General features: G+C 49.5%; 355 protein-coding genes, 2 tRNA genes and 1 pseudogene (1 of these 358 only partly in view). 135 read left to right on the top strand and 223 right to left on the bottom strand.

The features are described from left to right. The 6 genes from HGH92_RS31950 to HGH92_RS31925 form a co-directional block, all read right to left on the bottom strand. On the bottom strand, window positions 1–318 hold the beginning of the coding sequence (locus tag HGH92_RS31950; protein WP_168874907.1) for an ABC transporter permease. 426 nt of this gene lie to the left of the window's left edge; the window shows 318 of its 744 coding nt (coding positions 1–318); the start codon lies at window positions 316–318; the stop codon falls past the left edge of the window. Window positions 319–333: 15 nt separating this feature from the next. Next, complete coding sequence (locus HGH92_RS31945; protein ID WP_168874906.1) at window positions 334–1113, bottom strand: ABC transporter ATP-binding protein; 780 nt, start codon at window positions 1111–1113, stop codon at window positions 334–336. Between the two features lie 129 nt (window positions 1114–1242). Beyond that, window positions 1243–1878, bottom strand: coding sequence for a response regulator transcription factor (locus tag HGH92_RS31940; RefSeq protein WP_168874905.1), 636 nt, complete (start codon window positions 1876–1878; stop codon window positions 1243–1245). Further along, the gene (locus tag HGH92_RS31935; RefSeq protein WP_168874904.1) at window positions 1875–2666 is read right to left on the bottom strand and encodes a sensor histidine kinase; all 792 of its coding nucleotides are present in this window, start codon (window positions 2664–2666) and stop codon (window positions 1875–1877) included. The genes HGH92_RS31940 and HGH92_RS31935 overlap by 4 nt, the downstream gene beginning before the upstream one ends. Next, a complete protein-coding gene (locus HGH92_RS31930; protein WP_168874903.1) occupies window positions 2636–3274 on the bottom strand; it encodes a hypothetical protein in 639 nt (212 codons plus the stop codon). Before HGH92_RS31930 ends, HGH92_RS31935 begins: the two co-directional genes overlap by 31 nt. Before the next feature lie 18 nt (window positions 3275–3292). Continuing rightward, complete coding sequence (locus HGH92_RS31925) at window positions 3293–3841, bottom strand: hypothetical protein (protein WP_168874902.1); 549 nt, start codon at window positions 3839–3841, stop codon at window positions 3293–3295. A gap of 171 nt (window positions 3842–4012) precedes the next feature. Here HGH92_RS31925 and HGH92_RS31920 point away from each other — a divergent pair, with 171 nt between their 5' ends. Beyond that, complete coding sequence (locus HGH92_RS31920) at window positions 4013–4627, top strand: YdeI/OmpD-associated family protein (protein ID WP_168874901.1); 615 nt, start codon at window positions 4013–4015, stop codon at window positions 4625–4627. A gap of 4 nt (window positions 4628–4631) precedes the next feature. Here HGH92_RS31920 and HGH92_RS31915 read toward each other — a convergent pair whose 3' ends face one another. The 3 genes from HGH92_RS31915 to HGH92_RS31905 all read right to left on the bottom strand — a co-directional run bounded on the left by HGH92_RS31915 (window position 4632) and on the right by HGH92_RS31905 (window position 10281). Continuing rightward, window positions 4632–5654 carry an LLM class flavin-dependent oxidoreductase gene (locus HGH92_RS31915; RefSeq protein WP_168874900.1) on the bottom strand — a complete coding sequence of 341 codons (1023 nt, stop codon included), beginning with the start codon at window positions 5652–5654 and terminating at the stop codon, window positions 4632–4634. Between the two features lie 102 nt (window positions 5655–5756). After that, window positions 5757–8009, bottom strand: a complete 2253-nt coding sequence (locus HGH92_RS31910; RefSeq protein ID WP_168874899.1) for a hypothetical protein — start codon at window positions 8007–8009, stop codon at window positions 5757–5759. A 70-nt stretch (window positions 8010–8079) separates the two neighbouring features. Then, window positions 8080–10281 carry a B12-binding domain-containing radical SAM protein gene (locus HGH92_RS31905; protein ID WP_168874898.1) on the bottom strand — a complete coding sequence of 734 codons (2202 nt, stop codon included), beginning with the start codon at window positions 10279–10281 and terminating at the stop codon, window positions 8080–8082. Between the two features lie 608 nt (window positions 10282–10889). Here HGH92_RS31905 and HGH92_RS31900 point away from each other — a divergent pair. The 5 genes from HGH92_RS31900 (at window position 10890) to HGH92_RS31880 (ending at window position 17429) form a co-directional block, all read left to right on the top strand. After that, the gene (locus HGH92_RS31900; RefSeq protein ID WP_168874897.1) at window positions 10890–12143 is read left to right on the top strand and encodes a peroxiredoxin family protein; all 1254 of its coding nucleotides are present in this window, start codon (window positions 10890–10892) and stop codon (window positions 12141–12143) included. Between the two features lie 78 nt (window positions 12144–12221). Continuing rightward, window positions 12222–12866, top strand: a complete 645-nt coding sequence (locus HGH92_RS31895; RefSeq protein ID WP_168874896.1) for a YceI family protein — start codon at window positions 12222–12224, stop codon at window positions 12864–12866. A gap of 257 nt (window positions 12867–13123) precedes the next feature. Beyond that, entirely contained in the window at window positions 13124–14071 is a 948-nt protein-coding gene (locus HGH92_RS31890; protein ID WP_247655106.1) for a cytochrome-c peroxidase, read from the top strand. Window positions 14072–14088: 17 nt separating this feature from the next. Continuing rightward, a complete protein-coding gene (locus HGH92_RS31885; RefSeq protein ID WP_168874895.1) occupies window positions 14089–16638 on the top strand; it encodes a TonB-dependent receptor plug domain-containing protein in 2550 nt (849 codons plus the stop codon). A 23-nt stretch (window positions 16639–16661) separates the two neighbouring features. Beyond that, window positions 16662–17429 (top strand): DUF4397 domain-containing protein, encoded by a 768-nt coding sequence (locus HGH92_RS31880; RefSeq protein WP_168874894.1) that lies wholly within the window; start codon window positions 16662–16664, stop codon window positions 17427–17429. A gap of 6 nt (window positions 17430–17435) precedes the next feature. Here the strand turns inward: HGH92_RS31880 and HGH92_RS31875 are convergent, their stop codons facing one another. Both HGH92_RS31875 and HGH92_RS31870 read right to left on the bottom strand, forming a co-directional pair. Beyond that, window positions 17436–18008, bottom strand: a complete 573-nt coding sequence (locus HGH92_RS31875) for an ester cyclase (RefSeq protein ID WP_168874893.1) — start codon at window positions 18006–18008, stop codon at window positions 17436–17438. A gap of 79 nt (window positions 18009–18087) precedes the next feature. Next, window positions 18088–19974: a TonB-dependent receptor plug domain-containing protein gene (locus tag HGH92_RS31870; protein ID WP_168874892.1), complete on the bottom strand. Its 1887-nt coding sequence runs from the start codon at window positions 19972–19974 to the stop codon at window positions 18088–18090. Window positions 19975–20130: 156 nt separating this feature from the next. Between HGH92_RS31870 and HGH92_RS31865 the strand changes: the two genes are divergently transcribed. Next, window positions 20131–22503 carry an alpha-L-rhamnosidase C-terminal domain-containing protein gene (locus HGH92_RS31865; RefSeq protein ID WP_168874891.1) on the top strand — a complete coding sequence of 791 codons (2373 nt, stop codon included), beginning with the start codon at window positions 20131–20133 and terminating at the stop codon, window positions 22501–22503. Between the two features lie 98 nt (window positions 22504–22601). Here the strand turns inward: HGH92_RS31865 and HGH92_RS31860 are convergent, their stop codons facing one another. The 3 genes from HGH92_RS31860 to HGH92_RS31850 form a co-directional block, all read right to left on the bottom strand. Next, window positions 22602–23369 (bottom strand): isocitrate lyase/phosphoenolpyruvate mutase family protein, encoded by a 768-nt coding sequence (locus tag HGH92_RS31860; RefSeq protein WP_168874890.1) that lies wholly within the window; start codon window positions 23367–23369, stop codon window positions 22602–22604. A gap of 9 nt (window positions 23370–23378) precedes the next feature. Continuing rightward, window positions 23379–24176, bottom strand: coding sequence for a PhzF family phenazine biosynthesis protein (locus HGH92_RS31855; protein WP_168874889.1), 798 nt, complete (start codon window positions 24174–24176; stop codon window positions 23379–23381). 93 nt (window positions 24177–24269) lie between these two features. Beyond that, window positions 24270–25349 carry a 3-oxoacyl-ACP synthase III family protein gene (locus tag HGH92_RS31850; RefSeq protein WP_247655105.1) on the bottom strand — a complete coding sequence of 360 codons (1080 nt, stop codon included), beginning with the start codon at window positions 25347–25349 and terminating at the stop codon, window positions 24270–24272. A gap of 286 nt (window positions 25350–25635) precedes the next feature. On the opposite strand from HGH92_RS31850, the gene HGH92_RS31845 reads away from it, so the two are divergent. Continuing rightward, window positions 25636–25995, top strand: a complete 360-nt coding sequence (locus tag HGH92_RS31845; RefSeq protein WP_168874888.1) for a SnoaL-like domain-containing protein — start codon at window positions 25636–25638, stop codon at window positions 25993–25995. Window positions 25996–26073: 78 nt separating this feature from the next. On the opposite strand, the gene HGH92_RS31840 is transcribed toward HGH92_RS31845, so the two are convergent. Continuing rightward, the gene (locus tag HGH92_RS31840) at window positions 26074–27069 is read right to left on the bottom strand and encodes a sterol desaturase family protein (protein WP_168874887.1); all 996 of its coding nucleotides are present in this window, start codon (window positions 27067–27069) and stop codon (window positions 26074–26076) included. A 90-nt stretch (window positions 27070–27159) separates the two neighbouring features. On the opposite strand from HGH92_RS31840, the gene HGH92_RS31835 reads away from it, so the two are divergent. The 3 genes from HGH92_RS31835 (at window position 27160) to HGH92_RS31825 (ending at window position 30163) form a co-directional block, all read left to right on the top strand. Then, window positions 27160–28068, top strand: coding sequence for an alpha/beta fold hydrolase (locus tag HGH92_RS31835; RefSeq protein ID WP_168874886.1), 909 nt, complete (start codon window positions 27160–27162; stop codon window positions 28066–28068). 276 nt (window positions 28069–28344) lie between these two features. Continuing rightward, window positions 28345–29466: a metallophosphoesterase gene (locus HGH92_RS31830; protein WP_247655104.1), complete on the top strand. Its 1122-nt coding sequence runs from the start codon at window positions 28345–28347 to the stop codon at window positions 29464–29466. 127 nt (window positions 29467–29593) lie between these two features. Beyond that, the gene (locus tag HGH92_RS31825) at window positions 29594–30163 is read left to right on the top strand and encodes a hypothetical protein (protein ID WP_168874885.1); all 570 of its coding nucleotides are present in this window, start codon (window positions 29594–29596) and stop codon (window positions 30161–30163) included. An 89-nt stretch (window positions 30164–30252) separates the two neighbouring features. Here the strand turns inward: HGH92_RS31825 and HGH92_RS31820 are convergent, their stop codons facing one another. Further along, window positions 30253–30630, bottom strand: a complete 378-nt coding sequence (locus tag HGH92_RS31820) for a VOC family protein (protein WP_168874884.1) — start codon at window positions 30628–30630, stop codon at window positions 30253–30255. A gap of 96 nt (window positions 30631–30726) precedes the next feature. Here HGH92_RS31820 and HGH92_RS31815 point away from each other — a divergent pair, with 96 nt between their 5' ends. Further along, the gene (locus HGH92_RS31815) at window positions 30727–31731 is read left to right on the top strand and encodes a serine hydrolase domain-containing protein (protein ID WP_168874883.1); all 1005 of its coding nucleotides are present in this window, start codon (window positions 30727–30729) and stop codon (window positions 31729–31731) included. A 57-nt stretch (window positions 31732–31788) separates the two neighbouring features. Here HGH92_RS31815 and HGH92_RS31810 read toward each other — a convergent pair whose 3' ends face one another. From HGH92_RS31810 to HGH92_RS31790, 5 genes are read right to left on the bottom strand one after another with little or no spacing between them, the layout of a single operon-like run. Beyond that, complete coding sequence (locus HGH92_RS31810; protein WP_168874882.1) at window positions 31789–32520, bottom strand: glucosamine-6-phosphate deaminase; 732 nt, start codon at window positions 32518–32520, stop codon at window positions 31789–31791. Between the two features lie 56 nt (window positions 32521–32576). Further along, window positions 32577–34037, bottom strand: a complete 1461-nt coding sequence (locus HGH92_RS31805) for a Gfo/Idh/MocA family oxidoreductase (RefSeq protein ID WP_168874881.1) — start codon at window positions 34035–34037, stop codon at window positions 32577–32579. A 7-nt stretch (window positions 34038–34044) separates the two neighbouring features. After that, window positions 34045–36102, bottom strand: a complete 2058-nt coding sequence (locus tag HGH92_RS31800) for an alpha/beta hydrolase family protein (protein ID WP_168874880.1) — start codon at window positions 36100–36102, stop codon at window positions 34045–34047. Between the two features lie 24 nt (window positions 36103–36126). Beyond that, complete coding sequence (locus tag HGH92_RS31795) at window positions 36127–37677, bottom strand: SusD/RagB family nutrient-binding outer membrane lipoprotein (protein ID WP_168874879.1); 1551 nt, start codon at window positions 37675–37677, stop codon at window positions 36127–36129. Between the two features lie 18 nt (window positions 37678–37695). Next, window positions 37696–40725 carry a SusC/RagA family TonB-linked outer membrane protein gene (locus HGH92_RS31790; protein WP_211092806.1) on the bottom strand — a complete coding sequence of 1010 codons (3030 nt, stop codon included), beginning with the start codon at window positions 40723–40725 and terminating at the stop codon, window positions 37696–37698. A gap of 213 nt (window positions 40726–40938) precedes the next feature. On the opposite strand from HGH92_RS31790, the gene HGH92_RS31785 reads away from it, so the two are divergent. Next, window positions 40939–41958: a LacI family DNA-binding transcriptional regulator gene (locus HGH92_RS31785; RefSeq protein WP_168874877.1), complete on the top strand. Its 1020-nt coding sequence runs from the start codon at window positions 40939–40941 to the stop codon at window positions 41956–41958. A gap of 90 nt (window positions 41959–42048) precedes the next feature. On the opposite strand, the gene HGH92_RS31780 is transcribed toward HGH92_RS31785, so the two are convergent. Further along, on the bottom strand, window positions 42049–42402 hold the full coding sequence (locus tag HGH92_RS31780) for an iron chaperone (RefSeq protein WP_211092805.1): 354 nt from the start codon (window positions 42400–42402) through the stop codon (window positions 42049–42051). Between the two features lie 120 nt (window positions 42403–42522). On the opposite strand from HGH92_RS31780, the gene HGH92_RS31775 reads away from it, so the two are divergent. Continuing rightward, a complete protein-coding gene (locus HGH92_RS31775) occupies window positions 42523–43239 on the top strand; it encodes an SDR family oxidoreductase (RefSeq protein WP_168874876.1) in 717 nt (238 codons plus the stop codon). A gap of 1 nt (window position 43240) precedes the next feature. Here HGH92_RS31775 and HGH92_RS31770 read toward each other — a convergent pair whose 3' ends face one another. From HGH92_RS31770 to HGH92_RS31745, 6 genes are all read right to left on the bottom strand, one after another. Beyond that, window positions 43241–44173, bottom strand: a complete 933-nt coding sequence (locus tag HGH92_RS31770; RefSeq protein ID WP_168874875.1) for an NADP-dependent oxidoreductase — start codon at window positions 44171–44173, stop codon at window positions 43241–43243. Between the two features lie 144 nt (window positions 44174–44317). Continuing rightward, the gene (locus HGH92_RS31765; protein WP_168874874.1) at window positions 44318–45652 is read right to left on the bottom strand and encodes an MBL fold metallo-hydrolase; all 1335 of its coding nucleotides are present in this window, start codon (window positions 45650–45652) and stop codon (window positions 44318–44320) included. Between the two features lie 12 nt (window positions 45653–45664). Continuing rightward, on the bottom strand, window positions 45665–46087 hold the full coding sequence (locus tag HGH92_RS31760) for a DUF6691 family protein (RefSeq protein ID WP_168874873.1): 423 nt from the start codon (window positions 46085–46087) through the stop codon (window positions 45665–45667). Between the two features lie 13 nt (window positions 46088–46100). Further along, on the bottom strand, window positions 46101–46670 hold the full coding sequence (locus tag HGH92_RS31755) for a YeeE/YedE family protein (protein ID WP_211092804.1): 570 nt from the start codon (window positions 46668–46670) through the stop codon (window positions 46101–46103). 75 nt (window positions 46671–46745) lie between these two features. Next, entirely contained in the window at window positions 46746–47543 is a 798-nt protein-coding gene (locus tag HGH92_RS31750; protein ID WP_168874872.1) for a sulfite exporter TauE/SafE family protein, read from the bottom strand. A 68-nt stretch (window positions 47544–47611) separates the two neighbouring features. Beyond that, window positions 47612–48259: a Crp/Fnr family transcriptional regulator gene (locus HGH92_RS31745; protein ID WP_168874871.1), complete on the bottom strand. Its 648-nt coding sequence runs from the start codon at window positions 48257–48259 to the stop codon at window positions 47612–47614. 136 nt (window positions 48260–48395) lie between these two features. Between HGH92_RS31745 and HGH92_RS31740 the strand changes: the two genes are divergently transcribed. The 9 genes from HGH92_RS31740 (at window position 48396) to HGH92_RS31700 (ending at window position 57707) form a co-directional block, all read left to right on the top strand. Beyond that, entirely contained in the window at window positions 48396–48794 is a 399-nt protein-coding gene (locus HGH92_RS31740) for an HYC_CC_PP family protein (protein WP_168874870.1), read from the top strand. Between the two features lie 199 nt (window positions 48795–48993). Next, the gene (locus tag HGH92_RS31735; protein ID WP_168874869.1) at window positions 48994–50283 is read left to right on the top strand and encodes an efflux RND transporter permease subunit; all 1290 of its coding nucleotides are present in this window, start codon (window positions 48994–48996) and stop codon (window positions 50281–50283) included. Then, window positions 50222–52219: an efflux RND transporter permease subunit gene (locus HGH92_RS31730; RefSeq protein WP_247655103.1), complete on the top strand. Its 1998-nt coding sequence runs from the start codon at window positions 50222–50224 to the stop codon at window positions 52217–52219. Before HGH92_RS31735 ends, HGH92_RS31730 begins: the two co-directional genes overlap by 62 nt. Then, window positions 52203–53513: a TolC family protein gene (locus HGH92_RS31725; protein ID WP_211092803.1), complete on the top strand. Its 1311-nt coding sequence runs from the start codon at window positions 52203–52205 to the stop codon at window positions 53511–53513. The genes HGH92_RS31730 and HGH92_RS31725 overlap by 17 nt, the downstream gene beginning before the upstream one ends. Next, complete coding sequence (locus tag HGH92_RS31720; RefSeq protein WP_168874867.1) at window positions 53491–54684, top strand: efflux RND transporter periplasmic adaptor subunit; 1194 nt, start codon at window positions 53491–53493, stop codon at window positions 54682–54684. Before HGH92_RS31725 ends, HGH92_RS31720 begins: the two co-directional genes overlap by 23 nt. A gap of 16 nt (window positions 54685–54700) precedes the next feature. After that, entirely contained in the window at window positions 54701–55924 is a 1224-nt protein-coding gene (locus tag HGH92_RS31715) for an efflux RND transporter periplasmic adaptor subunit (protein WP_168874866.1), read from the top strand. Between the two features lie 31 nt (window positions 55925–55955). Further along, window positions 55956–56510, top strand: a complete 555-nt coding sequence (locus tag HGH92_RS31710) for a DUF3347 domain-containing protein (RefSeq protein ID WP_168874865.1) — start codon at window positions 55956–55958, stop codon at window positions 56508–56510. A 23-nt stretch (window positions 56511–56533) separates the two neighbouring features. Further along, complete coding sequence (locus tag HGH92_RS31705; RefSeq protein ID WP_168874864.1) at window positions 56534–57172, top strand: DUF3347 domain-containing protein; 639 nt, start codon at window positions 56534–56536, stop codon at window positions 57170–57172. Between the two features lie 64 nt (window positions 57173–57236). Beyond that, complete coding sequence (locus HGH92_RS31700) at window positions 57237–57707, top strand: heme-binding domain-containing protein (RefSeq protein WP_168874863.1); 471 nt, start codon at window positions 57237–57239, stop codon at window positions 57705–57707. Here HGH92_RS31700 and HGH92_RS31695 read toward each other — a convergent pair. Next, window positions 57700–58170 (bottom strand): hypothetical protein, encoded by a 471-nt coding sequence (locus HGH92_RS31695; protein WP_168874862.1) that lies wholly within the window; start codon window positions 58168–58170, stop codon window positions 57700–57702. The genes HGH92_RS31700 and HGH92_RS31695 overlap by 8 nt on opposite strands. A gap of 108 nt (window positions 58171–58278) precedes the next feature. Between HGH92_RS31695 and HGH92_RS31690 the strand changes: the two genes are divergently transcribed. The 7 genes from HGH92_RS31690 (at window position 58279) to HGH92_RS31660 (ending at window position 68623) form a co-directional block, all read left to right on the top strand. Then, a complete protein-coding gene (locus tag HGH92_RS31690) occupies window positions 58279–59253 on the top strand; it encodes a helix-turn-helix transcriptional regulator (protein ID WP_168874861.1) in 975 nt (324 codons plus the stop codon). Window positions 59254–59767: 514 nt separating this feature from the next. Continuing rightward, on the top strand, window positions 59768–60715 hold the full coding sequence (locus HGH92_RS31685; RefSeq protein WP_168874860.1) for a hypothetical protein: 948 nt from the start codon (window positions 59768–59770) through the stop codon (window positions 60713–60715). Between the two features lie 161 nt (window positions 60716–60876). Continuing rightward, entirely contained in the window at window positions 60877–62064 is a 1188-nt protein-coding gene (locus tag HGH92_RS31680; RefSeq protein ID WP_247655102.1) for an efflux RND transporter periplasmic adaptor subunit, read from the top strand. A gap of 19 nt (window positions 62065–62083) precedes the next feature. Next, a complete protein-coding gene (locus HGH92_RS31675) occupies window positions 62084–65254 on the top strand; it encodes an efflux RND transporter permease subunit (RefSeq protein WP_168874859.1) in 3171 nt (1056 codons plus the stop codon). A gap of 24 nt (window positions 65255–65278) precedes the next feature. Further along, window positions 65279–66697 carry an efflux transporter outer membrane subunit gene (locus HGH92_RS31670; RefSeq protein WP_168874858.1) on the top strand — a complete coding sequence of 473 codons (1419 nt, stop codon included), beginning with the start codon at window positions 65279–65281 and terminating at the stop codon, window positions 66695–66697. Between the two features lie 53 nt (window positions 66698–66750). Beyond that, a complete protein-coding gene (locus tag HGH92_RS31665; protein WP_168874857.1) occupies window positions 66751–67854 on the top strand; it encodes a sensor histidine kinase in 1104 nt (367 codons plus the stop codon). 10 nt (window positions 67855–67864) lie between these two features. Beyond that, complete coding sequence (locus tag HGH92_RS31660) at window positions 67865–68623, top strand: LytR/AlgR family response regulator transcription factor (RefSeq protein WP_168874856.1); 759 nt, start codon at window positions 67865–67867, stop codon at window positions 68621–68623. A gap of 3 nt (window positions 68624–68626) precedes the next feature. On the opposite strand, the gene HGH92_RS31655 is transcribed toward HGH92_RS31660, so the two are convergent. Beyond that, window positions 68627–69787 carry a FecR family protein gene (locus tag HGH92_RS31655; RefSeq protein ID WP_168874855.1) on the bottom strand — a complete coding sequence of 387 codons (1161 nt, stop codon included), beginning with the start codon at window positions 69785–69787 and terminating at the stop codon, window positions 68627–68629. Window positions 69788–69828: 41 nt separating this feature from the next. Further along, window positions 69829–70380 (bottom strand): RNA polymerase sigma factor, encoded by a 552-nt coding sequence (locus HGH92_RS31650; RefSeq protein WP_168874854.1) that lies wholly within the window; start codon window positions 70378–70380, stop codon window positions 69829–69831. A 457-nt stretch (window positions 70381–70837) separates the two neighbouring features. Between HGH92_RS31650 and HGH92_RS31645 the strand changes: the two genes are divergently transcribed. The 3 genes from HGH92_RS31645 to HGH92_RS31635 are packed head-to-tail and all read left to right on the top strand — an operon-like array spanning window position 70838 to window position 76973. Beyond that, complete coding sequence (locus HGH92_RS31645; protein WP_168874853.1) at window positions 70838–74152, top strand: SusC/RagA family TonB-linked outer membrane protein; 3315 nt, start codon at window positions 70838–70840, stop codon at window positions 74150–74152. A 40-nt stretch (window positions 74153–74192) separates the two neighbouring features. Next, complete coding sequence (locus HGH92_RS31640; protein ID WP_168874852.1) at window positions 74193–75656, top strand: RagB/SusD family nutrient uptake outer membrane protein; 1464 nt, start codon at window positions 74193–74195, stop codon at window positions 75654–75656. A gap of 42 nt (window positions 75657–75698) precedes the next feature. Then, the gene (locus HGH92_RS31635) at window positions 75699–76973 is read left to right on the top strand and encodes a TlpA family protein disulfide reductase (protein ID WP_168874851.1); all 1275 of its coding nucleotides are present in this window, start codon (window positions 75699–75701) and stop codon (window positions 76971–76973) included. Window positions 76974–77061: 88 nt separating this feature from the next. On the opposite strand, the gene HGH92_RS31630 is transcribed toward HGH92_RS31635, so the two are convergent. The 5 genes from HGH92_RS31630 to HGH92_RS31610 form a co-directional block, all read right to left on the bottom strand. Beyond that, on the bottom strand, window positions 77062–77322 hold the full coding sequence (locus HGH92_RS31630; RefSeq protein ID WP_168874850.1) for a hypothetical protein: 261 nt from the start codon (window positions 77320–77322) through the stop codon (window positions 77062–77064). Window positions 77323–77733: 411 nt separating this feature from the next. Then, window positions 77734–77994: a hypothetical protein gene (locus HGH92_RS31625; RefSeq protein ID WP_168874849.1), complete on the bottom strand. Its 261-nt coding sequence runs from the start codon at window positions 77992–77994 to the stop codon at window positions 77734–77736. 87 nt (window positions 77995–78081) lie between these two features. Then, window positions 78082–78510 carry a MauE/DoxX family redox-associated membrane protein gene (locus tag HGH92_RS31620; RefSeq protein ID WP_168874848.1) on the bottom strand — a complete coding sequence of 143 codons (429 nt, stop codon included), beginning with the start codon at window positions 78508–78510 and terminating at the stop codon, window positions 78082–78084. 10 nt (window positions 78511–78520) lie between these two features. Further along, window positions 78521–79903, bottom strand: coding sequence for a serine/threonine protein kinase (locus tag HGH92_RS31615; protein WP_168874847.1), 1383 nt, complete (start codon window positions 79901–79903; stop codon window positions 78521–78523). A gap of 386 nt (window positions 79904–80289) precedes the next feature. Then, the gene (locus HGH92_RS31610; RefSeq protein ID WP_168874846.1) at window positions 80290–81261 is read right to left on the bottom strand and encodes a helix-turn-helix transcriptional regulator; all 972 of its coding nucleotides are present in this window, start codon (window positions 81259–81261) and stop codon (window positions 80290–80292) included. Window positions 81262–81575: 314 nt separating this feature from the next. Here HGH92_RS31610 and HGH92_RS31605 point away from each other — a divergent pair, with 314 nt between their 5' ends. Both HGH92_RS31605 and HGH92_RS31600 read left to right on the top strand, forming a co-directional pair. After that, a complete protein-coding gene (locus HGH92_RS31605) occupies window positions 81576–82094 on the top strand; it encodes a hypothetical protein (RefSeq protein WP_168874845.1) in 519 nt (172 codons plus the stop codon). Window positions 82095–82112: 18 nt separating this feature from the next. Next, window positions 82113–82577 carry a GNAT family N-acetyltransferase gene (locus HGH92_RS31600; protein ID WP_168874844.1) on the top strand — a complete coding sequence of 155 codons (465 nt, stop codon included), beginning with the start codon at window positions 82113–82115 and terminating at the stop codon, window positions 82575–82577. Here the strand turns inward: HGH92_RS31600 and HGH92_RS31595 are convergent. From HGH92_RS31595 to HGH92_RS31580, 4 genes are all read right to left on the bottom strand, one after another. Continuing rightward, window positions 82574–83119 carry a hypothetical protein gene (locus tag HGH92_RS31595; protein ID WP_168874843.1) on the bottom strand — a complete coding sequence of 182 codons (546 nt, stop codon included), beginning with the start codon at window positions 83117–83119 and terminating at the stop codon, window positions 82574–82576. The two genes, HGH92_RS31600 and HGH92_RS31595, sit on opposite strands and share 4 nt — an antisense overlap. Window positions 83120–83333: 214 nt before the next feature. Further along, window positions 83334–83720, bottom strand: a complete 387-nt coding sequence (locus HGH92_RS31590) for a VOC family protein (protein WP_168874842.1) — start codon at window positions 83718–83720, stop codon at window positions 83334–83336. A 25-nt stretch (window positions 83721–83745) separates the two neighbouring features. Then, on the bottom strand, window positions 83746–84126 hold the full coding sequence (locus HGH92_RS31585) for a VOC family protein (protein ID WP_168874841.1): 381 nt from the start codon (window positions 84124–84126) through the stop codon (window positions 83746–83748). Window positions 84127–84143: 17 nt separating this feature from the next. Next, the gene (locus HGH92_RS31580) at window positions 84144–84710 is read right to left on the bottom strand and encodes a hypothetical protein (protein ID WP_168874840.1); all 567 of its coding nucleotides are present in this window, start codon (window positions 84708–84710) and stop codon (window positions 84144–84146) included. Window positions 84711–84943: 233 nt separating this feature from the next. Between HGH92_RS31580 and HGH92_RS31575 the strand changes: the two genes are divergently transcribed. The 3 genes from HGH92_RS31575 to HGH92_RS31565 all read left to right on the top strand — a co-directional run bounded on the left by HGH92_RS31575 (window position 84944) and on the right by HGH92_RS31565 (window position 88075). Further along, window positions 84944–86839: a T9SS type A sorting domain-containing protein gene (locus HGH92_RS31575; protein ID WP_168874839.1), complete on the top strand. Its 1896-nt coding sequence runs from the start codon at window positions 84944–84946 to the stop codon at window positions 86837–86839. 156 nt (window positions 86840–86995) lie between these two features. Then, window positions 86996–87568: a methyltransferase family protein gene (locus HGH92_RS31570; protein ID WP_168874838.1), complete on the top strand. Its 573-nt coding sequence runs from the start codon at window positions 86996–86998 to the stop codon at window positions 87566–87568. A gap of 51 nt (window positions 87569–87619) precedes the next feature. Further along, window positions 87620–88075: a GNAT family N-acetyltransferase gene (locus HGH92_RS31565; protein ID WP_168874837.1), complete on the top strand. Its 456-nt coding sequence runs from the start codon at window positions 87620–87622 to the stop codon at window positions 88073–88075. Window positions 88076–88127: 52 nt separating this feature from the next. On the opposite strand, the gene HGH92_RS31560 is transcribed toward HGH92_RS31565, so the two are convergent. The 3 genes from HGH92_RS31560 to HGH92_RS31550 all read right to left on the bottom strand — a co-directional run bounded on the left by HGH92_RS31560 (window position 88128) and on the right by HGH92_RS31550 (window position 92191). Then, window positions 88128–89450, bottom strand: coding sequence for a DUF3472 domain-containing protein (locus tag HGH92_RS31560; RefSeq protein WP_211092802.1), 1323 nt, complete (start codon window positions 89448–89450; stop codon window positions 88128–88130). A gap of 279 nt (window positions 89451–89729) precedes the next feature. Continuing rightward, the gene (locus tag HGH92_RS31555) at window positions 89730–91130 is read right to left on the bottom strand and encodes an MFS transporter (RefSeq protein ID WP_168874836.1); all 1401 of its coding nucleotides are present in this window, start codon (window positions 91128–91130) and stop codon (window positions 89730–89732) included. Window positions 91131–91147: 17 nt separating this feature from the next. Then, complete coding sequence (locus HGH92_RS31550; protein ID WP_168874835.1) at window positions 91148–92191, bottom strand: bifunctional transcriptional activator/DNA repair enzyme AdaA; 1044 nt, start codon at window positions 92189–92191, stop codon at window positions 91148–91150. A gap of 159 nt (window positions 92192–92350) precedes the next feature. On the opposite strand from HGH92_RS31550, the gene HGH92_RS31545 reads away from it, so the two are divergent. Continuing rightward, a complete protein-coding gene (locus HGH92_RS31545) occupies window positions 92351–92875 on the top strand; it encodes a DUF4269 domain-containing protein (RefSeq protein ID WP_168874834.1) in 525 nt (174 codons plus the stop codon). Window positions 92876–92902: 27 nt separating this feature from the next. Here the strand turns inward: HGH92_RS31545 and HGH92_RS31540 are convergent, their stop codons facing one another. Continuing rightward, the gene (locus tag HGH92_RS31540; RefSeq protein ID WP_168874833.1) at window positions 92903–93880 is read right to left on the bottom strand and encodes a hypothetical protein; all 978 of its coding nucleotides are present in this window, start codon (window positions 93878–93880) and stop codon (window positions 92903–92905) included. Window positions 93881–94078: 198 nt separating this feature from the next. Here HGH92_RS31540 and HGH92_RS31535 point away from each other — a divergent pair, with 198 nt between their 5' ends. Then, window positions 94079–94858 carry a class I SAM-dependent methyltransferase gene (locus tag HGH92_RS31535; protein WP_168874832.1) on the top strand — a complete coding sequence of 260 codons (780 nt, stop codon included), beginning with the start codon at window positions 94079–94081 and terminating at the stop codon, window positions 94856–94858. Between the two features lie 2 nt (window positions 94859–94860). On the opposite strand, the gene HGH92_RS31530 is transcribed toward HGH92_RS31535, so the two are convergent. The 4 genes from HGH92_RS31530 to HGH92_RS31515 all read right to left on the bottom strand — a co-directional run bounded on the left by HGH92_RS31530 (window position 94861) and on the right by HGH92_RS31515 (window position 101839). After that, entirely contained in the window at window positions 94861–97311 is a 2451-nt protein-coding gene (locus HGH92_RS31530) for an ABC transporter permease (RefSeq protein WP_168874831.1), read from the bottom strand. Between the two features lie 151 nt (window positions 97312–97462). After that, a complete protein-coding gene (locus tag HGH92_RS31525) occupies window positions 97463–98896 on the bottom strand; it encodes a S41 family peptidase (protein WP_168874830.1) in 1434 nt (477 codons plus the stop codon). Window positions 98897–99016: 120 nt separating this feature from the next. After that, a complete protein-coding gene (locus tag HGH92_RS31520; protein WP_168874829.1) occupies window positions 99017–100990 on the bottom strand; it encodes a M1 family metallopeptidase in 1974 nt (657 codons plus the stop codon). A 51-nt stretch (window positions 100991–101041) separates the two neighbouring features. Next, window positions 101042–101839 carry an AraC family transcriptional regulator gene (locus HGH92_RS31515; protein ID WP_168874828.1) on the bottom strand — a complete coding sequence of 266 codons (798 nt, stop codon included), beginning with the start codon at window positions 101837–101839 and terminating at the stop codon, window positions 101042–101044. A 118-nt stretch (window positions 101840–101957) separates the two neighbouring features. Between HGH92_RS31515 and HGH92_RS31510 the strand changes: the two genes are divergently transcribed. Further along, window positions 101958–102992 (top strand): S66 peptidase family protein, encoded by a 1035-nt coding sequence (locus HGH92_RS31510; protein WP_168874827.1) that lies wholly within the window; start codon window positions 101958–101960, stop codon window positions 102990–102992. Between the two features lie 39 nt (window positions 102993–103031). Here HGH92_RS31510 and HGH92_RS31505 read toward each other — a convergent pair whose 3' ends face one another. The 5 genes from HGH92_RS31505 to HGH92_RS31485 form a co-directional block, all read right to left on the bottom strand. Beyond that, window positions 103032–103727, bottom strand: coding sequence for a LytR/AlgR family response regulator transcription factor (locus tag HGH92_RS31505; RefSeq protein ID WP_168874826.1), 696 nt, complete (start codon window positions 103725–103727; stop codon window positions 103032–103034). After that, window positions 103717–104823: a sensor histidine kinase gene (locus HGH92_RS31500; RefSeq protein ID WP_168874825.1), complete on the bottom strand. Its 1107-nt coding sequence runs from the start codon at window positions 104821–104823 to the stop codon at window positions 103717–103719. The genes HGH92_RS31505 and HGH92_RS31500 overlap by 11 nt, the downstream gene beginning before the upstream one ends. A 9-nt stretch (window positions 104824–104832) precedes the next feature. Then, window positions 104833–105864, bottom strand: coding sequence for a S41 family peptidase (locus HGH92_RS31495; RefSeq protein WP_168874824.1), 1032 nt, complete (start codon window positions 105862–105864; stop codon window positions 104833–104835). Between the two features lie 89 nt (window positions 105865–105953). Beyond that, on the bottom strand, window positions 105954–106865 hold the full coding sequence (locus tag HGH92_RS31490; protein ID WP_168874823.1) for a helix-turn-helix domain-containing protein: 912 nt from the start codon (window positions 106863–106865) through the stop codon (window positions 105954–105956). A gap of 20 nt (window positions 106866–106885) precedes the next feature. Next, window positions 106886–107608 carry an SDR family oxidoreductase gene (locus HGH92_RS31485; protein WP_168874822.1) on the bottom strand — a complete coding sequence of 241 codons (723 nt, stop codon included), beginning with the start codon at window positions 107606–107608 and terminating at the stop codon, window positions 106886–106888. A 220-nt stretch (window positions 107609–107828) separates the two neighbouring features. Here HGH92_RS31485 and HGH92_RS31480 point away from each other — a divergent pair, with 220 nt between their 5' ends. The 7 genes from HGH92_RS31480 to HGH92_RS31450 all read left to right on the top strand — a co-directional run bounded on the left by HGH92_RS31480 (window position 107829) and on the right by HGH92_RS31450 (window position 117472). Continuing rightward, window positions 107829–108671: a chromate resistance protein ChrB domain-containing protein gene (locus tag HGH92_RS31480; protein ID WP_168874821.1), complete on the top strand. Its 843-nt coding sequence runs from the start codon at window positions 107829–107831 to the stop codon at window positions 108669–108671. Between the two features lie 83 nt (window positions 108672–108754). Continuing rightward, window positions 108755–109927, top strand: a complete 1173-nt coding sequence (locus HGH92_RS31475; RefSeq protein ID WP_168874820.1) for a chromate transporter — start codon at window positions 108755–108757, stop codon at window positions 109925–109927. Between the two features lie 36 nt (window positions 109928–109963). Beyond that, the gene (locus HGH92_RS31470; protein ID WP_168874819.1) at window positions 109964–111343 is read left to right on the top strand and encodes a TolC family protein; all 1380 of its coding nucleotides are present in this window, start codon (window positions 109964–109966) and stop codon (window positions 111341–111343) included. A 17-nt stretch (window positions 111344–111360) separates the two neighbouring features. Then, window positions 111361–114510: an efflux RND transporter permease subunit gene (locus HGH92_RS31465; RefSeq protein WP_168874818.1), complete on the top strand. Its 3150-nt coding sequence runs from the start codon at window positions 111361–111363 to the stop codon at window positions 114508–114510. Beyond that, entirely contained in the window at window positions 114491–115600 is a 1110-nt protein-coding gene (locus tag HGH92_RS31460) for an efflux RND transporter periplasmic adaptor subunit (RefSeq protein WP_168874817.1), read from the top strand. Before HGH92_RS31465 ends, HGH92_RS31460 begins: the two co-directional genes overlap by 20 nt. Window positions 115601–115677: 77 nt before the next feature. Then, on the top strand, window positions 115678–116817 hold the full coding sequence (gene chrA / locus HGH92_RS31455) for a chromate efflux transporter (protein ID WP_168874816.1): 1140 nt from the start codon (window positions 115678–115680) through the stop codon (window positions 116815–116817). Between the two features lie 94 nt (window positions 116818–116911). Beyond that, window positions 116912–117472: a hypothetical protein gene (locus HGH92_RS31450; protein WP_168874815.1), complete on the top strand. Its 561-nt coding sequence runs from the start codon at window positions 116912–116914 to the stop codon at window positions 117470–117472. Window positions 117473–117489: 17 nt separating this feature from the next. Here the strand turns inward: HGH92_RS31450 and HGH92_RS31445 are convergent, their stop codons facing one another. Next, complete coding sequence (locus HGH92_RS31445; protein WP_168874814.1) at window positions 117490–117894, bottom strand: 5-fold beta-flower protein; 405 nt, start codon at window positions 117892–117894, stop codon at window positions 117490–117492. A gap of 160 nt (window positions 117895–118054) precedes the next feature. On the opposite strand from HGH92_RS31445, the gene HGH92_RS31440 reads away from it, so the two are divergent. After that, a complete protein-coding gene (locus HGH92_RS31440) occupies window positions 118055–118924 on the top strand; it encodes a DMT family transporter (RefSeq protein ID WP_247655101.1) in 870 nt (289 codons plus the stop codon). Window positions 118925–118995: 71 nt separating this feature from the next. On the opposite strand, the gene HGH92_RS31435 is transcribed toward HGH92_RS31440, so the two are convergent. The 3 genes from HGH92_RS31435 to HGH92_RS31425 form a co-directional block, all read right to left on the bottom strand. After that, window positions 118996–120351 carry a DNA/RNA non-specific endonuclease gene (locus HGH92_RS31435; protein WP_168874812.1) on the bottom strand — a complete coding sequence of 452 codons (1356 nt, stop codon included), beginning with the start codon at window positions 120349–120351 and terminating at the stop codon, window positions 118996–118998. 46 nt (window positions 120352–120397) lie between these two features. Further along, window positions 120398–120799, bottom strand: a complete 402-nt coding sequence (locus tag HGH92_RS31430; protein ID WP_168874811.1) for a nuclease A inhibitor family protein — start codon at window positions 120797–120799, stop codon at window positions 120398–120400. Window positions 120800–121012: 213 nt separating this feature from the next. Then, window positions 121013–122236 (bottom strand): family 16 glycosylhydrolase, encoded by a 1224-nt coding sequence (locus HGH92_RS31425; RefSeq protein ID WP_262888830.1) that lies wholly within the window; start codon window positions 122234–122236, stop codon window positions 121013–121015. A 155-nt stretch (window positions 122237–122391) separates the two neighbouring features. On the opposite strand from HGH92_RS31425, the gene HGH92_RS31420 reads away from it, so the two are divergent. The 3 genes from HGH92_RS31420 (at window position 122392) to HGH92_RS31410 (ending at window position 125537) form a co-directional block, all read left to right on the top strand. Beyond that, the gene (locus HGH92_RS31420) at window positions 122392–123198 is read left to right on the top strand and encodes a helix-turn-helix domain-containing protein (protein WP_168874809.1); all 807 of its coding nucleotides are present in this window, start codon (window positions 122392–122394) and stop codon (window positions 123196–123198) included. 63 nt (window positions 123199–123261) lie between these two features. Beyond that, window positions 123262–123756 (top strand): GNAT family N-acetyltransferase, encoded by a 495-nt coding sequence (locus tag HGH92_RS31415; protein WP_168874808.1) that lies wholly within the window; start codon window positions 123262–123264, stop codon window positions 123754–123756. After that, window positions 123753–125537 carry a DUF885 domain-containing protein gene (locus tag HGH92_RS31410; RefSeq protein WP_168874807.1) on the top strand — a complete coding sequence of 595 codons (1785 nt, stop codon included), beginning with the start codon at window positions 123753–123755 and terminating at the stop codon, window positions 125535–125537. The genes HGH92_RS31415 and HGH92_RS31410 overlap by 4 nt, the downstream gene beginning before the upstream one ends. Window positions 125538–125601: 64 nt before the next feature. Here HGH92_RS31410 and HGH92_RS31405 read toward each other — a convergent pair whose 3' ends face one another. The 8 genes from HGH92_RS31405 to HGH92_RS31375 form a co-directional block, all read right to left on the bottom strand. Continuing rightward, the gene (locus HGH92_RS31405; protein ID WP_168874806.1) at window positions 125602–125745 is read right to left on the bottom strand and encodes a hypothetical protein; all 144 of its coding nucleotides are present in this window, start codon (window positions 125743–125745) and stop codon (window positions 125602–125604) included. A 6-nt stretch (window positions 125746–125751) separates the two neighbouring features. Then, entirely contained in the window at window positions 125752–127095 is a 1344-nt protein-coding gene (locus HGH92_RS31400; RefSeq protein ID WP_247655100.1) for a c-type cytochrome, read from the bottom strand. Between the two features lie 27 nt (window positions 127096–127122). After that, the gene (locus HGH92_RS31395; protein ID WP_168874805.1) at window positions 127123–128580 is read right to left on the bottom strand and encodes a c-type cytochrome; all 1458 of its coding nucleotides are present in this window, start codon (window positions 128578–128580) and stop codon (window positions 127123–127125) included. 187 nt (window positions 128581–128767) lie between these two features. After that, window positions 128768–128902 carry a hypothetical protein gene (locus HGH92_RS34115; protein ID WP_262888829.1) on the bottom strand — a complete coding sequence of 45 codons (135 nt, stop codon included), beginning with the start codon at window positions 128900–128902 and terminating at the stop codon, window positions 128768–128770. Window positions 128903–128916: 14 nt separating this feature from the next. Then, window positions 128917–129069, bottom strand: coding sequence for a hypothetical protein (locus HGH92_RS31390; protein WP_168874804.1), 153 nt, complete (start codon window positions 129067–129069; stop codon window positions 128917–128919). Window positions 129070–129086: 17 nt separating this feature from the next. Continuing rightward, complete coding sequence (locus HGH92_RS31385) at window positions 129087–129947, bottom strand: helix-turn-helix domain-containing protein (protein WP_168874803.1); 861 nt, start codon at window positions 129945–129947, stop codon at window positions 129087–129089. A 48-nt stretch (window positions 129948–129995) separates the two neighbouring features. Then, window positions 129996–130361, bottom strand: coding sequence for a hypothetical protein (locus HGH92_RS31380; RefSeq protein ID WP_168874802.1), 366 nt, complete (start codon window positions 130359–130361; stop codon window positions 129996–129998). Continuing rightward, window positions 130358–130990 (bottom strand): SCO family protein, encoded by a 633-nt coding sequence (locus HGH92_RS31375; protein WP_168874801.1) that lies wholly within the window; start codon window positions 130988–130990, stop codon window positions 130358–130360. The genes HGH92_RS31380 and HGH92_RS31375 overlap by 4 nt, the downstream gene beginning before the upstream one ends. 221 nt (window positions 130991–131211) lie before the next feature. Between HGH92_RS31375 and HGH92_RS31370 the strand changes: the two genes are divergently transcribed. From HGH92_RS31370 to HGH92_RS31360, 3 genes are read left to right on the top strand one after another with little or no spacing between them, the layout of a single operon-like run. Then, window positions 131212–131733, top strand: a complete 522-nt coding sequence (locus tag HGH92_RS31370) for a hypothetical protein (RefSeq protein WP_168874800.1) — start codon at window positions 131212–131214, stop codon at window positions 131731–131733. 33 nt (window positions 131734–131766) lie between these two features. Further along, the gene (locus tag HGH92_RS31365; protein WP_168874799.1) at window positions 131767–132558 is read left to right on the top strand and encodes a helix-turn-helix domain-containing protein; all 792 of its coding nucleotides are present in this window, start codon (window positions 131767–131769) and stop codon (window positions 132556–132558) included. A gap of 55 nt (window positions 132559–132613) precedes the next feature. Beyond that, window positions 132614–133477, top strand: coding sequence for an NmrA/HSCARG family protein (locus HGH92_RS31360; RefSeq protein WP_168874798.1), 864 nt, complete (start codon window positions 132614–132616; stop codon window positions 133475–133477). 77 nt (window positions 133478–133554) lie between these two features. Here HGH92_RS31360 and HGH92_RS31355 read toward each other — a convergent pair whose 3' ends face one another. The 13 genes from HGH92_RS31355 to HGH92_RS31295 all read right to left on the bottom strand — a co-directional run bounded on the left by HGH92_RS31355 (window position 133555) and on the right by HGH92_RS31295 (window position 153825). Continuing rightward, window positions 133555–134082: a hypothetical protein gene (locus HGH92_RS31355; RefSeq protein ID WP_168874797.1), complete on the bottom strand. Its 528-nt coding sequence runs from the start codon at window positions 134080–134082 to the stop codon at window positions 133555–133557. A gap of 166 nt (window positions 134083–134248) precedes the next feature. Next, window positions 134249–136045: a serine hydrolase gene (locus HGH92_RS31350; RefSeq protein ID WP_168874796.1), complete on the bottom strand. Its 1797-nt coding sequence runs from the start codon at window positions 136043–136045 to the stop codon at window positions 134249–134251. 291 nt (window positions 136046–136336) lie between these two features. Continuing rightward, on the bottom strand, window positions 136337–137878 hold the full coding sequence (locus tag HGH92_RS31345; RefSeq protein WP_168874795.1) for a hypothetical protein: 1542 nt from the start codon (window positions 137876–137878) through the stop codon (window positions 136337–136339). A 206-nt stretch (window positions 137879–138084) separates the two neighbouring features. Beyond that, window positions 138085–139731 carry an alpha-L-fucosidase gene (locus tag HGH92_RS31340; RefSeq protein WP_168874794.1) on the bottom strand — a complete coding sequence of 549 codons (1647 nt, stop codon included), beginning with the start codon at window positions 139729–139731 and terminating at the stop codon, window positions 138085–138087. A 34-nt stretch (window positions 139732–139765) separates the two neighbouring features. Then, window positions 139766–141613 carry a cellulase family glycosylhydrolase gene (locus tag HGH92_RS31335; RefSeq protein WP_168874793.1) on the bottom strand — a complete coding sequence of 616 codons (1848 nt, stop codon included), beginning with the start codon at window positions 141611–141613 and terminating at the stop codon, window positions 139766–139768. A 10-nt stretch (window positions 141614–141623) separates the two neighbouring features. Next, complete coding sequence (locus HGH92_RS31330; RefSeq protein ID WP_168874792.1) at window positions 141624–143201, bottom strand: GH39 family glycosyl hydrolase; 1578 nt, start codon at window positions 143199–143201, stop codon at window positions 141624–141626. Window positions 143202–143223: 22 nt separating this feature from the next. Further along, window positions 143224–145308: a beta-galactosidase gene (locus HGH92_RS31325; protein WP_168874791.1), complete on the bottom strand. Its 2085-nt coding sequence runs from the start codon at window positions 145306–145308 to the stop codon at window positions 143224–143226. Between the two features lie 24 nt (window positions 145309–145332). Further along, window positions 145333–146544 (bottom strand): glycan-binding surface protein, encoded by a 1212-nt coding sequence (locus HGH92_RS34255; RefSeq protein ID WP_168874790.1) that lies wholly within the window; start codon window positions 146542–146544, stop codon window positions 145333–145335. 18 nt (window positions 146545–146562) lie between these two features. Then, a complete protein-coding gene (locus HGH92_RS31315) occupies window positions 146563–148134 on the bottom strand; it encodes a RagB/SusD family nutrient uptake outer membrane protein (RefSeq protein WP_168874789.1) in 1572 nt (523 codons plus the stop codon). Window positions 148135–148161: 27 nt separating this feature from the next. After that, window positions 148162–151287, bottom strand: coding sequence for a SusC/RagA family TonB-linked outer membrane protein (locus HGH92_RS31310; protein ID WP_168874788.1), 3126 nt, complete (start codon window positions 151285–151287; stop codon window positions 148162–148164). Window positions 151288–151424: 137 nt separating this feature from the next. Continuing rightward, window positions 151425–151655, bottom strand: coding sequence for a hypothetical protein (locus HGH92_RS31305; protein WP_168874787.1), 231 nt, complete (start codon window positions 151653–151655; stop codon window positions 151425–151427). A 132-nt stretch (window positions 151656–151787) separates the two neighbouring features. After that, on the bottom strand, window positions 151788–152804 hold the full coding sequence (locus HGH92_RS31300; RefSeq protein ID WP_168874786.1) for an aldo/keto reductase: 1017 nt from the start codon (window positions 152802–152804) through the stop codon (window positions 151788–151790). Between the two features lie 10 nt (window positions 152805–152814). Beyond that, on the bottom strand, window positions 152815–153825 hold the full coding sequence (locus tag HGH92_RS31295; protein ID WP_168874785.1) for a zinc-binding alcohol dehydrogenase family protein: 1011 nt from the start codon (window positions 153823–153825) through the stop codon (window positions 152815–152817). Window positions 153826–154037: 212 nt separating this feature from the next. Between HGH92_RS31295 and HGH92_RS31290 the strand changes: the two genes are divergently transcribed. Continuing rightward, a complete protein-coding gene (locus tag HGH92_RS31290) occupies window positions 154038–154922 on the top strand; it encodes an AraC family transcriptional regulator (protein ID WP_168874784.1) in 885 nt (294 codons plus the stop codon). A gap of 80 nt (window positions 154923–155002) precedes the next feature. Here the strand turns inward: HGH92_RS31290 and xylA are convergent, their stop codons facing one another. Beyond that, a complete protein-coding gene (xylA, locus tag HGH92_RS31285; RefSeq protein ID WP_168874783.1) occupies window positions 155003–156334 on the bottom strand; it encodes a xylose isomerase in 1332 nt (443 codons plus the stop codon). A gap of 43 nt (window positions 156335–156377) precedes the next feature. After that, the gene (locus HGH92_RS31280) at window positions 156378–157853 is read right to left on the bottom strand and encodes a xylulokinase (RefSeq protein ID WP_168874782.1); all 1476 of its coding nucleotides are present in this window, start codon (window positions 157851–157853) and stop codon (window positions 156378–156380) included. A 188-nt stretch (window positions 157854–158041) separates the two neighbouring features. On the opposite strand from HGH92_RS31280, the gene HGH92_RS31275 reads away from it, so the two are divergent. From HGH92_RS31275 to HGH92_RS31265, 3 genes are all read left to right on the top strand, one after another. Beyond that, a complete protein-coding gene (locus tag HGH92_RS31275; protein ID WP_168874781.1) occupies window positions 158042–158935 on the top strand; it encodes an AraC family transcriptional regulator in 894 nt (297 codons plus the stop codon). Window positions 158936–159057: 122 nt separating this feature from the next. Beyond that, complete coding sequence (locus HGH92_RS31270; protein ID WP_247655098.1) at window positions 159058–160626, top strand: ABC-F family ATP-binding cassette domain-containing protein; 1569 nt, start codon at window positions 159058–159060, stop codon at window positions 160624–160626. A gap of 7 nt (window positions 160627–160633) precedes the next feature. After that, window positions 160634–161224: a TetR/AcrR family transcriptional regulator gene (locus HGH92_RS31265; protein WP_168874779.1), complete on the top strand. Its 591-nt coding sequence runs from the start codon at window positions 160634–160636 to the stop codon at window positions 161222–161224. A gap of 9 nt (window positions 161225–161233) precedes the next feature. Here the strand turns inward: HGH92_RS31265 and HGH92_RS31260 are convergent, their stop codons facing one another. Together HGH92_RS31260 and HGH92_RS31255 are read right to left on the bottom strand one after the other, a co-directional pair. Next, a complete protein-coding gene (locus HGH92_RS31260; protein WP_168874778.1) occupies window positions 161234–162742 on the bottom strand; it encodes a serine hydrolase domain-containing protein in 1509 nt (502 codons plus the stop codon). Between the two features lie 176 nt (window positions 162743–162918). Continuing rightward, a complete protein-coding gene (locus HGH92_RS31255; protein ID WP_168874777.1) occupies window positions 162919–164085 on the bottom strand; it encodes a hypothetical protein in 1167 nt (388 codons plus the stop codon). Between the two features lie 339 nt (window positions 164086–164424). On the opposite strand from HGH92_RS31255, the gene HGH92_RS31250 reads away from it, so the two are divergent. The 5 genes from HGH92_RS31250 to HGH92_RS31230 all read left to right on the top strand — a co-directional run bounded on the left by HGH92_RS31250 (window position 164425) and on the right by HGH92_RS31230 (window position 174538). Next, window positions 164425–164991 (top strand): RNA polymerase sigma-70 factor, encoded by a 567-nt coding sequence (locus HGH92_RS31250; protein ID WP_168874776.1) that lies wholly within the window; start codon window positions 164425–164427, stop codon window positions 164989–164991. Window positions 164992–165091: 100 nt separating this feature from the next. Beyond that, window positions 165092–166078, top strand: coding sequence for a FecR family protein (locus HGH92_RS31245; protein ID WP_168874775.1), 987 nt, complete (start codon window positions 165092–165094; stop codon window positions 166076–166078). Between the two features lie 94 nt (window positions 166079–166172). Beyond that, window positions 166173–169580 carry a TonB-dependent receptor gene (locus tag HGH92_RS31240; RefSeq protein WP_247655097.1) on the top strand — a complete coding sequence of 1136 codons (3408 nt, stop codon included), beginning with the start codon at window positions 166173–166175 and terminating at the stop codon, window positions 169578–169580. Window positions 169581–169605: 25 nt separating this feature from the next. Further along, window positions 169606–171390 carry a RagB/SusD family nutrient uptake outer membrane protein gene (locus HGH92_RS31235; RefSeq protein ID WP_168874774.1) on the top strand — a complete coding sequence of 595 codons (1785 nt, stop codon included), beginning with the start codon at window positions 169606–169608 and terminating at the stop codon, window positions 171388–171390. 355 nt (window positions 171391–171745) lie between these two features. Further along, window positions 171746–174538: a T9SS type A sorting domain-containing protein gene (locus HGH92_RS31230; RefSeq protein ID WP_168874773.1), complete on the top strand. Its 2793-nt coding sequence runs from the start codon at window positions 171746–171748 to the stop codon at window positions 174536–174538. 54 nt (window positions 174539–174592) lie between these two features. Here HGH92_RS31230 and HGH92_RS31225 read toward each other — a convergent pair whose 3' ends face one another. The 3 genes from HGH92_RS31225 to HGH92_RS31215 form a co-directional block, all read right to left on the bottom strand. Then, on the bottom strand, window positions 174593–176599 hold the full coding sequence (locus HGH92_RS31225; RefSeq protein WP_168874772.1) for an alginate lyase family protein: 2007 nt from the start codon (window positions 176597–176599) through the stop codon (window positions 174593–174595). Further along, window positions 176592–178433: a glycoside hydrolase family 97 protein gene (locus tag HGH92_RS31220; protein WP_168874771.1), complete on the bottom strand. Its 1842-nt coding sequence runs from the start codon at window positions 178431–178433 to the stop codon at window positions 176592–176594. Before HGH92_RS31220 ends, HGH92_RS31225 begins: the two co-directional genes overlap by 8 nt. Before the next feature lie 215 nt (window positions 178434–178648). Next, the gene (locus HGH92_RS31215; protein ID WP_168874770.1) at window positions 178649–182770 is read right to left on the bottom strand and encodes a two-component regulator propeller domain-containing protein; all 4122 of its coding nucleotides are present in this window, start codon (window positions 182768–182770) and stop codon (window positions 178649–178651) included. Between the two features lie 356 nt (window positions 182771–183126). Here HGH92_RS31215 and HGH92_RS31210 point away from each other — a divergent pair, with 356 nt between their 5' ends. The 12 genes from HGH92_RS31210 to HGH92_RS31155 all read left to right on the top strand — a co-directional run bounded on the left by HGH92_RS31210 (window position 183127) and on the right by HGH92_RS31155 (window position 209936). Then, window positions 183127–185571 carry a glycosyl hydrolase family 95 catalytic domain-containing protein gene (locus HGH92_RS31210; protein WP_168874769.1) on the top strand — a complete coding sequence of 815 codons (2445 nt, stop codon included), beginning with the start codon at window positions 183127–183129 and terminating at the stop codon, window positions 185569–185571. A 200-nt stretch (window positions 185572–185771) separates the two neighbouring features. Beyond that, window positions 185772–188636 (top strand): SusC/RagA family TonB-linked outer membrane protein, encoded by a 2865-nt coding sequence (locus tag HGH92_RS31205; protein WP_168874768.1) that lies wholly within the window; start codon window positions 185772–185774, stop codon window positions 188634–188636. Between the two features lie 18 nt (window positions 188637–188654). After that, window positions 188655–190433: a RagB/SusD family nutrient uptake outer membrane protein gene (locus HGH92_RS31200; RefSeq protein ID WP_168874767.1), complete on the top strand. Its 1779-nt coding sequence runs from the start codon at window positions 188655–188657 to the stop codon at window positions 190431–190433. Between the two features lie 27 nt (window positions 190434–190460). Next, the gene (locus tag HGH92_RS31195) at window positions 190461–193541 is read left to right on the top strand and encodes a SusC/RagA family TonB-linked outer membrane protein (RefSeq protein ID WP_168874766.1); all 3081 of its coding nucleotides are present in this window, start codon (window positions 190461–190463) and stop codon (window positions 193539–193541) included. 16 nt (window positions 193542–193557) lie between these two features. Further along, window positions 193558–195324 carry a RagB/SusD family nutrient uptake outer membrane protein gene (locus HGH92_RS31190; protein ID WP_168874765.1) on the top strand — a complete coding sequence of 589 codons (1767 nt, stop codon included), beginning with the start codon at window positions 193558–193560 and terminating at the stop codon, window positions 195322–195324. A 32-nt stretch (window positions 195325–195356) separates the two neighbouring features. Then, on the top strand, window positions 195357–195845 hold the full coding sequence (locus HGH92_RS31185) for a CHRD domain-containing protein (RefSeq protein WP_168874764.1): 489 nt from the start codon (window positions 195357–195359) through the stop codon (window positions 195843–195845). 34 nt (window positions 195846–195879) lie between these two features. Further along, complete coding sequence (locus tag HGH92_RS31180; protein ID WP_168874763.1) at window positions 195880–197292, top strand: glycosyl hydrolase family 28 protein; 1413 nt, start codon at window positions 195880–195882, stop codon at window positions 197290–197292. A 26-nt stretch (window positions 197293–197318) separates the two neighbouring features. Then, entirely contained in the window at window positions 197319–199316 is a 1998-nt protein-coding gene (locus tag HGH92_RS31175; protein WP_168874762.1) for an alginate lyase family protein, read from the top strand. Window positions 199317–199412: 96 nt separating this feature from the next. Then, window positions 199413–204350, top strand: coding sequence for a LamG-like jellyroll fold domain-containing protein (locus HGH92_RS31170; protein WP_168874761.1), 4938 nt, complete (start codon window positions 199413–199415; stop codon window positions 204348–204350). 133 nt (window positions 204351–204483) lie between these two features. Further along, window positions 204484–206826, top strand: coding sequence for a family 43 glycosylhydrolase (locus tag HGH92_RS31165; RefSeq protein WP_168874760.1), 2343 nt, complete (start codon window positions 204484–204486; stop codon window positions 206824–206826). A 22-nt stretch (window positions 206827–206848) separates the two neighbouring features. After that, the gene (locus HGH92_RS31160; RefSeq protein WP_168874759.1) at window positions 206849–208456 is read left to right on the top strand and encodes a glycoside hydrolase 43 family protein; all 1608 of its coding nucleotides are present in this window, start codon (window positions 206849–206851) and stop codon (window positions 208454–208456) included. Between the two features lie 70 nt (window positions 208457–208526). Further along, window positions 208527–209936, top strand: coding sequence for a sialate O-acetylesterase (locus tag HGH92_RS31155; protein WP_247655096.1), 1410 nt, complete (start codon window positions 208527–208529; stop codon window positions 209934–209936). A gap of 29 nt (window positions 209937–209965) precedes the next feature. On the opposite strand, the gene HGH92_RS31150 is transcribed toward HGH92_RS31155, so the two are convergent. From HGH92_RS31150 to HGH92_RS31130, 5 genes are all read right to left on the bottom strand, one after another. Next, complete coding sequence (locus HGH92_RS31150; protein WP_317166473.1) at window positions 209966–212035, bottom strand: beta-L-arabinofuranosidase domain-containing protein; 2070 nt, start codon at window positions 212033–212035, stop codon at window positions 209966–209968. Window positions 212036–212043: 8 nt separating this feature from the next. Continuing rightward, the gene (locus tag HGH92_RS31145) at window positions 212044–213141 is read right to left on the bottom strand and encodes an alpha/beta hydrolase (RefSeq protein ID WP_211092799.1); all 1098 of its coding nucleotides are present in this window, start codon (window positions 213139–213141) and stop codon (window positions 212044–212046) included. A gap of 48 nt (window positions 213142–213189) precedes the next feature. After that, window positions 213190–213525: an L-rhamnose mutarotase gene (locus HGH92_RS31140; protein ID WP_168874757.1), complete on the bottom strand. Its 336-nt coding sequence runs from the start codon at window positions 213523–213525 to the stop codon at window positions 213190–213192. Between the two features lie 5 nt (window positions 213526–213530). Next, the gene (gene fucP, locus HGH92_RS31135; protein ID WP_168874756.1) at window positions 213531–214799 is read right to left on the bottom strand and encodes an L-fucose:H+ symporter permease; all 1269 of its coding nucleotides are present in this window, start codon (window positions 214797–214799) and stop codon (window positions 213531–213533) included. Between the two features lie 97 nt (window positions 214800–214896). Beyond that, complete coding sequence (locus HGH92_RS31130) at window positions 214897–216546, bottom strand: alpha-L-fucosidase (RefSeq protein ID WP_168874755.1); 1650 nt, start codon at window positions 216544–216546, stop codon at window positions 214897–214899. Between the two features lie 276 nt (window positions 216547–216822). On the opposite strand from HGH92_RS31130, the gene HGH92_RS31125 reads away from it, so the two are divergent. Continuing rightward, on the top strand, window positions 216823–217707 hold the full coding sequence (locus tag HGH92_RS31125; RefSeq protein WP_168874754.1) for a helix-turn-helix domain-containing protein: 885 nt from the start codon (window positions 216823–216825) through the stop codon (window positions 217705–217707). Between the two features lie 16 nt (window positions 217708–217723). Here HGH92_RS31125 and HGH92_RS31120 read toward each other — a convergent pair whose 3' ends face one another. The 21 genes from HGH92_RS31120 to HGH92_RS31020 form a co-directional block, all read right to left on the bottom strand. Then, window positions 217724–219109: an undecaprenyl-phosphate glucose phosphotransferase gene (locus tag HGH92_RS31120; RefSeq protein ID WP_168874753.1), complete on the bottom strand. Its 1386-nt coding sequence runs from the start codon at window positions 219107–219109 to the stop codon at window positions 217724–217726. Between the two features lie 29 nt (window positions 219110–219138). Further along, on the bottom strand, window positions 219139–220362 hold the full coding sequence (locus tag HGH92_RS31115) for a WcaI family glycosyltransferase (RefSeq protein ID WP_168874752.1): 1224 nt from the start codon (window positions 220360–220362) through the stop codon (window positions 219139–219141). Window positions 220363–220380: 18 nt separating this feature from the next. Beyond that, complete coding sequence (locus HGH92_RS31110; RefSeq protein ID WP_168874751.1) at window positions 220381–221814, bottom strand: capsule assembly Wzi family protein; 1434 nt, start codon at window positions 221812–221814, stop codon at window positions 220381–220383. Then, complete coding sequence (locus HGH92_RS31105) at window positions 221811–222392, bottom strand: WcaF family extracellular polysaccharide biosynthesis acetyltransferase (protein ID WP_168874750.1); 582 nt, start codon at window positions 222390–222392, stop codon at window positions 221811–221813. The genes HGH92_RS31110 and HGH92_RS31105 overlap by 4 nt, the downstream gene beginning before the upstream one ends. 6 nt (window positions 222393–222398) lie before the next feature. Continuing rightward, window positions 222399–223304, bottom strand: a complete 906-nt coding sequence (locus HGH92_RS31100) for a glycosyltransferase family 2 protein (protein WP_168874749.1) — start codon at window positions 223302–223304, stop codon at window positions 222399–222401. Next, complete coding sequence (locus HGH92_RS31095) at window positions 223305–224435, bottom strand: XrtY-associated glycosyltransferase XYAG1 (RefSeq protein ID WP_168874748.1); 1131 nt, start codon at window positions 224433–224435, stop codon at window positions 223305–223307. A gap of 10 nt (window positions 224436–224445) precedes the next feature. Further along, entirely contained in the window at window positions 224446–225522 is a 1077-nt protein-coding gene (locus tag HGH92_RS31090; protein WP_168874747.1) for a glycosyltransferase, read from the bottom strand. Continuing rightward, complete coding sequence (locus tag HGH92_RS31085) at window positions 225519–226877, bottom strand: hypothetical protein (RefSeq protein ID WP_168874746.1); 1359 nt, start codon at window positions 226875–226877, stop codon at window positions 225519–225521. Before HGH92_RS31085 ends, HGH92_RS31090 begins: the two co-directional genes overlap by 4 nt. A 2-nt stretch (window positions 226878–226879) precedes the next feature. Continuing rightward, entirely contained in the window at window positions 226880–227806 is a 927-nt protein-coding gene (locus HGH92_RS31080; protein WP_168874745.1) for a polysaccharide pyruvyl transferase family protein, read from the bottom strand. A gap of 11 nt (window positions 227807–227817) precedes the next feature. Then, a complete protein-coding gene (locus tag HGH92_RS31075; protein ID WP_168874744.1) occupies window positions 227818–228963 on the bottom strand; it encodes a glycosyltransferase family 4 protein in 1146 nt (381 codons plus the stop codon). 18 nt (window positions 228964–228981) lie between these two features. After that, a complete protein-coding gene (locus HGH92_RS31070; protein ID WP_168874743.1) occupies window positions 228982–230247 on the bottom strand; it encodes a hypothetical protein in 1266 nt (421 codons plus the stop codon). Then, window positions 230231–231394 (bottom strand): glycosyltransferase family 4 protein, encoded by a 1164-nt coding sequence (locus tag HGH92_RS31065; protein ID WP_168874742.1) that lies wholly within the window; start codon window positions 231392–231394, stop codon window positions 230231–230233. The genes HGH92_RS31070 and HGH92_RS31065 overlap by 17 nt, the downstream gene beginning before the upstream one ends. Before the next feature lie 5 nt (window positions 231395–231399). Continuing rightward, the gene (locus tag HGH92_RS31060) at window positions 231400–232953 is read right to left on the bottom strand and encodes a lipopolysaccharide biosynthesis protein (protein WP_168874741.1); all 1554 of its coding nucleotides are present in this window, start codon (window positions 232951–232953) and stop codon (window positions 231400–231402) included. 10 nt (window positions 232954–232963) lie between these two features. Beyond that, window positions 232964–234061: a GDP-mannose 4,6-dehydratase gene (gmd, locus tag HGH92_RS31055; RefSeq protein WP_168874740.1), complete on the bottom strand. Its 1098-nt coding sequence runs from the start codon at window positions 234059–234061 to the stop codon at window positions 232964–232966. A gap of 57 nt (window positions 234062–234118) precedes the next feature. Next, window positions 234119–235462 (bottom strand): UDP-glucose dehydrogenase family protein, encoded by a 1344-nt coding sequence (locus HGH92_RS31050; protein WP_168874739.1) that lies wholly within the window; start codon window positions 235460–235462, stop codon window positions 234119–234121. An 11-nt stretch (window positions 235463–235473) separates the two neighbouring features. Next, window positions 235474–236418 (bottom strand): GDP-L-fucose synthase family protein, encoded by a 945-nt coding sequence (locus HGH92_RS31045; RefSeq protein ID WP_168874738.1) that lies wholly within the window; start codon window positions 236416–236418, stop codon window positions 235474–235476. Window positions 236419–236433: 15 nt separating this feature from the next. After that, window positions 236434–237456, bottom strand: a complete 1023-nt coding sequence (locus HGH92_RS31040; protein WP_168874737.1) for a mannose-1-phosphate guanylyltransferase — start codon at window positions 237454–237456, stop codon at window positions 236434–236436. Between the two features lie 17 nt (window positions 237457–237473). Further along, on the bottom strand, window positions 237474–237980 hold the full coding sequence (locus HGH92_RS31035; protein ID WP_168874736.1) for a transcription termination/antitermination NusG family protein: 507 nt from the start codon (window positions 237978–237980) through the stop codon (window positions 237474–237476). Between the two features lie 115 nt (window positions 237981–238095). Further along, the gene (locus HGH92_RS31030) at window positions 238096–240453 is read right to left on the bottom strand and encodes a GumC family protein (RefSeq protein WP_168874735.1); all 2358 of its coding nucleotides are present in this window, start codon (window positions 240451–240453) and stop codon (window positions 238096–238098) included. 3 nt (window positions 240454–240456) lie between these two features. Beyond that, entirely contained in the window at window positions 240457–241266 is an 810-nt protein-coding gene (locus tag HGH92_RS31025; RefSeq protein WP_168874734.1) for a polysaccharide biosynthesis/export family protein, read from the bottom strand. Window positions 241267–241387: 121 nt separating this feature from the next. After that, entirely contained in the window at window positions 241388–242110 is a 723-nt protein-coding gene (locus tag HGH92_RS31020) for a response regulator (RefSeq protein WP_168874733.1), read from the bottom strand. Window positions 242111–242473: 363 nt separating this feature from the next. Here HGH92_RS31020 and HGH92_RS31015 point away from each other — a divergent pair, with 363 nt between their 5' ends. Next, entirely contained in the window at window positions 242474–243211 is a 738-nt protein-coding gene (locus HGH92_RS31015; RefSeq protein ID WP_168874732.1) for a sensor histidine kinase, read from the top strand. Window positions 243212–243221: 10 nt separating this feature from the next. Here HGH92_RS31015 and HGH92_RS31010 read toward each other — a convergent pair whose 3' ends face one another. The 3 genes from HGH92_RS31010 to HGH92_RS31000 all read right to left on the bottom strand — a co-directional run bounded on the left by HGH92_RS31010 (window position 243222) and on the right by HGH92_RS31000 (window position 245496). Beyond that, window positions 243222–244217 carry a gliding motility-associated C-terminal domain-containing protein gene (locus HGH92_RS31010; RefSeq protein WP_168874731.1) on the bottom strand — a complete coding sequence of 332 codons (996 nt, stop codon included), beginning with the start codon at window positions 244215–244217 and terminating at the stop codon, window positions 243222–243224. A 203-nt stretch (window positions 244218–244420) separates the two neighbouring features. Continuing rightward, window positions 244421–244831 (bottom strand): VOC family protein, encoded by a 411-nt coding sequence (locus tag HGH92_RS31005; protein WP_168874730.1) that lies wholly within the window; start codon window positions 244829–244831, stop codon window positions 244421–244423. A gap of 86 nt (window positions 244832–244917) precedes the next feature. Next, on the bottom strand, window positions 244918–245496 hold the full coding sequence (locus HGH92_RS31000; RefSeq protein WP_168874729.1) for a Crp/Fnr family transcriptional regulator: 579 nt from the start codon (window positions 245494–245496) through the stop codon (window positions 244918–244920). Between the two features lie 151 nt (window positions 245497–245647). On the opposite strand from HGH92_RS31000, the gene HGH92_RS30995 reads away from it, so the two are divergent. The 5 genes from HGH92_RS30995 to HGH92_RS30975 are packed head-to-tail and all read left to right on the top strand — an operon-like array spanning window position 245648 to window position 248912. Next, on the top strand, window positions 245648–245977 hold the full coding sequence (locus HGH92_RS30995) for an ArsR/SmtB family transcription factor (protein ID WP_168874728.1): 330 nt from the start codon (window positions 245648–245650) through the stop codon (window positions 245975–245977). A gap of 53 nt (window positions 245978–246030) precedes the next feature. Beyond that, a complete protein-coding gene (locus HGH92_RS30990; protein ID WP_168874727.1) occupies window positions 246031–246870 on the top strand; it encodes an arsenite methyltransferase in 840 nt (279 codons plus the stop codon). Window positions 246871–246894: 24 nt separating this feature from the next. Beyond that, window positions 246895–247383: a GNAT family N-acetyltransferase gene (locus HGH92_RS30985; RefSeq protein ID WP_168874726.1), complete on the top strand. Its 489-nt coding sequence runs from the start codon at window positions 246895–246897 to the stop codon at window positions 247381–247383. Window positions 247384–247403: 20 nt separating this feature from the next. Further along, window positions 247404–248480 (top strand): ACR3 family arsenite efflux transporter, encoded by a 1077-nt coding sequence (gene arsB / locus HGH92_RS30980; protein ID WP_168874725.1) that lies wholly within the window; start codon window positions 247404–247406, stop codon window positions 248478–248480. Between the two features lie 18 nt (window positions 248481–248498). Next, window positions 248499–248912 (top strand): arsenate reductase ArsC, encoded by a 414-nt coding sequence (locus HGH92_RS30975; protein ID WP_168874724.1) that lies wholly within the window; start codon window positions 248499–248501, stop codon window positions 248910–248912. 91 nt (window positions 248913–249003) lie between these two features. Here HGH92_RS30975 and purE read toward each other — a convergent pair whose 3' ends face one another. The 6 genes from purE to HGH92_RS30945 all read right to left on the bottom strand — a co-directional run bounded on the left by purE (window position 249004) and on the right by HGH92_RS30945 (window position 256439). Then, window positions 249004–249501, bottom strand: a complete 498-nt coding sequence (gene purE / locus HGH92_RS30970) for a 5-(carboxyamino)imidazole ribonucleotide mutase (RefSeq protein ID WP_168874723.1) — start codon at window positions 249499–249501, stop codon at window positions 249004–249006. A 4-nt stretch (window positions 249502–249505) separates the two neighbouring features. After that, window positions 249506–250624, bottom strand: coding sequence for a 5-(carboxyamino)imidazole ribonucleotide synthase (locus tag HGH92_RS30965; RefSeq protein ID WP_168874722.1), 1119 nt, complete (start codon window positions 250622–250624; stop codon window positions 249506–249508). 100 nt (window positions 250625–250724) lie between these two features. Further along, window positions 250725–253778, bottom strand: a complete 3054-nt coding sequence (locus HGH92_RS30960; RefSeq protein ID WP_168874721.1) for an efflux RND transporter permease subunit — start codon at window positions 253776–253778, stop codon at window positions 250725–250727. Window positions 253779–253783: 5 nt separating this feature from the next. Then, complete coding sequence (locus HGH92_RS30955; protein WP_168874720.1) at window positions 253784–254704, bottom strand: efflux RND transporter periplasmic adaptor subunit; 921 nt, start codon at window positions 254702–254704, stop codon at window positions 253784–253786. A gap of 9 nt (window positions 254705–254713) precedes the next feature. After that, complete coding sequence (locus tag HGH92_RS30950; protein WP_168874719.1) at window positions 254714–255955, bottom strand: TolC family protein; 1242 nt, start codon at window positions 255953–255955, stop codon at window positions 254714–254716. 58 nt (window positions 255956–256013) lie between these two features. Next, the gene (locus HGH92_RS30945; protein WP_168874718.1) at window positions 256014–256439 is read right to left on the bottom strand and encodes a PepSY-like domain-containing protein; all 426 of its coding nucleotides are present in this window, start codon (window positions 256437–256439) and stop codon (window positions 256014–256016) included. 164 nt (window positions 256440–256603) lie between these two features. Between HGH92_RS30945 and HGH92_RS30940 the strand changes: the two genes are divergently transcribed. The 3 genes from HGH92_RS30940 to HGH92_RS30930 are packed head-to-tail and all read left to right on the top strand — an operon-like array spanning window position 256604 to window position 261018. Next, window positions 256604–257278 (top strand): response regulator transcription factor, encoded by a 675-nt coding sequence (locus HGH92_RS30940; RefSeq protein ID WP_168874717.1) that lies wholly within the window; start codon window positions 256604–256606, stop codon window positions 257276–257278. Continuing rightward, entirely contained in the window at window positions 257275–258558 is a 1284-nt protein-coding gene (locus tag HGH92_RS30935; protein ID WP_168874716.1) for a sensor histidine kinase, read from the top strand. Before HGH92_RS30940 ends, HGH92_RS30935 begins: the two co-directional genes overlap by 4 nt. Window positions 258559–258615: 57 nt before the next feature. After that, window positions 258616–261018 (top strand): TonB-dependent receptor domain-containing protein, encoded by a 2403-nt coding sequence (locus HGH92_RS30930; RefSeq protein ID WP_168874715.1) that lies wholly within the window; start codon window positions 258616–258618, stop codon window positions 261016–261018. A 193-nt stretch (window positions 261019–261211) separates the two neighbouring features. On the opposite strand, the gene HGH92_RS30925 is transcribed toward HGH92_RS30930, so the two are convergent. Next, a complete protein-coding gene (locus HGH92_RS30925; protein ID WP_211092798.1) occupies window positions 261212–261358 on the bottom strand; it encodes an HTH domain-containing protein in 147 nt (48 codons plus the stop codon). A gap of 312 nt (window positions 261359–261670) precedes the next feature. On the opposite strand from HGH92_RS30925, the gene HGH92_RS30920 reads away from it, so the two are divergent. Continuing rightward, window positions 261671–263725 carry a TonB-dependent receptor gene (locus HGH92_RS30920; protein ID WP_168874714.1) on the top strand — a complete coding sequence of 685 codons (2055 nt, stop codon included), beginning with the start codon at window positions 261671–261673 and terminating at the stop codon, window positions 263723–263725. A gap of 92 nt (window positions 263726–263817) precedes the next feature. Here HGH92_RS30920 and HGH92_RS30915 read toward each other — a convergent pair whose 3' ends face one another. From HGH92_RS30915 to HGH92_RS30905, 3 genes are all read right to left on the bottom strand, one after another. Beyond that, window positions 263818–264393: a hypothetical protein gene (locus tag HGH92_RS30915; RefSeq protein WP_168874713.1), complete on the bottom strand. Its 576-nt coding sequence runs from the start codon at window positions 264391–264393 to the stop codon at window positions 263818–263820. Window positions 264394–264712: 319 nt separating this feature from the next. Continuing rightward, window positions 264713–264796, bottom strand: a tRNA-Leu gene (locus HGH92_RS30910). A 96-nt stretch (window positions 264797–264892) separates the two neighbouring features. Further along, window positions 264893–265297: a carbohydrate-binding protein gene (locus HGH92_RS30905; protein ID WP_168874712.1), complete on the bottom strand. Its 405-nt coding sequence runs from the start codon at window positions 265295–265297 to the stop codon at window positions 264893–264895. A gap of 149 nt (window positions 265298–265446) precedes the next feature. Here HGH92_RS30905 and HGH92_RS30900 point away from each other — a divergent pair, with 149 nt between their 5' ends. Together HGH92_RS30900 and HGH92_RS30895 are read left to right on the top strand one after the other, a co-directional pair. After that, window positions 265447–266073, top strand: coding sequence for a TetR/AcrR family transcriptional regulator (locus HGH92_RS30900; RefSeq protein WP_168874711.1), 627 nt, complete (start codon window positions 265447–265449; stop codon window positions 266071–266073). A gap of 89 nt (window positions 266074–266162) precedes the next feature. Next, window positions 266163–267215, top strand: a complete 1053-nt coding sequence (locus HGH92_RS30895) for a hypothetical protein (protein ID WP_168874710.1) — start codon at window positions 266163–266165, stop codon at window positions 267213–267215. A gap of 80 nt (window positions 267216–267295) precedes the next feature. Here the strand turns inward: HGH92_RS30895 and HGH92_RS30890 are convergent, their stop codons facing one another. Then, window positions 267296–268363, bottom strand: coding sequence for a glycoside hydrolase family 76 protein (locus HGH92_RS30890; protein WP_168874709.1), 1068 nt, complete (start codon window positions 268361–268363; stop codon window positions 267296–267298). A gap of 53 nt (window positions 268364–268416) precedes the next feature. Next, window positions 268417–269304, bottom strand: coding sequence for a LysR family transcriptional regulator (locus HGH92_RS30885; RefSeq protein ID WP_168874708.1), 888 nt, complete (start codon window positions 269302–269304; stop codon window positions 268417–268419). Window positions 269305–269415: 111 nt separating this feature from the next. Between HGH92_RS30885 and HGH92_RS30880 the strand changes: the two genes are divergently transcribed. The 3 genes from HGH92_RS30880 (at window position 269416) to HGH92_RS30870 (ending at window position 273117) form a co-directional block, all read left to right on the top strand. Then, window positions 269416–270699 (top strand): serine hydrolase domain-containing protein, encoded by a 1284-nt coding sequence (locus HGH92_RS30880; protein WP_168874707.1) that lies wholly within the window; start codon window positions 269416–269418, stop codon window positions 270697–270699. A gap of 366 nt (window positions 270700–271065) precedes the next feature. Further along, window positions 271066–272187, top strand: a complete 1122-nt coding sequence (locus tag HGH92_RS30875) for a lipid II:glycine glycyltransferase FemX (protein ID WP_168874706.1) — start codon at window positions 271066–271068, stop codon at window positions 272185–272187. A 174-nt stretch (window positions 272188–272361) separates the two neighbouring features. Beyond that, window positions 272362–273117 carry an XRE family transcriptional regulator gene (locus tag HGH92_RS30870; RefSeq protein WP_168874705.1) on the top strand — a complete coding sequence of 252 codons (756 nt, stop codon included), beginning with the start codon at window positions 272362–272364 and terminating at the stop codon, window positions 273115–273117. A gap of 166 nt (window positions 273118–273283) precedes the next feature. Here the strand turns inward: HGH92_RS30870 and HGH92_RS30865 are convergent, their stop codons facing one another. The 6 genes from HGH92_RS30865 to HGH92_RS30840 form a co-directional block, all read right to left on the bottom strand. Next, on the bottom strand, window positions 273284–273808 hold the full coding sequence (locus HGH92_RS30865) for a DUF4402 domain-containing protein (protein WP_168874704.1): 525 nt from the start codon (window positions 273806–273808) through the stop codon (window positions 273284–273286). A gap of 89 nt (window positions 273809–273897) precedes the next feature. Next, window positions 273898–276528: a carboxypeptidase-like regulatory domain-containing protein gene (locus tag HGH92_RS30860; RefSeq protein WP_168874703.1), complete on the bottom strand. Its 2631-nt coding sequence runs from the start codon at window positions 276526–276528 to the stop codon at window positions 273898–273900. A gap of 28 nt (window positions 276529–276556) precedes the next feature. Beyond that, the gene (locus HGH92_RS30855) at window positions 276557–277039 is read right to left on the bottom strand and encodes a DUF4402 domain-containing protein (protein ID WP_168874702.1); all 483 of its coding nucleotides are present in this window, start codon (window positions 277037–277039) and stop codon (window positions 276557–276559) included. A 42-nt stretch (window positions 277040–277081) separates the two neighbouring features. Beyond that, window positions 277082–277966, bottom strand: a complete 885-nt coding sequence (locus HGH92_RS30850; RefSeq protein WP_168874701.1) for a molecular chaperone — start codon at window positions 277964–277966, stop codon at window positions 277082–277084. A 110-nt stretch (window positions 277967–278076) separates the two neighbouring features. Beyond that, window positions 278077–278361, bottom strand: coding sequence for a hypothetical protein (locus HGH92_RS30845; protein ID WP_168874700.1), 285 nt, complete (start codon window positions 278359–278361; stop codon window positions 278077–278079). Window positions 278362–278869: 508 nt separating this feature from the next. Beyond that, window positions 278870–279265, bottom strand: a complete 396-nt coding sequence (locus HGH92_RS30840; RefSeq protein WP_168874699.1) for a hypothetical protein — start codon at window positions 279263–279265, stop codon at window positions 278870–278872. Window positions 279266–279437: 172 nt separating this feature from the next. Between HGH92_RS30840 and HGH92_RS30835 the strand changes: the two genes are divergently transcribed. The 5 genes and pseudogenes from HGH92_RS30835 (at window position 279438) to HGH92_RS30815 (ending at window position 283546) form a co-directional block, all read left to right on the top strand. Next, the gene (locus HGH92_RS30835) at window positions 279438–279782 is read left to right on the top strand and encodes an ArsR/SmtB family transcription factor (RefSeq protein ID WP_168874698.1); all 345 of its coding nucleotides are present in this window, start codon (window positions 279438–279440) and stop codon (window positions 279780–279782) included. Further along, window positions 279766–280266 carry an SRPBCC domain-containing protein gene (locus HGH92_RS30830; RefSeq protein ID WP_168874697.1) on the top strand — a complete coding sequence of 167 codons (501 nt, stop codon included), beginning with the start codon at window positions 279766–279768 and terminating at the stop codon, window positions 280264–280266. The genes HGH92_RS30835 and HGH92_RS30830 overlap by 17 nt, the downstream gene beginning before the upstream one ends. Window positions 280267–280290: 24 nt before the next feature. After that, entirely contained in the window at window positions 280291–281148 is an 858-nt protein-coding gene (locus HGH92_RS30825) for an alpha/beta fold hydrolase (protein ID WP_168874696.1), read from the top strand. A gap of 171 nt (window positions 281149–281319) precedes the next feature. Then, the gene (locus tag HGH92_RS30820) at window positions 281320–282087 is read left to right on the top strand and encodes an APH(3') family aminoglycoside O-phosphotransferase (protein WP_168874695.1); all 768 of its coding nucleotides are present in this window, start codon (window positions 281320–281322) and stop codon (window positions 282085–282087) included. A 247-nt stretch (window positions 282088–282334) separates the two neighbouring features. Next, window positions 282335–283546 (top strand): annotated as a pseudogene (locus HGH92_RS30815) (IS256 family transposase). 54 nt (window positions 283547–283600) lie between these two features. Here HGH92_RS30815 and HGH92_RS30810 read toward each other — a convergent pair. The 8 genes from HGH92_RS30810 to HGH92_RS30775 form a co-directional block, all read right to left on the bottom strand. Beyond that, the gene (locus HGH92_RS30810; RefSeq protein WP_168874694.1) at window positions 283601–284005 is read right to left on the bottom strand and encodes a hypothetical protein; all 405 of its coding nucleotides are present in this window, start codon (window positions 284003–284005) and stop codon (window positions 283601–283603) included. Beyond that, window positions 284002–288486, bottom strand: coding sequence for a DUF6443 domain-containing protein (locus tag HGH92_RS30805; protein WP_262888835.1), 4485 nt, complete (start codon window positions 288484–288486; stop codon window positions 284002–284004). Before HGH92_RS30805 ends, HGH92_RS30810 begins: the two co-directional genes overlap by 4 nt. 332 nt (window positions 288487–288818) lie before the next feature. Beyond that, complete coding sequence (locus HGH92_RS30800; protein ID WP_168874692.1) at window positions 288819–289298, bottom strand: hypothetical protein; 480 nt, start codon at window positions 289296–289298, stop codon at window positions 288819–288821. 136 nt (window positions 289299–289434) lie between these two features. Then, entirely contained in the window at window positions 289435–290037 is a 603-nt protein-coding gene (locus HGH92_RS30795; protein WP_168874691.1) for a hypothetical protein, read from the bottom strand. Between the two features lie 52 nt (window positions 290038–290089). After that, complete coding sequence (locus HGH92_RS30790) at window positions 290090–290479, bottom strand: hypothetical protein (RefSeq protein ID WP_168874690.1); 390 nt, start codon at window positions 290477–290479, stop codon at window positions 290090–290092. A gap of 7 nt (window positions 290480–290486) precedes the next feature. Beyond that, window positions 290487–290990, bottom strand: coding sequence for a DinB family protein (locus HGH92_RS30785; RefSeq protein ID WP_168874689.1), 504 nt, complete (start codon window positions 290988–290990; stop codon window positions 290487–290489). A gap of 5 nt (window positions 290991–290995) precedes the next feature. Beyond that, window positions 290996–291436, bottom strand: a complete 441-nt coding sequence (locus HGH92_RS30780; protein ID WP_168874688.1) for a PaaI family thioesterase — start codon at window positions 291434–291436, stop codon at window positions 290996–290998. A 10-nt stretch (window positions 291437–291446) separates the two neighbouring features. Further along, the gene (locus HGH92_RS30775) at window positions 291447–292142 is read right to left on the bottom strand and encodes a DUF2461 domain-containing protein (protein ID WP_168874687.1); all 696 of its coding nucleotides are present in this window, start codon (window positions 292140–292142) and stop codon (window positions 291447–291449) included. A gap of 176 nt (window positions 292143–292318) precedes the next feature. Here HGH92_RS30775 and HGH92_RS30770 point away from each other — a divergent pair, with 176 nt between their 5' ends. The 5 genes from HGH92_RS30770 to HGH92_RS30750 all read left to right on the top strand — a co-directional run bounded on the left by HGH92_RS30770 (window position 292319) and on the right by HGH92_RS30750 (window position 300864). Then, window positions 292319–292882: an RNA polymerase sigma-70 factor gene (locus HGH92_RS30770; protein WP_168874686.1), complete on the top strand. Its 564-nt coding sequence runs from the start codon at window positions 292319–292321 to the stop codon at window positions 292880–292882. Between the two features lie 77 nt (window positions 292883–292959). Continuing rightward, window positions 292960–294078: a FecR family protein gene (locus HGH92_RS30765; protein ID WP_168874685.1), complete on the top strand. Its 1119-nt coding sequence runs from the start codon at window positions 292960–292962 to the stop codon at window positions 294076–294078. Between the two features lie 217 nt (window positions 294079–294295). Next, window positions 294296–297760: a TonB-dependent receptor gene (locus HGH92_RS30760; protein ID WP_168874684.1), complete on the top strand. Its 3465-nt coding sequence runs from the start codon at window positions 294296–294298 to the stop codon at window positions 297758–297760. 18 nt (window positions 297761–297778) lie between these two features. Then, window positions 297779–299272, top strand: a complete 1494-nt coding sequence (locus HGH92_RS30755) for a RagB/SusD family nutrient uptake outer membrane protein (RefSeq protein ID WP_168874683.1) — start codon at window positions 297779–297781, stop codon at window positions 299270–299272. 5 nt (window positions 299273–299277) lie between these two features. Further along, a complete protein-coding gene (locus HGH92_RS30750) occupies window positions 299278–300864 on the top strand; it encodes a family 16 glycosylhydrolase (protein WP_168874682.1) in 1587 nt (528 codons plus the stop codon). A 72-nt stretch (window positions 300865–300936) separates the two neighbouring features. On the opposite strand, the gene HGH92_RS30745 is transcribed toward HGH92_RS30750, so the two are convergent. Then, window positions 300937–301953 carry a zinc-dependent alcohol dehydrogenase family protein gene (locus HGH92_RS30745; protein WP_168874681.1) on the bottom strand — a complete coding sequence of 339 codons (1017 nt, stop codon included), beginning with the start codon at window positions 301951–301953 and terminating at the stop codon, window positions 300937–300939. A gap of 135 nt (window positions 301954–302088) precedes the next feature. Here HGH92_RS30745 and HGH92_RS30740 point away from each other — a divergent pair, with 135 nt between their 5' ends. Continuing rightward, window positions 302089–302925, top strand: a complete 837-nt coding sequence (locus HGH92_RS30740; RefSeq protein ID WP_168874680.1) for an AraC family transcriptional regulator — start codon at window positions 302089–302091, stop codon at window positions 302923–302925. An 18-nt stretch (window positions 302926–302943) separates the two neighbouring features. Here the strand turns inward: HGH92_RS30740 and HGH92_RS30735 are convergent, their stop codons facing one another. Then, on the bottom strand, window positions 302944–303486 hold the full coding sequence (locus HGH92_RS30735) for a GNAT family N-acetyltransferase (protein ID WP_247655094.1): 543 nt from the start codon (window positions 303484–303486) through the stop codon (window positions 302944–302946). An 80-nt stretch (window positions 303487–303566) separates the two neighbouring features. After that, window positions 303567–304097: a DinB family protein gene (locus HGH92_RS30730; RefSeq protein ID WP_168874679.1), complete on the bottom strand. Its 531-nt coding sequence runs from the start codon at window positions 304095–304097 to the stop codon at window positions 303567–303569. A 66-nt stretch (window positions 304098–304163) separates the two neighbouring features. Between HGH92_RS30730 and HGH92_RS30725 the strand changes: the two genes are divergently transcribed. Both HGH92_RS30725 and HGH92_RS30720 read left to right on the top strand, forming a co-directional pair. Then, on the top strand, window positions 304164–304649 hold the full coding sequence (locus tag HGH92_RS30725) for a hotdog fold thioesterase (RefSeq protein ID WP_168874678.1): 486 nt from the start codon (window positions 304164–304166) through the stop codon (window positions 304647–304649). A gap of 125 nt (window positions 304650–304774) precedes the next feature. Further along, window positions 304775–304978, top strand: a complete 204-nt coding sequence (locus HGH92_RS30720; protein ID WP_168874677.1) for a CsbD family protein — start codon at window positions 304775–304777, stop codon at window positions 304976–304978. A gap of 56 nt (window positions 304979–305034) precedes the next feature. Here HGH92_RS30720 and HGH92_RS30715 read toward each other — a convergent pair whose 3' ends face one another. Continuing rightward, the gene (locus HGH92_RS30715; protein WP_168874676.1) at window positions 305035–306420 is read right to left on the bottom strand and encodes an MmgE/PrpD family protein; all 1386 of its coding nucleotides are present in this window, start codon (window positions 306418–306420) and stop codon (window positions 305035–305037) included. A 72-nt stretch (window positions 306421–306492) separates the two neighbouring features. Here HGH92_RS30715 and HGH92_RS30710 point away from each other — a divergent pair, with 72 nt between their 5' ends. Further along, window positions 306493–307008: a CinA family protein gene (locus HGH92_RS30710; protein WP_168874675.1), complete on the top strand. Its 516-nt coding sequence runs from the start codon at window positions 306493–306495 to the stop codon at window positions 307006–307008. Window positions 307009–307041: 33 nt separating this feature from the next. Here HGH92_RS30710 and HGH92_RS30705 read toward each other — a convergent pair whose 3' ends face one another. After that, complete coding sequence (locus HGH92_RS30705) at window positions 307042–307962, bottom strand: PorP/SprF family type IX secretion system membrane protein (RefSeq protein WP_168874674.1); 921 nt, start codon at window positions 307960–307962, stop codon at window positions 307042–307044. A 29-nt stretch (window positions 307963–307991) separates the two neighbouring features. Continuing rightward, on the bottom strand, window positions 307992–315764 hold the full coding sequence (locus HGH92_RS30700; protein WP_168874673.1) for an Ig-like domain-containing protein: 7773 nt from the start codon (window positions 315762–315764) through the stop codon (window positions 307992–307994). A gap of 683 nt (window positions 315765–316447) precedes the next feature. Here HGH92_RS30700 and HGH92_RS30695 point away from each other — a divergent pair. After that, the gene (locus HGH92_RS30695; protein WP_168874672.1) at window positions 316448–318202 is read left to right on the top strand and encodes a hybrid sensor histidine kinase/response regulator; all 1755 of its coding nucleotides are present in this window, start codon (window positions 316448–316450) and stop codon (window positions 318200–318202) included. A gap of 72 nt (window positions 318203–318274) precedes the next feature. After that, window positions 318275–319258, top strand: a complete 984-nt coding sequence (locus tag HGH92_RS30690; protein WP_168874671.1) for a terpene synthase family protein — start codon at window positions 318275–318277, stop codon at window positions 319256–319258. Here the strand turns inward: HGH92_RS30690 and HGH92_RS30685 are convergent. Beyond that, window positions 319244–320404, bottom strand: coding sequence for a cytochrome P450 (locus tag HGH92_RS30685; protein ID WP_168874670.1), 1161 nt, complete (start codon window positions 320402–320404; stop codon window positions 319244–319246). The genes HGH92_RS30690 and HGH92_RS30685 overlap by 15 nt on opposite strands. A 203-nt stretch (window positions 320405–320607) precedes the next feature. Between HGH92_RS30685 and HGH92_RS30680 the strand changes: the two genes are divergently transcribed. Continuing rightward, window positions 320608–322407, top strand: a complete 1800-nt coding sequence (locus tag HGH92_RS30680; RefSeq protein ID WP_168874669.1) for a hybrid sensor histidine kinase/response regulator — start codon at window positions 320608–320610, stop codon at window positions 322405–322407. On the opposite strand, the gene HGH92_RS30675 is transcribed toward HGH92_RS30680, so the two are convergent. From HGH92_RS30675 to HGH92_RS30650, 6 genes are all read right to left on the bottom strand, one after another. Then, window positions 322408–323355 carry a terpene synthase family protein gene (locus HGH92_RS30675; RefSeq protein WP_168874668.1) on the bottom strand — a complete coding sequence of 316 codons (948 nt, stop codon included), beginning with the start codon at window positions 323353–323355 and terminating at the stop codon, window positions 322408–322410. A gap of 657 nt (window positions 323356–324012) precedes the next feature. Then, on the bottom strand, window positions 324013–324351 hold the full coding sequence (locus HGH92_RS30670) for a DUF4280 domain-containing protein (RefSeq protein WP_168874667.1): 339 nt from the start codon (window positions 324349–324351) through the stop codon (window positions 324013–324015). Window positions 324352–324360: 9 nt separating this feature from the next. Further along, window positions 324361–325014, bottom strand: a complete 654-nt coding sequence (locus HGH92_RS30665; protein WP_168874666.1) for a hypothetical protein — start codon at window positions 325012–325014, stop codon at window positions 324361–324363. Between the two features lie 17 nt (window positions 325015–325031). Beyond that, the gene (locus tag HGH92_RS30660) at window positions 325032–328322 is read right to left on the bottom strand and encodes a phage baseplate assembly protein V (protein ID WP_168874665.1); all 3291 of its coding nucleotides are present in this window, start codon (window positions 328320–328322) and stop codon (window positions 325032–325034) included. Window positions 328323–328456: 134 nt separating this feature from the next. Further along, a complete protein-coding gene (locus HGH92_RS30655) occupies window positions 328457–329218 on the bottom strand; it encodes a LytR/AlgR family response regulator transcription factor (protein ID WP_168874664.1) in 762 nt (253 codons plus the stop codon). Next, entirely contained in the window at window positions 329199–330224 is a 1026-nt protein-coding gene (locus tag HGH92_RS30650; RefSeq protein ID WP_168874663.1) for a sensor histidine kinase, read from the bottom strand. Before HGH92_RS30650 ends, HGH92_RS30655 begins: the two co-directional genes overlap by 20 nt. A gap of 312 nt (window positions 330225–330536) precedes the next feature. Here HGH92_RS30650 and HGH92_RS30645 point away from each other — a divergent pair, with 312 nt between their 5' ends. The 8 genes from HGH92_RS30645 (at window position 330537) to HGH92_RS30610 (ending at window position 336021) form a co-directional block, all read left to right on the top strand. Next, window positions 330537–331004 (top strand): protein-disulfide reductase DsbD domain-containing protein, encoded by a 468-nt coding sequence (locus tag HGH92_RS30645; RefSeq protein WP_168874662.1) that lies wholly within the window; start codon window positions 330537–330539, stop codon window positions 331002–331004. A gap of 41 nt (window positions 331005–331045) precedes the next feature. Continuing rightward, a complete protein-coding gene (locus HGH92_RS30640) occupies window positions 331046–331471 on the top strand; it encodes an organic hydroperoxide resistance protein (RefSeq protein ID WP_168874661.1) in 426 nt (141 codons plus the stop codon). Between the two features lies 1 nt (window position 331472). Continuing rightward, window positions 331473–332246 carry an alpha/beta hydrolase gene (locus HGH92_RS30635; RefSeq protein ID WP_168874660.1) on the top strand — a complete coding sequence of 258 codons (774 nt, stop codon included), beginning with the start codon at window positions 331473–331475 and terminating at the stop codon, window positions 332244–332246. Between the two features lie 77 nt (window positions 332247–332323). Continuing rightward, window positions 332324–333100, top strand: coding sequence for a DUF1223 domain-containing protein (locus HGH92_RS30630; protein WP_168874659.1), 777 nt, complete (start codon window positions 332324–332326; stop codon window positions 333098–333100). A gap of 123 nt (window positions 333101–333223) precedes the next feature. Then, on the top strand, window positions 333224–334186 hold the full coding sequence (locus tag HGH92_RS30625; RefSeq protein WP_168874658.1) for a heme-binding domain-containing protein: 963 nt from the start codon (window positions 333224–333226) through the stop codon (window positions 334184–334186). After that, window positions 334183–334614, top strand: a complete 432-nt coding sequence (locus tag HGH92_RS30620; RefSeq protein WP_168874657.1) for a hypothetical protein — start codon at window positions 334183–334185, stop codon at window positions 334612–334614. The genes HGH92_RS30625 and HGH92_RS30620 overlap by 4 nt, the downstream gene beginning before the upstream one ends. Before the next feature lie 2 nt (window positions 334615–334616). Further along, window positions 334617–335594, top strand: coding sequence for an alpha/beta fold hydrolase (locus HGH92_RS30615; protein WP_168874656.1), 978 nt, complete (start codon window positions 334617–334619; stop codon window positions 335592–335594). 34 nt (window positions 335595–335628) lie between these two features. Further along, the gene (locus tag HGH92_RS30610) at window positions 335629–336021 is read left to right on the top strand and encodes a DoxX family protein (protein ID WP_168874655.1); all 393 of its coding nucleotides are present in this window, start codon (window positions 335629–335631) and stop codon (window positions 336019–336021) included. Window positions 336022–336083: 62 nt separating this feature from the next. On the opposite strand, the gene HGH92_RS30605 is transcribed toward HGH92_RS30610, so the two are convergent. After that, complete coding sequence (locus HGH92_RS30605) at window positions 336084–336551, bottom strand: nuclear transport factor 2 family protein (protein WP_168874654.1); 468 nt, start codon at window positions 336549–336551, stop codon at window positions 336084–336086. A gap of 67 nt (window positions 336552–336618) precedes the next feature. Next, a complete protein-coding gene (locus HGH92_RS30600; protein ID WP_168874653.1) occupies window positions 336619–337215 on the bottom strand; it encodes a Crp/Fnr family transcriptional regulator in 597 nt (198 codons plus the stop codon). 285 nt (window positions 337216–337500) lie between these two features. Here HGH92_RS30600 and HGH92_RS30595 point away from each other — a divergent pair, with 285 nt between their 5' ends. Next, window positions 337501–337803 carry a hypothetical protein gene (locus tag HGH92_RS30595; RefSeq protein WP_247655093.1) on the top strand — a complete coding sequence of 101 codons (303 nt, stop codon included), beginning with the start codon at window positions 337501–337503 and terminating at the stop codon, window positions 337801–337803. Here the strand turns inward: HGH92_RS30595 and HGH92_RS30590 are convergent, their stop codons facing one another. Next, window positions 337804–338445, bottom strand: a complete 642-nt coding sequence (locus HGH92_RS30590; protein ID WP_168874652.1) for an NADPH-dependent F420 reductase — start codon at window positions 338443–338445, stop codon at window positions 337804–337806. Between the two features lie 174 nt (window positions 338446–338619). Here HGH92_RS30590 and HGH92_RS30585 point away from each other — a divergent pair, with 174 nt between their 5' ends. Next, the gene (locus HGH92_RS30585) at window positions 338620–339756 is read left to right on the top strand and encodes a hypothetical protein (RefSeq protein WP_168874651.1); all 1137 of its coding nucleotides are present in this window, start codon (window positions 338620–338622) and stop codon (window positions 339754–339756) included. A 53-nt stretch (window positions 339757–339809) separates the two neighbouring features. Here the strand turns inward: HGH92_RS30585 and HGH92_RS30580 are convergent, their stop codons facing one another. The 13 genes from HGH92_RS30580 to HGH92_RS30520 all read right to left on the bottom strand — a co-directional run bounded on the left by HGH92_RS30580 (window position 339810) and on the right by HGH92_RS30520 (window position 354974). Next, entirely contained in the window at window positions 339810–341321 is a 1512-nt protein-coding gene (locus tag HGH92_RS30580) for a pyridoxal phosphate-dependent decarboxylase family protein (protein WP_168874650.1), read from the bottom strand. Between the two features lie 24 nt (window positions 341322–341345). Continuing rightward, window positions 341346–342464, bottom strand: a complete 1119-nt coding sequence (locus HGH92_RS30575) for a TauD/TfdA family dioxygenase (RefSeq protein WP_168874649.1) — start codon at window positions 342462–342464, stop codon at window positions 341346–341348. Beyond that, window positions 342461–343420, bottom strand: coding sequence for a sterol desaturase family protein (locus HGH92_RS30570; RefSeq protein ID WP_211092797.1), 960 nt, complete (start codon window positions 343418–343420; stop codon window positions 342461–342463). The genes HGH92_RS30575 and HGH92_RS30570 overlap by 4 nt, the downstream gene beginning before the upstream one ends. Window positions 343421–343447: 27 nt before the next feature. Further along, window positions 343448–344053, bottom strand: a complete 606-nt coding sequence (locus HGH92_RS30565; protein WP_168874648.1) for a nitroreductase — start codon at window positions 344051–344053, stop codon at window positions 343448–343450. Then, the gene (locus HGH92_RS30560) at window positions 344050–345906 is read right to left on the bottom strand and encodes an IucA/IucC family protein (RefSeq protein ID WP_247655092.1); all 1857 of its coding nucleotides are present in this window, start codon (window positions 345904–345906) and stop codon (window positions 344050–344052) included. The genes HGH92_RS30565 and HGH92_RS30560 overlap by 4 nt, the downstream gene beginning before the upstream one ends. A 6-nt stretch (window positions 345907–345912) precedes the next feature. After that, window positions 345913–346488 (bottom strand): GNAT family N-acetyltransferase, encoded by a 576-nt coding sequence (locus tag HGH92_RS30555; RefSeq protein ID WP_168874647.1) that lies wholly within the window; start codon window positions 346486–346488, stop codon window positions 345913–345915. A gap of 2 nt (window positions 346489–346490) precedes the next feature. Beyond that, on the bottom strand, window positions 346491–347663 hold the full coding sequence (locus HGH92_RS30550; RefSeq protein WP_211092796.1) for an MFS transporter: 1173 nt from the start codon (window positions 347661–347663) through the stop codon (window positions 346491–346493). A gap of 1 nt (window position 347664) precedes the next feature. Then, window positions 347665–348984, bottom strand: a complete 1320-nt coding sequence (locus HGH92_RS30545; RefSeq protein WP_211092795.1) for a lysine N(6)-hydroxylase/L-ornithine N(5)-oxygenase family protein — start codon at window positions 348982–348984, stop codon at window positions 347665–347667. A 208-nt stretch (window positions 348985–349192) separates the two neighbouring features. Beyond that, on the bottom strand, window positions 349193–349852 hold the full coding sequence (locus tag HGH92_RS30540) for a response regulator transcription factor (protein ID WP_168874645.1): 660 nt from the start codon (window positions 349850–349852) through the stop codon (window positions 349193–349195). Window positions 349853–349908: 56 nt separating this feature from the next. Next, window positions 349909–351114, bottom strand: a complete 1206-nt coding sequence (locus tag HGH92_RS30535; RefSeq protein WP_168874644.1) for a PepSY-associated TM helix domain-containing protein — start codon at window positions 351112–351114, stop codon at window positions 349909–349911. A gap of 5 nt (window positions 351115–351119) precedes the next feature. Beyond that, window positions 351120–351821 carry a hypothetical protein gene (locus HGH92_RS30530; protein ID WP_168874643.1) on the bottom strand — a complete coding sequence of 234 codons (702 nt, stop codon included), beginning with the start codon at window positions 351819–351821 and terminating at the stop codon, window positions 351120–351122. Between the two features lie 24 nt (window positions 351822–351845). Beyond that, a complete protein-coding gene (locus HGH92_RS30525) occupies window positions 351846–354254 on the bottom strand; it encodes a TonB-dependent receptor (protein WP_168874642.1) in 2409 nt (802 codons plus the stop codon). Between the two features lie 111 nt (window positions 354255–354365). Continuing rightward, the gene (locus HGH92_RS30520) at window positions 354366–354974 is read right to left on the bottom strand and encodes a hypothetical protein (protein ID WP_168874641.1); all 609 of its coding nucleotides are present in this window, start codon (window positions 354972–354974) and stop codon (window positions 354366–354368) included. 338 nt (window positions 354975–355312) lie between these two features. Between HGH92_RS30520 and HGH92_RS30515 the strand changes: the two genes are divergently transcribed. From HGH92_RS30515 to HGH92_RS30495, 5 genes are all read left to right on the top strand, one after another. Then, window positions 355313–355795 carry a DUF4199 domain-containing protein gene (locus HGH92_RS30515; RefSeq protein WP_168874640.1) on the top strand — a complete coding sequence of 161 codons (483 nt, stop codon included), beginning with the start codon at window positions 355313–355315 and terminating at the stop codon, window positions 355793–355795. 204 nt (window positions 355796–355999) lie between these two features. Then, window positions 356000–356590 (top strand): RNA polymerase sigma factor, encoded by a 591-nt coding sequence (locus HGH92_RS30510; RefSeq protein WP_168874639.1) that lies wholly within the window; start codon window positions 356000–356002, stop codon window positions 356588–356590. 84 nt (window positions 356591–356674) lie between these two features. Further along, entirely contained in the window at window positions 356675–357853 is a 1179-nt protein-coding gene (locus HGH92_RS30505; RefSeq protein WP_168874638.1) for a FecR family protein, read from the top strand. 121 nt (window positions 357854–357974) lie between these two features. Continuing rightward, window positions 357975–361130, top strand: a complete 3156-nt coding sequence (locus tag HGH92_RS30500; RefSeq protein WP_211092794.1) for a SusC/RagA family TonB-linked outer membrane protein — start codon at window positions 357975–357977, stop codon at window positions 361128–361130. A gap of 55 nt (window positions 361131–361185) precedes the next feature. Next, the gene (locus tag HGH92_RS30495) at window positions 361186–362787 is read left to right on the top strand and encodes a RagB/SusD family nutrient uptake outer membrane protein (protein ID WP_168874636.1); all 1602 of its coding nucleotides are present in this window, start codon (window positions 361186–361188) and stop codon (window positions 362785–362787) included. A gap of 57 nt (window positions 362788–362844) precedes the next feature. On the opposite strand, the gene HGH92_RS30490 is transcribed toward HGH92_RS30495, so the two are convergent. From HGH92_RS30490 to HGH92_RS30450, 9 genes are all read right to left on the bottom strand, one after another. Continuing rightward, entirely contained in the window at window positions 362845–363609 is a 765-nt protein-coding gene (locus HGH92_RS30490; RefSeq protein ID WP_168874635.1) for a hypothetical protein, read from the bottom strand. A 41-nt stretch (window positions 363610–363650) separates the two neighbouring features. Next, a complete protein-coding gene (locus HGH92_RS30485) occupies window positions 363651–363908 on the bottom strand; it encodes a hypothetical protein (protein ID WP_168874634.1) in 258 nt (85 codons plus the stop codon). A gap of 285 nt (window positions 363909–364193) precedes the next feature. Next, window positions 364194–364553 (bottom strand): DUF2200 domain-containing protein, encoded by a 360-nt coding sequence (locus tag HGH92_RS30480; RefSeq protein ID WP_168874633.1) that lies wholly within the window; start codon window positions 364551–364553, stop codon window positions 364194–364196. A gap of 69 nt (window positions 364554–364622) precedes the next feature. After that, a complete protein-coding gene (locus tag HGH92_RS30475) occupies window positions 364623–365831 on the bottom strand; it encodes a TlpA disulfide reductase family protein (protein WP_168874632.1) in 1209 nt (402 codons plus the stop codon). Window positions 365832–365855: 24 nt separating this feature from the next. Then, a complete protein-coding gene (locus HGH92_RS30470) occupies window positions 365856–366941 on the bottom strand; it encodes a TlpA disulfide reductase family protein (protein ID WP_168874631.1) in 1086 nt (361 codons plus the stop codon). Between the two features lie 20 nt (window positions 366942–366961). After that, on the bottom strand, window positions 366962–368389 hold the full coding sequence (locus HGH92_RS30465; protein ID WP_168874630.1) for a RagB/SusD family nutrient uptake outer membrane protein: 1428 nt from the start codon (window positions 368387–368389) through the stop codon (window positions 366962–366964). Between the two features lie 17 nt (window positions 368390–368406). After that, the gene (locus HGH92_RS30460) at window positions 368407–371946 is read right to left on the bottom strand and encodes a TonB-dependent receptor (RefSeq protein WP_247655091.1); all 3540 of its coding nucleotides are present in this window, start codon (window positions 371944–371946) and stop codon (window positions 368407–368409) included. A gap of 296 nt (window positions 371947–372242) precedes the next feature. Further along, the gene (locus tag HGH92_RS30455; protein ID WP_168874629.1) at window positions 372243–373385 is read right to left on the bottom strand and encodes a FecR family protein; all 1143 of its coding nucleotides are present in this window, start codon (window positions 373383–373385) and stop codon (window positions 372243–372245) included. A gap of 80 nt (window positions 373386–373465) precedes the next feature. Further along, window positions 373466–374026 carry a sigma-70 family RNA polymerase sigma factor gene (locus tag HGH92_RS30450; protein ID WP_168874628.1) on the bottom strand — a complete coding sequence of 187 codons (561 nt, stop codon included), beginning with the start codon at window positions 374024–374026 and terminating at the stop codon, window positions 373466–373468. Between the two features lie 316 nt (window positions 374027–374342). Between HGH92_RS30450 and HGH92_RS30445 the strand changes: the two genes are divergently transcribed. Both HGH92_RS30445 and HGH92_RS30440 read left to right on the top strand, forming a co-directional pair. Then, a complete protein-coding gene (locus HGH92_RS30445; protein ID WP_168874627.1) occupies window positions 374343–375881 on the top strand; it encodes a SulP family inorganic anion transporter in 1539 nt (512 codons plus the stop codon). A gap of 101 nt (window positions 375882–375982) precedes the next feature. Continuing rightward, window positions 375983–376399 (top strand): DUF4345 domain-containing protein, encoded by a 417-nt coding sequence (locus HGH92_RS30440; protein WP_168874626.1) that lies wholly within the window; start codon window positions 375983–375985, stop codon window positions 376397–376399. Window positions 376400–376633: 234 nt separating this feature from the next. On the opposite strand, the gene HGH92_RS30435 is transcribed toward HGH92_RS30440, so the two are convergent. The 12 genes from HGH92_RS30435 to HGH92_RS30380 all read right to left on the bottom strand — a co-directional run bounded on the left by HGH92_RS30435 (window position 376634) and on the right by HGH92_RS30380 (window position 389586). After that, window positions 376634–379063, bottom strand: a complete 2430-nt coding sequence (locus HGH92_RS30435) for an ABC transporter permease (RefSeq protein ID WP_168874625.1) — start codon at window positions 379061–379063, stop codon at window positions 376634–376636. Between the two features lie 11 nt (window positions 379064–379074). Beyond that, window positions 379075–380079, bottom strand: coding sequence for a glycosyltransferase family 9 protein (locus tag HGH92_RS30430; protein ID WP_168874624.1), 1005 nt, complete (start codon window positions 380077–380079; stop codon window positions 379075–379077). Beyond that, window positions 380057–380776 carry a hypothetical protein gene (locus HGH92_RS30425; protein WP_168874623.1) on the bottom strand — a complete coding sequence of 240 codons (720 nt, stop codon included), beginning with the start codon at window positions 380774–380776 and terminating at the stop codon, window positions 380057–380059. Before HGH92_RS30425 ends, HGH92_RS30430 begins: the two co-directional genes overlap by 23 nt. A gap of 25 nt (window positions 380777–380801) precedes the next feature. Further along, complete coding sequence (locus HGH92_RS30420; RefSeq protein ID WP_168874622.1) at window positions 380802–381323, bottom strand: hypothetical protein; 522 nt, start codon at window positions 381321–381323, stop codon at window positions 380802–380804. Between the two features lie 7 nt (window positions 381324–381330). Further along, window positions 381331–383601 carry a peptidase domain-containing ABC transporter gene (locus HGH92_RS30415; protein ID WP_168874621.1) on the bottom strand — a complete coding sequence of 757 codons (2271 nt, stop codon included), beginning with the start codon at window positions 383599–383601 and terminating at the stop codon, window positions 381331–381333. 21 nt (window positions 383602–383622) lie between these two features. Next, complete coding sequence (locus HGH92_RS30410; protein WP_168874620.1) at window positions 383623–384618, bottom strand: glycosyltransferase family 9 protein; 996 nt, start codon at window positions 384616–384618, stop codon at window positions 383623–383625. Further along, window positions 384608–385471, bottom strand: a complete 864-nt coding sequence (locus tag HGH92_RS30405; RefSeq protein WP_168874619.1) for a hypothetical protein — start codon at window positions 385469–385471, stop codon at window positions 384608–384610. Before HGH92_RS30405 ends, HGH92_RS30410 begins: the two co-directional genes overlap by 11 nt. Before the next feature lie 5 nt (window positions 385472–385476). Further along, entirely contained in the window at window positions 385477–386754 is a 1278-nt protein-coding gene (locus tag HGH92_RS30400; protein ID WP_168874618.1) for a radical SAM protein, read from the bottom strand. A gap of 22 nt (window positions 386755–386776) precedes the next feature. Then, window positions 386777–388003: a radical SAM protein gene (locus HGH92_RS30395; protein WP_168874617.1), complete on the bottom strand. Its 1227-nt coding sequence runs from the start codon at window positions 388001–388003 to the stop codon at window positions 386777–386779. A 61-nt stretch (window positions 388004–388064) separates the two neighbouring features. Further along, on the bottom strand, window positions 388065–388220 hold the full coding sequence (locus HGH92_RS30390; RefSeq protein ID WP_168874616.1) for a hypothetical protein: 156 nt from the start codon (window positions 388218–388220) through the stop codon (window positions 388065–388067). A 90-nt stretch (window positions 388221–388310) separates the two neighbouring features. Continuing rightward, entirely contained in the window at window positions 388311–389006 is a 696-nt protein-coding gene (locus HGH92_RS30385) for a glycosyltransferase family 2 protein (protein WP_168874615.1), read from the bottom strand. Window positions 389007–389067: 61 nt separating this feature from the next. Beyond that, window positions 389068–389586, bottom strand: coding sequence for a UpxY family transcription antiterminator (locus tag HGH92_RS30380; protein WP_168874614.1), 519 nt, complete (start codon window positions 389584–389586; stop codon window positions 389068–389070). Window positions 389587–390224: 638 nt separating this feature from the next. Here HGH92_RS30380 and HGH92_RS30375 point away from each other — a divergent pair. The 5 genes from HGH92_RS30375 to HGH92_RS30355 all read left to right on the top strand — a co-directional run bounded on the left by HGH92_RS30375 (window position 390225) and on the right by HGH92_RS30355 (window position 397766). After that, the gene (locus HGH92_RS30375) at window positions 390225–390806 is read left to right on the top strand and encodes an RNA polymerase sigma factor (RefSeq protein WP_168874613.1); all 582 of its coding nucleotides are present in this window, start codon (window positions 390225–390227) and stop codon (window positions 390804–390806) included. A 96-nt stretch (window positions 390807–390902) separates the two neighbouring features. Continuing rightward, on the top strand, window positions 390903–391856 hold the full coding sequence (locus HGH92_RS30370; protein ID WP_168874612.1) for a FecR family protein: 954 nt from the start codon (window positions 390903–390905) through the stop codon (window positions 391854–391856). Window positions 391857–392020: 164 nt separating this feature from the next. After that, window positions 392021–395317, top strand: a complete 3297-nt coding sequence (locus tag HGH92_RS30365; protein WP_168874611.1) for a TonB-dependent receptor — start codon at window positions 392021–392023, stop codon at window positions 395315–395317. Window positions 395318–395334: 17 nt separating this feature from the next. Then, on the top strand, window positions 395335–396879 hold the full coding sequence (locus HGH92_RS30360; RefSeq protein ID WP_168874610.1) for a RagB/SusD family nutrient uptake outer membrane protein: 1545 nt from the start codon (window positions 395335–395337) through the stop codon (window positions 396877–396879). Between the two features lie 17 nt (window positions 396880–396896). Then, the gene (locus HGH92_RS30355) at window positions 396897–397766 is read left to right on the top strand and encodes a glycerophosphodiester phosphodiesterase family protein (RefSeq protein ID WP_168874609.1); all 870 of its coding nucleotides are present in this window, start codon (window positions 396897–396899) and stop codon (window positions 397764–397766) included. Window positions 397767–397821: 55 nt separating this feature from the next. Here the strand turns inward: HGH92_RS30355 and HGH92_RS30350 are convergent, their stop codons facing one another. Next, a complete protein-coding gene (locus tag HGH92_RS30350) occupies window positions 397822–398835 on the bottom strand; it encodes a glycosyl hydrolase family 18 protein (RefSeq protein WP_168874608.1) in 1014 nt (337 codons plus the stop codon). Window positions 398836–399175: 340 nt separating this feature from the next. On the opposite strand from HGH92_RS30350, the gene HGH92_RS30345 reads away from it, so the two are divergent. Both HGH92_RS30345 and HGH92_RS30340 read left to right on the top strand, forming a co-directional pair. Next, entirely contained in the window at window positions 399176–399745 is a 570-nt protein-coding gene (locus HGH92_RS30345; RefSeq protein ID WP_168874607.1) for a Crp/Fnr family transcriptional regulator, read from the top strand. Window positions 399746–399811: 66 nt separating this feature from the next. After that, the gene (locus tag HGH92_RS30340; protein WP_168874606.1) at window positions 399812–400768 is read left to right on the top strand and encodes an amidohydrolase family protein; all 957 of its coding nucleotides are present in this window, start codon (window positions 399812–399814) and stop codon (window positions 400766–400768) included. A gap of 14 nt (window positions 400769–400782) precedes the next feature. Here HGH92_RS30340 and HGH92_RS30335 read toward each other — a convergent pair whose 3' ends face one another. The 24 genes from HGH92_RS30335 to HGH92_RS30220 all read right to left on the bottom strand — a co-directional run bounded on the left by HGH92_RS30335 (window position 400783) and on the right by HGH92_RS30220 (window position 449010). Next, window positions 400783–401619, bottom strand: a complete 837-nt coding sequence (locus tag HGH92_RS30335) for a hypothetical protein (RefSeq protein WP_168874605.1) — start codon at window positions 401617–401619, stop codon at window positions 400783–400785. A 394-nt stretch (window positions 401620–402013) separates the two neighbouring features. Beyond that, window positions 402014–402472: a MaoC family dehydratase gene (locus tag HGH92_RS30330; RefSeq protein ID WP_168874604.1), complete on the bottom strand. Its 459-nt coding sequence runs from the start codon at window positions 402470–402472 to the stop codon at window positions 402014–402016. Window positions 402473–402750: 278 nt separating this feature from the next. Beyond that, window positions 402751–404172, bottom strand: coding sequence for a condensation domain-containing protein (locus HGH92_RS30325; RefSeq protein WP_168874603.1), 1422 nt, complete (start codon window positions 404170–404172; stop codon window positions 402751–402753). 61 nt (window positions 404173–404233) lie between these two features. Continuing rightward, window positions 404234–405253 (bottom strand): glycosyltransferase, encoded by a 1020-nt coding sequence (locus HGH92_RS30320; protein ID WP_168874602.1) that lies wholly within the window; start codon window positions 405251–405253, stop codon window positions 404234–404236. 12 nt (window positions 405254–405265) lie between these two features. Next, window positions 405266–405946, bottom strand: coding sequence for a glycosyltransferase family 32 protein (locus HGH92_RS30315; RefSeq protein ID WP_168874601.1), 681 nt, complete (start codon window positions 405944–405946; stop codon window positions 405266–405268). A 12-nt stretch (window positions 405947–405958) separates the two neighbouring features. Continuing rightward, window positions 405959–407143, bottom strand: coding sequence for a glycosyltransferase family 2 protein (locus HGH92_RS30310; RefSeq protein WP_168874600.1), 1185 nt, complete (start codon window positions 407141–407143; stop codon window positions 405959–405961). A gap of 11 nt (window positions 407144–407154) precedes the next feature. Further along, complete coding sequence (locus tag HGH92_RS30305; protein ID WP_168874599.1) at window positions 407155–407928, bottom strand: glycosyltransferase family 2 protein; 774 nt, start codon at window positions 407926–407928, stop codon at window positions 407155–407157. After that, a complete protein-coding gene (locus tag HGH92_RS30300; RefSeq protein WP_168874598.1) occupies window positions 407925–408620 on the bottom strand; it encodes a glycosyltransferase family 32 protein in 696 nt (231 codons plus the stop codon). Before HGH92_RS30300 ends, HGH92_RS30305 begins: the two co-directional genes overlap by 4 nt. Window positions 408621–408795: 175 nt before the next feature. After that, the gene (locus tag HGH92_RS30295; RefSeq protein ID WP_168874597.1) at window positions 408796–409995 is read right to left on the bottom strand and encodes a DUF1028 domain-containing protein; all 1200 of its coding nucleotides are present in this window, start codon (window positions 409993–409995) and stop codon (window positions 408796–408798) included. Between the two features lie 103 nt (window positions 409996–410098). Beyond that, entirely contained in the window at window positions 410099–411601 is a 1503-nt protein-coding gene (locus HGH92_RS30290) for an alpha/beta hydrolase-fold protein (protein WP_168874596.1), read from the bottom strand. A gap of 14 nt (window positions 411602–411615) precedes the next feature. Continuing rightward, window positions 411616–413433 carry a non-ribosomal peptide synthetase gene (locus HGH92_RS30285; protein WP_168874595.1) on the bottom strand — a complete coding sequence of 606 codons (1818 nt, stop codon included), beginning with the start codon at window positions 413431–413433 and terminating at the stop codon, window positions 411616–411618. An 18-nt stretch (window positions 413434–413451) separates the two neighbouring features. Continuing rightward, window positions 413452–414984 (bottom strand): ATP-binding cassette domain-containing protein, encoded by a 1533-nt coding sequence (locus HGH92_RS30280; protein WP_168874594.1) that lies wholly within the window; start codon window positions 414982–414984, stop codon window positions 413452–413454. 153 nt (window positions 414985–415137) lie between these two features. Continuing rightward, on the bottom strand, window positions 415138–418383 hold the full coding sequence (locus HGH92_RS34250) for a non-ribosomal peptide synthetase (RefSeq protein WP_168874593.1): 3246 nt from the start codon (window positions 418381–418383) through the stop codon (window positions 415138–415140). A gap of 21 nt (window positions 418384–418404) precedes the next feature. Beyond that, window positions 418405–421641: a non-ribosomal peptide synthetase gene (locus HGH92_RS30270; RefSeq protein ID WP_168874592.1), complete on the bottom strand. Its 3237-nt coding sequence runs from the start codon at window positions 421639–421641 to the stop codon at window positions 418405–418407. 9 nt (window positions 421642–421650) lie between these two features. Next, window positions 421651–424947, bottom strand: coding sequence for a non-ribosomal peptide synthetase (locus HGH92_RS30265; RefSeq protein ID WP_168874591.1), 3297 nt, complete (start codon window positions 424945–424947; stop codon window positions 421651–421653). A gap of 30 nt (window positions 424948–424977) precedes the next feature. After that, the gene (locus HGH92_RS30260; protein ID WP_168874590.1) at window positions 424978–428241 is read right to left on the bottom strand and encodes a non-ribosomal peptide synthetase; all 3264 of its coding nucleotides are present in this window, start codon (window positions 428239–428241) and stop codon (window positions 424978–424980) included. A gap of 3 nt (window positions 428242–428244) precedes the next feature. After that, window positions 428245–431511 carry a non-ribosomal peptide synthetase gene (locus HGH92_RS30255; RefSeq protein ID WP_168874589.1) on the bottom strand — a complete coding sequence of 1089 codons (3267 nt, stop codon included), beginning with the start codon at window positions 431509–431511 and terminating at the stop codon, window positions 428245–428247. A 9-nt stretch (window positions 431512–431520) separates the two neighbouring features. After that, window positions 431521–434736 carry a non-ribosomal peptide synthetase gene (locus HGH92_RS30250; protein ID WP_168874588.1) on the bottom strand — a complete coding sequence of 1072 codons (3216 nt, stop codon included), beginning with the start codon at window positions 434734–434736 and terminating at the stop codon, window positions 431521–431523. A gap of 10 nt (window positions 434737–434746) precedes the next feature. Further along, entirely contained in the window at window positions 434747–436771 is a 2025-nt protein-coding gene (locus HGH92_RS30245; protein ID WP_168874587.1) for a MupA/Atu3671 family FMN-dependent luciferase-like monooxygenase, read from the bottom strand. An 83-nt stretch (window positions 436772–436854) separates the two neighbouring features. Further along, window positions 436855–438732: an asparagine synthase (glutamine-hydrolyzing) gene (gene asnB / locus HGH92_RS30240; RefSeq protein WP_168874586.1), complete on the bottom strand. Its 1878-nt coding sequence runs from the start codon at window positions 438730–438732 to the stop codon at window positions 436855–436857. A gap of 12 nt (window positions 438733–438744) precedes the next feature. Continuing rightward, on the bottom strand, window positions 438745–445275 hold the full coding sequence (locus HGH92_RS30235) for a non-ribosomal peptide synthetase (protein WP_168874585.1): 6531 nt from the start codon (window positions 445273–445275) through the stop codon (window positions 438745–438747). Window positions 445276–445286: 11 nt separating this feature from the next. After that, window positions 445287–447722 carry an ABC transporter permease gene (locus HGH92_RS30230; RefSeq protein WP_168874584.1) on the bottom strand — a complete coding sequence of 812 codons (2436 nt, stop codon included), beginning with the start codon at window positions 447720–447722 and terminating at the stop codon, window positions 445287–445289. Between the two features lie 7 nt (window positions 447723–447729). Then, window positions 447730–448269, bottom strand: coding sequence for a UpxY family transcription antiterminator (locus HGH92_RS30225; protein WP_168874583.1), 540 nt, complete (start codon window positions 448267–448269; stop codon window positions 447730–447732). Between the two features lie 657 nt (window positions 448270–448926). Next, window positions 448927–449010: transfer RNA gene (locus HGH92_RS30220), tRNA-Leu, on the bottom strand. A 141-nt stretch (window positions 449011–449151) separates the two neighbouring features. Between HGH92_RS30220 and HGH92_RS30215 the strand changes: the two genes are divergently transcribed. Beyond that, window positions 449152–450366, top strand: a complete 1215-nt coding sequence (locus HGH92_RS30215; protein ID WP_168874582.1) for an NAD(P)-dependent oxidoreductase — start codon at window positions 449152–449154, stop codon at window positions 450364–450366. Here the strand turns inward: HGH92_RS30215 and HGH92_RS30210 are convergent. From HGH92_RS30210 to HGH92_RS30190, 5 genes are all read right to left on the bottom strand, one after another. Continuing rightward, on the bottom strand, window positions 450356–451078 hold the full coding sequence (locus HGH92_RS30210; RefSeq protein WP_168874581.1) for a tRNA1(Val) (adenine(37)-N6)-methyltransferase: 723 nt from the start codon (window positions 451076–451078) through the stop codon (window positions 450356–450358). The genes HGH92_RS30215 and HGH92_RS30210 overlap by 11 nt on opposite strands. Window positions 451079–451085: 7 nt before the next feature. Continuing rightward, a complete protein-coding gene (locus HGH92_RS30205; RefSeq protein ID WP_168874580.1) occupies window positions 451086–453212 on the bottom strand; it encodes an alpha-L-fucosidase in 2127 nt (708 codons plus the stop codon). Between the two features lie 207 nt (window positions 453213–453419). After that, window positions 453420–454424 (bottom strand): tRNA (adenosine(37)-N6)-threonylcarbamoyltransferase complex transferase subunit TsaD, encoded by a 1005-nt coding sequence (tsaD, locus tag HGH92_RS30200; RefSeq protein WP_168874579.1) that lies wholly within the window; start codon window positions 454422–454424, stop codon window positions 453420–453422. A 64-nt stretch (window positions 454425–454488) separates the two neighbouring features. After that, on the bottom strand, window positions 454489–454788 hold the full coding sequence (locus HGH92_RS30195) for a hypothetical protein (protein WP_168874578.1): 300 nt from the start codon (window positions 454786–454788) through the stop codon (window positions 454489–454491). Between the two features lie 24 nt (window positions 454789–454812). After that, window positions 454813–456066, bottom strand: a complete 1254-nt coding sequence (locus HGH92_RS30190; RefSeq protein WP_168874577.1) for an ABC transporter permease — start codon at window positions 456064–456066, stop codon at window positions 454813–454815. 102 nt (window positions 456067–456168) lie between these two features. Here HGH92_RS30190 and HGH92_RS30185 point away from each other — a divergent pair, with 102 nt between their 5' ends. Further along, a complete protein-coding gene (locus HGH92_RS30185; protein ID WP_168874576.1) occupies window positions 456169–457752 on the top strand; it encodes a peptide chain release factor 3 in 1584 nt (527 codons plus the stop codon). A 176-nt stretch (window positions 457753–457928) separates the two neighbouring features. Here the strand turns inward: HGH92_RS30185 and HGH92_RS30180 are convergent, their stop codons facing one another. From HGH92_RS30180 to HGH92_RS30170, 3 genes are all read right to left on the bottom strand, one after another. Continuing rightward, on the bottom strand, window positions 457929–458420 hold the full coding sequence (locus tag HGH92_RS30180; RefSeq protein ID WP_168874575.1) for a DUF6265 family protein: 492 nt from the start codon (window positions 458418–458420) through the stop codon (window positions 457929–457931). Further along, window positions 458392–460311: a menaquinone biosynthesis decarboxylase gene (locus HGH92_RS30175; RefSeq protein WP_168874574.1), complete on the bottom strand. Its 1920-nt coding sequence runs from the start codon at window positions 460309–460311 to the stop codon at window positions 458392–458394. The genes HGH92_RS30180 and HGH92_RS30175 overlap by 29 nt, the downstream gene beginning before the upstream one ends. A 109-nt stretch (window positions 460312–460420) precedes the next feature. Further along, the gene (locus tag HGH92_RS30170; protein ID WP_168874573.1) at window positions 460421–460738 is read right to left on the bottom strand and encodes a hypothetical protein; all 318 of its coding nucleotides are present in this window, start codon (window positions 460736–460738) and stop codon (window positions 460421–460423) included. Window positions 460739–461373 lie beyond the last annotated feature (635 nt).

The following is a 461373-nucleotide window of genomic DNA, read 5'->3' as shown; positions in this document are numbered from 1 at the left end:
TACCATGACACGGCTGCACATGATGGTCCATGCGGCAACAGGCCCTACGCGCAGGCGCTGGAACACGCCTTTGTCACGGTCACGCGCAATGGAATTGGTGTAACCCAGCAGGCCGATGCTGATCAGGCCAATGGTGATGCCACCGGAGATCACATAAGGGCCGCCCATCATTTTCACCATTCCTTTCCAGGAGATAACGATCACCAGGGGCACCAGCAACACAAGCCGCAGCGAACGGCGGTTGCGCCACAGGGTGGTAAAATCGGCCCGCAATAAGGCGGTCATCACGGCAGAAGTCTGAGGTATTTTGGTTTGCATAAAGTAGGTATTGAGTTATGAACGGACAGCCCGGCCGGTGAGGCCGATAAATACATCTTCAAGGGTGATCTTTCCTTTACGGGACACGGCAATGACGTCGGGGTCGTTGCGATGTGCGGCTATCAACGCTTCGGGGGTATCGATAGCGATCACCCGTCCATGGTCGATGATGGCGATACGATCGCAGACCGCTTCGGCCTCTTCCATGGAATGGGTGGTGAGCAGTACGGCATGCCCTTTTGATTTGATGGCCTCTATACGGTCCCACAACTGCCTTCTGGACTGTGGGTCCAGTCCGGTGGTGGGCTCGTCCAGCAGCACCAGCTGCGGATCATGAATAGTGGAGATGACCAGCGATACCCGCTGTTGTTGTCCGCCGGACAACTGTCCGAAACGTTTGGTTCCGGAGTCCTGCAGGTTGATTTCCACCAGCTTCTCTTCTACTTCAGCGGGCGTCATTTCTTTGCCATAGATACCGGCGAACAGCCGGATGATTTCGGCCACGTTTAGTTCCGCCTGAAAACTGGTGGATTGTAATTGTACGCCCATGTTGGCTTTGGCGTAAAGGGGTTGATCGAGGATGCTGAAACCGGCGACGTTGATTTGTCCGCCCTGTGGCCGTAGCAGACCTTCAATAGCGCTCAGGGTGCTGGTTTTGCCGGCGCCGTTAGGCCCGAGCAGACCGAAAATTTCGCCGGATGCCACGGTAAAGGATACCTGTCGCACCGCCTGAAAGTGACCATAGGAAACACTCAGCTGGTCTACCTCCAGGATAGCCCTTTGTTGATTACTCATGTGCTGATTCGATTTTGGATGAATGAACAGGCTGCAATGATACAAAAACCAACAAAGGGCACACAGGAAATAAGGTCAACGACCAGTACAGGTCGGTAAAGTGCAGCTTTTTACCGGTAAATCAGGCTACTAGAGGGAAACCAGTTGCCGGCGCAGGGCTTCGAGCACCATGCCGGTACGGCTTTGTACGTTGAGCTTGTGGAAAAGGATTTCGCGGTAACCGTCTACGGTGCGCTCGGAAACATTCATCTTCTGCGCGATGGCTTTATACGTAAGATCACTGCAGGCGAGGCTCAGAAACTCTTTCTCTCTTTCGGTGATGGTCTCCTGCTGTTCCGATTGCAGGATCAGCCGGCGATAGTTCACATTGGACGCATCGTTATGATAGTAGCCCGATTCATGTATTTCACGCAGGGCTTTTTCCAGTTCCACCGGGTGGATATCTTTCAGCAGATAAGCGCAGCATCCGGCTTTGAGCATGGTGATGATGGTGGTGTCATTTTCCTTCATGGACAGTGCCGCTATGCGAATGCCCGGATGCTGTTTCTGCAACAGGGCCGTTGCTTTGGGGCCGTCCATGACAGGCATGTTCACGTCCAGCAGCACGATGTCCGGCGGCGCCGGCAATGCAGAGATCTTGTCCAGCAGCTCTTTTCCGTTGACTGCTTCTGCTACAATGCTAAAACCGTTAAAGCCCGCTATGAGCAGGCTCAGTGACTTGAGGAATAACTGATGGTCGTCTGCGATGGCAATTTTGATGTTCATAACTGATTTGGTTCAACGGGTAATTTTATCAACACAGCAGTACCTCCTGCATCCGTCACTTCCCAGTTGATCGTTCCACCCAGCAGCCTGGTACGGTGCTGCATATTCCGGATACCCAGTCCGGTGGCAGACATGCCGGCTTTGTCAAAGCCGGCGCCGTCATCTGCAATGATCAACAGTAGTGCCTTTTCTGCTATACGCATGCTGATGTCGATCACTTGCGGACGGGCATGTTTCAGGCAGTTTTGCATGGCTTCCTGTATGATACGGAACAGAATGATCTGCGGTTCTGCCTGTAGCGGCAACTCGGCCAGTTCGTGGGTAAACTTCACCTTAATGGTACGACTGGCATTAATACGGGCCACTTCGCTCTTCAGGTTATCGACCAGGCTGAACTGGTCCAGCCACTGGCGGCTAAACGATTTGGACAGCGCGCGCAAATGATGAATGGCCGTACTGAGGGTTTCTTCGGCGGTCTTTAACGTCTCCGGTGCATCGGTCAGGTTACGCTGGGTAACATTGATCAATAGTTTGGTGCTGGTTAACAATTGGCCGATATCGTCGTGAAGCTCCTGCCCCAGGTGGGCAAAGGTTTCTTCCTGTATTTCGATCTGAGACCACATCAATTGTTTATCATACTCTTCTTTCATTAATTTTAGCTGATGCAGGTAAGCCTGTTGTTTTTTCTTGTAATTAATGATCGCCACAATCACTATCAACCCCATGATGGTAAACAACAAGGTGAGTAATATGACTGCTACGAAGAAATCCTGTTTGACCGGAAGCATATGATGCTTTTTATCAGCATAATATACAACAGGTAATTGGATAATGAGTTCAAAATCGTAAAAAGATGCCTGGCAGACTGCGCATCGCCGGCCAATAACAGGTTATAAAAGCCGTTGACACACATCGATCCCGCGAAATAAAAGAAAAACGCGAGGGTCAGCCAGAAGTCGGGGTGCCGGAATATAGACGCTTCACTATTGGGGGTAATCGTAAAAAAGGACAAAAGGCACCAGCAAATGACCAGGAAGCTCTCAATGGTAATATTAATGCCGGGGAAGTAACGCCAACCGCCATAAACAAAGCTGTACCCGAGTGACACTACGCCAAACACAAATATCGAAATCCACATCAGCAACCGCCAGCGTTCATCCTTGATTCCTGATCGTAAAATAATTGTTATCAGACTATATTCCAGCACCACAAAAAAGTGGTATACAATAAAGAAATGGGAACCACGCTTCCCGATCAGTTCCACTATCACCTCCGATAATATGGAAAAACCCAATAACACCGCCAGCTGCTTTACCTGCGTATATCGCAGGTTAAACAGGCTAATGGCAAAACATGTCACCAGCATCACATAGTATCCATAGATCCATCCGTTCATTCAGCGCAGCAATTTTTTTTAACAGTTGTTCTCCAGGTCAATGGGCGTCACGGCACCAAACGGATGACCGCTGGCCTTCAGGGCGGCAAACAGCCTGGTCATCAGTGGCTCGTCTTCACCGCCATTGCCTCTTTCTTCAATGCCCGGATCGGCCGGAGTAGGGTCCAGCACGCCGGCTTTGGCTTTTTCCAGCAGCACAGGGAACCCTATGTTGACGTGGTTGGCATCCAGGCCTTCGGCCATCAGACTGATTTTTTCGTTACTTTCCGGAATAACAAAATGAAAGCGTACAAATTCGCATCCGGGCTGGCCCAGCAACCGGAAAAGGGAAGCCTTGCTGAACTCGACGGAGTACCGGCCCTGGAAAAATTCTTTTACCTCCGGATGTTTGGAAAGGTAGTTGTAAAAATGAAACAGCATTCCGAAGTAAGCACTCACGGTAACGGGCATCCCGTAGGTAGTGGGATCACCAGTGAAAGGCATATGTGAGTCAATAGGGATGGTGGTATTATCAAGATACCCCTGGTTATTGGCGGTATAACCGCTAACCATCATTTTGTCGCTCATGTTGTTGTGTTTAGTGGAAGCAAATATTCAACATTTTTTTTATGCTTACACCGGGGTTTTCCCCGGGTAGTTACCCGGGATAATTCCTCTTCTGCTAAAATATATAACTTAGGTATAATCATACAGCAACCGAAATGATCTATTTGTATAAATTACGCTAAAATAATTGTCATGAGTCAGCAGGATGCCCGTATCGACGCCTATATCCGCAAATCGGCCAGCTTCGCCCAGCCTGTCCTGGAACATATGCGGGCCTTGGTCCATAAAGCCTGTCCCGAAGTGGAAGAAACCATCAAATGGGGCATGCCTTACTTCACCTACAAAGGACAACTGTTTTGCTGCTTTGCCGCTTTTAAGGCCCATTGCTCCTTTATCTTCTGGAAAGGCGCCCTGATGGACGACCCTGACAATATCTTTCAGCAACGGGGCGAAAATGGCATGGGCCAACTGGGGAAGATCACCAGTCTTAAAGACCTTCCATCCGACAGGACCTTTATCAAATACCTGAAGGCCGCGGCTACACTAAGTACCAGCGACCTCCCTCCTGCCACTAAAAAGGCCGCACCGGTGAAAAAAGCACTGGAAGTGCCGGACTGGCTCCTGTCTGCCATCAAAAAGAATAAAAAAGCATGGGCCACTTTTGATGCATTCAGCTACAGCAACAAAAAAGAATATGTAGACTGGATTGTCAGCGCTAAAACGGACGCCACACGCGACAGCCGCCTCGCTGATGCGCTGACATGGATGGCAGAAGGCAAAATCCGGAACTGGAAGTATGTGAAATGATGCATCAACGCCACCCTAACCCAGGTGCAACATATTTCAAAATAGAATTCAGCAAGTGTACATTGTATTCCACTCCCAGGGTATTGGGTATAGTTAGCAGTATCGTGTCTGCTTCGCGGATAGCTTCATCCTCAGCCAGTTCTTTTATCAGTTGATCTGGTTCTGCAGCGTAGCTTCTTCCGAAAATGGCGCGCTTGCCCGGCTCAATCATACCGATCTGATCACGGCTCTTTCCATCCCGCCCAAAGATCTGGCGGTCTTCATCGGTCACCAATGCAAAAACAGACCGGCTCACAGAGACTCTGGCTTCGCGCTGGTGGCCGGCTTTCTTCCAGGCTTCTTTGTACAACCGGATCTGTTCGGCCTGCTGCACATGGAAGGGCTTACCGCTTTCGTCAAACTTCAGGGTAGAGCTCTGAAGATGCATGCCATTTTCAGCTGCCCAGACAGCAGTTGCGTTAGAGGCAGCACCCCACCAGATACGTTCCCTTAATCCTGCTGAGTATGGCTCCAAACGCAGCAGTCCGGGCGGGTTCGGAAACATGGGATTCGGATTGGGCGCTGCAAAGCCTACCCCTCTCAGTTTGTCCAGAAACTCCAGCGCCTTACGACGCCCCATGTCCTGATCATTTTCTCCTTCCTTTGGCTCATAGCCAAAATAACGCCATCCATCTATGACCTGCTCCGGTGAACCTCTGCTAATACCTAATTGCAACCGCCCCTCCGAAATCAAATCAGCAGCGCCAGCATCTTCCACCATATACAGTGGGTTTTCATAACGCATATCAATCACGCCGGTGCCAATTTCTATCCTGCTGGTTCTGGCGCCAATGGCCGAAAGCAAAGGAAATGGAGAGGCTAATTGAGCAGCGAAGTGATGCACCCTGAAATAGGCGCCGTCCAGCCCTATTTCTTCCGCAGCTACAGCCAGATCAATTGACTGACGCAAGGTGTCGCCGGCGGTACGGGCCATATAAGCAGGATGATCAGCCCAGTGCCCAAATGATAAAAATCCTATTTTCTTCATCTTGTTTACCGCAATGTGGATTTAACAATATTGTAACGAGGCAGCCCAACGTCTTCCCAGTCTTCTATTGATAAAAGTAAATAGAATAAATGGATATCCATCTTACGCTTCCGCCAATTGCCTCAACGCATACGCGTCATGCGGCAATCCATACTCCCTGAACACTTCCAGTAAATTGACAAACCCCGGCGACTTCGCCGCCGCGTCTGCCGCTGCAAGCAAAGCCTTCTTCCTGACCGGCGTCATGTCCTCCAGCGCGGCTTCATCGCTGAACAACACAGCGAATATTGTTTGCAGATAACTGATCTGTTTGAATGAGTCAGCAGCGGGCAGTGCCTCTATAATGGGCAGGATGTTCTTCTCCAGTACATCGGGCCTGGATTGACGCAGTACTGCTAAAATATATTCATGTGCGTTATCGATATTCCCAATGAATGGCATCATGTTGCCGAAGTCATGATCGAGCGCTTCGTGGTCGGCCAGTGCATGCAGTAACTCTGTCAACCAGGCATCTTCTGCTTCTGCACCGGTGAGCAGCACCAGTTGTGCGGCCAGCACAAAACGCACAAATGCATCTCCTTCTGCGCCCAATGCGGCAGAAAAGGATGTCAGCAGCCTATCTCGCTGGTCTTTGTTGAGATAGAAGCCTGACAGGGAATAGACGGCGTATCCTCTCCTGGTACTGCTGTAGCTTGTGTTTCGCGATTCTTCCAGCAGGAACTGCTCTGTGGCCTCTTGGCCGGCATACATCAGGATATATTGCGCGATACGCGCCATGTCAGTATCACTGCCTACGGCCCATTGCAGCAGCATAGGCTCCAACGGCGCAACAGCTCCCAATAGTTCTTTATACAAATCAGTCTGCTCGGTGATGTAAGGCAAGTCAAGGATATCGTACAGAAATTTCACCAGTCGCAGCTGCACGGCCGGCAGGTGCGGATAGTGAGGCACCATGCGTGCGAGGATGGCTGCTACTTTATAGGTAGCTTCATATACCACGCCCTGCTGTTCAATCTCCGGCCAGAGCATTTTTTCAGCTACTTCAACTACCTTTTCATCGTCCGACAGCAGACCATTGATGGCAATAGGCAGTTCAGTGCCGCCGTCGCTATGATAGGCGCCGATAGTTTCCCAGTTGACAATGTCCAGCTCTTTTTGCAGGTAAGCCGGCACTTCCAGCGCATGTAGCTTCAGTTTGGCATTGAGTTCATCGTAGTAGCGGTTGAAGAAGTACTCCACGCTTTCCCAGTCGGTGTCGGCAGTGTGAGCATCATAGCCGCCCCATGACGGCATAAAGGCTGCCCAGCCAATCAAACGGAAATGATCGTCCTCCTTTTCTGTTACGGTAAGCTGCCGCACTACTTCTCCGGTGGCATCATACAGGCGCCAGGTGCCGGTGCCATCGCCGTTATTGGTAAAGTCAATGAGTTTGCCGCCGCCGGATGCATAGTAGACGGCGCTTTCCGGAAAGCAGAAATCTTCTTCGGAGAGATGTCCTTCACAAACCAGTTCACCGTTAAAATATCTTCGTTTATGAACGGGAGACAACTCTTCTCTTCGTACGGAATAAAGCTGCCGCCCCGTTTTATCAAAATAGGTGTTAGTCACATCTTTGCCCTGATGACGATAAACTATCCGGGTTTTCACCACCGGTGCGGCTGTACCACTGTAGTAGTAGCATGTCTCGGAGTCCTTTGGTACGTCTTTATCGTACACATTGGATGTTCTCAATACACCATCGGTATACTTATACTCTTCCAATACTTTGCCGGAAGCGCTGTACAATCTTTTTACCACGGGCTTGCCGTCCAGGTCCCATTCATAATATTCTCCGATATAATCAGCGATACGGGTATCCACAGTGCCCATCACCCAGTTGGTGGATGAATAGGCAGCCCTGATAAAATGCGCGCGTGCGGGCACATTCGCAGGCCTCGCAGGCAGCAGGTCTCCGTCAGAGCTTACCTCATTATTGTCTTTATCGAAATAACGCTGGGCATTGTAAATGAATTCATCCTCATAATCAAATTCCGCGGCCCATACATTGGCAGCATTATCGGGAGGAAAATATTCAGGCGTGGGATTGTCACTTTTTATCAGGCGCAGCGGGCCTATATATTTATCGCCGCCATACCATTCACCAGCCTGTGATAGGGTGCCATCAGGGTGAAAGCGTTGGGTAGGATAAGGAGGGATACCTTCCCGGTAATCGATCGTTTCCCAGAGATAGCCATCTGTATGCCATTTTTTCCAGGGGCCAATACGTTGGTTGTTTTCATTGGTTTCACCAAGGAGCCATTCTTTGTCGGCTTCGTTGTAGACGGCGCCTTCGGGGACAGAAACAGGTCTTTTCATTGCTTTGAGGTGTGAATTTTCCTCCGCAAGATATTATATTTTTTTTCAGAAGATGGCCATTTATCTGTTGCTACAACTTCAACAAACCTGACCGGTAGAGGGTATTCACCGGTTTGTTGTCCCAGAAAAGTTCAAAGTCCTCCAGGCCTGCGGCTTCATAACTGTCTTTCAGCTCCTGCAACGTATAGGTCTTAGGGTTAGCCACGGCTACCTGCGCCAGCACGCCGGCCAGCCATTCGCCTTGCGGTGGTGGCACGCTGATATTCATCTTCTCTTTTTTGTTCTGGAAAGTGAAAGACGCCACTTCCCAGGTGCTGCCTTTCTTGGATTTGGTGATCACCTCCATGGACGGCTGTTTGCCGAGGAACACTACTTTGCTGGTGGGTTTGATGGCGCCTGCTTCTTCCTCCATCAGTGCTTTGGTGATGAAATCCGGTGCTACGCTGGTTTTGGGTACTTTGAACTCAAACCATTTCTGCAATGGGTAATCCAGGCAGGTGCCATGCATAAAATTGAGCAATGATTTTTTCAGGCCGAAGCTAAAGCTTTCATGGTCTGCCCCGGTGGGATCAACATGCATGATATCGTTGTTGGCAAAAGTGCCGACGGCCTCGGTCTCTTTCTGCACGTTGTATTTGGCGGGGTCCAGCCCTACCGGGCTGTGGGCGGTCATGGTGAACTGATGCCAGAAGGCGGATTGCAGGATGCCGGCGGCAAACATCTGCCGTACCATTTCCAGGGAATCGATGGTCTCCTGTGCTGTCTGTGTGGGGAAGCCGTACATCAGGTAGGCATGCACCATGATGCCTGCTTCCGTGAAGTGGCGGTTCACCCGTGCTACCTGCGCCACGGTGATTCCTTTCTGGATAAGGCCCAGCAACCGGTCAGAGGCGACTTCCAGTCCGCCTGATACGGCAATACAACCGGATGCTTTAAGCAACAGGCAGAGATCGCGCGTAAAACTTTTCTCAAAACGGATGTTGGTCCACCAGGTGACGGTGAGCTTGCGCCGGATGATTTCCAGCGCCAAAGCGCGCATGAGCGCAGGTGGTGCGGCTTCGTCCACGAAGTGGAAACCGTTCTGGCCTGTCTGCGCGATGATGGTCTCCATACGGTCGCACAGCATGGCGGCCGCTATCGGCTCGTACACGCGTATATAGTCCAGTGAAATATCACAGAAAGTACATTTGCCCCAGTAGCAGCCATGGGCCATGGTGAGTTTGTTCCAGCGCCCGTCGCTCCAGAGGCTGTGCATCGGGTTCACCACTTCTATGGCCGATATGTACTGGTCCAGCAGCAGATCGCTGTAGTCGGGCGTACCTACCTGGCTTTGTTTGTAATCATGGCAGGACGCATTATTAATATATGTCACTTTTCCGTCCTGCAGCAGGAAGGTACGTTTCAGCTCTTCGAGGGCTTTTTGGCCCTGGAGGTACTGAAACAGGTTCTCCATAGGCGCTTCGCCGTCATCGAGGGTGATGAAGTCGATGAATTCAAACACCCGCGGATCACTGAGGGAGCGCAGCTCTGTATTGGGAAACCCGCCGCCCATCGCTATTTTCACTTGCGGATAATGTTCTTTTATCCATTGTCCGCAGCGGAAAGCGGCGTACAGGTTGCCCGGAAAAGGCACAGAAATAGCTACCAGCGAGGGTTGCACCGCTTCCATGCGGGCTGCCAGCAGGTCTGTCAGGATGTGGTCCACATAGGTATATCCTTCATGCAGAGCGTCGTACAACTCATCAAAGCTGTTGGCAGAGCGGCTCAGGCGCTCTGCGTACCGGCTAAAGCCAAAATGCGGGTCCACACATTCCATGATCAGGTCCGACAGGTCTTCCAGGTACATGGTGGCCAGGTGTTTAGCCCTGTCCTGAGTGCCCATGGAGCCGAAAGCCCAGTGCAGGTCGTCCAGCTGCGCAAAGCGGGAGGCTTCCGGCAGAAAATCCCTTTTGCTGATCTGATGGGCCAGCGTGGGGTTGCGGCCCTGTAAAAACAAAATAACCGCGTCGATAGTATTGACATAGTCGTCCTGCAGCGCTATAATACGGGCAGCGTTTTCAGAAAGCGTTGCCGGCGGTTCTGCGGTGATACTGTCAAACAACTCCTGTAAGCCCTGTTTTGAAAATAAAGCCAGCGTTACTTCTATACCCAGGTCAGCCTGGAAAGCGCTGATCCCTTTTGTGTTCAGGAACCCTTTCAGGTAGGCTGTGGCCGGATAGGGCGTGTTCAGCTGTGTAAATGGCGGTGTTATTAAAAAAACAGAATGACTCAAAACCGGTTATTTAAACCGCAAAGGTAGGTCATATTAATGAAAGATAGCAGGGTCGCGGCTGCGCGTATAAAAACAATAATAGTCTACAAAAATTATAGACTTTTATTTGGAAATATAAACAGCCCCTCCTATCTTTGTTTTATCACACCTAATTAAGCCCACCGTTAATTAGTTTATGCCACCACCATCAATTTGCGGAGCTATAAAATAATTAGCATGAAACGAGCAGTTTACTTCTTTCGATGTTGTCCTTACATCATGTAGCCATTTTAAAATGTCGGTATGGACAGGTTTCCCTGTCAGCAAGGTGCTGTTGATACCGGGATTTTGGGATGTTGATATTGGCTGATATACCTGTCAGCGATATCCTTTAGTTTTTCTTTTTCATTGTTTTTCTTTTTCATTTTTTGCCCTCCGGGCGATGAATGCCTGTTTCCTGTATCGTATAGGCGTTACAGTGGTACAGCGTCATTGTCCTGCGCAGGGGACCGCTGTGGGACTTTCTGTCAGTGGCAGGTATTTCCATGCATCTCCGCTCCGGCTCCGGCCGGGCACAGCGCCTCCCTGTGTATGTACAAGCAGATTTTTCTCAACCAAATATAAAACCCATGAAAACACATAAGTCTTTCTTGCTCACAGGCTTGTTGTCTGTCACACTTCTGGGCGCCGCTGCCGCTACGCCCGACAAACCATTTGTCCGGGAAGGCATCTGGCGCGGCGTTTTCACCCTCAACGAATCACAGGTGCCTTTTAACTTTGAACTGAAAGGCAAAGATCCGGAACACGCAGTGTTTACGCTGCTCAACGGCTCCCGCCGTGACGACTTCCATGTACAACGCATCGGCGCCGACTCGCTCTTCATCAAAATGAACACCTACGACGCCGCACTGGTGGCCAAAATAGAAGACGACGGTAAAATCACCGGCGAATACCGCAGCCTGGTGCCCAATTTCAGGGGCAACGCCCTCCCCTTCTCCGCTGAATACGGCCAGAACTACCGCTTTGCGCCGCCCGGCACGGAGGCAGCCCCGCAACATGATATCAGCGGCAAATGGGACCTGACCATCTACAGTAAAGAACCTACGCCCAACCGCGTTGGCCTGCTAAAACAACAGGGCAACAAACTGACCGGCGTAATCATGTCTGTAGTGGGCGACAGCCGCGAACTGGAAGGCACCGTGCATGGCGACGAGTTTGAGTTGTCCGGATTCACCGGCCCCAGCCCCATCTACATCAAAGGAAAAATAAATGATGACAAGTCCCTGACAGGAGAGCTTAGCCTGGGCATCTATAATAACATCAAATTCGATGGCAGCAAAAACGCAGGCGCGGAACTGCCAGACCCATACAAACTCACGTTCCTGAAAGAAGGCTACAAAAAACTGGACTTCACCCTTCCCGATCTGGACGGCAAAACAGTTTCCCTCAGCGATGAAAAATATAAAGGCAAAGTGGTGATCGTGGAAATCATCGGCACCTGGTGTCCCAACTGTACTGACCAGACATCTTTCCTCTCCCCGTGGTACAACAAAAATAAAGACAGGGGCGTAGAAGCGATCGCTATTGGTTTTGAACAGAAAGACGACCTGGAATACGCCCGCTATACGCTGGGTAAACTCAAAGAAAAATACAACATACAATATGATATTCTTTTTGGTGGCATTGCTGATAAGAAAGTGGCGTCAGAGAAATTACCGGCGCTCAACCGCATGATGGCCTTTCCCACCACCATCCTTATAGACCGTAAAGGAGAAGTAAGACAGATACATACCGGCTATACCGGCGAAATCACCGGAAAATATTACCAGGATTATGTAGCCAAATGGAACAAAGACCTGGACGAGCTGATAGCTGAAAAATAATTTAACGTTTTTTTTCCGCTTTGCGCAAATGCTTCTCCGTAAATCAACCTACTTTGCAGCAAATTTAAACACACACATATGCAACGATTAGTATCCTTGGTATTCATGGGAAGCGCCATCATACTGATGTCTTTAACCTCTCCTGCTGCTGCCGGCGACAACAAACCTGCAAAAGCTGTTACCAGCACTAAGAAAGCCACTGCCTTCCAGGTAGACAAATCCCAGAGTAAACTGTTCTGGGTAGGCAAAAAAGTAACCGGTCAGCACAGCGGCACTATCAATGTCGCCGACGGCAAACTGGACGTAGAGAACAACGTACTGAAAGGTGGTAATTTCTCCCTCGACACCCGCAGCATCGCAGTTACCGACATCAAAGATGCAGACGGTAACGCTAAACTGGTGGGCCACCTGAAAAGCGAAGACTTCTTCGGCGTAGAGAAATACCCTGCTGCCAATTTCGTGATCACGAAAGTAGCGTCTAAAGGCAACGGTAAATACGACATTACCGGTAACCTGACTATCAAAGGCATTACCAACCCGATCACCTTCCCTGCCACCGTAGCTGTTGCAGGCAACAAACTGACTGCCAAAGCGGACATTAAGGTAGACCGTACCAAATACAACATCCGTTACGGTTCCAAAAACTTCTTTGAAGGCATAGGCGACAAAGCCATCTACGATGATTTCGATCTCACCGTGGAACTGGTTGCAAACGCTCAGTAATTACCCTCCTCCGTCCATTACTACTTACCCCCATTATAATTCCTGGGGAGAGCAGGCACCATCGCCCGCTCTCCCGGGAATGCCAAAATCAGATTAACCAACAGCTAATCAACCACAGGCAGCCCACCACCCACCAAACCACTGCCATTCTATCTATTTACAGCACGGACGTTAACAGCAAACACCTCTTTACCCTATTGGCTAAAAGGTAAACATCCAATTTTTCAAATTTTTACGTTTCAATGGCTCCTCGAAAAATGATTTTCATTTTAATGGGTGTGCTGTGCCTTTGCGTTACCCTCGCCGGTTTCCGCAACGACGCAGCTACCGGTGATCCCCCCACGAAAGCACAACTGGGGGAACAGTTGTTTTTTGAGACCCTGTTATCAAAAGACAAAACGATCAGCTGCGCCTCCTGCCATCAGCCGCAACATGGCTTTGCGGATACCGCCGCTTTAAGCCTGGGTATCCACCGCACGCCCACCAAAAGGAATACGCCCGGTATCACCAATCTCTCCGGAAGGCCCAACTATTTCTGGGATGGCCGCGCTGCCACGCTGGAAGCCCAGGCATTGCAGCCTATCATCAACCCGGATGAAATGGGACTGTCCATCGAAGAAGCTGTTCAACGGCTCAATGCCAGCCAGCGGTACCAACAATTGTTCCGGCAGGTGTTCGGCAGCCCCGCCACCGCCGCCAATATCACACAGGCGCTGGCAGCCTACGAGAAAACGCTCGAAACGGCCAACAGCCCCTACGACCGCTTCATCGCCGGCGACGACAACGCACTCACGGAACCGGCTAAACGCGGCAGGATATTGTTCATCGGTAAAGCCAACTGCAACAACTGCCACTCCGGAGAAGACTTTACGGCCGACCGTTTCAAAAACATCGGTCTGTATAACGGTACCACACTCAACGATGCCGGCCGCTATGAGATTACCAAAGATGAACATTACAAAGGTTTTTTCAAGGTGCCGGGCCTGCGCAACGTAGCGGTCACCGCTCCGTATATGCATAACGGTATGTTCCGTACCCTGCGTGAAGTGATCACCTACTATAATAATCCCAATGCCATCGTACCGGACGGCATCGGCAGAGACCTGTCACTGAGCAAACCACTGAACCTGAGCGAACAGGAGATACAAGACCTGGAAGCCTTCCTGGTAGCGCTGACAGACGACCGCTTTACACATCGACCTTAACTATCATCAACCAACGCATGAAAAAAATTATACTCACTGTCACCGCCCCCCTGCTGTTTCACAGCCTGTCGGCTCAGGAAAAACACCTGACCGACACTACCCGGCAACTGGGAGAAATACAGATCGTCGGCTCACGCAGCGCCGACCGTACCAAACTCAATTCTCCCGTACCGGTAGATATCATCGATATCAAATCACTACAGGAAACCGCTCCTCAGACCAGTATCACCCAGCTGCTGCAGTACATCTCCCCTTCTTTTCACTCTGTCAACGGCAGCAATGCCGGCGACGCCGGGTCCGCCCTCAACCTGGCGCAGCTGCGGGGACTGGGCGTAGACCAGCTGCTGGTGCTGGTCAACGGCAAGCGCCGTCACAAAAGCGCCAATGTCAACTGGGGCGGTCTCGGCAACGGCGCTACCGGTTATGACCTCAACGCTCTCCCCGTCAGCGCCGTTGAGCGCATCGAGATACTGCGGGACGGCGCCGCCGCCCAGTATGGCTCAGATGCCATCGCCGGCGTGATCAACATCGTACTGAAAAAACAAACCGACCATATCGTTGTCAATACCTCGGCCAGCACGCGACGTAGAGGCGATGGCGTTACTACCCGCACCGGTATCAACTACGGCACACGGGTAGGGCAACAAGGCGGCTTCCTGAATGTTACCGCCGAATTTGCCACACAGGCCATCGCCCTGCCGCCCGGCCGCGATGATGCAGGCCTGTACCTCGGCCCCATCTATGGCGGCGGTGCCAATACCAGAGGCTATGACGCCATCTATACCAAAGAGATAGACGACGCCATCCTGAAAAGCCGCGGCATAGACCGGCACTACTTCGATCAGCGTGGCCCCGGCTCCAACAAAGCCAAAGAAGCGCTGCTGTTTTTTAATACAGCCATTCCCGTTAGGGAACAGACAGAGTTGTACGCTTTCGGTGGCATCAGCCGCCGAAACTCACAGTTCACCGCCGTGTACCGCCTCCCGGGCTGGACAGAGCGCAACAATACCACTTTGTACCCCGACGGTTTTCTTCCCGCTATGGACAATGGTATCACCGACAAATCCATCGCCATCGGCATAAAAACAACGATCAACCAATGGAAAATCGACCTGTCCGATGTGTACGGCAGAAATGATTTCAGCAATGTGATCAGCAACTCATTGAATGCAAGCCTGGGCGCCAAAAGCCCCACTACCTTCGATGCCGGCAAATACAACGGCGCACAGAACACCGCCAGCCTGGATATCAGCCGTTACTTCAAACAGGCGCTGCACGGCCTTAACGTCGCTTTTGGGGCGCAATACCGCACCGAAACCTACCAGATCATTGCCGGTGAAGAAGCGTCCTATGTCAAAGGCGACCTGCGCGCCGTTTACCGTGTAGATACCAGCGCCGCCGGCGTGCCCTATCTCTCCGATGCAGGCTGGCTGGCGCTTAACGGCCTCTCCCCCGGATCGCAGATACATGCCGGCTTCCGGCCGGTCAATGAAGTGAATGTAAGCCGCTCCATAGTTGCCGCCTATGCCGATATAGAAGCCAAAATCACCTCTCAGTGGCTGGTGTCTGCCGCCGTACGGGCAGAGAACTTCTCTGATTTTGGTAATGTGACCACCGGTAAAATAGCTTCGCGTTACAGTTTTGCGCCATGGCTAAGTCTGCGCGCCTCTGCCAATACCGGTTTCCGCGCGCCCGACCTGGCGCAGTTTTATTACACTGAAACCTCTACCACCTTTCAACAGGGCCGCGCCATAGATCTGGTGACAGCCTCCAACAAAAGCGCGGCCACCCGCGCTCTCGGCATCCCTTCGCTTACGCCCGAACGCTCCACCGGATATACCGCCGGTATTACGTCGCAGCCCGCGCCCAATGCAGAAATCACCGCCGACGCATATTACGTGGACATCAGAAACCGTGTAGGCAATACCGGTAACTTCTCTGCCAGCGATACCCACCTGCCGGCAGACGTACGCACGCTGCTGCTGCAAACGGGCACCACACAGGCCAAATTCTTTTACAATGCCTTCAGCACCCGCACCAAAGGCGTGGAGATAACCGCCAGCTACCGCATTCCGCTGGACCACAGCCAGGTCCAGCTGCTCGCCGGAGGCAACTTCGTACACAATGAAGTAACGCATATCAATACGCCCAAAGGACTGGAAGAATATCAATACGTGATCTTCAGCGAAGCTGAACGGGCAAGGGTAACGACCAATATTCCAGGTCAGAAAATAACGCTGCAGGGTACCTGGAACACACCCCGCTGGTCGCTGCTGGTACGCACGGTATACTTCGGGTCTGTGACCACCGCTACGGCACAAAATGCCACCTTCCCCAAACCGGACTATTACTTCCAGGAACTGAAACCCATCTGGGTCACAGACCTGTCCGCAGGCTATCATATCAGCCCGGCCATCCAGGTGACGGTAGGCGTCAATAATGTCTTCAACGTACTGGGAGATTATACCGATCCCGCTATTTCAGGCCTGCGCAACCCCACGGTAGTGGGCATACAAAACGGCAGCGCAGGCATACAGCCATTTGTAAGGCTCTTTGGCAAATTCTGATCATCGCCCTAAAACAACGTCATATGAAAAGATATTTTCCGCTTATACTGTTAACATTGAGCGCATGCACCAAAAGCGATTACCTCGATGTGAATGCCGCAGAACGGCCACCGCTCAATGCTTACATCAGCTTCGTCAATGCCCGCCCGGTGGCCACCGGCATCCAGTTCTGGACGTTCACCCAACAGGTCACCACGACGGCCGTGGGCATAAACCAGGCTTCTCCCTATGTGCCTGTTACCTACGGCAATGTGCAGATCAACTTCACCGAAGGCAACGGCTCCAGCTACAAGGCTTCGCGCCAGTTTGGCAACAGTGCCGCCTATACGGAAACAGGCGGCCCTAACGGCCCTATTGCCGGTTACTATCACACCGTTGTGGCCGCAGCCAAAAAGAACGACCGTAGCAAGGACACGCTGGTATTATTTTATGATGACCTAAGCCAGGCGCCTGCCGGCAAAGCAAAACTACGCTTCCTGCACTTCGCTGCCGGTACCGGCGATGTACAGGTGAAGCTGCAACAGCAGAGCAATGAAAAAGTCTGGTTTGAAAAGGTGGGTTATGGCAGCGCCGGCGGGGCTAACCTGTCGGGCGCTGCTTATGAGCTGGGACCGTTCACTAACGTAGACGCAGGTACGGTTTCGCTGACTGTCAGCGTAAACGGTCAGGCATTAAATATCCCGACGCTCTCCGGTCTGCAACTGGAAGCGGGAAAGGCTTATACGGTGCTGTTTTACAGTGGGGTCAATGAAAAAGACATACCAGGCGCGCGCCTTATCACACATTTGTAACAGCTGCTATTGTGAAATCTGTTTCATCAATGCCGCATTGTCCCAGAAAAGCGTTTCCGCCACCATCTTACCGTCTTTCCACTCTCCTACGGTACACATCTGAAGTTTGAATTTTTTGCCGGTAGGTGGCATGGTCTTGCCGCCGCCTATAGGCATCGGCTGAGAAAAAGTGCCCTGCATTTCGCCTATCACGCAGGTATATTTTCCGGAGCCGAATTTAACAGGGTGAGCGGTGATCTTTGTGTCAGGGGCAAATACAAACATGGGTTTCAGTTCATCAATGTGGGTGGGGATGCCCGTTGTCTGGTGCCCGTCGGGATAGGTGACTACAATGTTATTGGCGTGGCTGATCTGCAGACTGTCCCACAGCTGGTGGCTGTAGAAGTTAAAGTCCAGCGAATCAAAACGGGTCAGGTAAGTGTTCAGCTGTTGCTGGTCTTTCTCATACTGGTCCAGCTTTGCCTGGAGAGAATCAGCTTTGGCTTTCCAGTCGCCGCCACCGGAATTGGGGCTGGCACAGGAAATCCATAACAGCAGGGCTGATGCCCCGATACTTAAAAAGAAGGTGAACTTTTTCATGTACGGAAGGCTTTAAGTGTGACTTAAAATACATTCGTGACAAGAAAAAAGTTCACCTTGTTATTGTTAAACCTTGCTGTTAGAATTTCACGGTACTGCCCAGGGTCACCCATCTGCCGGGCATCGGCACGGCGCCGGCTTCCACATAAGTCACGTCCAGCAGGTTGTTCGCATCTGCGTATACCTGGAAACGCCGCTGCTGATACGCGATACGCGCATCCACTACGGTATAGTCCTTATAGTTAATACGCATATTGTAACGGGCAGTTGCAGACACCATCCAGTGTTGCAGTAAGGAAGCCCTTACACCGGCGGTGAGCTGATGCCGCAGGCTTTCGATCACGTAGCGGGATATTTTTTTGCTGTTGTCATCTCCCTTAAAAGAAGGCGACAGGTAGTTATAACCTGCATTGGCGGCAAAACTATTGAACACGCCGGAGGCAAAAGTGGTAGCATAGCCCGTTTGCAGCGAGAACCCTTTGGTGTCCGCCCGCTGGAAGTTCTGCGGCTGCCAGGGCTGCGGCAGGCTGTCTTTCACGTAATCAATAAAATCGGATATCTGACGGTAGAAGACACTGCCGGAATAGGAGAATTTACCGCTGTATTTCCGGAGGCCGGCTTCCATATAAGTGGCCTTCTCCACGCCCAGGTTGGCATTTCCCAGGATGGCCGGGCTCTTGTAATACAAATCAGTATAGGTTGGCAGGCGTTGCGCCGTACCGATATTGGCATACAGTTTCAGATCAGAGGTGATGTTGAAACCCGCGTCTGCTCCGGGGAAGAACTGCCATCCATAGGCGGAGTTGTAGTTCAGGTAACCACCTACCGAGAAGCTGAACCGCTTGTCGGCTTTACTTTTATACTCACCATAGATACCGATGTTGGTACGTTCATGCTTGCCCAGGTTGTTGCTGTTGATAGCTTCATAACGTGCTTCCGCGCCCGCGCCGAATGAACCGATGGCGGTTTCAAAACGGTTATTGAGCTCTGCGTCCACAATGTTATTGTCGTGCAGATTGGCGCCTGCCTTGTTTTGTTTTACATAGAGATAATTGTCTTCCGTGTAACGGTAGCTTACCCGGGGTGTCATCTCCCAGCTTTTGTTGATCTGTATTTTATCGCTCACAGCGGCCAGGAAAGTTTTCACCGATTCTTCTGATTCTTTGTCGCCGGGGGCGGCGTAGAAGCCGTTGGCGCCATAGCTGTTTTTCACGAAGCCTGCCAGTGCGCGGACGTCGTGGTTGGCTGCCGGCTGAAAAACGCCCTGGTAAAAGGCCCGGTAGTTATCGTAAGCCGTATTGTAGCGGTAACCATTGCCGCTGTTGGCGTTGAGGGACAGCGACTGTCCGGTGTTGCCGGTCATCAGGGTGCCGGTAGCGCCCACGCCATAACCACTGTACAACTTGTTTTTTTCGTCTTTTTTGAAGCTGCTGCCCACATTGGCGCGGACAACGGCCCCTGTTTCCTTCGGCTGCCGGGTGATGATATTGATAGCGCCGTTGAGGGCGTTGATACCGTAAACCCTGGCTGCCGCGCCGCGGAGCACCTCGATATGGTCCACATCTTCCAGGGAAACGGGCAGGTTCATGATATTGTGTCCTGTCTGCGGATCGGTGATTTTAATGCCGTTCAGCAGCACAAGCGTCTGGTCAAAAGTGCCGCCATCTATGCCGATATCCGCCTGAACACCTCCCGGGCCGCGCTGGCGCACGTCCAGGCCGGGAACAAAGGCCAATACCTCGTTGATGGAGGTAACAGCCAAAGCATCTATCTGTTTGCGGCTGATGATGGTAATATTGCGGTTGGCCGCCTTCAAAGGCGCTGCCAGCCTGTTTTCCTGTACAATCACCTCTTCGAGGCTATGGGTGGCCATGGCCGTATCAGGACGCTGCTGTGCCGCTGCGCGGCCACACAGGCCCGTCAGCAGAAATACCAGGAGTGTACGGTTATTCGTATAAAAACGCATGCTGTTAAAATTGGTCAAAGCGGCGCAAAAGTACAGAATTATTTACAACCACCCCGCCGCGCGTCCTGTACTGTCCTGTCCGCCGGTCATATTTTCTTTTGTGTATAAACATTAGGTACTATCTTACCGGTACTGCTTACCAATAAAAGCTACCATATGAAGTTCCACGTATATCCGCTACTGGCCCTGCTTTGCTGCGTCAGTCCATTTATGGCGCACAGCCAGCTGCCTCCCAATCCGGCACTGCTGCAAAACCACTGGACGGCCACCTGGATCAGCTGTCCGGGCATCGCCCAGCGGGCCTATGGCATCTATCATTTCCGGAAGACCGTCACACTGGCCGCCAAACCTTCAAAATTTATCGTCCACCTGAGCGCTGATAACCGCTACCGCTTCTTTGTGAACGGTCAGGCCGTATGCAGCGGTCCTGCCCGCGGCGACCTCTATAACTGGAACTACGAGAGCGTTGACATCGCCCCTTACCTGCAGGCGGGTAACAATACCCTGGCGGCTTTGGTCTGGAATATGGGAGAACATGCGCCGGTAGCACAGGTATCTAACCAAACCGGATGGCTGCTGCAGGGAGATACCGATGCGGAGAAGATCGTCAATACAGACAAAAGCTGGAAAGTGTATCACGATACCGCCTATACGCCCTGTTCACTCGACAATGGCGCGCGCATGCGCAGCTATATGGTCGTTGGGCCCGGCGATCATGTAAAAGGAACAGCCTTTCCCTGGGGCTGGGAGCAGCCCGGCTTTGACGACAGCGGCTGGAGCGCCGCTGCCGGCGTCACGCACCCTGCTTCCGCCGGTTATGGTACCGATAACCTATGGACGCTGGTTCCCCGCAGCATTCCGCTGATGGAAGAAGTGCCGGAGCGAATGGGCACCGTGCGGCGCTCCGGCGGTATCACCCCGGTGGCCGGGTGGCCCAACAAACCCGGCACGCTGGAAATACCGGCACACCAGACGGTAAGCATACTGGTGGACCAGACCTATAACACCTCCGCCTATCCGCAACTGACCGTTTCCGGCGGCAAGGCTTCCAGCATCAAAATGACGTATGCAGAAGCACTGTTCCGCGACCACCAGAAAGCTAACCGTAACCAGGTGGAAGGCATGGAGATCATCGGCAACTATGACATCTTTGAACCGGATGGCGGCAACCACCGCACTTTCCGGCCGTTATGGTTCCGCACCTATCGTTATCTCCAGCTGGACATCACCACCGGTGACGAGCCACTGCGTATAGACGATCTTTATGGCATGCGCACCGGCTACCCCTTTGAAGAAAAAGCAGCTTTCAGTTGCAACGATACTACGCTGACGGACATATGGAAAACCGGCTGGCGCACCGCACGGCTCTGCGCCGGCGAAACGTATTTCGACTGCCCTTACTACGAACAGCTGCAATATGAAGGCGATACCCGTATACAATCGCTCATTTCCCTCTACGTGGCCGGTGACGACCGGCTGATGCGCAAAGCTATCCACGACTTCTACTGTTCGCGTGTGCCCGAAGGACTTACCCAGGGCCGTTATCCGAGCAACCGTATGCAGGTGATCCCTCCTTTCTCGCTTTTCTGGGTGTCTATGTTGCACGATTACTGGATGCACCGCAAAGACGATGCATTCCTGCAACAGTACCTCATGGCCGCACAGGGCGTGCTGGACTGGTACGAGCGGCATATCGACAGCAGCCGGATGATGCTGGGGCCTATGCAGTGGTGGGGCTTCACCGACTGGAACACCTCCTTCCCCGGTGGTGTGCCTGATGGCGCCACCAATGGCCATTCTGCCGTGATCACTTTACAATATGCGTATACGTTGCACCAGGCGGCCGCTTTGTTTGCCGGTTTTGGGAAAGCATCGCTGGCGCAGCATTACAAAGAGGTAGCGCAACAGCTTACCCGGAGCGTGTACCGCCAGTGTTTTGACCCGGCCCGCAATGCAATGGCCAATACCCCGGAGAAAAAGGCTTTCAGTCAGCATGCCGGCATTATGGCCGTGCTGGCGGGCGCCATCCCTTCCGGCCAGGAACAATCAGTCCTTCGCAGGCTGATGACAGACACCACCCTTAGTCAGGCTACATTCTATTATCGTTTTTATCTCAACCAGGCGTTGAAGAAAGCCGGTATGGCCAATCAGTACTACGGTCAGCTACAGCCCTGGCGTGATATGCTGGCGATGGGCCTTACCACTTTCGCGGAGAACCCGGAGCCTACCCGCTCCGACTGCCATGCCTGGAGCGCCAGCCCCAACTACGATTTTCTGGCCACCATCTGTGGCATCGTGCCTGCCCAACCAGGGTTTGCGCGTGTGAAGATCGCGCCCGCGCCCGGTGAACTGCAACAAATTAAAGGCAGTATGCCACACCCGCTGGGCAATATAACAGTATCGATTATACGAAAAGGGGCGCATGGCATTACCGCCAGCGTTAGCCTGCCGGCCGGACTGGACGGGGTCTTTGTGTGGGAAGGAAAAGAGAAACCCTTACACAGCGGTCAACAAACTATTACATTTTGATATTGGGATATTTTGATATGTAGCTATTTGATTGACGGATGTTGGGATTTATAGTCTCTATCAGCATTCCAACATCCGTCAATTAGAAAATCTGTCAATTAAAAAACGGATTCAAAACCGCCATCTGCGATTACCTGCTCCAAACGTTGCCCCAACGCTCTTTTCTGGGCCCAGTACATACTGCCGCCCATACTGATACGTTTTACACCGAGCGTGTTCAGTTCCGCTATTCCCGCCAGGCCTTTCATCGCCAGAACGTTCACCGGCAGCGTGGTGGCAGATACTACTGCCTCAATATCCGCAGGGTCTTTGATGAAGGGAACAAACAGCCCGTCTGCGCCGGCTTGTGCGTATAACCGCGCCCGTACAAACGTTTCTTCCAGTTTTCCGGGAATGTCTAACAGGAACGTGTCGGTGCGTGCATTGATGAACAGGTTTTGTCCTTTTGCCGCGAGGTGGCTTTTGATAGCGGAGATTTTTTTCACCAGATCATCTGCGGGCAGCAGCGTTCTCGTGCCGGAAGGTGCTGAATCTTCCAGGTTGATGCCTGCCACGCCGGCTGCTACCAGCAGGTCTATATTAGCCAGCAGGTCTTCAGTGGAACTGGCGTATCCCGCTTCAATATCAGCAGATACAGGCACTTCCACGCAGGCCACAATGCGGCGGATAATATGCAGCAGTTCCCCGAAAGAGATGTTTTGACCGTCGGCATATCCGAGCGTGTCCGCAATGGCCGAGCTGGACGTAGCGATGGCTTTAACGCCTTTTTCCTGCATCACGCGGGCGCTGGCCACATCCCAGGCATTACTCAGCAGCAGTGGTGTTTCCTGGTGATGTAATTGTTTGAATTGTTCGTAAACAGACATGGGTTCCTTTTATTGTTGGTTTACATGAAATGTACCGGAGATAACGGTCACGGCTTCCCCACGGAGTAAAACGCGCTCGCCATGAAGCTCCACCTTCAGTTCTCCTCCCCTGGCGGAAGCCTGATAAGCGCTAAAGCTGGTCTTGCCCAACTTGTCCGCCCAGTACGGCGCCAGGCAACAATGCGCGGAACCAGTCACCGGGTCTTCGTTGACGCCCAGTGGTGCGGCAAAATAGCGGGAAACAAAATCATAGGGACTGTCGCTGTCTCCCGGGGCGGTGATCACCACCGGATACGACGCCAGCAACTGGAAGTCGGGTTCAAATGCCGCCACCGCGCCGGCTGACGGCAGCTCCACGATATAACGGTCATGGCTATACACGGTGTTGCTGTAGTTGTCCTGGAACAACTGACGCAAGGCAGTTGGCAGCACTACCGGTTCATAAGTACGTGCGGGAAAATCGAGTTCAATCAGCTCCTCTCTGGCGGTGGCGGTCAACAGGCCACTGCGCACCGTATGAAAGCGCAGGGGCGTATCACGGGGCTCCAGTCCGTTGCTCCACAGCACATGCGCGCTGGCCAGCGTAGCATGCCCGCAGAGGGCTATCTCTACTCTGGGCGTAAACCAGCGAAGGCTGTAACCGTCTGCCTGCTTCACCAGGAAAGCTGTTTCGGAGAGGTTGTTTTCTGCCGCAACGGCCAGCATCGTTTCATCGGCCAATGGAGCTTCCGACAGGCATACGCCGGCCGGGTTACCGGAGAAAGGTTTGTTCGTAAAAGCGTCTACCTGGAAGAAACGGATATTCATATCGTGGAGGATTATTGAACAGCAAAAATGCAACAATTCCTCCGCCTAAAACAGATACAGTTTTCCCTTTTTTGACCATATCAGATGAGGCTGTTACATCCGGTAACAAACCGCATTGATATTCATACCGGCGCCTACAGAAGCAAATACGATCACATCGCCCGGATGCAGGGTATGTTCCGGCAGATCGCCTTTGCGCACCATGTCAAACAGCGTGGGAATAGTAGCTACGGAGCTATTGCCCAGTTCATGAATGTTCATTGGCATTACGCTGGCCAGGTCCGGTGTCAGGTCGTACAGTTTGTACAGCGCTTTGATGATGGCTTCGTCCAGTTTTTCGTTGGCCTGGTGAATGAATATCTTTTTTATCTGTGAGATAGGTATCCCTGTAGCGTCGATACAGGATTTGATAGCCTCCGGTACGTGTTTGAGGGCAAACTCGTACACGCGGCGTCCCTGCATCTTCACGTATTTGATACCGGTATTGTCGTCCGGGGAGTTGGAAACGCCGGTGCTGATATAGTTCAGTTCCTGCATCGCATAAGTCTGTGCTGCGGCGGCAAGGATACCCGGACCATCTGCCGTTCCTTCGGCAGCTTCCAGCACCATGGCGCCGGCACCGTCGCTGAAGATCATGCTGTCACGGTCATGGCTGTCGAGCACGCGGCTCAGCACTTCTGCGCCGATGACGAGGCAACGTTTCGCCACACCGGCGCGGATAAACGCGTCTGCCTGGATAACTCCCTGCAGCCAGCCAGGGCAGCCGAAGAGGATATCATATGCCACACAGTTGGGATTGCGGATGCCCAGTATATTTTTTACGCGGGCCGCCAGTGAAGGCACAGCGCCAGACTGTATAGAGCCCTGCTCCACATCTCCGAAATTGTGCGCTACTATCAGCTGGTCAATCGTTTCCGGGTCCACGCCGGCATCTTCGAGTGCTTTTTTGGCCGACCATGCGGCTATTTCAGAGGTATGCTGATCATCAGTTACATAACGACGCTCACAGATACCGGTGATCTGCCGGAACTTGTCGACAATTTCTTCGCCCGGCGTATTAATAGAGGCATGCTGAGCATCATAAAAATGGTTGGGTATAAAATCCCGGTTCAGTTTTGCGACCGCAGGAATAAAGCTACCTGATCCTTTGATGATAGTGTTGGTCTTGTTCAATGTAGAATCTGATTTTTTTGATAAAAGGCAAATAGGTCCATACCCCGACATGCGCTTCATCCGGTTGTAGGACGGATGGCGAGTATCTTCGTATAACAGATAGTGTGCAGAAAAAATCTTGCCGGTTTAGCGGCATTTTTGACTTAGAAAGCATTTTCATCCCCCTGAAGGTACTTTTTTTGAAGGACAAAAACTAATACGGGCCCAACAATATCTGCCTGCCAGGGGTAAAATGCGGCCCGGTTTTTATTGTGTTTAAAAACAAACACTTATAAACCATAGCACTATGACAATCCAGGAAATTGCCAGGCGCCTCGCTACCTACTGCGAAAAAGAGGACTACATGGGCGCACACAAGGAACTGTATGCAGAAGATGCCATCAGCATTGAACCGGAAGCCACCGGCGGTTTTGAAAAGGAAACCAAAGGCCTGCAAAATATCATCCGCAAGGGAGAGCTGTTTACGGACCTCATAGAAGCGTCCTACGGCGTGAAAGTATCCGAGCCCCTGATAGCCGGTAATTCCATTGCTTTCACGCTCACCATGGACACCAAATTCAAAGGCAGGGACCGCAGTACGTTTGAAGAACTTTGTGTGTATGTTGTCAAGGATGGCAAAGTCATTTCAGAGCAATTCTTTTTCTGACAAGGGCATGGCCTCTTGCAGCACAATATAGCCCGGGGTTTTGCTCCGGGCTATATTGTGCTGCAAGAGGCCATATCTTTAAAGTGCTGCCGTCACTTCTTCCTGGTACGCCTTCTTTACCACTTTGGCAGTTTTGTGGTCGCCGGTATGGCTCCATCCCGGCGGCATCACGAGGTACAGCAACTTGTTGACAATTCCCGGCGCCCTGCGGATATCTTTCCACAGGCAGTACAACTCGCCGAAATACACGTCCAGCAGATTGCCCGGATTCATCTCCCGGGTAATGCCATATACTATTTTCACGTCTCTTTTTTCCGGTTGAAAAGTACCGAACACCTTATCCCATATGTTGAGCAGGTTGCAGAAATTGGTGTCCATGTACTCCGGGTTCTTCGCGTGATGCACCCGGTGATAGGACGGCGTCAGGATGATACGGTTCAGAAAACCCATCCTGCCATCCGGCAGGATGTTCTCCCCCACATGGATAAAAGCGCCCCATGTACCATCGATGAACATGATCAGAAACAACATCGGCGGATTTACGCCGGCCAGTATACAGATGGAAGTACGGATCACGTCTGCATACGGCGCTTCCAGAAAAAAGTGCGCATAGGTGACCGACAGGTTCATGGCCTGCGGCGCATGATGGGTGGAATGCAGGCACCAGAAAATACGCACCTTGTGCCCCAGGTAATGATAGATGAAATGAGCGAATTCCCATACCACATATCCGTAAATAAACCAGTACCAGGTAAACGTAGTCTGAAAAGGCGCTATCTTTTCAAATACACCGATACAGAAAGCAATGGCCGCAATAGAAATAAACCGGGAGATAAATCGATTAAGCACAAAAATCAAAAAAGGAATTTTGTAGTCTTCTATCTTAAAACGTTTGTAAATCAGTGCACGGGCAACTTCTATCAGCAGCAGAAAAGGAATCACCGGTGAAATAACAGAAAGGATACCATTAAAAGTCAGCAACGAGGAATAATTGCCGGTACGGTACAGTTCCAGAAGGTTTCCGATACCCAGGAAAGAAATCACCTCCTGGTACAAGGTGTGGAAAATGGCCATAACAGGATAATTAAAAAAGATCAGCAACGCGGAAAAAGTTCTCCCGGAAAATAATATAAATTCGGGAAGATTTTACCCGAAATTGTTCTTATGAGAAAATTTTCTATCCTGCTGACTTTACTATTGTCTGCTACCCTGTTGAGCTTCAGCCAGTCCACCGACTCCATCCGTACTGCCTGGGGCCACCTATACTATCATCTTTACGGCAAAGGTGAGCCTGTCATTGTATTATCCGGCGGACCGGGCAATTCCTGCCTGCAACAGGCGGAAGTGGCCGCTGAACTGGGCAAAACACACCAGGCTATTCTCCTGGAACAGCGGGGCACCGGCCTTTCCGTTCCCACGCCCATGGACTCCACCACCATCAACCTCAAATCAGCTGTAGACGACCTGCGTCTGCTAATGGACCATCTCCATCTCTCCAAAGTGACCATCTACGGCCACTCCTGGGGCGCCATGCTGGCCATGAACTTCGCCGTCGCTTACCCGCAGCGGGTAAAAAAACTGGTGCTGGCCTGTCCTGGCTACTATAAATTTGACGCCGGCTTCTTTACCACACATATCAACAACCTGCGGGTAAGAATGGGACTGCATGAAATAGGCCGCTATGATTCCCTGGACAAAAAAATAGCCGCACATCAGGCCACCAAAGCCGATTCCGCAGAATACAACCGCATCATCCGCATGTCGTACATCTACGACAAAACGATGATCGACAGCATCCTGAAAAAAATAGACGTGGCGCCCTCCAACACCACCATGCAGATGCTCATGATCCAGGACCTCAGCCGCACCCACTACGACCTCAGCAAAACACTGTCCCGCTATAAAGGCCCCATGTACCTGATCGGTGGCGCACAGGATGCCCTGTCGTTCTATACGTATGAGCTGAAACAGATACATCCTTCAGCGGTGCTGTATTGGGTGCAGGCTTCCGGCCACTTTCCCATGTTTGAACAACAGAAAGCTTTCTTTGAAACGTTGCATAAAACGCTGTAATGTTTGCTCGTCCACGGCGTCCCAGGGCTGAAGCCCTGGGCTACGTTTTGTTTCAGGATGTTTTTGTTGGCAGATGTTTCAAGGGCCGGGACGGTAATCGATTTTTGTCGATCAGGAGTGTTGTGGCCCTTAAGATCAGGATTTGCAGCGCTCTTTAATGCACCGTCTTTTCAATAGCGACGCTGCACCTATATCCTAATTGTGGCCCAGGGCTTCAGCCCTGGGAACAGAATAAAAAATTTCCATTATCTTGTTCCCTGAGTTAATCTAAACCCGTTGCCAAATCCAATCAAAAAAGCGCTGGCCCGGCTGATCATCCGGATGTCTGACCGCTTGTCGTCCCGTCCGGACAAAGATGCTGTATTCAAGTCCCTGTCCCGGCTGCACGACCGTATCCTGCAAGGGAAAAAGGACAGCGGCCTGCTGGTGCCGTTCGATCTTCAGCAGGGCCGTTTCATTATTTTTTCCGACCAGCATAAGGGCTGCCGCGATGCCGCAGATGATTTCAAAGATGCTGCCGGTGCTTATACCCATGCGCTGGAGCACTACTACGATCATGGTTATACGTTGATCAATCTGGGCGATTGCGAGGAGTTGTGGGAAAACACCCCTTCCGCCGTGATGCAGTACAATGAGCCTCCCCTGCGGATGGAAGCGCGTTTCCTGCAAAAGAAACGCTACTACCGTATCTTCGGCAACCACGATCTGGAATGGCACTATGCAGTGCCCCGCCGCCAGTTCCTGCGGCCGTTGTTCGGCAAAAAGCTGCGGGTATATGAAGGACTGGTATTGCAAACACAATATAACGGCCACGCCTATAGGGTATTTCTGGCCCATGGCCATCAGGGCGACAAACGCAGTGACGGCAACGCTTTCAGCAAATGGTTCGTGGCAGCTGTCTGGACACCGGTGCAACGCTTTCTGGATATCCACCCCGATACGCTCTCTGAATCGTTTGACCTCGTGGATGCTCATAACATCATGATGTACGAATGGAGCCTGCAGACGGCCAACACCCTGTTTATCTCCGGCCACACCCACAAACCGGTCTTTGCTTCGCTGGACCATATCGACCGGCTCACCAAACAGCTGCAGCGCGCCACTGCCGACAACGAACAGACCGCCGTCGCTGCGCTGCAAACCGAACTGCAGCAGCGACAGGAAGAATACGCCGGCAAACAACTGGTGAAAACCATGGTACATCCTACCTATTTTAATACCGGCTGCTGCTGCTTCAGCGATGGAGACATCACCGGAATAGAGATCGCTGACGGCTTCATCCGCCTCATTAAATGGAGCGGCAAAAACAGTCCTGTGGCACATCGTAAAGTACTGGAGGAAGCTCCGCTGTACTATCTTTTTGATCAGTTGCCAGGGAATATCCAAACGGTCCGTTAATTATACTTTCTTTAGCAGGCAGGCAAGAACAATCGTGATCACGCTATTGTTAGCAATATGGCAATGTGTCCTCCTACAGGACATATTACCTGTCATGAAAACTATTGTTGATCCTAAAATCCTGCATATGAAAAGACTATTCGTTCTCATGGCGTTGCCTGTGTTCATCGCGCTCTGTGCAGCAAATGCCCAGGAGCCCCTGATGGCCCGCGCCGACAAAAAAGAAATCCGCAAAGAAAAACATGCTGAAAAAAAATCCCTGCGCGCATTGAAAGGCAGGGACGTCAGCTATGAGTCAAAAATGCACTTCGGACAGGACTTTGGCAATATTTCAGATGTGGTCTGGGAACGGACCACCTACTTCGACAAAGCTTCCTTTACCAGCAAGGAAGGCAAGCCCATGACAGCCTTCTACGACGAGCAGTCCAACCTGGTGGGCACTACTACCCCCGCTAAATTCTCCGACCTGCCGCCAGCTGCGCAACGCGACATCGAAAAACACTATAAAAACTACGCAGACGCCACCGTCATATTTTTTGACGACAATGAGTTTAATCAAACCAATATGATCATCTATGGAGAAGAGTTTGAAGACGAAGACAATTATTTCGTGGAACTAAAAGACGATAATAATAAGCTCATTGTGCTAAGGGTAACACCGGAAGGCGAGGTGACTTATTTTTCGGACATCAGATAACATTTAGTCATTTTTTTATTTTGATATTTAGTCATTTTGATTACGTTTTCTGTTAAAACAAAATGACTAAATATCAAAATAGATACATGTTATCCATGCAGCACCGAGAGAATATTCCCTGACGGGTCCGTAAACCAGGCGATGGCCATTCCCCGTTCTTTATCCCGGAAAATACCTTTTTCATCGGTGCCTATTTCCCCTTCGTAATGCTGGAACCGGATACCTTTCTGAGTAAGCTGTTCCACAGCATCGTCCACATTGTCTACAATAAAATTCAGCACCGTAAAAGTGGCCGGTTCATGGTCCGGCTTAGGGTACAGAAAAATTTTGTTTCCACCGTTTACCTGTAATTCCAGCCCCTCCGGCGTTTCGGATACTTCCAGTCCCACCTTGTCCTGATAGAACTGTTTAGCCTGCTGCAGATCATTGACGGAAAAGCTGCTGAAGGCCCCTGAATGTTTTAGCATAAACTAAGGTTTATTGATGAGGAATATCACCTGTTCCTCAATTTTGTTACCAGAAAAACAAAATGCCTTACATTCATATTACTTAACCGCGTTGATATGCGATGGAAATCAATCCTGCTGTTCACCCTGACAATCACACTTCAGGCCACCGGGCAGTCCCTGCCAGACACCGCCATGGTACTGGCGAAAAACACCGCCATATACGAGCTGGTCATCTCCCAAAACGGTCGTGTTATCTTCCGGCATAACTACAATGGCCAGCAGCCGGACACCCTTCACAATAGCCAGTCGCTCACCAAAAGCATCATGTCTGTATTAATCGGCATCGCTATCGACAAAGGTTATATTGCCGATCCGGACCAGGAAATCGGTCAATGGTTTCCGGAGCTGGCCAAAGACCCGGATGCCCGCAAACAGCATATCACACTGCATCAGATCATGGACCAGGCTTCGGGGCTATGGCATGAAAACCTGGAAGGCGGACTGGGCGAATACCTGTCACAAGCCAATCCTTCACAATATGTGCTGGCCCAGCCGCTGCTTGATGCACCGGGAACAGTGTTCCATTACAACAATGCCGCCACTCACCTGCTGTCGGTGATACTGACCAAAGCCACCGGCATGCCTGTGGCCACTTTCGCGCAGAGGTTTCTCTTCAGCAAACTGGGCATTCAACACGCCGATTGGAAAAAGATGAATGACGGATATGATGATGGCGCGGGGTTGCGCAGCGTATACCTGTCTACCGCGGCCATCAATAAAATCGGAAACCTGCTGTTGCAGGAAGGGCAGTACAACGGGCAAACCATCGTATCCCGGAAGTGGGCACGCGTGCTGATGCAACCGCCGTTAACGCGGGCTACCGGCTGGGGATTTACCGGTTCACAATATGCTTTATGCTGGTATCATGTACGTTATGATGGTCAGCCTGTTACTTATGGTATGGGATGGGGCGGCCAGTACATGATCATTATTCCCGGCCTGAAAGCCGTGATAGCTGTACACGAGCGGGTGAACGATACTACTGCCGTGCAGCAGGCCTTGTACTTTGAGCAATCGGTTTTTCCCTTATTATGGAAGTACCTCCAAACAAAAAAATAAAATGGCAGCAGGCCATTAACCATACAACACCTGCTGCCTGTAGCCACCACATCTGCCTTATGCCAGTAATGCCGCCGCAGCAGTATCGAGATAAAAAGTACAATGCGGATGTTGTTGTAATATGCTGGCCGGAAACAGGTTGCTGACCGGCTGTTCCAGGCTGTTTTTTACGGCAGTGGCCTTTCTTTCGCCCGGCACGGAACAGATAATATGTTTAGACAACATGATCTGATGTACCGACATGCTGATGGCTTGTGCGGGCACATCCGCCGCTGTTTCAAACCAGCCTTCGTTGGCCTGTTGCTGCCGGCATGCCTGGTCCAGGTCCACCACCAGGTAAGGCGCCTTCGTGGTAAAGTCTGCCGGAGGATCGTTGAAAGCAAGGTGGCCATTCTCCCCTACGCCTACCAGCGCCACATCAATGGGATGTGCCTGTATCAGGGCAGACAAGCGGGCTATCTCTGCGTTAGGGTCTGTTTCCCCGTCAATCAGGTAAGCCGCTTTCAGTGGCCCTACCTTCTGCAAAAAGCGTTCTTTGAGGTATTTGCGGAAACTGGCCGGATGGGTTACCGGCAACCCGATATATTCATCGAGGTGGAACATCACCACCTTGCTCCAGTCAATATCAGTGGCTATCAGCTCCTGGAGGGTTTCAAACTGGCTGGTGCCGGTAGCCAGGATAATATTAGCCTGTCCTTTTTCACGGATAGCCTGGTTGATCAGCGCAGCCGCATCCTGACCGGCTGTTGTTCCTAATTCCTGCGGGTTGTTGGATCGGATGATTTTCATGTATATACTTTTTTTAGTCGTGACAAATGGATGTCTGTAAAGAGACAGCAAGCCTTTTATTGTTTGTTTTCGGGAGATGCCTGCCTTTTGTTGACCACACCGGTGGTGCCGCCCTGTGCCAGGGAGATGTCCACCGGCTGGTTGTTTTTCCATGACCCGCCTGTAAAGTCAGGCACATCAATGGAATTGGAGCGATGTCCGACGGACCATTCACTGAGCGGCCATATGGCGCTCCAGGTAGCGGCATCGTATACGTCCATGTCCATGGGGAGGCCGTTACGCAGGCAATCGATCAGGCGCCAGTCCATCATGAAGTCCATACCGCCATGGCCGCCCACCTGTTTGGCCATGTCCCCTACTTTCCGCACGATGGCCGGCATATATTGCTCTTCCAGTTTTTTAAAATCAGCATCGCTGAGCCATCCTTCGTGGCTGGTGGCGATGCGGGCGGGCAACGGGTATTTCTGCGCGGTGGCTTTGGTGCCGCTGACCAGGTGGATACGGGAATAAGGCCGCGGAGAGGTAACATCGTGTTGCACCATAATGGTTTTGCCTTTGCGGGTGCGGATCGTAGATACGTTCATGTTACCCCTGAAATGCGCATTGGCGAATTGTTTATAGAAATCGTCTTTTTCCGCCAGTGATACCGCATAGGGGTGCATCATAAAATCATTGGACGAAACAGATACGAGGTATTCCATACTATCGCCGCGATTGATGTTCAGCACCTGGCATACCGGTCCCAGTCCATGTGTGGGATACAGGTTACCGTTATGTTTGGCGTTTTCGCGGAGGCGCCAGTTGTTATACCGTTTGGTTTTATCAAACATGCTTTCGAAGATATCGTGGATATAGGCGCCTTCGCAGTGGATGATTTCTCCGAAGAAGCCCTGGCGAGCCATGTTGAGCGTAAGCAGCTCAAAGAAATCGTAACAGCAGTTTTCCAGCATCACACAGTGTTTGCGGGTACGTTCCGATGTTTCCACCAGCCGCCAGCATTCTTCCAGCGAAGTGGCGGCGGGTATTTCCGTGGCCACGTGTTTGCCCTGTTCCATGGCGTATACCGCAATGGGCGTATGCAGTTCCCACGGCGTGGCGATGTATATGAGGTCGATATCATTGCGTTCGCACATCTTTTTCCAGGCATCGGCAGATCCCGTGTATTCGTGGGGGTGATAGCCGCTGTTGGCGATTCTTTTTTTTGTTTCTGCTATTTTTTCCGGGCGGATATCGCAGAGGGCTTTCACTTCAATATTCTGGAGCCAGGTGATACGTTCCACCGCGGCCGAGCCTCTGTTGCCAAGGCCTACGTAGCCGATGCGGACCGTATCGATTTTTGGGGCGGCGTAGCCGCTCATATTAAAGCGTTGCTTACGGGCTTGTTGCGCCAGTTGCAGCAGGTTGTCCGGCATACCGGCGGCATGGGCTGTTCCGATGCCCGGCAGCACGGCGCTGCCGGTGAGGCCGATACCGGCGAGGCTGGCCAGTTTGAGAAAATCCCTGCGGTTATTTTTCATATGCATATTATTTTTCGATGTTAAAATTGGCGGCTGCTGTGCGGACGATCAGTTGTCCGCGCTGGCGGCAGCGTTTCCGCATTTCCTGGAACTCATCGCGGTAAAATTTGAGCGGCAGCCCGTTGACCGGGTTACCGGACATGTCTACCGGCGCTATCAGTTCTATTTCGCGGCCGGTGAGCGCGGCGGCCAGGGATACGTCTCCCCAGGGCAGGAAGCCTGGCAGGTGAATGCTCATGTTGAAGTAATCGACGCCCTGCCTGCCAGCAAACTGATAACTGATCGGGCTGTTATGCAGCACCACTTTGCTGGCACCAGGTTCCAGCGCAGCGAGGAAAAGGCCGGCCATGGCTGTTTCCCGGTAACCTTCCAGTGTAATGCGTTTTACGCCGTAATGGCTGCGGAGAAAGCCGGTCAACAGCCGCAGGTCGCTGACCCATTTGCCTTGCAGCGTATGTCCCAGCCAAAGCGCGCTGCGTGCCAGCGTATGAAAGCGGGGCAGGCTACCGTCAATCTTATTGGCTGTTTCGGAGCTTTGTTCACCGGTGCCCCACAGGTCTGCCAGCACTACGCCGTAGCCGTGCGCCAGCAGCTCATCGATACGGTCTGAAGGAATGCTGTCTTTTCCACCGCTGTGCGTGAGTATCACGTAGCCGTTTTCTCTTTTGCGCGGCTTACGGTGCAGCAACGGCAGCAGTTCACCGTCCGTTGTTTCCAGTGCCAGCCGGTCCCACCCCTGTTCCGGAGAAAACGGATGTATTGTCTTCAGTTGCAGTTGCTGCTCCTTCAATACGGCTTTCAGCGCGGCCCTTTTTTCTTTTACGTCCAGGCGGTCATGGCCCAGCATATTGGCGCGCCATTCGCTGCCAGCCTGACGGCACCAGGCGGCGGTGCTCATCACGTTACTGTCACGCTGCAACGAAGGGAAGGTAAGCAGCTGCGCAGCGGGTAATAAAACCGTGGCAGGCAAGGGTACGGGCCCGCCATTGCCGGTACCTTTCAGGTGCTGATCAAACCAGCCCAGCATGGTGCTGCGTATTTCCGGCCAGTAGCCGTGGGTGGTATCAAAGAGCTGGTATTGCAGCCTGTCGCCGGCTTTCAGCAGCTGAAACAATGGTATGGCCGCTTTATAGCTACGCAGCATCTCCGAAGGATAAAAGGATTTGCTGGCGTCTTTTTCCGCATTGCATACTTTCAGGGCCCGTGGCGCTGCCATGGCGAGGATACCGGCTTCTTCGGTAAAGGTCAGCCCCGAGGGCAGCAGCTCACATACACAGTTACTGTTAAGGATATACGCTTCAAAGGTGCCTACGCTGACGACCGGCACCGCCGCTTTAATTCGTTCATCCATGGCCGTTAGCCACATGGTTTGATTCCCCCCGCCGCTGGCACCGGTGGCGCCTATACGTTTTTTGTCAGCTTGCGGCAGGCTGCACAGCAGGTCTACTCCCCGCATGTTATCGGTCAACTGCATGCCCATCAGGGTAGCACCGGCATTCATCAGCGAAGCGCCGAGGCTGGCGCCGTGGTATTCTGCCACGCCGGGCGTGGTGGTCCTCTCTCCTGCGCCCCATGCGTCTATGTTCAGGCAGATATAGCCGTGGCCGGCCAGTTCATGGGCGGTGGCCTGTACCATATCGCCGGTACGGGCGCCGGGCCAGTGGCCGTGCATGTTGATCACGGCCGGAAAAGGCCCCGGTCCGTCCGGCATATACAGATTGGCGGTAGCGTATACACCGGGCCGGGTTTGAAATGAGATATTACGGATGCTGTACCCCTGTTGTTGTATGCGCCCTGTCTCCTTTACATCGAGCGGCAGCACATGGTCTTCCTGCATTCCTGTTTCACGGACAATTTTTTCGCGCAGCTGCTGCCGCCAGGTGGTCCACTCTTCAGTTGTCCGCGGCAGTGTGGTATGCCGCTGGAAAGCAGCGGCAGCCGCCAGCTTCAGCTGCCTGCCGGCAATATCTTCCCGCTCAGCGGGAAGCACTTTGGGCAACGGCTGCCCTATGGCCGGAAAAAACGAAGTCACTACCATGAAAAACTGCACTATCGTATTCAACATCCAATAATTTTACTATAAGATAAACTATTCCACGTCCCACCACAAGCGCGTGGCGGCATTGTCAGGCCCACCCAGCAGCTGCACGCCCTTTTTCAGTTCAGCCGCATTGGTAGTGGCCTCTGCGGAAGGGTAAGGCAACCGTTTGATGAAAGTCCCGGCAGGCAGGTCAGCATTCTCTGACTGTAATACCGGGTACATTTTAGGATAACCGCTGCGGCGGAATTCCGCCCAGCCTTCCAGGCCGTCGGGATAGACAGCGATCCACTTCTGGGTGCCTATCTGCTGGCGTTGCACGCCGGCGCTGGCGCCGAACTTCACCGGTATGTCAGCAACGGCAGGTGAATTGGCTACATCTCCCGGCGCCACCGGTACGGCGGCAGATTGCGTATAGGCGTTAATGACAGCGCCGTCGGTAACGCCCCACTGCTGCAGGCTGGTCTCGATTCCTTTTTCATACAACGCCTGTGCGGTACCGCCCATGTTCCAGCCGTTCATGGCGCCTTCCGCCCGCAAGAAATAGGCTTCTGCGGCGTACAGAATGGTCTGCGAAGCCTCCAGCGCCGGCAGCCATGAGCTGCCGTTCCAGGTGACCCAATAGGTGCCCGCGTTGGATGTTTGTGCCGCCTGGTTCAGCGGATTGTTTAGCGCTACGGCCGGTGAACCGTTGCGCACTCCTCTGAATGTGCCGCCTGCTATAGAAGGCTGGTACATTTTGCCCAAACGGGGATCGTTATACCCTTTGAGATAAGACAGCATGGTGGAGCTCATACTGAACTCATTATAGGATGCTATCCTTGCCAGGCCGTTGCCATCGCTGCCGTTGAGGGAACGTTTCAGTTTAGCCGTGTGCGTGATGTCCGTCATCACCCCCGCGGCCACTGCTGCTTCCGCCTCCTGTTTGGCACGGTCGGGCAACACGCCGGAAATTCGCAGCGCCAGCCTTAGGCGTAAGGTATTGGCGAAACGTATCCACTGCTGAACATCGCCACTATAAAAAAGATCATAGGTGCCGAACACATTAGCGGCGCCGGCCTGTTGCAGGTTCTTTACGGCATGGTCCAGCCGCTTGAAAAAATCGTCATAAATCTTGTCCTGCGCATCATAGGCAATCACGTCCTGTGCTTTGCCGGCATCGAAATACGGTACCGGGCCGAAGTAATCCGTCATATGATGAAAAGCGTACACCCACATAATTTCTGCCAGGGCATATTCACCGGAAGACTTGTCTGTCTTCTCAAAAATGGTAAACAACTGTGGTACGGTCTGTACATAAGTGACAATGCCCGGCCGTGGCAGCCACGCATCGTTGATCTGGTAACGGTCGGTCTGAAAGCTGGTGGTATTCAGCGCAAAGTATTGTGCGTACAGATCGGCGTACAGGTTCTGCGTTGTCTGGTAATAGCCCTGGTTGATGGCCGCAGAAGACTGGGCTTTGGAAAACATAAATGGTATTTCCCGCAGGCCGGCATCGGTGATAGCGCCGGGATTGGTGTTCAGGTCATCAAAATTTTTCGTGCAGCCGTTCAGTACAGCAGCCATTACCAGCGGAAGTATATATCGGAATTGTTTTTTCATGGCAGTTGGTTTTAGCGGCTAAAAAGACAGGTTTACATTCAGGCCAAAACTGCGGACAGCGGGCAGCAGACCGGCCTCTATGCCCTGGAAGTTGCTGGCGCCATTGGCCATTTCCGGATCAACAGGCAGTTTTCGTTTACCGATGCCCGGTATGTCCAGCAACGATTTTCCCCTGTACAGGTAGAAGAGGTTGCGGCCGGTGAGCGATACTTTCGCAGCCTTTAGCACCTTGTTGTTCAGCTTAAAATCATAGGCGACCGACAGTTCCCGCAAACGGAAGTTGGTGGCGCTGTAGGTAAAGAACTCGCCGTAAGCGTTGCGGCCACCTTGCGACACCGTCGTCCAGAGGTCTTCTGCTTTAATGGCGATATTGTTCTGTGAGCCGTCAGGCAGGACGCCCGGCAGTATCAGCCCGCCATCGCGGAAACGGGTGGTATAGTCTGCCACGCCGTAAGCAGCCAGGATAGCGTCTGTGCCGGAAACCAGCACGCCTCCCACCCTGCCGTCTATCAGGAAAGACAGGGAGAGGTTTTTATACTGTAACTGGTTATTCCAGCCCAGGGTGAAGTCAGGATTGAAATTGCCCAGTTTCTGGTTGGCCGTCACCACCGGCAAGCCGTTGGCATTCACCATACGCTGACCGGTTTTCGGGTCGCGGCTCCAGGTATAACCGTAGATATCGCCATAAGAACCGCCCGGCGAAATCAGCAGGCTGCCGAAGACAATAGAGGGCGACAGGTTGGCCTGGTCTATGCCCGGCGCCAACGACAATACTTTGTTTTTGTTGGTCGCATAGTTCAGCGTGGTATTCCAGCTGAAATTACTTTTACGTACAGGCGTCGCCGTTACCATCACTTCTATGCCTCTGTTTTCGATATTACCGGCATTGATGTACTGATTGGTAAATCCGCTGGCCTGCGGCAGGCCGATATAAATCAGCTGGTTGATGGTATTGTTCTTATAGACTGTTGCGTCCACACCGAGGCGGCCGTCAAAGAAACGCGCTTCCAGGCCTGCTTCGTAGGACTTGGTTTGTTCAGGTTTCAGGTCCCTGATGGATTTGGTGACGTTTCTGGACACAAAGCCGTTGCCCGCGCCCATGGCGTAGTCATATGTCTGCAGCAGCAGGTACGGATCGGCGTCGTTGCCCACCTGCGTATAGGATGCACGTACCTTTCCGAAAGATACCCAGGAAGGCATTTTGATCATATCAGACAGCACTGCGGACAGTCCCACGGAAGGGTAAAAGTAGCTGTAAGGGCTGGGCAGCGTGGACGACCAGTCATTACGCGCGCTGACGTCGAGGTAGAGGTACTGTTTAAAATCCAGCTGGGCATTGCCATAAACAGATTGTATCTCTTTTCTGATGGTAGTATTGGAGAAAGCCGGCGCCGAAGCAAAATTCAGGTTGAACTGATTGGGAATGCTCAGGCCATTGGCCAGCGATTGTGTATTGTAGCCCCGGCTGGTAAGCACGCTGCCGCCCACGTTGTAGCTGAGATGAAAACTGTTGGAGATGGTATTGTTGCCGGACAACAGGAGGTCCATGTTACGTTCCCAGTGGTTCACATATCCTTCGAGATAACGGCCGCCCGGTTGCACGGGAAAGGCCACCGTGCCATCATAATAGGAAGCGGTGATCTTGTCGTCATAACGGTCAAGGCTATATCTTCCCTGTACGCTGAGCCAGTTGCGCAGCTGGTACTTTACAAGTCCCATCAGCATGATACGGTTGCGCGATTCATTAAGGCTGTTGCGATATACGTCCCAGTAAGGGTTCTGGAAGGCAGAGGAGTTGGTCCAGTACACAGGGTATGGTTTGCCGGTAGCATCGAAGCCTTCGTAGCGTTTCAGCGAATCGGGGCTGAGGTCGCGCGGCATGATGTAGGCTTCATTGGCCACGCCCTGGTCGCCCACACGTGGCTTATTTTTGATGTCCTGGCTGACGTAGGTCAGCTTCACGTCTGTCGTGAGGCGGGGCAGCACTTCCGCATTCACGCGGAGGTTAAGCGTATTACGTTGCAGCGTGTTTTTAGGATAGATACCGCTGATGGCGTTATTGGCGTAGGAAGCATATCCCCGTATTTTGTCCGTGCCTCCGGAAACATCCACGGCATTATTGACAGCCGTGCCGGTGTTAAAGAACCCGCGTACATTGTTCGCGTAGGTCTGTGCCGGAGCGCCCCAGCTGCCGCCGGAGCGGGCGCCGTACTGGCCGCCGTTGCCACGACCGTAGGTGTTCTGGAATTTCATGAGCAGGTTGGGTTGGTCAACAGACACGCCTCCGTTATAATGCATGGCCAGTTTGCCGCTTTTTCCGCTTTTAGTGGTGATGATAAGGGCCCCGTTGGCAGCGCGGCTGCCATAAAGCGCAGCAGCTGCCGGGCCTTTGAGCACGTTGATCGACTCCACGTCCTGCGGGTTGATGCTTGCTGCGCCGTCGCTGCCGGAATAACCGCTGGCAGGACTTTTCACCTGGGTAGACACCGCATTGGCAGACCCTTTGCCACCGGTTTCGGTGCTCATCGTATTATCGATAGGCACGCCGTCTACTACGATCAGCGCATTGTTATTGCCGCTGATGGAGCGGTTACCGCGAAGCACCACTCTCACCGCGCCGCCGGGACCGGAGGCGGCCGGTGTCACCACCGCGCCGGCCACTTTGCCATTGAGCGTGTTCATGATATTGGCGCCCGGGTCTTTGACAGCATTGATGCTCTCAGTGCCCAGTTGCTGCGTGGCATATCCCAGCGAGCGTGTTTTCCGTTCGATGCCCAGGGCCGTTACCACCACCTCGCTGAGGCTGGAGGAACTTTCGCTGAGCGCCACATCGATAGCCGCTTTGCCGTTTACCGGTATCTCCTGGCGGGCGTACCCCACAAAAGAAAATATCAATGTGGCATTGGCAGGCACAGAAAGCGAATAGGTGCCTGTAGCGCTGGTGGTGACGCCCTGGGTAGTGCCCTTCACCGTGATGGTAACACCGGGAAGCGGTGTTTTGGACACAGCGTCCCTGACAGTGCCCTTAACAGGAGAAGTTTGCGCCATCAGCCGGCATGGCAGTATAAGAAGAAAATACAAGCATAGGTACAGTAACAGTCGGTGGTAATTACAGCTCTTCATACGCGCGAATTTTAATGAGTGATTCCTGGTTGGTTTCATGGCTGAAACAGGGTCTAAAATACACCGCATTAAAACGTTTTGACGGAAATTCACCGGTAACGTTACCGAAAACACCGGTGATTTCTTATATTCGGGCATATGCGCCGACACTATGCTACGATAAAAGATATTGCCCGGGCGTTGAACATCTCCGTATCAACCGTTTCCAGGGCCTTGCGGGACACTTATGATGTGAATGCAGAGACCCGGCAGCTGGTACTGGACAAGGCGGCAGAACTGCATTACCGGCCTAATTTCAATGCCACCGGCCTGGTAAAAAACAGTTCCCATAACCTGGCGGTGCTGTTGCCAGGCATTACCAACTACTACTTCTCCACGGTATTTACCGGTATACAGGAAGTGGCCTATCGCCACGGTTATAACCTCATCCTGCATGTCACCAACGACGATGCGGAACGCGAGCTGAATATTATCCGCAGCCTGTCTTTCAGCAGCCTCGACGGTATGCTGGTGTCTGTATCATCGCAGGCCGACGCCTGCAGCCATTTCCAGGAAATCATCGACGACGGCGTGCCCGTCGTGTTCTTTGATCGTGTAGCCGAACATGTTAGTACCAGTAAGGTGATGCAGGACGATTACAATGGCGCCTTTGAAGCAACGGAGCACCTGATCGCCAAAGGGTACCGCCGCATTGCACATATTGCCGGCCCGCAGGGACTTACCTTCACCGGCAACCGGCAACGGGGCTACCTGGACGCGTTGCGCAAACATAAACTGCCGGTACAGGATTCCTGGATCATCCACTCCGGCTTCTCGCAGGACAGCGGGTACCAGGACTTCCAGCAGCTATGGCAGCTACGCTCAAAGCCGGACGCTATTTTTGCGGTCAACGACCGGAAGGCCGTCGGCGCCATGCTGGCCATGAAAGAAAAGAATATCCTTCCGGGGAAAGAAGTGGGTGTCATCGGCTTCACCAATGACCCCGTATCGGCCATCATCTCCCCTTCTCTCAGCACTATCGCAGAACCGGCCTTTGAGATTGGCAGGGTAAGTTGCCAGTTGCTGCTGAACCACATCCGGAAAAAAAATTTCATTGCGGAAGAAGTGGTGTTACCGGGGAAGCTGATTGAACGGGAATCGACGCAACGCGTTCGTTAAAAGGCAGGAAGCCTTTTTATCTCATCTAACGTTTACGCAAAAACGAAAAGCGTAAAACACAGTCATCGGCCGAAGGCCTGATAAAAAATATTACTCCGCCAGGTCTTTTATCCGGTACTTTATGATCTTGTTGATCAGCGATACCGGCAGCGGCTCGTCCAACGGAAACTGAATAGCGCCTTTGGAGGTCTTATAGCCGGTAAGATCGTCCTGGAAAACGTTGATAGCAGTGCCTCCGGGATAAAAGCCCACATGGCTTTTATAAGCGGCGAACCATACCAGCACCTTATTGAGCTTAAATGCCGGGATATTGTAGCTGATCACCTCTGTAGCTTTAGGTACTGCTTTGCGGATGATCTCACGGATTTCACGCGCCTTTTGCAGGCTTGTTTCCGGCACAGTGGCCAGGTATTCATCGGTGGTTTTGAATTTTGTAGCCATCATACATAATTTATGTCACTACAAACATACAAAGACCGGTGCAACCTAAGGCGGTGTCAACACGACAATTACAAGGGGAGATACCGTCATAAATGACTATTTTGGGAAACCTATTTCAATACGATGACAAACAGTCAACAGCCTAAAATCAGCCTCGTTACCGGTGCCAGCAGTGGCATTGGCCAGGCAATAGCCCGCGCCCTGGCGGCAGAGGGCCATATTGTAGTGATAACCGCCCGCCGGCAGGAGCGATTAACGGCGATGGACGCCGGCAACGTAGTGGTGATGGCCGGAGACCTCACTGACAGTGCTTTCCAGGAACAGGTAGTGCATACTGTTTTTGATACTTACGGCCGGTGTGATCATCTCTTTAACTGTGCCGGCAGTATTGAAACCGGCCCTATTGAAAGCATCGACATCGATAAGATGTCTGCTATGATCAGGCTGAACGTAGAAGCCACTTTCCGGCTGACTTATCTTGTGCTGAAACGCTTCAAAGCGCAGGGCTTCGGACATGTGATCAACCTGTCGAGCGTGATGGGCACGAAAGTGCGGCCTACGGCCGGCGCCTATGCTGCCACCAAATTCGCCATGGAAGCGCTGTCGGAAGCCCTGCGGCTGGAGCTGGCAGGCACGCCGCTCAAGATATCGTGCATAGAGCCGGGGCTGGTGATGACAGAACTGCACAAAGACTGGGCCGTGCATCCCAAAGAAAGCATGGGCATTCATGAGCCGCTTACGGTAGACGATATCGTGGGCACCGTGAAATTTATTTTGCAACAGCCTGAGCATGTGCGTATCCCGAAACTGATGATCCTGCCGGGCCACCATCAGATCTGAGTTACAGCGCCACCACCACTTTACCGCGGGTGCTGTTGCTTTCAATCTGCTGATGTGCTTTTGCCATATCTTCAAAATTAAATACTGCGGACACATGGGATTTAAGCCTTCCGCATTCCAATAGATCGGCCAGCCGGCGCATATCTTTTCCGCTGGAAGCGACCGTAATGAAATACCCTTTTTTGCCCTGTGCAGTGGCTTTTTCCTCCACCGTTTCCCGCAGACCGCTGGGCAGGCTGATGATAGTGCCTTGCGGCCGCAGCACTTTCAGCGACCGGTCAATATATTCGCCGCCCATAGCGTCCAGTACGAGGTCCAGATCATGATAGTGGTCTTCAAATGCGCCGGACTTGTAGTCGAAGTGTTCATCTGCGCCGAGGCCCAGTACAAAATCGCGGTTGGCCGCAGAGGCAGTGCCAATCACATACGCGCCGGCTTCTTTAGCCAGTTGTACCGCATAATGGCCAACACCGCCGGCTGCGGCGTGTATCAGTACTTTATCGCTGGGATTGATCTGCGTGCTGTTAAGTGCCTGCAGGGCTGTCAGCGCAGCCAGTGTGGCCGCAGCAGCCTCCTCATGGGAGATGCCGGCAGGCTTATGCGCCAGCTGATCTGCGGGCGCGGCCACATATTCCGCATAGGCTTTACCATGACCGGGGAAGTTGACCATTCCAAATACTTCATCTCCTTCCTTGAATAATGAAGAACGGGAAGCCGTGACGATGCCGGAGATATCCCAGCCCAGGATAATGGGGCCTTCTGCCACCAGTTTACTGAACTGACCTTTCCCCGCGCGGGTTTTCACATCTACCGGGTTGATGCTGATGGCCTTTACCGCTACCAGTACTTCTCCTTCTTTTATCTCCGGTACCGGTAATGTTGTGTGTATCAGCTTATCGATACCACCGGCCTCTTTTACTATGATCGCTTTCATGGTGTTAAAATTGATTGATTACAAAAGTAAGCCTCCGTTGGTTTGCTTTCCTTGTATAATTCTGATATAAATCTGTAAAAGTAGCGGACGCCCAAAAAAAGCGGCCCGGAGAACCGGGCCGCTGATGGATTTATATTCGTTCACTTAAAACGTTTTGATGTCCTCTCCGAGGTCATAGACGGGCACCTGCCCATCCAGGGCGTCAGCCACGATGCTGCTGCCCGCAGCGCTGCGGTAACCGCCGGCGCAATGTACTACGACAGGCTTGCCGACAGGTATTTCGTTTATCCGTTCCCGTAACTGGTCCAGCGGAATGGCGATGGACCCCGGCAGCAAGGCGCCTGCCTGCACTTCGTTATCCATCCTTACATCCACGATGGTGAAATTTTCCGGATGTGCGCGCAGCTGGTCCAGCGGTACCGGCTTCATTGTTTCGTTGCCGCCGGTATAAACTATAGCCCCGCGTATCATGCTTTCATAGCCGATGCTGGCGGCCCTGCGAACAGCTTCCTGCAACTGCCGCGCATCTGCCGCCAGCAGGTAAAATGGTTCGCCCGGCACCACCACGCTGCCCAGCCACGTTTCAAACTTGCCGTTCAGCTGGAGGTTGATCGCGTGCGGCAGATGGCTTTGTTTGAAAGCCGCAGCCGGACGGGTATCTACGAGCAACACGCCTTTTTGCAATGCTTCAATGGAAGCCGGCATGGGTACTTTCTCCAATGATGGCACGAGGGCTGGCGCCCCTTTCCGGTTGATGTCCACATCATACGGGAAATATTTCGGGATATAGGGCTGCTGTGACAACAGCTCCGCCACAAAAGCATCTTCCGTATAATCCTGCAGGCTCCAGTTGGTCAGTTTCTCTGCACCGATGGTACTGCGGTTGGCAGCGCTCAGCGACTTCCCGCACAACGTACCGGCGCCATGGGCAGGATACACGTGGGTATCGTCCGGCAGTGTCATCAGTTTCTCCCGCAGGGAATGGTACATCTGCCGGGCCAGGTCGGCACGGGTGGCGGTCAGGTTGCCCGCTTTCTCACGCAGGTCCGGACGGCCGCAGTCACCGATGAACAATGTATCGCCGGTAAACACGGCTTTTACAGCCCCTTCTTCCTCCAGCACAATGCTGATACTGTCCGGCGAATGACCGGGCGTATTCAGCGCCCTGAAAGTCAGCTCGCCTGTTTGCAAAATGTTCCCTTCATCAAAAGCGGTATGCGGATAAGCAGCACCCACCAGGGCCGAGCAATAGATAGTGGCGCCGGTGGTCTGGTGCAATTCCAGGTGGCTGCTGACAAAATCCGCATGCGGATGTGTTTCTATCACCCCGGTGATTTTTGCGTTCTTCGACGCTGCATATTCCACATAGGGGGTTATGTCACGGGCAGGGTCTATCAGTATTACTTCTCCTGCCTGTTCACTGTACACAGCATAAGCATAGTGTGACAGCCCCTTATCTTCGAATTGTCTGATCTCCATAACTAAATATTTTTAATGAGGTAATTGATCACGAAAACGGCCATACACCCATGTGCCGGCGATGGCACTCAGTAAAGTAACAGCGACTACGGTAGCGCCTACACCGATCTGGGCGAACAGCGGGCCAGGACACGCGCCAGTTATGGCCCATCCCAGACCAAACAACAATCCGCCATAGATCTGACCCTTGTTGAACTTCTTCGGATGAAACACGACCGTTTCCCCGTCCAGTGTTTTGATATTGAATTTTTTGATTAACCATACGGACAACATGCCCACCATCACGGCAGAGCCAATGACGCCGTACATGTGAAAAGACTGCAGCCGGAACATCTCCTGTATGCGGAACCAGCTGATGACTTCCGCCTTTACAAAAATGATCCCGAACAACGTACCGATCACCAAATATTTTAATTGACTAAACCATGTATTCATAAAAAAGTCAGCATTACAATGAAAGAATAAAAGGCAGTATCAGATTAGCCATCACAAAACCGCCGATCATAAAACAGATAGTCGCCACCAGCGATGGCCACTGCAAAGTAGAGAGGCCCATGATAGCGTGACCGCTGGTACAGCCGCCGGCATAACGGGTGCCGAAGCCCACCAGGAAACCGCCACCGACCATCATCACCAGGCCACGGACAGACAACAGCGCGGGCCAGTTGAACAGTTGGCCGGGCACCAGCGAATGAAAGTCCGTAATACCATATGGCGCGAGGTCTGTCACGAGTTGAGGGTTCACCGCCACCGGCGCCGGATTAGCCAGCACCGCGCCCGCGATGATGCCACCTAACAGGATACCCCCTACGAAAAAGAGGTTCCATGCCTCCTTCTTCCAGTCGTAATGAAAGAAAGGCACTTTAGCCGGCACACAGGCAGCACAGATATGCCGCAGGGATGAACTGATACCAAAAGATTTGTTGCCCACCAGCAGCAGTACCGGCACCGTCAAACCGATCAACGGGCCTGCTATGTACCAGGGCCAGGGCTGTTGTAAAAATTCAAGGATTGTCATCTAGTATGTGTTTATTTTACAAAGTTGTAGCAATACTGTCACGATTACGGTGACAATTGTTACAGAAGAGCATGTTTATTTCAATAATGTTTCCAGCAGGATGATGTAAACGCCCATGGCCAGTACAAACCAGCCGAAGCCTTGTTTCAGCCGCTCGCCCGGTATCCTCCGGGAAAGCAGTCCGCCTGCCAGCACCCCAGCCACCGCGATACCCGTCAGCGTCAGCAACAGCGTCCAGTTGATGGCTGCATGGCCGGTATCGCCCATAAAGCCGATCAGGGTGCTCATGGCCATGATCATCAGGGAGGTGCCGACCGCCGTTTTCATGGGCAGGCCTGCCATCATGATCAGCGCCGGAATAATCAGAAAACCACCTCCGGCGCCCAGCAGGCCTGTCACCAGGCCGATCAGCGTGCCATAGAGCGCCAGCCGCACTTTGCCGGCCATGTCCATTGGTGAAGGGTTCTCTGTTACCACCGCTTTCCCCCGTATCATGGAAAAAGACGCCAGGAGCATGAGCCCCGCGAACAATAACATGACGCCCAGCTCACGGGTGACCACAAAATCGCCGATGCTAAATAATGTCGCCGGAATAGCCGGCATTACAAAATGTCTTGTGAGCCATACCGCCGCAATGGACGGTACACCAAATAACAACGCCACCGGCACATTCACCTTCTTCTTCCGGTAGCTGCCCACCGCGCCTACCAGGCTGGTAGAGCCCACGATAAAGAGTGAGTAGGACGTGGCTGCCGCCGGCGTAATACCAAAAAGGTACACCAGTACCGGCAGCGTCAGCACAGACCCGCCACCACCGATGAGACCCAGTGATATACCTATCAATGCCGCTGCGATATAACCTATAATTTCCATTTGTTACACATTTGCTTTACTGTTCATACAAAAGTACGAACGCTTCAAAGCAAACTCTGTGACTTAGGTTACACAGGCAGTACTTCTATAGAATTCCTGTTGAGTTTGACAAAACCTTTCTGTTCCATTTTTTTAAGCAGGCGGGAAACGACTTCCCTGGACGAGTTGAGGTCGGCAGCGATCTCCTGGTGGGTTAATTTGAGCTCCTGTGTGCCCAGTTTGGTGGCCTGGGAACGGATATAGGATAAAAGACGCTCGTCCATGTTTTTAAATACCGTGCTGTCCAGTACGTTCAGCACCTCTTCGAAGCGGCGGCGGTAAGACTCGATCACGAACTGGTACCAGCTTTTGTAGTCTTTCATCAGCGCCTCCATATATCGCACGGGTATCATCAGTACCACGGAATCTTCTACGGCTTTGGCCATCACCTCACTGGCTTTACCGGAAGCCACGCATACCATGGAAATGGCACAGGCATCGCCCGGTTCGAGGTAATACATAAAAAATTCGCCTATATCTTCTCCCTCCCGGTATAATTTGATCCTGCCTTCCAGCACCAGCACCGTGTATTTGATATATTGGCCCTGCTGCATGAGCACCGTGCCGGCAGGCACTTCCTGCAAGGCCCCGATCTCCGACAGGTGAGCTTTCAAAGCATTGTCCAGGGAAGGAAAATGAGCATTGAGATAGTCCAGAATATCCGATTTAGCATCCATTGTACATGCGATATGGTTACAAGGTACAAAAAAGCCCGCGAACAGGAAGCAGTACAGATATCACCATAAAAAAATATAAAAAAACCTAAAATTATATAACAACCATACCGCTCCTTCCGGTTACTTTTGCTCACATATGAAGAAAGTCCTCACACTCCTGTTACTACTGCTGTACGTTGGCTCCTCCACGGGCGCCACGTTCCACATGCACTACTGCATGGGCAAGCTGGTGGAAGTAACGCTGTGGCATGGGGACAATAAAAAATGCAGTCATTGCGAAACAGACCTGAGCAAGGGATGCCCTAAAAAATGCTGCAAGGACGAACATAAAACGGTCAAACTGGAGAAAGACCAGAAAGTGACCGCTCAGGCCCTGCATTTTTTGCAGATGCCGGTGGCGGAAGTCCCTGTCAGCTACGTGCAGCTGCCCGCTGCCAAGGTAGTGTCGCTGGCAACCATACACCCGGTGGGCCATGCGCCACCCTACAGCAGTAAAGTACAGCCCTATATCCTGCATTGTATTTTCCGCGTGTGATACCCCTTCCTGCAGAACGGTAAGCCTGCCGTTACTGATTTACACCCTTTTATTACTTTTTTTCCGGGAGATAACCGTCCCTTTACGCTACGTGTAACCGATACCGTTATTCGGTTTACTGCTGCGCGTCGCAGTGTACGACAGACTTTGTACCCGCAGCGGTTTCTGTTATCTTCTGGTATCCATTGAATTAAGATATATGGTACATCGAATTATCGAATGGTCGCTGCGCAACCGCTTCATTGTGCTGGTGCTGGCCGCCGCCCTCTTTGCCTGGGGCATCTATGCCGTTAAAAAGAATCCTATCGACGCTATTCCGGACCTGTCGGAGAACCAGGTGATCGTCTTTACAGAATGGATGGGCCGCGGCCCCCAGCTGATAGAAGACCAGATCACCTATCCGCTGGTGACCAACCTCCAGGGATTGCCTAAAATCAAATATGTACGCGGCTCTTCCATGTTCGGCATGAGTTTTATCTATGTTATTTTTCAGGATGATGCAGACATCTACTGGGCACGCGAAAGAGTGCTGGAGAGACTCAGCACCGTGTCCCGCACGCTGCCGGCGGGCGTTTCACCGCAACTGGGGCCTGACGGCACCGGCGTGGGCCACATCCTCTGGTACACGCTCGACGCGCCACAGATGGACCTCGGCGAACAACGCGCACTACAGGACTGGTACGTGAAATTCGCCCTGCAAAATGTGGAGGGCGTGAGTGAAATCGCTTCCTTCGGCGGCTTCCAGAAACAATACCAGATCACGGTAGATCCCAACAAACTGCTGTACTACCGTCTCTCCGTGCCCGAAGTGATCAACGCCATCCGCACCAACAACAATGAATCCGGCGGCCGCAAATTTGAAATCAGCGACATCGGTTATATCATCAAAACTTCCGGCTACCTGAAATCCGCTGAGGAAATCGCCGACATACCCGTCAAAACACAAAACAGCATTCCCATACGCGTGGCCGATGTGGCTACCGTGCAGATGACCGGCGAAACACGCCTCGGCATCTTCGACCAGGACGGACAGGGAGAACGTGTAGGCGGCATCGTGGTCATGCGCTACGGAGAAAACGCAGCGGAAGTGATCGACCGCGTGAAAGCCAAAATGAAAGAAGTGGCCAAAGGTCTCCCGGACCAGGTGAGATTTGATATCGTGTACGACCGCGGACAGCTGATCAAAGAATCGGTGGACTCCATCAAACATACGCTGATAGAAGAAATGATCGTCGTGTCTGTAGTGGTGATCATCTTCCTTTTCCACTGGCGCAGCGCCCTCAGCATCATCATACAGATACCCATTACGCTGGCCGCCAGCTTCCTGCTGCTGAACGCCTTCGGCATCTCCTCCAATATCATGTCGCTCACCGGTATCGCACTGGCCATCGGCGTCATCGTGGACAACGGGATCATCATGAGTGAAAATGCCTACAAACATCTGGCTGAGCGGTACGCCAGCTGGCAGGAACAACAAAAAAACCAATAACATGAACTGGCTGAAAAAGATATTTAAAAAACCACCGCAGTGGATCAGCGAAGAAGAAAGGCTGAAAGTCATTGAGCAGTCAAGCAAACAGGTGTCCCGCGGCGTTTTCTTCGCCACCATCATCATCATCACCTCTTTCCTGCCGGTATTTATGCTGACCGGGCAGGAAGGCAAGCTCTTTCACCCGCTGGCCTATACGAAAACATTTATCATGATCATGGACGCCCTGCTGGTCATCACCCTCGCGCCTGTCCTGATCTCCTTCTTTATGAAAGGCAAGTTCCGGCCGGACAATGCCAATCCGGTCAACAGGTTCCTGGAACGCCTGTACGAACCGGTCATCAAAGGCGTATTAAAATGGCGTAAAACCACCATCGCAGTCAACGTGATAGCCCTGGTGATCACGATACCGCTGCTGAAAAGTCTGGGCAGTGAGTTTATGCCGCCGCTGGACGAACAAAGCATCCTGTTTATGCCCGTCACCCTCCCGGATATCTCCAATGCAGAAGCCAAACGTATCCTGCAGGTACAGGACAAAATCATCAAGTCGGTGCCGGAAGTGGAGAAAGTACTGGGCAAAGCGGGCCGCGCCAGCACCGCTACCGACAACTCCCCTATCAGCATGATTGAAACCATCATAATGCTGAAACCCAAATCGCAATGGCGCGAAGGCAAAACGAAGAAAGACATCATCGATGAGCTGGACGCCAAATTGCAGATACCCGGTGTAGTGAACGGATGGACACAGCCCATCATCAACCGTATCAATATGCTGGCCACGGGTATTCGTACAGACGTAGGCGTGAAAGTATATGGCCAGCAGCTGGACACTATTGCCGCTGTTTCCGAAAAAGTGAGAAAAGCGCTGGAAGGCACCCCCGGTATCACCGACCTGTACGTAGAACCCGTTACCGGCGGCAAATACCTCGACATCACCGTTCGCCGGGCCGACCTGGCCCGTTACGGCCTCAACGTAGACGATGTGAACCAGACCGTAGAAACCGCGCTGGGCGGCGCTCCCATCGGCAATACCATCGAAGGGCGGCAACGTTTCTCTATCAGCGTGCGCCTCGCACAGGATTACCGCAACAGTGTGGAACGTATCCGCCGCATTCCCATTATGTCTGCCACCACAGGCGAAGTTCCCTTGTCCGCCGTGGCCGATGTGAAATTCACCGACGGGCCGCCCATGATCACGTCCGACAACGCCATGCTACGGGGCGCCGTACTGTTCAACGTTCGTGGCCGTGACCTTGGCAGCACCGTACAGGAAGCCATCAACAAAATGGGCCAGGCACAAAACATCCTGCCACAGGGCTATTACCTGGAGTGGAGCGGTCAGTACGAAAACCTGATCCGCGGCCAGCAGACGCTGTTGTGGATTGCGCCCGTAGTGCTGATCATCATTTTCTTTTCGCTCTACTTCGCTTTCCACTCCATCCGCGAAGCTTTCCTGAGCCTGATCACCGTTCCTTTCGCCCTTATCGGTGGTGCCTATATGATTTATTTCTGGGGCGTTAACCTGTCCGTGGCCGTGGCCGTGGGCTTCATCGCCCTCTTTGGTATTGCGGTGGAAACAGGTATTGTGATGGTCATCTACCTCAACGATGCCATGCAGCAATTAGTGAAACAAAAAGGCAACAGCTCAGCGACTATCACGCGGGAAGACCTGCGGGTACACGTGATCTACGGCGCCGCCAAAAGGCTCCGCCCCAAACTGATGACCGTCTGCGTGTCCCTTTTCGGACTGGTACCGGTGCTATGGGCCAACGGTGTAGGCACCGATGTCATGAAACCCATCGTACTGCCGATGATCGGCGGCGTACTCACCTCGTCCACGCATATTTTGCTGGTCACCCCGCTGATCTTCCTCATGACAAAAGAATATGAATTGCGTAAGCACGGAAAACTGGAGATCCATGAAGTACATCACTAAATATAAATATGCGCAGGCAGAAACGCAAAGCAGCAAGGGCGCAAAGCGACTCACCTGGTTACTGATGCCGGTGATGGCTCTGATGATGCATGTGGCCAGCGCGCAGCAGGCGCCGGTATTATCGCTGCAAAATATTCTGCAGAAAATAGACAGCAACAACGTGTTACTGCAATCCTACGACCTGAAGGCGGAAAGTTACCGCCACAGCGCCGAGGCAGCCACCGCCTGGATGGCCCCCATGGTGGGCGCCGGCACCTTTATGACGCCCTATCCCGGCCAGATGATCATGGACGACCGCGACAAAGGCAACCTCATGCTGCAACTGGAACAGGACATTCCCAATCCGGCCAAACTGGCCGCCAAAAAGCGTTACATCGCTTCACAGGGCAATGTGGAAATGGCTACCCGCGGCATTACGCTCAACGAATTAAAAGCGCAGGCAAAGCGGTTGTACTTCACCTGGATAGTAGCACAACAAAAAATCCGCGTGTTGCAGGAGAATGAAAAAATCATGCAGACCATGGAGAAAATTGAAGAAGTGCGGTTTCCCTATAACCAGTCGCAGCTCAGCGGTGTCTATAAAACCGCGGCCAAACTGGAAGACAACCGCAACATGGTCCGCATGCAGGAAGGCACCATTGCCAAAGCGCGCTCCTGGCTCAACAGCCTGATGAACGCCCCCGGCAACCAGTCATTCGATATAGACACTGCTTACCAGCCGGTATTTGAGCAGGCATCGTCCTATGACACCGCGTCGCTGGCAGCCGTGCGGCAGGACATCCTGAAGATGAATGAAAGCATCCGGTCCATGCAGCTCAACGCAGAAGCCATGAAGCGGGACAAAAAACCTGACTTCAGGATACGCTTCGATCATATGCAACCGCTGGGTCCCGCGATGCCAAAAGCTTTCAGCGCCATGGGCATGGTCAGCATACCGATTGTGCCATGGGCATCCAAAATGTACAAGTCAGGCATTAAGTCCATGGAATACAGCGTAGCCGCCATGGAAAAGGAGAAGTCCGCCATGCTACAGGAAACGCAGGGCATGCTGTACGGCATGCAGTACGAAATACGTTCCATGCAACAGCGTATCAGCGCTATGGAAGACAAGATCGTGCCGGCGCTGCGGCAAACGCTGGACGCCGGTTTCCTGAACTACCAGGAAAACAAGCTGTCGCTTTCCGCTGTCATCGACTCGTGGGAGGCGCTGACAATGATGCAGTCCAATATTCTGGACGAGAAACTGAAACTCTATGAAATGATCGTGGATTATGAGAAACAACTATATCGTTAATATAAACATCCTGCCTGTTGCCGCACTGGTGCTGCTGGGCCTCGCAGCCTGCCAGCGTAAACCGGCGCAGACGCATGCTGCCGGTCACGCACAAACGCCGGACAGCAGCATTACCGCGCTGACGCAGCCCGTCAATGCCCGCGTGATTGCCACTATTCCGGTGATCAAAGCCACCAGCGGAACGCGCATCCATACGGCAGAAGTGAGCGGTGTCATCACCTATGATACCCGCCGGCAAACCAGCATCGCCAGCCGTGTAGGCGGCCGTATCGAAAGGCTGCTGGTCAAATACAACTACCAGCCGGTCAGCAAAGGGCAGTTGATCATGGAGATCTACTCCCCTGACCTGGCTGCCGCACAGCGGGAGCTGTTACTCGTAGCCAAACAGGATGGCCCGCTACTTTCCGCTTCCCGTCAACGGTTGCAGCTGCTGGGCATGCAGCCTGCGCAGATAGACCAGGTGTTGAAAACAGGGCGTATCCTTTACCGTATACCGGTATATAGTAACGCCAACGGCTATATCCTGGAGCAAAGCAGTGCCGCAGTGCCTACCGCTACGGCGCCTGCCGCCGCACCTGCCGGTGACGGCATGAGCAGCATGGGCGGCGGCAGCGCTCCCACAGCCGCTACGCCGGCGGCACCCGCCAATACGCCCGTGATGCTGCGGGAGGGGCAATACGTCAACGCAGGGCAGTCGCTGTTCACCATTTACCAGGCAGACAACCTCGTGGCGGAATTCTCTTTTCCTTCCACGCTGGCATCGAAAATAAAAACGCAGCAGCGCCTGTTGCTGTACCCGGTGCATGACAAAAACGCCATGCAACCCGGCACCATCGGGCTGATAGAGCCGGTATACCGCAACGGCCAAAACTTCATGTTGGCAAGGGTATACCTGGGCGCGCACCCTTTCCGCGCGGGCCAGCTGCTGACCGCCAGCATACCGCTGGTATACCACGAAGGATGGTGGCTGCCCGCCAAAGCCGTGTACCGCTCCGGCAATCAGTCGCTCGTGTTCCGGAAAACAGGGGGCGCCTTTACGCCGGTAGCTGTAACCACCGGCGCCACTGTAGCCGGCATGGTACAGGTAACTTCCAACATCGCCGGCTGGGAAGTGGCTTCCAACGCCGCCTACCTGGTAGACAGCGAAAGTTTTATCAAAACCAATCCATAGTGTAAAACATCAAACCATGGAAAGAAAAAATTTCTTACGCAATATATTCCTGGTGTCACTTGCTCCTGCGGTATTGCTGGCGGCCTGCAAGGAAACCGGCAAACCTGCGGCACAAGCAGGGCCACAGCCCACGTTCACCTGTCCTATGCATCCGCAGATCGTGCAGAACAAACCCGGCACCTGCCCTATCTGCGGCATGGACCTGGTACCGTTCGACAAAAACAACAAGGACCATTCACTCACGCTGGACAACAGCCAGATAGCGCTGGCCAATATCACCACCGTCACCATTGGCGCCGGCAACCTGGCAGGTTTTAAACAGCTGAACGGCCGCCTGGCCACCGATCCGGAGAAGACCAATATCATCTCCAGCCGCGTGCCCGGCCGTGTGGAAGTGCTGTACGTACGCGAAACCGGTGTCAAAGTCACCAAAGGACAACCGCTGTACCGCATCTATTCCGAGCAGCTGGCAGCGCTGCAGCAGGAATACCTGCTGGCGGCCGCGCAGGCGCGGCAGTTTCCCGATGATGCCCGTTTTGCGCAGATAGAAAAAGGCGCGCGGCAGAAGCTGTCGCTGTATGACCAGTCCGACGCCGCTATTCAGCAGCTGTTGCAGTCCCAGAAAGTCAATCCCTATGTGACGTATCCCGCCACACAAAGCGGCGTAGTGTCCGAACTGTCTGTCACCGAAGGGCAGTATGTGGCCGAGGGCGGTCCGGTGATGCGCCTCGAAGGCTATCAGCAGTTGTGGGTGGAAGCGGACCTCTACCCTGCGGAAGCCGATGCAGTAAAACCCGGACAGACCGTTAAAGTAATGGTGGCCGGCTGGGAGCAGGAGCCGCAGCAGATGACTGTCCAGTTCATCAACCCTGCGCTGCAAAGCGGCAGTCAGCTGATGCAGCTGCGTGGCACCATCCCCAATCCCGACAACCGCTGGCAGCCGGGCCAGCAGGCCAATATACTCCTGCCTGTTAAAAGTAAAAACGACGTACTGACGTTACCGGTAGATGCCGTTATCCGCGATGGTAAAGGCACGCATGTGTGGATAGAAAAAAGCAAGGGCAAGTTTGAACCGCGCATCGTCACTACCGGCATAGAGAACTACGATGCCGTAGAGATAGCAGACGGGCTGACCGCCGGTGATAAAGTAGTGGTGACCGGCGCCTACCTGCTGTACAGCGAGTATATCCTCAAAAAAGGCGCAGACCCGCTGGCAGCAGCTGCCAGTCATCAACATTAAAAAACCTACTGTTCATCATAAAAATCAACACATGACATCATTCGTTAAAGCGGGCATTCCCGTACTCTCGGCCCTGGTGCTGGCCGCCTGCGGCAACAGCGCCACCACCGGTAACAGCACAGACACGTCCCGTCAGCAGCAGCCGGAACAGGCTATCGCCGCTGCCGCACAGCCGGCAGCCCTTCAGCTGAAAGATGATCAGCTGAACGCCGTGTACCAGCAATACCAGTTGCTGTCGCAGGCGCTTGTCAACGGCGACGCCGGCGCAGCGCGCATTGCAGCCAATGCTATTGAAACAGGCGCCAAAGACCTCGCCGGCGGTACACAGACCGCCAGCACCGCAGCCGCCATCGTGTCGGCAGCAGATATTGAAGCACAGCGCACCGCCTATGCGTTGCTCAGCAATGAGCTGATTGCGCTGGTGAAAAAATCAGGCGTCAGCAGCGGCGCCCTGTATGTGGATTTCTGTCCTATGGCCCTCAACGATAAAGGCGGCTACTGGCTGAGCACTGAGAAAGGTATTCAGAACCCGTATTTCGGTGAACAGATGCTCACCTGCGGAGAAATAAAAGAAACTATTCACTAACACTAACGTATACGTACACACGCATGAAAACGATTATCACCAGCACACTGGCAGTAGCCACACTGGCCTTTGCCGCCTGCAACAACCAAACCGCCACTCATGAGGGCAGTCACACCGACAGCACCGCCACCGCGCATCATCATGATGCCGCACCTGCCACCGCTGCGGACGTAACCACCATACAGCCGCAGTTCACCGATGTGGACCCCGCTATGGCCACCGCCATGAAAGGCATCGTGGACGGCTATCTGCAACTGAAAAACAGCCTCGCCGCCGATGACGATGCCGCCGCTGCCAAAGCCGGCGAAACGATGAGCGCCGCCCTGGCAAAAGCAGACGTCTCCCGCCTCACGGCAGACCAGAAAAAAATCTATCTCAACAATGAAGAAGACCTGAAGGAACACGCCGAACATATCAGCAAAAACGCCGGTAACATCGCGCATCAACGGGAACACTTCGTGATGATGAGCGACGATATGTATGAACTGGCCAAAGCCTTCGGTGGGGGCCAGCCCCTGTACCGCGCCCATTGCCCCATGTATGATCAAAATAAAGGCGCTTACTGGCTGAGTGAATCCGCCACGATTAAAAATCCTTATATGGGCAGTAAAATGGCCGGCTGTGGTGCTGTAAAAGAATTGATAACACCAGGGAAACAATAAACAGGTCCACTTATTTTCTTATATTTGAAACAGCCCCGGGGCCAATGCCCCGGGACACTTACTTATGAAAAAGGGAAAATTAATCGCGGGCATATTGCTGCTCATCTTCGCCGGCATACAGCTTTTCCGGCCGGCTAAAAACCTGGGAAATGACCAGACAGCAGACATTAGCCGGGTAATCCCCACGCCGGACAGCATCCATGCATTATTACAGGCAGCCTGCTATGACTGTCACAGTAACTATACGCACTATCCCTGGTACGCGGAGATACAGCCTGTGAGCTGGTGGCTGGCAAATCATGTCAACGAAGGCAAGAGAGAACTGAATTTCCATGAGTACGGAAAATATACCCCTAAGCGGCAGCTGCATAAGCTGAAAGAAATGAAAGAACAAATCACAGAAGGCGAAATGCCGTTATCTTCCTATACCCTGATCCACAAGGAAGCCATATGGACACCTGCCCAGCAACAGGCGGTCATCACCTGGATAGACAGCGCCATGGCAAAGATGAGCGTCCAGGCACCCGTCAGGTAAATTTCAATACGCCACAAGCAAAAATAGCCAGCAGCAGCAACAGCTGGATAATGTAGAACAGGTTCAGACGGCCTTTCAGCGGTTCAATGGACGCGCTGATGTTCTCGCCCGATGTGGCCGCCTGCAATACCGGCTTCATCTTCAGGCCCAGCCTTCTACCCAGTATCCCGTTGAGGATCACCAACAGAAACATGATCATTTTGATCCTGAACCAGAGCTGTTCCCCATAGGTACCATGTACCAGTGCCATCATCATGGTGCCCGAGAGGAGCAACAATAACATCCCTATGCCCATCGCCACCGGAAAGCGGGCCGTCAGGTCCAGGATAGCCACTGCCCTTACCCTGTCGGACGCATAAATCTTCCAAAACCGCCGGTTCGCCATAAATCCTGCCAGTACGATACCGGACACCATCGCCAGCCCGGTAATATGCACCAATAAACTCAATAAATAGGTGTTCATCTTAACTTGATTTTATACCGACAAAGGTCTGTACCACCGGCCTTTTCCGTTTATATTAAAAGGAGCCTTATTTATATAAAAAGGAATTAGATTTGTAAAAAAAGTACCATGCCGATGGAATGGGACGCCGCCGGAAACGGACGGCAAAAATTCAATGCTGACGAACCGGACATCTATACGCCGCAACTGCATGAAAAGTCATCAGAAGTATCGGCGCCGTTTGGCCAGGGAAAAATTTCCACCTGGCAGTTCGACGGTATCCGCATGATCCGGAGCAACTGGGAGTACAGCAGCCGCAGCCAGTTGACCTGGCAAACCGAAGCTGATATGGTCCACCTGCATTTCATCATGAAAGGGGACCTGCTCATGGAGCCTATTGACGGGAAGACGCCACTGCACTTTACCACCAATACGCACAACATGCTGTATAACAAAATGGTGCCGGGAGTACTGAACATCCAGGAGCTGGAAGCTTCCGCTTTTATACTCCAGTTTTCCAAAGACCTCTTTCTTCAACTGACAGAACATTCCGATGAAGTGCTGCAACGCTTTGCCGATAAAGTAATGAACGGCCAGCGCAGCACGCTTTCTCCCCGTTCCATGCCCATTACGCTTCCCATGCAGCAGACCATCAACGCCATCCTGCATTGCGGCTACCAGGGCGGTATTAAAAAGATGTTCCTTTTTTCCAAAGCCATTGAGATGCTGGTATTGGAAGCTGCTGCCTACCAGGAACACCATCACGCCAAAAACTCCGTGGTACGTACTCCCTATGACCGCGACCGGCTGCACTTTGTCCGTGAGCACCTGTCACAAAACCTGGAGAACCCTCCCACCCTTTCTGCACTGGCCAAACTGGCAGGGCTAAACGAATACAAATTAAAACACGGCTTTAAAGAGATGTTCCATACCACTGCATTTGGCTTTGTAGCCGAACAGCGGCTGGAACTGGCCCGCACCTACCTGCTGGACCAACATAAAACAGTTGGCGAGATTGCGACCATGCTGGGATATTCGTCTATTCAACATTTTAGTGCCGCTTTTAAAAAGAAGTTCGGCTGCTCGCCTAATAAAGCACGATGATATAGCTATGACCTTACGTAGACTATTGCCCTATATACTGATTGTGATATTGTTTGCCGGGACGTACTGGGTGACGATGGTGATTCCTGACAATTGGTTTGATGAAGGATACTATCATATCTATCGACAAAGAATACAACTACAAGTAACCCTTTTGGTAATGCTGATGCCAGTGTTTCTATTCCTGGTAAACTTACTGGAAATACTGACTGTTGATGGTCCCACGTTTCCCGGCAGGCTACTGAAATCCCTTTCTGCAATAACATTGAGTTATCTGGTGATGGCCGGGACCTGGTATCTTTCCTGTCAACCGAATGCCAATTTGTTCGGACACCATCGCGTATCTCCACATTTCAACTGCATCATTTCGATATTGTTTACAGTTTTTCTTATCGTTTGCCTTGAAATATCACAGCGTATAGTGTTTCATTTTATTAAAAAGGCCACCGTTGACCGGTTTATTCCGGGGTGGCTCCGGATGGACGACATCAATCCATAACCCATATATTGTAATATGAAAAGAATCACATTTACCTTATTCCTTGCCAGCATCTTCATTCAAGCGATAGCGCAGACCACTGAAAAGAAGGACGACGCCGGCCAATCCGGCAGTAGTGCCCATCCCGGCTTTTTTGAGACTCTGGCGCCTGTAAACTATCCTTCAGGCGCCTCCGGCTGGTGGCATTTACTGGATGTAAGGCATTCGAACAATGACATTAATTTTTCCATGCAATTCTCCGGCAGTTTTTTTGACCAACAATTGTTTTTCCGAAAAACCAACAACTCACCTACTACGCCTTGGTCAAGAGTATTGCTGGAGTCAGGAGGTAAAGTCGGGCTCAACGGTGTTAGTCCCCGTGCCACCCTCGACATGGGCACAGTTGCCTCAGAGACTCTGACAAGCGTTTTTGGCAGGCTGCCGGAGGGCGATGGCAATGGTGACGGGACCTATCTCGGTATTCGTACTTTCAGGACACAACCCGCCAACGTCGTGTCTTTTGCGTTAGAACATCAGTTTTATGGCGTTCAAAACACCGCCATCAACTTCTACCGGGGAAGTTCCATGGCAGATGGTTACATCACTTTCACCACGCTTACCGGTAAGGAACGAATGCGTATCGATCCTCATGGCAACATCGGTATTGGTACAGCCTCCCCACAGTCGCTGCTGGCGGTTAACGGTACCATTACGGCTCAACGGGTAAAAGTCACTGCCACAGGATGGCCCGATTTCGTGTTCAGTAAAAGCTATGTCCTGCCTTCCCTTGATACCGTAGAAGCCTTTATTTCCCGGCACCAACATCTACCGGACATTCCTTCTGCCGCCACCATCGAGAAAGAGGGAATGGACGTAGCCGCCATCAACACTAAGCTGATGCAGAAAATAGAAGAGCTCACCCTATACCTCATTGAACTTAAAAAGGAAGTGGAAACGCTCAAAAAGAACCAGCAGAAGCCTTAAGTGCCCCTAACTGATTTATCAAGACCGCCTCCACTGGCGGTCTTTTTTCATTCCCCCTATTTTCCGGTTCACCCTCCTTTTTTTCCGGTTCATCCGGATTGTCGGTCTGTACACGCCTGTAATAGCACACATTTGCCCTCTATAAAGAAAAAATGATGGCAATGACACACCCAAAAAGCAACATAAGCAGACATCTGATCCCGGGGCTGATGATAGCCTGCCTGTTGCCGGCCGCCCTCAGCAGCTGCGGCAGCAAAGCCGGAGCAGAAGCTGCCGGAATGGAAGCTCCCGTGCCCGAACTGCCGGTAATGACTTTAGACACCACCACCGCGATGACCACCAACGATTACTCCGCACTGCTGGAAGGAAAGGTGAATGTCGACATCCGTCCACAGGTGGATGGTTATCTCGATAAAATATTTGTCGATGAAGGCAGCTATGTGAAAGCTGGCCAGCCGCTGTTCCAGATCAATGACCAGACCTACCGTGAGCAGCTCAATAAGGACATCGCCAGTCTGCATGCCATGGAATCCGCGCTGAATGCGGCCCAACTGGAAGTGGACAAAGTTAAACCGCTGGTAGACAACAAAGTGATGGCCGAGATGCAGTTAAAAACAGCCCTCGCCACGCTACAAACGGCCAAAGCCAATGTGGAACAGGCCAAAGCAGCGGTAGCCTCCTCCCGTATCAATGTGGGTTTTACTTTGGTGAAAGCGCCGGTAAGTGGTTACATCGGCCGTATCCCCAAAAGAATCGGCAATCTTGTAGGTAAAAGCGATGCAACGCCGCTCACCACCCTGTCTGACATTAGCGAAGTATATGCGTATTTCTCCATGAGTGAAAACGACTTCATGAACTTCAGCAAAGGTGCGTCCGGCGCCACTTTACAGCAGCAGTTGAAACAGCTGCGCCCTGTAACGTTAATCCTCTCCAACGGAGAAGCCTTCGCACATAAAGGACGTATCGAGATGGTAGATGGCCAGTTCAACAAAACCACCGCCGCTATCAGTCTGCGTGCCACTTTCCCTAATCCGGCTTCCCTGCTGCGTTCCGGCAATACCGGCAAAGTGCGGGTAGAACAATTGTACAGTGGCGTGATACAGGTGCCGCAGGCCGCCACCCTGGAATTACAGAACAAAGTGTTTGTTTACCAGGTGGGAGACAGCAATAAAGTGGAACGCCGCATCCTTGATCTGGCTGGCAGAAGCGGAGAAAACTTCATCGTGCACGAAGGGGTGAAAAAAGGCGACAGGATCGTGACTGCCGGTATAGAAACCCTGATGGAAGGCGCCGTGGTGAAACCCGCCGCCAGCAGTAAAGATACCGCTGCCACAGCAGCAGTGAAATAAATCCAAAGCAATACAAGTCATGCTCAATAAAATTATTCAACGACCAGTACTCGCCACCGTGATATCGGTGATCCTGGTGATCCTGGGCATCGTAGGCCTTACCCGCCTGCCGGTGACCCAATTCCCCGACATTGCGCCGCCCAGCGTTATGGTAAGTGCCAGCTTCCCCGGCGGTAACGCAGCCACCGTACTGCGTTCGGTAGTAACACCACTGGAAGAATCCATCAACGGCGTGGAAAACATGACCTATATCCAGTCCACCGCCAGCAACGACGGCACCGGCTCTGTCACCGTTTTCTTCAAACTGGGCACCGATCCTGACCAGGCCGCGGTAAACGTACAAAACCGCGTAGCCCAGGTAACCAGCCAACTGCCTCCTGAAGTAATACAGGCCGGCGTTACCACCACCAAACAACAGAACGGGATGATCATGATCCTCGACCTGGTGAGCGACGATAATAAAAAATACGACGAAGCTTTCCTGCAGAACTATGCCAAGATCAACGTCATCCCCGAGATCAAACGTATTCCGGGCGTAGGCCAGGCGCAGATCTTCGGCGCCAAGGACTACTCCATGCGCGTATGGCTGAAGCCTGAACAGCTGTCGGCCTATAACGTTACGCCTGCCGAGGTGATGAACGCTATCCGTGACCAGAGCCTGGAAGCCGCTCCCGGTAAGTTCGGGGAAGGCTCCGACGAACCACTGTCTTTCGTTATCAACTATAAAGGGAAATTTAATCTCCCTGAACAATATGAAAAGATCGTTATCCGCGTAGCGCCCGACGGTTCTGTGTTGTACCTGAAAGACCTCGCCCGTATAGAGCTGGGGTCCGCCAACTACTCCACCGATAACCGCGTGAACGGCAAAGATGCCGTGACCATGGCCATCTTCCAGACCAACGGGTCCAACGCCAACGCCATCCAGACCAGCATCGGCGAAGTAATGGAAAATGCGTCCAAACTGTTCCCCAAAGGGATACGTTACAATATAACCATGAGCACCAAAGAGCAGCTGGACATCTCCATCAAACAGGTAAAATCCACGCTGATAGAAGCATTCGTGCTGGTGTTTGTGATCGTGTTCCTGTTCTTACAGGATTTCCGTTCCACCCTGATCCCTGCCATCGCGGTACCGGTATCGCTGGTAGGCACCTTCTTCTTCCTGCAGATGATGGGCTTTTCCATCAACATGCTGACGCTCTTTGCATTGGTGCTGGCCATCGGTATCGTGGTGGACGACGCCATCGTGGTAGTGGAGGCCGTGCATAGTAAGATGGAACGATCGCACCTGCCGGCCAAAGCCGCCACCATGTCCGCCATGGGCGAGATCACCGGCGCTATCGTGTCCATCACCCTGGTCATGGCCGCCGTGTTCCTGCCGGTAGGTTTTATGGAAGGACCAACAGGTGTGTTTTACCGGCAGTTTGCCTTCACGCTGGCCATCGCCATCCTGATCTCCGCGCTGAACGCGCTGACGCTGAGCCCCGCATTGTGTGCCCTCTTCCTGAAGAACACCCACGCCGGCGAAGGCACAGATGATGGCAAAGCCGCCGCCCCAAAAGGATTTGCAGGCCGTTTCTTCACCGCGTTCAACTCCGGTTTTACAGCACTGACCAATAAATACGGCCGCGCGGTAAAATGGCTGATCTCCTATAAATGGGTGGGCCTTGGTTTACTCGGCATCATTACTGCGGCCACCGTATGGCTGATGCAGACCACGCCGAAAGGTTTCATCCCCAACGAGGACGGCAGCTTCGTGGCCTACTCCCTGTCGCTCCCTCCGGGCGCAGGCCTGGACAGGACCACACAGGTACTGCACCGTGCAGACGACATCCTGAAAAAAATGTCCTTCGTAGAATCCGAGACCAGCATCTCCGGTTATAACATTCTGAGCAACGGCGCCAGTCCCGCTTACGCGATGGGCTTTGTGAAACTGAAGCCTATCAAGGAACGCGGCGACACGAGCGATATTAACCACATCGTGGCCGTACTTACCGAACAACTGGCGACCATCAAGGAAGGCACCTTCAGTGTGTTCACCTTCCCGACAGTGCCCGGCTTCGGTTCCTTCAGCGGCCTGGAACTGGTACTGCAGGACCGCACCGGCGGCCCCGTGGAGAAGTTCAGCGAAACAGCCAATAAGTTCATCGGTGAACTGATGCAGACACCCGAGATAGGCGTGGCCTTTACCATGTTCAAGGCGGATTTCCCGCAATACGAACTGATGGTGGACGCCGTAAAAGCCAAACAGCTGGGCGTGAGCGTGAGCGACCTGATGATGACCATGCAGACCTACTATGGTAGTAACCAGGCCAATGACTTCAACCGGTTTGGTAAATATTACCGCGTGATGGTACAGGCGGAGCCTAAGTCCCGCAGCAATCCCGGCAGCCTCGAAGGTATATTCGTGAAGAACGACCAGGGGCAGATGGTGCCGGTGAACAGTATCATTACCCTGAAGAAAGTATATGGCCCGGAGATGATGAACCGTTACAACCTGTTCAACTCCATCGCCATCAATGCCATACCCAAACCGGGTTACAGCACCGGCGACGCCATCAGGGCCGTGGAAAGACTGGCAGCTACCAAACTGCCTACCGGCTTCAGCTACGAATGGACCGGTTTGAGCAAGGAAGAAAAAAGCGCCGGCAACCAGATGGTGTTCATCTTTATCCTGGCGCTGGTGTTCGTATACTTCCTGCTGGCAGCGCAATATGAAAGTTACCTGTTGCCGCTGGCCGTACTGTTGTCCATCCCTACCGGTATTTTAGGCGTATTCCTCGCTATCAACATGGCCGGTATCGATAACAACATTTATGTGCAGGTAGGCCTGGTGATGTTGATCGGCCTGTTGGCCAAGAACGCCATCCTGATCGTTGAATTTGCCGTACAGCGGCGCCGTGCAGGCAAAACGCTCCTGTCGGCCGCCCTGGAGGCTGCCAAGCTGCGTCTCCGTCCGATCATCATGACATCGCTTGCCTTTGTGGCCGGTCTGATACCGCTGATGATCGTAAAAGGTCCGTCAGCCCTGGGTAACCACTCCATCAGTATCGGCACCGCCGGTGGTATGTTGTCCGGTGTTATCCTCGGTGTGTTCATCATCCCGGTATTATTTATCGTGTTCCAGTACCTGCAGGAGAAAGTCTCCGGTAAAAAACCGGTAGCGGTCAAAGAAGCCGTAGCGGTATAAACACTTTTAAAAATTCAGTATACAATGACTACCAATAAATCACTGTTGTTCGCTATTGCCGTGCTTTCCAGCACGGTGATGGCCTGCAGGGTGGGCAAAGAGTTCACCAGACCGGCTACCGCGGTACCCGCCCAATACCGGGACATGGCCGCTCCGGCAGACAGCAGCAATATCGGCCAGCTGTCGTGGAAGACCTTCTTCACTGATCCGGCGCTGCAAACGCTGATCGACAGCGCCATCGCCCACAACTTCGACATACAGACCGCCCTGAAAAATGCGGAGATCTCCGCACAAACGCTCAAAACCGCCAGGCTGGGCAATCTGCCGGACATCAACCTGCAGATACAGGCCAACCGCAGCTACCCGTCCAGGAACAGCCTGAACGGCTCCATGGCCGACCAGTTTATGGGTACCCGTTATATGGACGATTACAACGCTAATGTCAGCCTGAGCTGGGAAGTTGTGGCCTGGGGTAAAATCAGCCGGATGAAAGAAGCCGCCCTGGCTGGTTACCTCGCCAGCAATGAAGCCGCCCGCGCTGTGCAGACCCGCATCGTGAGCGAAGTAGCGCAGGGGTATTACAACCTGTTGATGCTGGACCAGCAACGCGACATTGCCGCCAGAAACCTGGCGCTGAACGACAGCACCCTGTCGATGATGCAGCTGCAGTACCAGTCAGGTATGATCAACAACCTGGCCATCGAACAAACCGCCGCGCAGCGGCAGGTGGCCGCCGCCCTGCTACCCCAGCTGGAGCAGCAGATCATACTTCAGGAAAATGCGTTGAGCATCCTTACCGGCACGCTGCCCGCCAGCGTAAGCCGCAGCAACCGGCCTTCATCCGTTGTCACCGGCAGCCCCCTGCAGGCAGGCGTTCCTGCCAGTCTGCTCAGTCAACGCCCCGACGTACAGGCAGCCGAAATGGCCGTAAAAGTGGCCAATGCCAAAGCAGGCATCGCGCAGGCCAGCATGTACCCGGCCCTGAACATTACCGCCACTGCCGGCCTTAACACGTTTAAAGCCAGTAACTGGTTCAGCATACCAGGCAGCCTTTTTGAAACAGTAGCCGGCAGCATCACGCAGCCGATCTTCCAACGGAAGAAGTTAAAGACAGATTGGGAAATAGCTAAAATTGAATGGGAAAAAGCAGCCATCGACTTCAGAAAATCGGTATTGACAGCCGTTGGAGAAGTATCAGACGCCCTCGTGAAGATCGACAAACTCAAAGCGCAACAGGAGATGACGCAACTGAGGGTGGACAAGCTGCATAGCGCGACCAAAAACGCCGGCTTACTGTTTCAAAGTGGCATGGCCACCTACCTGGAAGTCATCACCGCCCAGAGCAATGTACTGCAAAGTGAGCTGGACCTCGCTTCCGTACAACGTGCCCAACAAAGCGCCGTAGTGGAACTTTACCGCTCCCTTGGCGGCGGCTGGAAATAGGTATCATATGATTACTTTATATTTAGGCCCAGTTGAAGCACTAAAAACAAGCAATGACCAAAAATAACAGAGCAGAAAAAATGTTCAACAGGTATTACCGGATATTTATCATTCCGATGATATTTCTCCTGTATTACCTGTTGTCCTACCTGGTAAATCCTTACAGCGAGTCATGGACCAAGATGTTCAAACAGAGCTGGAAGGACTGGATGACAGAGATCACCATTATGATGATCTTCTGCTGGCTGATCACGGAGCTGAGCCTGATCACCGCCCGGTGGATGGACCGGTGGATTCCCTGGGAGCGATGGCCTATCCGGCGTTTCATTGCTCAGCTCTGTGGCCAGATCATCTCCGTAGGTGTATTGCTGAGTATTTTTTACGTGATCCTCTCACTTATATTCGGGCCGAGGGAGAACGAGCCGGTCACCGTACCGGAAAAGCTGGAAGAGTGGCAGTTCGTCTTTGTGTGTGTCATGTTATCGATTTTGATCAGCGCCGTACATACCGGCAACTATTTTCTGCAACGCTGGAAAACCTCCATGCTGGAGGCTTCTGAGCTGGAACTCAAAGCTGCCGATTTACGGCAGATAGCCATGCAGTCGCAGCTGCAGTCCCTCAAACTACAGCTCGACCCGCATTTTATGTTCAATAATTTCAGTACGCTGTCTGCATTGATAGAAGAAGATAAAACCACAGCGTTGTCTTTCCTCGAAAACCTTTCGCGTGTGTACCGGTATATGATCGTCAATCTTCCCAATGATATTATCACGCTGAAAGAAGAGCTGCGTTTCATACAGGCCTACATCTACCTGATCCGCATACGGCATGGTGACAATGTGGACATCCGGATTGACGTGCCGGATGATATTACCGGCCGGGGCATCCCTCCTATCACGCTGCAGCTGCTGATAGAGAATGCCATCAAACATAATGTGGCCACCGGGGACCATCCATTGCACATTCATATTTATCAGAACGAAGAAGGAAAATTAACTGTCAGCAATAACACGCAGCGTATCCCCAATGTGATACCCTCAACCAAACTGGGCCTGGAAAATATCCGGAACCGTTATGCCCTGCTTTCCGACCAGGCACCCGATATCAAAGAAGAAAACGGGATGTTTATGGTGATGCTGCCCTTACTGGACTTTTAAAATTAACTGTATGAGAATTGTGATCGTAGAAGACGAAAAACCCAATGCAACCCGCTTAAAGAACCTGGTGCAGGACATCTGTCCCGATGCAGAGGTGGACGCCCTGCTGGACACCGTGACCGGCAGCGTGGCCTGGTTCCGGGAGCACACTCACCCAGACGTGGTCCTGATGGACATCCGGCTGGCCGATGGCTTGTCATTTGACATCTTCCAGCAGGTGCCGCTTCAATGCCCTGTTATCTTCACTACCGCTTATGACGAATACGCCATCCGGGCATTCAAGGTGAATAGTATTGATTACCTGTTGAAACCGATTGAGAAAGAAGACCTGCGGCAGGCGCTGGACAAGATCAGAAAAGAACCGGTGCAGGCTGGTCCGACCGAGATGGTACAACAGCTACTTGAATTTTTCAAACAAAAGGAAGTTTCCTATCGTACCCGTTTCATGCTCCCGTTCCGGGATGGGTACCGCACTGTGCTGGTAGAGGATGTTGATTTTGTATTTTATGCTGCCAATGTCACCCATCTGGTATTGAAGGACAAGTCGCATGTGGTGGTCACCCAGACGATGGACGAACTGGAAGAGCAGTTAAACCCTATTCAGTTTTTCCGTGCCAACCGGCAGCATATCATCGGAGTACACAGTATAGACCGTATACTCCACTCTTTTAACGGCAAACTGCAGATACGGCTGAAGCGGGACCCCGAGCGGGAAGTGCTGGTCAGCAAAGAAAAAGTGCCGCTGTTTAAACAGTGGTTGGACAAATGATTCTTATTTAAAATGCAGGCGTCCGTTTTTATCGAAATAATAATCTACGGCTGTTGTTGATTTCAGGTTTTCCAGGAATGTGTTGATGGACTGGCTCCGCTCCAGGCTTCCGGTGAAGGTTTCGCCGGCGATGTGATTGTTGTCCATGATCACGGGGATACCGAACCAGCGGGGAAGCACGCGGGCTATTTCCGACAGGGAGGTATTGGAGAAATAGAAGACGCCCTGGCGCCAGGAGAGTTCTTCTGATTCGTCGAAGGGATGGATACTGATGCCCGAATTTGTTGTAACGGCCTGCTCGCCAGGTTTCAATATTACATTTTTCACTTTTACGGCACCTTCAACAAGTGAAATTTTAACATTGTTGCTGTCATAGCTATTGACGTTAAATGCGGTTCCAAGTACCTGCACCGTTCCTTGTGGTGTGTGTACCAGAAATGGATGCCTGGAATCTTTTGCCACCGTCAGGAAAGCCTCTCCTGAAATATATATCTCGCGGTTGTCAGCAGAGAAGGGTACCGGAAAACGGAGTATTGAGGCCGAATTAAGAGTGACCTGTGTTCCATCAGATAACTTTATCGTATAATATTTACTAACCGGCACTGCCAATGTTAAGCTTTCATTATTCATATGTGCCGGTATGGTACTTACGGGCAGCACGAGCGTTTTATTATTGTTGATTGCCTGTAAGGTGCCTGTATGAAGGAGACCGCTGTCCTTAGACAGATTTAAAATTTTCCCGTTACCTAGCTGCAGCTGAACGCCGGCATGCGCATCGGTCAGTGAAAGCGCGGGAGCAGTGATTGCAGGGGAGCGGAACAGCCACCATGCTGCCAATAGCAGCATTAAGAGGGAGGCTGCGGCTGCCCATATGACCGGACGTATGCGTATTGATGCTTTATGCCGCAGGACAGGCAGAGGAAGGAGCTCGGCACAGACGGCTTTGTCTGTCTGGAAGGGCATTTTTTGCCATAGTAGATTATCAAAGCGGCAGAAGTTATCATTCACATCTTCTTCGCCAAATAGTTGTTTCGTTTCATCCCACGCAGCCGCCACCACGCCGTCCGTTTCGATCAGGTGGTCAAGATAAGCTTCATCGGCGGCGCTGATGATGCCTCCGATTTTCTCCGTCATCAGCTGTTGTATATCCAGATTTCTTCTCATTACTTAAATAAAGACACGTTTTTTGACATAGCGGGCTAATGTCAATGCACATTTTTTTTCAACAGGTTCCGTAGATCTTTTAAGGCAAGCGCCATGTGTGTTTTTACTGTGGCTTCGCTGACCCCTAGTCTTTCAGCTATTTGTTGTCGTGAGAGCTGGTACAGGTACCCCAGTTTAAAGACCCGCGCCCTGACAGTCGGCAGTAGGGACATGGCATCTGACAATTGTTGTTGCAGCTCCTTATTTTCTAAAATATTGACAGGCGCTTCAAATGTTTCGGGCAACTGGATTTGAGCAAACCGCTTGCGTTGGATTTCACTGGCACGTACATGGTTGAGGCTACGGTTGCGAATACTGATAAACAAGAAATTCCTGATAGGTCCTGTCAGATCACCTGTTTTTTTCCAGTCCATTTGCCAGAGGTCCACAAAGAACTTCTGCACCAGGTCCTGCGCTTCCGTTTCATCCTGCACAATACCATAAGCGACCACCATCAACCATTTCCGGTAGGTAGTATAGATATAGGCAAATGCATCCGGATCTTGTTCCCTTAGCTTTTGCCACAATATCATATCGTTTTCGTATGTGTTCATTACGGTTTATTCAGCTCATAATAACGTAATGCAATGGCTGCACTGGAAACATTCGACAAAGGGATAAACAGGGCCAGCCGGTAAAGCCGGGCACAGTTCACAAAAACGGCAAAGGTTATTGAGAGCAGGTGCGGGATATTTCCGTTAAACAGCCAGTGTAGCGTATTATAGCTATGATTGTTATTGTTACATGAAAATAAGGCTTAGATGGAGTTTACGGCAGAACAGATGAAAAGAAATTTGTTAATCGGTTGTTATGAAATTTCCATATGCAAATAAAGTGGTCAAATCCGAATTAATAAAATTCTGCATGTTAACTTTCTGTAACCCACATAACATTAAGTTAATATGAAAAACCTTTGCGGTTCTTAGGCCGTGATAAAATAAATGTTGTCTTTATTATAGAGGTACCTGAATTTATACAACAAATTTTATCCAAACCTATCAACACATTGTCATGATCCATATGCTACTCCTTCATGCAAGAAGATTTCGAAGATTGCTGCCGCTGCTACTTTTAGGAGGCACGCTGACAACCTCTCTTCCCGTATTGGCCTGGAGCCAGGGAGACCAGAAGGTAACGCTCTATTTCAAAGAAGCCCCCCTGTCGCTTATTTTCAAGGGAATTGAAAAGCAGACAGGACTGGTATTTATGTATAACACCAACCAGGTAAAAGACAACTATCGGGTAAGTATATACGTAAAAAAAGTATCGTTGGAAGATGTGTTAAAAGAATTACTTTCTCCTAAAGGCATTGCCTGGGAGTACAGGATGAAAACGGTAATATTAAAACCTGAAAAACTCACATCTCCTATCAGCGCTGTGCCTGCCGATTCTGCCGGCAATGTAATAACGGGAGAAATCAGGGATCCAAACGGAGCACCGTTGCAGGGTGCATTCATCATCGTCAAATCCACACAAAAAGGCACGGTTAGCAATGAGAAAGGCAAGTTCTCGCTGAGAAACGTTCCTGTAGGGGCAATTCTACAGATTAGCTATACCGGCTTTACCCCACGTCAGGTGACCGCCTCCGGCAATGCTCCAATTCAGGTTAAGCTTGATGTGGCCAACAATCGACTGGATGAAACTGTCGTAATGGCCTATGGCACTACTTCACGTAGGTTAAACACTGGCTCCATCAGTAAGGTTACCACAGAGGAAATAAGCAGGCAGCCAGTGTCTAATCCTTTGGTGGCCCTGGAAGGCAGGGTACCTGGAGTTCTCATTACGCAAAGCAGCGGTGCTCCCGGAGCTTCTGTAAAGGTACAGGTACGTGGACAAAACTCTCTCATTAATGGATCAGAACCATTGTATATTATTGACGGGATACCTTTTGCCCCTAACAACAATAATGTCAACTATCTGACATCAATACTCAGCCAGGGCGATGCGGGCCTTAGTCCCTTTAGTATGATTAACCCAAGTGATATTGAGAGTATAGAGGTGTTAAAAGATGCGGACGCCACCGCCATTTATGGAAGCAGAGGAGCCAACGGGGTAGTTCTCATCACCACCAAAAAAGCAAAATCTGGTAAGACTACTGTTACCGCAAACATAAATACAGGAGCCAGCACAACAACCAGAGGACTGCAAATGATGGACACACGGCAATACCTTTCGATGCGCCGGGAAGCGTTCAAAAACGATGGTATAACGCCAAGTTCTTCTGCCACCTCTCCATTTTTCGCTCCGGATCTTACCATTTGGGACACCACACGATACACCAACATTCAAAAATTGCTTTACGGTGGAACTGCGAGGACACTGAATGCAGGCATATCTGTTTCAGGAGGAAGTCAGCAAACCCAGTTTTCAATTAGTGGCAATCTTCATCGGGAAACCTCTGTATTGCCAACCGATGCATCAGATAACAGCTCCTCTATAAAGTTATATTTACATCATACTAATCCGAGTGGGAAACTAAACATATCTTTTACCTCCCTGACTAATTTTGATAACAACAAATTAATTGCCGGAAACGCCTTAAATGTACTACTGCCACCAAACATACCTGAGCTCTATGATTCATCCGGGGGACTCAGCTGGGCAAAAGGTGGCGCATCATTTGTCAACCCATTAGGAGACTTTCTAAGAAAGTACAAAGTTCAAACTAGCAACCTTATTAACAATCTGACACTCGAATATAAAATAATTGATGGTTTGTCGTTCAGGGTAAGCACAGGATTTAACTTATTGCATCTTAAAGAAACCCAACTATTCCCGATGGCGTCCTATGATCCGGCTACTACTCCAACCGGCTCATCTGCATTCTCAAACACCAATGTTAGCAGTTGGATCATCGAACCTCAACTGGAGTATACAAGACCTTTGCTGCATGGAAAAATAGATCTGCTAGCCGGAGGTACCTGGCAGGAAAATAAGAGAGATAATACTTCCTTTTCTTTAACGGGTTATACCAACGATAATCTACTTTCATCAGTGGATGCAGCCCCGCTCACAGGAAACAGATCCTCTGAAGATATCAAATACCGTTATGAGGCGTTGTTTGCTCGCATTAACTACACATACAATAATAAATATATATTAAACCTAACAGGCAGACGGGATGGTTCTTCACGATTTGGAACTGGAAAACGATTCTCTAATTTTGGCGCAGCTGGTATAGCTTGGATCTTTACCAATGAGGTCTTTTTCTCTCCCCTTTCCGGTTTCCTGAGTTTTGGAAAACTAAGAGGCAGCTACGGCATCACAGGAAACGACCAAATTGGAGATTATAAATATCTTCCTACCTGGACCCCAATAGGTGCTTATCAGGCAGGAACCAGCATCCGACCTGACAATCTGTTTAATCCGGCGTTCAATTGGGAAAAAAACCAAAAAAGTGAAATTGCCCTTGATTTAGGTTTCTTGCATGATAAAGCACTTTTCACTGTAGCATACTATCGAAACAAATGTAGTAACCAACTAGTAAGCTACTCCCTTCCTGCTCAAACAGGCTTTTTAAACATCACTCAAAACCTCCCTGCTGTTATTGTCAATAAGGGTTGGGAATTTGAACTTGTTTTAAAGGTAATCAATACAAAGGTGCTTAGATGGAATATCCTGTCTAATCTGACATTACCTTCAAATATTCTTGTCAGCTTCCCGGGGCTGAGCAGTTCTCCCTACGTCAGCACCTATGAGATTGGAAAATCCGTCAATATGATAAAACAATACAGGTATACCGGTGTTGATCCCAAATCCGGTATCTATACATTCGAAGATTTAAACCATGACAATATAATTAATCCACTCGACTTCCAATATGTGGGGAAAACCGATCCTGACTTTTTTGGCTCTGTAGGGAGTGACGTCAACTATAAAGGCATCCAGCTAAATTTCCTATTTAGTTTTAGAAAGCAGCTAGGAAGAAACACCCAATACTCTATTTATACCAACAGAAGCTATCCAGGTCTTATGTACAATCAGCCAACCGCTGTACTTGACAGGTGGCAACAGCCCGGCAGTACCGCCACCTATGAAAAGTTCACCGCCATCACCAGCAGCGACGCATCAAAACAAGGCGGCCTATTCACCAGATCTAGCGGAATGTATAGCGATGCATCTTTTATCAGGCTGAAAAATATCTCTGTCAGTTATGACATACCAGAAAAATACCTTAAAACAATTGGACTAAAAAGTGGTAAAGTATTCGTCCAAGGACAAAACCTCGTCACAATAACAAACTTCTTAGGCGATCCTGAGACGCAAAGCCTTTATGGAATCCCACCTTTAAAAACAATCGCAGGTGGTTTATCAATCATATTATAAAACGACGAAAAAATCTTCATAGAATAAAGCTAACTTATTTATGAAAAAACAATTTTCTACATCTGCGCGATGCACCTTTGTCGGCATCGCCATCCAATATACTAAGGAATACACAGCTAACACAATACTTTTCTGCGTTACCACTATACTCTTGTTCACGTCATGCAAAAAATTTGTTGACGTCGGAAGTCCTTCCAACAAAATAACTACTGCAGAAGCTTTTAAGGATGATGCCAATGCCACTTCAGCGGTGCGGGGATTGTATTCTCAAATTCTCGCTACAGGCTTGAGCCCCGCTAATGGGGGAATAACTATCTACACCGGGCTCGCTTCAGATGAATTAAGGTATACGGGAACGTCGATAGATCTCAACGAGTTCAATTCAAACGCGATTTCCTCTACCAACTCCACTAATCGGCTTTCCATTTGGTATTTAGCATACCAAGCCATATATCAAGCCAATTCTTGTATAGAAGGAATAACCGGTAGCACAGGAATATCTGCTAATCTTAAAGATCAACTTTTAGGAGAAAGTAAATTCATGAGAGGATTTTGGTATTTCTACCTGACTCAACTATATGGAGATGTTCCTCTTATCACAACATCCGACTATAATCTTTCAGGATCACAGGGGAGATCCCCCTCTCAGGAAGTCTACAAACTAATGCTATCGGATTTAGACGATGCTCAAAAACTACTACGAACAACGTATCCTTCCGATGGACGACTCAGACCCAATCGTTTCACAGCAAATGCACTGCTATCAAGGATATACCTCTACATTGGCAATTGGAAATTGGCCGAAGATCAAGCCAATAGTGTTATTAACTCCGCTACATATACACTGACACCAGATCTTTCCAAAGTATTTCTTGCCGGGAGCACAGAAGCTATATGGCAACTATCTCCCACTTCCGTAGGAGCTAACACGCGTGAAGGCGCCACTTTTCTACCCACTAATTCAGGAACTATCCCGACCTATGTTATTAGCGAAAGCTTAATGAATACTTTAGATACGAGTGACCCAAGAAAAAAAGCCTGGATTGGAAGCAAAATCATTGGCACAAAAACCTACTACTTCCCCTTTAAATACAAAGCCAATATACTCAGCACCATAACGACAGAACACTATATGATGTTTCGCCTGGCCGAACAATACCTGATTCGTGCCGAAGCACGGATCAGACAAGGCAATATTGAAGGCGGCATAAGCGATCTGAATGTACTCAGAAGTAGAGCAAGAGGAAACAATAACAGTATACTACCTGACTATCCCAAAAATGCAACCGTAAATCAAGCGCTCTCCTATGTTCTGGCTGAAAGGCAAATTGAACTAATAACAGAGTGGGGCAACAGGTGGTTCGACTTGAAACGATTTCATCTTTCTGGAATCGTCCTGAAACCGCTAAAATTAAACTGGAAGGAGACTGACACCTTACTTCCGATCCCAGCACAAGAAATACTACTCAATAAAAATCTGACTCAAAATAACGGATACAACTAACGAACTCGTTTATTGACATTTTAAACTTGTCAAACTTCAAAAATGAAATCGCTTCGATCACTACCCATCATTATAGCAGGCACGTTGCTGTTACATTTTTTCGCCAGTGCTCAAAGAATCAATGTAGGTGAAAAATGTCCTAACATTAAACTAACAACCATATTGAATAGACAGTCCCCTAATGCAGAACTACTTACCGCCTTCAACGACAAGCCTCTTATAATCGACTTCTGGTTTATTGGTTGCGCGCCCTGTTATGAATTTATTCCCAAATTAGACTCTCTTCAAAAGGCCTACCACAATCAATTTAACATCCTACTTGCCAGCAAGAATAAGGAAGAAGAAATACGGAATTTTATGGGCAAGAAAAATCTATTCAAAAACATCGACGCACCCATTGTACACTCTGCCATCAGCAAAACCGACTTATTTAAGTTATTCCCCCATTACTCAGAACCGCACGAAGTCTGGATCGACAAAAAGGGAATCGTTCAGGCAATCACCAGTCATCAGTGGGTTACTCCTGATAATATTGATCGGTTCCTACGGGGCGAGCCGTTAAATCTTCCTGAAAAACAGGATATGCTGGATGAAGAAAGAGCTTTGGGAGGGCAACCCTTATTTATCACAGACGAAAAATACTGTTCAGGAAAACGGAAATTATACTATTCATGGATAGGATCGGCAGACCCCAAAGTCCCGGGCCTGACCATTCATAAGATCCAAAAAGAAGAGGGATCCAGAAGGATAGTATGCCAAAATACTAGCATAGTAAAATTATATCAAATTGCCTACAGCGCCGTCCCCAGCTATGGATTATTGAAGATTGTTATGACACCGAAAGATTCTCTAAAATATGCTACAAACGAGAAAACATTTAAGAATATATTCTGCTATGAAATCTTTCTTAAAGATACCACTGAAAGCAAAATAAAAAAAATGATGCAAAAAGAGCTGGATTACTTTTTCCAGATGAAAAGTACAATACAACAAGAAAAAAGCTCCTACCTAGTTCTCTCCAGATTAAAGGGAACAGAAAGCGTCTTTAGGGCAAAGGAAGACGCCCAGCCGTCCAACAGTATTGTGAATGATAGCATCGTAATTAAGAATATAAAGTTAGACTACATAGTCCAAAACAATTTTTTCAAAAAATTACCCTATAATGTCATTAACGAAACCAACTACGACGGAAAAGTGGATATCACTATTCCCAATTCAAAGGATCTTAAAGATCTTAAACAATGTCTGAACAAATACGGTTTTGACATCAATCTCGAGATAAGAAATACCAACGTAGTGGTACTACAAGACATATAACTATTTCAGATTGCACGCATACCCTTTACAAAAGGAGTTTTTTCCCTTCTCCTTTTGTAAAGTACTTTTTCTCGGACGATCAATCACTTCAATAATGTTTAAATAGTGTTATGTGTGCCAAATCCGTATGAGTACCGCGAAGGCAAGTTATGTTAGTAGCGCCATGACAATCACTAATTTCCATTGCAACACCAACGGTTGCATGCGCAGTTAATAAATTTCCGTCCGGATCATACCAGTTGTAAGTCTGTCGGAATCCGAATTCACCTTCCTTGTGCATTGCGGCATAGGCACCTCCAATGCCGGCAATAGCAGCGAGAGCTGTAACTACAGCCTTGAACTTTTTCAAATTTCTAACTTTAACAGTTATTGTATAATTTTCGATAACTTATCAGGAGCCCCTACACCTCAGAATCAAGGATCTCCTGTATATTAGGGTCCCCAAAATAATGTAATGGACTGCATTCCGGTGGCCGTACCTCTCAGACAGGTTTTTAATACTCCCGCAGGACAGATCGCTTTTGCAACTGTAACAACGGCAATGAAGGCGAGCTCACCGGAAGGAAGGTACCAATTGTAGGTAACTCCAATTGTCTTTTCAATCTCGGAATGTCCGTTAGCATAAGCCCCTCCCACTCCGATCAACGCTCCCAAAGTCGCACATATAACACTGACCTTTTTCATGGCTTTCTCATTTACGTCCAGTAATTCTAAATGTACAAGGAGACAGCAAGTAGCCGTCTCCTTGTACACCATATGATCACAATGGTTTGAACAGAGTAAAATTAGACAAACCGGCGTGAGTACCACGTAGACAGGTTATCTGAGCAGGAGCACCGCAACCACCAGCAACTTGTGCTGCACCAATAGTTGCATGGGCAGTCAACAGTTTACCAGATGGAGTGTACCAGTTGTAAGTCTGAGCAAACCTTCTTTCAGTTTCCTGATGAGTTGCAGCATAGGCACCACCAATACCTGCAACGGCTGCAAGAGCAGCAAAAGCAACTTGAATCTTTTTCATAAATCTGATTTTTAAAGGTTATTATGTAAATTTCAGCCGTTTCAACTAAACAGGACGGCTAACTCCTGTACTATGCGCATAAGTATCTTAACTAAGCTTGAACCATCTTCTACTTGCGGGAATAATAAAAGGCAACAACCCAATTATCAAAAATATCAGGTTAAACCACAAATGCTGTGTCCATGTCAGCTTACTGATAACACCGCCACAACTACACGGAATATACTTAAACACTCCTGATTTAGCGACCAATATGTATGCAGTGAACACAATCATCAAACCAATAGCCGCATATAAACCTTTCAATCTGTATTTGGGAAGTATTAGCAACAATACAACCAATAGCTCTACAGTAGGTATTGCCCATACCATGAAAGGCACCCAGGAAAGATTAAAAGGTTGCAATCTCAATTGTCTGGTAAATAATTTCACGTCGAACAACTTGCTTGCTGCAGCATAGGAAAACATCAAAATATAAGCTAATGCAGCAACTTCTAACAACGATTGTCTCTTCATATTCCTTTTTTTAGCTAATGAATATTTCTACTGCAGCTCTTACCTCCACAATATCCGGCCGCTTATCCGGATCTAGGTCCAGACATCTCAGTATAATGTTTCTTAATATATCCGAATGAACATTTTGGGTTATTTCCTCAGTATCCACTACGCTTTCCCTGTTAACAAAACAAGAAGGATGTTTGCCAGTTAAAATGTGTAGCAATAACGCCCCCATTGAATAGACATCTTCTTTGATTGTTGGCGTCATCACCTTTAACTGTTGTGGTGAAGCATAACCAAAGACCCCCAATGTGTATGGCGGGTTGGGTTCATTCGTATGTAAATTATATGCAAGCTCTAGGTCTATAGCATATATTTCGCCAGATGCAAGAACCATAAAATTGGTCGCTGTCGCATCTCTGTGAACATATCCCAGCTGATGAAGTCTGTCGATAATGAACAACACCATCAGAAAATAGTTGAACAACAAAGATTTTGATTCAGCAGGCAAATCCTCCCATAGACAATTCTTATATATCGCTTCTATTCTTCGATGCAAGTCTACTCCTTCCAAAAATTCCATAACCAGATAACTTTCCTCTCCTCGTTCAAAATAATCAATAAACTCAGGCACAGGCACCTCTCCATGCAGTTCTTTTAGCACCTTTGCCTGCCATTGTAATCGATCTTTTATATACCTTCCTTTTCCATCATTAAAAACATGATATTTCCCTTCTTTGATAAAGCACCATCCGAACCTTAACCCTTTTAGGTCAACCGCTTTAAGCAAATCACCTTTTGGCGACCTACTAATCATCACGAGGGGAACATAACGTCCCTTTAGCAATCGTTTTCTCTTCCAATACTGGTATTTTCGATCAACCTTAAAAGGTATATTCTTAAAATCCGGATTCTCAGTTTTGGCAATCCGAATCACATTTCCATTTTCATCCTGTTGTTTCACATAGTTAATTCTGGCAACATAAATAATCTCTCCAAGGCGTATTGACCTGTTTACTTCCGGCCCCCAAAACATATTCGTCAGCGGGCTTAACAGATGTACCATTTGTGTGGTGGTTTTCTCATCTATTGAAAAAATCGAAACGATCTTTCCCACTTCATTGGCTCCGTACCAGAAATCGTTCCGTTGCGTCGCCATTTCCATACACTTTACAACGCTGAAGGGTACTCCTGCCTTATAAATAACAGGACACACTTTTAATATAAGATCAACAATCAGATCGTTAGTTGCAGATAAAAACAACACCCAACCAGCATCGCTTGTAACCTCTCCTATATTTAACCTGTCGTTATCCTCCCGGTACGGTATCTTCATTTCATCAAGCAGGTGGTGGAAACCATTTTGCTGATCAACATTCTGGTTGTGTGTTTCCTTCAATTCGTTTATCATATTGAATCTTTTATGCAATACAAGGCCACTGCCATGCATACATATGGCATGTCTTATTCAGGCATAGTTATTAAATATCGCTTATCAAGGACTACTTGATGCATCCATTGGCATAGCAAACCTGTAAAGATCAGGAGATCTTTTCAGGTATTTGTTCTCCGCATTTTCATCCTGATTATTGGATCATGTCTTTAATGGTACTATTCTCCGAAAAATGCAAACGGTTATTTTGATAATGTTGTCAGGTTCTTCTTGTCGGGCTTTCTGATGTTTTCCGGAGATAACGTTAACGATATAAAGTTCCTTAATAAAAAAATAACAAAATATTCATTTTGGAAATGGTACCTTATCATTTTAGTCATTTTGGAAAAGTTAACATTGGAAGCTTAACGGGTAGCACCCGGAAGCTTGCCATGATATTTCTTGTACTCTCTTGTAAAATTAGCCGGGTAACCATATCCCAGCATGTAGGCTATCTTATTCAGGCTCAACTCGGACTCTCTGATTAGCCGTTCTGCAGTTTCCATTCTTTGTTTAACAAGATACTTGCTGATCGGTATTTGATAATACCTGGAGAAACCTTTCTTAATCCTGGACTCACTGATATTATACATGTGGGCCAATTCACCAATAGTATGAGGGATATCAAGATTTTGATCAATATAGGACTTAATGCCGGCGAACAGCATAAAATCGTTATTCTCTGTGTCCGGACTTTGCTCACCTTCAAAATAGGTAACGATCAGAATCAGCACCTCGAATATTTTATTCTGGGTCCAGGTGGACTTTAGCTTGTCTAGCACATTCATTTTCTTCAACTCTCTAAACCGCCCTCCGAGGCCTTCCTGGATCACGCCAGCATGTTTACTAACAACCATCGACTTAACCCCGTCTGCGATAGCCATCCATTTATTCATCATGGGAGATACCCCTGCCAGGTCATTAATTTGTTTTATGGAAAAATTGATCCCGTGCCACTCATAAGTCCCTGGTTCAAAATACAACAACAACTTATCCGGCTTCACTTCCAAAAGACTGAACTGTCCCTGATAAAAAATCACCTTCCCGATATCCTTAACAAATACTTCGGCAGTCCCCTGCAACATACATGAACACACGTGAAATGCACGCTTCACCTGTGTTTCAACAATAGTTTTTTCCTTAACAAAGAAAATCACATTGATCATCGATGTTTCATACCTGTGCAAAAGAATATCAACTTTGGAAGACTTTAAAAAATATGGACTGGCGAAATCATGTACGTATTGCCTGTATTCCTCTGGAATAACACTTGACGGGACAACACGGATATTAGGGGCGTTGGCAATAACAAACTCAATAGCGTGAATAGAGGACATTTCAAAAGTGGTTTTAAAGCATTCAACAAAAATCGTATCTTACAATTTAGATAATCGCACTGCTAATACGCGACAGATCACCATCCCTTAAAACCCTTTACAGAAAAGAGACACATCCAATGTTAAGTTTTTATTACTGCGGCCATATCAACAGTTTGGGATCATAACTTAATAGTTATTTTTCGTCCATACTTCAAAATATCTACTCTATGATACTACGTATTGCTGAAACCGAACCTGATTTATATACCCGTGAAAAGGTAGTTCCTTTTTACTACTGCGGATACGTCAAACCATTCTCAAGTCCATATTTTTTGCATTTCAAAGACGTCGGCATCCTCTTTCAGGATAAACAATATAACGGTATTTCCTTACGCTGGATGGTCTGTTTCACAGAAAAAAGAAGGACCCTGCTCATCAGCGAAGAAAAAAACAAGCTGGTCTTCGAAACCTCTCCCAACCGAACTTTATACACGCGTTTCATAGAACAAGGCAAAGTACTCCTCGAACCGGATGAATATGGCATCACTCACGGCAGCAATGAATATTCATCAATCATCCTGGACAAAGGCCGGCAGGAAATCATACGCCTGGAATTCACCGCAGAGGCCCTAAAGCAGAAAAAACTATCAGACGCCGCCAAACACTGGCACGACAGCTTCGAACAGGAAAAATCCTGGCTGTACGGCCGCGGTAAAATCGACAGCACACTACAACAACTATTTAATGATATCATCAACACGCCGGCCAATACTCCGGAAGAAGAAGCCGTTTTCGGCGCCAGATGCCAGGACATCCTCCTCCACGTAGCAGCGGAGCATATCCCGGCATAATTCACTACCTTCACGCACATGACCATCAGACCATACACCGCTGCCGACAAACTCGCCTGCCTCGATGCCTTTCACAGCAATATGCCGCAGTTCTTCGCGCCGGAAGAGCTCAAAGACTTCGACGCATGGCTGGACGCGCAGGCGCAATACAATCCGGACAACAAGGAGGAATGCTACTTCGTTATTGAAGTAAATGGACAGGTAATAGGCTGCGGCGGCTACTACGTCCGCGCGGATAAAACCACGGCGGTGATGACCTGGGGAATGCTGCACCGGCAATACCACAAGCAGGGATGGGGACAAAAGCTGTTACTGTACAGGATAGACCTCATTAAAACAAACTGCCCCGCATGTACCATCCTGCTGGACACGACACAGCACTCCGCTCCTTTCTTCACGAAAATGGGATTTGCAGTGACGAAAGTCACGCCTGACTTTTACGGACCGGGATTGGACCGCTATGATATGGAACTGAAAAACTAACCGTTGAACCGGGGATGGTTCAACCCATACAACATCACATATACATCGTCACCTTCTGCATTAAACTCATTGATCAGGCCGATGCCCAGGATCTTATGGTCCATGTAATCCGACAGGCTGTCGGTTTCAGCATCGAAATTAGGTGTAAAATAAAGGCAGATGCCCAGGAAATTAGGGCTCATCAGTCCGCCGGGAGGAGAATAACAGCTAAAGCCTGCATCCACCTGCAGCACTTCACGCACTGTCATGCCTACACGAAGCACGCCGTTAACCGTGCCCTGATACCCTTTTGTAGCAATGATATTGGCAATTCTTCCATCATAAATATCTACTTTCAGACGGATAATACCACCCATATACCAGTATTCTATATATCGCAAGGAAGGCGTTGTCACGAGGCTGATCTTCTTATCACGGGCAAAGTACTGGTCTGTCCGAAACATCTTCTCCAGTCCCTTTACCTCCATCCCCTGCTGAATACCACCAAGACTTACGCCGGGAATGATCGGTGCTTCAATGTCAAAATATTGCTCCTTCTCCATTTATTCTTTTAGTCAGGCGTCAAAAATAAGGGAATTCCTGTACAATCAGGTAATACTACCTGCACAGATACAAAAAAGCCTTGCTGGCAAACATACGTGCAAGGCTAAAAAACCTGCAACACAAATATGTAAAACATTAAATATCAATTAATTATAAAACCAAAAAGAACCTGAAAGATACTTTATATCCTGCATAGTGAAGATAAAGACCACACTACATATAAAATACATTGAACCGATGTCCATCAGGATCCGCGAACACAAAACCATAATACCCCTTTCCAAATTCTTCCGGCCGGGAAACGATGGTCCCTCCCGCTTCCTGTACCTCTTTTGCCCAGGCATCCACCTCTTCCTTACTATCAGCCGAAAGCGTAAAAATAATTTCATTGCCTTCTTTCGTGTCTGTAATAGGGCCTTTCATTCCCGGTCCGAGCGCGTCCTTCAAAAAGAAATGAATGATAAAGCTGTCTTCGCCAAAGAAAAAACTCGTCAGTTGGTCAGACGCGCCGTTGTGTTTAAAACCCAGCTGTTGGTAGAATGCGGTGGTACGAGGCAAATCCTGTACCCCGAAATTAGCCCAGATCTTTTTTGTCTTCATATACCAGCGTTTTTAAAAGAGAATATTATTTATCAGCAGGTTCCCACAGCTCTATTTTATTGCCCTCTACATCCAGGATATGAACGAACTTGCCGTAGTCGTAGGTTTCGATATTGTCCAACACTGTTACCCCTTCTTTTTTCAGTTCCACGACCAGCGCTTCCAGGTCCTCCACCCGGTAGTTGATCATAAAGTCTTTGGTCGAAGGTTCAAAGTATTTGGTCTTTTCGGCGAAAGGGGTCCACAGGGTGTATCCTTCCTGTGCGGAGCCTTCTTTTTGCGCCCAGTCAAACTTCGCACCATATTCGTTGGTATCAAATCCAAGATGGGTTTTATACCATTGTCTTACTTTTTCGGGGTCATTGCACTTGAAAAAGATACCCCCTATTCCTGTTACGCGTTTCATGTTGATATGTTTTGAGATTATTCACACTTTATCTCCTGTTTGTCTGTATACAGGTACCGCCAGGCGAAATAAGAACGGTTACCCATCTTATAGCAGGTCACGCTCCGGTGATTCTCCTTTCCTTTTTCATTATAAATCGTTCTCTCCAGTCTTAACACGCCATTCTTCATCAGCATTTTCTGGATGACCGAGCCCGACGCCTGCGCTTTCATCCTGTCCACAATTGTTACATCAGGTTTGATGGCAAGGCCCCTCCCCATCAGAAAATTTTCTTCCTCCCATTTTTTAAATACAGCGATCTCCCTTAGATAGCTGACTTTCGTTTTAACATGGTTCCAATAGTTCAGCCTGACAATTTTATCCGGCATGATATATTCGTATATATATTCCCGGGAGGTATCACCCGTCTCACTGTATACCGTCATCCAATAGTTACCTGTTTTTCTATAGTGATAACTTTTAACAGTTTTGTTGTCTGTATGATAGGAAATGTCTTTCTCATTATTACGCGTTTTTATAGTCACGTACGGATATACGAAAGGAGGCTTTAGCGGCTTAATGCCTTCCAGTGTGAACATATCCATATCTCCAAAAACCGCTTCGGTTTGCTGACCGTATCCACGCAGTGTACAAAAAAAGTATAAAACGAATAAACTAAATAGCCGGACCATTGAGATTTTAACTTGTTATCTTCTCAAATATAAAGCATCTGCAACACGCCTGCAATATTTAAACAGTTGTTAACCCTAGCTTTGAACACAGTGGCCCTTTACTGTAAGCACCTTTTCCCATACAATTCACCATTAAACACTTTCCCATGAAAACCAAATTTTACCCGCTCAAACCAGTTTTACTCCTCGCCTGGGTAATGGCCTGCATACTCTCTGTCCGGGCACAGGCACAAACTTACGCCAACACCCAAACGAACGGTGTGACCGGACTTTGTATACTGTGTGGCGTTCTCAACCCCGCCAACGCCGTCAATGCCAATCACGATGACTATTCCAGCTTTGCCATCACTGCCGGGCTGCTGGGCGTAACTGTACAGCAAACGCTGATATTTCCGACGGCCAGCACCAGCGGCTGCGACTCCCTCGTCATCAGCATCGGCAGTGGCAGCACCCTGCTGTCGGCCAATCTGCTGAAGGCCGTGACCGTACAGACGTTCAACGGCAATACGGCCAATAACGACGCTGTGGTCGTAGACAGCAGCAGCCTGCGGCTGTTACAGGGCGATACCCGGGCACAGGTACTGCTGCATCCCAAACAAACGTTCGACCGGGTCAGGATTACGCTGAGCAGCAGCTTGCTGGGCTTACTGGACGATTTCCGGGTCTACTACGCCTACTACCACAACGGCACTCCGGCGCGTCCTGTTTACACAGTGCCGCAGGGGCAGGTATGCGGCACACAGCTACTGCCAGTGTTAAACCACCAGCCGGGAAATGACTACCGCGTGAACGCAAAGTATACTTCCATTAGTGGAACGCTCATGAAAGACACTTCCTGGACGGTGAAAAACACTAACACCATCACCGTGCCCGGCATTGTGGCCTTTATGGGCGCTACCGTCAATGTAGCGGTGCAAGCCGTAAACCCCTTCACCGGCTGCACCTCCGACAGCGTAAAACAGCTTTATCATATCGGCGGCAGCGGAGGACTGCCCAGCGTGAGCTTCGACAGCATCACTATCTGCAAAGGAGCCTATGTGTTTTTACACGCCTTCAGTAATCAGTCTGCCGATATGGTGGTCCGTTGGTATGACGCACCTGTTGGCGGCAAGTGGCTCGGCGCCGGCAACGACTTCCTGGTATTCCCTGACACCACCACGACCTACTACGCCGCAGGCGCTTTCATCTGTGAATACCCGCAGCGCAAACCGGTAAAAGTAATCGTACGACGGATATCAGCCCCGGTATTTTCCGTTCCGCAGGAAGCCGTCTGTGATACCCAGGTAATATCCATACAGAACCATCAACCAGGGAATGGCTATAAAGTGCGGGCACTGTATTCCAGCTTCCTGGGACCGGTAGCAGATACCACCTGGTACCTCGTCAACGACAACCGGATAGTGGCCCCTCCGCATATCGCTTACTCACAGCTGGAAGTGGAGCTGTACGTGCAGACAATCGCCGATGGCTGTATTTCAGATACCGTGCGCCAGGTATTCCTGCAGGGCGGCTTTGCCGGCCCGGTAACCGTTGACAGGGACAGCGCCGCTGTTTGCCAGGGGGACAGTGTCACGCTGCATGCGGCAGACCCACGTTCCGCCTATTCCGCCATCCGCTGGTACGACGCCCCTTCCGGAGGCAATCTGCTCTTTACCGGGAAGGATTACACGGTACGTCCGGCCGCTACTGCCACGTATTATGTTACTGCCGGATTTGAGTGCGACTATCCGCAGCGGCATCCGGTGAAAATCACGGTGAATACGTGTGCACAGCAACAAAACGCATTGACTGCCTCCCGGAACGGGAAACCGGTCACCCTGCGGTTATTTCCCAACCCTACCAGTGGCGAGGTAAAAATCGATATAAAAGAAGACCTTAGCGGGGCAATGTTTTTCCTGTACGACCTGCAAGGCAGGGCCATAAAGAGAAGCAGGCTGAACAACAATATCATCCGCATAGAAGGTACCAACGGATGGTATCATGTTAAAATCATTTCGCGCAGCGGAACAGTATACCAAAGCGCAGTGCTGTTACAAAAATAATTTTTCCGGGAATCCGCCATCAATGGCCGGTCAACGTACTGGCCGGCCATTGATTTTCTTACCACGATAATAACCGTTCCCCTACAGGAATGAATAAAATGAATAGCCTTCTTTTCCCTCATCCTCTTTAACTTCAATTTCAAAACAACCCATCCTATGATCAAGGAAAACCTGACGCTCTTCACCTGGATCACCCTCTGTAGCTGGATACTGTTTGGCTGCTGCTGGCTTACGCTCCGAAACCGCACCAAAGAAAACATTCAACACAGGACCACCCGCCAGCGCTGGATGGCCGCTATTGGCTATATGATTATCTTTTCAGCTTTATACTACCCTTTGTTTACAGGCACCCGGCTCCTCCCCGCTTCACCGTTATTGCAGGGCCTTGGCGCACTATTATGTGTGACCGGCGTTTGCCTTTCTGTCTGGTCACGCCTGCTGCTGGGCACCAACTGGAGTGGCGGTGTGGCCGCCAAAAGAAACCATGAGCTTATCGTCAAAGGGCCTTACCGCCTGGTGAGGCATCCCATCTATACCGGCTTCCTTACCGCACTGGCAGGCACCAGTCTTGTGGTAGGCGGAGGTGCCGCCATCTTTGTAACGATTATCTGTGCCCTGTCGCTCTACCTGAAAATAGGGCAGGAAGAAATATTGCTGAATGAACTTTTTCCCGGCGCCTATGCCGCGTACCAGCGGCAGACCCGTAAACTGATCCCGTTCATCCTGTGACGTTAACAACCGGAATTCGTACCTTCAGGGCTTGCTCAATATCTTTTATCTATGCTACAACTCATCAGAACCGATTCCGGCAACCCCGATTTTGTATCGTTGGTAAAGCTGCTGGACCAGGACCTTGCTATCCGTGATGGAGGAGACCATACCTTTTATGCACAGTTCAACAAAATCGATCTTATCAAACACGCAGTGGTAGGCTATCTCGACCAGCGCCCCGTGGCCTGCGGCGCTATCAAACCCTTTTCTGAAGGCCAAATGGAAGTGAAACGCATGTACGTGCATCCCGACTACCGTGGCAAAGGCCTTGCCAGCGAGGTATTGCAGGAACTGGAAAAATGGGCCGGCGAACTTGGCTCCCGGGCTTGCGTACTGGAAACCGGCAAACGGCAGCCCGAAGCGATTGCCCTCTATCAGAAAGCCGGTTATGCCGTCACGGAAAATTACGGTCAGTATATCGGCGTAGACAACAGCGTATGTATGCGCAAGGACCTGCCGCAATAAAAAACGGGCGCTTCACAGAAGCACCCGTTTGATAAGCAAAGCCCTGCTGCAATCAGGGTAATGTGTTCAGGTTCACTGTAGGCGCCACCCCTGTTGCGGTGCGCGTAAAAGTAGTATTGTAGTTTACATAGTTGGCGAAGAAGCCCCCATTTTTCAGGAAGAACCGGCCGGTACTATTGTCTACGCCACCGGCATAATCCCTGCGCTGATCACTGGTGGCAGTGGCATCTGCGGTGAATTTGGCGCTGGTGATCTCTGTCCACACGCCGGCAGTGGAGCGTACCCATTGATTATTGTATTGTCCGCTCCGGCCCATATAGCCGTTTTTGTCATTGAAGTTTTCCAGGAAAGAATACAGTCCTGCATGATAAGTAGTGGTGTTAGGCCGTTTCCAGGTGGCAATAAAGCGCCATGACGCTGTCTCCGGCGTATATATCCAGGCAGAAAAATCAGTAGCTCCTGCACCATCGGGCACAATACGTGTCAGGAATTTATACGTGGTGCCGGCCTGCCAGTTGAATACAAGGTAGCTCTGTCCGCCGGTACCTTCGCCCCCGAAAGCGTTGTCCACCACGTCCGGGCCTTTCCGCACCAGCGTGGTCTTGCCGGTGGTAGGGTCCCAGATGGAAAACAGTACCCTCCTTTCGGTAGCGCTGTTCACCTGTATACCGAAATAGCCGCCGTTAAAACCATTACTCATAAAATAAGATCCGATCTTGTCTTCCCCTGCCGGTACGGTGACTTCATTGTAGAACCATTCAGCGTTGATGCCGGAGGGAACAGGGTAGTTGAGGTGTACGGAGGGGCCACGCCTGGACCAGTAGTAGTTCGTGGAATCGTTGGCGTATACCACGTTGCTGGTGGTGGCGCTGCCGCTGATAACGATATGGGACACGTCGCCGAAGTAACTGCCTGTTTTGCTGACACCCTGCAGGTCCACTTTAACGTAGCCCGCAGCGGTGATGTTCACCGTGCCGATACTGAAGTCCGTATAGGCGGTACCGGTAACCGTTTTGGTGAAGGCCGTACCATTGACGGTCACTTTAATATCGCTGCTGCCGGAAGGCACTTTCATGCGGACAGCCACATTGAGCTGACCGGTTTGCCCCAGCCGGAACCAGGTACTGGTGATGCTGTTGGCGTTGGTCCAGTTGCCCAGGCCATTGTTGGTGATCACTTCTGCACCACCGGCAGGAAGCGTGGTCACAAAACCATTTCCGGCCAGCGCTACCGCGTAACTGGAAGCGGGAGGAACGAGGGAAGCCTTCCCGCCGGCGGATGAGTCATTGGCGGGAAGCGCGTCCTGCATGCCTTTACCGCAGGACACAATGGCAATGGCAGCCATTAACATAAAGATAAGGTGTGCTTTTTTCATTGGATGCGATTTGATGGTTGCAGACTAACAGCTTTGCTTATACGATTTTCTACAGCACAAAAAATACCTCGAAGGCCCGCATAGCGGCCAGTCAGGATATATGCTGATGGTAAAACCCAATAAAGGTTAACAGCAACTATTGCCCATTCCATTGTTCACGCCGGTAATGTTTGCACGGGAATATGATTCACTGTTGGTAGTAAAGGTCCAGCTATTTTGGTTGTTTTGATGATTATCTAATTTAAGACAGGATCGCCAAATAAAATAATTTTTCTTGCACTATGCAGGACCGGTTTTATCCGGCAAACAATATAACGTGGCCGCCACCACGAACAAACAGGCCATTGCCGCTCCCAGTCCGTAACGCAGCGCCTCCGTATAGTCGTTGGCGTGTATGTCCGATTGCAGCACTGCAAAAAATACACCTCCGATAATACTGATCCCCAGCCCTGAAGCGGTCTGCTGGAAAGTGGAGAAAATACCGGAGGCCGCGCCGGCATCTTCCACCGGTACTTTGTCCAGCACGATGTTCAGCAGGAAAGGCAATACCATGCCGTTGCCCAGCCCATATAAAGCTATCAGCGCCACCGTCCCTGCAGGCCCGTTGACACCGCTCAACTGCACCCCAAAAGCAATAAAGATGAGCAGCAGCCCTGCCTGTAACACCTTCTTGCCATGCTTCACCAACAAACGGGACGCCACCACAGACGACAACATAAACAACAGGGCATGCGGGATGAAACTGGCGCCACAGGCCAGCGCCGACAGGCCAAGGCCGCTCTGCAGGTAAACGGCCATCATCAGCAGGTAGGCCGTATGCAACATAAAATGAAAGAGCACAGCCAGCAGTCCGATGTTGAACGCAGGCTGCCTGAACAACGCCAGATTAATGAGCGCACCTTTATTGCCACCCTGCTTTATCTGCTGTATACGTACAAACACCGCCGCCAGTACCACGAACAACGCCAGCAGCCCAAAGCTCCACAGCGGCCAGTGTTGCTCCCGCCCTTCTGTGATGGCGTATATCAGGCAACCCAATGCCAGTGTAAGCACCGTTGCGCCGGAGTAGTCAAACTTCACGCCGGTAGTGGCAGCCGTTTCCGGCAGATAACGATAAATAGCCCACATCGCCGCAGCGCCTACCGGCAGGTTGATGAAGAATATCAACCGCCAGCCTTCAACAGCACCGTGCGTTTCCGCGAGATAACCACCCAGCATCTGCCCGATGATGGCGGCCACGCTCAGCGTGATACCGTACCAGCCAATGGCTTTGGCCCGCTCTTCCGCCACCGGGAACAGCACCTGTATCAGCGCAATGGACTGCGTTACCATAAAAGCGGAACTAACCCCCTGAAAGAAACGTGCGATATTCAGCTGCAAAGGTGTCTGACATAGTCCGCAGATGCAGGAAGTAAGCGTAAACCATCCCATCCCCTGAAAAAACACTTTTTTCCTGCCGAGGTAATCGCCTGCCCTGCCGCCGGTGATCAGAAAACAGGCGCTGCCCAGCAGGTAAGCGGCAATGACCAGCTGTACTTCACCATCTGTGGCATGCAGACTGCTTTTAATAGTCGGAATAGCGATGTTAATGATAAAGATGTCTATAACGTACAACAGTGGCGCGGTGAGGACAATAAGCAGCGCATACCACCTGTTGACGGTGGAAGTAGTTACAATCATAAAAAAAGGAAATGTTGTTAGCGGAGGTTGTTCTTTTCAAAATCCAGCAGCCATTGTTTGCGCCAGATGCCGCCACCATAGCCGGTCAGAGAGCCGTCAGCACCAATGATGCGGTGACAGGGAACAAGGATAGAGATTTTATTCATGCCGTTGGCATTGGCCACCGCGCGGACAGCATCCGGCTTCCCAAGGGCCACCGCCTGGTCTTTATAGGAACGGGTAGCGCCATAGGGCACCTGCTGCAACACCTGCCATACCGACTGCTGGAACGCAGACCCGGGCATATACAGCGGCACGGAGAACGTTGTCCTTTGCCCGTTGAAATAGGCTTTCAGCTGGGTTTCCAGCGTAGCGAAGTGGGGATTGTCGCCTTGTATGATGGTGGCGTTCAGCACGCGCGACAAATACCGGAATTCTGTTTCCAGCATCTTGCGGTCGGTGAACTCGAGCAGGCATACGCCTTCTTCCACCGCACAGGCGTACATAGTGCCCAACGGGGTTTCCAGCCGTTTCAGGTCAATGATCCGCTGTTGCCTGCTTTTTTTGGGTGACACCCCGAAGATGTTTTTGAAAGAGTCCCCGAAGCCGCTCAGGGATTCGAAGCCGGCGTCAAAGGCGGCGCCGCTGACCGACTCCCCCTGCTGTATTTTCTTAAAGGCGGAATTGATGCGGAACATACGCTGGTAGGCATGGAAAGTGATGCCATGGTTCTTCAGGAACCAGCGCCGTACCTGATGTGGTTCTATCCCACGGCGTAGCAGGTCGGTGTCTTTTATCTTTAGTCCCGGGTCGTCTGTAAGGTCCTGCAGCAGCTGCCGGATATCGTCCGGCGTCTGGTTCAGCTGTTCCAGCGGATGACATACTTTACAGGGGCGATACCCTTTCAGGATACATTCTTTGGTGGTGGAGAAGAATTCGATGTTCTCCGGCTTCGGTTTCCGGGCGCGGCAGGAAGGCCGGCAGAAAATGCCGGTCGTTTTTACCGCTGTGAAAAACACCCCTTCAAAAGCCACGTCTTTCTCCAGCGAAGCCTGGTACATCCTGTCAAAGCTCAATTGCATGGTCTGTCTGATTGATTTCCCTACAAAAGTAGGATGACGGTGCCCGCCGGACAACCGAAAAATTGACAACTATTTTTTCAGGTACAATTTTACGGAATAATGCCGGACCTATCAGCGGATGAGCTTCCAAACCGTGCAATGCCATTATCTTTGCAGCATATGCATGATTTTACCGATATCAGTTACCTTCAGCGCGGGCCTGCCATCCACCGTAAAGTATATGATCTGCTGACCCGCCACCAGCTACTTTCGCAACTGCACGCCTACTCCCCTGCGTTCGTGGGCAGCATCCCCATACTGGTGCATACCGCTGACAGCGATATCGATATCATCTGCTCTTTTGATCATCAGGAGATGTTTATGTCAACTGTAAAACAGTTGTTCGGGCATTGTCCCGGATTTATAGCCCGGGAAATATTGATCAGGGACGTAGCTTCCGTGGTGGCTAATTTCAGGATAGACGAACAACCAGTAGAGATATTTGGCCAGGCCACGCCTACCCGGCAACAGATGGCTTACCGGCATCTGCTGATAGAAGCGGTCATTCTCGAACAGAAGGGAGACAACTTCCGGCAGCAGGTGGTGGCTTTAAAAGAAAAAGGATACCATACCGAAGCTGCTTTTTGCGAACTGCTGGGCATAGATGGCGACCCTTTTTTGGAACTGTTGGACCTGGAAAACTAAAAAAGGCCCCTGCCGGGAGCCTTTCCTTTAAAATAGTTCTTCGGGGACGCGTTGCTTAAAAAGTGCAAAAGTATCCGTGAGTGTTTGCAGGAAAACCTTACACTGAGTTTCATCCAGCCAGAGGCTCCGTTCCAGCGCATCTACGTCATCCATCGTGCCGTTGTCATACAGCTCCTGTCGTTGCTCCGCTTTACCGGCCACTTTAATATACAGGGTTTTAATATAGATGTTTATTTTCTTATCGCCGGGCAGCGTGATCGTACTGCTGCGTGCGATCTTAAACAAAAAAGAGACCAGCTCCGGATCATCAACCACCTGCGTGTCCCAGATGTGGTTTTTCAGATATCTCCCGGTAAAATCCACCAACGCAGCATGATCTACGCTCAGGGGCTCACGGTAGACATCTTCCGGTAATACCAGGTAACGGTTGTCAAACAACCATTTCACCAGCAACGGGTAAGCCTGTTTGATCGTGTTCAGCTGACTCGTCTGGTTAAAATCGTACCGGGAAAAGATTTCACGGTCTTCTTTCAAACGCAGTTCCATATCGGTAATCCGGGACTTGTCCTGCGACAGCCACAACACTACTTCTGCCACATCGCTCACGGGCTTTCTCAAAATATTCTTCCCGTTTTTCTCCAGAGAAAAAAAAGCGAGACAATCTTCGTAAGTGGCAAGGGGATGGATAAACCCTTCCCAGAAGACGGCCGGTTTAGGGTCCGGCGTTTTCTTCCGGTCTTCACTGTACAATACCACTGAGCTCAGATGGCTTTCAAAATTGTAGTCATCTTTTTTAGGGCTCACCGGCGGATAGAAGCGGTCATTGGTAATATCGAACTTAAAGGTAAAGGAAAGGTTTTGCTGCTTGTCTTTAAAACCTTTGCTGCCCTGGTTGGCATTCACGGTCTTAGGTGGCTTGCCTAATCCGTAGGTTTCAAACAACTGGCTGATGGCGGGGTCTGTGCTTTTTGCTCCCATCAGACTGATAAGGTCATGGACTGTCATAAAAAGGCTTTTAATTTTCTGGCCTTCGCAAAGATATATCAAACACCGGGCTGTGCAAAAATGATTGGCGACTTGCGTAATAAGTCTTCCTGAATCACCGGTAAAAACCCACCGTTCACCGACCCTGCGCTGCGTCCTGCGTATATGCCCTTTCCTGCAAAGCCTTTATGGTGTTGCTTTGCAGACAAAATAAACAGCATGAACATCCGCGAACTGGCACCTATGCTTATTAATCCATATAACCATCAGTCGTTACACGCAGTTGAAGATCAGTACCTGGAAGATGTGTCCGGCAACCGGATTCCTGTTGTCAATGGTGTCCCGGATTTCCTGGCGCTTGAAAAGATTGGTGGCATGAACAAAAAGTATCAGCGCCTGTATGACAGCATCAGCCCTTTTAATGATATCGCAGAGAAGGTGATGTCTTACTTTATGGACCTGGACAAACTTCGCCGTGAATGGATGGCCGATGTGGAAGTAAAACCGGGTTATAAGGTACTGGAGACTTCTGTGGGCACCGGCTGGAACATCAGGGTGTTACCGGATTTCGCGGAATACTACGGACTGGATATTTCCGGTGGTATGTTACGGCAGGCAGTCCGCAATATGGAAAAGTGGCGCCGGCACATACAGCTTTTCAGGGGCAATGCCGAATATCTCCCCTTCAGAGACCATACTTTCGACACTGTATTTCATGTAGGCGGCATCAATTTTTTCGACAACCGTGTGCGGGCCATCCGGGAGATGATCCGTGTAGCCAGGCCCGGCAGCCGCATTGTCATCATCGATGAAACAGCCGTCCATATTCAGAAACGGTACCGCAAAATCCCTTTCGTGAAAGGCTATTTCAACAACGGCGCAACGGATGAAATGCGTGCGTTGGCACCGGTAGAACTGGTGCCGGGCAATATGCGGGAGCTGGAAGTGAAGCTATTGGAACATGGCAGGATGTACCAGCTGAGCTTCAGGACGGTATAACGTTATACCGTCCGCAACGATTTTATGGGATTGGACAAAGCCGCTTTCACTGCCTGGAAGCTGACCGTGAATACGGCTATCAGCACGGCTATCACGCCGGACAGGGCAAACATCCACCATTCAATTTTTATGCTGTAGGCAAAGCCGCGCAACCAGCGGTCCATCCCCCACCAGGCAATAGGTGTGGCAATGACGAAGGCGATCGTTACCAGTTTTACGAAATCTGACATCAGCAATTGTACAATGCCGGTCACGGTGGCGCCCAGTACTTTCCGGATGCCTATTTCCTTGGTGCGCTGGAAAGCTACCAGTACGGCCAGTCCGAACAAACCAAGGCAGCTGATCACAATGGCCACTCCCGTGGCGAGGTTCACCAGCCTGGAATCGGCACGGTCCTGTTTATACAGTGCCTCAAGGGTTTGATCATAAAACTGCCCTTTCCATTCTTCGTCGGGGTACATGGCATGCCATTTCTTTTCAATCATTTTCAGCGTGGCCTGCCACTGCGCCGGGTCATTGCCGGCCAGCCGGATATTGAGGCCGTTGGAGACGTCCTTCAGGGCCATCAGCGCCACCGGGTCTATGGAAGCATGGAAATCACGCACGTGAAAATCCTTCACCACGCCCACAATGGGAAACTGCGTCTGGGACACCTGCCCAATCATTTTCCCGATGGCTTCCTGCGGAGAAGCAAAACCGAAGGCTTTCACAGCCGTTTCATTGATCACAAATTCATTGGTGGTGTCGGACGGACTGATATTACGGCCAGCCAACAGTTGCATGTTGTAGGTACGTATATACGCTGTGTCGATGAATTTTTTAAAGATCTGCCGACGTACCGGGTCCTGTTTTTTACCATTAAAATATTCGTACATGCTCGAATTGTAACCGTTCGACAGCGGCGCCCGCGCTACCGATACCGCCGCGATGCCGGTTTCGTTTCTCAGCGCGTCGGCCAGCACATATTGTTTATTGCCATAAACGGGGCTCTTTGCCAGCTTCCAGGGTATATCCACGAGTATGACCGCATCTTTGCTGAAACCCAGTTCCTTCTTTAGGGTATAATTCATTTGCGCGCCCATGATCAGCGTACCGGCGATAAACACCTGCGCAATAACAAACTGAAATACGATGAGCACCTTGCGAAGGGCCAGCCGGCGGTTGCTACCGGTATTCAGCACGCCCTGCCCCTGGATGATACCGGCGGGTTGTACGCGGGTCATCAGCCATGCCGGATAACTGCCTGCCAGCAGGGTGATGCCGGTCAGCAAGACAGCCAGGAACAACACAAAATCCCATCCTGCCGTATAATTCAACATACCCTCCGGAATGATATCTCCCAGAAAACGATAAGCGACGGTAGTAAGCGGGAAAGCCACTACTATGGCCAGCAGCACAATCAAAAATGTTTCACCCATGATGATACGCATCAGCTGGCGGTTACTGCTGCCCAATACTTTTCTGACACCGATGCTCAGCGACCGTTGGGGCAACTGCGCGGTGGTCAGGTTCACAAAATTGATACAGGCCACGATGACCAGCAGCACGCCCAATCCTATCAATCCCCGCATGACAGACCGGTTGGCCTTGTGCCCGTTTCCTTCAGAAATATACGTAGAGAAGTGAGAGTCTCCAAAAGGCATCAGCTTAAACCAGCGTTTAACGGTTGATGGTAAACTCCAGTGCTTCGTTTGTTCCGCCCATTTATCTGCCCCAATCCTGCTGATCTGCGTCATGATCCTGCCAGTGTCTGCACCCGTCGCCACCTGCAGATATACCTTGTCAGAGCCGCTGGTGTTGGTCCATTCCGCCAGCGGGTATTCCACCTGCTGCAACCTGAAAAATTCCTTTGCGGTAAACTCAGACGGATACCCGAGGTCTTTCACCACACCGGTCACCGTACGTGTTTTTTCCTTGTTATAGGTGATCACCCTTCCCAGCACCGCTTCCGGTGACGCCGCACCAAAATAGCTCCTGGCACGGCTTTCCGTGAGCACCACGCTCTCCGGCGTTTGCAGCGCCGTGGCCGGATTACCGGCCAGCCAGGTATAAGGCACCATCATAAAATACGATGAATCCGTAGCCACAATGTCCTGGGCATTTTCCACCAACACAGGCCGCTGTCGCACGTCTTTCGTTTCCACGGTGTTCACCCATTGTCCGAAAACAGGCACTACGCGCTTCAGTCCCGGCACCTGCTCCCGCATCGCCTGGTACATAGGCTTGGAAACACCGCCGTTGTAATCTCCTTTTTCATCAAATATCAATCCTGTCACCAGCCGGTAGGTATTGGCCCGGTCGGGCAACTGGCTGTCAAAGCTGTACTCATAACTCACAATACGGTAAATCACCCAGCAGGCACTCACGCTGATGGCTATACCAGCGATATTCAGAAAAGAAAAAAGCCGTTGACGCCACAGCCGACGGAACATGGATTTGACAGATAGGTTCATAAAAAAGTATTGTCACACCGGACCGGTGTGACAATGTTGCACAACATTTTCATGCCGTGTTTATAATACAATAAAATTCAATACATTATTTATTTAAAACATCTATCAAATGTCCGGATGTGTACAGACAGTGTCCGTATTCGTACAGGCGTTACTGTTCGATCACACGCAATACATAGTTGAGCCATTCCGCATCAGGAATGCTTTTGTCGATATAATAATCCGGCATAATGCCTTTCCCGTCAATAGCCAGGTCAGGTATACGCAGGCTTTTGGAAAGAGAGTATCCCAGCTTGAATTGTTTATCAGGCGATTCCACCACGTAGGTATTGGAGATATCGAGCACGCCGAACGTTGTGATACCAAATAGCTTGACCTTCTTGCTTTGTCGGGCCGCCAGCAGGAACTCTTCAGCTGTGCTGCCGTTTTTATCATTGATGATGATCGCTACATTTTTCGGGTAAGGGAAAATGGTGTCCAGTTTTTCTATGTTAACGGTTTTTCCCTTATTCAGGTTAACGAACTTGCCTGGATTGTCCTTCAGTGTTTGTATGGCTTCCGTTAATTCCTTCCTTTCAGCATCTGAGATACCAGGCGTAGCCAGGAACCCTTCCATCCTGCTGTTGTTCAGCGGGGTGGACAAAAACGTGGTATTAATGGTACGAATAGGATTGGTATAGAGCAACGGGATGATCCCGTAATAGCTGACATCTGATCCGCCGCCGTTGTTCCTGATATCGATGACCAGGTTTTCAGTACGTTTCAGCAATGCGTCGTTGAGTTTCAGCAAACTGTCGATATCATGTTTGGCGTAGTCTTCGAAAGTGGGTATGCGGAACAGGATGGTCTTATCAGACAACTGCTGCATAAAAGGCACGCTGGTAGTCATTTCCTTCGCAAACAGAACGGCAGCATTATCATCTCCGGAAAACACGGGGTACTCGCGCTTTAAGAACACTGTTCCCAGTTGCAGCGTATTTTTTCCGATCATTATCGCCTTATCAAACTTATTGGCAGAGAAATCACCCATATAAAAAACGCCGGCGCTGTCGGCAGCGATGTTCAGCTTTACATAACCGGGCTTCCATGCCGGATTGCCGGAGGCTAGTATAACGCCTTTGTAACCCTTGTCTTTTTTGATGATGCCTATTTTATAGGAAGAGGTTGTCCAGATGCCTTCCAGTAAAGGAGTTGAAGCGTTGGGGATTCCCTGTTTCACCTGGTCTTCTGAAAGCGCCAGCATTTCAGGAGCGCCGGTGGCGGCCTTCGCGGCCGGGGCTGCGTCGTTTACCGGAATAATGGCATGATGCCCTTTGCGGAAGAACAACAACCATTCCCGCATAGCGGCGGTACACTGCTCCTTGTCTGTCGCCTTTTTTATTTTTGCCAGGATGTCTTTGTTGTGCTGTTGGTAGGCGGCCATTCCCTTTTGTTGAAGGGCGTACTCAAAGCCGGCGTCATTTTTTTCGAAGGTTTCTTTTACCCATTTGAAATTAGCTTCGCAATGACAATCTTTTTGGGCCTGGAGGAAGATCGGGCTAAGCAGTAAAAGCAGGATAAACGATGAAAGTTTGTTGACAATCATAGGTAACAACGGTTTGATTTTGGTATCTCCAAATGTATATTTTTCGGAGGAATAACCGTTAATAATTCTATGACCGGTGAAACGGCAGGCATCCGTGTAAGCCGGATGCCTGCCGTCGCTTTATTTTCTGAGCAGTTTCACTTTTGAGTCCATGCCATCAGCCTTCTGATTGGCGGCATCTGCGGTGACAGCGTTATTGCAGGCCCATTCCAGCAGGGCGGTATCCTGTTTGGCTGCCGCCAGTTGCGCCATACGGTAATAGGTATACGCTAACAGTTCCCTGTTACGGCTAACACTTTGCAACGCGTGCTGGTACCAGCCTATCGCCTCTTCTGTTTTGTTCTGTGCGGCGGCAATACGGCCCATCTGGTAGTACAGCGAAAACTCCACGCCATACTGATCATCAGGGATACCTGCCTGTATATAGGATTTCGCCAGCGCCAGCGCTTCATTGGGCTTTTGTTGTATCCGCAGGTTCAGCACTTTCACCACTTTCGACTGTGCCTGTGCAATGGGCGTCAGCGCTTCGTCCCAGTGCAATACCTTAAAGTAGGGATCTACCTGCACTGTCGCCACCGGGCCGTTCACGGGCAATTGCAGCTGACTGGCCCTGTCCTTTATGGTGATATGCTGCAGGGAAGTGGCGCCATTGCGATAGGTAACCAGCACTTCCAGGGGTAACCGGTAAATACTGTCCTGCTGGGTGATGCTGAGCTGAAGGGTATTGCCCTGTTGCTGCCAGGTGCTTTGCCATGCAGGCGCGCCGGTGCGGTCAAACCATTGCTGATAAAACCAGTCGAGGCTGCTGCCGTGCGCTTTGGACACTTCCTGTAAGAAGTCGCTCCAGGTAAGGCCGTCGTGACTGTACTTTTCACCGATGGTTTGCAGTGCCTTATGAAATACTGGTTTGCCTACTACTGTCGCCAGCAGTTCCAGCGCCAGAAAGCCTTTACTGTCGCCAAGGATATGGCCGTTGTTACTGCTGAGCGTAGCCAGGGGTTCATCATTGCCGGCAGCGGCGTTTTTAAGGTATCCCACTCCGCTCTGATCGGACAAATAGCCGGGATATCCTGTCTTCCGGTAGTTGATGGCCCTTGCGCTGTCAAAATGCTCCACCACCTGCAACGAGCCGTATTGCGCCATGGCTTCGGAGAGCATTTCAGCGCCGGTGCTTCCCCGGGTGAGTATTTTGTTGCCCCACCACTGGTGCCCTATCTCATGACCGAAAAGCGCATAGTTAAATTCCCGTAATGCGCCGGTAGGCATCACTACGCCGCCGAAGATACTGGCGCCGCCGATGCCGGTTTTTTCGGCCACGGCTTCCGGGAATTCGATGATAGAGAAATTAGGGATTAGCAACGGCCCGAATTCGGAAGTCAGGAAATCAAGTACCGATGCGGCCTTCCGGGAGATGTCATTTCCATTGATCGCTTTACTGAGACAGTAGGTGTAAAACGGCATCTTGCCCTGATAGTCCTGCCGGGTATAATTTCCGATATAAAGGGAGAAGATGTCGGGCTGGGCATAGTGGAACTCGTAAGTGTTGGTACCGGCTCCTTTTGTGGCCTTGATGGTGCATGCGGCCATAACGGCCATCAGCGGCTCGGGAAGGGTCACCCGCAGGGTGCCGGTGCCGCGGAGGTAGTCATCTGTTCCGTCGGCTGCCCGGGCCATCACTTGGGGGTACCACGCGGAACCGTATCCGCCGGCCATACAAAAACTGCTGTCGAGGTAGTACTGAAAAGCGGGGGCGTCTCCCCGTTCGTAGGCATAGGTAAAATGTAAGCGGGACCCCACCGGTTGCGGACGTTGAAAACGCCAGTGGTAAAGCACATCGCCGGAACTGCTAAGACTGGTGTCTACCGTGGCGGCGATGCCCCCCTGTAGTTGCAGTTTGGCAGGGCCTCTCCCCTTACTGATCATTATTTTAACAGAATCAGTGGTAGCGGCGGTAGTTTCAAAAGAGAGATCTCCCTGTACGGCAAAGGTCTTTTTCACCAGGTCGGCCTGTACCTGCAAGTGGTAATCCGGTTTCTGCTGGGCGACCAGCCACACCGGTGAAAGTAAATATAAAAGGGCGATAAGTCGGCGCATACTTTTTTTTCACAAAGTAACACCTGCATACACACAAAAAATAGTATCAGATTAACTATTCAGCTGACGCCGGAATTGATGTGGCGTGCAGCGGTAGAATGCCCGGAACACTCTTATCAGATGGGAAGTATCGGAGAATCCGGCGGAAAAGGCAATATCCGTTACCGGCAGGCGGGTGGTAAAAAGCAGTTCCATCGCCCTTTGCACCCGCATCTTCAGCTGGTAGCCTCCCACGGTCATGCCTTCTTTTTCCTTAAAAGCCCTCGCCAGGTAAATGGGATGTACGAACACCCTGCCGGCGATGGACTGAATGGTATGATGCGTATCGAATTCGTTTTGCAGGATTTCCTTTGCCTGTATGAACCAGGGCAGGCGGCTGGCTATTTTCACGTCCGTCACCTCCGACAGCCAGTTGACGATATGCTCCTCCGGCAGGCAGTTGGCGGGCTCTTTCAAAAAGGCGTACAGCAGTTGGTACAAGTCACTGAAAGCACCGGGTTTGTAAATGATCAGCTGCTGCGGAAGGGAACCCTTCAACGTCAGCGCTTCTATCCCTGATTGTTTGAATTCTATGTTCAGGCAGCGTCCGGGTAGCTCCAGGAAACGGTTGGCATGCGTGTAGCCGGCCGGACGGAACAGCAATTGCCCGGGGCTCACCTGATCGTCTGTACGACGGTTCATTTCATGATAACCACCGTTGACGAGCAGGCTCAGATACGCATTTTCGTGGTAGTGCGCACCAATATGCGTATCCGGCTGGTAAGCCGTGATGTTCAGCCTGAAGAAAGCATTTTCGTTGAACTGCTGCTCCTTGCCAAAATAATGCCCGGGTGAAAGAATGATACTCATAAAAACCGTCAGTAAATATACGATTTATCACAGGAAGATAACCATCAGGCCTTCGGCCCGATGATCAAAAAAGGTATACCTTGCAGGGAGCAATGATTTAATAACCCAATGACGAAATATGAACCTAATTAAACCTTCCCGGCTGGCCGCGGGCGATAAAGTCGCCACTATTTCCCTCTCCTGGGGCGGAGCGGGAGAATTGCCACACCGGTACCGGAAAGGCAAAGAGCAGTTACAACAACAGTTTGGCCTTGAAGTCACCGAAACAAAAAACGCCCTGAAGCCTGCGCAATGGCTGTACGAAAATCCGCAGGCAAGGGCGGAAGACCTGATGGAGGCCTTCGCCGACAAATCGGTGAAAGCGATCATTTCCAATATAGGCGGTGAAGAGAGTGCGCGGATATTGAAGTATGTGGATATAAATATTATCCGGAACAATCCTAAAATATTCCTGGGCTTCTCTGATACCACCACCACACACCTGCTCTGCCTGAAAGCGGGTCTCACCTCCTTCTATGGCACCTCCCTGCTGACAGGCTTCGCGGAAAACGGCGGCATGCACCGTTACCAGATAGAAGACATCAACAATACTTTCTTTACAGCACCGCCGGTGCGCCGGATCATGCCCAATACCGAAGGATGGACATCTGAAAGGCTCGAATGGTTCGACCCCTCCCTACAGGATGTCAAAAGAAAGCTGGAACCCAATACCGGATGGAAGTTCCTGCAAGGCAGCGGAACAGTGCAGGGCAGGCTCATTGGCGGATGCATAGACGTACTGGAGTTTCTCAAAGGCACGCCCTACTGGCCGGAAGATAGTTATTGGCAAGACAGCATCCTGTTCTTTGAAACATCAGAAGAAACGGCACGGCCAGAACTGATACGCTACTGGATGAGGAACTATGCCCTGCTGGGCATTCTCCGCAAAGCAAAAGCTATCCTGTGGGGACGGCCGTATGATAATCAATACGCTGCGGAATATGAAACAGAGATACTGAAAGTGTTGAAGGAAGAAGGCCTGACGGACATGGTGGTAGTTACCCAAATGGACTTCGGCCATACCTGCCCTGCGTTTACACTTCCCTATGGCGTGCTGGCAGAAGTCAACTGCACGGAGAAAACGTTTACACTGCTGGAAGCCGGTGTTCAGTAATAGCAATAAATAACAAAACGTATGAAGGATGAGTAACCGCTAGTTAATCAGCCGACTATTGATCAGCCGTAGTACTTCCTCCTTGTACGTAGGACCAACAGGGACCAGTTGCCCGCCGGACAACACGATGGCGCCGCCTTTCAGGCCTGTAATATGTTTTATCGCCACAATGCTGGACTTCTGTACCCGGCAGAAATCCCGGGCCGGCAGGCGGGCTTCCAGGTCTTTCAGGTTCAGCAGTGTCATCGTTTTCGTATGCCCATGCCAGATAGTAACATAATTTTTTGCGCCTTCTATCTGGATGATATCTGCGATGTTGATTTTCTCCAGACACCCTTTCACGCCGGTTTTCACAAAAAAATGATCTTCTTCCGCGTGGACGTTTTGTTCCCTGTACTTATTGACCGCCTGTAAAAAACGTTCGTACCGGACAGGCTTCACCAGGTAGTCCACCACGTTCAGGTTAAAGGCTTCTACCGCGTAGTGGGTATACGCTGTAACAAAAACGATGGCCGTCTTCCCTTTCTGCTGACCGGCAACTTCCAGTCCGTTCAGCAGCGGCATTTCTATATCACAAAAAATGAGGTCAACCTGCTGCTGCATACAGTAGCGCACCGCCTCTCCGCTGTCTGAAAAAGCAGCCAGTAAATCCAGCGACGGCGTCATGTTGATATAATATTTCAGCACGTCTATCGCAGCAGGTTCATCGTCGATCACAACAACTTTAATGGCCATTACGCAGTGTTAGTTTAATAAAATAAGTGTCTGCCGTATCGTGTATCAGCAGCTCGTGGTGATGGCCATAGGCCATCCGGAGCCGTTCTTTCATATTGTGTATACCTACTTTGGTTGAAGGAACGGCCATGTTATGGGCCTTTTTCTGATTCTCACAGCTGAATACCAGCTGCTCTTCTGTCACCTCCAGCAGGACGCGGATAGGCAGCCTGGCATCGCTGGCATCCGCATGTTTGACGGCGTTTTCCACCATAGTAATTAACACAAAGGGAATAATCCGCCTGCTTCCTATCACGCCGGTTTTCCCGAAGGTGGCATAAAACCCCACTCCAAAGCGCAGCTCATTCATCTTTAAAAACTTCCCGATATATTCCACTTCGTCTTTCAGCAACACCATCCCGTCCTTCGCCAGATCATGCGTATCAAAGGCATACCGCATAATTTCAGACAGCGTCAGAATACCTTCGGAGAGCTCTTTTGAATAAGGGAGCGACCGGGCATACAGATAGTTCAGCGAGTTAAACAGGAAGTGGGGATTCACCTGCGCCTTCAACAGTTCGTATTCCGCTTCCCGCTTGTCCAGTTCCAGTTGTTTATTTCTTTTGTTGATATCGTTGGAAATGGCCACTTTGACGATGACCACCGTTAACACAGTAATGATCGTCACTCCCAGCAACACGTCCGATGTAAGCGCCAGCGGGTCTGTAATAAAAACCTTGAAGGTATCCGGGTAAAAAAAATAATTGATCCCCTGGTCTATCATCAGGTACAGTGCAAACAACAACCCACCGGCAACCAGGAACACGGGCAGCCGGGCTTTGCGGGCCGACAGGTTATAAAACAGGTTGAAGACCAAAAAACAGAGCGATGACACCAGCACACAGGAAAGCAATTGCTGCAACAGGTATGTCCAGCTGGATATCCAACTGAGAAACCCGGCTCTTAACACCGGGTCTTTCAGATGACTATTGACATAATAGGTTTTGGCATTAATCACGATCAGCACTACCGCCAGCCAGCCGGCAATTTTCCAGTACGAAATTCTGGGGTGTTTGATGATCTCTTTTAAAAGTCGGGCAATGGCTATCCCTGGCATACTCGTTTTTTATTTACCTGTCGTGAACCACCTGATGGCAGCCTGCACACTTTTATCGTTGTCCAGGTGCTCAAAATCGGCCCCGTCAGGGACTACTACATCAGGAGCCACGTCCACCATGTACCTCCGGCCGGCTTTGTCTTCAGCCCAGGCGGTTGACAGGCTTAAAGTAACATCTTTTCTTATAAAAATGGTTTCATTTCCGGAAATCTGTCCCCTGGTGGGGCTTCCAAAGAAGCGGGCACGGTGGCTGCCCTTCAGTGCGATGGCCGCATGTTCACCGGCGCTGGTGGTATAACCGCTGATCAGCACCGCTACTTTCACTGCTTTTTTCAATGGGCAGGTCTTTTTCAGTTTTATGATCTGCAGGGTGTCATAAAACAGGTTGCCATCTTTTAAACGCATCTCTTCCCGGTCATTATTTTTTTTGGCAAAGGCGAAACAAAGGCCGTTATCCAATACAGGAGACAAACCGCCGATGAGCGCCGGTGAGCTGCCGCCGCCATTCAGCCGCAGGTCAATGATGAGGCCTTTAAGGGATTTGGTTTGCAGCACACACAGGGAATCTGATATACCTTGCGCAATGGCCGACATTTTTTCAATCGCCGCCTGCATGTCTTCCGTTGGTTTTATACCGGCAGCCGGTATGCTGATATAACCATACCCGCCAGGCAGCATGGCCGTACGTAAACGGCTATATCCTTTGTTGGCGGCATCCCGCATTTCAGGGGTGATTTTACTGTCCACAAATGCCCACGCGTCGGGATTGCCATTTACCTTGTCTTTCCAGGACATGCTGCTGTGCATGTCTTTCAGGGCCTGCATCAGCGGACCGAAGGCCTCCAGCACCGCCGCCACGCTGTCTGCTTTTGTGACGTCCATTTTTTGATAGACAAAAGGCGTTAAAGAATCCCAGTTAACCTGCTGCGCATAGACGGACTTCGTTTTCACCAGGGTAAAAACAGTATCAAACAAGGTTTTCTGCGCGTACAGGGAGGTAGCGCTCATGGATAACAGTACACAAAAAAACAATTTTCTCATCCGGTGTTTTTTTTAGGCGCTAAACTATTCAGCGCCGTGCCTTCCGGCAATTTATTTACACCAAATGAAGGATTCGCGGTACCAAAAGCTTACCCCAGCGACTGCCTGAATGCCAGTGGAGAAAGGTTGGTCTTCGCCTTAAAAAGTTTACTGAAAGACTGGGAGTGCTCAAAGCCCAGCTCATAGGCAATTTCACTGACGGTCAACGTTGTGCCGATCAGTTTCTCTTTTGCTTTTTCAATGAGTTTTTCATGGATATGTTGTTGGGTGTTTAATCCGGTGGTGACCTTCAACAGCGAACTGAGATAGTCGGCAGACAGGTTCAGCTGCGCGGCCAGGTAGTTGACGGTAGGCAGGCCTTCTTTGTGCGTATTTTCAAAATAGTCCTCCAGCAGGGTTTCCAGCTTTTCCAGCACCTGGTGGTTGGCCACCTCCCGCGTAATGAACTGCCGTTGATAGAAACGTTCCGCATAACTGAGCAGCACCTCTATCTGGGAGGTAATGATCTGCTGGCTGAATTTATCGATGCTGGTCTGATACTCCCGCTGGATATTCTGTACAATGCCGGTCATCACGGCTTCTTCCTTCTCGGAAAGAAACAGTGCCTCCCGGACAGAATAACTAAAGTATTTGTATTTTTTAATGTTTTGTGCCAGTGGCAGGTTTCTGAAAAAATCCGGGTGGATGAGCAGCATCCATCCGGATTTCCCCGGCGCGTCCTGTTTTATTTCTATCCTGAACACCTGTCCCGGCGCTATGAAAAACATGGTGCCCTCATCAAAATCATATTGCAGTTGCCCGTAGTTAAATTTGGCGTCAAACCCTCTTTTCAGCGCTATAAAGTAGAAGTCATATACCCAGCTGATATCGTTGATCCCCGGGGGGAGTTTGACATCATTATAATCCACCAGGCTTACCAGCGGATGTTCCGGGGGCGGCAAGCCACGGGTGCGGTGATAATCGCTGACAGACCTTAACCGTTGAATATTGTTGTTTGTCATGAGCCAAAATTTAGCGGCGGTCACCAGGACACTTCTCCGCTGTCGTTAAAGAATTTGCCGGTCGCTGTTCTGTCTGCGGACATTGCCAGCTCCACGATGGGTTTCGCCCCTTCCGCCGCCGTTTTAAAGCCCTGGAATCCGTTCAGATCGGTAGCGGTGTAGCCGGGCGTAACGCTGTTGACCGTAAAGCGCTCGTCCCGCAGTTCGTTGGCCAGCATCACCGTAAAAGCGTTTACGGCTGTTTTGGTAGCGCCGTATGCGGAATAGAGCGTCCAGTTAGCGCGTCTGTCGGAAGCGGTATTCATCGTCAAAGACCCAACCTCGCTGGATACATTGATGATGGATGGTGCAGCAGACTGCTTCAACAAGGGTAACATGATCTGGGTGGTCTGTACCATGCCAAAGAAATTCGTCTCAAACAGGTCCCGCAGGTTTTGCATACTGTCGCCGGCCAGCTGCTGGGGCTGCGCTCCTGCGATGCCGGCGTTGTTGATCAGCACGTCCAATGAGCCGGTCTGCCGGCTGATGGCATCCTTTGCCTGGCTGATGGAATCCGCGTCCGTCACGTCCAGCTGAACAGCTGCCACATTGGACAGGCCGGCGGCTGTCAGCGCTTCAACAGCTTTTTGTCCATTTCCCAGGTCCCTGCTGCCGATATATACAAAACACCCCTGTTGTGCCAGCTGCCTGGCTGTTTCCAGTCCGATGCCCTTGTTGGCGCCGGTAATCAAAACGGTCTTCATATTACACTATAAAATTAAAAAATCCGATGGAACTATTTCCTTTTGCAAATATCCGAAGGCCTGTAGGCAGGCATGTAGCCTAATCCTGTTAGTTTGTAGTCAAATACCGGGGACAGGTGAAATACCGTCAGCCTGGCCTATGTTACGTGTTCCCTGATATTTTCCGCAGGATTTACCGAAACCGCATTAAATTACAGGCCTGTGTAAATCATCAGCACATATGAAGTGGATCACCCGTGAGCGCCCTAAGATTGACCGGATTGCCAGTCCATGGCTCATAAAGAGATTTGTGGACGCTACGGCGGAGTTTATGTATGTGCCCTTTGACCAGGTAATTCCTTTGGCGGAAGCGGAAGGCGCCATCCCTTTTGACGTAGTGGGTGTGGAGTATACGCATTACGAAGACCAGTGTACATTTGATTACATTATCAAAAAACATGGCATCGATGACCCTGCAGTGCTGATCATGGCGCCTATTGTCCGTGGCGCGGACACCGACCGTCACGATTTTGCCGCCCAGGCTTCCGGCCTGTGGGCCATATCTGCCGGGCTGGCCTACAACGAATCTGATGATCAGGCTTTGCTCGAAAAAGGGATGATGCTATATGACGCTCTTTACAGCTGGGCCAAATACCTCCAACACGTTAAGCACACCCAGCAGCCGTTTGAGCAACAACTGATGGATATTTTCAACAAATATCTCCAACAGGAAAAAGACAGCAGGAAGGTGCCAGGGTGGGCCAAAGAACTAAAAGAGATCATCCAGGACCAGATAGACACCAACCTCAACCTCAGCCTGAAAGGCTTGTCAGAAACACTCCAGGTACATCCGGCATACTTATCGCGGGAGTTTTCCAAGTATTTTGATGATCTGTCATTTGGTGACTATATCCGTAAACTGCGGATCGATAAGGCAGTCCAATTGTTGAGCACTACCAGCCATTCCCTGACTGAAATAGCTTATCTCACCGGGTTTTCAGACCAGAGCCATTTTACCCGGGTCTTCAGGAAGTTTACCGGTAAAAGCCCATCTGTCTACAAAAAGGGGCTGACAAAAAAGTAAAAAACAGGCCAAAGCTTATTATTCGTTCTATTTTTTGGATATCCATAGTATGAACTTGCAGGTGTAAACCAACATCTCCAAAAATGGACAACAGCAAATCAACCATACCATACAGCCTGCGGGACCTCGTCATTTATTTTTTAAAACTGGGCACCTGGGGCTTCGGCGGCCCGGTAGCGCTGGCGGGGTACATGCACCGTGACCTCGTTGAAAACAAACAATGGATCAGTGAAGAGGACTACAAAGAAGGACTGACACTGGCCCAACTGGCTCCCGGCCCGTTGGCCGCCCAGCTGGGTATATACATGGGATATGTTCATTACCGGTTGCTGGGCGCCACGCTGGCCGGCCTGGCATTTGTGCTCCCTTCCTTCCTGATGGTAGTGGTCCTTGGGTTCATCTATGTCCACTGGCAGGGCATCCCCTGGATGCAGGCCGTTTTTTATGGTGTAGGCGCTGCCGTTATCGGCATCATTGGTGTGAGCGCATGGAAACTGACCCGTAAATCTGTGGGAGGTAACAAGTTATTGATTGTTATTTACATCACTGCAGCAGCTTACACGGTATGGCAGGAAAACGAAAACATCTGGTTGTTCCTCGGTTCCGGAGTGTTCTACTGGCTGTTAAAAGCCCCTCCCACCCGGTTAACCTTCCCCCGGAAAGGAACGGTGATGACTAAATTACTGGCCCCTGCCACCTTACTGAATATCACTAATAGCACTTCCGGGAAAACACTTTGGCAAATACTTTTGTATTTTACCAAGGCGGGGGCTTTTGTGTTTGGCAGCGGGCTCGCTATTGTGCCTTTCCTCTATGGCGGCGTTGTAAAGGAATATGGCTGGCTGAATGAGCAGCAGTTCGTAGATGCCGTAGCAGTGGCGATGATTACGCCCGGCCCGGTGGTGATCACCGTAGGGTTTATCGGGTATCTTACCGCCGGCCTTTCGGGTGCGGGCGTGGCCGCCTTCGGGACTTTTTTCCCCTGTTACCTTTTCACCGTGCTGCCTGCCCCCTATTTCAGGAAGTATGGCAAACACCCCGGGATCAGGGCTTTTGTGGACGGTGTGACAGCTGCCGCTATCGGCGCTATTACAGGCGCCGTCATTGTGTTGGCGAAACGATCGCTCGTTGACGGCTATACGATAGCCATTGCTGTACTAACAGCATTTATCCTGTGGCGGTCCAAAAAAATACCGGAACCGGTCATCATCGTTGCGGCTGCCGGTATCGGTCTGCTGGTGAAAACGATTTCTTAATATAAATACAGATCGTTATATAAATATATTTGATGAATGAATGCTTCCTATAGAAAGATCGTCTCCCTGAGCAGTATCGTGTTATTCACCCTTCATGCCTATGCGCAACCCAAACCGCTACACATAAAGGACATGCTTTCCCTGGTACAGTCCGCACAGCCGCAGATGAAGGCATATGCGGCACAGGCGCAGAGCACTCAGTATGGTGTCGGTCTTGCGAAGAACACCCTGCTGCCGGACATCAACATCGGCTATCAGGCAGGATATGCCACCTACAACAATGTCACCGGGATGAGTTATCCGGGATTGATACTCCCTATCAGCGGGCCTCCTGTTGCCGGCAATATCTATGATCCTGTGCCAGGTACCGCCGCGGGCGCGATACTGAAGTGGAACCCGCTCACTTTCGGTCAACGTAGTGCCGCAGTCGAAAAAGCCAGTGCCCAGTACAAGCTGGCCAACAGCACCTATAACGATGCGCTGTTCCGTCAGCAGTACGCAGCCGTAGCCACCTACCTGGACGCCGTGTACCTGCAAAAACTCATACAAACCTACCAGGCTAATATCGACAGGACCAAAGCAGGACTGGAACAATCGCTGGTGTTTACGCGGCAGGGACTACGCCCGGGAATAGACACCACACAGTTCCAGGCAGCCCTGGCGCAGGCCACCACGGACCTGCTGATCGTGCAGCGCCAATACTATGCGCAGATCACAGAACTCACCCGGCTGACGGGACTGCCCGACGCGCCAACAAACATATTGCTGGCAGACACCTCACTGCTCAGCCAACTGCCGCTGATAGCCGACACCACTGCTGGTCCGGCAGGAAATCCTGTTTACCAGTATTACCAGATGAGAAAGGAAGTAACAGCATCCGCTCTGAAAGAAGTGGAACGTATATGGCGACCTAAGCTGGACCTGTGGGCCAATGCCTATGCAAGAGGCTCCGGCGTAAAAGCCGATGGCACCATCGATAAAGCGGACGGCTGGTCGCTTTCCCATAAGAACTACGGCGCAGGCATTCAGCTCAGTTTCCCTATCCTTCAGTTTTCTGAAGTCCACCTGAAAAAGAAACAATACCAGGCTATGGTTAAAGCCGACGAGGCGCAGCTGGACCAGGTGGCGTTAAACCTGCAAAAGCAGAAAGAAGCGGCCCGGTACAACTATAGTCAGAACATGCTGATCACGAAACAGGCAGTAGTGCAGTCGCAGGCCGCCCGTTTTGCTTTTGACGGCCTGCAACTCAGTTACAACAGCGGTCTGATCGACTTCACACGGCTGATACAAGGTCAGTACGACCTGCTGAAGGCGGAAACCGGAGAAGCCGCCGCCTTCCTGCAGGCATGGCGCTCCCTGTTGGACATCGCCGTAGCAAACGGCCAGCTGACAACCTTTACAGACAATCTGAAATAAAGCTATAAGCAAATACTATGAAGCTAATCCGTTCGGCATTGCGGCATCCTGTTACCATCCTGGTGGCAGTTCTGGCTATTGTGTTTTTCGCGTACCTCTCCATCCGGCAAACCAAGGTGGATATTTTCCCCCGTCTCGGCCTACCGGTGGTTTACGTGGCGCAGCCCTATGGGGGCTTGTCACCGGAACAGATGGAAGGTTTCGTCACCTCTTACTACGAATATCACTTCCTATACATCACAGGTGTAAAATCAGTCGACTCCAGGAACATCCAGGGGGCGGCCATTATTAAAATCGAATTTAATGAGGGCACCGATATGAGCCAGGCCATGGCGGAAGTGGTGGGATACGTGAACCGCGCCCGGGCATTTATGCCGCCTGGCACCGTTCCTCCTTTCATTACCCGTTTTGACGCCGGCAGTGTGCCGGTAGGACAGCTGGTGTTCAGTTCAGACAGCCGGTCCCTGAGCGAGATATCCGACCTTGCCCTGTTCCGCGTACGCCCTATGTTCTCGACATTGCCCGGCGTGTCTGCGCCCCCGCCGTTCGGCGGTAACCAGAAAACAGTGCTGATCACGGTGGACCCGGACAAACTGCGCAGCTATAACCTCTCACCCGACCAGGTAGTACAGGCCATCGCAAAATCCAACACCATCTCCCCTGCCGGTAACGTGCGCATCGGGGATTCGACTTACATCACCCCGCAGAACAGTGTGATCGAATCTTTGCAGGACCTTCAGAACACGCCACTGCAGCCCGGCGCAGGTGCAACGGTATACATCAGGGACATCGCCAATGTCAGTTTAGGCGCTGACGTTACTACCAGCTATGCGCTGGTCAACGGCAAACGTTCCGTATATATCCCCGTCACCAAAAGGGCAGACGCCTCCACGTGGGACGTGGTGCAGCGCGTGAAAGCAGCCCTGCCCGACATGCAGGCCGCCATACCTTCCGATATAAAAGTCACCTACGCGTTTGACCAGTCCGGCTATGTCATTAATTCATTAAAGAGCCTGTTGTTTGAAGGTGGACTGGGCGCGGTCCTTACCGGTCTGATGGTACTGCTTTTCCTCGGTGACAGGCGCAGCGCGCTGATTGTGATCATGACTATTCCGCTGGCCTTACTGTCGTCTGCCATCCTCTTATACCTGACGGGGCAAACGATCAATATTATGACATTGGGCGGTTTGGCATTGTCTGTTGGCATATTGGTGGACGAAGCCACTGTTACGATAGAGAACATCCACCGGCATATGGAAACCGGGAAAACCAAAGCCCGCGCCATTGCAGACGCCAGTATGGAAATTGCCGGCCCCAAGCTGCTGATCCTGCTGAGCATTCTGGCCGTATTTGTTCCGTCGATGTTTATGAACGGCGTGCCCAGAGCGATGTTCATGCCACTGTCGCTGGCAGTGGGCTTTGCTATGATCGCCTCCTTTATCCTGTCGCAGACATTTGTTCCGGTAGCAGCTAACTGGTTGTTCAAAACAACGCTGCAGGAAAAGGAAAAAAAGGAACGTGGATTCTTTGAAACGTTGAAGCAGCGTTATGTTACCGCCGGAGAACGCCGGAAAACGGCCTTCAGGGGCAGCTCCCTGTTGTTTCTCCTTGTTTCCGCAGCCCTGGTGGTACTGCTCTTTATCTTTACCGGCACCGAACTTTTCCCGCAAACAGACAGTGGTCAGGCCCAGGTACGGCTACGGTTGCCCGTAGGCACCCGCTTTGAGCGGACAGAAGATGCCACCAGGAAATTATTGTCACTGACAGACAGTATCGCCGGAAAACAAAACGTGGAAATCACCTCTGCTTTTATCGGCACACAACCTTCGAGTTACCCGGTGAACTATATCCATCTGTGGACCAGCGGTCCACAGGAAGCTGTGGTGAAAATAAAACTTAAACGGGGCGTGATACCGATAGCCTCCTTCCGGGAAAAGCTGCGGGCAGCTGCTACTGCCGCCATCCCCGGCGCTAAATTGTCTTTTGAGCCGGGAGACATCGTGGAACAGGTATTGAACCTCGGCAGCAGCAATCCGATAGAGATTGCCGTTGTCAATAAAAACCTGGCGGAAGGTAAAAAGACAGCCACGCAGTTAATCAAAAAGCTGTCATCCATCTCCGCTCTCCGCGATCTTCAGATAGCCACACCGCTCGACTATCCCGTTATCCGGCTGGAGCTGGACCGTGTAAAAGCGGGTCAGCTGGGGCTTACCAGCGAACAGATCACCCGTTCTGTTGTTGCCGCCACTTCCTCCAGTCGTTTCACCACGCCCAACTATTGGCTGGACAAAGCCACCGGCACGGCTTACCAGGTGCAGGTACAGTATCCCGAGTTCAGGATGAACAGCACCAGTCAACTGGAAGCCATACCCGTTTCCGGCGGCAATGGCACCACCCATTATCTCAGTGAAGCAGCCTCGTGGAAACGTACTTCCATGCCCGGCGAATACGACCGGCTCAATCAGCAGCGTTACATCACCATCACCGCAAACATCCACCAGCAGGACCCGGGCACGGTTTTCAAACAGGTAAAACATGCTATCGGCAGCATGGGCCAGTTGCCCAACGGTGCTAAAATCATCCTGCGTGGCCAGCCTTCCCTGCTGCAGGACACCTTGTCCAGTCTTCAGTTTGGCTTATTGATCGCCATACTGGTCATCTTCCTGGTGATGGCCGTATACTTTCAATCGTTCCGGGTGGCCGTCACCACGTTAGCGGTCATACCAGCTGTGGTAGCAGGCTCCCTGTTGTTTTTATACCTGACAGGCAACACCCTGAACATACAATCATATATGGGCACTATTATGGCGGTGGGCGTAGCCATTGCCAACGCAGTGTTGTTTATCACCAACGCAGAACATTACCGGAAAAACAATATTGACCATCCGCAGTTGCTGGCAGCGGAGCATCGCCTCCGTCCTATCCTGATGACCAGCGCCGCCATGATCGCCGGGATGCTCCCTATGGCGCTGGGGCTGTCTGAAGGCGGTGATCAGACGGCACCGCTGGGCATCGCCGTGATCGGCGGCCTGTTATTCTCCTCCATCAGCGTACTGTTTTTCCTCCCTTCCCTCTATCAGTGGACAGTTGGAAGAACACCGTACAAATATGTATCCCTTGACCCTGACGATGAAAAAAGTATTTACTATGACAAAAACATGCAATAACAATATGCGGATAATCGCCTCCATCTCTTCACTGCTCATTCTTTCAGCCTGCGGCCATCATTCACCGGCACCGGCCGCCGGTGCCGATACGCCGGCATCAGACACCGTGCCTGTATTTATCCTGAAACAGGACACGCTGAAGAAAACAGCAGAATTTCCCGCAGAACTGGTGCCTTATGAAAATGCGGAACTCTTTGCCAAAGTACAGGGCTTTGTAAAGGAGATGAAAGTGGATATGGGCGACCGTGTTAAGAAAGGACAGGTATTGGCCGTAATTGAAGCGCCGGAGGTGAACAGCCGGCTGGCAGAATCAGAAGCCGCTGTGCAGGCAGCCAAAGCTAAATGGACATCCAGCAAAGACCAGTACGAGCGGTTATACCGTGCATCACAGGCCAATACGCCCGGCATCGTGGCGCCGGTGGACCTGGAGCGCAGCCGCAACCAGATGCAGGCCGACAGCGCCACTTTCGTGGCCGCCGGCAGACAGGCACAATCCTACAAAGCGGTATCAGGGTATTTATATATCATAGCGCCCTTTGACGGCGTTGTTACCGCCCGTAAAGCCGATCCGGGTTCGCTGGTCGGCACCAACGCCATGCTGCTCACCGTGCAGAACAACAACGTGCTGCGTTTACGCGCCGCCGTACCTGAGATATATGTGGCCACCGCGGACAAGCTTCAACATATCGACTTCCGTGTAGATGCCTATCCGACTGAACGTTTTAAGGCAGTCCTCACCCGCAAGTCAGAAACCATCGACCCCAATACCCGCACCGAATTATGGGAATTTAAAGTAGACAACAGCGATCACCGGCTGAAAGCAGGCGCTTTTTGTTATGTAAAAGTTCCGCTGGAAAGAAACACGCCATCCTTCGTGGTGCCCTTTGCAGCAGTGGCCACCACGCAGGAAAAGAAATTCGTCATCCGTGTGAAAGATGGAAAAGCCGAATGGGTGGACGTCCGCCCGGGCATGACGGTAGACGCAGGCGTGGAGATATTTGGCAATATCGCCGCAGGGGACACTTTGCTGAGTAAGGCCACAGACGAAAGGAAGCCAGGCAGCACCGGCCTGTGGACAATAAAAAAATAACTTCGTCACCTATATCAGTTTGATGACAGGCGTTCAATAGTTATATTTACAGCTACCCCCGGTCAAACTGATTGTGTATGGAATACCATAAAGACTCAACAACCCAACGACTGAAAGAAGTGGCTTTTTCCACGTTCAAGCTGGGCTGTATTGGTTTTGGCGGTATCGCCGGGATGGTGGCCACCATCGAAAATGAAATGGTGGTGAAGCGAAAGTGGATAGACCATCAGCATTTTATGGATGTGCTCAGCACCTCTTACATCATACCCGGCCCTAACGCCGTAGAGGTGATCATGCATTGCGGCAAAGAGCGGGCCGGTCGACTGGGGCTCATCGTGGCCGGTGTATGTTACATCTTTCCCGCTATGGTGATCTGCCTGTTGTTTGGATACTTCTATCAAAAATACAGTGCGCTGCCGGACGTGCAGGGCTTTATTTACGGCCTGCGCCCGGCCACTACGGCACTGGTCATCGCCACTGTGTTCCGCTTGTCTGCTACCACCCTCAAACGGAACACCACGCTGATAGTTTTGTGTGTACTGGTCTTTGCAGGCTCCTGGTTTGGACTCAATGAAGTGTTGTTGATATTAGGCGCAGGGGCATTAAATTATTTCGCTCACAGGATGAAAAATAAAATGGCGTCCTGGAGCGGGTGGTTGCTGGTACCGGCAACACAGGGCAGTGCCGGCGCTTTCTCCAGCTTAAAACTGTTTTCCATCTTCCTGAAAATCGGAGCGGTATTATACGGCAGCGGGTACGTATTGTTTGCTTACATGGATGAATCGCTGGTCAGGAAAAACCACTGGCTTACCCGGCAACAGCTGATGGACGCCATTGCCGTTGGACAGATAACGCCAGGCCCTATCCTCTCCAGTGCCACCTTTGCCGGTTATCTGATCCATGGCCTTTCCGGTGGAGTGCTGGCTACCATTGGCATATTCCTGCCTTCCTTTTTTATCTCTTTCTTTCTGCATAGGCTGCTGTCGTCCGCCCGCAAAAGCGACCGGCTCCGGGTATTCCTGGACGGGCTTAGTGCTGCTTCAGTGTCCGTTATAGCAGTAGTGGGGCTGCACCTGCTGCTCGCCTCTGCTGCGGAGTGGCGCAGCGCCGTGATACTGGCCGTCTGCCTGGGAATCACGCTGGTATGGAAAAAACTGAGCACGGTGTATGTGATATTGATCGGCAGCCTGGGTGGATTTTTATTGTTGCACTTATAACAAACAAGCGCCTGTTTTCCAGACGAAACGTTTTCCTCATACAGCTTTTTCAACAGGAAGATATATCTTTAGGAATATTTTACGACCTACACCTATGAATAAGATCACCTTCAACACAGCCGCTTTTTTAAAGACCGTCATCTTCTTTTTGATATTGACCGTTCTCTGGACCGTCATCTGCCATTCTATGAGCGATCCGTTCGGCTCCGGCCCCGTTTTCCTCACCGGCCTGGGATTCCTGGTGCTTTTTCCGGTGTCCATCTATGCTGGCATCGGCAGAAAAAAACTACAGGCGTTAGTGACGAGCCTGATTGCCACCATTGTAGTGTTTGCAGTGGCGTCATTTATTATCTTACCGCTGACAACCCTGATCACAAACGCCACGATCCTGTATGCGGTGATCAGCTCCTGCTTCGTGGCCATCGCCATGACACTCGTATTTGACAGATGTTACGGGGTTAGGTTCAGGTATTTCACTATCGGTTTGACCTTTGTGGCGCTGCTACTGGCTTATTACCTGTTCAGCCAATACAGGGATGCCACAGATTTGCCGTTTGGCATTCATCCACGGCTCATGATGTTTAATGTTTTCCAGGGATTGATGCTCGTTCCGTTGTTGTTGGGCATCGTCACAGGCAGCACGGAACAAGCATAGTTCCATTTATCAAGTGATCAGAAATCAAAGAAGAAAAAGATCAACGCCGCCCACTCCTTTTTAACGCCGGACGCAGACCCGAGGCTGCTCCGGCTCCAGTTCTGCACATCGCCATTGTCCTTGATGTAACCGATCGTACTGTGGCTGTAGTTCTTTACGGTACCGTCTTTTTTTATATACCCAACGGTAGAATGATTACTGTCTTCTATGCGCTCTCCCCTGACATAACCGATGATCTTATAGTTTGCCGCTTCCACCGTGCCGTCGCTTTTGATACGGCCAACTACGCTGTAGCTGCTGTTTTTGATCACACCGTCGCTGTTTACCATGAACCGGGTGCTGCCGCCGGTGGACTTGACCGTCTGGGCATTTACCCATCCGCTACAGCACAAAATACTTATCGTGACAATTAACTTTTTCATCTGGTGTTACGGGATTTGCTATCATTACAACATCAAAGTAAGGCAATTTGCGATAAAAATACCGGTCCTAACTGTGTTCATACAAAAACGTAAAACTGATACCGTGATCATCTGTACAGGGTCACTAATTTTGTGATCTCAATTTTAAATGAATATCAGTATGTCAAAAGGAAGTAATAGTGGAGGCTGGCTCAATGGTTTTATAGGCGTGGTATTGTTCAGCGGGTCGTTGCCCGCTACCAGGGTGGCCGTCCTGGAGCTGAACCCTGTTTTCCTGACGGTAGCCCGCGCCTCCAATGCGGGCATACTGGCCGCTGTTGCGTTACTGATTTTCAGGCAAAAAAGGCCGGCCCGTGAACATATTTTTCCATTGGTGATGGTAGCGCTTGGGGTGGTCGTGGGATTTCCGTTGTTAACGGCCATGGCGTTACAATACATTACCTCGGCGCATTCTATCGTTTTTTTAGGGCTGCTGCCCCTTTCGACAGCCATCTTCGGCATCATTCGTGGTGGAGAAAGGCCCCGGCCTGTATTCTGGGTATTCTCTGTTGCCGGCAGCCTGCTGGTAACAGGTTACGCGGTAGCGCAGGGACTAACGGCATCGCCTATAGGTGATTTGCTCATGATAGCAGCGATCATCGTCTGTGGACTGGGTTATGCGGAAGGAGCCAAACTGACCAAGGTGCTGGGCGGCTGGCAGGTGATTTCCTGGGCGCTTGTACTGGCTTTGCCGGTCATGCTGCCGCTGGCGTTTATCTATATGCCGCCGTCTTTCGAAGGTATTCATGCTGATACCTGGATAAGCCTCGCCTATGTGTCCATCATCAGTATGTTCGTCGGCTTTATTTTCTGGTACCGTGGACTGGCGCAAGGCGGTACTGCTACAGTAGGACAGCTGCAATTGTTACAGCCGTTTTTCGGACTGGCGCTGGCCGCCTCCTTCCTGCATGAAAAAGTGAGCATCGGCATGTTGGGCGTTACAGTGGGCGTGATCCTTTGCGTGGCGGGAACAAGGAAATTTGCAAAGTAAAGATAATGCTATAACAAAAAGGCTTGTAAGTGTTACTTACAAGCCTTTTTGTTTGTCTTTTAGAGATGTCCTCACGGATCAATCCTCGTTTCCAGGCTGTCCTGCAGCGATGGGCGCAGATTGGACAGCAAATTATAACCTGTTGCGCTTTCGATGTCGCGAACAGTTGTTTTATACTGGGTCCAGTCGGTATTGATATCATTACTGTTGGGCGTATTGATGGCAATTACGCGGGTGTTGCCGTTGATCCTGTTCAGGTCATTGCTGCCATCAGGGATTACTACCACTACTTTCCAGATATTGGAAGGAACGGTCACACGGCCGTTGTCGATGGTGGTGGTGACACCGCCCAGTGAGCCGGTACCGCCCTGGCCGTAGGAACCGCAGATAACGAATACTTCGTTGCCGGCCTTCACGAGGTCGCGGGTATAGTTTTCCAGGTTGGCCCAGGTTTTCTGGTTATTGTTAGGCGCCTGTGGCATCATATTGGTCATCAGGAAGGTGGCGGAGTTGGCGTCTGCAGTAGCTGTCCTGTCGGCTGACGGGCAGTTGTGGCCACGGTCAAACCCGGAACCGGAATAGCTGCTGTTCTGCACCTGGTACCAGCCTGCGGGCAGGTCGGTGTCGGCGCGGAAGTCGTTGGTCCTGGAGATGCTGCCGAGATCAGATGACTGGATATGCCAGCTTACCCAGTTAGGGGTAGCACGGCCACGGCTATATGATAAAGTATAATAAGGTTTCACCATCAGGTAGTTGTTCTCCGAAGCCACGTCGGCCAGCGCATTGCTGGGGTTGCCCAGCAACAGGTTGTTGTCATCGCCGGGATTGGTGCCACCGCCGCCACCGCCGGTGCTGCCGGCTGTGATGTTCACATCGTCGATGTTGATCCTGTTGGTACTGCCGGATGTTTTACGGATGGAGATGCGCAGGTTGCCGGTTGACTGGAAGCTGAAAGTAGCTGTTTGCAGACTGTTGGAAGTGGTGATGGTATTTCCTTGCTGTGTCCAGGTGGCGCCGTTGTCGGCGGATGTCCAGAGTTGCCAGCTGCTGTTAGCATCGGTGCCGTAGGTGCCGTGTTTAACAGTCACAGTAACGGTGCCGGCTGCACTGCTGGTACTGAAATTGGTGGTGATGCTACCGGTGTTTCTGATACGAACGGATTTAGTTCCGTTTTTCAGGTCGGCAGCCAGATTGCCGATCAAAGCGTCGTCCAGGGTCCAGGAGCCGCTGCTCAGGGTTACATTGCCGATGGCATAAGCTGTTTTACTGCCCGATTCAAAGTCTTCATTAAGGACCACTACGGATTCTGTAATGGTGGAACGTGGTTGTTCCATTTCCCGGGGCTGGATGTCTGCCTCTTTTTTACAGGCAGAAAACAATAAACCGCCCAGGCAAATGATCATACAATGCCTGATGAATTGTTTCATAATTCAGGTTTTTTTTAAGGGTTTCTGTAATATGTGGAGATTAGGCTTACGACTCTATCGCTGTGGTCACCAGCGCTACGCAGGTGTCATCCGGCTGATGGCAAACGATGTACACCGGAATACTGGTGCCGTCTTCCACCCGGACTACCTGTATGCCGGTAAAATGTTCTTTCAGGAATTGATGCAGGGCTTTGAATCTTTGTGCGTTTTCTACAATGGGGGCGTCGTTCGGGTCTGGTGCTCTCTCTACTTCGTTGAAAAAATCTGCTGAACTGATGGTTTTTACTACGTTGGGCGCAACCTGATGCCGGGTGGCGATCTTACCGGTTATTTCAGCTGCCGGAACATGCCCCCATGACTCGATGGTCAATGGGTTCTCCGATTCACTGTAATATAAAATGCCGGTGGTCCTGGTGGTTAGGTTCTCTAATAAAGTATTTTGGCTCATATGATGAAATTAGCGATTCCGGGTAAACTTTTTCTACTGGATAAGAATGGTAACAATACTTTAATGTGCGGCTGCGACAAACACTGCGGTGTGGCAACAGGATTTAACAAGTATAAAAATAAGGAAAAGGCCGGAAAAATCCGGTCTTTTCCTTACATGCCGCGAAGAGATAATTGTCCGTTCAACAGGCATATCATCACCCCTGTTTTTGAATTAAAGACGGAATGCTTCCCATCCCGATATGGTGGCCCTGTTACAGGTCATCGGCTGCGTTCCGTTTTCACTGGAAACATACAACCCGTTATTGCCGCGTAGCGAGAAAGTGCCATCAGCGTTTGCTATCCAGTCAAACTTCTCCCAGTCGCTGGCAGTAGCACGGTTACACGTAATAGGTTGTGTCCCGTTTTCAGAGGACACATACTTCCCCATGCTTTTCAGGGCTATCTTTCCGCCGCCGGCATCTTCCACGGTGAACTGTTCCCATGCCTGTGCGTCAGGACGGTTGCAGGTCATGGCCTGTGTACCGTTTTCACCGCTGACATAAGCGTTGTTAAACCCTTTCATGGAAATGGTGGAGCCAATAGGCGCACTGCCGCTGTTATTGGTCATGGCGTATACCCGCACATAGTCAACGTACATGCTGGCGGGCAACTTGCTTTCGTCGATGGTCTGTCCGGGGAAATCGCCGCCCACCGCCAGATTAAGGATGATAAAGAAAGGATTGTGGAATGCACCGGTATTGTTGATGTTATTAAGGATATTGCCCTCGTGGTACTTGACACCGTCCACATACCAGCGGATGGCGCCTGCATCCCACTCTACCGCATATACGTGATAGTCCGTAAAGGAGGTGGTGGTAGTGCCGCCATAAGAGGCGTGACCGCCGGAGAACCAGTGCATGGTGCCGTAGATGGTGTTGCTGGTATTGACCTGTTCCATAATATCAATTTCACCGCATTGGGGCCAGCCTACGGAACCGATGTTATTGCCCAGCATCCAGAAGGCAGGCCACAGTCCCTGTCCGGAGGCCAGCTTGATACGGGCTTCTATGCGCCCGTATTTGGTGGTAAAGCGACCAGCGGTGTTGAGCCTGGCCGACGTATAGGGCCATCCGTTGACAGACTGCTTCCGCGCTGTGATCACCAGGTTGCCGTTGCTGACCGTTGCGTTGGCAGCCTGGTAATATTGTTTTTCGTTGTTGCTGGTATTAGGTCCTGTTTCAAACTGCCATTTACTGCCGTCTACACTGCTGCCGTTGAACTCATCGGACCACACCAGCTGGTAAGCCTCTGTAACAGCTGTTTTGCTGTTCGATGGCGGCTGGGCGCCATTGTCTTTCATGTCTTTTTTACAGGAGGTTAAAGCGGCCAGCAGGAGCGCGCTAACGTGGAATAATAAACGTTTTGTTTTCATGGAATTTACAATTATGATGAACAATACAGGGTGATGCTGTGGGTTACATATTTGCTCAAAATCTTCCGGGACCGGGTTGCTTGCTATAACAATTTAACTATTTCAAATGCGCTGCTAATGCATTCCCCTATTTTGTGCGCTCTCATAATTTTTTTACTTTTAACGATCAATCAGAGGATATGTCAGGTTCTATTCCGGTTCAGCTTGCAACAGGCACTTACGTTGGCACGAAGGTGAAAGAGCGCGTTTTTGGCGCTGTCATCACCAGCGAGACCTCCTTTGTGCCCAATATGGCGTCCGACTGGCACTTTCATTCCAACCCGCATTTCTCCCATATCCTGGAAGGCGGAAGCAAGGAAGTAAGAAAAGGCGGAAGCGACAGGCAATATGCAGGCACTGGCCTCTATTACTATCCCGGCGTGGCGCACCAGAATATTGACTATCTCCCCGGCACCCGTATTTTTAATATAGAGCTGACTGGTAATTTCTTTGAGACCTTCGGGCTGTCTCATCCTCCACCGTCGCTGATGTTCGGCGACAAGTGCCAGCTGAACACCAGCGGACTTGTCCGGATCATGAAGGAACATTACCTCAACGACGCAGCGTCCGCCATTGCGATGGACCAGCTGTGCGTGGACCTTATCGCGCCCTGCCAGGAAGATTTCCGCTGCTATCCGGAATGGACAGAGAAGATCAGGGATATCATGTACGACCACTGGGACACACCGCTGTCATTGCCATTCCTGGCGGCACAGCTGGACCTTCACCCGGTGACCATCTCCCGCTATTTCTCCCGTTATTTCGGATGCTCCGCAGGTGAATATCTCCGGAAAATAAAAGTGGAACGCGCTATCTCCCTCATCAAAAAAGAACAGGTAACCCTCACTGATATAGCCTATGAATGCGGGTTTACCGATCAGGCCCACTTCACAAAGACCTTCCGGCGCATCACCGGCATGCTGCCCAACCAGTACAGAAAAATCTGACAACAACATCAAAAGGTTAATCCCGTACAATTTTAGCTGCCACCGGCTGGGTAGCTTTGCGGCATGACAGCGATCAGTAAAATCAGGCCACTGCAACCGGACGACAATCAGCAGCTGGGCACTATTATACGACAGGTGCTGGAGGAATTCCATGCCAACAAACCCGGCACCGCCTATTTCGACAATAACCTTTATGAACTATACAGCGCTTTCGCCATCCCCAATGCCGCTTACTGGATTGTAGAAGTAGACGGCAGCGTGGCTGGCGGCGCCGGTATCTTCCCGGTACCCGGACTGCCGCCCGCACACTGCGAGCTGGTGAAACTTTACCTGTTACCCGAAGCCAGGGGCCTCGGCCTGGGCAAACAGCTCATCGCGCGATGCCTGCAATCCGCCAGGTCTTTCGGATACACCCACGTATACCTGGAAACACTGCCCGAACTGGAACAGGCCATCCCCCTCTATGAAAAAATGGGATTTACCTATTTGCCTGCGCCGCTGGGCAACGCCGTTCATTTTGGCTGCAGCATATGGATGATAAAAGCACTCGCATTATGAAGAAGAAACTAACGACCAGCCTGCTGGTAATCGCCGCCCTGTTATGTACGACCACTATCCGGGCACAACAAAACAACCAACAACTGCAGCAGTTATTTGATGATTACTACGCAGAACGGATGCAACTGTTTCCTTCCGAAGCCACCGCCGCCGGCTTTCACCAGTACGACGACCGGCTGGCCATCGAAGGCGCTGCGCCTTACCTCGCCGCTACAGAAACATTTTACCGGAAATACCTTCGGGAACTGAAAAAATATGACAACGCCACATTAAACACCGGTGACCGGATCTCCTGCGACATTCTCACATACACGTTGCAATCCGCCCTGGAAGGCATGTCCCTCCATTTGGAATACCTGCCGATGAACCAGTTTGTCTCCACGCCGCTGGAACTGGCCTCTTTTGGCTCCGGCGACGGCGACCAGCCGTTTAACACCGTGAAAGACTATGAGAACTGGGCCAAACGCATGACCGCCTTCATGGACTGGGCAGACACCTGCATCGCCAATTTCAACAAAGGCATACAGGCAGGCGTAGTGTTACCCAAAGCGCTGGTGACACGGATGATTCCCCAGATGGAAGCCCTGGCGGAAAAAGACACCGCCAAAAATATCTTCTACAAACCGTTGTCAAAATTCCCGGCGTCCTTTACTACCGCCGACAAACAACGGCTAACAACGTTATACCACCATGTCATCGCAGAAAAAATGCGCCCGGCCTACGCCAAACTGGCCAGCTACCTGAAAGAAAAATACCTGCCCGCAGCGCAGGACAAGGCAGGGTTATTCGCCATCAAAGGCGGCGATCGCATCTATAACTATTACGTACATACGTTTACCACCACGCCGGACCTCACACCGGAGAAAGTATACCGGACAGGGCTATCCGAAGTGGCCAGGATAAGGGCGGAGATGGAAAAAATAAAGACGCAGACGGGCTTTACCGGCAGCTTGTCCGGGTTCTTTGACTATCTGAAAACCAATCCCCGCCTGATGCCCTTCAAAACGCCGGAAGAAGTACTGGAAGCCTACCGGGCCATCTACCGGAAAGTACTGCCACACATACCGCAGTTATTTGGGCACCAGCCACAAACGCCCATGGACGTACGCAGAGTGGAAGCATACCGCGAAGCCGCCAGCGGCGGCCCATTCTATATCAAGGGAAATATCGCGGAAAAACGGGCGGCCATCCTGTATGTGCCGGTACCGGATGCCAGCAAGGTGAACGTCACCTTTTATGGCATGGAAGCCACCTTTATCCATGAAGGCATACCAGGACATCACTTTCAGATAGCCCTGCAACAGGAAAACAAAGCCATACCGGCCTTCCGGCGGCAGCCAACTTTCAGCGCCTACTTTGAAGGCTGGGCGTTGTACGTGGAATCATTGGGAGAGCAACTGGGCTGCTACACCGACGCCTATCAGAAAATGGGGGCGCTCAACAACGAGGTCCACCGCGCTATCCGGCTGGTGCTGGACGTGGCCATCCATACCGGCAAAATGACCCGCGAAGAAGCCATCGACTATATGATGGCCAATGAATCCGTCAGCAAGACCATCGCCACCGCTGAAGTAGAACGTTATATGGCCATGCCCGGACAGGCATTATCTTATAAAACGGGCGAAATAAGATTAAAAGCATTACGGGATAAACTGGCAGCGCGACTGGGCGCAGGATTCAATCTGCGCGACTTCCACGACGCCCTGCTGGCATATGGTGATATGCCACTGCAGGTGTTGGAAAAATATATGGACGACTGGGCAGCGCATTACCAAAGATAGTTTTAGCAAAAGTCAAGCAAAGCTGATAACAAGGCGGGAAGCTATCTTCCCGCCTTTCCTGTTTTTATGCTGTGTCCCTCGCATCACCCGCTTTCGCCAGTTCATCATCTTTTGATAAATACAGAATATTGGTAGAAACCAGTATCAGTTGCCTTAGTATCCAGAACAGCAACAATACAATCGATATAATAAAGAACGCAGATAACATGGGTGATTATTTAACAGATAAAATATAGTCGGTCAATATCGTCAGTTCCTGTTCAGAGAGTTGTGGAAAGCCCGGCATCTGCGGATATCCTTCCCGCTTCTTTCCTGGTTGGCGTATCCATTTTTTCAGCCCCGGCTGGTCGCCCTGGTAAATGCTGACCATTTCCGTTACCGGCGGACCTACCAGCCGTCCTTCTTTTTTATGGCAGGAAGCGCAATTAGCCTGGAAAACGGCCGCACCGGGAGGCATGGGCCCACCTGCTGTTGCAGCTGCGGATGCGCCCTCCTCCTCCGGATGTGCCCTCGCCTCCGCAGACAACCGCTCAAACGCTTTTGTCTTTTCGGCCATCAGCTTTTTATGGGGCGCCAGCGCGTTAGACCGGTACACATGCCGGCCACTGGCCATCAGCAACACGGTCAACGTCATGGCTGTCACTACCTTTCCAAAATTGGCGCTTATCTCTTCGGGTTTGCCGGTGATCCCTTTCCACATCCAGTACATGGCAGGCAAAGCGGCCGTGGCCCCGCACAAAATAACAATGATCAGGTTCCATTGCACTCCCTTGGCCGGCAATGTCATTAACACCAGTGGCCCCAGCACAAACTGGAACACGGAAACACCCAACGTCAGGCTGTACATGCGTTTCCGGATATCATAACGGGTAATGGCACTGAAACGTGTTTCAAAAGCATAGCGTTTTCTCCCCAGGTACCAGAACAGGAACAAGCCCGTGATGGCCAGTGAGGCGCCCAAAAAATGTAAGTACCGCGGAAACACGTTCGGCAGCGTCAGCGCGCTCATAAATCCCTTGACGGTGCCCCATTTCTCCGGGAACAACATGAGATTGATATTCGTCAGGAAAATCAGCGGAATAAAAAGGAAGATCAGCACCGCCAGGGCAAGAATAGAAATATGCAGCCCTTTACTGTTCTCCAGCTTGTGCCAGGCGTATTTATGCAGGTACGTGAGCAGAAAAGCGGCCGTCACCAACGGTATGATCGCAATCCACATCAGGCCGGTCAACGCATTGGCGGAATAAAAATAAACGGTATAGAGTACATTGATGCTCAGCAGCGGGGCCACGCCCAGCACTACCGCCAAACTTTTATTGACGGTAATGGTTTTGGCGATTTCATAGGCCAGCGTATCATACTCTTTCTCTTTCAGTCCCTTCACCTGTGCCCATAAAGTGAGTAAAGAACCTCCCAGCATCAGGTTCACAAAAAGGATATGGGCCAGAAATGAAACAACCAGCAATATCACCAGCAGCCATTCCGGCAATGGAAGCGGCAATGGAATATCCCTCGGAACAGGGGTCGCGGACTGCAATAACGTTAACATGTGATTCATGGAATAATTGTAAGACATCAGTGATTATTATTTCGATTGTGCCGAATCAGCTGTTTGCTCAATGCGGTCGGTAGTGTTTTCAGGGTTAATGCTGACTCCTGCTGCCTGGGCGCCTTCCAGGGCTTCGCCTGTCAGCTGAAGATGTTTGATATAGGCTACCAGCGCGCCGAGTTCTTCTTTATTCCCCGGAAAGGGAGGCATATAAGTCCGGCCGTTATGCATATTGGGAATATATGCCGCCATAGAGTTTTCATCCAGCGGTTTACCAGCGCCATAAAGCCTTTCAAAAACATACACGATGGAATTGATGCCGTTGGTGGTATGGCAACGGCTGCAGGACAGCATAAATACGTCCCTCCCGGCACTCAGCCTGTTTTCCGGCGTTACCCTGCCTGCCGTGGCGTAGGTGGCGTATTTGAGCAGCCCGTCGCGTTTAAACAAGGGATAGTCCTCTTCCCTTAACAGATTGGAATACATGTACCCCCCGATGACATAAGGCTTACGAATAAACTCCCGTACCCGCTCAAAAATCCCCAGAAAACCAAAAGCTGCCACACAGGGCACCAGTACCATCCACATGCGGACAGAACGCGGACGGAACAGCGTCCATATGCCCAGTATCACCACCAGCGACACCGCTCCCGGAATGATGTACTGCAGCAGGTCATAATATTGCGCGAACTCCATAGTGCCTACGGCCGTACTCATATTCTCGCGCATGGCAGCAGGCATTGCTTTGTAATATATAATGGCGGCCACCAGTGAAACCGGCGCCCAGCACAATACCCACCGTGCGCCATACTTCAACGCTGCGCTTCGCCAGGTGGCATTCCGGTTTGCAAAAATGGTGGTGAGCAACATACCGAACACACCGCCCAGCACCATGGCCGTGGGCGTACGGAAAAACAACTGCGGCAGGTAAATAGGATTGGTGAAACCACTGATCAGCGAATGGTCGGTGTTCCAGTTGCCCGGGTCCATCATAAACCCAAGTATGGAAACGATAATACACATCGTGATCCAGGAGAAAATGGACAGGAACCAACCGAAACGGATATGCCTGATTTTGGCTTTCAACGATTGATTGCTCTGTTTCCAGGTAAGAAAATATATCATGATCAATACCACCTCCGTCACAAACGTCAGCCACTCCACAAACCAGGCAAAATAAAACACCCGGATAAGACTGCCGATAGACGAAGGACTGATCAAACCGGCGGAAAACCAGATGCCTACGCCTGTCATAGCCCCTAAGGTGGTGGTGATAATAAAGGCGACTTTCATTTTACGGTACACCAAGTGGTCCCATTCCGCATCGGTAATGGCAGACGGGCCCGCCATCTTCACCCCTTTCTGCTCCAGCCAGGTGATATACGGAATAAACCCGACCGCCAATCCATGATTGATAAATACGTGCACAATAGCGATCATCGCTATCAGAAACCGGTCATTGAGCCAGTCCAGATGAAACATTGGAAAATCCATGTAGCAATACTTTTAATACGCTGCAAAGCTAGACTGGTAGCGGCTAAAAGCAAAGAAACAGAAAAGCCGGAAGTTTCAGGAAACAAGCCGGCTTTTGCTGATTTAATAAATAAAAGATTAGAAAAAAGATAGTGCCGATACGGATTTTAATGACAACAATATCAATTTCCGGCACTATCGGGAACGGCTATATGCGGACCAGCAGCAGTACCAGGCAACAAAACAGCAGCACCAGCGCTATCCTGTTGGTCCATATCACCGCATCGATCACATTCCTGTTCTCAGGGTCAATATATCTCGATAAAAAATGTGTAAGTTTCATAGCACAAAAAGCATTTAAAGAATATTTTTCAGCAAGACTGTGAGATGGTCAAACTGCAATATGACGATCAGCAAAATCAACAATAATAACACCGCCTTCAGCATCCTTCTGCTGAGGTTGAATTTCCGTTCGTTACTTTTCAGCACCTCATTGGTATCTTTCAGCATACATGAAGTTTTTTTAGTTAATGGTTCTTTCGAAAATTTTCCGGCGTGGTGCCCACGCTTCTTTTAAAAAAAGTAATAAAGTAAGATACACTTTCAAATTCCAGCTGCTTGGCGATATCTGCAATAGGCAGTACCGTATAATGCAAGAGCCGCTGGGCTTCAATCGTGATCCGCTTTCTTATCAGTTCCCCAGTGGACACGCCATGGTATTTTCCGCATAGCTTGTTCAGGTAGTTGGTCGTGATATTTAACCTGGAAGCGTAAAAAGCAGGTGTTTTGTGCGCTACAAAATGTTCGTCCAGCAATGATCTGAACTGTTTGATCTTTTCTTCGTAAGTGTTTTTCTTCATCAGCGGCACTACGTGGGAAAACTCACGGTCCAGCTTACACAACATAATATTCAGAAAAGACCTGAGCACACTGTCTGCCCCTTTCTGCTGCCCGGTATATTCGCCTTTCATAAAGGCAGACAGCTGTTCCCACTCCCGGGCTTTTTCTTCCGTCAGCCTCACGTAACTGCCATATTCCCTTTCCAGGAAGGTGAAGTTGGACAGGGCGTTATTGTTATACCTGATAGAGAAAAAGTCTTCTGTAAAACACAGCATCGTCCCTTTTGCCTTACGGTTTATTTCCAGGCTGAATATGCTTCCGGGATTGATACAGATAATCTTTGGGTGGTCGAGCCGCAGGCTGTTGCCATCAATAACAGCAGTGCCCTGGGCGCTTTCTATGATCATCAATACATAAAAACGTCGTTTGTTGGGAAATTCCAGCAGGGGAAATTTTTCCAGCAGATGTTCGAGATCGCCCACCCAGCAATATTCACTACCTCCCTGAAACATGCCCACGGACAAAACAGCTATTTCTTCTGTTTTCATAAGCACATAAAAAGATGGATAATGTTAATCGGGCGTTTAGTCGTGATGTTAACAGACGGGGGGTTTAAAGACCTCGTGCAGGTGGACGGTGGGGAAATAGGGAGAGAGATACCTACAGGATGGCCGCTGGTGGTCAGCTGACAGCCCGATGACCGACGTGGCCACCGGTTCAAAAAACAGCAGTACTTCCTTGTGTTTTAATTCAGGCGCCTGTTCCGGCTGATGTTCATTTTCCGTTAGTTTCTGTTGCAGGTAACAAATGCCGCGGCAAACCGGTATCTGTTCAAACCTGTTGATACACAGGTCCCGGGCAATGCGGTTCCTGTTCAGGTAAAATGCCGCGATGATCCAGCAGTTGCCTGTACTTTGGACCAGTATGATCCCCAGCAGCCATATGGTCAGTATCTTCTTCAACCTTCTTTTAACAGGGTTTCAATGTCACGGACCAGATGTTGCATCGCTTCCTTGTCGGTGCCGTTGTACATACCCCGGATATGCCGTTGTTTATCGATCAGGAAGAAACCTCCGCTATGAATGTAGTTGCCCGGCGCGGTACTGTCTTTGGCCGCGGCGGCATAATAGCCTTTTTCCGCCAGCCGGAAAACCGTATCCTGGTTGCCGGTCACGAACCGCCATTTGTTGTCAGTGATATGCAGGCTTTTCGCATAGGCTTTCAGCCGGAGGATGGTATCGTTCTTCGGATCAATGCTATGCGAGAGGAAATTTACCCGGTCTTCGTTTTTAAAATGATGATACACCTGCAACATGTTGTCGTTCATGGTGGGGCAGATAGTAGGGCATGACAGGAAGATAAAGTCCGCCACATATATTTTCCCGTTGAATGTTTGCTGTGTTACGGTCAGGCTGTCCTGGTCTGTCAGCGAAAAAGCCGGTATGACCGGATAGGCGGAGTCGTAAACGGTATGGCCGTTCACGAAATGTTCGGTTACGATGGGCGTGCCCAGGTAAGGCAGTCTTTTTTCTGTCTGCCGGCAGGCGCTGATCAGCAGCATGCACAACAGCAACGACATAACAACTCTCATACGCTCAACATATTTTTACGCTTTGCCCGGTGATATATCGCCGGTGCTGCAAAGTTATATGCTAAGCCATAAAAGTATTGCAAATAGAGCGGACAATAATTTAGAATAAGGTGACTGTTAAACAATTACAGATAAAGTATAATATAACAACCCGGTTAACGCCCCGCATATTAAGATGTTGTTAGCATTTTAATTAAAAAAGGATGCTTACCTTTATCGATATGTTACGGACAATCTTATTAGCGGCTGTTTTAATGTCGGGCATGGCTGCCAAAGCGCAGATGGCTCCGGCTTTCGGGCCCGGGCAGGGCGCCGGCCCCGCTTTCGGGTATCCTCAACGGGTAACCGACACCAGCAACATCCATAAGAAATGGTTCACTACAAAATATGCCGGCGTTTCCACCGGCTTTATCGCCTTTAACGGCGGCAGCAGCTCTTTTATGTCGGTGCCGCTGGGCTTACAGCTCAACCGTCAGCTGACCAACAACCTGTTTGCTTTTGGCGGCGTATCAGTGACGCCTTCCGTTTTCCGGTATAACAATGTTCCGTATCAACCCGCCATCAACAAGAACAGTGGCTTCACGCAGACAAATCACTTCGGGGCTTATTCAGATGCGAAAATAGGCGTCATGTATATCAACAATGACAGGACGTTTTCTATCTCAGGCAGCATTGGCGTAGGCAGAGGCAGCTATCCCGGCTATTCACCCCTTTATTCGCCAATGTATGCCCCCATGCGATAAGCTGTAGAGCGTCATCCATAAAACAAGCCGGCCATGTATAACTACCAGTTTGCAAAACCGCATCATCCGCTGTTAGAGCCTTATGTTGAGTACTTCGCTCAACTGGATGGTACCGGCGTATTGTTTAAATCCATCTATTCCCGGTTAAGCACTTCTTTCCTGATGGATTTTGATCAGGCCACCTTTTACGACGGGCAGCCTTTGAAAACGGGATTGCTGGGCGTAAAAGACAAGATGGTCCGCTTCAGTCCTGTTGCCAGTCACTCCGCTTCCGCAGATAAATTTTTCGCCAGCTTCACCCCGTACGGCTTAAGTGTGTTCACCCGGCAGTCCATGCAGGAGCTGAGCAGCGGCCCCGTGGCAGGGGAAGATATTTTCGGAAGCAGCCTACACCACTTATATGAACAGTTGCAGCCGTTGCCTTTTGCCGCGCGGGTGAATATGTTTGAAACGTTTTTATTGCAGCGGTTCACCGCCCCACATGCATCGCATCAGCTTATTTTTGATCTGGCCGACAGTATCAGAAATGAGGTGGACGGGTCTCCGTTCCGGCAGCTGAAAGCACTTCCGCTGAGCGAACGGCAGATAGAACGGAATTTCAAGCGGTACATCGGCATCAGCATCAGCCGTTTTCTGCGCGTGTCCCGTTTTGAAAGGGCCAAAACACTTATTGCCGCCCATCCCTCCCGGCGGCTGACAGACATCGCGCTTCTCGCGGGTTATTTTGACCAGTCCCATTTTATTTCCGACTTTAAACGGCTTACCGGCGTCAGTCCCAAAAACTTCCGGCTGTGCTGTTCCCCGCAGCAGAAGATGTCGGTATGATACAATTCCAAACCCTGCGCCCGCGATAGTTTTGCCAATAAACAAGATTGTTTGTATGCAAAACAGGAAACGTATTTTGGTAGTCGGCGCCACAGGCCAGCAGGGCGGCGCCGTAGCCCGTGTATTACTGGCCCAAGGATGGCTGGTACGTGGCTTTACCCGCGATACCGCCAGCGCCGCCGCACAGGAACTGACGGCGCTGGGCGTGGAAATGAAAAAAGGCGATCTGGCCGACCGGGTATCTGTAGACCGGGCCATGGAAGATGTCTACGGCGTATTTAACGTACATCCGGGGCCGTTAGCCATGGACCAGGACGAAGCACAGGCCGGGAAAAATATCGCCGATGCAGCAAAAGCGCACCAGGTGGCGCACCTGGTCTATAGCTCCGCCATCGGGACAGACCAGGCAGCGCTAACCGGCATGCAAACGGAAAAGGCCATCGTGGAAAAGTATATCCGGGAGCTCGGCGTGTCTTATACCATACTGCGGCCTGCCTCTTTCATGGAAAACTTCCTGGACCCGCGATTCGGGCTGAAAGGCACTACCTTTACCACCGCAGCGCTGCCTACCACGCAAATGCAGCTGATTGCGCTGGAAGATATCGGCCAACTGGCGGCCATGGCCTTCAGGCAACCAGAGACATTCAATCACAACATCCTTGAACTGTCCGGCGACACCTTAACGCCCGTACAAATGGCAGCCGCCATGAGCTCGGCCACCGGCCTGAACATCACCTACCAACTGCTTCCCATGGAAACGCTGCGGCAACTCAATCCACGGTTTGCCCGGGGCTATGAGTTCCTCAACTCCGGTAAAGCCACCAAAGCTGACGAGGAAAGCCTGCGGCGCATACATCCCGCCCTGCTCACGTTTGAAGCATGGCTGAAAAAGACGGGCGCGAAAAAAATCAGGCAGTAGACAGCATTAAACTATAAAGCACAGCGCCCGGCATAGTACCGGGCGCTGTGCTTTATTTATATCTCTTTCAGGCAGGCTTATTTTGAATCGAAACTATCAATGAGCCAATCGTTATTGACTTTGACCAGTTTGTAAACCAGCTTGTAACCAGGAATGCTTTTAAAACGCAGCGTAATAGTGGCTGTATTGCCGGTCACCACCGGTGCTGTTTTTTGCAGGGCGGCCAGTATTTCCTTATACTCCGGCGGGTCCTGGCTGGCGGTATATTCGTCACAATCCCTTCCAGTGGCATATCCATCCTTTGCAATGTCCTTTTCCATTTGCTGGTAGTATTTTTCCTTTTCCGACAGATAAGCGGATGAAAACAGCCCGGTATTTTTAAGATTGTTTAAATACACCCTGATATACGGTTTATTCAACTTCAGGATATCCAGGCCGTCCACCTCTTTGAAACATTCGTCTTCCTTGTTGATCAGGCTTTTGGGGTTGTCCAGCAAGGTAAACAGTTTTTTTACGGTTAAAGAAGGGCCGCTTTGCTGCGCGGACAAAGGATGGAAAGCAAACAAGGCGACCAGCATGGTGGTGCAAAGAACGAATAATTTCATGTTTCTACTGATGGTTTTAGCATTCGGATGCCAAAGATAGGCCATAGCACATACATAATACATCTTCCTTTAAAACAATGCTGCAGGTCAGCAGGAACGTTGTAACCGGAAAAAAGGCTAGTAAGTACACCTTGCAAGCCTTTCATTTTCCATATCAATCATCTCTTTAAAACAAATCATACGAAGGCCAATAGCCAATGGCGTTTTTGATGGTCCACATCAGGGCGTCCATATCTCCGCCGATATTGCCGGTACGTGTATTGACCAGCACCGACCAGCAAAATCCGTCATTGGTGCGTACCATGAGGGCTTGTTCACCAGGCAGCGATCCGTTATGCCAGTAATTGGGCACCTTGTTTACGACCCAGCCTTTTGCATATTCCGGGTTAGTGGTGCTGGGGGCGTACATCAGGCTAAGCGTTGCCGGCTGTAAGATATCCGGCTTGGTAGTAAAATCATCCACGCGGACCAGAAAACGGACCAGGTCCGTGGGCGTAGCGATCCATGCACCGTGTGAATCCATACGGGAAATCTTCATACTGTACGGGTTTTCGCCACCCTGGCCGTAGTACTTCACTTCATTGACTTTCCTGTCAGCTTCCGTATCGCCGCCTATTTCCATGTTATTAATGCCTGCCGGGGCCAGTATCTGGCTTTTCACGTAGCTGTCATAGTTTTGGCCTGATAATTTTTCAATAACGCGGCCCAGCACGCAGAAGCCAAAATTGGAATAATGATATTCTGTTCCGGGAGTTTTCTGCAATGGTTGATCGTTCAATACTTTAGAGATCAGTTCTGCCTTGTTTAAGTTGGTATAGTTAAACATGGGATCAAAATCCAGGTCTGCCGACCAGCCGCCACAGTTGTGGTTCAGAAAATTCTGGACCGTTATTTTATCAACGTCCTTTTTATAGGGTAAGGTGCCGTAGGTTGTTCCCAACAGGGCGCCACTGCCGAACACCTTATCGGTCATTTTCAGTTTGTTCTGTTCATATAGCTTCATGATAGCCGTTGCCGTGATAGGTTTGCTGACGCTGGCAATGCGGAAGCGGTGCCGTGGCGCCACTGCTTCGCCGGTTTCTTTGTTGGCATAACCATATGTTTTCACCAGCACCAAACGGCCGTCTTTCGCGATAGCGAAGGATAGTCCCGGCACATGATAGTCGTTCATAAATTTAGCAACGGCCGCATCTACTTTTTGCATATCAGACTGGCGAAAAGTGTCTTTAGCGTCCCATATTGCCGCATAGGAATCGTTGCCGTTGATATTGGCACCGTTCACCCAAACAGGCCGGAAGCCCTGGTAAAACAGGCGGTCAAATTCATCCTGGTATTGCTGGCTGTTTAAGCCATGGCGTGCCTGCCATGCTGTGTTGCCTGTTTTCTCCCATACGGCGGTATAACGTCCGGCACTGGTCGCGGTGACCATAGTGAGGCGGTACCCCTGCCCTGCCCATTTATTAAATTCGTTCTGATAGTCAGTAGCAGAAAGGTCATTACGCGCTACCCATGCGGGGCTGTTGACGATTTTATCGAAGATAACGGTATACAAATCCTGACCGTTTACCGTATAGGCGCTGACGTCAGTAGGTTTGTAACCCTGTTGTGTCCACCGGGTAAATTCGGCTTGATAATCATTTGCCGTGAGGCCATGCCGGGCCACCCATGCGGGGCTGTCTGGCCTTTTCTCAAACAGCGCTGCATAGAGCGCCTGGCCGCCTGCCGTATAACCACATACCCGCACGGGCCGGTAGCCTTGCTGCACCAGCTTGTTAAATTCCGTTTGGTAGTCCGCAGCTGATAAACCAAGACGCGCCTGCCAGGCAGGCGCATTATTCTGTTTTTCAAAAATCACGGAAAACCGGCCGTTGTAAGCACTTTGATTGACAGGCCGGTAGCCCTGCTGCACCCATTTATTAAATTCAGTTTGATAATCTGCGGCGGATAATCCAGTACGTGCCACCCAGGGTTGTGCAGATAACGCATTAAAAAGGAAAACAAAAAGAACCTGAAACGTACATGATAAACGAGACACTTTCATTTTAACGGATTTGATTTTGATGATAGTTTGAGGACACAAAACACAGCTGCATTGCAGATTTGGGGTGGCTTTAAATTTTCTTCCGTGGAATAAAGGCATTCCGCCGGTTTATGTAAACAGATGAGTGAATATAGGAAATATTTTTTACTAACTATTTACGCAGCCACGTAGCTGGTAAGTTGACTTACAAGCCACGTGGCTGCGTAAACTTTGCTATAGTTCCTTCCATTTTGTCACGTACATTGCGCGGTGATTCCAACCGTCTCTCGTGGAAGTACCGAACACATATATTTCACCGGTAGTGTTATTAACGAAAATATATTCTCCCCGGCTGTTAAAAGCTGTTGCCGGAAATGTATAGCTCCAGGCATAATAACCTTGTGCATTTACTTTCAGGATATAGGCAGCAGAAGATTTGTAATCAACAGACTGGGCACTGCCGGTAATGTAGTACTGGTCATCCTTCCCCATAGTGATGCCGGACGGATATACCGCATCATATTGAGGATTTGTATAGGTGTACTCCCACAGTGAATTACCATGGGCGTTGTCCACCTGGAACAGCCATAGTCTTGTCTTGCGGTTGTCCAGCAAGGTATACCCGAGAATGGAGAAATTGCCGGTGGCCGTTACCGTTACATTGACGGGCAGATCGTAGCCGGTTTTACCGTATGTTCTCTCCCACCGGAGTTGATTATCCTTTTCAAAATAATGGAGCTTTGCATTTTCCCTGGAAGTGGTAGGACTGGGATCATAATAGTAATACTGGTAAGCGACCAGGAAACTGGAATCGGCGGCAGTCACCGTTTTATGTACCGACAGTCCGTTAATGAATTGATCATAACGAACACCATTGGGATTGGAAAGCTGATTACCATCCTTGTCAAACCAGCAGTCTGTCAACGTTGGGTTGGCAGGATTAGGCGTATACCCGGAAACCGTTCTCACAGTTACCTTGATAACATCATCCTTTAATAGCTGAAACCGGATAAACTCCTGTTTGAACACGATGTCAAGTTTTCTTTCCCACGACAGGTTTCCGTTCAGGTCCAGCTTGGTGATGGCCACACTGGAGGCGTTCAGGCTGGTGTAGTTGGCAGCCAGCAGGTAGCCGTCCTTTACTTTCGTCATACCTGCCGCCGTCCAGTGTTCCTGCTCATGGTATTGTTTGTCCCACAGGATGTTACCGGCAGTATCCATTTTAATAAGCCTGGGCCAGCTGGAGGAACCGCCGCCAAACATATTCGCCAGGATAACAAAGGCGTTATCATCTGTTGGCAATACCTGTTCAGTCTGTATAGCGCTGATGCCGTTATATTCTTTTTCCCAGGTTTTCACCAGTCCGCTGGTAGCGGTTTTTTCTGTTTTACTTTCAAAGGTCTTTGTCGGTAAACCGTCATCAGGCCGCCGGGTGGCGCCAACAACAATAAAAGCTTTAAAATAAACAGTTTTCCCTTGTCCAACTTTATCTAGTGTTGCCTTGAAGGTAGTTGGCGAGGATAAAACCTGCCGGTTAGACGTAGATAAATCAGGGCTGTATCCCCAGTAAAAACCGCAGGACCGCACCGTTGCGGTGTCAATTCCCTGGAAGGAAGCCTGAATGACGACGTTGTCGAAATCCTGAACTAAAACAGTACTGATGCTTACAATAGAGGTGTCCGTCGGCACCTTGGGCGGCGTTGGTGTGTCCGATTTGTTACAGGAGAAAAGAGCCAGTAGTACAGAACTCATCAACGTCCACAATGGGAGTTTCATGATAGGAGAATTTTGGGGGCCGAAGATAATAGATTTTTAAATCCAGGAATGGCTGCCATCAGACAAAAACAAGCCGCCTTATCTTGTATTATCACCTCGTAATGATACCTTGATAATATTCGATCCTGTTGGACAGTCTGACAGATAACAAGAAAAAAACCGCGCCTTCACAGGGCGCGGTTTTTTTCTTGTTATTTCAACAGCTATTACCTGATCTTCAACACTGCCGCATAAGGAAAAGCAGTCTTGTTTTCCGGCAATACGACCTCCAAGGCATCTGCCTGTTGCTGAAAACTCAACTCACCACCGCCCAGCAAATCAATACGGTTGATTTTTTCAGGCCTTAATGAACTTCCGGCCGCGAGGCTTTTTATTTTCATCTTTCCGTCGTCAGGCCAGCCCAGTAAAATGGCGTACAGCACATCGCCTTTGGTAGTGAAGCGAATATCGCCGGCGGCATACGGTTTGCCTTTGCCTTCGTTGAAACCCTGTGCGGCAATAGGTGCTACATTTTCCAGTGCAGGGCCTTCTCCCAGTACCTTCCACGGCCTGGTATCAAATATACATTCCGCATTGACGGCCATCCAGGCGGCTATTTCTTCCAGGATGGCTTTCTCCTGATCATCGATGGTGCCGTTGCCTTTCACCGGGATATTGAGCAGGAGGTTCCCGTTTTTGCTTACTATGTCTGCCAGCGTCTGGATAACGGTTTTGCCGGACTTATACCATTTGCCTTCATAAAACCGCTTGTCATAATGCCATCCGCCGATACAGGTATCTGTTTGCCAGGTAAAAGGTTCAATGACATTGCTCTGTCCTCGTTCGATGTCCCACACCATGCATTTACGCTGCATTTCGTTCAATACTTTGCCGTTGAGTACCGCGTGCAGTTTGCCTTTATTACGTTTGATGCTTTTGTTGTAATGATAGGCGGCTATTTGCAGTCCTACGTCGCTGACCGGGTACAGTGGCAGCACGGTGTCATCAAAATAAACCAGCTCTGGTTCGTAGCGGTCTATCAGGTCTATGGTCCTTTTCAGGAACTGGTCGCAGTATGCCTTTGAAGGCGCTGCGGCTCCATTGCTCCAGTCCCACTGGCGGAAGATGGCGTTATTATCTTCGCTGTCTTTGCCCAGCGGATGGTCCTGTGCATAGAGTAACTGCGGGTCCAGTCCTTCCCACCAGGCGCCTTTGCCGTCTGCCTTCGTTAGTTTGCCATCATATGGCACTCCGGCAAGCGGACCGTTTTTATCTGCCCTCCGCGACACTTCGAGCCATGTCCAGGCATGGGCCGCATGTATGCTCACACCGAAAGGCAGGCCGTTATTGCGCGCGGCTTTCGCCCAGCCACCGATAAGATCTTTTTTAGGTCCTACGTTCACCGCGTTCCAGGCATGGTGACGGGAGTTCCAGAGATCGAGGTTATCGTGGTGGTTGGCCATGGCAAAAAAGTATTTTGCCCCTGCCCTTTTGTATAATGACACCAAATGTTCCGGGTCCCACTGTTCGGCTTTCCACTGATGGATCACATCCTTAAAACCAAATTTGGAAGGATGCCCATATTTTTGGAGGTGGTATTTGTACTGGTCGCTTCCTTCCATATACATGTTACGTGCGTACCAGTCGCCATACTCCGGCTCACATTGCGGGCCCCAGTGGGCCCATATGCCGAACTTGGCATTGCGGTACCATTCCGGCACGGTGTACTGCTGCAGCGAATCCCAGCTGGCGGTAAAAGGCCCGGGGGCTGCATACGGGGCCGGCTGTCCGATCATTGATGCGCCTGCCTGTTTAGACAACAAATAAGCCGGGACAGTCATTCCCAGGTATTTGATAAGATCTCTCCTATTCATGATGACAAAGTTTTCTCTGTTTTAAAAGTTTCCGTTATTTGATGATTTTGACCACCTTACTTTTTTTGGTCCATCCCCGTCCTTTTGCCACTACGATGTAACTGCCTGTTTTTAGCGTGGCGCCCATAGACAAAAGGTCCGAAGCCGACGGATGGGCTTTTGTCTCCACTATTTTTCCGGAAGCATCGATAATAGTGATACTCTCTATTTTATCCTGTTTGTCCGCCTTCACGCTGAAAGTGGCGGTAAACGGGTTCGGATATACGTTCAGGTCATTTGCCTGTGAAGGCGCAATACTGGCGGATGTAGTGGTTGCGGCCATCGCTGCTGCGGGCAATGCGACTGCCGTCATGGTCCATTGCTGGTTGTTGCTGCTGCTGCCGGACCACTGTGCCAGGTCAGCCCCGTTGGCCGTTTGTCCCAGGCCGTCGAGGTACAGCCCTGTAGCACGGTTTTTCAGTTTGATGTAACTGCCTGTCGATTCCAGCTTCCACTGCTGGTTGTAGCTGCTGCTGAAGGCCCACTGCCCTGCCACAGATCCGTCAGCCGTTCTGCCCATGCCATCGAGGTACAGGCCGGTAGCGCGGTTTTTCAGGCGTACGTAGCCATCGGCCGCCTCTACGGTCCACTGCTGCGCATCGCTGCCGCTGTTGGCCCATTGCCCTGCGTTGGCGCCGTTGGTGTTTCTGTAGATGCCGTCTGCCAGCAGGCCGGTAGCGCGGTTTGCCAGCCTCACGTAACCGGGGGTATTGCCGGCGGCCTGCATGAGCGTGGAAATGGTTTCCTGGTCCAGTATCACCCCAGTGGCCCGGTCGTACAACTGTTTGTTGATGTCCCAGTAAATAGGTATAAGCCCCTTGGCCCTTGCGGAACGTACGAGGTAATCGTAGAAATGCTGCCGGGAAGCCTCGTGCAGCAACTGGTCGGACGGTGGGCCGAGCGTTCTTTTCACGGCGGCGAACTCCCCGATGATCACGGGTATCCCTTTATCAATGAATTTCGTTTTCATGAGGCTCAGCTCCGAGTCCATATAACTCTCCTCTCCCCAGGTGGCGTTCCGGTAGGTGTCTGTAGAGGAATGGTAGTTGGCGCCCCAGTAGTAGAACATTTTGCCCCAGGATTCATCCTGTGTGATGATCGCAAACTGGGAAGGATCGTAGTAGTGTATCTCCATCATCAGCCGGTTGGCGATGGGGTCAGTAGGCAGGGTGTTCATCAGCGTGTTCGTCTTGTCGATGTTGGTACTGGGCCCCTGGACGATCAGCGTACGGGAACTGTTGTTGCCGCCGGTGGCCCGTACGGCGTTGACAAATGTCTGATGGTAAGACAACAATACAGACATGCCTGTGGCATCGTTGACAGCCGGCTCATTGGCACTGGCAAACAACAGATGTTCATTATAGTTTTTAAAAGTGTTGGCGATCTGCGTCCAATAGTTCTGCTGTTTGGCATTTACCTGTTGCTGTGCCGCCGGGGTGACGTTATTTTCCAGCCAGCCGTTGTCCCAATGGATGTTGACGATGACATACAGGCTGTCGCGCATGCAGTAGTCCACCACCTCTTTTACGCGGGCCATCCAGGCCGGATCTATCACACCGTTGGTGCTGTGGCAGTCCCAGGAAACGGGCAGCCGGACGGTATTAAATCCGGACGCTTTCACGGCGTCGATAGTGGCTTGTGTGACAGCGCCGCCCCATGCGTTTTCCCCGCAAATGGCTTCCAGCGTGTTCCCCAGGTTCCAGCCCATTTTCATTTTACTGGCAATAGACTGTGCCGTGGGCAATTGGGCCGATAGTTGCAGGCCCGCAAAAAGAAGTAGCAGCAGTTGCATCGCTATGCGCATGCAACTTTTAATGTAGTGTTTAACATTTGAACGTGGCATAATAAAACGGTTATAGTTTGAGGATATTGATTAGAAAGACATCGTTTTCACGGATGTCAATTGTTTTTGTAAATGCCTCATTTTCCTTCACCGATATAATGGCGCGCGATACCGGCGCGCCGTTATTCTGCTGCTTTATCAGCTCCACCTGCTGCCTGTTGAGCTGCGCAGGGCTGCCCATCGACAGGTAGGAGGTATAAGCGTCGTTGCTGTTGTATCCCACTTTATACAGTTCTACCGCATATTGCCCGGCTGCCATGCCGGCAATATTCAGCTGTAGTTTTCCTTTTGCTTTTGAAGGAAGGTCACGGATATAGTATCGCTGGTTATGCACGGAGTCACCCGGATGGGTATTGGTAAAGTCCCACACCAACGCCTGTACGTTGCCGGAACTGTCGCGGCATACCCAGGATGAAGTATCTTTGTTGACCAGTTCCGTGCTGCCCAGCCGGTGCAAAAACTGGTAGGCATAAAACACCGGTTTGTTGATACCCTGAATGGTAAGCATTCCAAAACCGCCATGGAAGGGCGTAAACCGTGGTCCGGGTTCTTCGAAAATATCCGTGAACACCCAATAGGACATGGAGTTGGCGGCATTGCCCACCTGCTTCAGTTTTTGCAGCACATACGCCGCTTCATGGTAACTGTCATGGATAGGATCTGCCGGCGTATAGGAAGCGCTCCATTCCGTATAATGCAGTTCCAGTCCCGGCATTTTCGACGCAGCAATTTCCGCGCGCGATTGCAATACATCGCCACTGACGCTTGCGGGATTTTTATCGAGCACCGTACCGGAACGGCCAAATTCATCAAGGTATCCCTGTTTTACGCCGTAGGCATGTGTGCTGATAAAATCCAGCGGCACTTTATGTTGATAACAATAGTCGATCATCTCAGGCTCCCAGGCTGCTCCTGCCGTACCGGGACCGCCTACACGATAAGCGGGGTTCACATTTTTTATGCCTCTTGCGGCATGTGTGTACAGTTTAAAATAATCCGCCTGGCTGCCCGCCCAGAAACCATCCAGGTTAGGTTCATTCCACACTTCAAAGTACCAGCACTTCACTTCCTCTGCTCCATACCGCTCTGTAAAATGCGCCACCAGGTTTTGAATCAGCTTCTCCCATTTGTCATAGTCGCGTGGCGGCGTTACATTGCCGCGCCACCAGAAAATGGTCTTAGGCCCGCTGGCCAGCGCGGAAGGCATAAAGCCCAGCTCCACAAAAGGTTTCATACCGATGCTGTGCAGAAAATCAAACAGCACGTCTATGTACATATAGTTGTATTGCGGATTACCTTTTTCGTCCTGGGTGTAAACGGCCATTTCATCGCCCAACAGGCCATGCATCCGGATATAGCGGAAACCGCATTCTTTCCTGACATAAGCCAGTTGCTGCTGCCAGTCGGCACGAAGCCCTTCCGCAGCGCGGCCTGCGCCCACACATGCATTGAGCATGGCGGGCAGCGGTCCGGCTGTTTTTCTGAGGTCAACATTTATTGCTCGATCCTGATTATGGTCCTTTTGTGCAGTAGCCGTTTCCGCAATCAGCAGAAACGCTGCCATCATCACATACCAGTGTTTCTTCATGTCTTTATTTTTGTTCAACAGTTTATTCTTTCCAGACAAGCACCCCGCCTGGCTTTATGTTTTTTTCGCCGATCAGTATTTTGGCAGATGCGCCCGTATTCATGTTATAATCATCAGAAGAATAGTTCACCGCTACATAAAAACCATCTCTCCAATAAACAAATACCCCGGGCGGGTAATCCTCTGTGGTGGCTCCGGCAGCGGTATAAATATCCCGCAGCACGTCTTTTCCCAGCTTTGCATCGTCGGTGTCTACCCCGATGTAGGTAACAGTGCCTTTGCCCAGTCTGCGTTTTACCACAGCGGCTGCGCCTTTGTAAAACTGATCGTTATAGACAGCCAGCGCCTCCGTGTTTTTATCCGGCTGAAGCAGGTCGCCCCAGTTGTTCCAGTTGTAATGACCGGACTTCGTTTGTATGTCCCCGTAATACTGGTCGGGCAGCATATCGAAGGAACTGATGCGGGCGCCTATCAGGCCCGACAGCGGCGCGGCCCAACCGGCTTCCCAGAGATTGCCTGCGCGGGTTTTAGTCGCTGTACGGCAGGTAATGATCAGCTGCCCGCCATTGGCCGCATAGGCCTGCCATTTTTTGATCAGGCCACTGTCTACCAGTTCATAGGCCGGTACGATCACCACCTTGTATTTAGATAAATCAGCTGTTTCCGGCACCACATCTGCCTGTGCGCCGAAGGATTTCGCTATCTGTAAAAATTTGACCGGGTAATTCCAGGTGTCCCATTGCCTGGTTTGGCGCTGTTGATCGAAAGACCAGTAGTTTTCCAGGTTCCAGAGCACGGCAGTGGACCGCTTCGCCAGTTTCTCCGGCAACGCCGCTTTGATATCGGCTTCCTTCCGCAGGATATCCATCTCCTTCATGAACTGCATATAGTCGTGGCCACCAGGTGATGGCGTCACACCGTCTGTTTCCATAATTCCGGAATGATATTGTTCCGCGCCATAGTTGATCTGGCGGAAACGATAGGAACAGGCGAGCTTTCCGCCGGCAGCAAAAATGTGGTACAGCCACATACGCACCGTACCGGGCAACGGCTGCGGCGTGAAGTTGCCCCAGTTAACCGTTCCGGGTTGTATTTCCATGGCGCCGGTAACACCGCCCACAGATTTATAGTACTCCGCAGCAAAAAGGATCACATTGCTGTTGCCCAACCGGAAGCCCTGCTTCCCGATATTGTACGTACCACCGTTGGGATAAGCTGTATACGTGGCGAAGTCCAGCAGCTTCGTACGCCGCGGATCTGCGCCAGGCGATACGGCGGTATAGTTGGTAGTAACAAACTGCTGTTGCGAAATATTGTTGCGTAACGTGCGCGCCTGGAAATCGAGGTATTCCGCCTGCGCATCTGCCATATAACGTTTAAAATCGAGCACGGCATGCGGGTTACTGCCCCACCAGCCCACCAGGTCCACATTGGGAATAATGACCTGGTCAAAACTGTTGTACCACTGGCTCCAGAAAGCAGTACCCCACACGGCATTCAGCGTATCGATGGAATGGTATTTATTTTTCAGCCATTGCCGGAAAGCATCCTGCGAAGCGGGACTGAAATCGGGTTTTGCATCAGGTTCATTGTCCAGCTGCCAGCCGATCACGTTTTCATTGTTGCCGTAACGTTGCGCCATTTGGGTGACGATGGTTTCCACCAGGCGATGGTACACCGGGCTCACCACAGAGCCCAGGCCGCGGGTGCCATGTTCACCGCGGATATAGCGGCTGTTCATCTGGAACGTTTCAGGGTACTGGTAACGAAGCCATGCCGGCGGTGTGGCTGAAGGCGTACACATCACCACTTTCAGGTGATACTTTGCACAAAGGCCCATCACTTTATCCAACCAAACGAAGTCAAACTTCCCCTCTTCCGGTTCCATTCTGCTCCATGCGAATTCCGCGAGGTGTACAAATTCAAAACCCATCTCCGAAATTCTTTTGATATCCCGTTCCCAGAGATTCGGGTCCCAGTGTTCGGGATAATAATAAATACCTGTCGTGATCAGGCGCTTAGCAGGAAAAAAGGGATGGTCCTGTTGGGAGAAAGCCTGTGACACCGTGAGTACCACCAATAGCCACAACAAAATGCATTGCTTCATTTACCAGATTTTATAATTAAACGATCATTTTATTTTGACGACCCTGATATTGTCGATGGCCGCATACAGCCCGGTGGCCGTAGGACCAGCGGAGAAATTGGCCGTTTGGATATTTACCGGGCCGGCGCCGGTGTTGGTCAACAGCGCCGTCAGATCGGTAGCACTGGTGCCTTTGCCGTCATTGGACCGGAAACTGCTGAATGGAATGGTCACTGTGCGCCAGCCTTTGGTCACATAGCTGGCAGTAGTGCCGGTAGCGGTCAGCCACGGCTCATAACGCGCCATGAAATCCCGGGAATCCCGGATCACATAGATGGTGGTGCCATTCCAGGCGGTGGGCACGTTGATTTCAAATTTAAAGGCATACGTGTCCGGCGAGGCCTGTAAGCTGTCCTTAGGCACCCACTGAACTTCGTTGGTATTAATACTGCGCTGGTTGCCCCACCAGACGCCATCGCCGCCGGTGAGCACGCCGTTCTTCAGCACGGCGTAGGTGCCTCTGTTGCCCGGAAAGTCAGTTCCCGTACTTTCCAGGTTAGTGCCCCAGCTGAACGGGTTGATATCATCGAAGTTGCAGAGCATGCCGGTGGTCAGGTCATTGACATTGTATTTTGTGGAATCTGCGCCGGACTTTGTCACCACTGCTGCTTTACCGCTATGGGCCAGCTGCGGCAGCACAAAACCGATGGACGTTCCGTCACTGGCCGCAGTGAAGTCTTTGATCTCTGTCCCGGCAAACGTTACGTGTTGTGTAAAAAAGAAATTGGTGCCATACAGGTACACAGAATCGCCGGCGAGGGCGTTTTCATTGGAGATACTGGTGATGGCCGGCGGCGGCGCTACGATGTTGAAGGAGAAAGTGGCCGTGCCATGCGGCGTGATGCAACGGATAACGTTCAAATTGTCTGCCGTCACATCCGGGAAAGGTATCACCGCCGGTATCTGCATCACGGCGCTGGTATCGGAAAACATCACGCTCTTGATGCTGGCAGGCACCCCGTTGAACGTTACCTGCAGGGCATCCTGCAGGCCGCGGCCGGACAGCACCACCCATTGGCCGGGCAGTGCTGCGGTTAACAAGGTATCATCCGGCGAAGCCGCATAATTTCTAACGTGTGTGATAACAGGTCCGCTTCCGTCCCTGTCTTTTTTACAGCCGGTTTGCACCATCGCCGTTATTCCCGGGAGCAACCATAACAGTAACCTGCTGCATGTATGTGAGATGAATTTATTCACTGGAATACGTTTTAATGCTTAGTAATAGGATACCGGAGGCTCCAGCAGTTTCGGATTGGCAGTCACTTCGGAAGAAGGTACCGGGAACGAAAAGCTGTGAATTGTAGCCGGAGTGATCACTCCATAAGGACTGGCAGGCGTCACCACATTGTCGGTGTAGGTGAAAGTCACGCGCGCCTCGCCGTTCAATTTGCTGATGGCTTTTGTGGGATTGTAATACGACAAACGCACCAGGTCCGTCCAGTACTGCCCTTCTGCCGCCAGTTCAATCCTGCGTTCTATCAGCACGCTGTCGGCATCTATGGAGGGAGCAGGGCTCACGCCCGCCCTTTCGCGTACTTTATTAAAATACAGGAGCGCATCCGCATCGCTGGTGGACGCATTGTTGCCCAGCACGGCCTCTGCATAGATGAGGTACACGTCTGCCAGCCTTAGTAAGGCGTTATGTTCCGTAGAAGACGACAGTGTCATCGTGGGAGCATTGTTGTCCTTGTTGGTCCCGATGATATGCTTCTTCAGCCCGCAGTCACCGGTAAAATGATAACCGCCACCGGCTGCATTCAACTCTGCATAATAATCCCCTTTCAGCATGAAGGTGGCCTTACGCCTCACGGAATCCTGCGTGACATAACTTTTAAACAGGTCTACCGTAGGACGGATACTAAACCATCCCGGCTGTCCGTTGGCCGATATCTCTGCTCCTCCCGGAGAATAGATCTGCAGCATATTCCCTTCCAGCCATGCGCCGCCGGGCGCCCATTGCAGGGCGAACAAAGATTCGGGGTTGTCATTGAACTGCGTTTTAAAAAGGTCCGCGTAGTTGCGCAACAGTGATAAACCACTGTTTTTACACACATTGCCCGCATATTTTTTCGCACTGTCCAGCAGCGCCTGGTCGCGGTTACCTGAGTGGTTAAGGCCTGCCGCCGTCAGGTATACCTTGCCTAACATGCCCTGCGCCGACCAGGTGGTGAGCCGTCCCGCCACATCGGCTGATGGCAGGTTTTGCGCCGCAAAGGTCAGGTCGTTGATCACAAAGCGGAATACGTCCTCCGTCTTGATGCGGTTGACCAACGGAGAGATGACCAGTTTACTGTTGTCTTCGATCACCGGCACCGCGCCCCAATGCACCGCCAGGTTGTAGTACGCGAAACCGCGTATGAAGCGGGCCTCTGCGATCGCCGCATTTTTGTTGACAGCTGCAATACTGTCCGGCGCCTTCTGTTTGATAGCATTGATGGTAATATTGCAGTGCGCAATGATGTTATACATTGCCTTCCAGTTGGACACCATTATGCCGTTCAACCCGGTAACGGAAAACGTATTCAGCTGCACCGCATCTCCCCAGTAACCAACGGCCAGGTTGCCGCTCAGCACATCGCCTACCGGCAGGTAACAGGTGTAGTTCCAGTCGCCCCAGGGTGAACCGGCATACAACGCGGCCGTGGCCAGCCGCAGGTCGTTCGTGGACTGGTAGAAATTGTCCGCGCTGATCTGTGACAATGGCGGACGGTCCAGAAAACTTTTTGAACATCCTGCCAGCACTGTCACCATTATCTGGCAGAACAATATTTTTATGATAGACTTCATGATAATCTCCTGTTAAAGTGAATTACATTATTTGGTCAGCTTCACATTGGCGCCTATGGTAAATACCCTTGGCTGAGGGTAAAACCCATTGTCAATACCAGCGCTCAACGGGTCCCAGGAGCCGATTTCAGGGTCCATACCAGAGTAATTGGTTATGATAAACGCATTGGAAACATTGACATAGAGCCGCAGGTAGTGAACACGGATTTTACTGAGCAGCTTCTCCGGCACAGCATAACCCAGCGAGATGTTCTTGCACCGCAGGAACGTGCCGCTTTCCACAAACTTGTCGGAGTTGCGGTTGTTATCGTTGGTGTTGTCATTTCTGAGACCAACGGTCCTCGTGTCCGGATTTTTAACATACACGTTCTTAATATCCGTTGAAGAACCGGCCGGATCAATCAGTCCCAGCTGCGCATAGTCCATGAGCGAACGGAGATAACCGAAGCTGGTGCCTGGGTAGTCACCGTTTATCCGTAGCTGGTTAAACACCTTGCTGCCGATGTTGGCATTGAAGAAAATATTGAGATCGAAATTTTTATAGGAGAAGGTGTTATTGAGTCCGATCTGATATTTGGGAATGGGCGACCCCAGAAAGGTCTGGTCATACTCATTGATGATGCCATCGCCATTAATATCTTTGAACTTCAAATCGCCGTACCAGATGCTGCCGCCGGCCGCGCCCACCGGCAGGCGCACGCCGTTCTTCACCGGCAATGCATGGGTTTCAAAATCTTTCGGGCTGGCAAATACACCGCCATCAATGACGTACCCGTAGAACTCTCCAATGGAGCGGCCTACCACCGTTTTGCTGTATGGCCTGTCCAGCGATGCACCGTCGGTATTCAGTTTGATCACCTCATTGATATTGCGCGACACCGTGACGTCCGTTTTCCAGGTGAAGTTTTTACGCTGGATGTTGGTGGAGCTGATCCTGAAATCGAAACCTTTGTTATTGACTGTTCCGACGTTAACAAAGGGAGCGTCCAGGGAGCCGGGCGCCCAGCCGATGGCTGTTCCGGAATACAGCGGCAATGGGATCTGCATCACCAGTCCGTCTGTTCTGCGGTTGTAAAAATCAACCGCGAAATTCAGCCGCCAGTTAAACAATGTTCCATCCAGCCCTATGTTCGTGTACTTGGTTTTCTCCCACTGTACATAAGGATTGCCTACGTTGACAGTAAGCTGCGCCACGCCGGTGAGGCCCGTTGCCACGGTGGTCAGCGTGGAAGTGTAGGCATAGTCCCTGATGTTCTGGTTGTTGGTCAGGCCATATCCCAGTCTCAGTTTCAGGTCGTTGACCTGTTTGGCAGACTGCAAAAACGCCTCGTTTTTCAGTTTCCATGCAAACGCGCCGGACCAGGTAGTTACCCAACGGTTCTCCGGCGCGAACTTGGAAGAGCCGTCAGCACGGACGTTGGCGGTGAACAGGTATTTGTCATTGACCCCCACATTGAGCCGGCCGAAGTAGGACTCCTGCGCGTTCTGCCCTTTAATGCCGGTGTTGGCCGCCGTGGTAGGATCGCCGCTGCTGATGACCTGTACGTTATTAGAGGGAAAATTGGAGCGGGTAGCGCTGGTCGCTTCGTTGGTACTTAACTGCGCCTCATGGCCCAGTAACAAATTCACATTGTATTTCTTTTCAAACAGGTGTGAATAGGTAAGAAAATTCCTGACCGTAGTGAACTGGTTCTGATTGTAGATATAGGCGCCACTGTTATTCGTATTTTTTACCAGTCCAAAGACATAGGTCGGATTGAAGCGGTCTTCCGTGGCCATGGAGAAGTTCATGGTGGCTTCGTTCCTGAGCACAAAGTCTTTCAGAAAAGAGATCTCCGCGTACAGGTTCCCGAAGACCTGGTTCCTGTTTACCTCGTCTTTATTGATCAGCGCGATGGCATAGGGATTCACGGTACTGTTGACCCAGCCGTTGGGATTATAGGCGCCTCCCCAGCTGCCGTCTGTATTTTTCACGGCGATGTCCGGCGTTTGGCTCAACGCCGTATTGATCACATTGGAGCTGGTGGAGTTCACCTTTTCCTTGATATTGATCAATTGCAGGCTGGTGCCGATTTTCAGCCAGTCGGTCGTTTTATTGTCGAGGTTCAGTCTTACCGACAGTCGTTTAAAGTCGGACCCGAGGGCAATACCTTCCTGTTTAAAATAGGAGCCGGACAAGAGATATTGTGTTCTGGCATCGCCGCCGTTCACCGTCAGCGAATGGTTGTACATGGGAGCGTTTCTGAAAAGCTCCTTCTGCCAGTCGGTACCTTTGCCAAGGTATTGCGGGTTGGCGAACTCCTCACGGGTATCAAATCCCCATCCCAGGCCTTTGTTGCGCTCGTTGATGAAAGTGGCATATTCCCGCAGGTCCATCAGCGGCAGCCTTTTAGGCAGCTGTTGAAAGCCGGTGTACATATCATACATGATAGTAGGCGGAGCGATCAGCCCTCTCCTGGTGGTGATGACGATCACGCCATTGGTGGCCTGAGAGCCGTAGATGGCAGTGGCCGAGGCGTCTTTCAGGACATCGATGGATTCAATTTCGGAAGGATTGATACCGGCGAGCGGGTTGGTGCCGGCGCCCGGTGAGGCCGTGCCACCGATGATCACCCCATCGATGACGTACATAGGCGCGGAGGCCCCGAACGAAGAAATACCGCGGATCTGCACAGATACAGCACCACCAGGCTGACCGGAGATTTGTTGTGCCACCAGTCCTGGCACCTTTCCCTGCAAAGCCTGGTCGAAAGTGACCGGCTGCGTTTTCCGGATCTCATCTCCCGTAATAGAGGAGATGGCCCCGGTAACATCCTTGCGTTTTGTTTTACCATATCCGATCACCACCACATCTTCCAGCTGGGAAATATTTTCTGCCAGTTCCACTTTGACGGTGGCAGCGTTGGTGAGCGTTATTTCTTTCTTTTGGAAGCCCATCATGGAGACGACCAATATATTGCCGGCCGACGCTTCGATGACAAACCTTCCGGCAGCATCGGTGACAGCATGACGGCTGGTATTTTTCACAGTGACAGACGCACCCGGCACTGGGGTCGCGTTTTTCGGATTAGTGACAATCCCGTTTATTCTGGAAGTTTGGGCGAAGCCATGGAAGCTGAAGAGTATGCCCCATAGCAGCCATGCAGACAGCATTGCCCGAAAGCGATTTATTTTGGTTGAGTACATAATGTTTTCTTTTTGATGGCGAAAATTCCTGTTATTCACCTGCAGGGGCCCCAAAGCAATCGGATGGAAATCCGATTGCATAGTGTTGAATACATAAAGGGGTATTACTGATTGTGCAGCATGTGAGGGTCATTAAATGAGCATCGCCGGCGGCGTGTCGGTTGTTCCCGGTGAACCGCATCTTCACCAGGAACGAAACACCATCCGGCGATATCTTTAGAAAACAGGAACGGGATAAATAGAATATCCGGTACAGGCAAAGGGACAGTAAATGCTTTCAATAGAGCAATAAGTTTTCGCAGGCCGTTGCGGCCCTGTAACAGTTGAAATTTCATATACGTGGATTAAGTGTTGTAAAAATAGGATGCTGTGTCCGTATTGATGGTACCCTATTGTTTCAATCAGAGGGCTGATTTGTTACAAACACCTGTTTTTATGACCTTGCTGCGCCCGTTTCCATGTCTTCATTATATCGTTAATCCGGCGGCCTGCATTTGTTGCCAGAACGCAGGCGGGATAATTTTGTCTGTCATCTTGAAATTTTCACTGACCCGGGCAGCCTTCGTTGTATTGACCGCCACGCTCCTTACCCCCGGTACATGCAGGCCAAAATTCAGACAGGCCTCCGCCGGCGTAATTTGATGTTCTGCACATATCCGGTTAAAACAATCGCGCCATTCAAAGTAGGACGCATCTTCCGGGTCACTGCTGTCCAGCTTCCGGTAATCGAAGTAATCACTGCCGAGCAGAAACCCGGAATGATACACCGCTGAATTGATAACATGCACGCCTTTGCTGTCCTGTTCTGCTATAAAGGATATCAGCTCCGGCGGATGCGTGAACACCGTCAGGCTGTTGGCCACCATCATCCAGTCCAGCAGGATGTCCTGCGCTATTTGTTGCAGCACGCGCCAGTCTTTGGCACCCACTCCCACCGCGGCCACCAGTCCTTTTTCCTTCAGGTCGAAAAGCGCCTGGTAAGCCTGCAGGATATCATCGTATAGCCGTACACGATGCCGGTCGTCTTTTGCTTTGGCGAGGTATTCATCCGGATCATGCACCGAAACCATTTGCGGTATAATACCTCCCAATAACTCGTTGCCCTGTTCAAAACATTCGATGATGCCGTTGTAACTGATGCGTTGCACCGCATCATGTTGCAGGTCTTTCCACACGCCCGGTTCGAAGGTGGGCTCCGGTGTTTTCAGTTCAGTGCGGTACCATCCCAGTTTGTTACTGATGATTACCGCAGACAGGTCTGCCGCTGTCTCTTTCAACGCAACGCCCAGCATCTCCAAAGCCAGTCCTGCGCCGTATTTGCCAGCGGAGTCAAATACCGTGACGTCCCGGGAATGGCGAATGCATTCGTTTACAATATTGATTTTCTCCTGTCGGCTGATACTGACAAAAAGATTCCCCAGGCCGCTGGTACCGAAAACCAGTTCCGGTAACTGCCGCCCGTTTATTAGCAGTGGTGAGCGCATGAATTATCTTTTAATCGAGGCTGATAACAGCCTTTACAATATTTCCGTCGCTAATCAGCGAAGGAAATTCTTCCACTATATCATTAAAGTGACTGTGGTGGGTGATGTATTTTTCCGGTGTGATTTTTCCGATACGGATATTTTCCAGCACCCAGTCAAAATCCTGCTTTGTTGCATTACGGCTGCTCATCAGCGTACCTTCCCGTTTATGGAACTCGGGGTGACTGAAAGTGATGTCGCCTTTCTGCAGTCCTATCAGCACATATCTTCCGGCGTGCGACATATAGCGGAACGCGTTGTTGATAGCGTTCAGGTTACCGGTCGCATCAATCACCACCGTGGGCATATCGCCCTGTGTGGCCTCTTTCAGCTGCTCTGCCAGGTATTCTTCCGTTGCATGGAAGGCAGCTTTTACGCCGGTGATTTTTTTTGCCCAGGAGAGCCGGTAGGCGCTTACGTCGATGGCCAGCACATTGGCCCCGGCGATGGCGGCCATTTCCATGGTGGCCAGGCCGATAGGCCCCGCTCCTACCACCAGTACGTTTTCACCATGCGATATGGCCGCACGGCGCACACCATGCGCAGCAATGGCAAAAGGCTCCACCAGCGCAAGGCGGTCGGACTCCAGTCCCGCGGCCGGCAGCAGCAGGTGCGAAGGCACCATGAGGCGTTCCGCCATGCCGCCATCGCAATGCACACCTATCACCTGCATATGCTGGCAACAATTCGTGTGGCCGCTGCGGCAGGCAATACATTTACCGCAATGCTGGTAAGGAATAACAGTGACGATATCACCTTTGCGCAACCGTGGCGCATCGCCCTCCACAAACTCGGCAGCCAGCTCATGCCCCAGCACACGGGGATAGCTGAAATAGGGCTGCGTGCCGCCAAAAGCATGGATATCGGTGCCGCACACACCGATACGCCGGATTTTTATGATGGAATAACCGGGTAAACATACCGGCTCCGGAACCTCACGGTATTCCAACATCCCCGGCTTAATACAAGAAATTATCCGCATGGACCTCTGTTTAAAAAGCGACATTGTTCCGGGACGGTAGTTGTCGGCATAGATGACTAAAGACATCAGACCAAGACCTACAGGTCAGTCCCTTACCGGAAAACAGCGTTTATACTTCTCCCAAAAATACCTATCCTATTATTCCGGGACTTTACTTATATCGATAAAAAATTGTACTTTATCGATATTTTGAACTTTCAGGTTTATCGGATATGAGCAGAGAACAAACACAGCCCAATTTTATATTGCTGAACATCGGCCACGCCATACATAACGCCGACTGGAACTGGCAGAAAGTAAGCAGTCCTTTCATCAGGGTACATTTTGTGGAAAGCGGCACTGCCAGGCTTATCCGCGAGGACAAAACATATGACCTGAAAAAAAACCACCTGTATCTCACTCCGGCCTATACCACTCACGGGTACAGGTGCGAAGGACATTTGTCTTTGTATTACCTCCACATTTATGAGGAGCAGGGCCACCACAGCAGCCTCTTCGATCTGCTGGACGTGCCGGTGGAGATGAAAGCCGACGCGTTGACCATCCAGCTGATCAAACGCCTTGCCCGTGTGCATCCTGAGCGAAAGCTGCCACATTTCGATCCCTGGTCTTATGACAACCTTCCTACACTGGCCCGCAACATTGCCCGCCAGCATGCGGCTCCCCTCGGTTATGAAATGGAAGCGCAGGGCATCATCAGGCAGATCATATCCAGGTTCCTGGTACATGCCACCGATAAAAACCTGCATATCGACAAACGTATACTGCAATCGTTGCATTACATCCGCACCCACCTGCACAAACCCATCAGCGTGGACATGCTGGCAGAGAACAGCTTCCTCACCAAAGACCATTTTATCCGGCTGTTCAAAAAAGATATGGGCTGTACACCCGGGAAATATATCAACGCGCAGAAACTGGAAAAGGCACAACGGATCATGATGAGCCGGGACATCGCGATCAAAGACCTGGCTTACAGCCTCGGATTTGAGAACGACGCGTATTTCAACCGTTTCTTCAAAAAACAGACAGGGGAAAATCCCGGAAACTATAAAAAGAGAGTCCGGCTGCTGGCAGCGGATAATATTCCGCAATGACCTGCACAAAAGAAAAACACAGCAGAGAACTGCTGTGTTTCACTAATTGACCTATATTATGAAGTGTGTGTTTATTGCACTTAAGCGATACTGTTATTAATCAGGTTCTCCAGCCATTCCTGTTTTCCGCTGATCAGCGCAGGCGCATTGCCTGCTATGGCCAGTTGGCGGAGGTCTTCCAGTGACAACTTCCCTTCTTCAAACTCCCGGCCTTTTCCAGTATCGAAGGAGCTGTAGCGTTCCTGACGGAATTTTTTGTACGGCGTTTGTGTCAATACTTTTTCCGCGATCACGGCAGCCCGCGCAAAAGTATCAATGCCGCCGATATGCGCATGGAATATATCTTCCAGGTCGGTGGAGTTGCGCCGGGTTTTGGCGTCGAAATTCACACCGCCGCCGGAGAACCCGCCCGCTTCCAGGATGATGAGCATACTTTCCACCAGCTCATTCAGGTTGGTGGGGAACTGGTCAGTGTCCCAGCCATTCTGCGCATCTCCGCGGTTAGCATCGATGCTGCCCAGCATACCGGCATCGGCAGCTACCTGCAGTTCATGCTGGAAAGTATGTCCTGCCAGGGTGGCGTGGTTTACCTCAATGTTTAGCTTAAAGTCTTTTTCCAGTCCGTAGCGGTGCAGGAAACCAATTACCGTGGCGCTGTCGAAATCGTACTGGTGTTTGGTAGGCTCACAGGGTTTGGGCTCAATAAAGAACGTGCCTTTAAAGCCCTGCTTCCTCGCATAATCGCGGGCCATGCCCAGGAAACGCGCCAGGTGTTCCTGTTCCCGCTTCATATCTGTGTTCAGCAGGGTCATGTAGCCTTCACGGCCTCCCCAGAAGACGTAATTCTCCCCTCCCAGCGCCAGGGTGGCGTCCAGTGAATTTTTCACCTGCGTGCCTGCATAGGTCACCACGGTGAAATCAGGATTGGTGGCCGCCCCGTTCATATATCTGGGGTGGCTGAACACATTGGCCGTGCCCCACAGCAGTTTAACGCCGCTGGCGGCCTGCTTCTGACGCGCATAGTCCACGATCAGCTGCATCCGTTTTTCATACGTGGCCAGGTCCGTTCCTTCGTCTATCAGGTCCACGTCATGGAAACAGTAGTAAGGCAACCCCAGTTTGGTGATGAACTCAAACGCCGCGTCCATCTTGTCTTTAGCGCTTTGTTCCGCATCCGTGGAGGCAAGCCAGGGAAAGCTTTTGGTGCCTGGGCCGAAAGGATCGCCGCCGGTGCCACAGAAGGTGTGCCAGTAGCTGACAGCAAAGCGGAAAAGCTCTTTCATGGATTTACCTGCAATGATCCGGTTCTCGTCATACCACTTGTAGGCAAGGGGATTATCAGACTGCGGGCCTTCGTAGCTGATCTTCCCTATGCCTTTAAAATACTCGTGGTCTCCTAATGTAATGCTCATAAAAGTGGAATTTTAAAATGAAAATATTGTCTATATATGCGTACTATAGTTTCGAACGTAACTCCGTGAGCCATTTGCTGTAGGCATCCCGGTACTGCGCCTGGCGGACCGGCTCCGGTTCAATCACCATCAGGCGCTCCATTCCGCGGAATGCCTCTTCCATATTCACATATCCAGCCCCGATAGCGGCGCCGCGCGCCGCGCCCTGTGCGCCATCGGTATTGTATAATTCAATGACAGCATCCGCAGTGTCCGCGAATATTTCTCGGAAGAGCGGGCTGAGAAACATATTGGCATTGCCGGCCCTTACCTTGTTAATTTTGAGTCCCATGCCGGACATGATGTCCATGCCATAGTTGAGACCAAACACGATTCCCTCCTGCACTGCCCGCAGCATATGCCTGCGGCCATGCCGGTTAAAATCGAGGTACCTGATGGAAGCACCTGTATGCCTGTTGCCCAGTATCCTTTCCGCACCGTTGCCAAAAGGAAATACCATCAGTCCGTCTGCGCCGGGAGCGCATAACGCAGCTTCACTGTTCATGGCGGTATAGTCGATATCGCCCAGCATATTTTTCAGCCAGCTGTTGGCGATACCGGTACCGTTAAGGCACATCAGTACGCCGTTACGCGGCTGTTCCGGGCTGTTGCTGACATGCACGAACGTGTTGACACGGCTTTGCTGGTCAGACGCATGCTGGTCATGCACCGCATACACTACGCCGGACGTGCCGGCGGTAGTTGCCGCTTCTCCCGGCCGCAGCACGTTGAGCGACAAGGCATTATTAGGCTGATCACCCGCCCGGTAAGTGACCGGGATGCCGGGACGCAGCTGTAATGTTTCCGCAGCTGCGGCAGTAAGCATTCCCTGCTGGCCGAAAGTGGGCACTATGGCAGGTAACAGGCTTTCATCAATATTATAGTAATCCAATAATTTGCTGCTGACCGCATTGGCCTTGAAATCCCAGAAGACGCCTTCCGAAAGACCGGAAACAGTGGTACGCGCCTCCCCTGTCAGCTTCATGGCAATAAAATCCCCGGGCAACAAAATCTTGTCAATACGTCCATAGATATCCGGTTCATTTTCAGCTACCCAGCGCAATTTAGAAGCGGTGAAGTTTCCGGGGGAATTCAGCAGATGGTCCAGGCAATATTCCTTTCCCAGCGCATTGAACGCCTTGTTACCAACATGCACCGCACGGCTGTCGCACCAGATAATAGCCGGGCGCAACACCTCCTGGTGCTTGTCTACACATACCAGGCCATGCATCTGATAGGCGATGCCGATACCGCCGATAGTGGAAGGGTCTATCTGCACCTGCTGCCTTAACAGGCCTGTAGCTGTGACAACTTCCTGCCACCAGCGCTCCGGGTCCTGCTCTGCCCATCCTTTGTTGGGAACCTGCATGGGCATTTCCCGGGACGGACTGATAGCAGATGCCACGCATCTGCCACTGTCTGCGTCCAGTAAAGCAGCTTTTATAGAAGAGGAACCAATATCGTAACCAATAAAATACATACCTGTTAATTATATTTATCCGGCAGAAACCCGACGCAATAAAGGTAAGACGCGGCATTTCCCGCCACCACTCCTATTATCTTAAAAACCTAAACTATTTTACACGCGATTATGAACTCACCCCGGGGCAAATGGCCTCAACTTGCTGAGAATTCATATCTTAGCAACCGCCGAAAATCTGTTTTGCCATGAAGCCGCTCATAGAGAAACTTACTTTATCAGAGAACACATCCTTTGTAGCGAGGACCTACCGTACTCCGCACTTTGAGGTGCCCTGGCATCAACACCATGAATATGAGCTTATTCTGATCCTGGAAGGCGGAGGGACCGCTTTTGTGGGTGACTATATCGGGGATTTCAAACCGGGAGACATCTTTTTCCTTGGCTCCAACCTGCCCCATACCTTTCAGAAGTCCGGAGACATGATCACCAGTGCAGTGGTCGTTCAGTTCCTCGACAGCCTTTGGGGAAACGAGCTGCTTAATTTACCGGAAGGAGTGTATATGAAAAACCTCCTGCTGGCAGCAGCACAGGGCTTAAAGATACCGGAAAGCTACAGGGAGAAAATGGCGGACATTATCCAGGGACTGGAAAACCAGCAGCGTTTTGGCCGCATCATCAGCCTCTTTCAGTGCCTGAACATGATGGCAGAGTCAGGGGATTACATCACCCTCTCTTCACAAACACCGGATGCCAACTACCGCATCAAACAAGCGGAGATTGATTTAATCCTTCAATATACCAACCGGAACTTCCGGAATAAAATCAGTCTCCGGGAAGTATCAGCAGTGGTCAATATGAGCGTGGCCGCCTTCTGTAAATACTTCCGGAGAAGCACTAAAAAGACCTATGTCGATTATCTCAACGAAATGAGAATAGGTTATGCCTGTAAACTATTGAAAGATACCAACAGCAGCGTGATTGAAATATGCTTCGAAAGCGGCTTCAATACCCTCGCCAATTTTAATAAACAGTTCCTGAAATATAAGTCGATCACCCCCTCTGCCTTCAGAAAGAAGGTAAAACACCCGTCCACCCATTTTGCCGTAGACTACGATTACAGAATATTGTCTGAAAAGTAGCGGCTTTGTTTTTTATTTTAACATTTTTGTCTAACAAAAATGAATATTTAATGCCATCTTTGTCCTGGCAGGAAGTATTATTATTTAAAATAAAAAATACCGTGGGCTTAATTATAAGATCATTGCAATATGTTCACCCGGATAATGAGGAACTGTTCCACGACCTGGACCTTATTTTAAACGATGGAGAAAAGGCAGCACTGGTGGGAATAAACGGCGCCGGCAAATCAACCCTGCTGCGCATCGTTTCGGGCAAACTGGACGTAACATCGGGCGAAATTATCCATTCGGAAACGCCCTGGTACGTACCACAACACCTGGGAGAATTTGACACCTGGACCGTTGCCAAGGCATTAGGGGCGGACAAAAAACTGGACGCCCTGCACGCTATCTTACAGGGAGACACGGACACCCGGCACTTTACAGCGCTGGAGGACGACTGGGACATCGAAAATAAAGTGGCACGGGCCCTTGAAAAATGGGACCTCGGCAATATCCATGAAAACCGGTTACTGGGAAGCCTGAGCGGCGGCCAGAAGACCCGCCTTTTCCTGGCAGCCATGGATATGAACAGCCCCCATCTCGTTCTGCTGGACGAGCCCTCCAACCATCTGGACGTCAAAACCAGGGCAAAGCTCTACGCCATGGTGCTACAGAGCAAAGCTACCATGCTGATCGTGAGCCACGACAGGACACTGTTGAACCTCATGAACAAAACCCTGGAACTCAGCGAAAAAGGCATAGAAGTATTTGGCGGAAATTTTGATTTTTACCAGCAGAAAAAACAGGAAAAAGTAAGCGCCCTGCGTGCGCGGCTGAACGAACAGTCCAAAGCACTGAAAGAATACGGAAAAAAAGCCACCGACATGGCCGGCCAAAGGGCGCAACTGGAGCTCAAAGGCCGATCGGCAGGATTGAGCAACTCCATACCCCGCATTATTGCCGGCGGCTTAAAGAACAAAGCGGAGCGCAGCACCGCGAGAATGCTAAATGCCCATGAAGAAAAGATAAGCAACCTGTTGCTGGGCATAGAAGAGACCAAAGCCCAAATCCAGGAGTACGAAACGCTTAAAATCGACATCAGGTCGCCGGAAATCAATCCGGGAGAGCCAGTGATCGATATGGCGGCCGTTAACTTTAAGTACGGCGACCGGTTGTTGTGGAATAATCTTAGCTTTCAGATCAAATCCGGCGAACGGGTACAGATCGAAGGCGAGAACGGGAGCGGTAAGACCACCCTGTTGAAAATTATTACCAGGGAACTGCAACCTGTCGAAGGCAGCTATAACAGTTCAGCCTTCTCTTTCTTTTATCTTGATCAAAACTACTCCATGCTCGATCCGAAACTAAGCGTTTACGATCAGCTACTGGAGTATAATAACCGCAGGCTGGAAGAAGATGAATTAAAAGAATTATTAGTTTACGCGCAGTTCAATCCAGCGGCTTTTGACAAAAAATGCGCAGCATTAAGCGGTGGTGAACGAATGAAGCTATCACTGAGTTGTCTGTTGGTCAATCATCAGGCGCCGGATGTACTGATCCTGGACGAACCGACCAACAACCTCGACATACTGAGCCTGGAAGTGCTGACATTGGCAGTAAAAAACTTCAGGGGCACGCTGTTGGTGATTTCGCATGACGACTATTTTATCAATGAAATCGGCATTGACTATCGTATCAGTTTAATTTAAAAAACATATGCCTTTAAAAAATACAGGAACGGAACAGCTTATCAAAGACACGGCCAAACGGTTGCTTTTTGCAGAAGGGAAACTCCATGCCACCACGCAGGAGATAGCAGATGCCGCCGGCGTCAACAGAACTGCGCTACATTATTACTTCCGCTCCAGGGACCTGCTGATTGCCGCCATATTCCAGGATGCCATGCAGGACCTCAGCCAGCGGCTCAACGAGTGCATGACGGCTGACCAACCGTTTAAAGCCAAGACAGAAAATATCATTGCTGTGTTCCTGCGGGACATGATCGCCTTTCCCTACCAGGAAACATTCCTGGTTACAGAGATCAACACATTAGGCAAGCAGCTTATCTCCGACATCCAAGCCGGCCCTGTCAAACACTACCTGGACGAAGCCGCTATTGAAATGAAGAAAGGCAACATTGAGAAAATGCAGCCGGCCCATTTTCTGATGAACTTATTTTCATTGTTGTCCTATCCCTTAATCATGGCCCCTCTCTACAAAAAGCTGTTCCAGGTCTCTGACAAAGGCTTTAAGGAGTTGATCAACGAACGTGGAAAAATTATTATCAGTTTGTTGTTTAAAAAATAAGAGCCATTTTTAATCTTTTATTGACACCGGGAACGTTTCATTGATACCATGTGTGCCTTCTTTAATCGACACTTCAGGCCTGTTGTCCATTATTTTAAAATCGATCAGGAATTTATTAATCTTTGATAACCAGTTAAATTCGATTTCAAATTCATCGACGCTCTTCCAATACGCTCTTAGCGCATACAGATGCCCCGAACCGGCATCCTGATAGAACTGATAGGCATTGCCAAATCCTAACGGATAGATGACCGTTTGTTGGCCGGCCTGTTTTAACAAAAGGGACAAACGCCCTTCTTTCCGGATAATTTTGGCATTCTCAATAGCTAAACTATTTTCCGGGAAAACGAGCGTCCTGTTAAACAGCTTTTCGCTACCGGCAGTAATGGGAATGCGGCCCGGAGGACCGGTTACCGGCTTTGCCGCCTGAAGCGTCATCCTTTTCAGATTGTTATAAGCTACCGGATTACTTTTTATTTTTTTATCAGAAAGCAGTGATTTACCAATCATACTGCCTATCCGCTCTTTCTGATCTTCAGTCAGTCCTCCTCCTGTTTCGACAACAATAGCCTGGTGTATGGAATCGATATGCACCCTTTGCCTGCCCCTGCCTTCCATATTCCAGCTACCGCCCTTGTCAATCCAAAAGCCGTAACCGTAGCCGTTTCCGTTTGGAAATACCGTATACATTGATTTGGCTTTTCTTACCCATTCTGCGGAGATAACGGACCGATGGTCCCACTGGCCACCATCTAACAACAGCTGGCCGATTTTAGCGAGATCGCGTGGTTGCAGGGCCAGATCACCCCAACCGTAATTAATACCATGATTATTTTTAGACCAATAAACAGACGTTATACCTAAATCATGAAAGAGATACTTTTTAGCAAAGTCTTCAGGAGACAGTTTAGTGGCGCGGTAAATAATTTCACCCAGCAGGTAATAATTACAGCTGCAATAAGAGAACTGCTGACCGGGAGGTGCCTCAAAAGGAATTTCAAAAATGAACTTAGCCCAGTTGTTTGAAGGGAATAATGCATGAAACAGGCTGTCTTCATTGGAAAATCCACACGCAAACCCCGATTTCATAGTGAGCAGGTCTTTGATGGACAATGTCTCAAAGCCTTTCCCTGTGGGTTTGATTTCCGGGAAGAAGGAGGCCACCAGCTGGTCTTCATTCTTTATATAACCTTTGTCGATAGCGATGCCAATCAGCAGGGATGTTACCGATTTGGTGCAGGAAGCGATGTCATGTCGTAAGCCCGGCCGAAAAGGATAAAAAGACGCGTCAAATATGATCTTCTTATTACGTACAATTAAAAGGCTGTGAGTATTGATGTTATTTTCTTTTACATAAGTAAATATATCACTGAGGCCTTTGGAGGAAAACCCTTCGTCTTCCGGCGTAGCGGGCGCAAATACTTTGTCGGGGGGCCTTGTTGTCTGGGAAAAAACAAGCACTGTTTTAACCAGTAACAGCAGCAATAAAATAATCCTTTGAAAATGGAAGCTGTACATAGTGGAATTTGTATAGGAACCAAGATAAAGAATTTCCCCGGACAGTAGATTTTATTTCTGATGTCGGGAGGTGACTGTTGTGTTCTGTTCAGGAAGAAAAAGCCGCCTCACTATGATGAGGCGGCCCGCTGTTTAATGATAGTGATATGCCAACATCTGAATGGCCGTATCGCAATTTATCTTTCCTGTTTTTTTTCCACCGCTTCCATCCTCTTTTTCAGGTCATCGTTCTCTTTTTTCATTTCAATCAGATACAGCGTCAGTTCTTCTACTTTCTGCAACAACTTCTTATTGATCTCTCCAATGTCCAGTCCATCTCTTTCGACGTCCTTTTGCGATGGGATCTCGGGCAAATGCCTGTGCTCCTTAACGAATTGCTCTACGTCCTGTAATGCCGGCAGTTTATAGTCCGGATGAAATACGAAATCCGCCCATCCGGTTTGGGTGACTTTTATCTTTAAGGCAAAGACGTCCCCTTTTACAGCCAGTTTAGCCTGAGGCACCGAGGTGCCAATTCCGACATTGCCGTCTCCCCTTACAAACAACAGGGGCTTGCCACCGCCGGGTGCGCTGGAACCATCAGGGTTCGCATTATTCAGGACAGCAAATGCATAATTGGCGGCCGTGGCGTTAAGGGTTCCGATGGCGGTGCCATAATTTTCGCCCCAGAGATAGGCTGCCGCCCTGTTGGTATTACCAGGCGATACAGTATGGAGCGCATAGTTGGGTACCACTCCTGCGCCTATATTACCGGCAACAGCCAGGTTGCCTTTTGTGTCCTGGTAAGGAAGCTGATAGAATTTATTATTGTCAAAATCACATTTTAAACCATAGGTACCGGTTGTGGCCAGGAACCCGACCGGCGCAGTAGTGGTTTGAGCAAAAGGGGCAGCCACAAGAGGCGATCCGTGAAACTGCGCAACCGTGCGGTAACTGATAAGCCCCCACTTGTAGTTAGACCTCAGCCACAATGCATCATTAAAAACATAAAAAGTGGCGGCAGCCGGATTTCCTGATATACAGCGGACCTCCAGGCCATCAAACCTGTTTGCCGTTCCCTCATACTTATCTACCCGGACCTGGTAAGTCGCCTGCTGGTCAAAATAATTCTCATCAGCATTTACTGCCAGCTCAATAGTAGTCCCATAACGAGCTGTACTGCCATTCACCTGCACCAACTTGTAGTAATACTGGTCATAGGGGCTGACTGCTGTCTGGGTAGGCCCCATCGTCACCCAGCCTGTATCTACAGGGACGGCCCCTTTGACATAGGCAATGTGGGCCATGGTAACAAGCAACAGGCAGATCGTAATTTTCCTGCATAGACGAAAAATTGATTTCATAGATAAGTGTTATTTTAAAAGTTTACCGGGAAAAACGCTACAGACAGTTATTTCAGTGTGACCAAACGCCAACAGTACTCAGTCAACAACATGATAATATTTTTATTGGTGCAAACAGTTTTGAAACGGGCCAAAGGTTAAAACAATTACGGGACATTAAACCATTACAGATAAAGATAATATCAAAACTTGTATTTGTCTAACCTGCATGCAGAATTAATGTTCAAGATAAGCAGTATCGGCGGGCGGCGCACACGTGCAGATAAATAGTATATTTGTCAGAAAGACAATTTATATTTACGCCATTGGATTTTTGCATAATCTGCTATTCTTATTTTCATGCGCGACGATATCCCCGAATTGCAAAACAGAATATACAACGGTGATACAAAGGCATTTAAAGAATTATACGATTGCTACTGTGCGCCATTGCTGCAGGTGGCCCTGGCCATAGCCCGCCACAGGGAAATGGCCGAGGAAATAGTAGCCGATGTATTTATTGCCGTATGGCGGCATAGGAAAGATCTCCGTGAGATCACTAATTTGAAATGGTACCTCTATGCGGCCACCCGTAATATCGCGCTCAACCATCTCCGCAAATATGCCCATCACAAAACCTGGCATCTCGACGAGGCCAGTTTGCCGGAATATGAGATAAACCCGGAAGCCCAGCTCATCAGCAATGAAATGATGCAACACATTAACCTGGCCATCAATGCGCTGCCGCCGCAGTGCCGCCTCATTTTTAAACTGGTAAAAGAAGACGGCCTTAAATACAGGGAGGTGGCCGATCTGCTCAACATCTCCATAAAAACAGTGGAAAACCAGGTGGGCATCGCCCTTAAAAAACTCGCGAGTGTGAGAGCATTTCTTCTTGTGTCTCCTCCCACCATCAATCATCAGTAGTCCTGCCCTAAAAAAAATTCCGGTACCCTTTGGGGGCATTTCCTGTTTTATGGTGTCTTATAACACCAGACACTCATCATTCCATCATTTTCATTCGGTTATGGACAACGATCGCATATGGACATTACTCGGCAAACAACTGAGCGGCGACATCTCCCCTTCTGAACTGTCAGAGCTGGACGCGCTGGTGGACGACCATCCGGAGGGAACTGCTTTCCGGGATGTTTCCGCGGCTGTCTGGCAAACACCTATACAGGAAGTGGCAGACCGCCATGACAGCTACAAACGCATCTGGGGCGCAGTAGCACCACAACTGCAACAGCCCCGCCGGCATCGTCCTGTACGCAGACTGCTGGCCACGGCCGCAGCGGCAGCGGTGTTGACAGCCACCTGGGCCGCCTGGCATTTTTTACGTCCACCCGGCCCCGCATTACAACAAATCAGTTCCTCTCCCGGCGGCAAATCCAGGGTGCCGCTTCCCGATGGCTCCATCGTATGGCTCAACAGCAACACACAACTTCACTATGAAAAAAACGGCTTCGGCAAACAACACCGCGAAATCACCCTCACCGGAGAAGCCTTCTTTGATATTGCCCAAAGCGAGGGCATTCCTTTTATTATCCACGCCGGCAAAGTCAACATCCGTGTGCTCGGCACCGCCTTTAACGTAAAAGCCTATAGCAGCGACAGCGCTGTATCTGCCACATTGGTACGCGGTAAAATTGCCGTATCGTTCCAGGATAAAACCGTAGTACTGCGCCCTGATGAAAAACTGACAGTACCGGTATCCCGCCAGCCTGCCGTTCTCCAGCCCAAACACCTGGAAAAAGACAGCAGCGGCCTGCCCGCAGAAATATCCTGGTTAAACCATAAACTGACATTCGACAACAACACATTTGCTGAACTGGCCGATAAAATGAACCGGTGGTACGGCATCACTTTTTATTTTGACTCGCCCGGCCTGCAACAGCTGCGGTTTTCCGGCATCATCGATACAGAATCGGCAGACGAAGCGCTGAAAATGCTTCAGCTGTCACGCCCCTTTCACTACCGGATTGACGGGAAAGCGGTGCATATCAGTAATTAATCCATTTTTCATCTTCAAAAAATAATTTTTTATGACCTAAAAAACGTTACACATTCACCCGCTTTACTTTCCTTCACCCTTTACATTCCATGTTATGAAACTAATGTTCCTATGGGCTTTCAATAAAAGCCTCCATGGCGGGCTGCGGGCCATATTTGCTGTGTCTTTGCTGTTCATCGCCAGCATACCCGTATCTGCCACCTCTGCCAGCCAGGAAAAGATCAGCATCTCCCTGGAGAAAGTCAGCATTAAAACAGTACTGAAAACCATTCAACAAAAAAGCCGGTACCGGCTTATCTACAACGACGACATCCTGCCGGAAAAACCTCCGGTATCTATCCATGCGGAAAATGCCTCCGTGGAACAACTGCTTTCCCAGACTTTCGCCGGCACCACACTGCACTACACCGTGATGGACAACGATGCTATCGTGATAGCATCCGGGACCGCCGCTGCCAAAATAAGCGGCACCGTTAAAAACGAACGCGGTGAACCACTCATCGGCGTGTCCGTAAAAGTAAAAGGCACCACTACCGGTACCATGACCAACGAAACCGGCCACTTTGAACTACAGGCCGGCACCGGCGTCACATTGGTATTCAGTTACGTAGGCTACGAACAAACAGAAATCATCAGTACCGCCGATCCGATCACTGTCATCCTGAAAGAAAGCGCCAGCGGCCTGAACGAAGTCGTGGTAGTGGGCTACGGCACACAGAAAAAAACCTCCTCTACCGCCTCTGTGGCAGCAGTGCAGGGAAAAGAACTGGCCAAGGCACCCGTCACCAATATCTCCAATTCACTGGCCGGAAATGTTTCCGGCATCAGCATGCGCCCCAACGGAGGCCAGCCGGGAAGAGACAACCCCGATATACATATCAGGGGTATTGCCACCACCGGCAACAACTCGCCGCTGATCGTAGTGGACGGTATCATCCGTAACAACATCAACGAAATTTCTCCCAGCTCCATCGCTTCTGTTACCGTGTTAAAAGATGCCGCCGCAGTAGCGCCATATGGGTTAGGCGGCGCCAACGGCGTAATACTGATCACCACTAAACGCGGGCAGACAGGTATGCCGTCATTGTCACTCAACGCCTATTACGGCTGGCAAACGCCCACCTACTACCCTAAAATGCTGAACGCACAGGACTATATGCGCCTGCGCAATGAAGCCTACCGGAATGAAAACCCCGGCGGCACACAGCAACCTTTTGCTGATGATTTCATCAACTCATATGCAGACCTGAACGCCAAAGACCCGGACAAATATCCTATCAGCAACACCAAAGACCTGGTACGGATGCATGCGCCCATTCAAAACTACAACCTGCAGTTAAGCGGCGGCACCAAAGTAGTACGGTACTATGCCGGCATCGGCTTCCTTAAACAGGACGGGATGTTTGACCCGATAAACTACAGGCGTTATGATTATAACGTCAACATGGAAGTCAGCGCCACTCCTACCACCACTGTATCACTGTCACTGATAGGGGCCGTTCAGCAGACCAACAGCGTGGACGCGGCCACTACGCCGGGGCAGTTGTTCCGCAGTGCCTACAAGCTGATCCCCATCACCAACCTTTACTATAGCAACGGCCTCTGGGGCGAATTTGCCGGCAACTCGCCGGTAGGTATTCTCAATGCGGGATACTCCCGCCGCGATGCAACGTCCCTCCTTACCACGCTTGCCGTGGAACAACAACTGCCGTTCATCAAAGGGCTGAGCATTAAAGGAACTTTCAGCTATGACCCGAATGACTTTACGGTTAAAGGATGGCATACGCCGTTTTATTTTTACTCGCAGAATACTGCCACTACCCCTTACAGCTATACGAAACAGATATCCACCTCCGAAGGAAGCGCCGCACCATATACCTGGCTAAACCAGGAGTATTCCAAAAACCGGTACTTCACCTACCAGGGATATCTCAACTATCACAATAACTTCGGGAAACACGACATCACCGGCCTTGTGGTGGCAGAAGCCCGCAGGAACGATTCTACCGGCTTCTCCGCACGGCGGAATAATTTTGCGGTAAACATCGACGAGCTGGGCATGGGCAGCTCCAACAAAAATGATTTCGACAACAATGGCTCTACGGTCACCGGCAGTCAGCTTGGATTTGTGTACCGCCTGGGTTATGTCTACGACCATAAATATCTTTTTGAAGCAGCCGGCCGGTACGACGGGCATTACTACTTCGCTCCCGGTAAACGCTGGGGCTATTTTCCGGCCTTCTCCGCCGGGTGGATCATCTCGGAAGAAAACTTCATGGCAGGCCTTGGCTCTACCCTGAGCTACCTCAAACTCAGGGCCTCCTGGGGTAAATCAGGTAATCTCGCCGGTGCCGCATATCAGTACCTGAACGGCTATAACCTGTACGGTAACGCCTATGCTTTCGGCAACGGCAGTATGGTACAAGGCTCCAACATCACCCGGGAACCTAATCCCAATATCACCTGGGAGATATCCACCAAAACTGATATCGGCCTGGACGCTACCTTCTGGCATGGACTGCTCACCATAGAAGCTGATTATTTCCACGAACGAAGAACAGGCATGCTGCTGCCTCCGGCCGTGACCGTACCCGTGGAATATGGACTGAACCTCTCTGATGAAAACGCAGGCATCATGGAAAACCGGGGCATCGAAGTTTCCGTTGGCACCAGCCGCCGCTTTTCCAACGGCCTGCAGGTAAACCTGAACGGTAATTTCAGCTACGCCAAAAATAAAATGGTCCAGGTGTTTGAAACCGCCGCTACGCGCGACAATCCCAACCGCAGCAGAACAGGCAGGCCTACCGGCACACAGTTCGGCTATCATGCGCTGGGACTGTTCACCGCGGCAGATGATAAAAACAATGATGGCATTATCAACGCCGAAGACGGCTACAACGTTACCCAGTTTGGCGTGCTTCATCCCGGCGACATCCGCTATGCTGATATCAGCGGCCCCAATGGCAAGCCTGACGGTAAAATAGATTCCTACGATGAAGTAGTGATCGGTAATCCGGTATATCCTTTCATCACTTACGGTTTTACGCCCAGCGCCTCCTGGAAAGGGTTTGACCTTAGCCTGTTCTTCCAGGGATCTGCGCTGGCCAGCCTGAATATCCGGGGGTTTCAGACGGTCCCCTTCAACAACAACAACAGTAATTCCGCGTATGAATATTATAACAACCACTGGACACCTCAAACACCCGATGGTAAATACCCTCGCGCCAACCAGTCGCCCTACGCCAACAACACCCAGAACTCTGATTTCTGGATGATGAAAACAGGATATCTCCGTTTAAAAACAGCCGTGCTCGGATATACGCTTCCTGCCGGCATTTCCAAAGCGATGAAGATGCAGCGCCTCCGCTGTTATTTCTCCGGACAAAACCTTCTCACCATCAGCAAGATGAAATTCATGGACCCGGAAGTAGGTTACACCGACCTGGAAACAGCCTATCCTAACCAGAAGGTATTTGTATTTGGGCTCAATGCCACTTTTTAGATTCATCCTGTCAAACAAAATGATTATGAAGCGATATATCATTCTTTTGCCCATAGTACTATTGTTGCTCAGCGTCCTGTCGTGCAAAAAGGATTTCCTGGAAAATACAGATAAGACCAAGCTCACAGACGACATCCAGTGGAGCAACGAAGGCAATGCGGACCTTTTCCTTAACGATATCTACAGCGCATTGCCCAACTATTGGAACCAGCCGGAAAACCTGGACAATTTTACCGACGACAACGATGCCGGCTTCTACTATACTTCCTATAACTGGAAGCAGGGCATCGTGGAAGCCTCCTCCAACGACTATACGATATGGGGCGGTATCACCGGCTCCGGCGACCTTACCAACTGGCCGGCCATCTTTACCAATATCCGCAAATGCAACACGTTCATTGCCGCTGTGCGTAAAAACGCCCAAAACTTCTCCCCGGAGTGGTTGAACAAACGGCTCGACGAAGCCCGGTTTATCCGCGCTTTTTTCTACAGTGAATTGTGGATGCATATTGGCGGGCTGCCTATCATTACGGCGCCCGCAGAAAGGCGGACGATGGACAGCGCCGCTATCTATACGCCCAGGAGCAGCTTTGCGGAGACAGTGGATTTTATCACGTCGCAACTGGATTCCGTCGTTAAAGACGGTCACCTCCCGCCCAAATACAACAAGGGCGATGCAAACGCCGGCAGGGCCACCCTGGGCGCCGCGCTTGCACTGAAAGGATGGGTGGAGCTGTACGCCGCCAGCCCCGCCTTCAATGACGCGCAACCCGCCGCAGGCAACGACCCCTATAAAGTAGCCGGCTACAATAACTATGACCTCCAGCGCTGGGCTAAGGCCGCCGCCACTTTTAAACAGTTCATCGACGACTATGGCAATGGCAAGGCCTACGACCTATTCCCTGATCCCTCCGCCATCTGGTACGAAGCCAACGAATATCATTCAGAAGTGGTATGGGACCGGCAGGTAGTGGCCAACACAATGGGATCGTCTTTTGAACAATACGGCGGCCCCGTATGGATCAATGGCGCCTACTACACCTGGGGCAACTACTGCCCCACCCAGGAGCTGGTGGACCAGTTTTTTATGGCCAACGGAAAACCCATCACCGATCCCGCTTCCGGCTATGATCCGCAACACCCGTACGTTGGCCGGGAGAAACGCTTTTACGACTGGATCGTTTACGATGGCGCCCCCTATAAAATGACCTGGATGGACAAAGGCGATACTATATACACCCGCATAGACAAAGTACATCCCTCCAAAAACCAGATCGATTTTGGAACAGACGATGTGACAAATACCGGCTACTACTTCAAAAAGCGGCTTAACCCACTGGTACGGCCCGGCGGCGGCGCAGTAAGCGGCGCCAACTTCATCTACTACCGCTATGCGGAAGTGCTGCTGGGATACGCAGAAGCACAAAACGAAGCCACCGGCCCCGACGCCTCCGTATATGCCGCTATTAATCAAATCCGTAAAAGAGCCGGCCTGCCCGACCTTTCCCCGGGCCTGTCACAGGCGGACATGCGGGCGGCCATCTACCAGGAAAGAAGAGTGGAGCTCTGCTTTGAAAACAAACGTTTTTATGATATCATTCGCTGGAAAACAGCTAATACCGTGATGAACGTCGACAAACACGCGATGAAAATCAGCAATACCGTACCTGATAACAACTCCGGTGTGTGGAAGTACGAAATTGTGCCGCTGAACCACCCGCATGTGTTCACCCGGAAAATGTACCTGAACCCGGTGCCACAGGATGTAATAGACCGGAACCCGAAGATGGTGCAAAACCCTGGCTACTGAGAAAGCATTACAACCACAAAAAAGTTGCAGGGATGCCCTGCAACTTTTTTGTACCGGCACCATCAAAACCTTCTGAAAACCAGTATCTGCAACATTTTCTGTCGTAATCTGCAACATTTGAATACCCTGTTTTCAGGAACATCTCATTAGTTTTACCACCATCTTGTCAAGAGAAAGAATTCCCGTTATGAAAAAACGTCTGCTGGTCCCGGCTTCAGGAGCCTTGTCACTACCATCAAAATATGAATACTGCTGTAGCAGCCGATGAGGCGGCGCCGGTACAGGCGTAATTATACGGCGCAAGATCAATGGACCGTTGATACCAGGCCGGATTTACCTAAACCACTTAACCTTTATGAAAACCAATTTACCCACACCATTTGAACAAAAGTTTACAATGCTTTTTGTTTTCAGACAATGTATGTCCTTTAAAGCCCTTTCCCGGCTCAGGCAAAAGACATCTGCCTTCTTCTGTTTACTGTCCGTATGTATTGCATTACAGCACTATGAAGCAAAAGCGCAAAACGCGGCCGGCTACACCTGGAAGAGCGTAGCTATTGGCGGCGGCGGATTTGTTTCCGCCATCATTCCCAGTAAGACCGAACAAAACCTGGTGTATGCCCGTACAGACGTAGGAGGCGCCTACCGCTGGAACGCCTCCACTTCGAGCTGGGTCCCCTTGTTGGACTGGGTATCGGACAATGAAGTCGGTTTCCTCGGCGTAGAGTCGTTGGCGATAGACCCGCAAAAACCAAACAGGGTCTACATGCTGGTAGGCATTTCCTATTTCAACAACGGCAGAACGGCCATTCTCCGGTCTGACGATTATGGCAACACTTTTACTCAGACCGATGTCTCCTCACAATTCAAGGCACATGGCAACGGCATGGGACGGCAGGCAGGTGAAAAGCTGGTAGTAGATCCCAACAACAGCAACATCCTGTACTGCGGCACCCGGTGGAACGGATTATTCAGAAGCACCGACGCCGGTGCTACCTGGAGCAGGCTAAGCTCACTGGACGTAACCACCACTCCCAATGAAAACGGGATAAGTTTTGTGGTCCTGGACGGCAGCAGCGCCGCGGGCGGCGCCACCCAAAGAATCATTGTCGGCGTTTCACGCAGCGGCAGTACAAACCTGTACCGAAGCGACAACGGCGGACAGTCTTTTGCTGCCGTTTCCGGCGCTACCACCAGCTTTATGCCGCATCGGGCAGTTCTGTCCGGTAACGGAAACCTTTATCTCACTTATGGCAACGGTGCAGGACCGAGCGGGCATTGGTCGCTACCGGAGCCTATGGACAACGGACAGATCTGGAAGTATAATATTTCCACAGGCGCGTGGACAAACATCACACCTTCCGGATTCAACAAGGCGTTCGGTGGCATCAGCGTTGATCCCGGTAATCCTAACAGGATCGTGGCTTCCACGATCAACACCTATATGAACCAAAACGGCGCCTGGGGCGACAGAATGTTCCTGAGCACCAACGGAGGTGCAAGTTGGGTAGACGTGGTGGACCGCGGATTCTCCCTGGACCCCGACGGTATCACCTGGGTGAGCGGGCATGCCATCCATTGGGCGGGTTCAATAGAGTTTGATCCTTTTAACACAGAAAGAGTGTGGGTCACTTCGGGCAATGGCATTTTCAGAAACGATAACATCAGCAGCAGCGGTACCTGGCGGTTCGCCGTAAAAGGACTGGAGGAAACAGTGCCGCTCGGCCTGGAAAGTATTCCCAATGGCCCTGCCTTATCTGTTATTGGTGACTATGATGGGTTCAGGCACTCCACTAATCTCAGCCAGTACGCCCCTATTCACAATCCGCAAATGGGCACCACCAGCGGATTGGCAGTAGCCGCTCAAAATACAAACAAAATCGTCCGGGTAGGCAATGCGATGTATTACTCCAATAATATGGGAGTGACCTGGACCCAAAACAGCATGAATGGCTCTCACGGGCAGGTGGCACTATCTGCCAATGGCAATACTGTTTTGCATTCCCCGAAGGAGTCGTCTGTTACTTACCGGTCCACCAATAACGGTGCTTCCTGGGCGGCGGTAAGTGGTTTAAGTTTTAATGAAGCACGGCCGGTAGGCGATCCTGTCAACTCCAATAAATTCTATGCATATAACCCGGGAAACGGAGCCGTCATGGTAAGTACCAACGGCGGATCTTCCTTTTCTCAGGCCGGTTCCGTTGCGGGCGGCGGCTCCAAAATCATCCGGCTGGCGCCGGGCATGGAAGGGCATGTCTGGATAGCCTTGAATAATGGAGGGCTGGTCCGTTCAACCAACTCAGCCCAATCGTTTTCAACCATCAGCGGCGTCAGCAACTGCGGGGCCGTTGGTTTTGGAGTGGCTGCTCCCGGAACAAACTATCCGGCGATCTACATTTGGGGCACCATCAATAATGTCAGAGGAGTATATCGCTCAACAGACCAGGGCGCGTCATGGGTCCGTGTAAATGATGATGCGCATGAATATGGAGGTCCGGGCAACGGGCAATTTGTGCAGGGCGATATGAATGTCTTCGGAAGAGTATACATGAGCACAGCAGGCAGAGGTATTGTTTACGGAGATCCCTCCACGGCCTGCACGCCTACTGCCATCACACCATACACACAAGTGAATGGTGGCACCTGGCAGCAGACAGCCAATGCATCTTTATCCGCAGGCGGCACAGTGCAGTTTGGCCCTCAGCCTGTACAGGGAGGATCATGGAGCTGGAGCGGACCGAATAATTTCAGCGCAGGCACACGCGAAATATACATTTCAAACGTCCAGTCCAGCCAGGCAGGAAATTATGTGGCTACCTATACCAATAGCGGAGGATGCCAAAGCACACAGAACTTTACTATCACCGTGAACAGTTCTGCCAAAGTATCATCCACGGCCAATATCACCGAAGATGCCATCAGCGTGTATCCTAATCCCGCCAATGCAGGCAGGTTTACCATTACGCTTCCGGAACTTTCGGACAATGTGGTCGTAAACATTTCCGATGACCAGGGCAGAATACTCTACGAAAAGAAAGCTTACGGCGGGAAAAAGATAGAGGTCGACTCAGGGCTGAAGGCAGGATTCTACCTGGTGAGGATTAATTCAAAAACATTCAGTGTTACCAAAAAGGTGATCATTCATTGATAAACACTTCATCAGTTATCGGGAATGCTTCGCAGGAAGCATTCCCGATTTTCTTTACTGTAACCGTACCCGGACGGTAGTGGTAGCAGCAATATTTGAAGCGGCAGCTATGCCTGTCAGCGCCCTTTTTCCGGCAGGCCAGCGGACCGTCCCCAGCGGTTCCCATTTAATCCCGTCGTAAGACCCGAAACCAGTTATGGTATCGCCCGACCGGGCCACTTTCAACCAGCAAGGCCCTGTTAAACGGCCGTATGTTACCGCAGGCTGCTCCAATGGTTGCTGTGCTAAAACAGATACGGTTGCTCCTTGATTTCCCCGTTGTATCAACTGCATCGCCCATCGGGGAGCTTCTATTTCCTTTGTTTTAGCCGGGTAAAGCATCAGTGCAACGAACGGACTGCCCGGTTGCAGATCAGACCTGATCATCAGGCCAACTGCCGTAAACTGGGAACTGGGTTGCGGGCATACCTGGATCGTCATCGCTGTATTGCTCATCAGTTCCCGGTAAGTGTAATTTACAGCCTCCGGCAACGTATCCGCGAACACGCCACCAGCTTCTATCCGCATCAGGCCACCATCGTGCAGCGCATAGCCGGGCGTCCCGGTATTTCCAATATCGCTGTTGCGCCACCCTGCAGGCAGTCCGCCACCAGCCAGCGATACCGGCAAAGACGCTTCCGATTCTCTTCCATCCCGCACCCCGGTGACTGTATAGTAAGATATAACGCCTCTTTTCATACTGCTGTCACGGAAAGAATTTCCGGCAGCAACGCCGATTTTTCTATATGGACCTTCTTTGTTTTCCGCGCGTTTGATGAGATAGGACGAAACACCACGAAGTGTTACCCATGTCAGTATGCCTGTATCACGCTTTGCTGTCAAAACCAGGCCGGCAGGTATTTCCACGGAGAGAGGAAGGGTATCCGCCCTGTCAGTGGCCGGGCTGACTGTATAAAACAGGGTGCCATAGCCCGGGTGGTCCGCACCAGGCATCCCCGGTCCTTCCGGCCGCAGCCTGTCTGCGGCCGCTTTTGTAAATGGCGCCGGAAGGCCTACCCTGTGCACATAGTGGTTATATACCTGCTCGTACACCGCGCGCAGATTGCCACGCGCTATTTCCGAAGGATGTGTATGGCGGTATTTACCGGTACGGTCAAGCATTGGCGTATAGGGGATATCGTTATAGCCCAGGTTATATTTCGCGGTGTATTCAAATCCTTTCAGCAGGCGGTTGTTGGCGTAGGCATAGAGATTTAATCCCTGGTGCCAGGCCATTTCACAGCATTCTGCCAGCATGCCGATACCGAGCTGCGTATGCGCCTGGTCCCGCCCTGTTTCCTGCACCTGGCCGGTATCATTGATAACATAATGGGTAAGGCTGCCATTGCCCCAGCCATTTACGTAGTAGCGAACAGCGCTCTCAAAAATTTCCCGGTCATTACAGAAAATACCGATGGCCATCACTGTTTTAAGTGCTGCATCGTCCCAGTTACCATTTGCAAAAGGTGCAAACTCCGCAAGAACGGGATAGATCGCCCGGAGAAAATGTTGTTCCGCATGCTTTACGGCCACATCAGGCCATCCCGCATCGCTGTACCGGATGATCTCCGCAGCATTCACCATTTTAAAGGGACCAAGGCCCGCCATCAGCACGGCATCCCTCCCGGTTACCGACAGCAGTGTATTACTCCAGGCATCAATAATGCGAATGGCTGTTTGCGCATATCGCTTATCTCCTGTGATGGCCCACATGATCGCGTTCTGATAGGCGGCATTGGCATCGCTGTCGTAATCAGCCTGGCCTACCGTAGGATTTCTTCCTACTGAGGCCAGCGGTCCTTTCATTTGATAATCAGCGTGAGAAAAAGGACTTTTCTCAAAAACCGTGTAACCTTCGTATATGGGTGACCGTTTCCCCGCAACGGCTATCTTCATTCGTTGCAGGTCAGCATTGCTGTGCAGCAGGCCGGGGTGCGCAAATCCAGGCGCCTGCGCCAATACACGCATGGCCACACCGGAAAAAATCATCATCAACAGCCATAAAATATACGCCTTACTCATGGCCTGCCGGTCTGAAAATGAATGCCTGTCCGCCTTTGGCAGCAATTTTTACCGGCAGCTTATCAACGTTGGTGAGCCGCAGTGTTCTCTTCCTGATGGATTGGTGATCGTCATCTTCATAAACAGTCACCGTGTAGGAAATACCGGGACGTAGAAAGGACAGGTCAAGCGTGGACTGCCAATCCTGTAAACCGGCAGCACAGCCCACATACCAGGTATCTGCCTTCCTTCTGGCCACCGCTATGCCCTTGCCGATATCTCCCGCCAGGTAATGCGATTCACTCCAGGTGGTTGGCACATAATTATAGAATTCTATCTCCTCCTCATTGGTGTAATCATTCGGCTGACCATACCAGAATATTGCCTGCAGCGGGCTGTAATAAACTACGCTCAGCGCCAGCTGCTGCCCTTTTGAAACTTTGATATGCTTTGAAAAGCTGTTTTTCGGATTAGGAAAACAATAGGTAAAATCTGCGGCGCCTGCAAGGTAACGGGTGAAGGGAAGCGTAGTGTTATGCAATGCGTCAGGACTGTTTTCATTGCCCCTGATGCCTTCCTGTGTCAACAGTACGGGGTAGGTCCTGCTGAGGCCCGTCGGTTTATAATTATCGTGGATGTTCAGCACAAAGCCGTATTGCTGCACCTTTTGCACTGCCTGCAACAGCCAGGTAAGGCCTGATTGCGTAAGCCCGTCCACAAAGCCGAATTTAAGACCCGCCACCCCCCACTGCTTATAAAGCGGAAGAATTTCGTCCAGCCTGGCTTTCAGCCCTATATAGTTTACGTACAGGATAACACCGATATTGTGCTGCTTACCATATGCAATCACTTTCGGCAAATCAATTGCCGGGATTACCTGCGTGGGATCGGATGAAGAGCGGAACTCTGCGCCATACCACCCCGCGTCAAACATGATATACTGAAAATGATGCTTCACGGCAAAATCGATGCAATCCAGGCCGCTCTGTGTATTTAGCTGGGCACGGATAAGTTTTCCGGGCCTGATCCATGACCAGTCTCCCGGCGCAGGCGCCCCCGCCAGTTTCAGGTCCAGGCTGCGGCAGTGCGCAAGCGCGATGGCTGAACCGGCCACGCTCACGGTCCTCCAGGGTGTTTCAAGATGCCGTTGAAACAGTACGGCGGTGTCTTGCGGAAATTTTACCGCCAGCGTATTTCCATCTGCGCCACGCGCCAATTCGGCTTTCGTATAGTTAAAGTTCACCGCTTCCCCTACCTGGCAATACATTCCATCCGATTCCATGGTCACCGGCAGGTCCGTTGTAGCACTGAAGGTGTCCACGCTTGTTGGCGTGAAAACGGACTCCTGGTTGTATTGGTAGATGAGCGGGGAAGCAGGAAAGGCGAACGTGGTGAACTCACGGAGTGCATGTGGCGCAGCATCCGTAGCAGTGACAGCGTAACGGAATGCCACGCTGCTGTCCATCACGCGGAAATCAATGGTCACAGAAAGACTGGCAGTGGTTTGAAGGTATAACCTCGCCTGCTGGTAAACACTATGCAGGGAGTCCTGCTCTCCCAGCGGACTGGCAAAAGATTCCCGGTGCAGTACCGGCTTATCATAGCGGGTAATTTTAGCGTTGCGCAGTGAAACACCATCAACAGCGATATCGAGTGCTGACCAGCCAGTAATTTTTTTCCCTTTGAAAGATAGCTGATAGCCCGGTTTCCCATCAGGAGCACCTGTTGTTAAAACCGTCGTGCGGCCGGGAGATACGATGGAATAACTCCTTTGTGCTGAAAGCTGTCCGCACAGCAACAGGCACATGAGCGCCGGCATAATACCCGACTTTAACCCAAAAAACATTTTACTCATTTCCAAATTTTATCGGTCAATAATTTCGGACTGTCCGGGAGAAGCCCGGCTCCGGCGGCAAACGGGCCTTCACCTGAACAAAGGCTGCCGCCGAGGTACAAAATAAATACCCGCAGCCTCCAATTATAAGGGGAGTACTCGCATAAAAAGGGGGGTGAAACATGAATTCCGGAAAGTATATGCCCCTTTTGCCGGTGGATTCACAGTAACCGATATCAGACTTTCTTCCGGTGCGCCCCTTTTTTACGCGCCTCTATTTTTTCCAGTTTATATTTATCTTCAAACACTTTCCGGTAACGTCGTATATACTCGGAGGGGTTCATCCCAAACAGCTTGTTGAACTGCTCCCGGAAGTATTTAACATCATTGATGCCCACCTGGAAACCTATTTCATTAATATTGAGACTTGTGTTGATCATCAGTTCAGCCGCTTTTCTCAGGCGGATGAAGCGGACAAACCCCCGCAGCGATTCTCCCGACACCTGCCGTATCTTTTTATATACCGAAGAATAACTCATCCCTATTTCCCTGGCCAGCACCTTAATCGTAAAATCTTCATTGTCAAGATTGGCTTCCACAATAGCCATGCATTTTTCCACGAACTGTTTGTACTCGCCTGAAACCCTTAAATCATTTTTACGGAGGGTCACTTCATTCAGAAAATAGTTACGCAGGTTGTCTCTCGTTTGCAGTATGCTGTGTACTGTTGCTGCCAACAGTTCCCTTTCAAACGGTTTCGTGATATAATAGTCGCTGCCTACTTCAGCGCTTGCCAGCTTTCCTTCTTCCGCAGAAGAGCCTGTGAGCAGGATGACCGGGATATGGTTCAGCAGCGTATTCTGTTTGATTTCTTTACAAAGCTCCAGCCCCGACATGGTTTCCATCCGGATATCACTGATGACCACATCAGGCAGCGTGGTCATGGCTTTTTCCAGTCCTTCCTTTCCATCGCCGGCTTCCTCAATATGAAAAGTTGACCGGAACATGCCGGAAATATACTGTCGTATCTGTATATCATCATCTACGATCAGCATCGTCTGCTTAGATGTGATCAGCGTGCTGATTTCCTCTCCGTCCGGCTCTTCCGGCGAAGCAACTTCCAGTTTCTCTTCCGCCATAGCTTCCAGGAAACCGGTTTTGTCTGCAGGAGCGGCATTGTCCTGTTCATGGTCCGGCTGATCTGTGCAGCAAGGTAAAACAACTGTGAAGAGGGTGCCCTTACTTTCTTCACTTTCAAAACTCACTGTTCCATGGTGCAGTTCAACAAACTTTTTTACCAGGTACAGCCCGATGCCGAATCCTGATTTTCCGGCAGATGCGCTCCCTTCCGAGCGATAGAATTTCTCAAATACATGACGGCTGCTCTCCGCCGGAATACCATATCCTGTATCGGCGATGGTTATCTCCACCTGATCGTCGGCATGATGCAGCTTCATTGCCACACTGCCGCCGGCAGGTGTATATTTAAAAGCATTCGATAACAGATTAAAAAGCGCTGTTTCCAGTTTCTCCCTGTCTCCGATGATCCACAATTCTCCCCCGCCATCGTCAAAGGAATATGCCTGGCTGGCTGACTGTGCCTGTTGTTCAAACGACAGAAACACATCCCTGCAGAGTTCAGTGAGGTTAACGCGGGCCGGTTTCATTTTATCGATGTCACTGTCTGCCCTTCTGAACAGCAGCAACTGGTCCAGCAAACGCAGCAAGCGCCGTGCATTGCGATATATTGTAGTAAACTCCCGCTGATGTTTTCCATCAGGGCCCTGTTCCTGCATCAGGTCTTTCACCGGGTTGATGATCAGCGTGAGAGGTGTACGAAATTCATGCGATACGTTGGTAAAGAAAGCTATTTTCTTTTCATTGAGTTCTCTTTCCTTTTCGGCATTCATATTGGCCATGGCCACCTGGTACCTGAGCTTTCGTTGTTTTGTTTTATAGGTGATGTACACTATCGCCAGGGCCATGACTATCAGCAGGTATAAAAAGAAGGCCCACCAGGAGGCATACCAGGGAGGCAACACGGTTATCTCCAGGCTGATTTCGTTGTTTATCCATTGTCCTTCCGCATTGGTGCTTTTTACCCGGAACGTGTAATGTCCGGCGGCGAGATGCGTGTAAGTGGCTGTTCTGCTGTTGCCGCTCTGGTTCCAGTCTTTGTCCCAGCCGTCCATATAATAGGCATAGGATATTTTATCAGCGGTGGAATAATCCAGCGCGGCGAAGTCGAAGGTAAAAACGGCCTCGCGGAATGGTACTTTGATTTTACGAATGTTATCGCCCTGTTGTTCATCAATATAACCCGCCTTTTTCCCGATGGGCATATTGTTGACATGAATATCCGTGAACAACATTTTAAGTTTTTCACCGGATGCCAGGATATTGGAAGGCCGGAACAGGTCCACTCCCTTGATCCCACCGAACATCAATTCTCCGGATTGAAGCCTCAGGGCTGCATTGTAGCTGAATTGATTACTGGACAGCCCGTCTCCCTGATAAAAATTGGTAAAAATTTCCCGGTCGGGGTTAAACCTGGAGATTCCGTAAAAAGTACTGATCCAGAGATCGCCAGTTTCGTCTTCCAGGATATTCAGCACGGCATTGTTACACAATCCCTCTGCCGCCGTATAGCGCTTTAGCAATGTTCCCTGTGCGCGGTCAAACAGCAGCAACCCACCGCCTTCCGTGCCCACCCAGAAACGGCCTTTGCGGTCTTCGTGAATGGCCCTTACCGGATTACCGAGCATGTAGCTGATATTGTTATGATGCTGCGGGTCAATTTTTATCAGACTGCGAAGATCACCTGCCCACAGCTGTCCGGAGCGGTCTTCTTTCATGGTGAAGAGATCTGTCAGCTTGTCGTCTGTGAGCTTAAACGTATCCTGCCGCCGGTCATACTGGTACAGTGCTCCCCTGTACAACGCGCCTCTGCCGAATGTTCCGGCCCATAAGGTATTGTGGCTGTCTTTATAAAGCAGGTACACGGTTTTACTCTCGTTCCGGTTATTTGGGTAAGCCAGCCTGTAATGCCGGAAGGAATTTGTTTTCCGGTCGAACCTGTTGATACCACCCCAGAACGTGGAGACCCAGATGTTCTGTTCATGATCGCATTGCACGTTCGTTACAAAGTTATCGCTGAGAGATGCCGGCACTCCCGGGCGGTGACTAAAATTGGTAAACTGTCCGGTTTTCCTTTGCCACCGGCTTAGACCGCCACCATCTGTTCCTACCCAGATGGTACTATCGTTTTCTTCACAAAATGCAAAAATGAAATTACTGACAAGGCTGTTGCTGTTCAGCGGATCATGCAGCACAGACCGAAACCTGTCTTTCTTGGGATCTATGATATTGATCCCGCCCCTCAGTGTCCCGATCCATTTGCGGCCGTCCGTATCTTCGTAAACCGCGCTGACGGAGCCACTCGCCAGGGTGTAGTTGCTATTGCCGGCCGGAATGTTTTCTTCCCTGGCCCCGTTTTCCGTACGGATGATGTCTATGCCCCCACCGTTAGTGGCCACCCAAAGCCTTCCGCTTTTGTCGAGATACAGGCCTGACACCTTATTATAAGACAGTTTTCCGTTTTCTTCTGTAAATGACTCCAGGTACTGATTGGAGGACACGGCGTATTTCAATAATCCGTTGGGCGTGCCTATCCATAACAGATCTCTGTCAGCCTTCATACAGTCTGCCGTCGGGAAAGCAGCGTTCACTATCTGAATGGCGGTAATATTGCCGTTTGCCCTGCATAGTCCCCTGCCCTGTACAAAGCACCACACCGCTCCATTGCCGGTTATCTCAATACCTCCTGCATCGTAGAATGCCAGCCGCTGGCCGTTAGCATACAATGGCACCTGGACGGCGGTATATGTTCCTGCGGCACAAAACAACAGGCCCAGGTTCTCTGTTCCGATCAACATGTTTCCTTTCGCATCTCTCTTAATGTCCCGCACCACGGCAGTTATCCGCTCCAACCGGGTGGTACCTGCCACCTGGTACTGTACGCTGCTGAATTTCCCGGAAACATGATCATAGATATTAATTCCCTGTCTTGTGCCGATCCATAATTTGTATTGTAAATCTTCATTGATCGTAAAAACCCAGTTATTTACCAGGGAACTGCTGTCATTGAACCTGTTGCGGAACACCTTAAACACATTGCCATCGTACCTGTTCAGGCCGTCATAGGTACCAAACCACATAAATCCTTTATGGTCCTGGAACACACAACGGACCGCATTATTTGACAACCCCTGCTCTATGCCCAGGTATGAAATAACATGATAAGGGTTATCGCCGGCGGAGAAACCGGATACGTGGAACGCTGCAGCAAATAGTAACATGCAGCACATTACAAGTTTTTTCATCCCGTGAAATTGAAAAATACTGTTCTACTTTGGTTGATCGGCCGAATTACGAATTCACCCCCTGTCCTTTGTTACAATTTACTCCGGGAAAAACGGGCAGCGAGGGGGGACAGTCTCATAATTCAGGGTGTATAATAGTAATTTTTGTCTAAACGACAATTTTTAATTCATTCCGCTGTATTTTGGTCGGGAAAGCCAACAGGAAGGATCTGGGCACAGCAAACGTATCAACCCGCCGCTGTTGGAAAACGATCAATGAACCAGCCAGGCTTTTATAGCAGAGATATGCTTTCGGGGACTATACCTGTAATAAGCACCAAAATCAAATTTTCATGTTAAGAGTCAATTTGACATTTAAAATACTTATTGTCATTTTTTTGGTACTGACGGTCCCACGGAGCATTTCGGGGCAAAAACATCCGCTTTCACTTTGGTACAGGTATCCCGCAAAAGAATGGATCGAAGCACTGCCGGTGGGTAACGGCACATTGGGCGCTATGGTGTTTGGCGGTACGGGCCATGACCGCCTGCAGCTAAACGACATTACTGTCTGGTCCGGCAGTCCGCAACCCGACGCTGACAGAAAAGACGCCTATAAATTCCTGGATACCATCCGGACGGCTATACGACAAGAGCAATATAAAAAAGCGCAGGAGCTTACCGCCCGGTATATGACCTCCCCGGCGCCCTACTATTCTTCCTATCAGACCCTGGGGGATATTTTTCTTCATTATGAATCTGCAGCGCCCACCAGCTCATACAGGCGGTGGCTGGACATAGAACAGGCGATTTCGGGAGTAAGTTTCAATCAATCAGGGACCACCTATACACGGGAAACATTTTCAAGTGCTGCGGACAGTGTGCTGGTCCATCACATCAAAGCCGACGGCAACACGCCGATGGCAGTCAGCATTTTCCTTCACCGGAAAGAAAAGTCGCAGACCAGGTTCGAAGCGCCCAATAAACTGATCATGACAGGCAATACCGGTCCTGCACTTGATTTTGAAGTACAACTGGCAGCTGTTACCGACGGCCTTATCGAGGGCGGCAGCGACAGCATCACTGTCAGGAACGCCCGGGAACTCACCCTTTATGTATCAGCCGGCACTTCCTACGTTCTGGATTATGACAAAGGCTTCAAAGGAGAGCATCCGCACCGGAAAACAACCTTGCGGCTGCAACAAGCCATCAGTAAAGGATATAGCCGGTTAAAAGCAACTCATACCGCCGATTATGAAAGATTGTTCAACAGGGTCAGCATCGATCTGGGCGCCGCGGCAGACTCGCTCCCGACAGATGAGCGGCTTCGCAATTACGGCGATGGAAAAAAAGATCCGGGATTTGCCGCGCTGTTCTATCAATATGGCCGGTACCTGCTGATATCTTCCAGTCGCCCCGCCAATCAGCTGCCTTCCAATTCACAGGGTCTGTGGGGCGACGGGTTCGATCTGCCCTGGAAATGTGACTATAAGTCCAACATCAATTACCAGATGAATTACTGGCCGGCGGAGCCTACGAACCTGAGCGAACTGCATGGACCCATGATCCGGCTTACCACCGCCCTCGTGGCTCCCGGCAGCAAAACAGCCAAAGCGTATTTCGGGCCCGACACCCCTGGTTGGTGCTATGGCTATACGACCAACGGCTGGGGATGGACAAGCCCCGGAGCCGCCCTGCCATGGGGCGTGTTTGCCGGTGGCAGCGGCTGGGCATGCCAGCATCTGTGGGAGCACTATGCCTTCGGCAGGGATATCCGCTATCTGGAAAAAATTTACCCGGTACTGAAAGGCGCCGCAGCATTCTATCTGGCCACCATGATCAAAGATGCGGCAGGGCACCTGGTCACCTCTCCTTCCACATCTCCCGAAAATAATTTTATCACAGACGACAAACAAAAAGGCAGTGTTACGGAAGGCGCCACTATGGAAAAAGCAATCGTCTGGGACCTGTTCGATAATGTGGCCGTGGCCTGCCGTATACTCCATACCGACGAAGCGTTCAGAAAAAAACTGATAGCAGCCAGGGACAACATAAGCCCTCTGAGAACAGGCAAGGGAGGCCAGCTGGAAGAATGGAACAAGGACTGGGACCTTAACACCGATGATCCGCACCACAGGCACGTGTCGCATCTGTTCCCGCTCCATCCCGGCCATCAGGTAACTGTTTTCCAGACACCGGAACTGGCCGCTGCTGCCAAACGTACACTCGAACTGCGGGGCGATGACGGCACCGGGTGGTCCATCGCCTGGAAGGAGAATTTTTGGGCCAGGCTGCGCAACGGCGATCATGCCCACCGGCTGCTGTCCTATCAGCTTCGACCCACCACACAGCTGAAAACTGTGATGGCCGATGCCGGCGGTACCTATCCCAACCTCTTTGACGCGCATCCTCCCTTTCAGATCGATGGCAATTTCGGTGCCGTCAGCGGCATCACCGAAATGCTGTTGCAGAGCCATGAAACATACACCACCCGGGATGGCACATATGCTTATGTAATTGATATCCTGCCAGCCCTTCCGGCCGCATGGCCTGATGGCTCCGTGAGCGGATTGCGCGCCCGGGGAGGATTTGAGGCAGACATTAACTGGCGCAACGGCCGGTTGACAAGTTTCACCATCAGGTCCGCCAACGGAGAACCCTGTAAAATTCGTACAGCCGTTCCGGTGACAGCAGCCGGAAGCCCGGTAAAAAGCACAGCGAAGCAAGGTTATTATATATACGAACTACAAACACAAAGCGGTAAAACCTACAAGATGCAAAGCATGGAAAAACTATAATGCGTTTGCAACCTGCTGACGCAAACAAAACAGGATACCGGAAAAACTTCTATGCGAAAAGAAAACTGTTCAATCACTTCGTCCACTATGAAAAAGAATTAACTGATCAGATAATCCATCAAAAATTCCAATTGTAATGATCAGGGCTAAAAGCGGTTTTGGCCCTGACAGAGAACTTCTTGTCTTTATAAACTTCCACTATGAAAAGAAATCTAACCGCAGGTGTGCTGCTACCTTCTGGTATAGGAAGGCAAGTGTGCTGTAAGGTCCGCCTGGTCCTTCCGGCTATGCTGTTGCTGTTTTCTTCCGCCAGGGCGCAATTGGCCGATACAACGAAGGCTGATACAAAAACGGCGGCTGTCACAGAAACCACCACCGTTCCGGTCCTCTATGGAGAACAAGCCAAAAACAGATTGCTCCAGTCTGCCGTAACAGTGTATACCAACCAGTTAGTCACCACGCCAAGTCCTCAGTTTTTACAGGCATTGCCTGGCCGCATACCAGGTTTAAATATCTATTTCAGCAGTGGTGGCCCGGGCCTGGACGGCAATGGAATGGGCTTCAACATCCGCGGGGCAAGAGCGCAAATAATACTGATTGACGGAGTTGAACGGGGATACCAGTCCATTGATCCGGAACAAATTGAATCCATTACCGTATTAAAGGACGCACTATCGACGGTAATGTTCGGACAACGCTCTTCGTACGGTATCATCTCCATCAGAACCAAAAAAGGAGATATCGGCAAACCCCGCATTTCATTTACCGCCCAATCGGGCTTTGAAACGCCGACCGCCATGCCCAAACCATTGCCGGCCTGGCAATATGCCACGCTGTATAATGAAGCCAGGCAAAATGATGCAGGCAACGTCGCCATCCCGCCACAATATACACAGGCCCAAATTGATGCCTATCAACATCATACAGACCCTTATACATATCCCGATGTAGACTGGTACAATACCGTTCTCCGGAAAAGAGCCGGCATATCCCGTTATAATCTTAACCTCCAGGGCAGTGGAAAAGGCTTCAGGTATTTCGTTGACCTGGACAATGTGCGGGAAAATGGTATTATCAGGACCAGCGACGATAATAAGTACAATACAAACGCCCAGTTGAACAGGTACGCGCTGCGTTCAAATGTAGGCGTTGATGTAACACCGGTGACTTTTGTGCAGCTGAACCTCTTCGGCCGCTTTCAGCGTTACAACCAACCCGGCGGAGGCGTGTCAAATATTTTTTCATCTTTATTAAACACGCCCCAACTCGCCTATCCTGTTTTCAATCCCGACGGCTCCTTCGGGGGCAGCGACAAATACCAGGGCAATGCCAACATATGGGGACAGGCCGTCGCCAGGGGATATCAGTTCCAGGATGTAAGAGATATGGCGGTTGACCTGGAGGTCACGCAGAAACTTGATGTATTGACAAAAGGTCTTGTTCTCACAGCAAAAGCCTCCAATAACAATACAGCCTATTATTCAACTATACGGGATAAAAACTTTGAAGTATACCAGTACCTGAATGGAGCCTATACGAAGTATGGATCAACAACAGAACAAACAACCAGGGGCAGTCTGAATGAAAGGTCCCGCATCGTGTACCTGGAAGGAGCACTGGCTTATGACCGGGCTTTTAAAAAGCACGCTCTTTCCATATTGACAGTTGCCAACCAGCAAAGCAAACTGGCATTCAACACCACGAACCTGCCGGAAAACTACACCGCTTATTCAGGTAAACTGAACTATAGTTTTGATGATAAATACGTGGCCGAAGGCGCGGTCAGCTATGGAGGCTACAACTGGCTGGCGCCATCAAAACGCTGGGCAACATACTGGGCCGGAGGTATTGGCTGGAACCTGCATAAGGAAGCGTTCATCAGCCGCAACCTGCCTTTCATCAGCCTTCTCAAACTGAGAGCGAACTATGGATTGACCGGCCAGGTAAATGCCGGTTACTTTTCCTATATACAGACCTATTTCAACGCCAACGGCTATTGGTTCGGCTCCGGCTCTTCTCTCGACAAAAGCTCCGGAGAAAATGCGATCGCCAATACAGGCCTGAGCCCTGAAAAAGCGAAAAAACTGAACGCTGGAATTGATCTTGGTCTCTGGAACAACAAACTGACAATAACAGCAGATTACTTCTTCAACAAGTTCTACGATCTTGTTGCCGCCCCCACCTTCACAACTGCCATTTTTGGCGCAGGCTATCCAACACAGAATTACCAGCGGTTCAACTACTGGGGCGCAGATATTTCAGTCAAATGGCAGCAGCGCATAAAAGCGTTCAGTTATTTTGTTTCCGGTAATTTTTCTGTTGTGCAGTCGAAGGTGGTTTATAATGGAGAACTACCTAAAAACTACGATTATCAGGTCACGACCGGGATGCCGGTAGGACTGCAATATGGCTATACCGCAACCGGCCTGTTTAAATCCTATGACGAAATCAATGACCCCGCTACCGCAGTAATGCCTTCCTCACCTAAATCATCGCTGAGGCCCGGCGATATACGTTACCTGGACCGCAACGGCGACGGTCAGATCACAGTTGACGACCAGGGACCGATTGGCAATGCAAAACCCACGATATACTATGGTCTCTATACCGGCTTTAGCTTTAAAGGCCTTGATCTTTCGGTACTTATCCAGGGTACGCTCAATCGTCAGAGTACCTTAAACGGCGATTTCATGAACGGCTTTGGAAACAGCGGACAGAATAATGCCTATGAATATAACCTGGGCCGGTTTACAACAGCTACCGCCGAAACGGCTAAACAACCGAGGCTATGGCTGGGCAACAATACCAATAATACCCAGCCCTCCTCTTTTTGGTTGAAGGATAACGATTTTGTACGCCTCAAAAACGTAGAGATAGGCTACACTTTCCCTGAAAAACTATCCCGCAGGATTGGCCTTCCTTCCGTACGACTGTTTGCCAATGGGTTGAACCTGCTTACCTGGGCGGAAATTTATGATGTCAGGAAAGACCTCGACCCCGAGGCCTGGGGAGGAGCTTATCCCATTATGAAGATTTTCAATTTCGGTATCAACATTAAATTTTAACCGGCAATGCATTGTTGTATGAAAAAGAATTATAGCTGGACCTGTCTTGTTTTTATGGCTGTTGTCTTTACCGTATCATCCTGTAAAAAAGCGTTTGAAGACAAGCCGCTTGAACTGCTTACGATAGATTATATTTTCGATGAGAACGACCCTACCGGGGACCAGGCATACAAATGGGTCACAAACATATACACGAAAATCCCTTCCGGGTATAACCGGATGTTGGGCGGTTCCAGCTGGGGCCTCAATGGAGGACAGCGAAGCAACATTTCTCTGGTACCATTAGAATGTTTTTCAGATGACGCTGTTCCAAGCGCAGATGGTAATGAAGGATGGAATATCATTCGCGGCGGCTACAGTCCCGTTACCACATTTGACGACAACTGGGGGAACTGTTACAGCGCCATCAGGGCAGCCAATATTTTTTTAATGAATTACCAGCGGGTCCCCTGGGCCGATTCATCCCGCAGAGTATGGCTTCCCAACGAGGCCCGGGCCCTCAGGACTTATTTTTATTACGAATTGATAAGAAGATATGGAGGCGTACCGTTGATAGGCGACAAAATTTTCGACTCCAACGATGCAGGATTATTAAATCTTAAACGCAACAGCTTTCAGGAGTGTGTAAACTACATCGTATCAGAACTGGACATAGCGAAAGACAGCCTGCGCCCCGACGCCTCCCTGGCTGGCAGGACCACCGATGCCGATTTCGGGAAAATGCGCAAAAGCATTGTAATGGCTATCAAGGCAAAAGTATTGCTCCTCGCCGCAAGCCCCTTGTTTAACCCATCGTCTACCCCCGGCAGGTCATATACCGGCTACGCATCCTACAACGCAGAAAGATGGAAAGCCGCTGCTGATGCAGCAAAAGCGGTGATGGACCTGGGCATCTATGACCTGGAGCCCAATCGTTACACCCTCATGCTGGCCAGAGCGAACAAGGAACATATTTTCTTCAGAATGAGTGATCCCCGTATTGACAATTCCTATTCCTATTATATGTCGCCACCCGGCTACAAACCGGCAAACCGTAACAGTGAAGGACGTGTAAGCCCCACACAGGAATTCGTTGACGCCTTCCCGATGAAAAACGGAAAGGCGGTTACCGATGCTTCATCCGGCTATAACCTATCAAATCCTTACACCAACCGCGATCCTCGCTTAGACCAAACGGTATTTTACAATGGCGCTAAATGGCTGCAAAGGCCAGTGGAAATTTTTGAAGGCGGCAAAGACAAGCCAAACGATGCAATACTTGCCCCTGTACAGACACAAACGGGTTATTATGCTAAAAAATTCTGTGCAAATGACAGCAGCAGTGCCAACTATACCAATACCTTTTTCCGGGATGGCGGCTTCGTTCCGCCATGGTGCATTATCCGATATGCAGACATTCTTTTAATGTACGCCGAAGCACAGAATGAATATTCAGGGCCTGATGCGTCCGTGTATGCGGCTATTGAGAAAATCCGCCAGCGGGCCGGACTGTCTCCCTATGCGCTGCCTCCGGGATTGTCTCAGGGACAGATGCGTGAGGTTGTCCGCAACGAACGCCGTATTGAACTGGCATTTGAAGAACAAAGATTCTGGGACATACGCAGGTGGAAAATCGCGAAAGCCGTTTACGGGACCACGCTTCATGGCGTCACCATCACCAAAAACGCAAATGGTACATTCAACTATTCCCCCAAGGTGGTCACCACGCCCTATTTCACGGATGCTATGTACCTGTTCCCCATTGCCATAAAAGAAACGCAGGTAAACGGCGGAATGGAACAAAACCCCGGCTATTAACCTTTTTGTTACAATAAACAGCATAAAATGAAAATAAAGATATTCATGTTGATGTGGTTTTCGCTGATATCCACGGTGGCGTGGGCTCAAAACATCATCATCAGAGGGCGTGTGGTAAATGATAAAAATGAAGCCATTATCGGTGCTACCGTTTCAGAAACAGACAACCGGAAAAACGGGGTCGTTTCTGATGAACAGGGGAATTATACCATCTCACTCAAGCCAGGCGGTGTAAAAAAACTGGTGATCACATGCATCGGTTATCTGCCCCAAACCGTTACGGCAGTAGCAGGCAGCCCTATGCTGGTCCACCTCACGCCGGACGTAAAAGGGCTGGAAGATGTGGTGGTAGTTGGTTTTGGACGTCAGAAAAGAATCACCAGCACCGGGGCTGTCAGCTCTGTAAAAGGAGAAGAGATCAGGTCGGTCCCCACTGCCAATATTCAAAATACGCTTATCGGCCGCCTACCCGGCTTCTTCAGCCAGCAAAGGAGCGGCCAGCCCGGGGCAGACGCCGCCGACTTCTTTATCAGAGGCGTTAATTCCCTCACCGGAGACAACAAACCGCTGATCATTGTGGACGATATCGAGTACGACTATACGCAGCTCTCGCAGTTGAACGTAAATGAAGTGGAATCTGTTTCCATCCTCAAAGATGCGGCCACCACATCCATCTATGGATTAAAAGGCGCCAACGGCGTATTGGTGGTTACCACTACCAGGGGACGTATCGGAAAACCCCGGATCAATCTCACGGCCGAAAGCGGAATTAACCAAACGATCAGGATGCCGACTTTCCTGGACGCATACACCACGGCACTGCTTCGGAACGAGGCAACCATCAATGATGCATACGGCCAGTCCCAGGCCCCGGTCCTGCCTTTCACCCCGGACGACCTGCAGAAGTTTAAAGATGGCTCCGATCCCTATGGCCATCCGAATGTGAACTGGGCAGATGTTCTATTCAAAAAAGCGTCTACCCAATCCCGTTATAATGTAGATGTAAGCGGAGGCAATTCCCTCGTAAGATATTTTACCTCACTGGGATATTTTTCCCAAAATGGTATTTTAAAAGACTTTAAGCCGGTAGGAGATTATGTCAACACCAACTACTTCTACAGGCGCTTTAACTATCGCTCCAATCTTGATATTACACCTACAAAAACGCTGAAGATCCGGTTTGACGTCAATGGCCGCTTTGAAACGGTCAATAACCCCAGCGGCACCGTGGAAAACGCCGGACTCTTTTATGAACTGGGAGCATTTCGTTACATGGCCCCGTATGCCATGCCGGTAACAAACCCCAATGGCAGTTCCAGCTATGCATCACACCAGGGCGCTATCACCAATAACGGCGCTATCAACCCGGCTTTCCGGCTGGCCAACGGCGGATACATCAGAAGTTTCAGGAATAACTATAACATTATTGTAGGGGCAGACCAGCAACTTGATTTTATAACTCCCGGTTTATCTGCCAGGGTAAATATCTCTTATGCCGGTAATAACAATGAGGGCCGCAATCTTAACCGCAGTGGCCTGCCCGCCTATAAATATGACGTTGCCACGAATTCCTATTCCATCAGGGACGCGGGTCAATACCGTATGCTTCCCTATGTAGTTGCTTCTACCAATAGCGCCTTTAATTCTACCACCATCCTTCAGGCCTCTCTTAATTATGACCGCACCATCGGGAGCCATCACTTCACCGGGCTTTTGCTGTTAAATCAGCGGAATTATATAAATGGCGCCGTAATCCCCGTCAACTACCGGGGCACCACCGCGAGGCTGGATTATGATTTCAGGCGTAAATATCTCCTGGGCGTTACCGTTGCCCGTAATGGCAATGACCTCTTCCAGGAAAACAAACGGTATGGCATATTCCCGGCGGTATCATGGGGCTATAACCTGGCAGAAGAACGTTTTTTCAAAAACACGTTCCCGTTTTTCGACATGTTTAAAATCAGGGGCTCCTATGGCCTGGTAGGATCAGACGCCAACTATCCGGGCACAGTGACTTCTGTAATTCAGTATGGCACAACAGGCTCAAACTATTATGGAAATACCACAGTAGAAGGAGCGCTGGTAAATCCCGACGTCACCTGGGAGAAAGAAAAGAAAACAGACCTGGGCCTGGAGTTGAACATGTTCCAGGGCAAGGTGACACTGAGCGGCAGTTATTTTTATAATTACCGCTATGACCAGGTGATTGAACAGCGGGATATTCCTTTGTTGATTGGACAGGACCTTCCCAAAAAAAATGTGGGCATATCAGAGAACCAGGGATTTGACGGGGTGGTCACCTACAGGAACGACAAGGGAAAGATCAACTATTCGATCAGTGCCAATGCTTCTTATGCCGTTAACCGGATTATTTATATCAGTGAGGCGCCGGACTATCCCTACCAGGCAAGAACGGGTACCAGGCTTGGTTTGATCATGGGGTATCATAATATCGGGTTCTACCAGCCCGATGATTTTGATGCGAACGGGAAAGTAAAGAAGGGCGTGGCCGCACCCACCTGGAGCGTTATACAGCCGGGAGATCTTAAGTACGCCGATATGAACGGGGATGGCATCATTAGCGATGCCGATAAAGTCAACCTGTCAAAACCAAATTTACCCACTACCGTTCTGGGTGCTGAATTCACCATCGGTTACAAGGGACTAACATTAAGAGCATTGCTGCAGGGGTCTTTTGGTTATGCCGTACAGGTAACGGCAGAAGGCGCCGGTGATGCGTTCAATGGTAATCTCCGGCCCTGGAACCTGGAGCGCTGGACACCCTCAACTGCTGCTACCGCCACTTATCCGCGCATTGGACTGAACACCAACATCAATAATATCTCTTATCTGACAGTCTCTGATTTCTGGTATGCCGATACCTGGTATGTCCGGTTAAAATCACTGGAGCTGGCTTACCAGATTCCGCGGGGATGGCTGAAAAGCACGAAAGTAGTTCAAAATGCGAGGGTCTATCTCTCAGGGTATAACCTGGTGAATATACAGAACATGGGCAAGTTCCAGCAGGACGCTGAAATTGCCAGCGGCCCCGGTGGCGCCTACCCTAATACCGCAAACTTCAACTTCGGATTGCAACTAAGCTTCTAACGCTAAAAAATCACCTATGATCAGTCATAAAATATACCGCAGAATACTATTGGCAGGGTTGGTTCCAGCCTTCTTTATCACGGCCTGCAAAAAAGACTTCCTGGACCAGAAGACCTTGTCCGCGATTGACGAAAGGGCGGTCTTCCAGGACAGTACCCGGTCACTGGGCGTCATTAATAACCTGTATTCAAACCTGGGATTATCTTTTAACCCGAGAAGATTCAGCAATACAGGACTGGACGCGGCCTGCGACGAATCGGAACCAATCGGCGATCCTACTATTTACACATACAAAATTTCAAGTGGTGGCGTTAATGCCAACAATGCCGACGGAGGGCTATGGAAAACTACGTTTCAAATGGTCAGGGCGGCAAATATATTCATGAAGAACAAAGACAGCATTCCGGTATCGAATGCCACCAAAGACTACTGGACGGGGCAGGTACGGTTTTTAAGGGCATGGTATCTTTTCACGCTGTTGAAACACTATGGCGGCATACCATTGATTGGCAACAAGATATTTGACGGCAATGAAAAAATAGATGTGGCACGCAGCTCGTACGAGGACTGCATCAAATACCTGACCAGTGAGCTGGACGCAGCCGCTGCTTTACTTCCGCTCTCCTATCGCCCGGGAGATGCGAACCAGTTGAAAGTAACGAAGGGCGCTGCTTTAGCCGTAAAAGCCAGGATGCTTTTATACGCAGCCAGCCCGTTGGTCAACAGCGGGCCAAGGGCAAATGACCCTGAACATCTGCTCACATTCCCCGGCGCCGATCCGGAACGCTGGAAACAGGCCTCCGACGCCGCCAAAGCGGTGATCAGCCTGGGCGTGTACAGCCTGTATACCGCTTCCGCCACGCCGCTTTATACACTCTTCCTGCAAAATACGCCGCAAGCAGAACATGTTCTCGTTTACTGGCAACCATGGACGACCGGCAACAATTTTTACGTTGAAGCCAGCGCCAATCCTACTTCCAGAGGAGGCATGAACGGTTGGACAGGAACAAAGTATTTTCCAACGCAGGAGCTGGTAGATGAATTTGATATGATCAACGGGCTTCGGATAACGGACCCTGCTTCCGGTTACCCGGGCATCGGCAATAATATGTATAAAAACAGGGACCCGCGGCTTACCTGTACCGTCCACTATAACGGCGCTATCCGCATTATGGGATCTTTTGGCGATCAACCGGTCAATACCTATACAGGCGTCATCCCGACAGGGAATGCAGCAGTGACCAGTGCGAGCGTTGACGGCATCTATACATCCACCGGCACATTAACAGGATATTTCAGGTATAAGATGTGCAACGGCGGCGGTGGTGAGCTGTACCGGCCGTGGGTAGTGATGCGCTATGCAGAAGTACTGTTAAACGCCGCCGAAGCCACCAACGAATACTATGGCCCCACCGCGGAAATATACGACTGGTTAAAGATGATACGCGCCCGGGCAGGCATCCTCGCCGGCGAAAACGGCCTGTATGGCCTGAAAGCGGGTATGACCAAAGAGGAAATGCGCGAAGCTATCCGGCATGAACGTCGTGTGGAACTGGCTTTTGAGGAACACCGCTTCTGGGACATACGCCGCTGGAAAATTGCGCCCCAGACGGAAAATGCCGAAACACACGGCATGGAGATCACAAGGGCCGCAAACGGAAGTTTCTCCTACCGTGTAATACCGGTACGCAGACATGTGTTTACCGAGGCAATGTATTTCTGGCCCATCCCACAAAGTGAACTGACGAAGTCGCCCGCCTTAAAACAAACACCAGGTTACTGAAAACAGTTTAAAACAATTTTAACAAGCAGCTTATGAAAAGCATGATAACCACGCTTACCTTTATTGCCACACTTTCCATCCTTGCCTGCACAAAAGGCGGATCACTGGAAAGAATAAGTGGTGATCAATATACGATTACCTCCACTGCAAGCGCCCAGCAACTGGTACCGGCAATTGACACCACTTTCGCCGGGACATTTAAAGGCTTTTATGACGAGCAGTTAAACATCCTCACCTTCACCCTGACATGGAAAGACTTGTGGAGAACGGACAAAGACACCATCATTTCAGTAAACTTCTACGGCCCTGCCGGTGCGGCGGAAAACGGCGCCTTAGTGCGTTCCCTCCCCTTTGTCAGCGCAAACAGCGAAGCAACTGTCAATCTCGGATTGGCAGGCTTAAACGGCTTCGGAATGAAAGAGAAAAAAGACTTCCTGGCAGGGGCCTGCTATTTTACCATCAACACCAAAAAGTATCCCAATGGCATCATCAGGGGCCAGTTGGCAGCGATAAAACAATAAAAAAACATACTCATTTAATTCGATTCATCTACATATGCAGAAGTTTATATTCCTTATCTTTTTTGTCTGTATTTATACTTTAAAAACAAATGCGCAGGAACTCATTACCTATCCGGCTCCGAAGGCGGTCGTATACTCCATGCACAATGATGATTACACGGTAAAAGTGCGCAAGCCCGGCGGGGAATGGCAGGACCTGTATGAATACAATGTAAAAGTGGACCTGGACAAACCACAGGATGCGTCTATGGTCTATTTCGATTTTTCCGGCTCTGTAGAAGTATTCGTACAAAAGAATAACGGCAATGTACAGTCAGTGAAGGTACGTCCATCCTCCTATGAAATAAAACCGGTCCTCCATGGGAACAGTATTACGTTTACCTTGACCGGACCCCGGAAACTCTCTATAGAGTTCGACGGCGACAAGCTGCACAACCTCCATGTATTTGCCAATCCTGTTGAAACGTACCGTCCCGATCCCAACGACCCGAACGTGGTTTACTTCGGGCCCGGCGTACACCTGCCCAAAGACCTCCCCGGTGAAGCATTTAACATTCCATCGGGTAAAACGGTTTATATAGCCGGAGGAGCTATCGTGAGAGGGAAACTACTGTGTGACAAAGTGGAAAATGTCCGTATTCTCGGGCGTGGAATCATAGATCAGCCGCAGCGTGGCGTTGAGGTGCGGCACTCCAGCAATGTAACCGTTGACGGGATCATAGTCCTCAATCCGAAGCACTATACCGTCTTCGCAGGCGGATCGGACCACCTTACCATCCGCAACCTGAAATCATTCAGCGCCAGTTCCTGGAGCGATGGGCTGGATTTTATGAGTTGCAGCGACGTTACGGTGGATGATGTGTTCATGCGCAATTCCGATGATTGTATCGCGGTATACGGGCATCGCTGGGAGTTTTACGGTGACGCCAAAAACTACTCCGTTACCAATTCCATTCTCTGGGCGGACGTAGCACACACCATCAATATCGGCGTTCACGGAAACACGGAAAAAACAGGGGACGTCATCGAAAAATTATTATTTAAAAACATTGAAATATTAGAGTTAGATGAAGACGATCCCATTTCCGAAGGATGTATGGCCATCCAGGCAGGCGACATGAACCTGGTCCGTGACGTCCGTTTTGAAGATATACGTGTAGATGACTTCCAGGAAGGGAAACTCCTGCAACTGCGGGTGGCGTTCTATGACAAATACAATGCGGCGCCCGGCAGAGGAATAGAAAATATCTACTTCAAAAACATCAGCTACAACGGCAACAACATCTCCCCTTCTATTATCAATGGCCTGGACAAAACACATCTTGTAAAAAATATAACGTTCGAAAACCTTCGTATCAACGGAAAGCAGGTCACCAACGTCGAAGAGGCCAATATCCAACAGGGGGAGTACACACAAAATATAACGTTTAAAAAATCCGTGAAATGATCAATAGTGATAAAACAAATCTTGTTATGAAATACCCGTTATTCCTGCTGTTGCTTTTTTTTAGCACGGCAGCAGCAGCACAAACTTTTATTCATCCCGGCGGTTTACACACCCAAACCGATTTAGACCGGATGAGAACACAGGTAGCAGCCGGAGCGCATCCCTGGATTGACAGCTGGAACGCCCTGACAGCTCATCCCAAGGCACAAAACACCTACACCGCCGCGGCACAGGCCAATATGGGCGTCAGCCGCCAGCGCGCATCAGCCGATGCTGTCGCCGCCTATCTCAATGCCCTGCGCTGGTATATTTCAGGCGACACCTCCTATGCAGCCTGTTCGCGGAAAATCCTGAACGCATGGGCCTACGCCGTAAACCAGGTCCCCAGCGGACAAGACATCCCCGGGCTGATGGGGATCGCGGTTTATGAATTTGCTGTGGCAGCAGAGATACTGCGTCTTTATCCCAATTGGTCACAGGCAGATTTTAATCAATTTAAAAAAATGATGACCACCTACCTCTATCCGAACTGCCATGATTTTTTAACCCGCCACAACAATGCCTGCATCAGCCATTATTGGGCGAACTGGGATATCTGCAACATCACGGCCATTTTAAGCATCGGCGTATTGTGCGACGACACGGCCAAATTCAATGAGGCCATTACCTACTTTAAATCCGGTGCGGGCAATGGCAATATCACGAAGGCCATTCCTTTTTTACATCCGGGAGGATTGGGACAGTGGCAGGAAACAGGCCGCGACCAGGAACATGCATTGCTGGGCGTGGGCATGCTGGCCACCTTCTGCCAGATAGCGTGGAACCAGGGCCAGGACATGTATGGCTATGACAATAACCGCCTGCTGGCAGGCGCAGAATACACCGCCAAATACAACCTGTGGCAGGACGTTCCGTACTCCACCTATAACAACTGCGATAACGTCCTTAATTTCTGGGCGTCGGAACAAAACAGCGGCGGCAGGGGAAGATTGCAACGCCCCATCTGGGAAATGATTTACAACCACTATGTGGTAAGAAAAGGACTGAGCGCCCCTTACGTAAAAGCCATGGCGGAAGTGAACAGGCCGGAAGGCTTTGAGCACGACGACAACCTTGGCTTCGGCACCTTATGTTATACATTAAATGCAAGTGCGTCACCTTATCCCTCCTCCCCTGCGCCATCGATACCAACAGGGCTGAAAGCAACCGCAAGTGTAGGAAAAGTATGGTTAAGATGGCCCCCGGTGGCTACAGCCAACGGCTATAATGTACTGCGTTCAACAACAAGCGGTGGCCCCTATACCCAGATAGCAACCTTCAGAGGGACTTTTCCGTTATATGAGGACGCGGGTGTGGCCAACGGCACCCGGTACTACTATGTCGTATCTGCCATAAACCAGGCAGGGACCAGCAGTAATTCCCCGGAAGTGAATGCCACTCCGGCCGCTACAGGCACATTGCCTGCCGGCTGGAGCAGACAGGATATTGGAACAGCGGCCACCGCAGGCACTGCCGGATATGCCAACGTAAACAACGGGACTTTCGTGGTAGGTGGTTCCGGCGCCGGCATCGGCGGCACCGCAGATGGATTGGGTTATGTGTATAAAAGTGTAACCGGCGACGTTACAATCACAGCCCGGGTCGCAGAAAGCACGTGGAAGGGCGGCGGTTCGCAGAAAACAGGCATCATGGTCAGGGAATCCCTTTCTGCCAATGCCATTGCTTTTAGCATGACCTCCGGAGACGGAGGTGTCCGTGAAGCCAGATTTGGCAGCCGCACTTCCACAGGCGGCACGATGGGCTTTCAAACCGGTAACGCCTACACGCGCACTCCCACCTGGTTCCGCTTGCGGAAAGCAGGGAACACCATCACCGCCTATCAGTCAACCGACGGGACCACATGGTTTGCCGTAGGTAATCCGGTTACGGTATCAATGGCCAACGCCTATTATGTTGGATTGGCGGTTTCATCAAACAGCTCCAATTTAAACACAGCGACATTCGATAGTATAACGGTAGATTAAATCGGTAGTAAGTGAAAAAAGATTTTTCAAATAGTAAAAGACATTTTCAGCAAGATGTAATGATAACCATTTTAAACCCTCAAAAAACAACACCCTATGACAGACTTTTTTACCAGAAAGACCAACTGCTTCTGGGCAGCAATTTTTATCTTTTTGCTTTCCTCAAATGCAGGGGCCCAAACCTTTGTGCATCCGGGCATTCCTCTTTCCGCGTCGGACCTGAGTGTGTTAAAGGCCCATATACAGGCCGGCGATTATCCATGGAAACAGGCATATGACATCATGGCTGCAGATGGCAAGTCACAGTTGACATATAAGATGCAGGGGCCGTTCGCCACCGTCAGTCGTAGTCCGGACGTTAATCGCGGCCAATGGATGAACGACATGACCGCTGCTTTTTATCAATCCCTTATGTGGTATTTTACGGACAATGAAGCTTATGCCATAAAAGCGAGGGATATTTTAGTGGCATGGGCCAATACCCAAACTCAATTTACCGGACAGTTGGGAAACCTCGACCTGGGAGATTTCGCGTTTGCCTATGGAGGCGCCGCCTCCATACTCCGCGGCACCTGGGGCGGCTGGACGCCAGCCAACACCACCGCGGTACAGAACCTGTTCAATAACGTTTACTGGCCTCCTTCTGGTTGTAATGGTTATGCCCTGGGGCCGGCCAACAAAGGCACATTAAGCATAGCTGCAGGAGCGGTGATCGCCGCATTTTCCGATGACCCGGAAAAAGTGGCGCACATCGTTCACCTGATGAGATACATCGGCGCTACCGGACTAAAAAATACGCTGCCAAGCGGGGAGAATGGCGAAAGCGCAAGAGATCAGGGGCATGCACATGGCATGTGGGGCAACCTGGCTTTTGCCGCTGAAGTGCTATGGAAGCAAGGATTGGACCTCTATTCCGAATTGGATAACCGGCTTCTTGCAACAGGGGAATACTTTTCAAGGAAAAATACCGGCGACTCCATTGGATATATACCTTATGGCACTACTGATGCGCATTATTTAACCGACGAAAGCGGTGTCTGGGACGGCGGAAGATGGGGACTGACCCTGATACACGGGGCCTACATGGTACGTAAAAATCTGGGCTCCGCTTATGTCTCAAAGCGGCTTACCGACATTCCAAGACGGTTTGATCCTGTCTATACCTGGTTTTATAAATCAGAAGACCATTCCACCGCTGTCGTTCCTCCGCAAACCCAAATCGTTCCCGACCCCGGAAAAGCGGGAACAGGCGACTTGACAGATCTGGATATCGGAACGGTTTCCCCCGCAGGAAACAGCGCTTACAATAATAATGTATGGACAGTAACTGGAAGCGGAACGGACATATTAACGCATGCTGCAGATGGCCTGCACCTCGTTTACAAAGAAGTGACCGGAAACTGCTCTATTATAGCCAAAGTAGAAACAATCGGAAAAAGCAGCCCTAATTCAAGAGCAGGGCTCTTGATCCGCTCTGATCTGACGGCGGCCTCCGCGCAAAGAGCATGGATCGCCATTAAATCAGGAAAAAGAGCGGAGGCTTTTATGCATGGATGGACAGAGGTAAGAGGCGGCTCCAACTGGGAAAAAGCGGAAAGACCTGTCCCACAGGATGCTTACTGGGTCAAGATTGAAAGGATCGGAGATGTGATAGGAATGTATTACTCCGCCGATGGCACAAGCTGGGCTTCCGAAGTGCAGGGAAGGTTTGCAGGCTTCACCGGTAAAGCATATATAGGCCTGCTTGTTTGTTCCAATACCAACGGGTCTTTGGATACAGCGACTTTTAGCAATGTAAGTGTGACTGGCGGACAGGGAGGAATCGTTACCCAACCTGAAGCGCCGTATTTCGTATATGCATACCCGGGGGACAACCAGGTGCGCGTAAGGTGGCTTTCATCATTTGGCGCAACAGGCTATACACTTAAACGGGCCAGTTCACCAAACGGAACATATACAACCATCGCGTCCAACCTTCCGGGCAACAGCTTTATGGACAATAACGCCACTAACGGGCAAACCTATTATTACAAAGTATGCGCCACAAACGCCGCCGGCACCAGCGCCGACTCCCCCGCCGATGCGGGCACGCCCCGGGCACCATACGTACCACAAACACTCAATGGCCTGTACCGCATTATAGCCACCCATAGCGGTAAAGCAGTGGAAGTTAAAAACAGTTCCCTTGCTGACAGTGCTCTGCTGGGACAAAAGACCTATTCTTTCTCCAGTAACCAACATTGGACCATTACCCGTAAATCCGGTACCGATTATAAGATCATTAACCTGTTGAGCGGAAAAGCGATGGATGTTACCGGTAATGCCGTCACCAACGGTGCAAGCGTAGAACAGCGGACCTACTCAGACACTGATGACGCCCAGGTCTGGACGATTAAAGACCGGGAAAACGGTACTTTTAGCATCATCGGAAAATCCAGCCAGAAATCGTTGGAAGTACCAGGTTCAAATACCGCGGACGGCGTTGTGATGAATATCAACAGATGGCTTGACGGTGCCAACCAGATCTTCAGGATAGAACCGGTCACCGCATCGGAAATGGACTCCGTGTACCTTCAAAAACTGGCTGAAGCCAAAAAACTCCGCGATACGACAGCTGTCAGCACCACGAATGAGCTGGGTAAATTCCCGGTAGCGGCCAAAGCTCAGTTAAATGACAGCATTACCTATGTGCAGGCGGCCTATAACTCACAGTCAACTGTTACAGAAGTTTGCAGCTATGTGGCCATACTGGAAAATGCCATTAAACGGTATAAAGCTTCCATGTACTATGGAATGAATACCCTTGCTGACGGAAACTACTATCTTCAGCCGCTCCGCAGCGATTCATTCTGGACAAAGAACGAAACCAATACACCATTATTCGGCCTGGCAGATTCCGATCCCCTGCTTCAGATCTGGCATGTCACGAAGCAGGGCAACGGCAGGTATAAAATTGTCTGCCTCAGCGCACCCGCTTCTTTCAGCAATTATATCAATGAGAGCGCACAGTTTGGCCGTAGTGTCACGCCTTACTCGGATGCATGGAATTCCATGAATATTTACTTTAACGGGACGTCTTATGCGGTGCAAAGAGCGCAATCAGCCGGGAACGGTTATTGGTACATTAACGGAAATCAAATAAACTATATCGTTGGAAGCGATAATGATCCCGTTCCCTATAACTTCCCATTCCGTTTTGTGCCCGTGGGAACGGTGCCCATCAATCTGACCGTTGCTGCCGGTGACGCCCAAAACATCTTGGAATGGAGCCCTGTTTTCAATTCCACCTACAACATACAGCGCTCAACCACACCAGGTGGCCCGTACACCACTCTTGCCAACCAGACCGCCACAAGCTTCACGGATACTGCAGTGAGTAACGGAACGGTCTACTACTATATAGTGGCGTCTACAGACAGCACTGCCTTAAGCCCGGAGGTGACGGCATCACCCAATACAGGCCAGATGACTTACCTGAAATTTGATGAAACCAGCGGAATACGCGCTATCGATAGCTGGGGAGCGAAACACGGTACATTGGCAGCTGCAGCAACAAGAGCTGCCGGCAAAGCCGGAAGCGCGCTTAAACTTAATGGTAACGCCAACGCCTATGCGACGTTGCCGGCCGGAATCGTCAGCACCTTGTCCGATTTTACCGTTTCCTCCTGGGTAAAAATGGACGCAATGGCCAACTGGATGAGGGTGTTTGATTTTGGGAACAGTACTACACAATATATGTTCCTCTCTGTTCAGGCGGGAACGACCACGGTAAACAACGTAAGCTCATCCATCGTACGGTACGCCATTAAAAACAATGGCACAGAACTCAATGTGAGCTTCCCCTATGTTTTCCCGTTGAACACCTGGGTACACCTGGCTGTAACACAGTCAGGCGATACTGCCCGACTGTATATTAACGGCAATCTGGTATCTTCCAATACAGCGATCAACATCAAGCCGCAGCAACTCACCCCTGCAGGTACTGCTACAGGCACCTCGTTGAACTACCTGGGGAAATCACAGTTCTCTGATCCCCTCTTCAATGGCGCTATCGATGAATTTAAGATATACAAAAGAGCTTTAAGCGCCGCGGAGATCGCATTTACAGCCTATACGCCCCCCATCGCGCCTGCCAATCTGTTCTACTGTTACAGTCAGTCAGGGACCTACAGCGTTCCCCCGTTAACGATAGCCGATGACTACAGCGCCGCTTCGATAACCTATACTGTGCAAGGAGCCACCTCCCGGAATGGAAACGGCGCAGACGCCAGCGGCACATTCAATGCAGGAAAATCAGTCATTACCTGGACGGTCACGGGCATACATGGTAATGTGAATACCACATCCACCGCTGTAACGGTAAATGCGGCAGTCACCACAAGTATCCCGGATGTGTATGCCATGAATTCGCAGGTAGATCAGAAGAACACTATTTACGCCGGTTACGGGCCTACATCGCTGGAACTGACGGCCAATGCTACCGGCGGAACCGCGCCTTACAGTTATCAGTGGAGCAACGGGCAAACCACTCCGTCCATCAACGTAAATACAGCCGCAGCCTGTACAGTGATCGTTACCGATAACAAGGGATGTTCCTCCACCGCCGCCGTTACCGTTAAAACACTGGACGTCCGTTGTGGCAACAATAACAACAAGATAATGATCTGCCACAATAACAAAACCATTTGTATTTCTTCAGACGCTGTAAAGGACCATCTCGCTCATGGCGACCGGCTTGGTGATTGTACTGCTACCGGTAGCGTGACCGGCAAAGGAAATGAATCACCGGCAACAAACCATCAGCAGGTTACTGTCTATCCTAATCCCGTCGCCGATGTGTTGAATATACAGGTAAGCGGAGTTGAAACCGGATCAGTGATGAGGATATACAACCAGCACGGGACAGAGGTGAAAAACCTGGTAATCACCGGAAAATCCCAGTTTATGTCAGTCCGCGGACTGGCCGCGGGCACTTATTATTTACAGATAAACAACCGCGGAACGCTCATTACCAAAAAAATCATGAAACTATAATTCAGATAACTTCCGGACACAAGGGTGGTGGCGTTCCTGCCACTGCCCCTGTACCCGGAAACTTTTTTGAAGTATGTACCTGTCTTATATCATAACGCTGTACAACTTTTTTATCTTTAAAAAAACAACATGAATGAAAATTGTAAAAACGCTTATTCCTATCGCCATTCTTTTGTTTATATCAGTCGCTTATGCTGTTGCTAAAGACACTACCGGCATTTTACATCAACATAAAATTGACCTGAAAGCCAAACAGTTTTTTCTCTTTTCCTATTTTACAGGACAAGCGGGAGGAGCGCATCTGGCTTTGAGCACTGATGGCCTGCATTGGACACAATTGAATGCCGGACGGCCTGTTATCACTCCACAGGTAGGTTCAGAAAAACTAATGCGTGATCCCAGCATTCATCATGGCAGGGACGGCGTTTACAGGATGGTGTGGACATCCGGCTGGAAAGGAAAAGACATCGGCTATGCAGCGTCGTCTGACCTCATCCACTGGAGCGAACAAAAAACCATCGAGGTTGGCAAAGGTATTGACAGCATCAACAATTGTTGGGCACCTGAGATTTATTTCAATGAACTAAAAGGCGAGTACATGGTTTACTTGTCTTCGAATATCGGGCCATGGAAAAAAGCAGGCTCCGAAGGCAGGATATATTATGTCACTACTAAAGATTTCAAAATATTCAGCGAACCCAAAATATTATTCAGGAATGGTTTCCCTGCAGGTGGCGCGCCCGGGAACAACGGGCCGATAGACGCATTTATCTTCAGGGACAAAAATAAATATCTCCTGTTTTATAAGAAAGATGACAACAGCCGCGTCCCTAATGTATACTACCGTACCGGGAAAACGCCGGAAGGCGGCTGGGGGAAAGAATCCGGCCCTATACGGCCATCAACGGGCGATGAAGGGCCATCAGTTGTAAAAATAGGCGACCGGTACTGCATGTTCACAGACCCCTTTGAAAGTGACTACGCGTACGTATTTATCAGTAAGGATTTAAAGGACTGGCAAAGGGAGGTTACAGATCTGAAAATGTCTCATGGCACCGTACTGGAAATATCCAGGGAAACAGCTATCCAACTACTCCGGCACGACAGTACCGTGAATGATGATACAAATTCAAAAGCCCTTTTGCAGCGGCAGAACCCCTTTGGCCATGCGCTGGTCCCTGATATGATTGCCGATGCCAGCATCCAGGAAATAAACGGCACCTTCTACTGTTACGCGACAACAGATGGATATGACCAGGGACTGAAGACATCGGGGCCGCCGGTAGTATGGAAGTCGAAAGATTTTGTTCACTGGCGTTTTTCCGGCACTTACTTTCCCGCTGCCGTGGGACAGAAATATTGGGCGCCCAGCAAGGCTATTGCCGCCGATGGCGTTTACTATATCTATCCAACAGTGAATGGTTTTATTTATCCGGCCGTTGCCGCCTCTCCGGACGGACCGTTTAAACTGGCAAAAGGCGTTGACAGCTTTTCCGCGACTTTCACGCCGGCCACCCTGTTACAATCCAAAGATCCCAGAGGCCCTGCCGGTATCGATGCGGAGGTTTTTATTGACGATAACGGGCAGCCCTATATTTTCTGGCAACGCCGGTTTGCTGCAAAGCTGCAACGGAGCATGACAGCTATTGATACGGCTTCCGTCATTCAGATTGCCACAAAGCGGCCTGGTTATTCCGAAGGCCCCATCTTCTTTAAACGCAAAGGAATCTATTACTACCTGTATACGCTTGGCGGCGATGAAAAATACCAATATGCCTACGGAATGAGCAGAACATCTCCGCTGGGACCGTTTGAATTTCCTGCAAATGATATTATAGCCACTACCAGTTATGAACGGCAGATCTTCGGCCCCGGCCATGGCTGCGTGTTTAATGTGCCCGGCACAGATAATTACTATTTTGCCTATCTGGAATTTGGCAGAGGAAGCACTAACCGGCAGACCTATGTAAACAAGCTGGAATTTAATGAAGACGGGACTATCCGACCTGTTGACCTGACACTCGACGGGACAGGCGCGCTCCATCCCTTGCCTCCTGAGAAAGAGATCGATGTCATCAGCTCAAAAGCATCCAGTGTTCGTTCCGACATGATCATCAAACCCAATAAGGATTCCCTGTTTAAAAGAACAGAATCCTTTTCGCCGCAGTTTGCTTTCGATCATGCAAACGGCTCCAGGTGGATGGCTGCCGCCGAAGATGCAACACCCTGGATGCTTGCAGACTTAGGCCAACTGCAACCTGTCAAACGCAGCGAAGTATATTTTGTCAGGCCCACTGCCGGGCATGCATACACGCTGGAGTATTCTGCCGACGGCAAAGTATGGAAACCCTGCGGCGGACATCGGCAGGTAATGGTACAATCGCCGCACACCGACAACCTGAACATCAAGGCCCGTTATTTGCGGGTAAAAATCCTGCATGGGCTCAATGGTATCTGGGAGTGGCATATTTACTAAATATCAATGGTTAAATTTTCAGATGGATCGTCTTATATTTTTATCGCTCCTGCTTTGCCTGCAATTATCAGGAGTATGTTCTAAGGCGCAAATGACCGGCAACTGGGGTGACCAGGGAAACGGAACTTATGTGAACCCTGTTCTACCCGCAGACTACAGTGATCTTGACGCTATACGCGTAGGCGATGATTATTATGCCATATCTTCTACCATGCAGTTTTCGCCCGGCATGGTGGTGCTGCATTCCAAAGATCTCATCAACTGGGAAATTGCGGGCCATGTGGTGGATGATCTGACACGAATCAGTCCACAATTGAACTGGGACCGGATGAACAGTTACGGCAGAGGCATCTGGGCCGGTTCCATCAGGTATTACAACAACAAATTCTGGGTGTATTTCGGGACACCCGATGATGGTTTTTTTATGAGTTCTGCCACCAATCCCGCAGGGCCATGGGAACCTGTTCATCATTTATGGAGCGTTAGCGGCTGGGACGATTGCTGTTCATTTTGTGATGACGACGGGCAACTCTATTTTATTGCTACCAATTTTGCTGTAGATCCTAAAAATAATAAGAAATACAATATTCATTTGTTCAGGATGACGCCAGACGGGAAACGCCTCATCATGGAATCTGATTCCATCATACATCAGTCCAATGGCAGTGAAGCAAACAAGCTTTATAAGATCAACGGGCTTTATTACCATTATTTCAGTGAAGTAAAACCGGAAGGCCGCGTCATTATGATGGCACGATCGAAAAATATCTACGGCCCATGGGAGACCCGGCAATTAAATCACGTAGATCCCAAAATGGACAGGGAACCTAACCAGGGCGGATTATTGCAGGCACCTGCAGGTAAATGGTATTTCCTCACGCACCATGGCAGCGGCGGTTGGGAAGGGCGTCCTACGAGTCTTCTCCCGGTTAGTTGGATAAACGGATGGCCGGTCATTGGCAAGCCGGACGCCGATACGATAGGGCGTATGGTCTGGAGCGGGCCCAAACCTATATCCGATAAGAGAAAAATTTCCATTCAGAGCAGCGATGAATTTGATACCGGAAAACTAAACGTGCAGTGGGAATGGAACTATCAGCCACGCGCCGGCAAATGGTCATTAACAGCGCGTAAAGGTTACCTTCGATTGTATGCATTTATGCCCGTTTCTGCCAGGAAACAGGCAAACGTTATACTCCGGGCAGGAAACACGCTTACGCAACGCAGCATGCGCACGCCCAACAACACTGCGACCGTAAGAATCGATGTCAGTCATATGGCAGACGGCCAGTTCAGTGGATTAACACATTTTTCAACCACCAGCTACAGTTTATTTGGCATCAAACAGGAGAATGGAATACGAACTTTAGTGTATGACAACAATGGGAAAGATACTTCAGGCATAACGATCAGCGGGGAATCTGTCTGGCTCCGGTCAACATGGGGCACTGAAGGAATAAGTCAGTACGCTTTCAGCACCGACGGGAAAACCTTTAAGACCGTGGGGAATACTTATCAACTCACCTGGGGCAGCTACCGGGGAGACCGCATCGGTATTTTTAATTTCAACACCAGGGAAGACAACGGATACGTGGATATCGCCTGGTTTCGGTATGACTACAGGAAGTAGGACGAAATGAAAAAATATTCATCTCTTCCTTTTTGTTTGTCGGTTATCATTTTTATATTTAATCCTCAAGATGCTAACCACGATGATAAAAAAACACTTCCTCTACGGACTTCTCCTGTTGATACCCTCTGTACTTCACGCCACGATCAGGCTGCCATCACTCGTAGGCAACAACATGGTACTACAGCAAAACGACAGCGTAACCATCTGGGGCTGGGCCGGCCCTTCAGAAAAAGTTACCGTATATACCGGCTGGGATAATAAAACAGTCACGGCCACTACCAGCGGAGACGCAAAATGGTCTTTGAAAGTGCATACCCCCGCAGCCGGTGGCCCTTATGAAATAAGGCTCAAAGGCTCCAATGAGATCGTACTGAAAAACATCCTGATCGGTGAGGTGTGGTTGTGCTCAGGGCAGTCGAATATGGAATTCAGCTACTACAATGGTATCCGGCAAATAGCAGCAGAACTGCCTGTTTGCAGCAACAATAATATCAGGTTCTTTAACATTCCTAAAACCACGGCCGTATATCCGCAGGATGATTGCCAGGGTACCTGGGAAGTATGCGACAGCAATAGTCTGAAGCCATTCAGCGCAGTCGGATATTTTTTCGGACTGAAACTACAGCAGACGCTGGGAGTGCCGGTAGGCCTTATCAACGCCAGCTGGGGAGGCACACCGGCAGAGGTGTGGGCGCCGGAGCATGTTGTGAAAGGTCAGCCGCAACTGGCTGAAGCTGCCGCCAAACTGTCTCCCGCCGCCTGGTGGCCACATCAGCCAGGTTACGCCTATAACGCGATGATAGCGCCGCTTCTTCCTTTCAATATAAAGGGAGTTATCTGGTACCAGGGAGAAGCAAACGTAAAAACAGCGGCCACCTATGCTCCACTGTTCACCGGCATGATCCAGGCGTGGCGTGATGCATGGCATAAACCACTGCCCTTTTATTATGTTCAGATAGCACCATTCACCTATGACAAGGACCCCGAAGCTGCATTGCTTCGTGAGGCGCAGGCCCAAAGCAGCGCCCTTCCCGGCACAGGGATGGTAGTAGTGTCCGACGTAACGGACAATGTGAAAGATATTCATCCGCAGGACAAAAAAACAGTCGGCAACAGGCTTGCCAACTGGGCGCTTGCAGAGAACTATGGCAAAACAGGATTTGCCTGGAAAAGCCCCGCATTCAAAGATATAAGCATCCGTAACAACAAAGCTGTGGTCCGCTTCAGCAACGTCGCCTCCTCTCTCAAAATCAATGGCAAAGCACCGGTTGCGCTATACGTAGCCGGCGCGGACAAAGTTTTCCATGAGGCCTCCGCGAAGGTGGAAAAAGATGCGCTGATCGTATGGAGCCCCCAAGTGGAAAAACCGGAAGCGGTGAGATATGGTTTCTCCAACACCGCTATCGGTAATATTTTTTCTGCGGAGGGACTGCCTGTCGGGCCTTTCCGTACGGACAACTGGCCGGTGGCACAATAGCAGATAGAAATAGCCGGGCTGCCCAGAGCCTACGGGGCTTTGAGAAGCCGTACTTCCATGATGCCTGGCGCAGTCTTGCCTGCGGCAGCCCGGAAAACTACCTTTACCACGCCAGCGGAAATCATCCTCCCGGGGATGTCCACTATTGCAACCTGTTCGCCCCCGTCGTGACTGGCTTTCCCGCATAAGTCCACCAGGTTGGTGTTTCCAACAATCACACTGCCACAGTCCTCCGCATTATTATAACGGTAACGGATATACAATTGATGTTTTCCGGAGGAAGCTGCCTGCAACGTATAAGCAAACGACTGATGTGCTACCCTGAAATGCTGGTCGCCTGAAACACCGGCACTGCTGCCTCCATCCTCAAACTGATGGTCAGCCTCCGGTTGTTGTTCACCCGCATACACGCGGTCAATGGTCAGGCTGTCCAGGCGCTGCCTTTCATCACTTAGCGGCCCTGGTGGCCTGCCGTTCGCGCCCTGGCCTGCATAAGGCCAGTAAAGCATATACCGGCTGTCATGTATGCGGTAAAAGGGTATCAGTTTGAGGTCACTGACGGCCGGGCCGGAAATAAGACCGCTCATCGTAAATTCCAGTGCATTACCCGTACGTTGCAACGCCACACGCCCCGGACCATTTAGTTTCAGCAAGGGCGCTGTCTGTATCGGGCGCAGGCTCCCGCGCGCAATATGTCCCCAGCGGCTGGTATCGGCATGCAGCCCGGGCATATCGAGCGTATCTGTAGCAGCAGCCAGCACAAGAGGACCATACAAAAAAGAAAGCCAGTGACTGCCGTCCGGCAGGCCTTCTGTATATGTTTCCATTGGAAGATGGACCTTCAGCACATCCCCGTTTTTCCACGTACGACGGATAAACAAATAACCCGATGCACTGATGGCAGACCTTACCTGCTGCCCGTTAACGGTGACGGTTATACTGTCTTTCACCCATTCCGGCGCGCGCACGGCTATCGTTGCCAGCTGCGGCTTTTTCAAAGTAACGCTCAGCGAGGAGAAGTCTTCCTGCGGGAAGCGGGTCTCCTGTATCAGCGTCATCGATTTATTTTTCCAGTGTAATACCGAGGGAATAAAAAGGTTTACATAAAGCGAGTCGCCCGAATGGGCATAAATTAGTTCCGTAAATTTTCCATGATTTTCCAGTCCCGTCCCAACGCAGCACCACATGGCGTTCTGAGAGGTTGAATATACCCGGTAGTGCATGGGGCGTATGGGAGTAAAATAGACGAAACCGCCGTTGGGGTGTTGGGAGGAAAGGATATGATTATAAAGCGTGCGCTCATAATAGTCTATAAATTTCCGGTCAGGGTGGTGCAGGAAAAGCAGCCTGGTCAATTTCAGCATGTTATAGCTGTTACAGGTCTCCGGTCCTTCGGGGCTTTCCAGCATGGCCCGGAAATTATCCGCAGCATGGAAATGTTCGCGTACGCTGTTGCCGCCTATGGAGATGCTTCTGTGCGATACCACCGTGTTCCAGAAGAATGCCGAAGCATCTTCCAGTCCTGTGTCATGACCAGCCATGCCGGTACGCATCAAACCAACCACTTTGGGGATCTGTGTATTGGCATGTAATCCTGTAAGCGCATCGGTATGTCTGCTGAGCGGGTCGAGCAATTTCCGGTGGGTAAAGCGCCTGGCCATATTGAGCCAGCTGGTATCGCCGGTTTGCTCTGCTACTGCGGCAAAAATCTCGTTCATGCCTCCGAATTCCGTTTGCAGCATCAGCTGCATCTGTTCATCGCTGAGGTTTGCTGTCACATTCCTGCTCCAGCCGCAAAGCCGTAGCAACATGTCACGGGCCTGGGTGCTGGCAGTGAGCGTCCAGGCATCCAGCAGCCCGTTCATCGTTTTGTGCACGTTATACCAGGGCACCCATCTTTGGGTGACTGCCTCTCCCCTGCCTGCCGCCACCTGCTTCCATACCTTTTTCCCATCCGGAATACCGCCCAGGTAACCATCGCCGTTCTTCGCCTGGCATTTTTCCAGCTGGTCCAGCATATAATGCAGCCGCCGGAGATAAACCTCCTTTCCGGTAGCGGCATACATCAATGAAAGCGCCGACAGGTAGTGACCACCAATATGTCCGTTCAGGCCCCCGCTCTCCCAGCTGCCATAATTTTTTTTTTCACAGGGATGCCTGCATCCTGCTGAAAAGGCGCCAGAAGGCGGTCCGGGTCCATAGACAAAATATATTTTTCGTCTGTTCGCTGCGCATCCAGGAAAGGCCCTGACAGCAGCCTGACCTGGCCCGGAGCAAATGTCTGCAATCTGCCCGGCTGATGCTGCTGTATAAAAATCTGTTGGGCGAACAAATACAGATTACGGTCCCATTCCGTATTGTCGTGACCGTTAGTGTCCACGTTCCAGACGTGTGGCATGCCTATCCCGCTGAGATACTGATGCGCCTTTTCGCTGATCCCGAAAAGGCCATCTTTATTTCCGCATCCTATCCATAATAATTTCAACTGCTCACGGGCCGCCTTAAGGTCCGGAATAAACGGCACGTCGGTATACATACCGCCAAACTTATTGGTGTTAGGCGCCGACGAAAAACCGCCTACATAGGCAAATGTTTCCAGGTGATACAAACCGATGTTCAACGACTGGCCGCCGCCCATTGACAGGCCTGCCAATGCACGGTGTTCACGGTTGCTGATGGTGGAATAATGTGAATCGATGTAGGGAATGATATCTTTCAGCAGGTCCTCTTCAAATGGTTTCCCGTAGCCTTCAAACCCGTCCGCTCTCCCCGACCGGCCGGATGATGCAGTATCCGTTACCGTTAGCCTGGTATCACAGTTCGGAAAGACCATGATCACCGGTTGCATTTTACCATCTGCAATGAGGTTGTCGATAACATTATCTGCCTGGCACCATTCTGTCCACTGGCGGTAATCCTGTCCCAGGCCATGTAACAGGTACAGCACCGGATATTTCCTGTTTTCAGTGTAGCCCGGAGGCGTGTATACGCTCATTTCGCGGCGTTTACCGAGCGTTTTGGACGGGTACTGCACAACCGTCATTTTTCCATGAGGTATATTATTACGCTGCAGGTTAAAGCCAGCAGGAGGATCAGGGAAAGTAGGCACTGTACCTGCTTTTGAAGAAGCACTATCTGCCTGTGCCAGGCAGATATGACAGAACACCGTCAATACAGTCAAAATATACAAACATCTGTTACGCATTATCTTTTTTTTACCGTTATTTTTAACAGCATGGTGCATGCTGGTTTTCTAAAGACGAAAAATCCGATCCATCAACACCCATTTCTCTCCTTCTTTTGCCCAGGGCAATGGTTGCTGGAACTTCCACATTAATTGTTCCCACTCCTGTACTTTTGGGTTGGCCGCGTCAGATGCAGCTTTTGCTGTCTCGTCATACTGTTCATTGGTTTCCATGATCATCAGTAAACGGTTTCCCGTTCTGTAAATTTCCATCTCTGTGATTCCTGCGTCCAGAATGCTCTTTTTTATTTCCGGCCATCCGCTTTCCGCTTTGTGCCAATATTCATACTCTTCAATCAGCCGGGGATCATCTTTTAAATCGAGCGCCAAACAGTGTCTTTTCATATTTTTTAAATAATAGTTGAAACCAATAATTTTCCGTCTTTCTGATTTACGCGATGGCCTTTAAAACCGAAATAAGCCACCACCAGGAAACAAATCAATGGTATGATGTAACCATATTGAATATTGCCGGTCACATCGCTGATGTAGCCAAATAACCGCGGCAGGATAGCCCCTCCCACAATGGACATAATGATCAAACTGCTTCCAAACTCTGTATCTCCACCCAGTTCTTTTATACCAAGGGCAAAAATGGTTGGAAACATGATAGACATAAAAAAACAGATGCCTATTACGGCGTAAACCGTAACCATACCTGTTCCCCAGATGGCCACCAGGCAAAGAAAAATATTCAGCACAGCGTATACCGCCAGCATTCTGGCTGAACGGAAGTATTGCATGAGGTAAGTACCGATAAATCTCCCCAGCAGGAAGGCGAATCCGCACAAACCCAGGTAATCAGCCGCCGATACCGCTGTTATGCCCGCAGCCTTTGTAGCATAAAGAATAAACAGGCTGAACACACAGACCTGGGCGCCTACATAAAAAAACTGGGCGATGACGCCCCATCTCAGGTGATGATGCCGGAACGCATGAAAAATATGTTTACCGGCCGGTTGCTCTTCGTTTGTCTGGATGGCCGGCAGACGTGTGAAAGCGAAAATGACCGCTATCAGTACCAGGACGCTTCCCAAAATAAAATACGGTACTTTCACCGTGGCAGCTTCCGCTGCAAGCGCCAGCCGGCGGCCTTCTTCCGTCATCGCGCTTAATTGCGCCGCCGTATAATCTTTAGTAAGGATAACGCGGGCCCCGATCACAGGCGCCAGTGTGGTGGCCAGCCCATTAAACGACTGCGCCAGGTTCAGCCGCTGCGTGGAATACGCCGGATCACCCAGCGATGAAGCATAAGGGTTGGCAGCTGTTTCCAGAATGGTCAGACCACAGGCAATGATAAACAACGCAACAAGGAAAAACACATACTGCTGTGTATTGGCAGCAGGAATAAAAAGAAACGATCCCAGCGCAAAAACCAGCAGCCCGCTGATGATGCCTGTTTTATAGCCGTATTTTTTCATAATAAACCCCGCCGGCAAAGCCATGAGGAAATAAGCCACAAACACGGCAGAATCCACCAGGGTGGCCTGGACCGTGGTGAGCGTAAATGATTTCTGCAAATGGGGTATCAGTATCGGGTCGAGGTTATGCGCAAATCCCCACAAAAAAAACAGGCTTGTTATCAGTATAAACGGGAATAACGTCTTTTTGGTGGCCATATGTGAGCATAGTTTTGCAGAAGCCGGGGCTGACAGCAATACTACTGCCACCCCAATCAACTGCGTTGTTACAATAGGAGATACAGGAGCATATGCCTTAAGCGATAGCCCCTTCAATTTTCAATACAAATGCCTCTTTGCAGGGTGGCTGTTCCGGCAATTGCACAGTAAGGCCGTCGGGGGTCTGTTGAAATTTCAGTGCGCCGGCTCCCAGCATGCTCACCTGCTGCACTTTTCCAGCCTGGTCACTGGCCCGCAGCGTCTTTACCAGGGCGGTATTGTTTGCAGGCCATCCTAACAGGAACGCATAAAGTGTTTTACCCTTCGTGGTAAAACGGATATCTTCCGCGACAAATGGTTTGCCTTTCCCTTCGTTAAAACCCTGCGCATTCAATGCCACTGCAGACTCCATGGCAGGCCCTTCGCCAAATACTTTCCATGGCCGTGTACCATAGATAGCCTCACTGTTGACCTGCATCCACGCAGCTATCTGTTCAACGACGGCACGCTCTTCGCTGTCAATAGAGCCGTCGCCACGTACCGGGATATTCAGCAGCAGGTTGCCGTTCTTACTTACCACGTCTGCCAGGGTATGTATCACTGTTTTAGCGCTTTTATAGCGCTTGTTATCAAACAAGCGCCGATCATAGTGCCAGGCGCCGATACAGGTATCCGTTTGCCAAGGCAGCGGTTCTATCTCATTGCTTTGTCCCCTTTCAATATCCCATATCATACATTTCCGTTGCTGCTCGTTCAGCACCTTACAGAACAAAGCGGCTTCCAGTTTTCCATGTCTTTTGATGCTGGTATTGTAGAGATGTGCTGCTATCTTCAGCCCTGCATCGCTTATCGGCCAAAGCGGCAGCGCACTGTCGTCGAAATAAACGAGTTCAGGGCCGTACTTGTCAATGAGTTCGACAGTCCGGTTTAAAAAATTTTCACAGTAGGCCTTATCGGGTATGCTGGCACCATTCCCCCAGTCCCAGTGCCTTCCCATACTTCCGTTATCCAGACTGTCTTTGCTTAACGGATGATTTTGCGCATATAATTCCTGGGGATCGTAACCACGCCACCAGCTGTTACCACCATCGGATTTAGTCAGTTTGCCATCATAGGGCACGCCGGCATACGGCCCGCTCTTATCAGAACGCTGCGCCACCTCATACCACGTCCATGCATGGGAAGCATGTACCGTTACACCAAAAGGCAAGCCTTCTTTTTTGGCAGCCTTTGCCCAACCGCCTATAATATCTTTCTTAGGGCCCAGCCTGGTAGCATTCCACCGGTGGTATTTACTGTCATACAAATCAAAATTATCGTGGTGATTGGCCATGGCCATAAAATACCTGGCGCCTGCTTTTTTGTATAAGGCCACCAGTTCTTCCGGTTGCCAGTTCTCAGCCTTCCATTCGTTGATGACGTCTTTAAAGCCAAATTTTGACGGGTGGCCATACTTTTGGATATGATACTTATATTGGTCGCTCCCTTCCTGATACATGCCGCGGGCGTACCAGTCGCCGCGCTCCGGCTGACATTGCGGTCCCCAGTGGGCCCAGATGCCGAACTTTGCGTCACGGAACCAGTCAGGTACCTGGTATTGGGCCAGCGATTCCCAGCTGGGTTGGAATGGACCGGATGCCATACGTGGAATAGAAAGCGATTTCAGCGGGCTGTATGCATAAAGATCAGATAAGTACAGGGATGACAAGCCCGTCGCTAAACCTTTGATCAGCGTTCTTCTTTTCATGGAATTTATATTTACCGGGCATCACCACCAGCAGGCGTCAACTTTTTGCAGGCAGCCTTCAATGATGATGACAACTAATAATCGATCAATCAAACTTACTTCGAAATATTTACCAAACATTTGGCTTAATAGGACTTTCTTTTATACAAAACCGACTATTTACTACTTATTTTTATGGTAAAATCCTAACATTGGAAGAACAATGATCATTGTAAAAACAAATAACAGCGTTTCTGAGAGACGCTTCAATCCAGGTTGTTCAATCAAATGTACCACATGATTAAAAGAGCGCTAAAACAGACATTTACGTTATTGAACGTCGACTATGTGAAGCTGGACGCCAGGTGGAACTACAGAAATGTGATCAGTCCATATTTCAGGATATACTATATTGATGCGGGAACAGGCGAAATATGGGACGCCTCGGCACAGGTGAGGCTGGAAGCTGGCTTTCTTTATATTATACCGAGTTTCACCTTATGTAACCTGATATGCCCTGATTATCTCAGTCAATATTTCGTCCAGTTCTTTGAAGAGTCGTCAGACGGCATTTCACTGTTTGAAAATAACAGGGCCATCATGAAGGTAAAAGCCACCGACATTGACATACTGAATTTCAGGCGCCTGTTGGAAATAAACCCGGGCCGGGGCATTAACCGCTCTGACGACCCGAGCGTATACGAAAAAAATGTTTTCTACAAAGAATACCAGGAACTGAATAACCGTCAAAGCCTGTCGGTATTCACGGAAACACATGGCATTCTTCTCCAGCTGGTGTCGCGGTTCCTGACCCGGGAGACATTTAAACACATGGACACCGGACAGGTACCGGCAAAAATCCTGAATATTATCAGCTATATTCAACTGAACCTGAACCGCGACTTATCAGTAACACACCTGGCGAAAAAAGCAAACCTGCATACCGACTATTTTTCGCGCCTTTTCCAGCAACACACCGGAGAAAGGCCCGTCAAATATGTACATGAAAAAAGAATAGAACGGGCGCAATACCTGATGCTGACAACCCGGCTAACTTTTACCGAAATTGCGACGCAAACAGGATTTGACAACGTCTTCTATTTCTCTAAAATCTTCAAAAAAATAACAGGGATATCACCGGGAACATATAAAAAACAGATGAATACCATCGGGTCCGGCTAATCTGAAAAACAGGTATTCAGAACGCATTTTCCTCTCCTTTGATCGTATTCCGGACCGTCAAAAATATAATGCGCAGGTCCAGGTATATGGACCAGTTTTCCATGTACCAGATGTCGTGCTCAATTCTTCTGCGCAGGTGAGCTTCGTCCGTCACTTCGCCACGCAGGCCGCTAACCTGGGCCCATCCCGTAATACCGGGTTTCAGGAAATGACGGACCATATACTGTTGTATAATACGGGAATATTCTTCCGTATGCCTCAGCATATGAGGGCGTGGCCCTACAACTGACATATGGCCCATCCAGACATTCAGAAATTGCGGCATCTCATCCAGGTTGGTTTTCCGGAGTATGCGGCCTATACGTGTAAAACGGCTATCGTGGCGTGTCGCCTGTTTAGCATCAGCGTCCTTGTTCACATACATGCTTCGTAGTTTGAAGCATCGGAAATTCTGGTTATTACGGCCGGTACGGTACTGAATAAAAAATACCGGTCCCGCCGATTCCAGCCTGATCAGCAATGCCAGCAAAGGAATCAGCCAGCTCAAAATAAAGATGATCACCAGGCTGCTGAATACAATATCGAATACGCGCTTGCGTATCCGGTTGGCAATATCGTCCAGTGGCTCGGCGCGCAGCGATATGATGGGGATGTTATTGAAGTAGTCCACAAAAATCTGCCTGTTTACAAACAATTTAAAATCCGGGACAAAGCGGAAATGGATCAGATTTAATTCGGCTTCCCTGGCCAGCGTATACAGGTACGGAAATTTTTCGGGCGACAAAGTAGAATAGATCTCACGGATATTATTAGCCTGTGCATATGGCACACAAGCCGCCAGGTTGCCGATTACCGGGTAATAAGAGAGTTCATGCACATTATGCTGGTCTTCAAAATAACCTTCAAATTTGAGATTACTGTTATCTTCCAGCAATTTGCCGGCCAGTTCTTTCGACAACTCGTTATACCCCAGTATCACCACTTTTTTTTCCACTCCCCTGCGATGCATGATATGGCTGGTAACCCGGTAAAAGGTCCAACGCCCCAATAATACTACCAGGATAAATCCCGTGCAGTACATCAGGATAAACAGGCGGGAATATAATTGTTTGGAGAAGAAAAGGAACAACAACAGCAACAATAAGTACAGCAGAATGCTCTGTGCGGTTTTCCGGGTGATACGGTCAAAGGACAATTGCTGGCTCAGAAAATATATGCCTGTGGTATACAGCGCCACCATCCATGAGAGATTGGATGCTGCCAGGAAAATATCCACATTGATATCCTGCATGCGGTCATATCGCCGCAGCCAGAAACTGATGAGGTAAAAAAGGACATTCAGAGAAATAAAATCCAGTGCAATCAACTGGACGCTGCAAATCTTAAGGTACCGGTTCAACATAAAAAAGAGATAGTTGATCAATAATAGCACTATGCCACCTGTTCTTTAAAGCGCGCCATTACACCTGAAATGGAAAGATGGGCTGCCGCATAATCGCGTGCATTTCTGGCAATATCTGCCGTGTTTTGTGATATGGCCTTACCGATGCCCGCCTGCAAAGCCTCCTGGTTTTCGGCATCTACCAGTATCCCGATATTATGCCTGCTCACCAGTTCGTGCAAGCCCGTGCCGGAGTTGGCAGTGATCAGGGCGATGCCGCCTACTGCCAGTATGGTGCTCAGCTTGGAAGGCATTACCAGGTCACTGGCATGCGACTTTTGGATCACCAGATGCACATCTGCCATATTCAGGAACTGATTAAACTGCCCCGCAGGTTGCAACGGCAGGAAAGTGGTATTTTTCAGTTGCAGTTGTTCCGCCATTTGTTCCAGCCTTGCTTTATAAGGCCCTGAGCCACAGATAAGGAACCGGATATCCGGCTGGTGCTGCCATGCTGCGGCCGCATGCAGCAATGATTCCAGCCCCTGTTTCTCGCCTATCGCCCCTGAATACAAAACAATCTTATCGGTGGCCGCAAAGCCAAATGCTTCTTTCAGGGCTTCCTTACCGGTTAACGGATGGTACCTGGACACATCCACCCAATTGGGGAAGAAAAGGACCTCCCTTCCGGTTTTATCGCTTATTTTCCGGATCATGCCGTCCGCAATACTACTGACATGATCTGCACTTCGAAAAATGAATTGCTCCACTTTCAACATCGTGTTGATAAGGCGTTTAGACCGGATCATTGCCAGGTCCCTTGCGGCTTCTATCTGCAGGTCCTGCACATGGTATACGAAAACAGCGTCGCGTAGTTTCCTGTACAGTATGGCCAGCAGGCCCAGGTGAAACGGCGGGGCCACTGTGATCACGATATCGAATTTGCGCCGGAATACCAGTTGCATTATCTTAACAAACGCTGATGCGGCAAACGAAACATCCTGCAACATCCGCTTCTTTCCGGAAGGGTTGGCGGGCACATACTGCGGGCACCTGTATACCGTGATGTTCCCGGCCGTTTCTTTGCTAAACCAGTTTCGCATACGGTCATAGGGCGGCTGCACCTTCCATTGCGGATAGTAGGGATAGGTGGTAACGACCGTACAGTCGCAGCCGTTGTCCGCCAGCCAGCCGATCATTTCGCCGTTATATTTTCCAATGCCGGTTGGCTCCGGTGAGAAATTCCCGCTTATCAGTAATACTCGTTTACGCATATACGTTATATTTAAATCTTACATTTTCCAGCTCCACAGGACACCCAGTAAAAACCCTACATTGTTGGTCAGCTGTCCCTGGTCTACCGCCAGCGATGCTCTGAGCAGCAAGCCTTTCCCGGGCAACTGGTACTGCAGCTCCTCCAGCGTATACCATTGCCGCTTTGCAGGCGTAAACAAGGCCGGGTTGGTATAAGTGCCATAGTTTTGTGTATAGGTGATCAGCGTCTTGCCGGATAATTTCCCCATGAGGCGGTACTGGAAGCCGATATGCCCGCCCACAATACGGTTATTGATGATGTTGCCGCCTTTCCCGCGGAGCGAATCCTTTGGCAGATCCCAGTCCAGTGGTTTTACGCCGGTAAAATAATGTTGCGCCCTGTACCTGTCTGTAAACAGCGGTGTTCCAATGATACGCTCATGATAGTCCCAACCGGTCAGGTACACGCCGTTGTTATAATAACTTTCCCTGAGACGTTGCAGGTAGAAGTCGTTCGACTGCCGGGTATAAATAAACTCTGCCACTATTTTACTTAGCCAGCCACCGGGCTTTTTGTTGGTATAGCTAATACCAAGCAGCCGATCGATGTTCCGGATATCGATGCCCTGACCTGATTCAAACGGCGTCTGGTGATAGAGGTGCAGCGCCAGTTGTTCATTCTCCCAGTCGATCCCTCCCTCGATGACACCACGGTGATCACCTGGCCGGTTGGGTTGTATATTCGCATCACCTACTGTGCCGTCGTCTTTTGTTTTCACCAGCAATACATCCATAAACCCTTGCCAGTTCCGGGTGATGGCCGGAAGGTCCTTACGGCTGCCACCCCAAACGGCATAATGCTGTATGCCGCCAAATAATTTGAGCTTGTTTTTTCCTATGCGGAGATAGAAGTTTTTTTCATGCAGCCAGGCGTTTTTAATGAACTGTTCTTTTCCCATCCAGCCATGGCTGATCAGCCCTTTAAACTGTAGCCATCCGTTTGTCCAGGGCACATTGGTGTATTTTGTTACTGCCAACCCTATCTTTGGGATAGGCAGCGCATTGCCGCTGACTCCCAGGGAGCCGCTGCTCAGCAAGGGGTCTACTTCCCCGATAATCTCTTCATACCGCCCGGCGCGTATCTCCCAGTTCTTATATCCCGCTTTTATAAATCCCTGTTCAATAAAAGTGCTGCCAAATTGGTTGTTGTTATATACGTCCAGCCCCAGCCTGAGATAAAAACGCTCCTGCCATACCTGTTGCCCGGAGAACCCTACATGCGCCGACATATCACCCTTGCGGTCACTGATGGTCCCGAAGCGCTTCGACACCAGCCACAAGGGCATATAGTCTTTTGTCGCCACCGTACCGATGGCGCCGGCATGTACTTCAAGCGAGTCGGTGAGCCAATGTTGTCCCTGCAGCCGCCCCCACATGCATATAAACAATAACAAAACGGCGCTTTTTCTCATATGGCCGCCATATTTAGGAAAGTGACAGGATGCGTTACCATTTCCCGCTTACGCACTGCTACGGCGGGGCTTCCGGAATAAATCAGCCAGGGCTGCAGATCTTTTGAAGCCAGGCTGTTTACCGTAAGCACACTGTGCGATCCGCAGGTGACGCCCGCAGATACTACCGCCATAGCGCCAATCCAGGCACCGTCTTCGATATGGATATCTCCGAGCCGGTAAGGGAAATCCGGCCGTTTATAATCGTGGTTCCCTGTCAGCAACAGTGCGCCCTGTGAAATACATACGTGATCGCCCAGGGTCACATCTGCCAGGTTATCGATCCAGACCCCTTCCCCCAGCCAGCAATGGTCACCAATGGTCAATCGCCACGGGTACTTGATCCGCACCTTTGTCTTTATGACCAGGCCTTTGCCTACCCTGGCGCCGAACAACCTCAGCAACGCACGTTTCAACACATATGGCCACGGGAAAGCGCTATTAAGCACATAATAGTTGCAGAAGTACCAGGCCAGTACTTTCCATTTCGGTCCGGCATAATAATTACCGGTGTTAAATGCCGCGAGATTGGTTGCCATATAATATCAGATATGAATGTTATAATCCTGTTTCAGTAATGCCATAATATCCTCCTTGCTTTCTCCTCCCTTCAGCTTTTGTTGGAACTCCTGCACATTAACGTCTACGAGCAAACGATACCAGTAGCCCTGCATGAAATGGAATAAGAAGCCTTTGTAGCCGTCCAGGAACCCGCAGCGCAGCACATAGCGGAAAAGAAAATACATGGAGGCCCGCATCCCCGGCGATAGTGCAGCGTAAACCTTTTCCTTAAGGAACCGTTTGCGTTTGGCCTGCGATCCGTGTGCTTTCAACAAACGGTCGTCCGATTGCCAGAAGCTGTAACGGATATTCAGCAGGTCCACCATTTCCCTGATGGCATAGTTGTTATGCTTATTTACCCACCAGTGGATTGAGTTCAGGTTGTCATCCACAATATGCTCATTGAACCGCAGGGTATTGCCATCAGACAATACGACATGTTCATCCATCCAGCGTTGCTCAATGCTTCCCACCCCGTTGCGCCAGATTCTCAGGAGCGTATGTGGGTAAAAGCCGCCGTACCGGATCCATTTTCCCTTAAACAATACCTTCCTGCGTATGTATATTCCCGTTATATTTTCCGGCATGTTGTCCAGACGTGCGGCTATCTCCTTTACCAGTCCTGGTTCCAGGTATTCATCTGCATCCATGCGCATCACCCAGGGGGCTGTGATGCCCGCATGGTCCAACGCCCATTGAAACTGGTCCGCATAATTGACCCATTTACGCTGAAGCACCTTCGCTCCATAGCTTTCTGCGATGGCCACTGTGTCGTCAGTGGAAAAAGCGTCTACCACATAAATACTGCTCACTATGGGCCTCAGGCTACGTATACAGCGTGCCAGATGCAATGATTCGTTATAGGTGAGTATTATCACTGCCAATTCCATCTAATTACATTTTTCGTACAGTTGAACATAAGAAGACGCCAGCCTGGCATCATTAAAATCATCGCGGACCTGCCCGGGCGCATGGCGGGAAATATACTCCCGCCGTAATTTATCGCGGTAAGCTTCCTCCAACTGGCGGGTAATGGCCGCCACGTTGTCTATCGGTGTAATCCAACCCAGGTTATGGTCCCGCACGTAGCCGGCCAATCCTACCTGGTCGCTGATCAATACGGGTGTGCCGGCATATAAGGCTTCTATGACCACGATCGCAAAGTTTTCATTACGGGAGGTGAGGGCAAAAAGGTCGGTGGCAGCAAGGAAATGAAACTTATCCTCATTGCCTTTCCAACCTACCCAGTCCACTTTGTCCTTCATATCCAACTGTGCCACCAGGTCCTTCAGTTCCAACACATACTTTTCATCGCCCGTGCCCGCAATCTGCAAACGGTACGGGAACGATACCCCTGAGAGCGCCTGTATCAGGAGGTCCAATCCCTTTTTGGGGTCCACGCGTGAAAGGAAGCTAATGGTGAATGCGTTGTTATCATGGCGTGTATAGCTGTCCCCGGGAAGATGCACGAGGTTAAACACCTGCCCCCCTTCCCAGCCTTTATTTATCTGCTGGCACTCCTTCCATTCCATTTCAGAGGAGACATGCAGATAAGTGTTACGCAGCAGCTGTTTGCCCATCACCTTATGCAGCAGCTGTTTGCTACGGCTGTTCCTGGCAGTGAGCACATAATCGCAGAACATACCGTGAGGCGACAGCAATGGTTTCAGTTTTTTCCACTTGCATATAAAGGAAGCGCCGATCACCAGGAAATTCCACCATGAGTGAATATGTATTTTATCGAACAGCCGTGCATTAGTCCAAACTGCTTTCCATAAAGCGGGCGACACATGTGTATGGTCACCGGTGATCCGTTTAAAGTAGGTCACCTTTACGCCATCCACCACGATGGTGCTATTGGCTGGTATCTCCAGCTCCTTTCCGCCGTTAGCGGTGGTAGTATAGACCTCAACGGTATGTCCCATCTGCGTCAGCTGTTCTGCCAGGCGGGCAATTACCACAACCGGCCCGCCGTACACATAGGCCGGCTTGTAGGAAGGAACAATGAAAAGTATCTTCATAAAATGATTATTATTGGATCATTGCATGCAGCGAATGCGACGCATTGTCAACCATGCCTGTCATCGTCAGGTTCTCTTTTACAAAGCGCCTGGCCTGCTGCCCCATAGTATAGATCGCATCATCGGAAATGGTACGCAGCGTATGCAGGCAGTGCTCCATACTCTCAAAGATCAACCCGTTATTACCGTCTTTGATGTAGCCGTATTCCACACATTGCAATATCGTTTCGCTACGTTTGAAAGTGCATACCGGCTTACCATAAGCCATAGCTTCCACGGCGGACAATCCAACCCACCCTGGCTGAAAATAAAGATCTGCCAGGCCAAACAACTCCTGCTTCACCGCCGGGTCGTACACCGCACCAAAGTCGATCACATGCGGATAACCGCTGAAGTCAGGTTTGTATTTTCCCGCTCCGATAATGACAAAGCCATATTCCGCCGGATCGGTTTCCGCAATGACTTTTAACAGCAGGTCAATGCGCCGTCCCGTTTCATTAAACCGGGCGCAGTAGATCAACACTCTCCTGGCGCGAACACCATACTTTTCCCGTAAGGCTGTCTTGTCAGGAAGAGGTTGTTGTATGATCTGTTCCACTTCCGAGATGGTATTATTCAGCGACACGGCGTTCATGGCCGGGATGACCTGTCGCCATAACGCCATTTCACTGGCAGTATAGAACCAGGTGGCATCTGCCAGTTGTATCATCCATTTCAGCAGGCGGCTGGGCTGCTGCTCTTCCTGCACATACCTCTTCACGGAAATTCCGTGGCCCCAAAGCACCACCTTTTGTTTGAGGAAAGGTTTCAACAACAGGATTATCCAGGTAGATATATGTGCAAAATTGAGCATCAGCACCAGCACCTTATAGTCTGATTTTAAAAGACGTAGCGGGTTATAAAGTACAAAAGGCCCTATGCTCCAGGCAGGCAATGGTTTGACGGAAGTACTGCCGGCCGACAGGTTTTGCTTTTGCATTACTTCCGCTCCGTTGTAACAATACAGTTCAAACGGCGCCTGCTCGCGCAGGCGGTTAAAGAAATGCTCTCTGTAATGCGGCACCAGTGGCTGTACAATAGCTATCATACCAGCACGTTTTTATTTACATGAATTATACTGCTCACATCATATCCATAGATCAGCCGGCTGCCCTCGTGAATGGAATCGAAGGCCACCTGGCTGCCATCCCGCTTCCAGCGGGGATGCAGATCGCAGTGCAGCCCACTTCTGGTAAAAGCCATCTGTTCCAGTGAAAACGATTTCAGCACGCCCTCATCTACTCCTTCGAGTAAACGGTCGGCCAGTTGCAGATCAGGCTTAGTATCGATCATGCGGTAGGTCCCTAACGTGGTTTTCTCCTGCGTGCTGTACTGGAAGAGGAAAAGCGTACGAATGCCGTGCTGGTCAGGATAGGTATCGCAAATCATCCAGTCGCGGTCGGCCGGGCAAAACATCGGATGCCCGTCTTCCGTGATGATATCCTTTGCCAGCATAGCCGGCACCGCATTATCTGTATCTTCCAGCAGCAGCCAGTTGAAAGGCGCCACGGCCTTCGCGCCTTTTGCGCGGGTGTACAATAGTTTCTTGAGCACTTTCTTCCCGTTGGCTATCAGGCCAGCCGGCATCATCCTGTACAACAGTGAGCCGCGCAGTTTTTCAATACCGCTGCCGGTCCTTCCCCAGATGGCAATATGGTTGTCGTCTTTCCAGTCGAAATGACTGAGAAACCCGGTGGCCAGGCAGGTAAGCCCGTCACCGTCCGTACCTATGGTCATCAGCCGCGTGGTTTCTCCACCGTCTTTCAGCTTGTAACGGTGCAGAAAAGCCAGCCTGTTCTGCGATGGATTTAATAGCAGGTGAGTAATGTAATGATGCTGGCCCAGCGAAGGGTCCATCCGGTAATTAGCCGCTGCTGCAACAGAAAGCAGCAGCGACTGTTCACCGGTATAAATATTATGTATTGTAATGCCGGAATCCACAGGCGCATGGACATGCGCCTGTTTATCAGGAAGTCCGGTATAACCATATCCGCCTACCCGGAATAATCGCGCGTAATCCAACCCGAAAGCAATGCCCTTGTCGGTGATCACATGTGCGGGCAACTGCAGGGTAGATACACACCTACCGGTATCTGCATCATAGATGCGTGATCCCCATTTGTCTTCTACACGATCATTCACAATAAAATTGTCTGTTTCGGCTATCCATTGCTGCCGCGCCCCCTGAGGATAATTATAGGCATAAGTATCGCCCAGCCTGCGGAATTGCCGTGCCGCATCAAAATAACCAATACCGCATGCCACCCGTGGGTCCGGCGGCACCGTTATATCGGGCGCCTGCAAAGCCAAAATTTTATCCCCTTCAAAATTCCATGCCACCAGGTCATGGAACCCAAAAAAGAAATGACCTTCCCCCCTTGATAAAACAAATTCCTTTTGCATAACTAACGTGTTGTAATAAATAAAGAAGTATCCATGCTCCGCTCTCTGCGCAACAAATCGGCCTGACCAAAAATTTTGCTATCGATGCGCCTGACCATCTCGTCTTCCGACAGATAAAATTCAGTTACGCCCTGCAGCATTTTCATCAGCTCGGATTTTACCATGCCGGGAACAAGGAACTCCGCGCTGATACGATTACAGGAGAGTGATTTTATCTTTTCGTGCAGGAATGATTTGCGGTACAGCTTTACCGTGGTAGCATTGATATTATAAAGATTGACAGCCGCCAGCCAGTCCATCCATTTGAACTCCGAAACACCGCTGCCTTCCGTATGCGGCGTGGACAACAGGAACCGGTGCCAGGGAACTCTCAGCGCATCGGCGAGAATAGCGCCGTGCATGGCCTCTGCAATAACATACTGCGATGCAGCAATTTCCGCCAGCGTATGCTCTACTCCTTTTTCGGAGCGCGGTGAAATATAGTTGAAGCCCAACCGGGAACAGAGACTTTCCCAGTCGAAGAACGGGACTGATTTAAAATACGGGATGACGCTCACCTTATACTTCTTCGGCATATGCAGGAACCTGTTAAAATCCGGAAGAAGACGGATGGCATAGGCCGCGTCAGCGATATACGGGAACTGGTTATTAAAAGCATAGGCAGATAACGGCCCTCTGAGGAAACGGATATCCCAACTGCCGTCCAGCGGAAAGATCCTATGAACGGGCCGTACGCCGGTACCAAACACGATTTTACGCCGCGCCGCCAGATCACGGAACAAGGGAGAACCGTCGAACAGGATAGAGCCTATGCCCAGGAATACATCCGGATCTTTTTCTTTTCCCATGCCAAACAATTTGGGCCAGAGCCAGCCGTTGAGGTCATCGCCAAAATTGCCCTTAGGGTCTTTATAATAAACGTAGTTCACGCTGGTACCATTTACAGGTTAGCAATACTTAATACTTTGGTCGTGTAGTTACTGTTGATCCATTCGGTAAAGTCAATAGCGCGTTTTTCCCAGCTATGTGCCTTCTTATCGGCCCCCCGCACTTCCAGGCCACCGGACGCCAGCTGATTGATCAGTGCAGCCAGGGAGGCTGGTTGCCGGTTATCAAAATAGCTACCGTCATTTCCAAATATCTCTGCCGGTTCTCCGACGTTGCAGGTAAACACGGGTTTGTCAAAGGGTATATACATATAGATCTTACTGGGGCAGCGGGCCCGGTCCTGTATGGTATCATTCAGCGGAGATATAAATGCATCCGCGGCCGCAAAGTAAGAGCTCAGCTCCTCTTCCGGCGTGTAGCCCAGGAACTGTACCTGTTGCGTCAGCCCCTTTTCCTTTACAAAAGCCTTAGCCTCTTCCTGGTGGCGCCCACGGCCCAACAACAGCAGGATTACGTCCGGGCGCTCGCTGCTGATCATTTCCATTGCCTGCAGCATGGTAAACAGGCCGTAGTTGCGGGTCAGCGTTCCCATGTAGATGAGCAGCGTTTTTCCGGCATAGGTGTCTTTTAACTCCTGGTAACGGATGCGTGGCGACTCCACCACTTCATTGTTAAACGCATAGGGAGAATAAAGGACAGGCAGTTGCTTACGAAGTAATTGTGCTGCTCTCTTTTTGTAAATCTTACAGAGGTAGCTGCTTGCGCACAGCAAGCCGTCGGCATATAATACAGACCAGTATTCCAGGGCCAGCATGGCATATTTGCGAAGACCACTGTTGTCCGGGATACCAGACGGTAGTTCTGAATGTTCGATGAGTATCTTTGGCTTGTGCTTAAGTTTGCCTTTCGAGATGCGGTTACGGAAGCTAAATGAGCAAAACATTACGTAATCCGGCGCTATTTCATTTACCAGTGCGGTTTTCGTTCGTACCTCTTCCGCAACGGTGCCCGGGGGATAATAATACACCTGCACTGCATCGCTGCACTCCATGGCTATACGCTTCCTGTTCTCTTCACTGTCCTGTGCAATGATCGTCACCTCCCATCCAAGTGCCAGGAGAGGATTTGCCATGCCGATGGCCCGTTTCATGGTGGCAATGAACTTAATATCGCCAAGCGTGATGAAGCATATTTTCATAGTCGTTGTTTTTTCCGTTTATATTTCTGCTTCCGGAGCGAGGAAGCCCGTTGTTTCGTGTATCAGCGCTTCAGGGGCCGTCCCGTTGTATGCCGGCAAGCACTCGTAGTAAGACCGCAACAGGATAGCGCCAATGGCCGGTATATTAAACCGCAGCTGTTGTAAGGGTGAAAACAGGAAAGTCCAGATCACGCCGATGGTCATCAATACCAGCACCGGGTAGAGCGCCGTGTCTGCGGCATTGCTGATCAGGTAGAATCCCATTTTCAGTAAAAAGACAAACACCAGCAACACAGCAATAAATCCCCCCAGCCCACAGTTCACCCAGGCGCCCAGCAAAATGGAGTGGCTCGGGATCAGGTGGTCGGTAGACGCGACCAGTTGCTCGTTCATTTCTTCATTCTGGTACAGCAACAGAATGCGGTAGTATTTCAGATTATCATCTTTTGCCCAGGAGCCATGGCCAAACAAGGGAGCATCGCTGATCGCGGCCAGTGCGGCAAATGTTTCTCCACGGCCTGTCATCAGCAATTCCAGGGGATTGTATGGATTGTCCAGCCGTTCTATTTGTTCTGATGCATGTTCGCCGCCCAGCTCATGGTTCAATACTGCATTCACATAACCCACATAGGCGAACTGAAATAATAACAACCCTGCTATACCAAACCCCAGCAACCTGTCGCGCGTCAGGTACATTCCGCTGTTGAAGCAGTAAATGATAATGGCGCCCAGGAAGAAGACCATCCCTGTGGAACGCGCATCTCTCGCAAAACACAGCAGGCTGTATGACAAGAGCAAGGCCAGTACCGTCTTCCAGCGCCCGCTACGGTACAAGAGGAATGACAGTATATACACGCCATAGGACAGGATAGGCACCATCTTGAACTTGAAGTAAGACATGTCTGTGTCGGCGTTTTCATCTGTCCATATAATATTTTTCAGCAGGGTCATACAGAGGAAGAAGAAAATAATCTTGTCATCTTTAAATGTTTTAAACAGGAAGAGGAATGATAGAATAGACATAACAATGGCGGCCCATCCACGCAAAAAATTTTCTGAAGGGCTGTTCACTACCAACAGGTCAGTGACAGCCTGGCAAATAAACAAAGCTGCGAGCGCGACAATGATCTTCCGGAACATGGGATAGGCTTTGAAATCACGCCTGTCGAATACAAACGGCGCAGACAACAGCACCATGATTTCGTTCAGCTTCAGCTGCCCTACCAGTGCTATATTTACGCCGCTAAGTAACGTATAGAGTGCTATCTTAAGCCGGTTGACCATAAACCTGCATTTTTCCGCGCAAGGCGTAGTTAATAATCTGATGCAAACGCTGTTTATTCACTTCCAGGCTGTATTCCCGCTGAAAATCCTGCTGCAGCAGGGCGCCGTTGTCTTTAGTGTCATCGAATTTGAGCAGTGACTGTTTAAAGGCCGCCGGCTCATCAGCTACGATGAAGTGTTTGCTCTTTACGCCTTCCACTCCCTTGCTGGTAGCGATAACAGGCGTTTTGAGCGCCATGGCTTCCAGGCATTTCAGCCGAGTGCCGCTGCCATGTATCAGGGGGATGATCACGGCGCTGGCCACGGAGATGTACCACTTCACATCATCCACTTTCCCAAAGGCCACTATATTCTGATACTCCTCTCTGCCGGTGATGCGTTTGAGCGCTTCCTTCGATCCCCGGCCCACCAGCCACAGGTCGTACCGGGCCGCCAGCTCTTCATCCCAAACATTTTCTATGAACCATTTAAGGCCGGCAAAATTCATGTATACACCGAAGTTGGCGGTCATTACCAGTACCCGTTGTTGTTTTTTCCCGGAGAGGCGATAATCCGCCTGGTCAAGAAAATTGGGCACTGTAAATACTTTTCTTTCGGGCAGGAACCGGGTATGATAAGCGTGGTCATCGTCGCTCACCACCAATACTGCCGCAGCCTTATTAAAGTACAGGCGCTCGTGCAGTTTCTCCATGCTGAACAACTGCAGTTTACGGACCCTGTCCAGTATATTGGCCGAGGGCAGCTGCCAGGTGATCATTGGCTGCGCATTATGCGTGCCCAGCACCACCCTGATATGCCTCGATTCAAAGAAAGAAATGTAGTGCCCCACAAACCCGTAGTCGAGGAAAGCCACAGCGATGGGATAATCCTGGCATATCTTTCTGAACATTTCCAATATGGCTGGTGACCGCTGGAAATATTGTTTACCGGTTATACGGGTCAACAGGTCAAAATCCTTTGTTTCATAAGTATAATAAGTGACGTTAGGAAGATGATAAGACTTCAGGTCTGCTTTTTCCACGTTCCGCACTACTGCAATGACCTCGTATCCAAGCTGCGACAAGGCCTTGATCAGGTAATAACTCCTGATCCTCTCTCCTCCGTTCTGCGGGAAGGGCGAAATATCCGTAAAAAATAGTATGTGCATATCCGTTAGTTCTGTTTTAATACCGGCATCCTTGCCTGTAGTTTTGAAAAGACGCGGCTGAATAGTTGTTCTATTTTGGTCACCTCTTCCTGCGTCAGCCCGATCAGCCACGCGCTGGCGGTCATGGCCAGTATGCTCACCAGCGTCGTTCCTCCCAACCGTATAAATCCCTCAGACATGCACCACTGCGGTATGTATGCCAGTGTCGCAGCCAGCAACACCGGTGCTACTGAGCGGACGACCACCTGTTTTACATACAGCAGCGGAGACAGTCCCGCTATTCTTTCGGCCGCCATGATCCTGTAAGCCCCGCTCAACACCTCTATAACGATGGCACTCACCAGTACTGAGGCAGCCGGCCAGCCGGCTTTGAGCAGCAGCCAGGCAACGGGAAGGTTTAGCAATACCATTGTACTGACCACCACCTGGTATTTCCTTATCTTTCCAACAGACTGCACTGCCACCTGTATCCCGGCAGATAGTTGATTTATAAGCGTGGCAATAACAATTAAGCGGCACATGATCACAGTATACTCCGGCACTTGCTTTAACCAGCATTGTAATACAAAGGGCATTTCTATCATCATAGGAATAGCCAGGAAACTCAACAGGAAAAAAGAGAACTTGCTGGCGATCATGGCCAGGCGAAGCATCCGGGGCCGGTCGCCACTGCCTTCGCTTTTTATGATCTGCGGGTTCAACGCCCTTAACATGGTCACCGAGAAATAACTCAGTTGGGCATTTACCTGGTTGGCGATGCCATAAGCCGCATTTACGACGGTGCCGAAGAATACATTCAGCAGTAATGCCAGCCCCTGGTTACGGGCAACCACACTGCCGGCGCCAAACATATTCCATCCTGCGTAGGCAAACATCTCTTTCAGCAATTGCCGGTCGGCGTACCGCCGGATAGCGATCCTGCTTTCCTTGTACTTCATGGCGCAATACACCTGCTTGAACAGCAGCAGTAATACTGTGAGTAAAGTCATGAGGCCGCCGTACACGATCAGTTTATCGTAACCGGTATATTGCAGGACTAAGGCTATCAGCAGTTTTCCCAGGGATTCAACAACACCCAGTATGGCCACCGTCACCATGTTCTCCTGCGCTATCAGCGTGGCGTCATAAGGCACGGATATGATAGTAAAGAATGCGCTGACAACCATGAACTGAAAGATGAGCTTCGCCGCCATGGTCCGGTCTGCCGGGTAATTCAACACATGATCAAACAGGTAGCCGCCTGCCACTTCAAACAGCAACACCATAGCCAGCCCCAGTATAAAATGCAGCAATACGCTGGCGTTAAATACCAGCTTTAATTTGTGGCCGTCTTTTGTACCGAGGTGAAACGACATATAGCGTTGCGTGCTGATGGTCATAGCAATGTTCAGAAATGACAACATGGCAATCACCCCGCTGATCAGGTTAAACAACCCGTAATCGGCCGCGCCCAATATGTTCAGCACCAGTCTGGTGGCGAACAATGAAATGAAAATGGTAATGAGCATTCGCCCGTAAAGTGCGCCGGTATTTAATATCACCCTGTTTGCTACCTGCATGGCCATTTATTTATCCGATTAAGTGTTCGAGCTGTGTAACTTCTTTCTTTGCAAATAATGCTATGTCGCCGGCCATCATCTCCCGGACCAGTGCGGGCAGGTCATAGGCTGGCTCCCAGCCCAGTACTGATTTCGATTTAGCGGGGTCACCGATGAGCAGCTCCACCTCTGTAGGGCGGAAATAACGCGGGTCAATAGCCACCACTTCCTTTCCTAACGGCAACGTGTATACTTCATTTGAACAGGCGGTAACAATGCCTGTTTCCCCGACACCACTGCCCTGGAAGGTGATGGTGATGCCCAGTTCCTCAAAGGCCATGCGAACAAATTCCCGAACGGTAGTGGTGATGCCGGTGGCGATCACATAGTCGTCCGGCTGCTCCTGTTGCAGGATGCGCCACATCGCTTCCACGTAATCTTTGGCATGGCCCCAGTCCCGCTGTGCGTCCAGGTTGCCCAGGTACAATTTATCCTGCAGTCCAAGCGCAATAGCAGCCGCCCCCCTGGTGATCTTCCGGGTTACAAAGGTTTCACCCCGGAGCGGACTTTCGTGATTAAACAGGATGCCATTGCAGGCATACATGCCATAGGCCTCGCGGTAGTTAACCGTGATCCAGTAGGCATACAACTTAGCCACGGCATAAGGGCTGCGGGGATAGAAGGGGGTGGTTTCCCGTTGTGGCACCTCCTGAACAAGTCCGTACAGCTCGGAAGTGCTGGCCTGGTATATGCGGGTTTTCTTTTCCAATTTCAGTATCCGTAACGCTTCCAGTAAACGCAGGGTGCCGATACCGTCCGCATTGGCCGTGTATTCAGGCGTGTCAAAGCTCACTCTCACATGGCTCATGGCCGCCAGGTTATAAATTTCATCCGGCTGGGTTTCCTGGATAATGCGGATCAGGTTGGTGCTGTCTGTCATATCACCATAGTGGAGACGAAAGCGTACATTCTCGCTGTGCATATCCTGGTATAAATGATCTATGCGCTCCGTATTGATCAGGGAAGCGCGACGTTTAACGCCGTGCACCATGTATCCTTTTTCCAGCAGCAGTTCTGCCAGGTAGGCTCCATCCTGTCCGGTAATACCTGTTATCAGGGCTACTTTCATACAATCGTTAATTTAGTGGTGATAGAAATAATTGTTACAGCAGGAATTAACGCCGACTTACTGTATCAGCGCATTAACTGTAGTATTGGCTTTGCCGATACCGTAATAGGTAAATCCAAGTTTGATGAGTTGCACGTCATCGTAGATATTGCGGCCGTCAAATACGAGCGGCGATTGCATGGTTTTTCGCAGCCTTTGCCAGTCCGGCATCCGGAACGTGTTCCATTCCGTCACCAGTAATATGGCTGCTGCGTTTTCCGCGGCGCTGTACATGTCTTCCGCGAAAGTGACGTTGTTGCCCAGGCAGGCGGATGCCTCGTCCATGGCTACAGGATCGTATACGCTCACTATGGCGCCCTCTTCCAGCAGGCTGTCTATCAGCACCAGTGAAGGGGCTTCCCGCATGTCGTCGGTATTAGGTTTAAACGACAAGCCCCATACAGCGAATTTTTTATTGCGGACATCGCCGTCGAAATGGCGGAGTATTTTCCGGAACAGTATTTTTTTCTGATCTTCATTTACCGCTTCCACTGCGTCCAGGATACGGAGATGGTAGCCATATTCCCGCCCTGTTTGTATGAGTGCTTTTACATCTTTCGGAAAACAGGAGCCGCCGTAGCCAATACCGGGATAAAGAAAATGTTTGCCTATCCGCGGGTCGCTGCCAATACCTTTTCTTACCTGGTCGATGTCAGCTCCTGCCAGCCCGCATAAATTGGCGATATCGTTCATATAGGATATCCTCGTGGCCAGCATGGCATTGGCAGCGTATTTTGTCATCTCTGCAGATGCGATGTCCATGAATAATATAGGGTGTCCGTTTAACAGGAAGGGGCGGTATAACTGCTCCAGTGTGTGCCTCGCCCTGGTGGTATTAACACCAACGACTATACGGTCCGGTTTCATGAAGTCATTTACTGCAGCGCCTTCCTTCAGGAATTCAGGGTTGGAGGCCACATCATAGTCGAGGATCAGTTGCCGGGCGTCAAGGCTCTCTTTCACCGCCCTGTTTACCTGTACGGCAGTACCAACAGGCACAGTGCTCTTGGTGACGATCACGAGGTAATGTTCCATGAGCTGCCCTATCTGGCCGGCCACCTGTAATACATATTGCAGGTCAGCACTGCCGTCTTCTCCCGGCGGCGTTCCTACGGCAATAAACACCACTTCTGCCCCAGGTAGCGCCGAAGCCAGGTCGGTAGTGAAAAGCAAACGGTCATCCTGCTGGTTGCGCTTTACAATTTCCTGTAAACCGGGTTCATAAATAGGCAGCATATTGTTTTGTAAACGCACGATTTTGCCGGCATCAACGTCAACGCATACCACTTCCGTTCCTACTTCTGCCAGGCAGGCCCCGGTCACTAAACCTACATACCCGGTACCAACGATTACTACTTTCATACAACTGGTGTTTAGGATTGTAATTTGAACTGATGCTGTTGCAGGAAATCCCTGTAAGCCATAACCAGTCCTTCTTTCAGGCTGATGGAATGTTTCCATCCCAGCTGGCGTAACCTGGACACGTCCATCAGCTTACGGGGTGTTCCATCCGGCTTGCTGGCGTCAAATATCAACTCCCCTTCGTAGCACACTACATCTTTGACATATTCTGCCAGTTCCCTGATGGTGAGGTCTTCGCCTTTGCCGATGTTCACCGGTTCTTTCTCGTTGTAATGCTGCATCAGGAATACGCAGGCATCCGCCAGATCGTCCGCAAACAGGAATTCCCGTTTAGGCGTTCCCGTTCCCCATACTGTCACCGATGCCCGGTTATTTATTTTCGCCTCGTGGAACCGTCTGATCAATGCCGGCAGCACGTGGGCATTCTGAGGGTGGTAATTGTCTCCTATGCCGAAAAGGTTGGTAGGCATCACGCTGATAAAGTTGCAGCCATACTGGTCCCGGTATGCTTCACATAATTTGATACCTGCTATTTTTGCAATGGCATAAGGTTCATTGGTCTGTTCCAGCGTTCCTGTCAGCAGGAAACTTTCTTTGACCGGCTGTGGCGCCATACGCGGGTAAATGCACGAGCTGCCCAGGAACTGCAGTTTGGTGACGCCATATTTCCAGGCAGCATGTATTACATTGGCAGCGATCATGATGTTATCGTACAGAAATTCGGCCCGGTAGGTATTGTTAGCGTAAATGCCACCCACTTTGGCAGCTGCCAGGAATACATAGGCAGGTTTTTCAGCAGCAAAAAAAGCATCTACATCCTCCTGCTTGCGAAGGTCCAGGCTACCGGAGCTGCGTGTAATGATATTTTGATAGCCCAGGGTTTCAAGTTTTCTTTTGATAGCGCCGCCTACCATGCCACGGTGACCGGCTATATAAATCGGATCATTTGCTTGCATATATTTCAGTTAAGGTTACAGTAATTCAGGCCGGTTTTCCCTGACCCATTGATGTAGTTGCCTGATATCCTGCCCGTTGCCGCGTTTCATCACCAGGAGGGCGCTGGCGGTATTGACCACCACCATATTTTCCACACCTACGAGGGCTACCAGTTTGTCTTTTCCGATTACGATATTCTTATGCGGATCGCTTTCGATAAATACCGCCTGGTGATTGCGGTATTGATAATGCCTGGAAAGTGCATCCGCCAATGCATCGTAGCTGCCTACATCGCTCCAGTCCATTTTGGCCGGGACCACCTTTACGATGTCGCTTTTTTCGAGTACGGCGTAATCAATACTGTCAGACGGGATGGCCTCCATTGTTTCCCTGCGCAATGTCCCGGTACTTTTCCATTCCGCGGCGGCGACAGCAGCAGCCTCGTAAATGGCGGGGGCATGTTGTTGCAGCTCACGCAGCATTACGCCGGCCTTGCAGCAGAAAATGCCACTGTTCCACAGGTGGCCGCCGGCAGCCAGCATAGCTTCTGCCACCACACGGTTGGGCTTTTCCACGAACTGCAGTACGTCATGCCCGGAGTAACTAATGTAGCCGAAGCCTGTTTCCGGGTAAGTGGGCACTAACCCTATAGTGACGATATAATTCCCTCCCGCCAGCACCGCAGCGGTCTCTATGGCGACGGCATATCTGTCCGGCGTGCCGATAAGATGGTCGGCGGGAGTGATGAGCAAAATGGTTTCGGGATCTGTCACAAAAGCAGCCAGTGCGATGGCGGCAGCGGTGTTACGCCCTACCGGCTCGGCGAGGCATTCAGGATTCGAAGCGCCGGCCTGCTCCAGTTGTTCCGCTACTATCGCCGCCTGTTGTTCGTTGACAATGGCCATTACCTTGTTACAGGCAAAGCGGTTTCGCCGGAAGGCCAGTTGAAGGAGGCTGTACCCATCGAACAGGGTTAATAGCTGCTTGGGGGTTTGCTGGTTTGACAAAGGCCACAACCGGGTGCCGGAGCCACCGCAAAGAAGAATGTGCTGCATCATAAGGTTAATGGTTTGAATCAGTAATGAGGTCCGTTTACCGCTTTGCTGCCGGTAATCGCCGATATTTCTCTCGATGATACTTTAGCTACGAGCATGCAACCCAGGCTGTTCAGCTCCACTTTCACATGGTCACCGCTGAGTTGTATGATCTTTCCGCCGGAAGCATGTACCCTCTCCCTGTCTGTCGGAATGGGAAATCTTTCCACAGATACATCTTCGTAGTCACGCAGAAAATGCCTTATCAATGCAATTTCATGGTCTGGTATAATGGCTGGTTGTTCCAGCCAGTGCACGAAGTTCACCACGTTATCTGTTTCACGTACCACCCAGCTCCTGCTTTCCGGAATACGCACAAATACGTAGGAAGGAAAGAGCGGGGCCTCAACGATCCTGCGCGCACCCACTAAGTGTTTGACTGGATAATAGTGTTCTACTTTTTTACGGGTGAACAGGTCAGCGACTTTTTTTTCGCATTTGGCCCTGGTATATACCGCATACCAGGCTAATGGTTGAACATTAAACATAGGAGCCGGTTTTTAAGGTGATCGGATAGTTCGTGTGGAAGTTATAAAGGCAGGATGGGCATAGTTTCCCCGCAGGTCACATGAATGGTGGTGTGACCGGATTTTTCGATTGTTATTATTTAGTACTTCGTTTAAAGAAACCCGTTTTTTTGACAGCCTCCGTGTATCCGTAACCGTTTATGTCGCCGTATCCGGAACCATAACCGTAACCAGCTACACCCTGGCGTTTTATTGCGTTGAATACGATGTTCAGTTTCCCCAGTTCCCTGTTCTGATACAGCTCTTCCACCAGTTTCAGGTAATGTTTGGGCGTACGCTGATGACGCACTACATACAGGGTTGCGTCACAGAAAGGTGCAATCAGCCTGGCGTCTGTTACCAGTCCCACCGGGGCGGAATCGATAATGATATAATCAAAGCGTTCTTTCAGTTCGTTTAAAAGGTGTTCCAGTTGCCCGTTGAGAATAAGTTCGCTGGGATTAGGAGGAATGATGCCTGCAGGCAACAGGTATAAATGTTCATTGTTGTCTATCTTCTGCAGGATGTCCTGTAAGGATGCCCTGCCAACCAGATAATTGCTGATGCCCGGAACGGCACGCATATTCAGCATTTTACTGATCATCGGTTTGCGCAGATCGAATTCCAGCAGGGCGACCTTTTTCCCTGCCAGTGACAGGCCTACGGCCAGGTTCACGGATATAAAGCTCTTGCCTTCGCCCGAAATGGAGGAAGTGACCATGAGTGTTTTGCGATCACCGTTAAGGCCGATATAGGATAAAGACGTTCTCAAAGCCCTGAACTGTTCCGCTATTGCCGTCCTGCTGTCATGGCTGATCACCACCGGATTTTTGCTGTCGTGGTACATGATCTCCGCAGCAATGGGCGCGGTTGTCATTTTTTCAATATCCGCCCGGAACATCACTTCGCTGTTCATCATATCTTTCAGTGACACAAATCCGGCCACCAGCGCTATGGCGGCGAGAACAGAAAGGCCCAGCACCATTGGCTTCTGCGGGCTGAAAGGGAAGGCGGCCGATTCGGCAGCGTCTACTATCCGGCTGTCAGACACCGCAGCTGCATAAGCCAGGGATGTTTCTTCCCGCTTCTGAAGCAGAAAGGTGTAGATGTTATTCTTAATCGCCTGCTGACGGCTTACTTCCAGCAACGCTTTTTCTTTCCCCGGTACGCTGCGGACGATGTTCATATTGCGGTTATTCTCCGTTTGTAATCGTGTCAGCCCTGCTTCCAGGTTAGCGCGCAGGCTCTTAATATTCTCCATGATGGCGGGTTTGAGCCGCTCTACCTGCCGGTTAAGGCTCGCCAGCAGGGGACTGTTTTCGCCGGTGGTTTTACGCAGGCGTTCGAGTTGTAATTCCGTTTCCGAAAGTTTGGCGACCAGTTCCAGCAACACGGCATCCGTGAGGCCAATGGTGCCTGGTACAATATTGCCGGTGGTCCTTTGACTGACAACATATCTTTCAATAGCATCCAGTACTGAAAGCTGCATATTGGCTTCACTGATCTTTCGGTCGTTTTCCTGTACACTGGCCAGGAATAATTTGCTTTGTTCGCCGATGTCCACAATACCTTCTGTCCTTTTAAATTTTTCCACCTGTGTTTCTGCCTGCCCCAGTTCGGCGCTGACGATCCGCAATCTCTCTTCTACAAAGCTCATGGTGTTGGCGGAAGTCCGGTTTTTATCTTCCACCGCGGCTTTATTATATTCCCTGATGAGCTCATTTAGTATGTCTTCGCCACGGTTCGGCGCGGCGTCCGTATACTCCAGGTCCACAACGCTTCCTGCTTTAGCTGCAGGCATAATTTTGATGGTCGCAAGTATCCGTTGCATCCATTGTTTCTCCGTCATCAGGTGCAGGGAATAGCTGGCGGCAGTATCCGTATGATTGCCTTGTGGTAGTATCAGCAGTTTTCCCCACCTGGTTTGCACGGTGTCTCCCACAGGCAAACGCTTACCGTCAATGGCCACCTGTTGGGTGGTTTTGCTGTAAGTAAAAGGCCAGGTGCCGGTTGCCGCCGGTTGTATGGCGTCTGGTTCGAGGAAGACGAATTTCAGCGGGCCGTCCTGATAGCGTACCACATCTCTTATCTTCCCTTTTTCTATGACTTCCCCGTACAGATTCAGTTTTCGTATAACCGATTTCGTTAGTGTACGCGACTTTAATATTTCAATTTCATTTTCCATGATCGTTTTGCTGCCTCCCATCAGATCGAGCGACTGCAACATGTCGCTGGCGCCAAGTCCGTTAGATGCTTCCTGCACCAGCAATACCGCAGATATTTTATAGAGCGGCGTGGCGTAACGCAGATACAGGAAGGCACATGCAAGGGCAGCTGCTATGGCTGCTGCGAACAACGGCCAGTAAGGCAGATAGTGCGAACGGATGAACGTCAGCAGGCTCTGTGGCGTTTCGCCGGTCTGGATTGGGTTTCCATTTACCTTTACCTTTTGCATATGCTAGTTATTAATAATCAAACGGTCCAGGATAATAACGAGTAAGGACAAGCTGCTGAGCGCGATGGGCAGTATCTGCCGGGACCGGTCAGCCGTTGCTATCTTTGACTTATTGGGTTCCACATAAAGTATATCATTTGATTGCAGAAAATAGTAAGGGGAATTAAGGATTTTTTTGTCGTTCAGGTCCAGCCGGCGGATGATCCTTTCGCCATCGACTTCCCGTATCAGGAGAATATTGTTTCGTTTGCCAAACACCGTTATATCACCTGCCATTCCCAGCGCTTCCAGTACTGATATTTTTTCGTTGGTAACATTTACTACTGTAGGTTTGCTGACTTCCCCCAATATGGTAACACGATAATTCAGAAAACGGATACTTACCACAGGATCTACCAGCAGCTTGCGTGCTATGAGCTGATCGTGCAGGTAGTCGGTGAGTGATTTTTTAGTAAAACCGGTCACTTTAACAGGCCCCAGCACCGGGTATTGAATATATCCCTGCTCATTCACCAGGAAGCCTCCCAGCATAGCGCCTGCTCCTGCATTGGCCCCTCCGGCGCCTGACGCGGAGGTCATGTTGGAAACATTGTAAATGATAACATCTTCCGGGTTAAGACTGCTTACATTGATCTGCAGTATATCATTCTTTTGTATCCTGGGCTCGAAACTGCCATCAACCGGTGATAGCACTGTGTCTTTTACGTCACTGAAGTAAATAGCATTTTTGGTTGATGTGCAGGCAGTAAACAAACAATTCAAGCATAGTAATCCCAGTCCTATCCAGGTTAAGCAGGTTTTCAATATCATCATATGGCTTTTAATATCATCGCTTTCACTTGCCGTTCCGCTCCATACAATATTACTTCAGTTGAGGGCCTGAATCAATTACTAACTAGAGTATAAATTGTACGCAACTCCATATTCTTGTTACTTATAAAAGTAAATCGGCAACAAAATCAAGAGACATATCATTAAAAGAAGAATATAAGAAATTTTGGGAGAGGGTTGCAATAAACAGAAGAGAGGATAAATTATTTGACCATATTTTTGAGATCAATTCAGATTTGGATGAAACATTTAGCTTCTGATATACTTTTTTCAGGTGCTGGTTCACTGTAAACACAGTGACGAACAACTTTTCCGCCATTTCCTTATATGAGTAGCCTTCCTTGAGCAACTGTACCAGTTCATATTCCCTGCGGGTAAGTTTGTCTTTGATACTTTCCAGCGGATCTCCGTTGAGATGACTGATCAGCATATGTGCCGCTTTGGGTGATAAAGTAGCGCCGCTCTGCATGGTGTCTATGATGGATTGGTAGATATCGTTCAGGCGGCTCGTTTTAATGATGTAGCCGCTGGCGCCTTTTTTAATGGCCTCTATGATATATTGTTTATCGTCGTGCCCGGACAATACAATCACTTTTATATCGGGATAACGTTTCTTCACTTCTGCAATTCCATCTATACCTGATATGCCCGGCAAAGTGATGTCCATTAATACTACTTCTACGTCAGGATAGGTTACCGGCAGTGCAATAAATTCTTCCATGGTTTTGCATGCAAATACTACATTACATTCCTGGAAATCTTCGAGAAATTCGCGATAGTTGTTTAACAGAAAGTGGTTGTCTTCAATGATACCAATGTTGATCATAATAAAAGAGCTGGGTTTTCGGTTGATATGGTATAATATAGTTATATAACAGAAAAATAAGGCAAATCGATAGGGCTGCTATGTCTTAGTTATATATCATTATTAACATAGACGGAATTACCATAAACAAATTAATATTAATGAAATATATCAATTTCATTTCTCCACTAAAATAACAAAATTAAACTCAAAACTAACAAACTATTGATTACCATCAACTATATTGCACCAACCAATCAAATTAAATTATATTCTATATAATATTTTATCAGAGATTTTGTAAATTTAGATAGACTAATTGTAGTCCTGCGAACTCATATCCTTTGAAATAAACCATATTTCTATCAACCGAAAACCTGTTGTATGCGCGAACTTATTACCAGGCATGTTGCCGGGAAAAGGTCATTGACAGATATGCGATCTGAATACATTTCTATGGCCATGCACGAATTCAAGACACCTATTACTGCTATTTCATCGTCTGTAGAACTACTGGAAACGAAAATGCAACGGGATGAACTGATGTTGCCTTTTTATCAGCGGAACATATCCCGTATTAAAGAAGAGATAACCATGCTGACTAACATGGTGGAAGACATCCTCATCAGCGGCAGCATGGCAGCCGGTAATCCGGATGCTACTCCTGAGATCACGGATGTATCTGCCTTTGCCAGGATGATCCGGCAGCGGTATTTCTATCAGCGTGCGGACAAGCGTCAGTTAAGAATAAAAATTACCGGGACACGCCGTGATATTTATATCGATCAAAGTCAGCTGGCTGGTATCCTGACCAACCTGGTTGGAAATGCCTTCAAATACTCTCATGAGCAGGGACCTTTGCTCAGTCTGCATTACCGGAAAAAAGAACTATGCATTAAAGTAAAGGACAAAGGTATTGGTATACCGGAAGAGCATATACGTTTTTTATGCACGCCTTTTTTCCGCGCCGGAAATGTAGGGGATAAAGAAGGTGCCGGCCTGGGGCTTGCCATCGTAAAACGTTTCGTTATGGCCAACAACGGCACTATAGCCGTCAGCAGCAATGCGGCCGGTACTGTTTTTACGCTCACATTTCCTTATGCAGCCGATATTGCTTCGTGACTATAACGCCTCAATATAGCAGCAATACGCTTCCTTTCAACATATGTTGCTCCTGACGGCTGTCGGTATATGTGCATATATATACATAGGCCTGTACGCCTGCACGGGCTCCCCTGAAAGTGCCGTCCCATCCGGCTTCCGGCGCCAGGCTGGAAAATACCAGTTTTCCCCACCTGTCGTATACCTGTAACCGGTAGTTATGGATGGCGTCATACACTTTGGGCCGGAAAATATCATTCTGCCCATCGCTGTTAGGTGTAAATGCATTGGGAAATATTACCAGGCAGTTTTTCCAGGGTGACGTCACTGAAGTGTCCACCCGCGCGCCAAACTCATGATTATCCTTTATTTTTCCGGTATGCAGCCCCGCAGCAAGGCCGGAAAAGACGCTGTCCGTCTGCCATATGCCGTTGTCCAGTTGATATTGAAAAGGAGGCGCTCCGCCTGTTACATGCAGGGTTATACTGCCGTCTGACACTTCTCCGCAACTACATGGCTTTACGGCAGCGGTTACCGTGGGCAGCACTAATTCATCGATGGCAGATAAATTGTCAATCAGCAAGGCAATGCCAAACTGGCTCTTGTTACATGGCGCAGTAGGATAAGCCAGGAATGAAATATAACGCCAGGCCTGTGTTGTACGGAATACCGCATGATACCGCTTCCAATCTGTTTGAATAAAATTGCCTGACGACCATAACAGGGCGGCAGTATCGCCTGGCGTATTGCCTCCATAGATAGCGAGGTTACCGTAACAGGCAGGATAAAGATAATAGGTGGCAAACGCCAGATCAAAACTCAATACGTAGGTAGTATGTGCCTTCAGTGGTTGCGCTAATTGCTGGCCAACCCCCTCCAGGAAACCCTTTCCGCTATGCATGCCAATATAGCTGCTACCAGCCGATGGCGGCAGTTTTATGTCGAATATACCAGGCTGTGTATCTGGCGTGCCCTGTACAATAAACCAGGGAGCGGGTATTATCCCCTTTCCCCGCGCTCCTTCCATAGATGGATTACCTAGGGCAATTTGCTGGGCTTCTAACCGGATAGTCAGTGTTAAAAAAAACCAGCAGCACAACGTTGTATATAAAGTACCTGGTCCCCGGAACATTCATTTGATTTGCTCTCATAAAATTACCGGTTACAGGCATGACTACATATACTCAAAGTAGTAGTTTGTGGGAGGCCGCTGATTCTTTTTTATCCGCTTTATTGTTGGGCCGGGAATTTAGTAATATCCATAAAAAAGACTTCCCAGGTATGCCCGTCCGGATCTTCGATGGTCCGCTGTTGCATAAAACCATAGTCTCTCATTTCATTGGGCTCCGTCCCTCCTGCTTTGATACCGTTCGTTACCAGGTTATTCACTTCGTCTATACTGTCTAAGGATAGTGAAAAGAGCCCTGCCAGATTTGCTTTGGTGTCAGCTAACGGCTTTGTCGCAAAAGTTTTAAATTTTTCATGGGTCATTATCATCACAAAAATATTTTCACTCCACACCATGCATTTCGCTGAGTCATCCGAGAACTGAGGATTGTTGGTAAATCCGATGGCCGTATAAAAGTCCAGTGACTGCTGAAGATCTTTTACGGGTAAGTTGATAAATACTTGTTTTGCCATGACTTGATTTTTTAATTGTTATTACAGCAAAGTTGCGGTAACTGTTTTTGCTAAAAATTTACATTTGTTGAGAAAGGCGGATTTTTTTACTTATTCGCCAAAAATATCCGGCTAAGCTGTGTGGGCGTGATACCGAGATAGGCGGCAATATGGTGTTTCTTCAGCCTTTTTACCAACCCGGGATATGTGCGGAGAAAATTATCGTAATTGGTTTTCGCTGATTCATACCGGAGCGATACTTCATAGGGTTCCTTCTCGATTATCCAATGCTGTTCCATATAGCGGATATAAAAAGCGGCGATATCAGGATAGATCGCAACAAGCTTTTTAAACTCCATAAAATTATATTCGAGCACAACTGTATCCTCCAGGGCTTTTATGGTGAAATTGCCTGGTGATTGTGTGAGCGTGGCGGTCATGGAACCGGCAATCCGGTTCTCGGGGAAGAAATATTTAATCACCGTGTCGCCGTTTTCGGCGGTGTAAAACTGATACATTAAACCCTTCACGATAAAGGCCACCTTTTTAGGCGTCTGGCCTTCGGTGACGAAGTTGTCGCCCTTGTGGTAGGTATTTTCGTGAAGCAAGGCCGCCCACGCCGCTTCCGCTTGCGACGACAGTTCAACGTAGGTTTTTATTTTCTGAAAGAAAGCATCATGGCTCATTGGCTAAAGATAATAATCTTATTTCCCTGTGCAATGAAGCCGCCAGGTTATTTAAATTCTAAGCCGTTTTTTGAATATTACCTCCCTCAAATAAAAAAAATTGGTTCCTTCTGAAACATATCGTAATATTGCGATAATAAAAATCGTATAAATGGGCGCCACCAAAGCAGATTTGTTCACCAGACAGCAGAATGAAATAGCCGCTATGGCTAAAGCGCTGGCACATCCGGCCCGTATTGCCATCCTCCAGTACCTGGTCAAAAAGAACGCCTGTGTCTGCGGGGATTTGGTGGAAGAGCTGGGCCTTGCCCAGGCTACCACTTCCCAGCATCTGAAAGAACTGAAAATAGCGGGGATCATACAGGGTTCCATTGAAGGGGCCAGTGTATGTTACTGCATCAATCCCAAAGTCTGGAAGCAGTACAAGGAACTGTTCAGCGCATTCTTTAAAGATGTGGACCTGCAACAGTCCTGCTGCTGATATTTTTTTGTTTAAATATATCGCAATATTGCAATAATACAATAATAGATACCATGGCTACCGACGAACAAATGAAGGAACTGGTAAAACAGAAATACAGTGAAATCGCTTTACAGGACAAGGCTACCAACGCATCTTCCTGTTGCGGCTCCGGTTGTTGTTCTACCGAAGTATATAATATCATGAGCGATGACTATTCACAGCTGGAAGGGTACAACCCGGATGCAGACCTGGGCCTGGGATGTGGATTGCCAACGCAGTTTGCAAAAATCAAAAAAGGAGATACCGTTATCGATCTGGGCTCCGGCGCAGGTAATGACTGTTTCATCGCCAGGCAGGAAACCGGCGGGTCCGGAAAGGTAATAGGCATCGACTTCACGCCTGCCATGATTGAAAAAGCCCGTGCCAATGCGGAGAAACTGAATTTCAATAATGTAGAGTTCCGTCAGGGCGACATTGAGAAAATGCCCGTAACCGCCAATGTTGCGGACGTGGTGGTCAGCAATTGTGTATTGAACCTGGTGCCCAACAAAAACGGCGTTATCAGGGAAATTTTCCGTGTGCTGAAACCTGGCGGGCACTTCAGTATTTCCGATATCGTATTGCAGGGCACTCTGCCGGCCGGCATTCAGCAGGCAGCGGAAATGTACGCCGGTTGCGTATCCGGCGCCGTGCAGAAAAATGAGTACCTGGACATGATCGAAAACAGCGGCTTTACAAACATCACCATCCAGAAAGAGAAAACCATCACCATTCCGGATGATATTCTTTCCAACTACCTGAACGCTGAAGAAATAGCTGCCTTCCGTTCCGGTGATACAGGCATCTACAGTATTACCGTTTACGCGGAAAAACCGTCCGAGACGGCATGTTGCCCTCCGGGTTGCTGTTAATTGATCACCTGAAACCAATACTATATGACTATTCAGCCGATGACTGCCGACCACGGAAGTCAGGTATTATCCATCTACGAAGCGGGCATTGCTACCGGCAATGCCACGTTCCAGACTGCAGCACCCTCATGGGAAGAATGGGACCAGTCCCATCTGAAAACCTGCCGCCTCGTTGCTGTTGAAAATAACCGGGTATTAGGCTGGGCTGCACTGACAGCTGTATCCAGCCGCTGTGTATACTCCGGCGTAGCTGAAGTAAGTGTATATGTTGCCCCCGATGCGCGGGGCAAGGGGATTGGCCGTCAGCTGCTGGAAGCGCTAATCCGGGAAAGTGAGCTGCACAATTTCTGGACTTTACAGGCAGGCATCTTTCCGGAAAATACCGGTAGTGTGAAAATCCATGAAGCCTGCGGCTTCCGTATTGTAGGACGCAGAGAGCGGATAGGCAAAATGGGCGACAGGTGGAGAGATACATTACTACTCGAAAGAAGAAGCACACAAACAGGCATTTAAAAACCATTTACAGCAACATCATGCAAAACTGCAATCCTGCCCGGCGTAGGCAACTGGGCTTTCTGGACCGCTACCTCACCTTATGGATATTCCTGGCAATGGCTATTGGCGTTGGCATCGGATATTTCTTTCCATCCTCTTCCGGGTTTATCAATTCCTTTTCATCCGGCACCACCAATATACCACTGGCAATAGGTTTGATTCTGATGATGTACCCGCCGCTCGCCAAAGTGAAGTATGAAAACATGGGTGAAGTATTCCGGAATACCAAAGTATTATCTGCTTCCCTGATACTAAACTGGGTAGTTGGTCCGGTACTCATGTTCGTGTTAGCAGTACTGTTTCTGCACGGCTATCCTGAATACATGACGGGGCTTATCCTGATTGGACTGGCCCGTTGTATCGCAATGGTCATCGTGTGGAATGAGCTGGCAGATGGTAACCGCGAATACGCCGCCGGACTGGTTGCCTTGAACAGCATTTTTCAGGTGCTGCTGTATAGTGTATACGCTTACCTCTTCATCACCTGGTTGCCGACCGTTTTTGGTATGAAAGGGCTGACCGTAGCTATATCCATTGGCGAAATCGCAAAAAGTGTTGCGATCTATTTAGGCATCCCGTTTGCCGCCGGTATTATCAGCCGCTATGGCCTTATCGCATGGAAAGGAGAGCAATGGTACCAGGAAAAATATATCCCCTTCATTTCACCGGTCACGTTAATAGCCCTGCTGTTTACCATCGTCGTGATGTTTAGCCTTAAAGGAGAACTGATCGTGCAGATACCATTGGACGTTGTCAGAATAGCAATTCCGCTGGTGATCTATTTCGCCATCATGTTTTTGGTCAGTTTCCTGCTGGGCAAGGCAATGGGCGCCGATTATTCCCGGAATGCGGCTATCGCCTTCACCGCAGCCGGTAACAACTTCGAACTGGCCATAGCGGTAGCCATCGGCGTGTTTGGCATCAACTCCGGCCAGGCTTTCGTAGGCGTAATAGGGCCGCTGGTGGAAGTGCCCGCACTCATTGCATTGGTAAACGTGGCTTTCCGGCTTCGGAAAAAATGGTACAACATTCCCGCTAACAGCGTAAAAGCATAACCATCAATACATCATCGTATGAAAAAAATCCTTGTCCTTTGTACCGGCAACAGCTGCCGCAGCCAGATCGCGGAAGGCTATTTAAGATATTTCGCCGGAGATAAGGCAGAAGTATACAGCGCAGGCGTAGAAACGCACGGCGTCAATCCGCGGGCCATCGCCACCATGGCGGAAGACGGCATCGATATTTCCGGTCATACCTCCAACAACATCACCGAGTACCGGAACATACCTTTCGACTACGTTATTACCGTCTGTGACAACGCAAAAGAAAGATGCCCCTTCTTTCCTACCACGGCCCGGAAATTTCATGAGAATTTTCCAGATCCCGCAAAAGCTACCGGGACCGAAGAAGAGATCATGCAGCAGTTCAGAACAGTACGCCGGATTATTAAAGACTATACCCAATCCTTTGTGGCAGCAAACCTGTAATGCAACAACACATGGTTAAAATAAAAAAAGGCTTGTAAGCAAACTTACAAGCCTTTTAGTTCAAGAGCCCGGAACGGGCGCCTTAAACTTTCTATGCATCTTGATCTAAAGTTTCATTTTGCTTGATCACCTTCTCGTAGTTCTCTTTCTTCATCGCCGCCAACATTTGCCTGATCGTGCTGTTATTTGTGCCTAAAATCTGTACAGCCAGCAACCCCGCGTTCCGTGCGCCATTAACGCCTACTGTGGCTACCGGTATGTCTCCCGGCATCTGTACTATAGATAAAAGGGAATCCCAGCCATCGAGAGAATTTGAAGACTTAATAGGAACTCCAATTACCGGCAAGGTAGTAATAGCGGCAACCATACCTGGGAGATGGGCTGCGCCACCGGCACCTGCGATGATGATCTTCAGGCCACGTTCTTCAGCAGTAGCTGCGTATTCAAACATTCTTTGAGGGCTACGATGTGCCGATACAACGCTAAACTCATAGCCTATATCAAACTTCTTCAGCACCTCTATTGCCTGACGCATAATAGGCGCATCAGAACTACTTCCCATGATAATGCCCACCTCTACCTGTTTCATATTTTTAGTTTAAAATTTTTCGTATTAATTCCGCTTTTGCAATAACGTTCTCAATTGTATTGTCTGTGACTGTCACATGCCCGATTTTCCGGCCTGCTCTTCTGCCCTCTTTGCCATACCAGTGAAGGTGAGCGCCTGGTACGTCTAACAAACGTTTCAGTTTTCCCGGTCTGTCAGCATTCAATGCATCATTGTCCAGCACATTCAGCATCAAAGACGGGAAATGAAGCCCGGTGGCGCCTAATGGCAATCCAAGTATGGCGCGGAGCAATTGTTCATATTGTGAGGTAGTGCTGGCCTCTATAGTGTGATGACCGCTGTTGTGCGGCCTTGGTGCCATTTCATTTACCAAAAGTCTGTTATCTTTTGTAACAAACATTTCCACAGCAAGAATACCAACCAGCTGGAGCGCGTCTGCAACTTTCTCAGCGAGGGTTGTAGCCTCTTTTAATATCCCTTCGTCTATCTGGGCGGGCGCTATCTGGTAGTCAAGTATGAACTTATCTTCAGAAAACGCCATCATTACGGGATCGTAGCATACTACAGCGCCATCTTCATTTCTTGCGACGATTACAGCAATCTCGTGTTTAATGTCCACTAATTCTTCCACTACACAGGGCGCATCAAATGCCGCTTCAATATCTTCCTTAGTCTTCAAGACCATAACGCCATAGCCATCATACCCGTCGCGGCGCTTTTTCAGACAAACAGGCAGCTTATTTTCATACTGGTACAGATCATTTTTACCCTGTACGGCCTCTCCGGGCGCTACCGGTATGTTATGTGACAGCAAAAACTGCTTTTGTATAAATTTGTCCTGTATTACTTCAATGGTATCGGGTGACGGAAAAACCTTTACTCCCTGCTTTTCAAGCTGGCGTAAAGCCTTGATATTTACAGCCTCTTTTTCAATTGTAATAACGTCAAGATCTTTACCAAACTCCAAAACCGCTTCAAAAGAAGCCGGATCGCCACAAAAAAAAGAAGAAGTATAATGTGAGCAAGGCGCATGAGGGTCCTTGTCCATAATCGAAACACGGAGACCAAAATCTATCGCATGCCGCATAAGCATAGCCCCTAACTGCCCTCCTCCTAAAATTCCTATTTTCAAATTTTCAAGCATAATCGTTAATTGCCGCAAAGATATAAAACTATTTAAAATGATAGTAGTACTATTACTTATAACAAATAAATTAAATAAGATTAATCTACTATTAACCAGATTAAGTATTTTCGGACCGACCACCTTTTCGACTATGCCTCCAGTGCATCAAACTAGGCAACACAACTAACAGCAATGGTAATGCGAGTATGAAACCTCCAATTACAGCGATTGCCAGTGGCTGATGCAACTGCGCTCCCGTTCCAATCCCGAGGGCAATAGGTGTTAGCGCAATAATAGCCCCCAGTGCCGTCATCAATTTGGGCCTCAGGCGTGTGGAGATGGCATATACAATCGCTTCATCTGCCTGCTGAGTATGCATCATCGATTCTTTAAACTGCAGGAATGTAAAAATTGCATTCTCGCCAATAATTCCCACTATCATAATCAGCCCGGTATAGCTGCCAACATTCAGCGGTGTATGAGTAATATAAAGCGCGATGTAACTGCCGCCTATACCTAGCACAGCCACCATCAGGATAATCAACGCATCTACAAAATCCCTATACAGAAAAAGGATAACACCGAATACGAGCAGGCTGGCAGTAATCAGAATTAATAATAATTCGTTAAAGGATTGCTGCTGATCAGCATAGGCCCCGCCGTATGCAATGCTATACCCCTGTGGCAGCGATATCTTTGTTTCCACCTCCTGGCTGATCTCCCGCATAACCGAGCCCAAATCGCGGTTATCCAGCCTGGCGGTGACAATTCCCATGGACTGTAAATTCTCCCGTGTGATTTCAGCCTCTCCACTATTGAAACGGAGAGTTGCCAGGTCCGACAATGGGCGTAGCTTTCCATCCGGTAAAAATATCTGTAGCCTGTCAAGCTCCGATACGTTCAGCGTTCGGCTACCCGGATATATCAGCCGTATGGGAGACAACTGTTCTTTTTCAAATACAGCGCCAGCCACATTGCCTTCCAGCGCCGTTTGCAGCTGAAACTGCAAATTGGCGGGTGTAATTCCGTATTGGGCCAGCAAGCGGCTGTTGGCTTCCATACTAATAGAGGGACCGGCTATCACAATACCATCAAATACGTCCGCGGTGCCGGGTACTTTACCAACAATTGCAGCTATCTGCCTGCATAACGCTTTCAGTTGTTCCTGGTCGTTCCCGAAGATCTTTATCTCCACAGGCTGCACAGAGGTCATCAAATCGCCCAGCATATCGCCTATTACCTGTCCGAAGTCGATACGCAAAGCGGGCTGGGTGGCTTCTACTTGTTTACGGATAGCGTCTATGACCTCGTTGGTGGTCAGCTTACGGTCTTTCCTGAGCTGTATCAGATAGTCTCCCTTATTGGGCTCCGTAATAAAGAACCCCATCTGAGTGCCGGTACGCCGGGAATATGCCGCCACCTCGGGAATGCTGGTTATAATCTTTTCCACTTGTTGCAACATCCTGTCTGTTTCTTCCAGAGACGTACCCGGTGGAGAACTATAATCCAACACAATGCTGCCTTCATCCATCTCCGGTAAAAATCCGGTTTCCAGTCGCGGCACAATCAATACGATCGTCACTATTATCCCTGCTATGAATAGCCCGCTGATCCATGGCCGGGCAATGAACCAGGTCACCCAGCGCTGTTTTTTCACATCGTGCCCGGCGAGCTTTTTTTCCGCTGCCTTTCGTTCTCTTCGCTGGTTGGTCAGTAACAGGTAAATGACTGGCAGCCCTATCAAGGTAACCAGGAAAGAACATACCAGCGTAACGATCATGGTATTGGTCATCACCTTGAAATATGCCCCGGCCACACCCGTCATCAGCTGAAAAGGCAGAAAGATCACAATTGTACTGAGGGAAGAACCCACCATAGCGGGGAACAGGTAGTTTATAGCCTGTGGTATCAGTTCGGTAGTTGGTTTATCGGGATGTTCTTCATGTGTGCGATGTATTTGTTCTACTACTACAATGGCATCGTCAATAATCAGCCCCACGGCCGCCGCAATAGCCCCCAGCGTCATAATATTAAAAGTCTGGCCGGTAGTATATAATACGATCAACGTAAGCAGGAGGGTCACAGGAATAGTGATAAGAATGGTAGTACTGGCTTTCAGTGAACGAAGGAACAGTACCGCTACAATGATGGCCAGCAGCAATCCGACCCATAGGCTATCGGTTACACTCTTAATAGCATTTTTTACAAACTCGGCCTGTATATAGTAGGGCGAAATTTTTACATCCGGAGGAAGTATCTTTTTCAGGGCTGCGACCTTCAATGCCATGCGGTCAGACAGGTCAACCAGGTTGGCATTAGGCTGCTTGATTATCGCCACCAGTATACCTTCTCTACCATTCGCATTTACCTTGATATATTCTTTGGCTTCCCGTATTTCCACCGCCGAAATATCTTCCATTGTTACCACACGCCTTCCATTGTTACTGATCACCAGTTTATTGAGCTTCTCTTTAGTGTCTATCACAGCGTCCGTAACAGTAAGATATAATAAACGGTAATCAGAAAGATAGCCATTGGACTTAATAAAATTGGTTTGAGCCAATGCGGTGTTAACGATGTCTGGTGTAATTCCAAATGTATTCATCTTCTGCATGTCCAGCTGTATCCAGTATTCCTTGTTCTTGCCACCAATGATGCGGATTTCGGAAACGCCCTCCACCTGTGATAAAAAGGGTTTAATGGTATAGGTGGCGAGGTATTTCAGGTCGATGGGCGACCGGTTATGACTTTCTATGGTGTAGCCGCTTACCGGCAATATAGACGGATTCATCCTCTCCACATTGATCTGTACATCGGATGGCAATACATTTTTAATTTCTGAGATCTTTGATTCAATACGCTGCTGGCTGATATTGATATCGGCCTTCCAATCCATGAAGGCGGATATTTCGCAACTGCCTCTGCTGGTGATACTGCGGATCGTCTTCACGTCTGGCACCTGCTTTATCGCCAACTCCAGCGGTCTGGTAACGGTGATCATCGTTTTATTGACCGGCTGCTGGCCAGCATCTGCAATGATCTTTATTTTGGGGAAGGTAATTTCGGGAAAAAGGGCCGATTGTATTTTCCCATAGACAAACAATCCTCCTGCGATGATAATCACAAGAAGTACCATTATCGAGTTTTTGTGGGCGGACAGAAAATTCTTCATACCGGTTACTTGTTTATAACGGTGACAGTCGCGGTGTCTGAAAGGCCATAGTTGCCACTGATGAGTATTTTGTCCTGTATGGTGAGCGCAGGAGACAACACTTCTATTTTACCACCGGTTTCCAGTCCTTTTTGGATAGGCACTTTCACCGCCGTAGTGCTGTCTTTCATTTTCATGATCCAGTATTCGCTTTGCGATTCGTTGGAAAGTACGGCTGCTTTGGGAACAAGTATCGTATTCGCTTTCATTGATTTAATGAGCCGCACTTTTGCGATCAGGTTTTCAGGAATGAGTTTGCCCGGAGCAACCCTGATTACATAGTTCTGCGTTTGTGCAACAGAATCTACAATGGGCAACGCTGCTTCCATTACACCTGGCAATTGCTGACCATCCGGCAAGGTCACCGCAACGCGGTGATTGGCGGGGATCAACGGGGTTAGTTCATATGGCAGGCTCAGAATAAATGCGAAGCTGTTATCGTTTGAAATAGTGGCTAATTGTTCTCCATCCTGAACATAAGTGCCGGCCTGGATGGCCAGCTGGGTAATATAGCCGTTACCGGTAGCTTTCACCGGAATAATCCCTGTAAAGCGGAAAGAGGAATCCAGCTTGTTGATGGTGTTCCCCAGGTTTTCGGCTTCCTTTGTTTTCAGTAAAAATAATACCTGTCCCCGGTTTACATGCTGTCCGATTTTTATGTTCGACGTTTGCAGATAACCATTGGCAGAGGCTTTTACATTTGTTTTCAAGAGGAAAGCGGCTGTGGCGTTTAGCTCCACGATGTCTTCTGTCGTCCCTCTTTCAGGAGAGGAAACGGTGACAGGGGTGCCTGTTGGTGTTACTTGCTCTCCGGGGGCCGGGGCCGTATGAGAACAGGCGGTTGTCAGTAGGAACCATGTGGCGATGAGCAAAGCAGATAATTTCATAATTAATTATCAATTAGCGCTGTTCCAGTAATTAATCTGATTAATTAACTGATATTTATTGACAATATTCTGTGTAATAATGTTCTTTGCATTCAGGTAGTTATTGATGGCAATCACATAATCTGCTATTCTGACATCTCCATGCACCAACAATACTCTGTTGGCTTGCATCAGACCGTTGGCGTAGTCAATTTGTTTATTAGCCTGGTCAATGAGCTCCAATGTAGATGCCAACTGTTGCATAAGCTGTTGTACTTGCTGATAATACTGGCGGGAAAAAAAATCCTGATAATTTTTTCTCGTTTCCTCAGAAATGGCCACCTTACTATGTTGCATTTTTCGCTGTCGGCCGTCATATATGGGAACTGTTAAACTTACGCCGGCGCTGACGCCAAAATTTTTGTAGGGATCAAGGGCTAAAGTGGAGTTAAAACCACCATCCGTATACAGGTTTATTTTAGGCCGGTAAGACAAATCAATAGCGGCATCTGTATTTCGCAGCTTCAGGCTGTCTATCTCAAACTGGTGATAAAACACCGTATTCTCCAGGGAAGGCAGGTTATCCAGGTTCAATGACGGATCTGCCAGAGGGGTAAAAGCGGTATCTATAATACCGCAAAGGTAGTTCAGCTGCCCGAAGTTGACCTGGTATTGCGTCCGCAATTGTTTTAACAGCAACTCCTGTTGTTGCAGGGTCACCAGGAAGGTAAGATAATCTGTCTGCCGGTAAGTACCGGTTTCGGTGAGCTTTTTCAGAATAACCTCCTCCTCTTTTAGCAGATGTAGCACGTTATCATTAAAATTGTATTGCTCCCAGTCGCCATACGTGACGATATATTGCGATGCAATACTTTTTTTCAGGTCCTGTTCTGAAATTCTGGCTGTATTACGGACACTCTGGTTCTGTAAGTCGATCCCATACAACAGATTATTCAGGTTCTTTTTTCCATTCAACTCTTTGGTAGCAGTTACCAGGGCACTTATCTGGCCTCCGTTGGTAATGGCGTTATCGTACCCGTAGCCATGAATGAGCGGAGCATAAGTACTATTGCTCACGCCATTTACCTGTGGCCCATAGGCGGCACGCAGGCGCAGACTATCTGCCTGCGACAATCTTACTTGATTCTGATAATCCTTCAGTAGCGGACTATTTTGTCTGCCTTTCTCCAGGTAATAATGCAAGTCTTTCACCTGGGCATGCGCCGTTATAAAATAGAAAATAAGCACAAAAGAAATGCCCGGCTGCTTCATAGCGCTCTTTTTTAAAAATCTACTACTGAAGGACTTCTTACACGTGCAGATTAGCGGATCATTCCTTTTCTTCTTTCAGGAATTTCCCTTTGTCATCAAATATTACATCCTTTCCGTTAATTTCTGCTTCATAATTTACCACTCCGTTCGATTTCACAATTTTTGCGGTTTCTTTTACCCTCGCCCCTTTGTAGTGACTGGTTATGTAATTGGTTGCTTCCATGGGCAGTGCAGTGGCAGGAACCGCTGTTTCTGTTTCCAGCCATCCTCCTTTCGCGTCAAATACAGCTGAAAAATGCTGGCTGTTGTCTTGAAAGCCCGCTTCAAAATTTCCTTTTTCCATTTCCCATTTAACAGCCGCAGCATTGGGGAATTTCTTTGAAAATGCAGCTTTAACAGTTGCAGGAACTTTGTCCTGGCTAATCTTCTGCGCGAATGCAGATACACTGAATATCATGCATCCTAACAATACATACGTTTTCATGGTCTGTGAATTTAACCTAAAATTATAAGCAAATTCTGATTAATTTCTGTAGCATAAGGACTATGCCGCCTATCGCGCACAAAATGACACATTAAAAATTATACACATAATTTAAGATTCCCCTAATTCAGAAAAAATTCAAAATTGAAACCTACTTTTGCCACATGAAGGTATTAATCATCGAAGATGAACTACAGCTGGCGCAGAGCGTTATTGGGTATTTATCCGGTGAGAGTTATGTATGTGAACATGCCGCCACCTATCAGCAGGCAATGGAGAAACTGTGTATATACGAATATCAGTGCATATTACTCGACCTCATGCTACCAGGTGGCAATGGACTTCAACTGCTGGAAGAAATCAAAAAAAGGCAACAACAGGAAGGGGTCATCATTATATCCGCCAGGGATTCCTACGATGACAAAATAAAGGGGCTCCAAATCGGGGCAGACGATTACCTGGCCAAACCTTTTCATCTGCCGGAACTGGCAGCCAGGGTGTATTCCGTGATCAGACGACGTTCATTCCAAAACAACAACATTCTTCAGCAGGAAGAGCTTCAAATAGACCTCCTCGCCAAAACGGTGCATATTCACGATAAACCGGTACTACTTACCCGGAAAGAATTTGACCTGCTCATCTATTTCCTGGGCAATAAAAACAGGGTTATCTCCAAAAACGCACTGGCAGAACACCTTTCAGGCGACATCGCAGATATGCTCGATAACCATAGCTTTGTATACGCACATATCAAAAATCTTAAAAGAAAGCTCCATGAAGCCGGCTGCGGCAATTACCTCAAAACCGTTTATGCCACGGGATATAAATGGGAAGTATGAGTAAACTATTAAACAAATCGCTGAAGATATTTATCCTCTATGCAGGTATTGTATTGGCAGGCAGCATTCCGGCCTATTACGTGATTGTTGACCTGATATGGGAGCATGAACTGAAGGAACATAACCTCATTGTAAGTGAAACTATCAAACAAAATCTTCAGTCGTTATCTCTCTCTGACAAGGAATTAGCCGCAAGCGTCGCGCTCTGGAATAAACTACGCCCCGAAACGCAGTTGCAGCCGGCAGCGTCTTTATTACCGGATTCCACCTATAATATATACAGGAAAAATAAATACATTCCCGCCAAGGGGACAGATCGTTTTCAGGGGCTCATTACCTATTTCTCCGTCAACGGTAAGCCATTCCGGCTCACGCTCGAAACCAATATGGAAGAAAGTCATGAAACCATTATGGCCATTGCGGTGGTAACTGTCATGTTCTTTCTTATTTTATTGGGAGGTTTTATATTCATCAACAGGCGCATTGCAGCACGATTGTGGCGCCCCTTCTATAACAGTTTAGAAAAGATTCAGTCATTTAACCTGCATAAACCGCAGGAAATCCATTTTGATCATACCGGCATAGCAGAATTTGAAACGCTCAATTACCACCTCCATAAACTGATCACAGGCAATATCGCCAGCTATCAACAGCAAAAGGAGTTTATCCAACATGCCTCTCATGAATTGCAAACACCCTTGTCTGTGATCAAATTCAAGCTGGACCTCTTACATCAAAGCAAACCTATGACGGAGGACCAATCTGATATCATTGATCAGGCACATCAGGCTTTGGCTAAAGTGACCAGGGTGAACAAAAATCTGCTGTTACTCGCTAAAATTGAAAATAGCCAGTTTCCGGAAAAGGAACTACTAGATCTGCCTGTTCTGATAGAAGATTACGTAACGTTCCTACAAGACTTCCTGGACGATAAACAGCTACAGGTACAACTGAATATTACCAGGCCCCTGCAACTCTCTGCCAATAAAACCCTACTGGAAATATTGCTCACCAATCTGTTTATGAATGCTATCCGGTATAGCGAATCCGGCGGCACCATTCAGGTTTCCCTGGATGAGCGCCGTCTCGTAATGGCCAATACAGGTAACGAAGCCCTGGATACAGATCACCTGTTCCGGAGATTTGGGTTGTCAGGCCGCCATTCCACCGGTACCGGACTGGGACTGGCAATTATCCACGAAGTATGTCAACTATATGGCTGGCAGGAACACTACCGCTTTGAAAATGGGTTTCATTTATTCAGCATTCAATGGGCATGATTCCAAATTTCTTCTAAATCGTTGTTCAATTTTGCCTGTATCATAAAAATTGAACGGATGAAACGATTTATCAGCGGGATACTATTAGTCTTTACAGGCCTTTGTAGTCAGGCACAGAAAAACACCGTCACCTTATCGGGAATTGTAAAGGATACAAGTGGCCAGGCTGCATTGGCATTTGTAAATGTGACACTTCATAAGGCGTCCGACAGCACGTTTATATCCGGTACTATTACTGCTGAGGAAGGCCGCTTTAGTATAGCAGACATAGCCCCCGGAAACTATCTTCTTAAATTTTCCTGCCTTGGATATCACACCAAATGGCAGCCTTTACTGGCTGGACAATTGAGCAACTTCCTATCTGTGGGTAATATATCCTTGCAGCGTTCACAAGTAAGCATAAACGAAGTGGTTGTCACTGGCAAGGTAGATGAGGTAAGCGAGAAAATGGATAAGAAAACATTCTCCCCGGCTGCCAACATTAGTCAGGCTGGCGGATCAGCACTGGATGCCATGAAAAATCTGCCTGGTGTTACCGCTGGCCAGGATGGAAAAGTATTACTGCGCGGCAGTGATAAGGTAATGATACTGATAGATGGCAAACAAACCGCGCTTACCGGTATGGGCGGCCAGTCAGGACTGGATAATATTCCGGCTTCTGCCATTGCTAAAATTGAGATCATCAATAACCCCTCAGCAAAATATGACGCCAACGGAAACGCAGGTATCATCAACATCATCTACAAAAAAGAAAAAAAAGAAGGCTTCAACGGCAAAGTGGGCCTCGCCACCGGTTTAGGGGCGCTATGGGAAAAGAGAGAAAACTTACCGGATATTCGCCCACAGTATAGAGCTACGCCTAAATTTAACCCTTCCCTATCCCTCAATTATCGCAAAAACAAAGTCAATTTCTTCTTTCAGGGCGACAACCTGTACACCCAAACCCTCAATAAAAATGAATTTACTGAAAAATGGTACGATCATGGAGAGCCCGTCATTCAACAGGTGAAGCGAAACAGAACTACCAACATCATTACCGGCAAGACAGGTATAGACTGGCAACCAGACGATAAAAACCTGTTTACTATTTCTGGTTTGTTTAGTAGTGAAAAAATCCTCGACCGGGGCGATCAGCCATTCTTTAATGCCGACCTATCCGAAAGACAACGCCTGTGGCAGTTTCTGGAGGATGAACTGAAAACTACCGTCACCTTCTCCGCAGGTTGGCAGCATCAATTTAAACAACCAGGACGAGTATTGCAGATGAACCTGAACTATACCTTTCACCGAGAAGACGAAAAGTATTTTTTCACCAATATCATGCCCGCCTATACCGGGCTAGATTCGTTTAAATTACTTTCAGACGAACATGTAGCCGATCTAACGGCGGATTACATACATCCCTTGCGCTTTGGGCGCTTTGAAGGAGGCGTTAAGTTCCGTCGCCGCTACATTCCGACTAACATGCAATTTAAACCAGGGCTGCATTCCCCGCTTGATACCACCGCCGGTGGCTGGGCCAATTACGGAGAAATCATTCCTGCTCTATATGGTATGTTCGTATTTGAAAACAAGGACTTTGAGATAGAAGCCGGAATGCGAGTAGAATATGTAGATCTCAAGTATGAAGTAAATCCGCAGCATAACACCTATCGCAGCAACGGGTACCATTATATACAGCCATTTCCCAATATCCGGTTAGCCTATCGCCTGAACGAACAGAATAAATTAACCATGTTCTATAATCGCCGGGTGGACCGGCCAAATGAGGTAGATATCCGTATCTTCCCTAAATATGACGATGCGGAAATCATTAAGGTAGGTAATCCGGAGCTGCGGCCACAGTTTACCAATACCTTTGAGTTGGGTTACAAAACCAACTGGCACAGTGGCTATCTATATCCTGCCCTGTATCATAAACGAATGGATGCTACCATTTCCCGTATAGGCACCACCGTGGGTAACAGTAATTTGATCTACAATGTATTCCAGAATGCCGGAAAAAGCTACCAATCCGGCCTGGAAATAACCCTGTCTCAAAAACTCAGCAGATGGGCCAGCCTGCAATTAAACATGAACGGCTATAAAAACATAATAGAAGGTTTTACCGTACTCAACAGATATCCGGAACCAACCCGGTACACCGCCCCCCGCGAGGAAGCGTTTTCCGGTAATATAAAGCTCAACAGTATGTTTCAATTGCCATCAAAAATAGAATTACAGCTTACCATCATTTACCTGGCACCTGATATTGTTCCACAGGGGAAAATTTACTCCCGTTTCTCCATAGATATGGGCGCCAAAAAGATCATAGGTAGAAACGAATTCTTTGTAAATGCTACTGATATCGCCAATACACTGCGCATTAAACGTGATGTGACAGGTAACGGGTTCACCTATACCAGTACGGATTACCAGGAAACACAAGTGTTCAGGATAGGGTACAACTATAAATTCTAAGCCGTTACGTTATACAATGGGATGTCCCAAAGCCCTGGACTGTGATATACCAGGAAAAGAAACACTCCCGAAAACGAGGCTGTGCCTGGTTTTAAATAAGGGTTGTTCAACATAAAAAATAAAAGCCGGAGAGAAATAATCTCCGGCTTTTATGCTAAGATGTTGACCCGATGCCTACAGCAACCAGTTTTCATTAGTGCAGCGTATACCCTTTTCCTTCTTCTGTAAGAATAGGCACCCCTCCCTGTTCCAATGCCCTGATATCTCTGTAAATGGTCCTTACATTGACAGTAAATTTTTCAGCAAGGCTGGTCGCTGTCAACAATCGTTTTGTCTGCAATTGTGTTAAATAGCGGTTAGCCGAGAAAGCCGGCTGGCATCATTTTCATTCATTTTAATACTGTTTGTGCAAAGACAGATTTATAAAGAGAGGTGGAACAAATGTAGTAAAAAATAATACGTTAGCCTCCATTGCATGGTACCACCTAACTACCTGTATATTTATTTTCCATTTCCGAAGATTTTCCGCTTTTGATCTACCTTCTTCTCCTTCGGATATTAACTTTGCGGCCGTTTCGAACAATTATTGAACAAAGCTGACATTGGTTACGGAGTATTTCCTGTCGCTTTAGAACAATGCTAATTTTATTTCATGAGATCAGGCTATATTCCAGTGCTTTTAGCATTAACTGTCGCCACAAATGCCTTCGGACAAGATAGTACCAGGGCAAAGAGAATCACAGATACAACAAGCCAGCTGAAAGACGTAATCGTTACAGCCAGTCGTATAGCGGAGAGTGTTAACGAGGTGCCATCCTCCGTGACGCTAATATCCGGGAAAGAGGTGAAAAAACAGGCGCAAATCAACAGCAACCTGCCTTATATCCTAATGCAGAAAATACCGGGAATTTCACCCAGTGAAGAAGGGCAGAATAATTTCATCGGAAAATTGAGAGGCAGGAACTTCCTGGTATTGATTGATGGTATCCCGCAATCCACCCCGTTGAGAAACGGTGGCCGTGACCTCAAAACGATTGATGTCAGCGCCATAGATCATATTGAAGTGATTAACGGAGCATCTTCTATGTATGGTAATGGTGGTGCCGGTGGTATCATCAACTATATTACCATAAAGCCGGAGAAAACAGCCCCCTTCAGTTCTTCTACTTGCATCAATAATAGCCTGAACCTCATTAAAGCCGATGAAACTTACGGATACAATCTTTCGCAGGTATTTAAAGGCGGCGTAGGAAAATTTTCCTACGTTGTGCAGGGTAAGATGGCTCATTCAGGCGTGGTAAGGTCCTCCGATGGTGTTATTGTCAGCCCTTTTTACGGATTGGGCGAAACTAAGACATACAATGCCCTGGTAAAACTTGGATATGATTTCTCCGTCAATCATCGTATTGAGGTCATGGGCAATTATTTCAACAGTATCCAGGACAGTAAATACATCGGTACTAAGGGCAACTTTGGTGTTTCTCCGGCCATTGGCGTTCGGGGTGATACCAACATCCTGGGAGGGACTCCCTACAATAAAACCTTAAATGTAAAATACACGGGCACTTTCGGCAAAACAACAGCCAATGTTGCTGTGTATTACAACGATATCAACTCAGTATTTGAAGCCTATAATCAAATATACTCCACTCACTGGGGCGGACGGTTCAATTTCTCCACGCCTTTTGCATTGCCGGGTAATAACCATCTGCAACTGATCTATGGTATGGACTTACTCAAAGATCATACTGTACAAAAAGATATGGCCGACAAACTGGTTACTCCGGATATGAACATGAACAGCATTGCCCCTTATCTGCAATCCAAATTCATAGTGGCCAGAGACTGGATATTCAAAACCGGAATACGTTATGAGAACCTGTTGTTTAAGGTCAGCGACTTCACCAAAGGATCGCAGCCTGTGCCTGGTGCTACCAATACCTATAACGCACTGGTGTTCAACACAGGTCTGCGATACAATAAATTCTCCTATGTCCAGCCGTTTGCCAGCTTTTCGCAAGGCTTTTCCATTGGAGATATTGGACTGGTGCTGAGAAATGGTGTTTCCCTGAATGCCATAAATGTTGCTCCGGTAAAAGTGAATAATTTTGAACTAGGTGTAAATGGCGATATTCAGCGGTTGCATTATGAAGTAACCGGTTATTATAGCACCAGTAAAAAAGGATCTGCCTTCAAAGAGATCACCCCCGGCAATTTTGACCTGATTCAATTACCACAACGCATATACGGAATCGAAGCGATGTTGGGCTACAAAGCAACCGACTGGCTCAATTTGGGCGGCCTACTGGGCTATATGGATGGAAAAGAAGATACTAAGAACGATGGTTCTTTCGACGGAAAAGTAGATAATTCGACAATTTCGCCTATAAAAATTGGGGGGAATGTGAATTTTAAATTTACCCGCCACTGGAATTTGTCCGTTCAGATGACTAAAATCGGAGGCCGCGATGTATTTCCGCAAGCGGTATGGAATTACGGAAAATACCCAATAACCGGCTATACCCTGTTTGACATGTATACTTCCTATAAACTCAGACATGTAACACTGACTTTTGCAGTTAACAACCTCTTTAATGCTAATTACTATCCTACACATTCAGCAGTGCGCGGTGCAACCACAGAAGGGCGTTATTACGTGAAAGGCACAGGAACAGTTGCCAATCTGGGAGTAGTAATTGATTTATAATACCCCTATCGGCCGGGGGAGATTTCAACAATGGCATAAACAGAGGACGTCTCCAAATAAATGAGACGTCCTCGTTTTTTTACAAATCGTTGTTATTGTTTTTTGAGATAAGTTTTGTTACCGTTTTTATTGATGTAGTATTGCCCGCCACGGGGGCCCTGATAGATGGTACGCCCCTTGGCATCGGTACCCACTACCTGATCACCGCCGCTGGCAGGAGCCGCTTTTCTGACGGGAGCTACTGCCGGAGCAACAGGAGCAGGTTTTTGGGTTGCTGCAGGGGCAGGCGTGGGAACTGTTGGAGCAGATACCGGAGCTGTGGTTACGTTAGTTGCTTTAGTCCTTGTTTTTTTAGGTGTTTCAGTAACAGCGTTAGTGGTGTTTGTTTCTTCTTTAGCAGCTTTCGTCCTTGCTTTTTTCGTTGTTTCGGTAACAACGTTGGTAGCATTTGCCTCTTCTTTTGCAGCCCTGGACCTGGTCTTCTTAGCCGTGGTAGCGGCTTGGTCCTGCGTGGTGGCTGCCTTGTCTTCCGCCTGTTTCTTTTTCTTCTTTTCTGCTTTGGAAGCCTTTTCGATGGTCTGCTGCGGCACCGTATTTTGTGCATAACCAGCTATATTCGCGGTTAAAAGAGCACCTGACAGCAGTAAGATGGAGGTCATTCTTTTCATAGCAAAAAGATTGGGTGTTAATAAATATCAATAAGGGAGCTTCTGAAAACTAAGATGATTGCGATAGTAACCGGACAGATGTATAGCTGCAATATATATTATTTTCTAATGCAGCCGTATAGCGGATTTTGAGACATTGATGAGGTTGCTTGTGACAAATAGTAACTTTTTCATATTTATTGACATTTCGGGTCACAGCGAAGGCCGGTATAACGGTTAAGCATAAACGCTTTGGGGACTGATTAAGGCGGGGAAGCGGATAAAGGCATATCCAAACAAAAAAATAGGTTGTAAGTCAAATTACTTACAACCTATTACGTGCCCAGAACTGGATTCGAACCAGCACACCCTTGCAGGCGCTGCGACCTGAACACAGTGCGTCTACCAATTTCGCCATCTGGGCAACTGATATTGTGATCAGGGAGCGCAAAGATAAGCACTCATTTTAATTCTCCAAACAAAAAGTAAATTTTTTTTCAAACTAACGGGAAAGGATATACTAATAATTGTGGATAAAACTGAAGGAGGTAACACTGAAAGCCACGCCTCCTTTGGCTACCAGGTACAGGTCATGTATACCTTCCGCATGGCGCAGGTTGCCCGTCAGTTTCAGGGCATAGGTGCTGTCGCCGGTATAAGGGATGTCCAGGGTGCCAATCACCTTACCTTTTGGCTTGTCTATACGGAACTCCAGTTTGGAGCCGCTTTTTTTATGCTCACAGGCCACTTCCACCTGGAAACCGATTTCCCCCATGCTCAGGTTCACCTGTGCAAACGCCAGGTAACTCCCCTCCTTCATCTGAAACTCCGTCGCCCGGTTCCCTTTTTTAGCCGTCGGCGCCGCCGTCTGTCCGTTGACAGCCAACTGCACTAAGGCAAAAACCAGGAACAACAACAGCCTCATAGGTTAGGATAGGTTTATCGTTTAACACAACGGGAACATTTCCCGCCCTGAAAAATAATGAAAAACTTAAAATTAAGGAATAATGTAATATTATATCATCATCAACACATAAAATAATCTCAGTCGAAAAAAATAGTACATTTGTACTAATGGTAGACACAAAAGAAAAAATACGGAAAGCAGCGCTCAAACTGTTCAACGAACAGGGCATCGACGCCATCACTATACGGCATATCGCTAAAGAACTGGACATCAGCCACGGCAATCTCCAGTACCATTACAAAAACACCAACGAAATCATCCTCGTTCTCTTCAAAGAGCTCAACGACGGCTTCTCCCGCTTTTTTACACATAACGAAAACCTCAACCAGGTAAACCTGGAACATTTCCGGCATTGGGTGGAAATACTGATCGACCATATCTGGCAATACCGCTTTATCTTCCTCCACTTCGTGGAAGTGGCCCGCCGCGTACCGGAAGTGAAAACGCTCTACAACAGCTGGGACAAAGCCCGCGAAGAACAATTTCTCGTCCTGTTCAACACCCTCATCAAAGAAGGCATCTTCCGAGATGACATCCCCCCCTATATCTGGAAAAATCTAATCACCCAGCAATATATCATGGCCGACTTCGCCCTGTCGCACAATGAAATAAAAATGCAGCTCAAAGGCAAAAAAGCCGTCCAATACTACGCAGACGTGCTGTTCAACCAGTTCTACCCCTACCTCACGGCCAAAGGAAGACAACAGGCTGACAAACATCAGGGCATAAACTGACCCCTGTCATTTTTCAGGTGCGCGTTTCCCCGCATTTTTGCATAATAAACGCAGGGGAACATTCCCCGTCACCAGAAAAACCAGGAATTATGGAACAAACACTGATCAATCTAAGCCAATATACCGGCACGCCGGCTGTGACCATCCTGGTGTCTACCCATCGCACCTTCCCCGACAATAAACAAGACAGCATCCACCTCAAAAACCTCATCACACAGGTGGAAAAAGAGCTATATGAACAGTTCGATAAAAGGATCGTATGGCCCGTGCTCGACAAAATAAAAGAAACCGAAAAGTCCATCAATCACGACTATAACCTGGACACACTGGCCATCTTCGCCAGCCCGGACTCCATCCAGGTGAAACGCTTGCCCGTCACTACCACCGACCGGTACGTGATCGGCGACCGCTTCGAGATCCGGCCACTGCTCAAAGCCGTCCAGCAGAGCGAACACTATTATATCATTTCCGTTTCCCGCCAGAAAATACGGCTACTGGAAGCGTTTAATGACGAAATAGTAAGCGAAGTGAAAAACAAGGATTTCCCTTATCTCAACAATTATTACACCACCGATCCCATGCGCCTGAAACATGACCAGATCGTGGACAACCTCCTGAAAGAGTTCTTTAATACAGCGGATAAACGATTTAAAAAATATTATGAAGAGAATCCGTTGCCGGTGATCCTGTTGGGAGAAGAAAGAAACCTCGCCTTCTATCAGGAAATAATGGACATCAGGGGACTGGTAATCGGTACCCATCACGGTAGCTTCGACGACACTTCCGACCCGGACATCGCAAAAGTGACTTTCCCGGTCATTCAACAATACATCGCCGGAAAACAGGACGCCGCCCTGCAGGCCATCAATGCCGCCCAGTCTGCACAACGCCTGCTGGTAGACCTGAACGATATTTACACCGCCGCCGAAAACGGACAGGCAGATACGCTCTATATCGGGCAAACCTACCTTCCCACCGGCCACATCGACAAGGGCGTCATCACCCTGGGTAACGGCAACGGCTCTACGGACGTGACGCTGCCCGTCATCGACACAGTGCTGCATAAAGGCGGCAACGTAGTGTTTCTCGATGAAAACGCCCTCGACAACTATCAGGGCATCGCTTTGATCACAAGATTTTAATCATACGACAACGACAACAACAGGAAAAGCCGCACTGGTATTTACCAGCGCGGCTTATTATTTTGTAGGCGTGCATTGAATCAGGGAAGTGCTGCCAGCCGGGCGTAGATCTCCATCATACCGGCCTGTCCCAGCAACTCTTTCTCCGGCTTCTTTCCCAGCATATTGCTGCCGGCGTCCCGGTCCTCCTCCCACACCTTGTCGGCGTAAGTCTGCATGGCATCTACATACCGCCGGTCCTTGTCTTCCCGGTAAAGGGCCAGGTACCCGCGCAGCAACACGGCATTGAACCAATAAGAGGAATGAAACCGGCCGTCCCGGTAGAACCGCTGCAGTGTGCCGGCGGCAATCTGCTGTGCCTCTTTCAGGTACTGTGGCTGCCGCGTAATACGGTACAGCTTTACATTAGCCTCCAGCATGATACCACTGTTATAGGTATACGTAGCAGAATCGATGCGGTTGTTCTCCAACGGCTTGATCGCGTCCCAGAATACGCCGTTGGCATTGCGAAGATGTTTGTTTGTCCACTGATACAGCAGCAGCGCAGTGTCCAGGTAGGTCTTCCGGTGCGTGGCTTCGTACAGCTGCAAAGCCAGCAGGATGCCCGGACCATTGGAACAGGTATTTTTAGTCGTCTTATCTCCTTCTTTCCAGTATAAACCACCGCCGCTCACCGTATCGAAGCCGGTCATCATAAACCGGTAAATCTCAGCGCCTTTGTCGAGATAAGTCCGCTGTTTGGTACGGGCGTAAGCATCCAGGTAAGCGATGCCTATCCACTGGTTATCGTCGTAGTAACGGTCTTCCCGCCGCTCTTTTACTACATACGAAGCGTAGCCGGGCGCAGGCGGGATGGGGTCATAGTACTGGTCAATAGCTTTCACGACCGGCTTCAGGTAAGCCTTCCCGGGGTGCAGCCCCTCCATCTCGTTGGCAGCCTGCACCAGCGCACAAAGTCCCCACAGATCAGCATGCGGGTTATGGTTCTTTGCCGGGTCGCTCGTCTGAATATAAAGACCGGTACGCGGTTCATACAGATGTTTGTCGACCGCCGCCTGTAACAGGCCGGCGCGTTGTGCATTGTTTTGGGCAAACAAAGTGGCGGCTGAGAGTATATACGCCACCGTTAGCCATACTGAACGGTACATAAGCATTATTTACGGATAATTGCTGTTCTACCGGACAAAATAACCAAAAGGGCTTATAAATGCAACAGGGCTTTTACCCGCTTTAGCTGTGGCGTGGTGACGCGTGTTTTGTCATAAGCCAGGTAGTACGTCTGACAGGAGGCATCAGCGTCTGCCCAGAGTTGTTTCAGCTCCTTTTTGCCCAGGTAGTCTTTTACCAGGTAGTCCGGTACAATGGTGACACCGTTGCCGGCGGCCAGCGCCCTGAGGATGCCTTCATAATCCGGGATAACAAAGCGGGGTTTTATCTGCGGGCGTTTATGGAAATTCTCCTGCCAGAAGCGGCGAACAGGAGGAATATCGCTGCTATAAGCGTACCATGGCTGTTCGTATAGCCACGCTTCCGCTGCCGCCATGTCCTTTTTCCGAAGGGCCTTACGCAGGCCGCTGTCATCCAGTCCGGCGTTGCCCACCAATATAAACCGTTCTTCCAGTACCGGCTCATACACGATGTTTTTTTCATGCCCGCAGGTGGTGGTCAGCGTAAAATACATCTCATGCCTGAGCACTTTGTCCAGCAGCTGCCGGGGATCACCAAATTCAAAGATGAAGCTGGCGTCCGACTGACTGATACGCGGCGCAATGATGGCCTGGAAAAACTCTTTCGGCGCGCCCACGCAGGTGAGCGGCACTTCCCACGCACAGGTATTGCGGAAGTCCAGCTCTACTTTCTCCAGTTTCTCCACCGCATCAATCACCTCCGTATACAGCAGTTTACCAAAATCGGTCGGTACCATGCGCCGCGGCTGCCGTTCAAACAGCGGATGACAGATATACGCTTCCAGTCCTGCCAGATGCTGGCTTACGTTAGGCTGTGATATCAATAATTCCTGCGCAGCGCCGGTGAGCGTGCCTGTCTGATAGATAGCCTTAAAAGTGCGGAACCATTCAAAATTTATCATACCCCAAAAGTATAATTTTCTTTATAGATTGATATAATTTATGCTATTTTATTTATAGATCAGAAGACACCATCTTTGCCCTATCAAACACAAAAAATAACAAACACCATTATGAAAAGTATATTTACTGTGATCGCCGCCATGGCCATCACCCTTACTTCCTATGCCCAGTCCGGCCTGGACGCACAGCGGACTTCCCGCATTGACGATGTCATCAACCGCCATATAACAGCCGGCCATATTCCCGGTGCCACCGCCCTGGTTATCCGTCACGGGCAGGTTGTGTACAACAAGGCTTTCGGTTATGCCGATGTAGCATCCCGCAAAACCATGCAGACAGACAACATCTTCCGCATCGCTTCACAAACCAAAGCTATTATCAGTCTGGGTACAATGATACTATGGGAAGAAGGGAAATTCCAACTGGACGACCCGGTGTCCCTATTCATCCCCGCCTTCAAAAACCCGCGGGTGAAAGTGTCCTTCAACCCGAAAGACAGCAGCTATACTACGCGGCCGGCTACACGCGAAATCACCGTGCGCGACCTGCTCCGTCACACCTCCGGCATCGCCTACGCCGCCGTGTTCAGCGATCCGCAGATGCAGGCCATCTATGCTAAAGCAGGTGTGCCCAGCGGTGTCGGCACCATGGTTTCCGACCTGAAGACAAAAATCAACCTGCTGGCGCAACAGCCGCTGATGCATGACCCAGGGCTGGCCTTTACCTACGGCCTCAATACCGACGTACTGGGTTATCTCATCGAAATATGGAGCGGTCAGCCGCTGGACGTGTTCCTGCAACAGCGGGTATTTGCTCCACTGGACATGCAGGACACCTATTTCCACCTGCCGCCGGCCAAACAAAAGAAACTGGTAACCCTCTATGAAGACGTAAACGGCAAAATGCTGCCCGTCACCCATCCGATCTATGAAGGCGTAGACCCGCTGTATCCCAACCGCCAGGGCACTTACCTCTCCGGCGGCGCCGGCCTGGTGTCCACCGCGGCAGACTATGCCAAATTCCTGGCGCTCTTCCTGCACCATGGAAAATACACCGACCAACATGACAACACCAGCAAAAAACTGATCAGTCCCGCTACAGTGGCCCTCATGCTGACCAACCAGCTGGAGAAAGGCGTACGTCCTTCTCCCCTGCCCGCCCAACCGGAGCCTTTCTGTTTCGGCCTCGGCTTCGCACTGGAAACAGCGGCCAACGACCACCTGATGCCCTACAGCATCGGCACCTTTAGCTGGGGCGGCGCTTTTAATACCCACTACTGGGCCGATCCCAAACAGGACCTGATCGGCATCCTCTTTACACAGGAGTATTTATCACCGTACTGGAGCATTGGCGATGAATTTAAAGTGGCCGTGTATCAGGCGTTGGAAGATTAAATGACATCACAGGAAATAAAACGGGACCGATATGATGATATCGATCCCGTTTGCCTGATCTGATATAATACCCCCGTGATTTTTCGTATCTTTGCAGCCGTCATGTTACAGTTTTTATCATACAACACAAAGCAACACCGCCTATTTTCCGCTCCTGTAGCGGAAAAAGCTGCTGTCATCTCCTTCTGTTGCTTCTGTAAAAAGCTGTACTTCATTTCCAATTTCAAGGACTTCCATACACAAGCCCCGGGCTGTTGATCTGACGGCCGTATACCGGGGGCCCCGTACTTATAGCGTTATTTTCATTCGTTTCATTTCCGGCGGAAGTGAAGCGGTTTCTTTTTTTACATCCAACCGTGATGCATCATGTACATTGACATTTGCAAAAAAGAGATCAGGCAGGTAAACAAGACAGCTATTTTACAACAGACGGCGTATTGGTCGGAGGTGAAAAGCCGGCAGGGCTGGGAAACCTGCGCCTTTGATTTTAAAGTGCAGCGACAGGCGTTGTTTGCCGGCGCTGCGGAACATGGTTATATAGAGAATGACGTACTGGTGATCCTGCGGCAGATCAGCGACGAACAGTATATCGCGTATGTGCCCTATGGACCGGAGATAGAGCCTGATACCGACTGTCAGGGCGTTTTCCTGGAAGAGCTGTCTGAGAGCCTGCGGCCGCTGCTGCCGGAGCAATGTATCATGATACGTTATGACCTCGCGTGGCAGTCGCATTGGTCAGGCGAAGCGCAATACTTCGATGAAAACGGCAGCTGGCTGGGCCCTCCGGCCAAACAAATGCAGGAGTTGCGTTTCAACTACAGCACCCGCGGCCGGAACCTGAAAAAGTCGAATACAGACATCCTTCCCTCCAACACCATTTTTATGGATTTGAAGAAAGATGAGCGGTTGTTGCTCGACAGTATGAAAACGAAGACCCGGTACAATATCCAGCTGGCAAGCCGCAAAGGCGTGCAGGTAAAGGCCGCCGGGCTGGAGAATATCGATACATGGTATAACCTGTACGCACAAACGTGCGCACGTAACGGTATTGTGCAGGAAGATATCGGTTATTTCAGGACCGTGCTGACCGCCCGTGCCAATAACAGCACATCCCCTGCCGATGTGGAGATGCTGCTGGCCGAGGCCAATGGTATTCCGCTGGCGGCCATGTTCCTCGTGGTAGCGGGCAACCGCGGCACTTATCTTTACGGCGCCTCCTCCAATACGCACCGGAACTATATGGGCACTTACCTGCTGCAATGGGAAGCCATGCAGCGGGCTAAACGTAAAGGCTGTACGGAGTATGACTTCTTCGGCGTATCTCCCACCCCCGATCCGCGACATCCGTTATATGGCCTGTACAAGTTCAAAAACGGCTTCGGCGGAGAACTGTTTCATCGCATGGGCTGCTGGGACTATCCCCTGCTGGAAGCCCCGTATACCACCTATACCGCCACAGAACTGTACAGCAAAGGATATCACCGGTAGCAATTACGAATTACGAATTACAAATTACGAATTAGGGTTTTCCTAATAGGGAGGTTACTAAAATAACAGGTTTAAAATGGGTCCTCCATTCGTAATTCGTCATTCGTAATCCGTAATTGATTACATTTGTCCCCATTCGTTATAAATATAATTTATTTTAAATATAACCGGAAAATGATGAAGAAGCCAACTTTCTGGGGAGAGAACCTGAGAATTCTGCGCACGCGGAAAAAGCTCTCACAGCAGCATCTGGCCGATCTGCTGGGCATCAACAGAAACAAAATTACAGCACAGGAAAGCGGTAAAACACGGAACCCACGGCTGGAAGACCTGGTATTGATCTCTGACTTTTTCCGGGTGGACCTGGACACGTTCATTAAAAACGATCTGCAACAGGCTACGGAAGAACAACTGCTGGAGCTGGAAGCCGGTAATACGGTCGACTTAACGGGCAGGCATATACGCATTTTGCCCATTACAGTTGACCAGGACAATGAAGAAAATATGGAGTATGTGTCGGCACGCGCCAGGGCAGGCTATCGCAGCGGGCACGCAGATCCGGAGTTCATCGCTGGCCTGCCCAAGTTTTCCCTCCCGGAACTGCCCCGTGGCAAAACCATCCGCATGTTCCCCATCTCCGGCGATTCTATGCAGCCCATCCCCGATGGCAGCCACATCATCGCCCAGTACCTGGAAGACTGGTCACACCTGAAAGACAATACCGCCTGCGTACTGGTACTGAAAGGCGGAGAAGAGGATATTATCTTCAAACTGGTAACCAGCCGCATTAAACAAAAAGGCACGCTGCTCCTGCGTTCCCTCAACGAAGAATACGCCGATTTTGAAGTGCCCATCAATGAAGTGGCGGAAATATGGACTTTTATTGGCTATCTGAGCAAACAACTGCCGGAAGTAACAGCCATGCAATAATAGCACCGATGATATCCCGGGGTTACGCCCCGGGAAACTCCCCTTCTCTTTTTTTCAGGTTAGCCTTTCGTCCCACGTTATAAATCTTAAGCCCGCAAAGATATAAAAATAAAGAGGCTGCCCTGTTTGCAGGACAACCCCTTGTTCTAGCAACCGCAACAATTGCTTAGTTATAGTTCACAGTAACCGGGAACGGAATACTGGTAGTGTACAGGCCGTTTACCTGGTTAGGGCCTACGAACAGGGTAGCTCCTACGTTCAGTGCCTGAGAGCCGCCAGTCAATACGCCACCGGTGATCACCGCCGGAGAGCTGGTGAAGTTAGTGGCCAGCATGAAGGCGCCTGCATGTGTAGTATTGTGCAATACTACAGGAATAAGTGGCAGTGTGATAGCGTAAGAATAACCATCTTCACCTGCTACAGAAAAAATTGCAGGGGTAACTGTGCCTGCGGTAGACAGGGTGGAAACACCACCTGTTGTGGTACGAATACCGGCAGGAGTGATTTTCAGGGTGCCGGGAATCGGAGACGCAGCCAGAATACCGAAATTCAGGTCCAGCGTTTTAGTCAGGGTAATGGGAGTGATGACAGTTGCAGAAGCATTGGCTGTTGCGGTAGCGGATGTCTGGGCAACTGCTGTTGCGGCGAAGAATACAGAAATGATAGCCATTAATGATAACACCTTTTTCATAAAATTTGGGTTTTAAATAATGAATAAATAGATAAATGATTAAATAGATAAGTGATGAAATAAAAAGTTTGGGGTTAATCAAATGCGAACTATTTGGGTGGGTTAGCGGATAGAATCGGGCTAAGTTTAAACATCAGTCCATCGACGACGTCGCCTTCGGGATTTTGTTTAATGGTAACGGTTATTTCAGCGGGTTGGGCTGTCATATGCAGGCGCTGCAGCTGCGCCGGGTCCAGGCTTAAGGTATAGGTGCCCGGACGAAGGCCAAGGTAGCTGAAATAACCGTCGGTTTCCGTGAGTACGGAGGCAACTGTGTGACAGTCGGTATCCAGCACGTTGATCCGGATACGGGACAGTCCTTGTTTTTGGGTATTCCTGACCATGCCGGCTACTTCACCGGAAACGGTCACAGGTATTTCTACCGGCTTAAACTGATTGGGCAGCGCGGTCACCCCGATGGCGGTATGTTTCAGTTGCCATGCAACGGAGCTGAGACCGTCAGGATTTAGGCGTATCAGGTATTTTCGGTAAGGTTCCAGGTTAAAGACACGGTAAAGGGTATCTTGTTTGTCGAACACGGACAGGCCGCCGTTGACCTGTATGGAAAGCCCGTCCACCTTGGGCTCACCGGCATCTCTTTTACCATTGCCATTGATGTCAAGGAAAGCCAGCACCGTCAGTTGCGCACGTCCTACACTGCCTACATTGCTGGTCATCAGGTAATGGCTTTCCCGGTCATAGAGCAGGCTGCCGCCTGCTGAAGCGGTGAGCGATGAATTGCGGCCTGCTATCATGGCGCTCATACCCGCTTTGGCAAATCTGAAATCATAACGAAGGGTAATGCCACCAATAAACTGCTGGTAGAGAAAATCCCTTTCGAAAGAGAGTCTTACGTAGGTACGTTGCCTGATGTTGCGCTCCAGTTCCACGCGGGCGTTGGAAAACTGGTGGCTGTCATAGGAGTACTGTACCCGGGGCATGACAAACATATTGGAGAAGAGCCGGTACGTTTGCGACAGAGTGCTGTAAGCCACTGGCGGTGCGTCTTCCCGGAAATTACAGAACGTGGTCACATTGGTGTTCACACGGCCGATAGTGCCGGAAGTGATCCATTCCACGGTAGTATATTTCACGGAGGGAATGGAAGGCGTCAGCGGAATTTTTTCTGTAGTCGGGACCTGTTCTGCCGGCGGCATGGTGATTTGATCTACCGTTAGCCGGGAGAACAGGGAAAAATTGGGTTTTCTGATAGGTAGCATTATTGAGAGCTTGCGTTCTTCCTGGTAATTGTATTTCACTGCCTGCTGTCCCGGTTTATAGCGCAGGTACTGTGCTTCTATTTCCATTTCACAGGGCATGCGCCAGAAGAGAGAGGCTTTGCTTCTCACATCGTATGCGTATTCACCGCTGAAGATCAGGTTGTCGGTCAACCGCCACGCGGCATGCATGAAAGGGATCGGTTTCCCGCCGGGAATAGAGGAGAGATATTCTGTGCCGGCGCCAATGGTGATACGTTTGGTGATACCGTAGTGAACGGCGCCCATGGCGTAACGGCTGCTTTGTCCGTCGAGTACGATACCGCCGGTCAGCGTGTATTCCATTTCACCGGCAGGCAGGAAATTAAAAGGCACCATAATTTCCCGCTGCTCGGTGCGCACCTCACCAAAAGGGCCATAGAATCGGAGCGTCACGGTGGTATTGCCATAAATGATGGGCACATTGAAGGCAAAGAAACCGGAAGCATCGGCCTGCTGGTAATCGACCAGTTCATGGTTAATGTACAGCTCAACTTTCCAGCCAGGCGTAGTAATGTCGGTTAACCGGTAGGTACCGAAGGCACTCCTGTTAAGCGTGGGTGCATTGGTAAACTGCACGCCCGCTAACGGGTACAATACGGAGGCGATTGCCATATTATTGATCTTGCCTACGGTAACCTGCCGTAACAATGGATGATCATTGTTCACATAATGCCACATGAATTGCTGATTGCGAACGTCCAGGTTTCCATCGATATAATTCATTTGCAGGTTGGTTTCGCCGCCGGCCACCTGGCCGCCGAGCGACAGGTTGAGGTTCAAGCTGGTGGCGTCCTGTTGCGTAGTGGTCATCACTGACCAGTCGGCCGCATTAATGCTGAAAGGCGTAGCTTTTCTGCGGATAACGGTATCCGCTTTCTCCTCTCCTTTCAACCGGTTAATATTATCACGAAGCTTCTGTTGTTTCATTTCACGGATTACAGGCAGCTCGCGTTTAGTCGTCATGGCCACATACAGATCGCGGAAGCGGAAAGCGCAGTTCACCCCGAACACATCGGCCCAGCTGGCGGAGCGGAGATAGAATCCCGCAGGCGTGCAGATAAGTTTTTGAGCGTCCATGGTGAATGTCTTTTTATTATAGGTGATCGTATGTGTTGATTTGTCGATGATAAATTTGTCTTCCGGGCTGATGATAAATCCTGACAGGGTATCAGCCTGGGGCGACAGGGTATTTTTAACTTGCAGGAAATCGAACAGGTCACTCACTGAAAGGTAAACATCCTGGTTACGGATAATGGCGGATATCTCAGCGTTCCCCAATTCCTGCATCCCCACGGTCACAACCAGTTCGTCATCTGAGCCGGGGCTTTGTGCAAGGCAGCTGCCCGATGTTCCGGTGATGGCGCACGCGATGCAGAGCGCGCCGAACAGAACGGGCATGAGCATGTCGTGAAGGTTTTTCATGGTTCATGGTTTCTCATAGCAGGCGGGGTTATTCGCCTGCTAAAAAAGTGATGAAGACCTGTCCGTTATAATTTCCTGAAGCTGTTTGTCCGGGTTTATTGATTGTTAATGTCCCGCCGATATGAATGCTGGTCCGGGGTGTTTTGGTGATGAAAGGCATCGCCGGGTCGGAGCTCTTGATGCGCAGCGACAGGGTGTTGCCTTTGCCGCCTTTCAGCAGGGAGTTGGTTTCCAGGATGGCGATCCTGCTGCCAACGGGCGCTTCCAGTTCTATCACCGCCGGTGAGGCCATGGTCCCTTTTCCGATGGGTATCACATCACCGGTGGTGGTAGTGACGCCGTCCGCGTTGACGGTGATGGTGCCGCCGCTTTGACCGGTGCTGAAGGTACCAAAACTGAGTTGCTGAACGATGGTGGGCGTAACCTGGGCCACTGCGGGCAAACAATGCAGCAAACATAAGATGCCCGTCACAGCCCACCCTGCCGGGTGCTGTACAAAATGCATACACATGATCGGGAAATTGCGAAGGGGTTAAACAATCGTCTGTTTATCTCAGCGCAGGAACATCTCCTGTTTAGCCAGGGTGGCTGGTTTACCGGAAGCCGTTTCGTAGCTTACTTCCAACCTGCCCTGATGATAATTGAGCTTAGCCGTGTTGTCGAGATCTATCCTGACTTTTCTTTTTAACAGCGGTGTATACACCGCCACTCCTTTTACCGCGGCGGCACGCGTTCGCTGGCCTGACGGCGAGATGTAATCGATCGTCAGATCGCCGTAGGCCGACATATTGCCGCTGCGGTTCAGCGCAAACATCACCTGTGGTTGTTTCGGGTCTTTGAAATCCAGGTCCATGTCGGAGATAACGACCAACGTGGAATCAGCGCCCACACGGATGATGACGGGGATGGTGACACCAAATACGGGGACCAGTTTGACTTCCAGGTTACTGGTGTCTTTGGGCCGCATCGGTGTTTCACCGGCAGGTAAGGGAGCAGGAACAGCCCTGAAATAAACGTGAGATCTGTACTCGCCGGGAGGCAGGCTACCCGTGTTGATGGCCTGCAGTTTCACGGCTTGTGATTCTTTGGGTGCAATGGTAACGGTACGGGGAAAAATACGGAGGTTAGCGCTTGCAAAGCTCTGTCCTGAATCCGGTTGCTCAATGTTTTCAAAAGAACCGTCTTCCTTCATTCTGACCTGGACAAAAGACACCTGGTAGGTGGCCGTGTCCGCGCCGGTATTGGCGAGGCCCAGGTCCTGTGTTCTTTTGGAACCATCAAACACCACACGTTTGGGATAAATCATCAGGTTTCCCTGCGCATGCACAATGACCGTGTGCAGTAACAAAAAGGAAAGGGTGAATGCGGTAGCAAAGATTATCTCATATCTCTGCTGCACGCGCAGGGTCAGGCGCTTCATAAGCATGGTAGCATACATCTTTCAAAAAATTTTTGGGTTGCGGGATAGGGATACCAAAGGCCTGCACCCAGGTGAAGTACAGGACCTTTTGGTTTTAAGCCGGAATTGCCGATCAGTTACTTTTGCGGTTACCCGTCACCTGTTACATCTGCAATTTCAGCATTGATCATACTTCGTTCCCTGAAAGCGGAAGCGCTGCGGGTAGCATCCGGAGCCGGTTTCACCACACCAGCTGTCCCGGAAGGTGCCATGTTACCAAAACCGATGTTACCGTAGGCCCGTGAGCAGCGTACAGGAGCCGCCACGATGGTGGAAGCATCAGCTGTAGCCGTTGTTACCGGTGCCTGCGCGAAGACCTTACAGGCCCACGAGACCGCGACAGGCAGGGTCACGGAAAGGATCTTCTCTTTCATAAGAAGCCAGATTTAGACAATAAGCAAATCTTAAAAAACGGAAAATAAGCAGAGTGCGGTCAGGGATAAGCGCTACACTTCCTTACACACGAAGCATACATACATAACAATCACATGCACTCGATACATCTGTATTCCCAACAGACACCAACGGACAATACTGATAACAGTAACCGCAGCGTAGGGATATTTTATCGGAAAAAAACCTATGGAATTGATATTTCAGGATATAGCCAATCTTAGTATAAGTATAGTATTCCGGGGTACAATGTCAATCAAATGTTTTGGGACAACTTTGGGACAACCAGAAAAAAACAGACTGTTTGGATAAGTGAAGCGAAGATAAATAAGAATTCTATTTCACCAAATTTTTTTTCAAAAAAAATCAAAAGATTAACAAATACCCACAGCAAAACACCACAAAACAAGCCACCACACTATATTACAGGCCAACAAATAAAACAAACCTATCATTAGTCCTCCTGACTATCATATAAAAAGTGATTTTTTACATACTGATCGGCTCATCAATTTTTTCACGTATATACGTTACCGTTGTATCGGCACATTTCGCCATCACTTCCATCACTTTTGCTTCGGTCACGGCCGTGCCGGTGTACTGCAGCGTCGCCTCGAGCAGTGTTCGCCAGGTGGCAAAAGGCTCCGGAAATTCCTTGCCGTTAAATTCAATGCCCAGCTCGTCTTCCATCGCAAACAACAGCTCCACAAAACCCGCATACCAGCTGTTCTCTGCCGCTATCCTGCGCATCCGCTCCACCTCTTCCGGCGGATTTACCTTAACAAACCCGCATTCCCTACAACGAACTTCCGGCTGGCACATGTCCCATGCCTTGTAATAATTTTTGGCGCCGCACTGCGCACAGATATGTAACCACGGTCCCATCTACTGTTTTTTTATTCACGCGAAGATAAGCCAGGCCGTTGATCTTTTTGCAGCGGACCATCGTGGTTGTTTACCATTTTTTGACTTTGGGGAGATGAAAAAATTATCACCAAAAAATAAATTTGTAAGCATTTACTTACATTTCCTATATTTGTAAGCAAATACTTACATAATGGAGAAACGAAGGGACATCTATCAGGCCATAGCAGACCCCACCCGGCGGGAGATCATCTCGCTGATAGCCCGTCAGTCGATGAACCTGAACGCCATAGCAGACAACTTCGACGCCAGCAGGCCGGCCATCTCCCAGCATATTAAAGTGCTTACGGAATGCGGGCTGGTCATTATCCGGCAACAGGGCCGCGAACGCTATTGTGAACTGAAAATAGACAAACTGAAAGAGGTAACTTCATGGGTGGAAGAATGCAACAAATACTGGAATGCAGCCATCGACTCCATGGAGGATTATTTACAGCAATTACAAACAAAAAATAAAAAACATGGCAAACAGCAATAATCAGGATACGTTCATCTCCCGTATCATCAACGCGCCACAGGAGCTGGTTTTTGAAGCATGGACCCAAGAAGAACATCTGCGGCACTGGTACGCGCCGAAAGGGTGCACCGTCCACTTCGCCCATGTCGATATCCGCCCCGGCGGCAGCTTTCTCTCCTGCATCCGCAACCCGGAAGGCAACTATAAAGACTGCTGGTGCAAAACCACCTTCCTGGAAATCATCCGCCCTGAAAAAATCGTCTGCACGCTTCAGGTGGCAGATGCAGGCGGAAACCCCATCTCCGCCCGCGATGCAGGCATGGACCCTGACTGGCCGGATGAAACCATCCTGACGCTGACATTCACACCGGAAGGCGACAAAACCCTGTTCACCTTACACCAGACAGTCAATACGGCATTGGCTAAACGAACAGGCGCCTACCCCAGCTGGATACAGATGCTCGACATACTGGAGGCACACCTGCAACCCGCAGGCATCCGCTAATCCCCCAAACACAAAAACAAATATATGCTTACAAGTATCCTTCTGGCCATGACCATCAGCAGCGCCATGCCCGGAACAGCCATTCCTTTGTCTAAAACCACCGTACAAACGGATACCACCAGTGCTTACGCCACGGTCAACGGTATTAAAATGTATTACGAAATACATGGCAGCGGCAGCCCGTTGGTATTAATCCATGGCGGCGGTTCCACCATCCGCACCACTTTCGGCGAAGTGCTCAACGATTTTGCACAACATCACCAGGTGATAGCCGTAGAGCTGCAAGGCCACGGGCACACGGAAGCACGCCCCGGCCCCACCACCTTTGAACAGGATGCCGATGATGTGGCCGCCCTGCTAAAAACACTGCACATTCAACAAGCGGATATCCTAGGCTTTAGCAACGGTGGCTGTACCGCGCTCCAGATCGGCGTCCGTCACCCGGAAATGGTACGCCGCATTGTGGCCATTTCCTCCTTCTACAAAAGAGAAGGCCTGCCCCCGATGTTTTGGGACATGATGAAAAAAGCCCGTCTCAGCGATATGCCGCAACCTTTTAAAGACGGCTTTCTCGCTATTCGCAACGACCCTAAAGCATTACAGACAATGTTCAACCAGGACAACGGCCGGATGCTGGCTTTTAACGACTGGCCCGATGATATGGTCCGCTCCATCAAAGCACCTACACTGGTACTGATCAGCGACCAGGACGCCATCACGCCGGAACATGCCGTAGCCATGTACCGGTTGCTGCCGAAAGGCCGCCTCGTGATCATGCCAGGCCAGCACGGTGAATTCCTGGGTGATGTATTGACGGCCAAACACCACAGCCACACTCCACAGATGGCAGTGGCCCTGATAGACGACTTCCTGAACGAATAATAAAAAGCCGGAGTCATCACCCGGCTTTTCACTATTTTGTCAGCGCGGTCACCATCGCCTGCACATCGAACACAAAAAACCTGTACTGACCGTATACCTGCTCAATTTCGCCGGTACGCTTGCGACCATCCATTAAAATCCTATTTTTACGGAGACACAAAACAGGAACCCATGCCCAACCTCCCTACAGACCTGGCCCATCTGCTGACAGGTATATCACCCGAACCCATCACCATCGGTTATTCGGCCGCCAGCGTGTACCGCTATACGAGCGCCCACAGCGTATTTTACCTGAAAACACAACCTTCCGGACAAGGGCTTCGCCGCGAATATGAAGTACTCACCTGGCTGCAGGACAAGCTGCCGGTGCCGGTGATACAGTATTTCAGCGCCCACGATGCCGTCGATTACCTGCTCACCACTGCTGTAGACGGCGAAATGCTTTGCGCTGACAGTTACCTCGATAATCCTGAACTAACAGTAAAACTGCTGGCCGACGGCATCCAGCTGCTGTCTGCGCTTCCTATTGAGAACTGCCCCTTCGACAACAGCCTGGAAAAGAAATTAACAGCCGCAGCGTATAACGTAACACACGGACTGGTAGACACCTCTGACTGGGAAGACAATAACCGCTTCGCTACGCCGCAGGCACTCCTGAATTATCTTATTGCGCATAAACCTGCCGCCTATACGCCTGTCTTCACGCACGGCGATTACTGTCTGCCGAATATCTTCGGTAAACAAGGACAAGTGAGTGGTTTCATTGATATCGGCGGCGCTGGTGTGGCAGATATATACCAGGATATAGCGTTATGTGTGCGGTCACTGAAGCATAACTTCGGAACGGATGATTATGCAGGGATGTTGTTTGAAAGGCTGGGGATGGAGCGGGATGAGGAAAGGGTGGCGTATTATGTGATGTTGGATGAGTTGTTTTAGCAATGCGAATAATCTGGAAATTAACAGTTATAAACATCCTTCTCGTGGTATCGCCAAACGCAATACCACGAGAAAAGCTTTTGAGGTGGTCGCAAAATGCGACGGCGTTTCTATTCTATTATCTTAAAACTCAGTGCCATCTCTTCAGTGACCTTTTCATAGAGTTTAGTTATGTCATGTTGCAGCGAAAAAGAGACTATTACATAGAGTGTGTCAGTAAAAAGTTTTTTAACTTTAAACTGACAATATGGAAAAGCAAAACTTTGATTTCGAAGCCTTCAAGAAGCAAGCGGCGAGCCGTTTGAAGAACGGAGATACGCTTTTAGGTAAGGACGGCGTGCTAACGCCGTTGCTAAAGGAGTTTCTTGAAGGCGCCCTGGATGGTGAGTTGGAAGCGCATATTGAAGATGAAGGAGATGCCAACCGTAAGAACGGAAAAGGGCGTAAACAGGTAAAGACCGCCATTGGGTCGGTAGATATTAACCCGCCACGCGATCGTAATGGGACATTCGAGCCTGAGATAGTTCCCAAACGTCATAAAACCCTTGGGGTAGATTTGGATCGACAGATCATTTCTTTATACACCCGTGGAGCCAGCTACAGCGATATCTGGGATCACCTGATGGATATGTATGGCTTGGAGGCTTCTACAGCCACGATAAGCCGTGTTACAGATAAAATTCTGCCATTGATACAAGAGTGGCGCAGTCGCCCTCTTGAGAGGGTTTACCCGTTCGTCTAGCTGGATGCCATCCATTATAAGGTCCGCCATGAGGGACGGGTTATCAGCCGCGCTGTTTACTGCATTATAGGCCTTAATCAGGAGGGCTACAAAGAGTTGCTGGGTATGTATGTCGGGGAGAATGAAGGTGCTAAATTCTGGCTGCAGGTATTGACAGATCTACAGAATCGCGGTTTGGAAGATATCTTCATTGCCTGTATAGATAATCTTCAGGGCTTTGCTGATGCCATAGAAAGTATCTTCCCAAAGACTGAGGTTCAGCTCTGTATCGTACATCAGATACGCAATTCTCAGAAATATCTTTCCTACAAGGATGTTAAGCCATTTATGAAAGATCTTCAAAACGTCTACAAGTCCACTACTGCTGACCAGGCAGAACGAAGCCTCGATCAGCTGGAATCTAACTGGGGAACCAGGTATCCCAAAGTGATTGAATCCTGGCGAAAAAACTGGCCAAGATTGAGTAGCTATTTTCAGTACAACAAAGACATTCGCCGAATCATGTATACAATCAATATTATTGAAGGCTTCCACCGGCAGCTTCGCGCTGTTACAAAGTCAAAGGGCGCCTTCCAGTCGGAAGATGCCCTCATGAAGCTCTTATTCCTTGTCCAGGAGAATATATGTGCCAAATGGAACAAGCCAGTACACAACTGGAATCAGACATTGGCCCAATTATCTATTATCTTTAGTGAACGATTAAAACTTAATCTTTAATCACCCTGACACACTTTTTGTAATACTAACCAATACGTTATACTGCCTCCATAATCAATTAAATTCTAAATAAATTTCATTCCCTTCTAATATCGCATCATTAATAAAATTGATCAAACAATAAATAGCATAAGCCATGCGACCTACTTCTGATAACCTATAATTTACTTTATATTTCCTACCATTCAGCAATATGGTTTCAAACCTAGTCGGATGCTTTTGAAGTTCGTTAATTGAAGGCTCTAAATAACTATCCTTTAAAAGATTATTTAATGCTATTATTACCCTTTCTTGTAAATCTGGCAACAATTCCTTTCCGACAACTATATTAACAGATTTCAAGTCACCAGGATTGTTTTTGACCATATATAGAAAAAAAGTAGAAAAAAGATAGGCTGACCACAAGTCTTCTATTCCAAAATCACTTTTTAACGTTCTTATTTTTATTATCTGCTTCATTTGGGTAAAACATGTTTTATTATTTGTCCCTGAGAATTATATATCTGCAAATGGGCCTTAGATACATCAACTCCAAGATTCTTTAAAATATTTAAATAGCTACTTGAGGCATTTAATCCCGGTAAATAATGGCCTGACAAATTATTAACTCCAACGATAGTGCCACCTCTTATCTTTAACTCTCCAGCTGCTAACACATCTGCACCTCCAGATAAAAATGTATGCTTCCTACCCAATAAGACGCTTCCCTCTTGTGTCGCAATAAAATCAAATTTCCCTGCTGCCAAAGTTTTTCCTTGCATAGAAATTTGACCATTAGATATGGAGCCTAGTAGCTTTCCCTCTGTACTTACAGGTAACGTATTTTTTAATAACTCACCTTGAGCAATACTAACTCCCTGTGATGCTTCACGAGCAACCATTCCTTCGACAGCTCCTCCAACTCGTCCCAACATTCCCATGAACTTTCCAATAGGAAGAGCAGACGCTACACTTATAGCCGCCTCTCCTGCATTCATTGGTCGTCCCGTTTGTATATCCTTACCGGTAACAAGTGCCTGCCCACCATTTACTGCAGCATAAACAGGGTTTAAATTCTGGTTTATCCCCGCGACTATTTCATTCGCTGTTCCTCCTATATATTGACCTGCAAATTTAAGGGCAGAGCCTATCCCTGTTGGAGCTGTAAGATTATACTCCCTACCCGTAACTAGTCCAACCTGTTTAATAGGATCTCCGGGACCGTCTGGTTCATCCCCTAAAAAATCTTTGTATCGAATCGGATTATCATAGTTAGAAGCATACGGCGACCATGCCTCCATATTCTCTATCTTCGGGTCTATCTGGTTCCATCTTCCTATCTGTGGATCAAGATTCCTAAACTGTGCATCATATATATCAAGATCCAACTCACTCGTATACTCTATACCATTATACTTCTTCCTATTCTCCGGATAATTCGCCCCCTTCAACGCATTCGAACTAATCCCCGCCATCGTCAACCCAAACGGATAATAATGCGTCTCCTCCAACACCGGACTGCCACTATGTGCCACCAACAGATTATCAAAGAACACTTCCTGCGGACTCTCATTGCTGGTGTAAACATACAAAAATCCGCTCTTTTTCATGACCATCTTGTCCTGTGAAAGGGTTTGGAGCTGGTCAGGCTCTGCTTTTACCTGTTTTACTCCACTGTTTTCCTCCACCATTTTAAACTGATCATCAAACAAAACATAGTTCAAATAGGCTTTAGGCTTACCAGGTTGTTGATCAGGATCTTTCTCCTTCAGTCGGCGGTAGTCGTTATTATAGAAATTGGTATTAAACGGTGGAACTGCTGCTGACGCGGGAGCGCCATGTGTGGCGTCTGCGGAAACAGTACCGCCAAACGCATTGATTAGGTCAGCCACCATACTCTCCGCCGGCACAGCCGGGTTACTCTTATTAGCCGGCCCATTGGATTTATAAAATGCCTTGCTGCTTAGCTGAATGGTATCACCTGCCATTACCCTTAATACAAGGGAAGGCCCGATCTTCTTGCCGGTACCGGTAGCCGTCAGTTTGGCCACGGATTCATTCTTACCGGCACTTTCATCTGCCGGATACCCTACAGGCTTATTGCTGCGGGTATTATCGATATTACTGAACAGCTGATTTTCCTTTGCAGCGCTGGGAGTCTCCATGGTAGCTGCATAGGTATTGGTGACGGATTTCTCCGTTAGTACCAGCCGGGTATTACCGAGATGGTCTTTTACAAAGTAGTCGTATACAAAATCAGGCGCCTGTCCGGGCTGATAGGCAACCCGTATCCTTCCTTCTTCGTGACCAGCGAAACGCAGGCTATCATTTTCGTATACAAATCCTCCCAGATAGTCTGTCGTCGTAACCTTTGCAACACCGGCGGTATTATCCGTAACAACTTTACGGACTTTATTGCCACCGGCGTCATATACAAAACGGATATTTCCTTTACCAGTCACAGTAATCAGCTCCGGCAGGTTGAGGTGGTTGTAGCTGATAGCGGCAATCTGTTTGTTCTCATCACGGGTGAGGTTACCTGCTCCGTCATAGTTATAGTCAACTCCATCAGCCTGGCTGTCGGTAAAGTCCCCTAAACCTGTCTTTGCCCTTACTCCGTCATATACAGATTGCAGTTGGTTGCTGTTAGCATTGTACCGGTAACTCAGCTGGTCCACATTACCCGCAGCATTGTTTACCTGACCACGCTGGTTCATGCTCAGCAGGTTACCGTTGGCGTCGTAGCTGATGTTACCAACTGTGAAATCTACGGCATCATTAAGCCAGCTACCGGAGGTGAGCTGAGAGAAAGCAGCTCCTTTCAATCGGCTGATAGCATCATAGGTATAACCATATGCCCGCTGTGCCTGGTCGTTCCAGCCCTTCCATCGGATGCCGGCAATATTACCGTTAAACGCCGGCACGCTAAAACCATAGTCGTAGTTTAGCTCCTGGCCAAAGTGCGATCCCGCAGAACCGTTATCCAGATAATCTTTGCTGATGCTCCGCAGCCATCCACGGAGATTATAGTCAAATGTCTGTCTTTCCAGCGGCTCACCGGTCCCGTTGATGCCCAGCTCTTTTGCGCTCAACTGGCCGATCTTGTCATAGGTATTTCTGGCTATGGTACGCGCCAACGCCGGATTATCATTCAGTCGCTTGTTGATCGCTTTCACCCTGCCCTGGTCATCGTAGACCATAGTTGTCAGTACCGTCGTTTGGGGCGTGAGCCCGCTTCTGCCGTTTTTATGGCGCTGATAGGTACTAACTACCTTTCCGTTAAAATCATAACGGGAAGTAATCACATCTGTACTACCAGCAGCATTGTCAGCTACCACCTGACTTACCCTTCCTTTATCATTATAATAAGTAGTAGATGTCAGCCAGGTATCGGTGCCCAGGATACGTATGCGCGTTCCTGTTACCATTCCTTGTGTAAGATTGCCAACTGTTACCGGCTCAACAAACGAATTACCCTCATCAGTAGGCATATTAAAATCGCTACTAACCGCACCCTGGACTCCGGGGAAATTATAATTATCGTAGAATGTGTAAGTTAATGGTGTTAGGGTTCCATTACTAAAGATATCAGGCAAAGGATTACTCACCGTGATATTAGCGGCACCCGTCGTCAAAGAAGGATTAATCCGCATATCCGCATCCGCCCCATCGCCGGTATCAAAGCCACTTTCCAGTGTCACAGAATTGGTTGCTTCATAAACAGTGCGGGCTGGTTCATGATAAGCCGTAACCAGGTCAGCGGCTCCAGGGAAAACATAATTGCTGGTCCCACTATTATTAACAGCTCCATTCATTTGTCCCTGCAACGCTTCCCTTGAAATACTTCTATTATACAGGGCAGTTTCAACCGGCCGGTTCAGCTGATCATAGAAAGTAACATGCCATATATTCTGTACCCGTTGACTGGAATCCCGGGTAAATACCAGACGGTCACGCACATCATATACCATCTCCACCATACCAGCACCAGGCATTTTTTTGGTGATCATCCGGTTTCGGTCATCATAGGTATACTGAAAACAAAGGCCGTCCGCTATGGCAGCAGTATTCCAGGTGCCGGTAATCTTTTCCACCCCCAGCGGTGGAATAACGAAACGAAGATTGTTCAGATCGTCATAAATATAATAGGTACAAAGCCATCCCATATGTGCGGAACCAGGAGAAGCCACTCCCCGCAACTTCCTTAATATCATCCGGTTTGACTTGTCCTTGTATTCGACTATCTGGCCGCCATCTTCATCTGTGGTGATGTCTACGGTCAACTGACCAGCGTCATAAGCAAGTGGGCTCACCGGCATTCCGGTAGCGCCGATATTCCAAATACGCACTGAATCCTGTGCAGTGTTAACGAGATACTGATGGCTCACCGGCCGGTTAGCCCAGCTATTACCCGGAGCGTAGGTCTTTAAAACCCTGTTCAACGGAGAAGCCTCAAATTCTGTCTGGCTGTAAAATATTTTCTCGCCGGGATATTTCCCCGAATTCAGGTAAAACTGCTGTTGATCAACGAATGGTGAGGTCTTAAATTTCCCGTCGCCGGCGGAATGCGTATAAGGCAGATATTTATACTGCTCTCTCCCGAATGCATCATATACCACCGGGGTTACAATGTCCTCCCCGGAGTTACTCATGCCTTTGGCCACAGTCTGTGACAGACGGCCAAGGCCATCGAAATACTGAGATACCTGCTTTACATTCCTAACGGAATTGCTCTCGGCCGTCACTGTGGCCAGATCTGTTGTTGGTATAGACGGCTCCCATGTCCGGATATAGTTAATAAACGGAGGGGTATTGGTGACAGGTAGCGGTACAGGTGTAGCTGACGGAAGCCCGGGGCCTCCCGGCTGCTGTGCCCTGGTTATGTTTCCTGTTAATCCTAAAGCGGCAAACAATAAACAAACCGATAGTTGCCTGAAACCGTACTTTTTTCTATCTCTCATAGGTTTTTTATTTGGGTAACAACTTCTTATTGCGTAACTGGTTGTTGATATTTCCTGGTCTCTGAGCAATTTTAATCTGCCCAAACCATCATACTCTCCGGACAGCAAAATATTCTCGGGTTACTTCCAATTACTTATGCTACATAATGAGTTTCAACGGGAGTATTAACTGTAATTTTAAAAATAAATTCCGCGTAAAGTAAAAAAATAATTCATTTTTTCAAAACGACGTATGGTTATAGCTGTGGTATCACATTTTGTGATACCACAGCTATAACCAATCAATACAGAGCCTTCAGAACCTGTAAAACATAACCTCTTTGCCCATTACGTTACTTATAAACTAATCTCCAGCTTTTTAAGATACTGTCTGATTGTGCTTTGGTAATACTTTTTTCAGATATTCCACTGGACTGGTCTTCATATATATACTTCCACTTATTCTGGTCTTTAAAAATATAACCAATAGTAAGTCTTTCAGATATCGATTTATCTACGTGTAGATAAATATCTCCATCATAGATAATCTTCCCTGATTTAACGATCACCGTCTTAGTATATCTAAAGTACCCGCTATCCGGCACGTCAGGGGCATGCCATACTTTCATCTCCTTATACTTGTCCTTTGTGATCCAGGTACCCGGCAGCGTAGCTATCCCCAGCCGCTCACGCTCAGCATTAAAAGACACACCGTACTTCTTCCCGGGTGGGAATATCCAAATAAACAGCTTGTCCTGGATCAGAACAAATAGAATCGTAAACGCTACTGCCAGCGGAGCTTTAAGGTCATCTTTAATACGGGACCAATTCATTTTACCCTAATAGTTATATTGATCAAATTATTTCAATGGTAAAAAAATCGTATCGGGTTTGTTTCTACTCTTTAAATAAGTTACCGAATCACCCATAACGAGTATCAAAGAGGAATCAGCCACCAGTTACCTCTCCTTAACGAGAACGGCAAATCACCCTTCCAGCCCCGCTCTCCCGCGGCACCATATATTCAGCAAAATACGCCACCTGTAATGGAAGGGCAGATTTAAAACCCGTCACTATTACGTCTCCGTTGTTACATCCCTGCTTCGCAATGCCGGTAGCAGACTTTATCACCAGACTACTCGTTTTAATACGTTGCTGCCATTCCCGCATTTTCACCCACTTGTCTGTTTGGTAGCGATAAGCAATAATATGAGCCATTCTGCCATGATAAAAAACGAGATAGTTGTCTACCCCGGTTATTTCGCCACCTCTTATCATTTCAATCACCGACCACTTCTTGTCTTTCCAGTTAAACTCAGTACTGATCCGCTCGAGAAAGCCCCATCTTAAAGAAGTGTTCTGAAGGCTGTCAGGGACCATATTCCATAACCTGTAAAAACTTTGTAGCCGTTCCTGGTATAGCATTTTCTCTTCTGCGTTCTTTCCGGAAGGGATCTCCTTTGCCAGGGCAAGACTCATTTTGTTCCAGTGATAGAACAGACTGTAAATAACAGGATCTTCCGGATTAATAAAACCAATCAAGCTGATACAAAGACTGCAGATTATTTTCATGTATTTCTCAAAATTGAAAATAGTAGGTATCGAATACTTTCTTATGACCCCATTATTTGCCAAAGCGGCACCGGCCCCCCCGGTGCCCATACACGAATATACCTGCCGGCTTTCTTTCCGGAATGACTATTTTAAACGATGCAAAATCTTCCCCGCCGGGATCGCTGTAAACACTGTCGTATCTTTCAATGGACATGGCGGTATAGAGACGTTCCAATTTATCCAGTTCGTGATTACTCAACCTGCCCCTGAAGAAAACAGGCCGTATCCTGTTTCCTTTTTGTGCTACTACTTCCCCACAGTTGGAAATTCTAATGGAGAGAGTGATACTTCCACCGTCATTATAGGTCACATCTAACGTGGAAAAAGACCGGACACGCGACTGCCTCCCGCAACCAACCCCCAGGAGCAGCAGCACAGCTATAGGCCATAACTTCATCAAGGCAGCGCTATTCCGGTTTGGTATATGCCGCCACCTCTTCTGCGCTCAGCCCGAACATCGGCGGCGTTTTCACGCCGATCATATTCAGGTAGATATACAACTGCGCGCGGTGGTGTATTTCATGTTCCACCATGGCGCGTAACCATTTCCATACGGGCATGGTGGCGTTGCCGGGCGTGGTGCATTTGCGCTGCAGGTCTTCTTCGCTTAAGGCGCGGAAAATAGCCATCGACTCTTCGTGCAGCTGATCGAAGTAAGCCATCACGGCGTCGTATCCGTCGGCCAGTTCTTTACCGCAGCCGCGGTAGCAGCTTGGGCGGCCGGCGACTGTTTCGGCGAACATATACCGTTCAATGGTGGCGATATGCCGGATCTCATCACCGATGGTGAATTTACCCGGCTTATAAGCCCAGTCGAGGGAATCAGACGGGACTACTGCGAGCAGTCTTTTGGTGCGCTCACGGATTTTGTCGTAGTAAGGCAGGAAAGTGTTGATAGACGTGATTTCCATACAGGTTAACGTTTATTGATTTTCATCATGGTGACCAGGGCGGTGGCAACGTGGGTTTCCCGTTCCCCGGTACGGGCGTAAATATCTGTTTGCACGATGGTCAGCGTGGCGCCGGCTTTGATCGACTTTCCGCGTCCAACCAGCAGCTCGCCTTTGGCCTGGTTAAGGAAATTGATCTTAAACTCGACGGTCACAAAATAAGGGTCTTCCACCGGAATAGTGGACGCACAGTAGCCGGCCACCACGTCTGTCAGGCCAGCGATGGCGCTGCCATGGAAGATGCCCGACGGACGCAGCGCGATATCGCTGGGCGGCATGCTGATCTCTACATACCCTTTACCTATGCCGGTCATGGTGGCGCCGTACAGCGCCATCATTTTCTGCCGGCCGAAACTGTCGCGCACGCGCTGTTCTATCTCCGGTGTTAACGGTTCTATGTTGGACATACACTGATGATTATAATCCGTTGGAATCGGTGGACAATACTTCGCTCATATAGTCGAAGAAAGGGCGCATGGCGGCAAATGTTTTGCCTGCTTCTTTTCTGAACTGCGGCGATAATACTTCTTCGTCGGTAAAGCGGCGTATCAGCAGGAACTGCTTAAAGCGCAGCAGGTCTGCCGCCTCATGCCCGGGATCATAGCCGCGGGGGGCCTTTTTCAGCTGCTCCCCTTCCAGTGCGCCAAAAGTGGATATAAAAGATTTACTGTTGAGAATTTTACGCAGCGGTGCAGGGTCAAAGGCGATGTCATCACGGACTTTTTTGAGATCGTCTGCTACCGGTCCCCAGAAACCGCCGCCAATGAAGCTGTTGCCCTGTTCAATATGAAAATAGTACCCGCCCCGGCGTTGCTGGGTGGCCCGTTTGAAACTTCCGCTCCAGTGGGTTTTATAGGGTGTTTTGTCGGTGGAAAAACGGGTATCGCGATAAATACGGTAGAGGCTTTGTTTACCGGAAGGTGTTTCAATTACATCATGCGCCGACAAATCTGCCAGTAACCCGTCTGCAAATGTTTCTATCTGTTTCAGCTCCCGGAGATAGTCGTCTTTATGTACATTAAACCATTCCCGGTTGTTGTTCTTTTTCAGTGCGTCCAGGAAATCAAATCCTGACTGTTGAATCCCTGTCCCGCCTGTTGTCTGTTTTGCCATTTTGCTGGTGTTTTTTTTTCAGGATGAAATCGACGAAAGCAAATATAAATTAATTTTTACCATAGCCTTTCCCCTCCGCAAATCACAAAATCCGTAAATCCGATAATAAAATATCCAAATAACCAAATAACTGAATAAATTTGGCCGATGGGCTATGCCGGAGGTTTTTTTAGTATATGAGGGATTATAACGCGATCAGTGATGCAGCATTGCTACCTTTATTAAAGGAAGGCGAGGTCATGGCCTTTAACGAGGTATATGCCCGCTATTTCCGGCTGCTGTACCAGTATGCCTGGAATATCCTTAACAATGAAGAAGAGTGCAACGACGCGGTACAGGAGATATTTGTATGGCTATGGGAAAACCGCAGCACCCTGGAAGTGACCTCCCTGAAAGGCTACCTGATGGCCGCCGTTAAGTACCGGCTGGCCCGCACCATCCAGACCTCCCGCCGCCGTGCCGCTATCCTGGCGGCCAACGTTGAACTGCCCACCATCACCCGCATAGAAGAAGATTTTGAAGTGAAAGAGCTGAGAAGGGTGATCACAGAATTCACCGAAACACTGCCCCAACGGGCCCGGGAGATATTCCATCTCAGCCGGGTACAACATCTCACCAATAAGGAAATCGCTGCCCTCATGGGCATCTCCGAAAAAACGGTCGAAAACCAGATCACCATCGCCCTGAAAAAACTCCGGTCAGACCTGAGCCGGAAAATGCTCTCCTTCCTGCTGCTCTGAATTTTTTTTCTGCTCCTTTGGGGGGAACCCCCTATTTATGTCCCTTATATACAGACCAAGCACCTAACTGGCATTCCATGGATGAAAAACATATCTCAGACATTATAGACCGCATAGCCACCAACACGGCCACAGATGAAGATCTGGCGGTGTACAGCGCCTGGTGCGACGCACAGCAGGCAGGGAAACCGGCCATCGGCGACTTGTCTGCACAGGAAACGCTCATCCTGGAAAAAATACACCGGCAGACAGGCATCACCATCTCCCGTAGAAAAATATTCCCCTGGCGCATCGCGGCGGCAGCCGCCCTCGCCGGCATACTGGCCGGCGGTTTTTACTGGTACCGCCACAGCAGCCGGCCGACACAAGTGGCTATGCAGACTGCCCCCGCACCAGCCGATGTACCCGCAGGGAAAAACACCGCCACCCTCACGCTGGCCAACGGAAAAAAAATACTGCTCTCTGATACACAGACCGGTAAACTGACAGAGCAGGCCGGCGTGGAAGTGAACAAAGCGGCCGACGGCTCCCTGGAATACCGTCCGGTAAACGGCGCGACCGCTGTTCAATACAATACCCTCAGCACTGCCCGGGGCGAACAATACCAGATCACCCTGGCCGATGGCACGCGGGTATGGCTCAATGCCGCCACCATCCTCACTTTCCCCGCCTCTTTCGCACAACAGGCGGAACGTGCCGTGGAAGTTAACGGGGAAGCCTACTTCGAAGTAGCCGCCGATCCGACCCGGCCCTTTAAAGTGCGTACCAACCATCAGCAGATACAAGTGCTCGGCACCAGCTTTAATGTCAACAACTACGCAGATGAGCCATGTGCCAGAACTACCTTGCTATCCGGTGCCGTTAAAATCAACGAAGCACAGGTGCTGAAGCCCGGCCAACAAGCTGTCACTGAAAAAAACGGCACGCTGAAAATAGCTACTGTCAATACTGACGGCATCGTGGCCTGGAAAAACGGATACTTTGAATTCAACAACGAAAATATCTACGGGATCATGCGGAAAATATCCCGCTGGTACAATGTGGAAGTCATCTATGAAGGAGACATCCCCACCAACGAAATGGAAGGCACCATCTCCCGGTTCGAGAACGTATCAAAAGTATTAAACACCATCGAGAAAGCAGGTTTATTAAAATTCAGGATAGTAACCGGAAAAATATATGTAAGCAAGTATTGACCACGATTGTGAACAATGTGACTGTCAAAGAGAACAACTATTAACAGTGAACTTTAAATCCACGCCCATGAAGTAAAAGCGCCAACAAGGATGTGGCCTTATGAAAAACGTGAAAGTGAGCCAACACTTCCACGTTCGGTCGTAAGGTTTCAATCAAAATCAATTTTTCACGCATCAGAAAAACAACATTGAACTAAAAACCAAACCTCGTAAAGGTATGATATTAAACCTTCTTCACAAAGGAGGCAGGGCGCGCTATTGCCGGCCTTCCAAAATCTTCGTTTTCATGCGGATTGCTACCACATTACTGCTTACAGCGTTCATCAGCCTTAGTGCTGTGGCCAATGCCCAGAAAGTCACCCTTTCTGAGAAAAACGCTTCCCTTGTTGCAGTCATCCACAAACTGAGAAGCCAGACAGGCTACAACTTCTTCTACGTCAAAGACCACATCAACACCGCCAAACCAGTGAACGTCAATCTCACCGATGTTCCCCTGGCGGAAGCACTGAAAATTATTTTCGAAGACCAACCGCTCTCCTATGTGATCGACGGCAAAGAGATCACCGTAAGGAAAAAAGCGGCAACAACTATACCGCCCGCCAGCCCGCTGACAGACGTGACCGGCAAAATCCTGGATGCTGACGGCGCCCCGCTGCCCTTTGTGAGCGTGGCGGTGAAAGGCACCCAGAAAGGCGCTATCACCAAAGCCGACGGCAGCTTCAGTCTCAGCCTCAACAAAGGCGATGTGCTGCTGGTACGCTCCATCGGTTTTGAAACACAGGAAATCACCTATACCGGTCAGGCTACACTGGACATCCGCCTGAAAAGGGCCACCAACGCCCTCTCAGACGTAGTAGTGATCGGCTATGGCACGGTAAAACAAAAGAACCTCACCGGCGCAGTCACTACGGTAAAAGGCAAAGACCTGGACATCAGCGCCAGCACCAGCTTCCAGAGCGCGTTACAGGGCAAGGCCTCCGGCGTACAGGTAACGCAGAGCACCGGCCAGCCCGGCGCCGGCATCAATGTACAGATCAGAAGTAATCCATCCTTCGCCAACGCCGGCGTATTGTATGTGATCGACGGTGTTCCCGTTATGGACGCCGCAGCACAGCCTATCACCGGCAGCAAATACGGTAAAAATGCGGAAGGCGGCGTGGACAAATCCCCGCTCAACTTCATCAACCCCAATGATATCGCTTCCATAGAATTCCTGAAAGACGCGAGTGCGGCCTCCATCTATGGCGCCCGTGCAGGCGCGGGCGTGGTGCTGATCACCACCAAAAAAGGCATCAATGGAAAACCTAAAGTGGAATACACCGGCTCCTACGGCATTCAGAACGTAGACAAAATGTACCCGGTGTACGGCGCTGCCGACTACATGACACAACGTAACCTGCTGAAAGAAGAGATGTGGTACCGCGATAACAAAGTGGCCCCCTACTACGGCAATACCGATCCGGGTTCCGTAGCGCAGCCGTACAAACCCATCTATTCACAGGGACAGATAGATTCTGCCCGCAGCAATCATCAAAAAGCGACCGATGCCATCACCCGCGCCGGTTACACCCAACAACACAACATCGCCGTTTCCGGCGGCAACGGTAAAACCAACTACTACGCTTCCGGCAACTATTTCGACCAGAAAGGCGTAATCCTTGGCACTGACTTCAAACGCTACAACGGCCGTGTAAGCCTCGATCAGCAGGTGTCCGACAAAATCAAACTGGGCGCCAGCATGATCCTGTCCAACTCCACTGCCCACAACACTTTCACCGGCGGCGCCAACGAAAACGGCGGTATCATCACCTCCGCTATCTACTGGGCACCGGTACAACCGCTGCAACTGCCTGATGGCAGCTACCCCGTAAGCCCCTATTACCCTAACATCCCTAATCCGGTGTCTTATGGTACGATCACCGATCAGACCGTGACCACCCGCACACTCAGCAGCGCCTTTGCGGAATGGAGCATCATCCCGGACCTGAAAGCCAATGTGCGCTTCAGTTACGACAACTCCAACTCCAAACGTTCCACCTACCTGCCAAGGACATTCTACCTCGGCTCCCAGGTGAACGGCTCCGCCAGCATCGCCCAGTCAGAAGCCAAATCAACCCTGCTGGAATATACCCTTGCCTACAATAAAACTTTCTCTGAGCAACACAGCCTCAGCGCCGTTGCCGGTTACAGCTACCAGAAATCAGGCTGGGAAGGCTTCAACGCCGCCAACCAGGGCTTCCTGTCTGATATCTCCAAATACTATGACCTCGGCTCCGGACAAGCGATCAAACCAATCGTAGGCTCCAGCAGATCAGAAACCATCTGGGCTTCCTACTTCGCCCGCGGCATCTATACTTACAGAGGCAATATTACCTTACAGGCTTCTATCCGCCGTGACGGTTCTTCTGTATTTGCCGCCAATAAAAAATGGGGCTACTTCCCCGGCGTGTCCGCCGGATGGGTGCTCTCCGATGAATCTTTCCTGAAAGGCTTTACGCCGCTTTCCTTCCTGAAAGTAAGGGCCGGCTACGGTGAAACCGGCAACAGTAACTTCGGCGCTGCTGCCAACAGAGTGTACGACGCCTCCAGAAGCCCGCTCTTCGGCACCGGTAACATCAACACCGGCGTGGTAATGACGCGTGACGAAAATCCTAACCTCACCTGGGAAACAGCCGGTGAACTCAATGCAGGCATCGACTTCGCCTTCTTTAACAACCGCCTCTCCGGCTCCGTTGACTATTTCCGTAAAGACATCCGTAACCTGATCTTCAGTGTTACCTATCCCACCGGCTTTATCCTGAAAGAAGGATTTATCAATGCCGGCAAAACCAGGTCCACTGGTTATGAAATAGCCCTGCACAGCAAAAACATCCAGTCTGAAAACGGCTTCTCCTGGTCTACCAGCGTGAACTTCTCCCACTACCTCAGCTACTGGACACAACGCTCTCCGGCAGCGCTGAACGCGTTGAAACCATGGGAAGTGGCCACTGGTAAAGACGCACTGTTCCGTGGTTACTACGGTTACATTTCTACCGGCATCTATAACGGTGATAAAGCCAACATGCCCGCCAATATGCCCGGTATGTTGCCCGGTGGCCTCATCCTCCAGGACATCCACGGCTTCGATGGTAATGGCAAAGTAGCAGGCCCCGATGGCGCTATCTCCACGGCAGATAAAACCCTGCTGGGCAACCAGGACCCGCGCTTCAACTTCGGTATCGGTAACCAGTTCTCCTACAGGAATTTTGACCTCAGCATTTTCTTCTCCGGCCTGGTCCAGAAAAAATGGTCACCTTACCTCTCCGGCAGGGTCAATGAAACCACCACCAATCCGTTTGGTTTCAACGCCATGCCGATATCCTCCAATCGCTGGACATTCAAAAACCCGAACGGAGATTTCCCGACAGCGCTTACCGATGGTACTTACTCCCAGTTCCAGAATGAAGCCAGCTACTGGCTGGCAGACGCTTCTTTCCTGCGCTGCCGCAATATCACACTGGGTTACACCCTGCCGGCCAAAATGCTGGAAAAACAAAAAGTGTTCTCTGGTGTAAGGTTCTCGTTCGACGTACAGAATCCGTTTACCATCACCAAATACCCCGGCCTGGACCCGGAGCTGGACCCGGACAACTTCTACCCGCTGGTAAAAAGTTATGTATTCGGCGTAAACGTATCCTTCTAATCACTTAACCGGACAATCATGAAAAACATATATCACCGACTCGTTTTGCTGGGCAGCCTCGCGGCTTTCAGCGCATGTGAAAAAGATTTGAAATACACCACCTACGGCAATCTTGCTGATGTGGTGAATACCAACGAAGGCGCTGTGGCCACTGTCAATGCGGCTTACACCGGCCTGGCCGGCGGCGCCGACTGGCAGGGCGGCTGGGATGCCGGCACCTACGCCTGGCGCACCCAGGCCATGATGACCACCGACGAAGGCGTTTGCTCATGGGGCGGCAACTGGATACCGTTGCGCAACCTGAACTACACGCCCGACTTTGAATGGGTGACACATAACTACGGCAACTATACGTCTTACATCTCCCGTATCGCTATCGCACTGGACAATCTCAATGGACTGAACATTGAAGCCAACCTCAAACAACGGTATATGGCCGAACTGAAAGCGCTGAGGGCCCACTACGCACAGCTGCTGTATTTCAACTATGGCCCGTTCACCATTGTCACCGATGGTAAAGTAGCCGCCAACCCTGATGCGCCTTACCTGCCCCGTCCTACGAAAGACGTGGTAGTAGCGCAAATCGAAAAGGACTACAAGGAAGCAGCTGCCGTACTGCCCGACAAATTCACCGGCAACGATTACGGCCGCTTCTCCAAAGCCGCTGCCCTCACCGGTTTGATGAAGCTGTACATGCACGAGAAAAAATGGACGGAAGCCGTAACAACAGGTCAGCAAATTACGCAGATGGGCTTCTCCCTGCTGCCTAAATATGAAGACAACTTCACCATCGCCAGCAAAGGAGGCGTCTCCACAGAAATGATCCTCGCCGTAGTATGCTCTTCTTCCGGCGGCGACCAATACACCAATATGTGGCTGGCACACGCGCTGCCGTCAGACTACAAAGACTCTACCGGTATTCCGCTGACTGCCTGGGGTGGTTATAAAATGCCCTGGTCCAGCTATGACAAATTCGATAAAAAGGACCTTAGACTGAAAGTGCTGCTGGAATCCTATCCTGTTGGAAAAGACGCCAACGGTAAAGTGATCTATAAAAATGCCAGGACAGATGGCCAGCTGGGCGCTATCCCCGTGAAATTCGGACCAGACCCGTCCCGCGCCAATTCACAAAACAGTGCTGTTGACTTCCCTGTCTACCGCTACGCCGACGTGCTGCTCATGCTGGCGGAAAGCATCAACGAAGCAAACGGCGCGCCCAACCAACAGGCTTACGATGCTATCAACGCAGTCAGGAGAAGGGCCGGGGTAGATGATATCCCTGCTGGTCTCTCTAAAGCACAGTTCCTCGCCAAAATACAGGACGAACGCCTGTTTGAGCTCTGGGGCGAAGGCTGGAGAAAAGATGACCTGATACGCTGGAACCTCTATATCCAGCGCGCCATCAACGACGGTTCCACTACCGCCCAGGCTTATAAAGTGTTGCTGCCCTTACCCAGGCTGGTGATCACCCAAAGCAACGGTGTCATCAAACAAAACGAAGGATATAACTAAGGACCATGAAGCGATTGTTTTATTTATTGTTTTTAACATCAACCGGTTTGCAGGCGCAGGATTTATCCGCGCCTGCAAATCTCCGGCTCACCGGCACCCGCAGCTGGATCAGGGCGGACTGGGAGGATAAAACCTCCAACGAAACAGGGTACCATCTGTACTGGTCGGACAACAACCATAAGCCCGCCACGCCAAATGCGACCCTGCCCGCCAACAGCACCCGCTTTTACATCCAACAGGTAAAGGGCAACACGCGCTACCATGTTTGGGTAGAAGCCTTCGATGCCAGGCAGCACAGCAAAACACTGACCGGCACCGTGCTCACAAACACCCGCTGGTCGCTGGATTCCGCCGAAGCCCGTCGCCTCGATATTGCCAGTTCCCCCGCCGTTCCGGAAGGCATGGCCCTCTTCTGGCACGATGAGTTCAACGACTCCCTGCTGGACCGCAACAAGTGGCATACCACCTACTATTCCAACATCGACTTCCTGAAGAAAGACAACCTGGAAGCCATGCGCAACGGTACCTTGCCGGAAGCGGCCTATACGCTGAACGGCCGTACCATCAACATTTTCACCAACGACTCGTTGCCGGTAAAAGTATACTATCCGTCTAGCGGAAGGAAGATATCTTCCATTCAGACATACGACTGGCGCACCAACGAAAACCTGCTGGACAACAGCCGCGGAGGATACTTCGAAGTAAGGGTAAAACGCAGCTTCACCGGTAAACCACAGGGACTGAACACCGCCTTCTGGTTTGACTCCCCGGGGCCGGACCTGAAATACTATCTCCAGGAAGGCACTACGCTGGACGGTGTTAGTGGCGTACGGCCCAAAGGACAGGTATTTGAAATCGACGTGTTCGAAAACATCGATGCGCAGTTTGTGCTGCACGGCCATGTGGACGAAAAAGGCCAGTTCGTACATAACCTGAACACCCACATCGCCAAAGGGTTTGAGCATAAAGACCAATGGGTGACCCACGGTATTCTCTGGACGCCCAACAGCATCAAACACTATATCAACGGCCAGCTGATAAAAGCATACACCGACAAACACCAGATTTACTCCCCTAACCATGCCATGAACGTGTTCCTCGGCTCCTATGGCGGCGGCGGCTCCGTGAGCATGGAAGTGGATTATATCCGCGGATACCAGTGGCCGCTGGAAGGCAACAACGAATTGCCCAATCCCGGTTTTGACGCCAATACCAACCTTCTGCCATGGGAAGGCAACGGCACACTGGCCACCGGCCGCAATGGCAGCCATGGCCTGCTGCTGAAACCCGGCCAGGAAATGGAACAATACGTGTACCTGAACAATGACGCCAACTACCAGTTGACCTACTGGCAACAAGGCGACAGCCCGTTACACGCCGCCGTGGCGAACATGAAGCTCGTCACCGGCGAATTACAACAGGCCGCTGCGCAGACGCAAAGTGGTAAAAACAATTTCACCCGCCAGCAGCTTTACTTTCAGACGGGCAAAGAATACGGCCGGAACATGAAAACGGTCCGTATCTACTTTAAAAATACCGGTCAGCAGGACATTATCCTGGATGATGTGACCATCAGCAAATCCGGCAAATAAACCTGCCATTATACCACAACGAGGGCTGCCCGCGCATCATGCAGGCAGCCCTTTGTTATATGTGCTGTGCTATCACGGAAGCGTAATCACGATCTTGCCGGTATGCTGGCCGGACTCCAGCCGCAGATATGCTTCCCGCGCCTGTTCCATGGCAAACACGCTGTCAATCACCGGATGGATGTCATTGACTTCAATAGCCCGGTTCAGTGCGGCAAAACTCTCCGCACTGCCTACTGCCAGCCCCTGTATCCGGATGAAGTTCAGGTTGATACGATGCTGATGAATGTCCAGCAGCAACTCCGGTCCCGCGATAAAACCGGCCGTGCCCACAAAGCCATTTTCTTTTACAGACAGCAGCGACTGCCCGATAGTGGCGGCTCCGGCCACGTCCATGGTGATATCCACGCCTTCTCCGCCGTTGAGCGCCCTTACCTGCTCATGCCATTCACGGTGCAGCCGGTAGTTGACCACCGCATCTGCGCCGAGTGCTTTAAGCCGGACAGCTTTCTCCTCGCTGCTGGTAGTGGCGATCACTTTTGCACCAGCAGCTTTGGCTATCTGTAAGGCGAATAATGACACGCCGCCGGTTCCCTGTGTCAGCACCGTTTGCCCGGGCCGCAGGCCTGCCTGCTCTATCAGTCCGTGCCAGGCGGTGACCGCAGCAATAGGCAACGTGGCGGCTTCTTCAAAACTCAGGTTTACCGGTACCTTCACCAGCCCGTGTTCCGGGACAGCGGTATATTCAGACAATACGCCGGGCGTTTGCCAGCCTACCCTCACGGCATTACTGTCCGGATCTACTTTGCCTTTGGTCCAGTTTTGCACGTACTGCATCACCACACGGTCGCCCGGCTTCCAACGGGTAACGTCCGCTCCTACTGCGGCCACCACGCCGGCACCGTCGGATGCCGGGATATAGGGAAATACCAGCTTTTTGTTGAAAGTGCCGTTCAGCACGATCCAATCAAGATAGTTCAGCGACACGGCTTTGATATTGACCAATACTTCATTGGCTTTGAGGGATGGCATGGGAATATCGCTGATCACCAGATGCTCCGTCCCGAAGGCTGTTAATTGTACTGCTTTCATGTTTTTTTTCAGGTTGATGTTTAACAGGGCAAAGGTCACTTTGCGCCGTGGCAACCTTCGGTACGCTACCCTGAAAAAACAGTAACATTCCTGGATGGAACATATCCGTTGATTCCTTTGCCGTAATTTTATATCATGGATTTTTTACACGACTCCTTTGCGGTGGAAATCGCGACATACGATGAATGGAAGGAAAGAAGCCGTAAAAGCAACTTCTTTGAACTGGTGTACGTGCTGGACGGGACAGGTTACCAGATGGTCAACCAGATGCAGTTCCCCTATGCCACAAACGGTATTTTTCTTTTACCGGCGGCTAAATGCCACTCTTACGAAGTAAAGGAACGCAGTTGCTTTTTGTTTGTGCGGTTTACCGGCAGTTACTTCATTCCGGGACCGACAGATGTGGTGGACTACAGCAGCTGGTTCAGCCGGCTGAACTTTATTTTCGGGCATCATGACTACCATCCCGGTGAACTGGTGGAAGACCCGGCCGACAAGGCCCAGCTCAAAAGCCTGCTGGATGTCATCCTACAGGAATACCAACGGAAAGACATCTGTTCCGCTTTCATTATACAAAACACACTGGTGTCCGTACTGGCCGTGATCTGCCGTAATATCCAGAAGAAAAAACTGGATGGGCGCCGCTTTACCGACACCCGGTTTGCAGACCTCATCAACTTCATCAGCTTTAATATCATGGATGTGGAGAAGTTGAGCGTGCCTAACCTGTCAAAACAGTTTCACATCGCTGAAACCTATTTCAGTGAGTACTTCCGGCGTAATGCAGACGAACGTTTTCAGGATTATGTGATGAAGCTGCGGCTGAAGATCGCGGAGTCGCGCGCATTGTATACGGATACCGCTTTACAGCATATTGCGTCGGAGCTGGGGTTCACCGACAGCAGCCATATGAACCGTATGATGAAGAAGTTCTATGGCAAAGGCATGCGGCAGATCAGGGCGGGGGCATAAGAAAACAGACTGGTAGCATCAGGGGTGCTGTGCCTGCCAGTCTGCTTTGTTGATTTCATAAATACAATTCAGGCGGGAAGGTTCACCAAAGTAGGCCACTTCCTCTTCTTTCACCTTACGGGCGCCGAGCCGCGTCATCGCTATCTGTGAGCGGGTGTTGACGGCGCCTACATGAAAAATGACCTTGTCCACGTACTGAAATATCCAGGAAAGCATCAGGTGTTTCACCGAAGGGTTCAGTCCGGAGCCCCAGAACTCACGGCTGTAAAAAGTATAGCCGATCAGGATACTGTTCTGTTGCGGGTCATAATCATAAAAACGGCTGCTCCCGGCTGTTCTGCCCGTGGCTTTGTCTACAATGCGGAATGCGCCGCCACTTTTCATCGCACCATCGAAGTAGGTCTCAAATACCGGCCGTTGCCAGCGGGTTTTGTTGGGATGTTGTTCCCATACCAACGGATCGGAGGCCACCTCGTACAATGCTTCAAAATCGCTTTGCTGCAGCGGATAGAGAATAGCGCGTTCGTTTTCCAGGCGAGGCTGTATTGAAAAGTTCATCATCAATGCTTTTGTCCGGGGCAAAGTAACAACTATCCTCCGGCATACGCTGCGTCCAATTGCGACAAAACGGATAGTCCGGCTTAGAACAGTTTTTCCTGTGGCGGTTTAGCACCGGCCAGGCGGATGTAAACAGTAGTCTGTCCGCGGTGATGTGTCTGGTGCTCAAACGCTTTCTCCATGGCTTCCCCCTTGGTGAGGTCAAAGCGGCCAAAGAGTTTGATTTTCTCCGGCAGTTGTGCGTCCGTCATGTTTTTCAGCTTGTCGATAACGTAATCATAGCTGTCCATTACGGTTTTGGTCACTGCCGGTTTGGTCTTGTCGGAGTTTTTCTCCATGTCACCGGGTTTTCCGGGCAGGGTACTGCCACTGGCGGCAGCTGCAAAACCGAAATTGGCCTCTGCGAGGTGCAGCATCTGTTCTGCGAAAGAACGCATTTCAGGCGTTGGTTTCAGGCTGTAAGAACCTTCCGGCATAACGTCCAGGTACTCCCGGGTGTATGTCTTGGCCCTTTCCCATTCTTTGATCATTTTGCCGGTGATCTGCTGGGCATGCATCTGAAGAGACAGGCATACCGCGATGCCTGTGGCGAGCAATAATTTGAGAGGTTTCATATTGGTGGTATTATGTAGCCAACTAAATTACTATATTTCCGGTTTGCAAAAAAAGATGTATATCATATGACCACAAAAACAATCTGGCACACCCATATTACCATCGCAGCCCTGAATGAAAGAGGAAAATCCACGATGAACGAACACCTCGGTATGGAGTTCATCGAAATTGGCGACAACTATCTTCGTATACGCATGCCAGTTGACCACCGTACGGTACAGACTTACGGTATCTTACACGGCGGCGCATCGGTAGCGCTGGCGGAAACAGTGGGCAGCATTGCTTCCACCCTGGTGATAGATCCCGCCACAGAAATATGCGTGGGCATGGAAATCAATGCCAATCACGTCCGCAGCGCCCGTGAAGGATATGTGCATGGCACGGCCACGCCTATACACCTCGGCCGCCGCAGCCATATCTGGGAAATCAGGATCACCGACGATGAACAAAGGCTCATCTGCATCTGCCGGCATACCGTGGCCGTTATGGACAAAACGTCGTTTCTGTCCGGCTCAGCCGCGGACATGGGTAAGCAAATTGTCGACAGATGACCGCGCCCGGGGATCTTTTTCCTCGCTTTTGATGTCTGCAACCCGCAAAAACAGGCACATCTACTGGTGGTTTAATATTTGAACACTTAGGTATAAAATATTATTCACCCAAAAAACTGTTTACTATGGACACTCAAAACAACAGCTTTGCTCTGAAGGTAAAAGGCAACTGGAATGAATTAAAGGGTAAGATCAAACAACAATATGCCGATCTTACAGATGATGACCTGTTATGGGAAGAAGGCAAGGAAGATGAGCTGCTGGGGCGCATCCAGCAGAAAACAGGCAAAACAAAGGAAGAGGTGAAATCATGGATCGATAAATTATAATTCCAGGTCGGTCGTATAAAAACACAGCTCCGGGCCCTGGGTCCGGGGCTGTGTTTTTATAAACTGTTTTTAAGCATGGCAGTCAACAGCTCATTGGCAGTGTGACTTTCCAGCCGTTCAATGATATCGCACACCTTGTCGATTTCCTCCGCTGAGATGTAAGGCTTGTTTAATTTTATAAACTTTTCTTTTATTTCCTCCCAGGACAGTGGGCGGGTGAAAAAGCCTTTATAATCTTCTTTTTCTCCGGTGAACTGCTGCCCGTCAATAGTCGTGATCTCCACCTTACATCTTACTTTATCAGGATAGGCCGCTGTATAGGGATCTAAGAGGCCTGCCACCTTTACCGGCTTGTGTAGGGGGAAACCCGTGTGTATCTTCACCTTCTGCAACAGGCTCTGTACGTCTTCCTGCGCTATCCTTTCTGCTGTAAGCTGCGGCGGGTATACCTGTTTGTCCAGCAACACCACCGCCGCCAGGTAAGGCAGGCTGTGGTCCGCCTGCTCCTTGGAAAAAACTTTTGTTCTGTCGCCGTATTCGCCTCCACCTACAATATGATACGCTGTCAGGAAAGTGGTGATGTTTATCTCCGTGATCTCCGCCACCCGGAACGGGTATTCCTCTGCCATCTCCTGCAACAGCTCCAGCACTGATTGCGTATGTACTTCCGCGTTATACGTCTTTAGCACACAACGGGAAAGCAGTTGAAAATCTGCTGCCGTCCAGTCGTGTTCCAGCTTTTGCTGGTGAATGGCGTCGTACCCTTTCTCCGGTATTTCAAACAGTTCCGGCGGGCCGGTGATTCCGTTTTTTGCCATCATCACGATGTTCATACAATCCGCACTGACCAGTGAAGAAGCCAGTCCTTTCCACTCGCTGGTGTAAGAAGCCCTGGAGGTAACAATAGGATTTAAATTACAGCCGGCGATGCCCAGCGCATGGGTAAGCGCTTTGGCAGACAGCTCCATCAGCCTGCCGGCGGCGGCAGTAGCCGAAAACGCCAGCAGCGTGGTATGGTCAAAGCCAGCTATCATCACCGGGTAAATCTCCGTAAGCCTGCATTCTATTGCGTAGGCGGTAGCCATCGCCGATAAAAAGTCTTCCCCGGAAATATCCCGCAGATGACAGGCGCCCAGCAATATGCCGATATTATCACTGGGGTGACAGGTAGATTCTTTCGCCAGAAAATTATCCATAAAATCAGGGTAACGGATATAGGCCGTATAACATTGGGCAGCATGATCTGCCGCCAGCGGCTGCTCCGGCGCATATAACTGCCGGATGCCGGCCTCCATTTTACGGGGCGTCTCCTGAAATTGGGCCCAGATAAAGGATGCGGCCGCATCCAACAGGTGGGTTTTCAAACGGGACAGTATGTCCGGCGGTATGTCTGCATAACGATACCGTAGAGCAAACTCAGCGATCTTTTCTGTCTGTGTCATGGATCTTCTTTTTGAAAATCTGTTGTAAACCCCGTGCCAAACACTGGCACGGGATTAGAAATGAGCCTTGTTATGAACAGCAAACATCTCGAAACCATTAACCGGATCAGAACTATCCTGATCAAGCGTCAACAGACATTGGCCGTAGCGGAAAGCGTTACCGCCGGCATGTTACAGGTGGCCTTCTCATCGGCCGACAATGCCACTGAATATTTTCAGGGTGGCATTACAGCGTACAACCTCGGACAAAAGGCCCGGCACCTGGGCCTGGACCCTATCCACGGGCAACAATGCGACTGTGTATCTGCTGAAACTGCGCGCGCATTATCAGAGAACTGTTGTTCCCTTTTTTCATCACATTGGGGAATCGGCATTACCGGGTACGCCTCTACGGTACCGGAAAAAGGCATCACGGAATTGTACGCCTACTACAGCATCGCGGCCGACGGAGAGGAAATGAAGTCAGCCCGTATTACGCCGCCACCCGGCGAAGATGACCCGGTAACCATCAGGTATTATTATACCAATACCGTCATCGCCATTCTGTTGGACATCCTTACCAACGTCACACAAAAAAAGCCCCGCTGACAGCGGAGCTTTTTTATGATGGTATGTCATTGTTTATTTAAACAGGTGCATGGAAGCGCCTATTTCATAAGCACCGTTATTGGGATTATTGTATCCGCCCGTCTGGGCATGGTACAGCGCCTGTATCATCACGGTGTTTTTAATGTCTACGCCAAATCCGGCAGTAATGCTTTTGGAGGTGTGGTACAGCGCCATAATGTTCAGCACATTGTTGAGGAACGCGGCATTTACGCCCACGTCCACAATATTGTCGTACCCGCGTACGCCACGGAAACAGACCTTAGGCGTAAGGCTTTCCAGCGCACCATCGAAGAGGAACCTGTATTCTGCCGCTGAATACAGGATAGTGCCTCCATCTACGGTTTTATTGTCACCGGTAAAAAGGCTCCTTACATTGGGCAGGGCCGCCTGCAAAGTAAGTTGACCGCTCGTATAGGCCATACCGTATTCTCCTTCGAAATAGTTGTCACGACGGTTGAAAGCGCCGAGAGAAGGGTCATTGGGGTCGCCGTTTACATGGGAAAGGTCCAGCCGCTGGATGTTGAGCGCCAGCGAGAGACCGAAATGCAGTTGCTGTCCACCCTCTCCTAACGGCAAATGATAGGCATAGCTCATGGCCACCCGCGTGCGGTTGATCAATCCTGCCACGTCGTTAAACACGTTCAGGCCCGCTCCTACTCTTTTACCCAAAGCACCGTCTACAGTAAAGAAGCGTGTTTCCGGCGCACCGGTCATTTGTTTGAACTGCCGCCGGTAGGCCACGTTCACCTGCAGACCGGTATCAATGCCTGCCATGGCGGCATTGGCGAGGTATTGGTTCTGAAAGAACTGGGTACCGGAGGGTTCCAGCAATGCCGGCACGTTACTGAGTGTTTGAGCAGAGGCACCGCCTGCCGCTACGGTGAGCAACAGCATGGCGATGCGTTTCGTCAGGGAAGATAATTTACTTCTCATGTAATTATGTTGATAAGACATCGTTTTTCCTATTGATCATTCCGGAGAATGGTGATAAATCCTTTCCATACGCGGCTGGTGCCGTTGACGGTCAACACATAATAATAAGTGCCTTCTGCCAGCGGGCGGCCATTCAGCGTGCCGTCCCAGTCGTTGCTATAGTTACGGCGCTGGTAAACGAGCCTGCCGGTGCGGTCAAATATTTTCACTTCGTTGTCCGGATAGCTGTCCAGGTTGCGGATAATCCAGCGGTCGTTTTTGCCGTCGCCGTTGGGCGTCAGCAGGTTGGTAGCGTCCAGTTTATAATCATCTGCTACCCGTATGCTGATGTTAGCGACAGCGCTACAGCCGGCAGCGTTGGTACCGGTCACCTGGTAGATGGCGTCTGCATTGGGACGTACTGTCAGTGTGGGCTGATGCAGGTCGCCGCTGATGCCGCTGGCCGGTTGCCAGTTATAGGTAGCCGCGCCGGTTGCCGTCAGCGTAACGATATCTCCTTTGGAAACGGTGACGCCTTTATCGCTGCTGATGCTCACGCCGGGAAGCGGGTTTACCGTCAGGTAGAAGGTCTGGCTGTACGTGTCTTTGCCGCCGTTGTCTGTGCCGCCATCGTCCTTCAGGGTGATGGTGATGGCCGTATTACCACTGGTGACACCGGGTTTCAGCTGATAGCGGACAGTATTGGTGACAACGTCTGCCTGGAGCACATCGAAGTAGGGCTGGTTGGCCGTCAGCGTGATGGTATAGTGCTGGTCAGCTTCCACAGGTGATACGCCGGTGAGCTGTATTGTTTGTGCCGCAGTCGCAGCACAGATGTACACGTCTGCCACAGGGTCCATCACCGGTTGTTTATTGACATAGGAAATCCGGACGTTGACGGTAACGGGAACGGCTGTACTGATATTGAGCCCATCGCTTGCGCTCACCTGTAGGGTGATGGTTTTGCCCGCAAAGCCACGCAGTACGGCATTGTCTTTAACGATGATGCGGCCGTTGGCATCGAGTGACAAGGCGCCATTGGAGCCGTCTGTTGCCAGCGTCCAGTGCTGAACGATGCCGTAAGCGTCGGTGGCTGTCAGTTGACCGGCTACGGTGCCGGCCGGACTGTTATCATATACATCGAATGCCTGCTGCGCGATAACCGGTGCCGTTACGTCATATACCAGGCTGAGCTGGTTAGAGGCCAGGTTATTATTCCCGGCGATGTCAACCGCTACGCCGGCAGGTAATTGCACGGTGACGTTGCCATCTGCGGCAGGAGTGATCACAACAGTATAATTGATATTGTCCGTTGTTTGCAGCGTGCCTGCGGTACCGTTAGTCACCTGTATGGCGGCAGCGGTAAGGCCGGTCACTACTTCACTGAAGGACAGTTTTACAGCAAACGGTGTATTGACACGGCCGGAGCTGACGGATGACAGCGTTACGGCCGGGCTGTTCGTTTTCACAATAATGCCGTTGGTGGCAGGTACGTGTTGCAGTGTCAGCACCGCGTCGTTACCCGCGAAATCTTTGATGGCACCGCTGTTGAGTATTACAGCACTACCCAGGCTGATACCGTTCGGGGCGTTATCGCCGTTTTGCACGGTATAACTGAATTGCAGGGTAGCCGTTCCCGTACCGCCGGTGCAGGTAGCCTGTACCGTTTGTGTACCCATGATCACAGGCATTGAAGGCGTACCGGTCACGTTTACAGGCTCAGATAGCTGAACGCTGAAGTTCAGCTGCTTGCCGGCTTTGTAGCTGCCATTCACGGGCACGCCTACACTGGTTACTACCGGGGCTGTCACATCTGCCTGAAGGCTGAGCGTATTAGACGCCTGATTGTCGTTCAGTCCAATGTTCTGTGCCGCTCCGGCAGGTATCTGCACGGTCACGGCACCATCTGCCGAAGGCGTAATAATCGCGGTATAAATAATATTGTTGGTGGTTTGCAGGGCACCTGCAGTACCGTTGGTAACGGTGATACCGCTTGCCGTGAACCCTGTCACCGCCTCGCTGAAGGTAATATTCACGGGGAATGCCTGCCGCACAGGGCTTACAGCTGTAGTGCCGAGAGTAACCACAGGTTGTTGCGTATTGACAAATACGCCGCTGGTATTGCCAACGTTATTCAGCGTTGGGTTGGCGGCATTACCGGCTATATCTTTCACAACACCGCTAAGGGCTGTACCCACAACGATACCATCCATATCCATAGCGCCGGCAGGTATCGTATAACTGAATTCCAGTATAGCCGTTCCCGTACCACCGGTATAAATAGCCTGTACAGTAGTTGTACCAATGACCACCGGTATGTAGGCGGGAGCCGCAGCTGTTACCGGTTCAGACATATTGAGCTTGAAATCCAGCTGCTGACCGGCTTTATAATAACCAGGGGCGGGTACGCTCACACTGGTTACTACCGGTGCCGTTACGTCTCCCTGGAGGCTGAGTGTATTGGATGGCAGGTTATCGTTGCCCACGCTGTTCCTTGCTACAGCGGCCGGCACGCTGATGGTGATGGCGCCATCTGTTGGTGTAACCAACATTGTATAGGTGATATTGTCAGCTGTGGACAGTTGTCCGGCGCTGCCATTGGTGATAACAATATCACTGGCAGTAAATCCTGTCACGGCCTCGCTGAAGACAATTTTCACGGTAAACGCGTTGCTGACAGGACTTGTAGCACTGGTGCTCAAAGTAACAGTGGGCTGTTGTGCGGTGACAAGCACCCCACTCGTACTACCAACATTGTTTAATGCCAGGTCGGCATTGTTGCCTGCCAAGTCTTTTATGTCGCCGCCATTTAATTGAAGTGCCGCACCCAGAGAAATACCATTCAGGTCCATGTCGCCCACCTGGACAACATAGCGGAACTTCAATGCGGTTGTGCCGGAACCACCGTTGTAGTTGGCTTGTACGGTCCGGGAACCGATGACCACAGGCATGGAAGGCGTACCTGACACCAGCACCGCCTCGTTCATATTGACTGTAAAATCCAGCAACTGGCCAGCTTTATAGTTGCCCGGGCCAGGAACGTTTACGTTGCCTACTTTGGGAGCAGTAACATCATAGGTGACATGGAGATTATTGGAAGCTGTGTTACCAGTATTGGCATTGTTCACTGCAACATTGGCCGGAACAGTAATTTGCACAGGTCCATCTGCCGTTGGGGTAATCATCAGGGTGTAAACAGGCCCGTTTGCCACCAGGTTGCTTGCTGTCCCATTGGAGATCTGCAAATCAGCCAAAGTAAAACCGGTAACAATTTCGCTGAAAGTAGCCGTTATCACAAACGGACTGTTGAGCGGCGATACCGCGGCAGTAGACAATGTTACAGCCGGTGTGGCGGTATTGACAATAACGCCCGTGGTAGCTGGTACGTTACGCAACGTGAGGTCAGCGTCATTGCCTGCTGCATCTCTGATCGCGCCGCCATTCAGCTGAATGGAAGTTGCTGGTTCCACGCCATCAGGATCGCTGTCACCAGCCTGTACCTGATAACTGAAGGACAGGGCGCCCGTTCCGGATGTGCCGGTGTAAAGCGCTTGTACGGTTTGGCTACCAATGGTAAGCGTCAGGAATGGCGTTCCGGTCACGACGGTCGGTTCGTCAAACGATACCTGGAAAACCAGGTTCCGGCCGGTACCATAAGCATCACTGGCAGGTATGGACACTGCCGTCACCTGTGGTGGTGTAACGTCAGCGATTGTGTTCAGTATGTTGGACGCGGTATTACCCGTTCCTGCAACGTTCACAGCCACATTGGCCGGCAGGGAAACGGAAACAGGACCATCCGTGACGGGTTTTACCACCATCGTATAAGTAAGTCCACCGTCTGTCGAAAATGGAGGATTGATGGTGGCATTGGTCATTATAAAATCTGCCGATGTCAGGCCGGTCACCCTTTCAGAGAAAGTAGCCTTCAGGATAAATGTTTTGCCAACAGGCGGCAGCGTGTTGCTGCTCAATGTTACGGAAGGCACTGCTGTGTGTACAAGCACACCTGAGCTGTTACCGGGGTTGTTTAACGGCAGCAGGGCGGTGTTACCGGCCAGGTCTTCTATTGTGCCGCCGTTAAGGTTGATGCTGCTACCCAGGGCGATGCCGTCCAGGTCCTCATCTCCGTCCTGGACTGTATAGGTAAACGTTTGGACCGTGTTGTATCCTGCACTGCTGCTATAATTAGCCTGCACTGTTTTACTGCCGATGATGATCGGCACTGAAGGCGTGCCGGTAATGGACACGTTTTTACTGAAAACTACCGTGATACTCAACTGTGCCCCTGTCTTGTGGTAGCCGTTCGGTGGCATCGTTACCGATGTCACAGCCGGTGGCGTCACATCCATTACGAATGTTAATTTGTTCGATTCCTGGTTGTCATTGCCGCCCGCTGCCTGTTGCACGCTACCGGCAGGTAAATACACTGTATAGTTGCCTGGCACCTTCGGGGCCACGGTGATGGTGTACGTAGTGGCATTCATCGCCACCAGGTTGCTGAGGTCCGCGTTGGCAATCATCAGCGATGTCAGGCTAAGTCCTGTCACCGGTTCACTGAAGGTGAGCGTGAGCGTAAAGGGTTTGCTGACAGGTGAAGCCGGCATGGAAATAACACAGGCAGGCATGATCGTATTGACCTTTACGCCACTGGTATTTCCTATATTATTCAGGGTAATATTGGCATCGTTGCCTGCGAGGTCGCGGACAGTGCCGCCATTGAGGTTCAGCGTATTAACTGTGATGCCCGTCACGGTTTCATCCTGCGGCACAACAGTATAACGGAAACGCATAGTGGTAGTAGCGGGGTTGCTTATATACGCCGCCTGTCTCACCTGCGAACCGATGGTAATATTAATATAGGGAATGCCGCCGCTGGTGGTGGCTGTTATTTCTTCATTAAACACCACATCGAAGTCCAGGTTGCTGCCGATCTTATAGTACCCTGCTGCGGGAACAGCTACGCCGGACACCTTGGGCGCCGTCATATCTGCTGTGAGGCTTAATACATTGGAAGCCCGGTTGCCACTGCCGCCTACATTCATGGCCGCGTCCGCAGGAACCTGGAGTGTAACGGCCCCATCTCCTGAAGGTATAACGGTAACGGTATAAGTCTTGTTATCGCTGGTGGTCAGGGCAGATACCACTGCATTGGTAGCTGTTAGCTTGGTGGTCGTCAAGCCGACTACTGCCTCACTGAAGATAAGGGTAGCCGTGAAAGAATGATTCACAGGCGAAGGAACGCTGGTGCTAATCACCACGGAGGGATGAACAGCGTTAACACGCACACCGGTGGTATTGCCGATGTTATTCAACGTCAGATCAGCATCATTGGTGGCCGCGTCACGAATGGAGCCTCCATTGTTGCTGAGGGCAGTGACGGCAATACCGTCCATATCCAGGTCTCCATCAACAATGGTATAACGGAAACGTACCACATTCGGGGACGGGCTGTTCAGGAAAGTGGCCATCTTTGTCGCGCCACCGATGTTCAACTGAACTGACGGTACACCGCCCACAATATTCACAACAACGTTTTCATTGAACGTAACATCAAAATCGAGCAAGGCTCCCTCATGATAATATCCATTAGCCGGAACAGCCACACTGCTTACTTTCGGCGCCGTCTTGTCCACCACAAAGTCGATGGTGTTCGACGGCAGGACATTATTACCCGCAAGCATCTGCCGGACATTCTGGGGAGACATATTCATGTTAAATGTCCCCTCCTGCGCAGGACTGATCTTAAAGGTATAAGTAGTGGCAGTACCTCCCAGATACGTCACAGTAGCATTAATGACATTTACAGTCGATGCATTTACACCAGTCACCGGTTCACTGTAAACAGCCGTTAGGGTAAAATCCCCGTTGACAGGCGATGGTGCGGACATGCTGATCGTACAGGAAGGCATCGTTGTATTGACCTTTACGCCGGAAGTATTGCCAACGCCTTTCAGCGTCAAATCAGCGTTATCTCCACCCCAATTACGAATGGTGGCCCCGTTGAGGTTCAGGTTATTAATGGTGATGCCGTCTGTGTCGTCATCTCCCAATGCCACCTGGTAACTGAAACGCATGACATTGGGTGCGGGATTGTTGACGTACATGGCCTGTTTCGCCTGAGAACCTATGGTCACATCAATATAAGGGGTGCCGGAAGCCGTGCTCACCGTCACGTCCTGGTCGAACGTCACATCAAAAACAAGAGCTTCCGTTGTATGGTAATATTTCGCAGATGGCACTGCCACGTTCATCACCGAAGGGTTAGAGAGAACGGTCCAGTTAAAAGGCACCCAGGTGGACTGGTTGCCGGCCTGGTCTTTCGCTCTCAAAGACAATGCGTGCGCACCGGTAGACAACCCCATGAAGGTAAGCGGAGACGTGACTGCGGCCGGAGTGCCCCCATCCAGTTGGGCTTCATAGGTAGCAGGTTCGTTGGCGGTGAAAGTGAACGTAGCATTTCTGCTGGAAGTGGCTGCCGGCGGAGTAGCAGTAAAACTGGCAACAGGCGGCGTTTTGTCAATCGTGTAAGTCGCTCCGGTATAGGGCGCATTGCTGACAGTGTTTATCAGCATACCATTTTTCAGCACCAGCGACAGCGTACCATCACCAGTACCGGTATTTACATCAACCGTGTAATAGTTCATGTCAGGGGTCACATTCGTAATAGCTGCGCCACTAAGCCCGGTAGTGTTCAGTTGGAAAGCATTTGCCCCAGGCGTATAGCCCAGCCCCGGATTGGTAGCAAATTTATAGCGTACGGTGTTCGCATTGGTAACGATGCCGTCCATGGCCGACAATTCCGTTACCGCCACCTGGGGGGCTGTCAGCTTTTTCACACCGGCAATAACAGGGTTATTGGTATAATCTGTGAGTTGATCAAAATAGATGGTGGAGCCGTTTCCATTTCCTGTTACCGTAATTCCCAGGGGTATGTAGCCATAGTTCACATCACAGGTAATACCCCCATAAAGCCATGAATTGAGTAACGAACCTGCACCGGCGAACCGGATTCTCCCGTACGTCCCATTCATGTTCAGGTCAACATCCAACGCGTACAAATTATTATTATCATCACATGCCAGCGATGTAAAACCGCCTGTGCCAATGGGAGTAGGCTCCGTTTCCCCTTGTTTTAACCGAAAAATCTGGTTGAAGCCAGATGGCGTATTCGGTGGTCCAAAACAAGTAGTAAAATATATCGTGTTGTTTTTATCCACCGCCAGGCCCCACGGAAAGTACATATAATCTTTCTGTTTGAACCCGCCCCGCACATTGGAATCATCGCACAACACAGCGCCCGCTCCGTTTTCCTGCCCGGCCAGGTACTTTACCAGCTTACATTTTTGGGTTGCCATATCAGTCTGTAATACCAACAGGTTATCCTGCTGGTCAAAGGCCAGGTTGGTATACCCTTCACCCGATCTGACCACTACGGCAGGGTCATAACCGGTGCCATTATACCGGATTTTAAGTATTCTGCCGCCGGTACCATCCATGGAAGTAGTCAGAAACACTTCATCTTTTGAGTTGACGGCAATACCTGAGAAAAAAGTGTAGTCATAACCCGGGCCGCCGGTTTGTTCGGAGTAAACAAAATAAATACTGGAACCGCCGTTTACATATTTAAGGACAGTTGCCCTTCCGTTAGCATCATAGGCCACGGTATAAATGTTATTATGGCTGTCGTGCGTAATAGCCGTGTGCTGCGGGTCAGCGGCGAAATCAGTTGGAACAAACTGCGCACTGGCCGGCATAGCGGCCAGCAACAGGCACCACAACAAACAGGACCATCCGAAACGGATCATTTTAGGGATATACATACTATCGAATTAACAGCCACAGGTTTTACCGGAACACATAGCTCCGGTGCATTTTCATGCCCTGTTTATTTAGAAGAACAAGATTTTTATCAGGAAAACGTTTATACGGGACAGTTATCTGCCGGCAACGGCTATACGCTTAAAATTACAGACTGGCCTCGCGGGTAAGCCATATCATCTTCCGGGATCATAGTATAGCAGCTGGCCACAGGTGTGGTCCACACTGGCAACGGGACATTAGCATTACGTGGGAAATACTGATTTTCAGTCTGATACATACAGTCGTTGTGGTTTACGCGGGTTGATATCGAATGGACAAAAGGGGTAACGGCTTAGCAATTGGGGATATTGGTTAAAATTAACGGGCGCAAAGATATTCAAAATTTTAAAATGTACACCCGGGATTTTGGAAGAAGGTTGGTCCGCTGCGGAAATACCTCTCCCATTCACGCCTTACAGAACTTATCCAGCTTCCGATTGTTATGAATTATTAAATAAATAACTAAAAAAATTTATCAATTTCGTATCTTGTATCCAAGACTTACTACAACGATGTACAACTGTTCAGAAAACCTTATAATCAGGTAACACACCGGTACCCTGTAAAACGAAAGTAATGGCATCATTGCAATCAAGACCCTCAATTGATAACTTTGACCCGATAAAAAACCCATAACGAATGTATGCGTAGATTATGGCGCCTGTTGAAAACTCTTCCATTCCTTGGTACAGATGGGGCACCGCTTCCGTTAAACAGCAAGCGTGTCATTATCATCCTTAACTCCCTGGCTTTATTAACCTCTTTCCTGTGTTTCCTGATCTCTACGGTTTTATGGAACACAGCACACGAAATTCGTATCTCCGGCGTCGGTTACGCGATGGCCATTATTTACCTGGGCGTGCCGTTGTTTAACAAGGTCGGCAAAACCAACTCCGCCCTGTTGACCATCTTTATACTGCAGTCCTTCAGCGCTATGTACTACGGCGCGCTGCTGGGACCGGCCATCAACATAGAAGCGCTCGCCGTTTTCCTCTGCGGCGCTGCTCTGCTGATCATCAAATCCAGCCGCTATAAATGGGCAGCCATCACCTTTGTGTTAACGGTAACGGTTATCCTGAAAGTGATCTGGTATGGCAATCTGATAGACCCGCTGCCACTGAGCATCAGCAACAACCGGCTGGTATATTTCTTCGCGGCCGGGGCGGTATTGCTGATGAACGCGCTCCTGCTCTACTTCTACGAGCGGGCCGTCAATAAAAGCAACCGCGAACTGGAACAGCTGGTGGAAGAACGGACCCTGGCGCTGGACCAGGCCAACCGCTATAAAACCACCTATCTCAACTCCCTGTCACACGACTACCGTACGCAGCTGAACCCTATTTACGGTCTGGCGCATGAACTGGTATTGCAGGCGGAAGATGAAGGCATGCCTGACCACATACAGGTGTCTACCGATGTGATCCGCGCACTGTACGCCTCTTCCCGCAATATGCTCGACATGACCAACGTAGTGCTGGACACCGCCCGTATTGAAGCCGGCATATACAATGTGCCGCAACCGGCGCCGTTTTCCGTACGGCAATGGCTTTATCAGCAGCTGGACAGCTACCAGTACGTTTCGCCGGTACCGCTGCAGGTAAAGATCGCCGGCATCCCCGGTCGCATTGTGTCAGATGCCGCCCTGCTCACACGGATACTGAGCAACCTGCTCACCAACGCGATTAAATTTTCCTGTCCCGGCGGCGCCATTACCATCACCGCCCGTGCTACCGACCGGTATTTTATCCTGGAAGTGAGTGACGAAGGAAAAGGCATTCCCGCCGAAGAGCTGGACAAAATTTTCGATTTATATATCACCGGTTCCAAACCCGGGGAAGGCACCGGCCTTGGCCTGCCTATCTCCCGGAAAATAGCCGAGACGCTGGGCGGTACCCTTACCGCCACCAGCGAAACCGGCAAAGGCAGCACCTTCCGGCTGAGCATCCCGATGGTGGCCGATAACAGCCGGAAATCACAGCCGCAGCAGCCGAATGAATTTGAGAAATTCTACGGCGCCAAAGTGCTCTGCGTGGACGATGACCACAGCAACCGGCTACTGGCTGAACTGCAACTAAAACGATTAGGCTGTACCACCGCTTTCGCCGCCTCATCCGCCGAAGCGCTGGAAAAAGCTCACGAAATTATGCCCGACGTAATATTGCTCGATTACTACCTGCCCGAAATATCTGGTATGGCCCTGCTTGGAAAGATCCGCAAGGACAACCTGCTGCGCCATGTCCCGGTGATTTTTATCAGCGGAAATGCAGATACAGCAGAGATTGCGGCGGCCAGGACCCATGGCGAAGGATTCCTTTCCAAACCCATTATGCTGGAACAATTATACTATGCCTTACTACCTTTTTTGTCCAGCAGGCTCGTCACGGAAGCGGGTCACTAAAGCGGGCAATTATAACGTCGACGGCTAAATATTAATATTTAGCCGTAACTTGATATGTCCAAATTATGTGATATGAATGCAATAATTCTTCCAATCCTCTACTGCCCTATTGAGCCAGCGATCAATCCAAACTACCAACATGCCATCGACCACACCAATGCGTGGGTAAAGAGATTTGCACTGCACACAGACAGCAGTTACGAAAAATACCTGGATGACAACTTTGGAATGATGACTGCCCGGTTTTATCCCGAATGCGGGCTGGACCAGCTGAAGCTGGCCAACGATGCCAACGTGCTTTTATTTGTGATGGACGACGCCATGGACAACCAGATAGAGCGCGATGAACTGATACAGTCCCGTTTAAACTTTGAAAGTTTCGTAGCGGCCTGTAAACAGATCCTGTCAGACCCGCAACCGCCCAAAGCAGGCGATACCGGCGTCATGGCGGCGCTGGCGGACGTATGGATCCGTTTCAAGGCCATCAGCACGCCCGAATGGCAACGCCATTTCGTGGAAAGCCTGCATAAAATGTTTGCCGCAGGATTGTGGGAATATGGTAACGTTCAAACCGGTCAGCTCCCGTCCGTAGCTGAGTTTTACAAGAGGAGGCAATACCTCGGAGCGGCGCATGTCAGTACAGACATGATTGAAGTGATAGAAGAGATATCACTGCCGGCCGATATCCTTCAACATCCGGCAGTGACGGAATTAGTGGTGCTGGCGCGCAACCTGGTATGCTGGGCCAACGATCTCTTTTCCCTGTCGAAGGAACTGGACCATGGCGACCAGCATAACATGGTGCTGATCATGAAAGCTGAAAGGAAACTTTCGCTGGAAAAGGCCATTGTACAGGCAGCAGCCCTGCATGACCAGGAAATGCGACAGTTCGAAAAAGTGTCTGCCCAGCTCCCCTCCTTCGGCGCCTACGATGCTGCTGTGAAAAAGTATGTCCGCATTCTTGGCGCTATTCTGCGTGGCAACATGGACTGGAGCTACCGGGAAACAGCACGGTACAACTTTGAATATGGCCACGTGGCGTTAGATCTTGTCTAATACCAGCGGCAGGCTTTTTAAACTGTATACCAGCGCGCTGATTTCAGGTTCCGGCTCCACGGCCGACGCCAGCCGTACCCGCGCATGGCTGAAGATCGTTTCAAAAGCAATCCGTGTTTCCACCCTGGCCAGCGGCGCACCCAGGCAATAATGGATACCATGCCCGAAACTCAGTGCCTGGTTGAGGTTGGAACGGTCCATATCAAAAGCGTCCGGATTTGCGAAAACAGCTTCATCTTTATTCGCTGTGCTCACAGAGACATTTACCAGATCACCTTTTTTAATGGCTGCGGAGGAAACCATGGTGTCCTTCGCAGCTATTCTCGGAAATCCTTTTACCGGCGACAATACCCGCAATGCTTCCGTGATCGCCTTCGGAATATCTTCCGTATGCCCCGCCAGGTGCGCCTGAATGTCCGGCAGCTGGGAGAAGATATACATGGCATTGGCCAGGGAGCTCTTCGTGGTTTCATAACCTCCCAGGAAAATAGCTACGCACATCGCTATCACGTCCATCGTTTCCAGTCTGTTACCTTCCACTTCGGAAGTGATCAGCTGTGAAATCAGGTCGTCTTGCGGATGCGCGGTCCGTTTCTGAATGAGGTCAGAGAAAAAGATGCTCATTTCCTGCATGGAGCGGCCGAAAATCTCCACCCCTATGACCCGTGGATCGCCTGCCACCGCAATGATCCATTGTCTTACCTTCTCCACCTCGGCATCCGGTACGCCCAGCAGCCGGGAGATCACACGATGAGGCAACTGTAAAGCAAAGTCTCCCACAAATTCAATAGAACCGGCAGACAGATGTGGCAACAACAATTCTTCACACTGTTGCCGTATCCAGCCTTCGGACTGGGCGATGATGGCCGGCGAAAACGCTTTGGTGGCCAACGCCCGCAAGTGCTTGTGTTTCGGCGGGTCTGTCACGTTCAGGTTACGCGTAAATACGTTGTCATCGGTTTTAGGGATGTACTCACTGGAAAAAGTAGCATAGTCACTCAACACAGCCACCACATCCTCATAACGTGTCACCTGCCAGGCGCCGGGAATATGGTCTGAATAGTAAGGGGTGAATCCGGTGTCGAAAAAAGGTAGTGCAGCCTGCATACGCGGATGCAGGGGATGTTGGCTCAAAGGCGTTTTCATGTTTAGTAATGGATTAGAGAATGTTGAACAATCACTTTGGTGGTAAATTACTTAGAAATTCGATAATTTTATTTATCTTACCCACAAAACTGTACCCTGATTCCGTAACCCAAAAAAGTGAAACTAAGGCCTTTAATGAATACCCGCTTACAACGTGCAGGAGGAGAAGTTCGTCTATCTATGACCCTCAATATATCCGAAATATGAAACCAGAGCGTATTACGATGTCTGACGTGACCAAACAAATGCTGTTACAACCGGTAGCAGGCATGTACGTCGACGAAAAAGAGGTGGCAAGACGCTCAGCCATATCCCTAAACGTCATTGCAATCGTCTTCGCCTTGTTAGTTGTTGGTATTGGTGGGTACTTTTACTCCCTCAAACGAAGCCCCTTGTTTTTAATCGGTGTTCCACTGGAAACACTTTGTTTTCTGGGTGTAGTTTTGCTGAATCAAAAAAGACAGTTTTTTCGGGCAGTACTGGTAATGCTGATCACGAATGTGGCTTTTATCGGCTATTGGTCTACTGTACTGGGTGAAGGCATTTCCCTTGAAATGCTGCTGGCGTTTATGACGGTGATGACATTCTATCTGATATCTTCCTTTGTACTTTATAAAAAAAACAAAGCGCTCTTATATGGAGTAATAGGATGTCTGGCCATGGTGGTCTATATTATCTCGAATGCCTACCTCCGGTTCGTCACTCCGTTGGAATTCAGCAAAAGCACCACCACCATCATGCGCTGGTCAACGAGTATTGCGCTGTTGATCATTATTTTGGCCATATTGGCGTCTTACGCTGCGCAAATTAATGGTCTGTTGGCCGAATCCCGCCGGCTTCAAATGGCATCTGAGCGGAAAACCGCCTATCTGTCTGAAGTCTTTCACGAAGTAAGAACGCCGTTAAATGTGGTATACAGCATTGCACAGTTATTCCTGTTGAAGAAAGACAAGCTATCGATACTGGAAGAAGAAGACTCCGCCGAAGAATACCAACTGCCTCATGGTGGCGAAATGGCGGACCAACTCTATAGTTCCACTGCACTTACCCGCAATATCATCAATCACGTGCTGGAAATCGCCAAAATTGAAAGCGGTAAGTTTATTGAAGTCAACAAAGAAGACTTTTCCCTGTTTGGCCTTGTCAATTCCACCATCGCCGCCCACTCCTATCTGGCCGCCCCTAAAGGCATTAAGATAGAACTGGAAATTGATGATGCGCTGAAACAAGCCATTCACAGCGATAAAATGATCATCACCAAAATCTTCAATAACCTGCTGTCTAATGGTATTAAATATACGACCAACAATACGGTGATTAAGGTAGTGCTTAAAAAAGCTGATGCCTGGTGGACATTGGAAATCACGAATACCGGGAAAATAGATCCTATGATTGCCAAGGCGGCATTTGAGCGCTTTGTGGCAAAAAGCGAAAATGAATCCAGCAGCGGATTAGGCCTGGCCATCACCAAACACATGGTGGAGCTGCTTGGAGGAGAAATCTCCATCGTGCCACAGCCCGACCCTGAGCTGACAACCATGTTCGTAAAGATTCCCTATGAGGCCGGCGAAAAACCTGTTGTGCAGCTCAACAAAGTCGCAGATGGAAAGAACATCTTCTGGAAATCAAAGGTATCCATGTTTGAAGACGACGCGATGGGAGCCGGATGGGTCATGCGCTTCCTGAAGAAATGGGGCATAGATGCCAAATTATACAAAGATGCAAATGTCGACAGTGCCATTGCCAGTATTATAGCAGACAATCCCAATCTTGTCATTACCGACCTCAACATGCCCGGATTGTCAGGCGAGATGCTTTTAAAGCGGATGAGGGAACACTCCGCCTTAAAAAGCATCCCTGTTTTAATTGTCAGTGCCAGCGAAGCATTCTCTGAAAATGAAGCTGTAGCTATCGGCGCCAATGGATTCCTAAAAAAGCCGATTGATTTTGGTGAACTATGTCTGGCATTGGCTAAGTACCTGCCCTACAGGGCTTTGATGTAATTACCGGTAACGCTCCGTGTCCAGTACGGCCCAATCATCATATCCTCTCACGATCTGATATACACCGGCAATGTATTTCGCCAGCTGTGTATTGATACGGTCCCCAAAATCAGGAAGCAGCGTACGTGCTGTTTCAAATTCCCGCAGATGACGGCTATGTTCCTCCGCGACAAATTCAATGGCATCGTCCATTGTTAGATCAAGTTCCCTCTTGGCAATCAGTATCAGGTTAAATCCACCTTCTTCCAGTTCCGCCTCACGACGAATAGAATGCAGGTCATTGGATAAGCAACCCAACAAACTGATCTCCAGTTCAATTTTTCTAACGACAGGGTGCGTGTACACCTCCTCTGGAATACGTAATCCGGCAAACATGGCCACCAACGGATACATAATGCAAAAGCCGGTAAACGGACGCTCCCTGTAATAATCCTCTATGGTCATCCGATGCCGGTGAAGTTGCATTTTGATTTCCAGCTTGCATTCGGTCAGGTAGTCTGTCATGTGGATACTAAATTGCTGATACAGGAAAGGCCGGTCGCTGCAAATAGTCCGCAGCTTACCAACAATATTCCCCAGTGCCAGCTCCAGCTGTCCGTTGCCCTGGTAAATCCTTCCCTGCAAAATACTGATGAATACGTCCAACTGGGCAGTCATCTGCACGGCCCTGATTTTGTCTTCCGATCCTCTGTCACAGCTGTCATCAACGGTGAACAGCCATGTCAGCAGTTCTCCTGCCAACGTAATGTGTTCCAGGCTGGCAAAGGGATATTCACGGGCGGCCTGTACCCCAAACAGGGCCCGATCGTACCATTTCAACGGTTTAAAAAAAGGCGACAGGTTAAATTCCTGCGCCCAGTTCACTGTGTTGGCCTGTACGGTTTCACTATAATCGCTGATTTTAACGTCACCAGGGATAGTGACCATTGCATACTTTCGATTTAACATAACAATTTGATTTAAAAAGTGAAGGAGAAAAAAATAAGAAATGAAATAAGGTGGTAGCATTCTAAAGTGTAGATCTAACCAATCGCTAAGGGTACAAGCTGATGGTCTGGCTATTTTAAGAAAAAATGTGTCGTTGTTTTATTAATATAGCTAAAAATCACATATTACCTAAATCGTATAGGCGCTGCCGTAGCCGTGCAGCCAAAAAAGCCCAAAGTATAAAATACCCTGGGCTAATCCAATGAGATATGCTTTAATAAAACATTAATCAAATCGACAAAGGTCCCGTATACCTTCCCGTGACAGTTTCATTTTCGCCGGCAATAAATACAGCTTCCAGCTGTCTGTTCAAATGCAAATCTGTTTGTGCTTCTTCATTTACCAGTTACAGTTACTGTTGGCTGTTTAGTTCGCTGATGTTCCGTTTTGTAAAAATAGTCTGATAACCAGGGTTTTTTAATCAGCCCGTTGGCGGTAGCTATTACGCTCTCTATGTTGGTGGACTGTGTTGCTCCCCGCGGCAGCAACGCAAACACCTCGGCAGGGTGGTAAAAATCCGCCCCCGGCCGGGGCAAATAGGGATGGCAATACTACATCACCGGCAGAGGCAAATGCTCCCCGTTATATAAGTTACGTAAAAAATCTGTTTTTGGTTGGTTAAGCTACCTCGTGATTTTCCCCGAAGCCTTTATGTTGTATAGAGATCTTCCCGCCCACTCCGCATTGGCAGGTAGATTTTTCGGTGAGCAGTTTCATATCGTTGATAGTATCTTTTTCCGCGGGCTGCTGCCAGGCGACGGGCGCAGGCACACATTTGCCCCGGGTAATGGTACAGGCGCCGAAGCTGGGGATGTTCACTTCGGCGCCCTTGTCCTGCTCTGTAGCCACCAGCTTGCCTTCCACTTCGTAGAATTGCTGGCTGGTGACTTTCAGTTTTGAAGGCGCTGCGCCCTTATCGCACACCAGGACGGCCTGTTCTGTTATTTTCTGCGGCATAACAAGCGCTTAATTATTGGTGAAATTCGTCTCTGTTCTGTTAAGTACCTTGCCGGTAGCGTCATCTAGCATGATTTTCTCCACCTTTTGAGGCTCCTTCAGCCACTCGATGGTCCAGGTTTTTCCCTGGGTGTTGCCAGCCCTGCGGATCTTCGTATGGTAACCAGTGCTCTGGAGAATCGGCCCCCTGTCTACCGGGATACGTTCCTGCTCGCAGAACCGAAGCACGTCCTCCAGTTTCAGGTGATAGTCCTTGTCATAGTTAACCTCCCTGACCAGCCTGCCCTGTTCGTCGAACTCGTACCAGGTGCCCAGCTGCAGGAACCCGTTATTAAAATACAGGCCTTTTGCCCTGATATTGCCGTTGCTCCTGTAATATACTTTCTGCAGCATATAATAGGAAGACCGGGGCGTGAGGCTATAGCCCATACCGCCGTCCCAGACGCTCATCTCCAGGTAGGAGCCGTCGGGCTGCGTGGCCCTCAGCACATTTTCGCTTTTATCTTTTCTGTTATCAAACAGTACGGAATCGAATTTTTCAAAGTCTTTTGTTACAACAGGATTGTTCATGTTATTTCCTTTTGTTTGTTTGGTCTGGTTCGTTACCTGTGCATTACATGCAGCGCCTATGGTCAGTAAAAATAGCAGGATGTATTTAGTCATAAACATGGTTTTATAGTTTATTCCGGGTCTGCTTTGGCGTTTGCGATCACCCATTGCCAGTGCCACAGGGAGCTTCTTACGATAGCCGGGATGACCTGGTGCGAGTAGTCCATTAAGTTCTCTGTAAGCCTGCTTTCATAGGTATACTTGGCGTGAGGGCTGGAACCCGGATTGCTGAAGGAATGCGGCAGATTCAGCGAATGCAGGAACTCATGCGCGGCGGTCTGGTCGTTCTTCGTGGGGAAAAGCATCACAGAGCTGCCGATGGAATAACCATTGAGGCCATTGAGGCTGCCACTTTCCATATATCCGCCGCCTTCACCCATGTAATAGGCCCTGAAGTACCGGTCATATTTATGTTCATCCGCCGGATTGGCTGCTTTCAGCTGCGCTTTCAGTTTGCTATAGAGGTGGTTCTCCAGGGTGACGAAACCTGACGGTGCGCCACCGATATAGTAAGCTACGATCTGGCCGCCGTTGTTATAGGCGCCTCCCGGCTGAAAACCGGGATCTGCGGTCACGTTCAGCGTTTCTTCCACCACTTCCACATTGATCAGCGCCTGCTTCAGGTATTTGGCGAACAGGTCTTTCTGCCCGCTGGTGCTGCCAGTCTGCGCCACGGCGGTAGACATGGGCGGGGTGGCCACTTTCACCAGCACGATCTTCTTTTTCCGGCGTTTGGCGGAATTATTGGCCATCACCTTCACAAAACCGGCTTTCGTAACGGTTTCGGTACCATCAGGGTTCTTGGTGACGGCATTCACCACAATCGTCTGGTCGGTGGCAAATGCGGTCAGGCATTCTATGGTGACGGCATCATTCATTTTATGCAGCCCTTTCCCGATTCCCTTTAAGGGAGTTTCTTTGGGGGTAATGGTAAAGTGGCTGTTGTCCTCAAAGCGCAGCAGGTCCGGTTCTTCTTCAACTTCCACATAGAGGCTCAGCGTGGCTTTGGTATTGGTATACCCTGTGGCCACCGGTGCGGGCGGCGTAGACGCCGGAGCCCCTGCGGCAGCGGCCTTTGGCGGCGGCGTGGTCTTTTGCGACGGGTAAAGGCTCAGCCATGCGCCAAAATACTGCTCATAGATGGTAGCGCCGCTGGCATCCTTCATTTCTGTGCCGGAAGCGTCCTTTTTGGGCTTCCATACTATCTTATGCGCATGGTATTCGTTGGACTTCAGGGAACGGACCATCGCATCGTCCTTTTTGAAATGGGCGGAATAATCATTCAGGTTGGTGAGCAGCTGGGTGAAAGCGGCGTCCCTGTAGTGTTTGCCAACATGTTCATCATAGTCGACGTCGCCGGGTGCGCTGGTGTCGCTATTACGGTACCAGTCAAACCCGAAGTCTTCGCCCGCCCAGCCAATTTTGGGCCGGAAATGCACGATACACTTGGATTGTATGGTTGGCGTGGCCGGCTCGTACTGCATGGGGGTATTACTGTGTTTATTCCCCTGCTGGCCTTTCATTTCGGCGGTGCCTTTGGAGTTGAGCGTGGCCGTTTCATCGGAATGCAGGAACAGCTTCTTCTGTCCGGCGATATAAAAATCCTCGGCTTCGATCTTCATCTCCCCTTTGGGGGTATGGATCAGTGCTTTGGTGGCCTGGAGGTGCATGTATTTGGAGACCAGCTGCTTCATCTCCGGCGTATTGACCAGCATCTGTGCCATGGCGTTGATCATCATCTGGTTGCCCACGTCCATCTGCAGCATATTGCCGACGGTCATGTGCAGCATATTGTCCACCACGATGTTCATATCTGTGGAGCGCAGGCTCATGGTTTTCGGTGCGTTGATGGTCACGTTGGCGCTGGACGCGTCGATGATGATGCTGCCGTTGCCGTCCATGGTGACGGTATTGCCGCTGGCATCCTGTACGATCATGCTGTTGTTGCCGTCGTTGTAGACGATCTTGTTGCCGCTGCGCGTCTGTATGGTTTTAACGTCGTTGTCGGCGTTGCTGAAGGAAGTATTGGCATTGCCGTGATAAACGGTGCCGATGACATAAGGCTTGACGGCGCTGTCATTTTCAAAGCCCACGATCACTTCCTCGTCAATTTCAGGGACAAAGAAATGTCCTTTGCCGCCGCCGCCATGAGGCGATGCGATCCGCACCCAGGGCGTCTTTTCCTCGCCGTTCATCCAGTGGAACTTTACCCTGATCCGGCCCATGCCTTTAGGATCGTGGTTGTCGGTCACGATAGCGCTCTGCGTTTCACAAACAGGCGCCTGAGGTATGGAAACCGGCGGCAGGTGAACAGACGACGGCACCGCCGTGAACTCGTTGCGGTAATCGCCTTTGGTATCTACAAAGTGGCTGATCTGGGTCACAATATATTCTCCGTAACCTTCCGTGCTGCCGTTAAATACGTTGTTAGACACGATCTCGGCCCTGGCCCCGATAGCCACGCCGGGATGGCCGCTATGGCCGGTCAGCCGCACCATCTTGCTGCCTTCCATGGCGCTGTGCAGGGTAGCCATTTCGTCCTGCTGCTTTTTGCTGCCGGTATACCGGAAGTTCCACTGCTTGGGCTGTGTGCTGAAGATGGCCTGCGCTTTCTCATGTACTTTTTCACCGAGGGAATTCAGCCCCGCTTTCTGGCTTATGTTCCCCGCCTGGGGCACGCTGGTGTACAATTCACTGTTCTGGTAGTCCCAGCCCATATATTGCGTCCGCGTGGGACGGGCATTCAGGTTGATATTGAAGTGGCTTAACGTGCTTCCATATACGAGGGAAGTTTTGGCATCACCGGTAGGTGGCCCCAGTACGAGGTTCCGGCCGTCCCAGAACAACCACTCTCCGTTTTCAGCGCTGATACGCTGCAAAAAAGCCCATGCTGTCTCCTTGTACTGTACCATATAATCATATGGTTCCTTGGCCAGTGGCTGTACTTTGGGAGACAATTGATTTTGCGGGAAGAACCGCAGCACGTCCTGCGCTATGTCCCGCAGCGGCTTCTGTTCCCAGGTTTTGCAATGCGGGCCATTGTCCAGCACGATAGTGGGACTGTAGCCGGAGATGATGATTTCCCCGTATTGGCCGTTTACCCGCGACGTTTCCACACTGGTAACAATACCATTAAACGTTAGGTCTCCTTTCAGCCCTACGCCGGTGATGTGCGCCCCAAAGGAGCTGCCGATCATGTCCCGCGAAGACGAAAAAATGCCGCTAAGGCCATCGATGGCTTGTGCCGGACAAATTAATGTAAACTGATGATGATCAAATATGGACTGGTTTAGCGCAAAAGAGGTGAACTGTAATACGGGGTTACCATCAATGCTAAACATGGTATCGGTCAGTTGGGCCATACATGTAAAGGGTTAATACAATATTTTGTTTAAAAAGATATGATGGCGTGAATTTACACAAAATTCATTTCCCTGCAATATCTTTTCATCCCCCGGCATATATAATATCTGTTATCATATCAACCCCGTCACCCCTACCTTTCCTCCAGCCAGCGCAGGAAAACAGCCGTTTTCTCTTTTCCGATCAATAGTTTTTCGGGAGTATTTACATGCAGGTTTACCAGTAGTTTCCGCGCGAAATAATGCTCTACTTCCCGGATAGCGGTGAAATTGATCAGGTACTGGCGGTTCAACCGGTAAAACTGCTTCGCCGATAACTGCTGCTGCACCTGGTCCAGCGACTGGGTGATAGTATATTCCTCCCCTTTAAAAGTCACAATGGAAGGCGACGTGTACTTGATATAGATATACGCGATCTGGTCGGTCTGCACGGTCAAATACTTGTTGTTCTTAAACACCAGGAAACTCTTCTTTCCTTCATCCACACTTATTTTACGGATAAGGTCTTCCAGGTTGCCGCCGGAATGCTGCTGGAAAAAATTCCGGAAATTATCCACTTTTTCCAGGGCTTTACTCAGGTCGTCTTCGGAGAAGGGTTTCAGCAGATAGTCCACCCCATTGGCTTTGATGGCGTCGAGCGCGTACTCGCCGTAAGCCGTACAGAATATTACCGGACAGGTAATGGTAACGGACTTGAATATATCAAAACTCAGGCCGTCAGACAGCTGGATGTCCATAAAAATCAGGCCGGGCATGTCGTGGTGCGACAGCCAGTCGATGGCTGCCTCCACGCTCTGCAGTTTGGCCAGTACCTGGATAGACGGCCGTAACTTCACGATCAGGTTTTCCAGTGACCTTGCGGCCTTGATTTCATCCTCAATGATGATGGCGTTCATATATAATCGGTAGTTTAACGATAAACTTTTCAGCAGTAACATCGATGATCATCTCACCGCCCAGCAGGTGCTGATACCGCTGGTTGATATTTTCCAAACCTATCCCTGTAGAGGATTCCGGCACCCGTTTGAGCTGGATATTGTTTTCCACCACAATATGCTCCGCGGTGGAATAAAGCGCAATATGCAACGGTTTTTCCTCCGAAACGATATTATGTTTGATACAGTTTTCTATCAGCAACTGCAACGTAAAAGGCGGTATCATTGACGCATATACGTTTTCGGCAATATTTGTTTCCAGTTCAAAACCACTTTCAAAACGGGCCTTCAGCAGATATACATAGGAACCCAGTATCTCCGTTTCTTCCGATAGCCTTATCAGGTTCAGCTTCCGGCTTTCCAGGGTAAACCGGTAAAAATCGGACAGCTTCAGGATGAAGTTGACCGCCTGCCGGTCGTCGCTCTCGACCATGTATTTCAGCGTGTTCAGGCTGTTGAAAAGAAAGTGCGGGTTTACCTGTTGTTTCAGCAGTTCGTACTGCGCCCACAGATTCGCGGAGGTGGTACGCTCCAGCTCCAGGGACACCTGCTGGTTCAGGTAACTCTGGTGCAGCAGGTGAATAAACATATAAAACGTCAGGTTGATCAATATCCCCCTTACCTCAAACATCAGCATCACCGGCCCGAAATTCAGGTGGGACAATAGATACTGCTGGACACAGGATAATATAAACATGATGACCAGGCCCACCAGCAAATTCCGCAACAGCCGTTTGGTACCAAACCCACCGGCGTTTTTGGCGGTATATGACGGGAACGTATATACGTTATAGTACCATATCAGCAGCGAGAACCCCGAGGTGACCGCAGCGTCCACCAATGCTTCATACAGCACAAAATGATGATCGGCGATTTTCGGAATGGCGGTCAGTATCCCCAGGGAGATGGAGCTTAACCATATGATCCGGTTGGATATTTTAAATGCCGGTTGTTGTTGTGTATTCACCTTTTAATAATTGGATCTGTTGCAAATGTATTGTTCCTGAGCCGGAAAGCCGCCATTTCAGTGGCCGGACCAGGCATATCCGCCTCCGGACCGGACAATCTGTCCGCTGAATCAGACAATCCTCTTGTTATCACCTCATTGGGCCTGAAATCCTTCAGGGTGGCCATTGTCCATTTCAGCCGCCCGAATGCCGGATTCAACAGGTTTGTACTATGCCTTTGCCCTGGTTTGTATTCTCTTTGTGCTGTAATCGTTGCTCACCGCAGGATTAGCAGGGCAACCATCTACCAGCAACATCAAAAAACACCCAAGATGCAAAAAATATTTTTCACACTGCTACTGCTGCTGACCAGCCCTTTATCAGGCTTCAGCCATGCAGCCACACCTGTACCGGTAGAACAACCTGTTAAGTGGAGCTATAGCGCCCGGAAAACAGCCGCCGGCGAGGCTGTCGTTCTGATCACCGCCACCCTGGCTGACGGATGGCACCTGTACGCACTGAACAATCCGGCCAACAGCCCAGTGAGACTGGCTTTCAGTTTTCTTCCTGACCCATCTTACTACCCGGAAGGAAAGATTAACCAGCCGGAACCTGTTACCCGCTTTGAAAAACTGTTCGGTGCGGACATCAGCTATTTCGAGCGTGAAGCAGTGTTTCAGCAGAAAGTCAAGCTGACTGGCAAAAGCGCCATTATAAAGGGCTCCATCGAATTCACCGTTTGCAGTCCCCGCCAATGCCTGCCGCCGGAGACCATCTCTTTTAACATCCACATCAAATAAATAAAAAAACATTCACATCACCCTTATTAAAATTTAAAACGATGAACAACACCGTAGCCATTGAGAAAGTATTGTACACCGCCCAAACCCGTACTACCGGCGGCAGGGAAGGAAGCGCCAAAAGCAACGATGGCAGACTGGATATATTACTGTCTCCTCCCGGCACCAGCGGCGCCGGCACCAACCCGGAACAACTTTTTGCCGCAGGGTGGTCAGCATGTTATATCGGCGCGCTGGGACTGGCCGCTAAAAAACTGGGCATTGCCCTGCCAACGAACACGCTGGTAGACGCGGAAGTAGACCTTGGCACTACAGACGGCAACTACTTCCTGCAGGCCCGCCTTGCCGTCCAGCTGCCCGGCATCGCGCCGGAAACGGCGCAACAGCTGGTAGACCTGGCCCACCAAACCTGTCCTTACTCCAAAGCCATCAAAGGAAACGTTAACGTCACCACTAACATCATCTGATATGAAAACCATCAGCAAAAAACTCAGCCTCCTGTTTTCGGCCGTCATCGCGGTACTGTTCAGCACCACCATCACTACCGCGCAAACCACCGCCGCTAAAATCAAAAACGTAGTGCTCGTACATGGCGCCTTCGTAGATGGCTCCGGATGGAAAGGAGTTTATGATATCCTTACTAAAAAAGGATACCGCGTGACCATCGCCCAGATCCCGCTTACTTCCCTGCAGGATGACGCGGCCGTAGTGAAAAAAGCGTTGGACCGACAAGACGGGGCCGCCGTACTGGTAGGCCATTCCTGGGGTGGCACCGTGATCACAGAAGTAAGCGCGCATCCCAAAGTAGCCTCCCTCGTATATGTAACGGCCTTTCAGCCGGATAACGGCGAAGCCACTACGAAATGGTTGGGCACCGCCCCCGCCCTGCCGGAAAATGGTATCCTGCCGCCCGACAAAGACGGGCTGGTATACTACGACCGCGAAAAATTCCATAAAGGTTTCGCCGCAGACCTTCCGCACGAACAGGCAATTTTTATGGCAGACGCCCAGAAACCCATAGCAGCGGCTTCCTTCGGCACACCTGTCACCGCCGCGGCATGGCATAACAAACCATCCTTTGGCATCGTTCCCACGGCCGACAAAAGTATCAATCCCATTATTCTGAGAAACATGTACCAACGCTCCGGTGCCGCCGTCACAGAGATCAAAGGCGCCAGTCACGCGGTATTCGTCTCCCATCCGAAGGAAGTGGCCGATGTGATCATCGCAGCCTCCAGGTAAACCACCACGGGCCTTTCTTCCCGGAAGAAAGGCCCATACCAAACCCTTTGTCATTAACCGCTTAAAACAGATTCACCATGAAATACATTAAAGAAATCGCTTTGTACATAGGCCTCCCGCTGATTTTTATTGCCATGATGGCGTTCCGCAACGCCAGCCACAAGACCATGATAGCCAATATTCAGAAAGATAACAATGACAAAGGGTTTGCGGTGGTAGAGCTGTTTACCTCCGAAGGTTGCTGGAGCTGCCCGCCGGCAGATGCGCTCATCGCAAGGCTGCAACAGGGCAACAACAACAAACAGCTTTACATCATGGCCTTTCACGTGGATTACTGGGACCATCAGGGATGGAAAGACCGCTTCAGCCAGGCAGGTTTTACCGAAAGACAAAAACAATACGCTTCCTGGCTGCGCCTCAACAACATCTATACACCACAACTGATCGTTAACGGCAAAACAGAAATGGTAGGCTCAGAGGAAGGCGCCGTGTTAGGGGCTGTCAGCGCAGCCTTGCAGGAAACCAGCGCCCAACCGCTCTCTTTAAAAGCAGTGCAGGCCAACCGGGAGTTGAAAATAACCTATGACGGCGCCGTGGCCAACAAAAAAGCCCGCATCGTGGTGGCGTTGGTACAGAAAAACGCCAGTTCACAGGTAAACGCCGGTGAGAATGCAGGCAAACAGCTGGCCCATGTGCAGATTGTCCGCCAGCTACAGCAGCAGGAGCTGAAAGAACAGGGAGCAGTAAGCCTTTCACTGCCGGAAGATTTCCACCAAAACGGATGGGAAGTAATTGCTTTTGTACAGCATAAAAACACCGGCGCTATCACGCAGTCGGCCAAACTGGAATGGTGATATCAGACTGGAGGCCGGAAATGTCTGATTCAGCCTCCAATATGTCCGGCCCGCCAGTTTCAGGTTCCCTCCCGGCCGCACTGCATCTACCTTTGAGCTATCAAACACGGAAAAACAATCCACATGCAAACGACCAAAAACATAAAACGCATTTACTTCATTCCTGCTGCGGTTGTGGCAGTGTTGACAGCCCTGCAACTGTTCAACCCGCCGATCGCTTCCAAACCCGTTACCGGACACATGGACGAAGCGCCGGCAGCGGTCCTGGCCATCCTGCAGCGCTCCTGCTATAACTGCCACTCCAACGAACAAAAGCTAAGCTGGTTCGATCAGCTGGCGCCGGCCTCCTGGGCTGTAAAAAAGGATGTGGACCGCGCCCGGGAAGTGATGAATTTCTCCGAATGGGACAAGCTGTCCGCCGGTGAACGTACCGGCAAAATGTATGCTATCCTCAATATGATGCAGGCAGGCAGGATGCCGCTCCGCGAATACCTGCTGCTGCATCCCGGTGCAAAAGTGACAGCGCAGGATATTGCCATCATTAAAAAATATACACTGTCCCTCGCCGGCAATGAAGCGCCACACAGCACGCCGCCGGCCGCTGCAGGCGCCTTGCCCAAAACATTCCCGGTGTCTCCCAATGGCGTGAAATACACCGATGCCTTCAAACAGTGGACCGTCATTAGTATGAGCACCCTCTTCGATCATTCCATCCGGGTTATCTATGGCAACGATATCGCCGTAAAAGCGGTGCGTGAAGAACGCTTCTTTCCCTGGCCTGACGGCGCCATTGTAGTGAAAGCCGTATGGAAACAGGAAGAACAGCCTAACGGGGAAATCAGGCCTGGCGAGTTTGTGAACGCACAGTTCATGGAAAAGAACGCTGAAAAATACAAGGATACTGAAGGCTGGGGCTTCGCCAAGTTCAGCGGACAGCGACTGACGCCTACAGGAAAAGACGCGCTGTTTGCACAGCAGTCCTGCATCGGCTGCCACCGGCAACTGTCAGCTTCCACAGGCTACCTCTTCGATGTTCCCATGAAAGTAAATCCGAAAAGCTTAACCGAAAAAATTCTTGCCCAATGAACCGTATGCTTCTCCTGTTAATGACCGCTGCCTTTTTCACCGCCTGCAAAAATGAGCAGCCCTCCAATGACCAGGCACGCATTGTATTTGAGCCCGGCGATCTGTCATTCATCGCCTCTTCGCTGAACCCGAAACAGGAAACCATGTCAGCTTTGTACGGCAATGATAGCGCCCTCCGGTCACTCTCCAAAGACGGCCATCAGGTAATAGCCGGCGCCGTCATGAAACTGGTCACCTGGCGCTATCATGACAACCCACAATACTTCGGCAGCAAGATAAACGGCGAGTTGCTGAGCGTAGAAACCATACAGGCCGGCAGTAACGACTCCATTGCCTACCAGCTTGATTTAGGCACGTTGCAACACCAGACGCCACAGGCAGAGAGAATAGCTTACATCATGACTTATAAACCAGTTCAAATACCATAATCATGAAAACGGTCCAACACATTATCGCAGCAGCGCTGCTTATTATATCCGGCAGCACCACGGCATTCGCCACAGACAGCATCGGGCCTGTCAAACAAATCAACGCCGGGGTGCTGAACGTAGGTTACGCAGAAGCCGGCCCCGCAAACGGGCAAGCGGTTATCCTTCTTCACGGCTGGCCGTACGACATCCACAGTTACACCGCCGTAGCCACGCAGCTGGCAGGCAAGGGTTATCATGTGATCGTGCCTTATCTGCGCGGTTACGGCAGTACACGGTTCCTTTCAGCACAGACCATGCGCAACGGCCAGCAGTCTGCTTTTGCAGCAGATATCATCGCCCTGATGGACGCGCTGAAAATAAAACAGGCCATTATCGGTGGATTTGACTGGGGTGCGCGCACAGCCGATATCATCGCCGCCCTATGGCCGGAGCGTACCAAAGCGCTGGTGTCTGTCAGCGGTTACCTGATCGGCAGCCAGCAGGCCAATCAGGCGCCCCTGGCCCCGAAAGCAGAACAGGCATGGTGGTACCAGTTTTACTTCGCCACCGAGCGCGGGCAGGCAGGATATCAGGCCAACACCCGTGCGTTCAACCGGCTTATCTGGCAAACAGCCTCACCACAGTGGCATTTCAGTGACAGCACTTTTGAAGAAAGCGCCGCTTCCTTTGACAACCCCGACCATGTGGCCATCGTCATTCACAACTATCGCTGGCGACTGGGACTGGCACAGGGCGAAAAACAATACGACGCACTGGAAAAAAGACTGGCACAGGGCCCCGTGATCAACGTGCCGGCAGTGACGCTCGAAGGAGACGCCAACGGCGCACCGCACCCCGATCCTGCCTCCTATGCCGCCAAATTTAAAGGGAAATATGTACATCATACCATCACAGGAGGCATTGGCCACAACCTGCCCGCCGAAGCCCCCGAAGCCTTTACAGCGGCTATCGTAGAGGCAGAACAGTTAGCCAAATAAATCCATCTCTTTTCATCTTATAAAAATTAAAACAATGAACACAAAGACAGCTACTATCATCTATTGGTCCGCCACTATTTTTATGTCACTCTGGTTTGGCGCAAGCGGTTTCTTTGAACTGACCGGCAACCCAATCGTATGGGGCATTACACAGCAGTTAGGTTATCCTCCGCATTTCATTTACATCCTGGGAGTCTTTAAAATTGCCGGTATTATCACGCTTTTAATCCCCAACAAATTCCTGCGGCTGAAAGAATGGGTGTTTGCCGGTATGTTCTTCGATATCACTTTCGCCTTCTTCTCTAAGATAAGCGTGCTGGGCTTCCCCGCCACGGTGGATGCTATCATTGCCTTCAGCGTGTTGTCCGCCGCTTACCTGATGTTCAGAAGACTGTACCCGGCGAATTATGCAGCAGTAGTATCGTGATGACCGGTGTTTTTTTAAAGTGCGAAGGAAGCTGTCTCAAAATTAATTGGAGGCAGCTTCTTTCATTTTGGGAGACCGGGCAGAAACGTGGCGTGGAGAGCCAGTAGTTTCCATACGCCTTGTTGCCTTACATAGGTTTCAGTGGTACGTTCCCACAGCTCCTGGGGTGCGGCGGCGCCGCGAACGATCTTAATATGCACGAGCGCGGTGAGTACGGCTGTATTATCATTAATGATCACCTGCTGGCCCTGTGGTGCAAATTCGGGAAATTGCAGGGAAGGGTTTAAGGCAAAGCCGTTGATGAATTTATCCTTGTCCCACAGCTCGGCAGTGGCAGAGGTGAAGATAAAATCGCTCTTCAATGATTCGTGCAGGGGGGCGCCATCCTTGTCTTTGACAGCTTTCATGATGGTGCGGTGTAATTGAATGATCGTTTGTTGCATGGCTGTTGTTTTTTCATTTTGTGCATGAAGCCGGGATTGAAATAAGAGCAGTAATGACAGGATTATGGCCTGGATCGCTTTTTTCATAACCTTCTTTTTATTGCCGAAGGTAAAGCAGGTGGCAACGTTGGTCCTATAACCCAGGTTATAATCGTTATATGGCGGTATTTATTTTTGCAAGCCTTTTACGGATCCTGCTGAGGGATGGTTGTTTGATGCCAATGTAGGAAGCCAGATGGTAGAGTGGCACGCGCTCCAGTAAGTGGGGATGTGTTTTGGCCAGGTTGATGTATCGTTCGGCGGGTTTTTCAAGTAATAACATTTCACTGCGTAACTGTGAGGCTATATAAAGGTTTTCGGTTGCAATACGTCCGAACCGTTCCCAGGCAGGGCTGTTTGCAAACAGATATTGCAGCTGTTTATAACTGATCGTTATCAATTCTGAGTCTTCGAGTGCCTGTATCCATTGCCTGCTGGCTGTTTGTGTGAGAAAGCTATGGTAGGCTTTGGGCCATTGACCTTCCGTAAAAAAGGCGGTGTTGATCTCTTCGCCTTCCACCAAATAATAAGAGCGCAGTAATCCTTTTACAACAAATCCGATTTCGCGGTATACTTTTCCTTCTTCTACAAAGAAGGCCGATTTGGGCAGGGTTTTGAGTCCCAGGCCGGGCTCACACAATTGCCAGTCTTTATCCCCGATGGGACTGATTTTATTAACTACATCGCGAAATATTTGAAATGATGGATGCATGACGGCACATTAAGCAATGAAGATAAACACTTTTGATTGTTTTGAGTCTTCATCCTTTGTTTTTCGGCGGCATTTGATTAAATTCAATTATCAACGTAAACCAAAATATCCGCTGGTGATGTAGTCGGAAAAACAAAAAACAGTGACCTCTATTTGACTTTGAACACTGATAAACGCACGCTATGGAAACATTCGGCCACGTTAGAATGGTCATCGGGTTTATTCTCAGCCTGAGCCTTGCTCATCTTCTCAAAGGCACCGCCAAATTCATCCAGCATCCCGGACGTGAAAAGCCTTACTGGATACATCTCAGCTGGGTGGGATACATCTTCATCCTGCTGGTACATTTCTGGTGGTGGGAGCGTGCTGGCCTTTTCGTTTGTGGCCGATGTGGTGGACACGATGCTGAAAGGCACGTTGTACCTGCACCATTTCGGATGGGAGTATCCGGCGCGTAATATCGCGCACGTAGTGCTTTGCCTGATGGCTATCAGGATAAGTAACCAGACATTTCACGGAGCGCTGGTCATGATCTTCCTGCTCTATGAAATGTCGTATATCCTTCGGTTATATCTTTCTGCAGGATGATTATTTCAGCAGCTTAAACGCATGTGACCAGCTGTTATGCAGAAAACCGGGGATGCACCACAGGATGCACAGCGGCTCAATGGCCCGGGCAGCCTCCACAGTGCCCATGTCTTCCGTTTCCCAGCCGAAAGCCGTCAACAGACCGGTCACCGTTTTCTTGGCTTCGTCATCATTGCCGCAAATGAACATAGACGGTTTTCCTTCGCTGAACTGAGGCTTATACATCCTGGCATTGCCCACGGAATTAAATGCTTTCACAAACCTGGCAGCCGGCGCCAGCTGCTGCAATTGCTCCATCAGCGAAAACTCCAGCGTGGTAAAGAAGTGCAACAAGCCATGTTCGGGCCCCTTCTCCGCCAGCGGATTGGTGGTATCGATGACAATCTTCTTATCAAGGTTGGCGATGCCCGCCAGCCGCAGCGCGTCAGCCGCAGCCCCTCCTTTGGTGGACAGCACGATAAGTTCGGCCGTTTTCGCGGTCGTCTCAAAATCTGCTACGGTAATACCGGTGTCTTTGTTGAATTGGACCACTTCCGGTTTGGAAGTGTCACGCGTGCCCAGGGTGACGGTATGGCCCTCCTGCTGAAACCCTTTGGCCAGTGTTTGCCCTACGGCGCCGGAACCAATGATACCAATTTTCATAAGATGTTTTTTTGGGTGACAGATACTAACAATGCTTGCAGCAGGCAGAAGTGGTTAAACAGGAAACGAAAATAATCAATTTAAAACAAAGAAACACCCCGGAAAATCCCTATTTTCGCCCCGAACGTTAACCCGAAAACTAACCCGTTATTCAAATCCACAACATACAAGAGCATGCAAAAACTATTGACCACTGCGCTGTTACTGGCAGTCAGCAGTACCGTGTTCGCCCAAAACAAGTACTATTCCTTTAAAGTCGGCGGCAAATATGGTGTTACAGATACGCTGGGCAATGAACTGGTAAAACCTGTTCATAAGTACTGCGAGGAATTTCAGTCAGGCAACGAACTGGCGCTGTACAACTTCGACGACGAAGTGAAAGACCTGATTGTAAACACCTCCACCGGCAACATCCTGACGTTTTCCTATATTCAACCGGGTGAAGTAAAGGTTAACAATAACGCCTATACGTATGTACACGATAAAAACAAGCTGTACCTCCGCAGCGAACAGGATGGTAAGATCATTCCGCTGAAAGAAGAATATTCCGATTTCAAAAATGAAGGAAAATATATTATTGCCAAATATTATGCAGCAGTAGTAGCGCCCCCACCGCCAGTGCCAAAGCCCACCAAAAGCCCGAACAAACTGGCCCCGCCCCCGCCACCGCCACCACCGGCGATGCCGCCGCCACCAGGTTTTGACCATTACGCCGTTATTGCCGATAATGACGAAACATTAAAGCCGGTCATGAAAGGATTGTTTAAATCCTATCTTCCCTTGTACAACAATAAATCCGAAGACTCCGCCGGCATCGTGGAAGTAAAGACCTTTAAGATCGGCGCGCAGCCGGTCTTCTATGCTATCCTGTTCAGCACAGACCATACACATAGTTTGTACGACGCCAAAATGAAGCTGGTTAAAAAATTTGAAATGAAAACGGAGGACAAGGAAATACTGGCTGAGAAAGCCTCCTCCATCATGAACCAAACCTTGTCATTGTATGATGCGGCCACTTCACCACCACCCATGGCCCCTTCTCCTCCGGGGAGCAGGAACGGGCAACCGGCAGTCGTTTATCCTGTTTTCGCCGTAGAGCAATCAGACAATGGCAACAACCAGTTGGTATGGAAACAAAGCGCCGATAATGTGAAAGTGATATTTGAATCTCCGAAAAAGTTTACCTGGGACAGTAAAGATCATATTATCTGGATCGGCGAAACAGGCACCCGGTTTAAAGTAGATACACAATCCGGAAAGATATTCCTGCCTAAAACGCAATGGGCCGCCGCCGGCGTCATCGTTAAATAATCCGTAAAATGCCTGTCCCGGGCCAGCTGGCGCCGGGACAGGTCTATAAACACCTACAACAAGCTATATCCCTTCGCTTTCACCGCCGCCAGAATTTCCCGTATATGCGCCAGCGTAGTCACCGGGTTCAGTATGGTGAATTTCAGGTAGAAATTACCGTCTACTTTAGTACTGGCCAGAATATAAGTCCCATCGAAAAACAATGACTGTTTAATACGCAGGTTCAGCGCCGACAGGTCCGTATCCAGTGCCATCGGCCGGAAACGGAACACCAGCACGCTCAGGTCCGAACTGCTCAGGAGGTCAAACTCAGGGTCCTGCTGCAACAAAGCGGCCGTACCTGCCGCCGTGTCAATGATCATATCAGTATAAATGCCCAGTTTCTGTTTTCCCATCAACCGCAGCGTACACCAGAGTTTCAGCGCGTCAAAACGGCGCGTGCTCTGTGTGATCGATTTGTTGATCTGTGCCGGCAGCGCTTCATAATCCTGTTCCGCCGGATTCAGGTAGTCGGCATGATGCCTTACCAGCTGCAACGTGGCCTTGTCTCTCACCAGGAAAGCGCTGCTACTGATAGGCTGAAAGAAAGACTTATGGTAATCGATCGTCACAGAATCGGCCTGCTCCAGGCCGTTCAGCAGATGCCGGTATTTACCGGACAGCAGCAAACCACAGCCATAGGCGGCATCTACGTGCATCCATACCTGGTACTCCGCCGCAAGGGCCGCAATAGGCTGCAATGGGTCTATGTTGCCGAAGTCAGTGGTCCCCGCGGTGGCAACGACGGCAATCGGAATGTTCCCCAGGCCCAGTTGCCAGTCCAGCGCTGCTTTCAGGGCAGCGGCATCCATACGGAAACGGCTATCCGTTTTCACCCGGACAATAGCCTGCTCGCCCAGCCCCAGCAACGAAGCGTTTTTATCGTTACTGAAATGGGCTTTATCGGAGACAAATATCCGGAAGCGGCTGGCCTGCGCCGGCAATCCTTCCAGTTTGATATTGTGTCCCAGACGTTGCATCGCAAAATGGTCCCTTGCCAGCAACAGCCCCATCAGATTAGACTGTGAACCGCCGCCGGTGAATACGCCGTCAGCGTTCGTGTAGCCGATCTCGTGGGCCGTCCAGTCGATCAGCCTTCTTTCGATGAAAGTGCCGCCGGCGCTCTGGTCGTACGTGTCCTGCGAAGAATTGATGGCACTGATGATCACTTCCGCCGCCAGCGCCGGTATCACCACCGGGCAGTTCAGGTGCGCAATATACTGCGGCAGGTGAAAGGCGGTAGCATGACGGACATACAATTCATTTACCTCGGCCAGCAGTTCGTCATAACCGCTCAGCGGACGGGTCAAATCCACGCTGTATACCGCTTCGCGCATATCTGCCGGCCGGATGCCGGTAAAAGGTTGCTTAGTATGGTGCAGGAAGTCTTCCACGGCCGTTCGCGCTTTCTCCAGCGCCTGGTGATATTCCGCGGACGTTTCTTCATAGAAGATGTCTTTCAGTAATTTATTGTTTTTGCCCTGTGGCAGCACAGGAGCTGCAAGGGTGATCTGGTCTGTATGCATATCAATTTTTTTTCGGGAGATGACTTAGCGGAAGACATTGCCGTAATGTTCTTCCATGATAAAATAAGGGTCGTCTGTTTTGGTGACGGCACGGATATGAATTAAGCTGGTCTTGCTCATCACGCGCAACATCATCCTTCGTTCGCAGGGCACCAGCACGCCTTTTTCTTCCCTGTAACCGGCCACAAAAGCGTTTCTGCCGTGCGCGCAGAGGTGGTTGTTAACGAAGATGAGGTCTCCTGCTTCGGGAACAAAATCATTGTAGATATGCGTCCTGGCCACTTTCCAGAACTCTTCCAGGTAATGCATGGCTTCGGCGCTCTGGCCGGCATCCGGATTATGAATTTGCTCGGCAGCATCGAAGCGGATGAAAGGATACGTTTCATTGCCGTACAGCACAGCGGTGCTTACCTCCTCCCCTGCGGCCGCGTCCCTGGCGTAGTTGGCGTCTTTAGGGCATTTGTACAGGGGGCGGAACAAAGGCCGCATCACCTCGTCGGTAGCGCCATGTGAACGGATAGAATACAACGTGGAAGGCACTCTTTCTTCATTGCGGACAAACAGGAAACTGAGGAAATCGGCCTGATGAAAGAGGAAAGCATCTTCCGTATGTACAAACAGATCGGTACGGGAACCGCTGCCGGTCTGCGTATGGCTCATTTGCTCATCCGGGATGATGGCGTGCAGCAGCCCACCGCCTTTGCGCTGCGCGTAGTACTGAACGGGCTTGCTGGGCACGGCACCATGCATCAGGCTACTGATAAAACCATAGGCTTTCAGTTTGTCATAATCGACGTCCTTCCAGCTGGAAGGTGTTTTACCCAGGTCGTCCTGGTCTACCTGTACCAATCCCCTGAAAACAACAGCGCCATACTGGCCGGCGGAATAATCGGTACCGAAGTGGCTTAGGATGCGGGCTATGCGCTCAGGTAACAGCTGATAGGCATTGAGGTGCAGCGTGGCGATGAACGCGGGATTTTCATAGCTCCCGTATTCGCGGACCAACTGCCGGCCTATATAGTACATCGCGGTAGATTCCCGCGCGGTGATGTCTACAATGAGTGGTGCGGATGGCGGCGGCACGGCCGTTTCCTGCCATACGTCCCTGATAATATCGGGTGTGGTGATGGTCATGTTTTTCATGCTGAAGGGTTTAATTGGGCGACTAATTTTTTCTTCTTCTCTTCCCGCAGAACTTTCCAGCCTTCTGCGCGGTATGCGGCGGCCATTTTACCGCCATCGATATGGTTCCAGCCCGGAGGCATGATGATGTATTTCAGTTTATTTTTCAGTCCGGGCGCCTGTTTCACATCGGTCCACAGGTCGCGCCACAGCTGTAGCTGTACCTGCAACAGGTTCCTGCCGCTGATCTTGTCATTTAGCAAACCGTACACCGGCTTCACCTGTTCCATCTCGGTCTGAAAAGTGCCGAAGGTCCTGTCCCATATGGAAAAAGTTTCTCCGTAATTTCTGTCGAGATAGATGTGGTTTTTGGCGTGATGCACGCGGTGCACGGAGGGTGTGATGAACAAAAACTCCAGCCACCGCTGTTTGCCGACAATGTCATCGAAATGATCGTTCACATGTTCATAAAGTCCGTACAGCCTTGCGACAGCTTCGCAGATGAAGATCATGAAAGGATCGAAGCCCAGTACGGGCAGGGCGATAACGGTAAGGGGTATATGCAGTATTCCCAGAAAGGAACCACGCACGGCCACCGTCAGCTTCATTTCTTCAGCGGTATGATGCACGCCGTGGATACACCAGAAGAAACGGACTTTATGCCCGAGATAATGCACGAGCCAGAACATGAAATCGTACGTCAGGTAAGCGAGTATCCATATGTACCAGGCATACCCGAGGGTAAAGAAACGGTATTCGTACATCCACATCATGGTGCCGAAAACAACGAACTTACCGAGGAAAAAATACGGGAAGCTGTCCAGCACATAAGAGACCACGTTCACCCATCCTTCGCGGTTGCTCTCCATCTTTTTGGAGATCACCAGTATTACCCATTCCAATATCACCAGCCCCAACACGATATATCCAAATACAGTTTGCATTTTTCCCAGCAACAGCGGGAGAACAGTTTCCATAGCATAGTCATTAAGCGGGTCAAAAAATCAATAGAGCCAGGTCGTCTTTTTATCAATGCCGGTACGCCTTTTGGCGCTGTGGTGCTTTTGCCGGTCGTAATAACCCATATAAAAAAATCCAAGGCACTGTTCATTGGCTTCCAGCCAGTGTTCCCGGGCGTAGGCGATACAGGCGTCACAGCTGTCCCAGTAGGCGCCTATGTCATAGGCTTCGCAGGTCAGCGCCATGTTCTGTACGGCACAACACACGGCGGCCATCTCCTCCCATTCTTTTATGTCGATTTTTTCATGCCGGCGAAAAACGATGACGATGATGCAGGGCGCTTTCAACGGATACAGCCGCGCCCGCTCATGCCTGCCTGGCGGCCATTCCTCTGCGGATAGCCGTTGCCGGTAGTAGTCTGCCAGGTACTCCCCGAAAGGCGCACGCTGACTGCCCTGCAACACGATAAAGCGCCAGGGCTGCGTCATTTTATAGGTCGGCGCCCATGTAGCGTTGGTCAGTATCTCCCGGATAACATCTTCCGGTACCGGCACATCCAGGTAGTCGTCGGCGAAGACGCTTCTTCTCCGGCGGATGATGTCCGTCAGCACCTGCTGCCGGACATCCTGCTTTTCTTCCCACATGATCATTGGTCAATGGTATTGGCCAATGTTGCGGGAACGGCGGCCGCGCGTTTGAACGGCGCTATCGGGTTCTGTAACATCCCTGCCAGCTGAAGGCTTCCGGCCGGATCGGCGAGGTCCACCATTTGGCGGTTGTTCCGCAGTTGTAAACGGTTCAGACAGGAGAGAATGAATTCCGGCGCGAACATGTCGTACTGCTCAAACTTAGCGGCATGTTGCGGCTGGTCGTCCTGGTACGCATATACGCAGGCAGCCACCTGCTGCCAGAAATCCTCTTCGCGGTAGTGGCATTTTGTCACCAGGATATTGGACAGAAAACGGAAGAAGCAGTCAAACACATCAGTGAGGATGCTCAGTATGCGCAGCTCTTCCGGAACGGTAACGCATATACGCCTTCCTTTCTCCGCGATGTCGGTGTTCATGCGGAACACGCCGATTTCTTCGGTGATATCTTTCATGATGGCTTTTACCGGCACCTGGTTTTCCAGTACCAGGATGAGGTTTTCGCCATGAGGCATAAACACGAGGTCATGTTCATAGAAACAATGCAGCAGCGGTGTCAGGTACGCCCGCAGGTAACGTTCCAGCCAGTCATGGGTAGACAGGCCGGAGGCCGCGATCAGCGCCGGCAGCAGCGCGTTGCCCTGAAAATCGGTATGCAGCAGGGCGGCCATGGTCATCAGCTGCTGACCGGGCTGCAGCACTTTAGCCGGGCTTTCGCGCCAAAGGGCCGCCAGCATTTTGTTGTAAGGCACGTGTTTGCCGAAAGGCTCATAGTAGAAATTGCGGTAGCCTACCGTCGCCACTTCGCACAACAACGTAAAGCCGTTCTGTTTCAGGTAAGGGTCCTCTCCCACATATTTCCGTATCCACTCGGTGATAGGCGGCGTACTGTCCATGTAATACGGCGTCAGCCCGCGTACAAAACCCATGTTCAGGATAGAGAGGGCTGTTTTCGTATAGTGCTTCCCGGGGTGGGTGATATTGTAGAACGTACGGATAGACTGCTGCGCGTTAAACTGGTCGGGGCTGTAGCCCAGGCATACCAGGTGCTGATGGGCCAGGTCCGGCGCACAGATAATGGCGAGTTTATTGAACCACTGCCAGGGATGCACTGGTATAAAGAAATAGTCATCCGGTGAAAGCCCGCTGTCCGCTAGTTTTTTGTTAAAGAGGGACATAGTCTCCTCTCCCAGCTCGGCAGCGATGAGTTGCTGATACGGCAGTTCATCTACCGCGCTGTAGGCGGTGCGGCTTTTGTGGCCGGCCAGCCATATCAGTTGAATGGGCTGGTCGGCTTCCGGCGCATATAGCCGGTAGTCGTTGGCATCAAAGCCAATACGGCCGTTGTTGGCCACAAAGCAGGGATGCCCGGAAGTCATGGCATGCTCCAGTGTCTGATAGTCTGACCGGACCAGCTTGTCCATAGGCAATTGTGGCCGGCTCATCATATAGGCGCTGCCGTTAAGGGTGCTGGTGATCTCTTCCAGGTAAGCCGGAATATTCTCCCGGTCGATATTGAGTTGGCTTTGGAATTCCTGTATGAACAAAATACTGTCCAGCGGCAGTTCCCGGCCGCCGCCTACTTTCCGGATACTGTCCGTATCAATGGACCAGTGGTTCAGACCCAGCAGCCGTGCGCGGAAAAAGTAAGTTGTCTGTTCAGCGTCCGGAGCGTGTAGCCGGTACTGTGACCATTCTTCATCGTCACTGATCCATTCGGGCTGCAACAGCAGCTCATGGGCAAACTCGCTGATGATCTTTGCCACATGGAGCCTGTTGGCCTTTGACCAGAGCGCAGGCTGAAGATGGTTAACGACTGATTCAGGGGAATTCATGATAGCGTTGTTTGTATACATATGTTGTTACTTTTCTTTTGTCTGAAAATATTGCTGCCTGGTACAAAAGGCCAGGGCAGCGGTTTTATGGGGTAGTTGCACCTCCTTTGCATAGGTGAAGCCGGCCTTTTTGTTGAGGCGATGGATTTTTTCATTGCGGGCATCCGGTTCCACCACTACCCGATGGTGCGATGGGTTTTCAAACAGGTAGTCCATCACGATGGAGAATACCTGCCAGGTGAAGCCGTGGACGGGTTCTTCCGGAGGACCGATCAGTATATGCATCCCTACGTCCCCTGGTTCAGGCGTATAGAAGCTGCCAATAAGGTCATGTGCCGGGTCATAACATTCGCAGAGGAAGGCAGTGCGGCCGTTTATCTTGCCGATCAGCGCCTCCGCGTGCGGGTTGTGATGAATAGCGGTATATTCCGCCAGCACCTCTTCGTATGTTTTGTATGTCATGCCCCAGTAGTGGGCGTAGGGTTGTGTCACCCAGCGATAGATCTCCGGCGTGTCCTGCTTCAGGTCCATTGGCCACAGTTCCACGATTCCCAGCGGGTGGCCGGCGCTGCTATAAGTTGGTATGATGTTGATTGTTTTCATGATCATGACTGATTAACGGGATGAACATGCGGACGCGCCAACTGGTAGTAAAGGGCGGCCACCAGCAGATATCCGGCGAAAGCCACTATAAACGGTACATTCAGCGGATAGTGCTCCACCAGTATGCCGGCGGAAAATGATGCCGTCAGCACGCCCAGGTTTTGAAAGAAGTGGATCTTGCTGTATTCCACCGCATAGGACGCAGGGTCGCTGACATGGAACAACAACGCATCAAACCGTACGGCCGACTGGAAAAATGCCCATCCATAGAGGCAGCGCCCGGCGATGACAGCGCCTGTTGATGGCCACGACTGTAGCAGCAGTCCGGCCAGCGCCAGCATTAAAGCCGGCAATATGGCATGCCAGGGCGAGTCCGGCACTTTGCGCCGCCGGTTCATCCACAGCGCAAAAACCGCTACTGCCGCAGGAATGGCGTACACCGCCCCGGAGATGAGCCGCAACTGTATGCCCGATACGGTTTCCCAATACCGGACAAAAAACGGCCGGATGATAAAATCGCCATAGTAAAAAAACAGTGTGATCACGCTCAGCCGCAACACAGTACCGGAAGGCAACAGCTCCGACCAGCTGCGTGTAGGCCGCTCCGTTACCGCCGGACCGGGAATGTCTTTCCGGGTATGTAACAGCCAGCCACTCAGCCCCGCCTGGAAAAAGTCGCCGGCAGCCATGCCCAGATAGATGTACTGCGGCTGCATCCAGTCGATGACCATGCCGCCAAACACCGCCCCCAGCACGCTGCCCAGGTGAATGATCACCGACAGGATGCTGATAACGCCTACGTGTTTATCCGTGGCCGTTATACGGAGAATGAACGGATATACCAGCAGGTAGCTGCCCTTAAAAATGATGATGGCCAGGGATACTACCCAGAACAGACCATAATGGGTAATAAAAGCGCAGGAAGCCGCCAGTATGCCGGCCACTGCCTGCGTGTACACCAGTATGCGCAGCTCAGGTATACACCGGGACACCATGGCCCATATGGGAAACGCCACCATCACGGTAGCACACACGGCGCTGAAATACGTGCCGGTGGTCCGTGGGTCTTCCATGCCAAACCTGGCAGCAAAGAACAACGGGTAAAACGGGTGCATCATATAATCGCTGACCACAGCCACCAGCGTCATCAGTATCAGATAAAATCGCAATGGCATGTTATATCAGGTGAGGGTGTACAGGAACGGTTTCCTCACCGGCATCCACGGCAAACTGCTGGAAGGCTATCCGCTGTTCTATCGGATACACTTCACGCCCCAGCATCTCCCGGATGATCCAGGCATTGCGGTAGCAGCCCATGCCCAGGTCGGGTGTCACGAAACCGTGAGTGTGCAGCTCCGCATTCTGCACGAATATGGTGCCGGCCGCATCAACGGTGTAGTTGCGGTTCACCGCAAAACGGCCTTTTTCGTCCAGCTGTACCTTGTGCAGGATTGGTCCCATAAAATCAGGGATGCGGTGCGTGTAGCCTGTGGCCAGTACCAGCCCGGAAGTCTGATGGACATAGTATTTTTCCTGTTCTTCCTGGAAAAACGTGAGCCTGAACCCGTCGGTATCGTCATGGGTGATGTTCCGCAGGTCGGCGTTCGTGCGCAGGGAGATATCAATATCAGCAATCAGCTTTTTGGCGTAGATGGTATCAAAGATGGAAGCAATCAGGTCGTTGTTGATGCCTTTGTACAGATGCTTCTGGCGGTGAAGCAGCTCATCCCTTTTGGCCTGCGGCAGGTTGTAGAAATAATCGACATACTCCGGGGAGGTCATCTCCAGGGTAAGCTTGCTGTACTCGAGCGGGTAAAACCTGGGAGAACGGGTGATCCAGTGCAGGGAGTAACCATAAGTGTCGATGTCCTGTAACAGATCGTAATAAATCTCTGCGGCGCTCTGTCCGCTGCCCACGATGGTAATGGAGCGCTTTGATTGCAGCACGTGTTTGTGTTGCAGGTAATGGGCGGAATGTACCGCTTTGTTCATCAGCTCCCGGCAGCTGGCGGGAACATAAGGCACCGTACCGGTGCCCAATACCAGTTTACGTGCGCGCACCAGCAGCCTGTCATTGGCAGGCGTAACGGCGTGCAGCAGATAGAGCTGCGCCGCTTCATCGTATTCGATGTTTTTCACCGCTGTATTAAAGTGTACCTCCGGCAGTTGACGGATAGCCCACTGGCAATACTGGTTGTATTCATTGCGGAGCATTTTAAACTGTTCCCGGATATAAAAAGCGTATATGCGTCCCCGTTCTTTGAGGTAATTCAGAAAACTGAAGGGATTGGTAGGATCGGCCAGGGTAACATGATCTGCCAGGAAAGGCACCTGTAAGGTGGTGTCCTGCATCAGCATCCCGGGATGCCAGTTGAACTCAGGTCTTTTGTCGAGGAAAATGCCATCCAGGTCCGGAATGGAATGGGTGAGGCAAGCCAGTCCGAGGTTAAAAGGGCCAACGCCAACAGCCGCAAAGTCATAGATCTTTTTGTCCATAGAAATTTTCATTTAATTGATAGCAGAGGGTTAAAAGTACAAGTGTTGCCTTCCGGCAACAATCGCCCGGGGATGGTAAAAAGATGGTAGCCGGATGGTAGGCCTTTACCCTGATCGTGGTATACAGCGCGGCAGTATTGCATTAGGACAAAAAAACGGGGCAGCCGTATGATACGGCTGCCCCGGGGTTTACAGGCCAATAGCCTCATCAGGTTTCAGGTTTAACGATGCCGGTTTCGAGGGCATAGTTACACAGCTCCACGGCAGAGTGCAGCTGCAGCTTCCGCATGATATTCCTGCGGTGCGAATGGATGGTGTGCTGGCTCAGGTGCATGGCCCCGGCGATTTCCTTGTTGGACTTCCCGGTCACTATCTGACGGATGACTTCTGTTTCCCTGGCGGACAAGCCTTCCGGTGGGCAACAGGCAACGGAAGGCGATTTCTTTCTGTCGGCCAGTAATAAATCAAGGGCAAAAGTGCAGAAAAACTTTTCCCCCCGCAGGGCGCAACAGACAGCCTGATGGATATCTTTCTTTTTGCAGTCCTTGGTGAGCACACAGTATATGTTACTGTCCAGCAGCCGGAAGATATCCACTTTCTTTTTCTGGCTGGAAATGAGTATCACCTTACACTCCGGAATAACAGACAGGGTATGTAGCAGTTCATCGGCATCAAAATAAGCCGGGTCATAGTCCAGTATCAGGATCTCCGGCTGAAAGGTGAGCAAAGCAGGCCGCAGCTCTTCGCTGTTGCCCGCTTCTTCAATCTGGTAGTTATTTTGATGGTCCGCCAACAAACTTTTGATCCCTTCTCTGTAAACAGGTTGCGCATCCGCCAGTATAATACGGGTCTTTACTGTACTGTTCATTATGCTGATAACACTTTACAATGACCTGTTTGGACGCAGAAGATATATGGTTAATGTTACTTCAGGGTTACCGGTTTGGGCTGCCGGGCTTTTTTAGGATGACTGTTTTTGTTCAGCTGCGGCGCCGCTTGTTTTTTGTTCCGTCTTCCCCACCAGATATAAAATCCGGTGACCGGCAGGGAAGCAGCGATGAGAGAGGCCAGGAATGCCAATATCTTTCCTGGTATGCCCAGCGCGGCGCCTACATGTATGTCATAATTCATGGCATTGATCCGCTCACCGTTACCCATGTCCGCAAAGGTGCGGCTGGCGAGCAGGGTGCCTGTATGCTGGTCATACTGCATGCGCGTGGCTTTGTACAAAGGTTTGCCGTCCCTGCGGGCAAACACGGATACGGCCGCTTTTTCATTATTCGGAACACTCACGAAAAAAGTGGTCCCTTCCGGCGCCTTCACCACGGCATCTGCCAGTATTTTCTCCGGCGAATATACGTTCACGTTAGTAGTGTCTGAAAATACCGGGGCAGGTAATACCGTCTGCTTACCGCCATTGGCGATCCACTGAACGCCATTACTGACCCACCGGTAAGAAATCACCAGGCCGGTAATGGAGATGACCAGTAATATGATCATGGCATAGAAGCCAAGGATATTGTGCAGGTCATAATTTTTGCGTTTCCATTTGGTAGACTCCTTCCATTTGAAACGGAAACGCTGTTTGGCAGCGGCTTTGTTGGCCGGCCACCAGAGCACGATCCCGGAGATCAACATCACTACAAAAATAATCACCGACCAGTTCACGATAGTACCGCCTATCCTGGGACCGAGTAAAAGATTGATATGGAGGTTGACCACTGTATTGAAAAATTCCCATTTGGTATTTTCTATTTTCAATACTTTTCCCGTGTAGGGGTCTACGTATATCCGGTAGAAATATTCCATATAGGCAGCATACGTCCACCCGTCCGGGTTTACTTTCAGCGTCCGGAACGACACGCTCCTGTCTGCCCCTATGGGCACCTCTGCCAGCTGTAGTTTGTATTTGCGGCCGATGGCAGCCTGTGCTTTGTCCATGATAACGTTCATGGGCAAACGCTGTGTGCCCGCGGGCGCCTCCACAAACATCCGCTGCCGGTACACGACCGGTTTCAGCTCATCGATGAAGGCGTAGATACATCCGGTGACGCCCAGTATAAAAACAACCAGCCCGGACGCAAGTCCGAGCCAGCGATGTATTTTCAGGATAGTCTTTTTTAAGGGCATATGGATTATTTAGTTACATCCTTGCAATAGGTAACGCAATGCCATATACGCTCATAAGGTTTTCCTTCATGTTCTCCTTTTTCATCTTCGGTAAAAGTGCCTTCCAGCAGGTATCTGCCGTTCCACACCGGAACATAGGAGAAAGCATCCTGTGTGCCTTTCACTTTTTTGGTCCAGCCATCCGGTGACTGTACTACCAGTTCAGCCTTGGGCAATGTGGCTTTGGTTTTATGCAGCAGGGAAACTTTTTCAGGTACGTTTATTTTTTTAGCGTCGCCGGTCAGCAGCACAAAGTCATTCTGTTTCAGGTTATCAATGCCTTTGGCATGGTTTACCTGTACAACGCCCTGGGCATAATAACGGATCTTGCTGCCACTGTACACTTCCTGTACGGTGTGATCGATATACAGCACATAAGCGCCGTCTGTCTGCGGCGTGAAAGTAGCTTTGAAATGGTTACCGGCGGGCGTGCATTCCAGTTGCTGCTTTTTACCGGAAGGCTCAATGAGCCATAGTTTAAAATCCCGCATGTTGCTGAACCAGTTCTGCGTAGAGTCACGTTCGTTCTCAGCATATTCACCAAGGAACACTTTTACTTCCTGTGCCTGCCCTTTCTTACCGTTTACAATGGTTTCTATCCAGAGAGCATGTCCAAATGCTGTCGCCATGCAGCAGCATAATAAAGCGGAGAATAATAACTTTTTCATGTTTATATCCAGGTTTAAGTTTTTTTAAAAACGATAGCCAACGCTCATCCGCACGTTACGTCCGGGTTCTGTTTGCCAGTAATAGATCTTATTGCCGTACCCGTCCGCAGAAGGCGCTCCGGTGAACAGGTATTTGTTCAGCACATTATTGACCAGCACGTTCACGCTGAACTTGTTGACCGTATAACCGAGACCGGCGTCCATGCGGAAATAGTCGGGCAGGAAGTTTTCCGTTTTGTCATATACCTGACCGGCCACGCGGCCCGTCTGGTACTGGTACCCCACATTGACGCGGAGCCCTTTCAGCGTGCCGCCACCAATCATGTAAGTCAGCCAGGTGTTTTGAATATGTTTGGCGATGCCTGGCACATAGTTGCCTTGTAATTCAGGTTTGGCGTCTTTAGACACAATACCATCCGTGTAAGCATAGTTCACCACCACGTTCAGGCCTTTGACTACTTCCCCCTGGAGATCTACTTCCAGTCCTTTGATGCGCTGCTGGCCATTCTGCCGGCTGTAGATAAAATTTTTGGTGACGGGGTCCGGATGGTCCAGATCGGTGGTCAGCACATTGTTTTTAGTGATTTGATAAACCGCCAGCGTGGAGGTAAAGCGGCCTTTGAACCAGTCGCGTTTGATACCAAACTCAATATTGTCGCCGGTCATGGGGTCGAAGGCCTTTCTTTCCCAGTCCAGCCCCGGGTTCTGGATAAAGCTCATGTCATATACGCCGTATACGGAACTGTTCCTGTCTAAGGAGTAGCTGATACCGAAGCGGGGCGTGAATTTGCTGTCTTTATTGGTGCCGTCGTACGGGCTTACCACATTGTTGGTGGTGTAGCGGCCGGCCAGCGTTACACGCAGGCGGTCATCAAAGAGGCCGATCTGGTCCTGCAGGTAAAAGGCGCTGTAGCCGTAGTTATATTGTACCCCACGGGTACGGATATCCGCAGAGCGGTCCCACTTGGGCTGTGCCACGCCGCCGTGTTTGGGTTTATAGATATTGAAGGCAGAATCACCGAAAGCAGCGCCCTGCGCCCAGTCGGCGTAATAGTTGCTGTATTTCATGTCCACGCCGCCGAGGATGTTGTGCGTCAGCGCGCCGGTACGAAGCGTGCCGTTCACAAATATCTGCGCGGTTTTATTAAGCCCCAGCGCGTCCCAGATGTTCATACTGCGTTGCAGCAGGCTGTCGTTCCCTTTCGTGGAGAAGCCGGAAGGCCACATGCTCTGACCGGTTTGTTTGTAGTGGAAATACCCAAACTGCGCCGTCAGTTTCCAGTCGGGGTTGAACTTATGCTCATAGAAAGCCATTATGCTGTTATCGCTGATCCTGGTGGGGTCCATATTGCCTTCTATGGTTGTGAAGTTCATCGGCAGGTCGCCGTAGCCACGTTTGGAGAAGGAGTAGTTGCCGCCGATCACGGGCAGCTGCATGTACTGGAGGTTATATTCCAGCGTAATACTGTTTTTCTCGTCTATCAGGTATTTTACTACCGGTGCAATGCTGTAGCGGTTGGTATAATCAAAGTCGCGCCAGCCGTTTTTCAGTTCACCGGCGAAATTGAGGCGGTACAGCAGTTTGCCGTCTTTAGACAGCTTGCCGTCGAGGTCCAGCGTGGTGCGGTAGTTGTCATAACTGCCAAGGGACAGTGTTATTTCCCCCTGGTTGATGCCGGTAGGTTTTTTCGTTACTACGTTGTACATGCCGCCGGGCTCTCCGTTGGACATCATAAAGCCGGCAGGGCCTTTCACGAATTCGATCCTGTCCACCATGCTCATATCTTCCGTGAGCGGGCTCCAGGAGCTGATATATACGTTCATGCCGTTACGGAGGGAACTGGCGCGGGAACCGCGGACCTGGATATTGGAATACATGTCCCAGTGGCCCAGCCGGGAGGCGCCGCTCACATTGCGGGTAACGCCTTCGTGCATATTAAATACCTGCTGGTCTGCCAGCACTTCTTTAGAGACTTCTGCAATGCTCTGTGGTATTTCTACAAGGGGCGCATTGAGACGGAGAGAATTGGAAGGCGTAAGAACGGTATATTTGTTATACTCCCCCACTACGGTCACCTCCTTCATCTGTTGACCGGAAGCGCCCAGTGTAATAGCGGTCCGGGTGATCTTGTCCGTTTCCACTTCCACTTCCTGCATTACATTTTCATATCCCACCAGCGACACCACCAGCGTATATTTGCCGGGTTTTACCTTTTTGATAACAAACTCGCCATTAGCATCTGTCAGGGCGCCATGATTGGAATGTTGTATTCTAACAGTAACGTAAGGTGCGGGCAACCCGTCTGAGGTAAACACCTTTCCTTTGATGGCAGACAATATATCGTCTGCCGTGGCCTGTCCGCACAAGGCGAACAGGAATACTAACAGTATAGTCAGGCGTTTCACCGGGATTCGCAGATAGTATGGCTCCATGATATCTTTTACATTTGCGTGCAAAAGTAGGGGCTGCTAATCCCGGTATAGTTACGCCATCGGGAAATTGATTTTCGCAATCAGGAAAAATCGCTTATTAGTGTCTATGTGCTAGATGTACTCAGTGATCACCTTAAAAGTGGTCTGACCGTTTTTATCAAAAATCTCTTTACCACAGTCCTCGCAGTTTCCTCCCTCATCTATTAATTCGCCTCGTTTCACCTGCCATACGTTCATGCTGCCGCAGGAGCAATAGACGGTATACAGCACTTCACCGGAAAGCTCCCCAAAAGCCCGCCATTTTCCCAGTGGGGTAGTTTGTTTTTTGAGGTCTTTTTTGTTTTTATCTGGTATCAGGCCGATATAATAGCTATCATTGCCACGGTCCAGCAGGACAATGACGAAGTCTTCTTCTTCCAGCAAAGCCTGGAACGATGTCAACAGGAAAGGAATACTGTCACCGGCTTTGAAGCCGGCCGCTTCCGCCTGCATGGACGCATACACGCCGTCTGTATCCAAATGGGCGTCTGGCTTGAAGGCGTGTAGCCTTCCCTGTAAGAAATTTCCGATCTGCCCGGGTTGTTCCTCTCCTTTCCAGTCGGTGACGGTCAGGTATTGATGTTGCAACAAGAATTCGAGCAGTTGTTCATCATCCGTGGCGGTGCTGAGTTGTTTTTCTTCTTCGGGTAAAACGAGGTAACGGAGAAATTTTGCATTCATCGGGAATGGTTGTGTTTTTTTATAAAATCGGTTGCATATAAGCAAAATAAGCAAAAGCAGTGTGGCTGCCAGCGCTGCAGTACTTTAACGCAATATAGTTTTTTACGTGGGAAAATCATTGAATAGCTACCAGCAGCAACAGCATATGTATAGCTACTTACATTTTTTTTAAGTAAATTACGTCCAATAGCCAACAAACTGACTGTCAGCCAATTTCTTATTTCATAAAAAATAATTTGAGCATTATTGCTTTCAATGTATATTCGATACCAGTTAAAGAGCGCATGTTTAATCTCCCTGTCAAGCACATTCTATCATCCTTATAAAACAATCACCTCATGAACAAAAACTACGTACAGTATGGTCTGATCATCAGCGCAATCATGGTGGTACTGTCTGTCCTCTTTTACATTCTGAATCTTAGCCAGGAAAAATGGGCCCAGTGGGTGGGCACGCTGGTCATGGGCGTAGGTATTGTCCTCGCCAGCATTAACTTTTCAAAAATCAATGACGGGCATGTAACGTTTGGCAATGTTTTTATGAACGGCTTCCAGGCTTCGCTGATCATCGCTGTGATTACTGTTATTTTCTCTGTGATCATGGTTCTGATATTCCCTGATATAATAGAAAAAATAATGGAGACCTCACGGCTGGACATGGAAAAGAAAGGTATGCCGGAGGAACAGATTGAACAGGGCATCAACTTTGCCAGGAAGTTCTTCCTGATATTTATGGTAATAGGGGGAATATTTTTGAGTGTGATCTGCGGCGTAATAGCCTCCGTAATAGGCGCTGCTATAGCCCGTAAAGATGCCAAATAGCCCCGATGACCTTAATATAACTGCTTACTGTCCTGCATCCGAACCCTGGTAAATTTACGGGCCCTGATGCAGGACTTTTCATTTTCCCACAACAATACCAGCCGGCTTTTATTTCCTTCTCCTGTTTTCTATCTTTACAGGTAGCTTATACAAGATAATTTTCTTGTTGATAAACCAGCTATATAAAAAACATTTTCAAAAGGTATGGAGCGTATGTCCATGGAGGAAGAAGTGCTGTTGCGGATGATCCAGGGAGATGAATCGGCTTTTTCGAGTATCTACCGGCATTACCATCCCTCTTTATACATCTATCTGCTGCGCTTCTGTAAGGTGCCTTCCCTTGCGGAAGACCTCGTGCACGATGTATTTCTCAAAATCTGGGAGATAAGGGAGCGTATTAACCCCCAGCTGTCTTTCAGCGGGTACCTTTACCGTATCGCCCGCAACCATGTCTTTAAAACCATATCTAAACTGGCCACCGACGGACAAATGCGGGAACAGTTATACCAGCAACTGGCGGGCATCGACCCGGCGAATTCCGATGAAGTAGTACGGACCAAGGAATATGAGCGTCTTTTCGAAGAAGCATTGTCCAAGCTGACCGCCCAGCGGCTGAAAGTATTCCGCCTTTGCCGCCAGGAAGGGAAAAGCTACGACGAAGCGGCAGCCCTGCTGGGCATTTCCCGCAGCGCGGTAAAAAAACACATGGTACTGGGCATGCGTTTCATCGAAGATTATGTGTACCGTCATGGTGACATTTTTATGGCCATTTGGTTGGTCTCCGCTTTTTATTAAAAAAATTTCTTCACAGGGGTACCCTCCACTTTCATTTTCGGATAGTATATAGTACCCGTTTGTTTTCAATGGGGGGAAACGAATATGCCGCAACCAGAAAATTATCACCAGCAACTGTTACAGCGCTACCTGGATGGCCAATGCAGCCGGGAAGAGCTGGATGAGCTGTTCGGGTACCTGAACACGTCCGGATCGAAGCGGCCCCTGCTGACGGCCATGCAACAGGAATTTGAACGTGTCATGAGCGAAGAGCATACCGTGCCCGAAGCCATAGGGAACCGTATTGAGACAAGGCTGCTGCAGGAAATCAGCCGGAACAAGGTGGTGCCCGTGCGCTCCTTCCGGTATCTGAAATGGAGTGCAGCCGCAGCCGTTATGATACTGTTATCAACGGCCACTATCTTTTATACTACCCGCCCACCCGCCGCTCCTGCACTAGCGCAACAGCATGCCCCGCGGGCAGGCACCCCTGGCAGCAACAAAGCGCAGCTCACCCTGTCAGACGGCTCCGTGGTGACGTTGGACAGCACCGGCAACCAGGTGTTCCAACAAGGAGACGTTACGGTGCAGCAACATAACGGACAGCTGCTATACCCTGTTACTGCCGGCCCTTCCTCCATTGTAAGTTACAACCTGCTGGCCGTGCCGCGTGGCGGACAATTCAACGTAGTACTGCCCGACGGAAGCCGGGTATGGTTAAACGCCGCATCCAGCCTTCGTTACCCTACGGCCTTCCCTGCCAACAACCGCACCGTGGAAATAAAAGGCCAGGCCTATTTTGAAATCAAGCCTGTTCCGGGCCAACCGTTTATCGTAAAAGTGAACAATACTGAAGTACAGGTACTGGGCACCAGCTTCGACATCATGGCCTATGCCGACGAACCGGTGACCCGCACCACACTGATAACAGGAGCAGTGAAAGTTAAATCCGGCGACAATGAAAGCTACCTGCGCGCCGGACAAGCCGCCGCAGTGAACAACTCCACCGGGTCACTCTCCGTGCAGCCAGCAGACCTCCGGGAAGCGACCGCCTGGAGAACAGGCTTCTTCAACTTTGAAAATGCCAGCCTCGGCAGCATACTCAGGCAGCTGTCGAGATGGTATGATGTGGAAGCCGATGACCAGGCCATACCGGAAAACTACCGCCTCGGTGGTTATATCAACCGAAATCTGCCACTACAGCAGGTATTACCAATGCTGGAAACAGACAACGTAAAACTGAAACTGGAAGGCAGGACCATCAAAGTAATATCAACCAGGTAAAAAGTGCCAGCCCATGTAAGCATATAAAGTATCAATAAATCACAATGAAAAAACCTAACACGACTGCACCCAAACGGGTTGTGGTTTAAAACCGCTCTGTTCAACCAAAATGTTCTACGTTATGAGATTTACCGCCCTTCTCCTGCTGGCGGTCGGCCTGCAAACCAGTGCCGTAGCCTTATCGCAGCAGATCACGCTATCGGAAAAAAATGCACCGCTCAAAAAGGTGCTGAAAGAAATGGCCAGCCAGACCGGCATGTCAGTGGCCTACAGCGAAAGCCTGATGGCCGTCACCAGGCCTGTCACCATCGATGTAAAAAACGCTTCTGTGGAGCATGTGCTGGAAATAGCCCTCCGCGACCAGCCGGTGCGTTATACCATCAACAACGGCCGCATCCTGCTCAACAGTCGCAGCACTGCCGCGGCAGATTCCTCCCTGGTGGCCACCGGCAGGGTCAGCAATGAAAAAGGCGAACCCATACCCGGCGCCAGTATCCTCATCAAAGGCACCAACATCGGCACGGCCTCCGGCAACGACGGCCGCTTCGAAATCAAAATCCCCAAGGAAGCCGTCACCCTGATCATCAGCGCTGTAGGCTTTCAACCCACGGAAGTAAGCGCCCAACTACACACCAACATGGAGGTCCGGTTAAAAACGGGCACCAAAAACCTGTCTGAAGTGGTAGTAATGGGTTTCTCTGAAGTAGAGCGCCGGCACGTGGCCTCCTCCGTGGCACAGGTAGATGTAAAACTTACCAAAACCCGGCCCATCGCTAAACTGCAGGAAGCCTTTACCGGCACCGTTCCGGGCGTGACGGTCCAGCAAACCACCAACCTCCCCGGCAGTGTGCCCGGCATCACCATCAGGGGTATCAGCACCTTGCAGAATGCCAGCCCCCTCGTCATTGTAGACGGGATGGAACAAAGCCTCAACGACATAGACCCCAACCAGGTGAAAAGCATCACTGTGCTGAAAGATGCAGCGTCCGCCTCTATGTACGGCTCACGGGGTGCCAACGGGGTAATCATTATAGAAACAGAACGCGGACAGATGGGACGCTTCAAAGTGGACGTCAACACCTGGGCCGCCTTACAACAACCCATCGACCTGCCCAAATTTGTGAACGGCGTGGACTACATGCGGCTTAACAATGAAGCCCGCACCTTCCAGGGACAAACACCGCTCTATACCGATCAGGACATCAGCAAAATGGAATCCGGTGAAACACCTTCCGTAGACTGGCTGAAAGAAGGCATGCCCCGTAAAGCCAATTCCCAAAACGTGACCATGAGCGTGTCCGGCGGCGGCGGTATCGGCTCTTTTAACCTGATGATGGGATACCTGAAAGAAAACGGCCTTAACTCCTACGAAGGCTCCGGAAAATACTCCGCCCGCTTTAACACCAATGTGAACATCGCTGACAAATTCGTGCTGCTGGCCGACTTCTACGCGCACCGCCTGCAAATTAACCGGCTGAAAGAAAACGACGATGGAACAGGCCTGTACGAAAATCTCTGGAAAATGAATCCCGCGCAGCAGATATACTACCCTGCCAGTGATATCCCCGAGCACTACATCCTGTACAATGATATGAACCCGATAGCTTCCATTAACCGGGGAGGCTCACGCAACAACCTGTACGATTTCAGCTCCGTCAACCTCAGGCCACGATACAATATCAGCAAGCACCTCAGCCTGGAAGGAAACGTGTCTTACCAGATCAGCAAATCGGCCAACAAACGTCAGCGCGAGACATTCAAATTCTACGACGGCAACGGGAAACCGGTAAAAATATGGAAAAATGAAGTCGGCGCCGACCAGGACGTCAGCCAAAGCCAGCTGACCGCCCGCGGACTGCTGAACTATACCGGCAGCCTGCGCCATCAGGCCGACAAGATATATGTCACCGCGGGTTCGGAAGTGATGACCTTCAATTTCACCGACTATAAGGAAATAGCCAAAGCCTCCTTTTTCGGCAAACTGAACTACTCCTTCGATAACCGGTACATCCTCGAGTTCACCGCCCGTGGCGATGGCAGCAGTAAATTTGCACCCGGTAAGCAGTGGGGCTTTTTCCCCGCAGGAGCTGTCGCCTGGAACGTTACCAACGAAAAGTTCATGAAGGGGCTGGTTAACAACCGCATCATCAACAACATCAAACTAAGGGCTTCCTATGGCCTCATCGGCAATGAAAACGTAGACCCATACCTGTGGGAAGAGAACGTCAACGAGTGGGGCTGGCTGATGCGTGTGCCCAACATGAACTTTACCTGGGAAAAACAAAAACAGGGAAACATCGGCCTGGAACTGACGGTACTCGACAACCGGTTAAGCCTGACAGCAGAAGTATACAAAAAGAACTCCTACGACCTCATCTATTCCAGGTTCCCGGTACCGCCCATCACCGGCTCCAGCTCCCTCGAAGCCGCTTTCAATATCGGAGAAGTGGAAAACAACGGCTACGAGCTTTCTGTACAGTGGCAGGATAAAATCGGCAACCTCGGCTACAGCATCGGCGCCATGTTGTTCGACAACAGGAACAAAGTGCTGAAAGCCGGCTACCGCGACGGAGACACCCTCATCTTCAAAGATGACAACGACAAAATATGGTACAAGGGCATCGCCATCGATAACTATTATGGTTATAAAGCCAATGGTTTCTTCCGTGATCAGCGCGATGTGGACAATACTCCCGCTAAACTTCCCAACACGCTCCCCGGCGATATCAAATACATCGATCAGAATGGTGATGGCATCATCAACGATGCCGACAGGATCAACCTCGGCGATCCTTTCCCCCATCTGAACTATTCCGTTACGCTGGCCTTACAATACAAAAACTGGGACTTTAACCTGTTGGGCCAGGGCGTTGGAAAAAGGACCGGCCGCCTCAACGGTATGGAAGGTTATCCCATCCTGGTGGACGGCAGCAGCAATTCATTGGGCAAACCGCAACAGTACTATGCAGACAACCGCTGGACACCACAGACACCTGACAGCAGGTTCCCCAGGGTATGGACAGGCTCCAGCACCAACGCCTACCTCAGCGACATATGGCTGGGCAACGCAGCATTTTTCCGCGTGAAAGTACTCCAACTGGGATATACGTTCCCGTTACAGGGCAAAACCATCCGCAACGTACGTGTATACGTGAACGCACAGGATGCCATCACTTTCACCAGATGGGAAGGACTGGAACCGGAGCGTGACGGCGGCAATGGCAACTATCCCCGCATGGCCGTGTACAGCCTGGGCGTAAGGGCCACCCTGTTTTAGTCACGTTGTGGCACCCACGAAAATTTATTTCAATCCACTGCAAAATATGCATACGATGAAAAAGAGACTTATCCTACTTGTTTTACTTTCCGCTATCATGCCGGCATGCCAGAAATTCCTGGACAAACCGGACCCCACCGCCACTAAGTTTGATGAATTCTTTAATACAGAAGAAGACCTGCGGCGCGTTGTGTACAGCACCTACCTGGACGTGTTTACCAACCAGGGCGACAGAAGGCTGCTCTTCTACATGGAAGACAGCAAATCAGACAACGCCTACAGCAGAGTGGAAGGCGATAATCATCAGCGCATTGCCAACGGCAGCTACGATGCCAACACCCGCGCCTTTGAATATTACTACACCATCCACATGAAACACATAGGCCGTTTGAATACTTACCTGAAAAGCATCAATACGCCTTATGTGGAAGATGAGGCCATCCGCACCAAATACAAAGGCATCCTGGAAGGCCTCCGCTGCTGGCACTATTTCAGGATAGTGTCCCGCTGGGGCAATGTCCCTTTTTATCTCGAACCGGTAGACATCTCACAGGTAACACAACCGGCTAAATCAAAAGAGGAAATACTCAACACACTTTTCCCGATGGCGGAAGCCACCGCCAACACCCTGCCGGACAAGGAATATAACTCCGACGGCTATATGTTCAACAAATACTCGCTTAAAGCCCTGATCATGCGTTACGCCTTGTACAATGGCCGCTATGAGCTGGCGGCACGATTGGCCAAAGAGATCATGGACAGCGGCAATTACTCCTTGTACCCGGTGTACCGTGACCTGTTCAACTATAAGGGCGATAAAATCAACAAAGAGTTTATCATAACAATGGACATGCCCAGTCATGGTAACAGCGGCACGAACTCTTTTGAGCACCTGGGACCACATTTCCGGACGGGCAAAGGCCAGTCGTACGCCGTGCCCTTAAAATCACTGGTAGACGCCTACTGGACATTACAGGGCAATAAGATCGATGAGTGCCCCTATCACAGCAAACAGGACTACGAACTGGACCCCAAACTGAACCGTGATCCCCGCTATGCCGCCAGCATCATGGGCCAGGGCGATATGTTCGTCAACGAGCCGATCAACATCTATGACCAGAACAGCCCTATGTTCTATGAAAAAGAACGCGCCAGCCGCTCCGGCTACTGGTTCCGGAAATTCGTAGACGAAACTGATGCCTTCCGCGACGCCGGCAATATGCATTTCCCGATACTGCGTTATGCAGAGGTACTGTTGACATATGCAGAAGCCACGATCATGCAGAACAAAATCGATAACCTCACCAAAAGCTGTATCAACCAGCTCAGGGCCAGGGCCGGCCTCGACATGACCGAAGCAGACGTAACGCTGGCTAAATACAGCGCCTATACGCAGCAACAATGGACCGACCTTATCAGAAATGAACGAAGAACAGAACTGGCAGGAGAAGGCGTAAGATATGATGACATCCTCAGGTGGAAAATCGGTGACCAGGTAATGACCAAACCCGCACTGGGACATACCCGGCTGGTGAACGGCAGCCTGGTTTCCCTGAAGATAGAAGACCGCTCTTTTCAAGCGCGTAACTACCTGTGGCCGTTCCACTCCGGTAGTTTGAAAATAGAACCGGGATTAACACAAAACCCGGGATATTGATTTATGATCAGCCGTATATCCGCTTGCAGTGGGTATACGGCTGATATTATGATATGTTTATTTATGGGATTGGGCCAATAATTTAATATTATTCTCCCCTTCTTCTATCATTTGATAAATTTTAACATGGTTCTCTTCTTCAGCCGCGTGCTCTTTCTTTTTGGCAGATGGCTGACTGATGGATTGCTTCAGATTACTTTTAAAACTTGTAAAACGACTGCTACTTTGCAAATTGTCCTTTACCTTATTGGCGAGGTCACTTATTTTAGTCTCTGGAAATCGCTTTTCCTTCAATTTGCTTAAACCATAGGATATTAATGGCGTATTGATACTGTTGCCTTTTACCAGTTCATTTAAATAAAAATAAATTTTTTCCAGACCTTCAGGTGAATCATCACCCAATAAATTTAACTTCACCAATATCACGTAAGCTCCATATTGCCTGAAATCACTTATATATTTATGGTCCTTGTGCTGATTAACAAAATCAGCATACAGCTTATCAGCTTTTTCCCAGGAATTACCTTGTTTCTCCTTCCATTCCAACAAACTTGCACCTACGGGAAGTCCTTCACTCAAAAAATCTTCCTGTGCTTTAATATTCTGGACAGGATCAGTTATACCAGTTTCCGCCGATGTCAAATATTTTATTAGTGGTGGGAGTTGTTTATAGCCCAACCTGGCTCCTTGCACCTCTGCGTCATCTTTATCTTTTTTAACAAGGTTTACTGATTCAGGCTTTGGTGGAACTGTTCTATCCTTGACATTATTGTTACAACTTAGAACTGCCACTACAGTAGTTAAATACAGATACCTTTTCATAACTTTAGTATTATTTTAAAGTAATTTTCAGTTCAATACATTTAATGGGTACAATAGTAGTAGGTGCCTGCGGCATCTCTATAGTGATAATCTATTAATACATCATTCTGATAATGCCTTCCCAATGCGAGACCCGCATCGGGGTTGCTACAATCACCCGAACTGGACCAATACTCCCAGGCTATAAATTCGTAAGGCTGGATAATCCACTCTATACAAAAACACTGCGCCGCCTGAACAGTATTAAAAGACAAAACGGCAAGTAATGTCACTACTACTGAAAATGCAAATCTTTTCATGGCATTTAATAGTTTAGAGGTTAAAAGGGATTAAATAAAATGGCCATATTTCGCGCCATATATCTCCCTATAGTCAGCTAAACCAACATACTCTTTAACAATCCGTAAATTTTACTAATGGAGCTTCTACAGTACAACCGGTATAACTGGTTAACGAACAATATTTGAATCTCTAATCTGCCAAATAAAGATACATGTTGGGTTATTTTGAGCCTTATTCGAATATAAGATTATTTGTTGAAGCCAAAAATTATTCTTTCTACAAGGTAATTACAGATACTGAGATTACCCCCGCAAAATTTTCTCCATCTTCCTCCCCTTCGCCAATTCATCCACCAGCTTGTCCAGGTAACGCACCTGTTGCGTCAGCGGGTTTTCGATATCCTCAACCCTGTAACCGCAGATGACGCCGGTAATGAGGCCGGCGTTGGGATTCAGCGATGCACGCTGGAAGAAGGTTTCATAAGTGACTTTTTCCTTTATCAGTTTGTCCAGCTGCTTATCATCGAAGCCTGTCAGCCACGTGATCACCTGATGCAGCTCTTCTTTTGTTCTGCCCTTCCGTTCCACCTTTGCGAGTAACAAAGGATAGACAGAAGCGAAAGTCATTTTAGCGATACGCTGATCGTGTGTATGAGTGTCCATAGCCAAATATACTTCCGAATGCGGAATTAAAAAAGCCTTGTAAACGATGCGTTCACAAGGCTTTTGGGGTTATGCGCCAAATAGCTCTTTCAGCTTTTTGTTCATGGCGTCGTCATCTTCGCCGCCACCGCCATAGCGGCCAATGATCATGCCCTGCGGGTCAATGAGGATTTTGGTGGGCAGGGAATGGATGCCGTAGTCATCGCTGACATCTTCGGGATTAGGCAGGTTTTTCTTCCTTTTTTCCCAGTCGAGGCCACGCAGCACATGACGCCAGATACCGATGCCGTCCTGTTCCACCGCTTTCTTCCAGGCAGCATGATTGGAATCGTCGTCTGAAATGCCGATGATCTCAAAGCCTTTGTCTTTGTATTTGCCATACAGTTCTTTCAGATGTGGGTTGCCTTTGCGGCAGGGGCCGCACCAGCTGGCCCAGAAATCAAGCATCACGTATTTGCCTTTGAAATCGGCTAGGTTAAGCGTTTGGCCGTCGATGTCCGTTTTGGTGAAAACATGTGCCACGCTTCCCGGTGAACCGGCACGCAGACCCTCCAGTTCTTTTTTGATCTCCCTGCCATCGGCGCTCTGCTGCATTTCCGGCGACATACGGGCATAGTAGGCTTCCCCTTCCGCCAGCGGGATACCGCTTACACGGAAGCGCAGCAACTGTGCGCTGACGTAAGAGTTGGGATATTTATCGATGAACGCCTTATCGATTTTCTCCATGGCCTCATAATGCGGCTCCATCTGGTCTTTCAGCTTATCCATTTTATCTTTCAGCGGCTTCAGCGCGGCGTCTATCTTCTTAGCCCTCATACCGGCAATGTACTCATTGTTCAACTTACGATAGGCGGCTGACAATGGGCTCAGCTGTTTCATCACCGGCGCTCTCATTGCCTCCAGTTCATCCTGTTCCAGCTGTACTTTGGAGCCAGTCAGTCTGGCGTCTTTCAGTTTGCCGGTGGCCGACTTCAGCTGCATAGGCACAGGCTCTATAAAAAAGGAGGCCGCATCTCCTTCCCCATACATGGCTTTCTGTTTGTCGGTGTACAACCGGGCCTGCACCGGCTGTTCCACCGTACCAGTGAAAGTGAATTTACCGCTGTGTGTGATCACGCTGTCTGTTTTATATACGGCGGCGCCCTCCGGATAGCTGAGGTAGATGTAGCGGTCAGGCAGTCCTTTGATATCTCCCTTTAAAGTAAAAGCCTGCTTATTTTGTGCGCCTGCCTGTAAAGCGGGCAGCAGCAAAGAAAAAAGAACCCAGTTATTTTTCATATGGTGTTATTTATTATTAAAAAATCATTGAAGCGTGGCCGCCAGTTTGGTATGCAGCGCGGCTCCTCTCAGGTCTTTCGCGATGATGGTCCCCTGCGGATCGATGAGAAAGGAACAGGGTATGGCCTGTATGCCGTATTGCTGCGCCACCTCATTGCGAAACCCTTTCAGGTCAGACACCTGCATCCAGGGCATACCGTCCTGTTCGATGGCCTGTTTCCACTTATCGGCCTTATCATCCAGCGATACGCCGACAACTGTAAAGTTTTTATCCTTAAAAGTGTTGTAAGCTTTTAAGACATTCGGATTCTCGGCTCTGCACGGGCCGCACCAGCTGGCCCAGAAATCGAGCAGCACATACTTGCCTTTAAAATCTGACAGGCGTACAGGTTTGCCGTTGACATCGGCCTGGGTAAAGTCGATCATCGGCTGACCGACAGCGCTCTTCTTTAGTATAGCCAGCCGTTTGGCCAGGCGTGTGCCTGCGGCTGTTTCTTGCGCTGCCGGCGCCAGTTGGCGGTACAGGCTGTCCAGCGGCGCGTATTCGCCGATGACAGCCATGTCCGCAATGAGGTCCACACTTACCGGACTTTCCGGATGGGCAGCAATGTATTGTTTGCTCCGCTCCCGCCGTTGCTGGCGCAGCACATCTATCTTAGCTTCCAGCACTGCCTGGGCCGAATCGTTTCCCTTCACCTGCGGGTACTGCTGGTACAGTACATCTTGCTGGTCAGTAATATCCGCAATGGATTTTTCGTAGGCCTCATAAGCCTCCTGCGTGGCAGAACCGGTGATCTTCATCTTGTCCAGCGAATCCATGTTGCCTTTGAGGCTTACGGCGGCATTCTCCATGAACAGCTGCAGATAACGGGTGGAAGTACCGATAAAAATTTTCTGCGGTTCGGTAATGTTTCCGGTCCAGGTGAACCGGCCATCTTTCACCGCCACGGTATCGGTTTTAGCAGAATCAGCTACCGGCACGGAGATGAAAACAACCGTGTCTTTCAGTCCTGTCAGTTCTGCCGTAAGCGTGGCCGGCGGCGTGGTGGCCTGTTTACAGCCTGCTGCCAGTAACAAGGCGGCCATGAAGATTTTAGTGTGGGTATGCATCGTTTGGTATTTAAAGTGAATTATTTCTGATAGCCCGGGTTCTGCAGACCGATAGCGGGATTGTAGAGGAACTCGCTATGTGGTATTGGCAAAATATATTTAACCTTATCGTTGGCCGTTGGCCTTAATTCCTGTATCAACGAAGAAGGCAGGCGCAACAGCGCCATCCATTCCTGCCCGTCTTCGGCCACGAGGTTTCGCACGAATTCGAGGTACAGTTGTTTCAGCAGGTCATTGACAGATACCGCGTTGTCTACGGCACTGAAATCAGTTACACCGCCGCGGCCCATGACCGCCCTAAGGATATCGCGGGCGGCCTGTAAACTGCCACCGGAACGGACGATAGCTTCCGCTTTCAGCAGGTACACTTCTGTCAACCGGAAAGCATAGGCCGTTTCGGACAACACAGAAGGCGCATCGCCCTGTTTGATATATTTCAGGAAGTAATACGTGCCTTTCGTATAGCGGTTTTCGGTGCCTATCATCCAGGCGCGCGGATCATTCTGCAACAGGTCTTTTAATGCTGTTTTAGCTACGTACAGCGAAGAGGCCCCCGGCCAGTATTGCCGGCTGAGCACATAATAGAAGCTCTCCTGGTTTTGTTGTGGTTTGACGCCCAGTATAACCTCGGTGCTGCCCAGGCCTTTCAGGTAGAAGATATCTTTCGTTTGTGGCTCCGGCGTGTATTTACTGCGAAGGATAATGGAATCTGCCAGGTCCGCTACCTGCTTATAGTCTTCCGGCTGCCCGTGGCTCATCAGCACCCGCATTTTGAGCGCCATGGCCGCCCAGCGTGTGGCGTACCACGCCGGGTTCTCCGCGGGGGCATTGGCAATGGCGTCATCTACATCGGCAAGGATAAAAGCATAACTGTCTTTCACTGAGCTGCGGGCTTTCGGCAAAGCGTCCACCTGTGTAAAATCTTCGCGGAGCAGCGCTCCGTAAGGGCTGCCCAGGTCGAACCACTGCCCGAAGAAACTCAGCAGCTTGAAATGCGCATATGCTCTCAGGAAGCGCGCTTCAGCCAGCACCTCCTTTTTACGGTTGCCGGTGAAACGTTTGTCATCCAGCGCGGTCACGCCCTTGATGACCCCATTGGCAGCATTGATCAGCTGATAGGAGGATGTCCAGTAGATGTTCGCATAACCGGACTTTGCGTAGTTATTATCTATCTCCGCCTGATCTGCCCCGTAACCGTATCCCATATACCCTGCAAACATGGCAGGCGGCACCTCGTGTTCAAACCATTTCGTGATATTATCGCCGCTCACCGCCGCAAACCGGTAATAAGCGCCGTTGAGCGCTATTTCAGACGTCCGTTGGTCGATGATGGTGTTGCCATCCACTTTGGCGTTTTCCGGCAATTTTCCCAGTTCCTTTTTGCAGGACACACTTGTCATCACCACTGTGCTGAGTAACGTAAACGTATATATGATCCTTTTCATCATTAGCTGGTTTAATAGTTTTAAAATCCGAAACGCAGGCCCAGGTTAAACTGCTTTACGGTAGGGAATGTGCTGACATCGCTGCTGCCGTTGATCAGGCTGTAAGGGTTATTGCTCACCTCCGGGTCCGGACCAGGGTATTTTGTTATGGTGAACAGATTGGTGGCCGAAGCATATACCGAAGCATCACGGATGTGCATGCCGGCGGCGGTACGGGCGGGCAACTGGTAAGTAATGGTAATGGACTTCAGTTTCAGGTAGGAAGCATCATATACTTCAGCGCTGCTGGTATTGGCGCCATACTCTCCCAATATAAGCCGGGGCCTTTCCGCAGAAGGGTTTTCCGGTGTCCACCGTTGCAGTATCCTGGTGCCGCGGTTAGCGAAACTTTCGAAATTTTTGTTCTGCACATCGGCGATATATAACATCTGCCCACCATAAGAAAAGGTAAGCAGGGTGATCAGACTAAAATTCTTGTAGGTAAACGTGTTGGTAAAACCGCCGTAGAACTTAGGCTGCGCCTGACCGATAACATCCTGTTTATAGAACCCGTTGTCGCCGATTTCATACATGGCATCGCCGATGCCGAGGTAAGGCGCGAAGTACTTCGCATATACAAATACCTTCTTGTACTCGTCCAGCTGCTTCTGGTCACGGATAATACCGGTTTGTTTATAGCCGTAAAAAAGCCCCAGCGGCTCTCCTTTCCGCACCACCGCATTAGCGCTGAGGTACGTGGCGCCCGCGTCATTCGGGTCTGAAAAATCATTATTGATATCTTCAACCCTGGAACGGTTACCGGAAATATTCAGGGCGCCTGTCCATTGAAAATATTTTTGTTTGATGAAATCCGTACGGAGATCGATCTCCAGCCCTTTGTTGCTGATGGTGGCGATATTGGATATCACGCTGCTATAGGAAGAGCTGGGCGGCAGTTGTGTAGACAACAACAAACCGGTGGTTATCTTTTCATAATACCCGATCACGCCCCGCAGACGGGAACCAAACAGTTCAAAGTCCAGCCCCAGGTCTTTCTGCAAGGTAGATTCCCACTTGATCTTGCTATTGCCCAGCTGCGAAGGAATAAGTGCGTTGACGCCTCCATAGGAACCGGGCGTGTACAATGTGTAGTACAGGTTGTCACCGAAGTTCTGTGTACCGGTATAACCGGCGCTGACACGCAGTTTGAGTTCGTTGACCCATGCGGCCTTTTTCATGAATGGTTCTTCTGAAACCCGCCACGCGGCACCACCGGAAGGGAAATATCCCACCCTGTTGTGCGCCGGGAACTTGGAAGAAGCATCCGAACGGCCGGTGAAGGTGAGCAGGTATTTTTCTTTCAGCGCATAGTTGGCGCGCATATAAAAACTGAGCAATGCATTCTGCCCGGAGCTGCCTGTGGCAGGAAGCGTAATGGCAGCGGACGAGATATTGTTCAGGTATTTATCATCCGGGAAACCCTGGCCGCTGGCAGAGAAAGAGTTGAAACGGTATTTCTGCCAGGAGGTACCGCCCAGGAGGTTCAGCCGGTGGTTTTCATTGAACTGCTTGTCCCACGTGAGGGTATTTTCCACGAAGAGGTTCACATCTTCCGTCTGGCCCTGGGAAGCGGTACCGCCGTTGGAACTGCTCACGCCACTGGCGGAGGCGATGACTGCCGTGCTGGGCACATAGTTCTGCTGATGGAAATTGTTATAGTTCACCGAAAGGGTGCTTCTGAATTTCAGGTTTTTCAGCACGTCATAATCACCGGAGAGTGAACCGATGAGCGAGGCGGTTTTGCCCGTGTTAATACCGTCCAGTAATATCATAGGGTTCTGGAACCCCTGGTAATCGTATCCCCCGATCTGAGAACCGAGGAACTGGTAGGGTGTGCCATCGGGGTTAAACGCCGGCAAGGTAGGCGGCGCATACATGGCAGCAGGGTATATACCGTTGGTGATATTGTTTTTGGTGAAACCATAGTCCAGGTTGGTGATGATACGCAGCTTGCCGGTGATTTCATTATCGAGGCTGATTTTACCGGCGATGCGGGAAAAATCAGTTCCTTTCAGCACCCCGTCCTGTTTGGAGTAGGCCAGGGACGTATAATAGCGGGAACCGGAGCCACCGCCCCGTACGGAAATATCAGCATTGTGGGTCATAGCGTTCCGCAGCACCAGCTTAAGCCAGTCGGTGTTGGCAGTGCCCAGGCTTTCGGGATGGTTGATGACGTTGGTGGCCATAGGGTCCGGGTCCTGCCCTGCTGCGGCCCTGACGGCGTTTTTAGTGCGGGCTGCCTCCTGTAACAGGTTTACATACTGTTCCGCATTCAACAGTTTTTCGCGTATAGGTTGACTGACACCGGCGTAGTAATTGGCTTCCAGCACCGGTTTCTGATTCAGTTTACCTTTTTTGGTGGTGATGATGATTACGCCATTGGCAGCCTTGGAGCCATAGATAGCGGTGGCGGAAGCATCTTTCAAAATATCGATGGATTCGATATCGTTGATGTTAAGGCCTGCCAGGCTGTTAAGTCCGCGGGTAAAAGAGCCGTTCACCGAACTGTTGGGATTATCGCTGCCGGCCCTTTCTATGGGGTTCACCACTTCTGCCTGGTTTTGGATATAGCGGTTTTGAATGGTCACCTGTACCCCGTCGATGATATATAGCGGGTCGTTGCCGCCTAGCAGCGAGGTACCGCCACGGATGCGGATTTTGGCCACGCCACCGGGGGAACCGTCCGATTGGGTGACCTGTACGCCGGCTGCTTTGCCGGACAGCGCCTGGTCAATGCTGGCAAAAGGAACGTTCTTCACTTCCTCCACATTCACGGAAGCGACAGAACCGGTCAGGTCTTTTCTTTTGGTGCTGCCGTAACCCACGACTACGTATTGGTTCAGGTCATCCACCTTGGCATTGAGCTGTATTTCCAGTTTTGTTTTCCCGTTGAGCGATATGTTTTTTGATTCAAAGCCCACGCAGGAAACAAGCAGTTCAGCCCGGGCATCTGCATTGCGCAGCACAAAGAAGCCGGCCTGATCGGTGATAGCAGCCAGGTTGGTGCCTTTCACCCGGATGGTGACACCAGGCACCGGATCACCGTGTTTGTCGATGATCCTGCCCTGCACGTCCTGCGGAGGAAACAGGTCCGGTTGTTCCGGCTTTGTTTCCGCGGCGGGCAGTTTCCGGGAAATGACAATCGTATTGCCTTCGATGTCAAATGAGAGGGGTTTGTCCAGCAGTATCCTTGCCAGGGCGGTTTTCAACGGTTGTTCGCGTATGTCCGCAGATACGGGGCGGACATCTGACAAATCCTGGTTCCTGTAAAAAAATACGAATCCTGTTTGTTGTTTGATCACACTGAACACCTGTTGTAACGGCATGTTTTTGCATGCCACAGTAACGGTCTGGGATTTCCCGGTGGCGTAGATATGTAACGCCGCCGCCGTTAATAAAAAAGCGGTCAATTTCATTGCTCTCCAGATTTTGGTCACACGGTAGTTTTCGGCCAGCGGGGGCCTGTCGCCCCCGGTTGATACAAAAGTTTGGTGCCTGTTGCAGACAACATTAATTTTCATACCTTAGGTTGATTTTTGGTTGACAAATGTTTCCCATCCACCCTGTAAAGGGTAGCAGGAAGGGTTCAGAAAAAGGGTTAACCAACAGTCAAACCTGGTGCGGACGCCAATCTTGACACCAGGTTTTTTTATGGACGAAACATAAGCCTCCCGTACCCGGTGGGCTGCATTCCTTTCATAACATGTATTAATGGATAGCTATCGCTCAGGCCCTTGTACAGGCCCGGTTAAACGGTTCACCGGTTTTTACTGTTACCGGTAGGTAATGGTTGGTTATAGATTCTGATAAATGGTTGCTACGGATAAATAACAAGTCTTCTTCCTTCTTCCAGTTTGAAATTAATTCTCGCCTGTTTCAATATCTTCATCAACTGGTCCTGCGTAAGGTTTCTTCCGATCTCGCCGGTGAAGGTGCCTTCCGGTACATTCCCTGCATAAACGACATCCATATCATACCATCTTGCCAGCTGCCGCATCACGGTAGGGATGTCTGCGTCGTCAAAAGAAAAATAGCCGTTTTTCCAGGCGACAGCACTGTTTACGTCCACATGTTTCAGCCATTCGATCTGGTTGCTGCCTGGCTTTATTTTCGCCTGCTGACCGGGCTCCAGGTGTTTGAACGCTTCGGGCGTCCTTACCAGCACGGCCCCTTCCAGCAGTGTGGTTTTGACCGTTTGCTCATCGTCATAGGCGTTGATATTAAAATGCGTGCCTAACACCAGCACACTGATATCATTCACTTTCACCTCAAACGGACGGGCGGCGTCCGCGGCCACTTCAAAATATACTTCCCCGGTCACAGACACATTTCTGCTGCTTCCTGAGAACGCCGTCGGATAGCTGATGGAAGAAGACGCATTCAGCCATACGTCTGTGCCGTCCGGCAATGTTACCTTATACTGTCCGCCTCTCGGCGTGCGTAATACGTTGTTCACCGCCGCGTTGCCATTGTCCTTATAAACGATCTGTCCCTGTGTGGTCTTCTCCATTTTCACACCCTGCAATGTCACCGTTCCGGTGCCGATGCTGTCGAGGTTTACCACGGAGCCATCGGCCAGCGTGAGCGTTGCCTTATCGCTTCCGGGACGTACCGCCAGGGACGCCGCACCCGCAACAGGAGCAGGTTGACGTACCTTATTAAAGAGATAGTACCCACCACCGGCCATCACCAGCACCAGCACAGCAGCAGCCACTTTCCCGGGCCAGCCCTGCATATACAATGCCCTCCTGCGTTCGGGAGGCTGCGTGGCAGCCTGCAGGCGGAGGTACATCCGGTCCTTCAGGCGTTCTTCCGTCTCCTCCCCTTCCACCGTCACATAAGCTGTCAGTTCCTGTGCATCATAGGCATTGTACCACTGCAACAAACGTCCCACTTCCTCTTCACTGGCGGTACCGGCCAGATACTTTGCTGATAGCATAGCCAGTTCGTTCTTGTCCATCCATTTTAGAATTTACAGGTGTTATATTATGTAAGTGTGGAAACGGAGTACTTACCCTACCTCCCGAAGAAAAAAAATTTTCAACAAAGGAAGATAGCATGGAAATAATTCCGGAACTGTACACGTAGCCGTTGCAGCGCTTTGGAAATGTGTTTCTCCACAGCTTTCTCGGAGATCTGCAGCTGGTCGGCAATTTCGCGGTTGGTAAGGCCGGCATGGCGGCTGTAGTTAAAAACAAGGCGGCATTTTTCAGGTAGTTGCTTCAGTTGGTTTTCCATGGACTGCTGTAGAAAATGCAGTTGCGCCGTTTCATCCGTCACTGCCTGCAATGATTCGGGCAGCGCCTCCACGGTGGTAACACGGGCTGTTTTGGATAGCTGGGCAAATACAGCATAACGGTTGGCCGTAGCGAGATAAGCGGGCAGTGACCGGATAACAGACTGGCTTCTGCGTTGCCACAAACCGGTAAACACGTCCTGTACCACGTCTTCCGCCAGTTCACGGGAATGCAGGCGGTCATAGGCCAGCACATACAGGCGTTTCCAATACCGGTTATAAATTTCAGTAAACGCGGCGTGGTCATCAGCGGCCATCAGTTGAACCAGCTCTTCATCAGCATAGAAGGTGTAGTCTGTCATCATCTTAATATGTATAACACTGCTATTGCCGGCAATTGTCCTTGATTTCCTGGTTGATTTTTATCGCGGTTGTTGTCCGTTCAAAACTAAGCTTTCAACCGGAGATAAACAAGCCACTGCCGTTTAGTGTTGCATTTTACCTGCTTTTTACTACCTTCGTCAACGAAATGAACAATACGACTACACCATCTCCGGTTACTCCACCTTGATTGTATATACGCTGCCACCAGCGTCCGCCTGGCATTCCGGCCAGACCATAGCTATCTGTTCAGTCCAGTTACATGATTGTTTATTTAATATTTTTTAATCTTTCGTCAGCATGAAGGTCTACTTTAATTTATTTGACTTTTCGCAGAAAGTCAATTACAAGACCGAAGTTTTAGCAGGGTTTACCGTAGCCATGACCATGATCCCGGAATCTTTGTCCTTTGCCATCCTGGCGGGATTATCTCCTTTGACCGGCTTGTATGCGGCATTTTTAATGGGGCTGATCACAGCTGTTTTTGGCGGCAGGCCGGGAATGGTGTCCGGTGGCGCCGGCGCTACGGTGATCGTTCTGATCGCCCTGATGCAGTCGCACGGCGTGGAATATGTATTTGCAGCGGTGGCACTGGCCGGCGTATTTCAAATTCTCGTTGGTATATTCCGGCTCGGTAAATTTATTCGTCTCGTCCCTCAACCGGTGATGTACGGCTTCGTAAACGGGCTGGCGATCGTTATCTTCATGGCACAGGTACAACAGTTTAAAGTCCCGGGCGGCACCGCATGGCTCAGCGGGCCGGCGCTATGGACCATGCTGGCGCTGGTGGTATTAACCATCCTGATCGTCATCATCTTCCCTAAAATCACGAAGGCCATACCCGCCTCCCTGGTAGCTATTATCGTGGTTTCCCTGCTTGTTTTTGGGTTCACCATCGACACCAAAACAGTGAAGGACATTGCTTCCATCAGCGGCGGTTTCCCTCCTTTCCATATTCCTTCTGTTCCTTTCAATATTGAAACGCTGCAGGTCATCTTCCCTTATTCATTGGTAATGGCGGGCGTGGGACTGATAGAAAGCCTGCTTACCCTGAACGTGGTAGATGAAATCACCGGCACCAAAGGGCGAGGCAACAAAGAGGCGGTCGCACAGGGAACGGCCAACGTTGTCAACGGCTTTTTTACCGGCATGGGCGGCTGTGCCATGATCGCGCAGTCTTTTGTCAACCTGTCGGCTGGCTCCAGGGCGCGGTTATCGGGCATCATAGCGGCACTGACCATTCTGCTGATCATCCTCTTCGGCGCTCCTATTATCGAACGTGTGCCGATGGCTGCGCTCGTAGGCGTGATGATGATGGTGGCGATCGGCACATTTGAATGGACCAGTTTACGCATCATCAACAAAATGCCCCGCCATGACATTATCGTAGGTATATTGGTGGCCGGTATCACCGTGTGGCTGCATAATCTGGCCTTAGCAGTATTGATAGGTATCATTATTTCAGCGCTGGTATTTTCCTGGGAAAGCGCCAAACGTATCCGTGCCCGGAAATACACCGATGAAAACGGCGTCAAACACTATGAGATCTTCGGGCCTCTGTTCTTCGGTTCTGTGACCACTTTCCTGGAAAAATTTGATGTGCTCAACGACCCGGATAAAGTGATCATCGATTTTAAAGAAAGCCGTGTTGCTGACATGAGCGCCATCGATGCGCTCAACAAACTCACGGAACGATACCAAAAGGTAAATAAAAAACTGCATCTCCAGCATCTTAGCGAAGATTGCCGTACACTCCTTAAAAATGCAGAAGGGGTGATTGAAGTGAATATAATGGAAGATCCATATTACCGCGTGGCAACCGACCGGGCATCCGGCTAAAAACTGTATTTATCCAGGTAAATTATTCGTACAAAAATCTTGACACGCACAAAGATTTTATTAATGCAGTACTTCCACATTTGCATTATAAACGTGTCAATATGAATTTTTCCCGAACAATTAAAGTACTATCCCGCATCTACCTGCTTCTGTCTGCGGGAAGTTTTTTTATGGTCAGCATGATGGGCTTTTTTAGTCCGCAGGCAGTCATGGACCTGGTACAGGTGAAGCTGCCCAACAATGATGCATTTAGTTCCATCAGAGGCGTATATGGCGGTGTAGGATTAACGATCACGGTCATGCTCGTACGTTGGGCGATAAAGGACATCCAGCAGGGGGTTGTTTTTCTTTGTTGGCTTTGGGGACTTTATGCCCTGTCCAGGGTCATCACCTGGGCGGTAGAAGGCCCGCTGGGTGCTTTTGGAACACAATGGCTGGTGATCGAGAGTGTGTTTTTTATATTGGGGGCGTTATTGTGGGTACGTTTGCAGAAAAGCGGATCAGACTTTCAAAAATAAGACCTCAACGAACTTCCGCCCGTATCCAGGGCCGCCTCAGCATAGAGACGGTCCTGTTCTATACCGGATCTCTGACAATGATTCTTACCGGGACGAGGTATTGGGTTAACAGAGAATAAAGAATACAGAACACAGGTCCAAATAAAAAAGCACCCAACGCCATACGGGCTGGGTGCTTTGCAGAATCTATGATGATGATAACGTGTAATAAGGGTAATGCAAAAAAGCGTTGGCCTACTCGCCCTGCAAACTTTCTTTCGGATTAGCCAATGCCGCTTTAAGCACCTTATAACCCGATGTTAACAGTGCAATCAACAATGTCATAAAAAATACTGTCACGAATTGTAATATACTGATATTAATATGATAAGGAAAATTCTGCAACCATTTGGAAATGCCCCAATACCCCACTGGAATAGCGATTAAAAAAGAGATACCAATGAGCAGGGAAAGCTCTTTTAAGAAGAGTTGCAAAATACCTCCTATACTGGCGCCCAATACCTTTCGAACAGCAATTTCTTTCTTTCGGTGCAAAGTCATAAAAGCAATCAGGCTATACAGGCCCAGACATGAGATCAGCAGGGCTATCACTGAAAAACTTTTGTACAACGCTGCCAGCTGGGTTTCCTGCCGGTAAAAACGGGCAATGGACTCATCCAGGAACTCACCCGTAAAAGCATAGTCAGGGAAAAACGACTGCCAGATATTACTGATATGTGTGATCGGCTCCTGAAGATGGGTAGTGGCAGCCATCTTGATATTGATCTGTGAATACGCGCTTCTGTTAATGGCAATTGCCATCGGCTTTATATCTTCACGAAGCGAATTGGTTTTAAAATCTTTCACCACCCCCACAATAGGATACCAGTTCCCGGTGCCGATCCGGATCGTTTTACCGATAATGTCCTCGTTATTTTTAAGCTCCAGCTTTCTAACGAATGTTTCATTCACTACAAATTCACGTGTCGTATCCCCTGCCGAAAAGGCCTTCCCTGCAAGAACTTTCAAGTCAAAGGTCCTGAAATAATCTGCATCGGAAAACTTCAGGAAAACATTAAAGCCTACATTCTTTTTTGAATGATCGAAATAAAAATTACTGCTCCAGTTATTGTCAGAAGAAGGAGGGTCTGTAGCAAAGCTGACGGCTTGTACCCCCGGAACTTCGAGCAACTGGTTTTTGAGCGACTGCAGCCGATAGGCATTTGTTGAATCCGCATAACAAGGGACCATAAATACGCCACTTTTATCGTACCCCAAATCAGCATAACGAATGAAATTCATCTGCGTCATGATCACAATTGTTGCTATCATCAACATTTGTAAAATGGAAAACTGAACAACCACAAGCACTTTCCTCAGTTGGATGCCACCCCCTGCCTTTCCTTTTACATGTCTCTTTAAGGCGGCGATAGGCTTAAGGCCTGACAGCACAAAAGCCGGATACATACCGGCCAGCAACGTTACGGATATAAAGATCAACACCAGGACCAAAAGGTTGCTTTTATCCAATAACATTAAATGTGCATGAATATTGATCATATTGTTCAGGTGAGGCAGCAACAATCCGGCAATCAGTGCACCTAACAGGGTAGAAAAGAGAACAATCGCTCCGGTTTCAAGCAGCAGTTGAATAATGAGCTGGCGACGATCGCTGCCCAATACCTTACGGATGCCAATTTCTTTTGCCCTGTGACTGGCCCTGGCAGTGGCAATGTTAATAAAATTGATCGAAGCCATTATAATAATCAGCTGGCCAATTAACGCCAATATCCGTAGGGTTGACCGGCTCGCTGTATGATCTCCGAAGTTACTGAAGCGGCTGTCAAAATGATTCTCCTTTAATGGCAGCAAAAAATGGAACTTTCCAATGCCCCCCTTATTGGCGTACATCTTATTGGACAACTCTGTTAGCTGTGCATTGATTTGTTCTTCGTTAGTATTGCCCGGCATGAGCATGAACAACTGGTGACTGCTGTTTATATAATCAAGGTTCTGGTCATATCCATATTTACCGGCATTGTTTTTAAGGGTACCGTATGACACGATCAATCGCATAGGGAAATCACTGTTGGCCGGAAAATCTTCGATCACACCTGCCACCTGGAGCATCAACGTCTGGTCCATCCGAATATAGCGTCCTATAGCATTCTGCCATTGCCCGAAGTATTTTGCCGCAACTGTTTTATTCAGCACGACTGTATTAGGCTCGGCAAGCGCAGCAGAATTACCGGACAACCACACAGCGTCAAATATGTCAAAGTATTCCGGGCCCGTAAAAAAAACACCCTCATCTTCCTTGTATTTTCCATCAGATGTACCCACTCCCGCACCTGCAGGAACAATGATCTGGCTGCCATACACTGCATCGATGGATGTAAGCCGCTTTACCTGTGGCAGGTTTAACTTTACATAATCCGCCAGCTGGTAAGGCACCCCGGATTTAAAAGCCTCTCCTCCGGAAAAAGCATCCTTTGTGACAATACGGTATATATCTTTGCCCCTCTTGTGAAAGGAATCGTAGTTTGACTCAAACCGGACCACTGCAAACAAAAGCAGCGCGACGCCAATAGCTGCTGCAAGACCTAAAATATTGATAAAAACATAAGACTGCCCTTTTTTAAAGCGGAGGTTTCTGAGGGCTAACTTTAGATAGTTTGCAAGCATAACGTAGAATATTAAAGCGTTTTCATAATAAGCTGCCGGAGTGCTTCACTGATCTGTTCTGTAGTAATATCCTGCATCGCGTAATCATTGCTCTGTAAAGAATAGTTCTCTGCGAATCTGAAGCCACTAAAATGAACAGGGGACAGCTTCCCAAAAATGCCGACAGAAGGTATTCTGTAAATATCAGCAATATGCAGGGCATCAGACTCCGGGCCCAGAAAATAATCGGCATGTGCTACAAAAGACCAGGTTACTTCAGTAGTGAAATGATCAAATATCACAATCCTATCCTTATATGCGTCCGAATAGGGCCATCGAAACTCAGAAGATAGTACAATTATACTTAAATTATCAAAATTATCTAACACTTTTTTTAAGGCCTCCGGATATACGGAATAAGCTATTTCCTTCCTCTGGCAGGTAGCGTGTGGCGCCACAACCAATATGCTCCCGCCTTCTGACTTCAGGGTGCCCACAAACTGCCTTACAATCTCCCTCCCCCTTTGCGGCACCTCTGGGCCGCGGACAAAATCCGCTATTGCAGCAGATGGATCCATCAGCGCAACACACTGAAACATCATATCACAAAAATGCATATCCGGGTTAAAAGCTAGCTTCTCTTTAAAAAAATCATAAAAACCAATTGACCACTGGGGTGACAAATGCTCCAGCAACATCTTCAAATTCTCCCCCTCTCCGCCTATCCAGGTGTTTAAACAAATTATCAGATCACATTCCTGAATTTCCTTCAATATACCTTGCAGGTCAACCCTTCTGACCCCCGAATCAATACGAACACCCATCTCCACTATTTTCTTAAATCTGACAGGAGAAAAAATAACCTCTGCAATGGCTTTCCGCCCCACAAAAATCATTTCATCTCCAAACATCGCCTGCAATGCTTTCAGAACCGGACCAATCAGAAAATGCGTACTGAGGATATTTCCCAGCTCATCTCCTTCATTACCGCAGTCATATAAGATGCAGACGCTCCTATAGCTTGATCTGTTCTCCATCAACGATGTCATTTACAGGTACATTACCAATATAATCATAGTTCAAAAACACCTCCTGCCCGGCGGTAGTGGTCCCGGATGGCAGACAGTCAAGCCTGTCACCCAAAAAGTGGCGGTGCACTGCGGAAAACGGCAGGGTATGCTCCGCCGGATAATAGCTGTTATACCCTAGGCTCCTGGCTTGCTCAGACGCGACAAACAATTCTTCAAACCGGTCCTTGCATATTATCTGGATACCAGACTCCGGCCACTTACAACTGCTGCTCCATAAGGAATGCCATCCGGAACTGATACTGCGGATGAATGACAGTAGCCGCTCTGAAAGCAGAAAAAAGTCGGACTCAACATGTATAATTTTATCAAACCCGTACCTCCTGGCAATAGTATAAGAAAACACAAAACTTCTCCACCATCCGCAGTGATCGTCAATAGAAGGCCTTCCCAGCCCTTTTTCAAAAGAGATCATATACGTGCCCGGCATCAGATGTTGGTCCGGAAGAGTCTCCGCAGAAATGACGGCTGTCATACTGCCTGCTATTTTATCAATATGAGCCCTTCCATCATTCACCAGAAAAAGATGTTCTGCACCCAGGGCGGCCAACCTGGATTGATAAAAGGATATATACTTCATATATCTGCCGGGAACATGCTGGCCCCGGTCTGCGATATAGCTGGTACAAAACAGGAATGCCTTCATATCTTTGTCTTTTTACAACATACTATTACCAGTGTCTTCCGATCATCCGCTCCAGCACCGACGCCTGTCCGTACACAATCTCCACTTCCGCCTGCAAACCGTTGAAATACTCAATCTTCCTGTGCCGGGTCGTCTGCCCATCCTGCGGTAATTCCACCCGGACGGGCACAGTAAAGTCCTCCTCATTGGCAGTCGCCTTAAACGGCGGTATAGTACCATTTACAACGCCAAACTCATGAACAGGATAAGCAGGAAATTTTAACTGCACCTTTTTTCCTCCGGCTACTTTGGAAAAATCCGTTTGCGGCAGGTTTAATTGCGCATATGCCTGCTGATGATAACCAGGCGGCACACCAGAGGAATCGTTGGCAATTTTTATAACAACATTAAATCTGCCCACGTCCGGATATTTCACCAAACCGGCTATCAGCAGCAACAACGCCAAAATACCGGCCATCAGGCTGGTCCCCCAACGGGTTATCCCACGAGGCATCGTTTCTAACACTTCCTGGACCTCTTCGCTTCTTATTTCAAATCTATCCGGCATATTGTTGCTAATTTCCCAGTTCAAGCTGATTTTTTACCAGGTCAAAATACTTTCCCTTCCGCTGGACCAATTCTGCATGGGTACCCTGCTCGGCTATCTCCCCCTGGTCCAGCACAACGATCTGATCGGCATTTTTCACTGTACTAAGCCTGTGAGCGATCACCACCACGGTCTTCGATTGGAAAAATTTTGTGAGATTTTCGATAATGGCCCTTTCATTGTTGGCATCCAGCGCACTGGTGGCCTCATCAAACAACAGGAACTTCGGATCTTTGTAAACGGCCCTCGCAATTAAGATCCTTTGTTTTTGCCCGGCGCTTAAACCACCTCCTGAACTGCCCAACCTGGTAGTGTACTTCATGGGTTTACTCATGATAAACTCTTTGATATTGGCTATCTCCACAGCATTGTCCATACGCCGGGCATCTATCCTGCTGCCATCAATGACGATGTTCCTCGCAATAGTGTCTCCGAAAATATATCCGTCCTGCATCACGGCGCCGCAATGTTCCCGCCACTCGCCGGAAGACAAATGGGCCAGGTCATGGTTGCCGACCCTGATCGTTCCTTCCGCCGGTTCATAAAACTTCAGCATCAGCTTCAGCAACGTTGTTTTCCCGCTGCCGCTGGTCCCTACGATCGCTGTCACCTTTCCCTCCGGTATCACCAGATTGATATCCTTCAGTACATAGGAAGAATGAGCACCGCCATATTTAAAAGACAGGTTGCTGATAACGATATCCCCCGTTATGTCCTCTCTCATCTCTCCTTCCATCTGTTGCCCTGCTTGATTTTCGTCTTCATTCTCCTTATTATGGATCTCCTGAAGGCGGTCCATGCTCAGTTTTGCATCCTGCGCAGAACGGAAAAACATGGCCAGCTGCTGCAAAGGGCTGTTCGTCTGCCCGATAATATAGGAAATGCTTAACATCATGCCCAGCGTCATCTCACCATTTATTGTTGCCTGGGCGGCAAAGAAAGAAACTAGAATATTCTTTAACTGTGTGAGGGTATTAAACCCGGATTCCTGGTACTGGCTTAGTCTCAGACCAGTTATGTTTAATTTAAACAGCTTTACCTGAATACGTTCCCAAATCCATCTCCTGCTGATTTCGCTGTTATACAGTTTGATCTCTTTCATACCGTTTACGATCTCGTAGGTAGAATCCTGGTTGTCCCGAAGCGCCTGAAATCGCCGGTATTCAACATGCTTCCGCTTTTCCAGGAAAAAGAGTATCCAAAGAATAGATAATGTGCTAAACAGAAAAAAGGTCAAAAATATTTTCGCGCTATAAACAAAGAGTATAATCAGAAATACAAAAATATTAACCACCGAAAAAAAAGTATTGATGGTGACACCAGTCAGGAACAATTCGATTTTACCGTGGTCCTGCAGCCGTTGTGTAATATCTCCCGTGGTATGCGTATCGAAGAACTTCACCGGCAACCGCATTAATTTGGCCAGGAAGTCGGAAAGAATAGTGATACTTATCCGGGAGTTCATATGCAGCAAGATCCAGCCTCTGAACAGCTCAATAACCGTGCTGCCCGCAAACAGAAACAGCTGAGAAAACAAAACCAGCACAACTATACTGAGGTCTTTAAACCCTACCCCGTAGTCTACGATTGTTTGTGTAAGGAAAGGCAGCGCGAGTGAGATGACACTGCCTAAAATCATTCCTAGGAACAATTGAAATATATACCGCCTGTAAGGTTTGACATAGTCAAACAACAATCCCAGGCCGGTATATTTCTTTACACCGGTAACGGCCCTTTCATCCAGAAACTCAGGAGACGGATATAAAACCAACGCAACACCTTTATCCCTGGTGTCGCTGATCCAGCTTTTGAGCAACGTGGATTTATCGATCTTTATCAGGTCGTGAGCGGGATCGCCAATCCAGAAACTGACATTTTCTCCATGACCATTTTTTCCTGCTTTTTTTTGCAGCAACCACCCACCTTCGCCGATACCGGCGCCTTCTTTTTTAAATAAAACGACAAAATGTTCCTGGTTCCAGTGTAAAATACACGGTAACGGAACATTTCCATACAGTTTTTCATAAGATGTCTGCACCATAAGCGTGCGAAATCCGATACGCTCCGCCGCCTGGCTGATCCCCAGCAAGCTGACACCATTTCTGTTAATATAGGACGACTGACGCAGCATCTCCAGCTCCACATCCTTGCCATAGTACTTGGCTACCATTTTCAGACAAGCCGGGCCACAATCATTGCTATCATGCTGCGCATAGAAAGGAAATTTTCTGTTCAACATTATTATCCGTTTAAACCTGCTTTACGAGCGAACCACTATGGGTTGACAGGTCATTAAGTCAGAAAAGCCGTTATATACGGCATCTACGGTGATATCTTCCATATTTCCGGAGGGCGCTTCCACGCAGCGATGGTGCGCAGAAAAACGTACTCCCCATTCCTGCACTGACGAGGGCCCGAACAAACTAACCACGGGCACGTGAAAGAGGTCCGCTATATGCAGAAAGACAGAATCAACCCCCAGGAAAATATCTGCTATCGAAACAAATGCCCAGTCCATCGAAAAAGGCAGCGCTTCTTCAAAACGCAGTATTCGGGAAACGTGTTTGCAGCTACTGACATCCGGCTTCTTAATACCGATAAAAATAACGACCACCTCCGGCATGGTGTCCATTATTCTGTCCAACAGCGCCGGATAATATTCAAAGGGCCATGTTTTATTCGTTTTAGTATCGGCATGAACAATGAGCAACTTACTTGTTGCCGGAAACTTATTCCTGAACTGGCATACAAGCCGGCGCACTTCCGTTGGCGGCTCAGGAGAATAGGCAAAATCCTGAATATCTGTTTCCCTGTTGAAAAACAACGGGAACTGAAACAATAGGTCCGCGCTATGGAGGCTTTTCTCATAAGGTATCTGCACAGACATATACTTATAAAATCCTATGGACGGCCTCGGGGCAAAAGAACTGAGCACCTGCTGCATCACTTCTCCCGCCGGCATCCAGGTATTCATGTATATGAACAGATCACTGTTATTAAGACAGGCGCCAAGTTCATCAGGATTAATTTCTTTTCCCCGCTCGGTTTCCGCCACATCTATACCGTAGATATGTTTTACTGCCAGCTCGCGAAAAATGGTGAAATTGATTTTACCGCATCTGCCACCGCAGGTAATCAGCGATAACCGTCCCTCTGCAAGCTGCGCCAGCGCCCTTAAAGCCGGCAATGCCACAAAGCTGTCCCCTATTGCATTATCAAAAAAAACTACTGGATTGTCGAACTGCTTAATGTCCATGAACATGCTTTTTTATATTGTCGGCCACATTAAAATATCCCCTTGCTGTACAACAGATGTCTTTTTGTTTTCCGCCTTCCGTACAGCCATCATGAATCAGGTTTTCCGTAGGCGCGATATACGCTTCAAAAGGTTTCACCCGTAGCTTGACCACCGGGTATTCAGGCCAGTGGGTAAAAAACAACTGGCAAAGCTCATTTTTGCTCATCAAATAAGGGTTGACAGAAAGTTGCTGCTCCACCCAACCACAGAGTGTCTTTACCGACAGGTTGGTAAACAGGAAGAAGCGGTCCTGTGCCCCCAGGTTGAAACATATCCTGTTGGTGGCCGTGTCCAGCTTACCGATATCCAGCCTGTCCCACGAATCTAAATGCAGACCGGTCAGACAGCCATTTTTCAGGTTGATCGTCACACTTCTTTTATCGGGCTCATTGATAACAACACCAATTTTACTAAAAGCTTCCGGGCTGTCACACTGGAACGAGCCCATATACGCATACATGCCCTCCATGGCGGCGATATAATCGGCCGCATGATGCTTCCGAAGTATTTTCAGCTCATCGTCCGAGGTGATCCCGGGCAACCCTATACGAATGAAGATATCCGCAATATCTTCAGGCAGTTTGCTTAACCCGATTGTGCGGGATGGAGTTCTCTCAGCATCTGTTGTGAATAACACAGCCGTTTCTTCAGCTTCCGGAACACGCCAGGGAAGTCCCGGCCGATAGGCGTCGCTTTCAAACGAAAAGCCATCTTCAGTAGCAGGCGCCTTCTGCAGCCCTTTGCTGATCCAGATCCTGTTTTCTGTTTCCAGACCGGCCGGACAGTAGATTTTAATATCCTCTGTTAACATCGTCTTTAGCTTTTTTTGAAGGATTCCAGTTCTTCTATATATACCGGATCAGGATAATTGGAAAGGTTAGTCTCAATATCACTTTTTGCTTCTTCAAAAGAGATCGGGACAATCTTAGCCTGGTCCAGCAACGTTGCAGGCAGGTTGCCAAATATCCTGTTTTGTATATGAGTGATCAGTTTTAGCAGGTCTGAACAATAAACAGACGGATTATTAAAGCCATTCCGGCTTGAATAACGATGGGTAAAAAAGCCTCCGCCACATATCTCCCGCACCGGGCATGCACTACACTTTCTGCATACCTTTTGTTTGCTGAGATTATACAGTTGGGGAAGCTCCTGGCTCAGGGCATCGTCCAGACTGTCCTTAAAAATGTTCATCCCCAGCTTGGTAAATTCATTGCCGCAAATCTTGAGAGAATCGGCCGGTTCGATGCCACCGTCTGTTTCAATGATCAGTATACCGAGGCTGCCGGTACCCCAGTAGTCGTGTCGTACCTCAGCGCCGAGCAAGAGGTACATAATGTCTTTGAACATGGAAATGGCGGGTTTCTCTCCCGGCTCATCGAACCAAAGGTCAAATATTCCGATCAACCAATCGGCATATACCGTATTGTTTATCCCGTCCGGGTGCTCTTTTCCCGGAGGCAGGAAATCATAATTATGATCGGGCAATAACAAATTCACCCGTGTCATTTTCAGTCGGCTGAAATGGTCCCATACTGCTGCCGGAGATGTAGTAACGTCTATAACAGAAAGTACGCCTTTGTCTATTTTCGTTTTGTTTTGTGCATCGAAATGCTGAATGGCACCCAGGCCACGGACCACCTGTTGGTACGTACCCCGTCCCTTATGGTCTAATCTGTATTTGTCATGCGCTTCAGGCGTACCATCGATACTGATCCCTACGTGGATATTTAGCCGGTCAAACAACCTGCACCACTCCTCGTCTATCAGGATACCATTTGTCTGCATCCTGAAAAAGGGCCGGATATCCGGAGCCAGCAACACATTGGCCCGCTGCACAAAATATTCAAAGATGTCCGGGCCGGCCAGGAGCGGTTCTCCGCCATGAAATATAAAATAAAAGGTATCCAGCGCATTCAGGAACGCATATAACCTGACACGTCCCAACAATTGGTCGATTGTCTGCCTGGACATTATTTTGGGCTGATGCATATAGGTATCGTCGCCCCGGTTATACATATAACAATACGTGCAATTGATGTTACATCTGCTGGCAATCTTCACCACCAGTGTATCACATATAATTTCAGTATTCATAAACAGGAAGGTTAGATGAACGCTAGAAGTTGCATGAATATTTTTCCAGAAGCCCGGCTTCCCTATTGTAGTCGAGTATTTCGACCCCATCCGTCTCTACACCGTTCTTATTCAATTCTTCGATAACACATTTCTGGACATGAGTTATCAGTTTTAAAACATCAGGGCAATAAACAGTCGGATTATCAAAGCCGTTGTCTTTATCATAACGGGAAGGGACGTACCAGCCGCCACAAATATTTTTTACGCTGCAGGATTCACATTGTTTACTCAGCTGTTCTTTACTGGTGTGATATAGTGCAATGAGATGGTCGTTCAAAGCCGCTTCAAGGTCATCCTTCAGAATGTTGAGTTCATTTTTCGTAAATCCGTTACCGCATATCTTAAAGTCATCAGCGGCTTCAATGGCGCCATCCGTCTCGATGATCAGTAGCTCGGTACGTCTGGTGCCGAGATAATCATAGCCCACATCCTGTCCTAAAATCAGATTGATTAATACTTTAAACAACCTGATGTTCGGCTTCGGAAGCGGTTCGTGAAACCATACATCAAAAATTGATATTAGCCAGTCAGCATAAGGTGTGTTTGTCCAGTTAAAATGGTCAGTTCTGTTTGATAAATGTTTCGGCAACTGATAAAAATTACCGTCAGGAATCAAATAGTCAAGGTCACCTACGCCCAGGTCTTTAAAGTGCTGATATCCTGCCAGAGCATCAGTGTCCACATCGATCACTGAATTGATACCCGGCCTGATCCCCTGTTCTGTCAGCAGTTTAATTGCCTTTACCACCTGATCATAAGTTCCGTTGCCTTTAAAGTCGACCCTGTTTCTGTCATTGATCTCCTTGTTCCCATCGAGGCTGAATCCATATATGACACCAAACTCTTTGAACAGGTCGATCCACTCCTGGTCAAACAATATTCCGTTTGTCTGAATTAAAAAGTCCGGAGCTACGTCCGGCATCAATATTTGTTCCGCTGCTGCCAGGAACTTCCTGACATACTCTTTTCCGGCCAATAGAGGTTCCCCTCCAAAGAGATATATCGTAAAGCTCTTCAGGCGATGTTTATTGCAATAGCCGCGTATTTGCTCAAACAATCTAGTATAAATTGCCTCGCTCATAAATTTGGGCTGGTGCTTATATGAATCGTCGCCCTTGTTATATATATAGCAGTAGCTGCAGTTGATATTACACCGGCTGGCTATTTTTGCCGCTACGCTGCTTATTTGAAGGTTTGCTGCGTTCATGATATTTTTTTTAAAGAGCCAGGAATTACCTGGCTCTTTTTTCAATGACGATCTGCCACAGTTAGTCCTTGCTGAAGGTGGATTTAGCCCAGGGATTAACATTAACACCACCCTGAATCATGTCAGCTGCCATAGCTTTCAAGGTTTCATTTTTGATGCTTTCCAATGCTTCCTGAACTTTTTTTGCCTGATCGGCGTCAAATTTGATTTTTTTCATCTTGTTAAGATTTAAGTGAAGATTGAAATTTCCCGTACCAGTAGCCTTACAGGATTAGGCTATTAGATAGCGCTAGCTTCTACTAATTTCTTATTTGATTGTGATGGCGTATTTACTTGCATAGGCCCAGTTCATCCTTATCTTTTCACTATCGCTCAGATAGTGTTGTCCCAGTTCATGGTCGCGGTTATATTTTGATAACCTTTCCGCAAAACGCTGATACCTCGCGATCAGTCGTTCTACTTTTCCGATATACCGCATATGCCTTAACATGGGAGAGATGGCAACCCCTGACATTCGTCTATATAAAACAGGCAATGCTGTATGGCAACCAAATGAATAGTTAATCTCCCTTACCAGCCTGGGGCTAAACATGATCATCTTATCGTACATGGGTGAGCGGAACCCCCTGTTGATCTCATCCCATGAATGAGCAGGCAGCGCTTCGGAGAACATATCATATCCAACTGCTTTATATACCGGCATCCGCGGTGTGCGTTCTATATGATAGAGTATTTCATCCGCATCGCAGACAATGACATAGTCAGCGTCTGTGTGGGCTTTCCATATATTGTTTTTGATGTCCAGGTAACACCGGTCGTCCAGTACGCCCGGCGTCCCGAACAGCTGCACATGGCACCCCATTCCGAGCGCAATTTCCCTCGTATTGTCTGTTGAGTAATTGTCCAGGATATGGACCTCTGTGCAAAATTTCTGGTAATGGTTTATCGTAAACCGGATGATATCCGATTCATTATAAACAATGATGAACGCCTTTATGATCATTATCCGGGAAATTGTTATTCAGGTGGAAATATGTGTAAGTAATCATGTAAACGTCGGACAGTTATTGATGAACGCTGCTTATCACATAGCTGGAAGGCAGGTCTACTACAATATTTCTTTTTAAAAGCATCACTCGGACCAATATCCTGTATTTACCGCTGCCACGTATGATCTCGCAGGAAAGCCCACTTAAAGGGCCATCTTGGATAGTCATTTTTTCCTCTTGTTTGAAAGAAGCATAGGACACTTCCACATTTGTCCCCATTGCCACAACAAGCCTTATATTTTCAACGACTTCAGGCTCTACCTTCGCAAGGTCTTTACCAAATTTCACATAGTTGCACACGCCATCGAGGTGAAGACTATCATAGTATTCCTGCATTGTTGTGATATAGACAAACACATAAGAAGGGAATAGTGGCTCGTTAATCGTTTTTTTCCGGTCTTTCCATTGCCTGCTGACTTTATTCAGAGGGAGATAAAAGTGAATGTTCATCCTGGACAGCAACAGGCATACTTTCCGTTCCTGGCGCGGCCTCGTGTAAATGAGGAACCAGGCAGGTCTAAAGTTAACCATCATTAATAAAGTTAGCGTAAGGGTTACAACGCCCCGTTTTCCACAATAATTGACAGCACATCTGTAATAAACCACAGCCTGGCATATAATGCAGATGCATGTACAAAAACAGCCGGTAAAATGTGGGCTTTAAAAGAGTTGAAGGTAGAGCTATCGCTACTTTGCGCTACATGTCAGGCGCCCAAAGCAACTTAGGTAATATTATATAACGAAAACGGATAAAATCCCTCCACCAAAACATAGGTCTATTTTGTTTTGAGATTTTTAGCCTGCCGGAATACATTCCTTCGATTGTTTTTTTTGGCAGGACAGAGAAATAGCAACGTTACAAATGGCTAATTGAGTTTTCAAGTTGGAATCTTCCTATCGTCTGTGACGTCAACTTAGATGCTATCTTACGATTCTTAGTATTAGTGGGTAACTACAATCACAATAACCTTGTTATCCAAGATAAAACTATTTTTTTAATAAAACAACCTCAATGGCTATATTATTTTATTTAATGCCGAAATAAACACGACAGATAACCTGTCTGCTTTCTGTCATAGTGCGGGTGCTTACAATTATTTAATATACAATATCTCCCGGTCGTCTTACTTTTGAGCGATATATCAGACACCTGTCTGCCTTAAAAGGCCTGTATGCAGCAATCCACTTATACCAGCCCGCTCGATAAGTTGAATGATGAAGCGCTGTTGGAACAATTCCGGCAGGGCAATACCCTTGCGTTTGAAGAACTGTATAAAAGATTCTGGGGCGTGCTTTACCTCCAGGCCTACCATATACTAATACACGAAGAAGATGCGCAGGACATCGTGCAGGAAGTATTCACCGCCTTATGGACCAAAGCCGCCAACATCAACCTTTCCGGCTCACTGGCCGCTTACCTGTACGCAACTACGCGCAACAGGGTACTGAATATGCTGGCCTCCAAACGCACCTACCGGCACCACCTGTCATCGCTGAAACAATCCCTCTCCGATATCGATAACAATTCCCTGCAATACATCACAGAGAAAGAAATAACAGCCCGCATGGAACGGGAAATACGCGCCCTGCCCGCTAAAATGCGGGAAGTATTTGAGCTAAGCCGGAAAACAGCGCTCACCCATAGGGAAATAGCCCATCAGCTGCAACTGTCGCAGGAAACGGTCAAGAAACAAATCAGCAATGCTATCCGCACCCTCCGTCATAAAATGGCCCATTTCTCCTTTTTTTGCTGAACCTATCCTGTTAATTTTAAAATAATCTGCTGTCATCTACCCCCCTTTTTATTTTCAGCTGTCATATAAGAAAGGTATGTCCCTTTTTATATGCCCATGCATGACATCAAAAAGCTACTGAAAAAATATGTAGCGGGAAGTTGCACCCCGGAAGAACAGCTGTTGGTTGAACAATGGTATCAGCAGGAAAGCGACAACAGCAAAGCAGATACCACCGGGCTCCCTTTTGAACAACTGGAAAGCACTATATGGCAACAGATACAGCAACAAACAGCCACGCCGGCCAAACGGGTGACTATACCACGCTATACCCTGCTGAAAATAGCCGCTTCGCTGCTACTGATAATCGGCGCCGGCACGCTGATATGGCTGCTCCGGCCTGCAAAGGAAAACATGCAGGAGATATTTGCGTCCACAACAAAACCCTTGCAACTAACATTCGATGATGGCACACGGGTATGGCTAAACGCAGGCGGCGGATTACGCTACCCGGCCCGTTTCACCGGCGATGCCAGGAAGATAGAACTGCTGTCCGGAGAAATGTGCCTCGATGTGAAACAGGACCCGGCACGCCCATTCATCGTAAAATCAGGCGATGTCAATACCCGCGTACTGGGCACGGTATTCAATGTGCGGATGTACCCGCAGCTGGCTTTTCTCCAGGTAACGGTCCAACAAGGGAAAGTGGCGGTACAAAGTAATGCCTCGAAAGGAAAGGAAGTAGTGGTACTGCCGGATGAACAGCTCACGGTAAACACCGGTTCCCCTGCATTCAGCAAAACCCGCGTGGACGGAGCCGCCATCAACAGCTGGACAACCGGCAAACTGCTCTTTAACAACGAAAGACTGGATGTAATAGCCTTGCTGCTGGAAACCAAATACAACAGGAAAATTTCCTTTGCCGACACCGGCCTCGGAGCCTACCGCATCACCGCCGGCATAGAACCAGCCGATTCCCTGTCGACGGTACTGGACATGCTTTGCCTGGCCAACAAACTTAGCTACGTTACAGAAGGCCAACAGATTATTTTTCGAAAACAAACACACTAAAACAGATTGCCTATGCCTGTCACATAAGGTCAGTAAAAAAGCCGGCAAGGGTTACCCCACCGGCCCGTCTGAAAGAAGATCAATGCGTAACGCCAATCACTTATTGATGCTTCCCAATGGATTTTATTAACGATTAAATCATTTATTAAAACCCGTATAAAGGTATGAAAATTTATACCAGTATCGTCGTGTCCCTACTTCAACAAATCAGGAAAACAGGACGCAGGCTATTTATCCTTATCATCGTAATCGCGCAACTGCTGCCGGGAGCCGCTTCCCACGCACAGTCACCTGCCGGCACGGAAACCATCGACTATACGTTTTCCGGTCAATCGCTGAAAGAAGCATTGGCCATCATTCAACAAAAAACAAACTACCTGTTTGTCTACAATGAACAGCTGATAGCACCCTACCGAACCGTGTCACTACATGCCAATAAAAAAACGGTGGCATGGACCGTCCATGAACTGCTGCGCAACACCAGGCTGACCTACAAAATACAAAACAACAAAATAATTATCCTGGAGAAAGAAACCGCTGCCGCCGCCCCTCCTGTCATACCTGCAGAAAAAGTGAAAGGCAAAGTCACAGACGAAAAAGGCATGCCGCTGCCAGGCGTAACGGTGGCGGTAAAAAACGCCAACCGCGGCGATATCACCAACAGTGAAGGCCTTTTCTCCATTGACGCCGCCACCGGCGATATCCTGCTCCTTTCCATGTCCGGCTATATGCGCCGGGAAATAACGGTATCCGCCCGTCAGCTGCCTGCAACGGTACTGCACGAAGACGTAAAGGGACTGGAAGAAGTAGTGGTAGTGGGATACGGCACACAAAAGAAACGCGACATCACCGGCTCCATCTCTTCCGTAAAAGGAAACGACATCGCGGAACAGCCTACCACCAATGCCGCACAGGCTTTAAAAGGAAAAGTCGCCGGCCTGGACGTATTCAGCAGCGGCAATGAACCAGGTGCAGGCGCCAACATCCTCCTGCGCGGGCAACGCTCCATCAAAAATGATAACAGCCCCCTGATCGTATTGGACGGTATCCCGATGGTAGGGGGTTTCAATGAAATCAACCCCAGCGATATCGCTTCCGTAGAAGTGCTGAAAGATGCCTCTTCTACTGCTATCTATGGCTCCCGCGCTGCCAACGGCGTATTGATCATCACCACCAAAAGAGGAAAAGCAGGAAAGACAAACGTTGCCTACGACGCTTACTATGGCATTACAGCTATCACTAAAAAACTGGACCTGATGAACGGCGAACAGTTCGCGCAACTGCGCCGCGAAGCCGCCAGAACAGCCGACCCTAATAACAACTATCCCGCCGACGCCACACTCTTTGATGATATCGCACTGCGATCACTGGCACAGAGCAGGTCTACCGACTGGCAGGACCTTATCTACCATAACGGCGCCAAACAAAACCACCAGCTGTCATTGACCGGTGGCAAGGAAAAAACACAATTCGCGGTTTCCTTTAACTACTTCAAAGAAAAAGGGATCGTGGATAAAACAGACTTCACCCGCGGAGCGCTGCGCATTAACCTCGATCATCAGGTCAACAGCCGAATCCGGATGGGCGTGTCCACACTGGCCAGCATGTCGTCACAGAATGTTACCGACAATACCGTATTTGACAACGCCCTGCGTTTAAACCCGCTGGGCGTTCCGTATGACAGCACCGGCAAACTGCTGTTCCGTCCCAATAATGACGAAGGACAACGGGTAAACCCGCTGATGATCATCAAAAACACCATCATCCAACGTTATAAGACACGTGTGTTTGCCAGCATGTACGGCGAATGGGACATCTTTAAAGATCTTACCTATCGCCTGAACATAGGCCCGGAAATGGAAGCGTCTAAAGAAGGTTATTTCAAGGGAAGTGAAACAGACGATAACCAGGGAGGCAATGCCACCGCAGGTTTGAGCAATTCAGATATGTTCTCTGTAACGGTGGAAAATATACTGAAATATACCAGACAGCTGTCAAAGTCGCAACGCCTGGGCATTACCCTGCTGCAAAGCTCCCAACAGCAAACCGTCAACAGCTCCGGTATCAGGGCCAACAAACTGCCCTATGAAACCCAAAGCTATCACAACCTCGAAACAGCCGGCGAAGTGACCGGCATCAGCAGCGACTACCGCAGGTCGCTCCTGTTGTCTTATATGGCCCGCGTCAACTATGATTATAAAAACCGTTATCTCCTGACCATTACCGGCAGAGCAGATGGTTCTTCCGTTTTCGCTGCCGGACATAAATGGGGCTACTTCCCTTCTGCCGCTGTGGCCTGGCGCGTAGATGCCGAACCGTTTATGCAGTCCCTCCGCCAGGTAAACGCCTTAAAACTGCGCCTCAGCTACGGCAGCACCGGCTTTAACGGCATTCTGCCCTACGGCACCTTCAGCACGCTCAAAAAAAGCAGCTATGCTTTCGGGGAAACAGGGATGAACGGCTTCCAGCCCGCCACCATCGCCAATCCCAACCTTAAATGGGAATCCACTGCCTCCCTGAACGCAGGGATCGACTTTGCGCTGTTTAATAACCGTATCACCGGTACCGTAGAACATTATATCGCCAATACCAAAAATATCCTGTTGAGAAGAAGTATCCCCGGCAGCACCGGTTATACGGAAGTGCTGCAAAACATTGGCGCCACCCGCAACAGAGGCTGGGAAGTAACACTCTCCACCGTCAACATCAACAACGAAAACGGTTTTCAATGGACCACCGATCTGAATTTTTCCACTAACAAAAACGAGATTGTGCAACTGTATGGCGACGGGAAAGATGATGTGGGCAACCAGTGGTTTATTGGCCAACCTATCAAAGTATTCTATGACTATCAGAAAACAGGCATCTGGCAAACCAGCGAGCTGGAAACAGCGAAGGATTACGGCGCCAAACCCGGACAGATAAAGCTGCTGGACAGAAACGGCGACAAACAGTACAGTGACCAGGACCGCGTGGTCCTCGGATCAGAATTCCCCGGCTGGATCGGCGGTATGACCAACCGGTTCTCCTACAAGGGACTGGAGCTGGCCGTCGTGATCAATACCCGTCAGCATTATCTCATCAACTCCAGGTGGTTTGAAAACAACAACCGTTTGGCCGGCAGGTACAACAACATCAACGTAAACTACTGGACACCGGAAAATCCGACCAATGACAACCCACGTCCTGATAAGAACCAGGAAAGCGTGTACCTCGGTTCCACGCTGGCTTACAAAGATGCCAGCTTCGTAAGGGTCAAAAACCTGGCAGTAGCTTATTCACTGCCGTCATTATGGCTGCAGCGCGCCGCCATCAAAACCTTAAAAATCACGCTGAGCGCCGAGAATCCATTTACCATTACAAACTATAAGGGACAAGACCCGGAGTTTGAATCAGACGGTACCCGTGCCATGTACCCTACCGTAAAAATGTATGCCATCGGTCTTAATGCTGCTTTCTAACGATTAAAAAACAGGTTATGTTATTTAATAAACATCTTCATCTGCTTACTGCCATATCCCTGTGCTGCACGTTCTTTACCTCCTGTAGCCTGGATGAAAAAGAGCTGTACAAACCGGTACCGGAAGCCATATACAGCACGCCGGCCGGCATATCCAACGGTGTTACCGGCGTATACAGCAAACTGAGAGGGCTATACGGTTCCCAGAAAGGCTTTACTGTTACGACTATGGGCACTGACCTCTTCCATCACGGAAAAGACGGCGGTTATAAATATATGGACGACTATTCCGCCGCCCTCAATCCTGCGGATGATTACCTGAACGGTATCTGGAATGATTGTTATGCCGGCATCAATGCCGCCAATACCGTCCTCGACAGGATAGACGCTGTGGCCATGGACGATAAGCTCAAAACACAGTACAAGGCGGAAACCCGATTCCTTCGGGCACATTATTATTACTGGCTGACCCTTCAGTTCGGGGATGTAGTCTATTCAGCACACGAAACCAAGGGTGTGGTGACTGATGCCGGCAGAACGGCCAAAGAGGAAATCTGGAAAAGCATGCTGGAAGATACGCAGTTCGCTGCCGATCAGCTGAGCTGGACATCTCCTGACTACGGACGGATCACCAGGGGCGCCGCGCTTCACCAGCTGGCAAAAGTAAAGTTGCTGCTGAAAGACTATGACGGCGCTGCCGCTGCTGCGGTAAAAGTGATCAAAGAAGGGCCTTACCAGCTGGTAAAAACCTATGGTGGCGTATTTGACTACAACAACCAGCGAAATACCGAAATTGTATTCGCCGTACAATACATCAACAATGCCCTGTTTAATGACGACGGCAACCAGGGACACGCTTTCTTTACGCCGGCGTACGACCAGTATGCCGGCCTGAAACGCGACCTGGAACAAGGCGGACGCCCCTATACCCGCTTCAGGCCTACCGCCTTCTTCAGAGAACTGTTTGATCCAAATGATGCCCGCTTTGACGTCACCTTCCGTTATACGTGGACGTACAACAACACCGCTACCCTGCCGGCAGGAAAAAAGATAGGCGACACCGTAGTATGGCAGATATCACCGGGCGTCACTTCACTCATTGCGCCCAACAACGACAACATGCACTGGGGCATCAAAAAACATGATGACCCTACCCGCGCCAGCGTACAGGCCCTCAACGGCTTCCGCGATTTTTTTGTGTACCGCTTCTCAGAAACCTACCTGCTGGCGGCTGAAGCCTTGATCATGGCAGGAAAGCCCACCGAGGCGCTTCCCTACTTCAACGCCGTCAGGGCCAGGGCTGCCAAACCAGGAAAACAGTTGCCCGATGTTACCGCCGCCCGGCTGGACATAGACCAGCTCCTCGACGAACGCGCACGGGAACTGGGTGGTGAAGGAATGCGCTGGATGGACCTTGTCCGCACCGGCAAGTTGATAGAAAGAGTGAAGAAATACAATCCCAATGCGGTAAACATTAAGGCGTACCACGTTTTACGCCCTGTTCCGCAGGCACAGATAGATCTGTCTACCGTCAAATTCCCACAGAACAACGGATATTTTTAAATCAAAAACACAACCACATGAAACGCTGTTTTTTTATCGTACTGGCATGGCTCGGCACCTGGAGCGCTCTCCAGGCACAAACGACTACCGCCAAAGAAAAGATTGATTCTATACTGGAAGATTTTCACCAGCACCCCGAACGTGTCCTGGTGGCCGCACACCGGTCGGCACATACCTACTACCCGGAAAACTCCTTAGGTGCTATCAGAGAAGCGATCAGACAAGGCATAGACATCGCGGAACTGGACGTGCGGATGACCAAAGACAGCGTGCTGGTGCTTATGCACGACCAAACCATCACCCGCACCACAGGAAAGAAAGGAAAAGTAAGCAGCTATACCTATGCAGAACTGCAACAGTTTCCTTTACTGCATAACGGGCAGCCTACCACCGAGAAAATCCCCACTTTCAAAGAGGCATTATTGCTGGCCAAAGGACATATTATCATCGATATAGACTTCAAGGCCGACAGCCGGGAAGCGGCCCGCAAAACATGTGAAGAGGTACAGGCTACCGGCACCGCCAGGCAGGTGCTGTTCTTCGTGTATGATCATCAACAGGTGCCGTTCCTGCAAAGCATCGACAAACAAATACCTGTTATGCCAAGGGCACATAACGCCGTGGAAACAGCCGCCATCCTGAAAATGGGCCAATTCCCCGTTATTCATATTGACGACTCCTTTTCAGACAATGTCATCAACGACATCCGCACCGCAGGGTCACGGGTATGGATCAACGCTTTGGGAGATTTTGACGATATGGAAAAAAAGGCCGAAAATACCGGGTTTGATCAACTGCTTTCAAAGTTCAAACGCGCCAATGTTATCCAGACTGATTTGCCGGAGCAACTGCTTCGATATCTGAGGAAAAAGGGGCTGCATCAATAACACTTAGTCACGCCTTCATCGCAGTCAGATGAAGGCGTGACTGTTTTATTCTTCATCAGGGATTCATAATCCGTATCAACATTTTGCTGACGATATAAGTCGGCGTATAAAGCGTGTTGTCCGTAGAAGACGTTAACGGCGCATCCCGATCGATGGCGTAACTGAATACCCCGCCTTTTTTACCACCGGAAGGTTCCCACCGTGCATAGTCAAAAGCCCGGCCGGTGCCATTTACAGGATAAGTCACGTCGTACCACACATTGCCGGGATAGCCTCTTTCTTCATAAAAGGAGAAACCGGGAATGAACTGTGTGGATTTGATATACGGAGCAAAAGTATTCCAGGTGGACTGAAGCGTGGATGCTCCCCTACCATAGGCCTGCAGCCATACATAGTCTACCATGGTGTATACTTTTTTGAACAGGCTGTTACTGCCGCTTTGATTGGTATCAAATGTCAGCAGTTTACCGGTGCCGGATTTAGGGCCCAGGTATTTGGACAAGGCGCTGTAAACTCCCGCCATCCTGGTCAATTCGGTACCGGAAGGATTACTTTCAATATCGATGTCATAACCGTCAAATCCGTAGCGGTTAACGATACTGTCCATGATGCGCTTCGCAGTAGTGGCGTAACCTGTAGTGTTGTCCGGCGCACCCGGCGCCAGGTCCAGGTTGCCGGTGACGATCACTTTGGTACCCTTTGCATGCAGGGCATTGATCCATCGGGGCACGCTGTCTGCGATCGGGGAACTGGGACTGAAACAAAACAGGATCAGCACATCGAGACTGTCGGGCACCTGTGAAAAGTTAGAGCCATTGGGCGCAGCGCCATAACACGGGCCCTGGAACCGGTAAAAGCCGGCGTAGATTTCATGCGGGCTCTTTTTGTAGGCGATCAGGCTACTGTCGGTAACAGCACCAGTGAGCACAGCGGCCCGCTTCGCAGCGTCTGTAGCTTGTTGGGAAAGTGTGTTGTCGGCCAGGTTTTTAGTGCAGGCATTCATCAGCAGGCAGGATGAGAACAGCAATGCGGCAGCCATAGCTGTTTGCACAGGATTTGAAATTTTCATGTGGTTCAGATTTGGTTTAAAAAACAATATGTTTCATGCATGTATCCATCAGGGACATATACACGGGCTGATAACTGAAAAATAAACGCTGCAATGGGAACCATCGTTGTTTGTCATTATTCACTGTCCGGCAATCGGGTTAAACGTGGAATCCGGGTGCTGGTTAACCTGCGTATGCGGCTACGCTGTTGCTCATGTTATCCGAATATACTAAAAGTTGTTCACGCGGCCATTATTCATCAGGGGTAATTACAATTTTGTGGGCGTATTTGTTTATTATTTTTTTTTGATGTCCGGAAAAACAACAAACTGTATTTTTGGGCAATGATGTGTTTTCAACATGTACGAACAGCTGGCCAGACATATTACAACGCATAGCCCGTTAAAGGAGGACGACCTGCAGCAGGTACTTCCTTACTTCAAGCCCCTGCAGGTGAAAAAGAACACACTGGTGTCCCGGATCGGGGAGCCTTCCAGGCGTATGTTTTTTATTAACAGAGGATGTTTGCGGGTGTATTTTATCAAACCGGACGGAAGGGAAGTGACCCGGCGCTTTGCCTTCGAAAATTCATTCTCCTCTTCCCTCACCTCCTTTATCGGTGGTACGGTACTGAAAGAGGCCACCCAGGCAGTAGAAGCCTCAGAGCTGTTGTATATTGACCGGCTTGATTATTATCACCTCGTAGATAATGTACCAGGCTGGGACTTGTTTTACCGGTACTGTCTTGAATATGCCTACGTGACCAACACCAGGCGCCTGGAAGATTTCATCACCCTAAGCGCCAGAGAGCGTTATCGTTTGTTGCTCGATGAAAACCCGCAGGTGGTGCTCCGGTTACCTAATAAACTGGTGGCGAATTACCTGAACATTACCCAGGAAGCACTTAGCAGAATAAAATCCGACAGCTGATTTATTGATCCGGATCAAGGATTGCTACGGGAGATAATTTGACTTTTGTGGTCAAATATTTCATGTATGCGTATTGTAACATTAGAAGAACACATTGTCTTTCCTGACATGGCCCGGGAACTGGGCGCAACAGGAGAATTATCCGCCATCAACAAGATGGAAGCGCTGCTGGCAGATATTACCGATGCCCGCCTGGCATCTATGGACGCCAACGGCATTGACGTGCAGATATTGTCAGTAACAGGAAAGGGAGCGGAACTATTGCCTCCGGGAAAAGACCAGGCCTTCGCAGCGCGGTATAACGACGCTATTGCCGCGCGGATAGCCTCCCACCCCGACCGCTTCAAAGCCTTTGCGCATTTACCCATGCCCTCTCCGCAGGCCGCCGCCGACGAACTGGAACGGACACACGTTGAGCATGGCTTCTGTGGCGCGCTGATCAACGGGCTTACCAATGGCAGGTTCCTGGACCATCCGTCGTTTGCGCCGCTGCTGGAAAGAGCGGAACAACTGCAGCTGCCGCTGTACCTGCATCCCGCCCTGCCGCCGGAAGCTGTGGCAAAGGCTTATTACAGTGACTTGCCCGGACAGGCAGGCACCGTCCTCTCCGCTTACGGATGGGGGTGGCATTCGGAAACAGCCTTGCATGTACTGCGTTTAGTCTTCTCCGGTACTCTCGACCGCTATCCCCGGCTGAAGATTATCATCGGCCATATGGGAGAAATGATCCCCATGATGATGGCACGGACCGAGAACGCCGGCAAAAGCATAGGGCTGCAGCGGCCTGTCGGCCAAACACTGCGCGACCAGGTACACATCACCACCAGCGGCATTTTCACGGAGCCTCCGCTGATGGCTGCCCTGGCCACTTTTGGCATCGACAATATCATGTTCTCTGTCGATTATCCATTCAGCACCAATGAAGCCGGTAAAAGTTTCCTGGAAAGTATGCCCTTGCCCGCCGAACAAATAGCCCGGATAGCCAGTGGCAATGCAGACCGGCTGCTGGGCCTGCGCCCTTAGGTGCTACCAATTATTTAGAACAGGCTGCCTTGTATCACTGCCGGCGGTACAGTAGGCTGGAACAGGCCAACAATGGTAAAAGGCTGTTTGCTGCTGGCATGTACCTGCTGCGCAGTGCCGAGGAAAAAATGCAGATCGCTGTTCCGGGCATATTCATTCAGATATTTTTTTCTTATCTCACGGACAGCTTTCTGCTCGCTCTGAGGAGTGGCGTTCTTTTTCACCATCTTCCAGTACAGCGATGCCAGCTGCCAGTCTTCTACAGGCAGCGTTATCTCCTGGTTTTTGCTATCCATGAACCGGTAGGAAAATTTATACGGCAGTTTCTTCATCACGGCAAACGAATCTTCAGGCTGTTCGGACACTTTTCCCCGTTCTTTCTCTTCCAGCAGTTTCTCCACACGTTTCGGGTCCCATTCCCGGTCAGTCTCTTCTACCACAAAATCAATTATCCGCATTGGCTTAAATACCACCAGGGAAGTATAGAACGCTTCATGCTTCGCTTCCACGATCAGGGTAGACATATCCTTGTATACATTTCTCAGCACCACCGCCTTCCGCTCGCTCCAGTGATCTTCTGTACCGATGTGCCCTGTTACTTTTACCGGGGCGTCTGCGGTGGCCGGACTGAAACTTTCCAGCCTGAAGTCCCTGGTATTACGTACCAGATCAAGCTCCACCCAGTCGTAGAGCTGATATTGTTCGTCGTAAGTTTTTTTGGAAAATGGAATGGGGTATATTCTGATAAAGCTGCCATCTCTTCTGAAACCAGCTATACTAACCTGTTCGTCATAATGCGAAGATACGATGGGGTAACTTTTAACAGTGATCAAAACTTCTGTCACGGGCATGCTCGAATATTTTTGTTACATATCAAATCCGGTATTTTCCGGCATTCACCATTCCGCGAAAATAAGGTTAATCACTGAAAATCAGTGTCTTCAAGGGAAAAAATAAACCTATTCCCTCATTGGCAGTGCGTTGTCAACCCCAAAGATGGATTTCCATAAACCTGGCCTTCATTAATTTTTTGTTCGGGCTATAAACAATCAGGGATTATGGGGGATTAAAATATTAAACAATAATGACTTCTATTTTCTCAAAGGCGAGGGGCTGTCCCAAATTATCTTTGAGACAGCCCCTCGCCCTTAATATCGTTTACAGTTGTTAGGTAACCACAGCGCCTAAACGAAAAACAGACCTGCTGTTATGCTGTGTTGGTATTTATTTAATTTTCTCCCGGCATCAAATAAAATGGTACAGGAAAACTACATTGCCGGTGTAGGCCGGTTTCTGCTGACCTTTAATATTAAGCGTGGCCTCAATCACCACTTTGGTAACGCCTCTTAAATTCACTATCTCATTGAGTTTGGCTTTAAGCTGCACTTCGCTGTCCACCAGAACAGGCTGTCCAAATTTAAAACTCTCTATGCCATAGTTTATTTCCATTTTAATATTGCGCACATCTGCAATCTGCTTCCAGAGATAGGGTATCAATGCCAGTGTTAAATAGCCATGAGCAATGGTGGCATGGAAAGGGCCTTCCTGCTTCGCTCTTTCTGCATCTGTATGAATCCATTGATGGTCCAGCGTTGCATCGGCAAATTTATTAATCTGTTCCTGGTCTATTGTATGCCAGTTGGAAACACCTAACTCTTTGCCAAGATGCGCCTTGTACTCTTCGAAATTGTTGATTATCAGCATGTTATGTAAATTGCATTCAAATAGGGCCTGACAGATCGTTTTATTAATGATATCAAGCCTTTATTAAAGGGGGTAAAAATATTCAAAAAAACGTTCAAAATGAATGTTTTGGTAAAAATTTTCAGGGCATAGACAGTTGACCTATAGTTTCATCAGCGGAATAAGAAACTGCTTACTATGCAATCCGTCAATACATCATATTTGGTCTGCCAGGCGTATAAAATAAAAAGGCCCTCTTCCGAGGGCCCTTCATTCTGTTAGTTTCTCTATGCGGAGCGCTACAACTCAGGAAGCGATCGATTAGCGGTTTTACTATACGCGCATGCTTCTCCCAGTGTTTTATCGCCGTTAAATGCAATAAAATCCAGTACATCGTCGTAACACTGTATCATATCATCGATCAACTCTTCCTCAAACAACAATTTATTATATTTCCACTTGAAATGCAGTCCATCCGTATATTCGGTAATCATGAAATCCAAAGGATAAAAAATACCCGGTATTTCATAATGCTCTTCACTTTCTTCTTTATCAGGGGCCAGCCTGTCTTGTTCCTGCTGATAATTAATGTATATGTCAGTACTCACATGCAGCTTCACGGCATCAAGGTGTAAGTATTCGTGACTGGGTATAATATTCCTGCAATTAGCAAATACATCGCGGAACGTCTCACTGATAAAATCATTAATAGTACAATGTCCGGCTATCTCCCGGGGAAAATAAACCCCACCAAGAAGACAGCCAATCAAAAGCTGGTTTTCCTGTGTAAATCTGTCAGCTATCAATGCTGCCAACAGTATCCTCTGTTTATCGGTATAGCAAAACAGGAATATATACAAGCTTGCGTATACGATAGAAGATATTGTACAATGATTAGCTCCTGCCAACATCTTCATATTTGTAAAGCGATCTCCGGATACGGTACTGTTACGGGCAAGGGCTTTAGGATGCCGGTATGTCCGGAGTAAGTCATCTATGCTCATATTCTCCCGGCCCGTTTCTGTCCGCAACAATTTTTCATTTCCTCTTTGAAGGTATCCCTCGTAAAAATTGTTGATGTTAAACAAACTATCGTAACCCGACACCCTGTTTTTCCAAAATCGCTCCAATGCATCCCTGCTTCCACGAAGCCATTCATTCTGTTTCCGGCAGTAATCCCTAAGCTGGAAGCTTAATGGAGCTATGTCCGGTTCTATCCCGGATGCATAAAACTGATAAAGCAAGCGCAGCTCCCGCCCGATAAGTTCTATAGACCATCCATCACAAATGATATGATGTATGAGCATATAAAACCGATAACCATCGGATGTTTCCTTAAACACAAAGAACTTTACAAGCGGTCCGTTTTGTATATCCGAAAAAATACGTCCGGCTCTTTCAAAACATTCTTCTTTGACCGCCGGGGAAAACACGTCAGAAGTCCCCACAGCTATATATTCTACCCCAAATCGTTGTTCGTCGTAATCCACCACGGCCTGTTTCACCTCGTCATCAATCAGTGGAAATACTGTCCTTAAACTTTCATGTCTCTTTACAAAAAAGGAAATGGTTTTTCCAACTGCCTCCCTATGCAATTCGTCCATGTCTATACTAATGGTAACATAATCCGGTATAGCATCAGGACCGGCCGTCTGAAGGTGTTTCAGGTATGCCTGCTGTCCAATCGAAGGTTCGGTAATGATAGTCGGAATAAGACTCATAGTCTCTCTATTATTTCGTTATTGAATTATTTATAAAACGGGGTTGCTCGTGCAACCTTCCTTACAATGTTCTGAACAGGTCAATGATCTCACTGGCGATATCTTCATTCTTCCAGTGGTTCTTTATCCATTCCGCTCCCTGCGCGGCTTTATTCAGAAAATGCCCGTGACGCCGGTAGACATCTGCAATAGCGTCTCTGATATCATCTGTTTCGATATTGTCCCAACTACCGTGAACGACGCCATTGAAATCAGCAGGAATTTTTCCCGATGTTTTGATCCGCTTATAAAAACCCGTTTCTATCAGGTCCCGATGCACAGGAATATCCGAAATAATGGCAGGTATCCCCAAATACAAACTCTCTCTCGGTGTATATGACCACCCTTCTCCGCTGGAAGGGAAAACATAAGCCGACAAATGACTATACCAATCGGAGACTTCCTGCGGAGTAAGTTTGCCCGTTGTCCAGTGTACCATCTTGTCCATTTTCATTTCTCCAAAAGGCGTGGGGTCCAGCCAGTCGTAAAACGTAGCTACATGCACATACAATTGTAATTCCGGAATCATTGTCTGCTGCAGTTGTTTACATGCTTCATATAATTTTATCAGGTTCTTCCGGCTGACGGGAATACCCAAAAAACCGATATTAAAAGATGTATGCTTTACCTTTCCGTCCTCCTGTCTCGTATACCGCTGATAGCCGTTATGTAGCACGCTGACGGGTATACGAATGCCGGACGCAATAAACACTTCTTTAATAGCTGCATGCGCCACAATACAATGCTGATAGTGATTGATCGTTCTTACCCATTCCTCCGGCAGTTGATCGGATTCAAACGTGGTAAAAATAACGTTCTTATTCAGGGGTGATATCTTGTGCTGATAAAGCGGTCCTATCCCGCATACCAGCACCTTCGCTCCACAAACAGCGGCCGTATCTTCCACTATTCTACCGATATCCTTTACGGAGTTAAACAATCCGGAGAGACCATCATAAGCCGATTCGTGGGCGCTATAGGTTTCCAGCACCAATATTTCGTCCTGCAATTTCATTGGTTGCAAATCTTGCGTATTCATCATTAAAGCGGATATTTAAATAGTTACGGGAGCTGCCTCCCAACGCCAAGACCCCATATGCAGATGTACCGCATATGTTCCAAAATGACAGGATGCAGGCCCGCATGATTTCCAGCAGGCTTCTTTTTCATTTTGCAACAAGGTAATATCGTCATACCTGGCTTCACTTTCGTGGTATACATTTGTTAGCAACCCAGGGCCGGTTGTTTCCAGTACATCTGATTCCGATTTTATGGCCACCTTTGCCCGCTTTCCGGCTTCCGCAAGAAAATCCAGCCAAAATGGGTGCCCGGGCTTGCTGCCAAACATATAATTGGCAATCCTGGTGGGATAAGTATGATGAAGCTTACGGGATTCTATCGGGGACAGTTTTTTTTCCACACCCAATACGAGATTGTGGCTGCAAAGGTCGTCCAGGCTTTTAAAACACAGTATGTCCATGTCCAGGTAAAAGCCACCATACAAATAAACCAGCATTACTCTGAGTATGTCAGTCCTTTGCACCGGGGCCTGGTAGTTCTGGTAACAATATTCCCAATCGGGGAAATGCGTTCTTACCAGGGTGAGCGCCGCCACGTCGTCCCAGATGGTTATCTGCCACAACGGATGCAATGCGCGCATCCTGTTTATATAAGGAACACATATCTGTGGTGGCTGCTGCGTAGCGCCGATCAGATGAATAATACGGGGAATCATAATGGACCGTGGTTAATCGAGTTCAACATTTCCCTGTCTTGGTATTTTATTCCATTTATACAAACTTCCCTTTGTCCATCTTAAAAAGATGCACACGTAGGAAAACAGGACCAGGTGTCTGAAAATTTTCTGCATAAAGATCAGCTGCAGGGGATTGAAGCGCTGCTTTTCCGATACCAGGATAAAGCCTGTGATAAAGGTTTCCGCTGCCATGCAGATCAGATAGACTGGCAGGAGTTCATGGTTCCCCAAAAGGAAATAACCGGCGAGAAAAAAATAGTCCGCCAGCGGGACCAAAAAAGGGAGGACAATCCTAAAACACCAGGTATATGGCAAAACGATAAAAGCTAATGCCTTGTTGGGATGCCTGGTCAGCTGGCCTGCGTATCGCAGCAGTCCCTGCACTAATCCTACCGTCCATCTTACCCGTTGTTTAAAAAACATGTTGACAGTATCCGGCGCTTCTGTAAACGAAATAGCTTCTGCGGCATTTTTGATCACGTAATTTGCGCACAACATCCTCAGGGTAATATCACAGTCTTCTGCCAGCGCCTTTGATGTAAAGCCATCCAGGCTCTTTACGACCTCGCGGCGAAAGGCACCCAACGCGCCCGGCACCACCAGTATGCCATTCACATCTTCAAATACCGACCGCTCAAAGTTCTGCAGCGTGATGTATTCGATAAACTGCATATGCGTGAGTAAATTAACCTTATTTCCCACCCTTATATATCCCGAAACAGCAGCCACTTTTTTATCCTGAAAACAGGGCAATATAATATCCATGATATCAGCCCGCACCAATGTGTCCGCGTCTACACAGACAATAATATCGCTTTCCGATAAATTCATTGCCCTGTTTAAGGCCGCTGATTTGCCGGCATTGTTTTGACGTACAATCCGCACCCTGGGATGATCACCAAAGTGCTGACAGGCGACCTGATAGCTATCGTCAGATGAGCCGTCGTCTACCACTATAATGTTGCAGCCCGGATAATCAATGTTCAGCAGGTTCTCAATCGTTTTCACAACCACCCGCTCCTCGTTGTACATCGGCAACAGAACATCTACAGACAGTATCTCATTCTCCATCTGTTGCAAAGGCTTTTCAGGCCGGACCTTCCTGGTGAGCAACAGGCCAAACCAGATCAGTATTTTCAGGCAATATATACCCAGTAACAAATCCCAAAACCACATATAGTTTAGTTTTAACCGAGTATTCTTTTATCTATATATTCACTTTGCAGTATTTTATCAAGTAATAAAGAACCTGCGTAAACAGTATAGTTACCATCCAGAATATCTGCAATGCACTGCGAATGATCGTATGACAAAGCCGTACTGCATTCAAAAATATAGCTCCAATGATCAAAATTCCATGTGTTGCCACCATGATATATGTAGATATACAAGCCCGGCACACCATTCATAGGATGAAGGCATTTTTGTGACACCAGGTAGTCAATCGTAGCACTGTCTTCACCAATGGTCTTATCTTCATAAGGCATCAGCTGAAGGACCGATTTCCGGCACAACACACTTCCCTCCCACATCCGCTTGTTGGAAATGTAAGCCTGCCTATCAATGGCATCAAACACCAGCCACCGGGTCATTACCGCTCCTTCGCGGTCATGATTTACCGCGGCATTGTACTGTTCAGCCAGGCGGTCCTTATGGTACCAGTCATCATCATCCCATTGGCAAATAAATTCTCCTTTGGCGGTTTGTATGCCTATGTTCCTTAGTTCCCCCAGCGTGGTTTTGGGAAACGATTTTATTCTCACCAGCTGAATATCATCTCTGGAGATTATTGCGGCTTCATTGACCAGTTCGTCCGTAGCAACATCGTCGTCTTCATAGACAATGACCAGTTCCTTTTCCGGATAGGACTGTGCAGTAAAACAAGCTATTACTTTTTTCAGCATCTGCGGTTTATTCCTTGTCACGCAGACACAGCTTATAACGGGTATCTTAATACTCATACGAGATTTTTTTTCCACCAGGTACCGGCATAGTGATGAATTCCATACGCACGTTCCAATTTCTGCTGTATGGCTTGATTTTGCTGTGTTCCGTTCCAGTCCTCCAACTCGTCTTTGGTCAGCGGGTAGATAAGATCGGCGTCAAGCAGGAGAATATCGTCTTTTCTCTTATAGTCATTGTACAGGCGGGACAGCATAAAGGGACCGGTTACCTCCAACACCTTGTTATTGGGATGGTCCGTCAGCTGTCTGTCGGCTTCCAGCTCTTTACATAATGCGCCCAAAAAATGAAAACCCGGCACTGTCCCCATAAATGCGTTGCTGATAATAACATCCTTCTGATGAATGAGGCAGTGCTCCAAAGGTTCCTTCCCGAACACACACGAAGTATTACTTACAAGGGGTTCTATATTGGCAAGGCATTCGAAATCGAGGTCTATGAAAAAGCCGCCGTATTTGTAGAGCACAAAGTATCTGACGGCATCCACACGTTGAATATTAGTGGGGTAGTTATCATAAATTGATAAAAAGAAAGAGAAATGTTCTTTAATAAAATTCCGGTTCATTTCATCAGTCCAGAAAACATGTTCCCAGCCGCGGTGTTTGTCTTTCCAGGTTTGGGACATACGCTCAAACTCTTCCGGAATATCGCGATTCTTCCATGTTTGATGAAGGACACGTGGTATTCTCATAATAAATGATATTATTGGTTTAACATTCAAGGAGATATCCCTCTCTTGTACAGAGAAAAACAAAAGAGAAATAAAAAGTGGAATAAAGTGGCTTAAAAAGCGTATCGCACATCGTTCCCGGCGAAGATGTCTATGCAGTAAGGGGTATTGAAGATTTTATGATCAGGGTTATTCTTTATGGCTTGCTGAATTCTTTCGCCAGCATCCTTCTTGCATCACCGTTTTCCGGGTCGATTTTGATGGCGCGGTGCAGGCTCTCCCAGGCATCTGGTCTGTTTCCGTTTGCCAACATTGCTTTAGCCAGCAGATACTGCAAGTGGGAGGACGTGGGATACTTCGTTGTCATTTGTTTTGCCAATGCCAGTGCAGCGGTATTTTTCCCCATATTCAGTTCCTGCTGAATAGCAGCTGCCCAGTCTTTTACTGAGAATGCTGATTCATTCAATAATTTCCGGAAGGAATCATGTTTCTCCAGATAATAGAAAGCGGACAGGTTTTCCTTCCAGCCTTCCTGATGTTGTAAAGCATCCTGAATGATCTGTATGGCTTTTTCCTCTTCTCCGGTCATAATAAAGGCAGTCGCCAGTTTGCCGTACATGCCGAACCATCCTTTCAAAAGTGCAGTCGCCTGCGACAGCAATTGTTTCCCGGTGTCTGTTTTACCGCATTGTATAGCTGCAACAGACCTGTTTAATATAATACGTCCCTCGTGATAGTTCAGCAAAGTCTGCAGGCTGCTGACAGGATCAACGTCATTATCCACCCTCAAATCAATCCGGTTGTTCCAGGAGGTATTCATTCCGTCTACCCTTAGCGCTGCCGATTGTTTTCCTGAGAGTTGTCCTCCCGCCGCCTGTCCGGCGCTCAATGCAGCCAATAATCTTTGTGCAAAGGACCCGGCAGTCTTTTCATATCCGTCCGCCATTCTCACCAGCACACTATCTGCCAGCTGGTTCCCCATTACCACATATCCTGGTCCTGTTCTGTGTCCTGCGTATCCTTTCCAATAAGACAATGCATGACCGGTATATCCGAAGGTCCGGCCGTTTCTGTCTACAATTCCCAATTGACGGTAATCAGGCATAGAGTCTGTCTGTATGGTGTATTGAGCGGCTTGCGCCGGAGAATGTCCTTGTTTCAGGTTTTTGAGTGCATTGATACCATATACGGGCTCCGTTTCTGCAATGACGGCTGCCGCCCCTACGCCTGGTTCTATATAGACGGTTGAATTACCGACATATATATTATTGGTTGCCACTGCCACGCCCCATTTCTGTGTCGCCTTATCGTATGCCACAATGGCAAATGTGCTGTTGATATCACGTCCGGATAACAGGCTTGGAAGATTCTGTGCGCTGACAAAAGTTGATAACATCAATATTATTACAGCGATATGTCCTCTTAATAGCAGAAATCCCAGGTATCTGTTCATATGAAACATGACAATAGTTTGCCCTAAAATAAGCAATACTATTTAATTAACGACCATTCACACCGGCCTTATGCCGTTCCCAGGCACTGTAGCTGTCATTTAAATACTGTGTAGCGTCATGCAGTAATTTTTCATTTGAGGTCACGGTGAAATGATCTCCGGAATAAAACCCAAGCCTGATCTTTATTTTATTTTCACGAATTGTTTTTTGAAAAAGGCGGTTAGCCCCCTGCAATAAGAAATTATCTTGTTCCCCTACACTAATGAACACTTTGTCAGCTATTTTCCCGGCCAGGTCTTTCCAATGCGTTTCTATATAATAAGACAGATCGAACCGTCTCCATTTGTCTGCCACCACCGGGTCAACTGCCCCGGTCCGGGGGTCCCATAACTGCTGGCAGCTGCCGGATGTATCTTTCCCGGAGAAAACAGCATTAAAAGAATTAAACTGTTCTCCTGGCACCAGGCGCTCCCAATCAGCCCTTGTTTTAACATATGAGATGGGGATCTCACCGCCGATCAGTGCACTGGGGCGAAGGTTACCATTCTTATCATAGAAAACGTTTGCCCCGGCTTCATATATGTTAATGCCTGAAAAATCACGAAAATCGTAGCTATCCGGAGAACTTGCCCAACATTGCTGGAAAAAATCGGGGTACATTACCTGCAAATAAAGAGCAGACCATCCGCCGCTGCTATGGCCGTGCACATACCTATAACCATTGCAATGATATTTCCGCTCTATTTCCGGAATCAGTTCCCTGACCAGCGCATCTCCCCAGGGACCGTTATTATCGCTGTTTGCATATGCGGTGTGGCCGTTGGAACAGCTACCATCCAGGAATAAAAAAATAAACTTCGGATCATTGGTGAATGCGCCGGCCGCTTCATCACTGCCATTAAAGCGCAGAAAGGAACTGCCAAACCCCGCTATGTAAATATAAACCGGTAACCGCGCTGACGGGTGCTTCAATAAGGTGTCCGGCAGTACCAATGCCCCATTGATGAAAATATCCTTGCCGTGAAACCGGCTCAGCACATCTGAACGGAACCTGATGCGCCTGGTATGCGTTGTCTCCCTGAACTCTTTCTCCCTTACCAGTTTGTCACATATCAGCGAATACGTTGTGTCGGTATTGTCGTCAAATAATAATTGCACCGGTGGCGAATATACGTTGCCCACCCTGTCAGCCAATGTCCTTTCTATGCCAAATTCATGGCTTCTATCGAATATTGCCTGGACAAAATAACGGCCTCTCTCCAGTTTTTTAAACGGTACCGGATAACTGCTTTGAGCCCCGAGGTCCAGTAAAAGCGCGCTATCAGGGGATACGTTGCTAATGTCCGTTACAGTGGTGGCTACCGGCAATGGGAAGTTAATACTGTTCAGCGGTTCATTGTCTGTTTTTGACATGAAAACATATAATTTTCCGCTGATTTTCTCCTTCAGTACCGTTGAAGGAAACTTTACAAGCAGCTGTTGCGCGTTTACCACCATTGCTCCCATCAGCAGGATAGCGGATATCATTACCCTGAAATATCTAATCATAAAATAACCTTCGCTTACGTGAGTATTTCTTTTTTCACCGCTTGTTTTATCAGTAACGCCAGTTCGCTGATCTTTGGATGCTCAAAAAAGTCACTGAGCGATAACGTAGTATCAAATTCCCGGCATAAAGCAGACACAATTTTAAAGGCCGCTATGCTGTGGCCTCCCAGATCAAAAAAAGAATAGTCGCGTCCCACTTTTTCCAATCCCAACACTTCACTCCAGATCGCCTCAATCCTTCTCTCCTCCTCATCAACGGGCGGTTCATATACTCTATGCTGATACAACAGGGCCTCCGGGCGGGGCAACGCCCTTCTGTCTATTTTACCGTTCAGCATCAATGGAAACGTCTCCAAATGGAGGAAGAAAGCCGGGACCATATAATCCGGCAGATTTTCCTGCAAGTGGTTACGTAATGTTATATCTGGTATGGCTGTCGCCGCCGTATAATACAGAATAAGTGAGATTTCCCGGTTTTTGTCTGTATGAGGCATGACCAACACCTCCCTGATGCCGGGGAAGCGCTGCAGGTGTTTTTCTATCTCAAACAATTCAACCCTGTTTCCTCTGATTTTGACCTGTCTGTCTTCTCTGCCTACAAAAACAAGTAGCCCGTCTTTCTGTATTTTTCCGAGATCACCCGTTTTGTACAGGATATCCTCATACTCATTATGACCGGGATGCTGAATGAAACGTTCATTCGTCTGCGCCTCGTCCTTAAAATATCCTTTACTTCTAAAGGGCGTTCGTATATATATTTCCCCGATAGCGCCAGGGCGGCAACTTTGTCCGTCCTGCAACACCAAAACGGAAGTATTGGAGATAGCCTGCCCCAGCGGTATAATTTCATTGCTATCCTCTTCAATATGGCCAATGCGGTGGAAAACCTTGGCAAGCGTCGTTTCAGAAGGGCCATACAGGTTGACAAGCACAGAACTGTCGCCGGCAACATTTCTCCAGTTCACAACGTCTCTGTAGTACAATGCCTCCCCAGCCAGCAATATATAAGCCGGCAGTGTTCCCTTCACCGGGGCTTTGGCGAGGATACCGGTAAAGACCCTGAATAGGGAAGGTACGGTGTGCATCAACGTTATTCCTGCTTCACATATCCAGGCCAGTAGTTGAGCCGGATCTTTCTTCACGTCGGCCGGGGGAATGCATAATGTACCTCCGGCGAGAAGCGGGACAAAAATATCCCTGAAGCTCACATCAAAAGAGAGAGGGGCCAGCTGGCAACATCTGACGGAGTCATTTAGTCCGAACTCTTTCACCTCCCAATGGACAAAATGGCTCAAACTTTTGTGCATCCCCGCTATCACTTTGGGTTTACCGGTTGATCCGGAAGTATAAATCAGGTAATTACCATCCTCACCTTTCAGCTCAACATCGTTGTCCGGGAATACCGGTGAAGCCAGGACCGCTGCCGTATCTTCCATCAGCAGCAACCGGGGGTTTACCGCTGCATCAGCCAGCAGGCTGTCAAGGTAGGATTTATGAGACTGGTCAGTGATGACATAACGGGGCGCCACTGTCTGTAATAAATCCTTCAGACGTGCCGGGGGATACTTCACCTCCAAGGGCATAAATACCGCGCCGGCCTTATTTACACCTAATATAGCAGCTACATATTCAATACTGCTGTCAAGGAATACACCTACCACGTCGCCTTTTTCTATTGCTAAGGCTGACAACGTGGAAGCTACTTTATCAGTCATGACCTTCAGTTCCCCGTAACTTACTTTTCTATCCTTCTCCTCTATGGCGATGTTATTGCTGTTATCTGTACAATGGTTATCGATAATACGATGCAGTATCAATTTATTATTACTCATATCCAGTATTTAACACAGTTAGTTATTCAATACCAAATCTATTTCAGTAGTGGATGAAATATTTCCATAATCAAATTTCACGACCGTATCCGCATATTTGAAATAGGCATCATCGTGTGTAATGGCGACAACGGTTTTCCCGTCTTTTATCAATCCAGGCAGAAACTTCCTGTAGAAGTATGACCGAAACTCCGGGTCCTGTTCAGCTGCCCACTCGTCCAGGATCAATATGGATTTGGCTTCCAGCAGGGAATATATCATTGCCAGCCTCTTTTGCTGTCCCTTTGACAGGTTTTTATCAGCCATTCCTTTTTTTGCATCCAGCCGCAGCACGCTATCCAGCTGCATAATTTCGCTCAGGTGTTTGAAGGGAGCATGTTTTTCATCAATCGTAAAGTCGTAGTAGTTCTCATTAAACAGGTAAGGTATTGTAAAAATTACCGAAAGATGGTCCCGGTAATGAGGCTCCTCGCTGGATATCTCCGACCCGTCAGCCATACATAGAAAGACCCTGCCGGACTCCGGTTTGTACAGGCCGGTAATCAAATTTACGAAGGTACTTTTACCGCTGCCATTCCCTCCCGTTACAAACATCAGCTTTCCTTTCTCAATATCCAGGTTCAGGGGGCCTAATGAAAATGCAGTATTTCCATCCTCATCTGTATAATTGTATCTTACGTCTTCAAACCTGATCCGCTCCGCGGGATGAATAGTTGTTGCCGGCGTAGCAGGCACTTCTTCTTTATCCAGTTCGGTGTTCATTTGCTGCTCAAATCTATTCAGTCTGGACACCGCCACTTTCACCCTGGTGATGGTAGGTACCAATGTTACCAGCACCGCCACCGGGCCAATCAGGTACAATATAGTAGATATAAACGCCAGCAACTGTACATTTCTGAACCCTATCAATGTTGGCAGGCCAAATATCACCACTCCCAGTACGATGTACCAGCTGTACTTTCCTGTCAATTCATTGCTCATATAACGAATGGCAATACCGGTGGCTAATTTCTTCCCTTCTCTCCTGTTAGGGAAGAAGTGATTATCAAATAACTTATTGGTTTTCCCGGCGCTCATCCGCAATTCTTTGTAGCCATGCAGCAGATCATTGAGATAGATAAAATATTTATCCTGTAAGTCTCTGAGTGCGTTGATATCCCGCTCCGCCTGTTTGTTACGATAGAGATATACCACCAGTAAAACAGCCATGATCAAAAGAATCATACTCCCCCCTATCAGGGAAGTCCAGAAAAGATATCCCAGGCAACAAACAACGATGACCACAGCATTGAATGTATTCATCAATACCTCCGGCACATCCGCCAATTCCCTGGCGTCCCCCATTGCGGTAAATACTTTTTCGTTACCCAGCTTTTCAAAACGCTCATACGAGGATGATTTTAATTTGGCCAATATTTTCAGCTCCATTTCAAACCGAAGGTCATTGGTCAGGCGAATGATATATCGCTGAAACAAGTTGCTGCTCATGATGGAAACGAACAATATACCGGCATAGACCACCGCAGGCGCTTTTGCTAAAATTGGAGGCAACGCTTCTCCGTTAACAGCAATGTTAATAAAAAGCAATAATCCCAGGTTAAGAATAGAGTCTGAAAGACCCAGGAAAACAAGGGACACATAAAAATATCTGGATTTTTCCCGCAAGAGACTCAGAATACCCATTTGAAGTACGTTAATTGATAATTAAAACTGTTCGTCAATAATATCCACGTTATTCCGCCGTAGTATGGTACCGCCATTTTCTGACAAACGGTAACTAAGTTCGCTCAGTGTCAATGTATGCAGGGCTTCCCTGCAAATATCCACGATCGATCTTAAGTCATTTTCCATGGCTGCTATTGTAGCCGGCAGAAACAGCGAGGTATCAAACTCAATGTTGACCAGTATTTCATTTAAATCAGACACAAAGAAAGAGAGGTCTAGTTTGCTGATATTGTCTTCGATGGGTATTCCCTGCAGGCCGGTCAATTGTTCCAGTTTTTCAAAATCGCTGTGGCTGCCATTCAGATCAGCATTATTCATTACGACCAGTACGTCATAGAATGGGTTTCTGTCTTCCTTCCCGGTAACGATCAAATCCTCTACCAGTTTATCATATGGATAGTCCTGGTGATCAAATGCATCCAACACCCGTTGTTTTACGTTTTCAATAAAGGCCGACAGGTGATCACTACCCCTTAAATCAATTTTCAGCACCAGATAATTCAGATAAAACCCTATCTGGTTTTCCAGTTCATGATGATTTCTTCCTGAGATCGGCGTTCCTGTAACAATTGTCTGTTGACCACTATAATGATATAACAACATGTTTATAACACTTTGCAGGACTACAAACAGGCTCGTATCAAATTCTCTTGCCAGTGTACGCAAATAATCAGAAGACTCCCTGCTCAGGCTGAACCTATGTTTACTCCCTGTATAACTACGTTTTGCCGGGCGCGGAAAATCATACGGCAGGTTAATTTCGGGCAACTCCTGTTCTAATTCAGCATACCAGTATTGCTTAAGGGTATCCATTTTATTAGCCAGCATTGCCTGCTGCCAGGCGACATAATCCTTATAATGTATCCTTAACGGGGGTAAAGGATCTTCCAGCCCCTGGCTAAATGCCTCGTACAAAACGGCCAACTCTTTTACCAACACCCCCACAGACCAGCCATCGCTGATGATATGGTGCATGTTAATCAACAGCAAATACTTTCCACCCGGAAAATGTACGATGCCGATAGTAGCCAGCGGTCCGCTTTCCAGGTTAAACACGCGCTCTGTCATTGCCCTGATGGAGGAAGCTGTCACCTCACTTTCCGTTCCGTCCGTGATAACTGTTTCCGTTATATCAACTATGCTGTCCGGATGGATATGCTGGCGCAGGTCCCCATTGGCAAAAGAGAACGTGGTGCGGAGCGACTCATGCCGTTCCGTAATTTTCTTCAGTGCCCGTTTTAAAGCAGGGATATTGGTATTACTATTAAGACATGCGGCCAACGACATGTTATACAATGTCTTTTGTTCTATCTTTTTATCCAGTATCAGCAAACGCTTCTGTGCATAAGAAACCGGGTAATACTCTCTGCCAGGTATAGCGGCGATAATTTCACTTTTAAATACGGTTTCCTTTCCGGCCAGTACTTTGGCCAATCCGGCCACGGTATTATTCTCGAAGAACTCTTTCAGCCCGATGTCCTTTTGTAAGGTACGGGACAGTATGGAGGTTATCCTGGTTGCGATGAGGCTATGCCCCCCTAATTCAAAAAAGGTATTGGACCTCCCGACTTTCTTCAGGCCCAGCAGTTCACTCCAGACAGCGGCTATTGCTATTTCCAGGTCACCTATTGGCGGTTCATATGTAAGCTGGCTGTAAAGCAGTTCTTCCGGCTTGGGTAATGCCTTTTTGTTTATTTTCCCGTTCAGGTTAAGCGGGAAACTATCCAACCGGACGAAATAAGACGGGATCATGTAATCGGGCAATTGTTGTTTCAGAAACTCCTGTATTGCCCGATGGGTGATATTTTCCCTGGAAATAAAATAGCAACAGAGGCTAAGTTCATGTGTGTCCGACGTTACTGTTGTCACCACATTATGCTCAACACCAGGAAAGCCGGCGACATTTTGTTCCACTTCGGCAATCTCTACCCGGTTGCCCCTAATCTTCACCTGTGTGTCTGACCGTCCGACGAAGGCGATGCTTTTATCCGGCAGGTATTTGCCCAGATCTCCCGTTTTATATACAATATCTTCAAATTCCTGCTGCAGTGGATTCTGTATAAATTTATCCGCTGTCATAACAGGGTCTTTGTAATATCCTTTGCTCCGGAAAGGTGTTTTAATAAGTATCTCGCCCGTGTCGCCCACGTTACACAGTCTGCCGTTATTGACAATAGCAACGGAGGTATTAGGTAGCGGTATGCCAAGGGGCACAACGCTGTCCGGGTGTATTTCTTCCTGTGGTATTCTATAAAACAACTTCGCCAGCGTGGTTTCAGAAGGACCGTACAGGTTCACCAATGTAACTCCTGCTCCTGCCAACCTTCTCCAGACGGTCACATCTTTTCCATACAACGGCTCTCCTGCTGTCAACACATATTTCAGCGAGGTGAACGGGAAGGAAGTAACGGCCTCCTGCTGCAATTCCTTCATCAGCAACCTCAATACCGACGGAACAATATGCAGTACCGACAATTTGCTTTCCTTTATCCAGGCAATGAATTTTTTCACATCCTGCTGAATGCCATCCGGCGGTATAAACAGGGTGCCGCCGGCCAGTAGTGGCACATAGATGTCCCGAAGGCTCACATCAAAGGAAAGAGGAGCAATCAGACCCGTCCTGGTATCCTTATCAAGACCAAACTCCTTTACTTCCCAGTGTATAAAATGGCTCAGTGACTTATGCATACCTTCTATCACTTTGGGCGTCCCTGTAGATCCGGAGGTGTACATGAGATAACAGCTGTCGTCTCCTGTCACCACTTCCTCCGCCGGCAGATCAATAACAACTTGCCTTGGCATAAATTCATCAACAAACAGATCATATCGTTCATTCATCAGTAAAGTACCAGTCCCGTAACGGGCGGAAGAATGATACTGGCGTTTCTCCAGCTGGTCCTGCGGAACAATGATAAACCGGGGAGTGGCCACTTTCATGATCTGCATCATTCGTTCAGCAGGATACCCGGGTTCTACCGGCATAAAAACGCCTCCGGCTTTGCTGACACCCAGCATTGTGATGATATAATCGTGGCTTTTAGGCACCATCAGGGCCACCACATCTCCCTTTTTCAAGCCGGTCTTTTTTAGCTGCTGCGCCAGATGGTTGGCATATTCCATCAATGCACCATAAGTAACCGACATATCATTCCAGCTAACCGCGACCTGCGAGGACCTGTCGCGTGCATATTCCTCTAAAACTGTATAAAGTACTCGTTTATCCACAGCATAGGTTTTATGAGAACATTAAAAATCTTCATTAAGCAGTTGCTGGTTCTTTTCAAGCATTTCTGCCTCCAGCGCGCCGGACAGCTGTTCTATCACATCTTCTACAGGACGGGCAATATCTTTTACGACCATTTCTATCAGCAGTAACAAGTCACTATTGAGTTTAGTAATGGTCTGTTTGTGGAAAATGTCCGTCCGGTATTCTGTATTTACTGAGATATTTTCGCTTTCGTTTATGAAGAAGGTAAGATCTGTTTTACTGACAGCATCGAAGACTGGTATCCATTCCAGGCCCAGGATTTTTTCCAGTTCTTTTATATCAGCATCTGCAGCGTTCAGTCCCTGGTTATTCATCACCACCAACACATCATACAGTGGGTTTCTTCCAAGTTCAATAGCTCCTCCCGTAATTTCCGCAGCCAGTTTTTCAAATGGATATAGTTGATACTGGTAGCTTTCGTATGTATCATTTTTGATTTTCCGCATCAGCGCAGCAAAGGTACTGTCAGTGTCTATCCGGGTCCTTAATGCCAGGTAATTGAGGTACAGGCCCACCTGGTCCTGCAGCTCCGGATGTGCCCTGCCGGCAACAGGGGTGCCTATCACGATATCATTTTGCCCGGAAATTTTCATGAGCAGTAGTTTTACAACTGCCTCAAAGAAGATGAACAAACTGGCCTCCTGTTGTGTGCAAATATTCCTGATTTTACCGGATAGGTCTGTACCCAGATCAAACTGAATGGTATCTCCTTCATACTTCCGCACTTCCGGCCGGGGCAAGTCAAGCGGAAGATACAATTCCGGCAGTGTGTTCCCCAGTTTCTCGTGCCAGTATTGACGTTTGTTATCATCCTTCTTCAATTTTTCCCACAACCAGTTTGAATAGTCTTTGTACTGGACATTCAGATTGGGGGTAAGCAACGGTGTACCCGCTGCCAACGCGCTGTACGCGGTAAGGAAATCCTTTGTCAATACCTGCATGGACCAGCCGTCACAAATAATATGATGGATGGTAAACTGCAGGAGGTACTGCTTATCGGCAAAATGGACCAACCTTACGTGCCAAAGCAAATCTTTTTCCAGGTCGAAACGCCGTTTCATTTCATCCTGTATGTAGGTGTGGGCAGTTTGCGGGGAAAACGATGTCTGGTCTGCTACAACATGCTCCACTGCCATCTCTTTCCAATCGTGGACCTGTTGCTGCAGATGTCCTTCTATATCAACAAAAGTTGTCCTTAATATCTCATGCTTTTGCAGCAATGCATTAAAGGCCCCCTGCAAGGCAGTCTCATTTATTGCACCTGAGAGTTTAAATGCGGCCGACATATTGTAAGCGGAAAAATCATCCGTCAGCTGTTCAACAAGGTAAATTCTTTGTTGAGCGGGTGTAGCCTGATAGTATGCTCGTTTCCCGACCGGCCTTATGGGCTGCAGCAGATCAGCGTCCGCATGTTGGATCAGCACCGCCAGTTTACTAACCGTATTATGCTCGAAAAAATCCTTCAGGCTTATTTGCTTATGTAATTTCTGATGTATTCCGGCAACAATTTTTGTTGCGGTAAGGCTATGACCTCCCAGTTGAAAGAACGAGTGATTCACGCCTATTTTAGCGATTCCCAACACACTACTCCAAATATCAGCAATCGCTTTTTCCAGTTCGTTTTCCGGCGGATCAAACCCCTGTTGGAGATACAGCATATCCTCCGGTTTCGGTAATGCCTTTTTATCAATTTTCCCGTTCAGATTAAGCGGAAATGCATCCAGTTTAACGAAATAAGACGGATGCATATATGCGGGCAAGTTCCTGTCTAAGTACCGTTTTAGCTCCGTCTGATCAATATCACCATTATCACAGGTATAGTAACAACATAGTATTGTACCTGTATCTTCCTGTTCTATTGACACAACCTCCGTATGCTTTATCCCGGTATAGCCGGCTATTGTTTGCATCACTTCAGACAGCTCTACGCGGTTTCCCCGGATTTTGACCTGTGAGTCTATCCTGCCAACATAGGTAATGCTTTTGTCGGCCAGGTACTTTCCCAGATCACCTGTCTTATACAGGATATCCTCATAATCCTGGTGTAGCGGATTTTGGATAAAGCTGGCGGCAGTCAGTGCAGGATCTCCCCAATACCCCTTGCTCCGGAATGGCGTTTTTATATATATTTCACCTATCTCGCCAATATTACAAAGTTGGCCATTCTGAATGATAGCGATGGCAGTATTGCTGATAGGGTGCCCCAGGGGTACGATTTCTCCTGCATTAGCCGGCACCTCCCTGATCCTGTTGTATATCTTGGCCAGGGTTGTTTCACTGGGACCATACAAATTAACCAGCTGCACCTCTTTCCCTGCTGCGTCGTACCATTCTTTCACATCTTTGCCATATAGTGGCTCGCCTGCCAGCAATATGTATTTCAATGAGGTGGAAACCGGTTTGCCGGATGCGCGGATAACCGCCGTCAATTCTCTAAAATAAGACGGCACTATATGCACCAGGGTCACCGAGTGGTCAATCAGCCATTCCAGCAATCTCCGTGGATCTCTTTTAACAGAAGCGTCCGGGATAACAATTGTTCCACCGGCCAGCAGGGGAACGAAAATATCCCTGAAGCTCACGTCAAATGAAACAGGAGCAAACTGGCAGCATCTTACGTCAGGCCCCAGATTAAATGTCTCCACTTCCCAATGGACAAAGTGGCTGAGGCTTTTATGCACCCCCTCTATGATCTTTGGCGTTCCGGTTGACCCTGAAGTATAGATCAGATAGTTGCTTTCGTTCCCGTCCAGTTCCGGCAAACGGACATCCCGGTGGTCCACTGCCTGTCTGTTACATCGAAGGCCTGCTGCTGTACTATCGTCGTCCCAGATAAGACCGGGAACATCCTCATTACCCATTATGCCGGACAGTTTATCTTTAAGCGCAGACGTAGTAATAACAAAAGCAGGTTTTACTGTAAGCAACAGTTGCCTAAGCCTGGCAGGCGGGTAATCCACTTCAAGCGGCATAAAAATCGCTCCTGCCTTGTTTACACCTATAATACCGGCAATATATTTAAAGGATGACGGCAGGTATACTGCCACAATATCCCCCGTTTTAACAGAGAGGGCGGCCAGGCTTTTCGCTACCATATCAGTGGCGTCGGACAAATTCCCATACGTAAACATACCATCCGTTGACTCCACAGCAATACGCTCCGGATGGCGGGCAGCCCAATCGTCTATCAATGTTGATAAGACCCGTTTGTTCATAGTTACCAATTAAAACTCTTCAGTGATAAAATTCAGGTTGGCGGCCGACAGTTCTATAGCAGAACGTTGCTCTCCTTCATCTGAGATGAAAGTGTTGAGGTCTTTTAATGTTGTCTCGCCATGTTGGGGAATGAGAGCAAATACTTTTTGCATTGTTGCTATCATCGTCTCCATGGTATGATATTCAAAAAGTTCTGTGCTATACTCCACATTGATATGAATCTGTTCGGCATCTGTAACAAAGAATGTAATAGCCACCTTACTGGTACTGCTGTCCAGGGATATCTTTTCTGCCCCCAGTATTTCCTGTAGATCTGACTGTCGTTGTGCAGTGCCGTTCAACTCCCGGTTATTCATGACGATCAGCACGTCATAAAATGGATTTCTGTTATTTACATTGCCGTCCGGGTAAAATTCTTCAACCAGTAATCCATATGGATACCCCTGGTGATCAAATGCCGCCAGTGTATTTGTTCTCACCTGTTCAATAAACTGTAGGTATGTGGCCTCCCTGTTGATATCCGTTTTAAGTACCAGGTAATTCAGGAATACGCCGATGAGCGGCTCCAGGTGTTGGTCTACCCTTCCGGCTATAGGCGCCCCGATATATAAAGATGACTGGCCGCTATATTTATACAATAACATATTAATGGCAGACAACACAATTATAAACAGACTTGTACCTGTTTTGTCTGCCATGGCCCTGAGGCTGTCAGACAGTTCCGCGGAAAATGTCACCGGAATTACTTTTCCTTCATATGTGCGTCGTTGATCAAAGCCTCTGTCCAGTGGCAGCGCCAATGGTATTATATCAGCCAGCTGTTCCTGCCAGTATTTCCGGTGAATGTTCATTTTATCATCAGCCATCCTGTTAAACCAGTCGGCGTAATCCTTATACTGTAGCGACAGTGGTAACAAGTCTGCCTCCTGTCCCTGCCGGTAGGCGGTATAAAAAGTCAACACTTCATCAATCAATAATCCGATGGACCATCCATCACATACAAGGTGATGAATGGTTAATAACAGCAGGTATCTTTTTTCTCCCAGGTCAATTACCTGACCTCTGATTAATGGTGGTTTTTCTATATCAAAAGGCCGAATCAGTTCCCGTTGCTGATAGCGGTCTATGTCTTCAGCGCTGTATCCGCCGGTATTATCCAGTCTCAGCTCCAGTGAAAAGTCAACTTCCTCATGTACTTTTTGCACGGGTACGCCGTCTGCCATAATAAAACCCGTACGCAGTGCTTCATGCCGGCGTATAACGGATTTAAAGGCATTATTCAGTGCCTCAAAATCTATATCTCCGCTAATGATGCAGGAAACCGGCATATTGTAGAGCGATTGCGCCCCTTCCTTCTGGTGATATATCCAGATATTACGTTGGATATATGACAGTGGATAATATGCTGCAGGCGCCACTTTTTTAATGATCTGATATGCCTGTCTATGCTTGATTTCGAGTAATCTGGCTTGTTCCTTTATAGTTGGATGATCGAAAAACTCCCTGATCGATATTTCCTTCCCCATCTCCCGGTAAATCTGGGAAATGATTCTGGTAGCAGACAGGCTATGGCCGCCCTGCACGAAAAACGACAGGGTGGTGCTTAATTTATTATGTCCCAGCACAGCAGACCAGATATCTGCCACCTGCTTCTCTGTAAAGGTTTCAGGTGCCGCAAAGTCTTCATCCTGGTAAAGCAATTCCTCTGGCAGGGGCAACGCTTTGACATCAATTTTCCCATTCAGGTTAAGCGGGAAGTTATCCAGCTTTACAAAATATGATGGAATAAAGGAGGAAGGCAGTTGTTGTCGCAGGAAGGAGATTATCTCATTGGCACTTACAATGGTATTTTCCTTGTAGTACGCAATTAATATGAACTCCATGTTCTTTTGTTGTACCGGTTTAACCAGCACCTGCTCTATGGCCGGCATCTTTTTTATTGCCGTTTCCACTTCGTTCATTTCCACCCGGTTGCCTCTTATCTTTACCTGCCTGTCATTTCTCCCTACAAATTGTATGGTGCCATCTTTCTGATAGCGGCCCAGGTCACCGGTACGGTAAATGATATCTTCAAAATTGGCATGCAGCGGATTCTGGACAAAAGCGGCGCTGGTTAATTGCGGATCGTGATAATAACCCTTGGAGCGGAAAGGTGTTTTAATACAGATTTCTCCCACAGCTCCTGCGCTACACAATAGATTTTCACTGAGGATCAATACTTTTGTTCCCGGCAAAGGAGTACCCAAAGGAATAATTTCGTGCGGCTCATCCGGCACCTCCTCTATTCTGTTGAAAATTTTCGCCAGGGTGGTTTCTGAGGGACCATAAAGATTTACCAGTGAAACACTATCTCCCATCCATACTCTCCATTCCAGGACATCTTTTACATACAAGGCTTCCCCGGCTATTAATATATATTTGAGATGACTGATCTGGCCGGCACTGACCGTTCCCTGTTTCAGTTCCTGTATAAAGGAACGAAAAATGGAGGGGACGGTGTGAATAAGCGATATTTTTTCTTCGGCCATCCAATTCCAAAGCTCCCTGGGTGACCCCAAAAGGCCCTCCGGCGGTATTGAAAGCTTACCACCTGCCAGCAAGGGCACAAATATGTCCCGCAGGCTAACATCAAATGTGGTAGCTGCCAGGTGACTGACATTAACGCTACTATCGAGCTTAAACTCCGCTACTTCCCAGTGAATAAAATGACTCAGGGATTTGTGACATCCTTCGATAAGCTTCGGTTCTCCGGTGGAACCGGAGGTATACAGCAGATAATTACTGTCCTCTCCGGAAAGCGGTATATCCAGGGATGATGCTGACAGATTATTTACAGGCTCGGAGATAATAATCTTGTTATTCTCTGCTACCACCAGCTTTACCGGGCGTTGTTCTTCATTGAGGATGATCACATGTACCCTGGTATTGGCCAGGCCCGTCGACAATAACATACCCAGTAACTCTTCTTCCTGCTTATGGTTTGTCAGGAACCACGCTACACCAGCTTTTCTCAAAAGTTTTTCCATTCTCAATACAGGATAACCAGGATCAAGCGGCATAAAAATCCCTCCCGCTTTGTTTACGCCCAGCAAACTGACAATATACCCAATGCTCTTTCCCATGTATATGCCTATTACATCCTGTCTGTTAAACTGTAGTTGCAGCAGGTAACCGGCGATATGATCAGACCGTTCTTTTAGCGTATTGTAGGAAATATCTCCCTCCGGGCTGCTGATGGCAACATGCTGTGCCTGTTCATCCGCCATTTCATCGATCAGGGTGTGCAGTACTTTCTTATCTGCCATAGATTAACACTTTTGCAGGTTAACGGGATTTTAGAACTCATCCGCAATTGTATCCATGCTATCCATCAGAAAAGCTTGTTCTTCTTTTTCGGCAACCTGATACAGGATATCACCAACTGTCAGTTCAGGTTGTTTTATGGCCAGCTCCAGGATCTGTTTCCACTTGTCGCCAAAGGACGCAATTGTTTCCGGATTATATAATTCGGTCCTATACTCAATACTGAATGAAATTTCCTCCTCATCATTGACGAAGCAACTTATATCCAGTTTGCTATACTTATGCTCAAACCGGTACCCGCTGAATCCAAGTATCCGTTTCATGTCCTGTATATCTTTATCATCTGCGTTCAGTGACGCATTGTTCATCACAATGAGCACATTGTACAACGGATGCCCGGCTTTCAAAGCGCCACCCGCCAGCTCTGTGGCTAACTGATAATAAGGATATGCCTGATGCTCAAATGCGTTCAGTATGTCATTTTTCACCAGTAACAGGTAGTCGTTGAACGAAAAACCGGATTGTATTTCCGATCTCAATACCACGTAATTGAGGTAAAGTCCGATCTGTCTTTCCAGGTCCGGATGTTGTCTGCCTGCAACAGGCGTACCCAATGAAATTTTATTTTTACCGGTATAACGGAACAATAATATATTCAATGTTGATACAAACAGCATAAAGAGACTTACCTCTTGCACCTGTATGTACTTCCTGGCTTGCACGCTCAGTGTTTTCCCCAACTTAAAGCCGGTGGTAGCGGATATATTTGTCAACACCTGCTTCGGGTCATAATCCGTTGGCAATGCGGCTTCATTGCCAATTCCCTGCAATTGTTTTAACCAGTACGTACGGTCCTTCTCCAGCTCCTTTTGTCTGCTATGCTCATAATGGGAGAAGTCTTTATACTGAAGTGGCAACGATGGCAGTGATGGCGGGGTATCATTGACAATCGATTCATACGCCACCAGTAATTCCTGTAGCAAAATCTTATTAGACCAGGCATCAGAGATGATATGATGCATTAACAATACAAGGATGCAATGCTGTTCGTTTTCCTCTACCATCGCAGCTCTTATCAGAGGCCCTGTTTCAAGCGAAAACGGCATGTCCAGGTATTCGTCTATTATTGTGTTCAATGCTGCGTCACTTTTACCCACATCGATGTATTCGATTGAAAAGTCAGACTCCTCCGGCGACAGGACCTTCTGTACCGGTTCACCATTTATTTTAGGGAAAATAGTACGCAGGCTCTCGTGCCTTGCTATGACTGTTTTGAACGCTTCATTCAGAACATCTCTGTTTACAGTAGCTGCGAGGACAAAAACGCCTCCTATTACATACGCTTTTTCAAAGCCAGCCATCTGGCTTGCCAGCCACATGCTTTTTTGTGCTGGTGACAGCTGGTAATATTCCATTTTGGGCGCTACCGGCAACGGGCGCCATTCCGTATTATATTTTGACGCCAGCAGCTGCGCCAATGAGGCTACCGTTGTATGAGACCAGAATTCCTTTAAAGTAAATTCAATACCCAACTTTCGGTATACTTCCGATACAACCCTGGTCGCCGACAAGCTATGCCCTCCCAGTTCGAAGAAATTATGCTGTGTCCCTATTTTTTCAAGCCCAAGTATCTCCGACCATATTTTTGCCAGGGCTTTCTCCAGAGAAGTATGCGGGGCGACAAACGCCTTTGTACTATACAAGAGCGCCTCCGGCTGCGGTAAGGCAGTCCTGTCTACCTTGCCGTTTATGCCCAACGGAAATTCATCCAGATACACCCAATACACAGGTAACATATATTCCGGCAGGTAGTCGTTCAAAACAGACCGTTGTTCCGGTAGTAGTTCTTCAGACCCTGTATAGTAGCAGATCAGCAAGATGTCATGATCCTCCTTATAATGAGGTATGACCAGCGCCTGTTTTACCCCGGACAGTGTGGCAACTACCTGCTCCACTTCCAGCAGCTCCACCCTGTTACCCCTTATCTTGAGCTGTCCGTCTTTTCGTCCCATGAAAAGGATCTCGCCACCCTGTTGTTGCTTACCCAAATCACCTGTTCTGTAAATAATATCAGTGTGATCGTTGTGCAGGGGGTTCTGCACAAATTTTTCTGATGTCAGCGCTTCATTTTTCCAATACCCTTTGGTCCGGAACGGTGTTTTGATACATATCTCTCCTATTTCACCTTCGTTGCAAAGTGTATTTCCCTGCATAATGGCTACCCCGGTATTTGTTATGGGCTTACCCAATGGTACTATGCCCGTATCATTCAGATCAGGTAAAGTCAAATCAATTTTATAATACAATTTCGCCAGGGTTGTTTCCGATGGCCCGTAAAGGTTGACCAATGTAGCGTTATCACCGGCAACCAGCTTCCAGTTAATGGCATCTCTGTAATAAAGGGGTTCTCCTGCCAGGAAAATATACCGGATGGCCGAAAGCTCAGGAGCGGCGCCGCGATGTTCCAACTCCTTTGTCAGTAATCTGAATACAGATGGAACAATATGGACCAATGATATGCCCATATCAGCAAACCATAACCGTAACCTGGCTGGCTCAGCGCGCACCGCCGCCGGGGGGACACATACTGTTCCTCCTGCGGCCAGCGGCAGAAATATGTCCCGGAAGCTTACATCAAAGGACACAGGCGCCAACAGGCTAACCCGATCGGTGCTACTGACATCAAATGTATTCAGTTGCCAGTGAATAAAATGGGCCAACCCCTTGTGTACACCCTCAATGATTTTCGGTTCGCCGGTAGATCCGGAGGTATATATAATATAGCAACTGTCATCTCCGGTCATCACCGGCGGTGCAGGATATGGTGTGGTAGTTTTCCATACTGTCCGGCTACCGGCGACATCTATCCGTTCGATACACTGCTCAGCTGCCGAGTAGCACAACAGCTGTTCTTCCTTTGAGAAAAATGATAATCCGGCTACCAGCCTGATGGCTTCCCCGCAATGTGCATCAGTGGTGATCACAAAGGCCGGTAATACTCTTTCACATATATCAGCTAATCTTTTTGCGGGGCTCTCAGGAAGTAAAGGCATAAAAATGCCTCCGGCCTTATTAACAGCAAGTATACAGCTTATATAATCAAAGCTTCCATTCATATATACTGCCACTACCTGCCCCTTTTTAAGTCCCAGTTGCAACAAAGTGTTCTTAAGCCATTCAGATGCATCATAGAGCTCCTTGTAGGTAAAGTCCCCCCCGGGAGAAGTTATCGCTACTTTTTCCTGGTATTGCAGGGCAACGTTATCTATAACGGTATATAACAATTTCTTATCCATAACCTAAAAATCTTCGTCTATAATTTCCTTAAAAGCTTTTACAGGATTCAGTTGTTGATAGATATTGTCTATTGTCGCATGGGTATTCTCCACCACTATTTCCACCAGCCGGAGCAATCGTTCGCCAATGACCCGGACTGTCTGCTCCCTAAACAGCTCGGTGCTGTATTCGATAGTAATACCGATGGCCGGTTTATCGTCAAAGAACAAGGTAAGTGGCAGCTTGGCACTTCGGTCGTGTACTGGCATCGGCTCCAGCCGCATCAGCTGCTTCAGGCGTTCCCCATCTTCCCATTCCATATTTAATCCGCTGTTATTCATCACCAGCAACACATTGTACAGGTCAATATCCTTGTGTATATGTTGCCCCCCTGCGCTTTCCGCAATCAGGTCGTATGGATACTCCTGGTGCTCATAGGCTTCTTCCACCGTTTGTTTTACGGTAAGGAGCCAGTCCTTAAAAGTCTGTTCATACGATATCTCGTCATACAGTACCAGGTAATTGAGGAACAGCCCCGTTAACTGGTGCAGATCAGGGTGAGACCTTGTTGCCACAGGGCAGCCTATTGTCACGTTGGACTGATCACAGATCCGGCACAGCCATAATTTTGTCAGCGCCACCAGAACAGTAAACAAGCCGGTGTCATTATCAAGTGCAATATTTCTCAATACGGTAGATAATTCTGCACTGATAACAAATGTGTTTTTTCCACCGGTATATTGTCTCAGTTGCGCTTGTGGAAAATCGGCCGGCAAATTCAACTTCGTATTTTTCCCGTCCAGGCGTTTCTGCCAATATTGCCGGTGGTGCTCCATTTCACCATTGCCAATGCGCACTGATTGCCAGAAGGCATAATCTTTATACTGTATTTTAAGCGGGGGCAGTACCTTGTTCTCCTGTACTATCTGCCCCTGTAGCTGCGCATAGAGCAGCGCTATCTCATGTAATATGATGGCCGACGACCAGCCGTCACTGATAATATGATGGATGGTAAACTGTAGGATATCTTCCTTACTGTTACGTTTGAACAACCGGAGATCAAAAAGCGGATAAGCAGCCAGGTCATACTCTTTTTCAGCATTGCGTAACAAAGCCTCCTGCAATTGTTCATGGTCCATATCACCAGCCTCCGTGACGCTAATGGTCACAGTACAGTTGTTCAGGACTTGCTGAACCAGCACACCGCCCGTACTCATGAATACAGTACGAAGAATTTCATGACGGCTCACTATCCTGCTAAATGCTTCCTGCAGCAGGTTTACGTCCATACCGGCATCAACTTTATAAACGCCGTTCATATTGTAAGCAGACTTATTCTGTAATGTCTGATGCAGGATGAACAGTCTATGTTGTGCATTTGAAAGCGGATACACTTCCTGTTCAGGCGCCGGCGGAATAGGACGATACTTTTTTTCTTCCAGACTCGTGAGATGGTCTGCCAGCTTCCGGATGGTAGCTTGCTGCAAAAACTGCTTTAACGTTATTTCCACACCCAGCTCCCTGTATAGCAGGGATACCACCTTCGTTGCGGAAAGACTGTGTCCGCCCAGTTCATAAAACGAATTGGTCACGCTGACCTTTTTCAGGAACAATACTTCTTTCCAAATGGCAGCTATTTTAAATTCCAGCTCGGTTTCGGGCGCATCGAAAGACATTTTTTCATACAACATTTCTTCAGGAAGCGGCAGCTGCTTTTTATTGATCTTCCCATTCAGGTTAAGTGGAAACTCATCCAGCTGCAAAAAGAAAGAAGGGTGCATATATGCAGGCAACCGCGGTGTTATATACTCCCTGATCTGCGCTACCGTTACATTGTCTCCCGACGTAAAGTATCCTACCAATACTTTTTCCTGGTCCATATTTTCCATCGCTACCACCACACACAGGTCCACACCCGGGCACCGGCCTATTTCCGATTCGACCTCCAGCAGTTCCACGCGGTTTCCTCTTATTTTCACCTGGTTATCGATCCTCCCCACGAAAGCAACTACTCCATCAGCAAGATATTTGCCCAAATCCCCTGTTCTGTATACAATATCTTCAAAATCATTATGCAATGGATTCTGAACGAATTTTGCCTTATTCAGGTCCGGATCATTAAGGTATTGGTTTGAAATGAACGGGGTTTTAATCAGAATTTCACCGACCACGCCTTCGTTACAAAGCTCTCCCTGGTTCTCGATGATGATAACGGTATTGGGTAGTGGGACACCTAATGGCATCACACCGTTGAAGTCTCCTTGATCGGGATCAATAAGGTGATATATCTTGGCGAGCACGGTCTCTGACGGGCCGTACAGATTGACCAGCTGTATTTCTTTACCAGCCGCCTTGTACCACGCCAGCACATCTTTACCGTGCAACGGTTCCCCTGCCAATAGTATATATGATAGCGAAAGTAACGCAGCCTGTTTGTTTTTTTCCTCCAATTCCTTCGTAAGCAACCTGAATACGCTGGGCACCAGATGTAACAGTGTAATCCTGCTTTCTGTTATCCAACTCAGCAGCTTTCGCGGATCGGCCTTGATAGCTGCATCCGGTATGCACAAAGTACCGCCGGCCAAAAGTGGCGCAAAAATGTCTCTAAGGCTTACATCGAAGCTAACAGGGGCCAACAGGGATATACGGGTATTTGCATTTAAATGGAAAGCTTTTACCTCCCAATGAATGAAATGACTCAGGCTCTTATACCTGCCCTTTATTATTTTAGGCTGACCGGTTGAACCGGAAGTATAAATAATATAATTGGTATCATCCCCATCCTGTTCAATATTACCATGATAAACAGATGCATTTGTCAGGTCTCCCACAGGTGACAATACTCCTCCATCGCTTTTCTGTACCTGTATTTCCGCCAGAGCGTCCGTTTTAAGTAACACGATATTTGCGGCATCCGAGCTCCCCGTCTGCTTCAATATTTCATTCAATGTGTCCGCGTAGGCAGCCAGGGTGATAAATGTGGAGGCTTTTGTTTCCCTTATAAGTCCGATAGCCCGGAGGGTGGGGTAATCAGGCTCCAGTGGCATAAAGATGGCACCCCTCTTATTAATTCCCAGGATGCTTACCACATATGCGATGCTTGCCGGCAGGTAAACAACGACTATCTCACTCTTTTTCACCTGTAAGTCCGCCAGGCACATAGCGATCCTATCAGAGAAATATTTGAGTTCTCCATAGGAAATATGCATTTGCTGTTGCTCAATAGCAACCGAGTACGGATGGTCTGCAGCGGCCGCATCTAACAAAGTGTGCAATAACTTTTTATCCATGAAAGCATTTTAAAAATCTTCTGAAATGAGATTGATCTTACTTTCCAATGCTGCGTTTTTTTTCCCGGCAGACAGCGTCCAGCTCAGATCACTTAATGTGATAAGCGGATTCTCAATTACCTGTTGCGCCAGGCTATCCAGTTCTTCTGCATATTGTTTGATGGTAGCCGGCTTAAACAGCTTCGCATTGTATTCCAGGTCTATCCTGATATGTTCCTGCTCCTCCATTATAAAAAAAGTAAGGTCCAGCTTACTGACCTTAGCCGGCACATCATACAATTCCAGTCCCAGTTCATTCCGGAAGGACGCCAGGTTTTCATTGCTGATATTAAGCCCATCGTTGTTCATGACTACGAGTACACTATAAAACGGCGTGTGGACGGACTGGTCCAGTGCTCCTGAAAGTTCCTCTACCAGCTTATCAAAGGGATAATCCTGATGGTCCAGCGCCTGTATTACGTTGTCGTGAACCTGTTTTAACAATATTGAAAAAGAAATGTCTCTCTTTATGCTGGTACGGAGGAGCACATTGTTCAGGTAAAACCCGATCTGATCTTCCAGGTCGGGATGGTTTCTGCCGGCCACCGGCACGCCGACAGCAATGTCATTGCTTCCGCTTTTGACATACAACAGTACCTTTATCAGGGACAACAATACCGGGAACAGTCCCATCTTATTGTCCATCGCAATTTTTCTCAATGCGTTCGCCCGTTCCTGACGGATATATGCGGTATGTACTTCCCCTTCAAACCCCGGTATGCCTGTCCTTTCCATGTCCACCGGCAACAAAAGAGCTGAAGGAGCCGGCTGCATAACACCATGCCAATATGCCTTATGCATATCCAGCTCCCCGGCTGCCAGCCGCGCCAGTTGCCATACAGCATAATCCTTATACTGTATTTTCATTGGTGGCAATGTGTCCGGAAGCTTTTTTCTGTAAGCATTATATAAAGCCAGCAATTCCTTTGTAAACACATTCATTGACCATCCATCAGACAGTATATGATGGATATTCAGTACAAAGAAATACCTGCCATCCTGTTGCCTGATCAGCCGCGCCCGGACAAGGACATCCTGGTAGAGGTTAAAAGAATGATGGTGCTCATGGGCCAGGCATTGGTCCGGTGACAAGTTGCCCTTATTTTCCAAATCCACCATCAGTACCGCCTGCTCTGCTGTTATACACTGCCAGAAAGTCCCTTCAGTGAACACAAAACGTGTCCGGAAGACTTCATGCCTTGCGATGACGCCATCAAATGCCTGTTTGAAAGCACCTACATCCAGCGTGGCGGAAAAAAAACAGGCAGTCACCATGTTATAGGCGGTGAGTTCATTCACCACCTGGTCCAGTACCAGCAGTCGTTTCTGGGAATGCGAGACCGGATACAATGCAGCTGTTTCCGCCAGAGGGATATGTTCAAACGCAGAGACGCTGATACCCGGCATCTTCTCCGCCAGTAATCGTACAGTAGGATGTTCAAGAAAGAATTTCAGGGATACATGCCGGTTCGTTTCCTTATAAATTCTTGATATAACTTTCACCGCATTCAGGCTATGGCCACCCAGCTCAAAGAAAGAATTATTGACACCAACTTTCTGCAGCCCAAGTACCTGGGAGAAAATACCGCACAAAAAGACCTCGTCTTTGTTCGATGGTGGTGTAAATTCAAGCTGTTCATACAATAAATCTTCCGGTGCCGGCAGTGCATTCCTGTTCACCTTACCATTGATATTGAGCGGGAAAGCATCCAGGTGCATATAATAAGAAGGGTGCATATACTCCGGAAGAAAATTGCTGATATGTTCTCTCAGTGCATTTCTGTCCACTTCCCGGGCAGCTGTATAATAAGCGCTCAGGACAATGTCACCGTTTTCGCTCTGATGAGGGATAACTATCACCTGTGTAACAGATGGGAAGCTGCCGATAACTTTCTCCACTTCTGCCAGCTCTACCCTGTTACCCCGTATTTTCACCTGGTTGTCTTTTCTTCCTACTATGAGGATATTTCTTTCCGGCCCATATTTCCCCAGATCGCCCGTTCGATAGATAATGTCTTCAAAGTCTTTGTGCAATGGGTTCTGGCAGAATTTCACCGCAGTAAGCGCGCTATCATTATAGTAGCCTTTGCTTCTAAAGGGGGTTTTTATACATATTTCCCCAATCTCGCCGATCTGGCAAATCTGATTGTCGTCATTCAGGATCAGCACAATGGTATTGGGAAGGGGAAAACCCAGCGGTACGATCTCTGCTTCGCTATTAAGTTCTGTTGTTGCAATCCGATGATATATTTTGGCTAGTGTTGTCTCCGAAGGGCCATAAAGGTTAACCAGGTTCGTTCCCTCTCCGTTAATGGCACGCCAGTTTATCACATCACGATAAAACAATGGTTCACCGGCTAACAATATATTTCGGACAGCGCTCATCAGGCTGCGCCTGGCAGGGTCGGCATCCAATACTTTTATAAGGAGCCGGAATATAGACGGCACCATATGCAGCATTGTAATCTGACGTGCTCCTATCCATTCCAGGAGGGCGGATGGATCGGCCTTAACAGACCTTTCCGGGATATGTAATGTACCGCCACACAAGAGAGGAATAAAAATATCGCGGAAACTTACGTCAAAAGAGACAGGGGCCAGTAGTGCTGTGTTTACTCCCCGGTCCAATTTGAATTCCGTCATTTCCCAGTGCAGAAAATGACTCAGGCTTTTGTGCACTCCCTCAATGGTCTTGGGATCGCCGGTAGACCCGGAGGTGTATATCAGGTAATTACTATCTTCACCATCTACATCCGGTAACGGCATTTGCGGAACTACCGTATCTATATCCAGTACCACGCAGTTTCCCTGGGCATCTGTTCCAGATAACAATGACCAGGCTTCCTTCAGATATTCTTTGTTTGTTAAAAGTGCTTCCGGCTTCACAGTGGACAGCAAATACCGGAGGCGCTCCACCGGATATCCGGGGACGAGCGGCATAAATATATTTCCACTCTTGTTAACGCCCAGGATAGCCGTGATGTATCCTATTCCTTCGGGGAGGAAAACGGCAACCACTTTATTTTTCCCGATGTTGTGATGTTGTAACAGGAAGGCGCAGTTGTCGCTCTTCTCTTTCAACCCCGCATAAGTCAGCAACGATTCGTCTGCGTCCACAATCGCAATACCTTCGGGGTACTGCAGGGCATGGTGGTCCACAATAGTATGGATGACTCTCTTGTTCATAGGCTACTGTTTAGAAATCCTCTTCTATGCGCTCACTGGCCTGTTCCAGGTTAAGCTCGTAAAGCTTCGTCTTCATTTTGGTGAAAGAACTGTCTTCTTCCGCGGTGACCAATGGATAAGGCCGCTGCAGATCATATTTCACATTTATCTGGTCCTGGAACGCTAAGGTGAGTCCTGATTCTTTCGGACTGTCAATGACTACCTTCTTACAGCCCTCTATAGCAGGCGCCGTTTTTTTATAAAGACCCGTCAACGTTTGAGCGGACGCTCTTATGATAAAACTGCCCGCATACCGTTTCTTTGCCGCGGGCTGGTATTTTGCTTTCAGCTCCTTTAATTCCTCCAACCCTCGCAGTATAGTAGCATCCTCCAGCCCGAAATCGATAAGACAGGCTACTTCATCAACCCCATAAGAGCGAAGGCGCTTCAATGTTTTTTCACACTGTTGGTGATCTCCCAACAGACTGGCATTCGAAAAGAAACGCTCAAATGCGATATCCAGCAGTTCTTCTTTAATGTGTTCAGGTGTTTCCTCATCGTTTTTTCCGTATCTGCCTATAGCGTTGTTCCCGTTGGTCTTACGCACTGCAGCCGTCATTGTTTCCACCAGGTGCAGCGATGAACGTATATAAGCTTTAAGTGGTGCTTCCACTATTTTGCGTACCTCCTCAGATGATTTGCCTACGTAGGTATGCAGCATGACAGATACGGTCCGTGAGGCCGGATCGAATCCATTATCTTTTAAAGACTGGCGATAAACACCAATTTTCGAAATAAGATCTGAGGGGTCCTGCCACAATAAATGGGTGAGGATATTGGCTCCATACTTTCCTGCATCCGCGAAGGTCTCCTCTTTCCCTGAAACCGTTATCCAGATGGGCATCTTCGGCTGTATGGGTTTGGGAAAGATACCTATCTTTATCTCATCTCCCACGCCATTTTTAAATGGCAGTTGTTCGCCGGCCCAAAGCTTATGAAACTGTACAATCTGGTTCAGCATTACTTCATGCCTGTTGGCATAGTTCTCCGGTGCAAATATAAAGTCATTACACTGCCAACCAGATGCAAAGCTCAGCGCCGTGCGGCCTCCTGAGAGATTATCTATGACGGACCAGTCTTCGGCGATCCTTACAACGTGGTGCAGCGGTGCTACAATGCTACCGGTCCGTATCTGCACTTTTTCTGTCGCCACTGCGACAGCGGCCGACAAAACACTTGGATTGGGAAACCGGCCGCCAAATTCATTAAAATGCCGCTCCGGCGTCCAGACACCAGCATACCCGTATTTGTCCGCATGCCTCACACTATTCATCAGGAGATCATAGCACCCTTCCATATCGGTACTGTCTTTGGTACTCCCAAAGAAAAACAAGCTAAAGTCCATAACAAACTCCTCCGCATCAGGCCGCAATTCGGCGATATTTCCGCCATTGCCCGGAAAATTAAGAATATGTATGCCACTTAGCAGACACCAGAGAGACTCTGTTATAAAGGCGACAAACGACAAGTGGTCTGCCATCAGATATTTGTCTGTCTCAATTGGCGAGATACCTTTTGACAACTCAGCAAAGGCCGCGTCCAGGCTTTCGGCAGCATACACAATCCCATCGGGCAGCTCCGGCGTATATATGCTAAAATGTATATCCGCTTTTTTTACAGTCGATGCACTATACACGTTGGCCTCAGGTTCACTTGCCAGGGCGTCTGATAATAGTGCCCTACCGTTTTCAATTATCCATACCGGCTGCTCCTTTTCAGCTACAGCTGTTGCGGCAAGGTTCGCAACCAGTATAATTTCCGCTTTTGCATGAACTAATGCCAGCAAAATGATCAATGCGGTCGCGGGATCGCTTTCCACGACAAGGACCTTTTGGCCAGTCACTTCTTTCTCTCGCTGTATGTGATGGGAGAGCGACGATATTATGCTCGCCAGTTGTTCATACGAGAGATCTACGCTGACATCTGAGTAAGCCAGTCTGGACAAGTAAACCGATGACTTCTTACTGAATAAACTTTGCAGGATAATAGATTTCATATCGGTATTGCTTCGTGGTGAGTTGGAAATAAGGTTAACGTACTTTATGATATCAGCTTCGCCAGGCGGCACAGGGATAACACCTAGTTATAATAAGGCATATCAAACTGGTCCAGGAAAATACCAAAGGTTAGTATGATCATCAGCAGATCACTTTCGAACGTCTGATTGATGTTGAAGTTCTCCTGTGTATACATTTTCTTGAGGCGTTCCACCGTATCCGGGTTGAAAAACCCCTGCCGTTTGACGCGGTCATAGGAAAGTATATCATTGATCCATTCGATGTTTTGTTTCATCAGGTAGGGACTGCCCGGGGCGACGAAGCTAAATTTCTCCCGGTTGATGATTTCTTTCGGCAACAGCGAAGAAGCGGCTTTTTTCAATATGTATTTTTCCTCCATATCAAACAACTTCATCGACGGCGGTATTGTCGCCACGTATTTGATTACGTCAATATCGAGGAAAGGATATCTCGCTTCGATTGAGTTAGCGTAGCTGACACGGTCTCCATGATCTGCTACCAGATGGTCTGATATACGCAGTTTGAAGTCAATATAGGACCTTTTGTGCACCAGGTCACGCCCATTCAGCTTTTCTTTATTAACAAGATGCTCTCTTACGCTGTTAAACTGATTATAGGTATCGTATACTGCTTGGGAGTAAATAGCCTCTTTTATTTCTTCGTCAGCTCTGAAATCCTTTTCATACTTAAAATGTTCATCACCCCAGAGCTTCATCCGTATTTGCTGTTCCAGTATTGCCTCCGTGTCCAGCGGGCCTGTCTTCTCGTGTTGACGTTTCCTGTCAAACCTATATCCTACATAACCCGCGAACAATTCATCTGCGCCTTCGCCTGTCAGAATCACTTTTATATTGTTATTCCTTACCATTTCCGACAAAGCCAGGCTACAGGTGTTATATGTTTCCTTCAATGGTGTTTCAGCATGATAAATCGCATTTTGCAAACGGCCGGCAATATCTTCCCAGTCAAACCGGAAGCGGTTATGGTCCGAATCCAGGTGAGACACCATAAGTTCCTGGTGGCGTGCCTCATCAATACCCTTGTCATTAAATGTAATGGAAAACGAGGACCTGCTGTTTTCCGGCACTATTTTTTTTATCAGTGCCCCTACCAGCGATGAATCCAGCCCTCCGCTAAGATAGAAGCCTACCGGAACATCAGCGTTTAATCTGTAGCGCACCGCTTTTTCCAGTACCTCCTGCAAGCCGTCTATGTAATACTGTTCATCCTTATCATAGCTGATTTCTCCTTCCAGGGGATAGTCAAGGTCCCAATATTCCTTTACTTCAGTTTTGTGCTGGTCCTTATACAAATAATGACCGGGACTCAGTGCATGAATCCCTTCAAACATGGTGGTAGGGCTGACCAATCCCGGGAAAGAGAATATTTGGTCCAGCCCCTGTAGGTTCACTTTCCTTTTTACCAGCGGATGCTGCAGGATGGCCTTTATCTCTGATCCAAAAATCAGTACGTCATCCTGGATAGTATAAAAGAGCGGGGCTATTCCCACATGATCACGAACAAGAAAAATGCTGTTCCTGATTTTGTCATATATAGCGAAAGCAAACTGTCCGTTCAGCATATTGACAAAATCAATTCCATATTCTTCATACAGATGTACGATCACTTCCACATCGCAATTAGTCTTAAACGAGTGGCCTTTTTGCTGCAGTTGGCTTCTAAGCTCCTTATAGTTATATATCTCCCCGTTACAAATCATAACTTTAGATGCATCCTCATTGAACAGAGGCTGGTTACCACTACTCAGGTCAATAATGGAAAGCCTTCTGAACCCCAATCCCACTCCGGATTCCGGCAAGATAAAATACCCGCAGTCATCCGGGCCTCTATGTATAAGTTTTTCTGACATATCAGCCAAAAGCGCCTGGTTAAGCGGATGTCTTTTTTGAACATCATAGATACCGGTAATACCGCACATAAGTACATTATTTTAAAAACTGTCATCAATATTAATAAGAGTAGCGTCTTTAAAGGAGCTATGTTCTTCCCGGGTTACCTCATCCTGGAAATGCAACCTGAGTGTCCGCATTTGTATCTCCGGATCAGCCAGCACAATGTGTGTCATTTTTAGTAAATCCCCGGCCATCGCCGTAATGAGCGGTCCATTGAACAGCCTGGTGCTGTATTCTATTTCCACTGCCAGGTGACTGACCGCTTCCCGGAAAAAAAAGCTAAGTCCTAATTTACTTATCGGATTATAAATTCTCAGGTCCTGTAACCTTAGCGTATGCGCATTACCGTTGAATCCGTTTATTATATCTGTCAACCGGTCTTCCTGATGTACCACCAACACGTCATAAAATGGGTTATCCGGGGATGACCGATGTCCGTGCAGTTCCTCTACAAGCTTATCATAGGGATATTGCTGATGCTTCATGGCATGTGCGATCTCCTCTTTTACGTTTTTCAGCAACATCGCAAAAGTATCCCCGGGAGCTATCGCTGTTTGTAAAACAATATTATTCAGAAACAGCCCGACAAGCGTTTCAAGCTCTTTCAGTGTCCGTCCTGAAAACGGGCTTCCTACGGTAATCAGCGGCTGACCTTTCGTATAGGTATACAACAGTACTTTGACCACCGACAGCAGCAAAGCATAAGAAGTGGTGGCATACTGTGTACAAAACTGCCGGATATTCTTTATTACATCTTGCGGCCATATCTCCAGTATGGTAGCTCCGGATACGGTGGGAACAGCATCCTCTTGCCTGATGGAAAAATGCTGTAAAAGATGAGGAGTATCCGTTATTTTTTTAAGCCAGTAAGCGCTGCTTTCAGCACCTGTGTGATCGTTCAGTAACTGCTGCTGCCAGTATACATAATCCGTATAATCAAAGTCCGCCGGCTTTACATGCCGGGCAGACTCCCCACCCGATTTTAGCTCATAATACGCTTCGAATAATCCTGCAGCCAGGATATTCATAGATAGCCCATCACATATAATATGATGAATATTAAAGAAAATAACCTGTTCTTCATCTGCCAGTTTATATACCACAACTCTTATCAGTGGCCATACCGACAGGTCGAACGGCCGCCGCAGCTGCGTGTATATTTCCTTCTTCAGCATCCCTTTTGTGAGCGCATCCTTCTCCATGACTGCTACCTCCGCAGCAAATCCTCCAGGAGCTAAAGCATACACCCGTTGTTTGATATCTCCTTCGGTTTCTACAAATGTCGTTCTCAACATCTCGTGTTTTGCGATCATGATGTCCATTGCCTGATTAAGCACATCGACATCCAGGTTTCCCGTCACTTTGTAGCTGGCAGTTATTACATAGGCGTTTTCATTCTGTTGTTTTTGTGTGAGAAGCCACATCCTGCGCTGTGCATAGGATAAATCATAATAAAGTCTGGGAGGGACTTTCTCCAATCCTTTCACATTAAATGGCCGGGCCGCGAGAGCAGCCGTAAGCGAACGTACTGTCGGATACATAAAAAGATCGGCCAGGCTCACATCAACCTTTAGCAGTCCGATAAGAGCATGTAAGACACGGGTTCCGAGAATGGAATTTCCCCCGCGTTCAAAAAAGTTAGCATCAATATCATTGATCTCCTGTTCCAATACTGCTGACCATAGTTTAAGTATTTCTGCCTCTGTACTGTTTCGGGAAGTAGTATACTGCTTCGAGACATCCTGTCGATGTATATCTATGATGGCCAATAACGCCTTGCTGTCCACCTTTCCGTTCCCGGTCAACGGCATCCGGTCCAGATAAGTCAGCCACAGTGGCAACATATAGGCAGGTAATTGACTCCTGAGAGCAGTCAGCAGGCTTTCTTTTTCAATTTCATTATCAGCAGTATAAAATCCATATAATTTCAGCTTGTCATCCCTGTCGTCCTTAATTATTGCGGCGTCTTTTATCCCTGGCGTATGCAGCAATGCCTGCTCAATCTCTCCGATTTCCACTCTATAGCCATGTAGCTTCACCTGTTCATCTTTTCGTCCCAGGAACACTAATTCCCCTGCTGAGTTCCACCTTCCGAGGTCGCCGGTACGATAGAGCCGTTCACTGGTAAATGTGTGGTTGCCAAATACCAGCCCTGTTTGTTCGGGATCATTAACATATCCCGATGCCAGCCCTTTACCGCCAATATATATTTCGCCGATGCCTCCCTTTACCTGCAAATCACCATGTGCGCCTACAATATAGATGTTGCGATTCTCGATAGGCCTGCCGATCAGGGAAGCGTTTTCAATTGAGCCGACTTTATAATAGGTTGCACAGACAGTTGTTTCTGTAGGACCATACGTATTATAAACTGATACGGACGGCAACAGTCTGTCTATATGAGTTGCCTTCAATTTATCTCCCCCGCTGATTAATATCCGTAGTTTATTCAGGAAAAACTCCCTTTTATTCAGCTCATATATGACCATTGGCGTAGTGCTCACCACGGTTACGTCATGCGTAGTTATTCGGTCGATGAGACCTTCGATGTCCCGTCCACCCTCTTCAGCGATAACGACACTACCTCCGGCTGTCAATACCGGAAATATCTCTTCCATGGCAATGTCAAAAGCGATAGTAGCCTGGTGCAATACTTTATCAGCAGAAGTGATCTCAAAATATCTGACAAAAGTATTGGCATAGTCCACAAGGGAGCCATGGCTGATGATCACCCCTTTCGGTTTCCCGGTGGATCCGGAAGTGTATAGGATATAAGCCGGATCTTCCTGGCAACAGCGACTGTCTTCAGAAGTATCTGCCGCCGTCCGGGGCGTACTGTCGGTACTGGACAGCACGTTTACACCTCCTATCGTATCCAGTAATGGCCGGGTTTCTGTATTGGCAAATACAAATTTGACAGCCGCATTCTCTATGATGTATTGTATACGCGCAACCGGATAAACAGTATCAATAGGCACATAGATAGTACCGGCTTTCATAATCCCCAGCATTAATATGATTGCTTCGGCGGAGCGGGGTATTAAAACGCCGATAGGGTCTCCTTTGACTGCTCCTTTCTTTTGCAGCAGCGCCACAACCCGGTCAATTTCCACAGTCAGCTCATGGTAGGTGACTAACCTCTCTTGGGCTATGACAGCTATGGCGTCGGGACGTTGCAATGCATGTTTGGCGATCATTGCGCAGGCAGGAGTGAACACGTCCCCGCGTTTGTTGCCCCGGCCCCAGGTCAACAGCTGTGCGTGCTCTTCACCGGACAACAATGGTATATCCACTATGGGTACATCTGTTTTCCGGACCAGGCCCGTACACAAATTTTTGTAGTGTTCCAGCAACCCTTCCACCGCCTGCTCCGATATCAGGTTGCTGTTATATCTGAGATTCAAATTGACTGCTTCGCCGGGATGCCCTATGATAAATTCAAAAATCATGTTAGCAGGCGTTGTATTGACAGGGAGTTCATTGGGAGTGATATTCAGACCGCTTTTCTCCATTCCCTGCAGGCTGGGCAGCTCAGCGAAGTTCTGAAAGAGGACAAAGATATCTGGTGCCACCCAGGACAGCTCTCCTTCATCAGCTATTTGTTCCAGTAGTCCATCCAAATACAATACCTGATGGTCAAGGCTCTCTATTACTGCTGCCCTTACTTTCTGCAGGAGGGATTCAAAAGTATCTGCTCTGCCCGCCTCTATTCCTAAAATAGCCTGGTTCAGCAAACATCCGGTCATTTGTTCCAGCAGATGACTGTTCCGACCTGAGGTATTTATGCCCAGGTGAACTTTGGGTTGTGCAGTATACCTGAACAACAGGCCCCGCAATACTGCCAGCAGCCCCATGAAAAGAGTGGCCTCCTGTGTTTTGCAGTAGCTGTCGACAGACCCGATCAGTTCAACGGGCAACTGTGTAGTCACTTGTCCTCCTTTGAATGACAGCAAGGCAGTTTTCCTGTTGTATACAGGCAGTTCAGGCTGTATTAACCCATCCCTGAGCTGCTTTCTCCAGTAGTCCATGTCTTTCTGAAAGTAGCGGGCCGGCTGGCTGTCGTACCATGAGATGAATGCAGAGGTGGCGGCAGCTTTTTGCCGTTCCGGTAATATGGCGCCTGACACGGCGGCATTATAATCTTCGGTGAACTCATTGGCAAAAATGGTCAGAGACCAGCCATCTGCTATGATATGATGAAAGACCAGTGAAAGCAGGCTCTCCGTCTGGCTATACCGGGCAATACAACATCTCATTAGTGGTGCGGCTGTTAGATTAAACGGTCTGTTTACCGCCGTCATCATCCATTCGTTTGCCATTCCAATCGGGTTCTCTTCTCCGGACATATCCATTATTTCAATCTCATTACTCAACGGCAGTTCCTGCACCTGTAGCATGGGGCCATTCTCCTTCAGCAGGAACGAAGACCGCAGGCATTCATGCCGGAGTATCAATCTGTTGACGGCCGTCTCCAAAGCGGCTATTTGTATATGTCCCTTTACAGACGCTGATAAGGCGATATTCAATGCACTTTTACTCTCCTCATTGTACTGATGCAGGTACCAGAACTTACGCTGCATGGGCAGAATTTTGCCTGCTTCATCAGGCATTCCCACTGTCTGCCCGGTGTACACTGTTACCTCCACTGGAGCTCGCTGAGCTTCCAGCAGTGCTGCCAGCTTGCTGATGGAAGGATACACGAACAGGTCTTTTACAGTGAGGTTTATGTCAAAGTCAATCCTCAACCTGTTCAACAATGACATGGCCTGCAGGCTGTTCAATCCCATTTCAACGAAAGATTGCCCGGGGTCCGGCACTACTCCGAAAAGGTAATTCCATACTGCCGTGAGTTTTTCCTTTACATTGGTATTTATATGGGTGGATGTGAATAGCGTGCGTAATTCCTGCCGGATTTTATCAAATTCCCCGGTTTGATATTGTTTCACCAGGGCAAAATTCCTGATCTTCCCACTGGTGGTCTTGGGAATTTTCTTTACCGGCAACACATCATCCGCAATAAGCCCGGTGGCATCGAGGACAAATTTTTTCACGCTTTGCGCAACCGGCAGGAAACCAGCCAATGTTCCTTTGTATAATATAAAAACAATCAGGGCGGTCCGTCCATCCAGATCAGGAACACCGCAGGCGACAACCTTTCCTGGTTCGAGGCCGGGGACCTTTTCAGCCGCTCTTTCTATGTCTTGTGGATAATAATTCTGACCATTTATAATTATAATATTTTTTTCTCTGCCTGTCAGAAATAACATATCATCCCGAAAGAAGCCAATATCACCTGTTTTCAGCCAGTTATCCGCTGTAAATAATTCCGCGGACCGTACCTCGTCATTGTAGTATCCCCGTGTCACATTTCCTCCCTTTATCTGCACATGTCCGATATGCCCCTCGGGAAGTATGACGCCGGCTTTATCACAGACGCGCACTTTGCAGTGAATAATAGGATAACCTACTCCAACAAACGCCACACCGTCCTGCGGATATTCCGCTTCCTGAATACACTCCCCTACCTGCAGATGATTTCTATCCAGGTTTAATACAACAAGTGGTTGGTCCAATTCTGATAAAGTGACCGCCACAGAAGCCTCTGCCAGTCCATATCCGGGAAACACCACGTTTTTCTTCAGCTTATACGGTGTCAATGCTTCTACAAACTGCCGGCATATTTCATAAGAGATCGGTTCTGCGCCGTTATAAATTAATTTCACGGACGACAAGTCCCATTCCGGTACCACGGACAACCTTTCCAGCGCCTGCAGGAAATAATGATAACCGAAGTTGGGCGAGTACAGGTGGGTTGCACCGTATTCGCCTGCTTTGCTGATCCACATAACCGGTCGTCTGATAAACAGCGACGTAGGGATGAGGTATTGGTTGATATTTGCCGTCAGGCTGCTCAGGTGAAAGCAGATCATCCCCATATCATGTGTCAACGGCATCCAGCTTAGAGATCTGGCATTGCTGTCCATTCCGGATGCGCTGATGATATCCTTTGTATTTGTTATCAAATTCTCATGTGTCAATATAACGCCTTTAGGATCGCCTGTTGAGCCGGAAGAGAACTGTATAAAAGCAATATCGTCACCAGTTGTTACCGCCACGGGGGCCAAAGGGCCTGATGTCTTCAGCTCTTCCCATACAATGCTGCGTGTTGGCAATTCCTGTAGTCCTTCCGCCACCATGATGTCCCGGATATCTTCCAACTGCTTTTTGTCGGTGAACAAATAAGGATGGTTTAATTTCTTCCAGACCGCTGTCAGCTTAACTTTATGAGAGGCTTTACTTTCCACGGACAGCGGAACAGGAATAAATTTCCCGATCACACAAGCCCAGAAGGCGATTAATAAGGTCTTATTATCTTCGATCTGTAAGACGATCTCATTCCCTTTTGCAACACCTTTTTCCTGTAGCTGATGCAACATACATTGCGCCGCATGCAGCAGTTGCCGATACGACATCAGTTCACTGTCATGCTCACTATTGATCAGAGTTATTCCCACGGAGTTTCCGATCGCTGCATTATGTAGCAGGCAATCGATGATATTGACATTCATAAAATCCTTGACTATTCGTTACGGAGAGACTGTATAGGCGTGTTGTTGGCAGCTTTTATAGACTGGTAGACAGTTGTAAAAAGTGTTATCAGGGTGATTAACACAATAGTAAGCAGGTAGATCCATACGCTTAGGGTTATATGCACGGTATATCCGGACAACCATTTACTCATGCTGATGTGAATAATCGGTATCGCAATAACAATGACAATGGCCAGTATTTTAACAACCTTCAGGCTGAGCAGCTTCACGATATCAAACGTGGTGGCGCCCAGTGATTTCCTGATACCGATCTCACGTTTGCGTTGTATGGTTTCGTACAAGGTAAGGCCAAACAGTCCGAGGCAGGCGATCAGCGAAGCAAGTATCGTTGATAAAATAAAAATCTTCTTAAAGCGTATCTCGTCCTGGTACTGTTTATCATAAGATTCCTGTACAATAAAGTATTCGAAAGAGTTCCCCGGGAAAAAGTTGTCCCATTCCGCCCGGCAATATTTAATGACATCTGAAAAATTGTCCGCGTTATCAATTTTCACTGTGACATACGATCTCGGGACATATCGGAAAACGTATGCGGTAGGAGAAATATCTCTTTTCAGGGATAAGTTGTAGTAATTTTTAATAACGCCTACGATATCCCTTTCGTTATCCCAAAGTACCAGTTTCTTCTTAAGTGCGTCATCTGCATTGTCCATTCCCAGGTACTTAACTGCCGCTTCGTTCAGGATAATGCTCCTTCCGCCGTCAGCGGGAAACTCATCAGCGTAGAATCTGCCGGCTTTCAGCTGGATCTGGAAAGTCTTCATAAAATCCTGGTCTACTCCCGCCACTTCAATCTCCCTGGATTTGAATACTTCCTCATTGCTCAACCGGACAGGCTCTTTCCAATAATTTTCCTTACTCGAAACAGTCGTGGTAAAGCTCACGTTCGTGATATTCTTATTGCGACTAAGGTCATGTTTAAATCCTTCGAATAGTAGTTTATAGGGGATGGTATCATTGGAGAAAACACGAGGGGATTCAATAGCCAGCATTCGTTCGATATTTATGCCCTTATTCATGCTGAGCATAAAGTTTATCTGCCGGTAGATAACCAGGGTAACTCCTATCAGCATCATCGTAATCAGGAACTGAAAGGCTACCAGCGCTTCTCTTAAAAAGATATCCCGCGGGGAGCGTTTAAATTTACCTTTCAATATGGACACCGGCATAAAAGAAGACATCAATGTAGCAGGATATATCCCTGTAATAAAAACACCACACAGAAAAATGGCTCCTATTATTACCCAGGTACCTGTATGCCGGAGCGGGGCTTCTGCGAATAATTGTGTATTCAGATAATTAAACAGAAGTGGAGGAAGCACCAGCAGGAATACAATAGCGATGATAACAGCTGCCAGGTTGGTGATGGTATTTTCCAGCAGGAATCTTTTCATCAGCTCTCCGCGTTCAGCTCCCAGCACTTTTTGAATCCCTACTTCCTTGGCCCGTTCGAAAGCTTTAATGGTGGTCAGGTTCACATAGTTTATCCAGGCAATTAGCAGAATAATGACCCCTGCCAGCAGGAAGAAATAAAGTGTTTTATCACTGGTCGCCGGTTTTATTTCATGAAGCAGATCAGATGCCGTGTGAATGGACCTTAAAGGTTGCAGGAAAAGTGTTTCTTTACGTCCCGCTTTAGCCAGCCGCTCTCCTTTTATAGCTGTGGCGATAGTATTTATTTTATGTTCCACACTGCCTGCTTTCGCATCAGGGTCCAGCCGGATATAGGTGTAAAACTCGTTCCAGTCCAGGCTGTTTTCAGCAGAGTCCCGCCCCGTAATGTGATAAAGTGTACTATAAGAGAAAAGGAACTCCAGCCTCAGGTGTGAATTTTCCGGCAGATCGGCCATGATCCCTGTGATATTAAATACTTCCTTTCCATCGAAAATAATTGTTTTTCCAAGGGCGCTTTCATTTCCAAAATATTTCTTTTGAGCAGCAGCCGTAATAACAGCCGTATTAGGCTCTTTAAGGGCTGTCTGTTTATCACCGTTTATTAACGGGAAGGAAAAGAAATCAAAGAAATGTGGATCAGCATAAAATATCTTAAATTCTTTAAATCTGGTATCCTTTTTATCCTCTCTTCCTATAAATCCATTTTCGCCTTTCAGCCTGACGTAGTCTTTGATAGCAGGAATATCTGCTTTCAAAGCAGGTGCCAGCCCGGAATACGCCATGGCATCAGCAGATGACAGTTTCCCTTCCTGATAATTGTTTACCGCAATACGATAGATATTCTCCCCGTTATTATGAAAACGGTCATAACTAAACTCATAGCTCACATACAGGAAAATAAACAGACTGGTAGTAATACCGATGATTAACCCTATTAAATTAATAGTAAAATAGAGCTTATTCCTACCAATGTTTCTAAGGAAAATATTTAAATAGATACCATTTCGCATAACTCTTTCAATACGTTTTACAGGTCATGTCCTTAACGGATAGTTGAGCATTCAGGTGCCCGGCCTCAACATCCACAATAATGTTCCGTTGCAACAGTTCTATTCTTACCAGGGCCAGATTCTTATTTTTATAAGAGATCATTTCACATTGTAATCCGGCAAGTGCTCCTTTTTGAATGATCAACTTTTCCCCGGGCGAAAAGTGATCATATGAAATTTCGATATTCTTCGCATTCGCAGCAATGATCTTAACATTGTCAATTACTTCCGGTGCAAGAATGGCTTTCCTTTTTCCAAACTTAACATACGATACAGCTCCGTCCAGATCTTGTCCTGCAAACAGCTCGTTGACAGTATTAGGATGGACAAAAACATAAGACGGGAACATGGGATTTTCGATCGTTTTTTTTCTATCACTTCGTTGGCTTACTGTTTTAATGGTTGGCAGGAAATGATCAATTCCGAGACCAGCCAGCGATCCTACTACCTTTCGTTCTTGTCGTGGCTTGGTATAAATTAAATACCAACCGGGGATAAACGTACTCATAACAAACATTTTGAAATATTCAAGAAAGACAGTTAATTATTACAGAAATGGAGGGTGCTTAGCTGAAATTTTCGCAGATGAGATTTCGGTGCATGATTTGGAGACAAGGCATAGCTGCCGCTACGATGAGTGCCATTTGGGCATCTTAAGGTTATCTTGAGACGATTTCAATGCATCTATATTGGTGGACTAACACATTGATGATCTAACATAAGCAACTACAATTGTAACTACCTGGTCAGCATAGGTCTGAGTTTTACTGTTAAACTAACTGATGTTACAGATCAGTCAGTCGGGTTAATTTCATTTAACGAAATACGCCGTTGAAGATAAAGTATTTTAAAAATACCACCAACTTTTTTTTGCAAATATTATGAGATGATATTCATCGCCTGACTACGCTTACGGCTATACGTTTTTTTTCGCATTCCTGTCCCTGTCAAAAGAGTAAAATATGCTGCTGTGATCACTACAATTGTAGAGCTGCTATGGCTTTGGCCTATTTTGAGTGCGTCAAAATGATGTGTCAGGTAAGTGCCGGAATAAATGTCAGAGAAAAACGGGAGTAAGTGTATGAATATAAAGACGGTAGGAATGCAAACAATGGGAAATAAAAAAAGCCTTCATAATACTTTGATTATGAAGGCTTTTTTCTTGTGCCCAGAACAGGAATCGAACCTGCACTCCGTTGCCGAAACAAGATTTTGAGTCTAGCGCGTCTACCAATTCCGCCATCTGGGCAATCTTTTTAAAGACCTTTTCCGCGTCAAGCGGGATGCAAATGTAGAAAAACTTTTATTAATCCACAAAATATATTTTCAAAAAAATATTCGTGTAAGCCTCCCGGTTACAAAGGCATTAAAAATTACAGTAAATTCAAAGATGGAAAAAAGGATTACTATAGGCCTCATCCGGGAAGAAAAACAACCACACGACAACCGCGTGGCCTTTACACCCCGGCAGTGCCAATGGATCATGGAACATTACCCCCAGGTACAGGTACTGGTGCAGCCTTCCCCGCACCGCTGCTTCCGCGACGAGGAATACCGCAAGGCAGGCATCACGCTGCAGGAAGACCTCAGTGAGTGTGCGCTCCTGCTTGGCATCAAGGAAGTACCCCCGGAATACCTGCTCACGGGCAAGACCTATCTTTTCTTCAGCCACACCAAGAAAAAACAACCGCACAACCGGCGTATGCTGCAGGTGGTCCTGGAAAAAAACATCACGCTGATCGATTATGAATGCCTCGTACATCCCGACGGGCAACGGATTCTGGGCTTCGGCTTCTTCGCCGGCGTAGTAGGCGCCCACAACGGACTGCTGGCCCTTGGCAGGAAAACCGGTGCCTTCACCTTCAAACCGGTACATACCTGCCACGATTTCCAGGAACTGATCACCCATTACTTCGGCGTTAAACTGCCCCCGATGAAAATCGTGGTCACCGGCTCCGGCCGCGTGGCGGCGGGCGTTCTGGAGATCATGGGACTGCTCGGCATCAAATACATCCCGCCGGAAGAGTACCTGGTCAACCAATATGCCTACCCCGTTTACACGCAACTGAAAGCAGGGGAACTATACCTGCGGAAAAATGATAAAACCTACAGCCGGGCCGATTTTCACGCGCACCCGGAAGCCTACGAGTGCCGCTTCCTGCCATATGTAACCGTCAGCGACGTGCTGATGAACGGCATCTACTGGGACCACAACATCCCTCCCCTGTTCAATGCGGCGGACCTCAAAAAGGAAAACTTCCGCATCAAAGTGATCGCGGACATCACTGACGACACCAACGGCTCCGTGCCCTGCAACCTGGGCGACAGTACCATCGAAGACCCGGTGTACGGCGTCATAAAGGATACGATGGAGCAAACAGCCCCCTATCTGCCGGACACGGTAGACATGATGTGCGTCAGCAACCTGCCCAACGAACTGCCCCGGGACGCCTCCCAGTATTTCGGTGACCAGATCATGAAATATGTCTTTGAGGAATTATTGAAGTCTCACAGCATCATGATAGAAAACGCGACCATCGCGGCCAACGGCCTGCTCACACATCATTTTGAATACCTGGACGATTATGTGCATCCTATAACTTAAGGTAATAAGGCCTTAACAGGTTTTCAAAGGCCGGGGTGTAACGGTTGTTTTCATCATAAACAGACAGCTCTGAAGTCTGCGCCTCTCCCGCTGTTCTGCTGAAAATGCCTACTGCACGGAAATACCCGTGTTTAACACTCTGCTTTACCAGTAATACTTTCCGCAGATGATAACCTTTCGCGGATGCCAGCTCCCGGAACAATGCAAACTGCACATAGGGCAACAGTACGGAACATTCCCCTTCCGGCGCCAGCTGCCGGTCTATCGCAGCCAACAGCTCTTCATACCCCAGGTTGGTGGCATGCATGGCCTGGTCCTTCTGCGCATGGCCGCTCTTTAAGGCCGTTTCATAAAAAGGCGGATTGGTGACAATAAAGTCAAACGGCGTGACTGCGGTCATTTTTCGTATATCCTGCTGCGTTAGCACCAGCCGGTCGGCCCACGGCGATGCCTGAAAATTGGCGGCTGCCTGCATGGCGGCGCCGGGGTCCAGCTCCACGGCGGTAACGGGAACGGCTATCTGCTGCGCTATCATCAGGCTCAACAGCCCCGTGCCGGCGCCAATATCCAGTATAGCCGATACCGTTAGGGCGCCGGAAGCCAGGTACTGCGCCGTGAAAGCGCCTTGTATACAGGCATCTGTACACACCTTCATGGCGCAGTGCTCCTGGTCTATATTAAATTGTTTAAATCGGAAATAGCTGTTCCCCATGCTGTTATTACTCCATCACAATTGATAAATTCGGCATCCGGAGATTGCGGTGTACAGACACCGGCTTCGCCTGCCTTACTTCTATGGCCTGCTCACGGTTACCGCCGGGCAACTGCTGCGGCAGCTGCTGCACGTACATCTCCTGCGGCACCTGGCGGTGAATGCCCCAGACCGGTGTTTTGGCAAAACGGCTGTAAAACTTCACCACCAGCTGGTTTTTCCCGGCTTTCAATGGCAACAGCAGCACTTCCCGCTGTGTACCGCCCCGCTCAGGATTGTTATATACCACCTGCTCTTCACCGTTCAAATATACGGCAATCCCATCGCCGCTGGTAAACCCAACAAGGTAGTCGCCGGCGGCTGCCGCCGTAATTTCCTGCAACACATACCATCCCAGGTTACGGTCGCCGGGCATGGTGTACACGCTGTCATTCTTCCAGTCGGCGTGCAGCTCCCACGGCTTGCCCGCTTTGGCTGACAAGGGTTTGCTTAAGTCAATATTTTTCAGGTCCCCGTGCGTGCCGTCAATGTCTGACCAATAAGGACCGGAATAATACATCGGTCCCCATTGCAGCTGCGCTGCGGAGTTATTGAGCGGTTTTACGGTGCCGCTGTTGAGCACTACTTCCTGCGGTACGCCGTTGAGCGTAAACTGCATGGTCTTGCCCTGCTCTGCTGCGCTGTACACTACGCTCATATGCGCCGGCCGCGTACCGGTAAAGGCCCAGCGGTCGCCCACCTGGCTGCGGTAATAGCTGTCATAATCAATACCGGAAAAACTGTACAGCGGAATGGCGTTGTGCCTGTTCAGCACGGCCGGATTTTTCAGCAGGTGCAACGGAGTGATGCGCACGCCTCCCTTACAGGTGAGCGCCAATACCTGCACGGATTGCCCGGGCAACTGAAACCCAGCGGGCAACTGCACAATGGTGGCGCCATCGCGGGTAGTGACTTTGCAGGACAGTTTTTTGTTGCCGTCCAGCAGCTGCACCTGCGTGACAGGGCTGGTCAGTCCCGGTAATACGATCGTGCCGCCGGCAGGCATCTGCAACAGGTGCAGGTATAACTTGCCGGGTTTGGTGGTCACTTCGCCCCAGGCGAAAGTAGTATCGAAAGGATTGGCCTGCGCGCTGTAAATAGCTTCGCCATTGCGTTCCAGCCACTGACCGTTGCGCAGCAGCACGTCTCTTTCAAAGTCCACCACGGAACCATCGCCACGCGGCCCGATGTTCAACAGGTAGTTACCGCCACGGCTCACCACTTTGATCAGGCCCAACAGTTTCTCATGGGCTTTATCTGCGGCAGGGCCATGCTGTTGCCAGGAACGGTAGCCCCACGTTTCATCGTATACAGAGGCGGGCGTCTGCCACGCAGACGCTATCTTATAGTCAGGATATTGATTGTCGCCCATCACGCAAAAATCGCCGGCATCATTGCCTAAGCGGCCACTGACCATACAACCGGGCTGCAGCCGGTGTACAATGTCTGCCAGCTCCCGGCTCTGCTCTGCTGTCAGAGAGCCCATATCAAACCAGATTTCTGATACCGGACCATAGTTGGTCATCAGTTCTGTTACCTGGTTTTTATTGAATTGATGATGCTCAGGCGTGATAGGATCACTATTGCTGCTGGAGATAGGATATGCCTGCGGATAATGCCAGTCTATCAGCGAAAAATATAATCCGAATTTCAGTCCGTGCCGGTGACAGGCTTCTGCCAGCTCCTTCAACACGTCCCGGTGTAACGGCGTAGCGTCCACCACGTTATAGTCGGTGTAACGGGAATGGAACATACAAAAACCATCATGATGTTTGGAGGTCATCACCACCGATTTCATGCCCGCCGCCTTCGCCAGCAGTACAATGGAATCAGCGTTCCAGTGCGCAGGGTTAAAACGTTTGGCCACATCGCCGTACACATCGCTGTAAATACCGGCATGTGCTTGTATCTGTTCACTGTAGCCGCGGGTTACGGGCTTGCCCTCCCATACGCCGCCCAGCGTGGAATAAATGGCTCCCCAGTGAATAAACATGGAATACTTCTGGCCCTTCCAGCTATGCTGTAAGGTGGTGTCCTGTGCATAACCGGCCACCGTCAGGGATAATGCCCACAAAAAAATGCTGATCTTCTTCATATAACTAACGTGTACTTGCTGTTTCTTTTGGCTTTGCTGTCTCTCCGCTCTTTCGCACTGGTTTAAAGCTAAATCGTTTAACGTACATAAAGGGATACCATCTTCTCTTTTTATAGTGGTAAATAAACAACGTGCCCTGTACGGCATAGCTGTTGGTGCCGGCAAAGTATGCCGGCAGGGCATGTCCGGCCGACGGACAACGGATGGTTAAAAGGCTGCCCTTGCAGTGGGCACAGCGTCCAGTGCGGTAAATGCGCCAGCCAGGTACTTGTAGTATGCGGCAATGGCGATCATACCGGCATTGTCGGTACAATATTCAAACTTGGGAATAAAAGTGCGCCAGCCGTATTTTTCGCCGTGCTCCTGCAGTGCTTTCCGCAGGCCGCTGTTGGCACTGACGCCGCCGGCAATGGCCACGTCACGGATGCCCGTTTCCTGGGTGGCCTTCAATACTTTATTGAGCAGGATGCTGATAATACGCTGTTGAATGGAAGCACAGATGTCCGGCAGGTTCTTTTCAATGAAAGCCGGGTCCTGCTGCTGGTTTTCCTGTAGGAAATAAAGGATGGCCGTCTTCAGGCCGCTGAAACTGAAGTTCAGCTCGGGAATGCGCGGCTCCGGGAATTTGAACCGGCCAGGATCGCCCGTCTGGGCATATTTATCTATCAACGGGCCTCCGGGATAAGGCAGCCCCAGCAACTTGGCGCTCTTGTCAAAAGCTTCACCGGCAGCATCGTCAAGGGTTTCACCGATAACGCGCATGCTCAGCGGGCTTTCACACAGCACAATCTGCGTATGCCCTCCGGAAACGGTCAGACAGAGAAAAGGGAAATCAGGCTTGGGATCGTCAATGAAATTGGCCAAAACATGCGCCTGCATATGGTGTACGCCGATCAACGGCTTGTTGAGGGCCATGGCCATGGATTTGGCGAAACAGCTGCCTACCAGCAAAGAGCCTATGAGGCCGGGCGACTGTGTAAAGGCGATGGCGCTCAGCTCCTCCGGCTTCACCCCCGCTGTCCGCAGGGCAATGTCCACTACCGGCACTATGTTCTCCTGATGCGCACGGGAGGCCAGCTCCGGGATCACGCCACCGTATTGTTCATGTATCTTCTGGTTCGCTATATGGTTGGACAGCACCTTTCCATCTTCCAGCACCGCTGCGCCGGTATCATCACAGGAAGATTCTATCGCTAGTATTTTCACTGACATAAGCGGCAAAAATAAACAAAAAAGGCGGGAATACTCCCGCCTCTTTGCATATACTTACTATCCATTATTTCGTTTCCAGGATGCACTCTATCCGCACTGTCCGGCCACTCATACAAGTGGAGGCCCGGTCTTTCAGCTCCATAAAATCAAACTTCACCGCCTGTCCCGCTTTCAGGGTAAACCCCGGTACGGCAAACTCGACCGGTAACAGGATGGTGCCGTCTTTCATTTCAATCACCAGCCCACAGCCGTCAATACCGCTCAAATCCTTTACCACACCGGCATACCGGCAACTACTGGCCGGCGGCGACGTTTTGCACGCTGCAAATATAAACAGAACCGCGCATAGGGACACTGTTTTCATACCAGATTATTTGAGGGATGATCATTAATTGCTCCTGATCGCCACTACCGGGTCCAGTTTGCTGGCAAAATATGCAGGTATGAAGCCGGCCAGGATGCCTACCACCACAGAAATAGACAGTCCAAGGATAACATTTCCCATGGACAAATACATCTGGAAGGTACTTGCCAAATTTATGACAACTGTACAGAGATATACCAGCACCAGCCCTAAAGATCCCCCGATCAGACATAAAACGACGGCTTCCATGAGAAATTCCGCCAGAATAATACCCCTTCTGGCCCCGATGGCCTTTTTCAGGCCAATAATACTGGTCCGCTCCTTCACCGTCACAAACATAATATTGGCAATCCCGAAGGCCCCTACGATCAGCGCAAAAATAGCAATGAAAAAACCGCCCACATTGATGGCGCCAAAGATAGAGTTCAGACTTTCGCTGGCGGAACTGATCTCGTTCAGCGCAAAATCATCCTCCTCCCGGGGCTTCAGCCGGTGCGACGCCCGCAGCACGCCCCGCAGCTCGTCCTTCAGCTGGGTCATCGATACGTTGGCCCGGGCCTTTACCTGTATATAAGGATCTGCATACCGCCGCTCGTCTACCAGCGTACGGGCAAACCGGTATGGCAATATGATCGCATTATCGTAATTGGGCCCGCCTATCATGCTCTCCCCTTTCTTCTTCAGCAAACCGATGATCTTCACGTCACGTCCCATGATCCGCACGATCTTGCCCAGGGCTTGCTCCGGCGACCGGAAAAGGCCGTCCCATATGGTAGCTCCCAAAATGGCCACATTGGTGCCGCTGTTGCTTTCCGTATTGGCAAAGAAACGCCCCTGCACAATCTGCATCTGCTGTATTTTGTCAAAATCATTGCTGACAGCCATCATCGTCACCCCCTCCATATAATCGTCCCCATACTCCACCTTCTTGGAAGAAACATCGAAATTGAAAGCTACATAACTGGCACTCTGCACCTTGTCCTGGATAGTCCGGAAATCCTTGTACTCCGGTACCGGCCGGTTCATGTATTTCCACCACGGATACTCCCCGTTACCTCCCCAGGGCCACTTCTGGACGTAAATAACATCGTCGCCCAGTGCGGCCAGATCGCTCCGGACGTTCCTCTCCAGGCTGTTGGTAAGCGTAAAAACCGTGATAATACAGAATATGCCGATGGTAATGCCCAACAGCGACAAAAAGGTACGCAGCTTATTCACCCGCAGCTCATCTACAGCCATCTTCAAACTGGTCAGTAATATTTTAAGGGTAGCTATCATATTCCAAATTTAAAGGATTTATAGGCACCCACCTCGCCAATAAACACGAAATATAGCCGGAAAAAAAATTTAGTTACCTTTGCAGCCATTTTTTGGTTCTATATGAAGTACGCTAACGAAATAAATAAAAGAAAATCCTTTGCTATCATCGCCCACCCGGATGCCGGTAAAACCACGCTCACAGAGAAATTCCTCCTGTTCGGCGGCGCCATCCAGACCGCCGGCGCGGTGAAATCCAATAAAATCAAGAAGCACACCACTTCCGACTTCATGGAAATTGAACGGCAAAGAGGTATCTCCGTAGCGACTTCGGTTATGACCTTCGAATACCGCGATATCCTGGTCAACCTCCTCGATACCCCCGGCCACAAAGACTTCGCGGAAGACACCTACCGCACCCTCACCGCGGTGGACAGCGTGGTACTGGTGATCGACTGCGTGAAAGGGGTGGAAGAACAAACGGAAAGACTCATGGAAGTATGCCGCATGCGCGACACGCCCGTGATCATCTTCGTGAATAAAATGGACCGAGATGGTAAATACCCCTTCGACCTGCTCGATGAACTGGAAGAAAAACTCAACATCCGCGTAAGACCCCTCAGCTGGCCTATCAATATGGGTAAAGACTTCAAAGGGGTATACAACCTGTACGATAAAAGCTTCGTGGCCTTCCAGCCCAATAAAAAAGCGACCGACGAAGACGTGGTGGCCCTCCCCGATCTCTCCAGCAGCTTCGTGGACGAACACTTCGACACCAAAGACGCGGAACAACTGCGCGGCGATGTGGAACTGATCGAAGGCGTATACGACACCTTCGATAAAGAAGAATACCTGCAGGGTAAACTGGCCCCGGTTTTCTTCGGCAGCGCCGTTAATAACTTCGGGGTGAAAGACCTGCTGGACACTTTCGTGGAAATAGCGCCAACACCGCGCAACCGCGAAGCCAGCTCCCGTGAAATCGATGTGCATGAAGATAAATTCAGCGGCTTCGTCTTTAAAATCCACGCCAACCTCGATCCCCGCCACCGCGACCGTATCGCCTTCCTGCGCGTATGCTCCGGCAAATTCGAAAGAAACAAATTCTATCATCACGTTCGCCTCGATAAGGACGTGCGCTTCAGCAACCCTTACAGCTTCCTGGCCCGTGAAAAAAATATCGTGGACGACGCCTATCCCGGCGACGTGGTAGGCCTGTTCGATACCGGCAACTTCAAAATCGGTGACACCCTCACCGAAGGCGAAAACTTCTTCATCACCGGTATCCCCAGCTTCTCCCCTGAACTGTTCAAGGAACTGGTCAACAAAGACCCGATGAAGACCAAACAACTGGAAAAAGGCATCCGCCAGCTGACAGACGAAGGCGTGGCCCAGCTGTTTACCCAGCACGGTGGCAACCGCAAAATCATCGGCTGCGTAGGCGATCTCCAGTTCGAGGTAATTCAATACCGCCTCCTCCAGGAATACGGCGCCGCTGCCCAGTTCAACTCACTGCCTTTCTACAAGGCCTGCTGGATCACCGGCCCCAAAGACAAAATCGAGGAGTTCATCCGCTTCAAATCCGCCAACATCGTGGAAGACAAAGACGGGCACCTCGTATACCTGGCCCAGTCCGAATGGTACCTCAACACCGAAAGGACCAACAACCCGGACATACAGTTCAATTTCACGTCCGAAATCCACAAATAATCAATTACGAATTACGAATTACGAATTACGAATTACGAATTACGAATTACGAATTACGAATTACGAATTACGAATTATAAAAGCGAAGACCTGAGCGATAATATTGCTCAAGTCTTCGCTTTTATAATCCGGGATGATCTCCCCGTATAAATTCGTAATTCGTAATTTGTAATTGATCATTCCGCCCGTTGGTACGGGAATATATACTCCTCTGTGGTCCCGTCCCGCTTGCCTTCCACCCGGGCATCCAGATGTTCGGCGTCTTTAAACCGGTATGTAACCTTCCTTGGGAAATCATTGGCCAGGTCTTCTGCCACAAACCCGATTTCTTTCAGCACCCGCAGCTTAAGCCGGATAGGCGTGGTAGCGGTGCGGCCTTCGTAAACGGGAATGAAAAAGATATCGTTGCCGCGGCGCGCCAGTTCCACCGACTGTTGCAGCGTACTATCGGCGCCGGCTACACGCCAGGTCCTGCCTGTCCAGGTAGAATCATTGGTGCGTGACCATGTCTCTACTACAGCGCCCAGTTTGGTCCTCATTTTCCAGGTGCCCGCCAGTTTGTCAAGCATCCTGAAATCGGCAGGGCGTACCTGCGCGGTGGCAGACAAACCGCCTGCCAGCAGGAACAACAGCACGAGGCTATTGCTCCACCACAGCTTCTTCACCATAAATCTGATGTTTGTATTTAAGAGAGGGAGAAGCCACGAAAGGCCCTATTTGCAGGTCTTTCCAGAGGGCGTCCACTTTACGGATCGTATCGTCGTCTGCCACAATGATATTGGGCCAGTCCCGCTCAAAGTTGTCCAGCAACCTTGTCTTCAGCGTACCGTCCATACCGATAGCGCCAATATAGCGGCCATTGCCGGCAGGCTTGCGGACCACAAAGCTGTCACGCTTAGGGTCCATGTTATTGCAGAAACGCCATAAGGCTGAAGCGAGGTCGGTCACGTCCACGGTATGTTCCACATACAGCACCATCTTTACGCCTTCCAGCGCGGGCAGCGTATACAGCTGCTCGTTCAGCTCCCTCACATGGAAAGGACGGCTCTTTTGCACCGACACCAGGACACAGGGGATATCTATGGCCAGCAGACTGCTGTTGATGCCTTTTATCTCCGGGAACTGCTGCATGATGGAAGCCGCGTCCAGCGACTTCGGCGCAGGCGCCTGCTGGTAAGCGTTGTCAGTTTCTTCTTCGTACTTCCGGGTGCCATCGATGCACATCTTGCCACCGAAGCCCATTTTGGAGCAGGAATGGTCCAGCACGTCCATAGGGCCCTGGCTCAGGTAAATGTCCGTAGCCGGATTGAGGTTACGGAATACGTACTGCGCCAGCTTTTTATAGTCGGTGATACTTTCACCTTCATCACTTACCACCAGTATTTTGTTGAACATCATCTGACCGGCGCCCCACATGGCATTCATCACTTTCTGCGCCTGTCCGGCATAGTCTTTTTTGATCTGTGAGATCACGAGGTTATGAAACACGCCTTCCACGGGCATTTCCATGTTAACAATTTCCGGCACCAGCGTCATTTTGATAGGCGCCAGGAAAATACGTTCGGTGGCCTTGCCTATCCAGGCATCTTCCTGCGGCGGAATGCCTACTATCGTTGACGGATATACGGCATCTTTACGATGGGTGATGGCGGTCACATGGAAGCGAGGGTACCAGTCGGCCAGAGAGTAATACCCGGTATGGTCGCCGAAAGGCCCTTCCCAGATCAGTTCTTCTCCCGGGTCTACATATCCTTCTATCACAAAATCGGCATCTGCGGGCACTTCAATCTCCGGCTGGGTGATACACTTTACCAGCTCCACTTTTTTCTTGCGAAGGAAACCGGCCAGCATGTATTCGTCCACGTTTTCCGGCAGCGGCGCGGTGGCGGAGTAGGTGTAAACCGGGTCGCCGCCCAACACTACGGCCACGGGCATACGTTTGTTCAGTTTTTTGTACTCCATGAAGTGTTTGGCGGAAACTTTATGTTTATGCCAGTGCATGCCGGTCATATCTTTTTCAAACACCTGCATGCGGTACATGCCTACGTTGCGGCTACCGGTAACCGGATCTTTGGTGTGGATCACGGGAAGGGTGATAAACGGACCGCCGTCCTTAGGCCAGCAGGTGAGCACCGGCAGTTTGCCAAGGTCCGGAGTGGCCATCACCACTTCCTGGCAGGCGCCTTTTCCGCTCACGACCTTAGGCATCCAGGAGGCAAATTGTCCCAGTTTAGGCAGCATGGCCAGTTTATCGAGGATGCTCTCCTTGGGTTTGGACAGCATTTTAAACAGCTCTTCTATTTCATGGGCCACATCGTCGAGCTCCTGTACGCCCAATGCCATGCACATACGTTTATAGCTACCCATGGAATTGATCAGTACCGGAAAATCATAACCGGTATTTTCAAACAACAGGGCTTTGCCCCCACCGGGCATTTTACTTACCCTGTCGGTGATTTCCGCTATTTCGAGCTTAGGGTCCACATATGTGCTGATGCGCTGCAGTTCTCCTTCCTGTTCCAGCTTCTCTATAAAGTGCCTGAGATTTTTATATGCCATTGTTAAATTATCTAATAAACCAGTCAACAAAAGTAAACATACCGCGCCGCAATAAAAAATGCCCCCCGGAATAATACCGGGAGGCATCTCATTTATCTGTTCTCAGTTATCAATTGACGATAGTGACACCAGCGTGGAACACAGCTCTGGGCCGTGGCGCGTAATAAGGTCTTGGCGGTGGCGGCGGAACAGGCACTGGTACCGGATAATAAGCAGGTTCAGCATATACTACCCTTCTTCTGGGGCGGTAGCAGTCGTCATCGTCCCATCTGCGGCAATCCCTGTCTTTCCAGTATTTACGTTCCCACTTATCGTAGTGTTTTTCACGGCCGTGGCCCCAGCCTCTTCCGCGGTCCCAGCCTCTCTGGGCGTAGGTGGTAGCTACGGTACCTCCCAGGAGCAGCATCATCAGCAGTACTTTTTTCATGTTTCTCGGTTTTTTTAAGATCGGTTGGTAAATAAATGTTGCGGTGTTTTACAGGCTATACAGTGTAACGACGGAATTAGCTGCATATAGGGCGCCAGGGTATCCGGCATAGCTGTAGCTGTATCTGTGTTTATAATGTTTATGTTTTTTGTAATATCTCCGGTGAGGTGGCATCGGCGGCCTTGGCGGCCTGTGTACATGATGCGGCGGAAACGGAGGCCTCGGCGGTCTTGGTGGCCTTGGTGGCAAAGGCGGATGCGGAAGATGCCGTGGAGGCGGCGGCGGAAACGGCGGTGCCGGTGGCCGGTGTTGCGCAGAAAGGCTCATCGTTCCTGCCAACATTACCACGGTCGCTGCGTATAATAGTTTCTTCATGACATTTCGATTTGACCTTTACAGGAGAATGCAGACCAGCCTATTTTACAGTGTTGTGTTTCGTTACTCTCTCCGCGATTTCTGAACCATGCTGCAGCTACTTTAAGCTGGTGTTTGCGATTCTTTACCTGTTTAAACAGATAAATCCAACAACTATGCCAATAAACGTAATCCCTTTACCACAAAAGAAATCCCGGCTTGAAAGGGCCGGGATACAGTTTATAAATGGACTTTATTGGGGGTTGAAAGTCGGGGGTGCA

The sequence above is a fragment of the Chitinophaga varians genome (assembly GCF_012641275.1).
Taxonomy (GTDB): domain Bacteria; phylum Bacteroidota; class Bacteroidia; order Chitinophagales; family Chitinophagaceae; genus Chitinophaga; species Chitinophaga varians_A.
The sequence above is the reverse complement of the archived record's forward strand: the minus strand, read 5'-3'. Positions and strand labels throughout refer to the sequence as shown.

Excerpts from the sequence above, each read along its gene's own strand:
- HGH92_RS31945 (WP_168874906.1), bottom strand. The coding sequence starts at position 1,113 with ATGAGTAATCAACAAAGGGCTATCCTGGAGGTAGACCAGCTGAGTGTT.
- HGH92_RS31940 (WP_168874905.1), bottom strand. The coding sequence starts at position 1,878 with ATGAACATCAAAATTGCCATCGCAGACGACCATCAGTTATTCCTCAAG.
- HGH92_RS31935 (WP_168874904.1), bottom strand. The coding sequence starts at position 2,666 with ATGCTTCCGGTCAAACAGGATTTCTTCGTAGCAGTCATATTACTCACC.
- HGH92_RS31930 (WP_168874903.1), bottom strand. The coding sequence starts at position 3,274 with ATGAACGGATGGATCTATGGATACTATGTGATGCTGGTGACATGTTTT.
- HGH92_RS31925 (WP_168874902.1), bottom strand. The coding sequence starts at position 3,841 with ATGAGCGACAAAATGATGGTTAGCGGTTATACCGCCAATAACCAGGGG.
- HGH92_RS31920 (WP_168874901.1), top strand. The coding sequence starts at position 4,013 with ATGAGTCAGCAGGATGCCCGTATCGACGCCTATATCCGCAAATCGGCC.
- HGH92_RS31915 (WP_168874900.1), bottom strand. The coding sequence starts at position 5,654 with ATGAAGAAAATAGGATTTTTATCATTTGGGCACTGGGCTGATCATCCT.
- HGH92_RS31910 (WP_168874899.1), bottom strand. The coding sequence starts at position 8,009 with ATGAAAAGACCTGTTTCTGTCCCCGAAGGCGCCGTCTACAACGAAGCC.
- HGH92_RS31900 (WP_168874897.1), top strand. The coding sequence starts at position 10,890 with ATGAAAACACATAAGTCTTTCTTGCTCACAGGCTTGTTGTCTGTCACA.
- HGH92_RS31895 (WP_168874896.1), top strand. The coding sequence starts at position 12,222 with ATGCAACGATTAGTATCCTTGGTATTCATGGGAAGCGCCATCATACTG.
- HGH92_RS31890 (WP_247655106.1), top strand. The coding sequence starts at position 13,124 with ATGATTTTCATTTTAATGGGTGTGCTGTGCCTTTGCGTTACCCTCGCC.
- HGH92_RS31885 (WP_168874895.1), top strand. The coding sequence starts at position 14,089 with ATGAAAAAAATTATACTCACTGTCACCGCCCCCCTGCTGTTTCACAGC.
- HGH92_RS31880 (WP_168874894.1), top strand. The coding sequence starts at position 16,662 with ATGAAAAGATATTTTCCGCTTATACTGTTAACATTGAGCGCATGCACC.
- HGH92_RS31875 (WP_168874893.1), bottom strand. The coding sequence starts at position 18,008 with ATGAAAAAGTTCACCTTCTTTTTAAGTATCGGGGCATCAGCCCTGCTG.
- HGH92_RS31870 (WP_168874892.1), bottom strand. The coding sequence starts at position 19,974 with ATGCGTTTTTATACGAATAACCGTACACTCCTGGTATTTCTGCTGACG.
- HGH92_RS31865 (WP_168874891.1), top strand. The coding sequence starts at position 20,131 with ATGAAGTTCCACGTATATCCGCTACTGGCCCTGCTTTGCTGCGTCAGT.
- HGH92_RS31860 (WP_168874890.1), bottom strand. The coding sequence starts at position 23,369 with ATGTCTGTTTACGAACAATTCAAACAATTACATCACCAGGAAACACCA.
- HGH92_RS31855 (WP_168874889.1), bottom strand. The coding sequence starts at position 24,176 with ATGAATATCCGTTTCTTCCAGGTAGACGCTTTTACGAACAAACCTTTC.
- HGH92_RS31845 (WP_168874888.1), top strand. The coding sequence starts at position 25,636 with ATGACAATCCAGGAAATTGCCAGGCGCCTCGCTACCTACTGCGAAAAA.
- HGH92_RS31840 (WP_168874887.1), bottom strand. The coding sequence starts at position 27,069 with ATGGCCATTTTCCACACCTTGTACCAGGAGGTGATTTCTTTCCTGGGT.
- HGH92_RS31835 (WP_168874886.1), top strand. The coding sequence starts at position 27,160 with ATGAGAAAATTTTCTATCCTGCTGACTTTACTATTGTCTGCTACCCTG.
- HGH92_RS31825 (WP_168874885.1), top strand. The coding sequence starts at position 29,594 with ATGAAAAGACTATTCGTTCTCATGGCGTTGCCTGTGTTCATCGCGCTC.
- HGH92_RS31820 (WP_168874884.1), bottom strand. The coding sequence starts at position 30,630 with ATGCTAAAACATTCAGGGGCCTTCAGCAGCTTTTCCGTCAATGATCTG.
- HGH92_RS31815 (WP_168874883.1), top strand. The coding sequence starts at position 30,727 with ATGCGATGGAAATCAATCCTGCTGTTCACCCTGACAATCACACTTCAG.
- HGH92_RS31810 (WP_168874882.1), bottom strand. The coding sequence starts at position 32,520 with ATGAAAATCATCCGATCCAACAACCCGCAGGAATTAGGAACAACAGCC.
- HGH92_RS31805 (WP_168874881.1), bottom strand. The coding sequence starts at position 34,037 with ATGAAAAATAACCGCAGGGATTTTCTCAAACTGGCCAGCCTCGCCGGT.
- HGH92_RS31800 (WP_168874880.1), bottom strand. The coding sequence starts at position 36,102 with ATGTTGAATACGATAGTGCAGTTTTTCATGGTAGTGACTTCGTTTTTT.
- HGH92_RS31795 (WP_168874879.1), bottom strand. The coding sequence starts at position 37,677 with ATGAAAAAACAATTCCGATATATACTTCCGCTGGTAATGGCTGCTGTA.
- HGH92_RS31790 (WP_211092806.1), bottom strand. The coding sequence starts at position 40,725 with ATGGCGCAAACTTCTCCTGTTAAGGGCACTGTCAGGGACGCTGTGTCC.
- HGH92_RS31785 (WP_168874877.1), top strand. The coding sequence starts at position 40,939 with ATGCGCCGACACTATGCTACGATAAAAGATATTGCCCGGGCGTTGAAC.
- HGH92_RS31780 (WP_211092805.1), bottom strand. The coding sequence starts at position 42,402 with ATGATGGCTACAAAATTCAAAACCACCGATGAATACCTGGCCACTGTG.
- HGH92_RS31775 (WP_168874876.1), top strand. The coding sequence starts at position 42,523 with ATGACAAACAGTCAACAGCCTAAAATCAGCCTCGTTACCGGTGCCAGC.
- HGH92_RS31770 (WP_168874875.1), bottom strand. The coding sequence starts at position 44,173 with ATGAAAGCGATCATAGTAAAAGAGGCCGGTGGTATCGATAAGCTGATA.
- HGH92_RS31765 (WP_168874874.1), bottom strand. The coding sequence starts at position 45,652 with ATGGAGATCAGACAATTCGAAGATAAGGGGCTGTCACACTATGCTTAT.
- HGH92_RS31760 (WP_168874873.1), bottom strand. The coding sequence starts at position 46,087 with ATGAATACATGGTTTAGTCAATTAAAATATTTGGTGATCGGTACGTTG.
- HGH92_RS31755 (WP_211092804.1), bottom strand. The coding sequence starts at position 46,670 with ATGACAATCCTTGAATTTTTACAACAGCCCTGGCCCTGGTACATAGCA.
- HGH92_RS31750 (WP_168874872.1), bottom strand. The coding sequence starts at position 47,543 with ATGGAAATTATAGGTTATATCGCAGCGGCATTGATAGGTATATCACTG.
- HGH92_RS31745 (WP_168874871.1), bottom strand. The coding sequence starts at position 48,259 with ATGGATGCTAAATCGGATATTCTGGACTATCTCAATGCTCATTTTCCT.
- HGH92_RS31740 (WP_168874870.1), top strand. The coding sequence starts at position 48,396 with ATGAAGAAAGTCCTCACACTCCTGTTACTACTGCTGTACGTTGGCTCC.
- HGH92_RS31735 (WP_168874869.1), top strand. The coding sequence starts at position 48,994 with ATGGTACATCGAATTATCGAATGGTCGCTGCGCAACCGCTTCATTGTG.
- HGH92_RS31730 (WP_247655103.1), top strand. The coding sequence starts at position 50,222 with ATGCCTACAAACATCTGGCTGAGCGGTACGCCAGCTGGCAGGAACAAC.
- HGH92_RS31725 (WP_211092803.1), top strand. The coding sequence starts at position 52,203 with ATGAAGTACATCACTAAATATAAATATGCGCAGGCAGAAACGCAAAGC.
- HGH92_RS31720 (WP_168874867.1), top strand. The coding sequence starts at position 53,491 with ATGAGAAACAACTATATCGTTAATATAAACATCCTGCCTGTTGCCGCA.
- HGH92_RS31715 (WP_168874866.1), top strand. The coding sequence starts at position 54,701 with ATGGAAAGAAAAAATTTCTTACGCAATATATTCCTGGTGTCACTTGCT.
- HGH92_RS31710 (WP_168874865.1), top strand. The coding sequence starts at position 55,956 with ATGACATCATTCGTTAAAGCGGGCATTCCCGTACTCTCGGCCCTGGTG.
- HGH92_RS31705 (WP_168874864.1), top strand. The coding sequence starts at position 56,534 with ATGAAAACGATTATCACCAGCACACTGGCAGTAGCCACACTGGCCTTT.
- HGH92_RS31700 (WP_168874863.1), top strand. The coding sequence starts at position 57,237 with ATGAAAAAGGGAAAATTAATCGCGGGCATATTGCTGCTCATCTTCGCC.
- HGH92_RS31695 (WP_168874862.1), bottom strand. The coding sequence starts at position 58,170 with ATGAACACCTATTTATTGAGTTTATTGGTGCATATTACCGGGCTGGCG.
- HGH92_RS31690 (WP_168874861.1), top strand. The coding sequence starts at position 58,279 with ATGCCGATGGAATGGGACGCCGCCGGAAACGGACGGCAAAAATTCAAT.
- HGH92_RS31685 (WP_168874860.1), top strand. The coding sequence starts at position 59,768 with ATGAAAAGAATCACATTTACCTTATTCCTTGCCAGCATCTTCATTCAA.
- HGH92_RS31680 (WP_247655102.1), top strand. The coding sequence starts at position 60,877 with ATGACACACCCAAAAAGCAACATAAGCAGACATCTGATCCCGGGGCTG.
- HGH92_RS31675 (WP_168874859.1), top strand. The coding sequence starts at position 62,084 with ATGCTCAATAAAATTATTCAACGACCAGTACTCGCCACCGTGATATCG.
- HGH92_RS31670 (WP_168874858.1), top strand. The coding sequence starts at position 65,279 with ATGACTACCAATAAATCACTGTTGTTCGCTATTGCCGTGCTTTCCAGC.
- HGH92_RS31665 (WP_168874857.1), top strand. The coding sequence starts at position 66,751 with ATGACCAAAAATAACAGAGCAGAAAAAATGTTCAACAGGTATTACCGG.
- HGH92_RS31660 (WP_168874856.1), top strand. The coding sequence starts at position 67,865 with ATGAGAATTGTGATCGTAGAAGACGAAAAACCCAATGCAACCCGCTTA.
- HGH92_RS31655 (WP_168874855.1), bottom strand. The coding sequence starts at position 69,787 with ATGAGAAGAAATCTGGATATACAACAGCTGATGACGGAGAAAATCGGA.
- HGH92_RS31650 (WP_168874854.1), bottom strand. The coding sequence starts at position 70,380 with ATGAACACATACGAAAACGATATGATATTGTGGCAAAAGCTAAGGGAA.
- HGH92_RS31645 (WP_168874853.1), top strand. The coding sequence starts at position 70,838 with ATGATCCATATGCTACTCCTTCATGCAAGAAGATTTCGAAGATTGCTG.
- HGH92_RS31640 (WP_168874852.1), top strand. The coding sequence starts at position 74,193 with ATGAAAAAACAATTTTCTACATCTGCGCGATGCACCTTTGTCGGCATC.
- HGH92_RS31635 (WP_168874851.1), top strand. The coding sequence starts at position 75,699 with ATGAAATCGCTTCGATCACTACCCATCATTATAGCAGGCACGTTGCTG.
- HGH92_RS31625 (WP_168874849.1), bottom strand. The coding sequence starts at position 77,994 with ATGAAAAAGATTCAAGTTGCTTTTGCTGCTCTTGCAGCCGTTGCAGGT.
- HGH92_RS31620 (WP_168874848.1), bottom strand. The coding sequence starts at position 78,510 with ATGAAGAGACAATCGTTGTTAGAAGTTGCTGCATTAGCTTATATTTTG.
- HGH92_RS31615 (WP_168874847.1), bottom strand. The coding sequence starts at position 79,903 with ATGATAAACGAATTGAAGGAAACACACAACCAGAATGTTGATCAGCAA.
- HGH92_RS31610 (WP_168874846.1), bottom strand. The coding sequence starts at position 81,261 with ATGTCCTCTATTCACGCTATTGAGTTTGTTATTGCCAACGCCCCTAAT.
- HGH92_RS31600 (WP_168874844.1), top strand. The coding sequence starts at position 82,113 with ATGACCATCAGACCATACACCGCTGCCGACAAACTCGCCTGCCTCGAT.
- HGH92_RS31595 (WP_168874843.1), bottom strand. The coding sequence starts at position 83,119 with ATGGAGAAGGAGCAATATTTTGACATTGAAGCACCGATCATTCCCGGC.
- HGH92_RS31590 (WP_168874842.1), bottom strand. The coding sequence starts at position 83,720 with ATGAAGACAAAAAAGATCTGGGCTAATTTCGGGGTACAGGATTTGCCT.
- HGH92_RS31585 (WP_168874841.1), bottom strand. The coding sequence starts at position 84,126 with ATGAAACGCGTAACAGGAATAGGGGGTATCTTTTTCAAGTGCAATGAC.
- HGH92_RS31580 (WP_168874840.1), bottom strand. The coding sequence starts at position 84,710 with ATGGATATGTTCACACTGGAAGGCATTAAGCCGCTAAAGCCTCCTTTC.
- HGH92_RS31575 (WP_168874839.1), top strand. The coding sequence starts at position 84,944 with ATGAAAACCAAATTTTACCCGCTCAAACCAGTTTTACTCCTCGCCTGG.
- HGH92_RS31570 (WP_168874838.1), top strand. The coding sequence starts at position 86,996 with ATGATCAAGGAAAACCTGACGCTCTTCACCTGGATCACCCTCTGTAGC.
- HGH92_RS31565 (WP_168874837.1), top strand. The coding sequence starts at position 87,620 with ATGCTACAACTCATCAGAACCGATTCCGGCAACCCCGATTTTGTATCG.
- HGH92_RS31560 (WP_211092802.1), bottom strand. The coding sequence starts at position 89,450 with ATGAAAAAAGCACACCTTATCTTTATGTTAATGGCTGCCATTGCCATT.
- HGH92_RS31555 (WP_168874836.1), bottom strand. The coding sequence starts at position 91,130 with ATGATTGTAACTACTTCCACCGTCAACAGGTGGTATGCGCTGCTTATT.
- HGH92_RS31550 (WP_168874835.1), bottom strand. The coding sequence starts at position 92,191 with ATGCAATTGAGCTTTGACAGGATGTACCAGGCTTCGCTGGAGAAAGAC.
- HGH92_RS31545 (WP_168874834.1), top strand. The coding sequence starts at position 92,351 with ATGCATGATTTTACCGATATCAGTTACCTTCAGCGCGGGCCTGCCATC.
- HGH92_RS31540 (WP_168874833.1), bottom strand. The coding sequence starts at position 93,880 with ATGACAGTCCATGACCTTATCAGTCTGATGGGAGCAAAAAGCACAGAC.
- HGH92_RS31535 (WP_168874832.1), top strand. The coding sequence starts at position 94,079 with ATGAACATCCGCGAACTGGCACCTATGCTTATTAATCCATATAACCAT.
- HGH92_RS31530 (WP_168874831.1), bottom strand. The coding sequence starts at position 97,311 with ATGAACCTATCTGTCAAATCCATGTTCCGTCGGCTGTGGCGTCAACGG.
- HGH92_RS31525 (WP_168874830.1), bottom strand. The coding sequence starts at position 98,896 with ATGATTGTCAACAAACTTTCATCGTTTATCCTGCTTTTACTGCTTAGC.
- HGH92_RS31520 (WP_168874829.1), bottom strand. The coding sequence starts at position 100,990 with ATGCGCCGACTTATCGCCCTTTTATATTTACTTTCACCGGTGTGGCTG.
- HGH92_RS31515 (WP_168874828.1), bottom strand. The coding sequence starts at position 101,839 with ATGAGTATCATTCTTTCACCCGGGCATTATTTTGGCAAGGAGCAGCAG.
- HGH92_RS31510 (WP_168874827.1), top strand. The coding sequence starts at position 101,958 with ATGAACCTAATTAAACCTTCCCGGCTGGCCGCGGGCGATAAAGTCGCC.
- HGH92_RS31505 (WP_168874826.1), bottom strand. The coding sequence starts at position 103,727 with ATGGCCATTAAAGTTGTTGTGATCGACGATGAACCTGCTGCGATAGAC.
- HGH92_RS31500 (WP_168874825.1), bottom strand. The coding sequence starts at position 104,823 with ATGCCAGGGATAGCCATTGCCCGACTTTTAAAAGAGATCATCAAACAC.
- HGH92_RS31495 (WP_168874824.1), bottom strand. The coding sequence starts at position 105,864 with ATGAGAAAATTGTTTTTTTGTGTACTGTTATCCATGAGCGCTACCTCC.
- HGH92_RS31490 (WP_168874823.1), bottom strand. The coding sequence starts at position 106,865 with ATGACAAACAACAATATTCAACGGTTAAGGTCTGTCAGCGATTATCAC.
- HGH92_RS31485 (WP_168874822.1), bottom strand. The coding sequence starts at position 107,608 with ATGAAGACCGTTTTGATTACCGGCGCCAACAAGGGCATCGGACTGGAA.
- HGH92_RS31480 (WP_168874821.1), top strand. The coding sequence starts at position 107,829 with ATGAAGTGGATCACCCGTGAGCGCCCTAAGATTGACCGGATTGCCAGT.
- HGH92_RS31475 (WP_168874820.1), top strand. The coding sequence starts at position 108,755 with ATGGACAACAGCAAATCAACCATACCATACAGCCTGCGGGACCTCGTC.
- HGH92_RS31470 (WP_168874819.1), top strand. The coding sequence starts at position 109,964 with ATGAATGCTTCCTATAGAAAGATCGTCTCCCTGAGCAGTATCGTGTTA.
- HGH92_RS31465 (WP_168874818.1), top strand. The coding sequence starts at position 111,361 with ATGAAGCTAATCCGTTCGGCATTGCGGCATCCTGTTACCATCCTGGTG.
- HGH92_RS31460 (WP_168874817.1), top strand. The coding sequence starts at position 114,491 with ATGACAAAAACATGCAATAACAATATGCGGATAATCGCCTCCATCTCT.
- chrA (WP_168874816.1), top strand. The coding sequence starts at position 115,678 with ATGGAATACCATAAAGACTCAACAACCCAACGACTGAAAGAAGTGGCT.
- HGH92_RS31450 (WP_168874815.1), top strand. The coding sequence starts at position 116,912 with ATGAATAAGATCACCTTCAACACAGCCGCTTTTTTAAAGACCGTCATC.
- HGH92_RS31445 (WP_168874814.1), bottom strand. The coding sequence starts at position 117,894 with ATGAAAAAGTTAATTGTCACGATAAGTATTTTGTGCTGTAGCGGATGG.
- HGH92_RS31440 (WP_247655101.1), top strand. The coding sequence starts at position 118,055 with ATGTCAAAAGGAAGTAATAGTGGAGGCTGGCTCAATGGTTTTATAGGC.
- HGH92_RS31435 (WP_168874812.1), bottom strand. The coding sequence starts at position 120,351 with ATGAAACAATTCATCAGGCATTGTATGATCATTTGCCTGGGCGGTTTA.
- HGH92_RS31430 (WP_168874811.1), bottom strand. The coding sequence starts at position 120,799 with ATGAGCCAAAATACTTTATTAGAGAACCTAACCACCAGGACCACCGGC.
- HGH92_RS31420 (WP_168874809.1), top strand. The coding sequence starts at position 122,392 with ATGTCAGGTTCTATTCCGGTTCAGCTTGCAACAGGCACTTACGTTGGC.
- HGH92_RS31415 (WP_168874808.1), top strand. The coding sequence starts at position 123,262 with ATGACAGCGATCAGTAAAATCAGGCCACTGCAACCGGACGACAATCAG.
- HGH92_RS31410 (WP_168874807.1), top strand. The coding sequence starts at position 123,753 with ATGAAGAAGAAACTAACGACCAGCCTGCTGGTAATCGCCGCCCTGTTA.
- HGH92_RS31405 (WP_168874806.1), bottom strand. The coding sequence starts at position 125,745 with ATGTTATCTGCGTTCTTTATTATATCGATTGTATTGTTGCTGTTCTGG.
- HGH92_RS31400 (WP_247655100.1), bottom strand. The coding sequence starts at position 127,095 with ATGAATCACATGTTAACGTTATTGCAGTCCGCGACCCCTGTTCCGAGG.
- HGH92_RS31395 (WP_168874805.1), bottom strand. The coding sequence starts at position 128,580 with ATGGATTTTCCAATGTTTCATCTGGACTGGCTCAATGACCGGTTTCTG.
- HGH92_RS34115 (WP_262888829.1), bottom strand. The coding sequence starts at position 128,902 with ATGAAACTTACACATTTTTTATCGAGATATATTGACCCTGAGAACAGG.
- HGH92_RS31390 (WP_168874804.1), bottom strand. The coding sequence starts at position 129,069 with ATGCTGAAAGATACCAATGAGGTGCTGAAAAGTAACGAACGGAAATTC.
- HGH92_RS31385 (WP_168874803.1), bottom strand. The coding sequence starts at position 129,947 with ATGAAAACAGAAGAAATAGCTGTTTTGTCCGTGGGCATGTTTCAGGGA.
- HGH92_RS31375 (WP_168874801.1), bottom strand. The coding sequence starts at position 130,990 with ATGAGAGTTGTTATGTCGTTGCTGTTGTGCATGCTGCTGATCAGCGCC.
- HGH92_RS31370 (WP_168874800.1), top strand. The coding sequence starts at position 131,212 with ATGTTACGGACAATCTTATTAGCGGCTGTTTTAATGTCGGGCATGGCT.
- HGH92_RS31365 (WP_168874799.1), top strand. The coding sequence starts at position 131,767 with ATGTATAACTACCAGTTTGCAAAACCGCATCATCCGCTGTTAGAGCCT.
- HGH92_RS31360 (WP_168874798.1), top strand. The coding sequence starts at position 132,614 with ATGCAAAACAGGAAACGTATTTTGGTAGTCGGCGCCACAGGCCAGCAG.
- HGH92_RS31355 (WP_168874797.1), bottom strand. The coding sequence starts at position 134,082 with ATGAAATTATTCGTTCTTTGCACCACCATGCTGGTCGCCTTGTTTGCT.
- HGH92_RS31345 (WP_168874795.1), bottom strand. The coding sequence starts at position 137,878 with ATGAAACTCCCATTGTGGACGTTGATGAGTTCTGTACTACTGGCTCTT.
- HGH92_RS31340 (WP_168874794.1), bottom strand. The coding sequence starts at position 139,731 with ATGAATAGGAGAGATCTTATCAAATACCTGGGAATGACTGTCCCGGCT.
- HGH92_RS31335 (WP_168874793.1), bottom strand. The coding sequence starts at position 141,613 with ATGCCACGTTCAAATGTTAAACACTACATTAAAAGTTGCATGCGCATA.
- HGH92_RS31330 (WP_168874792.1), bottom strand. The coding sequence starts at position 143,201 with ATGAAGAAACACTGGTATGTGATGATGGCAGCGTTTCTGCTGATTGCG.
- HGH92_RS31325 (WP_168874791.1), bottom strand. The coding sequence starts at position 145,308 with ATGAAGCAATGCATTTTGTTGTGGCTATTGGTGGTACTCACGGTGTCA.
- HGH92_RS31315 (WP_168874789.1), bottom strand. The coding sequence starts at position 148,134 with ATGAAGTCTATCATAAAAATATTGTTCTGCCAGATAATGGTGACAGTG.
- HGH92_RS31310 (WP_168874788.1), bottom strand. The coding sequence starts at position 151,287 with ATGCTGTCTGCATGGCTGCTATGGGGCATACTCTTCAGCTTCCATGGC.
- HGH92_RS31305 (WP_168874787.1), bottom strand. The coding sequence starts at position 151,655 with ATGAAATTTCAACTGTTACAGGGCCGCAACGGCCTGCGAAAACTTATT.
- HGH92_RS31300 (WP_168874786.1), bottom strand. The coding sequence starts at position 152,804 with ATGCGCTCACCACTGCTAATAAACGGGCGGCAGTTACCGGAACTGGTT.
- HGH92_RS31295 (WP_168874785.1), bottom strand. The coding sequence starts at position 153,825 with ATGCGGATAATTTCTTGTATTAAGCCGGGGATGTTGGAATACCGTGAG.
- HGH92_RS31290 (WP_168874784.1), top strand. The coding sequence starts at position 154,038 with ATGAGCAGAGAACAAACACAGCCCAATTTTATATTGCTGAACATCGGC.
- xylA (WP_168874783.1), bottom strand. The coding sequence starts at position 156,334 with ATGAGCATTACATTAGGAGACCACGAGTATTTTAAAGGCATAGGGAAG.
- HGH92_RS31280 (WP_168874782.1), bottom strand. The coding sequence starts at position 157,853 with ATGTATTTTATTGGTTACGATATTGGTTCCTCTTCTATAAAAGCTGCT.
- HGH92_RS31275 (WP_168874781.1), top strand. The coding sequence starts at position 158,042 with ATGAAGCCGCTCATAGAGAAACTTACTTTATCAGAGAACACATCCTTT.
- HGH92_RS31265 (WP_168874779.1), top strand. The coding sequence starts at position 160,634 with ATGCCTTTAAAAAATACAGGAACGGAACAGCTTATCAAAGACACGGCC.
- HGH92_RS31260 (WP_168874778.1), bottom strand. The coding sequence starts at position 162,742 with ATGTACAGCTTCCATTTTCAAAGGATTATTTTATTGCTGCTGTTACTG.
- HGH92_RS31255 (WP_168874777.1), bottom strand. The coding sequence starts at position 164,085 with ATGAAATCAATTTTTCGTCTATGCAGGAAAATTACGATCTGCCTGTTG.
- HGH92_RS31250 (WP_168874776.1), top strand. The coding sequence starts at position 164,425 with ATGCGCGACGATATCCCCGAATTGCAAAACAGAATATACAACGGTGAT.
- HGH92_RS31245 (WP_168874775.1), top strand. The coding sequence starts at position 165,092 with ATGGACAACGATCGCATATGGACATTACTCGGCAAACAACTGAGCGGC.
- HGH92_RS31240 (WP_247655097.1), top strand. The coding sequence starts at position 166,173 with ATGAAACTAATGTTCCTATGGGCTTTCAATAAAAGCCTCCATGGCGGG.
- HGH92_RS31235 (WP_168874774.1), top strand. The coding sequence starts at position 169,606 with ATGAAGCGATATATCATTCTTTTGCCCATAGTACTATTGTTGCTCAGC.
- HGH92_RS31230 (WP_168874773.1), top strand. The coding sequence starts at position 171,746 with ATGAAAACCAATTTACCCACACCATTTGAACAAAAGTTTACAATGCTT.
- HGH92_RS31225 (WP_168874772.1), bottom strand. The coding sequence starts at position 176,599 with ATGAGTAAGGCGTATATTTTATGGCTGTTGATGATGATTTTTTCCGGT.
- HGH92_RS31220 (WP_168874771.1), bottom strand. The coding sequence starts at position 178,433 with ATGAGTAAAATGTTTTTTGGGTTAAAGTCGGGTATTATGCCGGCGCTC.
- HGH92_RS31215 (WP_168874770.1), bottom strand. The coding sequence starts at position 182,770 with ATGTTACTATTTGCTGCAGCGTTCCACGTATCCGGTTTCTCCGCCGGC.
- HGH92_RS31210 (WP_168874769.1), top strand. The coding sequence starts at position 183,127 with ATGTTAAGAGTCAATTTGACATTTAAAATACTTATTGTCATTTTTTTG.
- HGH92_RS31205 (WP_168874768.1), top strand. The coding sequence starts at position 185,772 with ATGAAAAGAAATCTAACCGCAGGTGTGCTGCTACCTTCTGGTATAGGA.
- HGH92_RS31200 (WP_168874767.1), top strand. The coding sequence starts at position 188,655 with ATGAAAAAGAATTATAGCTGGACCTGTCTTGTTTTTATGGCTGTTGTC.
- HGH92_RS31195 (WP_168874766.1), top strand. The coding sequence starts at position 190,461 with ATGAAAATAAAGATATTCATGTTGATGTGGTTTTCGCTGATATCCACG.
- HGH92_RS31190 (WP_168874765.1), top strand. The coding sequence starts at position 193,558 with ATGATCAGTCATAAAATATACCGCAGAATACTATTGGCAGGGTTGGTT.
- HGH92_RS31185 (WP_168874764.1), top strand. The coding sequence starts at position 195,357 with ATGAAAAGCATGATAACCACGCTTACCTTTATTGCCACACTTTCCATC.
- HGH92_RS31180 (WP_168874763.1), top strand. The coding sequence starts at position 195,880 with ATGCAGAAGTTTATATTCCTTATCTTTTTTGTCTGTATTTATACTTTA.
- HGH92_RS31175 (WP_168874762.1), top strand. The coding sequence starts at position 197,319 with ATGAAATACCCGTTATTCCTGCTGTTGCTTTTTTTTAGCACGGCAGCA.
- HGH92_RS31170 (WP_168874761.1), top strand. The coding sequence starts at position 199,413 with ATGACAGACTTTTTTACCAGAAAGACCAACTGCTTCTGGGCAGCAATT.
- HGH92_RS31165 (WP_168874760.1), top strand. The coding sequence starts at position 204,484 with ATGAAAATTGTAAAAACGCTTATTCCTATCGCCATTCTTTTGTTTATA.
- HGH92_RS31160 (WP_168874759.1), top strand. The coding sequence starts at position 206,849 with ATGGATCGTCTTATATTTTTATCGCTCCTGCTTTGCCTGCAATTATCA.
- HGH92_RS31155 (WP_247655096.1), top strand. The coding sequence starts at position 208,527 with ATGCTAACCACGATGATAAAAAAACACTTCCTCTACGGACTTCTCCTG.
- HGH92_RS31145 (WP_211092799.1), bottom strand. The coding sequence starts at position 213,141 with ATGCGTAACAGATGTTTGTATATTTTGACTGTATTGACGGTGTTCTGT.
- HGH92_RS31140 (WP_168874757.1), bottom strand. The coding sequence starts at position 213,525 with ATGAAAAGACACTGTTTGGCGCTCGATTTAAAAGATGATCCCCGGCTG.
- fucP (WP_168874756.1), bottom strand. The coding sequence starts at position 214,799 with ATGGCCACCAAAAAGACGTTATTCCCGTTTATACTGATAACAAGCCTG.
- HGH92_RS31130 (WP_168874755.1), bottom strand. The coding sequence starts at position 216,546 with ATGAAAAGAAGAACGCTGATCAAAGGTTTAGCGACGGGCTTGTCATCC.
- HGH92_RS31125 (WP_168874754.1), top strand. The coding sequence starts at position 216,823 with ATGATTAAAAGAGCGCTAAAACAGACATTTACGTTATTGAACGTCGAC.
- HGH92_RS31120 (WP_168874753.1), bottom strand. The coding sequence starts at position 219,109 with ATGTTGAACCGGTACCTTAAGATTTGCAGCGTCCAGTTGATTGCACTG.
- HGH92_RS31115 (WP_168874752.1), bottom strand. The coding sequence starts at position 220,362 with ATGCGTAAACGAGTATTACTGATAAGCGGGAATTTCTCACCGGAGCCA.
- HGH92_RS31110 (WP_168874751.1), bottom strand. The coding sequence starts at position 221,814 with ATGAGAAAAAGCGCCGTTTTGTTATTGTTTATATGCATGTGGGGGCGG.
- HGH92_RS31105 (WP_168874750.1), bottom strand. The coding sequence starts at position 222,392 with ATGGCAACCAATCTCGCGGCATTTAACACCGGTAATTATTATGCCGGA.
- HGH92_RS31100 (WP_168874749.1), bottom strand. The coding sequence starts at position 223,304 with ATGGAATTGGCAGTGATAATACTCACCTATAACGAATCATTGCATCTG.
- HGH92_RS31095 (WP_168874748.1), bottom strand. The coding sequence starts at position 224,435 with ATGAAGATACTTTTCATTGTTCCTTCCTACAAGCCGGCCTATGTGTAC.
- HGH92_RS31090 (WP_168874747.1), bottom strand. The coding sequence starts at position 225,522 with ATGATAGCTATTGTACAGCCACTGGTGCCGCATTACAGAGAGCATTTC.
- HGH92_RS31085 (WP_168874746.1), bottom strand. The coding sequence starts at position 226,877 with ATGCAAAAGGAATTTGTTTTATCAAGGGGGGAAGGTCATTTCTTTTTT.
- HGH92_RS31075 (WP_168874744.1), bottom strand. The coding sequence starts at position 228,963 with ATGAAAATATGCTTCATCACGCTTGGCGATATTAAGTTCATTGCCACC.
- HGH92_RS31070 (WP_168874743.1), bottom strand. The coding sequence starts at position 230,247 with ATGGTCAACCGGCTTAAGATAGCACTCTATACGTTACTTAGCGGCGTA.
- HGH92_RS31065 (WP_168874742.1), bottom strand. The coding sequence starts at position 231,394 with ATGCACATACTATTTTTTACGGATATTTCGCCCTTCCCGCAGAACGGA.
- HGH92_RS31060 (WP_168874741.1), bottom strand. The coding sequence starts at position 232,953 with ATGCAGGTAGCAAACAGGGTGATATTAAATACCGGCGCACTTTACGGG.
- gmd (WP_168874740.1), bottom strand. The coding sequence starts at position 234,061 with ATGAAAGTAGCCCTGATAACAGGTATTACCGGACAGGATGGAGCCTAC.
- HGH92_RS31050 (WP_168874739.1), bottom strand. The coding sequence starts at position 235,462 with ATGAAAGTAGTAATCGTTGGTACCGGGTATGTAGGTTTAGTGACCGGG.
- HGH92_RS31045 (WP_168874738.1), bottom strand. The coding sequence starts at position 236,418 with ATGCAAGCAAATGATCCGATTTATATAGCCGGTCACCGTGGCATGGTA.
- HGH92_RS31040 (WP_168874737.1), bottom strand. The coding sequence starts at position 237,456 with ATGATGCAGCACATTCTTCTTTGCGGTGGCTCCGGCACCCGGTTGTGG.
- HGH92_RS31035 (WP_168874736.1), bottom strand. The coding sequence starts at position 237,980 with ATGTTTAATGTTCAACCATTAGCCTGGTATGCGGTATATACCAGGGCC.
- HGH92_RS31030 (WP_168874735.1), bottom strand. The coding sequence starts at position 240,453 with ATGCAAAAGGTAAAGGTAAATGGAAACCCAATCCAGACCGGCGAAACG.
- HGH92_RS31025 (WP_168874734.1), bottom strand. The coding sequence starts at position 241,266 with ATGATGATATTGAAAACCTGCTTAACCTGGATAGGACTGGGATTACTA.
- HGH92_RS31020 (WP_168874733.1), bottom strand. The coding sequence starts at position 242,110 with ATGATCAACATTGGTATCATTGAAGACAACCACTTTCTGTTAAACAAC.
- HGH92_RS31015 (WP_168874732.1), top strand. The coding sequence starts at position 242,474 with ATGCGCGAACTTATTACCAGGCATGTTGCCGGGAAAAGGTCATTGACA.
- HGH92_RS31010 (WP_168874731.1), bottom strand. The coding sequence starts at position 244,217 with ATGGAAGGAGCGCGGGGAAAGGGGATAATACCCGCTCCCTGGTTTATT.
- HGH92_RS31005 (WP_168874730.1), bottom strand. The coding sequence starts at position 244,831 with ATGGCAAAACAAGTATTTATCAACTTACCCGTAAAAGATCTTCAGCAG.
- HGH92_RS31000 (WP_168874729.1), bottom strand. The coding sequence starts at position 245,496 with ATGAGCCATGATGCTTTCTTTCAGAAAATAAAAACCTACGTTGAACTG.
- HGH92_RS30995 (WP_168874728.1), top strand. The coding sequence starts at position 245,648 with ATGGGCGCCACCAAAGCAGATTTGTTCACCAGACAGCAGAATGAAATA.
- HGH92_RS30990 (WP_168874727.1), top strand. The coding sequence starts at position 246,031 with ATGGCTACCGACGAACAAATGAAGGAACTGGTAAAACAGAAATACAGT.
- HGH92_RS30985 (WP_168874726.1), top strand. The coding sequence starts at position 246,895 with ATGACTATTCAGCCGATGACTGCCGACCACGGAAGTCAGGTATTATCC.
- arsB (WP_168874725.1), top strand. The coding sequence starts at position 247,404 with ATGCAAAACTGCAATCCTGCCCGGCGTAGGCAACTGGGCTTTCTGGAC.
- HGH92_RS30975 (WP_168874724.1), top strand. The coding sequence starts at position 248,499 with ATGAAAAAAATCCTTGTCCTTTGTACCGGCAACAGCTGCCGCAGCCAG.
- purE (WP_168874723.1), bottom strand. The coding sequence starts at position 249,501 with ATGAAACAGGTAGAGGTGGGCATTATCATGGGAAGTAGTTCTGATGCG.
- HGH92_RS30965 (WP_168874722.1), bottom strand. The coding sequence starts at position 250,624 with ATGCTTGAAAATTTGAAAATAGGAATTTTAGGAGGAGGGCAGTTAGGG.
- HGH92_RS30960 (WP_168874721.1), bottom strand. The coding sequence starts at position 253,778 with ATGAAGAATTTTCTGTCCGCCCACAAAAACTCGATAATGGTACTTCTT.
- HGH92_RS30955 (WP_168874720.1), bottom strand. The coding sequence starts at position 254,704 with ATGAAATTATCTGCTTTGCTCATCGCCACATGGTTCCTACTGACAACC.
- HGH92_RS30950 (WP_168874719.1), bottom strand. The coding sequence starts at position 255,955 with ATGAAGCAGCCGGGCATTTCTTTTGTGCTTATTTTCTATTTTATAACG.
- HGH92_RS30945 (WP_168874718.1), bottom strand. The coding sequence starts at position 256,439 with ATGAAAACGTATGTATTGTTAGGATGCATGATATTCAGTGTATCTGCA.
- HGH92_RS30940 (WP_168874717.1), top strand. The coding sequence starts at position 256,604 with ATGAAGGTATTAATCATCGAAGATGAACTACAGCTGGCGCAGAGCGTT.
- HGH92_RS30935 (WP_168874716.1), top strand. The coding sequence starts at position 257,275 with ATGAGTAAACTATTAAACAAATCGCTGAAGATATTTATCCTCTATGCA.
- HGH92_RS30930 (WP_168874715.1), top strand. The coding sequence starts at position 258,616 with ATGAAACGATTTATCAGCGGGATACTATTAGTCTTTACAGGCCTTTGT.
- HGH92_RS30920 (WP_168874714.1), top strand. The coding sequence starts at position 261,671 with ATGAGATCAGGCTATATTCCAGTGCTTTTAGCATTAACTGTCGCCACA.
- HGH92_RS30915 (WP_168874713.1), bottom strand. The coding sequence starts at position 264,393 with ATGAAAAGAATGACCTCCATCTTACTGCTGTCAGGTGCTCTTTTAACC.
- HGH92_RS30905 (WP_168874712.1), bottom strand. The coding sequence starts at position 265,297 with ATGAGGCTGTTGTTGTTCCTGGTTTTTGCCTTAGTGCAGTTGGCTGTC.
- HGH92_RS30900 (WP_168874711.1), top strand. The coding sequence starts at position 265,447 with ATGGTAGACACAAAAGAAAAAATACGGAAAGCAGCGCTCAAACTGTTC.
- HGH92_RS30895 (WP_168874710.1), top strand. The coding sequence starts at position 266,163 with ATGGAACAAACACTGATCAATCTAAGCCAATATACCGGCACGCCGGCT.
- HGH92_RS30890 (WP_168874709.1), bottom strand. The coding sequence starts at position 268,363 with ATGTACCGTTCAGTATGGCTAACGGTGGCGTATATACTCTCAGCCGCC.
- HGH92_RS30885 (WP_168874708.1), bottom strand. The coding sequence starts at position 269,304 with ATGATAAATTTTGAATGGTTCCGCACTTTTAAGGCTATCTATCAGACA.
- HGH92_RS30880 (WP_168874707.1), top strand. The coding sequence starts at position 269,416 with ATGAAAAGTATATTTACTGTGATCGCCGCCATGGCCATCACCCTTACT.
- HGH92_RS30875 (WP_168874706.1), top strand. The coding sequence starts at position 271,066 with ATGTACATTGACATTTGCAAAAAAGAGATCAGGCAGGTAAACAAGACA.
- HGH92_RS30870 (WP_168874705.1), top strand. The coding sequence starts at position 272,362 with ATGATGAAGAAGCCAACTTTCTGGGGAGAGAACCTGAGAATTCTGCGC.
- HGH92_RS30865 (WP_168874704.1), bottom strand. The coding sequence starts at position 273,808 with ATGAAAAAGGTGTTATCATTAATGGCTATCATTTCTGTATTCTTCGCC.
- HGH92_RS30860 (WP_168874703.1), bottom strand. The coding sequence starts at position 276,528 with ATGAAAAACCTTCACGACATGCTCATGCCCGTTCTGTTCGGCGCGCTC.
- HGH92_RS30855 (WP_168874702.1), bottom strand. The coding sequence starts at position 277,039 with ATGTGTATGCATTTTGTACAGCACCCGGCAGGGTGGGCTGTGACGGGC.
- HGH92_RS30850 (WP_168874701.1), bottom strand. The coding sequence starts at position 277,966 with ATGTATGCTACCATGCTTATGAAGCGCCTGACCCTGCGCGTGCAGCAG.
- HGH92_RS30845 (WP_168874700.1), bottom strand. The coding sequence starts at position 278,361 with ATGAAAGAGAAGATCCTTTCCGTGACCCTGCCTGTCGCGGTCTCGTGG.
- HGH92_RS30840 (WP_168874699.1), bottom strand. The coding sequence starts at position 279,265 with ATGGGACCGTGGTTACATATCTGTGCGCAGTGCGGCGCCAAAAATTAT.
- HGH92_RS30835 (WP_168874698.1), top strand. The coding sequence starts at position 279,438 with ATGGAGAAACGAAGGGACATCTATCAGGCCATAGCAGACCCCACCCGG.
- HGH92_RS30830 (WP_168874697.1), top strand. The coding sequence starts at position 279,766 with ATGGCAAACAGCAATAATCAGGATACGTTCATCTCCCGTATCATCAAC.
- HGH92_RS30825 (WP_168874696.1), top strand. The coding sequence starts at position 280,291 with ATGCTTACAAGTATCCTTCTGGCCATGACCATCAGCAGCGCCATGCCC.
- HGH92_RS30820 (WP_168874695.1), top strand. The coding sequence starts at position 281,320 with ATGCCCAACCTCCCTACAGACCTGGCCCATCTGCTGACAGGTATATCA.
- HGH92_RS30810 (WP_168874694.1), bottom strand. The coding sequence starts at position 284,005 with ATGAAGCAGATAATAAAAATAAGAACGTTAAAAAGTGATTTTGGAATA.
- HGH92_RS30805 (WP_262888835.1), bottom strand. The coding sequence starts at position 288,486 with ATGAGAGATAGAAAAAAGTACGGTTTCAGGCAACTATCGGTTTGTTTA.
- HGH92_RS30800 (WP_168874692.1), bottom strand. The coding sequence starts at position 289,298 with ATGAATTGGTCCCGTATTAAAGATGACCTTAAAGCTCCGCTGGCAGTA.
- HGH92_RS30795 (WP_168874691.1), bottom strand. The coding sequence starts at position 290,037 with ATGAAAATAATCTGCAGTCTTTGTATCAGCTTGATTGGTTTTATTAAT.
- HGH92_RS30785 (WP_168874689.1), bottom strand. The coding sequence starts at position 290,990 with ATGGAAATCACGTCTATCAACACTTTCCTGCCTTACTACGACAAAATC.
- HGH92_RS30780 (WP_168874688.1), bottom strand. The coding sequence starts at position 291,436 with ATGTCCAACATAGAACCGTTAACACCGGAGATAGAACAGCGCGTGCGC.
- HGH92_RS30775 (WP_168874687.1), bottom strand. The coding sequence starts at position 292,142 with ATGGCAAAACAGACAACAGGCGGGACAGGGATTCAACAGTCAGGATTT.
- HGH92_RS30770 (WP_168874686.1), top strand. The coding sequence starts at position 292,319 with ATGAGGGATTATAACGCGATCAGTGATGCAGCATTGCTACCTTTATTA.
- HGH92_RS30765 (WP_168874685.1), top strand. The coding sequence starts at position 292,960 with ATGGATGAAAAACATATCTCAGACATTATAGACCGCATAGCCACCAAC.
- HGH92_RS30760 (WP_168874684.1), top strand. The coding sequence starts at position 294,296 with ATGATATTAAACCTTCTTCACAAAGGAGGCAGGGCGCGCTATTGCCGG.
- HGH92_RS30755 (WP_168874683.1), top strand. The coding sequence starts at position 297,779 with ATGAAAAACATATATCACCGACTCGTTTTGCTGGGCAGCCTCGCGGCT.
- HGH92_RS30750 (WP_168874682.1), top strand. The coding sequence starts at position 299,278 with ATGAAGCGATTGTTTTATTTATTGTTTTTAACATCAACCGGTTTGCAG.
- HGH92_RS30745 (WP_168874681.1), bottom strand. The coding sequence starts at position 301,953 with ATGAAAGCAGTACAATTAACAGCCTTCGGGACGGAGCATCTGGTGATC.
- HGH92_RS30740 (WP_168874680.1), top strand. The coding sequence starts at position 302,089 with ATGGATTTTTTACACGACTCCTTTGCGGTGGAAATCGCGACATACGAT.
- HGH92_RS30735 (WP_247655094.1), bottom strand. The coding sequence starts at position 303,486 with ATGATGAACTTTTCAATACAGCCTCGCCTGGAAAACGAACGCGCTATT.
- HGH92_RS30730 (WP_168874679.1), bottom strand. The coding sequence starts at position 304,097 with ATGAAACCTCTCAAATTATTGCTCGCCACAGGCATCGCGGTATGCCTG.
- HGH92_RS30725 (WP_168874678.1), top strand. The coding sequence starts at position 304,164 with ATGACCACAAAAACAATCTGGCACACCCATATTACCATCGCAGCCCTG.
- HGH92_RS30720 (WP_168874677.1), top strand. The coding sequence starts at position 304,775 with ATGGACACTCAAAACAACAGCTTTGCTCTGAAGGTAAAAGGCAACTGG.
- HGH92_RS30715 (WP_168874676.1), bottom strand. The coding sequence starts at position 306,420 with ATGACACAGACAGAAAAGATCGCTGAGTTTGCTCTACGGTATCGTTAT.
- HGH92_RS30710 (WP_168874675.1), top strand. The coding sequence starts at position 306,493 with ATGAACAGCAAACATCTCGAAACCATTAACCGGATCAGAACTATCCTG.
- HGH92_RS30705 (WP_168874674.1), bottom strand. The coding sequence starts at position 307,962 with ATGAGAAGTAAATTATCTTCCCTGACGAAACGCATCGCCATGCTGTTG.
- HGH92_RS30700 (WP_168874673.1), bottom strand. The coding sequence starts at position 315,764 with ATGTATATCCCTAAAATGATCCGTTTCGGATGGTCCTGTTTGTTGTGG.
- HGH92_RS30695 (WP_168874672.1), top strand. The coding sequence starts at position 316,448 with ATGCGTAGATTATGGCGCCTGTTGAAAACTCTTCCATTCCTTGGTACA.
- HGH92_RS30690 (WP_168874671.1), top strand. The coding sequence starts at position 318,275 with ATGAATGCAATAATTCTTCCAATCCTCTACTGCCCTATTGAGCCAGCG.
- HGH92_RS30685 (WP_168874670.1), bottom strand. The coding sequence starts at position 320,404 with ATGAAAACGCCTTTGAGCCAACATCCCCTGCATCCGCGTATGCAGGCT.
- HGH92_RS30680 (WP_168874669.1), top strand. The coding sequence starts at position 320,608 with ATGAAACCAGAGCGTATTACGATGTCTGACGTGACCAAACAAATGCTG.
- HGH92_RS30675 (WP_168874668.1), bottom strand. The coding sequence starts at position 323,355 with ATGTTAAATCGAAAGTATGCAATGGTCACTATCCCTGGTGACGTTAAA.
- HGH92_RS30670 (WP_168874667.1), bottom strand. The coding sequence starts at position 324,351 with ATGCCGCAGAAAATAACAGAACAGGCCGTCCTGGTGTGCGATAAGGGC.
- HGH92_RS30665 (WP_168874666.1), bottom strand. The coding sequence starts at position 325,014 with ATGACTAAATACATCCTGCTATTTTTACTGACCATAGGCGCTGCATGT.
- HGH92_RS30660 (WP_168874665.1), bottom strand. The coding sequence starts at position 328,322 with ATGGCCCAACTGACCGATACCATGTTTAGCATTGATGGTAACCCCGTA.
- HGH92_RS30655 (WP_168874664.1), bottom strand. The coding sequence starts at position 329,218 with ATGAACGCCATCATCATTGAGGATGAAATCAAGGCCGCAAGGTCACTG.
- HGH92_RS30645 (WP_168874662.1), top strand. The coding sequence starts at position 330,537 with ATGCAAAAAATATTTTTCACACTGCTACTGCTGCTGACCAGCCCTTTA.
- HGH92_RS30640 (WP_168874661.1), top strand. The coding sequence starts at position 331,046 with ATGAACAACACCGTAGCCATTGAGAAAGTATTGTACACCGCCCAAACC.
- HGH92_RS30635 (WP_168874660.1), top strand. The coding sequence starts at position 331,473 with ATGAAAACCATCAGCAAAAAACTCAGCCTCCTGTTTTCGGCCGTCATC.
- HGH92_RS30630 (WP_168874659.1), top strand. The coding sequence starts at position 332,324 with ATGAAATACATTAAAGAAATCGCTTTGTACATAGGCCTCCCGCTGATT.
- HGH92_RS30625 (WP_168874658.1), top strand. The coding sequence starts at position 333,224 with ATGCAAACGACCAAAAACATAAAACGCATTTACTTCATTCCTGCTGCG.
- HGH92_RS30620 (WP_168874657.1), top strand. The coding sequence starts at position 334,183 with ATGAACCGTATGCTTCTCCTGTTAATGACCGCTGCCTTTTTCACCGCC.
- HGH92_RS30615 (WP_168874656.1), top strand. The coding sequence starts at position 334,617 with ATGAAAACGGTCCAACACATTATCGCAGCAGCGCTGCTTATTATATCC.
- HGH92_RS30610 (WP_168874655.1), top strand. The coding sequence starts at position 335,629 with ATGAACACAAAGACAGCTACTATCATCTATTGGTCCGCCACTATTTTT.
- HGH92_RS30605 (WP_168874654.1), bottom strand. The coding sequence starts at position 336,551 with ATGAAAAAAGCGATCCAGGCCATAATCCTGTCATTACTGCTCTTATTT.
- HGH92_RS30600 (WP_168874653.1), bottom strand. The coding sequence starts at position 337,215 with ATGCATCCATCATTTCAAATATTTCGCGATGTAGTTAATAAAATCAGT.
- HGH92_RS30590 (WP_168874652.1), bottom strand. The coding sequence starts at position 338,445 with ATGAAAATTGGTATCATTGGTTCCGGCGCCGTAGGGCAAACACTGGCC.
- HGH92_RS30585 (WP_168874651.1), top strand. The coding sequence starts at position 338,620 with ATGCAAAAACTATTGACCACTGCGCTGTTACTGGCAGTCAGCAGTACC.
- HGH92_RS30580 (WP_168874650.1), bottom strand. The coding sequence starts at position 341,321 with ATGCATACAGACCAGATCACCCTTGCAGCTCCTGTGCTGCCACAGGGC.
- HGH92_RS30575 (WP_168874649.1), bottom strand. The coding sequence starts at position 342,464 with ATGAAAAACATGACCATCACCACACCCGATATTATCAGGGACGTATGG.
- HGH92_RS30570 (WP_211092797.1), bottom strand. The coding sequence starts at position 343,420 with ATGGAAACTGTTCTCCCGCTGTTGCTGGGAAAAATGCAAACTGTATTT.
- HGH92_RS30565 (WP_168874648.1), bottom strand. The coding sequence starts at position 344,053 with ATGATCATGTGGGAAGAAAAGCAGGATGTCCGGCAGCAGGTGCTGACG.
- HGH92_RS30560 (WP_247655092.1), bottom strand. The coding sequence starts at position 345,906 with ATGTATACAAACAACGCTATCATGAATTCCCCTGAATCAGTCGTTAAC.
- HGH92_RS30555 (WP_168874647.1), bottom strand. The coding sequence starts at position 346,488 with ATGAAAACAATCAACATCATACCAACTTATAGCAGCGCCGGCCACCCG.
- HGH92_RS30550 (WP_211092796.1), bottom strand. The coding sequence starts at position 347,663 with ATGCCATTGCGATTTTATCTGATACTGATGACGCTGGTGGCTGTGGTC.
- HGH92_RS30545 (WP_211092795.1), bottom strand. The coding sequence starts at position 348,984 with ATGGACAAAAAGATCTATGACTTTGCGGCTGTTGGCGTTGGCCCTTTT.
- HGH92_RS30540 (WP_168874645.1), bottom strand. The coding sequence starts at position 349,852 with ATGAACAGTACAGTAAAGACCCGTATTATACTGGCGGATGCGCAACCT.
- HGH92_RS30535 (WP_168874644.1), bottom strand. The coding sequence starts at position 351,114 with ATGCCCTTAAAAAAGACTATCCTGAAAATACATCGCTGGCTCGGACTT.
- HGH92_RS30530 (WP_168874643.1), bottom strand. The coding sequence starts at position 351,821 with ATGAAAAAGTTATTATTCTCCGCTTTATTATGCTGCTGCATGGCGACA.
- HGH92_RS30525 (WP_168874642.1), bottom strand. The coding sequence starts at position 354,254 with ATGGAGCCATACTATCTGCGAATCCCGGTGAAACGCCTGACTATACTG.
- HGH92_RS30520 (WP_168874641.1), bottom strand. The coding sequence starts at position 354,974 with ATGAATGCAAAATTTCTCCGTTACCTCGTTTTACCCGAAGAAGAAAAA.
- HGH92_RS30515 (WP_168874640.1), top strand. The coding sequence starts at position 355,313 with ATGAACAAAAACTACGTACAGTATGGTCTGATCATCAGCGCAATCATG.
- HGH92_RS30510 (WP_168874639.1), top strand. The coding sequence starts at position 356,000 with ATGGAGCGTATGTCCATGGAGGAAGAAGTGCTGTTGCGGATGATCCAG.
- HGH92_RS30505 (WP_168874638.1), top strand. The coding sequence starts at position 356,675 with ATGCCGCAACCAGAAAATTATCACCAGCAACTGTTACAGCGCTACCTG.
- HGH92_RS30500 (WP_211092794.1), top strand. The coding sequence starts at position 357,975 with ATGAGATTTACCGCCCTTCTCCTGCTGGCGGTCGGCCTGCAAACCAGT.
- HGH92_RS30495 (WP_168874636.1), top strand. The coding sequence starts at position 361,186 with ATGAAAAAGAGACTTATCCTACTTGTTTTACTTTCCGCTATCATGCCG.
- HGH92_RS30490 (WP_168874635.1), bottom strand. The coding sequence starts at position 363,609 with ATGAAAAGGTATCTGTATTTAACTACTGTAGTGGCAGTTCTAAGTTGT.
- HGH92_RS30485 (WP_168874634.1), bottom strand. The coding sequence starts at position 363,908 with ATGAAAAGATTTGCATTTTCAGTAGTAGTGACATTACTTGCCGTTTTG.
- HGH92_RS30480 (WP_168874633.1), bottom strand. The coding sequence starts at position 364,553 with ATGGACACTCATACACACGATCAGCGTATCGCTAAAATGACTTTCGCT.
- HGH92_RS30475 (WP_168874632.1), bottom strand. The coding sequence starts at position 365,831 with ATGAAAAATAACTGGGTTCTTTTTTCTTTGCTGCTGCCCGCTTTACAG.
- HGH92_RS30470 (WP_168874631.1), bottom strand. The coding sequence starts at position 366,941 with ATGCATACCCACACTAAAATCTTCATGGCCGCCTTGTTACTGGCAGCA.
- HGH92_RS30465 (WP_168874630.1), bottom strand. The coding sequence starts at position 368,389 with ATGATGAAAAGGATCATATATACGTTTACGTTACTCAGCACAGTGGTG.
- HGH92_RS30460 (WP_247655091.1), bottom strand. The coding sequence starts at position 371,946 with ATGAAAATTAATGTTGTCTGCAACAGGCACCAAACTTTTGTATCAACC.
- HGH92_RS30455 (WP_168874629.1), bottom strand. The coding sequence starts at position 373,385 with ATGGACAAGAACGAACTGGCTATGCTATCAGCAAAGTATCTGGCCGGT.
- HGH92_RS30450 (WP_168874628.1), bottom strand. The coding sequence starts at position 374,026 with ATGATGACAGACTACACCTTCTATGCTGATGAAGAGCTGGTTCAACTG.
- HGH92_RS30445 (WP_168874627.1), top strand. The coding sequence starts at position 374,343 with ATGAAGGTCTACTTTAATTTATTTGACTTTTCGCAGAAAGTCAATTAC.
- HGH92_RS30440 (WP_168874626.1), top strand. The coding sequence starts at position 375,983 with ATGAATTTTTCCCGAACAATTAAAGTACTATCCCGCATCTACCTGCTT.
- HGH92_RS30435 (WP_168874625.1), bottom strand. The coding sequence starts at position 379,063 with ATGCTTGCAAACTATCTAAAGTTAGCCCTCAGAAACCTCCGCTTTAAA.
- HGH92_RS30430 (WP_168874624.1), bottom strand. The coding sequence starts at position 380,079 with ATGGAGAACAGATCAAGCTATAGGAGCGTCTGCATCTTATATGACTGC.
- HGH92_RS30425 (WP_168874623.1), bottom strand. The coding sequence starts at position 380,776 with ATGAAGGCATTCCTGTTTTGTACCAGCTATATCGCAGACCGGGGCCAG.
- HGH92_RS30420 (WP_168874622.1), bottom strand. The coding sequence starts at position 381,323 with ATGCCGGATAGATTTGAAATAAGAAGCGAAGAGGTCCAGGAAGTGTTA.
- HGH92_RS30415 (WP_168874621.1), bottom strand. The coding sequence starts at position 383,601 with ATGTTGAACAGAAAATTTCCTTTCTATGCGCAGCATGATAGCAATGAT.
- HGH92_RS30410 (WP_168874620.1), bottom strand. The coding sequence starts at position 384,618 with ATGGACATTAAGCAGTTCGACAATCCAGTAGTTTTTTTTGATAATGCA.
- HGH92_RS30405 (WP_168874619.1), bottom strand. The coding sequence starts at position 385,471 with ATGTTAACAGAGGATATTAAAATCTACTGTCCGGCCGGTCTGGAAACA.
- HGH92_RS30400 (WP_168874618.1), bottom strand. The coding sequence starts at position 386,754 with ATGAATACTGAAATTATATGTGATACACTGGTGGTGAAGATTGCCAGC.
- HGH92_RS30395 (WP_168874617.1), bottom strand. The coding sequence starts at position 388,003 with ATGAACGCAGCAAACCTTCAAATAAGCAGCGTAGCGGCAAAAATAGCC.
- HGH92_RS30390 (WP_168874616.1), bottom strand. The coding sequence starts at position 388,220 with ATGAAAAAAATCAAATTTGACGCCGATCAGGCAAAAAAAGTTCAGGAA.
- HGH92_RS30385 (WP_168874615.1), bottom strand. The coding sequence starts at position 389,006 with ATGATCATAAAGGCGTTCATCATTGTTTATAATGAATCGGATATCATC.
- HGH92_RS30380 (WP_168874614.1), bottom strand. The coding sequence starts at position 389,586 with ATGATGGTTAACTTTAGACCTGCCTGGTTCCTCATTTACACGAGGCCG.
- HGH92_RS30375 (WP_168874613.1), top strand. The coding sequence starts at position 390,225 with ATGCAGCAATCCACTTATACCAGCCCGCTCGATAAGTTGAATGATGAA.
- HGH92_RS30370 (WP_168874612.1), top strand. The coding sequence starts at position 390,903 with ATGCATGACATCAAAAAGCTACTGAAAAAATATGTAGCGGGAAGTTGC.
- HGH92_RS30365 (WP_168874611.1), top strand. The coding sequence starts at position 392,021 with ATGAAAATTTATACCAGTATCGTCGTGTCCCTACTTCAACAAATCAGG.
- HGH92_RS30360 (WP_168874610.1), top strand. The coding sequence starts at position 395,335 with ATGTTATTTAATAAACATCTTCATCTGCTTACTGCCATATCCCTGTGC.
- HGH92_RS30355 (WP_168874609.1), top strand. The coding sequence starts at position 396,897 with ATGAAACGCTGTTTTTTTATCGTACTGGCATGGCTCGGCACCTGGAGC.
- HGH92_RS30350 (WP_168874608.1), bottom strand. The coding sequence starts at position 398,835 with ATGAAAATTTCAAATCCTGTGCAAACAGCTATGGCTGCCGCATTGCTG.
- HGH92_RS30345 (WP_168874607.1), top strand. The coding sequence starts at position 399,176 with ATGTACGAACAGCTGGCCAGACATATTACAACGCATAGCCCGTTAAAG.
- HGH92_RS30340 (WP_168874606.1), top strand. The coding sequence starts at position 399,812 with ATGCGTATTGTAACATTAGAAGAACACATTGTCTTTCCTGACATGGCC.
- HGH92_RS30335 (WP_168874605.1), bottom strand. The coding sequence starts at position 401,619 with ATGCCCGTGACAGAAGTTTTGATCACTGTTAAAAGTTACCCCATCGTA.
- HGH92_RS30330 (WP_168874604.1), bottom strand. The coding sequence starts at position 402,472 with ATGCTGATAATCAACAATTTCGAAGAGTACAAGGCGCATCTTGGCAAA.
- HGH92_RS30325 (WP_168874603.1), bottom strand. The coding sequence starts at position 404,172 with ATGAGTCTTATTCCGACTATCATTACCGAACCTTCGATTGGACAGCAG.
- HGH92_RS30320 (WP_168874602.1), bottom strand. The coding sequence starts at position 405,253 with ATGATGAATACGCAAGATTTGCAACCAATGAAATTGCAGGACGAAATA.
- HGH92_RS30315 (WP_168874601.1), bottom strand. The coding sequence starts at position 405,946 with ATGATTCCCCGTATTATTCATCTGATCGGCGCTACGCAGCAGCCACCA.
- HGH92_RS30310 (WP_168874600.1), bottom strand. The coding sequence starts at position 407,143 with ATGTGGTTTTGGGATTTGTTACTGGGTATATATTGCCTGAAAATACTG.
- HGH92_RS30305 (WP_168874599.1), bottom strand. The coding sequence starts at position 407,928 with ATGAGTATTAAGATACCCGTTATAAGCTGTGTCTGCGTGACAAGGAAT.
- HGH92_RS30300 (WP_168874598.1), bottom strand. The coding sequence starts at position 408,620 with ATGAGAATACCACGTGTCCTTCATCAAACATGGAAGAATCGCGATATT.
- HGH92_RS30295 (WP_168874597.1), bottom strand. The coding sequence starts at position 409,995 with ATGTTATCAACTTTTGTCAGCGCACAGAATCTTCCAAGCCTGTTATCC.
- HGH92_RS30290 (WP_168874596.1), bottom strand. The coding sequence starts at position 411,601 with ATGATTAGATATTTCAGGGTAATGATATCCGCTATCCTGCTGATGGGA.
- HGH92_RS30285 (WP_168874595.1), bottom strand. The coding sequence starts at position 413,433 with ATGAGTAATAATAAATTGATACTGCATCGTATTATCGATAACCATTGT.
- HGH92_RS30270 (WP_168874592.1), bottom strand. The coding sequence starts at position 421,641 with ATGAACAAACGGGTCTTATCAACATTGATAGACGATTGGGCTGCCCGC.
- HGH92_RS30265 (WP_168874591.1), bottom strand. The coding sequence starts at position 424,947 with ATGGCAGATAAGAAAGTACTGCACACCCTGATCGATGAAATGGCGGAT.
- HGH92_RS30260 (WP_168874590.1), bottom strand. The coding sequence starts at position 428,241 with ATGGATAAGAAATTGTTATATACCGTTATAGATAACGTTGCCCTGCAA.
- HGH92_RS30255 (WP_168874589.1), bottom strand. The coding sequence starts at position 431,511 with ATGGATAAAAAGTTATTGCACACTTTGTTAGATGCGGCCGCTGCAGAC.
- HGH92_RS30250 (WP_168874588.1), bottom strand. The coding sequence starts at position 434,736 with ATGAACAAGAGAGTCATCCATACTATTGTGGACCACCATGCCCTGCAG.
- HGH92_RS30245 (WP_168874587.1), bottom strand. The coding sequence starts at position 436,771 with ATGAAATCTATTATCCTGCAAAGTTTATTCAGTAAGAAGTCATCGGTT.
- asnB (WP_168874586.1), bottom strand. The coding sequence starts at position 438,732 with ATGTGCGGTATTACCGGTATCTATGATGTTCAAAAAAGACATCCGCTT.
- HGH92_RS30235 (WP_168874585.1), bottom strand. The coding sequence starts at position 445,275 with ATGAATGTCAATATCATCGATTGCCTGCTACATAATGCAGCGATCGGA.
- HGH92_RS30230 (WP_168874584.1), bottom strand. The coding sequence starts at position 447,722 with ATGCGAAATGGTATCTATTTAAATATTTTCCTTAGAAACATTGGTAGG.
- HGH92_RS30225 (WP_168874583.1), bottom strand. The coding sequence starts at position 448,269 with ATGAGTACGTTTATCCCCGGTTGGTATTTAATTTATACCAAGCCACGA.
- HGH92_RS30215 (WP_168874582.1), top strand. The coding sequence starts at position 449,152 with ATGGAAAAAAGGATTACTATAGGCCTCATCCGGGAAGAAAAACAACCA.
- HGH92_RS30210 (WP_168874581.1), bottom strand. The coding sequence starts at position 451,078 with ATGGGGAACAGCTATTTCCGATTTAAACAATTTAATATAGACCAGGAG.
- HGH92_RS30205 (WP_168874580.1), bottom strand. The coding sequence starts at position 453,212 with ATGAAGAAGATCAGCATTTTTTTGTGGGCATTATCCCTGACGGTGGCC.
- tsaD (WP_168874579.1), bottom strand. The coding sequence starts at position 454,424 with ATGTCAGTGAAAATACTAGCGATAGAATCTTCCTGTGATGATACCGGC.
- HGH92_RS30195 (WP_168874578.1), bottom strand. The coding sequence starts at position 454,788 with ATGAAAACAGTGTCCCTATGCGCGGTTCTGTTTATATTTGCAGCGTGC.
- HGH92_RS30190 (WP_168874577.1), bottom strand. The coding sequence starts at position 456,066 with ATGATAGCTACCCTTAAAATATTACTGACCAGTTTGAAGATGGCTGTA.
- HGH92_RS30185 (WP_168874576.1), top strand. The coding sequence starts at position 456,169 with ATGAAGTACGCTAACGAAATAAATAAAAGAAAATCCTTTGCTATCATC.
- HGH92_RS30180 (WP_168874575.1), bottom strand. The coding sequence starts at position 458,420 with ATGGTGAAGAAGCTGTGGTGGAGCAATAGCCTCGTGCTGTTGTTCCTG.
- HGH92_RS30175 (WP_168874574.1), bottom strand. The coding sequence starts at position 460,311 with ATGGCATATAAAAATCTCAGGCACTTTATAGAGAAGCTGGAACAGGAA.
- HGH92_RS30170 (WP_168874573.1), bottom strand. The coding sequence starts at position 460,738 with ATGAAAAAAGTACTGCTGATGATGCTGCTCCTGGGAGGTACCGTAGCT.